This is a genomic window from Pseudarthrobacter sp. S9, assembly GCF_050156545.1.
In the GTDB taxonomy this organism is placed as follows: domain Bacteria; phylum Actinomycetota; class Actinomycetes; order Actinomycetales; family Micrococcaceae; genus Arthrobacter.
Genome location: NZ_CP189576.1, coordinates 2832499 through 3285663 on the forward strand (window position 1 = coordinate 2832499; position 453165 = coordinate 3285663).

422 protein-coding genes, 7 tRNA genes, 8 pseudogenes and 1 riboswitch (2 of these 438 cut by a window edge) are annotated in these 453165 nt (G+C 66.9%); of the genes and pseudogenes, 289 read left to right on the forward strand and 148 right to left on the reverse strand.

Annotation, left to right across the window (positions count from 1 at the left end; genetic code table 11):
* From ACQCSY_RS13500 to ACQCSY_RS13510, 3 genes are all read left to right on the forward strand, one after another.
* On the forward strand, positions 1–1148 hold the 3' portion of the coding sequence (locus tag ACQCSY_RS13500) for a MinD/ParA family ATP-binding protein (RefSeq protein ID WP_427129511.1). It extends 142 nt beyond the left edge of the window; only the last 1148 of its 1290 coding nucleotides appear in the window; its start codon lies beyond the left edge, outside the window; the stop codon is at positions 1146–1148.
* 65 nt (positions 1149–1213) lie between these two features.
* Positions 1214–1951: a GAF and ANTAR domain-containing protein gene (locus tag ACQCSY_RS13505; RefSeq protein WP_427129513.1), complete on the forward strand. Its 738-nt coding sequence runs from the start codon at positions 1214–1216 to the stop codon at positions 1949–1951.
* 66 nt (positions 1952–2017) lie between these two features.
* Positions 2018–3232, forward strand: a complete 1215-nt coding sequence (locus tag ACQCSY_RS13510; RefSeq protein ID WP_427129515.1) for an MFS transporter — start codon at positions 2018–2020, stop codon at positions 3230–3232.
* Positions 3233–3549: 317 nt separating this feature from the next.
* Here ACQCSY_RS13510 and ACQCSY_RS13515 read toward each other — a convergent pair whose 3' ends face one another.
* Entirely contained in the window at positions 3550–4467 is a 918-nt protein-coding gene (locus ACQCSY_RS13515; RefSeq protein WP_427129517.1) for a phosphatase PAP2 family protein, read from the reverse strand.
* Positions 4468–4689: 222 nt separating this feature from the next.
* On the opposite strand from ACQCSY_RS13515, the gene ACQCSY_RS13520 reads away from it, so the two are divergent.
* The 8 genes from ACQCSY_RS13520 (at position 4690) to ACQCSY_RS13555 (ending at position 15915) form a co-directional block, all read left to right on the forward strand.
* Positions 4690–6033: a glycoside hydrolase family 32 protein gene (locus tag ACQCSY_RS13520; protein ID WP_427129519.1), complete on the forward strand. Its 1344-nt coding sequence runs from the start codon at positions 4690–4692 to the stop codon at positions 6031–6033.
* Between the two features lie 220 nt (positions 6034–6253).
* Entirely contained in the window at positions 6254–7330 is a 1077-nt protein-coding gene (locus ACQCSY_RS13525) for an o-succinylbenzoate synthase (RefSeq protein ID WP_427129521.1), read from the forward strand.
* Positions 7331–7410: 80 nt separating this feature from the next.
* Positions 7411–7851 (forward strand): DUF6993 domain-containing protein, encoded by a 441-nt coding sequence (locus tag ACQCSY_RS13530; protein WP_427135825.1) that lies wholly within the window; start codon positions 7411–7413, stop codon positions 7849–7851.
* Positions 7852–7937: 86 nt separating this feature from the next.
* Positions 7938–8735: a class E sortase gene (locus tag ACQCSY_RS13535; RefSeq protein ID WP_427129523.1), complete on the forward strand. Its 798-nt coding sequence runs from the start codon at positions 7938–7940 to the stop codon at positions 8733–8735.
* Positions 8736–9047: 312 nt separating this feature from the next.
* Entirely contained in the window at positions 9048–11141 is a 2094-nt protein-coding gene (locus ACQCSY_RS13540; RefSeq protein ID WP_427129525.1) for a PhoX family protein, read from the forward strand.
* Between the two features lie 97 nt (positions 11142–11238).
* Positions 11239–13050: an arginine--tRNA ligase gene (gene argS, locus ACQCSY_RS13545; protein WP_427129526.1), complete on the forward strand. Its 1812-nt coding sequence runs from the start codon at positions 11239–11241 to the stop codon at positions 13048–13050.
* Positions 13047–14783 carry a 2-succinyl-5-enolpyruvyl-6-hydroxy-3-cyclohexene-1-carboxylic-acid synthase gene (gene menD, locus ACQCSY_RS13550; protein ID WP_427129528.1) on the forward strand — a complete coding sequence of 579 codons (1737 nt, stop codon included), beginning with the start codon at positions 13047–13049 and terminating at the stop codon, positions 14781–14783. Before argS ends, menD begins: the two co-directional genes overlap by 4 nt.
* A 181-nt stretch (positions 14784–14964) precedes the next feature.
* Positions 14965–15915 carry a type IV toxin-antitoxin system AbiEi family antitoxin domain-containing protein gene (locus ACQCSY_RS13555; RefSeq protein WP_427129529.1) on the forward strand — a complete coding sequence of 317 codons (951 nt, stop codon included), beginning with the start codon at positions 14965–14967 and terminating at the stop codon, positions 15913–15915.
* 106 nt (positions 15916–16021) lie between these two features.
* On the opposite strand, the gene ACQCSY_RS13560 is transcribed toward ACQCSY_RS13555, so the two are convergent.
* The 4 genes from ACQCSY_RS13560 to ACQCSY_RS13575 form a co-directional block, all read right to left on the reverse strand.
* Positions 16022–16798, reverse strand: coding sequence for an amino acid ABC transporter ATP-binding protein (locus ACQCSY_RS13560; protein WP_427129531.1), 777 nt, complete (start codon positions 16796–16798; stop codon positions 16022–16024).
* Positions 16795–17766 (reverse strand): amino acid ABC transporter permease, encoded by a 972-nt coding sequence (locus ACQCSY_RS13565; RefSeq protein WP_427129533.1) that lies wholly within the window; start codon positions 17764–17766, stop codon positions 16795–16797. The genes ACQCSY_RS13560 and ACQCSY_RS13565 overlap by 4 nt, the downstream gene beginning before the upstream one ends.
* A gap of 35 nt (positions 17767–17801) precedes the next feature.
* On the reverse strand, positions 17802–18755 hold the full coding sequence (locus ACQCSY_RS13570; RefSeq protein ID WP_427129535.1) for an ABC transporter substrate-binding protein: 954 nt from the start codon (positions 18753–18755) through the stop codon (positions 17802–17804).
* 161 nt (positions 18756–18916) lie between these two features.
* A complete protein-coding gene (locus ACQCSY_RS13575) occupies positions 18917–20302 on the reverse strand; it encodes an isochorismate synthase (protein WP_427129537.1) in 1386 nt (461 codons plus the stop codon).
* 209 nt (positions 20303–20511) lie between these two features.
* On the opposite strand from ACQCSY_RS13575, the gene ACQCSY_RS13580 reads away from it, so the two are divergent.
* The 4 genes from ACQCSY_RS13580 (at position 20512) to ACQCSY_RS13595 (ending at position 25001) form a co-directional block, all read left to right on the forward strand.
* Positions 20512–21294: a demethylmenaquinone methyltransferase gene (locus tag ACQCSY_RS13580; protein ID WP_427135827.1), complete on the forward strand. Its 783-nt coding sequence runs from the start codon at positions 20512–20514 to the stop codon at positions 21292–21294.
* Between the two features lie 12 nt (positions 21295–21306).
* On the forward strand, positions 21307–22653 hold the full coding sequence (locus ACQCSY_RS13585; RefSeq protein WP_427129539.1) for a geranylgeranyl reductase family protein: 1347 nt from the start codon (positions 21307–21309) through the stop codon (positions 22651–22653).
* Positions 22650–23750, forward strand: a complete 1101-nt coding sequence (locus ACQCSY_RS13590) for a polyprenyl synthetase family protein (RefSeq protein WP_427129541.1) — start codon at positions 22650–22652, stop codon at positions 23748–23750. The genes ACQCSY_RS13585 and ACQCSY_RS13590 overlap by 4 nt, the downstream gene beginning before the upstream one ends.
* A gap of 414 nt (positions 23751–24164) precedes the next feature.
* Complete coding sequence (locus tag ACQCSY_RS13595; RefSeq protein WP_427129543.1) at positions 24165–25001, forward strand: endonuclease domain-containing protein; 837 nt, start codon at positions 24165–24167, stop codon at positions 24999–25001.
* 123 nt (positions 25002–25124) lie between these two features.
* Here the strand turns inward: ACQCSY_RS13595 and ACQCSY_RS13600 are convergent, their stop codons facing one another.
* Both ACQCSY_RS13600 and ACQCSY_RS13605 read right to left on the reverse strand, forming a co-directional pair.
* The gene (locus ACQCSY_RS13600; protein WP_427129545.1) at positions 25125–25553 is read right to left on the reverse strand and encodes a hypothetical protein; all 429 of its coding nucleotides are present in this window, start codon (positions 25551–25553) and stop codon (positions 25125–25127) included.
* A 13-nt stretch (positions 25554–25566) separates the two neighbouring features.
* On the reverse strand, positions 25567–26238 hold the full coding sequence (locus ACQCSY_RS13605; RefSeq protein ID WP_427129546.1) for a trimeric intracellular cation channel family protein: 672 nt from the start codon (positions 26236–26238) through the stop codon (positions 25567–25569).
* Positions 26239–26299: 61 nt separating this feature from the next.
* Here ACQCSY_RS13605 and ACQCSY_RS13610 point away from each other — a divergent pair, with 61 nt between their 5' ends.
* The 12 genes and pseudogenes from ACQCSY_RS13610 to ACQCSY_RS13665 all read left to right on the forward strand — a co-directional run bounded on the left by ACQCSY_RS13610 (position 26300) and on the right by ACQCSY_RS13665 (position 39656).
* Complete coding sequence (locus tag ACQCSY_RS13610) at positions 26300–27010, forward strand: sirohydrochlorin chelatase (protein WP_427129548.1); 711 nt, start codon at positions 26300–26302, stop codon at positions 27008–27010.
* 157 nt (positions 27011–27167) lie between these two features.
* Entirely contained in the window at positions 27168–28916 is a 1749-nt protein-coding gene (locus tag ACQCSY_RS13615; protein ID WP_427129549.1) for a nitrite/sulfite reductase, read from the forward strand.
* Positions 28913–29677, forward strand: a complete 765-nt coding sequence (locus ACQCSY_RS13620; RefSeq protein WP_427129551.1) for a phosphoadenylyl-sulfate reductase — start codon at positions 28913–28915, stop codon at positions 29675–29677. The genes ACQCSY_RS13615 and ACQCSY_RS13620 overlap by 4 nt, the downstream gene beginning before the upstream one ends.
* Positions 29674–30621, forward strand: a complete 948-nt coding sequence (gene cysD / locus ACQCSY_RS13625) for a sulfate adenylyltransferase subunit CysD (protein WP_427129553.1) — start codon at positions 29674–29676, stop codon at positions 30619–30621. The genes ACQCSY_RS13620 and cysD overlap by 4 nt, the downstream gene beginning before the upstream one ends.
* A complete protein-coding gene (locus tag ACQCSY_RS13630) occupies positions 30621–32051 on the forward strand; it encodes a sulfate adenylyltransferase subunit 1 (RefSeq protein WP_427129555.1) in 1431 nt (476 codons plus the stop codon). The genes cysD and ACQCSY_RS13630 overlap by 1 nt, the downstream gene beginning before the upstream one ends.
* 281 nt (positions 32052–32332) lie before the next feature.
* Complete coding sequence (locus tag ACQCSY_RS13635) at positions 32333–33508, forward strand: ABC transporter substrate-binding protein (protein ID WP_427129557.1); 1176 nt, start codon at positions 32333–32335, stop codon at positions 33506–33508.
* 50 nt (positions 33509–33558) lie between these two features.
* Positions 33559–34284, forward strand: coding sequence for an ABC transporter ATP-binding protein (locus ACQCSY_RS13640; RefSeq protein ID WP_427129558.1), 726 nt, complete (start codon positions 33559–33561; stop codon positions 34282–34284).
* Entirely contained in the window at positions 34274–35239 is a 966-nt protein-coding gene (locus tag ACQCSY_RS13645) for an ABC transporter permease (protein ID WP_427129560.1), read from the forward strand. Before ACQCSY_RS13640 ends, ACQCSY_RS13645 begins: the two co-directional genes overlap by 11 nt.
* A gap of 163 nt (positions 35240–35402) precedes the next feature.
* A complete protein-coding gene (locus ACQCSY_RS13650; RefSeq protein WP_427129562.1) occupies positions 35403–35699 on the forward strand; it encodes a putative quinol monooxygenase in 297 nt (98 codons plus the stop codon).
* Between the two features lie 214 nt (positions 35700–35913).
* On the forward strand, positions 35914–37197 hold the full coding sequence (cobA, locus tag ACQCSY_RS13655) for a uroporphyrinogen-III C-methyltransferase (protein ID WP_427129564.1): 1284 nt from the start codon (positions 35914–35916) through the stop codon (positions 37195–37197).
* Between the two features lie 87 nt (positions 37198–37284).
* Positions 37285–38745 (forward strand): FAD-dependent oxidoreductase, encoded by a 1461-nt coding sequence (locus tag ACQCSY_RS13660; RefSeq protein WP_427129566.1) that lies wholly within the window; start codon positions 37285–37287, stop codon positions 38743–38745.
* A gap of 76 nt (positions 38746–38821) precedes the next feature.
* Positions 38822–39656: pseudogene (locus tag ACQCSY_RS13665) on the forward strand (DNA topoisomerase IB).
* A gap of 21 nt (positions 39657–39677) precedes the next feature.
* Here ACQCSY_RS13665 and ACQCSY_RS13670 read toward each other — a convergent pair.
* From ACQCSY_RS13670 to ACQCSY_RS13680, 3 genes are all read right to left on the reverse strand, one after another.
* Positions 39678–40358, reverse strand: coding sequence for a FadR/GntR family transcriptional regulator (locus tag ACQCSY_RS13670; protein WP_427129567.1), 681 nt, complete (start codon positions 40356–40358; stop codon positions 39678–39680).
* Positions 40355–41641: an MFS transporter gene (locus tag ACQCSY_RS13675; RefSeq protein ID WP_427129568.1), complete on the reverse strand. Its 1287-nt coding sequence runs from the start codon at positions 41639–41641 to the stop codon at positions 40355–40357. The genes ACQCSY_RS13670 and ACQCSY_RS13675 overlap by 4 nt, the downstream gene beginning before the upstream one ends.
* Before the next feature lie 87 nt (positions 41642–41728).
* Positions 41729–43171 (reverse strand): PucR family transcriptional regulator, encoded by a 1443-nt coding sequence (locus tag ACQCSY_RS13680; protein WP_427129569.1) that lies wholly within the window; start codon positions 43169–43171, stop codon positions 41729–41731.
* Positions 43172–43316: 145 nt separating this feature from the next.
* Here ACQCSY_RS13680 and ACQCSY_RS13685 point away from each other — a divergent pair, with 145 nt between their 5' ends.
* Entirely contained in the window at positions 43317–44747 is a 1431-nt protein-coding gene (locus ACQCSY_RS13685) for a gamma-aminobutyraldehyde dehydrogenase (protein ID WP_427129571.1), read from the forward strand.
* Between the two features lie 62 nt (positions 44748–44809).
* The gene (gene gabT, locus ACQCSY_RS13690; protein ID WP_427129573.1) at positions 44810–46165 is read left to right on the forward strand and encodes a 4-aminobutyrate--2-oxoglutarate transaminase; all 1356 of its coding nucleotides are present in this window, start codon (positions 44810–44812) and stop codon (positions 46163–46165) included.
* Positions 46166–46318: 153 nt separating this feature from the next.
* On the opposite strand, the gene ACQCSY_RS13695 is transcribed toward gabT, so the two are convergent.
* Entirely contained in the window at positions 46319–47104 is a 786-nt protein-coding gene (locus tag ACQCSY_RS13695; RefSeq protein WP_427129575.1) for an AMIN-like domain-containing (lipo)protein, read from the reverse strand.
* Positions 47105–47293: 189 nt separating this feature from the next.
* On the opposite strand from ACQCSY_RS13695, the gene ACQCSY_RS13700 reads away from it, so the two are divergent.
* Entirely contained in the window at positions 47294–48166 is an 873-nt protein-coding gene (locus ACQCSY_RS13700; protein WP_427129577.1) for a universal stress protein, read from the forward strand.
* Here the strand turns inward: ACQCSY_RS13700 and ACQCSY_RS13705 are convergent.
* The 4 genes and pseudogenes from ACQCSY_RS13705 to ACQCSY_RS13720 all read right to left on the reverse strand — a co-directional run.
* Entirely contained in the window at positions 48163–49029 is an 867-nt protein-coding gene (locus ACQCSY_RS13705) for a methyltransferase (protein ID WP_427129579.1), read from the reverse strand. The genes ACQCSY_RS13700 and ACQCSY_RS13705 overlap by 4 nt on opposite strands.
* Positions 49026–50564 (reverse strand): putative bifunctional diguanylate cyclase/phosphodiesterase, encoded by a 1539-nt coding sequence (locus ACQCSY_RS13710; protein ID WP_427129581.1) that lies wholly within the window; start codon positions 50562–50564, stop codon positions 49026–49028. The genes ACQCSY_RS13705 and ACQCSY_RS13710 overlap by 4 nt, the downstream gene beginning before the upstream one ends.
* Positions 50551–50955, reverse strand: a complete 405-nt coding sequence (locus tag ACQCSY_RS13715) for an STAS/SEC14 domain-containing protein (RefSeq protein WP_427129582.1) — start codon at positions 50953–50955, stop codon at positions 50551–50553. Before ACQCSY_RS13715 ends, ACQCSY_RS13710 begins: the two co-directional genes overlap by 14 nt.
* 109 nt (positions 50956–51064) lie before the next feature.
* Positions 51065–51283 (reverse strand): annotated as a pseudogene (locus ACQCSY_RS13720) (EamA family transporter RarD); the annotation flags it as partial.
* A 772-nt stretch (positions 51284–52055) separates the two neighbouring features.
* Between ACQCSY_RS13720 and ACQCSY_RS13725 the strand changes: the two are divergent.
* Positions 52056–52217, forward strand: a complete 162-nt coding sequence (locus ACQCSY_RS13725) for a hypothetical protein (RefSeq protein WP_427129584.1) — start codon at positions 52056–52058, stop codon at positions 52215–52217.
* Positions 52218–52298: 81 nt separating this feature from the next.
* Here the strand turns inward: ACQCSY_RS13725 and rarD are convergent, their stop codons facing one another.
* On the reverse strand, positions 52299–53288 hold the full coding sequence (rarD, locus tag ACQCSY_RS13730; protein ID WP_427129586.1) for an EamA family transporter RarD: 990 nt from the start codon (positions 53286–53288) through the stop codon (positions 52299–52301).
* Between the two features lie 173 nt (positions 53289–53461).
* Between rarD and ACQCSY_RS13735 the strand changes: the two genes are divergently transcribed.
* The 7 genes from ACQCSY_RS13735 to ACQCSY_RS13765 all read left to right on the forward strand — a co-directional run bounded on the left by ACQCSY_RS13735 (position 53462) and on the right by ACQCSY_RS13765 (position 61755).
* Complete coding sequence (locus ACQCSY_RS13735; RefSeq protein WP_427129588.1) at positions 53462–54934, forward strand: FAD-dependent oxidoreductase; 1473 nt, start codon at positions 53462–53464, stop codon at positions 54932–54934.
* A 190-nt stretch (positions 54935–55124) separates the two neighbouring features.
* The gene (locus ACQCSY_RS13740) at positions 55125–56525 is read left to right on the forward strand and encodes a GAF domain-containing protein (protein ID WP_427129590.1); all 1401 of its coding nucleotides are present in this window, start codon (positions 55125–55127) and stop codon (positions 56523–56525) included.
* Between the two features lie 130 nt (positions 56526–56655).
* Positions 56656–58179 carry an acetaldehyde dehydrogenase ExaC gene (gene exaC / locus ACQCSY_RS13745; RefSeq protein WP_427129592.1) on the forward strand — a complete coding sequence of 508 codons (1524 nt, stop codon included), beginning with the start codon at positions 56656–56658 and terminating at the stop codon, positions 58177–58179.
* A 164-nt stretch (positions 58180–58343) separates the two neighbouring features.
* Positions 58344–59354, forward strand: coding sequence for an alcohol dehydrogenase AdhP (gene adhP / locus ACQCSY_RS13750; protein WP_427135594.1), 1011 nt, complete (start codon positions 58344–58346; stop codon positions 59352–59354).
* Positions 59355–59370: 16 nt separating this feature from the next.
* Complete coding sequence (locus ACQCSY_RS13755) at positions 59371–59778, forward strand: DUF779 domain-containing protein (protein ID WP_427129594.1); 408 nt, start codon at positions 59371–59373, stop codon at positions 59776–59778.
* Positions 59779–59931: 153 nt separating this feature from the next.
* Positions 59932–61491 carry an APC family permease gene (locus tag ACQCSY_RS13760; protein ID WP_427129596.1) on the forward strand — a complete coding sequence of 520 codons (1560 nt, stop codon included), beginning with the start codon at positions 59932–59934 and terminating at the stop codon, positions 61489–61491.
* A 45-nt stretch (positions 61492–61536) separates the two neighbouring features.
* Positions 61537–61755 carry a hypothetical protein gene (locus tag ACQCSY_RS13765; protein WP_427129598.1) on the forward strand — a complete coding sequence of 73 codons (219 nt, stop codon included), beginning with the start codon at positions 61537–61539 and terminating at the stop codon, positions 61753–61755.
* A gap of 12 nt (positions 61756–61767) precedes the next feature.
* On the opposite strand, the gene ACQCSY_RS13770 is transcribed toward ACQCSY_RS13765, so the two are convergent.
* The 3 genes from ACQCSY_RS13770 to ACQCSY_RS13780 all read right to left on the reverse strand — a co-directional run bounded on the left by ACQCSY_RS13770 (position 61768) and on the right by ACQCSY_RS13780 (position 64564).
* Positions 61768–62403 (reverse strand): DUF2461 domain-containing protein, encoded by a 636-nt coding sequence (locus tag ACQCSY_RS13770; RefSeq protein ID WP_427129600.1) that lies wholly within the window; start codon positions 62401–62403, stop codon positions 61768–61770.
* Positions 62404–62573: 170 nt separating this feature from the next.
* Entirely contained in the window at positions 62574–64073 is a 1500-nt protein-coding gene (locus ACQCSY_RS13775; protein ID WP_427129602.1) for a catalase, read from the reverse strand.
* A 23-nt stretch (positions 64074–64096) separates the two neighbouring features.
* Positions 64097–64564 (reverse strand): Fur family transcriptional regulator, encoded by a 468-nt coding sequence (locus ACQCSY_RS13780; protein ID WP_427129604.1) that lies wholly within the window; start codon positions 64562–64564, stop codon positions 64097–64099.
* Positions 64565–64666: 102 nt separating this feature from the next.
* On the opposite strand from ACQCSY_RS13780, the gene ACQCSY_RS13785 reads away from it, so the two are divergent.
* A complete protein-coding gene (locus ACQCSY_RS13785) occupies positions 64667–65938 on the forward strand; it encodes an MFS transporter (RefSeq protein ID WP_427129606.1) in 1272 nt (423 codons plus the stop codon).
* A gap of 62 nt (positions 65939–66000) precedes the next feature.
* The gene (gene htpX, locus ACQCSY_RS13790; RefSeq protein WP_427129608.1) at positions 66001–66870 is read left to right on the forward strand and encodes a zinc metalloprotease HtpX; all 870 of its coding nucleotides are present in this window, start codon (positions 66001–66003) and stop codon (positions 66868–66870) included.
* Between the two features lie 29 nt (positions 66871–66899).
* Here the strand turns inward: htpX and ACQCSY_RS13795 are convergent, their stop codons facing one another.
* Positions 66900–67391: a YajQ family cyclic di-GMP-binding protein gene (locus ACQCSY_RS13795; RefSeq protein WP_427129610.1), complete on the reverse strand. Its 492-nt coding sequence runs from the start codon at positions 67389–67391 to the stop codon at positions 66900–66902.
* Positions 67392–67620: 229 nt separating this feature from the next.
* Between ACQCSY_RS13795 and ACQCSY_RS13800 the strand changes: the two genes are divergently transcribed.
* From ACQCSY_RS13800 to ACQCSY_RS13815, 4 genes are all read left to right on the forward strand, one after another.
* Positions 67621–67875, forward strand: coding sequence for a hypothetical protein (locus tag ACQCSY_RS13800; RefSeq protein WP_427129612.1), 255 nt, complete (start codon positions 67621–67623; stop codon positions 67873–67875).
* Positions 67876–68025: 150 nt separating this feature from the next.
* Positions 68026–68107, forward strand: a tRNA-Tyr gene (locus tag ACQCSY_RS13805).
* A gap of 528 nt (positions 68108–68635) precedes the next feature.
* Positions 68636–69229 (forward strand): DinB family protein, encoded by a 594-nt coding sequence (locus ACQCSY_RS13810; RefSeq protein WP_427129614.1) that lies wholly within the window; start codon positions 68636–68638, stop codon positions 69227–69229.
* Positions 69230–69388: 159 nt separating this feature from the next.
* Positions 69389–69550: a hypothetical protein gene (locus ACQCSY_RS13815; RefSeq protein WP_427129616.1), complete on the forward strand. Its 162-nt coding sequence runs from the start codon at positions 69389–69391 to the stop codon at positions 69548–69550.
* 9 nt (positions 69551–69559) lie between these two features.
* On the opposite strand, the gene ACQCSY_RS13820 is transcribed toward ACQCSY_RS13815, so the two are convergent.
* The 3 genes from ACQCSY_RS13820 to ACQCSY_RS13830 form a co-directional block, all read right to left on the reverse strand.
* On the reverse strand, positions 69560–70009 hold the full coding sequence (locus ACQCSY_RS13820) for a DUF1810 domain-containing protein (protein ID WP_427135829.1): 450 nt from the start codon (positions 70007–70009) through the stop codon (positions 69560–69562).
* A 253-nt stretch (positions 70010–70262) separates the two neighbouring features.
* Positions 70263–70511 carry an HNH endonuclease gene (locus ACQCSY_RS13825; protein ID WP_427135830.1) on the reverse strand — a complete coding sequence of 83 codons (249 nt, stop codon included), beginning with the start codon at positions 70509–70511 and terminating at the stop codon, positions 70263–70265.
* Entirely contained in the window at positions 70471–71895 is a 1425-nt protein-coding gene (locus ACQCSY_RS13830) for a DUF222 domain-containing protein (protein WP_427129618.1), read from the reverse strand. The genes ACQCSY_RS13825 and ACQCSY_RS13830 overlap by 41 nt, the downstream gene beginning before the upstream one ends.
* Before the next feature lie 239 nt (positions 71896–72134).
* Here ACQCSY_RS13830 and ACQCSY_RS13835 point away from each other — a divergent pair, with 239 nt between their 5' ends.
* From ACQCSY_RS13835 to ACQCSY_RS13850, 4 genes are read left to right on the forward strand one after another with little or no spacing between them, the layout of a single operon-like run.
* Complete coding sequence (locus ACQCSY_RS13835; RefSeq protein WP_427129620.1) at positions 72135–73076, forward strand: ATP-binding cassette domain-containing protein; 942 nt, start codon at positions 72135–72137, stop codon at positions 73074–73076.
* Entirely contained in the window at positions 73069–74661 is a 1593-nt protein-coding gene (locus ACQCSY_RS13840) for an ABC transporter permease (protein ID WP_427129622.1), read from the forward strand. Before ACQCSY_RS13835 ends, ACQCSY_RS13840 begins: the two co-directional genes overlap by 8 nt.
* Before the next feature lie 10 nt (positions 74662–74671).
* Complete coding sequence (locus ACQCSY_RS13845) at positions 74672–75088, forward strand: DUF1801 domain-containing protein (protein WP_427129624.1); 417 nt, start codon at positions 74672–74674, stop codon at positions 75086–75088.
* A gap of 4 nt (positions 75089–75092) precedes the next feature.
* Entirely contained in the window at positions 75093–75641 is a 549-nt protein-coding gene (locus ACQCSY_RS13850) for a GNAT family N-acetyltransferase (protein ID WP_427129626.1), read from the forward strand.
* A 35-nt stretch (positions 75642–75676) separates the two neighbouring features.
* Here the strand turns inward: ACQCSY_RS13850 and ACQCSY_RS13855 are convergent, their stop codons facing one another.
* Positions 75677–76129 carry an SRPBCC family protein gene (locus ACQCSY_RS13855; RefSeq protein WP_427129628.1) on the reverse strand — a complete coding sequence of 151 codons (453 nt, stop codon included), beginning with the start codon at positions 76127–76129 and terminating at the stop codon, positions 75677–75679.
* A gap of 126 nt (positions 76130–76255) precedes the next feature.
* Here ACQCSY_RS13855 and ACQCSY_RS13860 point away from each other — a divergent pair, with 126 nt between their 5' ends.
* Together ACQCSY_RS13860 and ACQCSY_RS13865 are read left to right on the forward strand one after the other, a co-directional pair.
* On the forward strand, positions 76256–76798 hold the full coding sequence (locus tag ACQCSY_RS13860; protein WP_427129630.1) for a GNAT family N-acetyltransferase: 543 nt from the start codon (positions 76256–76258) through the stop codon (positions 76796–76798).
* 91 nt (positions 76799–76889) lie between these two features.
* The gene (locus ACQCSY_RS13865; protein WP_427129632.1) at positions 76890–77063 is read left to right on the forward strand and encodes a hypothetical protein; all 174 of its coding nucleotides are present in this window, start codon (positions 76890–76892) and stop codon (positions 77061–77063) included.
* Here the strand turns inward: ACQCSY_RS13865 and ACQCSY_RS13870 are convergent.
* On the reverse strand, positions 77020–77460 hold the full coding sequence (locus ACQCSY_RS13870) for an N-acetyltransferase family protein (RefSeq protein ID WP_427135832.1): 441 nt from the start codon (positions 77458–77460) through the stop codon (positions 77020–77022). The genes ACQCSY_RS13865 and ACQCSY_RS13870 overlap by 44 nt on opposite strands.
* Before the next feature lie 50 nt (positions 77461–77510).
* Between ACQCSY_RS13870 and ACQCSY_RS13875 the strand changes: the two genes are divergently transcribed.
* The 3 genes from ACQCSY_RS13875 (at position 77511) to trxA (ending at position 79198) form a co-directional block, all read left to right on the forward strand.
* Positions 77511–78038 (forward strand): Type 1 glutamine amidotransferase-like domain-containing protein, encoded by a 528-nt coding sequence (locus ACQCSY_RS13875; protein WP_427129634.1) that lies wholly within the window; start codon positions 77511–77513, stop codon positions 78036–78038.
* 99 nt (positions 78039–78137) lie between these two features.
* Positions 78138–78683: an acyl-CoA thioesterase gene (locus tag ACQCSY_RS13880; protein WP_427129636.1), complete on the forward strand. Its 546-nt coding sequence runs from the start codon at positions 78138–78140 to the stop codon at positions 78681–78683.
* Between the two features lie 101 nt (positions 78684–78784).
* Positions 78785–79198 carry a thioredoxin gene (gene trxA, locus ACQCSY_RS13885; protein ID WP_427129638.1) on the forward strand — a complete coding sequence of 138 codons (414 nt, stop codon included), beginning with the start codon at positions 78785–78787 and terminating at the stop codon, positions 79196–79198.
* 32 nt (positions 79199–79230) lie between these two features.
* Here trxA and ACQCSY_RS13890 read toward each other — a convergent pair whose 3' ends face one another.
* Complete coding sequence (locus tag ACQCSY_RS13890) at positions 79231–79509, reverse strand: putative quinol monooxygenase (protein WP_427129639.1); 279 nt, start codon at positions 79507–79509, stop codon at positions 79231–79233.
* A gap of 112 nt (positions 79510–79621) precedes the next feature.
* On the opposite strand from ACQCSY_RS13890, the gene ACQCSY_RS13895 reads away from it, so the two are divergent.
* The 3 genes from ACQCSY_RS13895 to ACQCSY_RS13905 all read left to right on the forward strand — a co-directional run bounded on the left by ACQCSY_RS13895 (position 79622) and on the right by ACQCSY_RS13905 (position 82363).
* On the forward strand, positions 79622–81298 hold the full coding sequence (locus ACQCSY_RS13895; RefSeq protein WP_427129640.1) for an AMP-binding protein: 1677 nt from the start codon (positions 79622–79624) through the stop codon (positions 81296–81298).
* A 144-nt stretch (positions 81299–81442) separates the two neighbouring features.
* Entirely contained in the window at positions 81443–81901 is a 459-nt protein-coding gene (locus ACQCSY_RS13900) for a hypothetical protein (RefSeq protein ID WP_427129642.1), read from the forward strand.
* 93 nt (positions 81902–81994) lie between these two features.
* The gene (locus tag ACQCSY_RS13905) at positions 81995–82363 is read left to right on the forward strand and encodes a hypothetical protein (RefSeq protein WP_427129644.1); all 369 of its coding nucleotides are present in this window, start codon (positions 81995–81997) and stop codon (positions 82361–82363) included.
* Positions 82364–82477: 114 nt separating this feature from the next.
* On the opposite strand, the gene ACQCSY_RS13910 is transcribed toward ACQCSY_RS13905, so the two are convergent.
* On the reverse strand, positions 82478–83455 hold the full coding sequence (locus ACQCSY_RS13910; RefSeq protein ID WP_427129646.1) for a DNA-3-methyladenine glycosylase family protein: 978 nt from the start codon (positions 83453–83455) through the stop codon (positions 82478–82480).
* 132 nt (positions 83456–83587) lie between these two features.
* Here ACQCSY_RS13910 and ACQCSY_RS13915 point away from each other — a divergent pair, with 132 nt between their 5' ends.
* Positions 83588–84025: a VOC family protein gene (locus ACQCSY_RS13915; RefSeq protein ID WP_427129647.1), complete on the forward strand. Its 438-nt coding sequence runs from the start codon at positions 83588–83590 to the stop codon at positions 84023–84025.
* Here the strand turns inward: ACQCSY_RS13915 and ACQCSY_RS13920 are convergent.
* Positions 83914–84177: pseudogene (locus ACQCSY_RS13920) on the reverse strand (hypothetical protein); the annotation flags it as partial. The gene ACQCSY_RS13915 and the pseudogene ACQCSY_RS13920 sit on opposite strands and share 112 nt — an antisense overlap.
* A gap of 168 nt (positions 84178–84345) precedes the next feature.
* Between ACQCSY_RS13920 and ACQCSY_RS13925 the strand changes: the two are divergent.
* From ACQCSY_RS13925 to ACQCSY_RS13945, 5 genes are all read left to right on the forward strand, one after another.
* Complete coding sequence (locus tag ACQCSY_RS13925; protein ID WP_427129648.1) at positions 84346–85731, forward strand: cystathionine beta-synthase; 1386 nt, start codon at positions 84346–84348, stop codon at positions 85729–85731.
* A 58-nt stretch (positions 85732–85789) separates the two neighbouring features.
* Positions 85790–87013: a cystathionine gamma-synthase gene (locus ACQCSY_RS13930; RefSeq protein WP_427129650.1), complete on the forward strand. Its 1224-nt coding sequence runs from the start codon at positions 85790–85792 to the stop codon at positions 87011–87013.
* A 6-nt stretch (positions 87014–87019) separates the two neighbouring features.
* Positions 87020–88297 carry a glycosyltransferase 87 family protein gene (locus tag ACQCSY_RS13935; RefSeq protein ID WP_427129652.1) on the forward strand — a complete coding sequence of 426 codons (1278 nt, stop codon included), beginning with the start codon at positions 87020–87022 and terminating at the stop codon, positions 88295–88297.
* Positions 88298–88480: 183 nt separating this feature from the next.
* On the forward strand, positions 88481–89026 hold the full coding sequence (locus ACQCSY_RS13940; RefSeq protein WP_427129654.1) for a winged helix-turn-helix transcriptional regulator: 546 nt from the start codon (positions 88481–88483) through the stop codon (positions 89024–89026).
* The gene (locus ACQCSY_RS13945) at positions 89023–90351 is read left to right on the forward strand and encodes an MFS transporter (protein ID WP_427129656.1); all 1329 of its coding nucleotides are present in this window, start codon (positions 89023–89025) and stop codon (positions 90349–90351) included. The genes ACQCSY_RS13940 and ACQCSY_RS13945 overlap by 4 nt, the downstream gene beginning before the upstream one ends.
* Before the next feature lie 112 nt (positions 90352–90463).
* On the opposite strand, the gene ACQCSY_RS13950 is transcribed toward ACQCSY_RS13945, so the two are convergent.
* Positions 90464–91672 (reverse strand): acyl-CoA dehydrogenase family protein, encoded by a 1209-nt coding sequence (locus ACQCSY_RS13950; protein ID WP_427129657.1) that lies wholly within the window; start codon positions 91670–91672, stop codon positions 90464–90466.
* Between the two features lie 92 nt (positions 91673–91764).
* Here ACQCSY_RS13950 and ACQCSY_RS13955 point away from each other — a divergent pair, with 92 nt between their 5' ends.
* From ACQCSY_RS13955 to ACQCSY_RS13985, 7 genes are all read left to right on the forward strand, one after another.
* On the forward strand, positions 91765–92418 hold the full coding sequence (locus ACQCSY_RS13955; protein WP_427129659.1) for an MOSC domain-containing protein: 654 nt from the start codon (positions 91765–91767) through the stop codon (positions 92416–92418).
* A gap of 411 nt (positions 92419–92829) precedes the next feature.
* Complete coding sequence (locus ACQCSY_RS13960; protein ID WP_427129661.1) at positions 92830–94857, forward strand: DEAD/DEAH box helicase; 2028 nt, start codon at positions 92830–92832, stop codon at positions 94855–94857.
* Positions 94858–95091: 234 nt separating this feature from the next.
* Positions 95092–95163: transfer RNA gene (locus ACQCSY_RS13965), tRNA-Thr, on the forward strand.
* Positions 95164–95225: 62 nt separating this feature from the next.
* A tRNA-Met gene (locus ACQCSY_RS13970) sits at positions 95226–95299 on the forward strand.
* Positions 95300–95782: 483 nt separating this feature from the next.
* Positions 95783–96079 carry a hypothetical protein gene (locus tag ACQCSY_RS13975; protein ID WP_427129663.1) on the forward strand — a complete coding sequence of 99 codons (297 nt, stop codon included), beginning with the start codon at positions 95783–95785 and terminating at the stop codon, positions 96077–96079.
* A gap of 13 nt (positions 96080–96092) precedes the next feature.
* Positions 96093–97877, forward strand: a complete 1785-nt coding sequence (locus tag ACQCSY_RS13980; RefSeq protein ID WP_427135834.1) for a galactose oxidase-like domain-containing protein — start codon at positions 96093–96095, stop codon at positions 97875–97877.
* Positions 97878–98013: 136 nt separating this feature from the next.
* Entirely contained in the window at positions 98014–98679 is a 666-nt protein-coding gene (locus ACQCSY_RS13985) for an NAD(P)H-binding protein (RefSeq protein WP_427129664.1), read from the forward strand.
* Positions 98680–98708: 29 nt separating this feature from the next.
* Here ACQCSY_RS13985 and ACQCSY_RS13990 read toward each other — a convergent pair whose 3' ends face one another.
* A complete protein-coding gene (locus tag ACQCSY_RS13990) occupies positions 98709–99620 on the reverse strand; it encodes an Lrp/AsnC family transcriptional regulator (protein WP_427135836.1) in 912 nt (303 codons plus the stop codon).
* Positions 99621–100020: 400 nt separating this feature from the next.
* On the opposite strand from ACQCSY_RS13990, the gene ACQCSY_RS13995 reads away from it, so the two are divergent.
* From ACQCSY_RS13995 to ACQCSY_RS14015, 5 genes and pseudogenes are all read left to right on the forward strand, one after another.
* Positions 100021–101688, forward strand: coding sequence for an amidohydrolase (locus ACQCSY_RS13995; RefSeq protein WP_427129666.1), 1668 nt, complete (start codon positions 100021–100023; stop codon positions 101686–101688).
* A gap of 74 nt (positions 101689–101762) precedes the next feature.
* The gene (locus tag ACQCSY_RS14000; protein ID WP_427129668.1) at positions 101763–102773 is read left to right on the forward strand and encodes a thiamine pyrophosphate-binding protein; all 1011 of its coding nucleotides are present in this window, start codon (positions 101763–101765) and stop codon (positions 102771–102773) included.
* A 144-nt stretch (positions 102774–102917) separates the two neighbouring features.
* Positions 102918–103324: pseudogene (locus ACQCSY_RS14005) on the forward strand (thiamine pyrophosphate-dependent enzyme).
* Positions 103324–103485: pseudogene (locus tag ACQCSY_RS14010) on the forward strand (aldehyde dehydrogenase family protein); the annotation flags it as partial. The pseudogenes ACQCSY_RS14005 and ACQCSY_RS14010, both read left to right, overlap by 1 nt.
* A gap of 12 nt (positions 103486–103497) precedes the next feature.
* Positions 103498–103980 (forward strand): annotated as a pseudogene (locus ACQCSY_RS14015) (Na+/H+ antiporter); the annotation flags it as partial.
* On the opposite strand, the gene ACQCSY_RS14020 reads toward ACQCSY_RS14015, so the two are convergent.
* Complete coding sequence (locus tag ACQCSY_RS14020; protein WP_427129669.1) at positions 103981–105171, reverse strand: ROK family transcriptional regulator; 1191 nt, start codon at positions 105169–105171, stop codon at positions 103981–103983.
* A gap of 100 nt (positions 105172–105271) precedes the next feature.
* On the opposite strand from ACQCSY_RS14020, the gene ACQCSY_RS14025 reads away from it, so the two are divergent.
* From ACQCSY_RS14025 to ACQCSY_RS14045, 5 genes are all read left to right on the forward strand, one after another.
* Positions 105272–106975 carry a glycoside hydrolase family 13 protein gene (locus ACQCSY_RS14025; RefSeq protein ID WP_427129670.1) on the forward strand — a complete coding sequence of 568 codons (1704 nt, stop codon included), beginning with the start codon at positions 105272–105274 and terminating at the stop codon, positions 106973–106975.
* Positions 106976–107007: 32 nt separating this feature from the next.
* Positions 107008–107940: an aldo/keto reductase gene (locus ACQCSY_RS14030; protein ID WP_427135838.1), complete on the forward strand. Its 933-nt coding sequence runs from the start codon at positions 107008–107010 to the stop codon at positions 107938–107940.
* Positions 107941–108065: 125 nt separating this feature from the next.
* Complete coding sequence (locus tag ACQCSY_RS14035; protein ID WP_427129672.1) at positions 108066–108929, forward strand: HpcH/HpaI aldolase/citrate lyase family protein; 864 nt, start codon at positions 108066–108068, stop codon at positions 108927–108929.
* 31 nt (positions 108930–108960) lie between these two features.
* On the forward strand, positions 108961–109917 hold the full coding sequence (locus tag ACQCSY_RS14040; protein WP_427129673.1) for a DUF2797 domain-containing protein: 957 nt from the start codon (positions 108961–108963) through the stop codon (positions 109915–109917).
* A gap of 46 nt (positions 109918–109963) precedes the next feature.
* Positions 109964–110188 (forward strand): DUF3188 domain-containing protein, encoded by a 225-nt coding sequence (locus tag ACQCSY_RS14045; protein WP_427129675.1) that lies wholly within the window; start codon positions 109964–109966, stop codon positions 110186–110188.
* Here the strand turns inward: ACQCSY_RS14045 and ACQCSY_RS14050 are convergent.
* Together ACQCSY_RS14050 and ACQCSY_RS14055 are read right to left on the reverse strand one after the other, a co-directional pair.
* Positions 110176–111846 carry a SulP family inorganic anion transporter gene (locus ACQCSY_RS14050; RefSeq protein WP_427135840.1) on the reverse strand — a complete coding sequence of 557 codons (1671 nt, stop codon included), beginning with the start codon at positions 111844–111846 and terminating at the stop codon, positions 110176–110178. The two genes, ACQCSY_RS14045 and ACQCSY_RS14050, sit on opposite strands and share 13 nt — an antisense overlap.
* Positions 111834–112211 carry an ArsR/SmtB family transcription factor gene (locus ACQCSY_RS14055; protein ID WP_427129677.1) on the reverse strand — a complete coding sequence of 126 codons (378 nt, stop codon included), beginning with the start codon at positions 112209–112211 and terminating at the stop codon, positions 111834–111836. Before ACQCSY_RS14055 ends, ACQCSY_RS14050 begins: the two co-directional genes overlap by 13 nt.
* Before the next feature lie 199 nt (positions 112212–112410).
* Here ACQCSY_RS14055 and ACQCSY_RS14060 point away from each other — a divergent pair, with 199 nt between their 5' ends.
* From ACQCSY_RS14060 to ACQCSY_RS14075, 4 genes are read left to right on the forward strand one after another with little or no spacing between them, the layout of a single operon-like run.
* Positions 112411–112872 carry an FAS1-like dehydratase domain-containing protein gene (locus ACQCSY_RS14060; RefSeq protein WP_427129679.1) on the forward strand — a complete coding sequence of 154 codons (462 nt, stop codon included), beginning with the start codon at positions 112411–112413 and terminating at the stop codon, positions 112870–112872.
* A 17-nt stretch (positions 112873–112889) separates the two neighbouring features.
* Positions 112890–113348 (forward strand): MaoC family dehydratase, encoded by a 459-nt coding sequence (locus ACQCSY_RS14065; RefSeq protein WP_427129680.1) that lies wholly within the window; start codon positions 112890–112892, stop codon positions 113346–113348.
* Between the two features lie 14 nt (positions 113349–113362).
* On the forward strand, positions 113363–114670 hold the full coding sequence (locus ACQCSY_RS14070) for an MFS transporter (RefSeq protein WP_427129682.1): 1308 nt from the start codon (positions 113363–113365) through the stop codon (positions 114668–114670).
* A gap of 19 nt (positions 114671–114689) precedes the next feature.
* On the forward strand, positions 114690–115757 hold the full coding sequence (locus tag ACQCSY_RS14075; RefSeq protein ID WP_427129684.1) for a UDP-N-acetylmuramate dehydrogenase: 1068 nt from the start codon (positions 114690–114692) through the stop codon (positions 115755–115757).
* 1 nt (position 115758) lies between these two features.
* Here ACQCSY_RS14075 and ACQCSY_RS14080 read toward each other — a convergent pair whose 3' ends face one another.
* Positions 115759–116259 (reverse strand): hypothetical protein, encoded by a 501-nt coding sequence (locus tag ACQCSY_RS14080; RefSeq protein WP_427129685.1) that lies wholly within the window; start codon positions 116257–116259, stop codon positions 115759–115761.
* A 90-nt stretch (positions 116260–116349) separates the two neighbouring features.
* Between ACQCSY_RS14080 and ACQCSY_RS14085 the strand changes: the two genes are divergently transcribed.
* Entirely contained in the window at positions 116350–117456 is a 1107-nt protein-coding gene (locus tag ACQCSY_RS14085; RefSeq protein WP_427129687.1) for a winged helix DNA-binding domain-containing protein, read from the forward strand.
* A 6-nt stretch (positions 117457–117462) separates the two neighbouring features.
* On the opposite strand, the gene asd is transcribed toward ACQCSY_RS14085, so the two are convergent.
* The 8 genes from asd to ACQCSY_RS14125 form a co-directional block, all read right to left on the reverse strand.
* On the reverse strand, positions 117463–118593 hold the full coding sequence (asd, locus tag ACQCSY_RS14090; protein WP_427129689.1) for an aspartate-semialdehyde dehydrogenase: 1131 nt from the start codon (positions 118591–118593) through the stop codon (positions 117463–117465).
* Between the two features lie 77 nt (positions 118594–118670).
* Entirely contained in the window at positions 118671–118889 is a 219-nt protein-coding gene (locus ACQCSY_RS14095; RefSeq protein ID WP_427129691.1) for an NF038396 family protein, read from the reverse strand.
* Between the two features lie 2 nt (positions 118890–118891).
* Positions 118892–119488: a dihydrofolate reductase gene (locus ACQCSY_RS14100; protein WP_427129693.1), complete on the reverse strand. Its 597-nt coding sequence runs from the start codon at positions 119486–119488 to the stop codon at positions 118892–118894.
* Positions 119485–120288: a thymidylate synthase gene (locus ACQCSY_RS14105; protein ID WP_427129695.1), complete on the reverse strand. Its 804-nt coding sequence runs from the start codon at positions 120286–120288 to the stop codon at positions 119485–119487. The genes ACQCSY_RS14100 and ACQCSY_RS14105 overlap by 4 nt, the downstream gene beginning before the upstream one ends.
* Before the next feature lie 73 nt (positions 120289–120361).
* On the reverse strand, positions 120362–121330 hold the full coding sequence (locus ACQCSY_RS14110; protein ID WP_427129696.1) for an NUDIX hydrolase: 969 nt from the start codon (positions 121328–121330) through the stop codon (positions 120362–120364).
* A gap of 23 nt (positions 121331–121353) precedes the next feature.
* Complete coding sequence (locus tag ACQCSY_RS14115) at positions 121354–123618, reverse strand: RNA degradosome polyphosphate kinase (protein ID WP_427129697.1); 2265 nt, start codon at positions 123616–123618, stop codon at positions 121354–121356.
* A gap of 104 nt (positions 123619–123722) precedes the next feature.
* Positions 123723–124790, reverse strand: coding sequence for a mycothiol synthase (mshD, locus tag ACQCSY_RS14120; protein WP_427129699.1), 1068 nt, complete (start codon positions 124788–124790; stop codon positions 123723–123725).
* A gap of 305 nt (positions 124791–125095) precedes the next feature.
* Positions 125096–125794: a winged helix-turn-helix transcriptional regulator gene (locus tag ACQCSY_RS14125; RefSeq protein ID WP_427129701.1), complete on the reverse strand. Its 699-nt coding sequence runs from the start codon at positions 125792–125794 to the stop codon at positions 125096–125098.
* 385 nt (positions 125795–126179) lie between these two features.
* Between ACQCSY_RS14125 and ACQCSY_RS14130 the strand changes: the two genes are divergently transcribed.
* The 7 genes from ACQCSY_RS14130 to ACQCSY_RS14160 all read left to right on the forward strand — a co-directional run bounded on the left by ACQCSY_RS14130 (position 126180) and on the right by ACQCSY_RS14160 (position 132376).
* A complete protein-coding gene (locus ACQCSY_RS14130; RefSeq protein WP_427129703.1) occupies positions 126180–126914 on the forward strand; it encodes a permease in 735 nt (244 codons plus the stop codon).
* Positions 126915–127111: 197 nt separating this feature from the next.
* A complete protein-coding gene (locus ACQCSY_RS14135) occupies positions 127112–127726 on the forward strand; it encodes an FABP family protein (RefSeq protein WP_427129705.1) in 615 nt (204 codons plus the stop codon).
* 55 nt (positions 127727–127781) lie between these two features.
* Positions 127782–128516, forward strand: coding sequence for a flavodoxin family protein (locus tag ACQCSY_RS14140; RefSeq protein ID WP_427129707.1), 735 nt, complete (start codon positions 127782–127784; stop codon positions 128514–128516).
* Positions 128517–128580: 64 nt separating this feature from the next.
* Complete coding sequence (locus ACQCSY_RS14145) at positions 128581–129663, forward strand: YgfZ/GcvT domain-containing protein (RefSeq protein ID WP_427129709.1); 1083 nt, start codon at positions 128581–128583, stop codon at positions 129661–129663.
* Positions 129660–130106: an ankyrin repeat domain-containing protein gene (locus ACQCSY_RS14150; protein ID WP_427129711.1), complete on the forward strand. Its 447-nt coding sequence runs from the start codon at positions 129660–129662 to the stop codon at positions 130104–130106. Before ACQCSY_RS14145 ends, ACQCSY_RS14150 begins: the two co-directional genes overlap by 4 nt.
* 127 nt (positions 130107–130233) lie before the next feature.
* Entirely contained in the window at positions 130234–130797 is a 564-nt protein-coding gene (locus ACQCSY_RS14155) for a PadR family transcriptional regulator (RefSeq protein WP_427129713.1), read from the forward strand.
* A 46-nt stretch (positions 130798–130843) separates the two neighbouring features.
* Positions 130844–132376 (forward strand): DHA2 family efflux MFS transporter permease subunit, encoded by a 1533-nt coding sequence (locus tag ACQCSY_RS14160; protein ID WP_427129715.1) that lies wholly within the window; start codon positions 130844–130846, stop codon positions 132374–132376.
* Between the two features lie 32 nt (positions 132377–132408).
* On the opposite strand, the gene ACQCSY_RS14165 is transcribed toward ACQCSY_RS14160, so the two are convergent.
* The 5 genes from ACQCSY_RS14165 to ACQCSY_RS14185 form a co-directional block, all read right to left on the reverse strand.
* Positions 132409–133119 carry a GNAT family N-acetyltransferase gene (locus ACQCSY_RS14165; RefSeq protein WP_427129717.1) on the reverse strand — a complete coding sequence of 237 codons (711 nt, stop codon included), beginning with the start codon at positions 133117–133119 and terminating at the stop codon, positions 132409–132411.
* A 53-nt stretch (positions 133120–133172) separates the two neighbouring features.
* Positions 133173–134198 carry a 6-phosphofructokinase gene (locus ACQCSY_RS14170; protein WP_427129719.1) on the reverse strand — a complete coding sequence of 342 codons (1026 nt, stop codon included), beginning with the start codon at positions 134196–134198 and terminating at the stop codon, positions 133173–133175.
* Between the two features lie 203 nt (positions 134199–134401).
* A complete protein-coding gene (locus tag ACQCSY_RS14175) occupies positions 134402–134656 on the reverse strand; it encodes a PspC domain-containing protein (RefSeq protein ID WP_427129721.1) in 255 nt (84 codons plus the stop codon).
* Between the two features lie 3 nt (positions 134657–134659).
* Positions 134660–134995, reverse strand: coding sequence for a hypothetical protein (locus ACQCSY_RS14180; protein ID WP_427129723.1), 336 nt, complete (start codon positions 134993–134995; stop codon positions 134660–134662).
* Between the two features lies 1 nt (position 134996).
* Positions 134997–136517 (reverse strand): PspC domain-containing protein, encoded by a 1521-nt coding sequence (locus tag ACQCSY_RS14185; protein WP_427129725.1) that lies wholly within the window; start codon positions 136515–136517, stop codon positions 134997–134999.
* 124 nt (positions 136518–136641) lie between these two features.
* On the opposite strand from ACQCSY_RS14185, the gene ACQCSY_RS14190 reads away from it, so the two are divergent.
* Both ACQCSY_RS14190 and ACQCSY_RS14195 read left to right on the forward strand, forming a co-directional pair.
* Positions 136642–137943 (forward strand): PspC domain-containing protein, encoded by a 1302-nt coding sequence (locus ACQCSY_RS14190; RefSeq protein WP_427129727.1) that lies wholly within the window; start codon positions 136642–136644, stop codon positions 137941–137943.
* Positions 137940–138614 (forward strand): LuxR C-terminal-related transcriptional regulator, encoded by a 675-nt coding sequence (locus ACQCSY_RS14195; protein ID WP_427129729.1) that lies wholly within the window; start codon positions 137940–137942, stop codon positions 138612–138614. Before ACQCSY_RS14190 ends, ACQCSY_RS14195 begins: the two co-directional genes overlap by 4 nt.
* A gap of 102 nt (positions 138615–138716) precedes the next feature.
* Here ACQCSY_RS14195 and ACQCSY_RS14200 read toward each other — a convergent pair whose 3' ends face one another.
* The gene (locus tag ACQCSY_RS14200; protein WP_427129730.1) at positions 138717–139934 is read right to left on the reverse strand and encodes a pyridoxal phosphate-dependent aminotransferase; all 1218 of its coding nucleotides are present in this window, start codon (positions 139932–139934) and stop codon (positions 138717–138719) included.
* A 273-nt stretch (positions 139935–140207) separates the two neighbouring features.
* On the opposite strand from ACQCSY_RS14200, the gene ACQCSY_RS14205 reads away from it, so the two are divergent.
* The 9 genes from ACQCSY_RS14205 (at position 140208) to rplL (ending at position 146929) form a co-directional block, all read left to right on the forward strand.
* Positions 140208–140280: transfer RNA gene (locus ACQCSY_RS14205), tRNA-Trp, on the forward strand.
* Positions 140281–140358: 78 nt separating this feature from the next.
* Positions 140359–140643, forward strand: coding sequence for a preprotein translocase subunit SecE (gene secE / locus ACQCSY_RS14210; protein ID WP_427129732.1), 285 nt, complete (start codon positions 140359–140361; stop codon positions 140641–140643).
* 114 nt (positions 140644–140757) lie between these two features.
* Entirely contained in the window at positions 140758–141600 is an 843-nt protein-coding gene (gene nusG, locus ACQCSY_RS14215) for a transcription termination/antitermination protein NusG (protein ID WP_427129734.1), read from the forward strand.
* Between the two features lie 129 nt (positions 141601–141729).
* Positions 141730–142161, forward strand: a complete 432-nt coding sequence (gene rplK, locus ACQCSY_RS14220) for a 50S ribosomal protein L11 (protein WP_024365990.1) — start codon at positions 141730–141732, stop codon at positions 142159–142161.
* Between the two features lie 128 nt (positions 142162–142289).
* Entirely contained in the window at positions 142290–142997 is a 708-nt protein-coding gene (gene rplA / locus ACQCSY_RS14225) for a 50S ribosomal protein L1 (RefSeq protein ID WP_427129736.1), read from the forward strand.
* A 147-nt stretch (positions 142998–143144) separates the two neighbouring features.
* Entirely contained in the window at positions 143145–144263 is a 1119-nt protein-coding gene (locus tag ACQCSY_RS14230) for a GNAT family N-acetyltransferase (protein ID WP_427129738.1), read from the forward strand.
* 170 nt (positions 144264–144433) lie between these two features.
* On the forward strand, positions 144434–145543 hold the full coding sequence (locus tag ACQCSY_RS14235; RefSeq protein ID WP_427129740.1) for a GNAT family N-acetyltransferase: 1110 nt from the start codon (positions 144434–144436) through the stop codon (positions 145541–145543).
* A gap of 334 nt (positions 145544–145877) precedes the next feature.
* On the forward strand, positions 145878–146480 hold the full coding sequence (gene rplJ, locus ACQCSY_RS14240; protein ID WP_427129741.1) for a 50S ribosomal protein L10: 603 nt from the start codon (positions 145878–145880) through the stop codon (positions 146478–146480).
* Positions 146481–146554: 74 nt separating this feature from the next.
* Complete coding sequence (rplL, locus tag ACQCSY_RS14245; protein WP_427129743.1) at positions 146555–146929, forward strand: 50S ribosomal protein L7/L12; 375 nt, start codon at positions 146555–146557, stop codon at positions 146927–146929.
* 150 nt (positions 146930–147079) lie between these two features.
* Here the strand turns inward: rplL and ACQCSY_RS14250 are convergent, their stop codons facing one another.
* The gene (locus ACQCSY_RS14250) at positions 147080–147565 is read right to left on the reverse strand and encodes an aminoacyl-tRNA deacylase (RefSeq protein ID WP_427129745.1); all 486 of its coding nucleotides are present in this window, start codon (positions 147563–147565) and stop codon (positions 147080–147082) included.
* A 7-nt stretch (positions 147566–147572) separates the two neighbouring features.
* Positions 147573–148802: an acetyl-CoA C-acetyltransferase gene (locus tag ACQCSY_RS14255; protein WP_427129747.1), complete on the reverse strand. Its 1230-nt coding sequence runs from the start codon at positions 148800–148802 to the stop codon at positions 147573–147575.
* Positions 148803–149182: 380 nt separating this feature from the next.
* On the opposite strand from ACQCSY_RS14255, the gene rpoB reads away from it, so the two are divergent.
* From rpoB to ACQCSY_RS14290, 7 genes are all read left to right on the forward strand, one after another.
* Entirely contained in the window at positions 149183–152701 is a 3519-nt protein-coding gene (gene rpoB, locus ACQCSY_RS14260; RefSeq protein ID WP_427129748.1) for a DNA-directed RNA polymerase subunit beta, read from the forward strand.
* Positions 152702–152812: 111 nt separating this feature from the next.
* Positions 152813–156712 carry a DNA-directed RNA polymerase subunit beta' gene (locus ACQCSY_RS14265; RefSeq protein ID WP_427129750.1) on the forward strand — a complete coding sequence of 1300 codons (3900 nt, stop codon included), beginning with the start codon at positions 152813–152815 and terminating at the stop codon, positions 156710–156712.
* Between the two features lie 461 nt (positions 156713–157173).
* Positions 157174–157548, forward strand: a complete 375-nt coding sequence (gene rpsL / locus ACQCSY_RS14270; RefSeq protein WP_011692814.1) for a 30S ribosomal protein S12 — start codon at positions 157174–157176, stop codon at positions 157546–157548.
* Position 157549: 1 nt separating this feature from the next.
* Positions 157550–158020, forward strand: coding sequence for a 30S ribosomal protein S7 (rpsG, locus tag ACQCSY_RS14275; protein ID WP_011692813.1), 471 nt, complete (start codon positions 157550–157552; stop codon positions 158018–158020).
* A gap of 69 nt (positions 158021–158089) precedes the next feature.
* The gene (gene fusA, locus ACQCSY_RS14280) at positions 158090–160204 is read left to right on the forward strand and encodes an elongation factor G (RefSeq protein ID WP_427129752.1); all 2115 of its coding nucleotides are present in this window, start codon (positions 158090–158092) and stop codon (positions 160202–160204) included.
* Positions 160205–160451: 247 nt separating this feature from the next.
* Positions 160452–161642: an elongation factor Tu gene (gene tuf / locus ACQCSY_RS14285; RefSeq protein ID WP_427129753.1), complete on the forward strand. Its 1191-nt coding sequence runs from the start codon at positions 160452–160454 to the stop codon at positions 161640–161642.
* A 198-nt stretch (positions 161643–161840) separates the two neighbouring features.
* Complete coding sequence (locus tag ACQCSY_RS14290; protein ID WP_427129754.1) at positions 161841–161966, forward strand: hypothetical protein; 126 nt, start codon at positions 161841–161843, stop codon at positions 161964–161966.
* A 29-nt stretch (positions 161967–161995) separates the two neighbouring features.
* Here ACQCSY_RS14290 and ACQCSY_RS14295 read toward each other — a convergent pair whose 3' ends face one another.
* A complete protein-coding gene (locus tag ACQCSY_RS14295; RefSeq protein WP_427129756.1) occupies positions 161996–163423 on the reverse strand; it encodes a GH1 family beta-glucosidase in 1428 nt (475 codons plus the stop codon).
* Positions 163424–163883: 460 nt separating this feature from the next.
* Between ACQCSY_RS14295 and rpsJ the strand changes: the two genes are divergently transcribed.
* The 23 genes from rpsJ (at position 163884) to map (ending at position 176881) form a co-directional block, all read left to right on the forward strand.
* Positions 163884–164192 (forward strand): 30S ribosomal protein S10, encoded by a 309-nt coding sequence (gene rpsJ / locus ACQCSY_RS14300; RefSeq protein WP_038464699.1) that lies wholly within the window; start codon positions 163884–163886, stop codon positions 164190–164192.
* Positions 164193–164209: 17 nt separating this feature from the next.
* A complete protein-coding gene (gene rplC, locus ACQCSY_RS14305) occupies positions 164210–164860 on the forward strand; it encodes a 50S ribosomal protein L3 (protein ID WP_003803812.1) in 651 nt (216 codons plus the stop codon).
* Positions 164861–164864: 4 nt separating this feature from the next.
* Positions 164865–165485 carry a 50S ribosomal protein L4 gene (gene rplD / locus ACQCSY_RS14310; protein ID WP_427129759.1) on the forward strand — a complete coding sequence of 207 codons (621 nt, stop codon included), beginning with the start codon at positions 164865–164867 and terminating at the stop codon, positions 165483–165485.
* Positions 165482–165787 (forward strand): 50S ribosomal protein L23, encoded by a 306-nt coding sequence (rplW, locus tag ACQCSY_RS14315; RefSeq protein ID WP_018773664.1) that lies wholly within the window; start codon positions 165482–165484, stop codon positions 165785–165787. Before rplD ends, rplW begins: the two co-directional genes overlap by 4 nt.
* 29 nt (positions 165788–165816) lie before the next feature.
* Positions 165817–166656 (forward strand): 50S ribosomal protein L2, encoded by an 840-nt coding sequence (gene rplB, locus ACQCSY_RS14320; RefSeq protein ID WP_026266473.1) that lies wholly within the window; start codon positions 165817–165819, stop codon positions 166654–166656.
* A gap of 12 nt (positions 166657–166668) precedes the next feature.
* Complete coding sequence (rpsS, locus tag ACQCSY_RS14325) at positions 166669–166950, forward strand: 30S ribosomal protein S19 (RefSeq protein ID WP_120951155.1); 282 nt, start codon at positions 166669–166671, stop codon at positions 166948–166950.
* A gap of 38 nt (positions 166951–166988) precedes the next feature.
* Positions 166989–167354, forward strand: coding sequence for a 50S ribosomal protein L22 (gene rplV / locus ACQCSY_RS14330; RefSeq protein ID WP_003803798.1), 366 nt, complete (start codon positions 166989–166991; stop codon positions 167352–167354).
* Positions 167355–168191 carry a 30S ribosomal protein S3 gene (gene rpsC, locus ACQCSY_RS14335; protein WP_427129762.1) on the forward strand — a complete coding sequence of 279 codons (837 nt, stop codon included), beginning with the start codon at positions 167355–167357 and terminating at the stop codon, positions 168189–168191.
* Positions 168192–168608: a 50S ribosomal protein L16 gene (rplP, locus tag ACQCSY_RS14340; protein ID WP_056626634.1), complete on the forward strand. Its 417-nt coding sequence runs from the start codon at positions 168192–168194 to the stop codon at positions 168606–168608. It begins immediately after the preceding gene.
* A gap of 2 nt (positions 168609–168610) precedes the next feature.
* Positions 168611–168946 (forward strand): 50S ribosomal protein L29, encoded by a 336-nt coding sequence (rpmC, locus tag ACQCSY_RS14345; protein ID WP_427129764.1) that lies wholly within the window; start codon positions 168611–168613, stop codon positions 168944–168946.
* Positions 168943–169251: a 30S ribosomal protein S17 gene (gene rpsQ, locus ACQCSY_RS14350; protein ID WP_427129766.1), complete on the forward strand. Its 309-nt coding sequence runs from the start codon at positions 168943–168945 to the stop codon at positions 169249–169251. The genes rpmC and rpsQ overlap by 4 nt, the downstream gene beginning before the upstream one ends.
* A gap of 459 nt (positions 169252–169710) precedes the next feature.
* On the forward strand, positions 169711–170079 hold the full coding sequence (gene rplN / locus ACQCSY_RS14355; RefSeq protein ID WP_024366126.1) for a 50S ribosomal protein L14: 369 nt from the start codon (positions 169711–169713) through the stop codon (positions 170077–170079).
* Between the two features lie 3 nt (positions 170080–170082).
* Positions 170083–170442: a 50S ribosomal protein L24 gene (rplX, locus tag ACQCSY_RS14360; RefSeq protein ID WP_066436866.1), complete on the forward strand. Its 360-nt coding sequence runs from the start codon at positions 170083–170085 to the stop codon at positions 170440–170442.
* Positions 170442–171023: a 50S ribosomal protein L5 gene (gene rplE, locus ACQCSY_RS14365; protein ID WP_427129769.1), complete on the forward strand. Its 582-nt coding sequence runs from the start codon at positions 170442–170444 to the stop codon at positions 171021–171023. The genes rplX and rplE overlap by 1 nt, the downstream gene beginning before the upstream one ends.
* An 84-nt stretch (positions 171024–171107) precedes the next feature.
* The gene (gene rpsH, locus ACQCSY_RS14370; protein WP_056425243.1) at positions 171108–171506 is read left to right on the forward strand and encodes a 30S ribosomal protein S8; all 399 of its coding nucleotides are present in this window, start codon (positions 171108–171110) and stop codon (positions 171504–171506) included.
* An 18-nt stretch (positions 171507–171524) separates the two neighbouring features.
* Positions 171525–172061, forward strand: coding sequence for a 50S ribosomal protein L6 (gene rplF / locus ACQCSY_RS14375; RefSeq protein ID WP_427129771.1), 537 nt, complete (start codon positions 171525–171527; stop codon positions 172059–172061).
* A 2-nt stretch (positions 172062–172063) separates the two neighbouring features.
* Positions 172064–172447, forward strand: coding sequence for a 50S ribosomal protein L18 (gene rplR / locus ACQCSY_RS14380; protein ID WP_427129773.1), 384 nt, complete (start codon positions 172064–172066; stop codon positions 172445–172447).
* A 26-nt stretch (positions 172448–172473) separates the two neighbouring features.
* Entirely contained in the window at positions 172474–173151 is a 678-nt protein-coding gene (gene rpsE, locus ACQCSY_RS14385) for a 30S ribosomal protein S5 (RefSeq protein ID WP_427129775.1), read from the forward strand.
* Positions 173152–173154: 3 nt separating this feature from the next.
* On the forward strand, positions 173155–173361 hold the full coding sequence (gene rpmD, locus ACQCSY_RS14390; RefSeq protein WP_018773676.1) for a 50S ribosomal protein L30: 207 nt from the start codon (positions 173155–173157) through the stop codon (positions 173359–173361).
* Positions 173362–173853, forward strand: a complete 492-nt coding sequence (gene rplO / locus ACQCSY_RS14395; protein ID WP_091563112.1) for a 50S ribosomal protein L15 — start codon at positions 173362–173364, stop codon at positions 173851–173853.
* A 186-nt stretch (positions 173854–174039) separates the two neighbouring features.
* Complete coding sequence (secY, locus tag ACQCSY_RS14400) at positions 174040–175350, forward strand: preprotein translocase subunit SecY (protein ID WP_427129778.1); 1311 nt, start codon at positions 174040–174042, stop codon at positions 175348–175350.
* 5 nt (positions 175351–175355) lie between these two features.
* Complete coding sequence (locus ACQCSY_RS14405) at positions 175356–175925, forward strand: adenylate kinase (RefSeq protein ID WP_427135842.1); 570 nt, start codon at positions 175356–175358, stop codon at positions 175923–175925.
* A 128-nt stretch (positions 175926–176053) separates the two neighbouring features.
* Positions 176054–176881 carry a type I methionyl aminopeptidase gene (gene map, locus ACQCSY_RS14410; protein WP_427129780.1) on the forward strand — a complete coding sequence of 276 codons (828 nt, stop codon included), beginning with the start codon at positions 176054–176056 and terminating at the stop codon, positions 176879–176881.
* Between the two features lie 86 nt (positions 176882–176967).
* Here the strand turns inward: map and ACQCSY_RS14415 are convergent, their stop codons facing one another.
* Positions 176968–178752: an extracellular solute-binding protein gene (locus tag ACQCSY_RS14415; RefSeq protein ID WP_427129781.1), complete on the reverse strand. Its 1785-nt coding sequence runs from the start codon at positions 178750–178752 to the stop codon at positions 176968–176970.
* Positions 178749–179699, reverse strand: coding sequence for a carbohydrate ABC transporter permease (locus ACQCSY_RS14420; RefSeq protein ID WP_427129783.1), 951 nt, complete (start codon positions 179697–179699; stop codon positions 178749–178751). Before ACQCSY_RS14420 ends, ACQCSY_RS14415 begins: the two co-directional genes overlap by 4 nt.
* A gap of 428 nt (positions 179700–180127) precedes the next feature.
* Here ACQCSY_RS14420 and ACQCSY_RS14425 point away from each other — a divergent pair, with 428 nt between their 5' ends.
* The 8 genes from ACQCSY_RS14425 (at position 180128) to ACQCSY_RS14460 (ending at position 185481) form a co-directional block, all read left to right on the forward strand.
* A complete protein-coding gene (locus ACQCSY_RS14425) occupies positions 180128–181066 on the forward strand; it encodes a P1 family peptidase (RefSeq protein ID WP_427129785.1) in 939 nt (312 codons plus the stop codon).
* Between the two features lie 167 nt (positions 181067–181233).
* Complete coding sequence (gene infA, locus ACQCSY_RS14430; RefSeq protein ID WP_009358723.1) at positions 181234–181455, forward strand: translation initiation factor IF-1; 222 nt, start codon at positions 181234–181236, stop codon at positions 181453–181455.
* Positions 181456–181524: 69 nt separating this feature from the next.
* Positions 181525–181638 carry a 50S ribosomal protein L36 gene (gene rpmJ / locus ACQCSY_RS14435; RefSeq protein WP_009358722.1) on the forward strand — a complete coding sequence of 38 codons (114 nt, stop codon included), beginning with the start codon at positions 181525–181527 and terminating at the stop codon, positions 181636–181638.
* Between the two features lie 183 nt (positions 181639–181821).
* Positions 181822–182196 (forward strand): 30S ribosomal protein S13, encoded by a 375-nt coding sequence (rpsM, locus tag ACQCSY_RS14440; RefSeq protein ID WP_090950898.1) that lies wholly within the window; start codon positions 181822–181824, stop codon positions 182194–182196.
* Between the two features lie 52 nt (positions 182197–182248).
* Positions 182249–182650: a 30S ribosomal protein S11 gene (gene rpsK, locus ACQCSY_RS14445; protein WP_018773682.1), complete on the forward strand. Its 402-nt coding sequence runs from the start codon at positions 182249–182251 to the stop codon at positions 182648–182650.
* 133 nt (positions 182651–182783) lie between these two features.
* The gene (locus tag ACQCSY_RS14450; RefSeq protein ID WP_277526269.1) at positions 182784–183794 is read left to right on the forward strand and encodes a DNA-directed RNA polymerase subunit alpha; all 1011 of its coding nucleotides are present in this window, start codon (positions 182784–182786) and stop codon (positions 183792–183794) included.
* Between the two features lie 77 nt (positions 183795–183871).
* Positions 183872–184558 carry a 50S ribosomal protein L17 gene (gene rplQ, locus ACQCSY_RS14455; protein ID WP_427129787.1) on the forward strand — a complete coding sequence of 229 codons (687 nt, stop codon included), beginning with the start codon at positions 183872–183874 and terminating at the stop codon, positions 184556–184558.
* Between the two features lie 32 nt (positions 184559–184590).
* Positions 184591–185481: a tRNA pseudouridine synthase A gene (locus tag ACQCSY_RS14460; RefSeq protein ID WP_427129789.1), complete on the forward strand. Its 891-nt coding sequence runs from the start codon at positions 184591–184593 to the stop codon at positions 185479–185481.
* A gap of 42 nt (positions 185482–185523) precedes the next feature.
* Here ACQCSY_RS14460 and ACQCSY_RS14465 read toward each other — a convergent pair whose 3' ends face one another.
* Positions 185524–185910: a cytochrome P450 gene (locus tag ACQCSY_RS14465; protein ID WP_427135844.1), complete on the reverse strand. Its 387-nt coding sequence runs from the start codon at positions 185908–185910 to the stop codon at positions 185524–185526.
* 274 nt (positions 185911–186184) lie between these two features.
* Here ACQCSY_RS14465 and ACQCSY_RS14470 point away from each other — a divergent pair, with 274 nt between their 5' ends.
* The 4 genes and pseudogenes from ACQCSY_RS14470 to ACQCSY_RS14485 all read left to right on the forward strand — a co-directional run bounded on the left by ACQCSY_RS14470 (position 186185) and on the right by ACQCSY_RS14485 (position 188128).
* Complete coding sequence (locus ACQCSY_RS14470) at positions 186185–186799, forward strand: glyoxalase (protein WP_427129791.1); 615 nt, start codon at positions 186185–186187, stop codon at positions 186797–186799.
* A pseudogene (locus tag ACQCSY_RS14475) lies at positions 186714–186950 on the forward strand (VOC family protein); the annotation flags it as partial. The gene ACQCSY_RS14470 and the pseudogene ACQCSY_RS14475, both read left to right, overlap by 86 nt.
* Before the next feature lie 286 nt (positions 186951–187236).
* Positions 187237–187716: a helix-turn-helix transcriptional regulator gene (locus ACQCSY_RS14480; protein WP_427135846.1), complete on the forward strand. Its 480-nt coding sequence runs from the start codon at positions 187237–187239 to the stop codon at positions 187714–187716.
* 10 nt (positions 187717–187726) lie between these two features.
* Entirely contained in the window at positions 187727–188128 is a 402-nt protein-coding gene (locus ACQCSY_RS14485) for a VOC family protein (protein ID WP_427129793.1), read from the forward strand.
* A 22-nt stretch (positions 188129–188150) separates the two neighbouring features.
* On the opposite strand, the gene ACQCSY_RS14490 is transcribed toward ACQCSY_RS14485, so the two are convergent.
* Positions 188151–189824 (reverse strand): sensor histidine kinase, encoded by a 1674-nt coding sequence (locus ACQCSY_RS14490; RefSeq protein ID WP_427129794.1) that lies wholly within the window; start codon positions 189822–189824, stop codon positions 188151–188153.
* A gap of 212 nt (positions 189825–190036) precedes the next feature.
* On the opposite strand from ACQCSY_RS14490, the gene ACQCSY_RS14495 reads away from it, so the two are divergent.
* The gene (locus tag ACQCSY_RS14495; protein WP_427129796.1) at positions 190037–190804 is read left to right on the forward strand and encodes a response regulator transcription factor; all 768 of its coding nucleotides are present in this window, start codon (positions 190037–190039) and stop codon (positions 190802–190804) included.
* A 23-nt stretch (positions 190805–190827) separates the two neighbouring features.
* On the opposite strand, the gene ACQCSY_RS14500 is transcribed toward ACQCSY_RS14495, so the two are convergent.
* The 20 genes from ACQCSY_RS14500 to ACQCSY_RS14595 all read right to left on the reverse strand — a co-directional run bounded on the left by ACQCSY_RS14500 (position 190828) and on the right by ACQCSY_RS14595 (position 208481).
* On the reverse strand, positions 190828–191310 hold the full coding sequence (locus ACQCSY_RS14500) for an Hpt domain-containing protein (RefSeq protein ID WP_427129797.1): 483 nt from the start codon (positions 191308–191310) through the stop codon (positions 190828–190830).
* Positions 191311–191396: 86 nt separating this feature from the next.
* Positions 191397–192281 carry a type II secretion system F family protein gene (locus tag ACQCSY_RS14505; RefSeq protein ID WP_427129799.1) on the reverse strand — a complete coding sequence of 295 codons (885 nt, stop codon included), beginning with the start codon at positions 192279–192281 and terminating at the stop codon, positions 191397–191399.
* Positions 192282–192288: 7 nt separating this feature from the next.
* Complete coding sequence (locus ACQCSY_RS14510) at positions 192289–193224, reverse strand: type II secretion system F family protein (RefSeq protein WP_427129801.1); 936 nt, start codon at positions 193222–193224, stop codon at positions 192289–192291.
* A gap of 7 nt (positions 193225–193231) precedes the next feature.
* Entirely contained in the window at positions 193232–194713 is a 1482-nt protein-coding gene (locus ACQCSY_RS14515) for a CpaF family protein (RefSeq protein WP_427129803.1), read from the reverse strand.
* Positions 194714–195901: an AAA family ATPase gene (locus ACQCSY_RS14520; protein WP_427129805.1), complete on the reverse strand. Its 1188-nt coding sequence runs from the start codon at positions 195899–195901 to the stop codon at positions 194714–194716.
* Positions 195898–196671, reverse strand: coding sequence for a Flp pilus assembly protein CpaB (cpaB, locus tag ACQCSY_RS14525; RefSeq protein ID WP_427129807.1), 774 nt, complete (start codon positions 196669–196671; stop codon positions 195898–195900). The genes ACQCSY_RS14520 and cpaB overlap by 4 nt, the downstream gene beginning before the upstream one ends.
* Before the next feature lie 44 nt (positions 196672–196715).
* A complete protein-coding gene (locus ACQCSY_RS14530; protein ID WP_427129809.1) occupies positions 196716–197753 on the reverse strand; it encodes a pilus assembly protein TadG-related protein in 1038 nt (345 codons plus the stop codon).
* Positions 197741–198115, reverse strand: coding sequence for a TadE/TadG family type IV pilus assembly protein (locus ACQCSY_RS14535; RefSeq protein WP_427129810.1), 375 nt, complete (start codon positions 198113–198115; stop codon positions 197741–197743). Before ACQCSY_RS14535 ends, ACQCSY_RS14530 begins: the two co-directional genes overlap by 13 nt.
* A gap of 105 nt (positions 198116–198220) precedes the next feature.
* Complete coding sequence (locus tag ACQCSY_RS14540; protein WP_427129812.1) at positions 198221–198451, reverse strand: Flp family type IVb pilin; 231 nt, start codon at positions 198449–198451, stop codon at positions 198221–198223.
* A gap of 64 nt (positions 198452–198515) precedes the next feature.
* Positions 198516–198755 (reverse strand): Flp family type IVb pilin, encoded by a 240-nt coding sequence (locus ACQCSY_RS14545; protein WP_427129813.1) that lies wholly within the window; start codon positions 198753–198755, stop codon positions 198516–198518.
* Positions 198756–199206: 451 nt separating this feature from the next.
* Positions 199207–200418 carry an IS4 family transposase gene (locus tag ACQCSY_RS14550; RefSeq protein ID WP_427129815.1) on the reverse strand — a complete coding sequence of 404 codons (1212 nt, stop codon included), beginning with the start codon at positions 200416–200418 and terminating at the stop codon, positions 199207–199209.
* 44 nt (positions 200419–200462) lie between these two features.
* A complete protein-coding gene (locus ACQCSY_RS14555; RefSeq protein ID WP_427129816.1) occupies positions 200463–201344 on the reverse strand; it encodes a type II secretion system F family protein in 882 nt (293 codons plus the stop codon).
* Between the two features lie 16 nt (positions 201345–201360).
* A complete protein-coding gene (locus ACQCSY_RS14560) occupies positions 201361–202317 on the reverse strand; it encodes a type II secretion system F family protein (protein WP_427129817.1) in 957 nt (318 codons plus the stop codon).
* Positions 202318–202319: 2 nt separating this feature from the next.
* On the reverse strand, positions 202320–203633 hold the full coding sequence (locus ACQCSY_RS14565; protein ID WP_427135848.1) for a CpaF family protein: 1314 nt from the start codon (positions 203631–203633) through the stop codon (positions 202320–202322).
* Positions 203634–203785: 152 nt separating this feature from the next.
* The gene (locus tag ACQCSY_RS14570) at positions 203786–204991 is read right to left on the reverse strand and encodes an AAA family ATPase (RefSeq protein ID WP_427129819.1); all 1206 of its coding nucleotides are present in this window, start codon (positions 204989–204991) and stop codon (positions 203786–203788) included.
* Positions 204988–205683 (reverse strand): RcpC/CpaB family pilus assembly protein, encoded by a 696-nt coding sequence (locus ACQCSY_RS14575; RefSeq protein WP_427129821.1) that lies wholly within the window; start codon positions 205681–205683, stop codon positions 204988–204990. Before ACQCSY_RS14575 ends, ACQCSY_RS14570 begins: the two co-directional genes overlap by 4 nt.
* A gap of 119 nt (positions 205684–205802) precedes the next feature.
* Positions 205803–206819, reverse strand: coding sequence for a pilus assembly protein TadG-related protein (locus tag ACQCSY_RS14580; RefSeq protein WP_427129823.1), 1017 nt, complete (start codon positions 206817–206819; stop codon positions 205803–205805).
* Positions 206807–207211 carry a TadE/TadG family type IV pilus assembly protein gene (locus tag ACQCSY_RS14585; protein WP_427129825.1) on the reverse strand — a complete coding sequence of 135 codons (405 nt, stop codon included), beginning with the start codon at positions 207209–207211 and terminating at the stop codon, positions 206807–206809. Before ACQCSY_RS14585 ends, ACQCSY_RS14580 begins: the two co-directional genes overlap by 13 nt.
* A gap of 121 nt (positions 207212–207332) precedes the next feature.
* Positions 207333–207542: a Flp family type IVb pilin gene (locus tag ACQCSY_RS14590; RefSeq protein WP_427129827.1), complete on the reverse strand. Its 210-nt coding sequence runs from the start codon at positions 207540–207542 to the stop codon at positions 207333–207335.
* A gap of 267 nt (positions 207543–207809) precedes the next feature.
* Positions 207810–208481 (reverse strand): prepilin peptidase, encoded by a 672-nt coding sequence (locus ACQCSY_RS14595; RefSeq protein WP_427129829.1) that lies wholly within the window; start codon positions 208479–208481, stop codon positions 207810–207812.
* 296 nt (positions 208482–208777) lie between these two features.
* Between ACQCSY_RS14595 and rplM the strand changes: the two genes are divergently transcribed.
* From rplM to glmM, 3 genes are all read left to right on the forward strand, one after another.
* Complete coding sequence (rplM, locus tag ACQCSY_RS14600; protein ID WP_307080040.1) at positions 208778–209221, forward strand: 50S ribosomal protein L13; 444 nt, start codon at positions 208778–208780, stop codon at positions 209219–209221.
* A gap of 36 nt (positions 209222–209257) precedes the next feature.
* Complete coding sequence (gene rpsI, locus ACQCSY_RS14605; RefSeq protein ID WP_427129832.1) at positions 209258–209767, forward strand: 30S ribosomal protein S9; 510 nt, start codon at positions 209258–209260, stop codon at positions 209765–209767.
* 113 nt (positions 209768–209880) lie between these two features.
* Entirely contained in the window at positions 209881–211242 is a 1362-nt protein-coding gene (gene glmM / locus ACQCSY_RS14610; protein ID WP_427129834.1) for a phosphoglucosamine mutase, read from the forward strand.
* Positions 211243–211310: 68 nt separating this feature from the next.
* Here glmM and mscL read toward each other — a convergent pair whose 3' ends face one another.
* The 3 genes from mscL to coaA all read right to left on the reverse strand — a co-directional run bounded on the left by mscL (position 211311) and on the right by coaA (position 213684).
* Positions 211311–211715 carry a large conductance mechanosensitive channel protein MscL gene (gene mscL, locus ACQCSY_RS14615; protein WP_427129836.1) on the reverse strand — a complete coding sequence of 135 codons (405 nt, stop codon included), beginning with the start codon at positions 211713–211715 and terminating at the stop codon, positions 211311–211313.
* 86 nt (positions 211716–211801) lie between these two features.
* A complete protein-coding gene (locus tag ACQCSY_RS14620) occupies positions 211802–212713 on the reverse strand; it encodes a M15 family metallopeptidase (protein WP_427129838.1) in 912 nt (303 codons plus the stop codon).
* 5 nt (positions 212714–212718) lie between these two features.
* Positions 212719–213684, reverse strand: a complete 966-nt coding sequence (coaA, locus tag ACQCSY_RS14625) for a type I pantothenate kinase (protein WP_427129840.1) — start codon at positions 213682–213684, stop codon at positions 212719–212721.
* Positions 213685–213852: 168 nt separating this feature from the next.
* Here coaA and glmS point away from each other — a divergent pair, with 168 nt between their 5' ends.
* The 8 genes from glmS to ACQCSY_RS14665 all read left to right on the forward strand — a co-directional run bounded on the left by glmS (position 213853) and on the right by ACQCSY_RS14665 (position 226712).
* Positions 213853–215745 (forward strand): glutamine--fructose-6-phosphate transaminase (isomerizing), encoded by a 1893-nt coding sequence (gene glmS, locus ACQCSY_RS14630; protein ID WP_427129842.1) that lies wholly within the window; start codon positions 213853–213855, stop codon positions 215743–215745.
* 4 nt (positions 215746–215749) lie between these two features.
* On the forward strand, positions 215750–216097 hold the full coding sequence (locus ACQCSY_RS14635; RefSeq protein ID WP_024366340.1) for a holo-ACP synthase: 348 nt from the start codon (positions 215750–215752) through the stop codon (positions 216095–216097).
* A gap of 62 nt (positions 216098–216159) precedes the next feature.
* The gene (locus ACQCSY_RS14640; protein ID WP_427129844.1) at positions 216160–217686 is read left to right on the forward strand and encodes an NAD(P)H-hydrate epimerase; all 1527 of its coding nucleotides are present in this window, start codon (positions 216160–216162) and stop codon (positions 217684–217686) included.
* A gap of 89 nt (positions 217687–217775) precedes the next feature.
* Positions 217776–220193, forward strand: coding sequence for a glycogen debranching protein GlgX (gene glgX / locus ACQCSY_RS14645; RefSeq protein WP_427129846.1), 2418 nt, complete (start codon positions 217776–217778; stop codon positions 220191–220193).
* Positions 220190–222529, forward strand: a complete 2340-nt coding sequence (gene treY, locus ACQCSY_RS14650; protein ID WP_427129848.1) for a malto-oligosyltrehalose synthase — start codon at positions 220190–220192, stop codon at positions 222527–222529. Before glgX ends, treY begins: the two co-directional genes overlap by 4 nt.
* 33 nt (positions 222530–222562) lie before the next feature.
* Positions 222563–224389: a malto-oligosyltrehalose trehalohydrolase gene (gene treZ / locus ACQCSY_RS14655; protein WP_427129850.1), complete on the forward strand. Its 1827-nt coding sequence runs from the start codon at positions 222563–222565 to the stop codon at positions 224387–224389.
* Positions 224390–224416: 27 nt separating this feature from the next.
* Complete coding sequence (gene mgrA / locus ACQCSY_RS14660; RefSeq protein WP_427129852.1) at positions 224417–225454, forward strand: L-glyceraldehyde 3-phosphate reductase; 1038 nt, start codon at positions 224417–224419, stop codon at positions 225452–225454.
* A 172-nt stretch (positions 225455–225626) separates the two neighbouring features.
* Positions 225627–226712, forward strand: coding sequence for an inositol-3-phosphate synthase (locus ACQCSY_RS14665; protein ID WP_427129854.1), 1086 nt, complete (start codon positions 225627–225629; stop codon positions 226710–226712).
* A gap of 88 nt (positions 226713–226800) precedes the next feature.
* Here ACQCSY_RS14665 and ACQCSY_RS14670 read toward each other — a convergent pair whose 3' ends face one another.
* From ACQCSY_RS14670 to mshA, 3 genes are all read right to left on the reverse strand, one after another.
* On the reverse strand, positions 226801–227706 hold the full coding sequence (locus ACQCSY_RS14670) for a DUF559 domain-containing protein (protein ID WP_427129855.1): 906 nt from the start codon (positions 227704–227706) through the stop codon (positions 226801–226803).
* A gap of 180 nt (positions 227707–227886) precedes the next feature.
* On the reverse strand, positions 227887–229617 hold the full coding sequence (locus ACQCSY_RS14675) for a formate--tetrahydrofolate ligase (protein ID WP_427129857.1): 1731 nt from the start codon (positions 229615–229617) through the stop codon (positions 227887–227889).
* Between the two features lie 79 nt (positions 229618–229696).
* Positions 229697–230962, reverse strand: coding sequence for a D-inositol-3-phosphate glycosyltransferase (gene mshA, locus ACQCSY_RS14680; RefSeq protein ID WP_427129859.1), 1266 nt, complete (start codon positions 230960–230962; stop codon positions 229697–229699).
* 145 nt (positions 230963–231107) lie between these two features.
* Here mshA and ACQCSY_RS14685 point away from each other — a divergent pair, with 145 nt between their 5' ends.
* Positions 231108–231656, forward strand: coding sequence for an N-acetyltransferase family protein (locus ACQCSY_RS14685; protein ID WP_427129861.1), 549 nt, complete (start codon positions 231108–231110; stop codon positions 231654–231656).
* Between the two features lie 57 nt (positions 231657–231713).
* Here the strand turns inward: ACQCSY_RS14685 and ACQCSY_RS14690 are convergent, their stop codons facing one another.
* Positions 231714–233126, reverse strand: a complete 1413-nt coding sequence (locus ACQCSY_RS14690) for a 6-phospho-beta-glucosidase (protein ID WP_427129863.1) — start codon at positions 233124–233126, stop codon at positions 231714–231716.
* 108 nt (positions 233127–233234) lie between these two features.
* Between ACQCSY_RS14690 and ACQCSY_RS14695 the strand changes: the two genes are divergently transcribed.
* From ACQCSY_RS14695 to tsaD, 6 genes are all read left to right on the forward strand, one after another.
* Positions 233235–234326, forward strand: a complete 1092-nt coding sequence (locus ACQCSY_RS14695) for a carbohydrate kinase family protein (RefSeq protein ID WP_427129865.1) — start codon at positions 233235–233237, stop codon at positions 234324–234326.
* A gap of 411 nt (positions 234327–234737) precedes the next feature.
* Complete coding sequence (gene alr / locus ACQCSY_RS14700) at positions 234738–235958, forward strand: alanine racemase (RefSeq protein ID WP_427129866.1); 1221 nt, start codon at positions 234738–234740, stop codon at positions 235956–235958.
* The gene (gene tsaE / locus ACQCSY_RS14705; protein WP_427129868.1) at positions 235955–236566 is read left to right on the forward strand and encodes a tRNA (adenosine(37)-N6)-threonylcarbamoyltransferase complex ATPase subunit type 1 TsaE; all 612 of its coding nucleotides are present in this window, start codon (positions 235955–235957) and stop codon (positions 236564–236566) included. Before alr ends, tsaE begins: the two co-directional genes overlap by 4 nt.
* Complete coding sequence (gene tsaB, locus ACQCSY_RS14710) at positions 236566–237237, forward strand: tRNA (adenosine(37)-N6)-threonylcarbamoyltransferase complex dimerization subunit type 1 TsaB (protein WP_427129870.1); 672 nt, start codon at positions 236566–236568, stop codon at positions 237235–237237. The genes tsaE and tsaB overlap by 1 nt, the downstream gene beginning before the upstream one ends.
* Positions 237238–237278: 41 nt before the next feature.
* Positions 237279–237758, forward strand: a complete 480-nt coding sequence (rimI, locus tag ACQCSY_RS14715) for a ribosomal protein S18-alanine N-acetyltransferase (RefSeq protein WP_427135850.1) — start codon at positions 237279–237281, stop codon at positions 237756–237758.
* Complete coding sequence (gene tsaD, locus ACQCSY_RS14720) at positions 237755–238885, forward strand: tRNA (adenosine(37)-N6)-threonylcarbamoyltransferase complex transferase subunit TsaD (protein ID WP_427129872.1); 1131 nt, start codon at positions 237755–237757, stop codon at positions 238883–238885. Before rimI ends, tsaD begins: the two co-directional genes overlap by 4 nt.
* 28 nt (positions 238886–238913) lie before the next feature.
* On the opposite strand, the gene ACQCSY_RS14725 is transcribed toward tsaD, so the two are convergent.
* Positions 238914–240065, reverse strand: coding sequence for a glutamate--cysteine ligase (locus tag ACQCSY_RS14725; RefSeq protein ID WP_427129874.1), 1152 nt, complete (start codon positions 240063–240065; stop codon positions 238914–238916).
* A 302-nt stretch (positions 240066–240367) separates the two neighbouring features.
* On the opposite strand from ACQCSY_RS14725, the gene ACQCSY_RS14730 reads away from it, so the two are divergent.
* The gene (locus ACQCSY_RS14730) at positions 240368–241213 is read left to right on the forward strand and encodes a shikimate 5-dehydrogenase (protein WP_427129876.1); all 846 of its coding nucleotides are present in this window, start codon (positions 240368–240370) and stop codon (positions 241211–241213) included.
* 38 nt (positions 241214–241251) lie between these two features.
* Here the strand turns inward: ACQCSY_RS14730 and ACQCSY_RS14735 are convergent, their stop codons facing one another.
* Entirely contained in the window at positions 241252–242481 is a 1230-nt protein-coding gene (locus ACQCSY_RS14735) for a THUMP-like domain-containing protein (protein ID WP_427129878.1), read from the reverse strand.
* A gap of 103 nt (positions 242482–242584) precedes the next feature.
* Between ACQCSY_RS14735 and ACQCSY_RS14740 the strand changes: the two genes are divergently transcribed.
* The 3 genes from ACQCSY_RS14740 to groL all read left to right on the forward strand — a co-directional run bounded on the left by ACQCSY_RS14740 (position 242585) and on the right by groL (position 245221).
* Complete coding sequence (locus ACQCSY_RS14740; protein WP_427129880.1) at positions 242585–242989, forward strand: hypothetical protein; 405 nt, start codon at positions 242585–242587, stop codon at positions 242987–242989.
* Positions 242990–243232: 243 nt separating this feature from the next.
* A complete protein-coding gene (gene groES / locus ACQCSY_RS14745; RefSeq protein ID WP_427135852.1) occupies positions 243233–243532 on the forward strand; it encodes a co-chaperone GroES in 300 nt (99 codons plus the stop codon).
* Between the two features lie 78 nt (positions 243533–243610).
* Positions 243611–245221 carry a chaperonin GroEL gene (groL, locus tag ACQCSY_RS14750; protein ID WP_427129882.1) on the forward strand — a complete coding sequence of 537 codons (1611 nt, stop codon included), beginning with the start codon at positions 243611–243613 and terminating at the stop codon, positions 245219–245221.
* 109 nt (positions 245222–245330) lie between these two features.
* Here the strand turns inward: groL and ACQCSY_RS14755 are convergent, their stop codons facing one another.
* Positions 245331–246260, reverse strand: a complete 930-nt coding sequence (locus ACQCSY_RS14755) for a DUF389 domain-containing protein (RefSeq protein WP_427129884.1) — start codon at positions 246258–246260, stop codon at positions 245331–245333.
* Between the two features lie 157 nt (positions 246261–246417).
* Between ACQCSY_RS14755 and ACQCSY_RS14760 the strand changes: the two genes are divergently transcribed.
* The 10 genes from ACQCSY_RS14760 (at position 246418) to ACQCSY_RS14805 (ending at position 263301) form a co-directional block, all read left to right on the forward strand.
* Entirely contained in the window at positions 246418–248502 is a 2085-nt protein-coding gene (locus ACQCSY_RS14760) for an acyltransferase family protein (protein ID WP_427129886.1), read from the forward strand.
* 226 nt (positions 248503–248728) lie between these two features.
* The gene (gene guaB, locus ACQCSY_RS14765; protein WP_427129887.1) at positions 248729–250240 is read left to right on the forward strand and encodes an IMP dehydrogenase; all 1512 of its coding nucleotides are present in this window, start codon (positions 248729–248731) and stop codon (positions 250238–250240) included.
* A 63-nt stretch (positions 250241–250303) separates the two neighbouring features.
* On the forward strand, positions 250304–252169 hold the full coding sequence (locus tag ACQCSY_RS14770) for an ABC transporter ATP-binding protein (protein WP_427129889.1): 1866 nt from the start codon (positions 250304–250306) through the stop codon (positions 252167–252169).
* A complete protein-coding gene (locus tag ACQCSY_RS14775; RefSeq protein WP_427129890.1) occupies positions 252166–253302 on the forward strand; it encodes a GuaB3 family IMP dehydrogenase-related protein in 1137 nt (378 codons plus the stop codon). The genes ACQCSY_RS14770 and ACQCSY_RS14775 overlap by 4 nt, the downstream gene beginning before the upstream one ends.
* Before the next feature lie 74 nt (positions 253303–253376).
* Positions 253377–255128 (forward strand): glycerol-3-phosphate dehydrogenase/oxidase, encoded by a 1752-nt coding sequence (locus ACQCSY_RS14780; protein WP_427129891.1) that lies wholly within the window; start codon positions 253377–253379, stop codon positions 255126–255128.
* Between the two features lie 40 nt (positions 255129–255168).
* Positions 255169–255657 (forward strand): PTS sugar transporter subunit IIA, encoded by a 489-nt coding sequence (locus tag ACQCSY_RS14785; protein WP_427129892.1) that lies wholly within the window; start codon positions 255169–255171, stop codon positions 255655–255657.
* Between the two features lie 75 nt (positions 255658–255732).
* Positions 255733–256599 (forward strand): SURF1 family protein, encoded by an 867-nt coding sequence (locus ACQCSY_RS14790; RefSeq protein ID WP_427129894.1) that lies wholly within the window; start codon positions 255733–255735, stop codon positions 256597–256599.
* Positions 256596–257108, forward strand: a complete 513-nt coding sequence (locus ACQCSY_RS14795) for a DUF3817 domain-containing protein (protein ID WP_427129896.1) — start codon at positions 256596–256598, stop codon at positions 257106–257108. Before ACQCSY_RS14790 ends, ACQCSY_RS14795 begins: the two co-directional genes overlap by 4 nt.
* A 125-nt stretch (positions 257109–257233) precedes the next feature.
* Entirely contained in the window at positions 257234–258823 is a 1590-nt protein-coding gene (guaA, locus tag ACQCSY_RS14800; protein WP_427129898.1) for a glutamine-hydrolyzing GMP synthase, read from the forward strand.
* Positions 258824–259074: 251 nt separating this feature from the next.
* Positions 259075–263301 (forward strand): AAA family ATPase, encoded by a 4227-nt coding sequence (locus tag ACQCSY_RS14805; protein WP_427129900.1) that lies wholly within the window; start codon positions 259075–259077, stop codon positions 263299–263301.
* 116 nt (positions 263302–263417) lie between these two features.
* Here ACQCSY_RS14805 and ACQCSY_RS14810 read toward each other — a convergent pair whose 3' ends face one another.
* The 3 genes from ACQCSY_RS14810 to ACQCSY_RS14820 all read right to left on the reverse strand — a co-directional run bounded on the left by ACQCSY_RS14810 (position 263418) and on the right by ACQCSY_RS14820 (position 265346).
* Positions 263418–264149 carry an RcpC/CpaB family pilus assembly protein gene (locus tag ACQCSY_RS14810; protein WP_427129902.1) on the reverse strand — a complete coding sequence of 244 codons (732 nt, stop codon included), beginning with the start codon at positions 264147–264149 and terminating at the stop codon, positions 263418–263420.
* Between the two features lie 180 nt (positions 264150–264329).
* Positions 264330–264584 carry an FmdB family zinc ribbon protein gene (locus tag ACQCSY_RS14815; RefSeq protein ID WP_427129904.1) on the reverse strand — a complete coding sequence of 85 codons (255 nt, stop codon included), beginning with the start codon at positions 264582–264584 and terminating at the stop codon, positions 264330–264332.
* 138 nt (positions 264585–264722) lie between these two features.
* Positions 264723–265346 (reverse strand): 5-formyltetrahydrofolate cyclo-ligase, encoded by a 624-nt coding sequence (locus tag ACQCSY_RS14820; protein WP_427129906.1) that lies wholly within the window; start codon positions 265344–265346, stop codon positions 264723–264725.
* 96 nt (positions 265347–265442) lie between these two features.
* On the opposite strand from ACQCSY_RS14820, the gene galU reads away from it, so the two are divergent.
* The 9 genes from galU (at position 265443) to ACQCSY_RS14865 (ending at position 273720) form a co-directional block, all read left to right on the forward strand.
* Positions 265443–266372 (forward strand): UTP--glucose-1-phosphate uridylyltransferase GalU, encoded by a 930-nt coding sequence (gene galU, locus ACQCSY_RS14825; RefSeq protein WP_427129908.1) that lies wholly within the window; start codon positions 265443–265445, stop codon positions 266370–266372.
* Positions 266373–266377: 5 nt separating this feature from the next.
* The gene (locus ACQCSY_RS14830) at positions 266378–266998 is read left to right on the forward strand and encodes a GNAT family N-acetyltransferase (RefSeq protein WP_427129909.1); all 621 of its coding nucleotides are present in this window, start codon (positions 266378–266380) and stop codon (positions 266996–266998) included.
* A 142-nt stretch (positions 266999–267140) separates the two neighbouring features.
* On the forward strand, positions 267141–268157 hold the full coding sequence (locus ACQCSY_RS14835; protein WP_427135854.1) for a hypothetical protein: 1017 nt from the start codon (positions 267141–267143) through the stop codon (positions 268155–268157).
* 110 nt (positions 268158–268267) lie between these two features.
* A complete protein-coding gene (locus ACQCSY_RS14840; RefSeq protein WP_427129911.1) occupies positions 268268–269068 on the forward strand; it encodes an SDR family oxidoreductase in 801 nt (266 codons plus the stop codon).
* 46 nt (positions 269069–269114) lie between these two features.
* Positions 269115–269187: transfer RNA gene (locus tag ACQCSY_RS14845), tRNA-Ala, on the forward strand.
* Positions 269188–269496: 309 nt separating this feature from the next.
* Positions 269497–271011 (forward strand): purine-cytosine permease family protein, encoded by a 1515-nt coding sequence (locus ACQCSY_RS14850; RefSeq protein ID WP_427129913.1) that lies wholly within the window; start codon positions 269497–269499, stop codon positions 271009–271011.
* Positions 271004–271612, forward strand: coding sequence for a TetR/AcrR family transcriptional regulator (locus ACQCSY_RS14855; protein ID WP_427129915.1), 609 nt, complete (start codon positions 271004–271006; stop codon positions 271610–271612). The genes ACQCSY_RS14850 and ACQCSY_RS14855 overlap by 8 nt, the downstream gene beginning before the upstream one ends.
* A 99-nt stretch (positions 271613–271711) precedes the next feature.
* The gene (locus ACQCSY_RS14860; RefSeq protein WP_427129917.1) at positions 271712–272701 is read left to right on the forward strand and encodes a nitrilase-related carbon-nitrogen hydrolase; all 990 of its coding nucleotides are present in this window, start codon (positions 271712–271714) and stop codon (positions 272699–272701) included.
* Positions 272698–273720, forward strand: a complete 1023-nt coding sequence (locus ACQCSY_RS14865; protein WP_427129919.1) for an agmatine deiminase family protein — start codon at positions 272698–272700, stop codon at positions 273718–273720. Before ACQCSY_RS14860 ends, ACQCSY_RS14865 begins: the two co-directional genes overlap by 4 nt.
* Before the next feature lie 161 nt (positions 273721–273881).
* Here ACQCSY_RS14865 and ACQCSY_RS14870 read toward each other — a convergent pair whose 3' ends face one another.
* Complete coding sequence (locus ACQCSY_RS14870; protein WP_427129921.1) at positions 273882–274073, reverse strand: hypothetical protein; 192 nt, start codon at positions 274071–274073, stop codon at positions 273882–273884.
* Here ACQCSY_RS14870 and ACQCSY_RS14875 point away from each other — a divergent pair.
* The 6 genes from ACQCSY_RS14875 (at position 274061) to ACQCSY_RS14900 (ending at position 280062) form a co-directional block, all read left to right on the forward strand.
* Entirely contained in the window at positions 274061–274846 is a 786-nt protein-coding gene (locus ACQCSY_RS14875; protein WP_427129923.1) for a carbohydrate ABC transporter permease, read from the forward strand. The genes ACQCSY_RS14870 and ACQCSY_RS14875 overlap by 13 nt on opposite strands.
* 314 nt (positions 274847–275160) lie before the next feature.
* A complete protein-coding gene (locus ACQCSY_RS14880; RefSeq protein ID WP_427129925.1) occupies positions 275161–275628 on the forward strand; it encodes a GatB/YqeY domain-containing protein in 468 nt (155 codons plus the stop codon).
* A 268-nt stretch (positions 275629–275896) separates the two neighbouring features.
* Complete coding sequence (locus ACQCSY_RS14885; RefSeq protein ID WP_427129927.1) at positions 275897–277063, forward strand: methyltransferase; 1167 nt, start codon at positions 275897–275899, stop codon at positions 277061–277063.
* 73 nt (positions 277064–277136) lie between these two features.
* Positions 277137–278729, forward strand: a complete 1593-nt coding sequence (locus ACQCSY_RS14890; protein ID WP_427129929.1) for an ABC-F family ATP-binding cassette domain-containing protein — start codon at positions 277137–277139, stop codon at positions 278727–278729.
* Between the two features lie 145 nt (positions 278730–278874).
* Positions 278875–279534 carry a hypothetical protein gene (locus ACQCSY_RS14895; RefSeq protein WP_427129930.1) on the forward strand — a complete coding sequence of 220 codons (660 nt, stop codon included), beginning with the start codon at positions 278875–278877 and terminating at the stop codon, positions 279532–279534.
* A 204-nt stretch (positions 279535–279738) separates the two neighbouring features.
* Entirely contained in the window at positions 279739–280062 is a 324-nt protein-coding gene (locus tag ACQCSY_RS14900) for a hypothetical protein (protein WP_427129931.1), read from the forward strand.
* A 28-nt stretch (positions 280063–280090) separates the two neighbouring features.
* Here the strand turns inward: ACQCSY_RS14900 and zapE are convergent, their stop codons facing one another.
* The 3 genes from zapE to ACQCSY_RS14915 all read right to left on the reverse strand — a co-directional run bounded on the left by zapE (position 280091) and on the right by ACQCSY_RS14915 (position 282458).
* The gene (gene zapE, locus ACQCSY_RS14905) at positions 280091–280831 is read right to left on the reverse strand and encodes an AFG1/ZapE family ATPase (RefSeq protein WP_427129933.1); all 741 of its coding nucleotides are present in this window, start codon (positions 280829–280831) and stop codon (positions 280091–280093) included.
* 44 nt (positions 280832–280875) lie between these two features.
* Complete coding sequence (gene corA, locus ACQCSY_RS14910; protein WP_427129935.1) at positions 280876–281871, reverse strand: magnesium/cobalt transporter CorA; 996 nt, start codon at positions 281869–281871, stop codon at positions 280876–280878.
* Positions 281872–281960: 89 nt separating this feature from the next.
* Complete coding sequence (locus ACQCSY_RS14915; protein ID WP_427129936.1) at positions 281961–282458, reverse strand: Lrp/AsnC family transcriptional regulator; 498 nt, start codon at positions 282456–282458, stop codon at positions 281961–281963.
* Between the two features lie 175 nt (positions 282459–282633).
* On the opposite strand from ACQCSY_RS14915, the gene ACQCSY_RS14920 reads away from it, so the two are divergent.
* The 3 genes from ACQCSY_RS14920 (at position 282634) to ACQCSY_RS14930 (ending at position 285073) form a co-directional block, all read left to right on the forward strand.
* Positions 282634–283887 (forward strand): MFS transporter, encoded by a 1254-nt coding sequence (locus ACQCSY_RS14920; protein WP_427129938.1) that lies wholly within the window; start codon positions 282634–282636, stop codon positions 283885–283887.
* Between the two features lie 259 nt (positions 283888–284146).
* Positions 284147–284797: an ArsR/SmtB family transcription factor gene (locus tag ACQCSY_RS14925; protein WP_427129940.1), complete on the forward strand. Its 651-nt coding sequence runs from the start codon at positions 284147–284149 to the stop codon at positions 284795–284797.
* Positions 284798–284833: 36 nt separating this feature from the next.
* Positions 284834–285073, forward strand: a complete 240-nt coding sequence (locus ACQCSY_RS14930) for a 2-nitropropane dioxygenase (RefSeq protein WP_427129942.1) — start codon at positions 284834–284836, stop codon at positions 285071–285073.
* Positions 285074–285095: 22 nt separating this feature from the next.
* Here ACQCSY_RS14930 and ACQCSY_RS14935 read toward each other — a convergent pair.
* Together ACQCSY_RS14935 and ACQCSY_RS14940 are read right to left on the reverse strand one after the other, a co-directional pair.
* A protein-coding gene (locus tag ACQCSY_RS14935; protein ID WP_427135856.1) for an IS5 family transposase occupies positions 285096–285936 on the reverse strand; the annotation gives its coding sequence in 2 pieces (ribosomal slippage) (positions 285096–285629 and positions 285631–285936; 840 coding nt in all).
* 103 nt (positions 285937–286039) lie between these two features.
* The gene (locus tag ACQCSY_RS14940; RefSeq protein ID WP_427129944.1) at positions 286040–286546 is read right to left on the reverse strand and encodes an Lrp/AsnC family transcriptional regulator; all 507 of its coding nucleotides are present in this window, start codon (positions 286544–286546) and stop codon (positions 286040–286042) included.
* A 132-nt stretch (positions 286547–286678) separates the two neighbouring features.
* On the opposite strand from ACQCSY_RS14940, the gene ACQCSY_RS14945 reads away from it, so the two are divergent.
* Entirely contained in the window at positions 286679–287842 is a 1164-nt protein-coding gene (locus ACQCSY_RS14945) for a trans-sulfuration enzyme family protein (protein ID WP_427129946.1), read from the forward strand.
* Positions 287843–287903: 61 nt separating this feature from the next.
* Here ACQCSY_RS14945 and ACQCSY_RS14950 read toward each other — a convergent pair whose 3' ends face one another.
* On the reverse strand, positions 287904–289169 hold the full coding sequence (locus ACQCSY_RS14950; RefSeq protein WP_427129947.1) for an MFS transporter: 1266 nt from the start codon (positions 289167–289169) through the stop codon (positions 287904–287906).
* Between the two features lie 139 nt (positions 289170–289308).
* Between ACQCSY_RS14950 and ACQCSY_RS14955 the strand changes: the two genes are divergently transcribed.
* Complete coding sequence (locus ACQCSY_RS14955) at positions 289309–290304, forward strand: LysR substrate-binding domain-containing protein (protein WP_427129949.1); 996 nt, start codon at positions 289309–289311, stop codon at positions 290302–290304.
* 110 nt (positions 290305–290414) lie between these two features.
* On the opposite strand, the gene ACQCSY_RS14960 is transcribed toward ACQCSY_RS14955, so the two are convergent.
* Entirely contained in the window at positions 290415–291476 is a 1062-nt protein-coding gene (locus tag ACQCSY_RS14960; protein ID WP_427129950.1) for a nitronate monooxygenase, read from the reverse strand.
* Between the two features lie 31 nt (positions 291477–291507).
* Between ACQCSY_RS14960 and ACQCSY_RS14965 the strand changes: the two genes are divergently transcribed.
* On the forward strand, positions 291508–292479 hold the full coding sequence (locus ACQCSY_RS14965; protein ID WP_427129951.1) for an N-acetylglucosamine kinase: 972 nt from the start codon (positions 291508–291510) through the stop codon (positions 292477–292479).
* Positions 292480–292512: 33 nt separating this feature from the next.
* On the opposite strand, the gene ACQCSY_RS14970 is transcribed toward ACQCSY_RS14965, so the two are convergent.
* The gene (locus ACQCSY_RS14970) at positions 292513–293547 is read right to left on the reverse strand and encodes a pirin family protein (RefSeq protein WP_427129953.1); all 1035 of its coding nucleotides are present in this window, start codon (positions 293545–293547) and stop codon (positions 292513–292515) included.
* 74 nt (positions 293548–293621) lie between these two features.
* Between ACQCSY_RS14970 and ACQCSY_RS14975 the strand changes: the two genes are divergently transcribed.
* Positions 293622–294074, forward strand: coding sequence for an NUDIX hydrolase (locus tag ACQCSY_RS14975; protein ID WP_427129955.1), 453 nt, complete (start codon positions 293622–293624; stop codon positions 294072–294074).
* A gap of 31 nt (positions 294075–294105) precedes the next feature.
* On the opposite strand, the gene ACQCSY_RS14980 is transcribed toward ACQCSY_RS14975, so the two are convergent.
* The 4 genes from ACQCSY_RS14980 to ACQCSY_RS14995 form a co-directional block, all read right to left on the reverse strand.
* Positions 294106–295059 (reverse strand): carbohydrate kinase family protein, encoded by a 954-nt coding sequence (locus ACQCSY_RS14980; protein ID WP_427129957.1) that lies wholly within the window; start codon positions 295057–295059, stop codon positions 294106–294108.
* Between the two features lie 85 nt (positions 295060–295144).
* On the reverse strand, positions 295145–295939 hold the full coding sequence (locus ACQCSY_RS14985) for an ATP-binding cassette domain-containing protein (RefSeq protein ID WP_427129959.1): 795 nt from the start codon (positions 295937–295939) through the stop codon (positions 295145–295147).
* Entirely contained in the window at positions 295936–296985 is a 1050-nt protein-coding gene (locus ACQCSY_RS14990) for an ABC transporter permease (protein WP_427129960.1), read from the reverse strand. Before ACQCSY_RS14990 ends, ACQCSY_RS14985 begins: the two co-directional genes overlap by 4 nt.
* 105 nt (positions 296986–297090) lie before the next feature.
* On the reverse strand, positions 297091–298209 hold the full coding sequence (locus ACQCSY_RS14995; protein ID WP_427129962.1) for a substrate-binding domain-containing protein: 1119 nt from the start codon (positions 298207–298209) through the stop codon (positions 297091–297093).
* Between the two features lie 166 nt (positions 298210–298375).
* Between ACQCSY_RS14995 and ACQCSY_RS15000 the strand changes: the two genes are divergently transcribed.
* The 8 genes from ACQCSY_RS15000 to ACQCSY_RS15035 all read left to right on the forward strand — a co-directional run bounded on the left by ACQCSY_RS15000 (position 298376) and on the right by ACQCSY_RS15035 (position 305824).
* On the forward strand, positions 298376–299374 hold the full coding sequence (locus tag ACQCSY_RS15000) for a LacI family DNA-binding transcriptional regulator (protein ID WP_427129964.1): 999 nt from the start codon (positions 298376–298378) through the stop codon (positions 299372–299374).
* 61 nt (positions 299375–299435) lie between these two features.
* The gene (locus ACQCSY_RS15005; protein ID WP_427129966.1) at positions 299436–299729 is read left to right on the forward strand and encodes a putative quinol monooxygenase; all 294 of its coding nucleotides are present in this window, start codon (positions 299436–299438) and stop codon (positions 299727–299729) included.
* Between the two features lie 291 nt (positions 299730–300020).
* On the forward strand, positions 300021–301127 hold the full coding sequence (locus tag ACQCSY_RS15010) for an ABC transporter ATP-binding protein (protein ID WP_427129968.1): 1107 nt from the start codon (positions 300021–300023) through the stop codon (positions 301125–301127).
* Positions 301127–301852, forward strand: a complete 726-nt coding sequence (locus ACQCSY_RS15015; protein WP_427129970.1) for an ABC transporter permease — start codon at positions 301127–301129, stop codon at positions 301850–301852. The genes ACQCSY_RS15010 and ACQCSY_RS15015 overlap by 1 nt, the downstream gene beginning before the upstream one ends.
* Positions 301849–302595: an ABC transporter permease gene (locus ACQCSY_RS15020; protein WP_427129972.1), complete on the forward strand. Its 747-nt coding sequence runs from the start codon at positions 301849–301851 to the stop codon at positions 302593–302595. Before ACQCSY_RS15015 ends, ACQCSY_RS15020 begins: the two co-directional genes overlap by 4 nt.
* The gene (locus ACQCSY_RS15025) at positions 302592–303554 is read left to right on the forward strand and encodes an ABC transporter substrate-binding protein (protein ID WP_427129974.1); all 963 of its coding nucleotides are present in this window, start codon (positions 302592–302594) and stop codon (positions 303552–303554) included. Before ACQCSY_RS15020 ends, ACQCSY_RS15025 begins: the two co-directional genes overlap by 4 nt.
* 137 nt (positions 303555–303691) lie before the next feature.
* Entirely contained in the window at positions 303692–304912 is a 1221-nt protein-coding gene (locus tag ACQCSY_RS15030) for a pyridoxal phosphate-dependent aminotransferase (RefSeq protein ID WP_427129976.1), read from the forward strand.
* 57 nt (positions 304913–304969) lie between these two features.
* Positions 304970–305824, forward strand: a complete 855-nt coding sequence (locus ACQCSY_RS15035) for a polyphosphate kinase 2 family protein (protein ID WP_427129978.1) — start codon at positions 304970–304972, stop codon at positions 305822–305824.
* Between the two features lie 34 nt (positions 305825–305858).
* Here ACQCSY_RS15035 and ACQCSY_RS15040 read toward each other — a convergent pair whose 3' ends face one another.
* From ACQCSY_RS15040 to ACQCSY_RS15050, 3 genes are all read right to left on the reverse strand, one after another.
* A complete protein-coding gene (locus ACQCSY_RS15040; protein WP_427129980.1) occupies positions 305859–306089 on the reverse strand; it encodes an exodeoxyribonuclease VII small subunit in 231 nt (76 codons plus the stop codon).
* Between the two features lie 65 nt (positions 306090–306154).
* Entirely contained in the window at positions 306155–307441 is a 1287-nt protein-coding gene (gene xseA, locus ACQCSY_RS15045) for an exodeoxyribonuclease VII large subunit (RefSeq protein WP_427129982.1), read from the reverse strand.
* On the reverse strand, positions 307434–307577 hold the full coding sequence (locus tag ACQCSY_RS15050; protein ID WP_427129984.1) for a hypothetical protein: 144 nt from the start codon (positions 307575–307577) through the stop codon (positions 307434–307436). The genes xseA and ACQCSY_RS15050 overlap by 8 nt, the downstream gene beginning before the upstream one ends.
* A gap of 123 nt (positions 307578–307700) precedes the next feature.
* Between ACQCSY_RS15050 and ACQCSY_RS15055 the strand changes: the two genes are divergently transcribed.
* Both ACQCSY_RS15055 and ACQCSY_RS15060 read left to right on the forward strand, forming a co-directional pair.
* Positions 307701–308546, forward strand: coding sequence for a hypothetical protein (locus ACQCSY_RS15055; RefSeq protein WP_427129986.1), 846 nt, complete (start codon positions 307701–307703; stop codon positions 308544–308546).
* Positions 308547–308572: 26 nt separating this feature from the next.
* Entirely contained in the window at positions 308573–309661 is a 1089-nt protein-coding gene (locus ACQCSY_RS15060; protein WP_427129987.1) for a 4-hydroxy-3-methylbut-2-enyl diphosphate reductase, read from the forward strand.
* A gap of 57 nt (positions 309662–309718) precedes the next feature.
* Here ACQCSY_RS15060 and ACQCSY_RS15065 read toward each other — a convergent pair whose 3' ends face one another.
* On the reverse strand, positions 309719–310993 hold the full coding sequence (locus ACQCSY_RS15065; RefSeq protein ID WP_427129989.1) for a DNA recombination protein RmuC: 1275 nt from the start codon (positions 310991–310993) through the stop codon (positions 309719–309721).
* Between the two features lie 129 nt (positions 310994–311122).
* Between ACQCSY_RS15065 and ychF the strand changes: the two genes are divergently transcribed.
* From ychF to ACQCSY_RS15085, 4 genes are all read left to right on the forward strand, one after another.
* Positions 311123–312208 carry a redox-regulated ATPase YchF gene (ychF, locus tag ACQCSY_RS15070; protein WP_427129991.1) on the forward strand — a complete coding sequence of 362 codons (1086 nt, stop codon included), beginning with the start codon at positions 311123–311125 and terminating at the stop codon, positions 312206–312208.
* Positions 312209–312530: 322 nt separating this feature from the next.
* The gene (locus ACQCSY_RS15075; protein ID WP_427129993.1) at positions 312531–314312 is read left to right on the forward strand and encodes an ABC transporter family substrate-binding protein; all 1782 of its coding nucleotides are present in this window, start codon (positions 312531–312533) and stop codon (positions 314310–314312) included.
* A 245-nt stretch (positions 314313–314557) separates the two neighbouring features.
* Entirely contained in the window at positions 314558–316099 is a 1542-nt protein-coding gene (locus ACQCSY_RS15080) for an ABC transporter permease subunit (protein ID WP_427129995.1), read from the forward strand.
* A 26-nt stretch (positions 316100–316125) separates the two neighbouring features.
* Positions 316126–317247: an ABC transporter permease gene (locus tag ACQCSY_RS15085; RefSeq protein ID WP_427135858.1), complete on the forward strand. Its 1122-nt coding sequence runs from the start codon at positions 316126–316128 to the stop codon at positions 317245–317247.
* 33 nt (positions 317248–317280) lie between these two features.
* Here ACQCSY_RS15085 and ACQCSY_RS15090 read toward each other — a convergent pair whose 3' ends face one another.
* The gene (locus ACQCSY_RS15090) at positions 317281–317910 is read right to left on the reverse strand and encodes a PH domain-containing protein (protein WP_427129996.1); all 630 of its coding nucleotides are present in this window, start codon (positions 317908–317910) and stop codon (positions 317281–317283) included.
* A 79-nt stretch (positions 317911–317989) separates the two neighbouring features.
* Between ACQCSY_RS15090 and ACQCSY_RS15095 the strand changes: the two genes are divergently transcribed.
* From ACQCSY_RS15095 to ACQCSY_RS15115, 5 genes are all read left to right on the forward strand, one after another.
* Positions 317990–319825, forward strand: coding sequence for an ABC transporter ATP-binding protein (locus ACQCSY_RS15095; protein WP_427129998.1), 1836 nt, complete (start codon positions 317990–317992; stop codon positions 319823–319825).
* 281 nt (positions 319826–320106) lie between these two features.
* On the forward strand, positions 320107–321747 hold the full coding sequence (locus ACQCSY_RS15100) for a peptide ABC transporter substrate-binding protein (RefSeq protein ID WP_427130000.1): 1641 nt from the start codon (positions 320107–320109) through the stop codon (positions 321745–321747).
* A gap of 218 nt (positions 321748–321965) precedes the next feature.
* Complete coding sequence (locus tag ACQCSY_RS15105; RefSeq protein ID WP_427130002.1) at positions 321966–322895, forward strand: ABC transporter permease; 930 nt, start codon at positions 321966–321968, stop codon at positions 322893–322895.
* Positions 322885–323877, forward strand: a complete 993-nt coding sequence (locus ACQCSY_RS15110; protein ID WP_427130004.1) for an ABC transporter permease — start codon at positions 322885–322887, stop codon at positions 323875–323877. The genes ACQCSY_RS15105 and ACQCSY_RS15110 overlap by 11 nt, the downstream gene beginning before the upstream one ends.
* An 11-nt stretch (positions 323878–323888) precedes the next feature.
* Positions 323889–325604, forward strand: coding sequence for an ABC transporter ATP-binding protein (locus tag ACQCSY_RS15115; RefSeq protein WP_427130006.1), 1716 nt, complete (start codon positions 323889–323891; stop codon positions 325602–325604).
* Positions 325605–325752: 148 nt separating this feature from the next.
* Here ACQCSY_RS15115 and ACQCSY_RS15120 read toward each other — a convergent pair whose 3' ends face one another.
* Positions 325753–326655, reverse strand: coding sequence for an SGNH/GDSL hydrolase family protein (locus ACQCSY_RS15120; RefSeq protein ID WP_427130008.1), 903 nt, complete (start codon positions 326653–326655; stop codon positions 325753–325755).
* 268 nt (positions 326656–326923) lie between these two features.
* Here ACQCSY_RS15120 and typA point away from each other — a divergent pair, with 268 nt between their 5' ends.
* The 3 genes from typA to ACQCSY_RS15135 all read left to right on the forward strand — a co-directional run bounded on the left by typA (position 326924) and on the right by ACQCSY_RS15135 (position 330306).
* Complete coding sequence (gene typA, locus ACQCSY_RS15125; RefSeq protein WP_427130010.1) at positions 326924–328852, forward strand: translational GTPase TypA; 1929 nt, start codon at positions 326924–326926, stop codon at positions 328850–328852.
* A gap of 60 nt (positions 328853–328912) precedes the next feature.
* The gene (locus ACQCSY_RS15130) at positions 328913–329269 is read left to right on the forward strand and encodes a hypothetical protein (protein ID WP_427130012.1); all 357 of its coding nucleotides are present in this window, start codon (positions 328913–328915) and stop codon (positions 329267–329269) included.
* Positions 329270–329520: 251 nt separating this feature from the next.
* Positions 329521–330306, forward strand: a complete 786-nt coding sequence (locus tag ACQCSY_RS15135; protein ID WP_427130014.1) for a hypothetical protein — start codon at positions 329521–329523, stop codon at positions 330304–330306.
* Positions 330307–330548: 242 nt separating this feature from the next.
* Here ACQCSY_RS15135 and ACQCSY_RS15140 read toward each other — a convergent pair whose 3' ends face one another.
* Positions 330549–330797 (reverse strand): hypothetical protein, encoded by a 249-nt coding sequence (locus ACQCSY_RS15140; RefSeq protein ID WP_427130016.1) that lies wholly within the window; start codon positions 330795–330797, stop codon positions 330549–330551.
* Positions 330798–330949: 152 nt separating this feature from the next.
* Between ACQCSY_RS15140 and fdxA the strand changes: the two genes are divergently transcribed.
* The 3 genes from fdxA to ACQCSY_RS15155 all read left to right on the forward strand — a co-directional run bounded on the left by fdxA (position 330950) and on the right by ACQCSY_RS15155 (position 333949).
* Entirely contained in the window at positions 330950–331276 is a 327-nt protein-coding gene (gene fdxA, locus ACQCSY_RS15145) for a ferredoxin (protein WP_427130018.1), read from the forward strand.
* 12 nt (positions 331277–331288) lie between these two features.
* Positions 331289–332437, forward strand: coding sequence for a succinyldiaminopimelate transaminase (gene dapC, locus ACQCSY_RS15150; RefSeq protein WP_427130019.1), 1149 nt, complete (start codon positions 331289–331291; stop codon positions 332435–332437).
* A 228-nt stretch (positions 332438–332665) separates the two neighbouring features.
* Positions 332666–333949 (forward strand): citrate synthase, encoded by a 1284-nt coding sequence (locus ACQCSY_RS15155; RefSeq protein ID WP_427130022.1) that lies wholly within the window; start codon positions 332666–332668, stop codon positions 333947–333949.
* 131 nt (positions 333950–334080) lie between these two features.
* Here ACQCSY_RS15155 and galE read toward each other — a convergent pair whose 3' ends face one another.
* A complete protein-coding gene (galE, locus tag ACQCSY_RS15160; RefSeq protein ID WP_427130024.1) occupies positions 334081–335094 on the reverse strand; it encodes a UDP-glucose 4-epimerase GalE in 1014 nt (337 codons plus the stop codon).
* Between the two features lie 117 nt (positions 335095–335211).
* Here galE and ACQCSY_RS15165 point away from each other — a divergent pair, with 117 nt between their 5' ends.
* The 3 genes from ACQCSY_RS15165 to ACQCSY_RS15175 all read left to right on the forward strand — a co-directional run bounded on the left by ACQCSY_RS15165 (position 335212) and on the right by ACQCSY_RS15175 (position 338521).
* Positions 335212–335904, forward strand: a complete 693-nt coding sequence (locus ACQCSY_RS15165; RefSeq protein WP_427130025.1) for a TetR/AcrR family transcriptional regulator — start codon at positions 335212–335214, stop codon at positions 335902–335904.
* Positions 335905–335962: 58 nt separating this feature from the next.
* Complete coding sequence (locus tag ACQCSY_RS15170; protein ID WP_427130026.1) at positions 335963–336574, forward strand: hypothetical protein; 612 nt, start codon at positions 335963–335965, stop codon at positions 336572–336574.
* Positions 336575–336748: 174 nt separating this feature from the next.
* Positions 336749–338521, forward strand: a complete 1773-nt coding sequence (locus ACQCSY_RS15175) for an IS1634 family transposase (protein WP_427130028.1) — start codon at positions 336749–336751, stop codon at positions 338519–338521.
* 78 nt (positions 338522–338599) lie between these two features.
* On the opposite strand, the gene ACQCSY_RS15180 is transcribed toward ACQCSY_RS15175, so the two are convergent.
* Positions 338600–339451 carry a hypothetical protein gene (locus ACQCSY_RS15180; RefSeq protein ID WP_427130029.1) on the reverse strand — a complete coding sequence of 284 codons (852 nt, stop codon included), beginning with the start codon at positions 339449–339451 and terminating at the stop codon, positions 338600–338602.
* Between the two features lie 129 nt (positions 339452–339580).
* Positions 339581–340591, reverse strand: coding sequence for a 2,3,4,5-tetrahydropyridine-2,6-dicarboxylate N-succinyltransferase (gene dapD / locus ACQCSY_RS15185; protein ID WP_427130031.1), 1011 nt, complete (start codon positions 340589–340591; stop codon positions 339581–339583).
* A 150-nt stretch (positions 340592–340741) separates the two neighbouring features.
* Here dapD and dapE point away from each other — a divergent pair, with 150 nt between their 5' ends.
* Entirely contained in the window at positions 340742–341878 is a 1137-nt protein-coding gene (dapE, locus tag ACQCSY_RS15190) for a succinyl-diaminopimelate desuccinylase (RefSeq protein ID WP_427130033.1), read from the forward strand.
* A gap of 116 nt (positions 341879–341994) precedes the next feature.
* On the opposite strand, the gene ACQCSY_RS15195 is transcribed toward dapE, so the two are convergent.
* The 4 genes from ACQCSY_RS15195 to ACQCSY_RS15210 all read right to left on the reverse strand — a co-directional run bounded on the left by ACQCSY_RS15195 (position 341995) and on the right by ACQCSY_RS15210 (position 345267).
* Positions 341995–342828: an amino acid ABC transporter permease gene (locus ACQCSY_RS15195; RefSeq protein ID WP_427130035.1), complete on the reverse strand. Its 834-nt coding sequence runs from the start codon at positions 342826–342828 to the stop codon at positions 341995–341997.
* Positions 342825–343475: an amino acid ABC transporter permease gene (locus tag ACQCSY_RS15200; protein ID WP_427130037.1), complete on the reverse strand. Its 651-nt coding sequence runs from the start codon at positions 343473–343475 to the stop codon at positions 342825–342827. Before ACQCSY_RS15200 ends, ACQCSY_RS15195 begins: the two co-directional genes overlap by 4 nt.
* A 96-nt stretch (positions 343476–343571) precedes the next feature.
* Positions 343572–344453, reverse strand: coding sequence for a glutamate ABC transporter substrate-binding protein (locus ACQCSY_RS15205; RefSeq protein ID WP_427130038.1), 882 nt, complete (start codon positions 344451–344453; stop codon positions 343572–343574).
* Positions 344454–344511: 58 nt separating this feature from the next.
* Complete coding sequence (locus tag ACQCSY_RS15210) at positions 344512–345267, reverse strand: amino acid ABC transporter ATP-binding protein (RefSeq protein ID WP_427130040.1); 756 nt, start codon at positions 345265–345267, stop codon at positions 344512–344514.
* Positions 345268–345441: 174 nt separating this feature from the next.
* On the opposite strand from ACQCSY_RS15210, the gene ACQCSY_RS15215 reads away from it, so the two are divergent.
* The 4 genes from ACQCSY_RS15215 (at position 345442) to ACQCSY_RS15230 (ending at position 348471) form a co-directional block, all read left to right on the forward strand.
* On the forward strand, positions 345442–346296 hold the full coding sequence (locus ACQCSY_RS15215; protein ID WP_427130042.1) for a TIGR00730 family Rossman fold protein: 855 nt from the start codon (positions 345442–345444) through the stop codon (positions 346294–346296).
* 48 nt (positions 346297–346344) lie between these two features.
* Positions 346345–346701: a DivIVA domain-containing protein gene (locus ACQCSY_RS15220; RefSeq protein WP_427130044.1), complete on the forward strand. Its 357-nt coding sequence runs from the start codon at positions 346345–346347 to the stop codon at positions 346699–346701.
* Positions 346698–348059, forward strand: coding sequence for a hypothetical protein (locus ACQCSY_RS15225; protein ID WP_427130045.1), 1362 nt, complete (start codon positions 346698–346700; stop codon positions 348057–348059). The genes ACQCSY_RS15220 and ACQCSY_RS15225 overlap by 4 nt, the downstream gene beginning before the upstream one ends.
* Positions 348060–348291: 232 nt before the next feature.
* Positions 348292–348471 carry a DUF3117 domain-containing protein gene (locus tag ACQCSY_RS15230; RefSeq protein ID WP_136322001.1) on the forward strand — a complete coding sequence of 60 codons (180 nt, stop codon included), beginning with the start codon at positions 348292–348294 and terminating at the stop codon, positions 348469–348471.
* Between the two features lie 135 nt (positions 348472–348606).
* Here ACQCSY_RS15230 and ACQCSY_RS15235 read toward each other — a convergent pair whose 3' ends face one another.
* The gene (locus ACQCSY_RS15235) at positions 348607–349239 is read right to left on the reverse strand and encodes an O-methyltransferase (protein WP_427130047.1); all 633 of its coding nucleotides are present in this window, start codon (positions 349237–349239) and stop codon (positions 348607–348609) included.
* A gap of 308 nt (positions 349240–349547) precedes the next feature.
* Between ACQCSY_RS15235 and sigE the strand changes: the two genes are divergently transcribed.
* The 3 genes from sigE (at position 349548) to ACQCSY_RS15250 (ending at position 351811) form a co-directional block, all read left to right on the forward strand.
* Positions 349548–350183 carry an RNA polymerase sigma factor SigE gene (sigE, locus tag ACQCSY_RS15240; protein WP_427130049.1) on the forward strand — a complete coding sequence of 212 codons (636 nt, stop codon included), beginning with the start codon at positions 349548–349550 and terminating at the stop codon, positions 350181–350183.
* Positions 350184–350275: 92 nt separating this feature from the next.
* On the forward strand, positions 350276–351334 hold the full coding sequence (locus ACQCSY_RS15245) for a hypothetical protein (protein WP_427130051.1): 1059 nt from the start codon (positions 350276–350278) through the stop codon (positions 351332–351334).
* Positions 351335–351415: 81 nt separating this feature from the next.
* Positions 351416–351811 carry a twin-arginine translocase TatA/TatE family subunit gene (locus tag ACQCSY_RS15250; RefSeq protein ID WP_427130053.1) on the forward strand — a complete coding sequence of 132 codons (396 nt, stop codon included), beginning with the start codon at positions 351416–351418 and terminating at the stop codon, positions 351809–351811.
* An 81-nt stretch (positions 351812–351892) separates the two neighbouring features.
* Here the strand turns inward: ACQCSY_RS15250 and ACQCSY_RS15255 are convergent, their stop codons facing one another.
* From ACQCSY_RS15255 to ACQCSY_RS15265, 3 genes are read right to left on the reverse strand one after another with little or no spacing between them, the layout of a single operon-like run.
* A complete protein-coding gene (locus ACQCSY_RS15255; RefSeq protein ID WP_427130055.1) occupies positions 351893–353035 on the reverse strand; it encodes an Mrp/NBP35 family ATP-binding protein in 1143 nt (380 codons plus the stop codon).
* Positions 353036–353046: 11 nt separating this feature from the next.
* Positions 353047–353802, reverse strand: a complete 756-nt coding sequence (locus tag ACQCSY_RS15260) for a DUF1003 domain-containing protein (RefSeq protein WP_427130057.1) — start codon at positions 353800–353802, stop codon at positions 353047–353049.
* A complete protein-coding gene (locus ACQCSY_RS15265; RefSeq protein WP_427130059.1) occupies positions 353783–355066 on the reverse strand; it encodes a magnesium transporter MgtE N-terminal domain-containing protein in 1284 nt (427 codons plus the stop codon). Before ACQCSY_RS15265 ends, ACQCSY_RS15260 begins: the two co-directional genes overlap by 20 nt.
* A gap of 77 nt (positions 355067–355143) precedes the next feature.
* Between ACQCSY_RS15265 and ACQCSY_RS15270 the strand changes: the two genes are divergently transcribed.
* A complete protein-coding gene (locus tag ACQCSY_RS15270) occupies positions 355144–356031 on the forward strand; it encodes a general stress protein (protein ID WP_427130061.1) in 888 nt (295 codons plus the stop codon).
* A gap of 9 nt (positions 356032–356040) precedes the next feature.
* Here the strand turns inward: ACQCSY_RS15270 and ACQCSY_RS15275 are convergent, their stop codons facing one another.
* The 3 genes from ACQCSY_RS15275 to ACQCSY_RS15285 all read right to left on the reverse strand — a co-directional run bounded on the left by ACQCSY_RS15275 (position 356041) and on the right by ACQCSY_RS15285 (position 359506).
* Entirely contained in the window at positions 356041–357129 is a 1089-nt protein-coding gene (locus tag ACQCSY_RS15275; protein WP_427128829.1) for an IS630 family transposase, read from the reverse strand.
* Positions 357130–357416: 287 nt separating this feature from the next.
* Positions 357417–357665: an SCO4226 family nickel-binding protein gene (locus ACQCSY_RS15280; RefSeq protein WP_427130063.1), complete on the reverse strand. Its 249-nt coding sequence runs from the start codon at positions 357663–357665 to the stop codon at positions 357417–357419.
* Between the two features lie 257 nt (positions 357666–357922).
* Positions 357923–359506 (reverse strand): aminopeptidase P family protein, encoded by a 1584-nt coding sequence (locus tag ACQCSY_RS15285; RefSeq protein ID WP_427130065.1) that lies wholly within the window; start codon positions 359504–359506, stop codon positions 357923–357925.
* 126 nt (positions 359507–359632) lie between these two features.
* Between ACQCSY_RS15285 and ACQCSY_RS15290 the strand changes: the two genes are divergently transcribed.
* Together ACQCSY_RS15290 and ACQCSY_RS15295 are read left to right on the forward strand one after the other, a co-directional pair.
* On the forward strand, positions 359633–360478 hold the full coding sequence (locus ACQCSY_RS15290; protein WP_427130067.1) for a PHP domain-containing protein: 846 nt from the start codon (positions 359633–359635) through the stop codon (positions 360476–360478).
* Entirely contained in the window at positions 360478–361095 is a 618-nt protein-coding gene (locus ACQCSY_RS15295) for a MarC family protein (protein WP_427130068.1), read from the forward strand. The genes ACQCSY_RS15290 and ACQCSY_RS15295 overlap by 1 nt, the downstream gene beginning before the upstream one ends.
* A gap of 89 nt (positions 361096–361184) precedes the next feature.
* Here ACQCSY_RS15295 and ACQCSY_RS15300 read toward each other — a convergent pair whose 3' ends face one another.
* From ACQCSY_RS15300 to ACQCSY_RS15310, 3 genes are all read right to left on the reverse strand, one after another.
* Positions 361185–362057 carry a DNA-methyltransferase gene (locus ACQCSY_RS15300; protein ID WP_427130069.1) on the reverse strand — a complete coding sequence of 291 codons (873 nt, stop codon included), beginning with the start codon at positions 362055–362057 and terminating at the stop codon, positions 361185–361187.
* Positions 362058–362065: 8 nt separating this feature from the next.
* Positions 362066–363817: a DEAD/DEAH box helicase gene (locus tag ACQCSY_RS15305; RefSeq protein WP_427130071.1), complete on the reverse strand. Its 1752-nt coding sequence runs from the start codon at positions 363815–363817 to the stop codon at positions 362066–362068.
* Between the two features lie 324 nt (positions 363818–364141).
* Positions 364142–365650 carry an RNB domain-containing ribonuclease gene (locus ACQCSY_RS15310; RefSeq protein ID WP_427130073.1) on the reverse strand — a complete coding sequence of 503 codons (1509 nt, stop codon included), beginning with the start codon at positions 365648–365650 and terminating at the stop codon, positions 364142–364144.
* Positions 365651–365691: 41 nt separating this feature from the next.
* Between ACQCSY_RS15310 and ACQCSY_RS15315 the strand changes: the two genes are divergently transcribed.
* Entirely contained in the window at positions 365692–366363 is a 672-nt protein-coding gene (locus ACQCSY_RS15315; RefSeq protein WP_427130075.1) for a ferritin-like fold-containing protein, read from the forward strand.
* A gap of 36 nt (positions 366364–366399) precedes the next feature.
* Here ACQCSY_RS15315 and thiE read toward each other — a convergent pair whose 3' ends face one another.
* Positions 366400–367095, reverse strand: coding sequence for a thiamine phosphate synthase (gene thiE, locus ACQCSY_RS15320; protein WP_427130077.1), 696 nt, complete (start codon positions 367093–367095; stop codon positions 366400–366402).
* 26 nt (positions 367096–367121) lie between these two features.
* Positions 367122–367242: riboswitch (TPP riboswitch) on the forward strand.
* On the opposite strand from thiE, the gene thiO reads away from it, so the two are divergent.
* The 4 genes from thiO (at position 367236) to ACQCSY_RS15340 (ending at position 370525) form a co-directional block, all read left to right on the forward strand.
* On the forward strand, positions 367236–368681 hold the full coding sequence (thiO, locus tag ACQCSY_RS15325) for a glycine oxidase ThiO (protein ID WP_427130078.1): 1446 nt from the start codon (positions 367236–367238) through the stop codon (positions 368679–368681). It overlaps the preceding riboswitch by 7 nt.
* Complete coding sequence (gene thiS / locus ACQCSY_RS15330; RefSeq protein WP_427130080.1) at positions 368678–368914, forward strand: sulfur carrier protein ThiS; 237 nt, start codon at positions 368678–368680, stop codon at positions 368912–368914. The genes thiO and thiS overlap by 4 nt, the downstream gene beginning before the upstream one ends.
* A gap of 5 nt (positions 368915–368919) precedes the next feature.
* Complete coding sequence (locus ACQCSY_RS15335) at positions 368920–369735, forward strand: thiazole synthase (RefSeq protein ID WP_427130082.1); 816 nt, start codon at positions 368920–368922, stop codon at positions 369733–369735.
* Positions 369736–369850: 115 nt separating this feature from the next.
* A complete protein-coding gene (locus tag ACQCSY_RS15340; protein WP_427130084.1) occupies positions 369851–370525 on the forward strand; it encodes a 4a-hydroxytetrahydrobiopterin dehydratase in 675 nt (224 codons plus the stop codon).
* A gap of 24 nt (positions 370526–370549) precedes the next feature.
* On the opposite strand, the gene ACQCSY_RS15345 is transcribed toward ACQCSY_RS15340, so the two are convergent.
* The 3 genes from ACQCSY_RS15345 to ACQCSY_RS15355 form a co-directional block, all read right to left on the reverse strand.
* Entirely contained in the window at positions 370550–370852 is a 303-nt protein-coding gene (locus ACQCSY_RS15345; RefSeq protein ID WP_427130086.1) for a hypothetical protein, read from the reverse strand.
* Positions 370853–370943: 91 nt separating this feature from the next.
* Positions 370944–371168: a DUF3107 domain-containing protein gene (locus tag ACQCSY_RS15350; RefSeq protein ID WP_427130088.1), complete on the reverse strand. Its 225-nt coding sequence runs from the start codon at positions 371166–371168 to the stop codon at positions 370944–370946.
* Positions 371169–371229: 61 nt separating this feature from the next.
* Entirely contained in the window at positions 371230–371898 is a 669-nt protein-coding gene (locus ACQCSY_RS15355; RefSeq protein WP_427130090.1) for a TetR/AcrR family transcriptional regulator, read from the reverse strand.
* An 85-nt stretch (positions 371899–371983) separates the two neighbouring features.
* Between ACQCSY_RS15355 and moeB the strand changes: the two genes are divergently transcribed.
* Complete coding sequence (gene moeB / locus ACQCSY_RS15360; RefSeq protein ID WP_427130091.1) at positions 371984–373207, forward strand: molybdopterin-synthase adenylyltransferase MoeB; 1224 nt, start codon at positions 371984–371986, stop codon at positions 373205–373207.
* 93 nt (positions 373208–373300) lie between these two features.
* Positions 373301–374329, forward strand: a complete 1029-nt coding sequence (locus ACQCSY_RS15365; RefSeq protein ID WP_427130093.1) for an SDR family NAD(P)-dependent oxidoreductase — start codon at positions 373301–373303, stop codon at positions 374327–374329.
* Positions 374330–374366: 37 nt separating this feature from the next.
* Here the strand turns inward: ACQCSY_RS15365 and ACQCSY_RS15370 are convergent, their stop codons facing one another.
* Positions 374367–375716 (reverse strand): glutamyl-tRNA reductase, encoded by a 1350-nt coding sequence (locus ACQCSY_RS15370; RefSeq protein ID WP_427130094.1) that lies wholly within the window; start codon positions 375714–375716, stop codon positions 374367–374369.
* Positions 375717–375874: 158 nt separating this feature from the next.
* Between ACQCSY_RS15370 and hemE the strand changes: the two genes are divergently transcribed.
* The 10 genes from hemE to hemL all read left to right on the forward strand — a co-directional run bounded on the left by hemE (position 375875) and on the right by hemL (position 387069).
* Entirely contained in the window at positions 375875–377053 is a 1179-nt protein-coding gene (gene hemE / locus ACQCSY_RS15375; RefSeq protein WP_427130096.1) for a uroporphyrinogen decarboxylase, read from the forward strand.
* A gap of 4 nt (positions 377054–377057) precedes the next feature.
* Complete coding sequence (gene hemG / locus ACQCSY_RS15380; RefSeq protein WP_427130097.1) at positions 377058–378518, forward strand: protoporphyrinogen oxidase; 1461 nt, start codon at positions 377058–377060, stop codon at positions 378516–378518.
* An 80-nt stretch (positions 378519–378598) separates the two neighbouring features.
* Positions 378599–379450: a hypothetical protein gene (locus tag ACQCSY_RS15385; RefSeq protein ID WP_427130099.1), complete on the forward strand. Its 852-nt coding sequence runs from the start codon at positions 378599–378601 to the stop codon at positions 379448–379450.
* A gap of 126 nt (positions 379451–379576) precedes the next feature.
* Positions 379577–380323 carry a hydrogen peroxide-dependent heme synthase gene (hemQ, locus tag ACQCSY_RS15390; protein WP_427130101.1) on the forward strand — a complete coding sequence of 249 codons (747 nt, stop codon included), beginning with the start codon at positions 379577–379579 and terminating at the stop codon, positions 380321–380323.
* Complete coding sequence (locus tag ACQCSY_RS15395) at positions 380320–381603, forward strand: ferrochelatase (protein WP_427130102.1); 1284 nt, start codon at positions 380320–380322, stop codon at positions 381601–381603. The genes hemQ and ACQCSY_RS15395 overlap by 4 nt, the downstream gene beginning before the upstream one ends.
* Positions 381600–382598, forward strand: coding sequence for a hydroxymethylbilane synthase (gene hemC, locus ACQCSY_RS15400; protein ID WP_427130104.1), 999 nt, complete (start codon positions 381600–381602; stop codon positions 382596–382598). The genes ACQCSY_RS15395 and hemC overlap by 4 nt, the downstream gene beginning before the upstream one ends.
* Positions 382599–382618: 20 nt before the next feature.
* Positions 382619–383605 (forward strand): uroporphyrinogen-III synthase, encoded by a 987-nt coding sequence (locus tag ACQCSY_RS15405; RefSeq protein ID WP_427130106.1) that lies wholly within the window; start codon positions 382619–382621, stop codon positions 383603–383605.
* Positions 383602–384582: a porphobilinogen synthase gene (gene hemB, locus ACQCSY_RS15410; RefSeq protein ID WP_427130108.1), complete on the forward strand. Its 981-nt coding sequence runs from the start codon at positions 383602–383604 to the stop codon at positions 384580–384582. The genes ACQCSY_RS15405 and hemB overlap by 4 nt, the downstream gene beginning before the upstream one ends.
* Entirely contained in the window at positions 384582–385706 is a 1125-nt protein-coding gene (locus tag ACQCSY_RS15415) for an LLM class flavin-dependent oxidoreductase (protein ID WP_427130110.1), read from the forward strand. The genes hemB and ACQCSY_RS15415 overlap by 1 nt, the downstream gene beginning before the upstream one ends.
* Before the next feature lie 31 nt (positions 385707–385737).
* Positions 385738–387069 carry a glutamate-1-semialdehyde 2,1-aminomutase gene (hemL, locus tag ACQCSY_RS15420; RefSeq protein WP_427130112.1) on the forward strand — a complete coding sequence of 444 codons (1332 nt, stop codon included), beginning with the start codon at positions 385738–385740 and terminating at the stop codon, positions 387067–387069.
* A gap of 100 nt (positions 387070–387169) precedes the next feature.
* Here the strand turns inward: hemL and ACQCSY_RS15425 are convergent, their stop codons facing one another.
* The 4 genes from ACQCSY_RS15425 to ACQCSY_RS15440 all read right to left on the reverse strand — a co-directional run bounded on the left by ACQCSY_RS15425 (position 387170) and on the right by ACQCSY_RS15440 (position 390673).
* Positions 387170–387907 (reverse strand): amino acid ABC transporter ATP-binding protein, encoded by a 738-nt coding sequence (locus tag ACQCSY_RS15425; RefSeq protein ID WP_427130114.1) that lies wholly within the window; start codon positions 387905–387907, stop codon positions 387170–387172.
* Entirely contained in the window at positions 387904–388668 is a 765-nt protein-coding gene (locus ACQCSY_RS15430; RefSeq protein ID WP_427130116.1) for an amino acid ABC transporter permease, read from the reverse strand. Before ACQCSY_RS15430 ends, ACQCSY_RS15425 begins: the two co-directional genes overlap by 4 nt.
* Before the next feature lie 3 nt (positions 388669–388671).
* Positions 388672–389604 (reverse strand): substrate-binding periplasmic protein, encoded by a 933-nt coding sequence (locus ACQCSY_RS15435; protein ID WP_427135860.1) that lies wholly within the window; start codon positions 389602–389604, stop codon positions 388672–388674.
* A 358-nt stretch (positions 389605–389962) separates the two neighbouring features.
* Positions 389963–390673 (reverse strand): 3'-5' exonuclease, encoded by a 711-nt coding sequence (locus tag ACQCSY_RS15440; protein ID WP_427130118.1) that lies wholly within the window; start codon positions 390671–390673, stop codon positions 389963–389965.
* Between the two features lie 94 nt (positions 390674–390767).
* Here ACQCSY_RS15440 and ACQCSY_RS15445 point away from each other — a divergent pair, with 94 nt between their 5' ends.
* The 3 genes from ACQCSY_RS15445 to ACQCSY_RS15455 all read left to right on the forward strand — a co-directional run bounded on the left by ACQCSY_RS15445 (position 390768) and on the right by ACQCSY_RS15455 (position 398196).
* Positions 390768–391184: an MGMT family protein gene (locus tag ACQCSY_RS15445; protein WP_427130120.1), complete on the forward strand. Its 417-nt coding sequence runs from the start codon at positions 390768–390770 to the stop codon at positions 391182–391184.
* A 65-nt stretch (positions 391185–391249) separates the two neighbouring features.
* Entirely contained in the window at positions 391250–394531 is a 3282-nt protein-coding gene (locus ACQCSY_RS15450) for an ATP-dependent helicase (RefSeq protein ID WP_427135862.1), read from the forward strand.
* Complete coding sequence (locus tag ACQCSY_RS15455) at positions 394528–398196, forward strand: ATP-dependent helicase (protein ID WP_427130122.1); 3669 nt, start codon at positions 394528–394530, stop codon at positions 398194–398196. The genes ACQCSY_RS15450 and ACQCSY_RS15455 overlap by 4 nt, the downstream gene beginning before the upstream one ends.
* A 429-nt stretch (positions 398197–398625) precedes the next feature.
* Here the strand turns inward: ACQCSY_RS15455 and ACQCSY_RS15460 are convergent.
* Positions 398626–399789 (reverse strand): annotated as a pseudogene (locus ACQCSY_RS15460) (phosphotransferase); the annotation flags it as partial.
* A 343-nt stretch (positions 399790–400132) separates the two neighbouring features.
* Here ACQCSY_RS15460 and nudC point away from each other — a divergent pair.
* The 3 genes from nudC to ACQCSY_RS15475 all read left to right on the forward strand — a co-directional run bounded on the left by nudC (position 400133) and on the right by ACQCSY_RS15475 (position 404115).
* Entirely contained in the window at positions 400133–401110 is a 978-nt protein-coding gene (gene nudC, locus ACQCSY_RS15465; protein ID WP_427135864.1) for an NAD(+) diphosphatase, read from the forward strand.
* 126 nt (positions 401111–401236) lie between these two features.
* A complete protein-coding gene (locus ACQCSY_RS15470) occupies positions 401237–403402 on the forward strand; it encodes an ATP-dependent DNA helicase UvrD2 (RefSeq protein WP_427135866.1) in 2166 nt (721 codons plus the stop codon).
* Positions 403402–404115 carry a M48 family metallopeptidase gene (locus ACQCSY_RS15475; RefSeq protein ID WP_427130124.1) on the forward strand — a complete coding sequence of 238 codons (714 nt, stop codon included), beginning with the start codon at positions 403402–403404 and terminating at the stop codon, positions 404113–404115. The genes ACQCSY_RS15470 and ACQCSY_RS15475 overlap by 1 nt, the downstream gene beginning before the upstream one ends.
* Positions 404116–404138: 23 nt before the next feature.
* Here the strand turns inward: ACQCSY_RS15475 and ACQCSY_RS15480 are convergent, their stop codons facing one another.
* A complete protein-coding gene (locus ACQCSY_RS15480) occupies positions 404139–405614 on the reverse strand; it encodes a zinc-dependent metalloprotease (protein WP_427130126.1) in 1476 nt (491 codons plus the stop codon).
* A 236-nt stretch (positions 405615–405850) separates the two neighbouring features.
* Between ACQCSY_RS15480 and ACQCSY_RS15485 the strand changes: the two genes are divergently transcribed.
* The 4 genes from ACQCSY_RS15485 to ACQCSY_RS15500 all read left to right on the forward strand — a co-directional run bounded on the left by ACQCSY_RS15485 (position 405851) and on the right by ACQCSY_RS15500 (position 410859).
* A complete protein-coding gene (locus ACQCSY_RS15485; protein WP_427130127.1) occupies positions 405851–407032 on the forward strand; it encodes a YlbL family protein in 1182 nt (393 codons plus the stop codon).
* Between the two features lie 214 nt (positions 407033–407246).
* A complete protein-coding gene (locus tag ACQCSY_RS15490; protein WP_427135868.1) occupies positions 407247–410249 on the forward strand; it encodes a UPF0182 family protein in 3003 nt (1000 codons plus the stop codon).
* A 109-nt stretch (positions 410250–410358) separates the two neighbouring features.
* Positions 410359–410432: transfer RNA gene (locus ACQCSY_RS15495), tRNA-Met, on the forward strand.
* A gap of 350 nt (positions 410433–410782) precedes the next feature.
* A tRNA-Met gene (locus ACQCSY_RS15500) sits at positions 410783–410859 on the forward strand.
* Positions 410860–411170: 311 nt separating this feature from the next.
* Here ACQCSY_RS15500 and ACQCSY_RS15505 read toward each other — a convergent pair.
* Entirely contained in the window at positions 411171–411956 is a 786-nt protein-coding gene (locus ACQCSY_RS15505; protein WP_427130129.1) for a PspA/IM30 family protein, read from the reverse strand.
* A gap of 137 nt (positions 411957–412093) precedes the next feature.
* The gene (locus tag ACQCSY_RS15510; protein WP_427130131.1) at positions 412094–414151 is read right to left on the reverse strand and encodes a TPM domain-containing protein; all 2058 of its coding nucleotides are present in this window, start codon (positions 414149–414151) and stop codon (positions 412094–412096) included.
* 296 nt (positions 414152–414447) lie between these two features.
* On the opposite strand from ACQCSY_RS15510, the gene ACQCSY_RS15515 reads away from it, so the two are divergent.
* The 6 genes from ACQCSY_RS15515 to ACQCSY_RS15540 all read left to right on the forward strand — a co-directional run bounded on the left by ACQCSY_RS15515 (position 414448) and on the right by ACQCSY_RS15540 (position 420935).
* Entirely contained in the window at positions 414448–416043 is a 1596-nt protein-coding gene (locus tag ACQCSY_RS15515; protein WP_427130133.1) for a trypsin-like peptidase domain-containing protein, read from the forward strand.
* Between the two features lie 289 nt (positions 416044–416332).
* Positions 416333–417133 (forward strand): electron transfer flavoprotein subunit beta/FixA family protein, encoded by an 801-nt coding sequence (locus ACQCSY_RS15520; RefSeq protein WP_427135870.1) that lies wholly within the window; start codon positions 416333–416335, stop codon positions 417131–417133.
* Positions 417134–417148: 15 nt separating this feature from the next.
* Positions 417149–418102 (forward strand): electron transfer flavoprotein subunit alpha/FixB family protein, encoded by a 954-nt coding sequence (locus ACQCSY_RS15525; RefSeq protein WP_427130135.1) that lies wholly within the window; start codon positions 417149–417151, stop codon positions 418100–418102.
* 4 nt (positions 418103–418106) lie between these two features.
* Positions 418107–418886 carry a PIG-L deacetylase family protein gene (locus ACQCSY_RS15530; RefSeq protein ID WP_427130136.1) on the forward strand — a complete coding sequence of 260 codons (780 nt, stop codon included), beginning with the start codon at positions 418107–418109 and terminating at the stop codon, positions 418884–418886.
* A gap of 73 nt (positions 418887–418959) precedes the next feature.
* A complete protein-coding gene (locus tag ACQCSY_RS15535; RefSeq protein ID WP_427130138.1) occupies positions 418960–419493 on the forward strand; it encodes a gluconokinase in 534 nt (177 codons plus the stop codon).
* A 29-nt stretch (positions 419494–419522) separates the two neighbouring features.
* Entirely contained in the window at positions 419523–420935 is a 1413-nt protein-coding gene (locus ACQCSY_RS15540) for a gluconate:H+ symporter (protein ID WP_427130140.1), read from the forward strand.
* A gap of 162 nt (positions 420936–421097) precedes the next feature.
* On the opposite strand, the gene ACQCSY_RS15545 is transcribed toward ACQCSY_RS15540, so the two are convergent.
* From ACQCSY_RS15545 to ACQCSY_RS15555, 3 genes are all read right to left on the reverse strand, one after another.
* The gene (locus ACQCSY_RS15545; protein ID WP_427130141.1) at positions 421098–422003 is read right to left on the reverse strand and encodes an anti-sigma factor; all 906 of its coding nucleotides are present in this window, start codon (positions 422001–422003) and stop codon (positions 421098–421100) included.
* A 1-nt stretch (position 422004) separates the two neighbouring features.
* Entirely contained in the window at positions 422005–422610 is a 606-nt protein-coding gene (gene sigK, locus ACQCSY_RS15550; RefSeq protein WP_427130142.1) for an ECF RNA polymerase sigma factor SigK, read from the reverse strand.
* Positions 422611–422852: 242 nt separating this feature from the next.
* Positions 422853–423320 (reverse strand): tRNA (cytidine(34)-2'-O)-methyltransferase, encoded by a 468-nt coding sequence (locus ACQCSY_RS15555; protein WP_427130144.1) that lies wholly within the window; start codon positions 423318–423320, stop codon positions 422853–422855.
* Between the two features lie 171 nt (positions 423321–423491).
* Here ACQCSY_RS15555 and ACQCSY_RS15560 point away from each other — a divergent pair, with 171 nt between their 5' ends.
* Complete coding sequence (locus ACQCSY_RS15560) at positions 423492–425051, forward strand: IS1182 family transposase (protein ID WP_427130145.1); 1560 nt, start codon at positions 423492–423494, stop codon at positions 425049–425051.
* A gap of 178 nt (positions 425052–425229) precedes the next feature.
* Here ACQCSY_RS15560 and ACQCSY_RS15565 read toward each other — a convergent pair whose 3' ends face one another.
* Positions 425230–426219: a J domain-containing protein gene (locus ACQCSY_RS15565; RefSeq protein ID WP_427130147.1), complete on the reverse strand. Its 990-nt coding sequence runs from the start codon at positions 426217–426219 to the stop codon at positions 425230–425232.
* A gap of 314 nt (positions 426220–426533) precedes the next feature.
* On the opposite strand from ACQCSY_RS15565, the gene ACQCSY_RS15570 reads away from it, so the two are divergent.
* Positions 426534–426788, forward strand: a complete 255-nt coding sequence (locus ACQCSY_RS15570) for a hypothetical protein (protein ID WP_427130149.1) — start codon at positions 426534–426536, stop codon at positions 426786–426788.
* 196 nt (positions 426789–426984) lie between these two features.
* Here the strand turns inward: ACQCSY_RS15570 and ACQCSY_RS15575 are convergent, their stop codons facing one another.
* Positions 426985–427398 (reverse strand): hypothetical protein, encoded by a 414-nt coding sequence (locus ACQCSY_RS15575; protein WP_427130151.1) that lies wholly within the window; start codon positions 427396–427398, stop codon positions 426985–426987.
* Between the two features lie 105 nt (positions 427399–427503).
* Here ACQCSY_RS15575 and ACQCSY_RS15580 point away from each other — a divergent pair, with 105 nt between their 5' ends.
* Positions 427504–428229, forward strand: a complete 726-nt coding sequence (locus ACQCSY_RS15580) for a helix-turn-helix transcriptional regulator (protein WP_427130152.1) — start codon at positions 427504–427506, stop codon at positions 428227–428229.
* Here ACQCSY_RS15580 and ACQCSY_RS15585 read toward each other — a convergent pair.
* Positions 428216–429109, reverse strand: a complete 894-nt coding sequence (locus ACQCSY_RS15585) for a DMT family transporter (RefSeq protein WP_427130154.1) — start codon at positions 429107–429109, stop codon at positions 428216–428218. The genes ACQCSY_RS15580 and ACQCSY_RS15585 overlap by 14 nt on opposite strands.
* A gap of 50 nt (positions 429110–429159) precedes the next feature.
* Here ACQCSY_RS15585 and ACQCSY_RS15590 point away from each other — a divergent pair, with 50 nt between their 5' ends.
* Positions 429160–430389, forward strand: a complete 1230-nt coding sequence (locus ACQCSY_RS15590) for a cysteine desulfurase family protein (protein ID WP_427130156.1) — start codon at positions 429160–429162, stop codon at positions 430387–430389.
* Here the strand turns inward: ACQCSY_RS15590 and ACQCSY_RS15595 are convergent.
* Positions 430368–431612 (reverse strand): NAD(P)/FAD-dependent oxidoreductase, encoded by a 1245-nt coding sequence (locus ACQCSY_RS15595; RefSeq protein ID WP_427135872.1) that lies wholly within the window; start codon positions 431610–431612, stop codon positions 430368–430370. The genes ACQCSY_RS15590 and ACQCSY_RS15595 overlap by 22 nt on opposite strands.
* Before the next feature lie 183 nt (positions 431613–431795).
* Here ACQCSY_RS15595 and mnmA point away from each other — a divergent pair, with 183 nt between their 5' ends.
* From mnmA to ACQCSY_RS15630, 7 genes are all read left to right on the forward strand, one after another.
* Positions 431796–432908 (forward strand): tRNA 2-thiouridine(34) synthase MnmA, encoded by a 1113-nt coding sequence (mnmA, locus tag ACQCSY_RS15600; protein WP_427130158.1) that lies wholly within the window; start codon positions 431796–431798, stop codon positions 432906–432908.
* Between the two features lie 310 nt (positions 432909–433218).
* Positions 433219–434847: an ABC transporter substrate-binding protein gene (locus ACQCSY_RS15605; RefSeq protein WP_427130160.1), complete on the forward strand. Its 1629-nt coding sequence runs from the start codon at positions 433219–433221 to the stop codon at positions 434845–434847.
* A 132-nt stretch (positions 434848–434979) separates the two neighbouring features.
* Positions 434980–436071, forward strand: a complete 1092-nt coding sequence (locus tag ACQCSY_RS15610) for an ABC transporter permease (protein ID WP_427130162.1) — start codon at positions 434980–434982, stop codon at positions 436069–436071.
* Between the two features lie 2 nt (positions 436072–436073).
* Positions 436074–437093, forward strand: coding sequence for an ABC transporter permease (locus tag ACQCSY_RS15615; protein WP_427130163.1), 1020 nt, complete (start codon positions 436074–436076; stop codon positions 437091–437093).
* The gene (locus ACQCSY_RS15620) at positions 437090–438808 is read left to right on the forward strand and encodes an ABC transporter ATP-binding protein (protein ID WP_427130164.1); all 1719 of its coding nucleotides are present in this window, start codon (positions 437090–437092) and stop codon (positions 438806–438808) included. Before ACQCSY_RS15615 ends, ACQCSY_RS15620 begins: the two co-directional genes overlap by 4 nt.
* Positions 438809–439004: 196 nt before the next feature.
* Positions 439005–439451 (forward strand): chorismate mutase, encoded by a 447-nt coding sequence (locus ACQCSY_RS15625; RefSeq protein ID WP_427130166.1) that lies wholly within the window; start codon positions 439005–439007, stop codon positions 439449–439451.
* A 2-nt stretch (positions 439452–439453) separates the two neighbouring features.
* Entirely contained in the window at positions 439454–440497 is a 1044-nt protein-coding gene (locus tag ACQCSY_RS15630) for a hypothetical protein (protein ID WP_427130168.1), read from the forward strand.
* Here ACQCSY_RS15630 and ACQCSY_RS15635 read toward each other — a convergent pair.
* Positions 440494–441207 carry a DUF4166 domain-containing protein gene (locus ACQCSY_RS15635; protein WP_427130170.1) on the reverse strand — a complete coding sequence of 238 codons (714 nt, stop codon included), beginning with the start codon at positions 441205–441207 and terminating at the stop codon, positions 440494–440496. The genes ACQCSY_RS15630 and ACQCSY_RS15635 overlap by 4 nt on opposite strands.
* A 228-nt stretch (positions 441208–441435) precedes the next feature.
* On the opposite strand from ACQCSY_RS15635, the gene mtrA reads away from it, so the two are divergent.
* The 7 genes from mtrA to secA all read left to right on the forward strand — a co-directional run bounded on the left by mtrA (position 441436) and on the right by secA (position 451909).
* Positions 441436–442110: an MtrAB system response regulator MtrA gene (gene mtrA / locus ACQCSY_RS15640; RefSeq protein WP_427130171.1), complete on the forward strand. Its 675-nt coding sequence runs from the start codon at positions 441436–441438 to the stop codon at positions 442108–442110.
* The gene (gene mtrB, locus ACQCSY_RS15645) at positions 442082–444022 is read left to right on the forward strand and encodes an MtrAB system histidine kinase MtrB (RefSeq protein ID WP_427130173.1); all 1941 of its coding nucleotides are present in this window, start codon (positions 442082–442084) and stop codon (positions 444020–444022) included. The genes mtrA and mtrB overlap by 29 nt, the downstream gene beginning before the upstream one ends.
* The gene (locus ACQCSY_RS15650; RefSeq protein ID WP_427130175.1) at positions 444019–445737 is read left to right on the forward strand and encodes an LpqB family beta-propeller domain-containing protein; all 1719 of its coding nucleotides are present in this window, start codon (positions 444019–444021) and stop codon (positions 445735–445737) included. The genes mtrB and ACQCSY_RS15650 overlap by 4 nt, the downstream gene beginning before the upstream one ends.
* Positions 445738–445882: 145 nt before the next feature.
* Positions 445883–446908, forward strand: coding sequence for a ComF family protein (locus ACQCSY_RS15655; protein WP_427130177.1), 1026 nt, complete (start codon positions 445883–445885; stop codon positions 446906–446908).
* 193 nt (positions 446909–447101) lie between these two features.
* The gene (hpf, locus tag ACQCSY_RS15660; protein WP_427130179.1) at positions 447102–447827 is read left to right on the forward strand and encodes a ribosome hibernation-promoting factor, HPF/YfiA family; all 726 of its coding nucleotides are present in this window, start codon (positions 447102–447104) and stop codon (positions 447825–447827) included.
* Positions 447828–447860: 33 nt separating this feature from the next.
* Complete coding sequence (locus tag ACQCSY_RS15665; protein ID WP_427130181.1) at positions 447861–449123, forward strand: winged helix-turn-helix domain-containing protein; 1263 nt, start codon at positions 447861–447863, stop codon at positions 449121–449123.
* 47 nt (positions 449124–449170) lie between these two features.
* Entirely contained in the window at positions 449171–451909 is a 2739-nt protein-coding gene (gene secA, locus ACQCSY_RS15670) for a preprotein translocase subunit SecA (RefSeq protein ID WP_427130182.1), read from the forward strand.
* A gap of 157 nt (positions 451910–452066) precedes the next feature.
* On the opposite strand, the gene ACQCSY_RS15675 is transcribed toward secA, so the two are convergent.
* Together ACQCSY_RS15675 and ACQCSY_RS15680 are read right to left on the reverse strand one after the other, a co-directional pair.
* A complete protein-coding gene (locus tag ACQCSY_RS15675; RefSeq protein ID WP_427130184.1) occupies positions 452067–452558 on the reverse strand; it encodes an Rv3235 family protein in 492 nt (163 codons plus the stop codon).
* 140 nt (positions 452559–452698) lie between these two features.
* A protein-coding gene (locus tag ACQCSY_RS15680; RefSeq protein WP_427130186.1) for a LysM peptidoglycan-binding domain-containing protein crosses the window boundary here: on the reverse strand, positions 452699–453165 show its 3' portion. The gene runs 340 nt beyond the window's last position; only the last 467 of its 807 coding nucleotides appear in the window; its start codon lies beyond the right edge, outside the window; it ends in the stop codon at positions 452699–452701.

The window sequence follows — 453165 nt, forward strand, 5'->3', positions numbered from 1 at the left end:
TTATCGCCGCCAACGAGGCTGAATCGCGTCCCCCGATCCCAAGCAGTTCCTGGGCGGAGGCCGCCGCAGCGGCGGACACGCCCGCCACGGCGTCACCCGCCAAACCGTCCAAGGATCCTGTCCAGATGCCCGCCGCGCCCGAGACTGCGCCGGCCGTGCCCGCCAAGCCGGCCCGTGCCGCCCGCTCCGCCAGCCGGGCAGCGGCCCAGGCAGCACCGGTTCCGGACTTCATCAGCTCCCCCGGGTCCTTCGTCCGCGAGCAGAAGCCCCGGCCCGTCGGCGGCTTCCGCGGCGCCCTGTACGCGATGACCGGCGGCGGGATAAACTTCGGCCCGGGCGCCCGGCAGCGCGAAGAAGACGAGCTGGCGCGGCGCATCTCCCGCCAGCTCCAGGGCAGCTACAACACCGCCGTCCTGAGCCTCAAGGGCGGCATCGGGAAGACCTCCACCACCGTCGGCGTCGGGCTGACCCTGGCGGAATACCGCGGGGATCCGCCCTGCGCGATCGACGCGAACCCCGACTCCGGCGACCTCGTGGAGCGTGCCCTCGGCGAGGGCATCTACCAGCAGCAGAGCCCGCGCACCATCACGGACCTGCTGAAGAACATCGACTCCGTCGATACCCTCACGGACCTGGCGCGGTACATGCACCATGCCGGCAGGTTCCACCTGATTGCCGGTGAACAGGATCCCGAGGTCTCGGACTCGCTGACGGCCGAGGAATACCTGCGGATCCGCAGGCTCATCTCCGGCTACTACTCGGTGGCGCTGACCGACTGCGGGACCGGCGTCACGCACAATGCCATGAGCGGGATCCTGCAGTCGGCGGACAACCTGATCATCGCGGCAGGCTACGCCGTCAGCGGTGCCAAGCGCGCCCGCAGCACCCTGCACTGGCTGGCCGACCACGGCTACGAGGAGCTGGCCCGCAACGCGATCGTGGTCATCACGGACAAGGACGAGGTCTCCTCCCGGGTGGACAAGGACGCGATCGAGGACCACCTGTCCGGCATCTGCCGCCAGCTGATCGCCGTGCCCCATGACCGCGGAGTGGCCGACGGCGACCTCGTCACCCTGGACGTGCTCCGCCCGGAAACACGGCGCGCCTACAAGGAGATCGCCGCCGCGATCGTGGACGGCTACGTCTAGGCCCTTCCAGCTGGCGGCGCGGGGTTTGACGTTGTGCGGCGCCGGGGTCCGACTTACATTTAGGCATGACCAACAACGACGCCGGGGATGAAGCCGTCCTGCAGCTTCAGGACCTCCTTATGGGCACCGAGAACGTCGAGGACTTCCTCGGCCGGCTCTCGGAGTTCTCGGCGGCCACGCTCAGCCACTCCGTCGGCGCTGAGATCGAATGCGGCGTGACGCTCCAGCGCCGGAAGCGGACCATGACAGTGGCGGGGAGCAGCCCCAGGGCCGTCACCCTGGACCGCATCGAGCAGAGCCTCGGCAACGGTCCGTGCATCGAGGCGCTGCGGACCAAATCCTTGATCCTGCTGGCGGATGTGGACACCGATCCCCGTTGGCCCGACTACCAGCTGCAGCTCGCGGCCAACGGCTGTCGGAGCACCCTCGGGGTGCCTCTGGAAATCGGCGAGGACGCGGCCGCCGCCCTGAATTTCTTTGGCGCGGATACCGGACTGTTCACCGAGGAAATCATCGCCGAAGCCGCCGGTTTCGCCGATCTCGCGGGCCGTGTCCTGCGCCTGGCAGTCCGGATCGGAACCGCCCAGTCCCGCGCCGAGGACCTGCAAGCGGCCATGGAACACCGCACGTCCATCGATCTTGCCTGCGGCGTCATCATGGCCCAGAACCGCTGTTCCCAGGACGAGGCCATGGCGATCCTCACCCGGGTCTCCAGCAACCGGAACCAGAAGCTGCGGGTCGTCGCCGCGGAGGTGCTCCGGAACGTCACCGGTGAAGTAGTCCGCACCCACTTCGAAGCCTAGCCATGCCCAACTGGCCGCGCGGCACCTTGGTGAAGGCGGGGAGCCGTCCGTCCTAGGATGAAGGGGATGACCACTACACGCCAAGCCTCCTTCAGCCTCCGCAGCATCGCCGTCCCCGCCTTCGGCCCGGCTCTGCTGTTCAGCATCGGCGAAGGGGCGATCCTGCCGGTGGTGGCATTGTCCGCCCGGGATCTTGGCGCCTCCGTGGCGGTCGCCGCCCTGATCGTCACGCTGATCGGCCTCGGCTCCTGGTTCTTCAACCTGCCGGCGTCACTCATCACCCTGAAATTCGGCGAACGCTGGGCGATCGTGGGCGCCGCCGTCGCCAGCGCCTTCGCACTCGCGGCCGCTGCCGTGTCCCCGCTCGTCCCCGCGGGGCTCTGGCTGCTGGCGGCGGCAATGATCGTCGTCGGCATGGCCGCCAGCGTCTTCAGCCTCGCGCGGCAGAAATACCTGACCGAGGCGGTGCCGGTGATCCTCAGGGCCCGGGCCCTGTCCACGCTCGGCGGCGTCACCAGGATCGGCATCTTCATCGGCCCCTTCATCGGCGCCGCGGTGATGCAGTTTTCCGGCATCACCGGCGCCTACTGGGCCGGCGTCGTGGCCATGGCCGCCGCTGCGGGCCTGTCCGTGACCATTCCCGACCTCGTGGATAAGACCGAGCCCGCGGCCGGGGCTCCCGCGCAACAGCCCACGCTCCGCAGCGTCGCGGTGTCCCATGCCGGGGTGTTCCTGACCGTGGGGGCGGGCGTGCTGCTGCTGAGCGCACTGCGGGCGTCCCGCCAGGTGGTGATCCCGCTGTGGGCCGAGCACCTTGGCATGGACGCGACCCAGGCCTCCCTCATCTACGGAATCTCCGGCGCCATCGACATGCTGGTCTTCTACCCGGCAGGAAAGCTGATGGACCGTAAGGGCCGGCAATGGGTGGCGGTGCCGTCCACCTTGATCATGGGGATGGCCATGATGCTGATTCCGCTCAGCACCGGCTTCGTGGGCCTGATGCTGGCGGCGCTCCTGATCGGCTTCGGCAACGGGATCAGCTCCGGCCTGAACATGACTCTCGGGGCCGATTTCTCACCCGATAACGGTCGCGGCCAGTTCCTCGGCATCTGGCGGTTTATGGCCGACGCCGGCGCCACCGGCGGTCCCGTGCTGCTCTCAGGCGTGACCGCCGTGGCCTCGCTCGGGGCCGGCGTGACCGCCACCGGCGTGCTCGGCTTCGCTGCCGCGACGGTCTTCGCGGTCACCATTCCCCGCCTCAAGCACCGCCGGAACTACTGACCAACGCTGACCCAACTTGCTCGCAGTTGTTGCCGTTCTGGGCTCGCCGTTCTGGGCACCGCGGAATCAAGGGGTGCGTGCAACGTCGGGTTGTTGCTCAGCAAACGGCCCTAATTCAGCGCACTCCCGGGGGCAGCCGGCAGCACGGCTCCGTGCGGGGGCACTTTGAGGGGTTTTCGACGGCGACACCGGGATTCACCGGCGGGTCCGTGTCAAAGTGCCCCCGCTCGGCGCGGCGGGGTCAGCTTTGGCGTAGCCCCCGGCAGCGGCGCCCGCAACGCGCTCGCGCCGTCAGCGCTGCGGCGACAGCAACGCCGTCAGCGCAGCGGCGCGCTCCGCGGGGGTGCCGCGTCCCGCCGTCGTGCCGCATGGCCGAACAGCCACACGCCGGCAACCGTGGCGAGGCAGCCGGCGATGACTATCAGCGAGGTTCCGGCCCAGAAGTAGCTGGTGGTGCTGCCTTCCTGCCCCGCGCCCGTCGCGGTCTTTAGCAGCGAATAGGCGGCCAGTCCTGCCGCGGCGAGACCCGTCAGCACCGGCAGCGCGACCCAGAGCCTGGCGGCGGCCCAGTGTTCCCCGTAGCCGTCCCAGACGTTCCAGCGCGGTCCCGTGCGGATGATCAGCCAGCCGGCCGGGACCATGAACGCCCCCACCACCAGGAACGCGGCGACCACGTCAGCGGGCCGGTGCCACTGGTTGATCAGGGTGGACACGCCGGTGGCGACGGCGAAGCTGCCGCCCAGGAAGCCGACCAGCGGCCGCCAGCGCGGCGACACCATCAGGAACACCGCGGCCGCAGCCGACGCCGCCATGGTGGTGTGGCCGGAGGGCAGGGAGTTGAGCTCCAGCGTCTCGATGCCGCGGTAGGGCCGGACCGGTACCAGGTCCTTCAGGATCTGGGTGGCCACGTTGGCGCCCACGCAGGCCGCCACCGCGATGCCAGCTGCGGCCCAGCGCCGCCGCAGGACGGTGACGAAGAGGACCACGATGGTGGCGATCAGCACGGACAGGGCGGGCAGCCAGTCCAGGAGCTTGTTGGCGGCCCTGCCGGCGGTGCCGTTGAGTCCCACCGCTTCCACCAGCGCCGATTCGTCAATGAACTGGCCCGTGGTGGTGCGCACGAAGAAGAAGTAGGTGCCGGCGAGCGCGGCGAGGCAGGCGAGGGTGGCCAGCAGGAACAGGATCCCGGCGCCCGTGCCGGGGCCCCGTTCGGGGCGCACGCTTGCGCGCGTCATGGGGTGCGTCATGGGGCGCACGCTTGCGCGCGTCGAAGCCTGCGGGTACTCCGCAGACGGGTCCGTACGGGTGCGTTCCTGCCGAAAAGTCATCGCTAACAGGTTCCCACAGAACCCTGCGAGCTCCCTGATCGCCCGCCCCTCCGCGAGATGGCACTTCGCGGCAAAGATTCTCGGGCAACATTGCCGTGAAGTGCCATCTCGCGCGGGTAGTGTGTGGCCATGGACAACGCCGTGAACCATCCGGACGCTGCCTTTCCCCGGTTCCATCCGCGGCCCGCGAGGGGCTGGATCAATGATCCCTGCGGCGTCAGCTACATCGACGGCCGCTACCACGTGTTCTTCCAGTTCAACCCGGAATCGGCGCGTCATCGCAAGATCTGCTGGGGCCATCTGAGCTCACGGGATCTTGTCCGCTGGGAAGAAGAACCTATCGCGCTCAGGCCACAGCCCGGCGGCCCTGATGAGCTGGGCTGCTGGACGGGCGTCGTGACGGACGACGGCGGCGTCCCCACCGCCGCGTACTCCGGCGTAGTCAGCGAGGGCCGACAGTCGCAGGTGGTGCTGGCGAGCGCCCTCGGGGACCTCACCAGCTGGCGGCAGGACGGGCACGTGGCCGCGGCGATGCCCCCGGATCCACAACTCACCGGCGTGCGGGATCCCTACATCTTCCGTTTCCAAGGCCGCCGCTTCGCGATCCAGGGGGCAGGCCTGGCATCCGGCCACGCGGCTGTCCTGCTCTACAGCGTCGACGATATCCGGGCCTGGAAGTACGAAGGCATCTGGTTCACGACCGAGGACGAACTGGCCGCCAGGCACCTCCCCGCGGAGATCTGGGAATGCCCGCAGCTGGTCCGGGTGCCGGATTCCTCCGGTGCGGAGACCTGGCTGCTGATGGCCTCCCTGTGGCTCTCCTCAGACTCCCACAGGCACCCCAACGGGGTCGGCTACCTGCTCGGGTCCCTCGCCGCGGACGCTCTCACGGGCCTGCCGTTTTTTACCCCCTCGACCGGAGGGAAGGCCGATCTCGGGCCCGATTTCTATGCCCCGCAGATCCTTTCCCTGCCGGAGGGTGCCCTGCTCTGGGGTTGGTCCAATGAGGTGGGCGCCGGTGAGGAGCGGGCCGGACGCAGCCAACAGGAGACCGACGACGCCGGTTGGTCGGGTGTGCTGACGTTTCCCCGCCGGCTCTCGGTGCACGGCGGGGCGCTTGCCGTCGAGCCGGCGCCGGAAATCACCGCCTACCGGGGGCGGCGACGGCTAAGGAGCGCCGCCGGTACCCTGCCTCTGCCGCCGCACGCCGAGGCCGTGGTCACCGGCGGCGAGGGCGGAGTTCGGCTGGTCCTTGCCTCGGCGACGCAGCGCCGTACGGTCTTTGCCGATTCCGTCGCCGGCGGTGATGGGCTCCGGATCTTCGTCGATTCCTCAGTCGTGGAGGTCTACCGCCACGGATCCGTGGCCGCCACCGTGCGCGCCTACCCCGCGGCCGGGGAGGAATGGCAGCTCGAGCTGCCCCACGGCGCGGCGGCCGACGTCTGGGAGCTGCGGCACCCGGGCCAGGGATAGATCCCACGGGTAGCTCCCCGCAAGACACCCAAAAAACACCCAAAAAAACAAGTAGTCGCTACTCGTGCCAGGCCGGCCGGCGGTTCATAGAGTCGTGTGTACCGGTGTGGTTCTTCACCGGCAATATGCTCCTTGAGCGGGGCCGGCGGAGACGAGTTTCCTGGACCAGGGCTCACCCCCAGTCGACGCCGGCCCATCAAGGCGCCGGTAGAGTGAAATCATGCCCACCGCTGCCGCCGCCACCCATGCCGACCCCTTGGGGATTCACGCCGGACACCTTCCTGACCTGGACGAACTCCTCGCCGGCGCCCATGTGGTGAGCCTGCCGATGCGCGTGAAATTCCGCGGAATCCTGCAGCGCGAGGCCCTGCTGCTCCGCGGCCCGCTGGGCTGGGGCGAATTCTGTCCCTTTCCCGAGTACGCCGACGCCGAAGCGTCCCGCTGGCTCGCGTCCGCGCTCGAGGCCGGCTGGCAGGGGTTCCCCGCGCCGTTGCGGGACAGCATCCCGGTGAACGCCACTGTGCCCGCCGTGCCGGCGGGCCGTGTGCCGGAAATCCTTGCTCGCTTTGGCCGAGTGGACGCCGTCAAGGTCAAGGTGGCCGAGCGCGGGCAGATCCTCGATGACGACGCCGCCCGGGTGTCAGCAGTCCGCGACGCGCTGCCGGACGCCGCGATCCGGGTGGACGCGAACGGCGGCTGGGACGTCGCGGAGGCCGTCGAGGCGCTGACCCGGCTCGCCGGCGTCGGACTGGAATACGCCGAACAGCCTGTGGCGGACATCGCCGGCCTCGCCGAGGTCCGGCGCCGGCTGCGGGCCGCCGGAGTCCCCGTGCTGATCGCCGCGGACGAGAGCGTACGCAAGGAGGACGACCCCCTCAAGGTGGCCCGCGCCGGCGCCGCGGACCTGATCGTCGTCAAGGTGGCCCCGCTCGGGGGCGTGCGGCGTGCCCTCGACATCGTGGCGCAGGCCGGGCTCCCCGCCGTCGTCAGTTCGGCACTGGACACCTCGGTGGGGATCCGGGCAGGCCTGGCCCTCGCCGCGGCACTCCCCGAACTGCCCTACGCCTGCGGGCTCGGAACGGTGTCCCTGCTCGGCGCCGATGTCACCCGGGACTCCCTGCTTCCCGACGACGGCGCCATCCGCCTCCGCGACGTCCACGCCGACGCCGAGCTGCTGGCCGCGCATGCCGCCGCGCCGGAGCGCCGGGACTGGTGGCTGGACCGGCTCCGCCGGGTGCACGCCGTGCTGGCCCAGGGTGCGGCAGCGGACGTTCCGCATGGCAAGATGTTGAAATGACTCCCCACGCCCCTGCACAGTTCCGCGCGCGTGCCGGCCGCTGGGTCGCTGGCTTGTTCTGGGTGGTTTTGCCGTTGATGATGGGCGCCGCCGCGTGTTCGGCCCACCCTGATCCGGCGTTGCCCGGCAGCACGGGCGCAGCGCCCGGGCCACCAGCGGCGGCATCGCCATCGAGCACCTCGCCAGCAAGGGCCGAGGAAACTCCTGCGGGTTCCGCAACGGCTGTGGCGCCTGACGCTCGTCAAAAGGTGCAGGCGGCCCTGGAAGCCGTGGCACGCTCCTCTCCGCAACCGAGCCGAGAGCAGGTGCAGGCGGCCCTTTCCGCCGCTGGCTTTGACGCGGCTACTGTGGAGGTGTCCGCTTCGCGGACACCGACGGGGTTGAGCGTGGAGGCCGTGGAGGCCGGAGTACTGAGTGGCGGCCAATGCGTGATGGCGCAGATCCGCTCTGGAAATCTTGAATTGTCCCTGTTGCCGGTTCTTTCGAACGAGCGGTGCTTCATTGGCAATATCGACAGGTAGCCATCTGGCCGGCTTGCTACTTCGCAGGGCGAAGTGCTGCCTTACGGCCATTTCCACCCCGGCGATGACTCGGCAAGAGGAGGGGTATGTCTGATGTGCTGGGCGGCGGCCGCAGGGTTGCCGACAAGACGGAACCTGCGCGCAGGGGCCGCCGGCTATTCATTGCACAGGTAGCGGGCGAACTGCTGATGACCGTTGGAGTGATAGCCCTCCTCTTTGTCGCCTGGGCATTGTGGTGGACCAACGTTCAAGCCGACGCCGTTCAAGGTGCCGCCGTGAAGCAGTTCGTGCAGGAGCACCCGGCTCCCGCCACAACAGCAGCTCCCGCGGCGCCAGCGACTGGCGGCGGAACGGCGGCCTCGGCCGTACCGGTGGGCACCGCGCCGGGCCACGGCCAGGCGATCGGAGTCATCTACATTCCCCGGCTCGGTGCCGACTACAGCAGGCCGATCATTCAAGGAACGAGCCAGGGCGTCCTGGACACCCTCGGCCTGGGCCACTACGAGGCCACCGCAATGCCCGGGGAACTGGGCAACTTTGTGGTGGCAGGGCACCGCCAGACGCACGGAGCCGTTCTCGATAACATCCACACGCTTGTGCCGGGCGACAAGATCTATGTCCAGACCGCCGATGCGTTCTACACGTACGTCTATCGGAACCAGGAAATAGTCCTGCCGAATCGGACGGACGTGTTGTTGCCGGTGCCCGGTGAGCCCGATGCCAAGCCCGGGCAAAGGATCTTGACCCTGACAAGCTGCAATCCGCGCTTCGGGTCCCAAGAGCGCATCATCGCCTATGCCGTCTTCGATTCATGGCAGCCGCTCAGTGCCGGACCGCCGGCCGCCATAGCGGAACAGCTTGCTGACCTGCAAGGAAAGGGCTAAACAATGTACGCATGGTTTTTCCGAAATCTCCCCGGGCCCCTGTGGGTGCGGACTGCCATTTCCTTGGCGATATTCGCGGCAGTCTTGGTTGTGCTATTCCAGGTTGTTTTTCCTTGGTTTGCCCACGTGACAAACCTCAATGAAAATACTGTCGGGTAGTGCCAAGCGGGCTGCTGACCCCGTCTGAGACGCTTCCTCACCTTTCATCGTTCCGGCGGTGAGTTCACCGGATCTTCACCCCGGGGACCGGTCCGCGTAGCTCGCGGCTGGAAGGGTGGGCGGGACCGCACCCCGCACCCTTGGAAGGTTCCCATGCCTGAAGCCACCCGCAAGTTCAGCCTGCTCCCCATGCTCGGCCACACGAAAGGCAAGCGCAGCCCCGTCACCTGCGCGCTGAAGTGCGACAACGCCTGCTCGGGCGAGGTCTGCAACACCAGCACCAACAGCTACTTCCGGGACATCGCCTCCGCCACGATGTCCCGCCGCGCCGCCCTGGGCTTCGGCGCGGCAGGCGCGCTCGCCGTCGTCTTCGGCAACGTCGTGACGTCCGCCGGGACGGCAGTGGCCGACGGCGGCCCGGGGCTTGCCTCCGCCGCCAGGGAAGGATTCGGGAAGTCCAAGCTCACGTTCACCGCCATCACCCCCGTTGACGCCGCCGTCGATGCGTTGACCGTTCCGGACGGCTTCAGCTGGCAGCCGGTCATCCGCTGGGGAGATCCGCTCTTCAACGATGCCCCGGACTTCGATCTCAACCAGCAGACGGCCGCAGCCCAGGCGCGGCAGTTCGGCTACAACAACGACTACACGGACATCCTCGAGATCCCGGACAGCAAGGGCCGCCGCGCGGTGCTCTTCAGCAACCACGAATACACCAACGAGGCCATCATGTTCCCGGCGTCGATGCCCGCCGCCGAGGTGCGGGCCATCGGTGCAGCAGCGCACGGACTCACCGTCGTCGAGCTGGCGCGCCAGAACCGGAACCAGCCGTGGAGCTACGTCCAGGGCGCCGGACTGAACCGGCGCTTCCTGACCGACACCACTTACGAGCTCGACGGTCCGGCCGCCGGCTCCGCCCTGGTCACGACGGCCGCCGATCCCACGGGACGGGCCATCAAAGGCACGCTGGGCAACTGCTCCGGCGGCACCACCCCGTGGGGCACCATCCTGTCCGGCGAGGAAAACTTCAACGGCTATTTCGCGGCGCCGGGAACCTCCGACGCCGACAAGCGCTACGGTCTGACCAGCAAGCTCACCGCGCGTCAGTGGGAACTCGACGACCCCCGCTTCGACACCCGCAACCCGGGGTACGAGAACGAGGCCAACCGCTTCGGCTGGATCGTGGAAGTGGACCCGTTCGACCCTGCCTCCACGCCGCGGAAGCACTCCGCGATGGGCCGCTTCAAGCATGAGGGAGCCAACGTGATCGTCGCCGAGTCCGGTCACGTGGTGGCCTACATGGGCGACGACGAGCGCTTTGACTACCTGTACAAGTTCGTTTCCAAGGACAAATACCGGCCCGGTACAGCACCTGACGACCGTAAGCACAACATGACCCTCCTCGCAGAGGGCGACCTGTATGTTGCGAAGTTCACCGGCGACTCCCCGGCGGCCGAGTTCGACGGCTCGAGCAGGCTCCCCGCCGACGGCGCCTTCGACGGCAGCGGCGAATGGCTGCCCTTGGTAGTGGGCGGCAGTTCGGCCGTGGCCGGGATGTCCGTCGAGGAAGTCCTGGTCTACACCCGGCTGGCCGCCGACAAAGTGGGCCCCACCAAGATGGACCGCTGCGAAGACGTCCAGCCGAGCCTGCTCACCGGCAAGGTCTACGTCGTCTGCACCAACAACGCGGACCGCGGCAAGCCTGGCAAGGAAGGCGCCACGGAGGTTGCTCCGCGGAACCTGAACCGCGACGGCCACGTCGTGGAAATCACCGAGACGGGCGGCCAGGCCTCCACGACGTTCGCCTGGAACCTGCTGATGGTCTGCGGTGATCCGGCCAAGAATGCCTCGACCTATTTCAGCGGCTTCGCGGCGGACCAGGTCTCGCCGATCTCCTGCCCGGACAACGTAGCGTTCGACTCCGTGGGCAACCTGTGGATCTCCACCGACGGCGCGCCATCGAGCATCGGCTACGCGGACGGGCTCTTCAAGGTGACACTGGACGGCGCGGAACGCGGAAGGGTGGAGCAGTTCCTCGCGGTGCCCCGCGAAGCCGAAACCTGCGGGCCGGTGATTCACGACGACGACCGCACAGTGTTCGTTGCCGTCCAGCACCCGGGTGAAGAGGGCTCCTTCGCGGACCAGCACTCCTACTTCCCGGACTACGTCGCTGCCGGTTCGACGCCGCAACCCGGCCAGGTGCGGGCTCCGCGCCCGTCCGTCGTGCAGGTGTTCCGAAACGACTCCTAGCCAATGACGCTCCCACACCTTCCGCCGTTCCGACGGCAGGAGGTGGGGGATCGTCTGGCCGGGAACCGAGCGATGGCTGAACTGATAATTTGGGACTGTGAATAATCCGGCCGAATTGGTTGTCCCCAGAGTCCAGGCTGCTATTGCCAGCGCGTTCGGCGAAGAGTTCCGCGAGACGGACCCCGTGATCAGGCCCTCCCAGTTCGCGGACATCCAGATCAACGCCGCCATGGCGCTCGCCAAGAAAGTCGGCCTGCCGCCGCGGGAGGCCGCCGGGAAGATCGTGGACGCCCTGGACCTTGACGGCATCTGCGCCGCGGTGGAAATCTCCGGGCCGGGCTTCATCAACCTCACCTTCGACGGCACCTGGATCGAGGAGTTGCTCAACGCGGAGTCGTTAGCCACCGCGTCCACGGCTGCCTCCTCCGCTGCGGGGGCCGCACCGCCGGCGGAAGCCCGGCGCGTCGTCGTCGACTATTCCTCCCCGAACGTCGCCAAGGAAATGCACGTCGGCCACCTGCGCACCACGGTGGTGGGGGACAGCCTCGTGAAGGTCCTCGAGGCGCTGGGGGACACCGTCATACGGCAGAACCACATCGGCGACTGGGGCACGCCGTTCGGCATGCTGATTGAGCACTGGCTGGAGATCGGCGAGGACTCCCCGGCTGCGGCACTGCTGGTGGATGATCCCAGCGCGTTCTACCAGGCGGCCCGGGCCAAGTTCGACGCCTCCGCCGGAGACGAGGAAGGCTTCGCCACCAGGGCGCGGCTGCGCGTGGTGGCGCTCCAGGGCGGCGACGAGGAGACCTTCGCCGTCTGGCAGAGGCTCGTGGCCCAGTCGAAGCGCTACTTCAACGCCATCTACGCCATGCTGGGGATCAGCCTCACGGACGACCACATCGCCGGCGAAAGCTCCTACGACGCCCATTTGGCACAGCTGTGCCAGGAGCTTGAGGAGCGCGGCATCGCCCGGATCAGCGACGGCGCCCTCTGCACCTTCCCCGCCGGGTTCACCGGCCGGGACGGCCAGCCTCAGCCGCTCATCATCCGCAAGTCCGACGGCGGTTACGGCTACGGCACCACGGACCTGGCCACTATCCGCTACCGGGTCCGGGAACTGCAGGCCGACCGCATCCTCTACGTGGTTGGCGCCCCGCAGAACGTCCACCTGCGGATGGTCATGGCCACGGCCCGCGACGCCGGCTGGCTGCCGGACACCGTGGAAGCCACACATGTGCAGATCGGCAACGTGCTGGGCGAGGACGGGAAGATCCTGAAGTCCCGTGCCGGCACGCCCGTGAAACTGATGGCCCTGCTCGAGGAGGCCGTGGACCGTGCCCGCGCTGTCATTGACGCCGGCCGCCCCGAACTCACCGCCGAGGAACGCGCCGTCACGGCCCGCCAGGTGGGCATCGGCGCCGTCAAGTACGCCGACTTGTCCACGGGGCACGACACCGAATACGTCTTTGATTTCGACCGCATGCTGGCCCTGACCGGCAACACCGGACCCTACGTGCAGTACGCGGCCGCGAGGATCCGCTCCATCCTGCGCAAGGCGGGCGTGCTGGAGCAGTACGCCGGCGCCGGGACTGCCGGCAACGGCGGCGCCGGGACCGAAGCGCCCGCGACGGCGATCGCCGTCGTCGAACCGGCCGAACGCGCACTCGCCCTTCACCTCCTGGAATACGGCGCCACGCTGGGCAAGGTGCGGGAACTGCTCGAGCCGCACCGGCTCTGCGGTTACCTCTTCGAGCTCGCGCAACTTTTCACCTCCTTCTACGACCAGTGCCCGGTGCTGAAGGCCGAGGAATCGGTCCGGGAATCACGGCTGGCCCTGTGCGCCCTGGTTCTTCGCCGGCTGTCCGGCGGCCTGGAACTGCTGGGCATCGAGACGCCGGAGAACATGTGAGTCCGGCGGATTCCCTGGGCTCGGATTCCCGGAGCGCCGGCGGCCTGGGCTCCGTGGCCGCCGCGCGCCTCGCCGTGGCCGCGTTGCTGGACGCCGGCGTGCGCCATGTGGTCGTGGCGCCCGGCTCGCGCTCCGCTCCGATGGCCTACGCCTTGGCCGAGGCCGACGCCGCCGGCCGGGTGGAGCTGCTGGTCCGGGTCGACGAACGCTCCGCCGGGTTCACGGCCCTGGGCCTGGCCCTGGCAACAGGCGCGCCCGCGGCCGTGCTGACGACCTCCGGAACCGCGGTCGGGAACCTCCTGCCGGCGGTCATGGAAGCGAATCACGCCGCCGTGCCGCTCGTTGTCATCTCCGCGGACCGTCCCGAGGAGCTCCGCGGGACCGGCGCCAACCAGACCACCATCCAGCTGGACCTGTTCGGCGAGCATGTCCGCTTCGCCGTAGACGTGCCCGCGGGCAGTGACCCGCGGCGGGCCGTGGAAACCGCACTGAGCGCCGCCAGCGGGGCGTTCGAGGACACCCCGCCCGGACCGGTGCAGCTCAACCTGGCCTTCCGCGACCCCCTCGTGCCGGCGCCCGGCGAGGGCCTTCCCGACGCCGCCGGCCGCCGCGTGTACCGGGCCGCCCGGACCCCCTTGACCCTCGATTTCCCGGCCGCTTCCGCGGGCCTGCCGGAGCGGCGCACCGTGGTCCTGGCCGGGCACGACGCCGGTCCGGTGGCCGAGGCGTTTGCCCGCGCACACGGCCTGCCCCTGCTGGCAGAGCCTTCCTCCAACGCCCGGTTCGGGCCGAATGCCGTAGGACCCTACCGGCTGCTGCTGGAGCGGTTCGGGGCGGATTCCCCCCAGCCGATCGTGCGTGTGGTCCTGTTCGGCCGGCCCACGCTCTCCCGGCCGGTGAGTGAACTGCTGTCGCGGGCCGATGTCCCGTCCGCCCTCTACCAGCCGGTTCCCGTGGCCTGGTACGAACCCGGCCGCCGCACCGAGCTGCCGCTGGAGAACCTGGCGCAGCTGGGCGACTTTGCCGGCCGCGGCCCCTCGGCCTGGCTGGATTCCTGGCTCCTGGCCGGGGCCGCCGCGCAGCATGCCGTGGACCGGGTGCTCGCCGGTTCCGATGCGGCCACCGGCCCGTCCGTGGGCGCGCTCGTCTGGGAGCATGCCCGCGGGCAGCTCGTGCTCGGCTCCTCCAACGGCATCCGCGACGTCGACCTCGCCGGCAGCCCCACGCCCGGACCGCACGCCACTGTGTTCGCGAACCGGGGCCTCGCGGGGATCGACGGCACCATCTCGACGGCCACGGGAATCGCGGTCGGCGGCCGCCAGCAGACCACCGTGCTGCTGGGTGACGTCACCTTCCTGCACGACGCCGGCGGGCTCCTGCTCGGGGCCGGGGAGGCCGATCCCGAGCTCCGGATCGTGGTGCTCAACGACGCCGGCGGAGCCATCTTCGGGCTCCTGGAGCACGGCGCCGTCGAGGCGGCGGGCCGGTACGGGAACGCCGTCGAACGCCTCTTCGGCACCCCGCACACCGTGAACATCGCGGCACTCGCGGCCGCGTACGGCGTCGCGCACCGCTCGGTCAGCACGACGGCGGAACTCGCCGAGGCGCTGTCGGCGCCCGTCGCGGGCCGCAGCATCATAGAGGTGCACACGGACCGGCACGGGCTGAGGGAACTGCATGGCCGCATCAGGGCCGCCGTGGGCGCAGCCGTGGCCGGGGTTCCGCAGACCTAGTCCGCAGGACGCGCATCCGGTCCAAGGACACGCATCCGCTCCGAGGACACGTAGATATGCGCGTCCCGTTGCCGGATGCGCGTCAGCCGGCCGGATCTGAGTCCCCGGCGCCCTACTGGCTTTGTCCACATAGCCGTCGTTGCCGAGAGCTGGTTACCCCCGGCCAGGGCAGGATGGGTCCATGGCGGAGCTTCCTCGACTGGTGCTGGCAAAGGACCTGACAATAATCGGCGCCAGCCCCCGGCCCCTTTCTGCCGCTGCGAAGTCCGGACGACTCGTGAGGGTCCGTCACGGCGTTTACGTTGACCGGGCTCAATGGACGAACCTTAATTCCTGGCAGCAGTACCGGCTGAAGGTTGAAGCCGCCGCCGAATCCTTCCATGCGCCCACGATCTTCTCGCACCACTCCGGAGCGTCGGTGTGGGGGATGCCCACCATCCTGAAATCGCAACCGGTGCACGCGCTGACCACATTCCGCGGCGGGGGAAGGTCCCGCGCCGGAGTGCGGAGGCATCTCGTGGAGCCCCTCAGAATTGAAGCCCAGGAAGTCGAAGGGCTCCTCGTCACCTCCCGGATCACCACCGTCCTCGATCTCGCGGCCTTTGTCCCTTTCGCCGAGGCCGTCGTTCCCCTGGACCATGTGCTCAAGCCCGACCCCATCCGGGACCTGGCGGCCCTCAGTAAAGCGGAGCTCCTGGATGCGCTGCCGGGACGCTACCCGGCGGCCGTGGAGAAACGGGTGCGTGCGGTTGTGGAATTTGCTGACCCCGCGTCCGGCTCTCCCGGGGAGTCCTACAGCCGCGGACTGATCCAGGTGTCCGGCTTTGCCCCGCCAGCGCTGCAATACGAGATACGTGATTCACGCGGCAGGGTGGGGAACTCGGACTTCTATTGGGAAGGCAGCCGCACCGTTGGCGAATTCGACGGCGCTGCCAAGTACCAGCGCGACGAGTTCCTGCGTGGACGGACTCCCGGACAGGTTGTGGTTGACGAAAAGGTTCGCGAGGACCGGATCCGGGGGACCGGGCGGGGCGTGGTGCGCTGGATGTGGGCCGACCTATGGGCGAACGGGGCTCTGGAACAGTTGCTTGCCGGGGCAGGCGTGCCGCGCCGCCGTCGGCCTTCCTCATGACGCTTCCATGGCGCCGGGAAACGCAAATGGTTCGGGGACACCCAAATATGAGTGTCCCCGAACCATTTGCGCGTCATCAGGCAGCTTGCGCGTCGTCAGGCGGGGCCTAAAGAACCCGGCTCAGGAACTCCTTGGTGCGGGCATGCTGCGGGTTGGCGAGGACCTCACGGGGATCGCCGGACTCCACCACCACGCCGCCGTCCATGAACGTCAGGCGGTCGCCCACTTCCCGGGCGAAGCCGATCTCGTGGGTCACCACGATCATGGTCATGCCGGACTTGGCGAGGTCCTTCATGACGTTCAGGACGTCGCCCACCAGTTCCGGGTCCAGCGCGGAGGTGGGCTCATCGAAGAGCATGAGTTCCGGGTCCATGGCCAGGGCCCGGGCGATCGCAACACGCTGCTGCTGCCCGCCGGAAAGCTGGGACGGGTAATGGCCGGCACGGTCTGCCAGTCCCACGCGGTCCAGCAGCTCAAGGGCCCTCTTCCGTGCGGCATCCCGGGACTGGCCCTTGACCTGCACCGGTGCTTCCATGACGTTGTAGAGGGCGGTCTTGTGCGGGAACAGGTTGAACCGCTGGAACACCATGCCGATCTCGCGGCGCTGGGCGGCAATCTCCTTGGTTTTGAGGTCGTGGAGCCTGCCCTTGACCTCCCGGTAGCCGATCAGCTGGTCGCCCACGGAAATCCGTCCGGCACTGATGGTCTCCAGCAGGTTCACGCAGCGCAGCATGGTGGACTTGCCCGAACCGGACGGGCCGATCACAACGGACACCTCGCCCTGGTTGACGGTCAGGTCGATGCCGCGCAGCACATGGTGCTGGCCGTAGTACTTGTGAAGGCCTTCGATCCGCACCAGCGGCTTCTCAGCGGTGATCGTCACTTTGCCTCCTCCTCGGGAAAGTCCATCTTCAGGGCCGGTTCCGCGTCGGCGCTCGGCGCCACGGCGGCGGATGCCTTGGCGGCGGCCGGGTTGATCGCGGCAGGGGCAAGATTGTCCACACCCTTGCCGTAGTAGGCCTCAATGAAGTGCTGGCCCACCATCAGCAGGCTGGTGATGACGAGGTACCAAATGGCTGCCACAATCAGCAGCGGCACGGGCAGATACGTCCGGTTTGCCAGGGTGTTGGTGGCAAACGTCAGATCCAGGGTGAACGGCACAGCAAGGACCAGGGACGTGGTCTTCAGCATGCCGATGGTCTCGTTGCCGGTCGGCGGCACGATCACCCGCATGGCCTGCGGCAGGATGATCCGCCACATGATCTTGGTCTTGCCCATGCCCAGGGCCTCGGCGGCTTCCATCTGGCCGCGGTCGACCGACTTGAGGCCGGCACGGAAGATTTCCGCCAGGTAGGCGGACTCATTCAGGCCCAGGCCCAGGATGGCCCCAGCCAAGGCCGTGATGACCACGCTGGTGTCCACGCTGAAAAATTCGGGACCGAACGGCACGCCGGCGCTGATCTTGGGGTACAGGACCGAGATCAGACCCCAGAAAATCAGCTGGGTGTACACGGGGGTGCCGCGGAAGAACCAGACCCAGACCCAGCTGGACCAGCGGAACACCGGGTTATCCGACTGGCGCATGAACGCAAGAAGGATGGCCAGGACGATGGCCAGGACCATCGAGGCAACAGTCAGGAGCAGGGTCCAGCCGACGCCCTGGACCACCTTGGTGTCAAGGATGTAGGTCCCCACGATGTCCCAGCGGAAGTTGAGGTTCGTGACCAGGCTCTGCATGAAGAGGGCTAGTGCGCCGAGAATGATGAGGGCGCTGATCCAGCGGCCCGGATGCCGCACCGGCACTGCTTCATTCAGTACCGGTGTTGCATGGTTTTGCTGATGGCTTTCCATCTTTGCACCTGATGTGTGGTCGGTTGCGGGAAGACTCAAGATCCGGCCGCCGGGTTGATCTCGGACTTGGTGATGGCGCCTTCAGCGTTGCCCCAGCCCTGCAGGATCTTCTTGTAGGAACCGTTTTCCATGAGCTTGGTGAGAGTCTTCTGGATGACGTCGGCCAAGGCGGTGTCAGCCTTGGCCACGGCGATGCCCTCGGGGGCCGCGTCGTAGACGTCGCCCAGCTTTTCGAGCTGGCCGTTGGTCTGGGCCAGGGCGTAGCCGATGATCGGGGAGTCGGATGCCATGGCGTCGATGCTGCCGTTGACCAGGCGGGTGGTGACATCCGTCTGGGTCTTGAGCGTCACGATGTTGATGGGCTGCTTGCCGTCCGCGGCGCACTTCTTGTTGCGTCCGGCCACATCGGGATCTTCCTGGACGGTACCGGTCTGAACGCCGACGGACTTGCCGCACATGTCATCCAGGGAGAACTTCTTCGGGTTGCCCTTCTGCACGGCCCAAGCGGTGCCGGCGTTGAAGTAGCTGACCATGTTCACGGCGCCGAGACGCTCGGGGTTGATGGTGAAGGAGGAGATGCCGAGATCGTACTTCGGTCCCAGGGCGGGAAGAATGCCGGTGAACTCAGAGGTCTGCACCTGGACCTTCAGGCCGAGGGTGGCACCGATCGCCTTGGCGAGGTCGACGTCGTAGCCCACGGGGGTCTGGCCATCGGGGCCGAGGAACTCTGCCGGGGCGTAGGAGGTGTCCGAACCCACGGTCAGGGTGCCCTTGGACTTGATGGCCGCGGGAACCAGGGCTGCGAGGGCATCGTCCTTCTGGACGGTGGAAGGGTCAAAGCTGGCATTGGCGCTGCCGGACGGCGAGGCCGCGCCGGACGGGCCTTTCTCGGAGGCGTTGGTGCAGGCCGAGAGAGCCAGCGCGCCAATGGCGAGCACGGTGGCGGCCTTGAGCTTGGGGCTGCTCAGGAGCGAACGGGAAATCTGCATTTTCTTACCTTTTGTTGCAGTAGGGATGCGTAACTAAGTCGGTTCATAGTGTATCGCCGACTAAGAGATGTACGTCACAGAAAACTAAGTTTCACTATTGGATAACTATTTGCGGCGGAATGCAAGAGTTCTCCGCGGGGGAGTGTCTGAAATCCCGGACTTTAGCTGCTGATGCCGAGCGATTCCAGCATCGGCCGGAACTTCGCCCAGGTCTCCGCGAGCTCGGCCTCGGGCACCGAACCCTCCACGACGCCGCAGCCCGCGTACAGCCGGACCGTCTGCGGCGATTCGATGACCGCGCCGCGCAGGGCGATGCCCCATTCGCCGTTGCCTGCCGCGTCGAGCCAGCCGACCGGGCCCGCGTAGGGGCCACGGTCCAGGTGCTCGAGTTTCCGGATGAGGGCGCCGGCCACGGTCGTGGGGGTACCGCAGACGGCCGCGGTCGGGTGGAGGGCGTTGATCAGGGCGAGGCACGTGGGCACGTGGCCTTCGACCTCGGTTAGCTCCGCCTTCACATCCGAGGCCAGGTGCCACACGTTGGGAAGCTCCAGGATGAAAGGCTCGCTGTGCGCGTTCATCGCCTCGGAGAACGGGGCCAGCTGCGTGGTGAGTGACTGGATCGCGATGTCGTGTTCGTGCCGCTGCTTCTCGGATCCGGCCAGCACGCGCTCGGCGAACTCCAGCGGTGAGCCCGCCATCCCGTCGGCGTCGCGGCGGTCCAGGGTGCCGGCCAGGACGCGGGCCTGCGCCGTGCGGCCTTCCACCTGGATCAGCATCTCGGGCGTGGAACCGACCAGGCCGTCCACGCCGTAGGTCCAGCATTCGCGGTAGCGCACGGCCAGCTGCCGCAGGATCTCCGCGGCGTTCACGCCGTCCGGCACCGTGGCGACGATGTCGCGGGCCAGCACCAGCTTCTCCAGCGCTCCCGTGCGGATCTCCGCGACCCCCGCGGCCACGGCCGCCATCCAGTCCGCCTCACTCAGCGAACCGGTACTCAGCGAACCGGTGTTCAGCGAGGCCGTGTTCAGCGTCGCTTCCCGTGCCAGGAGTTCGACGCCGGATCCCGCCTCCGCGGCGCCGCCAACGGCGGCGTCCAACTGGCGGCCCGCCAGCCAGCGCCCTTCCATCCTGCGCTTCAGGGCGGCGCGGGCACCCGCCTCGGTGAGGTCGCCGTCGTCGAACGTCAACTGGGTGAGCCAGGCCTTGCCGTCACGGAGCCCCACGACGATTTCCGGGACGATCAGCCGGGACTCATGATCGGAAACCTTGGAAAAGGCGAAGGAGCCGAAGGCCACGGGGCCGGTGCCGGGGCATTCCACGGCGTCCTCGATCTCTGCCTCGAGGACCAGATGGCGCCACCAGATGTCCGCTTCGAGGAAGCGTTCGGGGCCGGTGGCGGCGAAGCGCGCGATCTCGCCGAAGCCCACCAGGCCGGCTTCGCGGCGTGTCCAGCAGAGGACATCGTCACGGACCAGAAACGACGGCAGCCCCCCGGGGAATGATTCTGCATCAAGGGGGACTGTCAAGGTACGGAACGCGCTCGTCATGATGAGACAACACTACTCCCGCGCGGCATGACTTCCTTTGCGGGGGAATTGACCACTGCTTTGGAATACCTGGCGGATGGCCTGGACGTGGAACCTCTGCTCACTCATGCCTTCGACGCGGGGACGTTGCGGAGGCATTCGCGGCGGCGGCCGACCGCACCACGGGCTCATCGAAAGTGCTTCTCAAATTTGTCTGAGACAATGTCATGGTGAACCGAGCATCCTTGGAAAAGCGTCCGGACGAAGTAGCCACCATGTTTGACGACGTGGCCCCGAAATATGACGTCGTGAACGATGTCCTGTCCATGGGACAGACGCGCCGCTGGCGCCGGATCGTGGTCGAGGCCATGGACGTGAAGGCGGGCCAGCGCGTGTTGGACCTCGCCGCCGGCACCGGAACCTCCAGCGAGCCGTATGCCGATGCCGGCATCGATGTCATCGCCTGCGATTTCTCCCTCGGCATGCTCAAGGTCGGCAAGCGCCGCCGCCCGGACATCGATTTCATTGCCGGGGACGCCACCCGCCTGCCCTTCGCCGACAACACCTTTGACGCCAGCACGATCTCCTTCGGCCTGCGCAACGTCAACGAGCCCAAGAAGGCCCTCGCCGAGATGCTGCGGGTCACCAAGCCCGGCGGCAAGCTGGTCATCGCCGAGTTCTCCCAGCCCGTGGTGCCGCTGTGGCGCACCATGTACACCGAGTACCTCATGCGGGCCCTGCCGGCCATGGCCGTCAAAGTCTCCTCCAACCCGGACGCGTATGTCTATCTCGCCGAGTCCATCCGCGCATGGCCGGACCAGGACCACCTGGCCGCCTGGCTGCAGGAAGCCGGCTGGGAGAGCGTCACCTACCGGAACCTCAGCGGCGGCATCGTCGCTGTGCACCGCGCCCAGAAGCCGCAGGCGGGCCCCGCCGCGGGCACCGCAGCACTGGCCGCGCACTCCGGACCCGTGGCCAAGCTGCGGCGCAACATCACCCGGCCCGCGCGTTAGCCGAAGGTTGCCGTGAACGTACTTATCGTCGGCGCAGGCCCCGCAGGGTCCACCGCCGCCTACTATCTCGCCAAGGCCGGCATCGATGTCACGGTGCTGGAGAAGACCGGCTTCCCGCGCGAGAAGGTCTGTGGGGACGGGCTCACCCCGCGCGCAGTCCGCGAGATCCAGAAGCTCGGCCTCCCGCATTCCGAGGAAGACGGGTATCGGCGCAACAAGGGCCTGCGCTTGATTGCCCGCGGACGCACCATTGAACTTCCCTGGCCCGAGATGGCGGACTATCCGCAGTATGGCTTGGTCCGCACGCGGCTGGGCTTCGACGAGGAACTCGCCCGCCATGCCGAGTCCGCGGGCGCCGTCCTGCTGGAACGTCACAGCGTCACCGAAGCGCTGCGCTCCGAAGACGGACGCGTGACCGGGGTCCGGGCCGCACTGCTGGACGAGTCCGGCCGCAAGACGGGGCAGACGCGCGACTTCACCGCCGACGTCGTCCTCGCCGCGGACGGAAACTCAAGCCGGACCGCCGTCTCGCTGGGCATCCAGAAACGGGACGACCGGCCGCTGGGTGTGGCCGTGCGAACGTATTTCACGTCGCCCCGGCACGACGACGACTGGCTGGAAGGCTGGCTGGAACTGCCCGGCAGGGACGGCAATCTGCTGCCCGGCTACGGCTGGGTGTTCGGCGTCGGCGACGGCACTTCCAACGTGGGCCTGGGCGTCCTGAACTCCTCGAAGGAATTCGGCAAGCTCGACTACAAGCACGTCCTCCGGGACTGGACCGCCGGCATGCCGCCCGAATGGGGCTTCACGCCCGAAAACCAGGTGGGAGAGATCCGCGGCGCCGCCCTGCCGATGGGCTTCAACCGCACCCCGCACTACTCCCCTGGCCTGCTGCTTATGGGCGACGCCGGCGGGATGGTGTCCCCGTTCAACGGCGAGGGCATCTCCTACGCCATGGAGTCCGCCCGCTATGCGGCCGAGTTCATCATCGACGGCGACGCCCGGGAGCGCGCCGGTGCCTGGCGTCTAGCGGCCGACGCCGACGCCCACTTCTCCCGGTACGCGGACTACGTACGCGGGCAGTGGGGGAGCCACTTCACCCTCGGCCGCGCCTTTGTCTCGGCGATCGGCAGGCCTTCCGTGATGAAGCTCGCGGTCCGGACCGGCATGCCGTTCCCTGCACTGATGCGTTTTGTGGTCCGGCTGATGGCCAACGCCACGGATGCCTCCGCGATGGGTTTCGAGGACAGGGTGATCCGGATCCTGGAGGCGCTGGTGCCTGCCACGTCCAACACTTCCGTGCCCCCTTCCAGCTACAAGTCCGCGGTTTCCGCAACAAAAGTTAGGGTTAACCCGTGACCAACTCTGCAGACCAAAGCTGGACGCACGCCGGACACGGCCTGCCGAGCTCTGAACCCGACCTCAATACCACCGCCATCGCCACCGGACTCCAGCTGCCGGCTGGCTTCGCGGCCATTGCGGGGGACCCCGATCTCGGCCCCGCGATCACCACCAACCTGGCGCGCGTCGAGAAGAAGCTGCGCGAAGCCATCGCCAACTCCGATCCGCTGGCGGACGCAACGTCGCGTCACCTCGTGGAAGCCGGCGGCAAACGCATCCGGCCGCTGCTGACGCTGCTCTGCGCCCACCTCGGCGACGCCTCGCTGCCCGCCGTGGTGCAGGCCGCCGTCGTCGTTGAATTGACACACCTCGCGACGCTGTACCACGACGACGTCATGGACTCCGCTCCGTTCCGCCGCGGCGCCCCGACGGCCCACGAGGTCTGGGGCAACTCCGTGGCTGTCCTCACCGGCGATCTGATCTTCGCCAGGGCTTCGATCCTGGTCTCGGAGCTCGGGTCCCGCGCGCTCGGCATCCAGGCCCGCACTTTCGAGCGGCTGTGCCTGGGTCAGCTGCACGAGACCGTGGGCCCGCGGCCGGACGAGGATCCGGTGGAGCACTACCTCTCTGTCATCGCGGACAAGACCGGCTCGCTCGTGGCGGCCTCCGGCCAGCTCGGCGCGATCTTCTCCGGCGCCGACGAGGCGTACGAAGCCCTCCTGGTCGAGTACGGCGAGAAGGTGGGTGTGGCCTTCCAGCTGGCCGACGACGTCATCGATGTCACCGGGATCAAGGTCAAGTCCGGCAAGTCCCCGGGCACTGACCTGCGTGAGGGTGTGCCGACCCTGCCGGTGCTGCTGCTGCGCAACGCCGCCCGCGATGGCGACCAGTCCGCCGTCGAACTCCTGAAGCTGATCGACGGCGACCTCAGCTCGGACGAGGCCCTGGCGGCCGCCGTGGCCGGCTTGCGGGAACATCCCGTCACCGCTCAGTCCTGGGTTGTGGCACGTGCCTGGGCCGACGAGGCCATCGCCGCCCTGGTCCCGCTGCCCGAGGGCGTGGTGAAGTCCTCGCTGACCAGCTTTGCGCGGGCCGTGGTGGATCGCAGCAGCTAGCTAGGTTCCCGCCTGCTTGCCGCCCCGGTTTGCACATTGTTTAGCTCATTGCTAAACGGAATGGCCCCGGTTCCTCACAACGTGTCGAGTCATCCGTTGTGCCGAACCGGGGCCATTTCTCCGTTCGCATCAGGTCCACAGGAGTCATTTGGTGAGCCCAAAAATGAGCTTATGACAGCAACGTCACAGTGTCTAGCGTTTTTGTAAATTGGTTGTCACAGGATTTCTTGTGACGAGGGGCGCCCGTCCGGGGCGGCTTTGGGCCTGATCTGAGTCTTCCAATGGGTCTGCGACGGCGTGTCCGTGTCAAAGTGCCCCGGGAGGGCGCGGCTTGTTGTCCACGATTGCCCAAAGATGTCCACATGGCACGGATACGGTCCACTCACTGCGCGGTGCACAGGGCAGCTTGGGGGAATGAAACTAACCGCTTTCCTGTCCGCTCGGGGCGGATCAGCCGGCACCGCGGGAATTATAGGTGCCGGATTCAGCCGCCGCGACATCGACGTTGCCCTCGCCGCATGCACGATCATCAGGATCCGGCGCGGGCATCATTCGCTGGCCAAGGAAGCGACGGACTATCGCGCCGCACTTGAGCTGCGGGGCCTGCTGACATGCCTGTCGGCGGCGCCCACCTACGGTTTGTGGACACTAGTTCCCGGGCAAGACCTGCACCTTTGCGTCGGGCATCGATCCGCTCCGGCGGGTGCGGTGTCCCACGGCCGCTGTCGTCACCCCGGCCAGCCCTGGCTGCCGGTGGCGGGGCTGGCCGATGTGCTGGTCCATGCCGTGCATTGCCTGCCGGAACTGCAGGCCCTGGTGATGATCCAGTGCGCTGTCGGCCGGGGCGACATCAGCCTCGAATTCGTGCGCAGCCAGCTGGGCGGCAACCGGAACGGCCGGGCCAGGTCCGTGTTGGAGCTGGTCATCCCGCGTGCCGATTCCCTGCTGGAAGTCCTGGCCAATGTTGCATTCCAGCGGGCCGGTCTCTCGCTACGCCGGCATGTCGAGATTCCCGGCGTGGGGGAGGTGGACTTCCTGATTGAAGAGTGCCTCGTCGTGGAGACTGATGGCGGGTCGCATCTGGAACCGCATCAGGTCAAGAAGGACCGGCGCCGCAACAACGCCTCCGTGGCCGGGGGCTACCTGGTGCTCAGGTTCGGCTATGACGACGTCGTCCACCACCCCGAGCGGATGGTGGCGGAAGTCCTGGCGGTGCTGGAGCAGCGGCATAAGGGAGCGTTCCATCCCTGAGCAGCTTGGCGGCCGCCGTCCGGGGCTACTCTGAAGGCCTAGCGCTGCAAGCCCCGGGCAAAGCACGGCGTGTCCGAGTCAAAGTGCCCCCGCTGGGAGCGGCTCCGCTCACGAGGACGGCAGTTAGTCCTCGTCTTCGTCGTTGAAGGCCCACTCGAACATGTCGAAGACGAACTCGGAGAAAGTCCCTTCTTCGCTCTTCCACTGGCCACGGGCGTTGTTGCGGCGCCATACGATGGGATCCGGCACCCCCAGATCGCCGACGCGGAAGCCCCAGGTGAACTGTTCTTCCTCGTCCTCGAGAAACATCAGGAAGCCTTCGTCATCCACTTCGAGCTCTTCGGGGTCCCAGAAGTAGTGGTAGGCCTCCATGAGGTCTTCGCAGCCGCCGAGGGCCAAATAGAACTCCTTCAGGACCAGCGGCACCTGGAACTGGTGCTCGGTGAGGGCCGCATCGAGCTCGTCGGCCGCGAGTCCGTCCTCATCCTGCCATTCGTCTTCGAGATACTTCGGGACAAGCGCGCGGAATTTCTCGAGGAACATGTCAGTCATGCTCTTATCCTAGCTAATCCCGGGTGCCGGTTTCCGCCGTGTCCAGGCCGAGGCGGTGCCAGCCGCGGACCGCCAGCGGAACATGCCAGTGACGCCGCCAGGCCGTGACGCGGAAGGCGAAAACCACGGCGGACACGGCACTCGCGGTCAGCGCGGTGAAGCTGCCCGAGAGCGACAGGACCGCCGTCAGGGCCGCCCCGGCGAACGCAGGGAGGGCATAGAGATCCCTGGGGTCGAACAGCTGGGGCACCTCATTGGCGGTGATGTCCCGCAACAGGCCGCCGCCCACCGCCGTCGTGACCCCCAGCAGGACGGCCGCAACGGGGTTCATCCCCGCGGACAGTGCCTTGAGCGTGCCGGTGATGCAGAACAGGGCCAGGCCGCCGGCGTCGAACAGGACCAGGAGCGAGGTGAAGCGCTGGACGCTGGAGAACAGGAAATACACGAGCACCGCGGCGAGGAGCGGCGGGGCAAGGTAGGCCGGATTGGTGAAGGCCGCGGGCGGCCCGGCACTGATGATGATGTCCCTGATGACGCCGCCGCCCAGGCTGACCACAGAGGCCAGGAGCAGCGAGCCGATGATGTCGAACTGCTTCCGCGCCGCGAGCAGCGAACCGGAGACGGCGAAGAAGAAGACGCCGGCCAGGTCCAGCCAGACCAGGACAAGGCTAAAGGAGAAGGTCATGGGGCGTCCCGGTCGAGATCAAGGGGGCGGATGGGGCGGCTCCAACGTTACGCTAGCCCCTATGAATAGCCCCATCCTGATCGCCTGCGCCCACGGCACGTCCAGCTCGCTCGGCGCCGCGGAGGTGAACGCGCTCCGGGACGGCATCGCCGCCCTGCGGCCCGGACTGGACGTCCGCGAGGCCTATGTCGACGTGCAGGATCCCGAGCTGCCGGCCGTCGTGACGGGCCTTCCGGCGGGGGAGTCCGCCGTCGTGGTGCCTTTGCTGCTGAGCGTCGGGTACCACGTCAAGGTGGACATCGCCCGGGCCGTCAAGAGCCGGCCGGACACTTTCGCGGCCGCCCCGCTGGGTCCGGACCCGCGGCTCGCGTCCCTGCTGGACCGGCGTCTCCGGGAAGCCGGCGTGACGGAGGACGACGCCGTGGTGCTCGCCGCCGCCGGTTCCTCCGACCCCAACGCGTCACGGAACGTCGAGGCGCTCGCCGACCAGCTGCGGGCGCTGCGGCCCAACCGGATCGTGCCCGGCTACGGTGCCTCGGCCAAGCCCTCGGTCCCCGACGCCGTGGCGGCGCTGCGAGAGGAGGGGGCTCTGGTCGCTGCGGGGCCGCAAGGGAAGGTGGTCATCGCCTCCTACTTGCTGGCACCGGGCTTCTTCCACGACCAGCTGGCCAAGGCCGGCGCTGACCTGGTCACGGCGCCGCTGTTGCCCTCGCCGGTGCTCGCCGAGATCGCCCTGGAACGCTACGACGCGGCCCTCGCGGTTCGGGCCTGACGGACGGGCCTGAGCGGCCGGGCCGAGCGGCCTCGCCGATGCACAGCAGCCCTGCTTCTTCAAGGCTTTCCGGCGGTTCGTGACGAAATGTTTCCCTAGGTGACCTCCCGTTTCTGAGCCTTTGTGACGGCATTACGGCCACCCCTACAGTCGATGCATGACTGATACAGCTCTAGCCGGAGCGTCCACGGACCAGGCTGCCGCCGGCCGCACCAAACGCCCCGCGTCCCGTCCCGCGGCCAAGCCGCACGGGCAATGGAAGGTGGACGGCACTGCGCCGCTGAACGCCAACGAGACCTGGAAACAGGAAGACAACGGCCTGAACGTCCGCGAGCGTATCGAGTCCGTCTACTCCAAGCACGGCTTCGATTCCATTGACGGCACTGACCTGCACGGCCGCTTCCGCTGGTGGGGCCTCTACACCCAGCGCAAGCCCGGGATCGACGGCGGCAAGACCGCCACGCTCGAGCCGCACGAGCTTGAGGACAAGTACTTCATGCTGCGCGTCAGGATCGACGGCGGTGCCCTCACCACCGAACAGCTGCGCGTGATCGGCCAGATCTCCGTGGACTTCGCCCGCGATTCGGCCGACCTCACGGACCGCCAGAACATCCAGCTGCACTGGATCCGCGTGGAGGACGTGCCGGAGATCTGGCGCCGCCTCGAAGCTGTCGGCCTGTCCACCACGGAAGCCTGCGGCGATGTTCCCCGCGTCATCCTCGGTTCCCCGGTGGCAGGCATCGCCAAGGACGAGATCATCGACCCCACGCCGCTGATCCAGGAACTTGCCGAGCGCTTCATCGGCGACCCTGAGCTGGCCAACCTGCCCCGCAAGTACAAAACCGCCATCACCGGCCACCCCAGCCAGGACGTGGTCCACGAGATCAACGACTTCGGCCTGGTGGGCATGGTCCACCCCGAACTCGGCGTCGGCTACGACCTCTGGGTCGGCGGCGCGCTCTCCACCAACCCCATGCTGGCCAAGCGGCTCGGCGCCTTCGTCAAGCCCGAGGAGGCCGCCGAAGTCTGGCTCGGCGTGACCAGCATCTTCCGCGACTACGGCTACCGGCGCATGCGCACCAAGGCGCGCCTGAAGTTCCTGCTGGCCGACTGGGGGCCGGAAAAATTCCGGCGGATCCTCGAGGACGAGTACCTCGGCTACAAACTGTCCGACGGCCCGGCCGCGCCCAAGCCCTCCACCCCGGGTGACCACATCGGCGTGCACGAACAGAAGGACGGCAAGTTCTTCATCGGCGCCACCCCGCTGGCCGGCCGCCTGTCCGGCAGCCAGCTGGTGAAGCTGGCTTCCACGCTGGAAGCCCGCGGCTCGCAGCGCCTGCGCACCACTCCGCACCAGAAGCTGGTCGTCCTCGACGTGCCGAAGGAGCAGGTGGAACCGCTCGTGGCCGAGCTCGACGCCCTGGGCCTCTCCGCCCGTCCGTCAGTGTTCCGCCGCGGCACCATCGCCTGCACCGGTATCGAGTACTGCAAACTGGCCATCGTCGAAACCAAGGTCACGGCGGCCACCGCCGTCGCCGAGCTCGAACGCCGCCTGGCGGACCTCGCGGACAGCGGCCAGCTGCCGCAGGCACTCTCGCTGCACATCAACGGCTGCCCCAACTCCTGCGCCCGGATCCAGACGGCGGACATCGGCCTCAAGGGCATGATGCTGCCGACGCCCGACGGCGACCCCACCCCCGGTTTCCAGGTCCACCTCGGCGGCGGGCTGGCTTCCTCCAGCCGCGAAGAGGCAGGCCTCGGACGGACCGTCCGCGGTCTCAAGGTGTACGTTGCAGACCTGCCCGACTACGTCGAGCGCGTGGTCCGGAAGTTCGTGGCGGACCGCTCCGAAGGCCAGAGCTTCGCCGAGTGGGCGTTCGCCGCGGACGAGGGGGACCTGCAATGAGCATCGAAAAGCCGGTGATTGAGTCTGTCGAAATCGAGCCCACCGGGGTAGCGACCACCGTCCTGCGTTCCCACGAGGAGCTCAAGGCTTTGGCCGAGTCCGGCGCCGCCGAGCTCGGCTGGGACGCCCCGGCCCGCGACGTGATCGCCTGGGTGGCGCGCAACTTCGAGCTGCCCGCCGTCGCCGCCGCATGCTCCATGGCCGACGCCGTCCTGCCGGCCCTCGTCGCTGACCAGCTGCCCGGCGTCGACGTGCTGTTCCTGGAGACCGGCTACCACTTCCCGGAAACCTACGCGACACGCGACGAGGTGGCCGCGAACCTGCGCGTCAACGTCGTCGACGTGCTGCCGGAGAACACCGTGGAGCAGCAGGACCGTCTCCTGGGCAAGGACCTGTTCGCCCGGGACGCCGCCCAGTGCTGCGCCCTGCGCAAGGTGGCTCCGCTCCGGCGCACCCTCGCCGGCTACGAACTCTGGTTCACCGGAGTCCGCCGCGACGAAGCCCCCACCCGCACCAACACGCCGCTGATCAGCTGGGACGAGACCAACGGCCTGGTCAAGGTCAACCCCGTTGCGGCCTGGAGCTTCGACCAGCTGGTGCAGTACTCCGATGACAACCTCCTTCCCGTCAACCCGCTGCTTTCGCAGGGCTACCCGTCCATTGGCTGCCAGCCCTGCACCCGCAAGGTGGCGCCCGGCGATGATCCCCGCGCCGGACGCTGGGCAGGAACCGACAAGACAGAATGCGGACTACACGTATGAGCACTTTCCTAACTGAGGAGCCCACTCAGGTGACTGACGCTGCCGTTTCCACGCGCCTCTCCAGCCTGGACACCCTCGAGTCCGAGGCCATCCACATCATCCGCGAGGTCGTAGCCGAGTTCGAGAAGCCTGCGCTGCTGTTCTCCGGCGGCAAGGACTCCGTGGTCATGCTGCACCTCGCCACCAAGGCCTTCTGGCCCGGCAAGGTGCCGTTCCCCGTGCTCCACGTGGACACCGGCCACAACTTCCCCGAGGTCATCGAGTTCCGCGACCGCACCGTTGAACGCCTGGGCCTGAAGCTCGTCGTCGGCAGCGTGCAGGAATTCATTGACAGCGGCGAGCTGGCCGAGCGCGCCGACGGCACCCGCAACCCCCTACAGACCGTGCCGCTGCTGGACGCGATCCAGCGCAACAAGTTCGACGCCGTGTTCGGCGGCGGCCGCCGGGACGAGGACAAGGCCCGTGCCAAGGAGCGGATCCTGAGCCTGCGCGACGAGTTCGGCCAGTGGGATCCGCGCAACCAGCGCCCCGAGCTGTGGAACCTGTACAACGGCCGCCACACCGTGGGCCAGCACGTCCGGGCCTTCCCGATCAGCAACTGGACCGAACTGGACGTCTGGCGGTACATCGAACGCGAAAACATCGACCTCCCCGGGCTGTACTACGCCCATGACCGTGAGGTCTTTGCCCGCGACGGCATGTGGCGTGCGGTCGGCGAGGTTTCCCAGCCGCGCGACACCGAGGAAGTCATCACCAAGACCGTCCGCTACCGGACCGTCGGCGACATGTCCTGCACCGGCGCCGTGGAATCGGCCGCCGCCACCGTGCGCGACGTCGTCATTGAAGTTGCCGCGTCCACCATCACCGAACGTGGCGCCACCCGGGCAGATGACCGCATCTCCGAGGCCGCCATGGAAGACCGCAAGAAGGACGGCTATTTCTAATGAGCACCCATATTGATACAGCCCGCGCCGCGGCACTCCTTGACGCCCCGCTCAAGGACGCGACCCTCTTCCGCTTCGCCACCGCCGGATCGGTCGACGACGGCAAGTCCACCCTGGTGGGCCGCCTCCTGCACGACTCCAAGGCGATCCTCGCCGACCAGCTCGACGCCGTCGCCCGCACCTCCGCGGACCGCGGCTTCGGCGGCGCCGGCGCCACCGGTACCCAGGCGATCGACCTCGCACTGCTGACCGACGGCCTCCGCGCCGAGCGCGAGCAGGGCATCACCATCGACGTCGCCTACCGCTACTTCGCGACGGACCGGCGCAGCTTCATCCTCGCCGACTGCCCCGGTCACGTGCAGTACACCAAGAACACCGTGACCGGTGCGTCCACTGCGGACGCCGTCGTCGTGCTCATCGACGCCCGCAAGGGTGTCCTGGAGCAGACCCGCCGGCACCTGTCCGTGTTGCAGCTGCTGCGCGTGGCGCATGTGATCGTGGCCGTGAACAAGATCGACCTCGTGGACTTCAGCGAGGCCGTGTTCCGCGAGATCGAGGCCGACGTGCAAAAGGTGGGCCGCGAGCTTGGGCTCGGAGCCGACGGCATCACCGATCTCCTCGTGGTTCCCGTGTCGGCGCTCGACGGCGACAACGTCGTGGACCGCTCGGACCGTACGCCCTGGTACGACGGACCGGCCCTGCTGGAAGTCCTGGAGACCCTGCCGGCCGCGGACGAACTCGAGAGCGAACTGGAGAGCTTCCGCTTCCCCGTGCAGCTCGTCATCCGGCCGCAGGGCGCCCTGGCTCCCGATGCGATCGCCGGCGGGCTCGATGCCGAGGCGTACCGGGACTACCGGGCCTACGCCGGCCAGATCACCGAAGGCTCGGTGAAGCTGGGCGACCAGGTCAGCGTCCTGACCCCCGGACAGGCCCCTCGCGCGACCACCGTGACCGGCATCGACTTCGCCGGTGCGGAGCTCACCGAAGCCGTGGCCCCGCAGTCCGTGGCGTTGCGTCTGGCGGACGAATTCGATGTTGCCCGCGGTGACACGATCGCGGCGGCCGGTACAATCCGGGAAGCCTCGGCGGATCTGTACGCGGCCCTGTGCTGGCTGTCCCCGAAGCCGCTCCGCGAGGGCGCCAAGGTGCTCGTCAAGCACGGCACCCGCACGGTCCAGGCCTTGGTCCGAAACGTAACCGGCAAGCTGGACCTCGCCAGCTTCCAGCTCGAGCCCACCACCACGCTGGAGCTCAACGACATCGGCCACGCGCAGCTGCGGCTCGCGGCTCCGCTGCCGCTGGAGAACTACCTGCACCACCGCCGAACGGGAGCGTTCCTCGTGATAGACCCGCTGGACGGGAACACCCTCGCCGCAGGCCTGGTCAACGACCACCCTGGCGACCACGAAGACGAGCGCTACTCGATCTGAGGGCACCCATCACCTAGGCGCAGCCTGTTTCCTGATCCGCTGCATTTGCCGCGGGCCAGAAAACAGGCTGCTGTCTTTTTGGCCCGAATGTGACGTTCCATGAACCCGCGTGACCCCGGGTTTCCGTGCCATTGAACCTCGTTTATGACACTCCCTATGGTGAATCCATGACAACTACGGAACGGTTCCACGGCCGCCCCCGCCGGGAAATCCGGAGGCGATGTCGCCGGCGCTAGACATCCGCCCGGCCCATCCGCACAGCCCAGAACAGGACTTCACGCATGTCATCCACCCCCGAAAACCCCGCCTCCGGAACCCAGCCCGGAACCCAGCCCGGCACCACCCGGATCGTCGCCGGTGAGTCCGGCAAGCCGAAGCGCAAGCGCACCTTGGAGATCGGCCTCGCCATTGGCCTGGTCCTGCTGATCGGCGCCGGTGCGGCCGTGGCGTCCGCCGTTTCCCGGGGCTCCGAACCCGCGCCGGCAGCCGCCGCGGCCGACGCCAATCCGGCCGCCGAACTCAAGCTTGGCTACTTCGGCAACATCACCCATGCCCCGGCCCTGGTCGGGGTCAGCAAGGGACTCATCGCCAAGAACCTCGGCGGGACGAAGCTCAGCACCCAGGTCTTCAACGCCGGCCCCGCCGCCATCGAAGCCCTCAACGCGGGCGCGATCGACGCCACCTACATCGGCCCCAACCCGGCCATCAACTCCTACGTCAAGAGCAAGGGCGAATCGATCAGCATCATCGCCGGCGCCGCGGCCGGCGGGGCGCAACTGGTGGTCAAGCCCGGGATCAACTCCGCGACGGACCTCAAGGGCAAGACCCTCGCGTCCCCGCAGCTCGGCGGCACCCAGGATGTGGCCCTGCGGGCCTGGCTGGCCAAGCAGGGGTATAAGACCTCCACCGACGGCAGCGGCGACGTCGCCATCAACCCGACCGAGAACGCCCAGACCCTGAAGCTGTTCCAGGACGGAAAGCTCGACGGCGCGTGGCTGCCGGAGCCCTGGGCCTCCCGCCTGGTGCTCCAGGCCGGGGCGAAGGTCCTCGTCGACGAGAAGGACCTGTGGGAGAAGGGCGAGTTCATCACCACGGTCCTGATCGTCAACAAGAAGTTCGCGGCCGAGCACCCCGCCACGGTGAGCGCATTGCTGAAGGGCCACGTCGAATCCGTGGACTGGCTCAATGCGGCACCGGCCGCGGAGAAAGCCGGCGTCCTCAACGACGCCCTCAAGGCAGCCGCAGGGTCCGCGCTCCCGGCCGATGTCATCGACCGGTCGCTGAAGAACATTGTCTTCACGGTTGACCCGCTCGCCGGGACGTACAGGAAGCTGCTCCAGGACGGCGTCGACGCCGGCACCACCAGGCAGGCCGACATCAACGGCATCTTCGACCTCACCGCCCTGAACGGCGTCACCGGCAAGAAGACCTCCGCGGAAGGGCTGGGCAAGGACTAGTTCCCCCGGTTCCACGCACCAGCCAGTCCCACAAAGTAAAGGACGTGACCATGCCAGTCGTACTGGAAAACCTGGGCAAGCGCTTCGGCGACGGCGCCCCGGTGCTGGACGACGTCAATGCCACCATCGGGCAGGGCGAGTTCGTCGCCCTGCTCGGTGCGTCCGGCTGCGGCAAGTCCACCCTGCTGAACATCATGGCGGGACTGGAGCTCCCGACGTCGGGCGCCCTGGAAGTGCCCAGCGACGGCGCCGCCTTCATGTTCCAGGACGCGGCCCTCTTTCCCTGGCTGACCGCGCGGGAAAACGTGGAGCTGGCCCTGAAGCTGCGCGGCGTGGGGAAGGCCGAACGCCGGCGGAAGGCGGACGAGCTGCTGGATCTCGTGCACCTGGGCGGCGCAGGGGACAAGCGCCCGCACGAACTCTCCGGTGGAATGCGCCAGCGTGTGGCCCTGGCCCGCTCCCTGGCCCAGGACCGGCAGCTGCTCCTCATGGACGAGCCCTTCGCGGCCCTGGACGCCATCACCCGGGACCTGCTCCATGACGAACTGGAACGGATCTGGAAGGAAACCGGCCGCACCATCGTGTTTGTCACCCACAACGTCCGCGAAGCCGTCCGGCTGGGCCAGCGCGTGCTCCTGCTCTCCTCCCGGCCCGGCCGCGTGGTGCAGGAGTGGAACGTTTCCGAGGAACACCGCACCGACGCAGGCCTGGCCGGACAGCTGACCGGCGTCATCACCGCCCGGCTACGCGAGGAGATCCGCCGCCATGCCAAATAAGTACCCTTCCGACACCGTCCCGGTGGTTGAGCCTGCCCCGGTGGTTGAGGCTGGCGAGACCCGCCACATCACCGCGGCCCTGACCCGGTCCTCCACCGGCACCGAGGACCTGCGCGAGCTCGAGTCCGGACTGGATTCCCTGCAGTCCGACGCCGTCCGCACCGCCCGCATCGACTGGAGCCGGATCCTGCTGCCGGTCGCCGCCCTGGCCGTCCTGCTGGTCGCCTGGCAGCTGTACGTGTCCCTGGGGATCAAACGGCGCGACCTCGTCCCCGGCCCGCTGGACGTCCTCGGCCAGATGGGAACACTGTGGGGCGAGGGGAAGGCCCAGGAGGCCATCTGGACATCGCTGCAGCGCGGAGTTGTGGGCTTCCTGATCAGCGTGGTGATTGCGACTCCGGTGGGACTGTTGCTGGCACAGGTGGCGCCGCTGCGGCGGGCGTTCGGGCCGCTGATCTCCGGGCTGCAGGTGCTGCCGTCCGTGGCGTGGGTGCCGGCCGCCATCATCTGGTTCGGCCTGACCGACGGCACGGTGTACTTCGTCGTGTTCATGGGCGCGATTCCCTCCATCATCAACGGGCTGATTTCCGGCGTGGACCAGATCCCGCCGCAGTACCGCAGCGTCGGCAAGGTCCTGGGCGCGTCCCGGCTGCAGCTCGCGTTGCAGATCATCCTGCCGGCCGCCCTGCCCGGCTATCTCAGCGGCCTCAAACAGGGCTGGGCCTTCTCCTGGCGCTCGCTCATGGCCGCGGAGATCATCGCTGTCGGCGGGTCCATCGGCTTCGGCCTCGGCTCGCTGCTGGACCAGGGCCGGGTCCTGTCGGACATGACCACCGTGATGACCGCCATCCTGCTGATCCTCGCCGTCGGCATCCTGATCGAGCTCCTCGTCTTCGCGCCGGTTGAAAAGCGCCTGCTCCGGCGCCGCGGCCTCCTGGCCGGCAGCACGCGTTAGGCACCCTCTCTTCTACAGCAACGCGGGGTCACTTACCGCCCATATTCCTCGGGTTTATGGGCGGTAGGTGGCCCCGCGTTGTTGTCCGGGCACCGGCCCCGGCCTACACTCACGCCTATAGGCCGGGTTACGGCCATTCCGAGCTAAATCTGAGGAGATAGCCGTGGCACCAAAATTTGGACTGCTGGCCCTTGTCGAAGCCAAACCGGGGAAGGAACAGGAGGTCTGGGACTTCCTCAACGGCGGCCGTGAGATCGTAGTGAACGAGCCCGGCACCCGGACCTGGTATGCCTTCCGCGTCAACGAGAACACTTTCGGCATTTTCGACACCTTCGACACCGAGGAGGACCGCCAGGCACACCTCAACGGTGCCATTCCCGCCGCCTTGGCCGAACACGGGCCGGCCATGCTCGCCAAGGATCCGGACATCAGGCCGATCGACCTCATTGCCGTGAAGTAGGCGCCGTCTCTCCGTGCCCAACGGGGGCACTTTGACACGGACACGCCGGGCTGTGCGCCCGACTCGGCCCGGGATCGCCGCCAAAGTGCCCCCGCACGGATGGCTTGACAGGCGCAGAGCCTGCACCCGCCACAATGTGACGCGGCGTTACCTTGCGTGAACTGGTGTTTCCGCGCCGTTGTTCCGCCATGTGACGCGGCCCTATCGTCGATGCATGGCAATTCAGGACATTTACCCCACGGCGCTGCGCCTGCTCGGCCGCCCCGTGCTGGTGGTCGGCGGCGGCCCGGTCGCCGCACGGCGCGCCAAAGGACTGCTCGACGCCGGTGCCCGAGTCACCGTCGTGGCGCCGCTGGCCTCCCCGGCCCTGAGTGAACTTGCCGACGCCGGCCTCCTCACCTGGGAGCCGCGCCCCTACCGCACCTCCGACGTCGACGGCGCCTGGTTCGTCCAGACCGCCACCGGCGATTCCGCCGTGGACGCCCGGGTCTCGGCCGACGCCGAGGCACAGCGCATCTGGTGCGTCAACGCCTCGGACCACGAAGCCTCCGCCGCCTGGACCCCCGCCGTCGCCGTCGTGGACGACGTGAAGATCGCCGTGAACGCCGGGGGAGACCCGCGGCGCGCCATGGCACTGCGCGATGCCGTTGCCACCGCCCTGGAAACCGGGGACCTGCCGCTGCGCCGGCACCGTGCCGTGCACAGTGCCTCCGGCGGATCCGTGGCGTTGGTTGGCGGCGGCCCCGGCGACGCCGGACTCATCACGGTCCGCGGCCGGCGGCTCCTCGGCCAGGCCGACGTCGTGGTGTCCGACCGCCTCGGCCCGCGCGAACTCCTTAGCGAACTCGCCCCGGATGTCCGCGTGATCGAGGTCGGCAAGACTCCCGGCCACCACCCCGTACCGCAGTCCGAGATCAACAGCATCCTCGTCGCGGAAGCGCAGCAGGGCCACCGCGTGGTCCGGCTCAAAGGCGGGGACCCGTACGTCCTGGGCCGCGGCGGCGAGGAAGCCGAATTCTGCCGCCAGCATGGCGTCGAGGTCGAAGTGGTGTCCGGCGTGACGTCCGCGATCTCCGTCCCCGCCGCCGCCGGCATCCCGGTCACCCACCGCGGTCTGGCCAAGGGCTTCAGCGTGGTCACCGGCCACGAGGAACTCTCCGAAGTCCCCGCGCGCGCCGACCACACGATCGTCCTGCTCATGGGCGTGGGCCAACTCCGGGATTCCGCCGCTTCACTGGCACGCGCCGGTTTGCCAGCGGACACGCCGGTTGGCATCGTAGAGAATGGCTACCTGCCGAACCAGCGGGTGACCATCGGAAGGCTCGGGACCATCGCGGACCAGGCGGAGGCCGCCGGCGTCGCGAATCCCGCCGTGATCGTGATCGGTGACGTGGTCCGCGTCAGCCCGTTCGCGCCGCCGCACTTCAAGACCGCCGACTACAGCACCACCACCCCGAACAGCCCCCGCACCACCAAGACCCGCATCCTGACCCCCTAAAACCCCGTCGATTGCTCCGCAACTGCCCTTATGAAGCCTCAAAAGGGCCGCTACGGAGCAATCGATGCAGAAAAAAGGAACACAGCCGTGTCAACAAGCACCCCCGTAGGAACCGCTGCCCGCCCGCTGCGCGTCGCCGTCGTCGGCTCCGGCCCCGCAGGCGTCTACGCCGCGGACATCCTGACCAAGAGCGAGGCCGTCAAGAGCGGCGAGCTCACCGTCAGCATCGACCTCTTCGACCGCTACCCGGCACCCTACGGGCTGATCCGCTACGGCGTGGCCCCCGACCACCCGCGCATCAAGGGGATCGTCAACGCCCTGCACAAGGTCCTCGACCGCGGCGACATCCGCTTCTTCGGCAACGTCGACTACGGCACTGACCTCTCCATCGAGGACCTCCGCTCCCACTACGACGCCGTCATCTTCGCGACCGGCGCCATCAAGGACGCGGACCTGAACATCCCGGGCATCGAACTCGAGGGCTCCTACGGCGGCGCGGACTTCGTCTCCTGGTACGACGGCCACCCGGACGTGTCCCGCGAATGGCCGCTCGAGGCCAAGGAAGTCGCCGTGATCGGCAACGGCAACGTGGCCTTGGATGTGGCCCGCATGCTCTCCAAGCACGCGGATGACCTGCTGGTTTCCGAGATCCCGGACAACGTCTACGCCGGGCTGAAGTCCTCGCCGGTCACCGACGTGCACGTCTTCGGCCGCCGCGGCCCGGCGCAGGTCAAGTTCACCCCGCTCGAACTGCGCGAACTGTCCCACTCGAAGGACGTGGACATCATCCTCTACGCCGAGGATTTCGAGTTCGACGCCGAATCGGACCGCCAGATCCAGAGCAGCAACCAGACCAAGACCATGGTGGGCACCCTCACCAACTGGATTGCCGAGCAGCCCGAGGACGTCTCCGAGCTGACGGCCTCCCGCCGGCTGCACCTGCACTTCCTGCACAGCCCGGTCGAGGTGTACGACGACGCCGAGGCCCCCGGCCGCGTCGCCGGCATCAAGTTTGAGCGCACCGAGCTGGACGGCACGGGTAACGCCCGCGGCACCGGCGAGTTTGTCGACTACCCGGTGCAGGCCGTCTACCGCGCGATCGGCTACTTCGGTTCGGCGCTGCCCGAGGTCGAGTTCGACCACAGCAAGGGAGTTGTCCCGAACGACGGCGGCCGCGTCCTGGACGCCAGCGGCACCCACGTGCCCGGCATCTACGCCACCGGCTGGATCAAGCGCGGACCCGTCGGCCTCATCGGCCACACCAAGGGCGACGCCCTGGAAACCGTGACCTACCTGCTCGAGGACCGCGACAACCTGCCGCTGGCAGCGGCACCCGCGCCGGAGGCCGTCGTCGAACTCCTTGCGAGCCGCGGCGTGGAGTACACCAGCTGGGAAGGCTGGCTCGCGCTGGACGCGCACGAGCGTGGCCTCGGCGAGAAGTCGACCGCCGACGCCGGTGCGGACGGCGTGCAGCGCGAGCGCATCAAGGTTGTCCCACGCGAAGACATGGTGGCGATCTCCCGCGGGGCGGCCGTCGAAGTTTCCTAGCGTCACCTGCCGCAACCGGGGCTGTAGTCAGTAGGCTTACCGCCATGGAACAGCAACGCCGGGGCGGGGCCCGCCGATGAGGCTCCGTCACAGCAATGCGTCAGGCCGCGGCTACCGCCGGGTCCCCGCCGGGACTGGCTTCAGTTATCAGGACCTGGACGGGTCCACGCTACCCGCCGGGCCGGCCCGCGAACGGCTGGACGGCATCGGCATTCCGCCGGCCTGGACGGACGTCTGGATCGCGCCGTACGACAACGGGCACATCCAGGCGACCGGACTCGACGCCGTGGGCCGCCGCCTTCCGGATGCTGGACAGCGGCTCGCTGCGGGTCGGTTCCGAGCGCTACACCAACGAGAACGGCAGTCATGGCCTGGCCACCCTGCTCTGCGCGCACGTGGCGGTCAGGAAGGACGAGCTCAGGCTCAGCTTCCCCGCCAAGAGCGGGAAAACCTGGGATTCGCGGATCGCCGACGCCGACCTCGCCGCCGTCGTCCGGCTGCTCAAACGGCGCGGCGGTAATGTCCGGCTGCTGGCCTACAAGGACGGCAGGAGCTGGCACCCGGTATCCAGCGCGGACATCAACGCGTACGTGAAGGAACGGACCGGCGACGACTTCACGGCCAAGGATTTCCGCACCCTGCGGGGGACGGTCGCCGCGGCGACCAGCCTGGCGCAGAGCGGCCCGCAAACGAAGGTCTCTGCCCGGAAGAGGGCCGTGAGCCGTGCCATGCAGGACGCGGCGGCGGTCCTGGGGAACACGCCCTCGATCGCCCGGAAAAGCTATGTGGATCCCCGGCTCCTGGACCACTTTGCGGCGGGCGAGACGATAGACCCCAAGCGGCTGGTCTCTGCCGAATCAGATGTTCGGGCCCTTCTTTACCGCGAAGGGGAAGTGGTCTCGCTGCGCTGAACGGCGCCCGGGCGCAAGCCCCTAATCCGGGAGCCACTCCGCGCAGGAGTTCAGGTTCCGGTTCACGCTGTCGACCGCGGCGGCGTCGTCGCGTGCCTCGATGGCATCTGCCAGCTCGCCGTGGCCCTCGTGCGGGATGCCGTTGAAGCCGCCGCGGCGCTGCTGGCGGAGAAGATCATTGTGGAAGACGACGCCGAAGCTTACGTACAGCTCATGAAGCAGCGGATTTCCCGACGCCTGCGCCACCAGTACATGGAAGTCCCAGTCGGCAACGGCCCACGCGGCGTAGTCCTCGGCCAGCCACGCGGCGCGGCGTGCAGCCAGCAGTCCGCGCATGGCGGCGACGTCCTCGGCTGTGGCATGGCGGGCCGCGAGCCGGGCGGCCTGGGTGTCCAGCCCCACCCGGACTTCCAGAATGTGCTCCTGTGTATGGTCCCGGTACATGCGCTGGGCGGCGCCGGAGATCTCGCTGGTGGCACGGACGTAGGTCCCGTCTCCGCGGCGGACGTCCAGCATCCCGCTGTGCGCCAGCGCCTTGATGGCCTCGCGCAGGGTTCCGCGGGAGACACCGAGCGCGGCCGTCAGCTCGGGTTCGGCCGGGATCCGCTCCTGCAGCGGCCATTCGCCGGACTGGATCATGCCGCGCAGTTTGGCGGTGATTTCCTCGGCCAGGGCCGGGCGGTGCGAGGGTGTGAGGCTCATGCGGCGGTCCTCGGCCCAGTCCTGGTGGCCGTGCGTTTGCTGGTGAGCAGATGGCAGGACACCATCAGGGCCAGGGCCACCACGAACAACAGGCTCAGCGGCAGGCTCCAGCCCCCGGTGGCGCTGTGGAGCAGGCCCATGCCGAACGGACCGAGGGCCGCTATGAAGTAGCCCAGCGACTGGGCGACGGTTGACAGGGCGGTGGTTTCCGCCGTCGTGCGCCCGCTGCGGCTGATGATCACCAGAATCAGCGGGAAGATTCCCAGACCGAATCCGAACAGCACCGCGGGAACGGCGGCGAAAGAGATGGGCAGCCACAGCATGGCCGGGACGGCGGCAAGGGTGGCGCCGCTCGCTGTGTACAGCGCCGGACGCAGCATCCCCGGGCGTGAACCGATCGCCAGCAGGATCATGCCGGCGGCCACGGACACCAGCTGCATCAGGCCGAACTGCAGCCCGCTCTCGGCCGCGCTGAGGCCTTCGGCCGTGAGGATGTAGGCGAACCAGCTCATCACCGCGTACGCGAGGAACGCCTGGAACGTGAAGATCGCCGTGATCAGCAGGCCCAGGCGCGTGCGCAGCAGCGGCCACATGGGCACCGGAGCCTGCCCGGTCCGGCGGGAACGCCGGTGGGTGTGCAGGACCATCGGCACGAAGCCCAGCAGCGCGGCGACGCCCAGGATCCCCCAGGCGGCCAGGCCCAGCGACGGCGAGCCGAGCTGCAGTGCCAGCGGCACGCTGACAGCAGCGGCAAAGGTGGCGCCGGCGGACATCGTGAAGGTGTACAGGCCCGTCATCATGGAGGTTTTGGCGGCGTAGTGCTCCCGGATGAAGGAGGGCATGGCCACGTTGCAGACGGCGAGCCCGGACATCGCCAGGACCGTGCCGCCCAGCAGGGCGCCGGTGGCGGGAATACCGCGGACCAGCAGGCCGCCGGCCAGCAGGGCCAGCGCGACGAGAATGGCCTTCTCGACGCCGATCCGGCGGATCAGCCAGGACGTTGCCAGGCCCGCGAAGGCGAAGCACAGCAGCGGGATCGACGGCAGGACGGAGGCCACCAGGGCGTCATAGCCGAGCACCACCTGGAGCTCGTGGAACAGGGCCGCCGCGCTGGTGATTCCGGCGCGGAGGTTCAGTCCGATCAGAACGACGGCGAGGATCCCGACGACGGCGGCCAGCCGCCGCTTGGGTGCCTCAGCGGCGGGTGCAGCGCCGGAGGCCGGGGACTGAGGCGCCTGGCTTGTGTGTGCTGTTCCGGGGGGTGTGGGGATGCTGGTGGCCATCCATAAAGGTTAGACGTTTGACGTTTGAATGCCATGGTTTAGTGACAGATGTCTCGCTGAGGTCCCCGCGTTGCTTCTGGAGGGCCTTCAGCCCGGGTGGCGGGCGCCCAGGCGCTGCACGGCCAGCGCGAGCCAGAGCTGGACCCGGTCCGGCGTCTGGGCGGGGTCGTAGCCGGTGAGTTCGGTGATCTGCGCCAGCCGGTAGCGGACCGTGTTGCGGTGCAGGGTGAGGTCCTCGGCGACGGCGGCCACCGAGCCGTTGTTGCTGAGGTAGCTTTCCAGGGTGGTCATCAGCTCGGCCCCGTGGGCGGCGTCGAAGGTCCGGAGCGGATTCAGCGACTCGTTCGCCATGTCCGCCAGCGGCACATCCTCGCTCGCCAGCAGCAGCGAGGTCAGGCTCAGCCGTTCGGGTTCGTTGACGGGCAGGCCGCGGCTGGCGGCGTCGCGGGCCTCGAAATAGCTCCAGCGCAGGCCGTTCGGCTTCGTGTAGGCCCCGCCGATGCCAATCGTGGCGTGGATCCCGGCCTCGGCCAGGTGGTCGCTGAGGCTCCGGGCGAGGGCGCTGGCGCCGCTGCCGTCGTCGGGAACCACCGCTATCAGGTCCGTCCCGACGACGGCGCTCACCGCCTTGGCCAGCGGCTGCGGCAGCGAGGAACTCCCCAGCTGCTTGTGGTGCGCGGCGGATTCGGCCAGCAGGACGACATTCTTCCGGGTGCTGTTGATGCCGACGCCCGCGAGCCGCCGGGTCGCTTCGCTGGGCTCCAGCGTCCCGTGGATCACGTCCTCCAGGACCTGGCCGGCCAGGGCGCGCTGGGCCTGGCGCTGCTTGACCATGTTGTTGAGTTCGACGCTGATCAGGTTCTGGGCGTAGCCCACGATTCCCGAGTCCTCAAACGGCTGCTTCACCCAGAGCGTGCACGCATCGCGGCGGCCGGTGGGGATGGGGTAGGAAGCCCAGCCCTCGGCCCTGGGCGCGGGATGGCCGGCCACGCTGTTGTAGAGCTGTGCAGTGAACTGGGTCAGGACGATCTCGGTGCGCAGCATGGAGCCCAGGTGCTTCAGGAGTTCGGAGAGGCCGCCGCCGGTCAGCAGGGCGCGGGCCAGGATCTGGTGCCCGGCGATGAGCCGTTCAAGTTTGGCGAAGTGGTCCGCCGACTGGGCGTCGGCCACGAGCTTGCCGATGGCGATGAACGGCGTCTCATAGGGCACGGCGACCACCGGCAGCCCCCAGCGGTTGGCCTCGGCAATCAGGGCCGGCGGCACGGCGTCGTGCGTCAGGCCGATGCCGAAGCCGATCCCCACGGCGCCGGCCCGCTGGACCTGGCGCACGAAGCGGCGTTGCTCCGGGGCGCTCTTGAGCCGCATGCCGGTGGTCAGAACCAGTTCGCCGCCGTTAAGGAACCGCTGCGGATCCTCCTGTTCCGTGACGGCAACCCAGAGAATGTCCTGGTGCCAGGTGGTCTCGGCGAGGCCGGCCTTGGCGAGTTTGAGGGACGAGACCCCCAGCAGTGCGGCGAGTGAAATGGCCATGCATTCAGGATAGCCGGGTGCTGGTCAAGCGCACTAAAGCATTGCGGGGATGGTGTGCAGGTGACTATTCCCTGGCTTGACCTGCTGGCATAGGCTCGTGAGCAGTCGCACATCCGTCATTTGCACTCGAAAGAGGTTGTACACCGTGGTTCAAACCTTGCAGAACTTCATCAACGGCGAGTTCGTCACCCCCGCCGGCACCGGATTGCTGGACATCGTCAATCCCACCAACGGTGAAGTCGTGGCGAAATCGCCCATCTCCGTGCTGGCCGACGTCGACGCCGCTATGACGGCCGCCAAAGACGCCTTCAAGAGCTGGAAGCACACGACGCCGGGGCAGCGCCAGCTCATGCTGCTCAAGCTGGCCGACGCCGTCGAGGCGCACAGCGACGAGCTCGTCGAGTCCCAGCACCGCAACACCGGCCAGGTCCGCTCCCTGATCGCCTCCGAGGAAGTCGCCGCCGGCGCGGACCAGCTGCGCTTCTTCGCCGGCGCCGCCCGCCTCCTTGAGGGCAAGTCCGCCGGGGAATACTTCGAAGGCCACACCTCCTACGTCCGGCGCGAACCGATCGGCGTCGTCGCCCAGGTGGCGCCGTGGAACTACCCCTTCCTCATGGCCATCTGGAAGATCGGGCCCGCCCTGGCCGCCGGAAACACCGTGGTGCTCAAGCCCTCGGACACCACCCCGGAATCCACCCTGGTCCTGGCCCGGATCGCCGGGGACATCTTTCCCGCCGGCGTGCTGAACGTCGTGCTCGGCACCGGCGAAACCGGCGCCATGATGGTGGAGCACAAGGTTCCCGGGCTCGTCTCCATCACCGGCTCGGTCCGGGCCGGCATCGCCGTCGCCTCGGGCGCCGCCAAGGGGCTCAAGCGCGCCCACCTGGAGCTCGGCGGCAAGGCTCCGGCCATCGTCTTCGCCGACGCCGACATCAAGAAGAGCGCGGCGGCCATCGCCGAGTTCGCCTTCTTCAACGCAGGCCAGGACTGCACCGCCATCACCCGCGTCCTGGTCCAGGATTCGGTGCACGACGACGTCGTGGCGGCCATGGTGGAACACACCAAGACCCTGCACACTGGCTCGCAGAACGATGAGGACAACTACTTCGGTCCGCTGAACAACGTGAACCACTTCAACGCCGTCAGCGCCGTCGTGGAGTCCCTGCCGGAAAACTGCCGGATCGAGACCGGCGGCCACCGGGCCGGCGACAAGGGCTTCTTCTTCGAGCCGACCATCGTCACCGGCGCCAAGCAGAGCGATGACATCGTACAGAAGGAAACGTTCGGCCCCGTCATCACGGTGCAGAAGTTCAGCACCGAGGATGAGGCCGTGGAGCTGGCCAACGACGTCGACTACGCCCTCGCCTCGAGCGTCTGGACGTCCAACCACGGCACCGCGATGCGCCTGAGCCGCGACCTCGATTTCGGGGCCGTCTGGATCAACACCCACATCCTTCTCACCGCCGAAATGCCGCACGGAGGCTTCAAGCAGTCCGGCTACGGCAAGGACCTGTCCATGTACGGCGTCGAGGACTACACCCGCATCAAGCACGTCATGTCCGCACTGGACGCATAACCCCCTTCACTAAGCGGTTCCGCCTGTCGGGACCCTGGCCCAAGACCCAGAAAGGCTTTCCTTTGACCACCACCGCAAATGACATCACCTACCGGCTCGAGCAGAAGCGCCGCGTCCAGGCCGACTTCCCGGGCCCCAAGTCCCTCGCCCTGACCGAGCGCCGCAAGGCCGTGGTCGCAGCCGGCGTGGCGTCCAGCGTTCCCGTGTTCGTCGCCGACGCCGACGGCGGCATCATCCACGACGTCGACGGCAACTCCTTCATCGACCTCGGCTCAGGCATCGCCGTGACGAGCGTCGGCGCCTCGGACCCGGCCGTCGTCGGCGCGGTCAAGGAAGCCGTGGAGCACTTCACCCACACCTGCTTCATGGTCACGCCCTACGAGGGCTACGTCGCCGTCGCCGAGCAGCTCAACCGCCTCACCCCGGGCGACCACGAGAAGCGCACGGTGCTCTTCAACTCCGGTGCCGAGGCCGTGGAGAACGCCGTCAAGGTGGCCCGCCTGGCCACCGGCCGTGACGCCGTCGTCGCCTTTGACCACGCCTACCACGGCCGCACCAACCTGACCATGGCCCTGACCGCCAAGGCGATGCCGTACAAAACCAACTTCGGCCCGTTCGCGCCCGAGGTCTACCGCATGCCGATGAGCTACCCGTTCCGCGAGGAAAACCCGGAGATCACCGGTGCCGAGGCCGCCAAGCGCGCCATCACCATGATCGAGAAACAGATCGGCGGCGACCAGGTTGCCGCGATCATCATCGAGCCCATCCAGGGCGAGGGCGGCTTCATCGTCCCGGCCGAGGGCTTCCTTCCGGCCCTCGCGGCCTGGGCCAAGGAAAAGGGCATCGTCTTCATTGCCGACGAGGTCCAGTCCGGCTTCTGCCGCACCGGCGAATGGTTCGCCGTGAACCACGAAGGCGTCATCCCGGACATCCTCACCATGGCCAAGGGGATCGCCGGTGGTATGCCGCTGTCCGCCATCACCGGCCGCGCCGAACTGCTCGACGCCGTCCACCCGGGCGGCCTCGGCGGCACCTACGGCGGCAACCCGGTGGCCTGCGCCGCGGCGCTGGCCTCCATCGGATCGATGGAGCAGTACGACCTCAACGCCCGCGCCCGGCACATCGAGGAGATTGCCCTCGGCAAGCTGCGCGAACTCGCCGCCGATTTCCCGGTGGTCGGTGACGTCCGCGGCCGCGGTGCCATGCTGGCGATCGAGCTGGTCCAGGCCGGCTCGAAGGAACCGAACCCGGAGCTGACCAAGGCCGTCGCAGCCGCCTGCCTCAAGGAAGGCGTCATCATCCTCACGTGCGGCACCTACGGCAACGTGATCCGGCTGCTGCCGCCGCTTGTCATCAGCGACGAGCTCCTGCTGGACGGCCTCGAGGTCCTGGCCGCGGCCATCAAGGCCAACGCCTAACAATCCACCGGGAAGGCAATCCCTCCCCGGGATACCGGTAAAGCCGGAAAAACGGAAGAGCCGCGGATCAATCGTCCGCGGCTCTTCTGCGTGCTGCTGCCCTTTCCTGCTGCCTTATTCTGCTGCAGGAGTGCCGACGTCATTTCCAGACTGCTACTGCCAGGCCGTGGCTTCGAGCTGGATCGCGACGACGTACAGGTGCTGCCCCTGCTCGATCTTCTCGACCTCATACACCCGGACCTTCGTCTCCGGGACGGTGCCCATCGGGCGGCCGACGCCGATCCCGTAACTGACAACGCCCTCGAAGTCCCCGGCCGGGGCGTAGCTCGTGAGGGCCTTAGACCCGATCGACGGCGCCGGCGCGCTCTTGACGCTGCTCGCCGTGCCGTCTGCCGCGTGTGCCTGGGCGCCGCGGAACGTCACCTCAAGGATGCTGCCGGTGCCGGGCATCGGAATGGGCAGCCCGCTGGCATCGGCGACGAGTTCTGGGACCACTTCGACGTCGTAGCTGGGGAAGCCACCGGTGAACCGGAAGCTCAGCTGGTCGTACGGCGGGGTATCGGAGGGGTGCTGGCCCGCACCGATGGCGTACAGCGTGGGCAGGGGAGCGGCCGGCGGGGGCGCGATCGGCACGGGGTTCTGGTGGGCCGTCTGGAACGGAGCTGACGGCCCCGGCCAGGACCAGTCATGGGTGATCGTCGACGAAATCACCTTGTCGCCGGGCTGCGGCGGGGCCGTCTCATCCGAATCGGCGGGCACTGCGACCGACGCCGACGGACTCGCCGACACGGTGACCGTGGCGGTGGCCGTGGCCGTGGCCTGACTGCTCGCCCCCGGCTGCGGTGCGGACGGTGTGCATGCGGAGAGGACCAGCAGGAGCGCCAGCGTTCCCAGTCCGGCATTCCTCGACCCGATCTTGCGGCTGCTGATTGCATTCATGATTGGCTCCCCTCGATTGGTCCAGCCTAGGCCCGGAAGATTGTGCTGGTCAGGGCCATAAGTCACCATCTATTCAGGACCGGCTGGGCTAGAGTCGTTCCTACCACTGCAGGAACGCAGACCGGCCGACGTCGCCCGGACCCCCGGAGCGAAGCTGGCCTCTGCCCCAGACCCATAAGGGGTTCACACATGCGATACGTAGTCGGCTATACACCCAACGAACGCGGCGCCGACGCCGTTGCCCTGGCCTCGGCGATGGCCCGGGCCCAGGAGGCGCACCTCGATCTGGTCTATGTGGTGGACCGGAGCACTCCCTCCGTGGCAATGAGTCCGGAGGGAAGCCGCGTCAGCGCCGCCGAGCAGGAGGTTCTCGCCGCGGAACGCCAGGGTCTGGCCCTGGTTCCCGAGGGCCTGGATGCCCTGTTCCATGTCCGCCAGGCGGACTCGTTCGCGGCAGGCCTCATCGATGCGGCCGTGGAGTACAGGGCCGGCTTGATCGTAGTCGGCGCCGCGAGCAATGGCCTGTTCAAGCGGCACACCGTGGGCAGCGTGGCCAATGCTTTGCTTCATGCCGCGCCGGTTCCGCTGGCCCTGGCCCCCCGTGGCTACCGCCGCACGGAAGCCATCACACGCCTGACCCTCGCCGTGGGCCAGCGCGTCGGAGCGGAGGCCGCAATCGACGTCGCGATCGAATCCGCCGAGCGACGCGGCGTGCCGCTGCGGCTCGTGTCCCTTGTCGAGCTGGACGTGGAAGGGGACGGCGGGGAGAACATCAATGCCGCCCACATCCACGCCAATACCGTCCTGGCCGCTGCCGCCCGCCGGCTGCCGGAAGGACACCACGTCAGCGTGGAGGTAGCGCATGGTCGCACGATCGAGGAAACCATCGATGACCTTGAATGGGAGGACGGGGAAGTCATGATCGTGGGCTCCTCCCGCCTGGCGGAAAAGTACAAGCTGTTCATCGGCAGCACCGCCAACAAGGTGCTGCGGGCGCTCCCGGTTCCGATGGTGGTGGTCCCGCGCGACTACCAGCGGGTGGATACCCTTCCGGAGGTCTAGGCCCGCGGGGCCAGGACCGCCCAGTACGCCGGAATGCTGCCGGGCGGTCCACCGGCCTCCATCGGCACCGTTTTCAGGACGGCGGGACCCTCGGCAATGAGTGTCCAGTGCCGCGCGGGGAACGCGCGCGAGCGTTGTCCGGCGCCGAAATGGCCCGGTTTCGGAAGGGCGGAAATCGCCTGCCGGAGCGGTCCCGGGATCCGGTTCCCCGTGGCGCCCAGGCCCCGCAGATAGCTCAGCGCGCCGCCCTGGACATTTGTCTCCACCAGATAGATCCGTCCGGTGGCGCCGAGGAGCGCTTTGATCGAGTTTGCGAGGCGTGCCTGACGTCGCCGGCCCAGGACGTGGAAGACGCCGCGGACAAAGACGTTGACGTCGCCGAGTTCGCGCGCGAGCCCGGCCGCGGCGGCCGGCTGCGTGGCATCCAGGCTGCGGAAGCTGAGGCCCGGGATATGCCGGTGGGTGGACTGCGCTGCGGCTACGGCCGCGGGTGCGACGTCGACGCCGAGCACGGAGGGGAAGATCTCGGTGAGCCGCCGTGAGATAGCGCCGTTTCCGCAGCCGAGATCGACCACGGGAAGGCTGGTGTCCATAAGGCCCGCCATTGCCTGCAGGTGGTGCCGGACCTCTTCGTTCCCGGCGCCGGGGGCATCCCAGATGATCGGTTCCCCGAGGGATCCTTCCGATACTCCGCGCCAGAAGTCATCCCAGCGCCGGTCCGGACGCCGGGGCCGGTGAAGGGACAGTGCCGCGACCCGGGCCACCAGCCGGAGGGTGTCCGCGGCCCTGCGTAGGCCGGCCCTGCGTAGGCCGGCCCTGCCTGTTGCCGCGCCACGCGTGGCCGCCGGCACGGGTTCGCTCATGCGGCGGCACCGTCCCTGCGCGCCAGCAGGTCCGTCATGTCCGCAACGGACAGCGGCCGGCTGAAGAAGTACCCTTGGCCGAATTCGCAGTTCAGCTGCCGCAGTCTGTCCGCTTGTTCCCTGTCCTCGATGCCCTCGGCGACGGCGCCCAGACCGGCCGAATGGATCAGCTGCAGGATGGCGGCGACGAATGACTCCTGCTGCCGGTCCGTGGTCAGCCCGTCCAGCAGGGACTTGTCGATCTTCGCCTGCGCGGCAGGAAGGGTGCGCAGGTAGCTGATGGACGAATAGCCCGTGCCGAAGTCGTCGATCTCGATCCTGACGCCGAGGTCGTTGAGCGACTGCATGGTGGCTGCCACTTCCGGGCCGCCGCGCATGATCGCGGTTTCGGTGATTTCGATCGAGATATGGCACGGTTCGACGCCGTGCCGGGCCAGCAGGCCTTCGACGTAGGGAGCCAGATCGATGTGGTGCAGGTCCGCCGGCGCCAGATTGATGTGAGTGCTGAAGTCCGCCGGAAGCCCGGGAACAGACTTCCAACGGCCGGTTTGCGCGATGGCGTTCCGGAGCACCCAGTGGCCGATTTCCACGGTGAGCCCGGCTTCGTCGGCGGCGTCGAGGAAGGTATCCGGCGCCAGCAGGCCCAAGTCGGGGTGGCGCCAGCGGATCAAGGCCTCGGCGCCGGCAATCGTTCCGGTGCTCAGATCCATGATGGGCTGGTATTCGAGTTCGAGCTCGTCCGTGGCCAGGGCCGTCCTGAGCTCAGCCACCAGATGGACCTGCTGCTTGGCGGCCTCGTGCATGGCCGCGGAAAACACCAGGAGGGTGTCCCGGCCGCGTTTCTTGGCCTCGTGCATGGCGATGTTGGCGTCGCGGATGAGCTCCTCGCTGCGCAGCCCGGGTTCCCCCAGCCGGACACCGGTTCCCGCCGTGAGGGCGACCGCGACGCCGCCGGCAACAATCCTGTCCTTCAGCGATTCGCCGAGCCGGGACGCGATCTGCAGCACGGCGTCCGGTTCCTGGTCCACTACGAGCACAGCGAACTCATCACCGCTGAGGCGTGCGATCACGTGGCCGGCCCCGGCCCCGGCCGCTGCGCCCAGCCGCAGGGCCGCCTCCCGCAGGACGGCGTCCCCCGCGGCATGGCCAAGGCTGTCATTGATGAGCCGGAAGGAATCGAGGTCCAGCAGGATAAGCGCGGGCTGGCGGCCCCCGTCGGCCGCGGCGACGGCTTCGGCCACCTTTTCCTGCAGCAGCGAGCGGCTGGCCAGCCCGGTCAGCTCGTCGGTGTTGATGACGCGCCGGAGTTCCGCTTTGGCCGCTTCCAGAAGCGCGGTCCGCTCGGCGACGCGGACTTCCAGGTCCTCGTACATGCTTTGGAGCTCTTCGGCGAGCAGGTTGATGCCGGTCGTGACGGCGTCAATGCCGTCCCGTGCCGGTGAGACCTGCAGGCGGTTGGAGAGATCGCCCGAGGACAGTACGACGATGCCGTCTACGAGTTCCTCGAGGCGGCGGTCATCATCACGCCCCGTCATAGCCCTGTGAGGTCAGCCAGCGGACTGCCTCATCGCCGTTGGTGAAGAAGCGTGTGGGAACCGGCGCCGAATTGACGCCCAGGAAGAAGTTGGCGAGAACCCGGTCAACGGCGGACGAGCCGAGCAGTGCGATTGCAGAGGCGTCGCAGCGCTTGGCGAACACGGCCCGCGCGGCCCGGCTGACGGACTGGGTGGTGGCCATGTCGATCAGGAGCGGCGTTGGCCGGCCGCCGCACATCTCGTTAACCCGATCCATGGCCAATTGGGCGTTGGGGGCGTCAATTACGACGCCCCGGGCCCACTCGAGGCGCAAGATGCCGCTGCCGTCGAAGCCCAGGGACGAGATATCCCGGCCGCCCGGAGTGTCACGATCGTTTTCTGGCACCAGCAATCCTCATTTCCGCCCCAATGTGTCCATTCATGATGACACTAACGCACGGCGGCCCTGGTGCGCAGACGACTAACCCGCCGATCCAGCGGTCCAGGGTCGTGGATTCCTAGAACGCCACGATCGCCACAATGAACTGCTGGACGGGCGCGAAATACTGCAGCGGGTCGATTGTGGTCATCGGAAGCCGGCGGACGGAGGCCCCGAAGAACAGCCGCGGCACGGCGGTGATGACACTCGACGCCGCCAGCAGCCAGAAATACCAGGCATCGTTGGAGGCCAGCGCGGCCGCTCCGCTGACCCCGAGGACGATCATGGTGACCGCCGCCAAGGCAGGCACCACCAGCACCCGGCAGGACTGCGTGACGGCGATCAGCAGGAAGCAGGACAGCCGGGACCAGACCACCCGGTTGGCGACGATTTCGACCGCACTGGCCGGGTGGAGCACGAGGAAGCACAGGGGCAGCGGGCCAGTCCAATACGGCATCCCAATCTACAGTGCGACGGCCGGCACACCCGCCTATGCGGTAAAGTGCACCGGCCCCTCGTCGTGGGGAACCTGCCCATTGGAAGCCAAACGACTGCCAATTCCTTCCGGTGCGGCCCCGAACACGGGCAGCGACGGAGTGCTTACGGTGATGGACTTCGCCACCAATACTGTCAGCGAGTACTGGCAGGCCTCCAAGCCGTCTTCTGGTGCGTGGACCGCCACATGGGGGGCCGTTAACTCGATGTCCGGATCAGGATGGGGCGGCAGCAGCACTGGAGCGGGAGCATCACGGATCGGCGGCGTTATTCGAGTAGCTGAGATCCAGGCTGGGGTCATCAACCATGCGGGGGCTGGCGGGCTTTGACATAGCTGATCGGCGCACGGCTGGCCTGATCAGGGTCAAAGGTCCTTTGCCTGGGCCGCACTGGGCCTGAGTCGTGGCTACCACAGCAGGAATCCGGACCGGCGGACGTCGCCCGGAGTCCCAGAAATCGTCTGACCGGATCAACGTCCCGATTGAATCCTCTGCACGCCCCCGGCGTGCAGCTCCGACTGGTGTCCCGTGTTGAGCTCGGTGCCGCATAGCCGCACAATCGACGAGCCAATCGATGGGATGCGGCGACGCCGAGATTCTGATCGTAGGCCCTCCCGCCTGGCGGAAAAGAACACGCTCTTCATAGGCAGCGAAGAGAACAAAATGCTCTGGGCACTGTCCGTCCCGATGGTGGTGGTCCCGCGCAACCACGAACGGGTGGACACCGTCCCGGTGGATTGACGCGGGTCCGGGAGTGTTGTGCGGCCCGACGCAGCGACCCCCCGCGACGTGCCGCACCGCTGAGGGAGGCCGGCGATGGGCTCAGGCGCCGGCGCGGGCCAGTTTCCGGGTCACGGAGGCTTTCCGGGCAGTCAGCAGCATGTCCACGGTCAGCACCAGGAGTGCCAGCCACACCACGCCGAAGCCGATCCAGCGGTCCGTCGTCATGGCTTCCCTGAACACGGTCAGCGCCACGATGAACTGCAGCACGGGGGCGAAGTACTGCAGCAGGCCGATCGTCGTCATCGGCAGCCGGCGGGCGGAAGCGCCGAAGAACAGCAGAGGGACGGCGGTGATGATGCCGGATGCGGCCAGCAGCCAGAAATGCCCGGCGCCGTTGGAGCCCAGCGTGGCTGTTCCGCTGACCGCGAGGAGGATCATGGTGGCGGCGGCCAGCGGCGCGAGCACGATCGTTTCCACGGTGAGGCTGGTGATCGCGTCCGCCCGCGGGCCCACGCGCTTCTTGACGAAGCCGTACAGTCCGAAGCTCAGCGCCAGCGTCAGGGCGATCCAGGGTAGTTTGCCGTAGGAGGCCGTCAGCACGCCCACGGCAATGAAGCCGATTCCGACGGCGGCCCACTGCAGCGGCCGGAGCCTCTCCTTCAGGACAAAGACGCCCAGCAAGACGGAGACCAGCGGGTTGATGAAGTAGCCCAGGGAGGCCTCCACGGCCTGGCCGGTGGTCACGCCGTAGGTGTAGGTCAGCCAGTTCACTGCTATCAGGGCGGCGGCGATGGCGAGCGGGCCGATCACCGTGCGGTTCCGGAATGCGGCTCCCAGCACCCGCCAGGACCGGGTGATGGTGATCAGCAGGACGCAGAACAGCAGGGACCAGACCACCCGGTTGGCTACGATCTCGACGGCGCCGGCCGGTGCCAGCACAAAGAAGTACAGGGGCAGCAGCCCCCACAGTCCGTAGGCTCCGATGCCGAACAGGATCCCCGCCGTCGTCTCCTTGTCCACTGCCTTGAGGGCCGGGGGCCCCGTGGCGGTCAGCGGGGCTGGGGAGAAGGATCCGACGGGTTTAGGCACAAGATCAATAACACCATCTGTGGTGCCCCTATTCCTGCGTTTGGGCCGGTGCCGGTACGCGGATCCCTGCGATCTCGGTCACGGCGGGCCCCACGCGATCCGGCGGACATTTAGAATAGGGGACTGTGCGCTGCATGTGCTGGCGCAGTCTCTAAGACTCAGAAGGGCTCCCGGTGTCCAACTCGGCCGAATCCACCTCCAAACGTCCCCTCCGTGTTGCGATTGTCGGCGCCGGACCGGCCGGCGTCTACGCCGCGGACATCCTGACGAAGTCCAATGAGGTCAAGGACGGCGATTTCGAGGTCAGCATCGACCTCTTCGAGGCGTACCCCGCGCCGTACGGACTGATCCGCTACGGCGTGGCCCCGGACCACCCGCGGATCAAGGGGATTGTTAACGCGCTGCATAAGGTCCTGGACCGCGGCGATATCCGGTTCCTCGGAAACGTCACCTACGGCCGCGACTTGAGCCTGCATGATTTCCGCGCCTTCTACGACGCCGTCATTTTCTCCACGGGTGCTATCAAGGACGCGGAGCTGGACATCCCGGGGATCGGACTCGAGGGCTCCTTCGGCGGGGCGGACTTCGTCTCCTGGTACGACGGCCACCCGGACGTGTCCCGGGAGTGGCCGCTGGAGGCCAAGGAGATAGCGGTGATCGGCAACGGCAATGTGGCCCTGGACGTGGCCCGCATGCTGGTCAAGCACGCGGACGAACTGCTGGTCACGGAGATCCCGGAAAACGTCTACCGGGCGCTCAAGAATTCCCCTGTCACCGACGTGCACGTGTTCGGTCGGCGCGGCCCGGCGCAGGTGAAGTTCACCCCGCTGGAGCTGCGCGAACTCAGCCATGCCAAGGACGTGGATATCATCCTGTACCCGGAGGACTTCGAATTCGACGACGCTTCGGACGAGGCCATCCGCAGCAACAACCAGATCAGGACCATGGTCAACACCCTCACCAACTGGCTGGTGGAGGAACACGCCGAGGCCGAGGTCCCGTCGTCCAGGCGGCTGCACCTGCACTTCCTGCACAGCCCCGTCGAAATTTATGCGGATGACTCCGCGGAGGGCGACACCTCCGGTACAGGCAAAGTAGGCAAGGTCGCCGGGATCAAGTTCGAGCGCATGCAGCTGGACGGCGCGGGCAACGTCCAAGGCACGGGGGAGTTCCTCGACTACCCGGTCCAGGCCGTTTACCGCGCCATCGGCTACCACGGTTCACCGCTGGACGAGCTGGAATACGACGCCCGCCGCGGCGTCGTCCCCAATGAAGGCGGCCGGGTGCTCGACGCCGAGGGAAATCCCGTCCCCGGGATCTATGCCACGGGCTGGATCAAGCGCGGGCCCGTGGGGCTGATCGGCCACACCAAGGGCGACGCGCTGGAAACCATCGGCTTCCTGCTGGAAGACCGGTTGACCCTCCCGCCGGCCAAGAACCCGGATCCGCAAGCCATCATCGAGCTGCTGGAAAAGCGCGGGATCGAATACACCAACTGGGAAGGCTGGATCAAGCTCGATGCCCATGAGCTCGCCCTCGGTGCCGAGTGGTCGGCGTCCGAGGAAGCCGGCGTCGAGCGGGAGCGCATCAAAGTGGTGCCCCGCGAAGACATGGTCGAGATCTCCCGGGGCTCGTCCAAAGGCTAGCCCGAGGCGTCCGGGCCGAGGGCCTGGGGCCGCCGCGGGAATCCCGTCGCCGGTGAACTCGTCCCGGCGGGACCGGTGTGACAGCAGGTCCCGTCCCGGGGTTCCGTTCCCAAACTCCCCGGACGGAACTAGACTGGACCAGACGAGGCGTGCCTCCGGCACGCCGTCGCGCCCGTCCGGTGGGAGTTCAATGAGGAATCTGATCCATCCGGCAGCTCCCAATGGTTACCCCAATGGTTACACCGCGGAACTGCGCCAGAAGTATGCCAGTGCGGCCCATGAGCAGCTGGATGCCCGCGGGCTGGTGTTCCCCGAAGCGCAGCAGCTGCCCGGGCTCAGCCGCCTGATCCAGGAGTCATGGCGGCGCTCCGCCCGGCTGCACGCCAATCCGGACAACCCGGAGGCCCCGCTGGCCATGGACCGCGAGGAACTCGAAGAATACCGGCGGCAGCATCCGCTGGCCGCGATCATGCCGGTGATCCACAAGCTCCTGGTCCTGCCGAGCCATGACAGCGGGATGCTGGTTGCTGTCGGCGACGAGCTGGGCCGCCTGCTCTGGGTGGAAGGCGACGCCGCCATGCGGCGCCGCGCCGAAGGCATGATGTTTGTTCCGGGGGCCGACTGGTCCGAGGCCACCGTGGGTACGAGTGCGCCGGGCACCGCCCTGGCCCTGGGCCGCGGGATCCAGATCTCGGGCGCCGAACACTACAAGCGCTCCGTCCACTCGTGGAGCTGCACGGCGGTGCCGTTCCATGACCCCGATTCCGGCGCCTTGCTCGGCGTCGTGGACATCACCGGTACGGAGTCCGCGGTGGCGCCGCACACACTCTCCCTTGTGGAAGCCACCGTAGCCGCGGCCCAGGCGCATCTGCGGGTGGAGCGGCTCCAGCTGGCCGCCGCCCAGCAGCCGGCGTCCTTGCGGCGCCGGAACACGGCATCCGCTGCAAGGACGGGCCAAGGCGGCGCAACGGCAGGCAGGGACGCCGCCAGCCTGTACCGCAACAGCCTTCAGTTGCTGGGCCGTGACCAGGCCCTGCTCAGCATCGACGGCCGCACCGTGGCCCTGTCGGCCCGGCACAGCGAGATCCTGGCCCTGCTCACCACCCATCCTGAAGGGCTGAACGCCGAGGAACTCTGCGCCGTGCTCTACCCGGGGGACGCCTCCACCATGACGCTGCGGGCCGAGATGGTGCGGCTGCGCAAGGTCCTTCAGCAGCTCAACCCCGGCGCGGTCCCGGAGTCGCGCCCCTACCGGCTGCCGCTGGACCTCGTTCCGGACTCCGGCCAGGTGCTCAAGTGTCTGCAGCGCGGCGCCCACCGGATCGCCCTGGAAATCTACCGCGGCGCAGTGCTGCCCCGTTCGGAGGCTCCCGGCATCGTGGAGCTCCGGAGCAGGGTCTCCTCCCTGATGCGCGAGGCCCTGCTGACGGACGGCAGCGCCGAGTCGCTCCTGAAGTACGCTGAGCTGCCCGAGGCCAGGGACGACGTCGGGGTCCGGACTGCGGCGCTGAAGCTGCTGGCGCCCCGCTCGCCCAAGCGGGCCGCTGTCGTCGCCGACCTGGAACGGCTGGAAACCGAACTCAGCGCCTGATACCGGCCGCGGTTTAGTGATCCGGCTCACACTCGTGCAACCTGACTGCAACCTTGCGACTCCTACGCTGGTGGGAACGGAGACAGCAAACATCTTGCCGCCGCCATCTTGCACAGCAAAGGAGCTAGCAATGACTGTTTACGCCCAGCCCGGTACCGAGGGCTCGAAGGTCACCTTCAAGGACCGCTACGAGAACTGGATCGGCGGAGAGTGGGTTGCCCCGGTCAAGGGCCAGTACTTCGAGAACATCACCCCCGTCACCGGAAAGGCCTTCTGCGAGGTCGCCCGCGGCACCGCCGAGGACATTGAGCTGGCACTGGACGCCGCCCACAAGATCGCCCCCTCCTGGGGCAAGACCTCCGTCGCCGAACGCGCCGCCATCCTGAACAAGATCGCCGACCGGATCGACGAGAACACCGAGATGCTCGCCGTCGCCGAATCATGGGACAACGGCAAGCCGATCCGCGAAACCCTCAACGCCGACATTCCGCTGGCCGCCGACCACTTCCGCTACTTCGCGTCCGCCGTCCGCGCCCAGGAAGGCCGGCTGTCGCAGCTCGACGACGACACCACCGCCTACCACTATCACGAGCCGCTCGGCGTCGTCGGCCAGATCATCCCCTGGAACTTCCCGATCCTGATGGCCGTCTGGAAGCTCGCCCCGGCCCTCGCCGCCGGCAACGCCGTCGTGCTGAAGCCGGCTGAGCAGACGCCGACCTCGATCCTCGTGCTGATGGAACTCATCGGCGATCTGCTGCCCGCCGGCGTTCTCAACGTGGTCAACGGATTCGGTGTGGAGGCAGGCAAGCCGCTGGCATCGAGCCCTCGGATCCGCAAGATCGCCTTTACCGGCGAGACCACCACGGGCCGGCTGATCAGTCAGTACGCCAGCCAGAACCTGATCCCGGTCACCCTGGAGCTCGGAGGCAAGAGCCCCAACATCTTCTTCAACGACGTCGCCGACTCCAACGACGCCTTCTACGACAAGGCACAGGAAGGCTTCGCGCTCTTCGCCTTCAACCAGGGCGAGGTCTGCACCTGCCCGTCCCGCGCCCTGGTGCAGGACGACATCTACGATTCCTTCATGGCCGACGCAGTGGCCCGAGTGGAAAAGATCATCCAGGGCAACCCGCTGGACACCGAGACCCAGCTCGGCGCCCAGGCCTCCAACGACCAGCTGGAGAAGATCCTCTCCTACATCGACATCGGCAAGCAGGAGGGCGCCAAGCTGCTCACCGGCGGTGCCCGCGCCGAGCTGCCCGGGGATCTGGCCGGCGGCTACTACGTCCAGCCCACCATCTTCGAAGGCCACAACAAGATGCGGATCTTCCAGGAGGAGATCTTCGGCCCGGTGGTGTCCGTGACGCGCTTCAGCGACTACGACGACGCCATGGGCATCGCCAACGACACCCTCTACGGCCTCGGCGCCGGCGTCTGGTCCCGCAACGGCAACGTCGCCTACCGTGCCGGCCGCGAGATCCAGGCCGGCCGCGTGTGGGTCAACAACTACCACGCCTACCCGGCGGGGGCCGCGTTCGGCGGCTACAAGTCCTCCGGCATCGGCCGTGAAAACCACTCCATGATGCTGGACCACTACCAGCAGACCAAGAACCTCCTGGTCAGCTACAACGAAAACAAGCTCGGCTTCTTCTAAGCCGAACTGAACCCGGGCGGGGGCGGATCAAGACTGGTCTGCCCCCGCCCCTACCACTTGTGCGCCTACTCGGAAGAAACCGGCTCCCTGCACACGCCTGAACGACACCCACGCTTGACTACGTAAGGATTTAGCCAATGACGACGACAATGACGACGACGACAATGCAGGCCGCAGTAGTAACCGAATTCGGCAAGGACCTGCAGATCCAGACCCTCCCCGTTCCCGTACCGGGCCGGGGGGAGGCGCTGGTCAAGGTACTGACGACCGGTGTCTGCCACACGGACCTCCACGCGGCCGAGGGGGACTGGCCGGTGAAGCCGACCCCGCCGTTTGTGCCCGGCCACGAAGGCGTGGGTGAGGTCGTTGCCCTCGGCGAGGGTGTCACGGACCTGGCCGTCGGAGACCTCGTCGGCAACGCGTGGCTCTGGTCCGCCTGCGGCGACTGCCAGTACTGCCGCACCGGCTGGGAGACCCTGTGCGAGGCGCAGCAGAACGCCGGCTACAGCGTCGACGGATCCTTTGGCGAGTACATGCTGGTGGACAGCCGGTTCGCGGCCCGGATTCCGGCCGGCTCGGACCCCGTCGAGGTGGCCCCGGTGCTCTGTGCCGGAGTGACCGTCTACAAGGGACTGAAGATGACCGAGGCCCGGCCGGGCCAGTGGGTCACCATCTCCGGGATCGGCGGACTCGGCCACATCGCCGTCCAGTACGCGGTTGCCATGGGCCTTCGTGTCGCCGCGGTGGACATCGCCGACGACAAGCTCGCCCTGGCCAAGAAGCACGGTGCGGAGCTGACGGTCAATGCGCTGCGCGAGGATCCCGCCGAAGTCATCCAGCGCGAAACCGGAGGTTGCCATGGGGTCCTGGTCACGGCGGTGCACCCGTCAGCGTTCGGCCAGGCGATCGGGATGGCCCGCCGCGGCGGAACGATCGTGTTCAACGGCCTGCCGCCGGGCGACTTCCCGGCGCCGATCTTTGAGATTGTGCTCAAGGGCCTGACCGTCCGCGGATCCATTGTCGGAACGCGGCAGGACCTGGAGGAGGCCCTGGAATTCTATGCCCAGGGCAAGATCCACCCCACGGTCTCCACGAGGGAGCTCTCCGAAGTCAATGCCGTCCTTGACGAAATGAAGCACGCCAAGATCGACGGCCGCGTGGTCATTAAGTTCTGATGAAGGGAAGGCTCTGATGCCAGGGACAAAGCTCGACGCCGCCGTGACGCGACCCGGGGAGGACTTCTCCCGGGTGGCGCTCACCCCGGAGGCGGTTGAACTGCTGCGCAAGCTGTCGATCCAGCATGGACCGCTGATGTTTCATCAGTCCGGCGGCTGCTGCGACGGTTCCTCGCCGATGTGTTATCCCGCCGGGGAGTTCATCACTGGGGACTCGGACGTGCTGCTGGGCCTGTTCGACATTTCGGACGGGCTGCGGCCCCAGCCGGTGGAGTTCTGGATGTCCAAGGAGCAGTTCAACTACTGGAGCCACACACACCTGACCGTGGATGTAGTCCCGGGCAGGGGCAGCGGCTTCTCGGTGGAAGCGCCCGAGGGCAAACGGTTCCTGATCCGGTCCACCCTGATGGACTGGCCGGTCTAAGCCGGAGCGAACCAAGACGGAGCGGGCTGTGCAGGCGGGATCTGCACAGCCCGCTGGCGTCTCACCATGTGGGACAAAAATGGCCGTCCAATGGATGGACACTAATATGGATAGGTCTGTTTCCAACGAGCTATCGAAATTGTGGACTTTCCTATGAACCTTTTCCGGACCAAATCCATCGAGCAGTCCATGTCGGACGCCGATGAACCCGGACGCAAGCTGAAGCGCTCGCTGAGCACCTGGGACCTGATGATCATGGGTGTCGCCGTCGCTGTCGGCGCAGGCATCTTCTCCGTCGGCGCCAAGGCTGCCGCGAATTTCTCCGGACCCGCAGTGACCATCTCCTTCGCCATCGCCGCCGTCACCTGTGCCCTCGCCATCATGTGCTACGCCGAGTTTGCCACGGCGATCCCCGTGGCCGGCTCCGCCTACGTCTTCACCTACGCGACCATGGGGGAAATCCTCGCGTGGATCGTCGGCTGGAACCTGATCCTCGAACTCTTCACGGCAGGCGCCGTGATCGCGAAGTACTGGGGCATCTACCTCAGCAAGGTCTTCGCGCTCATGGGAGTGGACATTCCGCCGTCGATCCCCCTCGGCGGCGTGGACCTCTACTGGGGCGCCTTCCTCATCGTTGCCATCTTCACCGTGCTGCTGGTGCTCGGCACAAAGCTGTCCGCCCGCGTCGGCAACGTCTTCACGCTGATCAAGATCGGCGTCGTGCTCTTCGTCATTGTGGTCGGCTTCAGCTACGTGAAGTTCGAGAACTACGCGCCGTTCGTGCCGGCATCCCAGCCCACCGGAGGCACCGGGACCGCTGACGTCCTCAAGCAGTCCTTCTTCGGCTTCCTGACCGGTGCGGCCCCGGCCCAGTACGGAACGCTCGGCATCTTCGCCGGCGCCGCGCTCGTCTTCTTCGCCTTCATCGGTTTCGATGTGGTGGCCACCTCGGCCGAAGAGGTCAAGAACCCGCAGAAGACGCTGCCGCGCGGCATCTTCGGCGGCCTGGCGATCGTCACGGTGCTTTACATCCTGGTGTCCCTGGCCCTGACCGGCATGGTGTCCTATACCCAGCTGGCGGAGGCGAAGAACCCGACGCTCACCACCGCCTTCGAGGCCGTGGGCAACACTGATGCCGCTAAGGTCATCGCGTTCGGCTCGCTCGTGGGCCTCACCACGGTGATCATGGTGCTCCTCATGGGGCTCTCCCGTGTGGTTCTGGCCATGAGCCGCGACGGCCTGCTGCCGCGCTCCCTGTCCAAGACCGGCACCGTCCGTGCGACGCCGGCCCGCCTGCAGATCATCTGCGGCGCTGGCGTTGCCGTCGTCGCCGGCCTGACCAACGTGGACCTGCTGGAGGAAATGATCAACATCGGCACGCTGTCCGCCTTCGTGATGGTCAGCCTGGGCATCATGGTGCTGCGGAAGAAGCGCCCGGACCTGAAGCCGTCCTTCCGCGTCCCGTTCGGCAAGGTGCTGCCAATCGTTTCTGCCGTGCTGTGCCTCTACCTGATGACCAACCTCGCGGTGGAGACGTGGATCTTCTTCGCGATCTGGCTTGTCATCGGCGTCATCATCTACTTCTCTTACGGCCAGCGCCACTCCCGGCTGAATGAGAAGTTCGCGGAGGCCAGGGCGGCCGTCAACGGCGCCGCCGACAAGGCCGATGAAAACGGAACGCACTCGGACGAGGACGTGCTCACCCGCGCCTGACCTGTACAGGCCACGTCCGAGCGAGAGTAGCCGGCGCACTCCAAGATGGAGTCATGGCCCGCCCACTGGCTGATAATCCAGGGGATCCTAGCGGACTTCGCGGACACCGACACCCGGCTGTTCACCGCGGCGTTCTACGGGCTGCAGTTCGACTTTGTGGTGAATAACCAACCCGAGGAAGCCAGCAAGGCCTTTGACCTGATGATGCTGGTCTTCTTCAACAACCTGGACCGGCGCCTGGCCACCGGGGGCCAGCACATCTGAGCCCGTCCCGCCTCACGGCGGGGCGTAGCGGCCGATCCACTCCACAAGGGGCCGCAGTTCTTCCCAGCGCCGGGCCACTTCATCCGCTGCGCCGGGCGTGGCGAGCCAGTCGGGCCGGCCCACGTTGACACCGGCCGTGAGTGATTTGCGCTTCAGCAGTGCCGCCCGCGGATGGTCTTTGTCGAAGCCCCGCGGAACGGTTTTCAGGCTCTCGCCCTCCACTGCGAAGCCCGCTGTTTCAACCCCTTGCACAATCCCCTGCAGTGCCTCGCCGCTGTCCTGGGCATCGACGGCGCTGCGGAAGCGTGCCAGCTGGGCCGGCGAATGCGTATGGCAGCCCCCGCCGATGAGCAGGCCGTCGGCGCTGAGCTGGAGGTAGAAGCCCACGCCTTCCGCAGCCGATGCGAAGGCGCCCTGCGCGGTCTTATACGGAGACTTGTCCGGCGAAAACCGGATGTCCCGGTTCGGCCGGAAGAGCCTCGACTCACCGAAGTGCGGCTCCAATTCGGCAAGCAGCAGGGTCAGCGGTTCCTTCACAGCGGCGTCATAGACGGCCTTGTGTTCCAGCCACCAGCCGCGGTTGTTGTTGTCTTCAAGATCGGAATAGAACCGGAAGGCGGCATCCGGAATGCCTGCGAATGAGGTCATGCCTGAATCCTAGGGACGAGGCGTGCGTCCTGGCGAGGGGTTGCGGAGCGGATGTGGATAAAGGCAAAACACCCCGCCACGGAAATCCGTAGCGGGGTGTTTTAGCGGCCGGACTCAGCCGCCGCCCGGGGCGGCAAACTCAGCGGCCGGCCTCGGCGGCAACAGGGCGATCAGACCTTGTTGGCGGCCTCGGCGTCGGACTCAGTCTGGCCGGCGCCCAGGTTGGCGCGCAGCTTGGCGCCGAAATCGGCGTCGACGTTGGTCCAGTACTGGATAGCGCGTTCCTTGATGTCGGCGCTCTTGACGCCGCTGACGGCACCGGTGACGGTCTCCAGCAGGCGGGCTTTCTCGCCGTCGTTGTACACGTCGCGGTAAAGCGCGCCGGCCTGGCCGAAGTCGCTGTCCGCGGCGTGCAGGGAGTGCGCGGAGAGCGTCAGCTCGCCGTCGTTCTCCCAGCCGCCAACCGGGTTCTGCGGCTCCAGGGCAGCCGGTCCGCCGAGGGAGTTCGGTGCGTACACGGGAACCGAAGGGGCATTGAAATGGTAGCGCCCCGCGCCGTCCTGGCTGTAGTTGTTGACCTGGCTCTTGGGCAGGTTCACCGGGAGCTGGGCGTGGTTGGTGCCGACGCGGTAGCGGTGTGCGTCCGCGTAGGAGAAGATGCGGGCCTGCAGCATCTTGTCCGGGGAGGCGGCGATGCCCGGCACGAAGTTCGACGGCGCGAAGGTGGCCTGCTCGATCTGCGCGAAGTAGTTCTCCGGGTTGCGGTTCAGCTCCATGGTGCCGACCTTGATCAGCGGGTAGTCCGCGTGCGGCCAGACCTTGGTGAGGTCGAACGGGTTGAAGCGGTAGCTCTTGGCGTCCTCGTAGGGCATGACCTGGACGTGCAGGTCCCAGGACGGGAAGTTGCCGGCGGCAATGCTTTCCTGCAGGTCGCGGATGTAGAAGTCCCCGTCCGAGCCGGCCAGTACCTCGGCCTCGTCGCCCGTGATGGACTTGACACCCTGGTTGGACTTGAAGTGGTACTTGACCCAGAAGCGCTCGCCCTCGGCGTTGATCCACTGGTAGGTGTGCGAGCCGTAGCCCTGCATTTCGCGCCAGGAGGCCGGCAGGCCGCGGTCACCCATGAGCCAGGTGACCTGGTGCGCGGACTCGGGGGAGAGGGTCCAGAAGTCCCACTGCATGTCCGCATCGCGAAGGTGGGTGCCCGGGAGGCGCTTCTGCGAGTGGATGAAGTCCGGGAACTTGATGCCGTCGCGGATGAAGAACACCGGGGTGTTGTTGCCGACGAGGTCGTAGTTGCCCTCGGTGGTGTAGAACTTCACGGCGAAACCGCGGGGGTCGCGCCAGGTGTCGGGCGAGCCTGCTTCGCCGGCAACGGAGGAGAAGCGGATGAGCATCTCCGTCTCGGTGCCCGGCTGGAACAGCGCGGCCTTGGTGTACTTCGAGACGTCCTCGGAGGTCGTGAACGTACCGAAGGCGCCGCCGCCCTTGGCGTGCACAACGCGCTCCGGGACGCGCTCGCGGTTGAACTGGGCGAGCTTCTCGATGAGGTAGTGATCGGTCAGGATGATCGCGCCGTCGGCGCCGACAGCCTGCGAGTGGGCGTCGGAAGTGACGGGGGCACCGGACTGTGTGGTGGACACGGCGGGCGCAGAGATGTTCTCAGTCATCTTTCTCCTTCTGGTTGGGTTTCTTAGTTTCGTTCGGAGGGAAGTTGTTGGGTGCGCTGGCAGTCCTGGCAGATGCCCTGATACAGGACGTCAGCGATCTGGATGGTCATCGGCTTGGCGTCCGCATCCCAGTGCGGAGTGAGGCAGGGCGCGTGGCCCACGGCGCATTCGACGTCCTCGACCCGGCCGCAGCTGATGCAGACGGCGTGGTGGTGGTTGTCTCCCACCCGCGTTTCGTACAGGGCGGGGGAGTGCGGGGGCTCGAAGCGGCGCAGCATCTGCAGTTCGGTGAGGTCGCCCAGGACCACATAAACGGACTGTGCGGTCAGCTCGGGCAGTTCCTTCCGTGCGGCGGCCAGGATTGCTTCTGCAGGGGAGTGCGGGTGGTGCTCGACGGCGGCCAGCACGGCCAGGCGCTGCTTGGTCACCCGGCGGCCGCGGGCATGCAGGGCGGCGGCCCATGCTTCGTGGGTGCCCGAGGAATCCGTCATGCCCCCATTCAAGCACTTATTGTGATTTCCTAACAATAAGGCAAGGCTTACTACGTCTGCCCACGTCACAGGACAGCCCGCCCTCGCCGCTAGAGTTGCCCGGTGGGGAAATTTCTGGCGGACATCACGCCTTTGCGCGAGAGTCCGGCCTTCCGCCGTCTATGGCTGGGGTCCGCCGTCTCGGCCCTGGGCAGCCAGCTGACCCTCGTAGCCGTCAGCCTGGAAGTGTACAGCCTGACGCAGGACAGTCTCTACGTTGGCCTGCTCAGCATCTTCGCCCTCGTCCCGCTGGTGTTCGGTGGCCTGCTGGGCGGATCGATCGCGGACGCCCATGACCGCCGCAAGGTGGCACTGTTGGCCTCCTCCGTACTATGGCTGACCACCGCCTGCCTGGCCCTCCAGGCGTGGCTGCAGTTCGGCAACGTCTGGCTGTTGTACGTGCTTGTGGCGGTGCAGAGCGGGGCGCAGGCCATCAACCAGCCGGCCCGCAGCGCCATCATCCCGGTATTGGTCCGCAAGGAGCTGCTGCCGGCGGCCAACGCCTTGAGCCTGATGAGCTTCGGCCTGACCATGACCGCCGGGCCGCTGCTGGCCGGGGTGCTCGTGGCGTGGATCGGCTTCGGCTGGACCTACACGATCGACGTCTTCAGTTTCGCCTTCGCCTTCTGGGCCCTGCTGAAGCTGCCGCCCATGCCGCCGGGACAGCATGCCCGCCCCGCGGGGTTGCGCTCCGTCGTCGAGGGCTTCCGGTTCCTGGGCACCCGGCCCAACCTGCGCATGACCTTCATCATCGACCTCGTGGCCATGATCTTCGCCCAGCCCCGGGCGCTGCTGCCGGCGATCGGCGTGTTGGTGATCGGCGGCGGGGAGGCCACCGTGGGCATCCTGCTGGCTTCCACGGCCGTGGGCGCGTTCCTGGCCGGCCTCTTCTCCGGCCCGCTGGGCGCCGTCCGCCGGCAGGGCACCGCCGTCGTGTGGTCCGTCATGGGCTGGGGCGCCTCGATCGCGGGCTTCGGCCTGGTGGTGGTGCTCGCCGGCCGTTCCGGTGGCGACGGCGCGACGTTGTGGCTGCTGCCCGCCGCCCTGTGCTGCGCGCTGGCCGGCATCGCGGATTCCGTCAGCGCCGTCTTCCGCACCACCATCCTGCAGGCCTCCGCCCCGGACCATCTGCGCGGACGGCTGCAGGGCGTGTTCGTCGTCGTGGTGGCAGGCGGCCCCCGGATCGGGGACATGCTCGCCGGCGGCGCGACTAAACTTCTGAGTGAAGGCTGGGTCCTGCTGCTGGGCGGGCTGCTGTGCATCGCCGTGGCGCGGACGGTGGCGCATCTGCAGTCGGGGTTCCTGAGGTACGACGCACGGAACCCGGTCCCGTAGCGGTTCGTTTCCTAAGAGAGATCCCGGACAACCACAGCCGGGAGCACGGCGTGGGAGGAACAGTGCATCAGCATCACAACGGACTGAAGACCGCGGCCCTTTTCGGAGTGCTGTGGGCGGTGCTGCTTGCCCTGGGCGCGCTGATCGGATCGAGCCTGCGCAGCGCAGCCCCCATCTGGATCATGGCCCTGGTCGGGGTCGGGACCACGGCGTACGGCTACTGGAACAGCGACAAGATCGCCATCCGGTCCATGCAGGCGTACCCCGTGACGGAGGCCGAGGCGCCACAGCTCTACGAGATCGTCCGGGAGCTGTCCGTCCGGGCCAACCAGCCGATGCCGCGGATCTACCTCTCGCCCACCATGGCGCCGAACGCCTTCGCCACTGGCCGTAACCCGCAGAACGCGGCCGTGTGCTGCACCGAGGGCATCCTCCGGCTGCTCGATGCCCGCGAGCTCCGTGGCGTCCTGGGGCATGAACTCATGCACGTCTACAACCGGGACATCCTGACGTCCTCGGTGGCCGCCGCCGTCGCCGGTGTGATCACCTCGGTGGGCCAGATGCTGCTGTTCTTCGGCGGCGGCGAGCGGCGCAACGGGAACCCGCTGGCCATGATCGCCATGGCGCTGCTGGCCCCGTTCGCGGCCTCGCTGATCCAGATGGCCATCTCCCGCACGCGGGAGTTCGACGCCGACGAGGACGGTTCGTCGCTCACAGGAGACCCGCTGGCGCTCGCCTCCGCCCTGCGCAAGATCGAGCAGGGCGTGCAGCTGGCGCCGCTGCCGCAGGACCAGCGGCTTGTGAACACCTCGCATCTGATGATCGCCAACCCGTTCCGGGGCGGCGGCATGGTGAAGCTGTTTGCGACGCATCCGCCGATGAGCGAGAGGATCGGCCGCCTGGAGCGGATGGCCGGCCGGCCGCTGGGCTAGTTATCCAGCAGGCGCGGCGCCGCCATCGGCTAGCTGCGGAAGTTCACGAACTGCAGATCGGCCTCGTCGAAGCCTTTCAGCAGATTCATGGTCTCCTGCAGGTCATCGCGGGACTTGGACGTCACGCGCAGCTCGTCGCCCTGGATCTGCGACTTGACGGACTTGGGGGCCTCGTCCCGGATGAGCTTGTTGATCTTCTTGGCGAGGTCCTGGGCAATGCCTTCCTTGATGGTGGCTTCCAGCCGGAATTCCTTGCCGGAGGCGTACGGCTCGCCCGTGTCCAGGGACTTCAGCGAGATGCCGCGGCGGATGAGCTTTGACTGCAGCACGTCCAGAACGGCGAGCACCCGCTCCTCGGAGTTGGCTTTCATGAGGATCGTCTCGCCGCTGAAGTCAACCTCGGCGCCGACGCCTTTGAAGTCGTAGCGCTGGACCAGTTCCTTCTGTGCCTGGTGCAGCGCGTTGGCGACTTCCTGTTTGTCTACCTTACTGACGACGTCGAATGTGGATTCGCCTGCCATGACTGTCCTCCTAGTGATTGCCCAAATGATTGCCGGGGTGCCTGTTGAAAGGCTGTGATGTCTGCATTCCAGCCTAGTACGGATGCCCCCGATGTGAAGTCCGGCCGGCGATCGCCGCGGTTCACAGTCCTCCCATTTCACAGCCCACTCAAAGCTGGGACAGGGCGGGAACGAAGCTTCGCTGTCCAGAGTTGCAAGGGTTGGAAGAACTGCTCGAAAGGCAATAAACATGCACCGCAAGGCTGTCCGGTATGTCACCCGCTCCGCTGCCGCCGCTGCCGGCACCATAGCCACGGCGGCGACGTCGGTGGCCGCCGCCGCACTGGCTGCCTCCATCATCCTGAGTCCGGCCGCCGACGCATCCGCCCGGATGGACGGTGTCCATGCGGATCTGGCCCGCGCGGTCCAGCTGAACCAGGTCACGGAAGAGCAGGCGGCCAGATTCGAGGCGAAACTGGCGGGGCGCATCCTCGGAGATGCCTGATATTCCGGGCTTTTTGGACCGGCGGGGCGCCGATTCGATTCTTCGGCGGAAGTTCTGTAAAGTTGTCTTGCCCGCGGTTGCTGGAAGCGGAACGGACTGGAAACAGGCGTTCTGACCATGGAAGCCACGAGTGATCTTCTTTTGAAGTTCGGCAGATTACCCGAGCGGCCAAAGGGGGCTGACTGTAAATCAGCTGGCAACGCCTACGGGGGTTCGAATCCCTCATCTGCCACCCTCGGAAAAGCCTCCGGAACCATCAGGTTCCGGAGGCTTTTTCTTTGCCCTTTCCCTCCGGTTCCCGGGCCGCGGTGGCGCGCCCTTCCGCGCGGGCCGGGGAACCGCTTTACTGCGAGGTGATGCAGCACAGGCAGGGGGAACCATGAAGCCCAAGGGAACATGGCAGATCGCAGTGGGCAGCCTTGCCCTGGCTGCCACCCTGTTCGTCCTGCCGTCGCCGCTGTTCAAGTGGCATCCGGCATTGCCGGCCCGGGCGCAGTAGCCCTGTTCGTTATCGGAGTGGCCTTGCTTGCCGGCGGACTCGGTGTTTTGGCGCTTGGGCTGCGGAAGCGATCCCGCGACCTGCATACCGCCCGCAGCTACGCGACCAGGGAGCTGTCCGCGTCGGACGAGGACCGTCCGGTGAACCCCTATGCGTTGCCGAACTCCTACGGGGCGGTTTGGCCGATTATTCCACACGTTTGATTAAGCAAGTGGCCCATTCCGGCGGGCGGCTTCCCGGGGGTTCGGTATAGTGCCCGTCATGGATGATAAGGCGATTCTGCACCGCTACCTGCGCACCCGGCGTGCCGACCTCCTCGCCAAGCTCGACGGGCTCGGCGAGTACGATGCCCGCAGGCCGCTGACGCCGACCGGAACCAGCCTTCTGGGCCTGGTTAAGCATGTGGCGAGCGTCGAAGTCGGATACTTCGGCGACGTGTTCGGGCGGCCCGGCAACCTGGACCTGCCCTGGCTGGCCGACGGCGCCGAACCGGACGCCGATATGTGGGCGACACCGGAGGAATCCCGGGAGCAGATCATCGAGCTGCACCGGCGGTCGGCCGCGCATAGCGATGCCACCATCGATGAACTGCCGCTCGATGCGCCCGGTGAGGTTCCGTGGTGGCCGGAAGAGCGGCGGCACGTGACCCTCCACCAGATCCTGGTGCACATGTGCGTCGAGACCGCCCAGCACCTCGGGCACGCCGACATTCTCCGGGAGCTGATCGACGGCACGGCAGGGCAGCGCCCGGGCGATCCCAACCAGCCCCAGCGCAGCCCGGAGGAGTGGGCCAGGCACCGGGGCAGGATCGAAGCTGCGGCGCGCGACGCGGCGGCATCGGGCGGCCGGCGCTAGGAAGCCGGCGACGGCGACGACGAGTGTGGCCACGGCGGCGGCAGCGTTCGCCGAAAACCCGGCGCTGCAGTCCGTGGTGCTGCTCGGGATCATCTGCGGCCCGTTTCGGTGCTTGAGGCGGGCATGGCGGCGCTGGGCATCGTCTGCCCGGGGATGCGCGTGAACCGGGACACGCTGCTCACCGAAGCGCTGGCCCGGTCCATGACGCGGGTGCAGGCCAGCCGCTTCGAGCCGCTGCTGGTGACGGACAACGCCGGCCGGTTCGCCGGCGTCGCACGCATGGAACGCATGACCACGGCGCTGACAGCGGCGGGCGAGTAGCTGACGCCGTCAAAGGTTTCCGAGGAGCTGTTCCGTGGCGGGATCGGGCAGACCGCCGAAGTAGTGGTCCAAGACGCCTTGGAACAGTGGTTCATCCGGGGCCGCCCGCAGGAACAACGTCATGGACGAGTGCAGCTTCCGCGCATCGATGCTGCCGAGAATCTGGCCGGCTGTCAGCCCTTGGAGGGCCGCCACGGCCCGGGCGCTGTCGATCAGGCGCGGACCGAGTACCTGATGCCGCAGGTAGGCCCGCGCCTCATCCAATGAAGAGATCGCATACTTGCGGGAGGTCTCGCTGCGCCCAAGGCCGGCAATTTGGGGGAAAATGAACCACATCCAGTGGCTTCTCTTGGTCCCCGAGCGAAGTTCCGTGATGGCTTGCCGGTACGTTCCGTCGGCGTCCTGGGCGGTCACGAACCGTTCAAGATCATAGGGATCATCCAATGTCGCCCTCCGCATCGGTGTCATGTTGCCTTGTTCCAACCTCAATCCGGCCGCCGTCGGCATATCACCGTGCACCGGTTAGCCGGTTCCTGGCGTGGTGGCTGCGGGGCCAGACCGAAACCACTACGGGGGTCCCCCGGGCTCGGCGCAGTTCCGGAGGGCCCCGCGCTCTGGGCCGTCGTGGAGATCCTGGGATTCAAAACCCTCGAGTCATCCAGGCCTCGATGATATCTCCATCATCGAGATATTTTGCGCTCACGCGTCGCGCTCACGCGTCGCGCTCACGCGTCGTGATCACGCGTCGTGATCCGGCGGCCGCGGTCAGGGCGGAAGGCCTGAAGTAGTGGTTTCTTCGGGGTTCCCGGTTCGGGTCCAGGTGCGGCGGCGGGATGAACCACGGGATCCCGGTCCGGATCTGGATGCTCCATTGTTCCTTGTGGATGAGGTGATGGTGGTGGCTGCATAAGAGGGTGCCGTTATCCGTGCCCGTGGTCCCGCCGCGGGACCAGTAGCTGATGTGGTGGGCCTCGCACCACGGTGCGGGGAGGGTGCAGCCGGGGAAGGCGCAGCCCTGGTCGCGTGCCGTGAGGGCTTTGCGGATATGCGGCGGGAAAATCCGGGAGGTCCGGCCGATGTCCAGGATCTGGCCTTCGCCGCCGAGGAGGACCGGGATGATGTCCGCGTCGCAGGCGATCTTCCGGACCGTGGAGGCTGTGACGGGCCCCGTGAACAGCAGCGTTCCGGTGTGCTCCGTTGGCCGGCCCGCGGCGGCAGTGTCGCCTGCCGCCGTTGCGTCTGTGTCCCAGCCGGGCGAGCAGGTCCCGGTAGTCGATGGTCACCATGACCTGGGGACGGAGTCCTCCCGCGGCGGGCAGCGAGCCGGCCGCGAGGGCGGCCTTGCAGGCGCCGACAAGGCCGTCGAGGAGTCGCTGCTGCCGGGAGCGGAGGTCCAGGCCGGCCGCTCCGGGCACATTCTCCGGGCCGTCCTGGACGTTGCTGCGGGGGTTCGTGGCGGTGTTCATGACCGTGATGAGGTGTTCGAACTGGTCCGTGGTGGTGTAGATCTCCAGGTGGTGGAGGCCGTGGCGGGTCCGGCGGATGAAGGCGCCCTGCAGCCGGCGCAGCAGTTCTTCGGAGGGTTCGGCGCCGTCCTGGTCCAAGGCGTCGGTCCACCGCCGGGCGACCCGGACGAGGAAGTCGGGATCGTTCTCCGCGGCGGTGCGCGTCAGGGCGTGTTCCATCCGGGCCGCGGCCTCGGCGTCGCACGTGTGCCGGACGCGGTCCAGCGCCAGGGCGATGATGGTCGCGGCCCGGGAAGCCACCGCACCGGAGCTGACGGCGGCGCTCAGTTCCGCGCGCGCGGCCGGCAGCAGCTTCCCGGCGATGCCGTGGCGCGGCAGGAGGCTTTCGGCCAGGGACAGCCGGCGCCGGGCCTCCGTGGCGCTGATCCGCAGCCGCGCCCGCAGGAACTCCGTGGAGTTCCTGTAGCCGTCATCGACTCCCGCGCCGTCAGCGACTCCGGAGGCATCCGAGCCTCCGGAGGTGTCCCGATTCCCGGTGCTGCCGGCCGGACTGGTGGTCGAATCGGCGCGCCAGCCGGTGGTCCAGCCCTTGCTGCCCGCCGCGGCGGAAGCTGCGGCCCGGTTCCGGGTCCGCTCCACGGCGCCGGCCGCCACGATCTGCAGATACTCTACGGTCCGGGAGAGTTCCTCCAGCCGGTCGGCGAAGTCCGAGGCAGCGCGGAATCCCCGGAGCGCTGCGTCCTCCACCGCCGTCGGGCTCACAGATTGGAGCAAGGAGAGTGCACGATCCAGGCAAGCGGCGTCCAAGCCAGGCTGCGCGGTCTGGCCGGCTTCCCGGGCCGTGTCCTGGAAGGGTGCGAACTCCCTCATGGCTTCCATAACTAAACTCTGCCAGAGGGGTACGACGGTTTTTAGCGCCCGCTTCCGGCCGCCGTCACGGCTTGCCCTGCATGCGGTCATCCGGACGGCACCGGACGGGGTCGACTTCCCCACGGCCCAGGAGTTCCTGCGGGACGCCTAGCCTGGGTCTGAGCCGGACATTGCACGGAGTCCGTGCCTGGCTTCAGGGTCTCGGATGACGCAGTCTCAGATGACGCACCCGGCGTATCGTATCCCTTATGGCGAGCGTCCTGGAGATGGTCGGGGTAGTAAAGCGTTTCGGGCCGGTGACGGCCCTGAACGGGCTGGACTTTTCGGTCGAGGCGGGCGAGGTGCACGGCTTCCTCGGCCCCAACGGCTCAGGAAAGTCGACGACGATCCGCCTAGTGTTGGGCATGTTGCGGCCCAACGCCGGCTCGATCCGGGTGCTGGGACTGGACCCCTGGCACGACGTCGCCACCCTGCACCGCCGCCTGGCGTATGTTCCCGGGGATGTGGCGCTGTGGCCGAACCTGACGGGCGGTGAGGTGATCGACCTGCTCGGACGGCTCCAGGGCAGGCAGGACTCGGCCCGGCGCGACCAACTGATGGAAATGTTCGACCTGGACCCGACCAAGAAATCCCGCGCCTACTCCAAGGGCAACCGTCAGAAAGTGGCCCTCATCGCCGCGCTGGCCACCGATGCCGAGCTGTTCCTGCTGGATGAGCCCACCAGCGGGCTGGACCCCCTGATGGAGGACGTGTTCCGCGGCTGCGTCCGGGAACTGCGGAACCAGGGCCGCACCGTGCTGCTCAGCAGCCACATCCTCAGCGAGGCCGAGGCGCTCTCCGACCGCGTGAGCATCATCCGCGAAGGCAGGGTGGTGGATACCGGCAGGCTTGAGCAGCTGCGGCACCTGACCCGGACGTCGGTCTCCGCCGACGTCGCGGCCGTGCCGGAGGGCCTGGACGCGCTGCCCGGGGTCCACGACGTCGTCGTGACGGACCACCGGGTCAGTGCCCAGGTGGAACCCTCCGGCCTGGCCCCGCTGATGCGGGCGCTGACCGACGTCGGCCTCCTGACGCTGACCAGTCAGCCGCCGACACTCGAGGACCTTTTCCTGCGCCACTATGGCACTGCGGGCCAAGCCGTACCCACCGCCGCGGCGGCTTGGCGGGGAGAGCTGTCCCGCGATGCGTGAAACACTGGCCGGTACCGGGATCCTGATCCGGCTCGGCTTGCGGCGGGACCGCTGGCTGCTGCCGGCGTGGATCGCCGGGTTCGCCGTTTTGACCTACTCCACGGCTTTGGCCGGAGTGAACCTCTACCCCGACGTCGCCAGCCGTATAGAGGCTGCCACCGCCCTGAACGCCACGGCATCCATGGTGGCGCTGTTCGGACGCGTCTACGATCCCGCCTCCCTCGGCGCTATTTCCCTCTTCAAGTACACCGCGTTCATGGCTGCCATCCTCGCGGTCCTGATGGTCATCATCACCATCCGGCACACCCGCAGCGACGAAGAATCCGGACGGCTCGAACTGCTCGGCGGCGGGAGACTGGGGCGCGACGCCCCGCTCGCCGCCGGTCTGGTGATCAGCTTCGGCGCCAGCCTCGTGCTCGGGCTGGTCACCGCCGCAGCCCTGGCAGCGGGAGGGCTTCCTGCCGCGGGGTCGCTCGCGTTCGGGCTGGGCTGGGCGGCCACCGGGATGGCCTTCAGCGCGGTGGCCGGAGTGACCGCGCAGCTGTCAGCCAGCGCCCGTGCCGCCACCGGCCTCAGCGTCGGCGTCGTCGCCGTGACCTACGCGCTGCGGGCGGTGGGCGACCTCGCCGAACCGGGGCCTTCCGCCCTGTCCTGGCTATCACCGATCGGCTGGAACCAGCAGATCCGTGCCTTCGCCGGGGACCAGTGGTGGGTGCTGGCCCTGCCTCTGGCCCTCTGCACGGCGCTCGTGCCAGTGGCTCTCGCCCTCCGGGCGCGCCGGGACCTGGGCTCCGGCCTGCGCGAGGAGCATCCCGGCCCGGCGCGCGGCACGCTCAACGGTGTCTGGGACCTAGCCGTGCGGCTGCAGCTCCGTGTGTTGATGGCCTGGTGCGTGGCGTTCGTGGTATTCGGCGTGGTGATCGGCTCGCTTGCCAGCAACGTCGCGGATTTGCTGAGTTCCCCGAACGCCCAGGAATTGATCAAGAGGCTGGGCGGAACCCAGGCGATAACCGACGCATTCCTGGCCGCAGAAGTCGGCGCCATGGGGCTCCTTGCCTCCGCCTACGGACTTGCCGCGGCCCGCCGCCTGCGCGACGAGGAGACAGAAGGTCACGTGGAGGCGCTGCTGGGCACAGCGACCACCCGATCACGGTGGGCCACGAGCCACTTTGCGGTGGCCCTGGCCGGCGTCGCCGTGCTCATGCTGCTTGCCGGATTGTCAGTCGGTGCCGGCGCCGCGTTCGCCGTGGCGGACGGCAGCCAGCTCGGGCGGGTCACGCTGGCCGCCGTCGCCCAGATCCCTGCAGCGTGGGTCATCGCGAGTGCCGTGCTGGCCGTGTTTGGCTGGGCGCCACGGCTAACCGGGGCGGTCTGGGGACTGTTGCTCGTCTTTGTCGCCCTGGGTGAGTTCGGGGTGTTGTGGAACGCGCCGGAGTGGTTGATGGACCTCTCCCCGTTCCGGCACTCGCCGCTGCTCCCCGTGGATTCCGGCGCCGCCGGCCCGTTGCTGGCGCTCACGATTACGGCCGCGGCGCTCGCCGTCCTGGGCTATTCCGGCTGGCGCCGCCGGGATGTGGCAGCATGAGCGCGGCGGCATGAGCGGGGCGGGAAGCCCCGGCCGTGATCCCCGGGTTGATGCGTTCATCGCGGCGCTGCCGGCCTGGCAGCAGGCCATCTGCCGCGAGGTGCGTGAACTCGTGCATGCTGCCGATCCGGAGGTCGCCGAGACGATCAAACGCACCACGCAGCCCTACTTCGTGCTGGACGGCAACATCTGCGCCCTACTGGCGGCCAAGGACCACGTCAACGTGTTCCTGTACGACGGCGGGATCGTTCCGGATCCGGAGGGGATCATCACTGCCGGGCACGGCAACAAGACCGCCCGCACCGTGGCCTTCCGCCAGGACGAAGCCATCAACGCGCCGGCCCTGACGGAGATATTCAGGCGGATCATTGCAAACAACCGCGCCGGCGGCTGGCGCAAGCTCAAGGACGACGGCCTGCAAAGATGACCGGATGGGAATCACCGAAGAACCATGGACGTCCGCGGCCGCAGGCCTCGAACTCGTGCAACTGCCGCCGGCGGTCCTGGATGCACTCGCCGACGGCGATCTGGACGCGGCGCGTGCCGTGACCACCCTTGAGCTCACGCCGTACCTGGCCGGCGCCGAATGCGTCGGCGTCTGGCGCAGGAGGCGGGACCAGATTGCCCGGAGCCCCGCCGACGCGGCCTGGGTGACACGGCTCGTGATCGAGAGGGGGTCCCGGCGGGTGGTCGGCCGGGCCGGGTATCACGGACCCCCGGACGACGTCGGCGTGGTCGAGATCGGCTATTCGATCGACCCCGCCCGCCGCCGCCGGGGCCATGCCCGCGGCGCCCTCGTCATCCTGCTTGAGACGGCGAAGTACCATCCGGCAGTCGCCGTCGTCCGGGCCACGGTGCGCCCGGACAACGTCCCCTCCCGCCGGCTGCTGGATCAGTATGGATTTCAGGCGGTGGGGGAGCAGTGGGACGAGGAGGACGGTCTGGAAACCATCCTCGAAGCGCCGTGCCCGGGTTCCTGAACGGCCGAACGCGGACTGGGCTGATCCTGGGTTGCCTAGCCGTATGACTCGAGAACCCCGCGCAGCTTCGCGAAGCTCTCGCTCCAGCCGTCCCGGTGCAGGGCGAGCCGTTCGTTGGTCGCGAACAGGCCCTGGGAGAGTGAAACCCGGGTGCCGTCCTTCTGGGCGTCGAGGGTGAGCTCGACGATTGTTTCCCGGTCGCCGGGCGCGGGCTCCTCCCAGTTGAAGGTGTAGACAAGCCGCGCCGGCGGGTCTATCTCAAGGAAACAGCCCGAGAGGTGGAAGGGATCGCCGTCGGGAGGTTTCATGGTGAAGCGGTAGCGGCCGCTCACCGTGAGGTCGAGCTCGGCGCCGGGAAGGGCGAAGCCGTGCGGCCCCCACCACTTCGCCAGCTCCCCCGGCTCGGTGAGCATGGCGAAGATCCGCTCCGGCGGTGCGTTGAAGGAGGATTCCAGCTCCAACAGGAGACCTCCGGCTTGCTCGTTCATGATCCGACTCTGGCACCAGGCGGCTGCCAGAGGAAGCCCTCGCCGGGTCGGCGCCCGCCCGCCTGAAGGCGCGGTACGTTAAGAGGCTCCGTTGAAGCCGGTCCTGCTGCCCGCTAGAGTCTGCGGATGACCGAGAACAGCACGGCATTGATGGGCACTGTCCAGATTCGGGTGCTGCGCAGGTCCGACGCCGGGCGCCTGGCGGCGGCGTATCAGCGGAACCGGGAGCACCTGGCACCGTGGGAACCGGTGCGGGCCGACGAGTTCTTCACAGCCGCCGGACAGGCCGCCAGTATCGAGTCCAAACTCGCCTTGTTCCTCGCCGGTTCCGACGTCCCGTGGGTCCTTTTGGACGGTGACCGGACCGTCGGGGTGATGAACCTGAGCGGCATTGTGCGCGGGCCGTTCCTCAGCGCCCACCTCGGATACTGGGTGGACAAGGTATCCAACGGCCGCGGGATCGGCTCGGCCGCCATCGGGTTCGCCATCGAAGCCGCAAGGAACGAGCTGGGGCTGCACCGCCTCCAGGCCTCGACGCTTCCGCACAACGCCGCATCCCAGAAGATCCTGAAGCGGGCCGGATTCGAGGAAATCGGGCTGGCCCCTGCCTACCTCCAGATCGCTGGCTCCTGGCAGGACCACATCCTTTACCAACGGATCCTGTACTAAGACTGATCCTGCTGACCGGGAGCTGCGCCCGGAGCTGCGCCGGCCCGGCGCCAGGCATGCAAGACTCGCAGGGTGACTGCTGATTCCTTCGGTGCCTTGCACCACGTCGCGGGACCACGTGGACGCCATGGCGTCGGCGGGCGCCGGTCACGGCTGGGTTGAGCTGTTCCCGGAGAAGTGCCCGCACGCGGGCGGCCCCGACCACTTCGCCGCCTATCTCGTCAATTCGGACGGCTTCGAAGCCGAGCTGATTGCCACGGAATGACCCGGCCGGAGTCCCAGCCCGGGCTACCGGACCATGCGCATGATGCGCACCGGAACCCCGGCGAGCTCCGTCGTCGTGCGTTCCCCGTCCGGGGCGAATCCGTTCCGCCGGTAGAAGGCGAACGCCCGGGGATGTCCTCCGCGATCCACAAGTACGCACCGCTCCGGCCCACAGTTGAATCCAGGAGCAACTGCCCCGCCCCCGAACCATAGTGGCTGGCGAGCACATAGATCCCATAGAGCTCCAGCGGGCGTGGACCGTCGTCGTCGCGCCCGGCGCTGGCGGAGGCCCAGCCGACGACGTCAGTGCCGTCACAGGCAACCCACACGTCCGGCGCCGCTGCAGCGATCAGATCCCGCCACCTGGCCTCCCGCGGGCCCTGTTTGAGCCCCGCCAGAGTCGCCGCCCGCCTATGTACAGCCGCTGGAAGCCCGGGGCGCCTGCGAAGTGACCGCCGTGCTGCTGCACCCCGGCGAGCAAGCGGATCCCGCGGTGTTCGGCGACGTCGACGCGATCGTCGTCGGAGGCGGCCCCACCCCCGTCTATCTCGAAGGCCTGCGGAACGCCGCCGAGGCCCTGCGGCTGGCTGTCGCGGGTGGCGCGCCCTACCTGGGTTTCTCCGCGGGAGCGATGATCGCGCCACGGCGGGCAATAATCGGCGGCTACAGGGTGCACGGGACCGAGGTCTGTTCGGAGGAATGTTCCGAAGGGCTCGATGAGCTGGACGTCCGCGACGGCCTGGGCCTGGTGTCCTTCGCCGTCGACGTCCATGCGGCCCAGGCCGGCACGCTCAGCCGTGCAGTCGCCGCGGTGGTGGGCGGCCTCGTGGAGAAAGCCGTGGCGGTGGACGAGAACACGGCGCTGGTCCTGCCCCATGCCGATCCCGAGGAGCAGACAGCCATCGGGACGGGAAACTGCTGGATAATCCGCGGTTCCGGGCACAAAGCCACAGTCTTGGTCATGTCGGCCGGCTGACTCCCCGGCGCCATCCCGGCGGCGGTTCTTGGCGCCGTCCGGACACAATCCGGGCGGCGGCCCTTGGCGGCGTTGTTACTGGCGGGTAACATAATGCACATGCATCTGCTGCTGCGCACCCTGATCCTGCTGTTCACGTCCTCCCGGCGCCCGCCGCTGAGCATCTGGGACCCCTCTTCCCTGCCGCTCCGGGTCCTGCCGACCGACATCGATATCGCCATGCACGTCAACAACGGCATGTACTTCTCGCTGATGGACCTGGGCCGGTTCGACCTGATGGCCCGCAGCGGAACGTGGAAGACGATGCGCCGCCGCGGCTGGAGCCCGGTGGCCGCGGGGGAGACCATCGCCTTCCGCCGCTCCCTGCAGCTGTGGCAGCAGTACACGATTGAGTCCAGGATCATCGGCCTGGACGAGAAGGCCATCTACTTCGAGCAGCGCATTGTGGTGGACGGCGAAATCTACGCCCGCGCCCACATCGCCACCCGGCTCGTAAGCAAGGGCAAGCCGGTCAGCCAGGAGGAGATCCTGCGCGAATTCGGCCAGCCGCCCGCGGAGCTGGAGCTGCCTGAGTGGATCCACGAATGGCGCGAAACCAACGCACTGCCCGGCGCCCGCCGGCCCGCCCCGCACCTCTGGGGCTAAGCCGTCCGGTGCTCCGGCTGTGCTCCCGTGGTGGTCCTGGCGGGATGTGCCATCAGCGAAACGTAGGGGACATCCCGAGGCTGCTCGCGTACCGTGGACTCATGGCAACCGTAGACATTACAGGTGAACAGTTCGCATCGACCGTCGAGGACAACGACATCGTCCTTGTCGATTTCTGGGCCGAATGGTGCGGCCCGTGCAAGCAGTTCGGACCCACATACTCAGCCGTCTCCGAGAAGCACCCGGACGTCGTCTTCTCCAAGGTGGACACCGAAGCCGAGCAGCAGCTCGCCGCCGAGGCCGGCATCACGTCCATCCCCACGCTGATGGCCTTCCGCGAAAAGGTGCTGGTGTTCTCCCAGCCCGGCGCCCTGAACGCCCAGCAGCTGGAGCAGGTCGTCGACGCCGTCAAGGCCCTGGACATGGAAGAGGTCCACGCCCACGTGGCCCGTTCACAGGCTGAGGCTGCCACAGCGGCAAGCCGGCAGGACGGAACCCAGATCCCGGAGGCCTAAACCCCCGCGTTGGTTGGGTGCCTGGTAGTTTGCTAGAGCCTTTCGAGCCTGACCGGCTCGGCCAGCAGGGCGCTCAGGGATTCGTTCAGGTCCTGGACGGCCGTGCCCTTGGAGTGCTTGTCCAGATCCTCCTCGGAAGCCCACAGTTCGGTCAGCACGAGGCGGTCCTCAGCGGCCTCGGTGAGCTCGTAGCGGATGCATCCGGGTTCGTTGACCACGTCGTCGATCGCGATTTCCAGGGCGAGCTTCACGCGGAAGAATTCGCCCTCGTTGGGGATGAAGATGGCCTGGAGGTCAATGGGTGCGCTCATGGTTTTCACAATACCGGGCGGCCGCCCCGGCGTAGGAAGAGTACCGGAAGATTTCGTAGGACTTCCTACCTTCGCTCTTCTTTTGCCGCCGGACTGTTGGTAGCGTCACACCATGCTTGCTTACACAGCCGGGGACACTGACGTTCCGCTGCTCGAGGAAACCATCGGCGACAACTTCGAACGGATCGTGGCCCGGTTCCCGTACCATGACGCCCTGATCGAGGCGGCGGCGGTGCCCGGCGAAGAGGCCCGGCGGTGGAGCTACACCAAGCTGAACGACGACGTCGACCGCGTGGCCCGTGCGCTGCTCGCCCTGGGCGTCGCCAAGGGTCAACGGATCGGCATCTGGAGCCCCAACTGCGCGGAGTGGACCATCCTGCAGTACGCGACGGCGAAGATCGGCGCGATTCTGGTCAACGTGAATCCCGCCTACCGCAGCCACGAGCTGGAGTTCGTGGTCAAGCAGAACGGTATGCGGATGCTGGTCTCCGCACCGTCGGATGGCAACAGTGACTACACCGGGATGGCGCGCCAGGCACTGGCAGAGTGCCCCGAGCTGCGTGATCTGGTCTTCCTCCCGGACGCCGGCGTGGCCGGGCTCACCGCCGGCATCCCTGAAACGGAGGCCGAGCGGACCTTCGCCGAGCTGCTCAAGCGGGCGGACGACGTCGGGCATTCCGCGTTGCAGGCGCGCATGGCCGAACTGGACCCGCACGATGCCATCAACCTGCAGTACACCTCCGGCACCACGGGCTTCCCCAAGGGCGCCACGCTGACGCACGACAACATCCTGAACAACGGCTACTCGATCGGCGAGCAGCTGGGCTACACCGAGCATGACCGGGTGGTGATCCCGGTGCCGTTCTACCACTGCTTCGGCATGGTGATCGGCAACCTCAACGCGCTCAGTCACGGCGCCGCCACCATCATTCCGGGCCGTGGCTTCTCGCCGGCGTCGGCGCTGGAAGCCGTGCAGGACTTCGGCGGGACCTCCCTCTACGGGGTGCCCACCATGTTCATTGCCGAACTCGCACTGCCGGACTTTGCCTCCTATGACCTGTCCACGCTGCGCACCGGCGTCATGGCCGGCTCGCTGTGCCCCATCGAGGTGATGAACCGGGTCATTTCGGAAATGAATATGAAGGACGTGGCCATCTGCTACGGCATGACGGAGACCTCCCCGGTGTCCACGATGACCCGCAGCCTGGACACCATGGCCCAGCGCACCGAGACCGTGGGCCGGACCATGCCGCAGCTGGAGAGCCGGATCGTGGACCCGGTCACCGGCGACGTGCTGCAGCGCGGCGAGATCGGCGAACTCTGCACCCGCGGCTACGCCGTCATGAAGGGCTACTGGAACCAGCCGGACAAGACCGCAGAAGCGATCGACGCCGAGGGCTGGATGCACACGGGGGACCTCGCCCGCATGGACGAGGACGGGTACATGGTGATCGAGGGCCGGATCAAGGACATGGTGATCCGCGGCGGCGAGAACGTCTACCCGCGGGAAATCGAGGAGTTCCTCTACACCCACCCGGACATCCAGGACGTGCAGGTGATCGGGGTTCCTGACCAGAAGTACGGCGAGGAGCTCATGGCCTGCGTGATCCTCAAGCCCGGCGCCGGCCCCTTGGACGCCGAGAGCCTGGCGGAGTTCTGCCGGGGCAAGCTGGCGCACTACAAGGTCCCGCGCTACGTGGACGTGCGGCAGAGCTTTCCGATGACCGTCTCCGGCAAGATCCGCAAAGTGGAGATGCGCCAGGAAGCGGTGGCCCGGCTGGGCCTGTAACTGACCTTCGCCAAGCAACGCGGGGTCACATCGCGCCCAAGTTTCGGCGACCGATGGGCGCGAAGTGACCCCGCGTTGTCCTTTGCAGGAGCGGCCTGTGGATAACTCCTGCACGGCTTCCGGTGCGGGGACACAATGGTGCACTTGGTCCGCATCACGCCGCTCCCGGAAGGCCTCAGCAAAGCGCCGTTCACCGTCTATGAGTCCCGCGCGCTGGGCGTCTCGCCTAAGCGCCTGCGGGCAAAGGACCTGTCCGACGGCGGCCGCCTCATCTACCTGCCCGCCGGCCGGCACCTCGAGATCGTCGAACGGGCGCGAGTCCTGGCGGCTGCCACACCCGGCGCCTGGGCATCCCACGAAACCGCCGTCGTCCTGACCCGGCTGGGGCTGCCGCCGTGGCTCCGCGGCTGCTCCACCATCCATCTCAGTAAACCGCACGAGCTGCCGAGGGAGCGTCGCACCGGGGTCACGGGCCACCGCGTGCGGTTGATCCCCGGTGAGCTGACGTCCATCGACGGCATCCCCGTTACCGCCCCGCCACGGACCTGGCCGGATCTTGCCATGGTGCTGCCACTCAACTACCTCATAGCCCTGGGCGACTAGCTGATCCGGATGCCCCGGCCAGGACTTGAACTAAGGTCTGACCCGTATGCGTACAAGGAGGGCCTGCGGCTGCTCATCCGCCAGCACCCCAACATGAAGGGGGTGGAAAAGGCCCGGCTTGCCCTGGACGAGATGCGCGTGGGCTCGGATTCCTTCCCCGAGACCTTCCTTCGGCTGGCCTTGCTGGACGCGCGCCTTCCTGAGCCTGAGCTGCAACTCCGGCTCGATCCGTACGATGAGCGCTCGCCGGCCGCGGATCTGGGGTACCGGCGGTTCCGGATCGCCATCCAGTACGACGGCGCCCATCACCTCACACGGGAACAGCAGTCGCGGGACAACCGGCGGGACGAGGCCTTCCGCGGTGCTGGCTGGGCGTATTTCGAAGCCAACGCCGACGATCTTGCTGACGGCTTCGAAGATGTTATTTCCAGGATCAAGAGGGCCCGATTCCGCGCCGTCTAGTCCGACGCGGGGCAATCCAACGAGGGGTCACATCGCGCCCAAATAGCGGACCCGGAATGGGCCGGAAGTGACCCCGCGTTGCTGTGGCGGACGCGTTGCTTTAGCCGGCGTGGATCAGTGGCGGCGGTGGTCCTGGATGGTCATGCGCGGGCCGAAGGTCGGCTTGCGGAAACCGCTGAGTCCGAGCATGCGCACCACCCTTTGCCGGTGCCCGGCCCAGGGTGCCAGCAGCCGCAGCATGCCGGCGTCGTCCGTCCGCCGTCCGGTCAGCGCCGCCCCCACATCTGCCGCCAGATGGTAGTCGCCCACCGCAACCGAGTCCGGGCAGCCGTGGGTGCGCTGCACCACCTCCGCCGCGGTCCAGGCGCCGATCCCCGGAATAGTCTGCAGCTTCGCGGACGCGTCCGCGGCGGGCAGGGCGGCGAGCCGTTCAAGCGCGACGGCGGAGCGCAGCGCCCGCATGACGGTCGCCGAGCGCTGGGGTCCCACGCCGGCCTTGTGCCACTCCCAGGAGGGGATGCGCAGCCACTGCCCGGGCGTGGGCTGGACCATCAGGTTGGCGGGAGCCACCGTGCCCGCGCCGGGCGCCGCCGTCCCGAAGCGGTACATCAGGTAGCGGTAGCCGCGGCGGGCCTCGATGACCGTGACCTTCTGCTCCAAAATCGTCGGCACGAGCGAGTCGACCATGCGGCCCGTCGCGGGGAGGCGGATGGCGAGGTTCCGGCGCCGGGCTTCGGTCACCATGCGGGGGAGCGTGGCGTGGAAGGCCGGCTCGTCGAACCCTGACCAGTCGTCGTCGCGCCCGAGCAGCCGGGGGACGCAGTCTACGGCGTCGGCGGCCCCCGGGCCCCACGCCTGCGCATCGACGGCGGGATCCGCGCGTGCGCCCGCGCCGGCGAGCAGCAGCGTGGCCGGACCGGCCGGCGTCGTGAACGCCATCCAGACCCCGCCCGGGACGGCCCGGAAGGAGGGATCGCCCTGGCCTCGCATGAGGGTCCCGAGCGTCTGCAGGAGGTCGAACGGCCCGCCCGGGCGCCACCGCAAGGAGGCGTCCGAGGCGGCCAAGCCGGCGGGGACGTCTACGATGGTCATTCGAATATGTTCGCACGTCCGGCCGGGACGCAGTTGCCGGAGGCCCCCTTACCGCCACTGCGCCGCAGGGCTAGAATCCAGTTGTGGCGCGGGGCGTCCGCGACCTTCCAACTCATGAAGTAGGAGCGCGCAATGGCCGGAATAGTGCATTTCGAAATCCCTGCGGACGATCAGGGCCGAGCCACCGAGTTCTACAAGGCGGCCTTCGACTGGAAGATCAACGCAATGCCCGAGATGGACTACAACATCGTGATCACCACGCCAAGCGACGAAAAAACCGGGATGCCAAAGGATCCCGGGGCCATCAACGGCGGCCTCATGGCCAGGGCAGGCGAATTGACGACGCCCATCATCACCGTGGATGTGGAAGACATCGACGCAACGCTCGCGCAGGTTGAGCAGCTCGGCGGCTCCGTGGTCACGGCAAAGGCCGCCATCCCCGGCATGGGCTTCTACGCCTACTTCAAGGACACCGAGGGCAACATCATGGGACTGTGGCAAAACGCCGTGCCCGAGACCGGCGGCACCGAAACGATCGCAGAGACCGCGGCGAACGACATCGGCGCCTGAGCCGGGGGATGCCGGCGCCGCTCGGCCACCCGGGCGCCGGCGAGGGAGGCCCACGGCGTCACCAGCGGGCCCAGGTTCACCCCGATCAGCAGGGCTGCCAGACGGGCCGGGGAGCCGCCCACCGGCTCCAGCGCCAGATACGCCGGCTGGTTGCGCGGCGACCCCCGCCAGGAGCATGCCGGCGGGCAGCGCGTAGCTCCTGAGCTTCTTCGGCCAACCCGTGCTCGTCACCGCATCACCGTCGCACCTTCGGGCGCCGGGATCTCAAGGCGACGTGCCGGCGACATGCCTCCGGACGGGGAGACGGTAACTTTGTACCTATGAAGTACGCCCAGTCCGTTCTGGACCTCATCGGTGACACGCCGCTCGTCAAACTCAACCACGTGACCGACGGCATCGCGGCCACGGTCCTGGTGAAGCTGGAATACCTGAACCCCGGCGGGTCCATCAAGGACCGCATCGCGGCGAAGATGATCGAGGAGGCCGAACGCACCGGCAAGCTCCTGCCCGGCGGCACCATCGTGGAACCCACCTCCGGCAACACCGGAGTGGGCCTGGCCCTCGTGGCCCAGCAGAAGGGCTACCGGTGCATCTTCGTCGTCCCGGACAAGGTCGGCGAGGACAAGCGGGCGGTGCTTCAGGCCTACGGCGCCGAAGTGGTCGTCACCCCCACCGCCGTCCCCCCGGACAGCCCGCAAAGCTACTACGGCGTCTCCGACCGGCTCGTCACGGAAATCCCCGGCGCGTACAAGCCGGACCAGTTCTCCAACCCCGCCGCCCCGGCCAGCCACTATGAAACCACCGGCCCGGAGATCTGGCGCGACACGGACGGCAAAGTCACCCACTGCGTGATCGGCGCCGGCACCGGCGGCACCATCACCGGCACCGGCCGGTACCTGAAGGAGGTCTCCGCCGGGCGCCCCGCAGCCGAGGGCGGCGTGGTCAAGATCATCGGCGCGGACCCCGAAGGCTCGGTCTACTCCGGCGGCACGGGCCGCCCGTACTTTGTCGAAGGCGTCGGCGAGGACATGTGGCCCGCCAACTATGACAAGTCCGTTCCCGACGACGTCATCGCCGTCAGCGACGCCGACTCCTTCGCGATGACGCGCCGGCTGGCCCGCGAAGAAGGCCTGCTGGTGGGCGGATCCTCCGGCATGGCGGTCATCGCAGCAATGCAGATCGCCAAGGACCTGCCCGCGGACGCCGTCGTGGTGGTCATCCTGCCCGATTCCGGACGCGGCTACCTGGCGAAGATCTTCAACGACCAGTGGATGCGCTCCTATGGGTTCCTGGCCAGCGGGGACGAAGCCTCGGTGGGCGAGGTGCTCAAGGCCAAGACCGGCGAACTGCCGGCCCTGGTCCACATCCACCCCAACGAGAGCGTCCGCGACGTCATCAACATCATGAACGAGTACGGCGTCTCGCACATCCCCGTGCTCTCCCAGGAGCCGCCCGTGGTCATGGGCGAGGTGCTGGGCGCCGTGGACGAACGAACCCTCACGGCCAAGCTTTTCCGCGGCGAGGCAAAGTTGTCGGACAAGATCTCCGAACACATGGAGGCCCGGCTGCCCGTGATCGGCTCGCTCGAATCGATCTCGACGGCCCGTGAACTCCTCTCCGACGCCGACACCCTCATGGTGACGTTCGTCGGCGCTCCGGTGGGGATCCTGACCCGCCACGACCTCCTCGCCTACCTCAGCAACTGACCCGGTGGGGGCTCCTGCCGACCCGGCGCGCCCCACTCACCGGCCGAAAGGATTCCACATGTCTTTGCCAGAAAGCTCTTCCCCTAAAAACTCCGGATTCAACACCCGCGCCGTGCACGCCGGCCAGGCCTTCGAGCCGCGCACCGGCGCTGTGGTGCCGCCCGTGCACTTCTCCTCCACCTATGCCCAGGACGGGATCGGCGGGCTGCGGGCGGGCTACGAGTACGGCCGCGGCACCAACCCCACCCGTGACTCGCTCCAGGAGCAGCTGGCCGCGCTGGAAGGCGGAACCGCCGCGTTCTCCTTCAGCTCCGGCCTGGCCGCCGAGGACTCCATGATCCGCGCCCTGACCCGACCCGGCGACCACATCGTGCTCGGCAACGACGCCTACGGCGGCACGTACCGGCTGATCAGCCGCGTGCTGGGGGAGTGGGGCATCGGCAACACCCCGGTGGACATGTCCGATCTCGACGCCGTGGCGAAGGCCGTTTCCGCCGGCGGAACCAATGCCGGCGGCGACGGCGGCAAGACCCGCCTCGTGTGGGTCGAGACGCCGTCGAACCCGATGATGAAGATCACCGACATCGAGGCCCTCGCCGGGCTCGCGCACGACGCCGGCGCCCTCCTCGTGGTGGACAACACCTTCGCCTCGCCGTACCTGCAGAACCCGCTCGCCCTCGGCGCCGACATCGTGGTCCACTCCACTACCAAGTACATCGGCGGGCACTCCGACGTCGTCGGCGGCGCGATCATCGTCAACGACCCGGAGCTGGCCGGGAAGATCGGCTTCGTGCAGTTCGCCGTCGGCGCCGTGTCCGGGCCGATGGACGCCTTCCTCACCACCCGCGGCCTGAAGACCCTCGGCGTCCGCATGGACCGCCACAGCGACAACGCCCAGGCCGTGGCCGAATGGCTGCTGCAGCGCCCCGAGGTGGAGGCCGTGCTGTACCCGGGACTGCCCTCGCACCCCGGCCATGAGCTGGCCAAGAAGCAGATGAAGAAATTCGGCGGCATGATCTCCGTGCAGTTCAAGGGCGGCGAGGCCGCGGCGCGAAAGGTTGCCGAATCGACCTCCGTGTTCACCCTTGCCGAGTCGCTGGGAGGCATCGAGTCGCTGATGAACTACCCCTCGGAAATGACCCATGCCTCGGTCAAGGGCACCGAACTGGCCGTACCGGTCAACCTGATCCGGCTCTCCTGCGGCATCGAGGATGTCGAGGACCTCATCGCCGACCTCGAGCGCGCCCTCTCCACCCTTTCCTCCCTCGAGACAGGCAACTAGCACCCCGTGACGACCACCACCAGGGCACCGTCCTCCACCACGCGCGGCTGGCTCGCGACGGCGGCCGGCGCGCTCGCCGTCGTCCTCGCCCTGGTGGTGCTGTACACCGCCTACATCCCGCTGATGAACGACTTCGAGGTCTACTTCTACGGCGGCAGCCGGGTGCTGCAGACCGGGGAGGCCGGCGTCAACGAGCTGTATGCGCCGCGGGACGGGCTGCCCTTCACCTATCCGCCGTTCGCGGCGCTGCTGTTCGCGGCGCTCGCCTCGCTCGGCCAGGGCGCGGGCAGCCTGGTGTTCATCACGACGGCGCTGCTGGGCGCCGTGATCGTCTCGGCATGGCTGGCACGGCACTACTTCGGCCTGGGCGGCTGGCGGGCCGCGTTTGCGGACTGGCGGTTCCGGGCCGTGGCGCTGGCCGGAACCGCGGCGATCCTGCTGCTGGGGCCCTGGCGGGACACCTTCGACTTCGGCCAGATCAACATCATCCTGATGGGCCTGATCCTGGCCGACTTCGCGCTCTACGGGAAGTCCAGGGCCGGCGAGATCCGCTGGCCGGCGGGTCTGCTGATCGGGATCGCGGCCGGCATCAAACTGACCCCGCTCGCGTTCGGGCTGTACTTCCTGGTCCGCCGCGACTTCAAGGCCCTCGGCTGGATGGCTACCGGGTTCCTGGGCTCCATCGCCCTGGCCTGGGCTCTGCTGCCCACGGCCTCGGTGACGTTCTGGACCAAGATCCTGCCGGACACCGGACGGATCGGCGGCCCCGCGTATATGGACAACCTCTCCGTCAAGGGACTGCTTCTGCACCTGGGCCTGCCGGATTCCGGCCTGACCAGTGTGGTGTGGCTGGTGATCTCCGTGGCCCTGGCCGCCGTGGCCGCGCTGGTCATCAAGTGGGCCGTGGCGGCGGATGAGAACTTCGTGGCCGTCTCCGCCACCGCGGTCCTGATGCTGCTGATCAGCCCCGTTTCCTGGTCCCACCACTGGGTGTGGATGGCCGTGGCACTGCCGTGCATGGGGTTCGCGATCCACCGGGTGCCGTCCCGGGACGGCAAGATGCGCCTGGCCGGCTGGATCATTGTGGCCTTCTCGGCCCTGGCCTTCTACCTGACGCCTAAGTATCTCGCGGTCATGGCCGGCGCGCAGGAGTGGGGCAAGGATCCGCAGACCCAGTGGCAGCTCATCGCCGCCAGCCTCGGCGTCGTGTGCGGCATGGCCATGCTGGTTTACTGGGCGCTGGCCTACCGGCCGTCCCGCGCCGCGCTGCGCGAGAGGGCTTAGCTCCTCCCTCGCTCCACCCTCCCTTCTTCCTTCAGCCCTCCCCGCGCTCCACCCTCCCGTCCTCCTCCCTCCCCGCGAGATGGCACTTCGCTGCAGTGTTGCGCCGCCGAAACATTGCCGCGAAATGCCATCTCGGCGAGAAATGTGTAGCTTTCTTGAAGATAGTCAGCTAGTCTCTTCCGCATGGCACTTCGATCTGACTGGTCCCAGCGGAACTGCAGCATGGCCCGCGGCTTGGACGTCCTCGGCGACCCGTGGAGCATGCTCGTTCTTCGCGAGGTGTTTTTCGGCAACGGCCGCTTCGAGGCCATGAAGAACCGTCTAAGCGTGGCGGATTCCGTGCTCACCAAACGGCTCGCGGGGCTCGTGGACGCCGGGCTGCTTACCCGCCAGCCGTACGACGACGGCGGCCGCACCCGCCAGGAGTATGTCCTCACCGCCAAAGGCGAGGACGCCCTGCCGGTGCTCAACGCCGTCGTGCTCTGGGCCGAAAAGCACCTCGCGGCACCGTCCGATCAGGCCCACATGTTCGTCATCCACAGCGGCTGCGGCCAGCGCACCTCCTCCGCGGACAGCTGCACGGCCTGCGGGGAACGGCTCACGGCCGAAAACACCAGCTGGCACAGCCTCACCCGGACCGCGGACCCTGTGCCCCTGGCCACGGCCCGCGCCGCCCCACAGACCGCCACAAAACAGAACGCCGCCGAACAGAACGGAACCGCCGCATGAGCGCCCCCGACACCACCCGGATCCCCGCGCCGGGCCGCCGCAGGATCCACCCGGCCTGGATCGTGGCCGCCGTGGCCTTCCTCGCGCTGGTCGGCGCCGCAGGGTTCCGTGCCGCTCCCGGCGTGCTGATGGTGCCGCTGCAGAACGAGTTCGGCTGGTCCACCACCGTCCTCTCGGCCGCCGTCAGCATCAACCTGGTGCTCTTCGGCCTCACGGCCCCGTTCGCGGCGGCCCTTATGGAGCGTTTCGGCATCCGCACCGTCACCTCCGTGGCCCTCGTGCTGATCGGCGCCGGCAGTGCGCTGACGGTGCTGGTGACCCAGTCCTGGCAGATTCTGCTGACCTGGGGACTGCTGATCGGACTGGGGACTGGCTCCATGGCACTGGTCTTTGCCGCCACCATCGCCAACACCTGGTTCGCCAAGAGCCGCGGCCTGGTGATCGGCATCCTCACGGCAGGCAGCGCGGCGGGGCAGCTGGTCTTCCTGCCCTTCATGGCCGCCCTGGCCCAGAATCCGGGCTGGCGGCAGGCCTCGCTGCTGATTGCCGCAGGCGCGCTGGCCGTGGTGCCGCTCGTGCTGAAGTTCCTGAAGAACTCACCCGCCGACGTCGGCGTGCTGGCGTACGGGGCGGAGGCCCAGGCTGAGCGGGACGGCGAGCCGGAGCCTGTCTCGGAACCCGCGGAACCCCGGAGGAATGCCGCCGTCCGGGCCCTGCAGGTCCTCAAGCGGGCCAGCAAGGTGCGGACCTTCTGGGCCCTCGTGGCTGGCTTCGCCATCTGCGGGGCCACCACCAACGGACTGATCGGCACCCACTTCATCCCCTCCGCCCACGATCACGGCATGACCGAAACCACCGCCGCCGGGCTGCTCGCCGTCGTCGGCATCTTCGACATCGTGGGTACCATCGCCTCCGGCTGGCTCACGGACCGTTTCAACCCGCGGATCCTGCTCGCCGTGTACTACCAGTTCCGCGGGATAGGCCTGCTGGTGCTGCCGCTGCTGCTCAGCGCCACGGTCCAGCCCAGCATGATCGTGTTCGTGGTCATCTACGGCCTGGACTGGGTGGCCACCGTGCCGCCGACGGCCGCGATCTGCCGCCAGGTGTTCGGCGCCGACGGCAGCGTGGTGTTCGGCTGGGTCTTCGCGGCCCACCAGCTCGGCGCAGCCGCCGCGGCGCTGGCCGCCGGCGCCATCCGGGACGCCACCGGCCAGTACACCTACGCCTGGTTCGCTGCCGCGGCCATGTGCACGATCGCCGCCGTCATCAGCGCTACCATCCGCAAGGACGCCGGCAAACGGGAGGCGGTTCCGGTCCCGGCATAAGGGTTTGAGGTTTCTCGGCCCGCCGAGATGGCACTTGACGGCAGTGTGAGCTCGCCCGATACTGCCGCGAAGTGCCATCTCGCGCGGGAAGTGAGCGGGCCCGCGGGTGGAATTAGCGGAACGCGGGCAGCCCGGTGATGTGCTGGCCCAGGACCAGGGTGTGGACCTCGTCCGTGCCCTCGTAAGTGCGGACCGATTCCAGGTTGGCGGCGTGCCGCAGCGGCGAATAGTCCAGCGTGATCCCGTTGCCGCCCAGGATGGTGCGGGCCTCGCGGGCAATCCCGATCGCCTCGCGCACGTTGTTCAGCTTGCCCAGCGAGATCTGCTCCGGCCGCAGCTTCCCGGCATCCTTGAGCCGGCCCAGCTGCAGCGCCACGAGCGTGCCCTTCTGGATCTCCAGCAGCATATTCACGAGCTTCTCCTGCGTGAGCTGGTACCCGGCGAGCGGCTTGCCGAACTGCAGCCGCTCCTGCGAGTACTTCAACGCCGCCTCGTAGGAGTCCCGGGCGGCGCCCATCGCGCCCCACGCGATCCCGTACCGCGCCTCGTTAAGGCAGCTGAACGGGCCGCGCAGCCCGCGGGCCGCCGGCAGCAAGGCCTCCGGGCCCAGCCGGACGCCGTCGAACGTGATGTCGCACTGGATCGAGGCGCGCATCGAGAGCTTCTGCCCGATCGGCGTCGCCGTGACCCCGGGGGTGCCGGCGGGGACGAGGAAGCCGTGGACGCCGTCGTCGGTCATGGCCCACACCACCAGCACATCCGCCACCGAGGCGAGACCGATCCAGCGTTTGGCGCCGTCCAGGATCCAGCCGGCGCCGTCGCCCGTGCCGTCGCGCCGCGCGTAGGTCTTCATGGAGGCCGGGTCGGAACCGGCGGTGGGTTCGGTCAGGGCGAAGCTGCCGATCAGCTCGCCGGCGGCCATCCGGGGGAGCCACTCCTGCTTCTGCTCCTCGGAACCCCACTTGTGGATGGCGGTCATGGCGAGGGAGCCCTGCACGGAGACGAAGGTGCGGATGCCGGAATCGCCCGCCTCGAGTTCCATCGTTGCCAGGCCGTATTCGACGGCGGAGCGGCCGGGGCAGCCGTAGCCCTCCAGATGCATGCCGAGCACGCCGAGTTCGCCCAGTTCCGGGGCCAGCTCAAGCGGGAAAACGCCGTCGTCATACCAACCCGCGATGCCCGGGCGGATCCGCTGGTCCGTGAAATCGCGGACCCTTTCGCGGACGGCCAGCTCGTCGGCGCTCAGTAAGGAATCGATCGCCAGGACATCGGAAACATCTGAAGCATCGGAAACACCTGAAATTTCGGAAGCACGGCTCATTCCAGCATCCTACGGGCTGGATGCGCACGGATCACCGAAAAAGCCGTCCCGCGGCGCCAAGCCCATGGTGGCGCCGGGCCTACACTGGTGCCATGGATACCGCATCTGTGCTTGCCGTCTGCCGGGTTCACCAGCTGCTCGAGGATTCCGGCAGCGTCGGGGTGACCGCGATCGACAAACGTGCCGTCGACGGGCCCGTGAGGGTGCACAAGCTGGGCCTGCACGGTGACATCCAGGCGAGCAGGATCCATCACGGCGGTGAAGACCAGGCGCTGTACGCCTATTCCCAGGACGACGCCGACTATTGGACCGGTGAACTCCAGCGCGCACTGCCGGCGGGCGTCTTCGGCGAAAACCTGCGGATCGCCGGCATCAGCGCCTCCAACGCCATCATCGGGGAGCGCTGGAAGATCGGGCTGGACGTCGAGGTGGAAGTGACCTCGCCCCGCGTTCCCTGCGCCACGTTCCAGCGGCGGATGGGCGAGCCGCACTGGGTCAAGAGATTCGGGGATGCCGGTAGGGTGGGCGCCTACCTCCGGGTTGTCCGGACCGGCACCATCCAGGCGGGGGACCACATCCACCGGATCTTCGTCCCCACCCACGGCGTGACCATCGCCAAATGGTTCACCGATCCCACCCTTGAGGACATGGAGGCCCTCCGGGACGCCGACGCCGACGGCGAGATCCGTCTCCAGCCCGAGTACCACGAGGAATTCGAGAAGCTGCAGCGCCGGCTCGGCGTCTAGCGGACTGAGTCTCACCCGGCCCAACCGGGAGGCCTGTGTGCGCAAGCTCACCGCCGTCGTCGGTCCCCTGAGTTACCCGTGCGCTGATCCATGCCTTACACTTGAAATATCCCCCACTCCGGAAATCCCTTATTCCTGCCCAATTCTTGAGGCAGGACTGGCAAGTGTTGGGGCCCGCAACTGTGATGCGGGCATTTTCATAGGGAGAGCCGGCTAAAGAAAACGCTGTACAGACTGCTGTGATAGCAGCCAAGAGATGCAGCGCGAAGTCCTGCCACGGGATTGCGAAAGCGCCGGACTTCTATGTGACCGGCCGGTCAAAGTATGCCCGGCAACTTGTGTCACGCGTACTGCGGCTCCGCTCACCTCGGGTTGTGCCGCTTGGCCCCTATGGATGAGGAAAATTCACCTATGCCCGAAAACCAGAACAACTCCGTCGACACCGAAATCACCCAGGCCGACGTCGAGACTTCTGAAACGGTTGCCCCCGCAGCCGAATCCGCCCCGGTAACCACCGAGGCTCCCGCCGCCGCACCGGCCGCGAACGAAGACGCCGAAGAAGAAGGCGTCAAGTTCGTTGACCTCGGCATCGACGGCCGCGTCCTCGCTGCCCTGCAGGATGTCGGCTACGAGAAGCCGTCCCCGATCCAGGCGGCAACCATCCCGCTGCTGCTCGAAGGCCGCGACGTCGTGGGCCTGGCCCAGACCGGTACCGGTAAGACTGCAGCATTCGCAGTACCGGCGCTGTCCCGTCTGGCCGAACTCCACGACCTCAACGGCCCGTCCCGCAAGACCCAGGCCCTGGTGCTCGCTCCGACCCGCGAGCTGGCGCTCCAGGTTGCCGAGGCCTTCACGTCCTACGCCAAGCACATCGACGACTTCACCGTCCTCCCGGTGTACGGCGGTTCCGCCTACGGCCCGCAGCTGGCCGGCCTGCGCCGCGGCGCCCAGGTTGTTGTCGGTACCCCCGGCCGCGTAATCGACCACATCGCCAAGGGTTCCCTGGACCTGTCCGAACTCCAGTACCTCGTGCTGGACGAGGCTGACGAGATGCTGCGCATGGGCTTCGCCGAAGACGTGGAGCAGATCTTCCAGCAGACCCCCGAGGGCCGCCAGGTTGCCCTGTTCTCCGCCACGATGCCGAGCCAGATCCGCCGCCTGTCCAAGCAGTACCTGAACAACCCGGCCGAGGTCCAGGTCAAGTCCAAGACCACCACCGGCGCCAACACCCGCCAGCGCTATCTGCAGGTCATGGGCCCGCACAAGCTCGACGCGCTGACCCGCATCCTCGAGGTCGAAGAGTTCGAGGGCGTCATCGCCTTCGTGCGGACCAAGATGGCTACCGAGGACCTCGCCGACAAGCTGCGGTCACGCGGCTTCCAGGCTGCCGCCATCAACGGCGACATCCCGCAGCAGCAGCGTGAGCGCACGGTCGAGGCCCTGCGTGACGGCAAGATCGACATCCTGGTCGCCACCGACGTCGCCGCCCGCGGCCTCGACGTCGAGCGCGTCAGCCACGTGGTCAACTACGACATCCCGCACGACACCGAGTCCTACGTGCACCGCATCGGCCGCACCGGCCGCGCAGGCCGTTCCGGCGACGCGATCCTATTCATGACGCCGCGGGAGAAGTACCTGCTGCGTTCCATCGAGAAGGCCACCCGCCAGCCGGTGGAGCAGATGCACCTGCCCACGGCCGAGACCGTCAACACGCTGCGCCTGGGCAAGTTCGCCGAGCGCATCACCGAGACGCTCGAGTCCGAAGACGTTGCGGCATTCCGCGACCTCATCTCCTCCTACGAGGAAGAGCACAACGTGCCGGCGTCGGAGATCGCCGCCGCACTGGCCGTCATGGCCCAGGGCGGACAGCCGCTGCTGGTCAAGGAACTGCCCGCCGCCCCCGAGTTCCAGAAGCGCGAGCGCGCCAAGGACGGCTTCGGCTCACGCGGCCCGACCCGCACGCTCACCGAGGGCAACGCCACCTACCGGATCGCCGTCGGACGCCGTCAGCGCGTCATGCCGGGTTCCATCGTTGGCGCCATTGCCAACGAAGGCGGCATCTCCTCGGCCCAGATCGGCGGCATCGACATCCGCTCGGACCACTCCCTCGTGGAGCTCCCCGCGGACCTGAGCCCCGAGCAGCTGCGCGCCCTGTCCCGCACCCGGATCGGCGGCGAGCTGATCCACCTCGAGCTGGACAACGGCCGCAAGCCCTCCGGTGGCGGCGAGCGTGGCAGCTACCAGGGCAGCCGCGGGGGTGACCGCGGCGGCTTCGCCGGTGGTAGCGACCGTGGCGGCAACTTCAAGGGCAACGGCGGCTTCAAGCGCGAATTCCGCAAGAACGACGGCGAGCGGTCCTCCGCTGACCGTGGCGGACGTTCCTTCAGCGAGCGCGGCGTATCCTCCGACGCGGCCCGCAAGCCCCGCACTAAGTGGTAACCACTAGCTTCATCTGAGAACGGGCCGGCTACTCAGCCGGCCCGCTCTTGTTTAAGGCCGCGTCGGCGCATGAGTTCGCTTCGTCACATCCGGCGCCGTCGCGGCGGGCAGACACCCCGCCGCGGTGTCCTGGACGCCGTTTCGGCCCGGATTTCCAGCGGTTTCGCCGCGGTGGGGACGGCCCGGCCGCCGATTTGTTGGTGGGCGAATCTTCCGGTAGAGTATTTACTCGTTGCCCCCCTAGCTCAGTGGTAGAGCGCGTTCTTGGTAAGAACGAGGTCACCGGATCGATTCCGGTGGGGGGCTCTGGATGAGGGCCTGTGTCAAGGCGGTTTTTGACCGGCTTAGCGCAGGTTTTCCTCATTTATGGCGGTGTAGCTCAGTTGGTTAGAGCGCACGACTCATAATCGTGAGGTCGGGAGATCGAGCCTCCCCACCGCTACAGGCAAGACCCCGCAGGCTGAGCCTGCGGGGTCTTTTTTGTTTAACCCCGGTTGAGCTATCACTTGGAGTCTCTCTGAGGGCCTCAGAGCTGCGATAAGTGATAGCTCAACGGGTGAGGCCGGGGCGAAGGGGGCAGCTCGCGCAGATATCGATCTGGGAGCCGCTGAATTATCTGGGGATGCTGATGCCAAGGCCGTGACAGCTGTTGCGGCGGCTCCTGCAATTACCAGCCCGGTAGTAGCGATTTTGCGTCCAAGGTGCATTTCTTCGACCCTTCAAGCCCACCGCTGGGTTGAGAGTAGCCGCGTAATAGCCCATCGACAAGGGACGAGCAGTCTCAGACTGCTCCCTCGCGAGCTACCTTCCCGGCACTCCGCGCATTCCACGTCTGTCGCCCAAGCTTTTCCCATGCTGCCCTCCCTAGTCTCTGTCTTGTCACGGGGGACTAGGGGCCGCAGGGGAGGCGCAGATGGATCGTTGGATGACACACCGAGTCTCTTCCCTGATCCGGCACCCGGGCAGGAAGGTGCGTCATGGGCGGCCGCCTGCCGGCCGGCTGCCGGAGCCGGCGATGGCGGCGGTGATGAGAGCCGGGATTCGGCGCGTGGCGGCAGTTCTGGTCGGATGCCTGCTGATCACGGGGTACGTGGCGGTGGCTCCGTACGGCTCCTCGGGCGCGACCGGATCACACGTTCACAACTCGGTGCTGCCGGCCGCCGCGATGGCGGCGGCTCCGGCTGCTGTCCCGGACTGGGTGGACGGCTTCGGCCAGCGATGAAGAAGTCACCCGCATAAACGGCCGCGCCGGGAATGTCCTCGACGGCAGTGCGGCCACGATGTGGCACAGCAGGTGGTCCCCGGCACCGGCCGCACCGCTGCCGCACACCATCACAATCGACACCAAGGCCACGCGCAGCATCTCAGGTTTCCGCTACCTCCCGCGTTCTGAGGGAACGAACGGGCGGGTCGGCAAGTACTCGATCGGAGTCAGTTCCAACGGGATCACCTGGAGCGTGGTCGCCAGCGGCACCTGGCCGGACAGCAGCGCGGAGAAGACCGTGAACTTCACGGCGGTCAGCGCCCGGTACGTCCGGCTGACCGCGACCACTGAGGCCGGCAACCGCGGTCCGTGGAGCAGCGCCGCGGAGATCAATCTCCTCGGCCCGTCGCTGGGGTCCTGGGGTCCGACGATCAGCTTCCCGATCGTCCCGGTCGCGGCGGCGCTGTTGCCTGGCAACCGGCTGCTGACCTGGTCCGCCTATTCTGCCACCGCTTTCGGTGGCAGCAGGGGCTATACCCAGACGTCCATCCTGGACCTCACCACCGGCGCGGTGAGCCAGACCCAGGAGGTGGCCAACACCGGTCACGACATGTTCTGCCCCGGGACCTCGCTGCTACCGGACGGCAAGATCCTGATCAGCGGCGGCAGCAACAGCGCCAAAACCACCCTGTACAACCCTGCGACGAACGCCTGGACCGCAGGGCCGGACATGAAGATCGCCCGCGGCTACCAGTCCAACGTGACCACCTCCACCGGTGAGGTGTTCACCCTCGGCGGGTCGTGGTCGGGCGGGATCGGCAACAAGAACGGCGAGGTGTGGTCCGCCGCCGGCGGCTGGCGAACGCTGCCTAACGTGCTGGCCGACAACATCCTGACCGACGATCCCCGTGGCGGGTACCGTTCCGACAATCACCCCTGGTTGTTTGCCGCCCCCGGTGGCCGGGTGTTCCACGCGGGCCCGAGCCGCCAGATGAACTGGATCTCCACCACCGGCAATGGCAGCATCACTTCGGCCGGTCTGCGCTCAGATAGCCCGGACGCGATGAACGGCGACGCCGTGATGTACGACGTCGGGAAGATTCTGACTGTGGGCGGCTCGACCGCCTACGACAACACCCCAGCTACGGCGCGGGCATACACGATCGATATCAATAACGGGGTGAAGGTGGCCCGGACCGCGGACATGGGAGTCACCCGGTCGTTCGCGAACGGGGTCGCGCTGCCCGACGGGCAGGTGTTCGTGGTCGGAGGGCAGGCCACACCAGTTGTGTTCACCGACACCGGCGCCAGGATGGCTCCGGAAATCTGGAACCCGGCTACCGGAAAATGGACCACGCTGGCTCCGATGGCCATCCCCCGGACGTATCACAGCGTCGCCCTGCTGCTCCCCGACGGACGGGTCTTCGTCGGCGGTGGCGGGCTGTGCAACACCTGCACGACCAATCATCTGGACGGAGAAATTTTCACGCCGCCCTACCTGCTGAACGCCGACGGCAGTGCGCGCACCCGGCCGACGATTGCGACCGCACCGGCCACCGCCGCGGCCGGCAGCACGATTGCGGTGACCACCGGAGCGCCGGTCACCAAGTTCTCCCTGATGCGGATGAGCTCGGTGACCCACAGTGTGAACACCGACCAGCGGCGGATCCCGGTGACCGCAACTGCGGTGTCGGGCAACACAGCGTCGCTGAAGTTGCCGGCGGATCGCGGCGTGCTGGTACCGGGCAGCTATCTGCTCTTCGCATTGGACGGCAACGGGGTTCCCAGCGTCGCCTCGACGATCAAGATCACTTGAAAGCGCGTCTGCGTCCGTTCTTGCCCTAGTTTAACCCCGGTTGAGCTATCACTTGGAGTCTCTCTGAGGGCCTCAGAGCAGCGATAAGTGATAGCTCAACGGGTGAAGCCGGCGGGGAGTGGGGCAGAATTGGTCCATGACGCGAATCGCAATCATCGGCGGCCACGGCAAAGTGGCTTTGGAGCTTTCCAAGATCCTCGCAACGGACGGGCACGACGTCACCTCCTTCATCCGCAACCCCGACCACCAGGCCGACGTCGCCGCCACCGGCGCCACGCCGTCCCTCCTGGACGTTGAATACTCGACGACGGCGGAAATTGCCGCCGCCCTGCGGAACCACGACGCCGTGGTCTGGTCCGCCGGGGCCGGGGGAGGGAGCCCCGAGCGCACCTACGCCGTGGACCGGGACGCCGCGATCCGCTCGATCGACGCGGCGGCGGAGGCCGGCGTCGGACGCTACATCATGGTGTCCTACCTCGGTGCGGGACCGGACCACGGGGTGCCCGCGGATAACGGCTTCTTCGCCTACGCCGAGGCCAAGGCCGCCGCGGACGCCTACCTGCGCGGCACGAGCCTTGGCTGGACCATCCTGGGTCCCGGCGCGCTGACGGACGGGCCCGGCAACGGGATGATCGACGTCGACCCCGCCGACGCGTCGGACGGCACCGGCACCGCGCGCGCCAACGTGGCCCTCGTGGCCGCTGCAGTGCTCGGGATGCCGTCAACCATCGGACGCACCATCGAGTTCCGGGACGGCACACTGCCGCTCGCGGCCGCTCTGGACGACCCTTCAGCGACCTGACAGGCCACTCCCGCGTGCGTGGGCTGGCGTCAGGCGCTGGCGACCACCAGATTGTCCAGCGGCTTTTCGTAGCGTTCCTGGACGATGCGCAGATGCAGCCAGGAATCGGCCTCCACCACCGAGTCCAGCCGCCGCAGGTCGTCAAGGATCGACGTGACTTCATCCAGCGATGACACTCCCACCGTTGCCAGCATGTCGTGGCGGCCAAAGGTGGTGGCGATGAATTCGATGCCGGGCAGGTTGGAGAAGTAGTCCACCACCTCGTCCGTTTCAGCGACCGTGGAGACGCCGAAGCCGTAGGTCATGAAGCGGTCGCTCCCGGAGCGGCGGCGGATGGCGCCGATCTGCATCACGCCGTTGTCGATCAGGCGCAGCATGCGGGTCCTGGTGGCGCTGGGGGACAGGTCCACGTGCTCGCCGAGCGCCTCAAAGCTCATCCGCCCGTCGATCTGCAGCTCGGCCATGATCCGCAGGTCCACCTGGTCCAGCACCAGCCCCGCCCGCGGCGTCTCCTTGCCCAGGAAGAGGCTGCGCACCAGCTCCTTGTACATGTGCACGTCCACGCCCGAGACGCCCGGCGCCCTGCGGATGACGTCGATCTGCGCGAAGAGCTCCGGCACGCTGGGCAGCCGAAGCTCGGCAATGATGCCGTACGGGCCGGTGGTCAGGGAGGCGAAGACGGCGCCGTCCAGATGCGCCAGCCGGTCAAGAACCTCCCGGGCCGGCCCGCTGAGTCGGATGGAGACGTGGGCCAGGGCGTTCAGGCCCAACACCCGGGGGTGGAGGGCCGCAACGATCCGTACCTCTCCGGATGCCGTGAGCTCGTTGACCTTGGCGGTGATGGCGGCGCGGGTGGCGCCGAGCTGTTTGGCGAGGTCGCTGAAGGACGCCCTGCCATCGGCTTGAAGCAGACGGACCAGTCCGTCGTCGAGATCATGCATGGTCTTCACAATAATCGCCTGCCATTGGCGCGCTCCGGATCCGGGCCCCCACCGCCGGACGCGCCTTGGTCGGATGGATGGAGTATCAGTACCTCCATCATAGGACGCTGAAACAGCAACTCTGAGCTAAGATTCTGTGCTAAATCAGCAAATTACGTGTTTTGGCGGCATTTGACAGAAAAATTGCTTTCCTTCTGATCAAGACTTGGTTAGCATCGTGACTGGCGCCACACCGGCGAGCTCCACTCCCATCGCAACCCTGCGAACCGTTCACCATTGGAGATTTGCTCTCGCTGGCAGCCACCGGCACCCCCGACACTCCGCTTTTTGTCCTGGAACCGGCCGGCTGAGCGCCGGCACCTCGAACCCCTTCTCCTTTCTACTTGCAAAGGTCATCTCCATGACAACCCTGACTTCCCACGAAACCTCCGTCGTCGCAGCCGCGGCCACCTTGTTCTTCGGCGGCACCATCCGCACGGTTGACGCCGCCAACTCGGTGGCCGAGGCCATCCTGGTGATCGGAAACCGGATTGCCGCCGTCGGCTCCCAGGCACACTGCCGTGCCGAGGCCGCCCGGCTGAGCACCGCCCGGGTAACGGACGTGGACCTGCAGGGCCGCACGATGGTCCCCGGCTTCACCGACCCGCACGCCCACCCGCTCATGTACGGGCAGCTGCTGTCCTGGGTTGACTGCGGGCCCGAGGCCGCACCGGACATCCCCACCATGCTCTCCCGGCTGGCCGCCGCCGCGGCGCAGCTGCCCGAGGGCACGCCCGTGCGCGGCTACGGCTACGAGCACCGCAACCTGGCCGAACAGCGCCACCCCAGCCGGCAGGAACTGGACACGGTCTCCACCAGCCGCGAGGTCTACGTCATGAACGCCAGCGGCCACGGCGGCGTCGTGAACAGCTTCACGCTGGAGGCCAACGGCATCACCGACACGACGCCCAACCCGGCAGGCGGCACGTTCTTCCGCGACGCCGAGGGTTCGCTGACCGGTGAGCTCTCCGACGCCGCCTGCGACATCCTCACCGGGGCCGACGGCGTCAAGCTGGGCCACCACGGCCCCAACTTCCACCTAGGCGACAGCAAGGAGCAGCACCGCGCCCAACTGCTGCACGCGCAGCGCAACTTCCTTGCCAACGGTGTCACCACCATCGGCGATGCCCAGGTGACCCGGCGCGAGTTCTCCGCCTACCTGGACCTGGTGGAGCGCGGCGAACTGGTGACCCGGATCAACGCCTACTTCCTCTCCAGCCTGCTCGACGAGGTGCTGGAGCTGGGCCTGGTGGACAAGTTCGGCGACTCCCTGCTCTCCTTCGCCGGCATCAAGCTCTACGCCGACGGCACCCTGGGCGGCTGGACGGCGTACTTCCCCGAGGGCTACCGCGACGATCCCTGCCGCACCGGTTCGCTCTACCACGAGCCTGCCGAGTACCGCTCGCTGATCCTGCGGGCGCACAGCGCCGGGCTGCAGACGGCCACGCATGCCCAGTCACCCACGGCCATCCAGCTGGTGATTGATGCGGTCAAGGAAGCCGTGGTGGCCACGCCGCGCGCGGACCACCGGCACCGGATCGAGCACTGCGGGCTGCCGACGCCGGCCCAGATCACCGACATGGCCGAGCTGGGCATCCTGCCGGTGAACCAGCCGCAGCACTACTACAACTGGGGCCCCGGCGTCCTGGACGCCATCGGGTCCCCGGGCGAGCGCTTCAACCCGCTGGGCGAGTTTGTGGCGGCCTCCGTGCCCGTCACCATGAGCTCCGACGCCCCCGTGGCCGAGCCCCGCCCGCTGGAGGCCATCCAGACGTCCGTGACCCGCAAGACCCGCTCCGGCGTCCAGCTGGGCGGCGACGACCTGCGCATCGACGCCGTGCAGGCGCTGCGCGCCCACACCATCAACGGCGCCCGGGCCATGGGCCGCGAGCAGGAGCTGGGCTCGCTGGAGACTGAGAAGCTGGCCGACTTCGTCATCCTGGCCCAGGACCCGCTCGAGGCGCCGGCCGGCGAGATCAGCTCCATCGAGGTGCTCCAGACCTGGGTCAACGGCATCCGGGCCTACTAGACCCGGCTGCCCTTCCACTCCGGGCGGCACAAGGGCGGTCCGACCTCTTCCCTTCGCGAGCAAAGGATTTCCCCATGAACACCCCCATCCCCCCAAACAATGTCGGCCTCGCCGTGATGACCACGCTGCGGAACTACGGGATCGACACCATCTTCGGCATCCCCGGAACCCACAACCTGGAGTTCTACCGCCACCTGGCACCGCTGGGCATCCACCCCGTGACCAGCCGGCACGAACAGGGCGCCGGCTACGGCGCGGACGGCTGGAGCCAGATGACGGGCCTGCCCGGCGTCGTCATCACCACCTCGGGCCCCGGCCTCCTCAACGCCATGTCCGCCGCGGCCACCGCCTACTGCGAGTCCCGCCCGCTGATCATCCTCTCGCCCGGGGCTCCGCGCGGGAGCGAATTCTCCGACATCGGCTCGCTGCACGAAACCCGGGACCCCACCGGCGCCGTGCGGGCGCTGATCGGCCGCAGCACGCGGGTCTCCACCGGCGCCGAGGCCGTGGAAGTGATCCACGAGGCCTTTGCCCTGTTCGCCCACGGACGCCCGCGCCCGGTGCACATCGAGATCCCGCTGGACCTGCTGGAATCGGCCAACGACGTGGATCCCCAGCTGTGCGCCGCCCGGGACCTGGGACCGGCCCGGAACGCCGCCGCCGACGCTCTGGCCGCCGCCGTGGCCGTGCTGGCACAGGCCGCCAATCCGGTGATCCTGGCCGGCGGCGGATCCCTGCGCGCCGGCTCGGCCCTGCTGGAGTTGGCCGAAACTCTGCAGGCCCCGGTGGTCACCACCCTCAACGGCAAGGGCGCCATCCCGGAGTCCCACCCGCTCTCGCTCGGCTCGGACATCCGCCTCTCCGCCGCCCAGGACCTCTGCAATAGTGCAGATGCCCTGCTGGTCATCGGCTCCAAGGTGGGCGAAATCGGAGCTCTGGGGCGGCAAGATCGTCCCGCAGGGCACCTGCATCCGGATCGACATCGATCCCGGCCAGCTGGCGGTCAACCTGTCCGCGGACATCGAACTGGCCGGCAACTCGGCCGCCGTCGTGCCGGCACTGCTGGCGGCCTTGGCCAGCCGTAGGCGGACCTGCTGGCCGAGGCCCGCGCCATGTCCCCGGTGCTGGCCCGCATCAACGACATCCTGGCCGAGGCGCTGCCGGCCGACACCGTCATCGGCGGGGACTCCTCCCAGGTGACGTACTTCGGCACGGCGTCCTTCTTCCCGATGGAGACGGCACACCAGCTGCTGTACACGCCGTGCTATGCCACCCTGGGCTACGGATTGCCGGCGTCCATCGGGGCCAAGGTGGCGGCCCCGGAGCGTCCGGTGGTCTGCCTGCTCGGCGACGGCGCCCTGATGTTCGCGGTGCAGGAATTCATCACCGCCGTGGAACAGGGCGTCAACCTGCCCATCATCTGCGTAACAACGGCGGCTACGGCGAGATCAAGGCGAACATGGCCGAGCGCAGCATTGCACCCGTGGGCGTGGACCTGGCCCAGCCCGATTGGGTCAAGCTGGCCGAGGGCTTCGGCCTGACGGCGTTTGCCGTGGACAGCCTGGACGAACTGGGCGCGACGGTGGCCAAGGCCCTGGACATCACCGGGCCCAGCCTCATCCACGTGGCCATCTAATGGCGGCCGGAACGGAATCCGCCTCGGCTGCGTTTCCCAAGGCCACCGCCGTCGAGGTGGATGCCGCCGTCGCCGCGGCGCAGCGGGGCTTCGAGGCCTGGTCCGCCACAGCCGTGGGGGAGCGCGCCGCCGTGTTGCGCCGCGCGGCACAGTTGATGCTTGACCGCAAGGACGCAGACGGCACGCCGTTCCCGGCCCGGAGCGAGCTGCTGGTGATTGCCTGCGCGGTCCTTCTGGCCACCCTGGTCCTGCCGGGGCTCACGCTGCCCTGGCTGATGCGGTTCCTGAAGGCGTCCGAGGACGGCTCGGAAGAGCGCGACGCCGCGCGTCTGCTGGCCCGCCGTGCGCAGCAGGCGGCGATCGCGGCGCTGAAGGACAACGAGCTGATGAAGGAGCTGCCGCCGGAGAAGGTGGCGCTGGTCAAGGAGAAGATGACCCGGCTGCACGCCGAGCTGCTGGACTGCAGCCTCCGGAACGAACCCGTGGGGGAGAAGCGCAAGCGCGGCCGTGAACTCGCGATTGCCGTCCAGACGATCGCCCTCGATGCGGCCCGCCAGGAAGTCGTGGCGGCCCGGAACGAACCGGGCATGGATCCCGAAGTCGCGGACCGGGTGCTGCGGCAGCTGGACCTGCGCACCATGATCATGCCTGAGTGATCATGCCGGAGCGGGGAGCTCCAGCTCCAGGGCGTTCGCCTCGACGAAGTCCAGGGCGTGGCGGATCGCGCCGACAGTGACTATCGCGTCGCCCAGCGGCGAGACGCTCACGCGTGGGGGAGTCGCGGTGAAGCCGGGGAGCAGGGCGGTGATTCCGGGCAGCAGGGCGCTGGCGGATTCGGCGACGGCGCCGCCGATCACCACCTGCTCGGGGTTGATGAAGCTGGCCACCGTGGCGATGACCCGCGCCATCCGCTCCGAAATCCGGTCCAGGATCTCCAATGCGGCAGGGTCCCCGGCGGCGGCGTCCTCGAACACCCGCCGCGCGCTGGCCGTTCCGCTGGCTGACGGCCCGTCGCCTGCCGCGGACCACTGCCGGGCCAGGGCTGCGATGCCGTCGCTGGATCCCACGCCCTCGACCATGTCCAGGTACCCCATTTCGCCGGCAGCGCCGCCACGGCCGTGGAGCAGCCGGCCGGACTCCATCACCCCGGCGCCCAGGCGTTCGCCGGCGAGGAGCACCACGAGGTCGTCCACCCCGGCGCCGGAGCCGCGCCAGCGTTCACCGAGCGCGGCAAGGTTGGCGTCATTCTCCAGGAGCACCGTCCAGCCGTGCAGCTCCTTCAGCGCGAAGCGGAGCCCGACGTCGAACAGGCTCCAGAAGTGCTGGGACGCGAGCACGTTGCCGTCGCGGTCCACCGGCGCGGCGATTCCGGCCCCGGCCGCCAGCACCTTTCCGGGGTCCGTGCCCGCGGCCTCCAGCGCCCGGCGGCAGGCCCGGTCCACGACGCCGATGCGTTCCTCCGCGGGGATGTCCGTGGCGCGGAAGCTCCCGCTGGCGCGCCCGACGACGGTGCCGCGGAGGTCCGCGACGGCCGCGGTGGTGGTGGCGGCGCCGATGTCGATGCCGAGGACGAAGCCCGCCTCACGGTTGAGCTCGAAGCGCCGGGCCGGGCGTCCTTTCCGCGGGCTTCCGGGAGCCCCTTGATCCCCTCGCGGGGTGTCCAGTTCGCGGATCCAGCCGCGCCGGATCAGATCCTCACAGACGGCGATGACCGAGGCCCGCGTGAGCCCGGTCCGGTCCATCAGCTCGGTCCCGGTCGCCACATCCGTGCTGCGGATGAAGGCCAGGACGGCCTGGGCATTGACCCGGCGCAGAAGCTGCGGCGTGGCGGCTGCGTGCGGCTTCAAATCTTGACCTCTTCTGTCTCCGGATCCATACTGGTTCAGGCAATATATTTAGCTTGTATCTAAAATACCAGAGCCGTTCCGAGCCCCGAAGGATCATCCCTTGTCCAACACCGCCACGCTGGCAACCCTGTCCGGTTCCAACCTCGCAGCCGACCCCAACTGGTGGCGCCAGGCGTCCGTGTACCAGATCTATCCGCGCAGCTTTTCCGACTCCAACGGGGACGGCCTCGGCGACATCAAGGGCATCACGGCCAAGGTCCCGTACCTGTTGGAACTCGGGATCGACGCCGTCTGGCTGAGCCCGTTCTACCCTTCCGCCCTCGCCGACGGCGGGTACGACGTCGACGACTATCGCGACGTGGATCCCAAGCTCGGCACCCTCGAGGACTTTGACGAGATGTCCGCCGCGCTGCACGCCGCCGGCATCAAGCTCATCGCGGACATCGTCCCGAACCACTCCTCCAACCGCCACATCTGGTTCCAGGAAGCCCTCGCGTCCCCCCGGGGCTCCGCGGCACGGGAGCGCTACATCTTCCGTGACGGGCTCGGCAAAAACGGCGAGATCCCGCCGTCGGACTGGGAGTCCGTCTTCGGCGGACCAGCCTGGGAACGCATCACCGAGCCGGACGGCAGCCCCGGCCAGTGGTACATGCACATATTCGCCAAGGAGCAGCCGGACCTGAACTGGTCCAACCGCGAAATCCGCGACGACTTCCTCAAGACGCTGCGCTTCTGGTCCGACCGTGGCGTGGACGGCTTCCGCGTCGACGTGGCCCACGCCCTGGCCAAGGACCTCACCGAGCCGCTGCTGTCCAGGCTCGAACTGGGCGCCGATTCCGGCGCCGACGGCTTCGACGACGGCTCGCACCCGTTCTGGGACCGCGACGAAGTCCACGAGGTCTACGCCGAGTGGCGCGAAGTCTTCAACGAATACCACCCGCCGCGCACCGCCGTCGCCGAGGCCTGGGTGCACGCCAGCCGCCGCGCCCGCTACGCCAGCCCGCAGGGCCTGGGCCAGGCGTTCAACTTCGACCTCCTGCAGGCCGATTTCGACGCCGACGACTTCCGCGAGATCATCACCCGGAACCTCGCGGAGGCCACGGAATCCGGCGCGTCGTCCACGTGGGTCTTCTCCAACCACGACGTCGTCCGCCACGCCACCCGCTACGGCCTGCCCAAGGGCGGCGGCCGCCATGCCAAGGGCCAGGACGGCAAGGGTTGGCTGCTGGCCGGCGCCCCCGCCGAGGAGCTGGACGTCGAACTGGGCCTGCGCCGCGCCCGCGCGGCCACCCTGCTGATGCTGGCCCTGCCGGGCTCCGCGTACCTGTACCAGGGCGAGGAACTGGGGCTGCAGGAAGTCGCGGAAATTGCCGACGCCGAGCGCCAGGACCCCACCTTCTTCCGCAACAAGGGCGTCGAGATCGGCCGTGACGGCTGCCGCGTGCCCCTGCCATGGTCCGCGGAAGGCGGCTCCTTCGGCTTCGGCGACGGCGGCGCCCACCTGCCGCAGCCGGCCTGGTTCAGCCGCTACGCCGTCGCCGCCGAGGACGGCGTCGAGGGTTCCACCCTGGAGTTGTACCGCAGGGCCCTGAAGCTGCGCCGCGAGCTGCAAAGCTCGGAGGAACTTCAATGGCACCCCGCCGCCAGCCCTGAGGCGCTGCACTTCAGCCGCCCGGGCGGCTGGCAGTCGGTCACCAACTTCGGTGCGGAACCGGTGGAGCTCCCCGCCGGCACCGTGCTCGTCAGCAGCGGACCGCTGGATGGCAGCTTCCTGCCGGCCAACACCACAGTCTGGCTGCGGTGAGCCCCTCGCAGGAACACCGGCCTGCCCAGTAGCTGATCTACGGCTGCATGGGGTTGGGCGGCAGCTGGACGGCGGAGCCGTACTCGTCCGCGCACGTGGACGAGGCGGCCGCCGCCGTCGACGCCGCCCTCGAGGCGGGCATCACCTTGTTCGACCACGCCGACATCTACCGCAGCGGCAAGGCGGAGGCGGTGTTCGGCGAGGTGCTGGCGCAGACCCCGGGCCTGCGGGAGAGGATCCGACTGCAGTCCAAGTGCGGCATCCGGCTCAATGAGCAGGGACTTCAGACGCACTACGACCTGAGCCGGGACGCCATCCTGGAGCGCGTCAACGAAAGCCTCGCGCGGCTCCGCACGGACCACGTGGAAGTGCTGATGCTGCACCGCCCCGATCCGCTGCTGGACCCCGCGGAGGTGGCCGCCGCCGTCGGGCAGCTCATGGCCGAAGGCAAAGTGCGGGCCCTGGGCGTGTCCAACATGTCCGGACCGCAGATCGAGGCACTTCAGGACCGGCTGGAGACCCCCGTGATCGCCAACCAGCTGGAAATGAGCCTGCTGAAACGGGCCTGGCTGGAAAGCACCGTGCTGGTCAACCATGCCGACGGCACGGACTACAGCTTCCCGCACGGCACTGTGGAGCACTGCGTGCGGCAGGGAATCACCGTGCAGGCTTACGGCGCCCTGGCCCGCGGACTCTACACGGGCGCGCCGGCCGCCGATCCGACCGTGGCGGAAACCGCGACGGCGGACCTCGTGGCCGCGATGGCCGCCGAGAAGAACACCACGGGGGAGGCCATCCTGCTGGGGTGGCTGATGAAGCACCCGGCCGGGATCGCTCCCGTGATCAGCACCGCCAACCCGGACCGCATCCTGGCCTGCGCCGGTGCCGCGGATGTAGCGGCGGCTATGACCCGGGCGGAGTGGTACCGGCTCTGGGTCACGGCGCGGGGCAGCAACATCCCGTAGCCGGCACCTGAACACCTTCCAATTGGGGGTCCACCGCCCCGGCTCCTGTGATTTTGGTCGTATTGGTAGCCCCGGAGGACCGGAATACTTGGCTGGAGGGCCCCCTGTGCCGATAGCGTAGATGCATGACGTCTACCACCACCGCCGGATCCGTCCGGCCCCAGCGCAACATCCCGGCCGAAATCGCCCGCTCGTGGCTGCTGGTCAACGCAATGAAGACTGAGCTCTTCGATCAGTCCGCCGTCTCCCGCGCGGACGCGATCGTCCTCGACATCGAAGACGCGGTGGACCCTTCCCAGAAGGACGCCGCCCGCGCGAACGTCGTGAACTGGCTGACCGCCGGCGGCACCGCCTGGGTCCGGATCAACGACGCGACCAGCCCCTTTTGGGCCGACGACCTCGCCGGACTCCGCGGCACGCCCGGCCTGCTCGGCGTCATGCTGGCCAAGACCGAGTCCGCGGACCAGGTCACCGAAAGCTTCCACCGCATGGACGGCAAGACGCCGGTCATCGCGCTCGTGGAGTCGGCCGTCGGCATCGAGGAAGCCAACAACATCGCCAAGGCCCAGGGCGCGTTCCGGCTGGCGTTCGGCTCGGGCGACTTCCGCCGCGACACAGGCATGGCGGCCACCCCGGAAGCCATGGCCTACCCGCGCGCCAAACTGGTCGTGGCCAGCCGCGTCGGCAAGCTGCCGGGCCCTATCGACGGACCTACGGTGGGCACCAACCACCCCATACTGCGCGAACAGACCGGTATCACCGTGATGATGGGCATGACTGGCAAGCTCTGCCTCGCCATCGACCAGACCCCCGTCATCAACGAGGTCATCAGTCCCACGCCGTCCGACGTCGCCTGGGCCACGGACTTCATGGCCGACTTCGAGGCCAGCGGCCGCGTGATCCGTGACGGCTCGGACCTGCCGCGCCTGGGCCGCGCCGAGAAGATTATGAAGCTCGCGGTAGCCTTTGGGGTGCAGCCGGCGCTGTAGCCGCGGCCCTTTACCAAACCGAGGAGACCCCGTGACCGATACCCGCTATCTGGTCCACGGGGTCTTTTGGGATGGTCCGCCGCCCGCTCCCGGAGACCGCGACGGCGGCGCTCCGGTGCTGCGGCTTCAGCACCTTACCGGGGACCCCGCCACCGGCGGATTCACGGAACTAGCGCTCGACGCCGGGACACGCCTCGGGTTCCGGCTCGCCGCCGGGGGAAAGTCCTGTCTCGGGCACCACAAGGTGCACGGCCCTGCGGCCCGGGACCACGTACTGTGCCCCGCCCGGGCCCCCGCTGCCAAGGGCAGCCAGTGCGAGCGCTGCTTCGTCGTCGACGATTCGCGGCTCATCCATGACTTCCACCGCGGCGGACGCGTCCCCGCGGGGCTGCGGGCCTACCTGATGCAGCCGCACTGGCTGTACGTCGCCACCTTCGCCAGCGGCGCCAGCAAGGTAGGCACCGCGTCGAACCTCCGGAAATGGAACAGGCTGGCCGAGCAGGGCGCCGTGGTGGCCCGCTACGTCGCCCGGGCCGAGGACGGACGTGTTGTCAGGGTGCTCGAGGACATGGCCACCCGCGAAGCCGGGCTGCCCCAGCAGGTTCGCTCGGCCGCCAAGGCTGCGGCGCTCACGGATCCGGCGCCCGCCGTCGACCTGGACGCCCTGAACCGACGGTTGGCCGACGAGGTCCGCCTGCTGCTTGCGGGCGCTGCCGTCGACGGCTTTGAGTCTGTGGAAGAGCAGTGGGTCCGGCCTGCGCAGGCCGATGCCGCCTGCGCGCCCGCCGCACGGCACGCCTACCCGCATGAGCTCGGCGCGGGGGCCCACGGGTTCCGGATTGTTTCCCTGACCGGAAGCCTTGCCCTGGCCGGGCTGGACGGGACCGACCTGGAATTCATCGTGAACCTCGGGCTGCTGAAGGCTCGGACGATCGGGCTCGGTGACCATGGCTCGGAAGTTCCCGCGGTGCAGGAGTCCCTGTTCTGACGGCGCCCGAAACGGTCCCCGGGCTCAGTCCGGATAAACTGGCACGATGCTGACTGAATTCTGGGCCTCCGCGTCAACCACTTACAAGGCGCTCGTCTTCAGCGCCATGGGCCTGATCGCCGTCGGCATCATCCTGAACGTCGTGGGCAACAGCTCGCAGAACCAGGGCCTCGCCGTGGCATCCCTGCCGGTGATCGGGCTCGGCCTCATTCTGCACCTTGTCGGGATCGTGGTCCGCGGCCAGCAGATCCGGAAGAGCTACAGGAAGTAGGCGGCGTTCCGCCGGACATGGCTCCGCGCGTGTTCCACGGCCTCGGGCAGGCTCGCAAACAGGTGCTTGTGGTGCCGCAGTGAGCGGATCACGCCGACATTGGTCACGAGCTCCAGGTGTTCCGGCCGGACGCCTTTCAGCAGCGCCGTGACGCCGCGCAGCTCCAGTGCCGCGATGACCTCCACCAGCGTGTGGGCTCCCGTGGCATCAAGCATCCGGACCTGGGACAGCCGGATGATGGCCACCTGGATGTCCTTGACCTGGCTGATTTCCTGCAGGACCCGTTCCGCGGCGCCGAAGAACATGGCCCCGTCCAGCCGGAAGACGGCAATATGCTCGTCCCCGGGAACCGGCACCCCGGGAATGTCCTCGCGCCGCACGCCGCTCAGCGAGGCGAACTTCCGCAGCGTGAAGACCGCGGCCGCCGCGAGGCCGATCTGGATGGCCACGATGAGGTCGAAGGCCACGGTGATGAGTGCCGTCAGGACGAACACCGCGGCGTCGGCGCGGGTGGAGCGCAGAATTGCCGTCACCGTGTGCCTTGAGACCATGCGCGTTGCCGTGACCATGAGAATGCCGCCCAGGACCGCCAGCGGGATCCTGCCCACCAGGCCGGCCGCAAGGTAGATGATGGCCAGCAGTACCAGGGCATGCACGATTGCGGACAGCCTGGTCCGGGCGCCGGAACGGACGTTGACGGCGGTCCGGGCGATGGCGCCCGTGGCGGGCATGCCGCCGAAGAGCCCCGCGGCGATGGAGGCCAGACCCTGGCCGGTGAGTTCCCGGTCCGGACTGTAGGCCCCGCTCGGCCTGCCGTCCGGCCCGACCATTCCGGCGGCCACGCGGGCGGCGAGCAGCGATTCGATGGCTGCCAGCGTGGCGATGGACACCGCGGGCATGAGCAGACCGCCGAGCGAGGCCGGATCTAGGGAAGGCAAGGAGGGCGCACGCAGGGAATGCGGCAGGGTGCCGATCCGGGGGATCTCCAGCCGGAGGAGCTCGGCCGCCACGGTGGCCAGCAGGACAGCGATGAGGCTCGCCGGCAGGGCCTTGTGCAGTTTCGGGAGCAGGAGCATCACGGCAGCCACGCCCGCCACGACGGCGAGGGTCTGCAGCACGGCCGGCGAAGTGGCGCGGGAGGCGCTCTCGACGGCCGCCAGCACGGTGTTGTGGCCCGGCGTCCCCTCAGTTCCAGTGGCCATGGGCACCTGCTGGAGGAAAATGATGGCGGCGATGCCGAGCGTGAAGCCTTCCACCACAGGCCAGGGGATGAAGGCCACGGCCCGGCCCAGCCCGCTGATGCCCAGGATGATCACCAGCGTCCCGGCCATCAGCGAGACCAGGGCGATGCTGCTGGCGCCGTGACTCGCGACCACGGGGGCCAGGACCACCACCATGGCTCCTGTGGGGCCGGAGACCTGGACATGGGAGCCGCCCATGACGGCGGCAACCAGGCCGGCCACCACCGCCGTGATGAGCCCGGCCTCGGCGCCCACACCCGAGCTGACGCCGAAGGCGAGTGCAAGCGGCAGGGCCACGATTCCCACCGTGATCCCCGCGAGCACGTCCGTCTTCCAGGACGAAGGCAGCCCGCTGTAGTCACGGCGGGACGGCAGGAACCGGCCGAGGAGCGACTGAGCGCCCCTCACGATGCGGATCCCGGGAGGTGCCCGCCCGGCAGCTCCCGCGCCAGCCGCAGCTGCTCGTTGGAATCGGCCAGGCGGTCCAGGAGGAAGATCCGGGCAATGGACAGCAGCTCCGAAATCTTCGGATGGGCCAGCCGGTAGGTCACCGCATTCGCCGACCGGGCCGAGGTCACTACCCCGTGCCGGCGGAGGGTGGCCAGGTGCTGGGAAAGGTGCGAGGCTTCCAGGCCCGTCTCGGCCAGGAGATAGCTGACCGGTGCCGAGGAGTCCGGGGCCGCGGCCAGGAGCTCAAGCACCCGGATGCGGGCCGGGTGGGCGAGGGCCTTGAAGAGGTTCGCCTTGATTTCGTACAAGGGGGTCTGCTCCGCTGAAATCAAGACTGGCCTGCGCTTTCTCGCGTCACGGCCCGGAAGGCCACGTGACTTGATGGAATAATGTTTTCATCATACCGCACCGGTTAAACGCGGCGGTCAAGCGCACGGGTCAAGCGCACGGGTCAAGCGCTCAGGCCAAGCGCCCCGGTCAAGCAGGTGTCATGAAGGATGGCGGCCCGGGGCGTGGCGATAGGCTGGAACCATGACTATCAATCCGGATCTGCAGGGGCGCAGCTACCCTGCCGCAGAGGTGTATGACGTCGGCCGCGAGAAGATCCGCGAGTTCGCCCGCGCGGTCAAAGCCACCCACCCCGCCCACTTTGACGTGGACGCGGCCAACGCCCTGGGCCACAACGACCTCGTGGCCCCGCCGACGTTCGCGATCATCGTCGCCCAGCGCGCCGACGCGCAGCTGATCGAGGATCCGGAATCCGGCATCGATTTCTCGCGCGTGGTCCACGCCGACCAGCGCTTCACCCACCACCGTCCGATCGTCGCCGGCGACCGGCTGGTGGCCGAACTGCACGTCGACGGCGTCCGCGCCATGGGCGGCGGGGCCATGATCACCACCCGCTCGGAAATCTTCGCCCTGGCGGCGGACGAATCCCGCGAGGCCGTCGCCACCACCACCTCGTCCATCCTGGTCCGCGGAGAGGGACAGTGACCATGAAAAAGCCAGCCATGACATCTGACACGACATCCCGGAGCCCCGTATTCGCCGACCTCACGGTCGGCCAGGACGTCGGCAGCCGCAGCATCGCCGTGACCCGCACGGACCTCGTCAAGTACGCCGGCGCCTCGGGTGACTTCAATCCGATCCACTGGAACGAGGCCTTCGCCACCGGCGTCGGGCTGCCGGGGGTGATCGCGCACGGCATGTTCACCATGGGTGCCGCCGTCCAGCTGGTGACCGACTGGGCGGGCGACCCCGCCGCCGTCGTCGATTTCCAGACCCGCTTCACCAAGCCGGTCCCGGTGGCCGACACCACGGGAACGCCGGATGCCGGCGCCGTGATCGAGATCAGCGGCGCCATCGGGGCGCTCGACGCCGATGCGGGCACCGCCCGCGTGGACCTCACCGTCGTCTCGGCCGGGCAGAAGGTACTCGTGAAGGCCCAGGCCGTCGTCAGGCTGGCCTAGCGGATGGGTCGGCCGTGAGCGCGCGTACCGCCCCGGCTCAGGAGGTCACGCTGTGGCGCAACGCGGTGGTCGCCGCGTACGCCTTCAGCGGCGTTGCGTTCTCCAGCTGGGTGTCCCGGCTGCCGGCCATCCGCGACGGGCTCGACCTGACCCCTGGCACGGTCGGGCTGCTGCTGCTGTGCATGACGTTGGGATCCTTCGTCTCGGTGTCCGCCTCCGGCCTGATCGTGCTGCGCTTCGGATCGAAGCGGACCATCAGGATCGGCAGCGTCATGGTCGGCTGCGGACTGGTCCTGGCCGGCTTCGGCACCTCGGTCCTGGTGAACCCGCCGGCGGTCGCCGGCGGCCTGGCAATCATCGGCCTGGGCACCGCCAGCTGGAACACGGCCTCCAACGTTGAGGGCGCCGCCGTGGAACGGGCGGTGCGCCGGCACATCATGCCGCGGCTGCACGGTGCGTTCAGCCTCGGCACCGTCGCCGGAGCCGGGCTGGGGGCCTGGGCCGCCGGCGTCGGGATCCCGGTCTTCTGGCATCTCGCCGCGGTGGGCCTGCTGGTGGCAGGCACGGTGACCACCGCGGCGGCATGGTTCCGCGCGGACATCACACCGCTGCAGGAGGAGCAGAGTTTCAAGCCGGCCACGCCGGACACCTTCGAGGACCCGTCCACGGGGCCCATCCCCATCATCAGACCAGGCGCCGACCCGGCGGCGGCGCCGCTGGACAATAAGCGCCAGATCGCCCAGGCCTGGCGCGACCGGCGCACCCTGCTGCTCGGCGTCCTGGTGCTGGGGCTCGCCCTGGCCGAAGGTGCGGCGGGTGACTGGGTGGCGCTGGCGCTCGCGGACGGCCACGGCCAGTCCGACGCCGCGGGAGCCGCGGGTTACGGCCTCTTTGTCACCTTCATGACCGTGGGCCGCTTCGCCGGAACACTGGTGCTGGACCGCTACGGCCGCGTGCCCGTGATGCGCTGGTGCGCCGCGACGGCCGTGCTGGGCCTGGGCCTGTTCGTCTTCGCGCCGGTGCCGTGGCTGGCCTACGTGGCCCTGGCCATATGGGGCCTGGGTGCCTCGCTGGGGTTCCCGGTGGGTATGTCCGCTGCCGCCGACGACCCCCTCAGGGCGGCCGCGCGCGTCTCCGTGGTCTCCACGATCGGCTACGGTGCGTTCCTCTGCGGGCCTCCGCTGCTGGGCCTGCTGGCGGAGCATATCGGCATCCTCCACTCACTGCTGGCCGTCATGGTGATGCTGGTGGTCAGCTTCCTGCTCTCCCCGGTGGCGCGGAAGCTGAAGGATCCGGCGCCGGCCGCTCAGGACAGTGCGTGAACCGGGCTAGGCTGGTCAGGTGACCCAGATTCTGCTTTCCGCCCTGACCACGGCCGCCGTCGGCGGCCCCGCCGGCACCTACCTCGAAGCCCGCACCGAGGCCGAAATCATCGACGCCGTCCGCTCGGCCGACGCCGCACGTGAGCAGCTGCTGATCATCGGCGGCGGCTCCAACCTGCTGGTGTCCGACGACGGGTTCCCCGGCACCGTGCTGAAGATCGCCTCGGAGGGGTTCACGGTCACCGCCGAGGACTCGTGCGGCGGAGTGGCCGTGGTGGTGCAGGCCGGCCACAACTGGGACGGCCTCGTAGAACACGCTGTCCGGCACGCCTGGTCCGGCATCGAGGCGCTGTCCGGCATCCCGGGCGCCACCGGAGCCACCCCGGTGCAGAACGTAGGAGCCTACGGGGCCGACGTCTCCCAGACCATTGCCGCGGTGCGCACGTGGGACCGGGAACGCAACGCCGTGAAGACCTTCACCAGCTCCGAGCTGAAGTTCGGCTACCGCGATTCCGTCCTGAAACAAACCACCGACAACGGCTCGCCGCGCTATGTGGTGCTCACCGTGGAGTTCCAGCTCCCGTCGGGCCGGATGAGCGCCCCGGTCCGCTACGCCGAGCTCGCCCGGGCGCTGGGCATCGAGCAGGGACAGCGGGCGTATTCCAACGATGTTCGGCGCGAAGTGCTCCGCCTCCGGGCCTCCAAGGGCATGGTCCGGGACCCGGCCGACCGGGACACCTACTCCACCGGCTCCTTCTTTACGAACCCGATGGTGCCCGCTGGTGTTGCGGCCGGGCTGCCCGAAGACGCCCCGCGGTACCCGGGCGGGGCGGACGGCCTGACCAAGCTCTCGGCGGCGTGGCTGATCGACCAGGCGGGCTTCGGCAAGGGTTTCGGGCTGGAGCCGGACAGCGTTTCCGGCGGGCGGGCGTCGCTGTCCACCAAGCACACGCTCGCCATCACCAACCGGGGCACCGCGAGCACCGCGGACATGCTGGCGATCGGCCGCGCGGTCCGCGGCGGCGTCGTCAAACGCTTCGGAATCGAGCTGCACCCGGAGCCGCTGCTGATCGGCGTCGAGCTCTAGCTCAGCTTCTCCCGCTGGGCCGGGCGACCTTCCTGAAGAGCATGAACGTGAACCCGGACGCTGCGGCCCCCAGCAGGAAGACCTGGCAGAACGCCACGGACTGGGCGCTGGGACCGCTGTGGAGCACCAGTCCGGCGCACGCGAAGGCGACGGCCCCGGCGAGCAACGCCACTGAGCCAAGCAGGAAACTATGCACCGTGGCCGGGAATTCGCTGCCGGACTCGTGGTGGATATCCCTCCCACGGGGTTCGCTGCGCGGTTCACCGCGCAGCGCCAGGGAACGCGGCTGCAGTGCGGCGGCCGTGATGAAGCTGCCCACCGACACCGCCATGCACACCCCTGCGACCAGTTGCATGGTGCTCATCATGGGGGAGAGGCGGGTGCCGCTGGCGATCGCGACGGCGAGCCCGGCAGCCATGCCGGCGGCGCTGGAGGCCCAGCCCAGCAGGGCCAGCTTCCTGCACAGGGGCCGCAGCTGCGGCCACATCTCACTCATGGTCATGCATCAAGGGTAGTGAGGTCCGCTGGACAGTGGCTGGGAACAGCCGGTGCAACAGCCGCGCAGGGAGTGCAGGCGTCCTACGATGGGTGCATGGCAGCAGTGGTGCGCACCCGACTTAGCCGCGGAATCATGGGCAGGCTCCGTCTGGCCTCGCAGGGTCTGCTGGGGCCGGGCTTCCGGACGGCCCCGGACGCCGTGCGGTGGATGACGGCGATGCAGGCCCAGGACCTGCAGGCCGCCCTCTGGGCCGTCGGCCAACGGGTCCCGGGCTCCGGCGTCGAGGACGTCCGCTCGGCGCTGGACCGGGGCGAGATCGTCCGCTCCTGGCCGATGCGCGGCACCCTGCATCTGTTGGCGCCCGAGGACCTCAAGTGGGTGCTCGCCATAACCTCGGACCGTCTGATCCGCGGGATGGCCGGACGGCACCGGGAGCTGGAGATCGCTGACGAGGACGTCCAGGCGGCCCGGAAAGCGGCGCTGCAGCTGGTCTCCGGCGGGGAAGCAGCCACGAGGGGCCGGCTGTTCCGGGCTTTTGAAGAGGCAGGCCGGCCGACAGCAGGCCAGCGCGGCATCCACCTGCTGGGGATCCTGTGCCAGCGGGGCTGGCTTGTCCAGGGGCCGCTCTCCGGCAACCAGCAGCAGGTGGTCGCACTGGACGAATGGATCAGGGAGTCGCGCACACTGGACCGGGCGGAAGGCATCGCCGAATTGCTGCTGCGCTACATGCGCAGCCACGGGCCCGCCACCGAACGTGACTTCTCCTGGTGGTCGGGCATTCCGCTGACCGAGGTCCGGGCGGCCCTCGCCGAAGTGCGGGACCAGCTCGTGGAGCTGGTCTTCGAGGACACCGGCTACTGGCTCTCGCCGGGCACCGCGGCACTGCTCGACGACGGCGTGCCCGGCCAGCGCTCCGTGCTGGCCCTTCCCGGGTTTGATGAGTTCCTGCTGGGTTACACGGACAGGTCCCTCGTGTTGCCGCCCCAACACGCTGACAAGATCGTTCCCGGCGGCAACGGCATGTTCAAGAAGACGATCGTGGCCGGCGGCGCAGTGATCGGCACCTGGGCGAGGTCCGGGAACGGCCGGGGCGCCGCCGTCGTACCTGAGCCCTTTGACGCCGTTAACGGACTGCGGCCTGCCGCCCAGAAGTCCTTTGAGCTGCAGGCCGCGAAGTACCGGAGATTCGTCGGTTCCTGACCGGTCCTAGAGGGTTCCGGTGGCGATGTTGAGCATCCGCCGCAGCGGTTCGGCGGCGCCCCACAGGAGCTGGTCGCCCACCGTGAACGCGCTGATGTACTGCGGGCCCATCTCGAGCTTGCGGATGCGGCCGACAGGGATGTCCAGGGTGCCGGACGCCGCCACGGGAGTCAGTTCCGCCATCGAGGCGTCCTTGGTGTTGGGCACCACCCTGGCCCACTCGTTGTCCTCGGCCAGGAGCTTCTCGATCTCGGCGACGGACAGGTCCTCGCGGAGCTTGAGCGTGAGCGCCTGCGAGTGCGAGCGCATGGCGCCGATCCGGATGCACAGCCCGTCCATGATGATGTGGTCCTCGCCGGAGGTGCCGAGGATCTTATTGGTCTCCACCCCGGCCTTCCACTCTTCCTTGGACTGGCCGTTGCCGAGGTCCGCATCGATCCACGGGATCAGCGAGCCGGCCAGCGGAACGCCGAACTGACTGGCGTCGATGTCGGTGCGCTGGTGGGCCAGGACCTTGCGGTCGATCTCCAGGATGGCCGACGCCGGGTCGTCCAGTTCCGTGCTGACCTCGGCGTTGAGCGTGCCGAACTGGCTCAGGAGCTCGCGCATATGGCGGGCCCCGCCACCGGAGGCCGCCTGGTAGGTCATGGACGTGCCCCACTCGACGAGTCCGTTCTTGAACAGGCCGCCGAGGCCCATCAGCATGCAGGAAACGGTGCAGTTGCCCCCGATGTAGTCCTTGACGCCGCCGGAGAGCCCGGCGTCGACGACGTCGCGGTTGATCGGGTCCAGGACGATGATGGAGTCGTCGTTCATCCGCAGGGTGGAGGCGGCGTCGATCCAGAGGCCGTCCCAGCCGCGGCTGCGCAGCTCGCCGTGGACCTGCTTGGTGTAGTCGCCGCCCTGGGCGGTGACGATAATCGGCAGCTTCGCCAGGGTCTCGACGTCGAACGCGTCCTCGAGCTTGCCGGCCCCTTCTGCAAACGAAGGCGCGGCACCTCCCGCGTTCGAGGTGGAGAAAAATACCGGGTTGATGTTGGCGAAGTCGCCCTCGTCCTGCATGCGCTGCATCAGGACGGAACCGACCATGCCACGCCAACCGACCAGTCCAACGGACGGAGTAGCTGCTGTAGTCATTGGGCCAGTTTAGACTTTGGAGCGCCGAGCGCGCAGTCGGTTACGTCACCGGTGCTGCTCAACCCGCCGCGGGAGGCCTATTCGCCGCCGGTCTCGGCGAGAAGGGCCGATTTCCGCCTGCGGAGCGCAAAGACCGCGCCGAACGTGAACACCTGTGTCACGACAACCAGCACGATCGCACCGACGATCTTGTTGCCGCCCAGGATCATGGTCAGTCCCACAACCGCGGAGAGCAGCGCCAGCAGGGGCAGGAGCATGTAGCCGAGAACGAAGAGGGTCTCGGGTTTCTTCAGCATTCCTAGCCCTTGGTCCGGCGCCACTGGGTGATGCGGTAGCGGGTGCCGTTGGCGGCGGTCAGCCAGCCGTCGGACGGCAGGCTGGCTCCCGCGGTCCAGTCGTAGCCGAGTTCCGGGGCGAAGGTGTCGCCCTCCGCCGCCGTATCGATCGTGGTGACCACGGCGACGTCGGCGAGGTCCATGGACTGCGCGAAGATGTCGCCGCCGCCGATGATCCAGACCATGTCATGGCCGGGCGCGAACTGGGATTCCAGCAGGGCTTCGTCCAGGGACTTGACCGCGGTGGCGCCCTGGGCTCCGGGCGTTCCGCCCCAGCTTTCCTGGCGGGTGATGACGATGTTTGTCCGGCCGGGCAGCGGACGGTACTTGTCCGGGAAGGACTCCCAGGTCTTGCGGCCCATGATGACCGGGTGGCCCGTGGTGAGCCGGCTGAAGTGCAACATGTCCTCGGGCAGGTGCCACGGCATTCCGCCGTCCTTGCCGATGACACCGGTGTTGGTCTGGGCCCACAGTACGCCGAGGCCGGTCAGGGCGGCGGTCAGATCCTCGGTGAAGGGTGTGGGGAGCGGATTCTGCTGCTGGCTGTCGTCGTTGCTCATACGGCTATCGGGGCCTTAATCGTCGGGTGGTGCTGGTATCCGACCACCTCGAAGTCATCGAGGGTGTAGTCGAAGATGGAGTCCGGTTTGCGGGTGATGGACAGCTGCGGGTAGTCGTAGGGTTCTCGGGCAAGCTGCTTGAGGACCTGGTCCATGTGGTTGTCGTAGATGTGGACGTCCCCGCCGGTCCAGACGAATTCGCCCGGTTCCAGGCCGGTCTGCTGGGCCAGCATGCAGGTCAGCAAAGCGTAGGAGGCGATGTTGAACGGCACGCCCAGGAAGGAGTCGGCCGAGCGCTGGTACAGCTGGCAGGAGAGTCTGCCGTCGGCGACATAGAACTGGAAGAACGCGTGGCAGGGCGGCAGCGCCATGTCCTTGAGCTCGGCGACGTTCCAGGCCGAGACGATGTGGCGGCGTGAGTCAGGGTTGGACTTCAGGTTCGCCACCAGTTCGGCAATCTGGTCGACGTGGCCGCCGCCGGGGGTGGGCCAGGAGCGCCACTGGACGCCGTAGACGGGGCCGAGTTCGCCGTCGGCGTCGGCCCATTCGTTCCAGATCGTGACGCCCTGGTCCTGCATCCACTTCACGTTGCTGTCCCCGCGCAGGAACCACAGCAGCTCCACGGCCACGGACTTGAAGTGCACGCGTTTGGTGGTGATCAGGGGGAAGCTCTTGCTCAGGTCAAAGCGCAGCTGGCGGCCGAACACGCTGAGGGTGCCCGTCCCGGTGCGGTCCGATTTGTGCGTGCCGTGTTCCAGGACATCGCGCAGCAGGTCTTCATAGGGCGTTGGAATGCTCACGGTCCCAGTCTACTGAAATCCGTTCAGCACCCCTCATTCGTGTTGCCGGCCGACGTCTTGCACGCGAGGGGCCTCAGTCGTCGAAAGGCCTGAACCGCTCGACCGCCACCACCTTGTTCTTGCTGCCGTGCGCCACATGGCACACGATGATCTCGCCCGGGGCCATGAAAGGGTCCGAGGACGGTAGCAGGGCCCGCAGCCGGGAGTTCATGTGCTTGCCGAGCTGCGCGAAGACGGTCGGCAGGGCGGGGCGGTGCGTGCATAGGGCCACCGGCCGCTGTTTGTCGAAGAGGGACTCGACGACGGCGGCCGTTTTGTGCGGGCTCCGGGCGTGCCGGTGCTCGGTGAGTGAATCATGCAGCTTCACCTTGGCGTCGGTGGCCTTGGCATACGGTGCGATGGTGGCCACGCACCTCAGCCACGGGCTGGAGACAACGCGCGCGGGTTTCCAGGTCCGCAGGAGCCTGCCGACGGCCTGGGCCTGCCGCGTCCCGGTGGCCGCGAGCGGGCGGTCCCCTTCGGCCTTGGTCCAGGAGGAACGCGGCTTGGCCTTGGCGTGGCGCACGATCAGCAGCGGCCAGGTTTTCAGCTCCCCGCGCTCATGCGCGGCCACGAGGTGTTCCAGCGGGTCGACGTCGCTGGGGTTGCTCAGCAGGTTGGCGGCCTTCGCCGGTGAACACCACATGACGCTGTCCACTTCCTTGCCGTCCGGCAGCAGCGCGGCGCCGTCGACGTCGACCGCCCAGTAGTGGACCACCTTCAGCCCGGCGGGCACGTGGTAGTGGATGGGCGGCAGCGGGATGCCCAGCGGAGCCTGGAGCCCGATTTCCTCCTCCACCTCGCGGATGGCGCACTCGGGGATGGTCTCGCCGGGATCGATCTTGCCCTTGGGCCAGGACCAGTCGTCATAACGAGGGCGGTGGATCAGCAGGACCTCGAGCTCCTCCTTGTTGATCCGCCACGGCACGGCGCCGGCCGCCGTAACGGCTATGGCTTCGCCGGGATGGTCTGTCTGGTCCGCAACCGGTGAATCGCTACTCAATTCACTCCTCAATGCCAGAGCCACTACCGCAGGCTCGTCGAGCGTTGCCGGGAACGGGAAGCGAGCAGCCACGACTGGATGTCTTCGAGGTTCCGGCCGTCTTCCGCGAGGTGGTGGCGGGTCCAGTCGCCGCTGCTGTCCAGGTGCCAGCTGGCCGTGCCGGGGTCCATGTAGCGGCGCAGCATGTCCAGGACATACGTGGTGTCATCGCCGCTGGTGAGCTGCACGAGGGCCTCCACACGGCGGTCCAGGTTGCGGTGCATCATGTCGGCCGAGCCGATATAGACCACCGGCTGCCCGCCATTGGCAAAGGCGAACACCCGCGAGTGCTCCAGGAACCGGCCCAGGACGGAGCGGACCGTGATGTTCTCGCTGAGGCCGGGGACCCCCGGGCGCAGGGAACAGATGCCGCGCACGATGATGTCCACCGGAACCCCGGCCTGCGATGCCCGGTAGAGGGAATCGATGGTGGCTTCATCCACAATCGAGTTGACCTTGATCTGGACGCGGGCGGCGATGCCCGCCCCGGCGTTCCGGATCTCCGCTTCAATCCGGTCGATCAGCCCGGACCGTACCGAGCGCGGCGCCACCAGGAGCCGTTTGAAGGTGGACTTCGGCGCGTAGCCGGAGAGCTGGTTGAAGAGCTTGGAGAGGTCTTCGCCCACCTGCTCGTTGGCCGTGAGCAGGCCCAGGTCCTCGTAGTAGCGGGCAGTCCGCGGGTGGTAGTTGCCGGTGCCGATGTGGCAGTAGCGGCGCAGCCCGTCCACTTCCTGGCGCACCACGAGGGACAGCTTGCAGTGGGTCTTGAGGCCCACGATGCCGTAGACCACGTGGACTCCGGCCTGTTCCAGCTTCCTGGCCCAGGAGATGTTGGCCTGCTCGTCGAAGCGGGCCTTGATCTCCACGAGCGCCAGGACCTGCTTGCCGGCCTCTGCGGCGTCGATCAGCGCATCGACGATCGGGGAGTCGCCCGAGGTCCGGTACAGGGTCTGCTTGATGGCCTGCACCTTCGGGTCCGAGGCGGCCTGTTCCAGGAACGCCTGGACGGAAGTGGAGAAGGAATCGTAGGGGTGGTGCAGGAGGATGTCCCGGCGCCGCATGGCCGCAAAGACGTTGGCCGCCTTGGAGGTCTCCGATTCGTTCAGGTAGCGGGAGGTGTGCGGGACGTGCTTGGGGTAGTGCAGGTCCGCCCGGTCGATCCCGGCAATCACGGAGAGCCCGCGCAGGTCCAGCGGTGCGGGGACGGAGTAGACCTCGGATTCCTCGACGCCGAGCTCGCGGATCAGCAGCGCGCGGATGTTCGGGTTGATGTCGTTGGTGACTTCAAGGCGCACCGGCGGACCGAAGCGGCGCCGCAGCAGTTCCTTTTCCAGCGCCTGCAGCAGGTTCTCGGCGTCGTCCTCTTCCACCTCGACGTCTTCGTTGCGGGTGACCCGGAAGGTGTGGTGCTCCAGGACCTCCATTCCGGCGAACAGCTGGTCCAGGTGGACGGCGATGACTTCCTCAAGGGCGATGAACCGTGCCACCCGTCCCGGGACGGACCCCGCGCGGGGTCCGTCGATGGAGATCAGGCGCGGCAGCTGGTCCGGGACCTTGACGCGGGCGAAGAGCTCCTTGTCGCTGACGGGGTTGCGGACCACCACGGCCAGGTTCAGGGAGAGCCCGGAAATGTAGGGGAAGGGGTGGGCCGGGTCCACCGCGAGGGGGGTCAGGATCGGGAAGACCTTCTCGGCGAACATGGCGCTGAGCTGGTCCTTGGCCTGGGAGTCGAGCTCGTCCCAGTGCATGAGGTGGATGTGTTCGTAGGCCAGGGCCGGGCGGATCTGTTCCGCGTAGACCCGGGCGTGCTGCTGCTGCAGCCGGTGCGCGGCCTCGCCGATCTGCTCCAGTACCTGCATGGGGCTCAGCCCGGCGGGCGAGGGCACGGCGAGGCCGGTGGCGATCCGGCGCTTCAGCCCGGCGACCCGGACCATGAAGAACTCGTCAAGGTTGGAGGCGAAGATGGACAGGAAGCTGACCCGCTCCAGCAGGTACAGGTTGGGGTCCTCGGCCAGCTCCAGGACCCGGGCGTTGAACGCAAGCCAGCTCAGCTCACGGTCCAGGAACCGGTCCGGGCTGATGTCGCCCTCCGGTTCCAGGTTGGGGGCGAACTCGGGGATGTCGATCCGGTCCTGCGTGGCGCGTGAGGCGGGCACTTCGGAGGAGCCGAACCGGGCACGCGCTGGACGCGCCTTCTTTTCCGACGTCGCGGGTTCAGACGTGGCTGTCCGGGCAGATTCCCGTTGCATGGTCTCTCCTAAATGCTGGCGCGATTTAGCTTCAACCTTACAAGCAATAGCCTCTCAGCGAGCCCAGATTTCGGCCGCGCCCGGCTGGCCCTCCGGCGGCCGGATTACGGCCGGGCCAGCGGCGCATACATGACGTCGACGTCCCAGCGGGTGAAGCCCAGCCGGCGGTAGAGCGAAACGGCGGGGATGTTGTCGGCATCCACGTAGAGCATGACGGCGTGGAGTCCGAGGTCCTGCAGGTGTTTGATGCCGGCGACGGTGAGGGCCTTGCCCAGTCCGGTGCCCTGCGCAGCCGGGGTAACGCCGACGACGTAGACCTCGCCGATCGCGGGATGATCGCCGTGCCGGGGGTGCACCTTGGTCCAGTGGAATCCGAGGAGCCGGTCCGAGGAGTCCACGGCCAGCAGGAAGCCGGCGGGATCAAACCACGGCTCGGCCATCCTGGCGTCGAGGTCGGCGCGCGTCATGTTGCCCTGCTCGGGGTGGTGGGCGAAGGCTGCCTTGTTCGCGGCCAGCCAGGCGTCCTCGTCCTGTCCCGGGACGAAGGCCCGGAGTGTCACGGCCTCCGGCAGGACGGCGCCGGGCAGGACAAAATCCGGCTGGACGGCGTCGGGTGTCACGGCGTCCGGCAGCTCGACTTCTGGCCGCTCCGCGGCCGCCGTGGTGAGCCGCATCTTCCACAGCTCGCGGACGGGCCCGTAGCCGTAGCGCGCCGCGAGGTCCGCCGCGGCCTCGTGGTTTCCGTGGGACCAGGCTTTGAGGCCGCCGAAACCGCGGGTGTCCTTGAGCTCGCCCACCAGCCGGCCCGCCACGCCCTGGTTGCGGTAGATGGGGTGGACGGCGATTTCCAGGACCCCGGTGCCGTCAGGTTCCTCGACGACGACGGCGACGCCCGCCAGGTCCTGCGCCGTCGCGGGCTTAGGCGTCTTGCCAGGGGCACTGTCGGGCGAATCGTCGGCGGAATTGTCGGGGGAGTAAAGGGCAAGTGCCAGCACGGAATGCTCAGCGGCGCCGGCGGCGCGCAGCGTCACGAGGGTCTGTTCGGACAGGGGCGGATTGCCGTCGGACTCCTCCGCGGCGGTCACGAGGGCCACGACGTCCCTCAGCAGCTGTTCATCCACAGCTCCCTTGACAGCAAGTACGGGCCAGTTTTCCGGATGCGCAGGGGTCATGGTGCAAGGCTATACGTTGGGGACGCGGCGGGGCCGATTTTGTTGTTTCCGGAACTGTTACGTATAGTCGTTAACTCATCCGGCGGTCCGCCGCACAAAGAGCCAGTCCGGATGCGAGGGGGATCCACCACTGGGGTGGCCTCGATACGTTCGACCCGTATGTCCTCCACTGACAGCACGAGGCATTAAAGGAAGCATTGACAGCAGAAGGCCCCGGACTCTTGAGTCCGGGGCCTTCTGCGTACCCGCTTGCGGTGAGGTTCTGTGTTCAGGTTCAGTGTTCAGGTTCAGTGGCGAGGCCCCGGTCAGGCCTCGGTCAGCTCTTCTTCGGGCTGCCGGACGAGGGTCAGGCGGTAGCCGACGTTGCGCACGGTGCTGATCAGGTTCTCGTGGTCGGCACCGAGTTTGGCCCGGAGCCGCCGCACGTGGACGTCCACTGTCCGTGTGCCGCCGTAGTAGTCGTAGCCCCACACCTCGGTCAGCAGCTGCTGGCGGGTGAAGACCCGGCCGGGGTGCTGGGCCAGGTACTTCAGCAGTTCAAATTCCTTGAAGGTCAGGTTGAGCGGCGCGCCGTTGACCCGGGCGGTGTAGCTGGCCTCATCGATCACGACCCCGGCGGCGCGGATCTCCGTCGGGGCATCGTCCTGCTCCGGAACGGCCCGCGCGATGCCGAGCCGGATGCGGGCTTCGACCTCCGCCGGCCCGGCGGACTCCAGCAGGATGTCGTCCACGGCCCACGCCGAGGATACGGCGGCCATGCCGCCCTCGGTAAGGATGAGCATCAAGGGGGCGCTCAGGCCCGTGGCCTTGAGTAGTTGGGTGAGGGAGCGTGCGCCTACGAGGTCCTTGCGGGCATCCAACAGGACGATGTCGCAGGGGTCGGTCTCGAGCAGGGCGGTGGGTTCGGCCGGAAGGATATGCACGCGGTGGTTCAGCAACTCCAGAGCAGGCAGGACGTCCACCGATGACCCGGTGCTGTTCGTCAGTAGCAGGATGTGCGACATTGTTCCTCCAAAGGGTGTCCGCGCATCGTTGGGCGTCTCTGAACCGGGCTTGCACCGGCCGTTACCGGCTTCCTTCGGCGGTCCCCGGCTGTGGGATCGGGCCGCTGACAGTGGTCTAGTCAAGTGGTCTAGACAATCTGTCTGGCCGATGCATTAGCAGGAAGCCTCAGCAGGAAGCGTAGCTAAATCCGAGTATACCCAAATGCCGCTTTCCGGACACGGTCCCGTCACCTGCGGCTGGTCCTGTTGCGACACATAGCGGTCATATAGGGCAGGATTGATCCGTCAGGGCCCGCAGCCCTGACGAACTTGAGCCGAATCGAATTGGGGTCCGCAGTGAGCGAAGGTACGGATCGATTGTGGGTAAGTTGATGGCGGGTAGACAGTGAAGTCCTGGAGCATAGGAATCATCGGCCTGGCCGGTCTCGCCGCCATCATCGCCGGCGCCTATTCCTCGCCGGAGGTCCTGCTGGCCGCAGCGGCGCTGACCGCCGTCGCCGTCGGCGTCGGCTGGCCCCATTTCCTCGGCATCCCCGCCAAGAAGACCCTGGCCGCCCTGATCGGCCTCCCCGGGGTGGGCTCCGCCGTGGCCGCCACTTACCTTCCGGCTCCGGGCTTCCTGGACTGGACGCCGTCGTTCATGGCGGCCGGAGTCATTGCCATCTTCGTCATGCAGCTGCTCCGGGGCACCGGCCAGGCCCAGCGGCTCGAATCCACCCTCGGCTCCTGCGCGGGCGTGCTGCTCTCCTGCCTGGGGGCCGGCTGGATCGCCTGCTCCCGCTTCAACGGGGTCCGGGAAATGTTCCTCGTGGCCGCCATCAGCGCCGCCATCGCACTGCTGGCGGGGCTGATCCGCTGGCCGGACCGGGTTGTGGCGCCGCTGGGTGTCGTCGGCGCCGGGCTGGCCGGCCCGCTGGCGGGCCTCGTGTTCTCCGACATCGCCGTCATTCCCGCCGCCGTCGCCGGCGGCGTGGTGGGGGCCGTGCTGGTCAGCTTCCGCCGCCTGGTCATCCTTCGCGGTGACGAACTGAACTTCCTGGCGGTCCTAGGTATGGGATTGGGACCGGTGTCAGCGGTCGGTTCCCTGGCCTACTTCATAGACAAACTACTCATCTACTAAAGCGTTAGGATGGCATCATGTCCGTACTTGCATTTGAAATCTTCTTCCTTGTTCTGCTCGGCGTTGCCAGCCTTTCCATGGCCTGGTTTGCCGGCTTTGTGGTGTACCGCCTGTTCAAAGGCCAGAAGTAAACAGCCAGAAGTCAGTACCCGTCCAGACTGCGACGTCCGGACCCGTAGTTTCCAGAGGTAGTTGCTGTGCCGATTGAAATTCCTACTGATCTGACACCCGAAATCGTTCCGCTGTCCTGGCTCATTGGTGAGTGGGAGGGTCGTGGCCGGCTTGGGGCGGGGGAAGAGGACTCCGAGCACTTCCTGCAACACGTCTCCTTCACCCACAACGGTCTGCCGTACCTTCAGTACCGCGCCGAGAGTTGGCTGACCGACGACGACGGCACGAAGCTCCGTCCGCTGACGGTCGAGACCGGCTTCTGGGCGCTTGAGCGCAAGCAGCGGGACGAGGACGGCGGTCCCGGCCTGATTCCGGCGGACATCGTTCCGGTGCTCAAGAGCGCCGACGAGGTCGAGGCCCTCCGCAACAAGGACGGCGGCTTCGACATCTCCGTCTCGATCGCCCACCCGGGCGGGATCTCCGAGCTCTACTACGGCCAGATCAAGGGACCCCAGATCCAGCTCAGCACCGACATGGTGATGCGCGGCAGCCACTCCAAGGAGTACACGGCAGCCACCCGGATCTTCGGGCTCGTGGACGGGAACCTGCTGTGGCGCTGGGACGTCGCAACCGGCAAGGGTCCGACGGCGGGCGGCGGCCTGGAGGCCCACGCGTCCGCCATCCTCGGGAAAGTAAGCTGAACACCCGGTCTCACTGATTTTTCCGTTGTCCGCAGCGATCAAAGGGAGCACGACAGTGAATGCCACAGCGACTGGAGCAGGGAACACCGCCGATTACAGCGACCTCAAAGCCGTGTACTTCAACGGCACCCTTAAGAAGTCGCCGGAGACGTCCAACACGCAGGGGCTGATCGACGTCAGCCGGCGGATCATGGAGAAGCAGGGGGTCACCACACGCGTGATCCGGACGGTGGACCACGACATCGCCAGCGGCGTCTACCCGGACATGCGCGAGCACGGCTGGGAAAGCGACGAATGGCCCGAGCTGTACCCCGCAGTCCAGGAAGCCGACATCGTCATAGTCGCCGGACCGATCTGGCTGGGCGACAACTCCTCGCAGACCAAGAAACTGATCGAACGCCTCTACGCCCATTCGGGCCAGCTGAACTCGAAGGGCCAGTGGGCGTTTTACCCTAAGGCTGGCGGCTGCCTGATTACGGGGAACGAAGACGGAATCAAGCACTGCGCCATGAACGTCCTCTACAGCCTCCAGCACGTGGGCTTCACCATCCCGCCGCAGGCGGACGCCGGCTGGATCGGCGCCGTCGGGCCCGGTCCGAGCTACCTCGACGAAGGCTCCGGCGGCCCCGAAAGCGACTTCACCAACCGCAACACGACGTTCATGACCTGGAACCTGCTGCATCTGGCCCGGATGCTCAAGGACGCCGGCGGCATCCCGGCCTACGGCAACCTGCCCGAGGCCTGGAAAGCCGGCACCAGGTTCGATTTCGAAAATCCGGAATACCGCTAAGGCGCCCGGTGGTCGAGCCTGTCGAGACCGGAATACACACCGAGTAAAGGATGTTGCCTTCATTATGACTATCAAGAGCCCACTGCTGTCGCGCCCGGGCGCCGTCGAAGCCGGCGGCACCGACGCCGGCGTCGCTTCCCACTACGGTGAGCCGCTGCGCGAGCAGCGGGCGCTGGCTGCCGGCACCGCCGTCGTGGACCTGTCCTGCCGCGGTGTCGTCACAGTCAGCGGGCCGGACCGGCTGAGCTGGCTCAACACCCTGTCCTCCCAGCAGCTCACGAATCTGGCCCCGGGCCAGTCCACCGAACTGTTGCTGTTGAGCATCCAAGGCCGGATCGAGTTTGACGCAAGGGTAGTGGACGACGGCGGGACCACCTGGCTGATCGTCGAGGGCGCCGAAGCGGCGCCACTGGCCGAGTGGCTCAACAAGATGAAGTTCATGCTCCGGGTCGAGGTCGCGGATGTGTCGGCGGACTGGGCCGTGCTCGGCTCCACCCGTCGGATCGAGGAATGGTCCGGACTCAAGGTCTGGGAGGACCCTTGGCCGCACATCGGCGCGGGCGGCTACTCCTACGCCGTCGTGGGCGAGGACTCCCACCCGGGCCTGGAACGTCCCTGGTTCGAATACCTGGTTCCGGCGACGGAGCTCGAAGCCACCGTGGGCGAGCGGCCGCTGGCGGGCGCCTGGGCGGCGGAAGCGCTGCGGATCGCGGCGTGGCGGCCCCGGTGGGGCGCGGAAACCGACGACAAGACCATCCCGCACGAGCTAGACCTGCTCCGCACGGCCGTGCACCTGACCAAGGGCTGCTACAAGGGCCAGGAAACCATCGCCCGCGTCCACAACCTGGGCCACCCGCCGCGTCGGCTGGTCTTCCTCCAGCTCGACGGCTCACAGCACACCTTGCCCGCCGTCGGAAGCGAAGTGCGCGCCGGTGAGCGCAAGGTCGGCACCGTGACCTCCGTGGCGCAGCACTACGAAATGGGCCCGGTGGCCCTGGCCGTCATCAAACGATCCGTTGCCCCGGATCAGGTGCTGACAATCTTTGACGGCGACGAGCCCTACACCGCGGCGCAGGAGCTGATCGTGGCTCCCGATGCCGGCCAGGTCGTGGGGCGCCAGACCGGATTCCTGCGGGGGACCCGATGACCGGCGAAAACGCCGTGCCCGGCGCCGCTTCCGCCAACGGTGTGGCATCCACTGGCGCAGCCGGTGCGCCGGATGATGAGACGCTGGACCTGGCCCACACGCTCTTCCAGGCGGCGCGCGACGGCAATGCGGAGCTGCTCGGCAGCTACTTGGCCGCGGGCGCCCCGGCCACCCTGACCAACGCCGCCGGCGACTCCCTGTTGATGCTGGCGGCCTACCACGGCCATCCGGACGCCGTCCGGCTGATCCTGCACCACGGCGGCGACGCCAACGCGGCCAACGACCGGGGCCAGACGCCCTTGGCCGGGGCCGTGTTCAAGGGCTACACGGACGTCGCCCGGGAGCTGCTGGACGCCGGGGCCGACCCCGACGCCGGCACTCCCTCCGCGCGGGCGGCCGCGCAGATGTTCGCCCGGACGGACATCCTGGCCCTCCTCGGCTGACGCCCGGCTGGCGCCCCTCGGCAGGGTCCTAGGCCGTCGCTTGCGTCCGTATATTCCATGTGGAATAGTCGTAGTGGAGTAATCGCTTCGAAGAACGTCTCAGGTACACCCCGAAGGACTCTGCACCATGGCCAGGGCCACACCACTGACACCGCTTGGCGTCGCCGCACTCTCACTGCTGGTGGAAGAACCGATGCATCCCTACGAGATGTATCAGCTCCTCATGGCCAGGCATGAGGACCGGCTCGTGAAGGTACGGCCCGGAACCCTCTACCACGCCGTCGGCCGCCTCGAGGAGCACGGCCTGGTGGACGCCACGGGAACGGACAGGGAGGGCAACCGCCCGGAACGCACCACCTATACGATTTCCGCCGCCGGCCGGGAAGCGCTCACCCAGCGGCTGCAGGACATGCTCGCCAACCCCGTGAACGAATACCCCTCCTTCCCGCTGGCGATCGCCGAGGCCCATAACCTGCAGGCCGGCGTCGTGATTGAACTCCTCGACCGCCGGCTCCAGGGCCTGCGGGAACAGCTTGACTTCCTGGACTCGGGGGAGGAGCTGGTCCGGAAGAAGGGCCTGGACCGCAAGTACTGGATCGACATCCAGTACCAGCAGACCATGCTGCGGTCCGAGATCGGCTGGAGCCGCGGCCTCCAGGACCAGCTCCGTACCGGCGAACTGCCTTGGTAGCCGCACTGCCCCATCAAGCATTTACATCAGCACCCTAAGGAATCCCATGGAAAACGTAGCTAGGCCGTGGCCGGCCCTCTGGTCCCTGGTGATCGGCTTCTTTATGATCCTGATCGACACCACCATCGTCTCGGTGGCCAATCCCCGCATCATGGAAGGCCTGCACGCTGACATCAACTCGGTGATCTGGGTGACCAGCGCCTATCTGCTGGCCTATGCCGTCCCGCTGCTGATCACCGGCAGGCTGGGCGACCGCTTCGGCCCGAAGAAGCTTTACCTGTCCGGCCTGGTGGTCTTCACCGCAGCTTCCCTCTGGTGCGGGCTCGCCGGCGACGTCCAGACCCTCATCGAGGCCCGCGTGCTCCAGGGCCTCGGCGCCGCGATGATGACGCCCCAGACCATGGCTGTCATCACGCGGATCTTCCCGCCGGACCGGCGCGGCGCCGCCATGGGCATCTGGGGCGCCACGGCCGGCGTCGCCACGCTGGTGGGGCCGATCCTGGGCGGCGTCCTGGTGGACGGGCTCGGCTGGCAGTGGATCTTCTTCATCAACATTCCGGTCGGCATTGCGGGCTTCATCCTCGCCCTGCGCTTCGTTCCCGCACTGAGCACCCACCCGCACAAGTTCGACATTCCGGGAGTGCTGCTCAGCGCCGCCGGACTGTTCCTCCTGGTGTTCGGCATCCAGGAGGGCGAGACGTACAACTGGGGCACCATCACCGGTCCGATCACCGTCTGGGGACTCATCATCTGCGGCATTGTCGTCCTGGCTGCGTTCGTGGTGTGGCAGCACGTGAACCCCCGGTTCTATGACGGCGAGCCACTGTTGCCGCTGAGCCTCTTCAAGGACCGCAACTTCTCGCTGGCCAACGTCGGGATCACCACCGTGGGCTTCACGGTGACGGCATTCAGCTTGCCGCTGATCTTCTACTACCAGATCGTCCGCGGCCTGACCCCCACCCAGTCAGCCCTCATGATGGTCCCCATGGCGCTGATCTCGGGAGGCCTTGCACCCGTCGTCGGCAGGATCATCGACCGGGTCAATCCGAAATACATCACCGCGGGCGGCCTGACCCTCATGTCGGTGGCGCTGTTCTGGAACGCCTCCCTCATGCACCCGGACACACCGATCTGGCTGTTCCTGCTGCCGAGTGCCGTGCTGGGCTTCGCGAACGCCGGCATCTGGGCACCGCTGAGCTCGACCGCCACCCGCAACCTACCGCCGCGGCAGGCCGGTGCCGGTTCCGGCGTCTACAACACCACCCGCCAGATTGGCGCGGTCCTCGGCAGCGCCGCCATCGCCGTCCTCATCCAGGCCCGGCTCGCGGCGGAACTTGCGGCGGCGCCGGGAGCAACCGGGGAGGCCAAGCCCATGGGCTTCGGCGGCACCCTGCCCGCCGCGCTCCATGAGGGGTTCTCGACGGCGATGGGCCAGTCCATCATGCTCCCGGCCGCAGTCATCCTGCTCGGCGCCGCAGTAGCCCTGTTCTTCGCCAAGCCCAAGGCCCTGCAGGGCTGGGGCGGAGCCGCTCCGGCGGAATCCTCGGGCGCCGAGCGGGCCGGCGTAAAACCCAGCTGAGCGCTGGCCGGCCCCGCTGGCCGGCATCCGGATCAGCCCAGCAGCACGCTGGTCTGGATGCCGCCGGCGGCGAAGCCCAGGCTCCGGGCGAGGGCCAGCGATCCCTTGTTGCTGACATCCGTGCGCCACTGGAGTGTCAGCCCCGAGGCGAGGGCCTCGTGGGCCGCGATCGAGGCAGCCAGCGAACCCAGCCCGCGGCGCCGCCACTCCGGATCCACCAGGACCCCGACGTCGGCCAGGATCCCTTCCCATTCCGCATACGCGCCGCAGGCCACGGGAACGGACTGGCCGTCATCATCGCGCATGATCGTGAAGCGGTGGGGCAGCCCGGACAGCCGGACCTCATTCACATCATCCGGCGGGCAGCGGCCTTCCAGTTCGACGGCTTCGGGGTTCCCGTGCGAGACCGTGGGCTCCTCGGCAGGCTGCAGCAGGGGTAGCGCATCGGCGAAGAAGACCGCGGCCGCACCCAGTCCGTGGCCGCCGCGCGGCCGGGTGATGGTCAGCAGGGTGACATGCTGGGCGAGTTCCTCGTCGGGGATCCCGGCGGCGGCGTCCAGCGCCCATTGCGGCCCGACCAGGGCAGAGGCGCCGAACAGCCGGACGAAGTCGACCGAGCGGCGGGATTCGTCCGCGCGGGTGAGGCGAACACCCGCGGCGGCCGCAAGGTCGGCGTCGTCGAATCCCAGATGGCGCGACCAGGCGAGCTGGATGATGTCCACGGAACCGGGCTCAAGAGTCATGACTCAACCCTACCCACCGGCGGCCGCGGCCCCCGGGCGCGCTGAGCCTGTGCCTAGCCGAAGAGGACCGCGGCCTCGTCGTAGCGGTCCTGCGGCACGGACTTGAGGTTCCCCAGCGCGGCCTCGAAACCGACGTGCACGATGTGCGTGCCGTTGAGGGACACCATGGTGCCCCAGCGCTGGTCCACCACCGAGTCGATGGCGGCCATGCCGAGGCGTGTGGCCAGGACGCGGTCGAACGCTGTCGGGACGCCGCCGCGCTGGATGTGGCCCAGCACGGTGGCACGGGTCTCGATGCCGGTGCGGGCCTCCAGATCGGGGGCCAGCAGTTCGGCGATGCCGCCGAGGCGGGGGCGGCCGAAGGTGTCCAGGCCGCGTTCGGAGTGCGGGGATTGCTGGCCTTCCGGGACGAAGCCCTCGGCCACCACGACCAGCGGGGCGCGGCCACGGTCGCGGGCCGAGAGGACCCATTCGGTGATCTGCTCCATCGAGGCCTTCTGCTCCGGGATCAGGATGGCGTGCGCGCCCGAGGCCATCCCGGCGTGCAGCGCAATCCAGCCGACGTGCCGGCCCATGACCTCGGCGATCATGCAGCGGTGGTGGGACTCGCCGGTGGTGCGCAGGCGGTCGATCGCCTCGGTGGCGATCTCGACAGCGGTGTCGAAGCCGAAGGTGTAATCGGTGGCGTCGAGGTCGTTGTCGACGGTCTTGGGGACGCCCACGATCTTGAGTCCGGCGTCGGTCAGCCGCTTCGCCGCGGCCAGGGTGCCTTCGCCGCCGATGGCGATGATGGCGTCGATGCCCATCCGGTCCATGTGGGCCTTGATGACATCCGGGCCGCCGCCGTTCTCGAACGGGTTGGTGCGGGACGTCCCCAGGATGGTGCCGCCCTGCTTGGCGAGGCCGCGGACCATGGTGCGGGGGATGTCGATGATGTCGCCCTCCACGACGCCGCGCCAGCCGTCCAGGAATCCCACGAATTCGTGGCCGTGGACGGCGATGCCCTTGAGGACGGCGCCACGGATGACGGCGTTCAGTCCGGGGCAGTCTCCGCCGCTGGTGAGGATTCCAATTTTCATGTGTTGGCTCAAATCCTGGTTCGAAGGTATACAGGCAGAGCGCCACGCTGAGCTCACCTAGAGTCTAGTGGCGCGTGTGGGCCAGGACACAAACGGTTACAACGGCGGTGCCCCTGCCATCCCGGCAGGGGCACCCGTTTGATGTTTAGGCCTGTTGCTCCGGAGGGAAGGGTCTCCCTTCTGATGCTCCCTGCCGGAGGGCCTCAGGGGCGGCTGGAACGCTTCTCGAGGAAGCTCTCCAGAATGATGGCGTTCCGCTGGTCCGGAAGGATGAGCCACGCCGCGAGGTAGAAAACGAAGGCCGGGCCCGGGAGCAGGCTCAGGAGCAGGTATGCGATCCGGACATACGCCACATCGACATTCAGTTTGGCGGCGATCCCGCCGCAGACGCCGCCCAGCCAGCGCTGCGGACCACGTTTCAGGCCAAGGCCCCTGACGGTGCTGAAGAACTTATCCATGGTTCAAGACTTCCCTGTTGTCGATTTTTTGTCACGTCCCCGCGCTGACAGGAGACCTCCGATCACCAGGGCGGCCCCGGCGCCGATCATCAGGCCAATCAGGACGTAGGTGCCGTTCAGGGCCACGAGGCCGAGCCGGGAGATGATGATCAGCGCGGCCAGGGCCAGCACGATCAGTCCCCAGACCACCGTTCCGACACGGGCCCGGGAGCTTGCCGCCGCCTGGGCTTGAGGCTCCTGCGCTTCGGGCTGGAGGGGGGCGTCCGGGCTGCTGCCGGTTGAACTGTTTTTTCCACTACCGTCTTTTCCACTGCCTGCCGGCAGATCATAGCTGTTCATCTCAGTTGCCTTCCCTGATGGTCACGTTGCTGACGGTGCCGGAGATCTTGAGGATCAGCCGGGCGCCCGGCTTGCCCGTGTTGTAGTCGCTCTGCTGGTTCATCATGCCGCCATGGTTCTGGCTGCCCTCGTGGAGGTTCCCCATCGTCATGTCCGCCTGGACCTGCACCGGGACGGTGCCCGGGATGACCACGGTCAGGTTGCTGGCCGTCGCGTCGATGGGAACAACGACGTCGGTGCCGAGCGGCGGGTTCAACGCCAGCTTTGTCAGGTCCACGGTTCCGGTGCCGCCCGTGATGTCGAAGCCGCTGCGGGCCTGTTCAATGCTGGACGGCGTCCAGTCGGCGTTCTGGAAGCGGAACCTGTCACCGTTCGGCACCACATTGAAGATCCCGCCGATGATGAGGGCGACGACGGCGAAGAACCCCAGGATGCCCGAAGTCCGGCCCCTCAGCCCGGTGAACAGGATTCCGAGGCCCAGGATGGCCGCACCGCTCGCCCAGACCAGGGCGTTGCCGGAGCCGCCAAGGTCGATCACGTTGGCGGCGCCGAGGGCCTTGAGGCCCCCGCCCACCAGGAGGGCCGCCCCGACGGTAACCGCCACGGCGGGGGTGCCGGGCCCGGGGTTCCGGCGCCGGGCCGAAGGTGCCGGAGTCCCGCCCGGCCCAGGACGGTAGCCGCCGCCGGGCGGCGGAGTGGGCCCGGAGGGCGGGGGCGGACCCCAGGCCGGACGGGGCATCGGCTCGGAGGTGCCGTAGGACGTGCCTGCGAACGTGGCCGTGTTTACCGTGTTTAGTGTGTTTGCCGTGTTTTCCGGGTTTGCCGGACCACCGGGCTGGGGACGCGATGACATGGGAGCGTTTCCGTTCCGGGTCTTGTTGCGTTGTGTCAGGTAGTAGATGAGATAGATGGCGCCCCCCACCCAGAAGACGGTCCAGACGAAGGCGCCGAAGCCGTAGCGGTCCCAGCCCCAGACGCCGCTGCCCAGGCTGGGGAAGCCGATGACCGTGGTGATCAGCGCCCCGGTCATGCCGGCGGTCCACCGGCCTGCGGCGGCCTCCTGGACATGGATGCGGCCGTCCGGTTCGGGCAGCAGGGCCCAGGCGAGGCCGTAGAGGAGCACTCCGATGCCGGCAAAAATGGTCAGGACGATCAGGACGCCGCGGACAATCAGGGGGTCGACGCCGAGCCGTTGGGCTATGCCGCTGGCGACGCCGCCGATCCAGCGCTCCCGGCCGCGGTAGATTCCGTGGCTGCGGATCCAGTCGAAGAAGTTCTGCGCCTGGGTGCCGCCCTGCGGCGGCATCGCGCCGTAGTAGGGCGGTGGCGGCGGTGTGCCTGGACCGTTCGGGTCACCGGGCGGGTAGAGCGGCGGCGGCTCCGGCGAGGGCTCGCCGGACGCGGAACCGGACGAGGGGAGTGAAGCAGGGGCGGAAGCGTCGCCGGGGCGGCCGGAGGCATGGTCTGCAGCGCGGTCCGAAGGGCCTGGCCCTGCATCTGGGTGCGGAGTGTGCGTGTTCATACCTCGATCCTTCCCGTTCCGGGCATGCGGCTCTATTGGGGAACACCCTGAACGGTCCCTGAGTGACCCCTGGTTGCGCCCGGAAACGCCTCCGGGGAACCCCGAACCGTGCTTGGATTGAGTCATGACAACCGCCGTTACCCGCCCGCCGCTGACCCGCAGCGGCGACCGTGTGATCGCCGGCGTTTGCGCAGGCCTCGCCAATCATCTGGGCTGGCCGGTGCGCATGGTCAGGATCGGCATGGTGGTGGCCGCGCTCGCCGGCGGCGCAGGAGCGGCGTTCTACGCCTGGCTCTGGATCATGGTTCCCACGGCGGATGAAAGCGCGAAGCGCAACGCGCGCCGGCCGGCGTCGCCGATCGCCCCCGCGGTGAGTGCCCCCAACACCGCACCGGCGGGATCCTGGTGGCCCAGGGTCCCGAGCATGCCGTTCGGCAAGGAGATCCTGCTGGGCGCGGGGCTGCTGCTGGCGGCAGGGATCCTGATTGCCCGGCTCCTGGGTTATGACGTGCCGCTTGGCACCCTGATCCCGGCCGCGGCCATCCTGGGCGGCGCGGCCATCGCCTGGATGCAGCTCGATGAAACTCGCCGCGCAGGCCTCGTGGACAAGACCAAGGCCGACCAGGCCGGCGGCTGGGCCCGCCTCGCCGCCGGGCTGGCCCTGGTGGTCGCCGGCGTGCTGGTGATGGTGTCCGGATCGGGGTCCTGGGAACAGACCTGGCTGGCGTTGCTGTCCTCCGTGGCGGTCCTCGGGGGCGTGGCCCTCGTGCTGCTTCCCTGGGGATTGAAGTTCTGGCGCGATCTGGAAACCGAGCGCGCAGGCCGCGTCCGCGCGACCGAGCGCGCCGAGATCGCCGCCCACCTGCACGACTCCGTGCTCCAGACGCTGGCCCTGATCCAGCGGCGTGCCGGCAACGAGCACGACGTCGTGCGGCTTGCCCGGGCGCAGGAGCGCGAGTTGCGGGGCTGGCTGTACCGGGACCCCGGCAAGGAAGCCGGCCAGCTGTCTGAAGGCATCCAGGCGGCGGCCGCAGAAGTCGAAGACGCCCTAGGGCATGCCGTGGAAGTGGTCAGCGTGGGCGACTGCGCCATGACCGAACGCCACGAGGCACTCGTCCAGGCGGCCCGCGAGGCCATGCTGAACGCTGCCCGTCACGGCGGCGGCGCGGTGTCCGTGTATCTGGAAGTCGCCGACGGCGCCGCTGAAGTCTTCATCAAGGACCGCGGGCCGGGTTTCGATCCGGAGTCGGTCCCCGGCGACCGGCTCGGCGTGCGGGAGTCGATCATCGGGCGGATGAACCGCCACGGCGGCACCGCCGCCATCAACAGCAGCCCGGACGGCACCGAGGTGCGGCTCCGGCTACCCGTCTCCGCCGCACTCGCCGGCCCTGCCGTCAACAGCACCAATGGAGAGGCCAAACCGTGAACAACGCAGAATCAGGGAGTCCAGCCGGGGGGCTCCGGGTGGTGCTCGTGGATGACCACGCCATCTTCCGGTCCGGGTTGAAGGCGGACCTCGATCCCGGCATCGTCGTCGCGGGCGAGGCCGGAACCGTGGAGGAGGCAATCGCTGTCATCGCCGCCGAGCGTCCCGACGTCGTGCTGCTGGACGTCCACCTGCCCGGCGGCCTCGGTGGCGGCGGGCGTGAGGTGCTGGCCGGTTCGGCGCCGCTCCTGGGCAGCACGCGGTTCCTGGCGCTGAGTGTCTCGGACGCGGCGGAAGACGTGGTCTCCGTTATCCGGGCCGGCGCCCGCGGCTATGTCACCAAAACCATTTCCGGGGCGGAAATCAGCGACGCCGTCCGCCGCGTGGCAGGCGGCGACGCCGTCTTTTCACCCCGGCTGGCGGGCTTTGTCCTGGATGCCTTCGGCACCGCCCCCGCGGACATCGCCGACGACGAACTGGACAGGCTCTCCGCCCGTGAACTCGAGGTGATGCGCCTGATCGCCCGCGGCTACAGCTATAAGGAAGTGGCCAAGGAGTTGTTCATCTCGATCAAGACGGTCGAAACCCACGTCTCGGCGGTGCTGCGCAAGCTCCAGCTCTCCAGCCGGCACGAACTGACCCGTTGGGCCGCCGAGCGCAGACTCCTCTGACCCCCTCAGAGCCGCCCTCACCTTTCGCCGTCCTACGACAAACGCTCCCTCACCGTGGTGAGGAAGCGTTTGTCGATTTCTTGCGTGGCGTGAGGGAGGGTCCTATTTGGCCTTGCCGAGGAAGTCCTGCAGGCGGGCGACGCCCGTGGCGAGGTCCGCGTCGCCCAGGGCGTAGGAGAGGCGGAGGTAGCCGGAGGGGCCGAACGCCTCGCCGGGAACAACGGCAACCTCGACTTCGTCCAGGATCAGGGCGGCCAGTTCCGCGGATGTCGAGGGCCGGACCGGACCGTTCGCCGACGGGAACTCCTGGCCCAGCAGGGCGCGGACGTCCGCGTACACGTAGAACGCGCCCTTCGGCGTCGGGCAGTCAACGCCCTCGATGGCGTTCAGGCCCGCCACGATCGCCTTGCGGCGGCGGTCGAAGGCGAGTTTCATCTCGTCGACGGCGGTCAGCGGACCGGACACCGCGGCGAGGGCCGCTACCTGGGGGATGTTGGAGACGTTGGAGGTGGCGTGCGACTGCAGGTTGGTGGCGGCCTTGATGACATCGGCCGGGCCGATCATCCAGCCCACCCGCCAGCCGGTCATGGCATAGGTCTTCGCAACACCGTTGAGGATGACCACCTTGTCGCCCAGCTCGGGAACCGCCGTGGCAATCGAGGTGAACGGCACGCCGTCGTAGGTCAGGTGCTCGTAGATCTCATCGGTGACAACCCACAGGCCCTTGGACGCCGCCCACCGGCCGATCTCCTTGACCTGCTCCGGCGAGTAGACCGCGCCGGTGGGGTTGGACGGGGAGACGAAGAGGAGGATCTTGGTGCGGTCAGTGAGCGCGGCTTCCAACTGCTCCACCGTGACGAGGTATCCCTGCTCCGGCCCGGCGAACACTTCGACGGGCACGCCGCCGGCCAGCCGGATGGCCTCCGGGTATGTCGTCCAGAACGGGGTGGGCACGATGACCTCGTCGCCCGGATCCAGCAGGGTGGCGAAGGTGTTGTAGACGGCCTGCTTGCCGCCGTTGGTCACCAGCACCTGGGACGCCTCGGCCCTGTAGCCGGAGTCGCGGAACGTCTTGTCCGCGATGGCCTGCTTCAGCTCGGGCAGCCCGCCAGCGGGGGAGTAGCGGTGGTACTTCGGCTGGCTGGCGGCCTCGATGGCGGCCTGCACGATGTAGCCGGGGGTCGGGAAGTCGGGCTCACCGGCGCCGAAGCCGATGACCGGGCGGCCGGCTGCCTTCAACGCCTTCGCCTTGGCATCGACGGCCAGTGTGGCGGATTCGGCTATGGCGGAAATGCGCTGGGAAATGCGGGCGGCAGGCATGGCGGGTCCATTCTTCGCTTGCAGCTGGAGGGCTGGATGAGGGATTCGACGGAATCTACTCTATGCTGTTCACCGGATCGTCCCGGGTGCCGGTGCGGAAATGTGACTGCAGGCTGTCAGTTGATTTTCACGGCACTCCAGGGTCCGGAAGAGTCCGGTTCGACGTAGACGCACTTGTTGCGTAGACTGGTTCTCCGGTGTTGAAAACACGATGATGGTCTGCGCCTCAGAGAAGTCTGGGAAAGCATCGGCCGGAACGGATTTTCGCTCCATAGGGTAGTGGCGCAATTGGTAGCGCAGCGGTCTCCAAAACCGCAGGTTGCAGGTTCGAGTCCTGTCTGCCCTGCGCATGCTGTTCCGGGTAGTCCGGAACCAGCGCAGCAACCATGGTTCAGTTCAGAGCCGGGTATCCGACATTGCGAGGATGAGTGAGGACCAGGTGACCGAAACAGCTGCCAGCAGCTCCAAAGGCCGCCCCGCCAAGAATGCCGCCAAGGTTGGCTTCTTCGCTCGTATTGCACTCTTCGTCCGCCAGGTGATCGGCGAACTGAAGAAGGTCGTTGCACCGACCCGCAAGGAACTGATCAACTACACGCTCGTGGTGCTGGTGTTCGTGGCCATCATGATGCTCATCGTCACCCTGCTGGACTTGGCCTTCGGGACCGGAGTGAGCTGGGTCTTCGGCGGTCAGGGCGCCACGAACCGCTAAGGCGACCGGTCCGCAGACTGCGTGGATGTCCCCGGGAAACCGGAGATTCCGCGGGGTGTGCGGAATTGAGCCATTTAAATAGGCATGTTAGGCAATGAGGAAGCAGGAGACCAAGTGTCTGAGCAGGAGCTCGAGGTAACTGAGACTGAGCTGGATAAGAGCCAGGACGCCGCGGTGGAAGCCGCGGAAGAGTCCGAGGCTGTGTCTGCTGCGCCCGAATCCGACGTCACCGACGAGGCGGCAGCCGACGAGGCCGCTGAAGAAACCGGCGAATCTGTAGAAGAAGCAGAAGAAGCGGGATCCGAGTCCGGCGACGAGGCGGCCGATGCCCTTGAGGCCGCCGCTGCCGCCGCTGAGGTTGACCCGGCCGACGAATTCAAGGCCAAGCTGCGCCGCCAGGAAGGTGACTGGTATGTCATCCACTCCTACGCAGGCTACGAAAACCGCGTCAAGGCAAACCTTGAGACCCGCATCCAGACCCTGGACATGGAAGATTACATCTTCGAAATCCAGGTTCCGATGGAAGAAGTCGTTGAGATCAAGAACGCTCAGCGCAAGGTCATTAACCGCGTGCGCATCCCCGGCTACGTCCTGGTCCGCATGGACCTGACGGATGCCTCCTGGGGCGCCGTCCGCCACACCCCCGGTGTCACCGGCTTCGTGGGCAACGCCCACAACCCCGTGCCGCTGCGCCTCGACGAGGTCTTCTCCATGCTCGCCCCGGTCTTCGAAGAAGAGCAGGCCGAGAAGGGCAAGCCGGTCAAGCACGCCGCCGCACAGGTCGACGTCGACTTCGAGGTCGGCGAATCGGTCATCGTCAAGGAAGGTCCCTTCGAGACCCTTCCCGCCACGATCTCCGAGATCAAGGTGGATTCCCAGACCCTCGTGGTGCTGGTCTCCATCTTCGAGCGCGAGACCCCCGTCACCCTGGCGTTCAACCAGGTCAGCAAGATCTAGCTTTCCCCACAGAATTCGCCCCGGGCTGCCTGCTTAGCAGCCACGGAGCGGCCGGCCGCCTCGCCATGGCGGCCACCAACCTGAGGCACGCTCCTGTGTCCCAGGACGTATTTGAGAGAAGGACCTACATTGGCTCCCAAGAAGAAGGTCACCGGCCTCATCAAGCTGCAGATCCAGGCAGGTGCCGCTAACCCGGCTCCGCCGATCGGTCCTGCGCTTGGCCAGCACGGTGTCAACATCATGGAATTCTGCAAGGCGTACAACGCTGCGACGGAAGCCCAGCGCGGCAACGTTATTCCTGTTGAAATCACGGTCTACGAGGACCGTTCATTCACGTTCATCACCAAGACCCCGCCGGCTGCGGAACTCATCAAGAAGGCTGCAGGCGTTGCCAAGGGTTCACCGACCCCGCACACCGTCAAGGTTGCCAAGCTGACCCAGGCCCAGGTCAACGAGATCGCCACCACCAAGATGGAAGACCTCAACGCCACGAGCCTTGAAGGCGCAGCGAAGATCATCGCCGGCACGGCCCGTTCCATGGGTATCACCGTCGAAGGCTAATAGCCTTTACCGCCGGGCAACCGGCACCACCTAAACATTGAAAGCTCGGGATTCCATGCCGGATTTCCGACTGTGGCAGGGCCCAGCGCGGTCCGCAGACCACAACTGCACAAGGAGAAATAAGCAGCATGGCAAAGCGCAGCAAAGCATATGAGGCAGCCGCAGCCAAGATCGACGCGGAGAAGTTCTACGCGCCGTTCGAGGCAGTGACGCTGGCCAAGGACACCAACCCGTCCAAGTTCGACGCAACCGTTGAGGTCGCTTTCCGCCTGGGCGTTGACCCTCGCAAGGCCGACCAGATGGTCCGTGGCACCGTTATCCTGCCGCACGGCACCGGCAAGGTCGCCCGCGTCCTCGTCTTCGCAACGGGCGATAAGGCTGAAGCAGCAATCGCTGCCGGCGCCGACTTCGTTGGTTCCGATGACTTGATCGAAAAGATCGCAGCCGGCTGGACCGACTTCGACGCCGCCGTCGCCACCCCTGACCTCATGGGCAAGGTCGGCCGCCTCGGTAAGGTCCTGGGTCCGCGTAACCTGATGCCGAACCCGAAGACCGGCACCGTGACCGCTGACGTCGCCAAGGCCGTCAACGACATCAAGGGCGGCAAGATCGACTTCCGCGTCGACAAGCACTCGAACCTGCACTTCATCATCGGCAAGGTTTCGTTCGATGCCCTCAAGCTGGCCGAGAACTACGCGGCAGCGCTGGAAGAGGTCCTTCGCCTCAAGCCGTCCGCTTCCAAGGGCCGCTACATCCAGAAGGCCACCGTCGCCACCACGTTCGGCCCGGGCATCTCGGTTGACCCCAACGTCACCAAGGTCCTGACCGAGGTCTAAGACGCACCGGATCCACGAGGATCAACCGAAAGACCGTCCCGCAGCCGCGGGGCGGTCTTTCGTCATTCCGGGGTCAAGGGTGCGGCCGTCAAGGGTGCGGCACGGCGACTCCTTGGAGGCGCCGTTGTTGCCGGTTAAGCTGTCCCGGTGACTACAGCGCCGTACCTCATAGAACCCCTTGTTCTCCCCGCAGCCCTTGACGCCCCGGATGCCGGGGACTTCCTGGAGTTCGGTGCGCTGTGTGACGCCTTGGTGCTGCAGATCTGGGGCAATCTGGACCGCTCAGAGACCCAAGAAGCCCGCCTGCAGTTCTGGCGGGATACCCCTTACACCCGGTTGCGGCTGTTCTTCGTGCGCCAGGGCGGTCGCATGGTTGCCAGTTCGATTGTCCAGTTCTGGCTGCAGGAAAACGTCCGCCTTGCGCTCGTGAGGGTGGATGTCCTGGCGGAATTCGCTGGCCGGGGCTTCGGCGCGGCCCTGCTGCGTCACGCCGAAGCCTTGGCAGCCTCCGAGGGCCGCACGATTCTGCAGAGCTACACGGAGCACCCGGCCGATTTCGACCCCGAGGACCCCGGCCTGATCAGGCCCGCAACAGGTTCGGGAGGGCTGCCCGCCGAGGCACGCGGGGTACGGTTCGCGCTGGCGGCCGGGTACCGCCTGGAGCAGGTGGAGCGCTTCAGCGCCCTGGAGCTGCCTCCGGCCGCGGCAATCCTGGACGAACTGCAGCGGGATGCCATGGACATCGCGGGGGAGCCGTATGAACTGCTGCACTGGACGGACAGGTGCCCCGACGAATATGCCGGACAGCTCGCCGTGCTGATGTCGCGCATGAGCACCGACGCGCCGAGCGGCGGACTCAGCTATGAGGAGGAGACGTGGGATGTGGCCCGCGTCCGTCACGTCGAGGACACCTGGAAGCAGGCGGGCCTGGACTCCCTCGTGGCCGCGGCCCGGCACCTGCCCAGCGGCGAACTGGCCGCGTACTCCGTCCTTCAGGTCTCGGACGCCAAACCGTGGCTGGCCAGCCAGGACGATACCCTCGTCGCCGCAAGCCACCGGGGCCACCGCCTCGGCATGCTCATCAAGATCCTCAATCTGCGCCGGCTCCTCGCCGGATACCCGGCGGTGCAGCGTGTCACCACCTTCAACGCGGCCGAAAACGACCACATGCTGGCCATCAACATCGCGCTCGGGTTCCGGCCTGCGGGGTACGACGGCGAGTGGCAGCGGGCCGCCGCCACGGACGGCGCCGTCGTCGGGGAATGATGTCGCGGAATGATACCGGCACGTTGGAGGACCCCGCGGGGCCGGTACCTGCCCGGCGTCACCAATGGAACGCCGGAGGAAACCGGCATATGCTGTCGGTTGAAAGCCCGGTTTGAGCCGGGTGTCCGGCACCGATGGTGGGTGGCAGAACGGCTGGGATGGTGCCCTCTATGGCAGACGAGTTACGCATTGAACAGCTGTGGATACCCGATTCCCTCGACGGACCGGACGCCGCAGACTTCCTTGCCGCCGTCGAAGTGGGTCGCAAGGTGCGAATGCAGACCTGGGGTAGTGATGACCTCGCCTATGCCCCGCTGGAAAAACTGCTCGAGATGGCGGACCCGTATGAACGCCAGGTGATCCTCGTGGCCAAAATCGGCGGCGAAATCGTCGGGACCGCGGACATCGCGCTGCCCCTCGTGGACAACCTTGACCTCGCTGAATTCACCCTCGACATCCTTCCGGAGTTCCAGCGCCAGGGCGTGGGCCGGCAGCTCCTGGAAGCGGCGGAGCATTTTGCCCGCGACGAGGGACGGCACACGATCCTGATCGACACCAACCATCCGGGCGCTTCGCTGACCGACGCGGATGCCGAGCAGCTCGTGCCCGGAAGCGGCCTCGGCTTCGTGCCGCTGGGCAGCCGCGAGGTGGAATTCGCCCGGCACACCGGTTACACCCTGCAGCACATCGAGCAGTTCAGCGCCTGCGCCCTTCCCCTGGACAGCAAGGTCGTCGCCGAGCTGGAGGCCGAGGCCGAGGAGGCCAACGCGGGCCGCTACCGTCTGCATCACTGGACGGACCGGTGCCCGGACCAGTGGCTCGAGGCCGTCGCGGCCTTGGAAAACCGGGCCGGCGAGGACGGGGTGCCGGGCGTCGACGCAGCGGAAATGGTGTTCGACGGCGGCATCCTCCGTGAGGCGGAGGAAGTCACCATCGCGCAGGGGCGCCGGACCGTGGTCACCGCCGTCGAGCACCTCGCCAGCGGAACGCTCGTGGGCCTGACCACCATCAGCGTCCTGGCGCTGCGCCCGGACGTGGTCTTCCAGGACGACACAGTGGTGCTGCAGGAGCACCGCGGCAACAAGCTGGGCCTGCTGATCAAGGTCGCCAACATGGAACGGCTGAGCGAACAGTTCCCGGACGCCCGGGTTGTTTATACCTGGAACGCCCCGGATAACCGTTACCTCCTCAAGGTCAACCAGCAGCTCGGATTCACCACGGCGGGTGTGACGGGGATCTGGCAGAAGGAACTGCCGGACTTCGGGCCGACGGTCAGCTGACGCCATCAGCTGAGGCATTCCGCCAGGCCGCCTGCCGGGTCCGATTTGGAGCCCACGCAGGGTTTCCCGTAAGCTGGGAGGACCAAAGACCGTCGGTTGTTGGAAATCCACTCTCCCAAGCAAGACTCACTTCTGCAGTCGCGCCGGGGAGGGCCCGTGGATCTCCAGACGAAGGACCCTGAACATAGGGCGGCCGGCGCAGGTGAACGAAGCAAAGCTCCGCGGTCATGGATCGCGTCGAGACAAGCCCCGTGCATCTGCGCGGGGCGTTTTTTAGTTTTAGCTCTGTTGAGCGGGGACCGGGAACACCGGCACTATCCCCGGAAGGAGGGTTATGGCAACGCCTAGCAAGGTTTCAGCAGTAGCTGAGATCACTAACGATTTTAATGAATCGAACGCCGCTGTCCTGACCGAATACCGTGGGCTCACCGTTGCACAGCTCAAGCAGCTGCGTGTCTCTCTCGGCCAGGACACCAAGTTCTCGGTCGTCAAGAACACCCTGACCGCCATTGCAGCCAAGGAAGCTGGTGTCGAAGCATTCGACGGTCAGCTCGCCGGCCCCACTGCAATCGCGTTCATCAAGGGTGACGCAGTTGCCGCTGCCAAGAGCCTGACGGATTTTGCCAAGACCAACAAGCAGCTGGTTATCAAGACCGGTTACTTCGAGGGCAAGGCGCTGAACGCCAGCGAAGTTGCTGCCCTGGCAGCACTCGAGTCCCGCGAGCTGCAGCTCGCCAAGGTTGCAGGCATCCTCAAGGCTCCTGCTGCCGCCGCTGTACGCATCATTGACGCTCTGCGCCTCAAGCTTGAAGAAGAGAACGGCGCACCGGCAGCTGCCGAGGCTCCCGCCGCTGAAGAAGCCCCTGCCGACGCTCCCGCTGATGCAGCAGCAGAGGCCGAGGCTCCGGCCGAAGCCGCAGCCCCCGAAGAGAACTAACTCTCTAAACCAGACTCCGGTGTGAAGGCAAAGGCTTAGGCCGCCGAGCACCACTATAGGAAGGACGCCACACCATGGCGAAGCTCACCAACGAAGAGCTCATTGAAGCTTTCAAGGAACTGACCATCATCGAGCTCTCTGAGTTCGTTAAGCTCTTCGAAGAGACCTTCGAAGTTACCGCTGCTGCTGTTGCCGTTGCTGGCCCCGCTGCCGGCGCTGCTGCAGAAGAAGAAGAGCAGACTGCATTCGACGTCATCCTGGAACACCCGGGCGACAAGAAGATCGCAGTGATCAAGGAAGTCCGCGCAATCACTTCCCTGGGCCTCAAGGAAGCCAAGGACCTGGTTGACAGTGCTCCGAAGGCTGTTGTCGAAGGTGTCACCAAGGAAGCTGCCGAGAAGGCTGTTGCACAGCTCGAAGAAGCCGGCGCTCGCGTTACCCTCAAGTAACTCGATCCGTCCAGGCACTCCGATCCGTTCGGGTTGCCGGTCTGCTCCGGGAAACCCCGTCCACTCAGGTGGGCGGGGTTTCCTGCGTCCTAGCCCAACTAACTCGCTGTTGTTGTCGTTCTGAGCGCTCAGAACGACAACAACTGCGAGCTACATGGGGTCGCTGATGTCCGCGACCATAGCGCCCAGCGCCGTGGTCAGGGCATCGGCGTCCACGAACGCGCTGTAGCCGCGCTGGCCGGCACCCATGGAGATCTGGCGCCCCGCGATGGCCACGTCCGCGTACACCGGCCACGCGGTGGTGCTGCCCAGAGGCGTGATGGTGCCGCGTTCGTACCCGGTGGCTTCGAGCGCGACGTCGGCGGGCGGCATTGACAGTCTGTTGACTCCCAGCAGGCTCCGGAGCTTCGGCCAGGAGATCTGCCGGTCACCCGGGATGAGGGCGAACAGGAAAGTGCCGTCCTGGTGTTTGACCACGAGCGACTTCACGATGTCCGCCGGCTGGATGCCCAGGATCCGGGCTGCTTCCTCGAGGCTGTTGGCGGCGAGCCGCTCCACGAGCTGAACCTCCAGCCCTCGTGAAGCGGCGTCGGCAAGGAAACGCTCCCTGCCCTGCGTGTGCGCGCCTTCAGCCACGGTGTGCTCAGTCGCGGAAGAGCAGGAGCGCTTCGCCCTGGCCGCCGCCTCCGCAGAGGGACACGGCGGCCTTGCCCGTGCCGCGCCGCTTCAATTCATGGGCCGCGTGCAGCGCCAGCCGGGCACCGGAGGCGCCGATCGGGTGGCCCAACGCGATGGCGCCGCCGTGGATGTTGCACTTCTCCAGCGGGTAGTCGAGGTCCTTGAGCGACTGCACCGCCACGGAACCGAAGGCCTCGTTGATTTCGATGAAATCCAGGTCGGCGGCGGACCAGCCGGCCTTGTCCAATGCGCTCTTGATGGCGTTGGACGGCTGCGAGTGCAGCGAGTTGTCCGGACCGGCGACCTGACCGGGTTTGCCGACCACCGCGAGAAACTCGAGGCCGTTGTCTTCGGCGAACTTCCGGGACGTCAGTACGAGGGCGGAGGCGCCGTCGGACAGGGGCGAGGAGTTGCCCGCGGTGATGGTGCCGTCCGTGACGAACGCCGCGCGGAGGCCCGCCAGGGACTCCACGGTGGTGTCCGGCCGGATGCCCTCGTCAGAGTTCACTACGATGGGGTCGCCCTTGCGCTGCTTGACGCTGATCGGGGCGATCTCGCCGTCGAAGACGCCGTCCTTGGCGGCCCGTGCGGCCCGCTGGTGGGACTGCGCCGCGACCTCGTCCTGGGAGGCCCGGTCGATGCCGAGGGTGAGGTTCTTGCTTTCCGTGGACAGCCCCATGGACTGCCCGTCGAAGGCGTCGGTGAGGCCATCATGGGCGGCGACATCGAGCGCCTGGACCGTGCCGTAGGTCCAGCCCTGCCGGGCACCCGGCAGGATGTGCGGCGCCCGGGTCATGGACTCCTGGCCGCCGGCGACGACGACGGTCGCGTCGCCGCTGCGGATCAACCGGGCGGCGTCGATCACGGCCGTGAGTCCCGACAGGCAGACCTTGTTGATGGTAACCGTGGGCACGTTCCAGCCGATTCCGGCGCCGATGGCGCTCTGGCGGGCGGGGTTCTGGCCCGCCCCGGCCTGCAGGACCTGGCCCATGATCACCGTGTCCACCTGCTCGGCTTTGACTCCGCTGGCGGCAAGGGCCGCCCGGATAGCGTGGGCACCGAGTTCGACCGCCGTGAAGCTGGCCAACTGCCCGTTGAGCCGGCCCTGCGGCGTGCGGGCGGCGGCGAGAATGACAACTTCGTTGTTGTCTGCATAGTTTTTGTCGGCACCATTGTTGTCTGTGGAGTTGCTCATGGTTCTCTTCCGATCTTTGACGACTTACGCCTAGGTTATCGTGAGCCGCATCACCTATCCATTCGACCGGGGCGGCGGCTCCCACGAGCGGGGGTGCAGCAGGGGTGCTTGCAATCGGAGCGGAAGTGGGGTAGACAAGTAGGTTGCTTTGCCGTATCGTAGATATTTGCGTCTTCCCTGTTTACCTTCAGCCTTCATATAGCGGTGGGCTTAGCCTGACAGCTGCTCCATCAATGTGCCGTCTACCACGTGCACCATCGTGGACAGCGCGGGTCCCGGGTCATATAGCGGAACCGGACTGGTAGCACTGCGGAGTCATTCTGCAGGTTGCATGACGGGGGAGATCTGAAAACGCCTGAAGGTCTGTGGAAGGATCCCTCTTGGTCGCCTCGAGCACCTCTAATGTAAACAATGCTGCAACCGCTATCAATGCCGAAAGCACCGACGGTGCAACCCGCCGGCTCTCCTTCGCTAAGATTCACGAACCCCTTGACGTTCCGAATCTGCTCGCCCTGCAAACGGACAGCTTCGACTGGCTGGTCGGAAATGAACGCTGGCAGGCCCGCGTGGCGAAGGCCGTCGAAGAGGGCGACCTCAGCGTCGCCACCTCCTCCGGTCTTTCCGACATCTTTGAAGAGATCTCCCCGATCGAGGATTTCCAGGGCACCATGTCCCTGAGCTTCTCCGAGCCGGAGTTCGCTGATCCGAAGTACACCATGGCTGAGTGCAAGGACCGGGACGCCACGTACTCGGCTCCGCTGTACGTCAAGGCCGAATTCATGAACAACAACACGGGCGAAATCAAGCAGCAGACCGTGTTCATGGGTGACTTCCCGCTGATGACCGAGAAGGGTACCTTCGTCGTCAACGGCACCGAGCGTGTTGTCGTCTCCCAGCTGGTCCGTTCCCCGGGTGCTTACTTTGAGCGCACCGCGGACAAGACGAGTGACAAGGACATCTTCACCGCGAAGATCATCCCGTCCCGCGGCGCGTGGTTCGAACTCGAAATCGACAAGCGCGACCAGGTCGGCGTTCGCCTCGACCGCAAGCGCAAGCAGTCCGTCACGGTACTCCTGAAGGCCCTCGGCTGGACCGAAGGCCAGATCCTCGAAGAGTTCGGCCAGTACGACTCCATGCGCGCAACGCTGGAGAAGGACGCCACCGAAACCCGCGAAGACGCCTTGCTGGACATCTACCGGAAGCTGCGACCGGGCGAGCCGCCCACGGTCGAGGCTGCCCAGTCCCTGCTGGACAACCTGTACTTCAACTCCAAGCGCTACGATCTGGCCAAGGTCGGCCGTTACAAGATCAACCGCAAGCTTGGCATCGACCGCTCCCTGGGTGACAAGGAAGCGTCTGTCCTGCACGTTGAAGACATCGTCGCCATGATCAAGTTCCTCGTTGCACTGCACGCCGGTGAGAAGACCCTCATGGGCAAGCGCGACGGCCAGGACCACGAACTCCGCGTCGAGATCGATGACATCGACCACTTCGGCAACCGCCGCATCCGCGCCGTCGGCGAGCTCATCGAGAACCAGGTCCGCACCGGCCTGTCCCGCATGGAGCGCGTCGTCCGTGAGCGTATGACGACCCAGGACGTCGAGGCCATCACGCCGCAGACGCTGATCAACATCCGCCCGGTCGTGGCAGCCATCAAGGAGTTCTTCGGAACCTCCCAGCTGTCGCAGTTCATGGACCAGAACAACCCGCTGTCGGGTCTGACCCACAAGCGCCGCCTGTCTGCGCTTGGCCCGGGCGGTCTGTCCCGTGACCGTGCAGGCATGGAAGTCCGAGACGTTCACCCGTCCCACTACGGACGTATGTGCCCCATCGAAACTCCTGAAGGCCCGAACATCGGTCTGATCGGTTCGCTGGCTTCCTACGGACGCATCAACCCCTTCGGCTTCATCGAGACCCCTTACCGTCTCGTGTCCGAGGGCGTCGTGTCCGATGAGGTCCAGTACCTGACGGCCGACGACGAAGCCGAGGTCCTGATCGCACAGGCCAACGCTCCGCTGGACGCGAACAAGAAGTTCGCCGAAGAGACCGTCCTGGTGCGTGCCCGTGGTGGTGGAGGCGAGCCCGTGCTGGTTCCCGCCGCCGAGGTCGAGTTCATGGACGTTTCCCCGCGCCAGATGGTGTCCGTGGCAACTGCCCTGATCCCGTTCCTGGAGCATGACGATGCAAACCGCGCACTCATGGGTGCCAACATGCAGCGCCAGGCTGTGCCGCTGGTCCGTTCCGAGGCGCCGTTCGTCGGCACCGGCATGGAGCGCGCGGCAGCAGTCGACGCCGGTGACGTTGTCATCGCGAAGAAGGCAGGCGTGGTCACCGAGGTCTCCGCTGAGCTGGTCATCATGCTCAACGACGACGGCACGGAGACCAACTACCGGATCAACAAGTTCGCCCGTTCCAACCAGGGCAACTGCTACAACCACCGCGTTCTGGTGAGCGAAGGCCAGCGCCTGGAGGTCGGCGGCATCATCGCGGACGGCCCGGCAACGGACCAGGGCGAACTCGCCCTCGGTAAGAACCTGCTCGTGGCATTCATGTCATGGGAAGGCCACAACTTCGAGGATGCCATCATCCTGTCCCAGCGGATCGTGGCCGAGGACGTTCTTTCCTCCATCCACATCGAGGAGCACGAGATCGATGCCCGCGACACCAAGCTTGGTGCCGAGGAAATCACCCGTGACATCCCGAACGTGTCCGAGGAAGTCTTGGCCGGCCTGGACGAGCGCGGCATCATTCACATCGGCGCCGAGGTCGAAGCCGGCGACATCCTGGTCGGCAAGGTCACCCCCAAGGGCGAGACCGAACTGACCCCGGAAGAGCGCCTGCTGCGCGCCATCTTCGGTGAGAAGTCCCGCGAAGTGCGCGACACCTCCCTGAAGGTTCCGCACGGCGAGTCCGGCACCGTGATCGGTGTCCGCGTCTTCGACCGCGACAACGACGACGAGCTGCCCCCGGGCGTCAACCAGTTGGTCCGCGTGTACGTTGCGGCCAAGCGTAAGATCACCGACGGCGACAAGCTCGCCGGCCGTCACGGCAACAAGGGTGTTATTTCCAAGATCCTTCCGATCGAGGACATGCCTTTCCTTGCCGACGGCACCCCCGTTGATATCGTCCTGAACCCGCTGGGTGTTCCGGGCCGTATGAACGTCGGCCAGGTGCTGGAAACACACCTCGGCTGGGTCGCCAAGACCGGTTGGAAGATCGAAGGCGAGCCCGAGTGGGTCAAGCAGCTGCCGAACCTGCCGCGCGAGAGTGGCCAGACCACTGTTGCAACGCCGGTCTTCGACGGTGCGCGCGAAGAGGAAATCACTGGTCTCCTCGACTCCACCAACGTGACCCGCGACGGCGTCCGCCTGATCAACTCCTCGGGCAAGACCCGCTTGTTCGACGGCCGCTCCGGCGAGCCGTTCCCGGATCCGATCTCGGTCGGCTACATGTACATCCTGAAGCTCCACCACCTGGTGGACGACAAGATCCACGCGCGTTCCACCGGCCCGTACTCCATGATCACGCAGCAGCCGCTGGGTGGTAAGGCACAGTTCGGTGGCCAGCGCTTCGGTGAAATGGAAGTGTGGGCGCTCGAAGCTTACGGCGCCGCCTACACGCTCCAGGAGCTCCTCACGATCAAGTCGGATGATATCCACGGTCGTGTGAAGGTCTACGAAGCCATCGTCAAGGGCGAGAACATCCCGGAACCGGGCGTTCCTGAGTCCTTCAAGGTCTTGATCAAAGAAATGCAGTCGCTGTGCCTGAACGTGGAAGTGCTTTCCACGGACGGAACCACAATTGAAATGCGTGACTCTGATGACGCAGTCTTCACGGCTGCGGAAGAACTGGGCATCGATCTGTCTCGTGCAGAGCCCAGTTCCGTAGAAGAGGTTTAGCAGTCCTCCGGAGAAAGGCAGACGGTCCGCCTCGCTGCCTTCTCCGGAGTATTCCCTCTTCCCGTAACCCAAGACTTCAGAATTTAGAGAACAAGAGAGAACAGGGACCATATGTCCAGCGAATCCTCCTTCGGCCTCATGCAGATCGGCCTCGCCACCGCGGAAGACATCCGTGGCTGGTCTTACGGCGAGGTTAAGAAGCCGGAAACCATCAACTACCGCACGCTCAAGCCCGAGAAGGACGGCCTCTTCTGCGAGAAGATCTTCGGCCCGTCCCGCGACTGGGAGTGCTACTGCGGTAAGTACAAGCGCGTGCGCTTCAAGGGCATCATCTGCGAGCGGTGTGGCGTTGAGGTCACCCGTGCGAAGGTGCGCCGTGAGCGCATGGGCCACATCGAGCTGGCCGCCCCGGTCACGCACATCTGGTACTTCAAGGGTGTTCCGTCCCGCCTGGGCTACCTCCTTGACCTGGCGCCGAAGGACCTCGAAAAGGTTATCTACTTCGCTGCCTACATGATCACGAGCGTCGACGCCGACAGCCGTCACGAAGAACTGCCCAACCTCCAGGTTGAGCACGACATCGAGAAGAAGCAGCTGATCGACAACCGCGACTCGGACATCGCCACGATCGCCCGCGACCTCGAGAACGAGCTCGCCCGTCTCGAAGGCGAAGGCGCCAAGGCTGCCGACAAGAAGAAGGCCCGCGACTCCGCTGACCGCCAGATGGCTAACGTCCGCAAGCGGGCGGATGCTGAAATCGAGCGCCTCGAGCAGGTCTGGGACCGCTTCAAGAACCTCAAGGTCGCCGACCTCGAAGGTGACGAAGGCCTGTACCGCGAACTGCGCGACCGCTACGGCATGTACTTCGAAGGCTCCATGGGTGCCGAGGCCATCAAGAAGCGTCTTGAGAACTTCGACATGCAGGCCGAGTCCGACATGCTGCGCGACATCATTGCCAACGGCAAGGGCCAGCGCAAGACCCGCGCCCTGAAGCGGCTCAAGGTTGTCAACGCGTTCCTGACGACCAACAACAGCCCGCTCGGCATGGTGCTGGACGCCGTCCCGGTGATCCCGCCGGAACTGCGCCCGATGGTCCAGCTGGACGGTGGCCGCTTCGCGACCTCCGACCTCAACGACCTCTACCGTCGCGTGATCAACCGCAACAACCGCCTCAAGCGCCTGCTTGATCTCGGTGCCCCGGAGATCATCGTCAACAACGAGAAGCGCATGCTTCAGGAAGCTGTTGACAGCCTCTTCGACAACGGCCGCCGCGGCCGTCCGGTCACCGGACCGGGCAACCGTCCGCTGAAGTCCCTGAGCGACATGCTCAAGGGCAAGCAGGGTCGATTCCGCCAGAACCTCCTGGGTAAGCGTGTTGACTACTCCGGCCGTTCGGTGATCGTCGTCGGCCCGCAGCTGAAGCTGCACCAGTGCGGTCTGCCGAAGCAGATGGCCCTGGAGCTCTTCAAGCCGTTCGTGATGAAGCGCCTGGTTGACCTCAACCACGCACAGAACATCAAGTCGGCCAAGCGTATGGTCGAGCGTTACCGCCCGCAGGTCTGGGATGTCCTCGAAGAGATCATCACCGAGCACCCCGTGCTGCTGAACCGTGCACCTACCCTGCACCGTCTCGGCATCCAGGCGTTCGAACCGCAGCTTGTTGAAGGTAAGGCAATCCAGCTTCACCCGCTGGTTTGTGGCGCCTTCAACGCGGACTTCGACGGCGACCAGATGGCAGTCCACCTGCCGCTGAGCCCCGAAGCCCAGGCCGAAGCCCGCATCCTGATGCTGTCCTCGAACAACATCCTGAAGCCGTCTGACGGCCGCCCGGTGACGCTGCCGTCGCAGGATATGATCATCGGCCTCTACCACCTGACCACCAAGCGTGTCGGTTCAGCTGGCGAGGGCCGGATCTTCTCCTCCGTTTCGGAAGCCATCATGGCGTACGACCTGCACGAGCTGCACCTGAACTCCCAGGTCAAGATCCGTCTTGAGGGCTTTGTCCCTTACGCCGGCTGGGAAGCTCCGGAAGGCTGGGAGCCGGGTCAGACCGTACTGGTCCAGACCTCGCTCGGCCAGGTCCTCTTCAACGAGACCCTGCCCGAGGACTACCCGTGGGTTGAGGATGTTGCCGACAAGGGCGAACTGTCCCGGATCGTCAACGACCTCGCCGAGCGCTACCCGAAGGTCGTCACCGCGGCAACGCTGGACAACCTGAAGGATGCCGGTTTCTACTGGGCCACCCGTTCAGGCGTCACCGTTGCCATCTCTGACATCGAGGTGCCCAAGGACAAGCCGCGGATCCTCGCCGGATACGAGACCATGGCTGCCAAGATCCAGGGCCAGTACGACAAGGGCCTGATCGACGACGACGAGCGTCGCCAGGAACTGATCGAGATCTGGAACAAGGCAACGAACGAGATCGCCCAGGCGATGCGTGACAGCCTGTCCCCGATGAACACCATCAACCGCATGGTGTCCTCCGGTGCACGTGGTAACTGGATGCAGGTCCGTCAGATCGCGGGTATCCGTGGCCTGGTGGCCAACCCTAAGGGTGAGATCATCCCGCGTCCGATCAAGTCCTCCTACCGCGAGGGCCTGTCGGTGCTGGAATACTTCATCGCCACACACGGTGCCCGTAAGGGTCTGGCAGACACCGCACTGCGTACCGCCAACTCGGGTTACCTGACCCGTCGTCTGGTGGACGTTTCGCAGGACGTGATTGTCCGTGAAGAGGACTGCGGCACCGAGCGCGGCCTGATGACAGCCATCGCTGTGGCTGACGCCAATGGCGAGCTCGTCCTGGACGAGAACGTCGAGAACAGCGCGTACGCCCGTACCCTCGCCGTGGATGTCGTTGACTCCACGGGCAAGGTCCTGGCAGCAGGCGGCACCGACTGCGGCGACGTCGTCATTGCCGAACTGTTCGCAGCCGGCATCACCGAGGTCAAGGTCCGCTCCGTACTCACCTGTGAGTCCAGCGTCGGCACCTGCGCCCTGTGCTACGGCCGTTCGCTGGCCACGGGCAAGACCGTCGACATCGGTGAGGCAGTCGGCATCATCGCCGCACAGTCCATCGGTGAGCCGGGTACCCAGCTGACGATGCGTACGTTCCACACCGGTGGTGCTGTTTCCTCCAGCGGTGGCGACGACATCACCCAGGGTCTGCCCCGTATCCAGGAGCTCTTCGAAGCCCGTACTCCGAAGGGTGTCGCACCGATTGCCGAAGCAGCCGGCCGCATCACCATCGAAGAGTCTGAGCGCCAGATGCGCCTGGTCATCACCCCGGATGACGGATCCGAAGAGATCGCCTACCCGGTGCTGCGCCGTTCACGTCTTCTCATCGAAGACGGCGATCACGTCAGCGTCGGACAGAAGCTCATCAACGGTCCGGTCGACCCCAAGCAGGTTCTGCGCATCATGGGTCCCCGTGCCGCACAGAAGTTCCTGGTGGACGAAGTCCAGGGCGTGTACCGCAGCCAGGGCATCGGTATCCACGACAAGCACGTCGAGGTTATCGTCCGCCAGATGCTGCGCCGCGTCACGGTCATCGAGTCCGGCGAATCGGATCTGCTGCCCGGCGAGCTCGCCGAGCGCAGCCGCTTCGAGGACGCCAACCGCCGTGTTGTCTCCGAGGGCAAGACGCCGGCTTCCGGCCGTCCTGAGCTCATGGGTATCACCAAGGCGTCCCTGGCGACCGAGTCGTGGCTGTCCGCAGCTTCCTTCCAGGAGACCACCCGCGTCCTGACGCAGGCGGCAATGGAAGGCAAGAGCGATCCTCTGCTCGGCCTCAAGGAAAACGTCATCATCGGTAAGCTCATCCCGGCCGGCACGGGTCTCCCGCGCTACACCGAGGTCACCGTGGAGCCCACTGAAGAAGCAAAGGCCAATCTGTTCACCGGCCCCAGCGCATTCAGTGACTTCTCCTACGACAGCCTGGGCGGCGACGGAGCTCCCGAGTTCCACGCCATCCCGCTGGATGACTACGACCTCGGCAGCGACTTCCGCTAACGGCGGGCGGGCCGGGCCCTTTCGTGTCGCGTTCCGCGCCACGTAGGGACCCTGCCGCCCTGCCCTTGGGGCGCAAGCCCTGCTGAGTGACTGAAAGGCTCCGTTCCCACGTTGTGGGGCGGGGCCTTTCCCGTGGTAGACCCCACCGATTAAGGGCACGGAGCCGTCCGTGTTAGACTAGAGACTAATTGTTATTGTGGCAGTGGATGAGTGCGCCGGTTGAAGCCGAAAGGCTGGCCAGGACGACGTTTCCGGTTTGCAGGGTTTTTGTGCAACGTATGCCACATTTTCGCATGCCTAGGGGCATTTCTGGATGGAAGTCCGTGGATCCCAGCGTGCGGTCCGACTATTAAGGCTTCGCCTCAGCCGCTATGGAGAGATCTTCAAAGCTCGAGCGGCGGGGCGCAGCGACAAGAGAGCGGCTGCCAACGGCCGCTCCGGATAAAACGGAGAACACGAGAGTGCCTACGATTAACCAGCTGGTCCGCAAGGGCCGCACGCCTAAGGTCAAGAAGACCAAGGCCCCCGCGCTTAACGGCAGCCCGATGCGCCGCGGTGTTTGCACCCGCGTTTACACCACGACCCCGAAGAAGCCGAACTCGGCTCTGCGGAAGGTTGCACGCGTGCGCCTCAACGGTGGCGTTGAAGTCACCGCTTACATCCCCGGTGTAGGCCACAACCTGCAGGAGCACTCCATTGTGCTCGTACGTGGCGGCCGTGTTAAGGACCTTCCGGGTGTCCGCTACAAGATCGTCCGTGGTGCCCTCGATACCCAGGGTGTCAAGAACCGTAAGCAGGCTCGTAGCCGCTACGGCGCAAAGATGGAGAAGAAGTAATATGCCTCGCAAGGGTCCGGCCCCCAAGCGGCCGCTAGTTCTAGATCCCGTTTACGGCTCCCCGCTGGTCACACAGCTGATCAACAAGGTGCTGGTTGACGGCAAGAAGTCCACCGCAGAGCGCATCGTTTACGGTGCCCTCGAAGGTGCCCGCGCCAAGTCCGGCGGCGACCCGGTTGCAGCCCTCAAGAAGGCCATGGAGAACGTCAAGCCTTCCCTCGAGGTCCGCTCCCGCCGCGTCGGTGGCGCCACCTACCAGGTTCCGGTTGAGGTCAAGCCGGGCCGTTCCACCGCACTCGCCCTGCGCTGGCTGGTCGGCTACTCCAAGGCCCGCCGCGAGAAGACGATGACCGAGCGCCTCCAGAACGAGATCCTGGATGCCTCCAACGGTCTCGGTGCCGCTGTGAAGCGTCGCGAAGACACCCACAAGATGGCCGAGTCCAACAAGGCCTTCGCACACTACCGCTGGTAATACTTCCCGGACGCCGCCGGCTCAACAGAGCCGGCGGCGAACGTGCAGTCCATCCGAAAGGGAGACACCGTGGCACAGGACGTGCTTACTGACCTTAGCAAGGTCCGCAACATCGGCATCATGGCCCACATCGATGCCGGCAAGACCACTACTACCGAGCGCATCCTGTTCTACACGGGTGTGAACCACAAGATCGGCGAAACGCACGACGGCGCTTCGACGACTGACTGGATGGAACAGGAAAAGGAACGCGGCATCACCATCACGTCTGCCGCCGTGACCTGCTTCTGGGAAAACAACCAGATCAACATCATTGACACCCCCGGCCACGTGGACTTCACGGTTGAGGTTGAGCGCTCCCTGCGCGTCCTCGACGGCGCAGTTGCCGTGTTCGACGGCAAGGAAGGTGTGGAGCCGCAGTCTGAGACTGTCTGGCGCCAGGCTGACAAGTACAACGTTCCGCGTATCTGCTTCGTCAACAAGATGGACAAGCTCGGCGCTGACTTCTACTTCACTGTCGACACCATCATCAGCCGCCTCGGTGCCAAGCCTCTCGTCATGCAGCTGCCGATCGGCGCCGAGAACGACTTCGTCGGCGTCGTCGACCTCCTGTATATGCGTGCACTGGTCTGGCCCGGCGACTCCAAGGGTGACGTCACCATGGGTGCCAAGTACGAGATCCAGGAGATCCCGGCTGACCTCAAGGAGAAGGCCGAGGAGTACCGCGCAACGCTCGTCGAGACCGTTGCCGAGGCCTCCGAAGAACTCATGGAGAAGTACCTCGAAGGCGAAGAAATCTCCGTCGACGAGCTCAAGGCCGGCATCCGCAAGATGACGATCAACTCCGAGCTCTACCCGGTGTTCTGTGGCTCCGCATTCAAGAACCGTGGCGTTCAGCCGATGCTCGATGCAGTCGTCGACTACCTGCCGAACCCGCTCGACGTCCCGCCGATGATCGGTCACGATCCCCGCGACGAAGAGAAGGAACTGACGCGCAAGCCTTCGTCCGAAGAGCCGTTCTCAGCTCTGGCGTTCAAGATTGCTACGCACCCGTTCTTCGGCCAGCTAACCTTCATTCGCGTGTACTCCGGTCACGTCGAAGCCGGTTCCCAGGTGGTCAACTCCACCAAGGGCAAGAAGGAGCGCATCGGCAAGCTGTTCCAGATGCACGCCAATAAGGAAATGCCGGTGGACGGCGCTACCGCTGGACACATCTATGCAGCGATCGGGCTGAAGGATACGACGACGGGCGACACCCTGTGCGACTCCAGCAACCAGATCGTGCTTGAGTCCATGAGCTTCCCGGAGCCCGTGATCTCTGTTGCGATCGAGCCCAACACCAAGGGTGACCAGGAGAAGCTCTCCACGGCCATCCAGAAGCTCTCCGCTGAGGACCCGACCTTCCAGGTCTCCCTCAACGAGGACACCGGCCAGACCATCATCGCCGGCATGGGCGAGCTCCACCTGGACATCCTGGTGGACCGCATGCGCCGCGAATTCAAGGTCGAGGCGAATGTCGGCAAGCCGCAGGTCGCATACCGCGAAACCATCAAGCGCGCTGTAGAGCGTCACGACTACACGCACAAGAAGCAGACCGGTGGTTCCGGCCAGTTCGCAAAGATCCAGATTGCGATCGCGCCGTTGGACACGTCCGAAGGCGAAATGTACGAGTTCGAGAACAAGGTCACCGGTGGCCGCATTCCGCGCGAGTACATCCCGTCGGTGGACGCCGGTATCCAGGATGCGCTGAACGACGGCGTCCTGGCCGGTTACCCGGTTGTCGGCATCAAGGCGACGCTGATAGACGGCGCTTACCACGATGTTGACTCCTCGGAAATGGCGTTCAAGATCGCCGGCCGTATGGCTTTCAAGGAAGCCGCACGCAAGGCGAACCCCGTCCTGCTCGAACCGCTGATGGATGTCGAGGTCCGCACCCCTGAGGAATACATGGGTGAAGTTATCGGTGACCTCAACTCCCGCCGTGGCCAGATGCAGTCAATGGAAGATGCCCAGGGCGTCAAGGTCATCCGCGCGCACGTCCCGCTGTCCGGCATGTTCGGCTACATCGGTGACCTGCGTTCGAAGACCCAGGGCCGTGCCGTTTACTCCATGACGTTCAACAGCTACGCCGAGGTCCCGAAGGCAGTTGCCGACGAGATCATCCAGAAGAACCGCGGCGAGTAGTCCCAGGACAATCACCGCGACAAACTCGGGTGCGTTTCCGATATCGGAGATTCATCTGGTGCAGATGGCCGGGCTCCGGTCCTGACCGAAATCCGGCCATCTGCGCGAACAGGCTCGAGGGACTAGTATTAGTTCCTGAATCTGCAATTTCACCAATCCAAAGCCCCCCAAGTAGACTTACTGGAGTTTCTGCCGCGACAAGCGCGGTCGAAGGGTAAGTCATTTGAAAACGTTCTAGGAGGAACCTGTGGCAAAGGCAAAGTTCGAGCGGACTAAGCCGCACGTTAACATCGGTACCATTGGTCACGTTGACCACGGTAAGACGACGTTGACGGCCGCCATTTCCAAGGTGCTGTACGACAAGTACCCGACTCTCAACGAGCAGCGCGACTTCGCGTCTATTGACTCTGCTCCCGAAGAGCGTCAGCGCGGCATTACCATCAACATCTCCCACGTTGAGTACCAGACCGAGAAGCGCCACTACGCACACGTAGACGCCCCGGGTCACGCTGACTACATCAAGAACATGATCACCGGCGCTGCACAGATGGACGGTGCAATCCTCGTGGTTGCCGCCACTGACGGCCCGATGGCTCAGACCCGCGAGCACGTTCTGCTCGCCCGCCAGGTTGGTGTTCCCTACCTGCTGGTCGCACTGAACAAGTCGGACATGGTCGATGACGAAGAGCTCCTCGACCTCGTCGAAATGGAAGTTCGCGAGCTGCTTTCGGCTCAGGGCTTCGATGGCGACAACGCTCCGGTTGTCCGCGTCTCCGGTCTGAAGGCTCTCGAAGGCGACCCGGTTTGGGTCAAGTCCGTCGAGGACCTCATGGCAGCTGTCGACGAGTCCGTTCCGGACCCCGTACGTGACCGTGACAAGCCGTTCCTGATGCCGATCGAAGATGTCTTCACCATCACCGGCCGTGGCACCGTTGTAACGGGCCGCGCCGAGCGTGGAACCCTCGCCATCAACTCCGAGGTCGAGATCGTCGGCATCCGCCCGATCCAGAAGACCACGGTTACCGGTATCGAGATGTTCCACAAGCAGCTCGACGAAGCATGGGCCGGCGAGAACTGTGGCCTCCTGCTCCGCGGTCTGAAGCGTGACGATGTTGAGCGTGGCCAGGTTGTCGTCAAGCCGGGTTCCATCACCCCGCACACCGACTTCGAGGCTAACGTCTACATCCTCTCCAAGGACGAAGGCGGACGTCACAACCCGTTCTACTCCAACTACCGCCCGCAGTTCTACTTCCGCACCACGGACGTAACCGGCGTTATCACCCTGCCGGAAGGCACGGAAATGGTTATGCCTGGCGACAACACTGAGATGACCGTTGCGCTCATCCAGCCCATCGCCATGGAAGAAGGCCTCGGCTTCGCTATCCGCGAAGGCGGCCGCACCGTTGGTTCGGGACGCGTCACCAAGATCATCAAGTAGTACTTGCTGATCACTGATCTGATCACTGAGATCTGATCTCCGATCGGGTGGCCGTCTGACGGCTGCCGTGAAGATTGGAACAGCCCCGCTGCACTTGCAGTGGGGCTGTTCCTTTTTGTTTGGCAGCGTCTCTCGCTGGCGCCCGTCGTGATAACTTGCTGGCCCTGATACCTTTACATGGAACGAAGGGAGCTCACCATGGGCTGGTTCATTTTCCTGCTGGTGGCGGTAGCTGTAATCGCCGCCGTCTTTTGGGCGAAGCGGCATTTCCGCCACGAGATCGAGCGGGCCAAGCGCATCAACCGGGCGAACAGGGATCATTAGCGTTCCGGAGCGCCTTCCGGAGCGGGCTGTCAGGCCCTCCGGGCCCGGGCAAGCGCCTGGTACCAGTAGTACGAGTCTTTCGGCGTGCGTTCCAGAGTGTCGAAGTCCACGTGAACCAACCCGAACCGCTGCGAAAATCCCGCGGCCCACTCGAAGTTGTCCAGCAGCGTCCACACGTAGTAGCCCAGCAACTCCACGTCCTCGGCGATGCCGCCCGGTGACGTCGCTGCCAGCGCATGGCCCAGGTGGCTCGCCAGGTAGTCGATTCTGTTGGTGTCGGCGATGGGGCCGGAGACGTGGTCGGGTTCGGGGAAACTTGCCCCGCTTTCCGTGATGTAGAGCGGTGGCAGCGCAGCGCCGTACCTGTCCTTCAACTCGCGAAGCAGGATCCCCAAGTGCTCAGGCGCCACGGGCCAGCCGAATCCGGTAGTGCCGTATTCGGGGAAGTCCGCCGTATGGAATGGCAACCGGGCCATAGCCTCGGTGGTGCCCACAGGGCTGTGGTCAGGCCCGGGTCCGGTGGCAACCTTCACTGGGCAGTAGTAGTTGAGCCCGTAAAAGTCCAGCGGTTGGTGGATGTTGCGCAGGTCGGAGTCAGAGGCCTTCCCCAACGACCGGAACCACGGCCTCGCAATCAGGGGCGGCTTCGGGTAATGGCCTAAGAGAATCGGGTCCGCATAAACCCTGTTCATCATCAGATCAAAGACCTTGGCCAGCAGTCGGTCGCTGATCTTGCGGGAGGCAGGCCGGACGGGCGAATGCAGGTTGGCCACGCCGATTCCTCCCTTGACGCCCGCTGCCCGCAGTGCCTGCACTGCAAGGCCGTGGCCAAGGAGTTGATGGTGGACCGAGGGCAGGGCCTTGAAGAGCAGGTCATGGCCGGGCGCGTGCACCCCCAAGGCATAGCCGTTGAGGGTCACGGACACCGGCTCGTTGAGCGTGACCCACTGCGCCACGCGGTCGCCGAATCGCCTGCCGGCGGCCGCGCTGTACTCGGCGAAGCGTTCCGCGGTGGAGCGGTTCATCCATCCGCCGCGGTGCTCGAGGGGGAGCGGCGTGTCCCAGTGATATAGGGTGGCCATGGGGGAGATTCCTGCTTCGAGCAGCTGGTCGATCAGCCGGTCGTAGAAGTCCAGGCCCGCCGCATTGAACGGGCCGGTGCCGTCAGGCTGGATCCTCGGCCAGGAGATCGAGAACCGGTAGGAGTCGATGCCGAGGGCCCGCATGAGTTCGACGTCTTCCGGAGCCCGGTTGTAGTGGTCGCAGGCGACGGCGGGGGAGTGCCCGTCCAGGATGCTGCCGGGCTTCTCGGCAAAGGCGTCCCAGCCGGACGGTCCGCGGCCGCCAGCCGAGAGTGAGCCCTCGATCTGGAAGGCCGCGGAGGCAACGCCCAAGGTGAAGCCGGGGCTCAGGCGTGCGGCAAGAACCTGAACTGCCACAGAACCCTGCACAGTCATGTCCCTATCATCCATTCGAAGGGTCCTGAGGGCAATGACCGCTGGCCCCGGACGGCGCCGTCGGGATTCCTCCCCGGCTCCGGTGCCGGTCCCCGGTCACCCGGGAGAGCCTGCCACAGGGACTGATTCGCTTCTGCCGCTGAATTCCGGCATACTAGATGAGTTGTTCAAGCGCTCCTTCGCGTCCCGATCCGGATAATGCCGGGTGCCAGGGTCCAGGTAGGAGACCAAACATAACCCACTCCCCATGGAACTGCGGACGAGTACGCGTGAAAAGCGCGACACGCCCGACCGCGGGGGTCGGTTACGCCGGCATGTTGAGGAACCCGGATTCTTCCGGATTCAGCTTGTGCGGCGGGTGGTAGTCACGACTTCAAATGCTTCGGCAGCCACATGCAACACGCAAGTAAACAGAGCAGCCCTTACTGGAGCAGCACTAACTGAAAGAGAGTCAGGCGACATGGCGGGACAAAAAATCCGCATCCGGCTGAAGTCATACGACCACGAGGTCATTGACGTTTCAGCACGGAAGATCGTTGAGACGGTCACGCGCGCAGGCGCAACGGTAGTTGGCCCCGTGCCGCTGCCGACGGAGAAGAACATCTACTGCGTAATCCGCTCTCCGCACAAGTACAAGGACAGCCGCGAGCACTTTGAAATGCGCACGCACAAGCGTCTGATCGACATCATCGACCCCACGCCGAAGGCTGTTGACTCGCTCATGCGTCTCGACCTGCCGGCCGACGTGAACATCGAAATCAAGCTCTAGGGAGGTGCTGAGAGACTATGACCGCAACCCGTAACGTAAAGGGCCTGCTGGGCACGAAGCTCGGCATGACCCAGGTCTGGGACGAGAACAACAAGCTCATCCCCGTCACTGTGGTCCAGGCTGACTCGAACGTCATCACGCAGCTGCGCAATGCAGAGACTGATGGCTATGTCGCCGTTCAGATCGGCTACGGCCAGATCGATCCCCGCAAGGTCACCAAGCCGCTGGCTGGTCACTTTGAAAAGGCAGGCGTCACGCCTCGCCGCCACGTCGTAGAACTGCGCACTGCAGATGCTGACTCTTACGAGCTGGGCCAGGAGCTCTCCGTGGAGCTCTTCGAAGCCGGCCAGAAGATCGACGTCGTTGGCACCACCAAGGGTAAGGGCTTCGCCGGTGTTATGAAGCGTCACGGCTTCCACGGCGTTGGAGCTTCCCACGGTGCCCACAAGAACCACCGTAAGCCCGGTTCAATCGGTGGCGCATCCACCCCGAGCCGCGTCTTCAAGGGCATGAAAATGGCCGGCCGCATGGGCGCCGTTCGTCACACCACGCTGAACCTCACGGTCCACGCGGTTGACGTCGAGAAGTCGCTGCTCCTGATCAAGGGCGCCGTTCCCGGCGCCCGCGGCCAGGTCGTACTCGTACGCACCGCCGTGAAGGGAGCCTAGTTCAATGACTAGCACTGTCAAGGTTGACCTGCCTGCAGAGATCTTCGACGTACAGACCAACGTGCCGCTGCTGCACCAGGTCGTCGTTGCCCAGCTCGCTGCTGCACGCCAGGGTACCCACAAGACCAAGACCCGCGCCGAGGTTTCCGGTGCAGGTCGCAAGCCGTTCAAGCAGAAGGGCACCGGCCGCGCCCGTCAGGGTTCAATCCGTGCTCCTCACATGACCGGTGGTGGCGTTGTCCACGGCCCGACGCCGCGTGACTACAGCCAGCGCACCCCCAAGAAGATGATTGCTGCTGCACTGCGCGGCGCACTCTCTGACCGCGCCCGTAACGGACGCATCCACGTCGTTGCTGACCTGGTTGCCGGCACCAAGCCGTCCTCCAAGGAAGCACTGGCAACCCTGCGCGGAATTTCCGAGCGCAAGAACCTGCTCGTTGTCATTGAGCGCGCCAACGACGTTGCTGCACTGTCCGTGCGCAACCTCGAGGAAGTTCACGTTCTGTACGCAGACCAGCTGAACACCTACGACGTTCTCGTTTCCGACGACGTAGTCTTCACCAAGGCTGCCTACGAAGCATTCGTTGCTGACAAGGCTGCAAAGACCGAGGAGGATGCCAAGTGAGCGCAGCCACCATCAAAGACCCGCGCGACGTCGTGCTTGCACCCGTCGTTTCGGAAAAAAGCTACGGCCTGATCGATGAGGGCAAGTACACCTTCCTGGTGGACCCCCGCTCGAACAAGACCGAGATCAAGCTGGCCGTGGAGAAGATTTTCTCCGTCAAGGTCGAATCGATCAACACCATCAACCGTGCCGGTAAGCGCAAGCGCACCAAATTCGGATGGGGTACCCGCAAGAACACCAAGCGTGCAATTGTGAGCCTCAAAGAAGGCACTATCGACATCTTCGGCGGTCCGCTCTCGTAGCGGAGACCACTTTAACGAGGAAATAAATTATGGGAATCCGTAAATATAAGCCGACTACCCCGGGCCGTCGCGGCTCGAGCGTAGCGGACTTCACTGAAATCACGCGGTCGACGCCGGAAAAGTCGTTGGTACGTCCGCTGCCCAAAAAGGGCGGCCGTAACAACTCCGGTAAGATCACGACCCGTCACAAGGGTGGTGGCCACAAGCGCCAGTACCGTCTGATCGACTTCCGTCGCCACGACAAGGACGGCGTCAACGCCCGCGTTGCCGAAATCGAGTACGATCCGAACCGCACGGCTCGCATCGCCCTCCTGCACTACGTTGATGGCACCAAGCGTTACATCATCGCCCCGAACAAGCTGTCCCAGGGTGACTTCGTAGAGGCCGGTGCCGACGCTGACATCAAGCCCGGCAACAACCTGCCGCTGCGCAACATCCCGGTGGGTACCGTTATCCACGCAGTTGAACTGCGTCCGGGTGGCGGCGCCAAGATGGGCCGCTCCGCCGGCGCGTCGATCCAGCTCGTTGCCAAGGAAGGCCGTTTCGCCCAGCTGCGACTGCCTTCCGGCGAAATCCGCAACGTTGACGTGCGCTGCCGCGCAACCGTCGGCGAGGTCGGCAACGCCGAGCAGTCGAACATCAACTGGGGTAAGGCCGGCCGTATGCGTTGGAAGGGCGTTCGCCCGACCGTCCGCGGTGTCGCCATGAACCCGGTTGACCACCCCCACGGTGGTGGCGAGGGTAAGACGTCCGGTGGACGTCACCCCGTCAACCCGAACGGCAAGCGCGAAGGCCGCACCCGCCGTCCCAACAAAGAGAGCGACAAGCTTATTGTTCGTCGCCGTCGTACTGGCAAGAACAAGCGATAGGAGCCTGGACACATGCCACGCAGCCTGAAAAAAGGTCCTTTCGTTGACCAGCACCTCTTTGTGAAGGTAGCAAGGGAAAACGAAAAGGGCACCAAGAACGTCATCAAGACCTGGTCCCGCCGCTCGATGATCGTCCCCGACATGCTCGGCCACACGATCGCCGTGCACGACGGACGCAAGCACATTCCCGTGTTTGTCACCGAGTCGATGGTCGGGCACAAGCTCGGCGAATTCGCTCAAACGCGGACATTCCGCGGCCATGTCAAGGACGACCGTAAGGGCAAGCGCCGCTAGGCGCCTGCACTTACGTCATAGACGAGAGAAGGAAAGCAATGGAAGCCAAGGCAATTGCGCGTCATATCCGCGTAACGCCTATGAAGGCCCGGCGCGTCGTCAACCTTGTTCGTGGTAAGCAAGCGAATGAGGCTCTGGCAATTCTGAAGTTTGCCCCCCAGGCAGCTTCGGAGCCGGTATTCAAGGTAGTTCAGTCGGCAATCTCCAACGCCCGGGTCCTCGCGGACCGCGACGGTGTGGCGTTTGACGAAGGTGACCTCATCATCAGCGAAGCGTTTGTTGATGAAGGCCCGACCATGAAGCGGTTCCAGCCGCGTGCCCAGGGTCGTGCATTTCAGATCAAGAAGCGCACGAGCCACATCACCGTGGTAGTCGCTACCCCGGAGAAAGAGGAGGCTCGCTAAGTGGGACAGAAAGTTAACCCGCACGGGTTCCGACTCGGCATCACCACCGATCACGTATCGCACTGGTTTGCTGACAGCACCAAGGCCGGCCAGCGGTACAAGGACTTCGTCCGCGAAGACATCCGCATCCGCCAGCTCATGTCCACGGGCATGGAGCGCGCCGGTATCGCCAAGGTTGAAATCGAGCGCACCCGCGACCGTGTCCGTGTGGATATCCACACGGCACGTCCGGGCATCGTTATCGGCCGCCGCGGTGCAGAAGCAGACCGCATCCGCGGCGAGCTCGAAAAGCTCACGGGCAAGCAGGTTCAGCTGAACATCCTCGAGGTCAAGAACCCCGAGATGGAAGCCCAGCTTGTTGCCCAGGGCGTTGCAGAGCAGCTGACTTCCCGCGTGGCTTTCCGCCGTGCGATGAAGAAGGCCATGCAGTCCGCACAGCGTGCGGGTGCCAAGGGTATCCGGATCGCTTGCTCGGGTCGACTGGGCGGCGCAGAAATGTCCCGCTCGGAGTTCTACCGCGAAGGCCGTGTGCCCCTGCACACCCTCCGCGCGAACATCGACTACGGCTTCTACGAGGCCAAGACCACCTTCGGCCGCATCGGCGTGAAGGTCTGGATCTACAAGGGTGACGTCACCGCCAAGGAACTGGCTCAGCAGGCAGCTGCTGCTCCGTCCCGTGGCCGTGGTGCCAGCGACCGCCCGGGCCGCCCGGGTGGCGCTGACCGTGGTGACCGCCGTCGTCGTAACGACCGTCCGGCAACCGAAGCAGCACCTGTTGCTGCGGAGGCTCCGGCAGTTGAAGCAGCTGCACCGGCAGTAGAAGGAGGACAGGCTTAAATGCTTATCCCACGTCGAGTCAAGCACCGTAAGCAGCACCACCCGGGTCGTTCCGGCGCTGCCACGGGCGGCACCAAGGTCTCCTTCGGTGAGTACGGCATCCAGGCCCTGAGCCCGGCATACGTCACGAACCGTCAGATCGAATCTGCCCGTATTGCGATGACCCGCCACATCAAGCGTGGCGGCAAGGTCTGGATCAACATCTACCCGGACCGTCCGCTGACGAAGAAGCCGGCCGAAACCCGCATGGGTTCCGGTAAGGGTTCTCCGGAATGGTGGGTCTCAAACGTCAAGCCGGGCCGGGTTCTCTTTGAGATCTCCGGCGTCGAAGAATCGGTTGCTCGCGAGGCACTGCGCCTGGCAATCCACAAGCTCCCGTTGAAGGCACGCATTCTGCGTCGCGAAGGTGGTGAATAGAAATGGCAGTAGGATCCAAGGAACTTGCATCCGCACAGCTGGACGGTTTCGACAACGAGCGACTCGTTGAAGAACTCCGCAAGGCCAAGGAAGAGCTGTTCAACCTGCGTTTCCAGTCCGCCACCGGTCAGCTGGAGAACCACGGTCGTCTGCGCGCGGTAAAGAAGGACATCGCCCGCATCTACACCGTTCTCCGTGAGCGCGAGCTGGGCATCCGTGCCGAGGTTGCCGCACCGGTTGTGGAAGCCAAGGAAGAAAAGAAGTCCAAGAAGTCCGCAGCCAAGGCTGAGAAGGCTGAAAAGCCGGTCGAGGCTGAGACTGAGGAGGACGCCAAGTGAGTGAAAAGGACGAGAACGTGACGGAAACTGTTTCCGGCGCAGCTACGGCTGACGAGCGCGGTTACCGTAAGACGAAGCGCGGCTATGTGGTCTCGGACAAGATGGAAAAGACCATCGTTGTCCAGGTCGAAGACCGCGTGAAGCACGCCCTTTACGGCAAGGTCATCCGCCGCAACACGAAGATCAAGGCTCACGACGAAGAGAACAGCGCCGGCGTCGGCGACCTCGTTCTCCTCGCCGAGACCCGTCCGCTGTCCGCCACCAAGCGGTGGCGCCTTGTGGAGATCCTCGAAAAGGCCAAGTAACACCTGCAGCGTCCCTGTCAAGGGATCTGTTCAGAAACCCCCGTTCCCTTTTTGGGTGCGGGGGTTTCCGCGTTTCCGGCCGCCTCCGTAGGCGGCGTCACGGGGTGCAGGGCTGGCCCTCTTCTGTGGTAGTGGCCTGATTCTGCCCTGGGCCTCAGCCATGCTAGGATATTGAGTTTGTATGGTGCCTTTCGTGCGCCGTCATCAACCTCGTAAACAATCGTGCCACGGCATAGTGCCCCCTTGCGCCCCGACTTGTCGAATCAGACTTGTCGAATGAGACTTGTCGAATCAGACTCGCGGGATCCGCCTGGGAAGCAAATGTTGCTGGCACGGGAGTTTAGGCCTGGTCTGGCAAAATCCAGGCAGGTCAAGAGACACCCCGATCAACCGTTCCGCAAGGCTCATTCCGTAGGAAGATTTTCGGTCTGAGAACCAGCGCGACGCAAGGAGTAAATAGTGATTCAGCAGGAGTCGCGACTCAAGGTCGCCGACAACACGGGTGCTAAGGAAATCCTTACCATTCGCGTTCTCGGTGGATCTGGCCGTCGCTACGCAGGCATTGGCGACGTGATCGTCGCTACCGTCAAGGACGCAATTCCGGGCGGCAACGTAAAGAAGGGCGATGTCGTCAAGGCTGTCATCGTCCGTACCAAGAAGGAACGCCGCCGTGCGGATGGTTCCTACATCAAGTTTGACGAGAACGCAGCTGTGATCCTGAAGGCTGACGGTGACCCCCGCGGTACCCGCATCTTCGGACCGGTTGGTCGTGAACTTCGCGACAAGAAGTTCATGAAGATCGTTTCTCTGGCTCCGGAGGTGCTCTAGTCCATGGCTAAGATCAAGAAGGGTGACCTGGTTCAGGTCATCACTGGCGCCAAGGCTGAGCGCGGCGGCGACCGTGGCAAGCAGGGCAAGGTTCTGCGCGTCTTCCCCGAGACCAACCGCGTGCTGGTCGAGGGCATCAACCGCGTAACCAAGCACACCAAGGTCGGTCAGTCGCAGCGCGGCACCAAGACCGGTGGCATCGAGGTCGTCGAGGCTTCAATCCACATCTCCAACGTGGCTCTGGTTGACCCCTCCACCAAGAAGCCCACCCGCGTCGGTTTCCGCACCGAGACCGTTGAGCGCGATGGCGTGAAGCGCGAAGTGCGTGTCCGCGTGGCCAAGAGCTCAGGGAAGGACATCTAATGACTGAGACTCTCGAGACTCCGGCAAGCAAGATCGTTCCTCGTCTGAAGACCAAGTACGCCGATTCCATCAAGAGCGCGCTCGTTGAGGAATTCAAGTACCAGAACGTCAACCAGGTTCCCCGTCTGGTCAAGGTCGTTGTGAACATGGGTGTTGGAGATGCCGCCAAGGACTCCAAGCTGATCGACGGCGCTGTCCGCGATCTGACCCTGATCACCGGCCAGAAGCCGCAGGTAACCAAGGCCCGCAAGTCGATCGCACAGTTCAAGCTGCGCGAAGGCATGCCGATCGGTGCACACGCAACTCTGCGTGGGGACCGCATGTGGGAATTCCTGGACCGTCTGGTCACGCTGGCTCTGCCGCGTATCCGCGACTTCCGGGGCCTCAGCGGCAAGCAGTTCGACGGCAACGGCAACTACACCTTCGGTCTGACCGAGCAGGTTATGTTCCACGAGATCGACCAGGATTCCATCGACCGCGTACGCGGCATGGACATCACCGTCGTGACCACTGCCAAGACCGACGACGAAGGCCGCGCGCTGCTCAAGGCGCTTGGCTTCCCGTTCAAGACCGAAGATTAATCTAGCTACGTAAAAGGTCCGTCTGCACTGATCCTGAAGAGGATAGCGCGGCGGAAACCGTTATGAGGAAGGGCAAGAGCCCACATGACAATGACAGATCCCGTCGCAGACATGCTTACGCGTCTGCGCAACGCAAACTCGGCATACCACGATTCCGTGTCTATGCCATACAGCAAGCTCAAGGCACGCGTTGCTGACATCCTGAAGGCCGAAGGTTACATCGCCTCCTGGAAAGAAGAAGACGCTGAGGTTGGCAAGAAGCTGACCCTCGAGCTCAAGTTCGGTCCGAACCGCGAGCGTTCGATCGCTGGTGTTCGTCGTATTTCCAAGCCGGGACTGCGCGTTTACGCAAAGTCCACCAACCTGCCGCACGTGCTCGGTGGCCTGGGTGTCGCAATCCTGTCCACCTCTTCCGGCCTCTTGACTGACAAGCAGGCCGGCAAGAAGGGCGTGGGCGGCGAAGTCCTCGCTTACGTCTGGTAACGGGAAAGGAAGAGAATAATGTCACGTATTGGACGTCTCCCCATCACCGTTCCTGCCGGCGTTGAGGTCAAGGTTGACGGCTCTGTCGTCAGCGTCAAGGGTTCCAAAGGCGAGCTGAGCCACACTGTGGCCAGCCCGATCGAGGTTTCCCTGGAAGAAGGCACCCTGACTGTCGCCCGCCCGAACGACGAGCGCGCCTCCCGTTCGCTGCACGGCCTGACCCGCACCCTGATCGCCAACATGATCCAGGGCGTCACCGCAGGCTACGAGAAGAAGCTTGAGATTGTCGGTACCGGTTACCGCGTCCAGGCCAAGGGTTCTGACCTGGAGTTCGCTCTGGGCTACAGCCACCCGGTTAACGTCTCGGCACCGGACGGCATCACCTTTGCAGTAGAGACCCCGACCAAGCTCTCTGTTTCAGGTATCTCCAAGCAGCAGGTCGGCGAGGTTGCTGCCAACATTCGCAAGCTGCGGAAGCCGGACCCCTACAAGGGCAAGGGCATCCGCTACGCAGGCGAAGTCATCCGCCGCAAGGTCGGAAAGGCTGGTAAGTAACCATGGCGATCGCAATTAACAAGAAGCGTACGAACAAGAGCAAGTCTGCCCAGCGCAGCCGCCGCCAGCTTCGTATCCGCAAGCGCATCTCCGGAACGGCTGCACGTCCGCGTCTGGTCGTCAACCGTTCAGCACGCCACGTATTCGTCCAGGTTGTCGATGACAGCAAGGGCCTGACCGTAGCGAGCGCCTCCACATTGGAAGCCGACCTTCGTGCATTCGACGGTGACAAGACCGCCAAGGCCAAGCGCGTCGGCGAACTGGTCGCCGAGCGTGCCAAGGCTGCCGGTATCGAAGCTGTTGTCTTCGACCGCGGTGGTAACAAGTACCACGGCCGGATCGCCGCCGTCGCTGACGGCGCGCGTGAAGGTGGGCTGTCACTGTGACCGAAAATAACGAAAAGGACATTCAGGTGACTGAAGCTGTAGCTGCTCCGGCAACTGAGACCGCTGCGCCTGCTACCACTGACGACCGCCGTGGCGCTCGTCGTGGCGAGCGTGGCGACCGCGGCCAGGGCCGTGGCGACCGTGGTGGCCGTGGTGGCCGCGATGGCGGCCGCGAAGCCGAAAAGAGCCAGTTCGTAGAGCGCGTCGTAACCATCAACCGCGTTTCCAAGGTCGTCAAGGGTGGTCGTCGCTTCAGCTTCACCGCCCTCGTCGTCGTCGGCGACGGCAACGGCATGGTCGGCGTCGGCTACGGCAAGGCTAAGGAAGTTCCTGCCGCAATCGCGAAGGGCGTTGAAGAGGCCAAGAAGTCCTTCTTCCGCGTTCCCCGCATCGGCAGCACCATTCCGCACCGTGTTCAGGGTGAGGCCGCTGCAGGCGTCGTCATGCTGCGTCCGGCGTCCGCCGGTACCGGTGTTATCGCCGGCGGTCCGGTCCGTGCAGTACTGGAGTGCGTGGGCATCCACGACATCCTCTCCAAGTCGCTCGGTTCCTCCAATGCCATCAACATCGTTCACGCGACCGTTGATGCGCTGAAGCGCCTCGAAGAGCCGGCAGCAGTGGCAGCACGCCGCGGCCTCCCGCTTGACGAGATCGCTCCGCCGGCCATGGTGCGCGCACTTCTGAACCAGAAGGCAGGTGTCTGAGTCATGGCTAAGAACGTGCTTGTCTCCGACGCAAAGTTGGAGATCACTCAGATCAAGTCCGCCATTGGCGGCAAGCAGAACCAGCGCGACACCCTGCGGTCCCTCGGCCTGAAGCGGATCGGACACACCGTTGTCCGCACCGCCGACGCCGTGACCGTCGGAATGCTCAACACGGTTCCGCACCTGGTAAAGGTAGAGGAGGCGAAGTAAATGGCAGAGAAGAACACCGCCGAAAAGGCACAGGGCGCCGCTGAGAAGCAGAACGCACTGAAGGTTCACCACCTGCGTCCCGCCCCGGGTGCCAAGACCGCCAAGACCCGTGTTGGTCGTGGTGAAGGTTCCAAGGGTAAGACCGCCGGTCGCGGTACCAAGGGTACGAAGGCCCGCTATCAGATCAAGGCTGGCTTTGCCGGCGGCCAGCTGCCGCTGCACATGCGCCTGCCGAAGCTGCGCGGCTTCAAGAACCCGTTCCGGGTTGAGTACCAGGTTGTAAACCTGGACAAGCTCAACGAGCTGTTCCCGGAAGGTGGCGCAGTCACCGTGGAGAACCTGGTCGAAAAGGGTGCCGTTCGCAAGAACCAGCCCGTCAAGGTGCTGGGCACCGGCGACATCACCGTCAAGGTTGACGTCACCGTGCACGCATTCTCGGCCAGTGCCGCTGAAAAGATTGCCGCAGCAGGCGGAAGCACCACCGCCCTCTAAGGAGGCGGCGGGGCAGTTGCCCGTTGTTGAAACTCCCGGTACCAGGGGCTTAGGCCCCCGGTACCGGGAGTTTTTTCATTTTCCGGGCCCTGCCGATTGTCCGCAGGGCGCATCCACCCGTTAGACTCGGTTGTTGGGTTCATTTGACCTGTCTCACACGACTTTACTTATTCATCAGGAGGACGCTTGCTTAGCGCATTTGGCCGGGCCTTTCGCACGCCTGATCTGCGGCGCAAGTTGTTGTTCACGCTGGGAATCATCACAATCTTCCGCTTGGGTGCCTTCATCCCCTCGCCGGGTGTGAACTACCAGAATGTCCAGCAATGCTTGCAGAGCGGTCAGACCTCGGGCGGGATCTACCAGCTCGTCAACCTGTTCAGCGGCGGTGCATTGCTGCAGGTGTCCATCTTTGCCCTCGGCATTATGCCGTACATCACATCCAGCATCATCGTCCAACTGCTCCGGGTGGTCATTCCCCGCTTCCAGCAGCTGTACGAGGAGGGCGCCTCGGGCCAGTCGAAGCTGACGCAGTACACCCGCTACCTCACGATCGCCCTCGGCCTGCTGAACGCCACGACACTGGTGTCGCTGGCCCGTTCCGGGCAGCTGCTGCCGAATTGCCAGCTGCCGATCATCCCGGACGCATCCATCATCACCACGATCCTCATCGTCATCACGCTGACGGCCGGCACCGGCCTGATCATGTGGATGGGCGAGCTCGTGACGGAAAAGGGCGTCGGCAACGGCATGTCCCTGCTCATCTTCACGTCCATCGCGGCCGGTTTCCCGGGATCCCTGGGCGCGATATGGAAGTCACAGGGCCCGGGCACGTTCTTCATGGTGGTGGCCATCGGCCTGCTGACCGTCGCCCTCGTGGTCTTCGTGGAGCAGTCCCAGCGCCGGATCCCGGTGCAGTATGCAAAGCGCATGATCGGGCGCCGCACCGTGGGCGGCACCAGCACGTACATCCCCATCAAGGTGAACATGGCCGGCGTCGTGCCCGTCATCTTTGCCTCGTCAATGCTGTACCTGCCGGGCCTGATCTCACAGTTCAACCAGCCCAAGGCCGGCGAGCAGATGCAGCCCTGGGTTGAGTGGATCAACAACAACCTGACCCGCGGTGACCACCCGATCTACATGGCGATGTATTTCGCCATGATTGTGTTTTTCACCTACTTCTATGTTGCGATTACCTTCAATCCTGAAGAGGTCTCGGACAACATGAAGAAGTACGGCGGCTTCATTCCTGGCATACGCGCCGGCAAGCCGACCGCGGACTATCTTCAGTACGTACTTTCCAGGATCACCCTGCCCGGAGCCTTCTACCTGGGCTTCGTGGCTCTGATCCCGCTGGTTGCACTCGTTCTGATCAACGCCAACCAGAACTTCCCGTTCGGCGGCACCTCGATCCTGATCATGGTGGGCGTCGGCCTGGAGACCGTGAAGCAGATTGATGCGCAACTACAGCAACGTCACTACGAAGGGCTTTTGCGATGACGAGAATGTTGATTATCGGACCTCCCGGTTCCGGCAAGGGGACGCAGGCGGACCGCATTTCGGGGCGCCTCGGCGTCGTTGCGATCTCCACCGGCGACATCTTCCGTGCCAACGTCAAGGGTGAGACGCCGCTGGGCATCGAAGCCAAGAAGTACATGGACGCGGGCGATTTCGTGCCGGACAGCGTTACCAACAAGATGGTCCGCGACCGCCTCAGCGAGGTCGACGTCGAAGCCGGCTTCCTCCTGGACGGCTACCCGCGCACCACCGCGCAGGTGGACTACCTCGACGAGATCCTGGCCACCGGCGACCAGAAGCTCGACGTCGTCCTGCAGCTCACGGCCGACGACGAGGAACTCGTCGCGCGCCTGCTGGGCAGGGCCAAGGAGACCGGCCGCAGCGACGACAACGAGGCCGTCATCCGCCACCGCCTGGACCTGTACCACGGCCAGACGGAAGCGGTAGTGGCCAAGTACGCTGACCGCGGCATCCTGACCCGTGTTGACGGCATCGGTGGCATCGACGAGGTCACGGACCGCGTCATGCAGGCCATCAAAGAGGCCCAGTCGGCCTGATCCAGGCTCATGACATTTTGCCCGTGACATTTTGAGGCCCCTCCCGGAACATCGGGAGGGGCCTCAGCCATTCTGGCCGCCGCCTTCCCCTCCGGGAGGCAGGCGGCTCCACTGAAAGGAAGCTGCAGATGGCATTCGGCCAGCCCCGCATCGAATACAAGACCAACGCCCAGATGCGCACCATGCACGAGGCCGGGCTTGTCCTCAGCCGCGCCCTCGACGCCGCGGCCGCGGCGGCCGCCCCGGGGAAGACCACGCGGGACCTTGACGCGGTATTCGCCGCCGTGCTCAAGGAGGCCGGCGCCACCTCCAACTTCCTGGGCTACCACGGCTTCCCGGCCACCATCTGCACCTCGGTCAACGAGGAAGTCGTCCACGGCATCCCGGGCGACCGCGTGCTGCAGGACGGGGACATCATCTCGATCGACGGCGGGGCGATCGTGGACGGCTGGCACTCCGATTCCGCCCGGACCGTGATCGTGGGGACCGCCGACGCCGAAGACCAGCGGCTATCCGACGTCACCGAGGCGGCCATGTGGCACGGGATCGCGGCCCTCGCCACGGGCAAGTTCGTCGGCGACGTCGGCAACGCGGTGGACGACTACGTCTCCTCCGTGCCGGGCAAGCGGCTCGGCATCCTGGAAGACTATGTGGGCCACGGCATCGGCTCCGAGATGCACATGGCACCGGATGTCCTGAACTACCGTACGAGCCACCGCGGGCCCAAGATCCGGCCCGGGCTGTGCCTGGCGATCGAACCCATGCTGGTGCGCGGAAGCATTGACACGGCCATCCTGGCGGATGACTGGACGGTGGTCACGACCGACGGCAAGCGTTCCTGCCAGTGGGAGCACTCGGTGGCAGTCCATGACAAGGGCATCTGGGTCCTCTCGGCGCCAGACGGCGGCGCCGCGAAACTGGCGCCGCTCGGCGTCGTGCCGGTCCCGATTCCCTGACCCGGCCGATTCGGCCCAAGTAGCCCGCATTTTGTTGTCGTTTTGGGGCCACAGAACGACAACAACTGCGGGTCAGTTGGGGGAGGCTAGGCCTTGAGCTTCGGCTTCACGTCCTTGGTGTAGATACCCTCGAGGGTCGCCTTGAGCTCCGTCATGGTGGCCTTGACGTCGCCCTGCTGGGTGAGGATCTTCGCGGCTGCCTTGGCCATCTCCTGGTCCGCCCCCGGCAGGAACACGCGGGCGTTGTCCTGGACGCGGGTGACGGCGAGCTGATCCATGGCCGTCTTGATCTGCGGGGTCTTGGCCAGCACGGAACCCATGTCCGCCGAAGTGCGGGTGGGCATGTAGCCGGTGGCAGCGGAGAACGCCGCCGTGTTCTCAGCTTCGGTCATGAACTTCAGGAAGGTGGCAGCCGCGTGCTGCACTTCCTTGCTGACGCCGCTCGGAATGCCCAGTCCGGCGCCGCCCGTGGGGCACACGCCGCTCTCGGCCTTGGGACCGCCCGGGAGGAAGCCGACGCCGACGTTGAACTGTGCGGACTTCAGGACACCCAGCAGGGAACCGGTGGAGGAGATCGTGGCGGAGGTGATGCCCGCGGCGAAGTCGTCGGCGGCCTCCTTGGAGGACACGCCGGCCCACTCGTCCTTGTAGATGGAGTCCTGGGCCCACTGCAGCGCGGCGACGGACTCGGCGGAGTCGCAGTTCATGGTCCACTCGTTGGACCAGCTGCCGCCCCAGCCCGACAGGTTGTTCTGCAGCGTCCAGCCCGCATAGCCCGCCAGCGCGGGGTAGATGTAGGCGTACTGCGCACCGGAGCTGGCCTTGAGCTTGGGCGCCCACTCGGCGAATTCGTGCCAGGTCTTGGGGGCGCGGTCCGGCAGCCCGGCAGCCTTGAAGTGGTCCTTGTTGTAGTAGAACAGCGGGGTGGAGCGGCCGTAGGGGAGTGCCCACTGCTGGTCGGCGTACTTGTAGTCCGCCACGAGCGATCTCTGGAAGTCATCCACCTTGATGTCGAGCTGCTTGATCAGCCCGTCCAGCGGGATGATGTTGCCGTTGGTGTAGTAGCGGAACCACCAGACGTCGGAGAGCACCACGAGGCCCGGCAGGGCTGACTTCGCGGCCTGGGAGGTCTGAAACTTCTGGGCGATTTCCTCGTAGTCGGCCCCTGCGGTCACGAGGTTGACCTTGACCGGCGCCACCACCTGCCACAGCCGGCGCCAGTGCCCGGCGCCGTCGATCTCGGCCGCTTCGAGGATGGAGGCGGGAAGTGTCCTGAAGTGCTGGCGCAGCAGGAACGTGCCGAACGCGGTGCCCAGGCCGGGCAGGATGATCCCCCACAGGGTGTTCTTTCCGCCCATCCCCGCGATCAGGATGTAGTTGGGCAGGATGGACACCTGGGGCGGCACCATGAGGGCCACGAGGATCAGCACGAAGATGGCGTTCTTGAACGGGAAACGGACGAACACGAGAGCGTAGGCCGTGAGGATGGCCAGTATCACCTTCACGGTGGCCCCCACCGACGTGACGATCAGGCTGTTCATGAAGAACCGGCCGAACGGCACGGTGGTCATGGCCACGTTGTAGTTCTCAGGGTCGATGCTTTTGGGCAGGATCTTCAGGTCCATCGTGATGATCTCGCCGGGCTGCTTGAAGGAGCTCAGGACCATCCACAGCAGGGGCAGGAAGACCACCAGGGTGGCCAGGATCAGCGGAACGTACCCGCCCGCGATCGTCTGGACCAGGTTTGCCCGGGAAAACGGGCCGTTGCGGCGCCGCGGCGCGGCGGGATCAGAGGCATGGCCGCTTTCGGGGGCCGGAGCGGGGCCGGCGTCGACGGCAGAATCGGGGCTGGCGGGAGAGAGCGTGCTCACGAGTAGTGCACCTTCCGTTCGACGAACCGCAACTGGAGCACGGTGATGATGAGCAGGATGGCGAAGAGCACCACGGAGATGGACGCCGAGTAGCCGGCGCGGTTGAAGGCGCCGAAGGCCTGGACGTAGGCCTCATAGATCAGCGTGCTGGTGCCGTTGCCCAGGGGCGTCATGATCCGGATCAGGTCGAAGGCCTGGAGGGAGCTCAGCATGGTGGTGATGAGCAGGAAGAACGCGGTGGGGGACAGCAACGGCATGGACATGCTCAGGAAGCGCCGGAAGCCGTTGGCTCCGTCCAGCGAGGCTGCCTCCATGACGTCCTGGGGGAGCGACTGCAGGCCGGCCAGGTACACGACCGCGCAGTAGCCCAGATTCTTCCAGACATAGACGATGATCACCATGACGAGCGAGAGTTGGGGATCGTTGATCCACTGCGGGCTCTGCTGTCCGATGCCGCGCAGCAGCCAGGCGAGGACGCCGTAGCCGGGGTCGAAGATGAAGAGCCAGACGAGGCCGACGCCGACGCCGCTGAGCACATAGGGGGCGAAGACCGCGGAGCGGGCGAAGGTGGTGCCGCGGACCTTGGAGTTCAGCGCCAGGGCCACCAGGAGGCCCAGCACCATGGAACCGCCGACCGTGACGAGGGTGAAAATGGCCGTGGTGCCAAGGACCTTGGACGCCTCGGCGCTCGTGAAGAACGTGACGTAGTTGTCGAAGCCGACCACCGTGGCGGAGGCGGAGCCGAGGGTCCAGTCCGGGGTGGAGTAGTAGATGTTGTTGATGAGCGGCAGGTACGTGAACACCGCGATCAATGCGAGGTTGGGCAGCGCCAAGGCCAGGAATACGAAAAAGTCCCGGCGGGTTCTGCCCGACCAGCGGGCGCGGCGGGCAGCGGCCGGACCGGCCAGTGCGACGGCCGGCGGCCGGTCAGTCAATTGTCTAGTCATTCGGGTCTCTAACGGATCCAGGCCTGCCAGGGACAGGCGGGTGGGCGGGGGACCTCACTCACTTCACCACATGCCTGATGGGCGAAATCCCGCACGAGGCCCCGTCAGAGCTTTGTTATACGAGGCTTCCTTGCCCGTTAACACTGCGTTCGCTGCCGTACTACATAACGTTTGTAGTGCGTAGACGGTTAGCTCAGGTAAATTGAGGCAATGGACCCACCCGGCTTTCCGCGGACGATTTTGGGAGTACCAGGAGGGGTTCGGCGACGAACAGGTCTGTTTGGGGCTCTCTTTTTGAGTGCCGCTGACACAACCTGAGCTAACCGGATACGCACTACGTTTGTTTTGCCGGCACGACATGCCTCCGCGGGTCACGCACCAGGCGGGAGCGGACACCTCATTTCCGCTGCGGGGCGCACAATGTAGCCATGGGAGCCATTACCGACATCACCGGGATCCGGGTGGGTCATGTTCAAAAGTCCGACGCCGGGTGGCTGAGCGGGGTCACGGTAGTACTGCCGCCGCCAGGAACCGTGGGTTCAGTCGACGTCCGCGGCGGCGGTCCCGGCACGCACGAGACCGATGCGCTGGACCCCACCACCCTCACCTCAGCCGTCGACGCCGTGGTCCTCACCGGCGGGAGCGCCTTTGGCCTCGTGGCCGCGCACGGGGCCCAGCGCTGGTGCGAGGAGAACGGCCGGGGCTTCGCCGTGCCCGGCGGCGTTGTTCCGATCGTCCCGGCCGCCGCGATCTTCGATCTCGGCCGCGGCGGGGACTTCTCCGCGCGCCCGGACGCGGACATGGGCTACGCGGCGACTGCTGCCGCCGCCACCCAAAGAGACGGGCACGACGTCGGACGCGGCAACGTGGGGGCCGGCACCGGAGCGGTGATCGGCCGGGGCAAGTACAAAGGCGGAGTCGGTACCGCCTCCATCACCCTCGAGAACGGGGTCGTGGTGGCAGCGCTGGCGGTAGTCAACGCGCTGGGACTCCCGTTTGGCACATCGCCGAAGCAGGCGGAACCCGGGCCGGGCACGCCGCTCAACACCACCCTCGTCGTCGTTGCCACAAATGCGATCCTGGACAAGGCCGAGTGCAAGCGGACCGCATCGGCGGCCCACGCCGGACTGGCCCGGGCACTGAATCCGAGCCACACCCTCGTCGACGGCGACACCGTGTTCGCTTTGGCCACGGGCGCCGTCGCGCTGGACCGCAGCAGCGAAGCCGCCCGGCAGCTGAGCCTGGTTACCCTGCAGAGTGCGGCAGCCGACGTCGTCCGCCTGGCGATCCTGGACGGCATCGCGAGTGCGGAGGCCGTGAGCACCCCGGCCGGCGATTTTCGTGCATACGGAGACGTTGTGCGCTAGCATTGCTGGATTTAACATCCGCGCCGCAATGGCGTAGTGTTGTCTGTTGGTTGTCTGCCCTGTTGTGCCCTTTTGTGGCCGGGAGGCATCAGCCAATCAATCAAAAACGTCCGCAGTCATGACCGGTGCAAGCCGGAGGGCTGCGGCAACAACAGTTAGCGGAGGGTATGGCCAAGAAGGACGGGGTCATTGAGATCGAGGGCGTTGTGACTGAGGCGCTGCCTAACGCGATGTTTCGCGTTGAGCTCACCAACAAGCACATCGTTCTGGCACACATCTCTGGAAAGATGCGCCAGCACTACATCAGGATTCTCCCTGAGGACCGGGTAGTGGTGGAGCTGAGCCCGTACGACCTGACACGTGGTCGTATCGTCTACCGCTACAAGTAAACACTGGACGGCCAGAGCAACAGCCGAAGGCCGGTCTAGCTGACCAACTGCAACACGCAAAGGAATGCCATGAAGGTCAAGCCGAGCGTCAAGCAGATCTGCGAAAAGTGCAAAGTGATCCGCCGTAATGGCCGGGTCATGGTGATCTGCGAGAACCCGCGCCACAAGCAGCGCCAGGGCTAATTTCCCTTTCGGGAAAACCCTGGGTTGCTAACCCACGCAAGTAAATAAAGGCAGCACAAGCTGATCTGGGACATTGAGCTCGAAAGAGTCCGGACAGCTGACCCCCGGTCGGAGGCTGGGGCCGCACTGAAAGTGCGGGTGTACTGCCTACGACCTCCGGTTTATTCAAGGAGCACTGCCACTATGGCTCGTCTCGCTGGCGTAGACATTCCCCGCGAAAAGCGGTTGGAAATTGCGCTTACTTACATCTACGGCGTGGGCAAGACCCGTGCACACGAAACCCTGGCTGCCACCGGCATCAGCGCTGACGTCCGGGTCAAGGACCTGAGTGACGCCGAGCTGGTCCAGCTGCGTGACTACATTGAAGGCAACTACAAGGTTGAGGGTGACCTTCGCCGCGAGGTAGCCGCTGACATCCGCCGCAAGGTTGAGATCGGCAGCTACGAAGGCCTGCGCCACCGCAAGGGCCTGCCCGTACGCGGACAGCGTACGAAGACCAACGCCCGTACCCGCAAGGGCCCGAAGCGTACCGTCGCCGGCAAGAAGAAGGCCCGTTAATCCCTGAGGGATTAGCTCGGTTTTCCCCCGATAACTTTCTGTAGGAGAAAAAATGCCCCCGAAGACTCGTGGCGCGGTTCGCAAGCCGCGTAAGAAGGACAAGAAGAATATCGCGCTGGGCCAGGCGCACATCAAGAGCACCTTTAACAACACCATCGTTTCCATCACGGACCCGAACGGTGCTGTCATCTCCTGGGCTTCCTCCGGTGAGGTTGGCTTCAAGGGCTCACGTAAGTCCACCCCGTTCGCTGCCCAGATGGCCGCCGAAGCCGCCGCAAAGCGTGCACAGGAGCACGGTATGCGCAAGGTTGACGTATTCGTCAAGGGACCGGGTTCCGGACGCGAGACCGCAATCCGTTCACTGCAGGCCGCTGGCCTCGAGGTTGGATCCATCCAGGATGTAACCCCCAGCGCCCACAACGGCTGCCGTCCGCCCAAGCGCCGCCGCGTCTAAGGCTTTCCAGCGCACAGGAGCTTGCCCGGACCCTCACCGGTCCGGGCAGGCCCAGCCGCGTTAAGTCTTCAGACCGATCTTTCCACCACCTGTGTTGCGTCATATAGCGGATGCTCGCCGAAAGGAAACCTAAGTGCTCATTGCACAGCGCCCCACCCTCTCCGAAGAGGTCGTCTCCGAAAACCGCTCCCGTTTCATCATTGAACCGCTGGAGCCGGGCTTTGGTTACACCCTCGGAAACTCCCTCCGCCGTACCCTGCTCTCCTCCATCCCCGGTGCCTCTGTAACGAGCATCCGGATCGATGGCGTGCTGCACGAGTTCACCACGGTTCCGGGTGTCAAGGAAGATGTCACTGAGATCATCCTGAACATCAAGAGCCTGTCGGTTTCCTCCGAGCACGACGAGCCGGTTGTTGCCTACCTGCGCAAGCAGGGCCCGGGAGTCGTCACCGCCGCGGACATCGCTCCGCCGGCCGGCGTCGAATTCCACAACCCGGATCTGCACATTGCCACGCTGAACTCGAAGGGCAAGTTCGAACTCGAACTGACCATCGAGCGCGGCCGCGGCTACGTTTCGGCAGCTCAGAACAAGTCCGGCGACTCCGAGATCGGCCGCATTCCGGTCGACTCGATCTACTCGCCGGTCCTGAAGGTTACTTTCCGCGTGGAAGCTACCCGTGTTGAGCAGCGCACTGACTTCGACAAGCTGATTGTCGACGTCGAGACCAAGCAGGCCATCGCCCCGCGCGATGCCGTTGCTTCGGCAGGTACCACCCTGGTGGAACTGTTCGGTCTGGCCCGCGAGCTGAACACCGCAGCTGAAGGTATCGAGATTGGTCCGTCGCCGACCGATGCTGCCCTGGCAGCTGACATGGCACTGCCGATCGAGGATCTGGACCTCACCGTCCGTTCCTACAACTGCCTCAAGCGTGAGGGCATCCACACCGTGGGTGAACTCGTTGCCCGCTCCGAGGCCGACCTCATGGATATCCGTAACTTCGGTGCGAAGTCCATTGATGAGGTCAAGGCAAAGCTGGTTGAACTGGGCCTGTCCCTCAAGGACTCGCCTCCCGGATTTGACCTCGCAGCACGCGCCGCAGCAATTGAAGAGGACGACGCCGCTTTCAGCGACGACGAGCTCTAACAAACAGATCTTGGCCGGCGGGCTGGATGCACCCTGGCGTGCGCAGCCCACTGGCTTCCATATGAGGAGAAACTATTATGCCTACACCCGCTAAGGGTCCGCGCCTCGGAGGCGGAGCGGCTCACGAGCGTCTTATGCTCGCGAACCTCGCAGCCGCACTGTTCGAGCACAAGCGGATCACCACCACGGTGACCAAGGCCAAGCGACTGAAGCCGTACGCCGAGCGACTGGTGACTTTCGCCAAGCGCGGCGACCTGTCTTCCCGCCGTCGTGTACTCGGCCTGATCAGCAACAAGGGCGTCGTCCACGAGCTGTTCACCGACATTGCACAGGCAGTGGAGAACCGCGAAGGCGGCTACACCCGTATCACCAAGATCGGCAACCGCAAGGGCGACAACGCTCCCATGGCTGTCATCGAACTGGTTCTTGAGCCGGTTTCCGCTAAGCAGGCCGTTGTAGCCGAGGCTACGAAGGCCGCTGAGAAGGCCGCGCCCGCTGCCGAGGAAGTTCCGGAAGCTGAGGCTGTCGAGGCTGACGCCGCCGAGCCCAAGTACGCCGGTTCAAAGCCTGCTACCGCTGACAACGAGGCTCCTGAGGGCTTCGAGGTCAAGGGCAACGAGGACTCCATGAAATTCCACGTGCCGGGCTCACGCTGGTACGACTCCACGATTGCTGAAGTGTGGTTCGACTCTGCGGAGTCGGCCGAGGCTGCTGGCTTTGCACCCGCTGGCGGCGACGCTGCGCAGGCCACTGAAGCTGAGTAATCCGGCTCTCATGCCGCAGTAGACTTAAGTCTATGAACAACCAGAGACCCGCTGCCCCCGTCATGGGGGGCGGCGGGTTTTTGCGTATCCGACTTGATTTGGGGTACGACGGCGGCCCGTTCAGCGGGTGGGCCGTCCAGCCGGGCCTGCGCACGGTCCAGGGCACCCTGGAGCAGGCACTTGAACTGCTCATCCGGCGCCCGGTCCGGGTCGCCGTGGCCGGCCGCACCGACGCGGGCGTGCACGCCCGCGGCCAAGTGGTCCACCTGGAGCTCACCGAAGCCGAGTGGCTGGGCCTCAACCGCGGTGCCGAGCTGGATCCCGCCGTCGCGCTGCTCCGCCGTCTCCGTGGCGCCCTGAGCCGGGGACTGGGCGACTTCACCGGGGCCATCGAAGTCCACAAGGTGTCGATTGCGCCGGAGGGCTTCGACGCCCGGTTCTCCGCCCTCTGGCGCCGCTACTCCTACCGGATTGCGGACGGCCCCGCGCTGTGGGACCCGCTGGGACGCTATTCGACTCTCTGGCACAGGGAACCGCTCGACGTCGGGCTGCTGAACGAGGGCGCCTCGCAGCTGCTCGGGCTGCAGGACTTCCGCTCCTACTGCAAGCCCCGCGAAGGGGCTACCACCATCCGGGAACTGCAGCTGTTCGAGTTTGCGCGGGGTTCCGACGGGGTCATTGTCGCGACCGTGCAGGCCGACGCGTTCTGCCACAACATGGTGCGTTCCCTCGTCGGATCGGCGCTGTTCGTGGGGGAGGGCGTGGAAGCCCCGGGCTGGCTTCTGGAGCGGCTGCTCGCCCGGCAGCGGGATGCCAAGTCGGTGCTGGCCGCCCCGCATCCGCTGGTGCTCGAGGAAGTGGCCTACCCCTCCGACGGCGGTCTGCTTGCCAGGGCCGAGCTGACGCGGGCCCTGCGCGCGTAGGGCCTCCAGAAGGCCTGCGGCCAAAAAGACCGACAGTCAAGGCTATCCAGCCGTGATCTTGAGCGGGATGGAACGCCAGCCACGCAGGGTGTTGTGCAGGTACGGCATCGGCTCACCCGTCAGTTCGATGCTCCTGATCCGCCGGGCCATGGCTGTCAAGAGGACGTCCATCTCGAGCCTGGAAATAGGCTGGCCCACGCACTGGTGGATGCCCATGCCGAAGGCCAGGTGGCCGCCTGCGTTCCGGTCGATCAGGAATTCATTGGCGGTCGAACCCCAGTGCCCGGTGTCCCGGTTGGCCGATCCCATGAAAAGCAGCACCTTGGACCCGGCGGGCAGCGGGATGTCCCGGAATACCGTGTCCGTGGCACCTTCAGTACTCCCTTCACCGAGTTGGTTGGTGTGCCGCCCAGCACCTATCGGGGCCAGACAGCTCGCGCGACTGCGGAGCTGCCGTCGTGCGGCGTGGAGGGCCGGCGAAAGCGAGCAGTTTTGGAGAAGCGCCGGTCACGAGCGGCAACTAGTCTGACAGCCATGGACATCACCCGCATCAACGAGTTGCGCTGAGCCGCGCGGCGATCGCAGATATCAACCCGGCTCAACCCCTGGCTTGATCTATGCCGGCCACGATCGTACCGCTGTCACATCTGCGGCGTGGTGGCCGCCAACAGTACGACAAAACCACCTCATTTAAGGACCTGCCATGACCTCCATCGAATCCGTCACCCTCGAAGTGCCCGACCCCACGGTCGCCAACGCCTTCTACACCACCGCCTTCGGTTTGGGCACTCAAGTGGGCGTACGCGCCTCGGAGGCACCGACGACCGGCTTTCGCGGGTTCGCGCTGTCGCTCGTGGTGTCCCAGCCATCCACCGTCGACAGTCTCGTCGGCACCGCCCTCGACGCCGGCGCCACGGTGCTGAAGCCAGTCGAGAAGAGTTTCTGGGGCTACGGCGGCGTCGTACGGGCCCCGGACGGGGCGATCTGGAAGGTCGCGGCGTCGTCGAAGAAGGACACCGGCCCGGCCACCCGGCAGGTCGATGAGATCGTGCTGCTGTTGGGAGTCGCGGACGTTGCCGCGACCAAGCGGTTCTACGTCGACCGCGGCCTGGCTGCGGCGAAGAGCTTCGGCCGCAAGTACGTCGAGTTTGCCGCCCCGTCAGGGCACGTCAAGCTGGCGCTCTACGAGCGCAGTTTCGCCGCCAAGGATGCTGGCGTCTCACCGGACGGAACCGGATCGCACCGGATCGTCCTTGGCAGCGATGCCGGGAACTTCACCGACCCGGACGGGTTCACGTGGGAGGCCGCGTCAGCCTGAGGGCGCGCGGCGGGGCGACCTCGACGGCGTCATCGCGCAGATGCAGGCCAGCGGTGTCGAGGTCATCCAGGAGCCGACCAGGCAGCCGTACGGCGTTCGCGACTGCGCCTTCCGCGATCCCGCGGGCAACCTGATCCGCATCAACGTGCTGCCGCTGGTTCCGCAACTCTCCGCGCCGCATCCGGGCTTGGCGCGAGGTGAACGAGATGCACGACCGCGACCTGATGCGCGACGGCCGCTGGTTGGTCATGGGCAGCATCTCCACGGGCAAATTGGCTGATTTTGTGGCCGTGGACAGAAATCCGCTGAACTTGGGCCGTGACGCTTTAGACAACATCAATGTTGTGGCGACAGCGGTTGACGGGAAATTCGGCTACGGACAGATCTACGTATGCCATCCCAGCATTGCTACTCTCTGCCGCTGGTATTCTCAAGCCATGACCCCGGAGGAACTGGCCAATCTCGCGCACTTGCGTCGGGCGCGGGATCTGATTGACAGGGCCTTCGCGCTCCCGCTCGACGTGCCCACCATCGCGCAGCAGGCCTTCATGTTCGCGGCGCATTTCTCCCGGAAATTCCGCGCGGCCTACGGGGAGACGCCCTACAGCTACCTGATGACCCGCCGCATTGAACGGGCGACGGCGCTGCTGCGGGCCGGCGCGTCCGTCACCGACGCGTGCATGGCTGTGGGCGCGACCTCGCTGGGGTCCTTCAGCTCGCGGTTCACCGAGCTCATGGGCGAAACGCCCAGCGCGTACCGCGCCCGGGAACACGACGCCGTCGAGGCCATGCCGCCGTGCTTTGCCAGGGCCACCACGCGGCCCGTCCGCTACGGTGCCCGGACCGTCGGCACCACAGCCGCGGCCCCGGGCAAGGTGAGCAGGAATGAAGAAGCAGTTCAGAGTGCTGCCGTATAACGTTTCTGTCATGACTATTTTACTTCAGTACACCAACATCACCGTCAACGACCCCGACGAATCCATCGCGTTTTACCGCGACGCGCTGGGCCTGGCCGTCCGCAATGACGTGGCTTCCGGCGGCTTCCGCTGGGTCACGCTTGGCACCGACGCCCAGCCCGGGTTGGGCATCGTCTTGTCCGAACCCCATCCCGGCCGCTCCCAGGCCGACGGCGACGCGCTCCAGGAACTGCTCACCAAGGGCGTGCTGCCGATGCTCGTGTTCCGCACCGATGACCTGGACGCCGCGTTTGAGCAGGCCCGGGCCACCGGCGCCGAGGTGCTGCAGGAGCCCATCGCCCAGCCATGGGGCCCGCGGGACTGCGCGTTCCGCGACCCGTCCGGCAACACTGTCCGCATTTCCCAGGACTAGGGCAATTCCGGGGATTCCAGGCCTAGAACGCCGGCGGCGGGCCTTCGGCCGGAAGCTCCATGGTGAAGGTGCTGCCGCGTCCCGGCAGGGTGCTGCAGGAGATCGATCCGCCGTGGCGTTCCACGATCGCCTTGGTGATGGACAGCCCGAGCCCGGCCCCGGGAATGGAGCCTTCACGGACCGCCGGGCTCCGGAAGAACCGCGTGAAGACCCGCTGCGCATCGGCCGCGGTCATGCCCATGCCGGTGTCCTCGACGTGAAGCCGCACCCAGCCGTCCCCGGTGCTGGCGGAGATCCGGACGGAACCGCCGTCCGGCGAGTACTTGATGGCGTTCGAGACGAGGTTGTCCAGGGCCTGGCCGATCCGGAGCGGATCCACATGCGCCCAGAGCGGAGTGGGCACATCCATCGAGAGTGAGACGCTCGATGACTGGGCATGCGCTTGCGCCGAACCGAGGCTGGCTTCGACAAGGCCGGCGAGGTCGGTGCGGCGGGGGTGCACGCGGACGGCCGAGGTTGCGGACATCAGCAGGTCCGAGACCAGGGCCAGCAGCCGCTCCGCGTTGCGTTGCGCGACCTCGATGCGGCGGACAGTCGGGCTGGCAAGGTCCTCCGTGTCGCCGAGGACCAGATCCAGGTTGCCGATGATTGAGGTCAGCGGGGTGCGGAACTCATGCGAGACGGTGGAGACGACGTCGTCCTTGGCCGCGAGGGCGTCGACCAGGCCTGTGACCTCGTTGAACACGACCACCGCTCCGCGGAAGTCGCCGTCGTCATTCTTCAGGGGGCGGGCGCCGGTGGAAACAACCCTGCTGGCCGGCGCCTCCCCGAAGCAGACCAGGTAGTCGGCAAAGGATTCACCGCCCAGCGCGCGCCGGATGGGACGGCGTTCCAGGGGCAGGGGTGTCGTCCTGTCCTGCCCGGTCAGCATCAGTTCGCCCTCCTCCGCCGCCTCGGGACAGGCGGGAGGTGCCGCGGAGGCTTCCAGCAGCGCCTGCCAGCTGTTGGTGAGGAGGCGGCGGCCGTCGGCGTCGACCGCCACGATGCCGACGTCGACGGTGTCCAGAATGGTGTTGAGGAGCCGTTCGCGTTCCCGGCTCTCCGCGAGCAGGACCTTCAGCTCGGCTTCCTTGGCTTCGATCCGCCGCTGTTGGTGACGCAGGCGCGCCCTCGCGAGGCGCATGGCCAGGGAGACGGCGAGCATCATGAGAGGCACGAGCAGGGCCTCGGCGGTACGGGCCAGGGGCGGCTCGGCGCGGTCCGCGAAAAGCCACGGCAGGCCCGCCAGTAGCGGTCCGAAAAAGTTGAGCGACAGGCTTGCCGGGGCCGACAGGCGGGAGGCCGAAATCCAGACCACCGGAAGGACCGAGAGCACGCCGAGGTCCGGCAGGCCCTCCACGCTGCCGTCCCGGGTGAGTCCGATCGCGGCGAGGTCGAGCAGCGGGATGATGAGCGGCGCGGACGGCCCGAAGCGCTGCCAGGGCACCAGGACGCAGGCCGCCAGGAGCGCCGCACACAGGGCCAGGGCGGAGAGGCACAGGCCGCTGTCCAGGAGTCCGGGCCAGCCTGCGGGGGCGGCAATTGCGACGGCGGCCATCATCAGCGTCAGCGGCAACTGGCACACGAGGACGCGCGCACGCGGCCCCAAAGCCTTGAAATAACGGTCCACACCCCGGACCAGCCGCTGTTCACCCAATGAAGCCGTGTCCCTTCCTCGTTGCTCCAGTTTTACACCCGGTGTCACACAAACTTGACACATAACTTAGTTTTGTGGCGTCTGTTACTGCGCAGCCACTGTTTTTGCCGTCTTCCATGGGTATTCTGACAGTGCCGGTTGGGGGGCCGACGAGATCCGCGCTGCCGCCGCGTCCGCGACGACAGCGGTGCTTGCCAGACGTGAGGGGGGCCATGACTGACTTGGGAGTCGCCGTCGTAGTAGAAGACGATGAAGACGTTCGCAACCTTGTCGAAGCCGTATTGAGCCAGGCGGGTTTCGAAGTCCATTCCGCGGCCGGCGGGCGGGAGGGGGTCGACGTCGTCCGGCGCGAGGAGGCCAGCGTTGTGACCCTGGACGTGGGCCTTCCCGATATCGACGGTTTCGAAGTGCTCCGCCAGATCCGGCAGTTCAGTGACGCCTACGTTGTCATGCTGACGGCACGGACTGACGAACTGGACACCCTCACGGCATTTCATACCGGGGCTGACGACTTCCTGGCAAAACCGTTCAGGCCGCGCGAACTGCGTGCCCGCGTGGGGGCCATGATGAGGCGGCCCCGGCAGGATGTCCACGCTGCGCTGACGTCCACGCCGGGTCCTGAAGCCACCAGCGGGCCTGCAGTGTCCGAAGACCCGGTGCTCCGTCACAGCGGGCTGGAGCTGAATCCCGACACCCGCTCCGTGACCGTCGGCGGCATGCCCATCGGACTGACCCGCAGCGAGTTCGATCTCCTGCACGCCCTGCTGAAGGGTGCCGGCGCCGTCCGGTCCAAGACCGACCTGGTCCGCGTGGTGAGGGGCGAGCACTACCGGGCGGACGCCTACATCAGCGAGTCCGACGAGCGCGCCGTCGAGGTGCACATCGGAAACCTGAGGCGGAAGCTGCGCGAGGATCCGCTGCAGCCGCGCTGGCTCCAGACCGTCCGCGGCGTCGGCTACCGGCTGCCTGCAGAGCGGTAGGCGCCGGTAGCCGGGTTCGGCGCCTAGCTTTCCCAGACGACGTAGCTGAACTGCAGCTCATCCACGGTTTCGCCGCCGCGCTCGGCCACGTCGCAAAGGAGCGACCGGGCGCCGTCCATGTCGCCAGCCCGGATGGCGTCCTCAACCTCACCCGCGAGCTGGGCCAGGCGGACGCCGCCGACCATCGCCGACGACGTCTTGAGGCTCAGCACGGCGTCCAGCGACCCTGCCTGGTCGCGGCGCTCCAGGGCCGAAGCCAGCGAGCGGTAGCGCCGGTCCCACAGTTTGGCGTAATCCCTGGCGAATCCCTCGGCGACGGCGGGGCTGTCCAGCTGGGCGCCGAGATCCTGGAGCGCCGCGGGGTCCACGAGCGGCGCTGCGGCCGGAGCCGGGACAGCGGCCGGCGCTGCGGCCGGCCCGGCCACCCCCGACACGCAGGGGGAGGCATCGGGGGCGAGTTCTGTGCCCGCAGTTCCGTCGTCGGGGCAAGCAGCTGGAAGTGACATGTGACCACGCTACTTCCTGCTTCGACTGATGCCCTGCACTCCGGGCTTTCCTGCGGAAACCTTGCGGCTATCCATGTCTGGCCGCGCTAATGGCCGCTGAAAGTGTCAATGGCATTGATGACGGCGGGGCCCAGGATGGCGATGAAGAGCACCGGGAAGATGAAGAACAGCAAGGGAAACAGGATGGTGACGGGCAGCTTCATGGCCTTCTCCTCGGCCCGCTGCCGCCGCTTGACCCGCATGACCTTGGCCTGGATCCGCAGTACCCGGCCGATGGCGATGCCGTAGGTGTCTGCCTGGACCACAGCCTGCACGAAGCTGCGCAGTTCCGGAATGCTGGTCCGCTCCGCCAACGCCTGATAGGACTCCCGGCGGCTGCGCCCCACCTGCATATCCTGCAGGGTCCGAACGAGCTCCTCCGCGAGGGGGCCCTTGCCGTTCTCGCCGGCCCGGGCCATGGCTCCTTCGAAGCCCAGGCCGGCCTCCACAGAAATGAGCATCTGGTCCAGGGTATTGGCCAGTTCCAGCTGCATGATCTTCTGGCGTTCCTGGCCCTTGCTATAGAGCAACAGATCGGGGATGAAGTAGCCCAGGAGAACCACAAAAATCCCCACGAGTTTGAGGATCGGCGTCTGCCCATTGGCACTGATGAACAGGCCGAGAAGGGCACCAAGCAGGCCAAGCAGCGGCTTGGCCGCGAGCACCCGGCCCAGCGGCAGCGAGGCGGGGCGCCCGGCGAGGGACAGGAGCCGGTCCAACCTGCGGACATACGCGGCCGGCGTCAACCGATAGCCGGCCCGCTCCAGCAGGCTACTCTGCTTCCGCTGATTGAGTTCGGCGGGGTCCGTGCCAAGTGCGAGCATGTCCCGGATGGCACGCTGTGATTTCCGGTCAACGGAAAGCAGCGACCACACGAGATACCCGAGGGGCAGGGCTACCAGCAGCATGGCCAGGAGTACCAAGGGCGCCATTGATGCCTCAGAACTTCAGATCGATGATCTTGCGCATCCAGAGACCACCGATGGTCATCAGGATGACGGAAGCGGCGATCATGCCCCACCCCAGCGGATGGGTGAACATGACATTCATGTAGCCCGGGTTCACGAGCATCAGCATCACCACGATCCCGATCGGCATGGCCATCAGGATGTAGGCGGAGAACTTGCCCTCGGCGGCGAGGGACTTGATGTGCCCCTTGATTTCGCTGCGCTCGCGGATCGTCTCGTTGACCTGATCAAGCACCTCGGCCAGGTTGCCGCCCACTTCGCGATTGATCTGGATGGCCTGGGCAATCCAGACAAAGTCCTCGTTCCGCATCCGATCCGCCGTGTCAGTGAGGGACGCCAGGAGATCCCGGCCCAGGCTTGTTTCCGTGACCACCCGGCGCATCTCTTCCGACGTCGGGCTCAGCGATTCGGTGGCCGCGGCGTCAATGGCGCGCAGGATGCTGTGCCCGGCCCGCATACCGCCGGCGAGCAGCTGGAGCGTGTCGCCGAGCTGCTCATCGAACTTGCTTCGGCGCTTGCCCGCCAGGAAACCGATCACCAGGTGCCCCACCAGCGGCGCCAACAGGACGAGGACGATCGCCAGCAGCGGCCCGGCGACGACGAAGCCCGCGAGGGCACCCACGAGGCCCCCGGCCAGCAGCAGGACATAGAAGTCTGCCTGGCTCAGGCGCAGACCGGCCTGTTCCAGGGTGTCCCGGTTGAAGAGCCGGATTTTCCGTTGCGAGAAGAACCCGTCGACCAGGTGGACGGCCGAGCCGGCGAACCGCGTGAGCTGGGAGTCGGGTTGCCTCTGGACAGGCCTGCGCCGGTCCAGCGGGACACTCGCCCCGCCCGGGGCAAGCAGCACGATCCCGAGCACCAGCACGGCGCTGAAGAGCAGGCCGACTCCAATCGGCAGCAGCGTCATAGCCGGCTCACGCCCTTCCGGCCGGCGCCAGCGGGGCGGCGAACACTCCGGGGGAGACATGGATGCCCAGGTCCTCGAAGCGGTCGATGAAGCGCGGGCGGATTCCGGTGGGCACAGGTTTTCCGAGGAACCGGCCGTGCGCGTCGACTCCGGCGGTGTAGTCGAAGACGAACGCGTCCTGGAGTGTGACGATGTCCCCTTCCATGCCCTGGACTTCCGTGACGTGGGTGATCCGCCGTGTTCCATCACGCAGGCGGGAGATCTGGATGATCAGGTTGACGGCCGAGGCGATCTGCTCCCGGATCGCCCGGAGCGGCAGGTCCATTCCGGCCATCAGCACGAGGGTCTCCAGCCGGGCGACGGCGTCGCGCGGCGAGTTTGAGTGGACGGTCGAGAGCGAACCGTCATGGCCGGTGTTCATGGCCTGCAGCATGTCCAATGATTCGCCGCCACGGACCTCGCCCACCACGATCCGGTCCGGGCGCATGCGGAGCGAATTCCGCAGCAACTCGCGGATGGTGACCTCGCCCTTCCCCTCGGTGTTCGGCGGGCGGCTTTCGAGCCTGACCACGTGCTGCTGCTGGATCTGGAGTTCGACGGCGTCCTCGATTGTCACGATCCTTTCGGTGTCCGGCAGGAAGGATGACAGGACATTCAGCAGGGTGGTCTTGCCGGTCCCGGTGCCGCCCGAGACGATGATGTTGAGCTTCGCCCGGACGCAGGCATTGAGGAGTTCCGCCATCTCAGGCGTCAGGGTGCCGAATTCGATGAGGTTCCGGACGGTCAGCGGCACCTTGCTGAACTTGCGGATGGTCAGCGAGGAGCCGCCCACGGCGAGCGGCGGAATGACGGCGTTGACGCGGGAACCGTCCTCCAGCCTTGCATCCACAAGGGGGGAGGATTCATCGATGCGCCGGCCCACCTTCGAGACGATGCGCTCGATCACTTTGCGCAGATGGTCTTCGGAACTGAAGCGCGACTCGGTCAGTGTCAGTTTGCCCTGCCGCTCGACGTAGATCTGGTCCATCCGGTTGACCATGATCTCCGTGACGGCGGGGTCGTCGAGGAGCCGCTGCAGCGGGCCGTACCCCAGCACGTCGTCGGCGACATCGCGGACCAGCCGGGAGCGTTCCTCGGCTGACAGGGGGACCTGTTCGGCGTCGATGATCCGCGTCAGCTCCTCCCTGGCCGAGGTGCGGAGTTCATCTTCCTTCGTGGCGGAATCGTTGAAGCGGGCTCCCATGCGTTCGAACAGGGCGGTGGCTGCCCGTTGTTTGAGGGCGGCAAAGGCGTCGACGGGCTGCTGGCCCTTGGGCCGGGGCGTATCCGGGTGCTCCGGGAAGCTTGAGGGCGTCGCGGCCGGTGAGGGTTGCCCGATGACGGCGGCCGTCGGTGCCGCCGGCACCTCGCCTCTGTGGGGCTGCGCCACGGCCGGGCTGGCGGCGACGAGGCTTCCTTCTGCGCTGCGGAGACGTTCGGACAGCTTCATTTAGACCACCACCCGCCGGTGCAGTTTCTTTTGGGCGGTGGCCCGCCAGGCGGGATCGAAGCGTTCAACGAGCTGGCGCAGGCCCTTGACGGCCGGATCCTTGCGTCCGTCCTGGAGCACCGGTATGCCCCGGTTGGTGGAGAACGCGACTGCTTTGGACCGGGGGATGCTGATGTCCACCGGCGCGCCGATGGTCGCTTCGACGTCCTGGACGCTCAAGCCGGATTTGGAGTCTGCCATGTTCAGGACCACATGGCGGGTTTCCGGCAACAGGTCCAGCCGCCGGAGGATTTCGAGCCCGGAGCGCAGCCCGCGGATGCTGGGAACGTCCATGGCGGTCACCCAGACGACGTCGGTGCACTGTTCGAGGGCGGCAAGTCCGATCTCCGGGAGCCCGGGAGCGGTGTCGACGATGACGTATTGGAATTGTTGCGCGAGCTGCTCGAGCAAGCGGGTGACCTGCTGGGGCGTGATGTCATCCGCCTCCTCCGGGGTCCGCGGGGCGCAGAGGGCGTAGATGCTGCCGGGGTGGACCGTGAGGAAGGCCTTGAGCACCAGGGAGTCGTGGCTCGCCGCGGAGGACACGGCGTCGGTCACGGTGTGCTCCGGGTTGAGGTAGAGCCCGGACGCCACATCCCCGAACTGCAGGTCCAGGTCCACGATGACCACGCTCATCGGCGCCACCTTCCCGAGGCCGATGGCGATGTTCGTGGCAATGGTGGTCTTGCCCACGCCGCCCTTGGGGGAGAAGACTCCGATGACGAGGCCCTTCGGGCTGTCCGGCTGCTTGGCCGCCGTCCGGTTGCGGCTGGCGAATGATTGGCAGGCGCGTTCCAGCAGCACCCGGATCTGCGCCGGGTCTGCGCCGGGGCTGAGGATGTCCCGGATGCCGGCCCGCATGGCCAGCAGGACGAACGACGGGTCCGCATCACCGACCAGGATGACGCTCAGCTCGGGGAGCTGGACGTCAAAGACGGTGGCCAGGCGCAGGGCGTCTTCCACCGGCATGTCCGGCCCCAGGATCAAGACTTCCGGCCGTTCCTGGTTCAGGTTCGCGAACAGTTCCGCGGGGTCGGACGGATTGACGAAGGCGAAGGTCTGCAGTCCGCCCGGAAGCCCTCCCGCCAGGGCCTGGCGTACCCGCGAATCGAAGTCGGTATTGGGTGTGATCAGCACAAAGCGGCTCATTTGTAGACCTCGGGTTTCGTCATGATTCCGGGGCGGCCGCTGTCCGTGGCGTTCAGCGGCTCCTTGCTCAGCCAGAGACTGGCGAATTCAGCGGCGTAGACGATCTTCGTGGCGTTCACGTCGTCCACGGCCACGGTCAGTAGCAGCGACCCCGTGGGTAGCGACGTGTCTTGGGGTGCGGCCCCAGAGCCATTGGCGGGCGGGGATGCCTGCGGTGGCGGGGTGGCCACCGGGGCCCGCTGTACCGCGGTCACCAGGACTTTGTGGATCGTCAGCTGAGTCGTTTCCTTGTCAGCCTTGGCCTCGAGGCCGCCACTCTTCAGGGAAATGAAGATGCCGATGTGGTCGCCTGCAACGATCCGGCCGCCTACAACCCTCTCCGGCGGCAGCTGGAAGGAGACTTCCTGAAGCCCGTCCGGTATCTGCACGGATCCGCTGGACTGGAGGGCCTCCGGGGCGATCAGGCGTTCCGCCACGAGCTGCTCACCCGGGAGCAGTTCGACGGCGGTGACCTTTCCTGCCAGTCCGTCCAGGTTGTGGAGCGCTGACTTGGCGACGGCCGTGCCCGGGAGTTTCTCCGTGGCGAGGAACGGCTTCAGGGCTTCGACGGTGGTTCCGGCGGGTACAGCCGTGGCCACCACCAGCACGTCCACCGGCTCGAGACCTTGCACCGCACGGGTGTCCGCCCCCTGCGCGTAAGTGACCACCAGCATTGCTCCGACGATGGCCAGCACTAGGGCGGCGACGCCTGCCAATAAGCGTGACTTCAAAAACTGCTCCTGAATTGGTTGGGGGACTCTGTGGCGGTGAGGGGTTATTGCGTGAGGCGGACGATTTCGGCGCCATAGTCGTCCGCGGTCCCCAGGATGTAGCCGCTGGCAAGCGAGACGTACTGAACAAAGCTTCCGATGATTCCCCGGCAGTTGTTATCGCATTTCACCGAGGCCGCAACGTCAGGGGGCTTGTTCTGGAACGAATGGGGCAGATTGTTGTTGCCGCTGAAGTTCCAGCCTTTGACCTTGAAGGCAGCGAAGGAGACGAGCTTGTAGCTGGCCCCGTTGCCGGTACCCGTCACCCGGTTGAACACCGGCAGCAGGGCAATCACGTCCTTGCCCGCGGTAATGTCCGCGGCCCACTGGAGCAGGACGCTGTCGCAGATGCTCGGGTAGCTGTTGCCAGGGGAGTTGCTGGCATCTCCGGCGTTGATGTTGATCAGACCGCCGCAAACCCCGGGGCTTCCCGTGAGCCAACCGAAGCCGCCCGGCACGGCGGCTCCGTCGGGCCCGTACATGCAGTCGGGGTTCGCGTCATCTCCGTGGCTCTGCAAGAGCTGCAAGGCCCCGTTGACGTGGTCCTTGACCTGGCACACGGAGAAGGTCAGGGGAAAAGGCATCGGGCCGGCCACCGGGCGGCCCCACTGCACGGTGGCACCGGCGGTTACTTCGGCGTCGTTAAAACCCAAGGCCCGGGCGAAGAAGAGCGATACCCGGTTGGGCGCCTTCCCTGCTTCCTGGGCGCCAGCTGTCACTTTGACCGTGCCGGCTGCCTTGTCGAGCACCAGGGACTGAACGCTGCTGGCTCCGTCACCGGCATTGTTGTTGGCCAGGCTGCGGGCGAGCGTGGACGTCGTCGCGCAATCGGGGTCGGTGACGTTGCGCGCGCACTTCTGGGCGATGGCGAACGCTGCCGCGTCGGCTCCGTTGCGCAGCTGGGTCCGCTCAGCGTAGAGCATGCCGACGTCGACGGCGAGGGCAGTGAACCCCAGCAGGGTCACCATGAGGATGGCGACCAGGACGCTGATGGCTCCGCGCTCGCCGTCCGCTCCCGCGGTTCCCTTCGCTAGCCGCCGCATAGCATGACTCCTTTGCCTTCCATCGGAAACGGACCGGCGATGCCTGTCATGGTGGAGAGGGTGTAGCTGATCGTGAATGTCACCTGCGCGCCGGTGGTACAGGCGGCAGGGCTGATGGTGATGTTGGCGTCCGTCAGCGTCGGTTGCAACGCGACGGCCGCATTCTTGGCCGCTGTGCGGGCGGCGGCGGTATCGCTGCCGATTGCCATGACCCGGACGCCTTCGCGGGCGGCGCTGGAAAGTGAGATCTGGACGTTGTAGGCCCGGCCAAATTCCATGATGCCCAGCAGCAGCAGGATCAGGACGGGCGCGAGGATCGCGAACTCCACCGCAACGGCGCCCCGTTCGGATGTCTTGGACATGGGGGACCGCCTTCCTGGTCGCGGCGGGCGTTGGCGCCGGAAACGGACAGAGTCGGGAAAGGCCGGAGCCTTCCCCAACCCTGTCCGGTCGATCGTGTGGCTGTGCTACTTGGAGCAGCTGCCGTCAGTCGCGGGCGCTACTGCTGCAGTGTAGGTGCCGCCCTTGACACTGCACTGGACGGAGCTGAAGGTCTCCTTCAAAGTTCCGCCGAGGAGGCCCACGGCAACGATGATGACGACGCCGATGAGGGAAACCATGATGCCGTATTCGACTGCGGTGGCACCACGCTGGTCGCGGCGAAGACTTGCTGCCAGATTGCTGAAAAAGGAACGCATGGGAGACTCCTGAGCGAGTTGGGCGGCTGGCCCTGCACCAGCACTGTGGGGAACTTACCGAAGATTACTTCGAGCAGGTACCGGGCGTCGTGACTGTGCCTACAGTGGTGGCTGCGGACATCGTGCCGCCCTTGACGCTGCACTGAACCGAGGTGAAGGTGTCCTTCAAGGTCCCGCCGAGGAGGCCAACGGCGACGATGATCACGACGGCGATGAGGGAAACCATGATGCCGTATTCGACTGCGGTGGCACCACGCTGGTCGCGGCGAAGACTTGCTGCCAGATTGCTGAAAAAGGAACGCATGGGAGACTCCTGAGCGAGTAGGGCGGCTGGCCCTGCACCAGCACTGAGGGAAACGTAGCAAGCGCCGACACGCCGACGATTGGACTTTGACGCATCCTGTGCCAAGACTTCCCAAACTGCACCTTCGCTGTACATTCCCTGCGCGGATCCTGCGTTTTGGCACAAGGAAGGACCCCCTCGGCTCTGGGTCCAAGGGGGTCCGGTCTATTTGACTTACCTGAGGTTCGGGCAAGCGGGGGGCGCCGCTAGCGCCAATACCGTTCAGTTAAGAGTCTGGATCCGGATGTGTGGGCTGTGCTCCGGTTGCGGCCATTCGCTGTGACGGGCGCGTTTGGCTGCCCATTTGAGGATTTTGCGTTTGACGACGCGGGGGTTGGAGCGTTTCCGGCGGGCCGGGTTCAGGCGCCGGAGGAGTTGGCGGACGGCATGCTGCCAGGCCGCGGCGGCGGTGTCAGGGTGCCGAGGGGGAAAAGGCGCCCTGCGCTGTGGAGCGGCGGGCGATGCGCAGGGCGGCGGTGAAGGAGATGCGGTCGGGGTCGTGCCCGCCGCGGGCGGCGGTGTCTGCCATGAGCGTGCGGATGGCGTAGTGGCAGCACAGGTGCCCCCAGATTTCCTGGTTGACCAGGTCCGGGGACTTGGAGCGCAGCACGGCCCGCGGTCCGCGCTGGTGGGTCTTGAGCTCGTCGAAAACGCTCTCGATCTCCCAGCGCTGGGCGTAGGCGGCCGCGAGATCTGCCGCGCCCGCTTCGGCCGGGTCCAGGATCGTGGTCAGCAGCCGGTATTCCTCGGGGTTTTCCCGCCCGTCCTCGATCGTGTAGTCGATCACGCGCACTCTCAGCGGCTCGGTCTTCGCCCGGTCCGTGCCGGAGGTCGGTCTGATCGTGGCCAGCCAGGACCCGTCGGGCAGGGTTTCCAGATACCGGGGGCGCAGGTTCGTCTTCACGCGCCAGAGCAGGTCCGCGCCCGTGCCGGCGGCCTGGCCCCAGAGCCGGAAGCCGTAGAAGCCGCGGTCGGCCAGGACCAGCATGCCCGGTTTCAGCCGCCCCGCGAGTTCCCGGGCCAGCTCGATCTCGGAGACAGCGCAGGGCCCGGTTTCGGCATCGATGACCGCGTGGGTGCCGCACTCGGCCAGTGCCACCAGCCGGGCCTGGGGGAAAGCGGACTGCTCGCCCCGGCTCGAGGCCGGACGGCTGAAGTGCTCCGCGTTCGCCGGCGTGTCGGGCACGTCCAGGCAGGTCCCGTCGATCGCGACCAGCCGCCGCCCTGCCAGCCAGGACCCCGGCGTGCCCGGCCCGGCCAAGGGACGCGCCACCCGGAAGAACAGCCCCCGCACCGGTTCCGCCCCGAGACGTGAGCGTGCCTGGAAGATCGCCGACTTCGACGGCGGCACGAACGACTCCGCCCATCCCGAGGACCACGACAGCCCGTCCGTGAGCTGCGCGAACACGTCCTCGTACGACCCCTCGGCGTATAACGCCATCCCGATCGAGAAATACGCCGTCACCCGCGCCGGCAACGCCCGGTGCCGCCGCTCCGTGCGCCCGGCCGCCGCGACCACCTCGTCCACCACATCGGCAGGAAACACCCGCGTCAACAGGCCCACCGACACCAGATCAGACAACCGGCGGCCGGACACGGGCTTTTTCCATCCAGAACGAGGCATACCCCGAGAATACCGCAGAAACCCTTAACTGAACAGTATTGCCGCTAGCGCTGGGACATAACGTCCATGATGCTTAGCACCGTGGGCCCTAGTACCACGATGAACAGCGTGGGAAGAATAGAGAAGATGAGCGGGAAGAGCATCTTGACCGGCATCTTCATGGCATGCTCTTCCGCGCGCTGACGCCTCTTGATACGCATGTCTTTGGCCTGTGATTCCAGGACCTTGGCGATGGCGATGCCGTATGCGTCGGCCTGGACCACAGCCCGAACGAAGGAGCGGACGTCAGGGACATCGACGCGCTGTGCCATGGCCAGATACGCCTCCTTGCGGGAGCGCCCCACCTGGATATCCTGCAAAGTCCTGATCAGTTCGTCGGCGAGGGGCCCCTTGCCGTTCTGGCCCGCCCGAGCCATGGCTATTTCAAAACCAAGACCAGCCTGGACGGAGATCAGCATCTGGTCCAGCGCGTTGGGGAGTTCGAGCTTGATCTCAGCCCGGCGCTTTTCGGCGTAGTTCCGAATGAGAATGTCCGGCACGAAGTAGGCCAGCGACGTGATTGTCAGCATCAGGGCAATTTTCATGGCCGAGGGATCCTCAGCCACAATAAGGATCCCCATCACGGCTCCGGCCAGTGCCAATAGGGGCTTGACCATGATGAGCCGACCCAAGGGCCAGGCCTTCGGACGACCGGCGCCGGCGAGTTGCTTGTCCAGCCAAGCTGCATAGCCTTGCGGCATCGCCTTTCTGGCAATGGACGCGATTTGTTCATTGGCGCTGAGGGCGGAAGCCCCGGCGCTGGGACGTTGGCCCAGATTAGACTGAATGTTCCTCAGCCCGGCGCGGTCACCGGTGAAGGCGAGCCACGTCATGACTGAGAGCGGGGCGATGACCGCCAGTATTGCGACATAAGCCATGGTTTGCACTGTTCTCTCCTGTCTCTCAGAACTTCGGCTTGATGAGCCGGCTGAGCCAGAAGCCGCCAACAGCCATGAGGACCAAAGCGGCAACAACCATCAGGTAACCAGGCAAAGTGGTCAGGAAGACCCTCGAGTAATAGGGGTTGAATAGTGTCAGCCCGACGAACATCACCACCGGCAGGCCCAAGAGGACCATGGCGGACATCCGCCCTTCAGCGCTGAGGGCTCTGATTTGACCGCGGATCTGGTTCCGGTCCCTGATGGTCTCGCCAACATGGTCCAGCACCTGCGCGAGATCCCCGCCGACTTCCCGGTGGATTTCGATAGCACGGGCAATCGAACCGAAGTCCTCGTTGTCAGTCCGGCGCGCCACATCGGCCAGTGATTCGCCGAGATCCCGGCCGATCCTGGTCTCGTTGACGACACGGTTCAGCTCCTCTGCCATGGGCGCTTCGTTTTCCTGGGCCGCGGCATCAACGGAGCGCAAGAGGCTGTGTCCGGCCCGGAGTCCGCCGGCGAACATCTGCAGAGTGTCCGGCACCTGTTCGTCGAATTTTTTCCTTCGCCGTGAGACAAGGACGTTCAGGAACAGGACCAATCCGACCGGTGCGAGAACCAGCATCAGCACCGCGAAGAATGGACCGCCCATCAAGAACCCCAAGACCGATGCAACGAATGTCGCGGACCCGGCCATGAGCAGATAGTCGCCCGGCTGTTTTTTCAGGCCGGCGTCTTCGAGTTTCTCCCTGCTGAGCAGTCCGGAACCGCGGCTCCGGAGACCTTTATTCAGGGTCTGCACTGCCTGGTCCGTGAGCTTGCTCAGACCCGATGCAGGGACACCTTGGGCTTGATCCGGCCGGCGCCGAGCCAGCGGCACAGCGGACCGGGACTTCAAGACAACAGTGAAGGTGATCGCCAACGCTGCGTAGACCAGAAGGAGCCCTGCGGCGAACGCGAGGGGTGAGAGTTCCGGAAGCACCGTTACCGCCCCCTAGCCGGTTGGGCGCCGAACACAGTTGCGGAGATGGGGATGCCCAGCTCGGCAAATCGGTCCGTGAACCGCGGCCGGACACCCGTGGGTACCGGTTTACCGAGGAACCGCCCATTGCTGTCCACGCCTGCCGAGTAGTCGAAGACGAACGCGTCTTGCAATGTGACGATGTCGCCTTCCATGCCTTGGACCTCGGTGATGTGGGTGACGCGGCGGGATCCGTCGCGGAGCCGGGAGATGTGGACGATCAGGTTTACTGCCGACGCCACCTGCTCTCGGACGGCCCGCAACGGCAGATCCATACCGGCCATCAGTACCAGGGTTTCGAGCCGGGCGATGGCGTCGCGGGGGGAGTTCGCATGGACAGTCGAGATGGAGCCGTCGTGGCCGGTGTTCATGGCCTGCAGCATGTCCAGGCACTCCCCGCCGCGCACCTCCCCCACCACAATCCTGTCCGGACGCATGCGTAGGGAGTTCCGCACAAGATCGCGGATGGAAACTTCGCCCTTTCCCTCGATGTTCTGCGGCCTGCTCTCCAGCCTGATCACGTGGTCCTGCTGCAGTTGAAGTTCCACGGCGTCCTCGATGGTGACGATCCGATCCGAGGCCGGGATGAAGGAAGAGAGCACATTCAACAGAGTGGTCTTTCCGGTGCCCGTTCCGCCGGAAACGATGATGTTCATCCGTGCGAGGACGCAGGCCTGCAATAGTTCCGCCATTTCCGGGGAAAGGCTTCCCATGGCGATCAGGTTTTTGACTGTGAGCGGGTCCCGCCCGAATTTCCGGATAGTCAGCGCCGGCCCGTTCACAGCCAAGGGCGGAATGATGGCGTTGACCCGCGATCCGTCGGCGAGCCGGGCGTCTACGAGCGGCGAGGACTCATCGATTCGCCGGCCCACATTGGACACGATTCTTTCAATGACCCGGCGGAGCGCATCATCCGAGGTGAACTTGGTGTCCGTCAGGTAAAGCTGGCCCTGGCGTTCCACGTAGATCTGGTCGAAGCGGTTGACCATGACCTCCGTAACAGCGGGATCGTCAAGGAACCGCTGGATGGGTCCATGACCCAGGACGTCATCCGTGATCTCGCGGATCAGCCGCTGGCGTTCGGGGCCCGAGAGGGGGATCTGTTCCTCCTCCAGGACGGCCTTCAACTCGTCCTTGACCGACTGGTGGAGCTCCGCCTCGCCGATGGACGAGTCGGTGATCCTGGAGCCCAGCCGCTCAAACAGTGCCTGGCTCGCCCGCTCTTTGAGTGCGTTAAGGGCTTCGCTGGCGATTGAGGCGGTCTGCTGGACCTCCACGACGTCGGATCGGGTTTCCGCAGCGGTTTTCGCTTCATGAATGCGGCCAAGGGTCGAGGGGGACTGGAAGACGTCGACTGGGGCCGCCTGCGCCTCCGGTGACTGTCCCGCTGGGGCGTCCCCGCGCAGTTGCAGGAATCGGTCTGTGAGGCTCACTGGAATACCGCCCTTCTGTGCAGTTGCTTGTGAGGTCTGGCTTCCCACTCAGGCTTGAACCGTTCCACCAATTGGCGAAGCCCTTTGGAAGCGGGGTCCCTGCTGCCGTCCTGGAGAACGGGAACCCCCTTGTTGGTGGAGAAGGGAAGGTTTTTGGAACGGGGAAGCACCACATCCACAGGAGCGCCGACGCTGGCTTCGACGTCCTTCAAGGTCAGGCCGGCACGCCGGTCGGCCATATTCAACACAATGTGGCGGTGTTCCGGGACCAGGCCGAGTTCCTCCAGGATCTGGAAACCTGTCCGCATTCCCCTGATACTGGGAACGTCCATTCCGCAGATCCAGACGGCGTCCGTGGCCCGCTCAAGCGTGGCTAGGACATGTTCGCCCAGACCGGGAGCCGTATCCACCACGACGTAGCGGAATTCCTGCTGGAGCTGGTCCAGCAGGTGCGAGACATGCGCGGCGGTGATCCTGTCCATTTCGATGGGAGTGCGCGGTGCGCACAGGGCGTAGATACCTGCCGGATGGACGGTCAGGTATGTCTTGAGGACCATGGAGTCCTGGCTGGCAGCGCCCATCACGGCATCGGTGATGGTAAATTCCGGCTCAAGGAGCAGCCCGCTGGCCACGTCACCGAACTGAAGATCGAGATCGACGATCACCACACTCATCGGCGACGTCTTGCCCAGCCCGACGGCGAGGTTGGTTGCCACCGTTGTTTTGCCGACCCCGCCCTTTGGCGACATCACGGCTATGATCCGGCCGCCCACACCATGGTCTGCGTGCTCGGACGCCTGTGGTGCCAGCCCGCGCCGCCGTCCGGCTGCCGCGAGGCTGGCCCGCTCCAGCATGACGCGGATGGTGTCAGCGTCGGCACCTGGATCCAGGAAATCCCGGACGCCGGCCCGCATTGCTTGTAGCACCGTTTCGGGGGTAGCAGCGGCAGCCAGGACCACGCTTATTTCCGGGTACTGGAGGTCCATCACCGACGCCAGCTTGAGGGAACCCTCCACGGGCAGTCCGGGGCCGAGAATCAGGACCTCCGGAGGCTCTCCCATCATCTGGCGCAGGATGTCAGCTGGACCCTCTGGTAGGTAGTCAGCTTGGAAGACGTGCAGGGTGCCGTGCATTCCGGTAACGGCCAGACGGACCAATCGCTCGAAATCGCTGGTCGGCGTGATCAGTACGAAGCGGCTCATCGGAACAACCTTGAGGTATCAACAAAGCCGGCGCTGGTCTCAAGGGCGTCGCCAGGTTCCCTGGACAGATACACCTTTCCGAACTCGGCCGCGAACACAATCCGCTCCGCATCGGCCGAGTTCCGGGCCAGCGTAATCAGGTACGTCCCGTCAGTCTGTGCCTTGCTGCTGGAGGTCGAGGAGGCCTGGCTTGTGCCGGACCCGGAATCCGAGGTTCCGGTCTGCGTCGCAGCGCCGTCGCTGAACTGGGCCGCGGTGACGAGCACCTTGTGGAAAGTCAGCTGCGTCTTGCTCGACTTGGTTCCTGCTTGTCCGTCCGCGCCTGCGGCGGCGGCTTCCTCCAATGAGAGGAAAACACCCACGGTGTCTCCGGCCTTCAGAGCGCCTCCAGCAACGCGCTCGATGGGAAGCTTCAGCGTGAGTTCCTGGAGTCCCGACGGGACCTGGACGCGTGACGGCCCAAGGAACGCGTTTTCCTCAACCATCCGTGATGACAGTAGCTGTTCTCCGGGCATCAGCGCGACCGCAGTGACCTTCGATCCCAGGGACGCGAGATCCGTGACGTTGTTCTCGGCAAGTGCGAGCTTGGGAACGGCCCTCCTGGTCACTGAACTTGCGATCGCATCCGTGGATGCTCCGGCCGGAATGGCCTTCTGAACGATGTAGACGTTTTCTGTTTCGGTGCTGGCCAATGCGCGTTTATCAGCATTCTGAACATAGGTGACCAGCAATACGGTTCCAATAATTGCCACAAGTAATGCGGCGATGCCCCCCAGTAGGCGTGTTTTCACCATAACCCCTTAGAAATTGTCTACTTAATTAACCGGATAATGACGGATCCGAGGTCCGGGCCGGTGCCCGAAGAGTCTCCTGCGGAATCAATGGATTCATATTTCACGAACTGGCCGATAATGCCGCGACAGCTTCCGGAGCATTCGTTGGCCGCACTGCCCACGTACGGCATGGTCTCCCGGAAGACCTTGGGCGTCCCGCCTCCGGAGAATGCCCAGCCGATGATTTTGAAAGTGGCGTAGCCCCGGATGTGGAACCAGCCGTGAATGCCTGTCCCGCCGGCGTCGTCGTAGACGGGAAAGGTTCCTTCCACGGTGCCGCCGGCCAGGATGGTGGTGCGCCAGGCTGTGAGGGTCGCATCGCAGCTGCCCGGGTAGTTGGCGCCGGTGTCCGTGGGGACGGTGTGGGCGGCATCTGTTGTGGCGGTGCAGGTCCCGGATTGGGCCAGCCAGCCGAAGCCGCCCGGAATGACGTGGCCCGAGGTGGAAGTGCACGTACCGCTGCCAGGCTGGTACTTGATCAGCTGGACGGCGCCGGTGACGGCTGCCCCCGAGAGATCGTACTGACAGTCAGAGATTGCCAAAGGGAAGGCAGTTGCCCCGCCAGGTGGGGCGATGGACGCAGTTGCGCCAGCCCTGACCGTAATAGGCGGAGCATTCAGCGCACTGGCGAACAACTTGGTGAGGAACCCTGCCCCATTACTGCCGTTAAGCGTGGATGTCGCCACTGTGACCTGGTTCGGGACTGACAGATCCACGGAATCGACGGTCGTGGCGCCGTCGTTGGAGTTGGGCCCCGTGAGTTCCCGCGCCCAGGTCAGGGCCTGCGAAACCGTGCAACTGCCGGCTGCGTGGCACTGTTGCGCGGCGGCCATGGCACCAGCATCTGCGGCATTCTGCAGCTGGGCACGCTCAGCGTAGATCTGCCCGGTGTCGACGGCCAACGCCCCTGCCCCGATGAGCACCAGCATCATCGCCGCCACCAGTACTCCGGCGGCGCCGCGTTCCTTGTCCGGAGTCGCGCTCAGCCGAAGCACCGCATGGCCCCCGTCCCTGAGACAGTAACGGAGGTGCCGAACAGCCCGGTCAAGGTATTGGCGGTATACGTGATCTGAACCCTTGCATTGCTGCCTGCCACGCAGGTTCCTGGCGTGAAGGCATAGGTGAAGCCGGCCGGGTCCAGCCCGGGCGCGCCGGCCACGGCGGCTGCTTGGGCCAGTCCTTGGTCGTTCTTAATGGCCATGGTCCGGGCTGCCTCCCGGGCGGCCTGCGTGACGGAAATCTGGAGATTGTAGGTGTACGAAAACTCCACGATGCCGACAACCAGGGAGAGCAGGATAGGTACAACGAGGGCAAATTCGACGGCGGCTGCGCCCCGCTCGCGCCCTTGCGCCCGGGATCCGGGCGCTCGTGAACTGCTGCGTATCATTGAATCCCCCAGGGATAGATGCAGCTAAAGAATGTAGAAGTGTGCCGCGTCCGCGCTTTGCGGACGCGGCACACCGGGTGTTGCTGAGACCTGAAGTGGTGTTACGAGACCTGGCGTCCGCCTACTTGTTCTTCCAACTGGCGACGGTGCCGCCGAGGGTTTCGAACCACTTGCTGAGGTCGTTGCCGAAGATGGTGGCGCCGCCAATGACCGCGAAGGCGATGAAGGCCACGAGCAGCGAGTATTCGGTGGCGGTTGCGCCCTTTTCCGATTCGAACTTGTTCTTCACGCCGGAGACAAAAGCGAGCATTGAGACCATGAGACCAGTCATTGTATTTTCCTTTTCCAGAGTTTGAGTATTGAACGAATTTCCAGCAAATCCCCTTTTGCTTATCTGCTGGAGTTCCGTTGGGACAACAATTGCACGGCGATTAACGGCCCGGCAATGACGCCGGATACTCGACTTTTTGGAGGGAAATTGGGGTCACCACGTGCTCGCAAATGGAGGTGTACTCAGTTCCACGTGGAGGGAAGCCCTCAATTACTTGGTTTAATAAGCAAGCTTGCTAATGAAGCCCGTGTGAAAGGTTGGCGGATCCTACGGAATCAGCAGAATGGCGGCGAGTCCGGCAGCCAGCATTGACGGCCCGTAGGCCACTTCCTTTGGCTTGTTTCCGCGGTCTTTCAGCAAAAGGACGAGCGATGTGATGCCGCCGGCTACGAACCCCAGGGCTCCGCCGTAGAACAAGTGGGACCAGCCTAGGTAGCCCAAGTACAGCCCGAGCGGCGCTGCGAGCTTCACATCACCCATTCCGAGGCCGTTTCGGCTGGTCAGGGCCAAAATCAGGTAAAAAACAAACAATATTACGGCGCCGGCGACGCCACGCAGCAGGTTTCCCGCAGTTTCGTGTGCTACTGCGGCGACGGCCAGCAGTAGGAGGCCAGTCCCAAATAGGGGGAGGACCAACCGGTTTGGTAGCAAATGGTGGACCAGGTCGATCCGCGCCAGCTGGACGCCGGCGACAGCCAGCACGACATACGCGGCAACTTCAGCAGAGGCTCCGAAGCGCCACGCCAGAAGTGACGTCAGCGCAAAGGTGGCGGCCGCCGTCGTGATTCTCTGCCCTATGGCGGGGGAGCCGGTCAGCCCGGGCAGCAGGCGCCGGACGAGCAGTTCGGCAAGCAGCCCCAGGCACAGGCCGGCGGCGCCGGTCCCGGCTATAAACAAGAGCGCGGACAGAAATGAAGCGGAGCCGGCGGGGTCGGACACGGTTCCTCCAGGGATGCGACGGGCCGGCGGCGGGCGGGATGCATCCGGACACCCCATTTTGACCCAGTGGCCCGTCTTCCGCTATTCTTGGTAGTCGTTGTGCGTGTCCTTTCTCGATGATGCGTGCCCGTATGAGAATCCGGTTGCAGGATAGCTACTCATCGTGCACATTCGGGACCATTAGGACTACTGGTTACATGGAGCCCTCACCTCTGTTCCGGTAGCGCATAGATAGTAGGTGCACCTCCGAGTGACGCCTAAAACAAGAACGCCAGAACAAGAACGAGGCAAACACCGTGCGTACGTACACCCCGAAGCCCGGCGATATCAACCGCCAGTGGCACGTCATTGACGCCACAGACGTTGTCCTTGGTCGTCTCGCGAGCCAGACCGCAATCCTGCTGCGCGGCAAGCACAAGGCCACCTTTGCGTCCCACATGGACATGGGCGACTTCGTCATCATCATCAACGCTGAAAAGGTTGCCCTCACCGGCGCCAAGCTGGAGCAGAAGCGGGCATACCGCCACTCCGGTTACCCGGGCGGCCTGACCTCCGTCACCTACGCGGAGCTGCTGGAATCCAACCCGGTCCGCGCTGTGGAGAAGGCCATCAAGGGCATGCTCCCGAAGAACTCCCTCGCTGCACAGCAGCTGGGCAAGCTGAAGGTCTACCGCGGTGCAGAGCACCCGCACGCCGCCCAGCAGCCCAAGACTTTCGAAATCACCCAGGTCGCCCAGTAGTCCTGGCCACCAACCAACTTTTTATCAAGGAGAATCGTGGCTCAGAACGAAGAACTGACCACCGAGGCCGTTGTGGCTGAGGAAAACCTGACCAGCTACACCTCGGAGAGCGGTCCTGCGGAAGCAGAAGCGCCCAAGAAGGAACGCCCGGCCCTCACGGTTGCCGGCGCAGCAGTTGGCCGTCGCAAGGAAGCCGTCGCACGCGTTCGCATCGTGCCCGGCACCGGCAAGTGGACCATCAACGGCCGCGAGCTGGCCAACTACTTCCCGAACAAGCTGCACCAGCAGGACGTCAACGAACCCTTCAAGATCCTCGATCTTGATGGCGCCTACGACGTCATGGCCCGTATCCACGGTGGCGGCATTTCCGGCCAGGCCGGCGCCCTGCGTCTCGGCATCGCCCGTTCATTGAACGAGATCGACACCGAGAACAACCGCGCCACCCTGAAGAAGGCCGGTTACCTTCGCCGTGACGCCCGCGTCATCGAGCGTAAGAAGGCTGGTCTCAAGAAGGCCCGTAAGGCTCAGCAGTACTCGAAGCGTTAATTCTGCTTCCAGGCGCATAACGCGCTTGCACGAAAGCCCGTTCCGCCCTCCGGCGGGGCGGGTTTTCGCCGTGCGGGCCGGATTCGCCCGGCTCATCGTCTAAACTTGACCCGATGTCTAGATTATTTGGAACTGATGGTGTCCGGGGCTTGGCGAACGGTCTGCTGACCGCCGAGCTCGCGTTGCAGCTGGCCCAGGCCGCCGCCGTCGTGCTTGGCCACGACCGCAATACCGGTGGAACCCGGCCCCGCGCCGTGGTTGCCCGGGACCCGCGCGCCAGCGGCGAGTTCCTGGCGGCTGCCGTCGAGGCCGGGCTGTCCAGCTCCGGGATCGACGTCTACGACGCCGGCGTGCTGCCCACCCCGGCCGCCGCGTACCTGGTGGCGGACCTGGACGCGGACTTTGGCGTGATGATCTCCGCCTCCCACAACCCCGCGCCTGACAACGGCATCAAGTTCTTCGCCCGCGGCGGCCAGAAGCTGCCGGACGACGTCGAGGACTCCATCGAGGAGCAGCTCGGCAAAGAACCGTTCCGACCGGTGGGCGGCGAAGTGGGGCGCATCCAGCGCTTCTCCGACGCCGAGGACCGTTACATCGTGCACCTGCTCGGGACGCTGCCGCACCGCTTGGACGGCCTGAAGGTTGTCCTCGACTGTGCCCACGGTGCCGCCAGCGGTTGTTCCCCGCACGTCTTCAAGGACGCGGGCGCGGATGTTGTTGTCATCGGCGCCGAACCGGACGGCCTCAACATCAATGAGGGCGTTGGTTCCACACACCTTGGCCCGCTGAAGCGTGCCGTCCTGGAACACGGCGCGGACCTCGGCATCGCCCACGACGGCGACGCCGACCGCTGCCTGGCGGTAGACCACGAGGGCAACGAGGTTGACGGCGACGAGATCATGGCCATCCTGGCCGTGGCGCTCAAGGCCTCCGGGAAGCTCAAGGACGATGTCCTGGTGGCCACCGTGATGAGCAACCTCGGCTTGAAGATTGCACTGCGCGGGGCCGGGATCAGCCTCCGCGAAACCGGGGTGGGCGACCGCTACGTGCTGGAGGAAATGCGCGACGGCGGCTACAACCTCGGCGGGGAGCAGTCCGGGCACGTGATCTTTGCCGACTACGCCACAACTGGCGACGGCGTCCTGACGGGTCTCCAGCTTGCGGCCCAGGTTGCCCTCACGGGACGGCCCCTCAAGGAGCTCGCAACGGTGATGACCAAGCTCCCGCAGGTGCTCATCAACGTCAAGGGCGTTGACCGCACCCGGGTTAGGGGCGACGAAGCCGTGGCTGCGGCCGTGTCCATTGCCGAAACCGAACTGGGCGACACCGGACGGGTCCTGCTGCGCCCCTCCGGCACCGAGCCGGTGGTGCGCGTGATGGTTGAGGCCGGTGACCAGGCGACCGCGCAGGACGTGGCAGAGCGCCTCGCGCAGGTGGTCCGGACCGAACTTGCCCTGGCGCTCGTGTCTGATTAGCCCGTCCGGAAAGACCCGCAAGCACAGAACGGCCCGCCTCCATCCGGAGGCGGGCCGTTCTGTCGTGACTAGTGCTGGCGTTGGTGCAGGGCGTCCCGGATTTCGGTGAGCAGGGCGATCTGGGGGTCTTCCGCAGCCTCTTCCTTGACGTCCTGGTTGATGCCCAGGCGGCGGTTGCGGCGTTCGATCATGTGGTTCATGGGCAGCACAATGACGAAATAGATGGCAGCTGCTACTAGGAGGAAGTTGACGATCGCCGTCAGCAGCACTCCGAACTTGATGTCGTTTCCGTTCAGGGTCACGACGGCGAAGCTGTCGAAGTTCGGCGAACCGACCAGGGCCGCGATGAACGGCATGAGGACACTCTGCACGAGGGCCGTGACCACGGCGCCAAAGGCGGCACCAACCACGACGGCGACGGCAAGGTCTACGACGTTGCCCTTCATGATGAAATTCTTGAATCCTGTGAGCATGAGTCCACGCTAGCCCAGTAGGGTGAACACGAGGTGACGCTGGTGCAATTTCCGGGCTCCGCGTCGGCGGCCGGCATGGTCCGCCGTTACAGGTAAGCCGGCGCAGCTTCGAGCCCGAAGTACTCCTCGAGCGTCGCGATCCCGCGGGTCAACATATCCGTTGCTGCCTCGGTGCCGATGTAGCGCAGGTGCCAGGGCTCGTAGTAGTAGCCGGTGATTTCGTGGAACATCCAGGGGTAGCGGACCACGAAGCCGAAACGGTGCGCGTTAGTCCCGGCCCACACGGCTGCCGGCTGCTCGGCGAAGCAGGGCTGGAAGCTGCAGGCGCCCCCGCCGTCGCCGATGTCGAAGGCCCAGCCCGTCTGGTGCTCAGAATAGCCCGGCCGGGCCGAGGCCGTGTCGGCCTCGGCCTGCCCCCGGGACTTCACGTAGCTGCCGTACGTGGCTGTCTGCGTCGCGAACGAGCGGTACCCGCTGGCCAGGGTCAACGTGACGCCCTCCGCCGCCGCGGCCGCGAACATCCTCTCCGCCGCTGCCGCCGTCGTGCTGTTCAGCAGGGCCGCTTCACCGGAGGTGGCCAGGCGGACTCCGGGCCGGACGAGGTCGGCCGGGACGAAGGCGGCGGGGGAGAGCGCCCGGTGCTTGTTGACGACCACCCAGGGACTCACGGGATCGGAGAGTGAATGTTGCGGTCCGGGCGCAGACGCCGACGGCGCGGGGGCGGCCACCGCCGTCGGCGTGCTGGCCGGAGGCGGTTCGGCCGTTGCGGAGGGCGATCCGGCCGCAGTGGAAGACGCCGTCGCGGCGGGTGCCGGCGTCGGCGTCGCCCTTGACGTGACGACGGCGGACGACGGCGGGGAGGCTGCGTCGGGAGTGCAAGCTGTCAGGGCCGCGAGGCCGGCGCCGGCCGCCAGGAAGCGGCTGAAGGCCCGCCGGCTCGGGGATCCCGGGCCTGCCGTCTGCCGCCCTGTCACATCACCGGCACCGTCGTGGCACATCTGTGCTAGACCTTCCTCAGCAGCATGCGCCGGATGGAATGATCCGCATCCTTGCTCAGGACCAGCTGTGCCCTGCCCCGGGTCGGGAGGACATTTTCCTCCAGATTGGGCTCGTTGATGCGCTTCCAGATATCGCGGGCGGTCTGTTCGGCCTCGGTGTCGGAGAGGGTGGCATACCGGTGGAAGTAGGATTCCGGCTGCGCGAAGGCGGTGGTCCGCAGCTTGCGGAAACGGTCCACATACCACTCCTCGATGAAGGACGTCTTGGCGTCGACATAGATGGAGAAGTCGAAGAAATCACTCAGTGCCAGGCCCTGCCGGCCGTCCTGCCGGGGTCGGGCCGGGGCCAGCACGTTCAGTCCCTCCACAATCAGCACGTCGGGGCGGCGGACCACCACTTCCTTGCCCGGGACGATGTCATACGTTACGTGGGAATACCAGGGGGCCCGGACTTCCTCGGCGCCGCTTTTGATCTCGCTCACGAAGCGGAGCAGGGCCCGGCGGTCATACGACTCCGGAAAGCCCTTGCGCTCCAACAACTGCCGGCGCTTGAGTTCGGCCAGCGGGTAGAGGAAGCCGTCCGTGGTGATGAGTTCCACGTTGGGCGTGCCCGGCCAGCGCCGGAGCATCTCCCGGAGCACACGGGCGATGGTGGACTTGCCCACCGCCACCGAACCGGCCACGCCGATCACGAACGGCGTGCGCTGGGTCTTCTCGCCGAGGAAGGTGGTGGTTGCCGCGTGCAGCTGGCCTGCAGCCTCGACATACAGGTGAAGGAGCCGGGACAGGGGAAGGTAGACCTCGCGCACTTCCTTCATATCGAGGGGATCGCCGAGGCCCCGCAGGCGGACCACGTCCTCAACATTCAGGGGCTGCTCCATCTGGGCAGCGAGCCGGGACCAGGTCTGCCGATCCAGCTCCACGAACGGGGAGACGCCGTCGCCGTTCGCTTCATTGCGTTGCAAAGTCACTATAGAGATTCTGCCCTTCACTCGGCCGAGAGCGAAATGGACAGGCCGGTACCGGCCCCGCCCATACGGGGCCGGGGTGGGGCTGCGCCGGGCCGCGCCCGGTACCTGGCGGGTCCGGCCGCGATTGTCCTACGTCCGCCGTCCCGGAAACCCGTTAGGCTTATGTCCATGTGTGGAATCGTTGGATATGTGGGCCACTCAGCTGGCCGGGTAAATACTGGACACAATGCCCTGGACGTTGTCCTTGAAGGATTGCGGCGCCTGGAGTACCGCGGCTATGACTCCGCGGGTATCGCTGTGGTGGCGGACGGAACGATTTCGTCACGCAAGAAGTCGGGCAAACTGAGCAACCTGATCGCGGAACTGGAGACCAACCCCCTGCCGGAGTCCCTGACCGGTATCGGCCACACCCGCTGGGCAACCCACGGCGGCCCGACGGACCAGAACGCGCACCCGCACCTGTCCGACGACGGGAAGCTGGCGCTGATCCACAACGGCATCATCGAGAACTTTGCCGAACTCAAACTGGGACTCGTGGGCAAGGGCGTGAAGTTCCTCTCCGAGACGGACACCGAAGTGGCGGCCGCCCTCCTGGGCGACATCTACCGGAACCAGCTCAACGGCGACATCTCCCAGGGCGGACTCACCAAGGCCATGCAGCTTGCCTGCCAGCGCCTCGACGGCGCCTTCACGCTGCTCGCCGTGCACGCTGACCAGCCCGACGTTGTGGTGGCCGCCCGCCGCAACTCACCGCTCGTCGTGGGCCTCGGCGACGGCGAGAACTTCCTCGGCTCCGACGTCTCCGGGTTCATCGACCACACCCGGCGGGCGGTGGAGCTGGGCCAGGACCAGATCGTCACCATCACCGCCGACTCCGTGCAGATCACGGACTTCTACGGTGCCCCCGCCGAAGGCAAGGAATACCAGGTCGACTGGGATCCGGCCTCGGCGGAAAAGGGCGGCTTCCCGTCCTTCATGGAAAAGGAAATCCACGACCAGCCCGATGCCGTGCTGCAGACACTCCTGGGCCGCTCCGACATCCACGGCAAACTGACGCTCGACGAGGTCCGGATCGATCCGCAGCTGCTCAAGAGCGTCGACAAGATCATCGTCCTGGCCTGCGGAACCTCCGCCTACGCCGGGCAGGTGGCGAAGTACGCGATCGAGCACTGGTGCCGGATCCCCACCGAGGTGGAACTCTCGCATGAATTCCGCTACCGGGACCCGATCGTCGACGAGAACACGCTGATCGTATCCATCTCCCAGTCCGGCGAGACCATGGACACCCTCATGGCCGTCCGCTACGCCAAGGAACAGGGCGCCAAAACGGTCTCCATCTGCAACACCAATGGCTCCACCATCCCGCGTGAATCGGATGCCGTGCTCTACACGCACGCCGGACCGGAGATCGCCGTGGCCTCCACCAAGTCATTCCTCGCACAGATCACGGCCGCCTACCTCTTGGGCCTGTATTTGGCACAGCTGCGCGGCAACAAATTCCAGGGCGAGATCAAGGACATCCTGGCGGACCTGGGCAAGATTCCGGCCAAGATCCAGCGGATCCTCGACAACGAGGGCCAGATCAAGGAACTCGGCCGGTCCATGGCCGACGCCAAGTCCGTGCTGTTCCTGGGCCGCCACGTCGGGTTCCCGGTAGCAATGGAAGGTGCCCTCAAGCTCAAGGAGCTCGCGTACATCCACGCTGAAGGATTTGCCGCCGGCGAGCTCAAGCACGGCCCGATCGCGCTGATCGAGGAGGGCCAGCCCGTCTTCGTGGTGGTCCCGTCACCCCGTGGCCGGGATTCGCTGCACGCGAAGGTCGTCTCCAACATCCAGGAAGTCCGGGCGCGGGGCGCCAAGACAATCGTGATCGCCGAAGAGGGAGACGAGGCGGTCAAGGCGTACGCCGAGCACGTCTTCTACATTCCGGAGACCCCCACGCTCCTGGCGCCGCTGCTCGCCACGGTCCCGCTGCAGATCTTCGCCCTCGCACTCGCCTCCGCCAAGGGCTATGACGTTGACCAGCCACGCAACCTTGCCAAGAGCGTAACCGTAGAATAGCCGCATGATTGTTGGCATTGGCGTAGACGTCGTAGACATTGAGCGGTTCGGCCGGCAGCTGGAGCGCACCCCCGGGCTGCGCGACAGGCTGTTCGTGCCTGCTGAGCGCGAACTAAACACGCGGTCCCTGGCCGCCCGGTTCGCGGCCAAGGAGGCAGTGGCCAAGGTACTCGGGGCTCCGGCCGGCATGAACTGGCAGGACTGCTGGATAGGACTGGACCAGAATGGTCCCACGGTCCAGGTCAAGGGCACAGTGCTCGCCGTGGCGGAGTCAAAGGGCGTCAAGCGCTGGCACCTTTCGATGAGCCACGACGGCGGGATCGCCACCGCGACGGTTATCGCTGAAGGCTGAGCACCACGGCCTGAGCAGAAACAGGACTTCCCCAGCGACTGCACCGCGAATGGACTAAAACCATGATCAGCGCCTACACCGGAACCCAGATACGAGAGGCCGAAAGGCCTTATCTCCAAGCAAGCCTGGGATCCGGTGCGGGCGCTGTTCTCATGCAGCGGGCCGCGTACGGCCTGGCCAACACGGCGATCCGCGAACTGCAAGCCCGCGGGCAGCGCCTCTACGGCGCCCGCGCGACGGTGCTCGCCGGCAAGGGCAACAACGGCGGCGACGGGCTCTTCGCCGCCGCACTTCTGGCCGGGCGGGGCATGCGGACGACGGCGCTGCTCACCGGCGGTGTTGCCCACGAGGCCGCGCTGGCGGCGTTCGAAAAAGCCGGTGGCCGGGCGGTGCGCCTGACCCCGGAAAACGTCATGGAACTGGCGGCGGCTGCCGCCGGCGCCGACGTCGTGATTGATGCCGTCCTCGGAACCGGAGCCCAAGGCGGGCTGCGGGGCCCGGCTGCGGAGCTAGTGGAGAAGCTGGGGCGTTTCCGCCCCGGGCTGGTGGTTGCCTGCGACATACCCAGCGGCGTCGACGCGGACACGGGAGAGGCGCACGCGCCCGTGCTGGCCGCCGACGTCACCGTGACGTTCGGCGCCGCCAAGGCCGGCCTGCTGGCCGACCCCGGAGCGGACTTCGCCGGCCGCGTACGGGTCATTCCCATCGGAATCGAGGCAGGGCTCCCGTGGCCGGCCCTGCGACGGCTTGAGGCCGAGGATCTTTCCGCCCTGCTGCCACGCCCGGAACGGCGGGCGCACAAGTACTCCAGGGGAGTGCTTGGGGTGGTCGCAGGCTCCGCCGCTTATCCCGGCGCCGCCGTGCTGGCCTGCCGGGGAGCCCTCGCCGCCGGTGTGGGCATGGTGCGCTATCTCGGGCCCCCCGACGTCGCGGATCTTGTCCGCCAGGCGTGCCCCGAGATTGTGTGCACCGCCGGAACCGTGACCGATACGCACGTCCAGGCCTGGCTCGTGGGCTCCGGGCTGGATGACTCCGATGAGCAGCAGCTGCAGCGCGCCCGCGACGCCGCAGACTCGGGCCTGCCGACGATTGCCGACGCCGGCGCGTTGCCGGCCCTGCCTGAGGTGCTGGCCCCGCAAGTGATCCTGACACCCCACGCCGGCGAACTGGCGGCATTGCTCCAGCGCCTCGGGGTTGCACTGGACCGCTCCGCGGTAGAAGCATCCACGCTCAGCGCGGTGCGGCGGGCTGCGGGTCTGACCGAAGCCACGGTGCTGCTCAAGGGAGCGACCACCCTCGTGGCCTCCCCCTTCCAGGACTTCTACAGCCAGGCCGAGGGCACGCCCTGGATCGCCACGGCAGGCAGCGGCGACGTCCTGGCAGGCGTCATCGGTGCACTGCTTGCCCAACTGGGCGCCGACGTCGGGCGCTTCGGTGAACGTGGCATCGATCCCGACGCAAGATGGGCTGCCATTGCGGCGATGGCCGCCAGCCTCCACGGCCGCGCCGGAGTCAGAGCGTCCGGCGGGGGACCGGTGACAGCCACGGCCATCGCCCATGCCGTCCCGGAGGTGCTCCGGGAGGTGTAACGCAGAGCGCAGGAAGAGCCCCGGCAGGGATGCTAACCCTACTTACAAGTAGTCTTTCTTGAGATTGTCCGCACGCACGAGGAGTACACATGGAAGTCTGGCCCGGAACGGCTTACCCCCTGGGAGCCACTTTTGACGGCACTGGCACCAATTTTGCCCTGTTCAGCGAACGCGCAGAAAAGGTGGAGCTCTGCCTCCTGGCTGATGACCTGACCGAAACCCGGATCGAGCTGACCGAGGTGGACGGCTATGTGTGGCACTGCTACCTGCCGCAGATCCAGCCGGGCCAGAAGTACGGCTACCGCGTCCATGGTCCGTACAAGCCGGAGAACGGAAACCGGTTCAACCCCAACAAGCTGCTGCTTGACCCGTACGCCAAGGCCATCCAGGGCCAGATCGACTGGGATCCGGCGCTCTTCTCCTACAACTTCGGAGATCCCGCATCCCGCAACGACGCCGACTCGGCCCAGCACACCATGCACGGCGTAGTCATCAATCCGTTCTTCGACTGGGACGGCGACCGCCAGCTGCGCATCCCGTACCACGAGTCGGTCATCTATGAAGCCCATGTCAAGGGCCTGACCGAGCTGCACCCGGAGATCCCGGACGAACAGCGCGGCACGTACGCCGGCGTATCCCACCCCGCCGTGATCGCGCACCTTAAAAAGCTCGGGATCACGGCGATCGAACTCATGCCCGTCCACCAGTTCATCAACGACGGCACCCTGATGGAGAAGGGCCTCAACAACTACTGGGGCTACAACACCATCGGCTTCTTCGCGCCGCAGAACACCTACAGCTCCTCCGGCGACGTCGGACACCAGGTCCAGGAGTTTAAGGCCATGGTGCGCGAGCTGCACAAGGCCGGCATCGAAGTGATCCTCGACGTGGTTTACAACCACACCGCGGAGGGCAACCACCTCGGCCCCACGCTGTCCTTCAAGGGCATCGACAACGCGGCGTACTACCGTCTGGTCGACGGCGACCTGAAGCACTACATGGACTACACCGGCACCGGAAACTCGCTCAACGTCCGTCACCCGCACTCCCTGCAGCTGCTCATGGACTCCCTGCGTTACTGGGTGACCGAAATGCACGTCGACGGCTTCCGCTTCGACCTCGCCTCCACCCTCGCCCGTGAGTTCTACGATGTGGACAAGCTGTCCACCTTCTTCGAACTCATCCAGCAGGACCCGATCGTCTCCCAGGTCAAGCTGATCGCCGAACCGTGGGACGTCGGCCCCGGCGGCTACCAGGTGGGAAACTTCCCGCCGCAGTGGACCGAGTGGAACGGCAAGTACCGCGACACGGTCCGCGACTTCTGGCGCGGCGAACCGTCAACCCTGGGCGAATTCGCCTCGCGGCTGACCGGTTCGGCAGACCTCTACGAGAGCTCTGCCCGCCGCCCGGTGGCCTCCATCAACTTCGTGACCGCCCACGACGGCTTCACCATGCGTGACCTCGTGTCCTACAACGAGAAGCACAACGACGCCAACGGCGAGGGCAACAACGACGGCGAATCGCACAACCGGTCCTGGAACTGCGGCGTGGAAGGCGACACCGACGACGACAACGTGCTGACGCTCCGTGCCCGCCAGCAGCGGAACTTCATCGCCACGCTGCTGCTCTCGCAGGGCGTTCCGATGCTCCTGCACGGCGACGAGCTGGGCCGCACCCAGCAGGGGAACAACAACACCTATTGCCAGGACTCCGAGCTGAGCTGGATGCACTGGGAAGCCATGGACCAGCCACTTGTGGAGTTCACGGCCGTCGTCAACAAGATCCGCCGCGAGCACCCCACGTTCCGGCGCAGCCGCTTCTTTGACGGCCGCCCGGTGCGCCGTGGCGAGGGCGAGAAGCTTCCGGACATCGTCTGGCTGAACACCGACGGCAAGGAAATGCTCCCCGAGGAGTGGGACAGCGGGTTCGGGCGGACCATCGGCGTGTTCTACAACGGCCTCGGCATCCAGGAACAGGATTCGCGCGGACGCCGGATCACCGATGACAGCTTCCTGCTGGCCTTCAACGCCCATGACGACAACGTGGACTTCCTTCTGCCGGCGGAGGAGTACGCGCCGTTCTGGGACCTTCTGGTGGACACCTCGGACCAGGGCGATACCGACCAGCCGCTCAAGGCCGGATCCGTGCTGAAGCTGGCGGCCAAGTCCCTCGTAGTGCTGCGCGCCTACTCGGGTCCGGAGGTGGAAGTGGACTACTCGGCCGCCGCGTCCCTGGCCGCCATGGCCGAGGCCTCGGAGGAGGAGGCTCCCGCGGAGGCTGCGGTGGCTGCTCCGGCTCCTGTGGAAGCTGCGCCCGCGGAGGCTGCTGCGGTGGGAGCTGCCCCCGCGGAGGCCTCTCCGGCGGAGGCTGCCCCCGCGGAGGCTGCTGCGGCGGCTCCCGCCCCGGCAAACGGAGCTTCCTCAAAGGGAAGCCCCGCCAAGGACCCGAAAGACCCCAAGGGCAGCCCAGCCAAGAAGCCGAGAGCCAAGAAGGGATCCGCTTCATGAGGACCCCCGTCTCGACCTACCGGCTGCAGATCCGGCCCGGCTTCACGCTCCAGGATGCCGCCGACACCGTGCCGTACCTGAAGTCGCTGGGCGTGGATTGGATCTACCTCTCGCCGATCCTGACGGCCGAGCAGGGCTCGGACCACGGCTACGACGTCACAGATCCCTCCGCCGTCGATCCTGACCGGGGCGGCCCCGAGGGGCTGCTGGCGGCATCCAAGGCCGCGCGGGAAGCCGGCATGGGCGTGCTCGTCGACATCGTGCCCAACCACGTCGGGGTCGCCACCCCGGCCCAGAACCCGTGGTGGTGGTCGCTCCTGAAGGAGGGCCGGCAGTCCCGCTACGCCCAGGCGTTCGACGTCGACTGGGACTTTGGCGGCGGACGCATCCGGATCCCCGTGCTGGGCGATGACTCGGACCTGGCTGCGCTGGAGATCCGCGACGGGGAACTGTGGTACTACGACCACCGCTTCCCCCTGGCCGAAGGCAGCTACGCCGAGGGCGATGACCCCCGCGAGGTCCACGACCGGCAGCACTACGAGCTGATCGGCTGGCGGCGCGCCGACAACGAGCTCAACTACCGCCGGTTCTTCGCCGTAAGCAGCCTGGCCGGCATCCGGGTGGAGCTCCCCGAGGTCTTCGACGAGGCCCACGAGGAAGTTGTGCGCTGGTTTCGTGAGGGGCTGGTTGACGGGCTCCGGATCGACCACCCGGACGGCCTCGCCGATCCGGAAGGCTACCTGCGCCGGCTGCGGGAGGTCACGGGCGGCAGCTACCTGCTGATCGAGAAAATCCTCGAGCCGGGGGAGGAGCTCCCGTCCGGCTTCGACTGCGAGGGCACCACCGGCTACGACGCCCTCGCGGACGTGGACCGGGTGTTTGTCGACGCCGGCGGCCAGGCAGCGCTCGATGCACTCGACACCGAGCTGCGCGGCGGCCAGCCCGCTGACTACGAGGACATGATCCGCGGGACCAAGCGCAGGATCACGGACGGGATCCTGCACTCGGAGATGCTCCGGCTGGCCCGCCTGATGCCGGCCGGGACGGAGCTCGCCGGCGGCGCAGCGGCCGACGCGCTGTCCGAGATCATCGCCGCGTTCCCGGTCTACCGCAGCTACCTGCCGGAGGGGGCCGGGATCCTCAAGGAAGCCTGCGAACTCGCCGTCCGCCGCCGGCCCGAGCTGGAGCCCGCGGTCCGGCGGCTGCTGCCCCTCCTGCTCGACGCCGGCCTTGCACCTGGTGCGGAGCTGGGACGCCGGTTCCAGCAGACCTCCGGCATGGTCATGGCCAAGGGGGTGGAGGACACCGCGTTCTTCCGCTACACCCGCCTCGGCACCCTGACCGAAGTCGGCGCCGACCCCACGGAATTCGCCGTCACACCGGAGGAATTCCACATCCGGATGGCGCGCCGCCAGGCCGAGCTGCCGCTGTCCATGACGACGCTCAGCACCCACGACACGAAGCGCAGCGAGGACACCCGCGCGCGGATCTCCGTGCTCGCCGAGCTGGCGCCGCACTGGAAGGCGTCCCTGGACCGGCTGCAGGAGCTGGCGCCCCTGCCGGACGGACCGCTGGCCAACCTGCTGTGGCAGGCTGTTGCCGGGGCATGGCCCGCGGACCGGGACCGGCTGCAGTCGTACGCCCGGAAAGCCGCCCGCGAGGCCGGAAACTCAACCAACTGGACGGACCCGGACCAGGCCTTCGAGGAGAAGCTGTCCGCCGCCGTCGACGCCGCGTTCGACAACGCCGGGGTGCGCGCGGAACTGGATTCCCTCGTGGCCCTGCTGGAACCCTACGGCGCCTCCAACTCGCTGGGGGCCAAGCTCGTGCAGCTCACCATGCCCGGGGTCCCGGACGTGTACCAGGGCACCGAATTCTGGGACCGCTCGCTGACCGACCCGGACAACCGGAGGCCGTTCGACTTCGGTGTGCGCCGCCGGGCGCTGGCAGCGCTCGACGCCGGTGAGCGGCCGGCGTCGTACCTGGACGACGCGGCGAAACTCCTTGTCACGTCCCGGGCGATGCGGCTGCGGCGGGACCGCCCGGAGCTGTTCACCGGCTACGCGCCGGTCACCGCCACGGGCGCCGCGGCCGGGCACCTGATCGCCTTCGACCGCGGCAGCGCGTCAGGAGCCGGTTCACGCCACGGGGTCGTGACCCTCGCCACCAGGCTTCCCCGCGGCCTGGAACAGCGGGGCGGCTGGCAGGACACCGCCGTCGAACTGGCCGCCGCCATGGCGGATGAGCTGACCGGCAACACCTTTGGCCCGGGCGCGGTGCACGTGGCCGATATCCTGCGCGACTATCCGGTCGCCCTGCTGGTGCCCGCCGCCTAAGCACTCCTTGAAGAACCGAAATGGGGAACGGACATGACTTTGCCCGCACACGGAAGCGAACGCTTCGATCTCTGGGCGCCGGAAGCGGAGTCAGTCGCGCTGCTGGCCGACGGCCGGCAGTACCCGATGTCCCGCATCGCCGGAGGCAGCCGGGAAGCCAGCGGGGACGGCAGCCGGGAAGCCAGCGGGGACGGCGACGCCGGCTGGTGGAGGGCCGTCGGCGCCCCCGCATCCGGGGAGGTGGACTACGGCTACCTCCTCGACGGGGACACGACCCCGCTGCCTGACCCGCGGTCCCGCCGCCAGCCCGAGGGCGTGCACTCGCTGTCCCGGACCTTCGACGCCGGAAGCCACGGGTGGGCCGACGGCCCGTGGACCGGACGGGAGCTGAAGGGCGCCGTCATCTACGAGCTCCACCTGGGGACCTTCACCCCCGAAGGCACCCTGGATTCGGCGGCCGGCAAGCTTGGCTACCTGGCGGAGCTCGGCGTCGACTTCGTCGAGCTGCTGCCGGTCAACGGCTTCAACGGCACCCACAACTGGGGATACGACGGCGTCCTCTGGTACGCCGTGCACGAAGGCTACGGCGGACCCGCCGCCTACCAGCGCTTCGTGGACGCCGCCCACGCCGCGGGCCTGGGCGTCATCCAGGACGTGGTCTATAACCATCTGGGCCCCAGCGGAAACTACCTGCCGCGCTTCGGGCCCTACCTCAAGTCCGGGGAGGGCAACACCTGGGGGGACTCCGTCAACCTGGACGGCCCCGGCTCGGACGTGGTGCGGCAGTACATCCTGGACAACGCCGCCATGTGGCTGCGGGATTACCACGTGGACGGGCTGCGCCTCGACGCCGTGCACGCGTTCAAGGACGAGCGGGCGGTCCACCTCCTGGAGGAGTTCGGTGCCCTCGCGGACGCCGTCGCCGCGGAAACCGGACGCCCCGCCACCATGATCGCCGAGTCCGACCTGAACAACCCGCGCCTGCTGTACCCGCGCGGCGTCAACGGCTACGGCCTGGCCGGTCAGTGGAGCGATGACTTCCATCATGCCGTCCACGTCAACGTCAGCGGCGAAACCAACGGCTACTACGGAGACTTCGATTCGCTGGGGGCCCTGGCCAAGGTCCTGGCGAACGGTTTCTTCCACGACGGCAGCTACTCGACCTTCCGTGGACGGCATCACGGCCGGCCCATCGACGCCTCCCTGGTCCACCCGGCCGCCCTGGTGGTCTGCAGCCAGAACCATGACCAGATCGGCAACCGGGCCACGGGCGACAGGCTGTCCCAGTCCCTGGGCTACGGCCAGTTGGCGCTCGCCGCCGTCGCGACCCTGACGTCCCCGTTCACGCCCATGCTGTTCATGGGCGAGGAGTACGGCGCCACCACCCCCTGGCAGTTCTTCACCTCGCATCCGGAACCGGACCTGGGCAAGGCCACCGCCGAGGGGCGGATCAAGGAGTTCGAGCGCATGGGGTGGGACCCCGCCGTCGTGCCCGACCCGCAGGACCCCGAGACGTTCACCCGTTCCAAGCTCGACTGGTCCGAAGCCGCCGCAGGGGACCACGCCCGCCTCCTGGAGCTCTACCGCGCGCTGATCGCCCTGCGCCGCTCGACGCCGGAGCTCGCGGGCCTCGGCTTCGAGGACACCGCGGTGGACTTCAGCGAGGCGGAGGGCTGGCTGCTGCTGCGGCGCGGCCCAACCGAGGTGGCCATGAACTTCTCCGCCGAACCGCGGCGGCTCGGCGTCGGCGTCGCCTCGATCGCTCTGGCCACCGACGACGGCGTCCGGCTCGGCGGCGTTCTGGGGGACACCCGGCAGCTCGAACTCCCCGGCCACAGCGCCGCCATTCTCTCCAAGTGAGGCTACAAGTGAGGCAGGATATAACGTATGACATATTTGGCAGCTGACACCCGCTACGATTCCATGCCCTACCGCCGCGTGGGACGCAGCGGCCTGAAACTCCCGGCCATCTCCCTGGGACTGTGGCACAATTTCGGCGACGACAAGCCGTTCCAGACCCAGCGCGCGATCCTGCGCCGCGCCTTTGACCTCGGCGTCAACCACTTCGACCTCGCCAACAACTATGGACCCGAGGCGGGCTCGGCCGAGACCAACTTCGGCCGCCACCTCCGGGACGACTTCGCCCCGTACCGCGACGAACTCATCATCTCCACCAAGGCCGGCTACGACATGTGGCCCGGCCCGTTCGGTGAGTGGGGCTCCCGCAAGTACCTGCTCGCGAGCCTGGACCAGTCGCTGCAGCGCATGGGCCTGGACTATGTGGACATCTTCTACAGCCACCGGCCGGACCCGGAAACCCCGATGGAAGAGACCATGGGCGCCCTGGACCGCGCCGTCCGGTCCGGCAAGGCCCTGTATGCCGGCATCTCCTCCTACACCCCGGAGCAGACCCTGGAAGCGGCGCGGATCCTGAAGGAGCTGGGCACGCCGCTGCTGATCCACCAGCCCAGTTACTCCATGCTGAACCGCTGGACCGAAAACGGCAGCCCGAACCTCTACGAGGCGCTGGAGCAGGTGGGCGCGGGCTCCATCGCGTTCTCCCCGCTGGCGCAGGGCATGCTCACCGACCGCTACCTGAACGGCATCCCGGCCGACTCGCGCGCAGCCCAGGAACGGTTCCTGTCCGAATCGTCCATTACGGACGAGAAACTTGACCGCGTCCGCGGGCTGAACGCCATCGCGAAGGGCCGCGGCCAGTCGCTCGCGCAGATGGCCATCGCCTGGATTCTCCGCGAACAGGGCAAGGGCTCCTCCGTGACGTCCGCGCTCGTCGGCGCTTCCAGCGTCCGGCAGCTCGAGGACACGCTGTCCGCCGTCAATAACCTCGACTTCTCGGCCGAGGAGCTGACGGCCATCGATGAGTTCGCCGTCGAGTCCGACATCAATCTGTGGGCCCAGAAGTAGCCCGCTGAAACCCGCGTAACAGAGACGCCGGGGCCGGCGGGGAACAACCACGGCTCCGGCGCCGTTGACTTAGAATGCTAAGGGCGCCGTATGGCGCTGTGCCCGCCTGCCGCCGTCGCGCATCAGAGCGCGTCCGCGCCGGGCACATGAAGTTTGTTCTCAAAGGAGTTCCGTGTCTTCAAATCCGATTCGTGTTGCAATCGTCGGCGTAGGTAACTGTGCCGCATCGCTGGTCCAGGGCGTCCAGTACTACCGGGATGCCGACCCCCAGGCCACGATCCCGGGTCTGATGCATGTGGAGTTCGGCAAGTACCACGTCAACGACGTCGACTTTGTTGCCGCGTTCGACGTCGACGGCAAGAAGGTCGGCCTGGACCTGGCGGACGCGATCCTGGCCAGCGAAAACAACACCATCAAGATCGCCGATGTCCCGCCGACCGGCGTCACCGTCCAGCGCGGCCCCACCCTTGACGGGCTCGGCAAGTACTACCTCGAGACCATCGAACAGTCCGCGGAAGAGCCGGTCGACGTCGTCCGGGTGCTCAAGGACGCCAAGGTTGACGTTCTGGTCTGCTACTTGCCCGTGGGATCCCAGGAAGCCGCCGAGTTTTACGCCCAGTCCGCCATCGACGCCGGCGTGGCGTTCGTCAACGCACTGCCGGTCTTCATCGCCGGGACCAAGGAATGGGCGGACAAGTTCACCGCCGCCGGCGTGCCGATCGTGGGCGATGACATCAAGAGCCAGATCGGTGCCACCATCACGCACCGCGTCATGGCCAAGCTGTTCGAGGACCGCGGCGTCACGCTGGACCGCACGTACCAGCTGAACGTCGGCGGCAACATGGACTTCAAGAACATGCTGGAGCGTGACCGCCTCGAGTCCAAGAAGATCTCCAAGACGCAGGCCGTGACCTCCAACGTGCAAGCCGACATTGCGCCCCGCGACGTCCACATCGGCCCCTCGGATTATGTCCAGTGGCTCGATGACCGCAAATGGGCCTTCGTGCGCCTCGAAGGCCGCAACTTCGGTGACGCCCCGGTGTCGCTGGAATACAAGCTCGAGGTCTGGGACTCGCCCAACTCCGCCGGCGTGATCATTGACGCCATCCGTGCCGCCAAGATCGGCCTGGACCGCGGCATCGGCGGCCCGCTGCTTTCGGCGTCGAGCTACTTCATGAAGTCCCCGCCGGAGCAGTTCAACGACGACCTCGCCCGCGAAAAGGTCGAGGCCTTCATCCGCGGCGATCTCGAGCGCTAAACCCCGACGCTCCTCACCCCGGTTGCTCTATCACTCGTGGTCCCCAAACGCCTGGTTTGGCTGCCACAAGTGATGGGGCAACCGGCGTTTAGCCGGGGCCGAGGGCGAGCCGGACTCTGCGGACCGCACCGCGGAAGTCATCTGCCAGATCGTCTGCGTTGAACTTGAAATACCGCCAGCCCGCAGAGTTGAACATTTCGTCGCGGCGATTGTCGCGGGACTGCTGTTCGCGCGTGAGGTGGTGGCCGCCGTCGTACTGGATGGCAACCCGGTGCTCCCGGTAGCCGAGGTCCGCGGCAGGTGAAAACGGGTCACCCTGGACAATCCGCAGCTGCAACTCGGGTTCCGGGAGCCCGGCAGACGTCAGGGCCAGGCGCAGGAAAGTCTCCGGCGCGGAGTCGGCGCCGGGACGGATCAGTTCCGCCGCCTGGCGCGCCTTCACGATTCCTTTGAGCTTCAGGTGGCGCTTCAGCATTTCGTGCAGCTGGGGAAGCGTTGCCCACGGCTCCGCGCGGTTCTCGAGGCCCGGACGGGGGCGACGGACCAGCTGGTCACCGATGGCTACGAGATCTTCAAGTGGCAGGATGCGGGCAAGGTCAAGCCAGGTCCGGGCCGGGGTTGAAATTAGGATGCCGTCCAAGACCATGACCTCGTCCTGGAAAGCAAGCACGGTATGCCCGACCACACCCTCACGCCGGACCGGGGGTAGCGCCCTGGGCTTACTGAGATGGAGTTCCCGGCAGCCACGGAACCAGGACGGAAGCCACAGCCCAAGCAGGACTGCGGCGGTCAGGTGCGAGATCCATGCCCCCGGTGTTGCCGCCGCCAGGGTGCGGATTTCAAACTCCCAGCCGGCGGGCAGATACAGCAACCGGCCGGCCGAGACGAGGTCGGATGAACGAAGCCGGCCGCTGCTCAGACTGGCAGACCTCGCCTCATGGACAGTGAACGGGGTGGCGGAAAGGTGGGCCGGCAGGGGCGCAGATGGACGCATGCGCATATTGTTGCCCGAACGCCACCGCTCTCGCAGAAGTTGTCCACAATCCGACGGCACCCGTCCTCCACAGCCATTCCCAAGCTGTTGCGCTATCACTTATGGGCGTCAAAAGGGGGGAATGGCAGCCACAAGTGATAGGGCAACGTGGGTTGGGGGTGGGTTGGGGTGAGAGCGGGTCTAGAAGAGGCCGACGGGGTTGCCTGCGGCGTCGACGTCCATCCGCATCGCCGCCGGTACCTTGGGTAGGCCCGGCATGGTCATCACGGCGCCGGTGAGGGCCACGATGAAGCCGGCCCCGGTCTTGGGGATGAGGTCGCGGACGTGGACGGTGAAGCCCTTCGGGGCGCCGAACCGGGTGGCGTCATCGCTGAAGGAGTACTGGGTCTTCGCCATGCACACGGGCAGTCCGGACCAGCCGTTCTTCTCGATTTCTGCCAGCCGCTTGAGCGCCGGGACCGAGAAGTCCACGCCGTCGGCGCCGTAGATTTCCTGCACGATCGTCCGGATCTTGTCCTCCACCGACATCTCCAGCGGATACAGGTGCCTGAAGCCGTGCCGGGCCTCGATGGCGGCAGCCACCTTCGCCGCGAGCTCGTCCCCGCCGTCACCGCCGCCGCCTCGCCCCCAGACGTCGGCCACGGCAGCCTGGACACCCTCCTGGGCGCACCAGTCCAGCAGCCAGTCCAGTTCCTCCTGTGTGTCAGTGGCGAACTTGTTGATTGCCACCACCGGGACGATGCCGAACTTTTCGACGTTGCGGATGTGGCGTTGGAGATTGACGACGCCGGCGGCCAGTGCCTCCACGTTGGGCACCTTGAGCTGGTCCTGGGCGATGCCGCCGTGCATCTTCAGGGCGCGGACGGTTGCCACCAGCACGACGGCGGACGGCGCGACGTCGGCCACCCGGGCCTTGATGTCCATGTACTTTTCGGCGCCGAGGTCTGCGCCGAAGCCCGCCTCGGTGACCACGATGTCCGCGAGGCTGCGGGCCGTCTGGGTGGCGATGAGGGAGTTGCAGCCATGGGCGATGTTGGCGAACGGGCCGCCGTGCACGAGGACGGGGGTGCCGGCGATGGTCTGCACGAGGTTGGGCTTGAGGGCGTCCTTGAGCAGCATGGTCAGGGCGCCCTGGACGCCCAGATCCGCGACCGTGACGGGGTGGCGGTCGTAGGTGTAGCCGAACGTGATCCGGCCCAGACGTTCCCGGAGATCGGCGAGGTCCGTGGCGAGGCAGAACACCGCCATGATCTCGGACGCCGCGGTGATGTCGAAACTGTCCTGCCGCGGAATGCCCTGGGCCGGCCCGCCCAGGCCGATCACGACCTCGCGAAGGGAACGGTCGTTCATGTCCAGTACCCGCTTGAACGTCATGCGGCGCGGATCGATGTTGAGCTCATTGCCCTGGAAGATGTGGTTGTCCACGAGCGCCATCAGGGCGTTGTTCGCGGACGTGATGGCGTGGAAATCGCCGGTGAAATGCAGGTTGATCTCGTCCATGGGCAGCACCTGGGAGTAACCGCCGCCGGTGGCGCCGCCCTTCATGCCGAGGATCGGGCCTAGCGAAGGTTCACGCAGCGCGATCATCACCTTGTGCCCCGCGCGGGCCAGCGAGTCCGCCAGTCCCACGGTGGTGGTGGATTTGCCTTCACCTGCGGGCGTGGGGGACATCGCGGAGACCAGCACCACCTTGCCGGGGGCGCGTACCGGGCCGCCCGCCTTAGACATAGTGAGCTTCGCCGGATTGATCTTGGCCTTGTAGGGGCCGTAGAACTCCAGGGCCTCGGCGTTGATGCCCGCGTCCGCGGCCACGTCCTGGATCGGCCTCATGACGGCCCGCTGCGCAATCTCCAGATCGCTCGGGACTGAGCTTTCCGGGACTGCGTTCCCGGGTTTGGTGTTTTCAGACATCGTTGTCCTTCGGCTCGTGGCGTCGGTGGGTGGTCCGGCCAGTGTTCTCCGGCCGGGGTTCCGGCCATGTGGTTCCGGCTTAGGGCGTGTGGCCCACCGGGATGATCAGGCTTCCAAAGTACTGGCTCACGGCGGTGTGGTAGCTCTCCAGCGTGATGGCCGCCGTGCGTTGCCAGCCGAACCCCTGGGCGTGCACCGCGGCAGCACGTCCCATGTCCGCCCGCGTGACCGGGTCGTCATAGAGGGCCTCAAGGGCGTCCGCCCAGTCGCTGGCCTTATGGCCCTCCACCAGCATCCCCGTACGCCCGTCGAAGACGGCGCGGGACAGCCCGCCCACCTTCGTGGCGACGACGGGCGTCCCGCAGGCCTGCGCCTCCAGGGCCACCAGGCCGAAGGATTCGCTGTAGGAGGGCACCACCACCACATCGGCCGAGCGGTACCAGCCGGCCAGCTCAGGGGCGTTGACCGGCGGGTGGTGGGTGGCGACGTCGTCCATCCCGGCGGCGCTGATCAGCGCCTTGAGGTCAAAGTCCTTCGCACCGCTCACGGCCCCCAGGATGGTCAGCTGCAGGTCGATGTCCGGGCGGCGGGAACGGAGCAGCGCGGCCGCCTTGATCAGGTTCTGCGGCCCCTTGAGCCGCTGGATCCGCCCTGCGAACAAGAGATGGAACCTGCCCGGCGGCACGCCGTGTTCGGCCCGGGCCCGGGTCCTGAAGGCCGGCGTGAAGACGCCGAGGTCCACGCCCGGAGGCGCCACGTCGATCCGGTCGATGTCCGCGTTGTAGTGCGAGACCAGTTCTGCGGCTTCGGTTCCCGTGTTGGCGATCAGCCGGCTGGCGCCGTCGACTATCCGGTGCTCACCGTCCTCGCGCCGGCGCGGTTCCGGCTGTTCCCCCGACTCCAGCAGCAGGTTCTTGACCTTGGCCATGGTGTGCATGGTGTGCACCAGCGGCAGCCCCCACAGCTGCGCGAGCTCGAGCCCAGCCACCCCGGACACCCAGTAGTGCGAATGGATCATGTCGTAGCGGCCGTGCGGCTGGAGCTGCCGGATCCGGTCGATCTCGGCCACCATGCTGTGCAGCAGTTCCGGGAGCTCCTCCTTGGGCAGCTTCCGCGGCGGCCCGGCCAGGACGTTGTGGACGCAGACACCAGGGGACGGATGTTCGACGGCGCGCTGCCCAGCGGAGGTGGACCTGGTGAAGATCTCCACTTCGACGCCGATCTCCGCGAGGGCCGCCGCCAGGGCACGGACGTACACGTTCATTCCGCCGGCGTCGCCCGAGCCAGGCTGCTCCATGGGCGAGGTGTGCAGGGAGAGGAAAGCGACACGGCGGATCAGCGACACTGTTCTCCCCTCCCTCTCTTGGACGGCCCCGGGTGAACGGCACCTGAACGTGGATTCGATAAAACATTACTCCTCCAGTGCAGTCGGGTTCACAGGACCAGTCACTGGGTAAGTCACTGCGCCCGGCGGTGCTAACGTGGCCGCTGTGAGCGCAACCACAGAACCAGAGCCCTCCTCCGCCGCCTGGGATATCCGCGAGGCCGCCGCGCAGGACTGGCCAGGCATCTGGGAGATCCTGGAACCGGTCATCCGGGCGGGGGAAACTTTCACCTTGGACCGGAACACCACCGAGGACGAGGCGCGCGGGCGGTGGTTCAGGCAGGCTCCGGGACAGACCTTCGTCGCCGTCGGCCTCGGGTGCGATGGCGGCGCCGACGGCGGCCGCGTGCTCGGCACCGGCGAACTGCACGCCAACCAGGGCGGCGGCGGCAGCCACGTGGCCAACGCGGGGTACGCGGTCCACCCCGCCTGCGCCGGCAGGGGACTGGCCCGTGCCCTTTGCGCCTATTCGCTGGACGCCGCCCGCGCCGCCGGATTCCGGGCCATGCAGTTCAATGCCGTCGTGGAGAGCAACGTCCGGGCCGTCGCCGCGTGGAAGTCCATGGGGTTCGACGTGCTCGCGAACATCCCGGAGGCCTTCAACCATCCGAGTCTGGGCTACGTGGGCCTGTACGTGATGTACCGGAAGCTCTAGGCTCCGGCTCCGGCTCCGGCTCCGGCGCGGAAGGCATAAGGCGCAAGCCGGCAAGCCTCAGGTCCCGTCGCGCCAGAGCCGCTTCAGCTCCGGAAACGCGGCCTCGTAGCCGGCGAGCAGCTTTCCGGCGAGGATCTCTGAATCAACGAGGGGGTGTCCGGCGAGGGCGGCGAGGGCCGCGTCCCGGCGGCCGGTCCCGGTTGCCTGCCCGGTTGCCTGGACGACGAGGCGCTCGACGTCCTTGATCCGCCGCATCAGCGCCAGCTGCGGCGGCGCCGGGCGCTCCTGCGGAAGTGGCGCCACGCCGTCGGGCGTCACCCGGCACGGAACCTCGACGACGGCGTCCGCCGGCAGCCCCGGCACGGCCGGCACAGCGCCCGCTCCCAAGCCCGTGCCCGGCACGGTGTTGGCAGTGTTCAGGATCAGTTCGGCCTCGCCGCCGCCGGACAGGGCCCGCATGGCCGCCAGGGCGACGCGCTCGTAGCCGCCGCCGGCGAGGTCGTTCTCGTCCCGGCGCTCGCCGGCCTGCCGGGCCTCGGCCAGATAACCCTCTTCGCGGGACCGGCGCGCAGCCTCCCAGAGCGGATAAGCGTCCGGCCCGGCGGCCGCCAGCCGGGGATAGAGCTCCGCCTGCTGCCGGTCGATGGACTCACCCCGCGTCCGGTCCGAAGCCCGCATGCCGGCCACCGCGCGCGCCGTCTCGTAGTAGTAAAAAAGGTACTCGTTCGGCAGGCAGCCCAGGCCAGCCAGGAATTCCTGCGGGAACAGCCGGCCTTCCTCGAAGCCCGCGAGGGCCGCCGCGTCCGCTAGCAGCTCCGGCAGGATGTCCCGGCCGCCGGACTCCAGCCGGTACAGCCAGCCCAGATGGTTGAGGCCGGAGTAGCCCACGCCGTCGAGCCTTCCCTCCGGGAGCGCGACGCCGGCGGCCCGCGCCGCGCGGTGCACCAGGCCGCTGGCGGAATCGCAGATGCCGATGACCTTGGCTCCGAGCACCGGGACCAGGGCCTCGGTGACCATGCCTGCCGGGTTGGTGAAGTTGAGCAGCCACGCCTCGGGGCATACCCGCTCCATTTCCGCCGCGAGCTCCAGCATCCGCGGGATGGTCCGCAGGGCGTAGGAGATGCCGCCGGCACCGGTGGTCTCCTGGCCCAGGAGCCCCAGGTCCAGGGCGATCCGCTCGTCGGCGGTCCGTCCGGCGGTGCCGCCCGGCCGGATCGCGGCAAACACCATGTCGGCGCCGTCGAGGGCCTCCGGCAGCGAGGACGCGGCCCGGACCGCAGGGAAGCGGCCCATACCTGGCGCGGCCCGGCCCGCGAGGGAAGCCAGGACCGCCTCGATGGCGGCCAGCCGGACGGCGTCGACGTCGTACAGCACCAGCTCCCGGACCAGCCCGGCGAAAGGCCCGTCGGAGAGCGCCCGGTAGATCAGCGGAACCCGGAATCCACCGCCGCCAGCAATCATGAGCCGCATGCGGACAGTCTATTCGCCGCTGGTCGCTGCTGGTCGGTGCCGCTTCGCGGCCGCCGGAGCACCGTCCCCGTCTATCCACCGGTACGGCGACGGCGTAGTGTGCCTTACATGGACGCGAACCCAACGCGGCGCTTTGATCCGCTGTCCGCCGTCCGCAGCCCGGCGGCGGAGGGGTTCGATCTGCTCCTGACCGGCACCGTGTTCCAGGACATCATCTTTACCGGGCTGCCGCACGCGCCCGAGGCCGGGACCGAAATCTGGAGCGACGGGATGGGCAGCTGCCCCGGCGGGGTGGCCAACCAGGCGATCGCCGCGGCACGGCTCGGACTGCGGACCGGGCTGGCAGCCGCGTTCGGGGACGACGGCTACGGCGACTACAACTGGAAGATCCTGGCCCGGCAGGAACATGTGGACCTGTCCCTGTCCCGCCGCGTGCCGGGCTGGCACTCGCCCGTCACGGTGTCTCTCAGCGTGGAGAAGGACCGCTCGATGGTGACGCACGGCCACCCGCCGCCCGTGACATCGACCCAGCTGATCGGCTGCCCCCCGCCGGCGCTCGCCGCCGTCGCGGAGCTTGGCGAGGAACTGGAACCGTGGGCCCTCGATGCCCGCAAGGCGGGGGTCCGGCTGTTCGGTGACGTCGGCTGGGATCCCACCGGCGCGTGGTCCTCCACCCGGCTAGACAACCTGCAGTACTTCCATGCGTTCACGCCTAACCAGCGCGAAGCCATGGCCTTCACCGGCCGCGACGACCCTTGGTCGGCACTGTATTCGCTGGCGGACAAGGTGCCGGTGGCCGTCGTGACACTGGGCGCGCAGGGCTCCATGGCCGTCGACTCTGAAACGGGCGAAGAAGAGTGGGTCCCGTCCCTGCCCGTCTCCGCGTACGATCCCACCGGGGCGGGCGACTGCTTCGGCGCCGCCTTCATCGTGGGCTGCCTGGCGGGCTGGCCGCTCGGGGACAGGCTCCGCTTCGCCAACCTGTGCGCCGCCCTCGCGGTTCAGGAAGTGGGCGGTTCCCTCGCAGCCCCCGGCTGGGGCGACATTGCCGACTGGTGGCAGCGGGCCAATGCCCGCAAGGAACGGCAGAGCAGCCAGTGGCTGCGCCGCTACTGCTTCCTGGAGGAGATCGTCCGCGACGTGCCGCCGGAGGCGCAAAGGCGCGCGACGGCGACCATCGCGCACCTTTCCGACGCGTAGCCGCCCGGCCCCCGGGCGCTGAGCCCGTGAACATGCCCTCCGCTGAGGCCGGGGCGTGGACATGATCCCGTTGTGCCCGCTCCTGGGTGCGAAGGATGGGCATGTCCCGCGCGGGTAGCAGTCCCGCTCCCCGTCGCCGCTGGACATGCCCTCCGCTGAGGCCCGGGCGTGGACATGATCCCGTTGTGCCCGCTCCTGGGTGCGAAGGATGGGCATGTCCCGCGCGGGTAGCAGTCCCGCTCCCCGTCACCGCTGGACATGCTCTCCGCTCAGGCCCGGGCGTGGACATGATCCCGTTGTGCCCGCTCCTGGGTGCGAAGGATGGGCATGTCCTCCCCATGCGGGATCCTGCCGCGGCGGGTACCCGTCCCGGAATTATCCGGTCCGCGGCGCCACCCCTAGAATCGTTAAGTGACTTACCCAGCAGCAACAGGCGATCTCCGGCCCGAATCGGCGGCAGCGCCGGCCCATCCGGAGGAACGCTCGGCAGTAATAGACCTCGAAGCCATCCGGCACAATGTGCGGCGGCTGGCAGCTGTGGCCTCGCCCGCGAAGATCATGGCCGTGGTCAAGGCCGATGCCTACGGCCATGGGGCCGTGCCCGTGGCCCGGGCCGCCCTCAGCGCCGGCGCCAGCTGGCTGGGCGTGGCCCACATCTCGGAGGCACTCGCCCTGCGCGCCGCCGGCATCGAGGCGCCCCTGCTGGCCTGGCTGCACACCCCGGACAGCAACTTCGCCGCCGCCGTGGCCGCCGGGATCGATATCGGCTGTTCCGGCTGGGAGCTGGACCGGATCGTGGCAGCTGCCCGCGAGCAGGAGCGGCCGGCCCGCATCCACCTGAAGGTGGACACCGGCCTGGGCCGCAACGGCGCCACCCTGGATGCCTGGGACAGCCTCGTGGGCGAGGCCATGGACTACCAGGACCAGGGGCTGCTGCGGGTGGTGGGCATCTTCTCCCACCTGGCCGTCGCGGACGAGCCCGAGCGCCCCGAAACCGACGAGCAGCTCGCTGCCTTCCGCGAAGTCCTGGCCATCGCCCAGGACGCCGGCGTGGACCCCGAGGTGCGCCACCTCGCCAACACGCCGGCCACGCTGTCGCGCCCTGACACGCATTTTGACCTGGTCCGCGTGGGCCTGGGCCTCTACGGGCTTTCGCCCTTCGAAGGGCAGAGCTCGGAGGAGCTGGGGCTGCGCCCGGCCATGACGGTCCGCACGGTCGTCTCCCACTGCAAGGACGTGCCTGCCGGCCAGGGCGTCTCCTATGGCCTGAACTACCGCACGGTCCGGGCGTCCACGCTGGCCCTCATCCCCTTGGGCTACGCCGACGGCGTTCCGCGCGTGGCCACCGGCGGCCCCGTCCGCGTAGAGGGCGTGAGCTATCCGGTCGTGGGGCGCATCGCGATGGACCAGATGGTGATCGACCTCGGACTGCGGAACGTGACAGCCGGCGGCCCGAGCCTCCTCGGTGCCGAGGCCGTGCTGTTCGGAAACGGCGCCGACGGCGGACCCACAGCCGAGGACTGGGCCAGGGCTGCCGGAACCAACAACTACGAGATCGTCACGCGGATCAGCCCCCGGGTCCCGCGCCGCTACGTCAACGAAGAGCCCTCAACAGGTGACGTGCAGCCGTGAGCACACCGGCGTGGGAGCAGATGCTTGAGGTCCGGACGGCGGAACAGACGCATGCGCTCGCGGCGGCGCTGGGCGCCGTGCTGGAGGCCGGGGACCTGCTGATCCTCACCGGCGAACTGGGGGCGGGGAAGACCACGTTCACCCAGGGGCTCGGAGAAGGACTGGGTGTCCGCGCAGGCATCATTTCGCCGACCTTCGTGCTGGTCCGCATCCACCCCAACCTGCCCGACGGTCCCCGGCCGGGCGGCCCGGACCTCGTGCATGTGGACGCCTACCGGCTGGAGTCCGCCTCGGAAATCGACGACATCGATCTGGAAAACACCCTGGACAGCGCCGTGACCGTGGTCGAGTGGGGCCGCAACCGGGTCGAACACCTGAGCGACAGCCGGCTCGAGGTGGAACTGCACCGCACCCTGGGCGGCGCGACTCCGGCAGCCGGCGCCCCGGACTCTGATGTCCTGGACTTTGATACGGACGACGACGACGAGCCCCGCACCGTGGCGATCCGCGGGTTCGGTCCACGCTGGGCGGAGCCCCCGGCCCTTCCCATGATGCCGGCCCTTCCCGTGATCCCGCCCCTTCCCGAAACCCCGGAACGGAACTCCTGATGCTTATCCTCGCCATCGACACCTCGGCCGTGGCCAGCGCCGCGCTCGTCTCCGACGACGCCCCGGAGTCCGACGTAGCCAGTTTCTCCACCGAGGACACCCGCACGCACGCGGAGGTCCTGGCCCCGGGGATCGAAAAGCTCCTGGCCGGCGCGGGCCTGTCCGGCGACGACGTCGACGCGGTCGTCACAGGCGTTGGTCCCGGCCCGTTCACTGGCCTGCGCTCGGGCATCGTCACCGCCCGCACCCTCGCCTTTGTCTGGGGCAAACCGCTGTACGGCGTCATGAGCCTGGACGCGATCGCCCTCGAAGTGGCGGAGTCCACCGACGCCGCCGCGGAGTTCATTGTGGCCACCGACGCACGCCGCAAGGAGGTGTACTGGGCCCGGTACACCCTCGCCGACGCCCAGCTGCCGCACCTGCAGGACGGACCGCACGTGGGATTCGCCGCGGACCTCCCCGAACTTCCCGTCTACGGTGCCGGGGCGGGGCTCTACGCGGACGTCGTCAAGGCCGTCCCCGAATTCAGCACCCGGCAGCCCGAGGCACTCGCGCTGGGCCAGTTCGCCCTCGCCCGGCTCGCGGCGGGGGAGCGGCTGCTGGATTCGACCCCGCTCTACCTGCGGGAGTCCGACGCCCAGGTCCCCGGACCCCGGAAGCGGGCCCTGTGAGCCCGGAGCAGGCCACGCCGTCCACGCTGCCGGGCGGCGTGATGCTGCGGGACATGGACGCCGCGGACATCCCGGCCGTCCACGAGCTGGAACGCCGGCTGTTCCCGGTGGACGCGTGGCCGCTGCAGATGTTCCACGACGAGCTGGCGCAAGCGGACACCCGCCGCTACCTCGTGGCGGAGTTCCACGGCGAGATCGTCGGCTACGCCGGGCTGATGTGCATCGAGCCGATCTCGGATGTCCAGACCATCGCCGTCGTGCCCGAGCAGGAAGGCAAAGGCATCGGCTCGGCCCTGCTCGCCGAGCTCATCGCGGAAAGCAGGCGGCGCCACGCCGAGGACGTGCTGCTGGAAGTCCGGGCGGACAACCCCCGGGCCCAGCAGCTCTACCGCCGCAACGGGTTCGAGCAGATCCATGTCCGGCCCCGCTACTACCGCGACGGCGTGGACGCCCTCATCATGCGGCTCCGGCTGCGCAACGAACCACCCAGCCACCAGTCAAGGGAAGCAGACCGCCCATGAACCGCACCCAGCCGCTCGTGCTCGGCATCGAGTCCTCCTGCGACGAGACCGGCGTCGGGATCGTCCGCGGAACCGCACTGCTGACCAACACCGTGTCCTCCTCCATGGAGGAACACGTCCGCTTCGGCGGGGTCATCCCCGAGATCGCCTCCCGCGCCCACCTCGACGCGTTCGTGCCCACCCTCCGGGTGGCACTGGCCGAGGCGGGGGTGACGCTGGAGGAGATCGACGCGATCGCCGTCACGGCCGGGCCTGGCCTGGCCGGAGCGCTGATGGTGGGGGTGTGCGCGGCCAAGGCGCTCGCCGTAGCGACGGGCAAGCCCCTTTACGCCATCAACCACCTCGTGGCACACGTCGGCGTCGGCCTGCTCCAGCCGGACCCCGGCAGCCCGCAGCCCTTCGCGGGGTCGCTGCCGGAGAGGCTGCCGGAGACACTGCCGGAAACACTGCCGGAAAACTTGGGCGCACTCCTGGTGTCCGGCGGGCACACCGAAATCCTGCGGATCCGGAGCATCACGGACGACGTCGAGCTGCTCGGCTCCACGATCGACGACGCCGCCGGCGAAGCCTATGACAAGGTGGCGCGGCTGCTGGGCCTCGGCTACCCGGGCGGGCCCGCCATCGACAAGCTGGCGCGCACGGGCAACGCGAAGGCGATCCGCTTCCCGCGCGGCCTCACGCAGCCGAAGTACATGGGAACCGCGGAGGAACCCGGCCCGCACCGCTACGACTGGTCCTTCAGCGGACTCAAGACCGCCGTCGCCCGGTGCGTGGAGCAGTTCGAGGCCCGCGGCGAAGAAGTGCCCGTGGCGGACATCGCCGCAGCCTTCCAGGAGGCTGTGGTGGACGTGATCACGTCCAAGGCGGTGCTGGCCTGCCGAGAAAACGGCCTCACCGAGGTGCTGCTGGGCGGCGGCGTCGCCGCCAACTCACGGCTGCGTCAGCTCACCGAACAACGGTGCAGCGCGGCCGGGATCCGGCTGACCGTGCCGCCGCTGGCCCTGTGCACGGACAACGGTGCCATGGTGGCGGCGCTCGGCGCCCAGCTGGTGATGGCCGGAGCGGAACCAAGCGGCATCGGCTTTGCGCCTGATTCGTCCATGCCGGTCACGACGGTCTCCGCCTGACCGTCTCCAACCTGCCGGGACAATACAGTTAGGCTTCGGGGCCCTTGCGCATTTGATTGACCAGGTCCAGGACGACGGCGCGCAGGTCCCCGCCGCTCTCGGCCGCCACGCGGCGCTGCCTCTGGTAGCCGGCACCGCGTTGGATGATCTTTTCGACGTCGGCCAGTTCGGCCGCGCAGCCGAGTTTCGCCGCGACGGGCTCAAGCCGCTTGAGCGTCTCGCGGAGATGCTCGGTGACGAGCTGCTCGTTGCCCTCGTCGTCGAGGATGATGATCGCGTCCAGGCCGTACCGGGCCGCACGCCACTTGTTTTCCTGGACATGCCACGGCGGCATGGTGGGGATGGTGCCTCCGTTGTCCAGCGTGGTGGAGAACTCGTCGACGAGGCACTGCGTCAGGGCCGCGATCGCGCCGACTTCCTCCAGCGTGGCCAGTCCGTCGCAGATGCGCATCTCGATCGTGCCGAGGTTGGGTACGGGGCGGATGTCCCAGCGGATTTCGGAGAGGGTGTCGATCACCCCGGTGGTGAACATGGCCTGGACGTAGGACTCGTAGTCCTCCCAGCTGGAAAACTGGAAGGGCAGGCCGGCAGTGGGCAGCTGCTGGAACATGAGGGCGCGGTGGGAGGCGTAGCCGGTGTCTTCGCCGCCCCAGAACGGGCTGGACGCGGAGAGCGCCTGGAAGTGCGGGAAGTAGTTCACGAGGCCGTCCAGGACCGGGAGCACCTTGTCGCGGCTGTCGAGCCCGACATGCACGTGGACGCCGTAGATGACCATCTGGCGGCCCCACCACTGGGTGCGGTCAATAAGCTTGGCGTAGCGGGCCTTGTCGGTCACGGGCTGCAGCTGGGGCGGGCTGAAGGGGTGGCTCCCGGCGCAGAAGACCTCCACGCCCATGGGATCGGTGACCTCGCGGACCGCCGCGAGGGAGCTGCTCAGGTCCGCTTTCGCTTCCGCCACGGTGGTGCAGATCCCGGTGACCAGCTCCACCGTGTTCAGCAGCAGCTCCTGCTTAATATGCGGGTGCTCGTCGTCCTCGTTCAGTTCGGGATGCCGGGCGGCAACTCCGCGGAGCACTTCATTGGCCATCGAGGCCAGTTCTCCGGTTTCCGCATCGACGAGGGCAAGCTCCCATTCCACACCAAGAGTTGATTGCCTGGATGAAGCGAAATCAATCTTCATGTGGTCCCTTCAATGTTCTGCTGTCCGTGCCCGTAATCCGATCCCGAAGTGTCACCGGCAGTGTTCCTGGCAGCGTCACTGGTGCCACCGCCGGCAGGGCGGCTGGCAGGGCAGCGGGTGGTCCAAGTCTAGTGCAGGGGTAGCATCGAGACGGTGCCAAAGTTACGGCTGTTGCGTGAGGGTGTTCACAGGCGGCCCGGTCAACGGCCGTGCTGACGCGGTAGCGGGACTGGTTCCGGGGACCAGCAGGCTCCGGGGTCAGGCTGCGGCTGACGGGCAGGTCCCTGGCGTTTAATGGAGCTGTGCCCATACTAAACAAAGACATGACCCTGTGTATCTCGCTCTCGGCCCGGCCGAGCAACAACGGGACGCGCTTCCACAACCACCTGTATGAACAGCTGGGCCTGAACTGGATCTACAAGGCCTTCGCCCCCACCGACCTGGCCCAGGCGATCGCGGGGGTGCGTGGCCTCGGAATCCGCGGCTGCGCAGTGTCGATGCCGTACAAGGAGGACGTCATCGCCCTGGTGGACGTCATGGACCCCTCCGCGAAGGCCATCGACTCGGTCAACACGATCGTCAACGACGGCGGCCGGCTCACGGCCTACAACACCGACTACACGGCCATCGAGCAGCTGCTGCAGCGCACCGCCGTGCCCACGAGCTACTCCGTGTGGGTCCTCGGCTCCGGCGGCATGGCCAAGGCCACGGTGGCGGCGCTGCGGGACGCCGGATTCAAGGACGTCACCGTGATCGCCCGCAATGAGGCGGCAGGACGGGCGCTCGCAGGGCTGTACGGGTTCGTGTGGCGTGCGGAACTTCCCGCCACGGACGCCGCCGGAACAAATGCTGCAGCGACGGCGGACGTGCTCATCAACGTCACGCCTGTTGGTATGAGAGGCGGACCCGACGCCGATGCGCTGTCCTTCCCGCAGGAGGCGGTGGACGCCTCGAAGGTGGTGTTCGACGTCGTCGCGCTGCCGGCGGAGACGCCGCTCGTCAAGGCTGCCCGCGCGGCGGGCAAGACCGTGATCACCGGAGCCGAGGTGGCCACGATCCAGGCGCTGGAGCAGTTCGTGCTGTACACCGGCATCAGGCCCACCGAAGGGCAGGTCCGGGCCGCCGAGGAGTTCATGCGGGTCCAGTAGCCCGGCAGGGCCCCGGCCGGAACCCGGCGAGGCCGGAGCTAGACGGGCTCCACGGCGATGGCCACCCGGTCGTCGCCGATCCTGGTGAGGACCAGGGTGGCCGTCTTCTTGGCCTTGTTCTTTCCTCTGTTATTCCCTCCCGGGAGAAGCTGCTTGCGGAGCTCTTCAGGCGTGACCGCGGTACCGCGTTTCTTGATGTCCAGGATGCCGATGCCGTGGTCCTTGACCCAGGACTTGAGTGCCTTGACGTTGAACGGCATCACTTCCAGGACCTTGTAGGCCCGGGCAAACGGGGTGTCGCGCAACTCGGGGGCGCAGATGTAGGCGATGTGCTCATCCACCAGATGTCCGCCCAGCTGGAGGGCGACGTCGGCCACCAGTCCGGCGCGGATGACAGCGCCGTCGGGCTCGTACAGGTACCCCTCGACGGGACCCACGGGCGCCACCGGACCGCCGTCGAATCCTTCGCCGCTGGTGAGTTCCGCGGCGCCCTGCGGACCGAGCACGAGGGCCGCGCGCCTGACGCCGGGGCGCCGCACCGCGTTGAACCACAGCGCCACCTCGGTCACGTCACCGCCCACCGACACCCACTGCGCCTCACAATCCGCCGGAACGGAGTCGTGCGGCATGCCGGGCCCCATCTTCACGCCCACGGCGAGCCCGGAACCGGCCAATGACTCCACGAAGGACAGCGGCGGGGAGAAGTCCTCCGGATCCCAGAGCCGCTTGGTTCCCGAGCTGGACGTGGTGCGGCGGGCGGGATCCAGCCAGACACCGCCGATTCCCTCGAGGGAAACCGACGTGGCATCCGAATGGACCACGGTGGCGTTCCGGAACGGAATCAGGTTCATGGTGGCGCAGGCGGCTGTGGTTTCGTCCATTTCCACGGCGGTGACCTTGATGTCCATGGAGGCCAGCGCCATGGCGTCCGCGCCGAGCCCGCAGCCAAGGTCCGCCACATGGCCGATCCCGGCCTCCACGAACCGCTGCGCGTGCCGGGCCGCGACCGTGAGCCGGGTGGCCTGTTCCAGGCCCGCCCGGGTAAAGATCATCTGCCGGGCGAACTCGCCGAACTTGGACTCGGCCTTGGTCCGCAGCCGCGACTGGGTGAGCACGGCGGAGACCAGTTCGGGGGAATGGCCGGCCTTGCGGAGCGAGGCATTGAGCCGGAAGGCCTCGTCCTCGCGGTACGGGCCCAGTGACGCCAGCAGTTCCCAGCCCTCGGGGTTGAGGAGCGGGGCGATCTGTTCCTGCGGTGCGTCAGCCATGCCATCTAGCGTAGTTCAGGCGCCGTGCGCCCGATGCGCCGGGGCCACTACAGGGGTAACTACCGGCGTCACTACCGGGGTCCATACAGCTAGGCTTGACAGCATGGAAGACAGCGGCACAGAAGACAGCGCCAGGCAGGACTATGGCGATGGGGACCACCGGAGCCATCAGGGGCTTGCCCGCTATGCCCGGCCGGCGCTGATAGCGGGCGCCGTCATCGCCGTCGTCTGCGTCGCGTTGCTGGTCATTATCTTCTTTCTCGATTCCTTCAATGCCACCATCTATTCCGTCGGCGGCAAGGACGTCAAGGACGCCACCGATGAGGCGCGGGCCATCCGGGATACGTATGCCGCGGCCCGCCTGGGCGGCATCATCTTCCTCGTTGCCGGCGTCGCGCTGGCCGCCGCCGGGGGCCTGGTGATGTACCGCCACCGGAATGAGGCGCGGCGGGACCTGGGCGAGGAAGACGGCGAAGACGTGGACTTCGAGGACCTCGCAGGCCAGTAGGACGGCGCCTGCCAGACGCCGGCCGGACGTTCACCAGGAACGAATTTCTGGCACTCGCCTTGACCGAGTGCTAACTACTTACATAGAGTCGTCATTAGCACTCTCCCTAGGAGGGTGCTAACACATGAAGCAACACCCGCCAGGCTGCTGCCGGCACCGCGACGACGGTTGCACGCCATGGCACCACGGCTTCATAGTCCACGAATTTGCTGACGAAAAGGAGAGGTCCGAGTGTCGGTCTCTATTAAGCCTGTCTCTATTAAGCCTCTTGAGGATCGTATTGTTGTCCGCCCGCTCGAAGCCGAGCAGACCACGGCTTCCGGCCTGGTTATCCCGGACTCCGCACAGGAAAAGCCGCAGGAAGGCGAAGTTGTTGCAGTAGGCCCCGGCCGCTTTGACGACAACGGCAACCGCGTTCCGGTTGATGTCGCCGTCGGCGATGTTGTCATCTACTCCAAGTACGGTGGAACCGAAGTCAAGACCGGCGGCACCGAGTACCTGGTGCTGTCCGCCCGCGACGTTCTGGCGATCGTCGTTAAGTAACTCTCTTGGACCCCCGCGCAGCCGATCCCTCATTCGATGGATCAGCTGCGCGGGGTTCTGTCTTGAAAGGACAAAACCATGGCAAAGCAGCTTGCGTTTAACGACGCTGCCCGCCGGTCGCTTGAAGCCGGCATCGATAAGCTCGCCAACACGGTCAAGGTGACGCTTGGCCCGCGCGGCCGCAACGTCGTGCTGGACAAGAAGTGGGGCGCCCCCACGATCACCAACGATGGTGTCACCATCGCCCGTGAAGTCGAGCTGGACGACCCGTACGAGAACCTTGGCGCGCAGCTTGCCAAGGAGGTCGCCACCAAGACCAACGATGTTGCCGGTGACGGCACCACCACCGCCACCGTTCTGGCCCAGGCCCTGGTCAAGGAAGGCCTGCGCAACGTTGCGGCAGGCGCCGCCCCGGGCGAGATCAAGCGTGGCATCGAGGTCGCTGTCGAGGCGGTCGCCGCCCGCCTGCTCGAGAACGCCCGCCCGGTTGAAGGCACCCAGGTCGCCAACGTTGCCTCCATCTCCGCACAGAGCGACGAGGTCGGCGAGCTCCTGGCCGAGGCCTTCGGCAAGGTCGGCAAGGATGGTGTGATCACCATCGAGGAATCCTCCACCACGCAGACCGAGCTGGTCCTCACCGAGGGCATGCAGTTCGACAAGGGCTACCTGTCCCCGTACTTCGTCACCGACGCGGAACGCCAGGAAGCAGTGCTCGAAGATGCCCTGATCCTGATCAACCAAGGCAAGATCTCTTCCGTGCAGGAATTCCTGCCGCTGCTGGAAAAGGCGCTGCAGAGCTCCAAGCCGCTCTTCATCATCGCCGAAGACGTCGACGGCGAGGCCCTGTCCACGCTGATCGTCAACCGCATCCGCGGCACCTTGAACGTCGTTGCCGTCAAGGCACCGGGCTTCGGTGACCGCCGCAAGGCCATGCTGCAGGACATCGCGACCCTCACCGGCGCACAGGTTGTCTCTCAGGAACTGGGCCTCAGCCTGGACACGGTCGGCCTCGAGGTGCTGGGCACCGCCCGCCGCATCACCGTCACGAAAGACAACACCACCATCGTCGACGGCGCCGGTTCGGCCGAGGACGTCGCAGCCCGGGTTGCCCAACTGCGCGCCGAGCTGACCCGCACGGATTCCGACTGGGACAAGGAAAAGCTGCAGGAACGCCTGGCCAAGCTGGCCGGCGGCATCGGCGTGATCAAGGTCGGCGCTGCCACCGAGGTCGAGCTGAAGGAAAAGAAGCACCGCATCGAGGACGCAGTGTCCTCCACCCGCGCCGCCCTCGAAGAAGGCATTGTGGCCGGCGGCGGCGCCGCCCTCATCCACGCGCTGAAGGCGCTCGACGAGGATCCTGCCGTCCAGGCTCTCGAAGGTGACGCAGCTGCTGCTGTCGGCATCGTCCGCCGGGCACTGACCCAGCCGCTGCGCTGGATCGCCCAGAACGCCGGCTTCGACGGCTACGTCGTCGTGGCAAAGGTGGCCGAATCCGCCAACAACCAGGGCTTCAACGCAATGACCGGCGGGTACGAAGACCTCATCGCTGCCGGCGTCATCGACCCCGTCAAGGTGACGCGTGCGGCCCTCCGCAACGCTGCCTCCATCGCGGCGCTGGTTCTCACCACAGAAACCCTCGTGGTCGAGAAGCCGGCCGATGAGGACCAGCACGCAGGCCACCGTCACTAGGCGTGGGTCACCGGCGCTTCCCTAGCGCCGGAGCATCGAAGCTTCATGGCGCCGGCCGGATAACACCGGCTTCGCAAACCAGTTCCACGGCAGGAGGCCGGACCAGCATTCAGCTGGGCCGGCCTCCTGTTTTGGTGACAAGCCGGTAGAAGAGCAGCACCGCAACAGCGGACACCACGATTCCCAGCAGGTTCAGGAGCAGCTGCAGTGCGGAGCCGGCCGCCTTTTCATACTCGCCCAGGACCAGCGCCACGGCCACGTAGCCCGCCGCCGGGACGGTTGTCACGGAGATGAAGACCCCGATCAGCGCCGCCGATCGCCGGCTGATCATGGACAGCATTCCGGCGGTTCCGGCCAGCACGGCAACAATGAGGGAGTAGGGGCCCGGGTGGTAGATGAATTCGACCGCTGAACCCCGCTCCAGGACGTCGGCGGGAAACAGTCCGAGCGGCACGGACAACCAGGCGGCGAGGGCTGCGGCCAGCATGGCGACGGGAAAGCCGACGCCGAGGGCCAGAGCGGCGTCGCGTCCGAGCCGCCCCTGGCGCCGGACCAGTGCCACGGCCAACGCGGCCAGCGGGCCGAACTCCGGGCCCACGGCCATGGCGCCGACGATGGCGATGGGCGAGTCCGTGACAATGCCGATGGCCGCCAGCTGGGTGGCCAGGACCAGGAAGGCCAGGTAGCTCCATGTCAGCCGAGAGTCTTCGCCGCTCTGCCGGGACACCTCGTCCCAGATCATGGCATCAGCGCCTTCGCCGGGCGCCGCGGCCTCCGCCCGGTCCGCCCGGTCCGAGAGCACCAGCTCCGGCATGCTGACCGAGATTGACCCCCGTTCCTGGACCTTGAGGGCGTGGAGCTTCTGCACGAGCTGCTCCACGGATTCCCGTGCGAGCAGGACCAGGATGACGTCTCCGGGCGGCATCACGGAGGCGCCCGGATGGAGGGCCACTTCCGCGACGCCAAGCTCCGCGGAACAACTTTCCACAACGACTCCGGACAACACACCCGGGACACAAATTCGCAGCTGGGCGATCACGATGCGGCCTCCTCCGACTCGTAACAGACTAGCTTCCAGAACGTGCCTGGCGACGACGCTTCCGGACCCGCCTCCCTCCGCCGGCCCGCCCGCGACTGGCAAAGAAAATTACGGGTCGGTAACATTGATGTTTTGGAAGCCGGCCTAAAGGATTTTTGTGTCGAACGAGCGAACCATAGCCATCCCGCCAGGAGCGGAGGCAGGGTTGCCGGCGAGCCGAAAATCCAGCTACCGCCCCGAGGTCCAGGGCCTGCGGGCCCTCGCCGTCCTTATGGTGGTCACTTACCATGTGTGGCTGGGCCGGGTCTCCGGCGGCGTGGACATCTTCCTGCTCATTTCGGCATTCCTCATGACGCTCAGCTTCACGCGGAAAGTCGATAGCGGCAAACCGCTCCGGCTGCTGAGCCATTGGCTGCACCTGCTCAAGCGCCTGCTGCCCGCCGTCGTGGTGGTCGTCCTCGGCGTCCTCGTCGGCACGTGGGCCATCCTTCCGCAAAGCCGCTGGCCCGACATCCTGGACCAGGCCTGGGCGTCCCTGCTGTACCGGCAGAACTGGCTCCTGGCAGACAGCGCCGTCGATTACTACGCGCAGAACCACTCCGGCGCCAGTCCGCTCCAGCACTTCTGGTCGCTGTCCATCCAGGGGCAGGTGTTCCTGCTGTGGCCCCTGGTGTTTGCCGGCGCGGCCTTGCTGCGGCGCCTGCTCCGCCGCTGGACCTCGGTCGGTGACAGGCTGGTGAATTACAGGGCCCTGCTGGCCGCGGCCTTCGGCGCCATCTTCGTTGCGTCCCTGGTGTATTCCATCGACCAGACCGCCGGCAACCAGGCGTACGCCTACTTCGACACCCGCGCCAGGCTCTGGGAATTCGCCCTAGGCTCCCTGCTGGCGCTGGCCCTGCCATTCCTGAAGCCTGGCAAGATCCTGCGGGTGGCGCTGGGCTGGGCCGGCCTTGCCGCCATGCTTTCCTGCGGGCTGCTGCTGACGGTGGACCGCTCCTTCCCCGGGTTCATCGCGCTCTGGCCCACGCTGGCGGCGGCCGCGATCATCGTCGCGGGCCGGAGCGGCAGCCGCTTCGGCGTCGACCGCTTCCTCACTTGGAAGCCCCTCGTAGCGCTGGGGGACAACTCCTACGCGCTCTACCTTTGGCACTGGCCGCTGCTGGTCCTGGCCCTCGCCGGCGCGGGCATCACCTCGCCGAACCTGCTGCAGGGCCTGTGCATAGTCGCCGCGTCCATCGTGCTGGCCGTGCTCACCACGCGCTTCGTGGAGAAGCCGCTGCGCGACTGGCACTGGCCGGAACGCCGCGCCTGGCGCACCGCCGTCGTGATCGTTGCCTGCGGCGCGCTGCTCGCGGGACCTGTCTCCGTGTGGCAGAGCCAACTCCTGGCCGAGGAGGCCGCGGCCGCGTCGCAGCCCAAGGAACTGACCCCCGGGGCGGCCGCCCTGGCGCCGGAGAATGCCGGCAGGCCCACGCCGGACGCGAAAATCATCCCCGCTCCCGCCGCGATGAAGAACGAGTGGGCCGATATCGACGGGCTGTGTGCGGACGGGAACGTCCCGAGCGACCCTTTGCTGCAGGGCTGCCTGCAGAACAGCCGGCCGGACGCCGTCAGCAAGCGGATCGTGGTGCTGGGGGACTCGCATGCCCAGCAGTACATGGCGGCCCTGGGCCCCATCGCGAAGAGCCACGGCTGGGAAGTCATCACGCTCCTGAAGGGCAACTGCCGTTTCGGCGGGGAGTCCCCGGACCGCGACGCGGAGTGCAACGCCTTCAACAAGGCCAGTGCCCAGTACGTCCTGGATCACCACCCTGGCGCCGTCTTCACGGTCGCTTCCCTGACCCTCAAGGATGCCCCCTTCGAAACCGAAGTGCCCCAGTACCTCGAGGGCATCAAGCCCTTCACCGATGCCGGCATGGAAGTGGTCGGCATCCGCGACAACCCGCGCTTCGGCATCAACATGCCTGAATGCGTCCAGAAGAACGGCCCGGACGCGCCGCAGTGCAACGTGCCGCTGCAGGAATCGCTGGCCGGATCCTCGCCGCTGGAAGCGTACCGGGGCAAGGTAGCCGGGCTGCACCTGATGGACATGAGCGATTTCATCTGTGCAGGGGGAACCTGCCCCGCCGTCGTCGGCAACGTGTACGTCTACAAGGACGACAACCACCTGACCAAGACATACGTCCAGACCATGATCCCCATGTTCGAACAAAGCCTGCTCGAGTCCACCGGCTGGAAATGACATGGGCTGCAATGACACCGGCTGCGATGACACCGCGCGAAATGAAACATGCGGGACGCCGTCCCGAATGTTTCAGCTCACATTGCCGCCGCGGAATATGGCGATCGCCGCCAAGGTTCTAGTATTAACCAAACACTTCTGCACGGACCAGACCCGTAATGACTGGCTGGTCATCTGCTGCAACCCCTACCCGTGAAACCCCGTACCCAAGGTAAGAGGCGCACTCATGACCCAGCCCGAACACAATCCCTTCGGCTTCATCGGCCTGACGTATGACGACGTCCTGCTACTGCCCGGCCACACGGATGTGATTCCCTCGGAGGCGGACACGTCTTCCCGGATTTCCAAGCGCATCACGGTCCAGACCCCGCTGCTGTCCGCCGCCATGGACACCGTCACGGAGTCCCGGATGGCCATCGCCATGGCCCGCCAGGGCGGCCTCGGCGTCGTGCACCGCAACCTCTCCGTCGCCGACCAGGCCGACCAGATCGACCGGGTCAAGCGCAGCGAGTCAGGCATGATCACCAACCCCCTGACCATCGGCCCCGAGGCGACGCTGGCGGAACTGGACGAGATCTGCGCCCGGTACCGCGTCTCCGGACTTCCGGTCGTGGACGAGGGCAACAGGCTGCTGGGCATCGTCACCAACCGCGACACCCGCTTCGTTCCCGAGTCGGACTTCCCCCTGCGCCTGGTCAGTGATGTCATGACGAAGATGCCGCTTGTCACCGGGCACGTGGGCATCAGCCGCGATGAAGCGTCGCACAAGCTCGCGACCAACAAGATCGAGAAGCTCCCGCTCGTTGACGAGCAGGGCCGGCTCCGGGGTCTCATCACCACCAAGGACTTCACCAAGGCAGAGCAGTACCCGCTCGCCACCAAGGACGAGGCAGGCCGCCTGCGCGTCGGCGCTGCCATCGGCTTCTTCGGTGACGGCTGGGAGCGTGCCATGACGCTCATCGACGCCGGCGTGGACGCCCTCTTCGTCGACACCGCCAACGGCCACTCCCAGGGCGTGCTGGACATGATCCGCCGGCTGAAGTCGGATCCCGTCGCGGCGCACGTGGACATCATCGGCGGCCAGGCCGCCACCCGCGAAGGCGCCCAGGCGCTCATCGACGCCGGTGCCGACGGCATCAAGGTCGGCGTCGGCCCCGGCTCGATCTGCACCACCCGCGTCGTTGCCGGCGTCGGCGTGCCGCAGATCACGGCCATCTACGAGGCCGCCAAGGCGGCCATCCCCGCCGGCGTCCCGCTGATCGCCGACGGCGGCCTGCAGTACTCGGGCGACATCGGTAAGGCCCTTGTTGCCGGCGCCGACACCGTCATGCTCGGCTCGCTGCTGGCAGGCTGCGACGAGTCCCCGGGAGAGCTGATCTTCGTCAACGGCAAGCAGTTCAAGAGCTACCGCGGCATGGGTTCCCTCGGGGCCATGCAGACCCGCGGCAAGAATACCTCCTACTCCAAGGACCGCTACTTCCAGGCCGACGTCTCCGGCGATGACAAGCTCATCCCGGAAGGCATCGAAGGCCGCGTGGCCTACCGCGGCCCGCTGTCGTCGGTGGCCTACCAGCTCGTGGGCGGCCTCCGCCAGACCATGTTCTACACCGGCGCCCCGACCATCCCCGAGCTCAAGGCCCGCGGCAAGTTCGTCCGGATCACACCGGCCGGGCTGAAGGAATCGCACCCGCACGACATCCAGATGACGGTCGAAGCTCCGAACTACGGTTCGCGCTAGGAGTTCCGCCGGATTGAGCCGGGGTCAACCGCCGGCGTCGGGGTCCGCAACTAGGCTGGAGCTATGTCCGAACTCCTGCCCGTCCGCGAGCCCCGGCGCAAGCTGGCGCTGAGGCCCTACGCGCGGGCGGTGGCGCAAGTGCTGGGGGTCAGTTTCCGCGCCTCTCCCGCGGCCGTCGTCATGAAGGTCGCGGGTTCGCTGATCTCGGCGCTGCTGCCCCTGGTCACCACCTACTTTGCCGCCCTGACCACCACCGCGCTGGCGGCGGCCTATGCGGGTGACGCCGCGGCAGGCCGGCAGGCCATTATCTACGTGGTCATCACGGCAGCGCTGGGGCTGTTCTGGGGGTCCTTCAGCAGTGTGGACCGCTACATCCAGCAGCTCATGAGCTTCCGGGTCGGCGCGATCGTCGGCGATCTGATGTACGAGCGCTTTCTGGCTCTCGACTTCTGGCGCTACGACGACAAGGAAACGGTCGACCTCTATGACCGGGCCAAGCGCTTCTCCGACTCCTATGCCAGGGTCCTGGACCGGATCGCCGCCATCTTCACCCAGCTCGTCTCCGTGATCCTGGCCATCGGCGCGCTGCTGCTGGTCAGCTGGTGGATCGCCGTGATCGTCCTGGTCGCGATCGTCCCCAGCGTCTACCTGCAGTTCAAGCTCTCCCGCGAACAGATCGCGCACTGGAACACCCAGGTCGACTCGCGCCGGCGGCGGCGCATGATCGAGACCAACCTCCTGCGCCCGGAGCACATCGCCGAAATGCGGCTGTACGGGATCGTCGGGTACCTGATGGGGCTGCGCTCCCGGCTGCGGGACGCCGACGAAAAACGCCGGCTGGACTTCCAGAAGCGCTACATCCCCAGACAGCTCGCCGCCGACGCCCTGCAGTACGGCGCCGAAGTCGTGTCGCTGATCTGGGTGGTGGGCCAGATCATCGCCCGGGCGCAGCCGGTCGGGCAGTTCCTGTACGTCCAGCAGATCGTCAGCCGCGCCCTGTCCACGGCCAGCAACCTCGTCTCCTCCCTCAGCTCGATCGACGAGGACCTGGCGAACCTCAAGGACTATGAACTGTTCATGGCCCTCCCCGTGCACTCCCGCCAGGCCCCGCCGCTGCTGCAGGCCCCGAAAACCGTGGAACTGCGGGACATCCGGTTCACCTACACCGGCAGCGAGCTTGAGGTGATCAGGGGCATCTCCCTGACCATCCGGGAAGGCCAGCACATCGCGATCGTGGGGGAGAACGGCGCCGGCAAGTCCACCCTGATCCGGATCCTCGCCGGACTCTACCGGCCCGATTCAGGGCAGGTGCTGCTCGACGGCGTCGACCTCGCCGCCGTCGACGTCACATCCTGGCACCGCCATCTGGCGGTGCTCAGCCAGGAATTCCTCAAGTACGAGTTCGCCACTGCGGCGGAGAATATTTTCTTCGGCGACGTCGAGCCGCCCCGCGATGACGAGCGGATCCGCACGGCCGCCGCGGATGCCGAAGCCCTCGAGTTCATCAACAAGCTGCCGAACGGCCTGGACAACCACGTCAGCAACTGGATGGAGGATCCCCGCGGACGGAAGGGCTCCGGCCTCTCCGGCGGCCAATGGCAGCGCCTGGCGATGGCCCGGAACTTCTACCGGAACGCCACCTTCATGGTGATGGACGAGCCCACCTCCGCGATCGACGCCCTCGCCGAACACAGGATCTTTACGCGGCTCTTCGCGGACCGCGACAGCACCATCATCGCCATCAGCCACCGGCTCGCCACCATCGAGAAGGCCGACGTCGTCTATATGCTGGAGGACGGCCGCATCGTGGAACAGGGCACCCACAAGGAACTCGTGGCCCTGCGCGGCCGGTACTTCCGGATGTTCGAATCTCAGCTCACAGTCGTGGAAACCGGCGATTCCAGCGACTGGGATAACCTAGAGCAGTGACTTACGAGATTGAGATTGGCCGAGGCAAGCGTGGGCGTCGTGCCTACTCCCTGGACGACATTGCGATCGTCCCCAACCGACGTACGCGTGACCCCAAGGACGTATCCGTCTCCTGGCAGATTGATGCCTACAAGTTCGATATGCCGGTGATCGCGGCGCCGATGGATTCGGCCATGTCGCCGGATACCGTCATCGCCCTGGGCCGCCTCGGCGGGCTCGGCGTGCTGGATCTTGAGGGCCTGTGGACCCGCTATGAGGACCCGCAGTCCGTCCTGGACGAGATCGGGGCCCTGGCGGACGAGACCAACAGCCCGGCGGTCACGCGCCGCATGCAGGATCTCTACAAGGCACCGATCCAGCCCGAGCTGATCACGTCGCGGCTCGCCGAAATCCGCACCGCCGGCGTCACGGTGGCCGGATCGCTCACCCCGCAGCGGACCCAGGAACACTACAAGACGGTGGTTGCCGCCGGCGTCGACATCTTCGTGATCCGCGGAACCACGGTCTCGGCCGAGCACGTCTCCAAGGACCACGAGCCGCTGAACCTCAAGCAGTTCATCTACGAACTCGACGTCCCGGTGATTGTCGGCGGAGCCGCCGGCTACACCCCGGCGCTGCACCTCATGCGTACCGGCGCCGCCGGTGTACTGGTCGGCTTCGGCGGCGGCGCCACCACCACCACCCGCCGCGCCCTCGGGATCCACTCGCCGATGGCCTCCGCCATCTCCGACGTCGCCGCAGCGCGGCGAGACTACATGGACGAGTCCGGCGGACGGTACGTGCACGTGATCGCCGACGGCGGCATGGGATCCTCGGGCGACATCGTCAAGGCCATCGCCATGGGCGCCGACGCCGTGATGCTGGGCAGCGCCCTGGCCCGCGCCGAGGAAGCGCCCGGCAAGGGCTGGCACTGGGGCCAGGAAGCGCACCACCTCGAACTTCCCCGCGGCGACAGGGTCAATGTGGGCACCGTCGGTCCGCTCGAGGAGGTCCTGTTCGGGCCCGGCCACCAGACCAACGGCACCTCCAACCTGATCGGTGCGCTGCGCCGTTCGATGGCGACCACCGGCTATTCGGACCTGAAGGAATTCCAGCGGGTCGACGTCGTCGTCTCGCCTTACGCCGGCAACTGAATCACCCCTGCCCATCCGGAGGACTTGGACGTAGTCTGGTGCCCTACGAGGTTTGATCCGGATGGAGGCGTGAAATGAACAGTTTTCCCGGCGGTTCTCCCGTGGCCGGCGGTGCCCTGGGGCCCGCGGAACGCGAAGCTTCAATTGCGGTGCTCAAGGGCACCACGGATCCCGGCAAGGAACTCGACATCCTGATCGTCGGCGGGGGCATCGTCGGCTGCGGCGCGGCCCTGGACGCCGTCACGCGGGGACTGAGCGTGGGCATCGTCGAGGCCAACGACTGGGCCGCCGGCACGTCGTCGCGGTCCTCGAAACTCATCCACGGCGGCCTGCGCTACCTGGAGATGCTCGACTTCGCCCTCGTCAAAGAGGCACTGCATGAGCGCGGTCTCATTCTCTCGGTGCTCGGCCCGCACCTCGCCCGTCCGGTCCCGTTCCTGTACCCGTTGACCAAACCCTTCTTTGAGCGGCCGTACGTGGGCGCCGGGATCGCCTTGTACGACGCCATGTCCGTCACCGGCGGGCATAGCCGCGGGGTGCCGTTCCACAAGCACCTGAGCCGCCGGGGAACCCTGCGCGCCGCGCCGAGCCTCAAGGACGACGCCTTCGTCGGGTCCATCAGGTACTACGACGGCCAGGTGGACGACGCCAAGTACGTCGCGAACCTGGTCCGCACCGCGGCGTTCTATGGCGCCCACGCGGTCACCCAGATGTCCGTGGTGGACTTCCTGCGGGAGGGCGAACGCGTGGTCGGCGCCAAGGTGGTCAACCACGAGGACGGCTCCAGTTTCAACATCCGGGCCAAGCAGGTCATCAACGCCACGGGCGTCTGGACCGACGAGACCCAGGCCATGGTGACCGACCGCGGCCAGCTGAAGGTGCGCGCCTCCAAGGGCATCCACCTCGTGGTGCCCCGTGACCGCATCCAGTCGACCGTGGGGCTGATCCTGCGGACCGAAAAATCCGTGCTCTTCGTCATCCCGTGGGGCCGGCACTGGATCATCGGGACCACGGACACCGACTGGCACCTCGACAAGGCCCACCCCGCGGCCTCCAGCAAGGACATCGACTACCTGCTTGAGCACGTGAACCGCGTCCTCAAGCGCCCGCTCACCCGTGAGGACGTCGAGGGCGTCTATGCCGGGCTGCGTCCGCTCCTGGCCGGGGAAAACGATTCGACCGCCAAGCTCTCCCGGGAACACGTGGTGGCCCACCCCGTGCCGGGTCTCGTGGTGGTGGCCGGAGGCAAGTGGACCACCTACCGGGTCATGGCCAAGGACGCCGTTGACGAGGCCACGCGCAGCATGGACGAGCGCGTCCCGCCCAGCTGCACGGAATCCATTCCGCTGTTGGGCGCCAGCGGCTTCAAGGCCGCCTGGAACAAGCGGAACCGGATGGCGGAAGAGACCGGCGTCCACGTGGCCCGGATCGAACACCTGCTCAACCGCTACGGCTCCATGGCCCCCGAGGTGCTGGCGCTCATTGCAGGGAACCCTGAGCTCGGGGAACCGTTGCCGGGTGCCGATGACTACCTGGCGGCCGAGGCCGTGTATGCCGCCACGCACGAAGGCGCCCGCCATGTGCAGGATGTATTGACCCGCCGCACCCGGATATCGATCGAGTCGTGGGACCGGGGTGTGTCCGCCGCCCCGGTAGTCGCTAAACTGTTGGGGGACGTTCTCGGCTGGAGCGATGCGCAGCGCGAGGGCGAAATCAAGCACTATCTGGCACGGGTCGACGCCGAACGGCTGAGCCAGCAGCAGCCGGACGATGAATCCGCCGACGCCGCACGAATGGGCGTGGAGGACATCGTTCCGCTGCGCTGATCGGCAACGCCGCACCTGCGCCACTTCGAAGGGATACCTCTTGGCGGAACCACTGGACCGGTATGACGCCGAGCTCACCACTCCTGACATGGTGATCCTTGAACTGGACGCCACCGACAAGCTCGATGCCACGTCCCAGCTCGCGGAGCGGCTGTATGCTGCCGGCCGGATTTCCGATCTGCAGGGATTCCTCCAGCACGTCAACGCGCGCGAACATCAGCTGGCCACCGGCCTCCCCGGCGGCGTCGGCCTGCCCCACGCCCGCAGCGAACTGGTCTCCCAGACATCGATTGCCGTCGGCATCACGAAGTACGGCAGGTCCCTGGACTTTGGCGCGGCCGACGGCCCGGCCACCGTCATCCTGCTCATCGCCACGCCGGCGAGCTCCTTCTCCGACCACCTCGAGGTGCTGGCCACACTGGCGCGCTCACTGTCGAAGGAGTCGTTCCGCGAGTCGCTGCGCCGGGCGTATGACCGCGAAGTGATCGCCGAACTCATCAATTCCAGCCTGGTCTTCTTCGACCACTAGCGGACTGGGGCGGGCCCTCGGGGCGGTTTCCGCCCCGTTTCGCTGTTCTACACTGTGACGAAGTACGGTTAAGAGGTGCTGAAAACTGCCCTCAAACCCCGCTGGATCGCAGGCCTCGTGTTTGCGATCGCCATTTCAGGGGTCTTTGTGCTGCTGAGCCAGTGGCAGTTCGGCCGCTCGACGCAGGCGGAGGTCCCGGTCAGCACCACGACCGAGGAGACCAAGCCGCTCACCGGGGTGCTCCAGCCGGGGGATTTCTTCCATGGTTCGGTCGCGGACCAGATGGTCTCCGCCACCGGCAGCTACGACCCGCAAAAGCAGGTTCTCGTCCCGGGCCGCCTCAATGACGGGGCGAAGGGATATTGGATCGTCTCCGCCTTCGCCGTCCGGGATGCCCCGGTCCTGACGGGAGCCGGAGCCACCCCCCAGACCTGGATCCCGGTGGCACGCGCTTGGGTGGCGGATCCGGCGGATGCCGCAGCGCCGCCGTCGGGCACCATTGAACTAACCGGGCGGCTGCTGCCGTCCGAATCCCCGCTGCCGAACACCGACGCCGGCCCCGGCCGCGCCAGCGCAGTCTCCGTGGCGGAACTCATCAACGTCTGGGATGTCAGCAGCTACCCCGGCTTCGTCGCCGCCGCGACCGAGCTGGCGGGCGGCACAGACGTCGGCGCGGCTGCGTCCGGCGGCGACATCAAGCCGCTCCGGATCGGCCCCCAGCCGCCGGCGCCGCAGGTCAACTGGCTGAACCTCTTCTATTCCGTGGAATGGGTTGTGTTCGCCGGCTTCGCCCTGTTCATCTGGTGGCGCCTCGTAAAGGATGACTACCGCCGCGGCCTTGAGGACGCTCACGACGAGGAACAGGCCAGGCAGACGCCCGGTCCCGGCGAAGACCCGCAGCCCACCGAAACCCAGCCAACCGACCCGAGAGTGCAATCATGATCGAGCCCCAGCCCGCCATCCAGCCGCAGTCAACCAACGGCACGGGAACGGCCACCGGCAAGAAGCGCCGCTTCGGCGGCACCGAGGCCCAAATCCGCTCCGCCCTGAAGTTCTACAAGGTGCTCGCCTACCTGACGGGATCGATGCTGCTCCTGCTGTGCGCCGAGCTGATCGTCCGGTACGGCTTCGGCCAGTACCTCCTCGCGGGCGGCACCAATGCTGTCACCGGCCAGCCGTTCGGCCTGGGATTCGCCGACGCCGAGCCGGCGGGGGTCATCGGCGGAATGAACCTGTCCGTCACGGTCCTGATCGTGCACGGCTGGATGTACGTCGTGTACCTCGTATCGAACTTCCGCCTGTGGTCCCTCATGCGCTGGCCGTTCAGCAAGCTCATCATCCTTGCGCTGGGCGGCGTCGTGCCGTTCCTGTCATTCTTCGTGGAGAAGAAGTTCCACGCCGAGGTCGAAGCCGAACTCGCCGCCAACCCGCAGGCACCGCAGCGCTACTGAGCGGGCGCTACGGAGGGGCGGCCCGCCGTCGTCCGCGTGTGAGTTCGCTTACCCCGGAGTCTGTTTCGGCGCCTGGGCCGGGTTCTCAATGTGCGGCGGGTGGCGGCGCAAAGTAGGCTAGGACGGTGACTACTCCCACTGCATCCCAGACGTCCCACAGGCCGGTGCTGGTTGTTGACTACGGTGCCCAGTACGCGCAGCTGATTGCCCGCCGCGTCCGGGAAGCGAATGTGTATTCGGAAGTGGTTCCGCATACCTACAGCACCGAGCAGCTGCTGGCCAAGAACCCCGCCGCCATCATCCTCTCCGGCGGCCCCGCAAGCGTCTACGCCGAGGGTGCCCCGAGCGTGGGTGCCGACCTCTTCGAGGCCGGCGTCCCGGTCTTCGGAATCTGCTACGGCTTCCAGGCCATGGCCAACGCCCTTGGTGGCAAGGTGGCCCAGACCGGACTCCGCGAGTACGGCGCGACCGAGACCACCACCATCGGCGAAGGCCGTTCCATCCTGGCGGGCATGCCCCAGCACCAGAGCACCTGGATGAGCCACGGCGACTCCGTCCACGAGGCCCCGGCGGGCTTCGAGGTCCTCGCGACGACGGCGGGCGCCGACGTCGCCGCCTTCGCCAACGAGGAAAAGCGCCTCTACGGCGTGCAGTGGCACCCCGAGGTGAAGCACTCGGCCTACGGCCAGGAGGTCCTGGAGAACTTTCTATTCAAGGGCGCCAGGCTGGAACCGAACTGGACCACGGGCAACATCCTTGAGGAGCAGGTCGAGCGGATCCGCGAGCAGATCGGCGGCGCCCGGGTCATCTGCGGCCTGTCCGGCGGCGTCGATTCCGCCGTGGCCGCGGCCCTGGTCCAGCGCGCCGTCGGCGATCAGCTGACCTGTGTCTTCGTGGACCACGGGCTGCTGCGCGAGGGCGAAGCCGAACAGGTGGAACGCGACTTCGTGGCTGCCACCGGCGTCAAGCTGTATGTCGCCAACGAGCAGGAGCGCTTCCAGAGCGCACTGGCCGGCGTCAGCGACCCCGAGACCAAACGCAAGATCATCGGCCGCGAATTCATACGCGCCTTCGAGGAAGCGGAACTGGCGATCATCGCCGAGGCAGCCGCGCACGGCGAGAAGATCAAGTTCCTGGTCCAGGGCACCCTGTACCCCGATGTCGTCGAATCCGGCGGCGGCGAAGGTGCGGCCAACATCAAGAGCCACCACAACGTGGGCGGCCTGCCGGAAGACCTGCAGTTCGAACTCGTCGAACCCCTCCGCGCCCTGTTCAAGGACGAGGTCCGCGCCGTCGGTGCGCAGCTCGGCCTGCCGCAGGAAATCGTCGGACGCCAGCCGTTCCCCGGGCCGGGCCTCGGCATCCGGATCGTCGGCGAGGTCACCAAGGAGCGCCTGGACCTGCTGCGCAAGGCGGATGCCATCGCCCGCGCGGAGCTGACCGCGGCCGGACTGGACAACGAAGTGTGGCAGATGCCAGTCGTGCTGCTGGCGGACGTCCGCAGCGTCGGCGTCCAGGGCGATGGCCGCACTTACGGCCACCCGATCGTGCTGCGCCCCGTGTCCTCCGAGGACGCCATGACGGCGGACTGGTCACGGCTGCCCTACGACCTGCTGGCCCGGATTTCCAACCGGATCACTAATGAAGTGGACGGGGTCAACCGCGTGGTGCTGGACGTGACCAGCAAGCCGCCGGGAACTATCGAGTGGGAATAGCATTGTGAATGGCCGGCCTCCTTTCGAGGCCGGCCATTTCAATTTATTCAGGTTCGTTTTGTTCAGGTGAATTTTTAGGCCATTTAGGGTCCAATTTGGCGCATGCCAGTGTTGCGGCCCTTCACAGGCGGCGGTTTCGGGCTACCCTCGAAAGCATGCCGGTATGGTCCAGGGCGTCGCGCGCGAGCACAGAAGGCGCGAGCCCAGAATATGCGAGCAGAAGAACCGCGAGCACAGAAAAGAAGGCAGCAGTGTCAGTTGGTCAAGGCCACCCCGAGGGCTCCGAGGAGTTCAGGAAATGGCTGTCGGGGCTCAAGCCCGTCACCGGAGCAGATACGATGCTGCGCTTCACCAAGACGCCCGAAGGCTCCATTGACCTGACCCACGCCCATCCGTCCGGGCTAGCCCAGATGATGGCGGGCCGGCGCACCCGGCTCTCCACCCTGATCCGTGACCGCCAGCAGTATGTCGTGGCGGCCCGGGCCTCGCGCAACCTGCGCTCCAAGATCTTCGAACTCGCCAACGACCGCGGCATCGACGCGGGCTACTTCTCGGCCGGAACCGTCGTCTGGACGTCCGCCGTCGGGGGCAAGCCGCAACGGGTCTCGGCTCCGGTCATGCTCACCGCCATTTCCCTCACGGTCCGCCCCGGCGAGGATGACTACGAACTACAGCTGACCGAACAGGCGCAGATAAACCCGGCCCTGATCCGCCACCTCAAGTCCGTCCACGGGATCGTCTTCGATGTCAATGCCGTGACCCGGATGGCGTACAGCACCGCCCGCTATGACCCCCAGCCGGTCCTGGACCGCCTCAGCACGCTCGTCAAGCCGATCCACGGCGCCGAGGTGGAACACAATCTCCTCGTCTCCACCTTCGCGGACTTGTCGGGCAACCTGGACGATCCATGGATCAACCAGAACAACGCGCTCGTGACGGCGCTGAGCCGTGCCGCCGCCGGGGAACCCGTCGAGGCGCCAGAGCTCAAGGCCGGCCGCTTCCCCAGCACCGATGAGCGCGACCCCGCGGACGAGCTGTTGCTGCTCGACGCCGACACGGACCAGCAGTACGTCGTGGACGCCGTCCGGGCGGGGGACTCGCTGGTGGTCAGCAGCCCGCCGGGCACAGGCCAGACCCAGACTGCCATCAACAGCATCGGCGCCCTCGTGGATGAAGGCAAGACCGTGCTGGTGGTGGGGGACAGGCGCGCCAGCCTCGGCGAGATCTCCGCCCAGCTGGACACCCTCGGACTCGATTCCGTGCTCTTCCAGCTCACCGGCAACGCGAGCCCGCTGCAGCTCAAGGGCCAGCTGGTCCGTGCGATCGTCCGCAACGAAAAGTCGCTCCAGCCCCAGCTGGCCAACCTGCACGCGACCCTGACCAGTCACCGCCACGCCCTGATGGACCACGTCGCCTCGCTGCACAACGTCCGCCAGCGCTGGGGCTGCTCCCCGTACGAGGCCATGCAGTCGCTGGCCGAGCTGACCTCCATCCAGCCGGCACCGGCCACCACAGTCCGGCTCAAGCGCAGCGTGCTGGACAATATCCGGGACCGCGAGGAACTGGCCGGAAGGCTCCGCCGGGCTGCCGAACTGGGCAGCTTCAGCCGCGCCTCCACGACCAGCCCGTGGCACGGGGCCCGGCTCCTGACGCGGAAGGAAACGCAGGAGGCACAGCAGGTGGCCCGGTCCGTGGCAGAGAAGCTGCCGCTGCTGCGCGAGCGCATGGACGGCGTCGCCGAACACGCCGAAATCCGCCTCGGCGATACCTTCGCCGAGTGGGGAGACCAGATCGAACTCCTCGTCGCGGTGCGCGAAAGCCTGGACAAGTTCACGCCGGACATTTTTGACAGACCGGTCCATGACCTCCTCTCCGCCACGGCGTCCTCCTCCTGGCGGCGTGAACGGAACATCGAGATGCCGTCGATGCAGCGCTCCCGCTTGCGCCGAGTGGCCAAGGAATATGTCCGGCCCGGAGTGCACATCGCCGATCTGCACAGCTCGCTCGTCCTCGTCCAGGAGCAGCGGGCAGCGTGGTCCGGCTACGCGACGACGCAGCGCCACCCGGCCGTACCCTCCGGTCTCGCGGAAATCACCGCCCTCTACCGCGAGCTGGAGTCGGAACTGGCGGAACTGGGACAGGCCGTCAAACATACCGCCGCCGGCGGCGAACTGCATGGCACGCCCTACGAAGAACTGATGGGACGCCTGCAGCGGCTCGTTGCCGACACCGGGACGCTGGAGACCCTACCGGAGCGGACGCTCCTCGTGGAGAACATGCGCGAGCACGGCCTGGGCGAGCTGCTCGCCGACCTGGCCGAGCGCGAGGTGCCCGAGGGGTCCGTGGCGGCCGAGCTGGAGCTGGCCTGGTGGCAGTCGGCCCTGGAAGCCATGATCAGCGGCGACGACTACCTCGCCATGTCCGACGGCGACGCCCTGCGCCAGCTCGAAGCGGAGTACCGCCTCGCGGACAACGCCCACATCGCCAGCGGCGGGGCCCGCCTGCGGTGGAATCTTTCCGAACGCTGGCGTGCGGCCATCGAGGAGCACCCGCGCCAGGCAGACCTGCTGCGCAGCCTGCTGAAGGACGGCCGCGTGACCCTGGCCGCGCTGACGGCCCAGGCACCGGAGCTGCTGCCCGTGCTTGTGCCCGTGTGGTCGGTCAGTCCCTACCTCATGACGGGTCTTTTGCCGGTGGAGCAGAAGTTCGACGCCGTCGTGATCCTGGACGCGGAGGCGACCTCCCTGCAGGCCGTCCTCCCGGCAATCGCCCGCGCCAGGCAGGTCATTGCCTTCGGCGATGACAGGATCTCGAGCCCCCGCGCCTTCAGCGTCGGCGTGGAGCGACTCGCCGCCGGCGAGAGCTCCTACCAGGGTGTCGAGAGCGCCTACCTGGCCCTCTCTGCCGTGCTGCCGGTCTCGAACCTGAGGACCGTCTACCGCGCGGTCGACGAAGACCTCGTGCGCCAGCTCAGCAAGGGCTTCTACGACGGCGGGCTCCGCCGGCTTCCGGAAGGACAGTCCGCCACCGGCCTTGACCGGGCCCTGACCGTGGAATACCTGCCCGACGGGACAGGACTGCCCAGCGCTGACCATGACGGCGTCGAGTCGGTTGTGGCCGAAGTGAACCGTGCGGTGGAGCTTGTCTTCGAACACGCGAGGCTCCGGCCCAGGACATCGCTGGCGGTCGTCACCGGCAGCCTCCGCCACGCTGCCCGGATCGGCGAATCTATCCGGTTGCAGCTGCCCAACTACCCCCTGCTCGCCGGCTTCTTCACCGCCGGGGACGAATCCTTCCGGGTGGTGGATCTCGAACGGGCCCAGGGCCTAGTCCGCGATCACGTCATCTTCTCCCCGGGCTACGGCCGTACTCCCCACGGGCGGGCGCTCCACAGCCTGGGCCCGCTCTCCGCCGACGGCGGACGCGCCAAATTCGCCCTCGCGATGACTCGTTCCCGCCGGTCCCTGCACGTGCTCAGCTGCTTCCGTCCCGAAGACCTGGACGTCACCCGCCTCAGCCACGGTGCCGTGGACTTCTACGAACTGCTGGACCGCGAGATCGCGGGCAACTCCGATCTGGGCAGCCCCGCGTCGCGGGCCGCCGCCAGCGAACAGGCGCTCGGCGCCGACCCGCTCGTGGCCGACCTGGGCGACCGGCTCCGCGCCCGCGGCGCGAGGGTCTGGCACCAGTACGACGGCGTCCTCAACATGGTCGCGGCCGCGGACCCGCTGACCACTATCGGCCAGGACGACGCCGAGATCCCCCGGCCCGTGGCCATCGAGTCCGACGGTACAGAGCAGTACCGGCGGATGACCGTCCGCGAACGGAGCAGGCTCCGGCCGCAACTGCTGGAGCGACTGGGCTGGCGCTACATGCCACTATGGACCATAGAGGTATTCACCGACCCTTCGGCCTGCGCCGATCGTATCGGCGGATATCTGGGGCTGGAGAAGCCCGCCGTATCCCGCAGGATGCGGACCTCGCAGGGGTTCTTCGATGACGACATCGAGAACCTGACGGACAACGATGCGCGGGCCTCGGACGCCCGGGCATCCTCAGTGCAGGACGCGGACACCCCGGCCTCCTCGGCCCGGGCGGCGCCGGCGCAGCAGTCGTCGTCGATGACACCCGCGGGGTGGCCGGACAGCGGGCGCCAGCAAGGAACAGTAACGGGCAGTAAGGAGACCGGCGGCATGAGTGCAGACGGCGAGAACAACAACAGCGGCACCGGCGAGCACGTCGGCGAAGAGAACGACGCACTCGGGCAGGAAGCACCTGCCCGGCAGCCGGGGCAGGAATCGCCTGCTCAGGAACCCCAACAGACGCCGGCGAGCGTGACCGTACCCGGCGGGGCGCTGCCGAACGACGTGTTGCCCAACAAGGCCGCGGAGGATGATCCCCGGCGCTGGGGTGACCAGCCGAACAGCTACGACCACGACGCCTGGCTCCAGGAACAGAAGCCCCCGCACTGGGGCTGAGGGCGCTAGCTCATGAGGGCTGTAGCTCAGCACCGAGTGGGCGGCCCCGGCCGGGCCTGGCCGCCGCAGCCAACCGGTAGCTGCCCGGGAGCCGGCCACGGCGCGTGCCTTCAGGCTCAGCCGGGGGCGGCTCGCACGAGCACGAAGAACAGCTTGCCCTGGGTGGACGAGCCGGCCAGCCTCCCTGCCTGATCAGCGGCGGCTGCAACGACTATGAGTCCGTCCGTGTCGCCGGTCGCCAGCCACTGACCTGCCTTGCCGCCCTGTGCCGAGGTCCACAGCACTGGAACAGCCTCGGCCAGGACCTGGGACTCTGCAAGCTGTTCGAAGCCGTTGCCGCCCGTCAACACCACATTGACGAGCTGCCCGGGGGAGATCAGCTGGATGGAGGCCGGATCTGCCATCCTGAGTGGTACGGCGGCCGAGCCGGGCGGGCTGCCCGCCAGCAGGCCGGGACCCAGGAGCTGGGAGTCCGTGAGCAGTTGGCCTTTTCGCAGCGCCACGGCCAGCTGTTTCCCGCGGAGTCCGGACTCGCTGCTGAAGCTGCCGCCTGGTACCAGGCCGGGCGGAACGCTGACCCTTGCGACATCACCCGGTTCCAGCGTCCTTCCGGCGGGAAGATCCGCCGCCGCGGCGAAGGCATCCACGGTGTCGGCAGGGGCCTGGGTGAGTTGCTGCACTGCCAGTCCTGCCGCGACGCTGAGCAGGAGGGCGACCGCCAGCCGCCGATTCCGGTTCAGCCAGCCGGTCAGGCGGCGGTGCGGCGGACGGCCGTCTTGCTTCCTGGATCGAGGCGGGCTCCCGGAGCCGGGCCGGGTCCGGGAGGAGCGGCCGCCCGCGGAAAACATGGCACTACGGAAAACAGCATGAGGAAACTGCTCGGGGACGAAGCCCGAGGGGAGCCGAACAAGATATGGGAACGGGGCCATGCCGCCACGCTACGGATCGGCGTGGCGCAGGGGCAGTCGCCGGGAGCCCTATGTGGATAACGCAGTGCTCGCCGGCCGAAGCCGGCAGGCGAAGGGAGCCTAGCTGGCGGCGGCTGCGGCGGCGGGTGCTGGCGTGGGGGCGGCGGCGGGCGCGGGGGACACCGTGCTGCCCTTGGCGTCACGGGAGTCGGTCCGGTAGAAGCCGGAACCCTTGAACACAACGCCGACGCTGTTGAACTTCTTGCGCAGGGCCCCCTGGCACTCAGGGCAGGACGTCAGGGAGCTGTCGGTGAACGACTGCACAATCTCGAAGGCGTGGCTGCAGTCCTTGCAGGCGTATGCATACGTGGGCACTGGAAATCCTCCTCTGGGACAAACGAGCAGGTCCCGTGCTGTCGAGTCGGGATCACTGTCGATATGTCTATCGACGGCTTCCGTCCCTTAGCAGTCGCAGGGCCTGACTGCCAATTCTATCACCCCGCCTACGGGGCCTCAGCCCAGCCGGATCAGGCCGCCCGGCGTCAGGGCGGAGGAAACCCTCCGGTCGAAAGACTCGGCGGCAATGCTGCCGGCCGGCAGCACCTCGGCGTCGTAGACGACGGCGGCGGTCGGCAACGGCCCGGCGTCGTACGGCTGGCCATGCGCCGGAAGGACGGCCGCCAGGGCGGCCAGGAACTTGTCGTAGTAGCCGCCGCCCTGGCCGACCCTGTTGCCGGAGAGGTCGACGGCGGTAGCGGGCAGGAAGATGCCGGTGGCGTGCCGCATGACCTCAGTCCCGTGGCGTTCCCCGGCAGGTTCCTGGATCGGGGCGTAGCGGCTGCGGACAAACTCGGACTGCGGAGTCCAGTACACCCAGCTGAGCTCAAGCCCATGCTCGCAGACCGGCAGCAGCACCCTGTGTCCGGCGCCGTGCAGGGCCGCAAGCAGGGGGAGGGTCGGCGGTTCGGACCCCACGCCGAGGTACACGGCGAAGATCCCCGCCTGTCCGTCTGCCAGTCCGGTTGCCCACTGAAGTCCGTGGCGGGCGATCCCTGCAGCGGCTGCGTCCAATGCGGCCTGCGGGAGGGCGGCACGCCTGACCCTGTGGCTGGACCGTATCTCTTCCTTTGACGCCATGCTGGCCCGTCCCTCCACCTGTTGCAGCCGGGGAGATAGCCTTCCGGGCGGCTCGAATGATTACCGAATGATTGGTACCTCCGTTAGATTAGTCGAGTGACTACACCAATCGCCTCCGTCCGCAAGGCCGTCATCCCCGCAGCGGGCCTCGGCACCAGGTTCCTTCCCGCCACCAAGGCCATGCCCAAGGAAATGCTGCCTGTGGTCGACAAACCCGCCATCCAGTACGTCGTCGAGGAAGCCGTAAACGTCGGCCTGAACGACATCCTCATGATCACAGGCCGCAACAAGCGCGCGCTCGAGGACCACTTCGACCGCGTTCCGACCCTGGAAGCGACCCTGCAGGCCAAGGGGGACACCGCCAAGCTGGAGTCGATCCAGGCTGCCAGCAACCTCGGGGACATCCACTACGTCCGCCAGGGCGATCCCCTGGGCCTTGGCCACGCCGTCCTGCGGGCGAAGCAGCACGTCGGGTACGAACCGTTCGCCGTGCTCCTGGGCGATGACCTCATCGATGCCCGCGATGAACTGCTCAGCACGATGATCGAGGTCCAGGCGAAGACCGGCGGCTCGGTGGTCGCCCTGATCGAGGTGGACCCTTCCCAGATCAGTGCGTACGGCTGCGCCGACGTCGAAGTGATCACCGGCGAGGAGTACGTCCGCATCAAGCAACTCGTTGAGAAGCCCGACGTCGAGGATGCCCCGTCAAACCTCGCCGTCATCGGCCGCTATGTCCTGCACCCGGCCGTGTTTGACGTGCTGGAACGCACCCAGCCCGGCCGCGGCGGAGAAATCCAGCTCACGGACGCGCTGCAGGAACTCTCGGCTGGAACCGGCGAGGGCTACGGCGTGTACGGCGTCGTCTTCCGGGGCCGCCGCTACGACACCGGCGACAAGCTCAGCTACCTCAAGGCCTGTGTCCAGCTCGCCTGCGACAGCGAGGACCTGGGTCCGGGGCTGCGTGAATGGCTGCCCGGCTTCACCGCCAGCCTGAACTCCAGCCTCACCGCCAGCCTTACCAAGTAACTTCGGTGGGGGGCAGTTTCAACTGGCCGGTGACGCTGGAGTGCGGCGACATCGTGTTGCGCCCGATCCGGTACCGGGACCGCAAGGAGTGGACCGTGCTCCGCTCGCGCAACAGCGAGTGGCTGGCCCCCTGGGAAGCATCCAACCCCGTTGCCGGCGGCGGCCTGCCGGACTACCGGCAGATGGTGCGGTCCCTGAAGGTCCAGGCCGCACAGGCCACGGCGCTGCCCTTCGTCATCACGGCATGGACGCCAGATCATCAGGCGCCCGTGATCGTGGGCCAGTTGACGGTGTCATCGATCGTGTGGGGATCGGCCATGATGGCAACGCTCGGCTACTGGGTGGACAAGGAGCGGGCCGGCCAGGGGATCGCCCCGACCGCGGTGGCGATGGCAACGGACTACTGCTTCGGTACGCTGGGCCTGCACCGCATGGAGATCAACATCAGGCCCGAAAACGGGCCCAGCCTGCGCGTCGTGGAAAAACTCGGATTCCGGGACGAAGGCTACCGGCCGCGCTTCCTGCACATCAACGGCGAATGGGCCGATCACCGCACCTTCGCGCTGACGTCCGAGGAAGTGCCCGAGGGCCTTCTGGCAAGGTGGCTCAGCAACCGTCCGGTATGAGGGCCTGACCCGTGGCTGACCAGCCTTGACGTCATAAATCCAGTCAATGGCCGGTTGCCGCGCGACACACCGCGGACAATGCGGCCCCGTACACGGTATAGCTCATACGGTTTTGATTGTGGACTTCCCTCTTAGCAGCTCTGTGATCCTTGTCATTGCTGTTGCGCTCTGGATCGTGTGGGTGGCCCCCTACGTTCTCCGGAACGGGCGCCACCAGCTGCATCCTGCGGGCGAATTCCTGGCGGATGTCATAGACAGAGAACCAGTAGACCCCCAAGCCGGGAGAGTCATGAAAATGGTGGCCCAGCAGGAGAAACCCATGACCAGCACGCAGCGCACCGAACCCGCCGTGAGCAGCACGGAGCCCGATGGCGACCGGAAGGCCGCAACGGCCGCCCCGGCCGCCCCGGCCTTTAGGATCCGCTACGGTCGGCTCGCACTCGCGCTGACCGGCGTGTTGTCGCTGCTCACCGGCGTCGTATCCGCGGCCCTTCGAATTTTTGGCCTTGGCTCCGGCTGGCTGCCGGCAGTGACGCTGCTGGGCGCCGTCGCCGCCGTGGCGCTGCTCCGCCGTCTTGCCGTCCGGGACCGCCGTCGCAAGATGAACGCGGCATTCCGCGCGGCCATGAGCGCACCGGCACGCAGTGCGTCGGCACAGAGCGGGTCGGTACAGGCCTCGCCGCGGTCCGCGCCCGAACAGAGCTCTGCCGTCCCGGCAGTCGGCGGGTCCGCGAAGCGGACTGAGAGCCCCCTCTTTGACGCCCAGGCGGGCCCTGCCGCGCCGAAACCCGCACCGAAGCCCCTGACCGCCCAGGAACTCCGCCAGGCGGCCCTGGCCGAAGCAGCAGCCTCCGGCGATACCGCCGTCGGCGCCGCAACGGGACCGGCACCGGTGCCGGCGGAGGGCTCCAGCTGGGAGCCCGTGGACGTTCCCAAGCCCACCTACGTTGAAGCGCCCAAGGCGGAACGCGCGGCGCCCCGGCCGCTCGACCTGCCCGAAGCCCCGAAGGCCGCCGGCAAGCCGTCGCTGAAGCAGGGCTCAGTAAAGCCGGCGGCGTCCGAGCCGCGGACCGCCGGAGATTCCGACGCGAAGCCCCTCGGCAAGGCCCAGAGCGCCTTGAGCAACCTGGACGACGTCCTGCAGCGCCGCCGCGCCTGATACTTCCTGCCACCTCCGGCCTTTCAACCCCGGGCAGCCAGCAACGGCCGCCTGGGGTTTTTCCTTGCCCGGCACTGCCTGAAGCGGCGATCGGCGGGTAGCCTCGGGGCATGACTCGAATCTGCGTCGCCGGGGGAACCGGCCAAGTGGGACGCGAGGTGGTGCGCCAGGCCGTCGACGCCGGTCACGAGGTGGCCGTGCTCAGCCGCCACCCGCGATCGGCCGATACCGACGGCTATGTCCAGGGCGCGGAGTACTTCCGCGCGGACGTCACCACGGGGGAGGGGCTGGCGGCCGCCCTGACCGGCGCCGACGTCGTGATCGACTGCCTCGAGGGGAGGTCAGGGAAGGCCCTGAAGGACTTCGCCGACGGCGGTGCGCGGCTTCTCGCCGCTGCCCAGGACACCGGGGTCGCCAAGGCGGTGATGCTGTCCATCATCAACTGCGACCGGAGCAACTACGGCTTCTACCGGTCCAGGGCCGCCAAGGAACACGTCTACGAGCAGTCCGGGCTCGAGACGGTTGTTGTCCGGGCAACGCAGTTCCACTCGCTGCTGGCGACGATGTTCGCGGCCGGCTCGAAGATCCGGATCATCCCGGTGGTGAAGGGTGCCCGGTTCCAGCCGATCTCGGCCGCCGAGGTGGCCGCGGCGCTGCTGGAAACGGCGCTGGAGCCGCCGTCTGGCACGCGGCACCGTGTCCGGACCATCGGCGGACCGGAGATTAGGGACATGGCCGAGCTGGCCCTTGTTTGGAAGCGTGTCAGCGGTTCGCGGGGGCGGCTGGTGCGGCTGCCGTTGCCGGGCGCGATGGGGAAATACCTGCGGAACGGGCTCAACCTGGTGCCGGAGGAACGACACGGCCAGGAGACATTCGAGGGCTGGCTGGCAAAGAACGCAGATAGTTTGTAGCCTAGGGACACCGGCAACGCCGTTCCTTCAGGGCCGGCGTTGCTTTGGGGCTATAGCTCAGTTGGTAGAGCGCTTCGTTCGCATCGAAGAGGTCAGGAGTTCGAATCTCCTTAGCTCCACCGAAAAAAGGCTCTCTGACCTGCGGAAACGCTGGATCGGGGAGCTTTTTCTTTTGCCCAAAGGGGACCAACGGCACGCTTTGGCGCCGTTATGGATGGGCTCCCCGGGATGACTACCTTGAGTGAGGCTCCATCTGCGGCCCCGAGTCTGCGCCCTGCTCGACCGCGGCGAGCGGTGACCCACCCGTAGCCGGACGCTCGTCCCGAAAAATACAAGCCGTTGTGCATCGAAAACTCTTGACTGAAAATTCAGTCAGGATTATGGTTGAGGGAACACATCAACGTGATGTCGCTCACGAAAGGCTTGCCATGATCAGCACGCGCATTCGCAAAGACGCGGATCCCGCCAGTGCCGCATCCGCGCACAAGGACCGCTTTGGCCGCATTGAATCGGCCGGCATTGAGTTCATTCCCGACGAACAACGCACCTCCCGCCCCCGGAACCTGTTCACTGTGTTCTTCGGCGGCAACTTTGCTTTCTCGGTCATCGTTTTCGGCTGGCTTCCCATAACCTTCGGCCTGGACTTTGTCGGGGCAGCCACGGCTAGCCTCACCGGCCTTCTCGTTGGTACTGCCCTGATCGCCCCGATGGCCCTCCTCGGGCCGCGGACCGGCACCAACAACACCGTTTCCAGCGCCGCACACTTCGGCACCCGCGGGCGCTTGATCGGATCCGCCCTGACGCTCTTGTTCGCCCTTGCCTACGCCGCCATCGCGGTCTGGACATCGGGCGACGCGCTGGTTGCCGCCGCCGAACGTCTGCTCGGCGTGCCCGTTGACGGCACCACGCTGGCCATCGGCTACGCCGTGATCTCCGTGGAAATCGTGCTGGTTGCGCTCTTCGGCCACGGCACGGTGGTGGCGATGCAGAAATTTGTTGCCCCGGTCGTCGGCATTCTGCTGCTAATCGGCGTCGTTGCCTTCGCTCCTACCTTCAGCCCCACCTCGGTCCACGCCGACTACCTCCTGGGCGATTTCTGGCCAACCTGGATTTTGTCCGCCGTCATTTCCGTCGGAGGCCCGCTGTCCTATGCGCCCACCCTTGGCGACTACAGCCGCCGCATCTCGGGGAAGCGCCACTCGGACCGTTCCGTGGTCGGCGCCACCTGCCTCGGAGTGTTCCTGGGCCTGTTTGTCACGGCTCTCTTCGGCGCATTCACGGCCTCGGCCATTCCGGAACTCGGCGGCTCTTACGTCGCGGACCTGGTGCGTTCCGCGCCGGCCTGGTACCTGCTCCCGATCCTCGTCATCGCGTTGGCGGGCGGGCTCGGACAGGGCGTGCTCAACCTCTACGCCAGCGGGCTGGACCTCGAAGCCCTCTTCCCGCGTCTGCGCCGCATCCACACCACGCTCATCACGTCGGTGGCCGCCGTCGGACTCCTCTACCTTGGTGTCTTCGTGTTCAACGCGGTGGACTCCATCACCGCGATGACGCTGGTGCTCAACGGATTGGCCGGCCCTTGGGTTGCCATCAACGTTCTGGGCTTCCTGATCGCCCGCCGTGGCAAATACCACGCCGGGGATCTCCAGCTTTTCCGGGCGAACGGACCCCGCGGACGGTACTGGTTCAGCAACGGCTGGAACCTGCGCGCCGTCATCCCCTGGGCCATCGGATCAGTGTTCGGCTTGCTGGCAACGGACACGTCCCTCTATACCGGACCATTCTCGCAACTCGCCGGGGGCGTCGACCTCAGTTTCATCGGGTCGACGCTCATCGGAGCGGCAGGCTATCTGCTGGCCCTGCGGCTTTGGCCCGAACCCGCCGCTACGACGAAGTCCGCACAAGAGGAAGGTGAGCACGTATTACTCTCAAACTATGAGTGAAAAACTAGCCAAGATCCTCAACGCCGCCACCACCTGCATCGCAAGGAGTGGAGTCCGGGGAATGCGGGTCAATGATGTGGCGGCAGAAGCCGGAGTTTCGCCGGGCCTCCTGTACTACCACTTCACGGACCGGGCCGGCCTGCTTGCCGCAACGCTTGAACACATCAACAAACAGGTCAGCAAGGACGACGCCGCCGCCTCCCCGGACGCCGAAGACCGCACCGGGCATTTCAGGCACCTGCTCCTCGACGAAATCAAGGACGACGCCGACGTCCGCCGGAATTCGGTGGCCTGGAACGAGCTCCGTGCCTGCTCCATCTTCGAACACGAACTGGCAGAACCACTGTCCAGGACCACGAAGGAATGGAACCGCGAGATCACCCAGGCCATCGTGGCCGCCAGCGAAGGCACCGGAGAGGACGAGGCCGCCGTAACGGCGGAGATTCTCACCAGTTTGGTGGAAGGGATCTCCGGCCGCTGGCTCAACGGTTTTATCACCACAGACCACGCGCGTTCCCTGCTGACGACGGCGATTGACTCACTCACCGCAGGGCGCCCGACGGCGTCGCAGGAACCTGCCGCACAGGGTCTTGCCAAATGAACTTCATTCCCAACTTTCACTCACTTTTTGATCGACGCGATTTCGACGGATTTCCGCGATTATGCCAGGACCCGCAGGGTCCCGTTAGGAAGCAACACCATGGACATCATTGCCAACACCGAACCGCCCGTCTCCTTCGCCCGGAGCGAGGACAGCAGCCGCCGGCCCCTCCGCGTGGCACTGGTCCAGCACCACTGGCGGGAGAACGCCGCCGAGCTGAAGCCGGTGCTGATCGAGGCAATCGGCAAAGCCGCCGACGCCGGAGCCCGGGCCGTGTTCCTCCCTGAACTGACGCTTTCCAAATATCCGGCCAACGTCCGGGCCGGGAGCAACCCCGCCCAGAATGCAGAGGATCTGCTCAACGGTCCCACCTTTGACTTCGCCGCAAACGCGGCCCGGATCCACGGAGTCTGTGTCCACGCCTCCCTCTACGAGCGGTCCGACGGAAACGACGGTCTGGGCTTCAACACTGCTATCCTCGTCTCGCCTCAGGGCGAGCTGCTGGCACGCACCCGCAAGACCCACATTCCGGTCAGTGCCGGATACTACGAGGACACGTACTTCCGCGCCGGTCCGGCCGGCGACGCCTACCCCGTGTACCGTCCTGCGGAAATGGACGGGGCCGCCGTCGGGCTCCCCACCTGCTGGGACGAATGGTTCCCGGAGGTCGCCCGGTTGTATTCCCTGGCAGGCGCGGAGATTCTGGTTTACCCCACAGCGATCGGCTCGGAGCCGAGCTTCCCCGGGTTCGACCATCAGCCGCTGTGGCAGCACGTGATCACCGGCCATGGCATCACGAACGGCACATTCATGGTGGTCCCCAACCGGACGGGCGACGAAGGCGACATCACCTTCTACGGTTCGTCGTTCATCTCCGATCCGTACGGCCGAGTCCTGGTTCAGGCGCCGCGGGACCAGGAAGCCGTCCTGGTGGCCGATCTTGACCTGGACCAGCGCAAGGACTGGCTGGACCTGTTCCCGTTCCTGACCACGCGCCGCCCCGACACCTACGGCGAGCTCACCACGGACGTCGACGTCGACCGCCCGTACGGCGCGGTATCCGCCAGGCAGCTGACGGCCCAGCCATGAGCTGGATGATGCCCAGCGAAACGGCCCGCCAGGAAAGGGTCTGGATGGCATTTCCGCCGGAGCGTTCTTCGATAGGGAACTCCGCGGAGCAAACCCACGAAGCCCGCACGGCGTGGGCGGCTGTGGCGCACGCCGTGGCGCAATTCGAGCCGGTCACCATGGTGGTGGACCCGCCTGACGTGGCCGTCGCGCGGACATATCTTGCGGCTGACATTGAGCTGGTTGAATCGCCGCTTGACGACGCCTGGATGCGGGACATCGGGCCGTCGTTTGTGACCGACGACGACGGCCGGCTGGGTGGGGTGGACTGGGTCTTCAACGGCTGGGGGCAGCAGGACTGGGCCAGTTGGGGAAAGGATTCCGCGATCGGTGGGGAAGTTGTGCGGCAGGCAGGGGCGGAGCTGCTGGACAGCCCGCTGGTCAACGAAGGTGGCGGGATCCAGGTGGACGGACTGGGCACGGTCCTGGTCACGGAGACGGTGCAATTGGATCCGTTCCGGAACCCGGACCTGACCAAGGCGGACGTCGAAGCCGAGCTGGCCCGCACCATCGGCGCCACGCATGTCATCTGGCTGCCGCGCGGGCTGACTCGTGACACGCAGGAATTCGGAACCCGGGGGCACGTGGACATCGTGGCTGCCATTCCCTCACCCGGCGTGCTGCTGGTCCACTCCCAACGCAATGAATCGCACCCGGACTTCCGGATCACCGCTGACATCATCGCCATGCTGGCCGGGACCCGGGACGCGCAGGGCCGTACTTGGGACATTGTGGAGGTGCCCGCCCCGGACACGCTGCGCGACGAGCTCGATTGGGTTGATTACAGCTACATCAACCATTTGGTGGTCAACGACGGCGTCATCGCATGCAGTTTCGATGATCCGGCGGATGCGGGAGCCCGGCGGATCCTGGAGCAGGCCTATCCGGGCCGCAAGGTGGTGATGGTCGATGCCCGCGCCATCTTCGCCCGGGGCGGCGGCATCCATTGCATCACCCAGCATCAACCGTCAAGCATCTGAACGTGACAGTCGGCATCGCTCCGGGCCGTGTCAGTGACGGTCGAAAACTGAGCCATTGTGACGGTTGAAAACTGAGCCACCTGTTCCGAACGATTGGACGGGTGATCACAGTGGAGGATTGGGCGCTGATTCGGCGGTTGCATCTGGCCTCTGGGAGATCGTCAGAGCGGGTTCGGCCAGGGCACCGGCAGCCGGGTCCACATCACGCCGTCGCTCTGATCGGTGACATAGACCCAGCCCGCGTTGCGGGACCTCGCCAGAGAGACCACGTGCGCTGTACTCGGGGCATCAGCGGCGTAGATCAGGTGTCCGAACCGATGCGCAGGGTGCTTGGCGACCCATGCTGGCTGCACCCCTGACCGCCGTCGTGCTGTACCCGCTGTTCTGGATGGTCCTGAACGGGTTTAAGACCAACGCCGAAGTCTTCGGCAACCCCTTCGCCCTGCCTGCACATTTCGGCTGGGAGAACTTCGCGGCCGCGTGGCAGCAAGGCGTCGGCGGCTTCGTCCTCACGAGCGTCTCATTGACCGTTCTCGCGACATTCCTCACAGAAGCGATCAGTGTTTGGGCGGCGTACGGGCTCACCCGCATCCGGATACCCCTGAACCGTACGTTCACCGTGCTCATCCTGGCAGGCCTGATGCTCGCACCAACCGTCGCACTGGTTCCCCTGGTGAAGATGTTTCAAGGCCTAGGGCTGTACAACACGTTTTTCGGCTTGCTGATCTTGTATACGGCCTTCCGCATCCCGTTCACTGTGTTTCTCATGCGTGCCTACATGATGGACCTCCCGATGGAAGTCGACGAGGCGGCCTCCATCGATGGAGCGTCCAAGGCGGCCACTTTCTGGCGGATCACCCTGCCGATGAGTCGGCCCATCATCATTACCACCGTTGTCCTGAACGTCCTCACAAACTGGAACGAGTACTTGTTCGCCATGGTCTTCACCAGTGGAACCGGGCTGCAGACGCTCCCCGTGGGCCTCGCGGACCTGATGTCCAAAAATGGCACCCAGTACCCCCTGGTGTTTGCCGGCATGGCCATGGCGGCCCTTCCGATGGTGATCCTCTTCTTTGTCTGCCAGCGGTACTTCGTCCGCGGGCTGGCCGGGGGAGTGGGCAAATAGGCGCGCTAGAAGGGCGGAATCAGCGGTACCTTTGAGGTCGCGACGAACCGTCGTGGCTGCCTACACATCCAGCCCAGACACTCCTTGGGCCTTCGACTGCGAGAGCATCCCCGACTGCACCTGGTCAGAGGGAAAGCGGGCGGATGACTGTTACGTACGTCCGCTCTCCGAAGTCCGGACTGTGGAATTGATGGCGTGTCACGCACGGCACGCCAGGTGGCGGGGTGGAGGGCATCCATACCGGTCAGTACGTGGCACCGTCGCGCACATCGGCTGACTATCCCGATATCCTGTCAAGTGAGACGAGGAGAACCATGACCACCCTGAAAGAACGCCTGCACGCTGACGTCGTCAGCCACATGAAGGACCGCAACAAGGTTGCCCTCACCACGGTGCGCAACGTCCTGGGCGAAATCGAGACACGCGAGAAGTCCGGCAAGACGCCGATCGTGCTGGACGACGCCCAGGTGACGTCCCTGCTGCAAAAGGAAGCCGCGAAGCGCCGCGACACCGCCCGCATCTACACGGAGGCGGGGGAGGCCGAGCGCGCCGCAGCGGAAATCGCCGAAGCCGAGATCATCGAGGCGTACCTGCCGAAGGCGCTTACTGCGGCCGAGGTGGAAGCCATCGTCGACGAGACCATCGAGGCCCTGAAGGCCGACGGCGCCGAGCTGTCGATCCGGCAGCTGGGCGCCGTGATGAAGCCGGTCACAGCCAGGATCGCCGGACGCTTCGACGGCAAGGCTGTCAGCGAGGTCGTGCGCAACCGCCTCGCGCCCTGACAGATCGCGCACTGACAGATCGTGTGCGGCCCGGAACCTGCCTGCCCTGGCCGCGTGGCGGATGGCGCCCATCGCTGACCTGTATCCTGAGAACGTGGTTGAATGGCACTATCGGCCATGGATCAAGCTCGGTTCGCGGCCGGACGACTGTCCGGAGTCTTGGGCCGTATCTTTGGGCGTCGCGGAATCTCCGCCGCAAACGTCAGTCTCCGATCCGCCCCTCGGACTCTGGGAATGGACTTTTATCAATACCGACGCGCCAGCCCCCTTGGGAATCCCGACGTCGGTCCTCAAGCCCCCGCGCATGGCCACGGCGGACGAGCGCGCCTTCGTGACCTGGGCCGAGGCTGGCGACAGCATGACGGCCCGGTGGCGTTCGGCGAACGGCAGACCGGCGCCGACTCGCGTCGAAGTGGTTGACGATTCCCTCACGGCCGATGAGGCGAACCGGATGGCGTCGCAGGGTATCGCGATGCTCTGGCATGGTGACTTCCACAATGCGCGGCAGATCCTCAACGCCATGGATCGTCGGGTGGGCGTCGGAAAGAAGAAGGTCGCCGGCTCGCCGGCCGATGAGTTCTATCGGTATCGCCAGTCCCGCTCGCACCGTGCACGCGTTCTTGGCCTGCTGCTGATTCCCCTTAATCCGGGCCCGGTGGTGCCGCTGCGGCGGTCACCGGATATTCAGGACACTGTCGCAGAGGCGTACGGTGCAATCGGCGAACCTTCGATTGTGTCACTGCATGAGCTTGTGGGGGCAATCGGCGCGCACGAGTGGCGAAGGAACGGTGTCTACGTGGATGCCTTACACGGCCGCATCCACCCGCACTATGGCACGTTCTTCCCGACCCGGAGCGAGTATGTAGACCTCGTGGCCGCCGCGGCGCTGCCATCTGACACGCTGGCGTTCGACGTCGGAACTGGCACCGGGGTGCTTGCCGCCGTCCTCGCCCGCCGTGGCGTCCACCGCGTGGTAGCGACGGACAATGAACCGCGTGCCATCGTCTGCGCCGCCGAGAATTTCCGGAACCTCGGTGTCCAGGACCGTGCCGAGGCCGTCCTGACCGACATGTTCCCGCCCGGACGCGCACCGCTCATCGTGTGCAACCCGCCGTGGATTCCGGCCACGCCGCATTCCTCCCTGGACAGCGCCGTCTACGACCCTGGCAGCCGGATGCTGTTCCGCTTCTTGAACGAGCTCTCCGACCATTTGGAGCCGGGAGGCGAGGGGTGGCTCGTCCTCTCGGATCTGGCCGAGCACCTTGGACTGCGGTCCCGTGACGATCTGCTGTGCGCCATCGAGTCGGCTGGGCTGAAGGTGATGGAACGGCTCGACACCAAGCCAACGCATCCGAAAGCATCCGACCGCAACGATCCTCTGTTCGAGGCCCGCACGGCCGAGGTCACCTCCCTGTGGCGGCTCGTTCCACGTTAGTCCCAAGCTTCACCCGCAACACACACAATGCCGTTCCGGGCCCCCAAGCCCCCGACCCGAGAGAGAAACACCGATGAGCCTGATCCGGCTGCAAGACGTCAGCGTCCGTTTCGACAACACACAGATCCTGCGTGAGGCGTTCTTCCGTCTCGAACCCGGCGACAGGGTCGGCCTCATCGGCAAGAACGGCTCCGGGAAGACGACAATTCTGAAGCTGATCCTCGACCAGGTGGCACCGGACACCGGAACCGTCAGCATGGAACTCGGGACCAGGGTCGGGTACTTCTCCCAGTTCTCCGAGCTCAACGGCGAGGCCACCATCCTGGAAGTGCTCGACGCATTGTTCGTCGAGATCAAGGCCATCGAAGCAGAACTTGCGGCCATCGACGCCTGCATCGCCGAAGACCCCGCCGGCTCGGAACTTGACCGGCTGATCCGGCGCCAGGCCCAACTGTTCGAGGACATGGATCGCCTCGACGGCTGGGACTACGGCCGACGCATCGACACCGTCCTGACCACATTGGGGTTCAACGAAGCCCACCGTGCCTGTGCGATCGATGAGTTGTCCGGCGGCTGGCGGAACCGTGCCGCCCTGGCCAAGATCCTGCTCGAAGGCCCGGACGTGCTGCTGCTGGACGAGCCCACCAACTTCCTGGACGTGGCCGGCGTCGAATGGCTCGAGGGTTGGTTCCGGGACTTCCGCGGCGCGGCGATCATCGTCTCGCACGACAGGAAGTTCCTCGACGCCGTCGTCACCCGGATCATCGAGGTGGAGAACTTCCATCTGCACGAATACCCGGGCAACTTTGCCGAGTACGTGGTGCAGAAGCAGTTCCGCCTCAAGACGCTCGAGTCGCAGTTTGTGCACGAGTCCGAGCTACTGGCCTTTGAGGCCGAGGGCATCTCCGACCGCCGCGAAGCTGCCAAGGCCGCCAGCCGCGGGCTCGGGAACCAACTGGCCAAGATCAAGAAGTCCCGCACGCCCCGGCCCGTGGACCAGATCGTCACGGAAATCTACGGCGGACTGCACGTGAAGGATGTGCTATGCCGGGTAGAGGGGCTGGGCAAGTCCTACGGCGAAAAGGTGCTGTTCGACGGCCTGAGCTTTGAGATCCGCCGGGGCAACCGCATTGTGGTCCTGGGCTCCAACGGCACCGGCAAGTCCACGCTGCTGAAGGTGCTGACGGGCCAGGAGCAAGCGGATTCCGGCGACGTGGCCTGGGCCAAGGGGCCTGGTTTTGTCTCGTACAACCAGATGCTTGAGGACCTCGACGACGGCGACACGGTGTCCCATGCGGTCAACGCGCTGCCGGACAGCCTGGCCTTCAGCGCCACCAAGAAGTCCGTCAACAGGTTCCTCGCGATGTTCCAGTTCTCCGAGGCCGACCTCAAGCAGAAAATCGGGAACCTCTCGGGCGGGCAGAAGGCGCGTGTCGCCATGGCGCAGTGCCTGCTGTCCGGCGCCTCGGTGCTCCTGCTGGACGAGCCGACCAACCATCTGGACATGTCCAGCACCCAGGTGATGGAGCGGGCGTTGCTTCACTTCCCCGGGGCCGTGGTGGTGGTCAGCCACGACCGCTTCTTCAGCGAGAAAATCGCCAACAGGCACCTCGTCTTCGGCGGCGACGGCGCGGAACCGGGTGAAATCGACGTGCGCGCCGCCTAGAAGCTCAGCATTTGGTCAGTATTTGCTCAGGATGTGGCGGAAGTGGTCGAAGTGACAAAAGGTGTTGGTTTCCCCCGTGTAGGGTGACGCTCGATTGCTTTTTGGGGCAGGCATCGGTTTCATCCCTCATCGAAAGGACACTGTCATGGCAGGAATCTTCGGCTGGCTCGGTGCGCTGGGCACCACCGGTAAAGCAGTAGTTGTTGCATCCGTCGTCATCACCGGCGGTGCAGGCGCAGCCGCAGCCGCAGCCACGACTGCTACCGCAATCCCATCCGACCAGGAGTCCGCAGTGACGCCGACCGACACGGCGACCTCGGAGCCGAGCGAACCGGCCGAGTCTGCCGGGCAGGATGAGCAGGAATCGGCCGAGCCGAGCGAACCGGCCGATGCGAGCGAACCGGCCGAGTCTGCCGGGCAGGATGAGCAGGAATCGGCCGAGCCGAGCGAACCGGCCGATGCGAGTGATCCGCCCGAGTCTGCCGGGCAGGATGAGCAGGAGTCGGCTGCGCCGAGCGATCCGGCTGCGCCCGCCGGGCAGGATGAGCAGGATCCGGCCGAGCCGAGCGAACCGGCTGCGCCCGCCGGGCAGGATGAGCAGGATCCGGCCGAGGCGCCGGGGTCCGGTGCAGCCCACGAGTCGAACGGAAACAGCGAAGGGGCGCACCAGAACGCTGAAGAGCACCGTGCCGCGGGCCAGGAAAACGCCGCTGAGCACCGCGACGAACACGCTGAGGCCGCGGGCTCACACGACGCAAAGTCCAAGGAGCACGGCGACTCCGGCGAGCACCGTCACAGCAAGTAGGACGGATCCGCCAGGGGGCCCCGGACCGTTGCCCGGTTCGGGGCCCCTGCCTCCGACGGCGACGGCGGCGCCGAGGTGAAGCCCCCGGGCAGGTGCCGCTGACCCCGGTGCGGCCGGTACTTGGTTGACGCGGGGCGGCCCGCAAATGTGACCACAGGCTCCCGGGCACCGCGCGGCCCGCCAGATTCGCGGGATAATGGGAGTATGACAGAACAGGATCAGGACCGGGACCCGTGGGAGGAGTTTGACAGGCTCAAGCCCGCTGGCCCGGACCGCGTCGCCGGATACCCCGGAGGTGAGCCCCAGGGCTTCGGCTTCCGCACGGGTGTGCGCAGCGCACGGGTGGCCTTCGGATTCGCCGTCTATGCCCTGGCCCTCGGAACCCTCCTGGTGCTCATCGGGTCCATTGTGTTCATCGGCAACGGACAGTGGCTGATGCTCGGGCTCATGGTGCTGATCGAGGCGGTCTTTGTCCTGGCCTTCACCTGGCTGGTGGCCTTGGCGCGGAACCGGCGATCCTCCGGCTAGGACCGGCACCCACCGTGCCGGGACGCAACTAGCTGCCGGAAATTTCCTCAGCGGTAAGCTCCCCGGCCGATTCGACCCACCCCAGCAGCGACAGCCGGCTGGTGATCCGGGCCGTGTCAACTGGCATCGGCCGTCCGGACAGACCGGCCTCGTCCCAGTCCATCGGCCCTGAACCCACGAGGATCAGCGTAATGTCCTCGTCGTACAGCACGTCCAGCACGTTGCTGAACCGCTGCCAGGCCCCAGCCGTTGCCGCGCCGGCAGCCCCTGGCGCAGTCGACCCCGCGCCGGGGGAGGGCACTCCGTCGATCACCCAGGTGCGGTATTGCTTCGCCAAGGCAAGGTAATCCGACGTCGAGGTCAGCCCCGCACACAGTTCGGCGTAACTGCTCCACAGCAGGCCGGCGTCGGCGCTTTTGGCCGTGATCGTCTGGGTGGTCGGGGTCAGCTCGCGCTGCTGGGAGGGCGACGGCGGGAACAGGCCGAAGGCGCCGAGCTGGCGGGCAGTCCCGGGGCTGATGATGCGGCCGCGCAGGAAGGCAGCGCGGCCGGGATCCGCTGCTGAGTCCGGGGCTGGGGTGCGCCGGAAGTCGGTTGGCCCTTTGATCTCCACGATCTCCATCATCTCTCGGATGACAGCGATTGTCGGCACGAAATGCTCGTGCCACAACGGGTTCGGCAGGAGCTGCTCCGGGGCGTAGTTCGACGTCACGGCCAGCGTGACATTCAGGGCGGCAGCAGCAGTCTTGAGCAGGCGTGCCATGAACATGCCGTCGGTTTCACTCTTACAGCCTGGCGAGTTCCGGAAGGCGGCTAGAGCCAGCCCTTTTTCTTGAAGATTCCGTACATCAGGGCCGCTGTGGCGGCCATGAGGCCGATCGCCATCGGGTAGCCGAGCGACCAGTGCAGTTCCGGCATGTGGTCAAAGTTCATGCCGTAGACGCCCGCCACGAAGGACGGCGCGAAGAAAATGGCGGCCCAGGAAGAGATCTTCTTGACCTGCTCATTCTGCTGGGCGCTGGCCTCATTCTGGCGGTTGGCCGTCAGCGTACCGTCGAGGGTGAGTGCGTTCTGCAGCAGGTCCCGGAAGGAGTCGGCGCGCGAGATCAGCCGCTCCACGTGGTCCTCGACGTCGCGGAGGTTGTGCTGCAGATCCGTGTCGACGTCGTATTTCTCGAAGCCCCGCCGGAGCCTCTGCATCATGGCAGGGAGCGGGTGGATGGCCCGCTGGAACTGGATGACTTCCCGGGCGAGCTCATAGATCCGCCGGGAGACCCTCGGGTCGCCGCTGAAGAGCTGGTCCTCGATCTCGTCGATGTCGTTCTCCAGCCCGGCCACCACGGGACCGTAGTCATCCACCACCTGGTCCATGAGCGCGTACAAGACCGACTCGGGGCCGTGGGAGAGGAGGTCCGGACGGCCTTCCAGCCGACGCCGCACCTGCCCGACGACGCCCGTCTCGGCGTGCCGGACGGTGACCACGAAGTTCCGGCCCGTGAAGACGTGCAGCTCGCCGAATTCCACGGTCTCGGTCTCGTCCAGGTACCTGGCGGGCCGCAGCACGGTGAAGAGGTTGTCGTCGTAGCGTTCCAGCTTGGGGCGCTGATGTGCGGAGATCGCGTCTTCCACGGCCAGGGCGTGCAGGCCGAATTCGGCCGCGACGGCTGCCATTTCGTCTTCCGTCGGCCGGTAGAGCCCGATCCAGGCCATGCCGCCGCGCTGAGTCAGGGTTTCAAACGTCTGCTCGAGGCTCTGCGGTTCGGCGCCGCGGATGCCGTCAACGTAGACGGCGTTGTCGATGATAGTCACCGGGCAATTATGGCGTCTCCCGGAGCGGTTCGGCCGCAGGACCTCCGGAACGTGCCGGCCGCCGTGGGCAGGGCGTCAGCCGCCGAGCATCACTTCGACCGGCCGGGGGCCAGGGCGCTGCCCTGGGCCAGGCGGCTGATGAGCGGTTCCGTGCGGTACTGGATGTGCGTGTGGAGGGCCAGCACGGTTTCCGTGCGAATCACGCCCTTGATCCTGAGGATGGACCGCAGGGCCCCCTGGAGGTTGTGAGTATCCGTCGCCACCACGCGGCACCAGACGTCGCCGCGTCCGGAGATCTCGTGGACTTCCAGGACCTGCGCGATCAGGCGCAGGGCGCCCACTACGCCGTCGAGTTCCCGGTGGTTCACCTCGATCGTCACGAAGGCGACGACGTCGTAGCCCACCGCCTCGAGGTCGATCTCCCGCCCGCCGTCGTGCAGCAAACCTGAGCGCAGCATGCGCCGGACCCGTGACTGCGCCGTATTCCGTGCGATGCCCAGCGTGTCGCTGAGTTCGCCGATCTGGATCCGCGGATCCCGGATCAATTCCAGCAGGATCTTCAGGTCGGTGGGGTCCAGACTGTTCAAATCATCACTCCGGTTCATATTGACAGCCCAAGAATGACTGTTTTGCTCAATTTTGGCACAGAACTTCGACTGATAGATCACTGATGCTGCATTCTGTAGGAATCAATCTTCAACGGGCCGGGCGGTTCCCCCACAACAGGGAAAGCGCGGTCCGAGACCACGCAAGGGCACGGACATGACAGTCTTCAGCGAACTTCGCATGCGTCCGGCCACAGCTGACCGCTGGGGCTGGGATGCTTCCACCACGGCCCGGCTGGTGATGGCCGGCGTCGTGATCTTCACGCTGCTGGTCGGCGCGAATCTCGCGACGCCGCTGTACCCGCTGCTGCAGGCGAAACTCGGCATCACGGCGCTGGACGTCACGGTTGCCTTCTCGGCCTATGTCCTGGCGCTCGTGGCCACCCTCGTCCTTGCCGGCCACTGGTCGGACCACATCGGACGCCGCGCTGCCCTGGTGCTGGCGGTGCTGGTGGGACTCGCCGGCGGCTTCGTCTTCGCCACCGCGGACAGCCTGCTGGCACTCTCCGCCGGGCGGGCCCTGCAGGGCATCGCCGTGGCGCTGGCCACCGGAGCCAGCTCCGCCGCGCTGCGCGAACTGCTGCCGACCCGCCCGGAATGGGCCTCGCGGTTCACCCTCCTGGCCTCGGCGGGCGGGGTGGCTGCCGGGCCGGCCATCGGGGGAGTGCTCTCGCTCCTGCCCGGGCCCACGTCCACGCCGTACTACCTGCACTCCTTCGTCCTGGCCGCCGTGCTGGTCCCGCTGTACCTGCTCAAGGCCCGCCCCGCCATCAGCCTGCACGCGGGCCCCCAGCCGCTGCGGGTCCTGGCGCCGCGACGGCCGTCGATTTCCAGTGATGCGCGCGGCGCCTTCTGGCTGGCCTCCTCGGTGGGGTTCCTGAGCTTCACCGTCTTCGGCTTCTGCCTCTCCCTCGCGCCGGGCTACTTCGCGCAGATCGTCCATGCCGATTCACGGCCGCTGATCGGCCTGCTCGCCGGACTGACGCTCGCGTCCTCCGCCTTGAGCCAGCTGCTGGCCGTGCGGGGGCGCTTCGTGGTGCCCGCCGGTCTCGCCGTGCTGGGCGTGTCCGTGCTGCTGATCGCCGCGGCCGCCGCCTGGAGCAGCCCGTGGCTGCTGATCCTGGCCAGTATCACCGCCGGAGTGGGCCAGGGTGTGTCTTTCCAGACGGTCTTCAACGACGTTGCCGGAAGGGTTGAGGCCTCACGCCACGCCCAGATCATCAGCACCGTCTACGTCATCACGTACCTCGGCAGTGCGCTGCCCGTGATCGGCCTCGGGTTCGCGACCGGGATGCTTGGCCTGCAGACGGCCGTGGCCGGCTTCGTCGTGCTGTGCGCGGCTGCGTCGATCGCCCTGGCCGCCGTCACCCTCCGCGCGGTGCTGCGATCGCCCCTCCAGCACGCGGCCTGATGCCAGGTGCCCGACGCCGGGATCCGACGCCGGGCGTGACGCCGGCCCTGACGCCGGGCGTTACGCCGGCCCTGACGCCGGGCGTTACGCCGGCCCTGACGCCGGGCGCCGGCCCTGACGCCGGGCGTTATGCCGGCCCTGACGCCGGGCGCCGGGTTCCGGCGTCGTCCCTTGCCGGAGTCTTGCAGGGCCACGTTTGCAAAGAAATGCTTGCAAAGAAACCGTTGCAAAGATTTCTTTGCAAGCGTAGTCTGGCCGCATGGACAACACATCCGGGACCGGGGGCTCGTACCCTATCCGCCAGGTGGACACCGTCTCGCTGAAGGCCCTCGCCCATCCCGTGCGGGTGAAGATCCTGGAGATGCTGTCCCGCTACGGGGCGCAGACGGCGAGCAGCCTGGGGGAGTTGCTTAACGAGTCGAGCGGGTCCACGAGCTATCACCTGCGGCAGCTTGCCAAGCATGACTTCGTCCGCGAAGTCGAGGGCGAAGGCACGGCTCGCGAACGCTGGTGGGAGCGCCAGCCGGGCGCCCTCCAGATCACTTCGCGGGAGCTGGCCACCTCGCCGGCCACGGAGGAGGCCTCGCGGCTTGTCACCCGCGAGTTCGAGCACGGACGCCAGGCGGCACTGGCGGGGTTCATGACTCACGGTGCTGACGACCTCGACGCGGAATGGCTGAACGCCGCCTCCATCGTCACGTCGAACGCGCGTATGAACGCCGAACAGCTGGGACGCTACGCCCGCGCCATGGAAGCGCACGCCCTGAGCCTGCTGCAGGAAATCCGCGCCGAGGGGGAGCAGGAAGGCGCCCGCCCGGTGCAACTGCACTTCAACGCCTTCCCCATCCTCGGCGTGCCCGCGTCAACGGGTAGCCCCCGCACCCGCAAGAAGACAGTTCACGGAAAGTAGACAGTTCACACAAGTTAGCCCTGAAGGGAACGAGCCATGAGCACCATCTCAGTTCCATGCCCTGACTCAAGCCGCGCGTGCCGCCGGCCGTCCCTCGTCGAATCGGCAGCAGCGCGTCTGGGCACCACCCTGCTGCGCTGGGCTGAGCGGCGCCGCGCTGTCCCGGACGGCTGGGCGGAGCAGCGGCGGGCAGCAATCCGCCGCAGGGATGAACTCAGCGTCCTTCGAAGTGACGCTCTGGGTGCGGCCCACTCCGGTCTGTACGGCTGGTACTAGGGCGGGAGGACCGGAACCAGCCCTAGGGCGTGTCTCCTAATCGTGTGCTCCAGATGACGACGGCGTGCAGAACGGCCGCTGAGCGGTAGGTGAGGGCCAATTCGTAGCGAGTGGCCAGGGAGCGCCATTGCTTGAGGGTGTTGAAACTGCGTTCGACGACATTGCGCCGCTTGTACGCGTCCTTGTCGTAGGTGACGGGCCGTCCTCCGGAGGAGCCCCTGCGTTTCCGGTTGGCTTTCTGGTCGTCCTTTTCGGGGATGACGCATTCAATGCCACGCCCGCGCAGGTAGCTCCTGATCGCTTTGGATGAGTAGGCCTTGTCAGCCATGGCCCGGTCCGGGCGGCTGCGGGGCCGGCCGGGACCTTCCCGTTCGACCTTCAGGGCATCCATGAGGTTTTCAAACATGGGCGAGTCCCCGCCCTGCCCGGGCCCCAGGAGCAGGACCAAGGGGCGCATGTTGCCGTCAACCAGGGCATGGATCTTCGTGGTCAGGCCGCCGCGGGAGCGTCCGACGGCATGATCATCCGGCTCATCAAGCAGATTCCTGTAATTCGAGAGGTCCCCCTGTGTGGCGGGGAAGGTTCGTGCCGTGCTGGTGGGCACGGTTGACCGTGGAGTCCACCGACACCTCCCAGTTGATCAGCCCTTGTGCGTCGGCACGGGTCAACAGCGCAGCCAGCACCCTGTCCCAGGTCCCGCTGGCGCTGTTGCGGCGGTGGTGCTTCCACACGGTCTTCCACGACCCGAAATGGGAAGGGAGATCCCGCCACGGGATACCTGCCCGGTAGCGGTAGATGATGCCCTCTGTCATCAACCGGTGGTCATTGAACGGCCGCCCCGGTTTCCCCGACGAATCAGGCATCAACGGGGCAATGAACTCCCACTGGGCATCGGACAACAAGGCATAACGCGAACTCACCACTCAATTTTGCCAAAAAGCCACCCCCAGCATTAGGAGACACGCCCTAGTCCGGCAGCGGCCCGTGGTTCCCCTGGATGTGGTCGAACACCAGGGTGGTTTCCGTGTGGCCCACCACGGGGTCCGTTGCCAGGTTGTCCAGCACCCAGTCGCGCAGGTCTTCGGTGGTCGCCACGGCGATGTGCAGCAGATAGTCCACCGAACCGGAGGTGTGGAAGGTCGAGAGCACCGCCGGGAGCTTGGGGACCCTGGCCGTGAAACGGTCGATCTGCTCGCGGTCGTGGGCGCGGAGCCTGACGGCGATGAGGGCCTGGACCGAGCGTCCGATGGCGGACAGGCTGAGCTTCGCCTCGAACCCCTGGATGATCCCGCGCTCGGAGAGCGCCCGGGTGCGCATCAGGGCCGTGGACGGGGCGATGCCCACTAGTTCTGCCAGCTGCTTGTTCGAGATGCGGGCATCCGCCACGAGGGCCGCGAGCAGGCGCTCGTCGATAGCGTCCAGCGGCTCGCCGGCACCCGCTCCCGGCCGAATATTCTTCGCACTGCTGCTCACGGATCCTCCTTGAAGTGTTGTCAGTTCATCATAAACGGCATAATCCGACAGTTCCATTCAGAGGCACTACAAAACCCCGAATTATTGCCAGATACTTACGGAATTCAATGGCGAATATTCATAAGGAGCAAGGTGCTTTCTCAAGACTCGCTGGCTGTCCACGCCGGCCGGAACGGACTCGCGGAGCTGGGCGTGCACGCCGTGCCCATCGATCTCTCCACCACGGCGCCGCTTCCCTCGGTGCACGACGGCGGCCTGGCGTACGAGCACATGGCCACGGGCGGAACACATGTGGAGGGCCAGAGCACCGTCTACCAGCGGCTGTGGAACCCCACCGTGGCCCGCTTCGAGGAGGGCGTCGCCGTCCTCGAAGGCACGCCCGAGGCCGTGGCCTTTGCCACCGGGATGGCGGCGCTGAGCGCGGTGCTCCTCGCGGTGGTGGCTGCGGGCAAGAGGCACGTGGTGGCGGTGCGGCCCCTCTACGGCGGCAGCGACTACCTGCTCGCCAGCGGTGTGCTGGGCAACGAGGTCACGTACACGACGCCCGAAGGCGTCCACGCCGCACTCAGGCCCGACACCGGCCTGGTGATCCTGGAGACGCCGGCCAACCCCAGCCTGGAGCTGGTCGATATCGCCCGCGTGGCTGCCGCGGCCGACGGCGTGCCGCTCCTGGTGGACAACACCTTCGCCAGCCCGGTGCTGCAGCAGCCCTTCAAACACGGCGCCGCCATGGTGATGCACAGCGCCACGAAGTTCCTTGGCGGCCACGGCGACGCCATGGGCGGCGTGGTGGCCGCGGCCCCCGAATGGGCCACCCGGCTGCGTCAGATCCGGGCCGTCACCGGCGGGATCCTGACCCCGTGGCCGGCGTACCTGCTGCACCGCGGACTGGCTACACTGCCGGTGCGGGTGCGCGCACAGCAGGCCAGCGCCGAGAAGGTCGCCGTGGCCCTGGCAGAACACGGGCTGGTGGAGCGTGTCTACTACCCGGGCCTGGCGGAGTGCGATCCGCTGGGCCTCATCGGCACGCAGATGTCCGGCCCCGGCTCCCTCATGGCGTTCGACCTCGCCAGCGCGGAACACGCGGAGCGGATCCCGTCCGCCGTCAGCATGATCACGCACGCCGTCTCGCTCGGCGGCATCGACACCCTCATCCAGCACCCGGCCGGTCTCACCCACCGCCCGGTCGCCGCCGAGGCCAAGCCGCACGCCAGCCTGCTGCGCGTCTCGGTGGGGCTGGAGGATCCGGCCGACATCGTGGCCGATCTCGTGCAGGCGATCGAGGCCACCCGCTAGCGCCAGTTTCTCGTCCGCCTAGGCTCCGGCGGCCGCTGCCGCAGGGGCGGGCAGGGCTGCCCTAGGAACCGGTGGCGGGATGCACGACGGCGGTGATCACCGCCGTCGTGCACGCCAGCCCGATGACTGTCAGGGCGAGGGCTGTCCAGCCGAGCGACTGGAAGACCAGGCCGCCGGCCCAGCCGATGACGCTGGAACCCAGGTAGTAGGCGAGGTTGTAGAGCGAGGCCGCCTGGGCCCGGCCGGTGGTGGCGATCACCCCGGTCCAGCCGGAGCCGATGCTGTGAGCCGCGAAGAAGCCGCCGGTGAACAAGAGCAGGCCCAGCAGGATAAGTGCCAGAAGCTGGGTGAGCGTCAGTGCGAGGCCGCCCGCCATCAGGACCGTTCCGCAGATCAGGACAGTGCGCCGGCCGAACCGCAGGGTCAGCCCGGCGGCCCAGCGGGCCGAGACCGTTCCGGCGAGGTAGGCCAGGAAGATCAGGCTGATGGCCGTGGCCGGCAGGCTGAAGGGTTCCCCGGACAGCCGGAACCCGAGGTAGTTGTAGACCGCCACGAAGCCGCCCATCAGCAGGAACGCCTGGACGTACAGGGCCAGCAGCCGCGGGATCCGTGCGTGGCCGGACAACGTCCGGAGCGCCACGCGGAAGCCGCTTGCCGCCGCCGCCGTGAACCCCCGCGCCGGCGGCACGAGGACCAGGAACAGGACCGCCGCCGCGGTGGCGAGGACCGAGACGGCCAGGGCTGCGGCCCGCCATCCCCACAGTTCGCCGACCGGTCCGGCCACGAGGCGACCGGCGAGCCCGCCCAGGGTGGTTCCCGCGACGTAGCTTCCGGCGGCGAGGGCGGCGAGGGCGGCGTGGGCCTTGTTGACCTCTTCGTTGAGGTAGGCGATGGCGATGGCCGGGATGCCGCCCAGTGCCATCCCCTCCAGCATCCGCAGGCCCAGGAGCAGGGCGAAGCTGGAGGCCAGGGGGACCAGCAGGCCCAGGATGGTTGCGGCGGACATGCCCCACATCATGGCCCGGACCCGGCCGATCCGGTCGGCCAGGAAGGACCAGGGGAGGACCGTCACGGCCAGTCCCACGGTGGCCAGGGAGATGGTCAGCGCCGCCTCGGCCGCCGTGACGCGCAGGTCCGCGGCCAGGATCGGCAGCACCGCCTGGGTGGAGTAGAGCTGGGCGAAGGTCGCGACGCCGGCGAACGCGAGTCCGGCGAGGATCCTGCCGTAGGCACCGGACCCCTTCGCGTGCCCCGCCCACGCCTGGGCGGGCTTGGGGACCGGCTCGAGGCTGCGGGCGGCGCCAGGCGGCGTAGGTAAGCGTGGCATTCTCTCAGGGTAGATCCTCGCCAAGGCATGCTTCCAATGCATGATTCCCATAGAATCAATAGCGAATTTGGAACAGTCAAATTTGGAGCGGTGATACTCGAAGCGGTCATTCTCGGAAGAAGGGACGGAGGGCCTGGTCATGGATGTGGAACACAAACAACTGGTCCAGCTGCTGCCGCTCCTGCCGCTGCTGGCCGAACTCGGGCGTACCGAGCACATCACCGAGACCGCCGACGTGCTGGGCCTGCCGCAGTCGACCGTCAGCCGGGCGATCGCGCGGGCCAGCGCAATCGTGGGCACCGAACTGCTGATCCGCGACGGCCGCGGGGTGCGGCTGACTCCCGCGGCGAAGGCGCTCCTGCCCCACATCGATGCCGCCCTGGGCGAGTTCCAGACCGGGCTGGACCTTGTCCGGCACGAGTCGGAGGTGGTCCGCGGCCGGATCGCGGTCTCCTTCCAGCACACCCTCGGGGAGGCTACGCTCCCGCTGCTGATCAGCTCCTTCCGGAGCCGGCATCCGCAGACAGCGTTCGACCTCAGCCAGGGAGCCAGGGACGGCTGCCTGGCCGAGCTGGCCGCCGGTGCCGCGGACCTGGCCCTGACGGCCCCCGTCGCGGTGCCGAGCCGGACCATTGGCTCGGCCGCCCTGTATCGGGAACCGCTGCGCCTCGTGGTGCATCACGGGCACCCCCTGGCCATGAGGAAGCGCGCCCGGCTGGCGGACATCCGGCAGGATCACTTCGTGGCCCTGGGCCCAGGCTACGGCATGCGCTCGCTGACCGATGCGTTGTTCCGGGAGGCCGGATTCCGGCCCCGCATCGCCTTCGAAAGCCAGGATTCGCACACCGTCCGCGGACTCGTCTCGGCCGGGCTGGGGGTGAGCATCCTGCCGCCCGGGGGCATGGCGCCCGGCCGTCGCCAGACGCCGCACGCGCCCGCGCGGCAGGGCGACCTTGGCTGGGTGGAGATCCCGCTGGATTCCGCCCTTGCCTTTCGCGAGATCGGCCTCGCCTGGCGGGAACTCCGCGGCGGAGCGGACACCGAGCCGGACCCGGTGCGGCTGTTCCGCGAACTCGTCCTCAGCGAGGGGCCGGCCCTGCTGGCCGGATTTGTGCGCGAACGCTCCGGGAACTGAGCTTCTCCCGGCCAGCCGTGGCCGAGTCCGTCCGCTCGTGGCTGCCGTACGGACTCGCGGCGTGGATACGGTGAGCCGGGACGGATACCTCGAGCCGGTTGCTCACCCCGTCAGCCCAGCAGCCGCTCCACGATGGCCGCCACCGGGCCGGCCTGTGCCTGCTGCCAGCCCGTGCCCGCCCAGAGGTTCAGGCGCTCCGCATCGCCGGCGGCAGCAGCTGCCGCTCGGAGGGGAGCTGTCAGGTGGTGGACGGCAGGGTAGGCCTCCGGCGCCTCGGGATGGTCCCGGACGAATTCATTCTCAAGGGCCCGCGCCTGCCGTCCGGTGAACGCGCGCGTGAGCCGGGTCCGGATGAAATGCGCACTGGCCAGGGCGTCCTTGTGCAGCTGGCGGGCGCCGCTCTCGTCGGAGCGCAAGAACGCCGTGCCCAGCTGGGCCGCCTGTGCTCCGGCGGCCAGCACGGCCTCCAGCCCGGCCGGATCCATGATGCCGCCGGCGGCCACCAGGGGGAGTTCGACGGCGGACCGCACCCGGGCGAGCAGCTCCGCCGTCGTGTCCGGCTGCTGTGACCCCGGCTGCTGTGACCCCGGCCCATGTGATCCGGACGGCGGGACCGGCAGGAAGGCCGCGCTGTGCCCGCCGCCGCTCGCGTGCTGGACCACCAGGGCGTCCACACTCTGCTCGGCGGCCTGCCGGGCTTCGGCCGGGGTGGTGACGGTGGCGATCACGGAGGACCCCGCACGATGCAGGGCGCGCACGACGTCCGGCCCCGGGAGTCCGAAGGCGAAACTGACCAGTTCCACCGGATCTTCCAGCAGGGCGTCGATCTTGCCCTGCCACTCATCGTCGTCGTCCAGCCGCAGTGCCGGGAGCTCCACGCCGTAACGCCCGGCGTCGGCCCGCAGCCGGGAGCGGTAGTCCTCCAGCTGCGCCCGCACCGCCGGGGACGGAGCCAGCTGCGCCGGGTCCGGGACGAACACGTTCATGCCGAAGCGCGCCCCGGACGCCCGGGTGCTGCGGATTTCCGCCTGCATGGCCGGCACACTCTTGTAGCCGGCGGCGAGGAAGCCCAGCCCTCCCGCGTTGTGCACGGCTTGGACGAAGGCGGGCGTGGAGGTCCCGCCGGCCATGGGTGCCGCGATGATGAGGGTGCCGAAGAGGTCGTGAGGCATTGCTGGCTCCTTGATTCAGTAGTCTGTTCGTGTGACTAACACTGACAACCCGCCGGCGGCGGACTCCGTTCCATCTTCCTCCCGGACGGCAGACACGGTCGGGGGGACGGCGGGCGGCGCCGTGATCGGTCTCGACATCGGCGGGACCAAGACCCGCGGCGTCCGGTTCGAGGACGGGACAGCCGTGGCCGACGAATCGGTCGGCAGCTCCAACGTCCAGAACGTCAGCCGTGAGGAAGCGGCCCGACACCTGACGGAGCTCTTTGCCCGGATCGGCGGGGGAGCGGTCGCCCAGGTCTACGCGGGAGCCGGCGGCATCGACACTGACGACGACGCCGCGGCGCTCGCCGCGCTGATCGCACCGCACGTCCCGGGCGCCAGGATCACAGTGGTCCACGATTCACGGCTGCTGCTCGCAGCGGGCGGCGCCAGCACCGGCGTCGCCGTGATCGGCGGCACCGGCTCGGCCGCCTGGGGCCGGAACGCCCTCGGCGCGGAGGCACGGGCCGGCGGCTGGGGCTACCTCCTCGGCGACGAAGGCAGCGGCTACTGGCTGGGCCGCGAGGCCGTCCGCCACAGCCTGCGCCGGATGAACCAGGGGCTGGAACCTGACGAACTCACCACCGCCCTGCTGGCCTCGTGCGGGGTGGACCACCCGAACAAGCTGATCGCACTCTTCCACTCCGCCAGCACCGGGCGCCGGTTCTGGGCTCAGCAGGCCCGGCTCGTGGTCGAGGCCGCCGACGCCGGCCACGCCCCGAGCCAGGAACTCGTGGGCCAGGCCGGACGCGATCTGGCAGGACTGGCGGAGCAGACCGTCCGGCAGGTGGGCATTGACGGCCCGGTGATCCTGGGCGGCGGCTTGGGCATGAACGTGCCGCGGCTGCAGGAATCGTTCCGTGCGACCCTGGCCGCTGCCGGCATCCGCGATGTCCGCGTCCTGGAGCAGGAGCCGGTCTTCGGGGTGCTCCAGCTCGTGGCCGAGCAGGCCGAGCAGGGCTGAGCCGCCCGCGTACAAACCGCCGGCGGGAGCCTGTCAGTACCTGCTCCGCGGCCTCAGCTGGACGCCTGGCAGGGGCGGGGCGGGGATGCGGCCGGCCTCGGCGCCCGCGTCGGGGCCGTGCCCGTGGATGAGCCCGAACCGCGCGGCCGCTGCCTCGGCGTCGGAAAGCTCCGCCTGTGCTTCCCAGTCAAGGCGGGCCTGCTCCACCTCGGCGTGTGTGCGGCCCACGAAGTTCCACCACATGAGCAGTTCTTCCTCGAAGGGTTCCCCGCCCAGCAGGACAAACCGGGTGCCCGGCGACGCGGCAAGGTCCAGGGTGCTGCGGCCGGATCCGAGGTAGCCCAGGGGCCCGGGCGGCACCGCCTGGCCGTCCAGCGTCAGGCCGCCGTCGAGCAGCAGCACGGCGTGCTCGAAGTCGGGGTTCAAGGGCAGGCTCAGTTGGCCGCTGCAGCTCACGTCGGCCCCCACGATGGGGGAGTAGGTGGTGGCCGGTGAGGTTGCCCCGGCGAGGCTGCCAACCATCACGGTGGCCGTGAAGCCCGGCCCGCTGAGCCGCGGCAGGTCCAGGTACTGTTCGAAGGCGGGAGCCCGGTGCCGCTCGGCGTCGGGCAGGGCCACCCACAGCTGGAGTCCGCGCTGCAGCGGAAGCTCCTGGGACCCTTCGTCCGGACCGCCGTCGCCCTGCGCCGGTAGCACCGCGAATTCGGAGTGCGAGACGCCCCGGCCGGCGGTCATGATGTTCAGCTCGCCCGGGCGGACGATCACGTCGCTGCCCACGCTGTCGCGGTGCCTGATGCTGCCCAGGAGCGGCCAGGTGACCGTCTGCAAGCCGGTGTGCGGGTGCGGGAGCACGGACATGGCCACGCGGGCCGGGCCGAAGCTGTCCAGGAAGCACCAGGCGCCCACCGTGGGCAGTCCACGCTGCGGCAGCGTCCGGGACACGTTCATGGCGCGGACGCCGCCCAGGGGCACCTCCCGCGCCGGCCACAGCTGCAGGCACGGCCCGGCGGTGTCGGCGGAGGCCGGGGGGCAGACTTCTTCCATCGGGCGGACTTCAAGGTTGGTCACAGTCAGACTCTACGACGGAACCGTGCCGTGCGGCAGGTCTCGGCCAGCCGCATTCACGCCGCTACGCTGGACCGATGAGCATGCAATTCGATACCCGTCCGGCCGCCTACGCCGTCATCATCCGCGACGGCGACATCCTGCTGGCGTACTGGAAGCAGGACGGCCGTGAAGGCTGGACCCTGCCCGGCGGCGGCCTGGACCTGGCGGAGCACCCAGTGGACGGGTGCCGCCGGGAGATCTACGAGGAAACCGGATACGACGCGGAGGTCGGCGCCATGTTGGGCATCGACGTCGGGCACTGGCCCGCCGAAATTCGGCTCGACGGCGGGGAACGGGACTTCCAGTCGCTGCGGCTTGTCTATGAGGCGAGGGTTACCGGCGGGGAACTGCGCCACGAGGTGAACGGGAGCACCACCCACGCGGCCTGGGTTCCGCTCGAAGAAGTGGCGGAGCTGAACCGGGTCTCGTTGGTGGACGCCGGCCTCCGGCTCTACCGCGAACGGCCCGTGGACGGAAAACTTGCCTGAACCACTGGATCAACCGTCTTACCGGGTGGATTTAGGCGACGTAGGACTGGGGCTGGTCTTCCTGAAGGTCCGCGTGCAGCTCCTCGGAGGTCGGGGGATTGGCGCCGGGCCGGCGGACCGTGATGGCTGCTGCCTTCGATGCCGCGCGCCCCAGCGCCTCCAGAACCGACGGCGCGAGCCCGTCGGTTCCCCGTGCCAGTAGCCCGTAGATCAGGGCCGCCATGTACGAATCGCCGGCTCCGATGGTGTCGGCCACCACCGACTTCACTGACGGGACGAGTATCTGCGTGGCTGTCGTGGACAGCAACGAACCCTCGGAACCTTTGGTGATCACGGCTAGAGCGGCGCCCAGCTCGAGGACCCGCGCGGCGGTGTCCTCCAGCTGCTTTCCAGGGTAGAGCCACTGTGCGTCCTCATCGCTGAGCTTGACCACGTCCGTGAGATGGACCAGCTCCTCAAAGGTGGACTTGGCTTCGGCATGGCTGCCGAGGAGCGCCGGCCGGATGTTGGGGTCGTAGGTGACCATGCACTCGCGGTGCGCCTGCTCAAGCAGCGACTTGACCGCGCCGGCTCCCGGCGCGAGGAAAGTCGCGATGGACCCGGTGTGGAGCACTTTGGGAAGGTAAGCGGGAGCGACCGGCTGCAGGTCCCAGGTGATGTCGAAATCATAGGTGGCGGATCCGTTGGCGCCGAGCGTGGCGGTGGCGGAGGCCGTGCGGCCTGAGGTCCAGGATCCGGGCAGGAGTTCGACGCCGGCGCTGCGGAGGTGCGTCTCGATTGCGAGGCCGCGGTCATCGCCACCGATCGAGGTCAGAAGAGCGGTGCTGATGCCGAGCCGTCCGAGCCCGTAGGCGACGTTCGCCGGCGATCCGCCCGGGTGCTCGACGGTGCCTTCTGAAGAGGTGACGACATCGATCAGCGCTTCACCGATGATGATGACGTCGGTCGTTCTTGTATGAGTGCCGCCTTGGTCGGTCTTGAGCATGTGGTGCCTTTCGTGGAGCCGTCCGCGGGCCTGTTGCAGGCCCGCGGACGGAGTCGGGGCGGGTCGACGGGTACGCCAGGGCCGTTCAGGCCGTGGCGGCACCCGTCATGATGGCCACCGCGTCGGTCATAGTGTGCGACTGCGGTGTGATGGTCGCCGCGCACTTGCCGAGGCGCTGGATGTGGATCCTGTCCGCTACATCAAACACCTGCGGCATGTTGTGGCTGATCAGGATGACGGGAAGGCCCCTGTCCCGGAGATCCCGGACGAGCTGAAGGACCTGGTTCGATTCCCGCACGCCGAGGGCCGCCGTCGGCTCGTCCAGGACAACCACCTTTGAACCGAACGCCGCGGCACGGGCCACAGCGACAGCCTGGCGCTGACCGCCGGAGAGGTTTTCCACCGGCACTGTCACGTCCTGGAGCGTGGAAATGCCGAGCCGGGTGAGTTCTTCCTTGGCCTTGCGGCGCATGCCCTTGGTATCAAGAACGCGGAAGATCTTTCCCAGCGGCCCGGGAAGCCGCTCTTCCCGGCCCAGGAACAGGTTGGAGGCGACGTCGAGTGCCGGGGACACCGCAAGGTTCTGGTAGACAGTTTCGATGCCGAAGACCCGGGCGTCCTGCGGGCGTTTGAAGTGGACAGGCTGGCCGGATACCGTCAGCTCGCCCGAGTCCGGAATTTCGGCGCCGGTGAGGCACTTGATGAGCGTGGATTTTCCTGCGCCGTTGTCGCCGATGATGGCCAGGACCTCGCCCGGGTACAGGTCAAGGCTGACACCGTCCAGGCCCACGACCCGGCCGAAGGTCTTGACGAGGTTTCTGGCCTGGAGGATGGGCTGGCGGGTTTCGGTCTTTGAAACGGGGATGTCTGTGGCGGTCATGACTTGACCTTTCGGATCCACTGGTCGATGGACACAGCGAGGATGATGAGGATGCCGACGGCGAGGGTCTGGTAGAGCACATCGAGGCCGGCCAGCGATAGGCCGTTGCGGAATACACCCACGATCAGGGCACCGAGCAGCGTGCCCCAGATCGAGCCGCGGCCGCCGAAGAGGCTGGTGCCTCCGATCACGACGGCGGTGATGGAGTCGAGGTTCAGGTCCACCCCGCCGTTGGGGCTGGCTGCGTTGGTGCGCCCGATCTGGATCCAGGCCCCGATGGCCAGCACCGCCCCCGCTGCGAGATAGACGCTCATGAGGACACGGTTGACCGCGATGCCGGCCAGGCGGGCAGCTTCCTTGTCATCGCCCACTGCGTAGACGTGCCGGCCCCAGGCCGTCTTGCCGAGGATGAACGCGACGGCGATGTAGAGCAGGAGCATGATGACCACGCCGGTGGAGATCCGCACGGGGCCGACGGGGAACGTGCTGCCGGTCCACGTGAGCAGGCCGGGCATGGCAGAGCCCCGCACGGTGGCGCCGTTCGAGTAGAGCAGCGTCAAGGCGATGAAGATGTTCAGCGTACCGAGAGTCACGATGAACGGTGGCAGCCGGAATCTGGTGACCAGGAAACCGTTCAGCGCTCCGGCCGCGAGCCCCACGATGAGGCCGGCGAGGAGGGCAAGTGGGCCCGGCACGCCGTTGCTGACGGAGAGTTGCGCGACCACCATGGAGGCGAGAATCATCACGGCGCCCACGGAAAGGTCGATACCTGCAGTGAGGATGATGAGTGTCTGCGCGATGGCCAGGGTTCCCACTACCGAAACCTGTTGGGTGATCAGGGACAGGTTTTCAACCCGGAGGAACCGTTCATTGAGGAGCCCGAAGACCACTACCGCAACGAGCAGGACGATTGCGGGGCTGAGCGCGGGGTAGCGGTGGAGGATGTTGCGGATTCGGCTGAGTGGTGTCTGGCGGTCAAGGAATTCCTCGGCCAGGTCCGGGTGGCCGGTATCGGGCGGGCCGCCGGCGGTCTGTTGCTGGGTCACGATTGCTCCTGAACTTCCATGTTCGGTTGGTGCCGGTATTGCGGGTGTGGTGCTGTGGGAGGCGCAGGACTTGCGCTGCGCCTCCCCGTAGCTGGTGCTGGCGGGTTACTTGCCCCAGCAGATCTTGGATGCGTCGGAGGTGCTGATGCTCTTGACACCGTCGGCGGCCTTGTCGGTGACGAGCTCCACGCCGGTGTTGAAGAAGTCCAGGCCTTCGGAGTTGGCCGGCTTCTTGCCGGTCTTGGCGAGTTCCACGATGGCCTTGACGCCCAGCTCGGCCATCTTGACCGGGTACTGCTGGGCGGTGGCGCCGATGACGCCGGACTTGACGTTGTTCACACCGGCGCAGCCTCCGTCAACGGAGACAACCAGCACGTCCTTTTCCTTACCTGCAGACTTCAGGGCCTCATAGGCGCCGGCCGCGGCCGGTTCGTTGATCGTGTACACGACGTTGATGTTCGGGTTCTTGGACAGCAGTGTCTCCATGCCGGTGCGGCCGCCGTCTTCGGCGCCCTGGGTTGCCTGGCTGCCCACGATCTCGTAGTCGCCGCCCTTGCCGCCGGTGTACTTGCCGGTCTTGGCCTCGTCGCCGTTCTTCTTCTTGTCGGCAGTATCGATGCCCAGACCGGTGAGGAAGCCCTGGTCGCGGTTGTAGTCAACGGAGACGACCTTGTCGTCGAAGAGGTCCAGCAGGGCGATGGTGGCCTTCTTCCCGCCCAGCTGCGCGGCCGTCCACTTGCCGATCAGTTCACCCGCGGCGAAGTTGTCCGTCGCGAACGTGATGTCGGCGGCGTCCGCCGGATCCGGCGGCGTATCCAGGGCGATCACGAAGAGGCCTGCGTCCTTTGCCTTCTTCAGGGCATCCACGACGGAGGGGCCGTTCGGAGTAATCAGTATGCCCTTATCACCCTTGGAAATGGCGTTTTCGATGGCCTGGATCTGGGTGTCTTCGTCGCCGTCGGCCTTGCCCGCGGCGAGCTTGAGGTCAACGCCGTCTGCTTCGGCGGCCTTCTTGGCGCCGTCCTGCATCGAGACGAAGAACGGGTTGGTGGTGGTCTTGACGATCAACGAGACGCCGATTTTTTCGTTCGATGCCCCTGCACTGCTGGCGGGAGCCGCGGGAGTTGAGCCGCAGGCGGTAATGCCCAGGGAGCTGATCGCGACGATGGCTGCCGCCGCAAGGACACGGCGAGTGGGGCCGCTGAAGCGGGTGGAACTCAACATTGAATCTCCTAGTTTTGCGGCATTTCGTGTGCCTGACAACGGTGTCATGAGAAGATGTAACCCTGATCACAGCTTATAGTCAAGTGATACGCAGAATAGAGGAGCCATTGTGATGACACCGTTGTCTGATCCAAGTCAGCCGGCTCTCGGGCCAGGTCGGCCCACCATGCGGCATGTGGCCGCTTTGGCGGGTGTGGGCCTCAAGACAGTTTCCCGAGTGGTTAATGACGAGCCTGGGGTTTCGGAGGCGACGAAGCTCAGGGTGCTGAAGGCCACGGAGCAGCTGAACTACCAGGTCGATTTGGCCGCGGGCAGCCTGAAGCGGGCCGGCAGGAAGACCATGTCCATCGGCCTGCTGCTGCCCAGCGTGGCCAACCCGTTCAGCGGGGACATCCACCGGGCAATTGAGGATGCCCTGGCAGCACGGGGCATAGCTGTGTTCGCCGCGAGCCTGGACGATGATTCCGCGCGGGAAAAGGCCTTGGTCGCGGCCTTCCTGGGCCGCCGCGTCGATGGCCTGGTCCTCACGCCGGTCGCCAAGAGCCAGGCGTATGTCATTCCTGAGCACTCCCGCGACCTTCCGATCGTCTTCATTGACCGAGAACCGGTCGGCCTCGAAGCCGATGCCGTTGTCACAGACAACGCCGCCGGCTCGGCCAACGCCGCGGCACACCTCATGAGTCATGGTCACACCAGGCTCGCCTACCTCGGAGACCGCCCGGACATCCAGACGGCACGGGAGCGGCGCAGGGGATTCATCGAGGAGATCGGCCGCGCAGGCATCTCCACGTCCACGATCCCCGTCCGCGAAGGCCTGCACGATGAGGAGCTCGCCCGTCTGGCCACCCATGAGCTCCTCGCCGCAAAAAACCCTCCCACCGCGATTTTCTCAAGCCAGAACCTGGTCACCTTTGGTGCCATGCGGGCGCTGAAGGAACTGGGCGCCAGCAACCGTATTGCGCTCGTCGGATTCGACGACTTCACGCTGGCAGACATGATGGAACCCGGCATCACGGTGGTTGCGCAGCACCCGGAACGCATCGGCAAGCTGGCAGCCGAGCGGATCCTTGCGAGAATCGACGGTGATCCCACTGCCCCCAAAACCTACGTTGTTCCTTCGGAACTCATTCCGAGGGGGTCCGGTGAGCTCCGGCCGCCGGCCTGACCTCCCTCCAACGTCCAGATCCTGTCAGCCATCCACGCCGATCCTTCACGAGGGGAAACCAATGACCGAGACGCTGTATGCAGAATTCACCGTCAAACCCGGCAGCGAAGCCAGAGTCGCCGAAATGATGCGCGAACTCACCGAACACGTACGCCGGGAGCCCGGCAACCAGCTCTTCCTGCCCTACACACGCGAAGCCAACCCCCGGGAATACTTCGTTTTCGAGGTTTACGCGGACGGCGCCGCGTTCCAAGAACACATCAGCGCGGATTACGGAGCGAAGTTCAACGGGGAGCTGGCGGAACATATCGAAGAGGACGGCTCGGTCCTGACCTGGCTACAGCCGGTGAACTAGGAACGGATCGGTTCAAGGCGACGGCCATCATTGCGGGGCCGAGGGGAAGTCCGGCGGCCCTGGTGACGGGCGGTCCGGACCGGAAAAGTGCCGCGGCGGGAGTCCTGCCGGCGCGGCACCCATCCGAAATCGTTGTGCTTCCGAAGCCTTACGGTAGCCGCCGCGCCGCTGACATGGGGCAGAGCGCTGGCTACGCTGGGTCCTACCCGCTTTACAGCCAAAAATCAACGCGCATATGATCAGTTGGCTGGACCGTCCGATGTTGCCGCCAACAGATAGGTAAGCCCGGAAATGGCCGAAGCCATGATCGAGTTCCAGAACGTCACCAAGCAGTACCAGGGCGGGCAGGCTGCCGTTGACAAGCTGACCATGTCAATCGACAAGGGCGCCATCACGGTCTTCGTCGGACCCTCGGGCTGCGGAAAGACCACCTCGCTGCGGATGATCAACCGCATGGTCGAGCCCACGTCCGGCACCATCACTGTGGGCGGGGAGGATGTCACCTCGGTACCGGCGGCGAAGCTGCGGCGGTCCATGGGCTACGTCATGCAGTCCTCCGGGCTGATGCCGCACCGATCCGTGCTGGACAACATCGCCACCGTTCCCCGGCTCAACGGGGTGTCCAAGCCGGAGGCCCGGAAGCGCGCGCAGGAGCTGCTCGACGTCGTCGGGCTGGCCTCCTCCCTCGGCAAGAGGTACCCTTCGCAGCTGTCCGGCGGCCAGCAGCAGCGCGTGGGAGTGGCGCGGGCGCTCGCCGCCGATCCTCCCGTGCTCCTGATGGACGAGCCCTTCAGCGCCGTGGATCCGGTGGTCCGCGATGAACTCCAGAAGGAGCTCCTCCGGCTTCAGCGTGACCTGGCCAAGACGATCGTCTTTGTCACCCACGACATCGACGAGGCCACCGTACTGGGGGACAGGGTGGCCGTGTTCGGCGTCGGCGGCAAACTGGCGCAGTACGCCGCGCCGGAGGAGATCCTGCGCGCCCCGGCGAACGACTTCGTGGCGTCCTTCGTGGGCCGGGACCGGGGGTTCCGGCACCTCGCGTTCAGCCCCTCCGACGGCGTCACGATCCACCCCGTCCGCACCCTCACCCCGGATGAACTCCGGCACGACGGCGGTTCCGCCGACGACTGGCAGCTGGTGGCCGACGGCGAGCTGCATCCCCTCGGCTGGGCCGGCCCCGGCAAGGGCCCGATGATGGTGCCCGGCGGATCCCTGTTCCGCAAGGGTGACACGCTGCGCCGGGCCCTTGACGCGGCGCTGTCCTCGCCGTCGGGCCTCGGCGTCGCCGTCGACGCGGACGGCAGGGTGGCCGGCGTCATCACAGCCGCAGAAGTGCTGGCCGTGATCGACTCGGACCGCCAGGTCCGGCAAAGCTTCCGGCAGGGTGCGCTCTGATGGACTGGTTCCTGGCCAACAGCGGGCAGGTCTTCACGCTTGCCGGCCAGCACCTCGTCCTGGCCGTCCTTCCGATGGGCTTCGGCCTGCTGATCTCCATCCCGCTGGCGCAGTTCGCCCGGCAGAACCGGGCTCTGCGCTCCGTCGTGGTGACGGCGTCGTCCCTGCTGTACACGATTCCCTCGCTGGCGCTCTTCATCATCCTGCCCACCATCATCGGAACCCGGATCCTGGACCCGGCCAACGTGGTGGTGGCCCTGACCATCTACGCGGTCGCTTTGCTGGTCCGTGCCGCCCTGGACGCGTTTGACTCCGTGGACGAGGACCTCCGGCAGGCTGCCGTTGCCATGGGCTTCAAGCCCGTGACCCGCTTCCGTCAGATCGACTTGCCGCTGTCCCTGCCCGTGCTGTTTGCCGGGCTGCGGGTGGTGTCCGTCAGCAACATCTCGCTGGTGAGCGTCGCGGCCCTGCTCGGGATCGGAAACCTCGGGATGCTGTTCACCTCGGGGCTCCAGCGTGACTTCGTCACCGAAGTGGTGGTGGGCATCATCGCCATCCTCATCCTCGCGCTCCTGATGGACGCCGTCCTGGTACTGCTGGAGCGGGTGCTGACCCCGTGGACGCGGGCGGCCACACCAAAGGGCCCAATATCTGAGACGCCTGGTGGTCCCGCAGCGCGCCGGCCGCTTTCCGAGAGTGCCGGCGCCGGAGGCGGTGCGGCATGAGCAACGTCTTCACGGACACTTTCGACTGGCTCGCCGACCCGGCCCACTGGTCCGGCAGTTCCGGGATCCCGGTACGGCTGGCCGAGCACTTGCAGTACACGGGACTCGTCATGCTGATCGCAATCGTCATCGCCGTTCCGATCGGGTTGTATGTGGGGCACACCGGCCGCGGGAGGGTGGCCGTCGTGGCCCTCGCCGGCGCGCTGCGTGCCCTGCCCACCCTCGGCCTGCTGACTCTGTTCGTCCTGCTGGCGGGCATCGGGCTCATGCCTCCGGTCTGGGCCCTCGTGATCCTGACGGTCCCGCCCCTGCTGGCCGGCACCTATGCCGGGATCTCCAGCGTCGACCGCAACGTGGTGGACGCCGCCCGGGCGATGGGAATGACAGAGCTGCAGGTGCTCTTCCGCGCCGAATTCCCCAACGCGCTCCAGGTGATGTTCGGCGGGTTCCGGACCGGCATGCTCCAGGTGATCGCCACCGTCTCGGTGGTGGCCTATATCAACCTGGGCGGCCTGGGCCGCTACCTGTTCGACGGGCTGGTGCTCTCCGACTTCCCCCAGATGCTGGGCGGTTCATTTCTGATCGCAGGGCTCGCGATCGCCATCGACCTTGTCCTTGCCCTATTCCAGAGGCTGTTCCTGTCACGGGGCGCCTCTTCCCAGCCGAACCGGAGCCACCAGGCTGCGGTTGATCTCACAGACCCCGTAATCGCGGAGACTGTTGTTCAAGGAGGTACGTCATGAAGGAATCCCGCCAACGAGCCCTCGGCAGGCGCGCATTCGGTGGCCTGGCCGCCGGCCTAGGCCTGGCCGTGGCATTGTCCGCCTGCGGAGGCTCATCTAATCCGTTGAGCTCGGCCCCGGCCACCAGCGGGGGAACGTCCGGATCGGGCGCTGCCCTGGTGATCGGGTCTGCTGATTTCCCCGAGAGCCAGACCATGGCCGAGGTCTACGCCGGTGCCTTGAACGCTGCCGGCATCTCGGCGAGCACCAAGCCAAACATCGGTTCGCGCGAGGTGTACTTCAAGGCCGTGCAGGACGGATCCGTGGACGTCGTCCCCGACTACAGCGGCAACCTGCTGCTGCATGTGAACAAGGACGCCACGGAGGTCTCGGCCGAGGACATCGTCAAGGCGCTGCCGGGGAAGCTGCCCGAGGGCCTCGCGGTGCTGGACGCTTCAAAGGCCGAGGACAAGGACGCCATGGTGGTCACGAAGGCCACCGCCGAGAAGTACAAGCTGAGGTCCATCGAGGATATGGCCAAGGTCTGCGGCGAGCTGGTGGTGGGCGCCCCGGCGACCTTCGCCGAACGCGCCTACGGACTGCCGGGCCTGAAGAAGAACTACAGCTGCGAGCCCAAGAAACTTGAGCCGTTCAGCGACGGCGGCGGCGCCGTCACGCTCAAGGCCCTGCTCTCTGACCAGGTCCAGGTGGCCGATATTTTCACCACCACACCGTCCATCGCGGACAATGACCTCGTGGTGCTGGAGGACCCGAAGAACAACTTCATCGCCCAGCAGGTCCTGCCGCTGTACAACAAGTCCAAGATGACGGACAAGGCAAAGGAAGCCCTGAACGCCGTGTCCAAGATCCTCACCACCGATGACCTGATCAACCTCAACCGTGCCGTCAGCGGCAACCAGAAGCAGAACCCGAAGGATGCCGCGGCTGCGTGGCTCAAGGACAAGGGACTCGTCAAGTAGCGGCGACACCCTGCCGGGCGCCTTCCTGCTGAACGTGCGACGCCGGTGACCGGGCCTTCCGGCCCCGGTCGCCGGCGTCGCACGTTTGTGTGACAAGTCTCAACAGAAGTACATCCTCCATATGGCATATTTGAGGAATGGCAGAATTCAAGCAGTCCACCAAGCTTCATAATGTCCTTTACGACATCCGTGGACCGATTCTTCAGGCCGCCCAGCAGATGGAGGCAGAGGGTCACCGGATCCTCAAACTGAACATCGGAAACCCGGCCCCCTTCGGGTTCGAAGCGCCGGACGCGATCCTGGTGGACATGATCCGCCACCTGCCGCATGCCCAGGGCTACAGCGACTCCCGCGGCATCTTTTCCGCACGCACCGCCGTCTCGCAGTACTACCAGACGCGCGGGATCCAGAACATCCACGTCGATGACATCTATCTGGGCAACGGCGTCAGCGAACTCATCACGATGTCGCTCATGGCGCTGCTTGATGACGGCGATGAAGTCCTCATCCCCACGCCGGACTACCCGTTGTGGACGGCCTCCGTGGCCCTGGCCAGCGGCAAGCCCGTGCACTACCTCTGCGACGAGGAGTCCGGCTGGCAGCCCGACCTCGAGGACCTCGAAGCCAAGATCACCCCGCGCACCAAGGGCATTGTGGTGATCAACCCCAACAACCCCACCGGGGCGGTGTATCCCGGGGACACGCTCAAGAAAATCGTGGCCCTTGCCGAAAAGCACGGCCTCGTGCTCTTCGCCGATGAGATCTACGAAAAGATCCTCTACGAGGACGCCGTGCACGTGAACATGGCCAGCCTCACCGGCGACGACGTCCTGTGCCTGACCTTCAGCGGGCTGTCCAAGGCCTACCGGGTGTGCGGCTACCGGGCCGGCTGGATGGCCATCTCCGGGCCGAAGAAGGATGCCGCCGACTACCTTGAGGGCATCAGCCTGCTCGCAAACATGCGTCTGTGCGCCAATGTTCCGGCCCAGCACGCCATCCAGACCGCCCTCGGCGGGTACCAGAGCATCAACGACCTGATCCTGCCCGGCGGGCGCCTGCTCGAGCAGCGGAACAAGGCCTATGACATGCTCAATGCGATTCCGGGCGTCAGCACGCAGCAGGCGCGCGGTGCCATGTACTTGTTCCCGAAGCTCGATCCCGAGGTTTACCACATCCGCGACGACGAGAAATTCGTCCTGGACCTGCTGCGCGAGCAGAAGATCCTCGTCTCCCACGGCCGCGCCTTCAACTGGGTCCGCCCGGACCACTTCCGCATGGTGACCCTGCCGCTGGTGAAGGACCTCGAAGAGGCAATCAACCGCATGGGGGACTTCCTGAGCCGGTACAAAGGGAACTAGTCTGGGGGTCAGCAGCTCTGGGGTCAGCAGCGCAACGTGAACCGGAAAGAGGCTTTGATGGCAGGCGTCGCGACATTCGATAAACATCCCTCGGACATCCTGAAGATCGGGAAGGGGTTTAGCCTCAAGGACCTGGATCCGGGCTCCACTCCGGGCTACGCAGGAGATAAGGCCGACGGCGAGACGCTGCTCGCTGAGCTGGATGACAAACTCTCCCGGCTGCAGGAAAAGCTCTTTGCGGAGTCCAGGTTCGGCGGCACCAAGCGCATCCTGCTGGTCCTGCAGGCCATGGACACCGCCGGCAAGGGCGGTATCGTCACCCACGTCATGGGCGCCATGAACCCGGACGGTGTCCAGCTGAAGTCTTTCAAGGCCCCCACCCCGGAGGAAAAGTCCTACGACTTCCTCTGGCGGATCGAGAAGGAAGTGCCGGCGGCCGGAATGGTGGGGGTCTTTGACCGCTCCCACTATGAGGACGTCCTGATCCATCGGGTCCACCGCTGGGCCAAACCGGAGGAACTTGAGCGCCGCTACCGGGCCATCAACGAATTCGAGGCCCGTCAGACGGCGGCCGGCACCAAGATCGTCAAAGTCATGCTCCACATCAGCCGCGACGAACAGAAGGAACGCCTGCTCGCCCGGCTGGATGATCCGGCCAAGCTCTGGAAGTACAGCAGCAACGACATCAAGGAACGGGCCTTCTGGGCCGACTACATGGACGCGTACCAGAAGGCCTTCGACAAGACCAGCTCCGAGCTGGCTCCCTGGCATGTGGTGCCCGCCAACAGGAAGTGGTACGCCCGGATCGCCGTGCAGCAGCTGCTGCTGCAAGCGCTGGAAGGCCTGAAGCTCGAGTGGCCGGTTTCGGACCTCGACGTCGAGATGGAACGGGAGCTGGTCGAACGGTCCTGACGGCAGCCGGCTGCCGGCTGCCGGGCCGGTAGGGCTAGCCCTCCTGCGCGGCCTGATCCCGGGCGGCAGCCAGACGCTTACGGGCACCTTCCAGCCACTGTTCGCAGCGCTTGGCCAGCGACTCGCCGCGCTCCCACAACGCGAGCGATTCCTCGAGGCTGGCTCCGCCGGCCTCCAACTTGCCGACCACGCCGAGGAGCTGCTCGCGAGCGTCCTCGTAGCTGAGGCCCTCGATGTCGGCGTTCGGATTTGTCTCTGTTGCCATGTAGTGCTCCTTGCTGTGCCCCGAAGGGCGGGTGGTTCCGGGTGATGTTCTGTCGGCGCGGCGCGTCAGTTCCCGGAGGGCTCCTGGCCGCCGGTGGCCTGGGCGGTGAACCGGCCGCCGGCCACCCGCACGGTCAGATCGGTGCCTGACGGCGCCTGCGAGGGGTGGCGGACAACGTCCCGGCGCGTGCCGGGGACGTCTTGCCCGTCGGCGAGCTGCACGACGGCGTAACCGCGATCCAGGGTCTTTTGCGGTGAGAGTGCACGCACCTGGGCCTTCAGGTGGACCAGCTGGTCCGCTGCCCTCACGACGGCCGCCGTGATGGCCGAGCGGGAGCGGCCCCTGAGCCGTTCGACGTCGTCAAGCCGCATGGTGACCATGCCTTCGGGAGATGCCAGTACGGGCCGGGAGCGCAGCGAGGCCAGCCGGTCGCTTTCCCGCTCCACGAGGCGCGTGACACCGCGCCGGAGCTGGTCCCGCGCCTGCCGCACCCGGGCGAGCTCCTCCACGACATCCGGAACGATCCTCTTGGCGGCGTCGGTGGGGGTCGAGGCGCGGAGGTCAGCGACGTCGTCGAGGATCGGCCGGTCCGCCTCATGGCCGATCGCGCTCACCACCGGTGTCACAGCGTCGGCGACGGCCCGGATGAGTTCCTCGTTGCTGAACGGCAGCAGATCCTCCAAGGCGCCGCCGCCGCGGGCGATGACAATGACGTCGACCTCCGGATGGGCATCCAGCTCCCGCAGTGCCGCGATGACCTGCGTGACGGCGGTATTGCCCTGGACCGCCACTTCGCGGATCTCGAATTCGACGGCGGGCCAGCGGAGGGCCGCGTTGCGCAGCACATCCTTCTTGGCGTCGGAGTCGCGGCCGGTGATCAGGCCGATCCGGTGGGGGAGCAGGGGGAGCCGTTTCTTGCGGGCGTCAGTGAACAGGCCCTCCGCGGCGAGGGCATGGCGCAGCCGCTCAATCCTGGCCAACAGGTCACCGAGCCCCACCGGCCTGATGTCCTTCACCGACATGCTCAGCCGGCCCGTCTTCAGCCAGAACTCGGCCTTGAGCAGGGCCACGACGCGGGAACCGCGTTCCAGCGGCGCTTCCTGGCGGTCCAGAACGTTCGTCCAGACCGAGGCCGGAAGGGAGATTTCGGCGTCGATGTCCCGCAGCGTCAGATAGGCGTTGTTGCCGCGCCGGTTCAGCTCGATGACCTGGCCTTCGACCCAGGCCGACGGGGCACGGTCGATGTGCAGTTTGAGCTTTTGGGACAACAACTGCAGAGGCCAGGGGTTGTCCGGGCTGGTTTCTGCCGCGGTGGCCGGCAGCGTGGTGGCTGCCGTCGCGTCCTCAGGCATGCCGGGACCCCGTGGCGGAGAGTGCCTTGTGCATGTGGTGGGTGTCCTTTGCCGGGGCCGGGCTGTCAGCGGGCACGATCCTGGGGAGTTTCTCGGGGAGGATGACCGGCTGGCAGCTGGAACTTGTCTGGTTCAACTCTATCCATAGCTTTACCATCAGGGACTGACTTTATGGGCCGCGCTTCATGGGTCAGGCTTTATGGGTCACAGGGGAGCCGCCGTAGGATGGCACTAACCCCAACGACCTCCTAGGAATCTCTTGCGCACTTTTGTCTCGACCGCCGCTGTACTCATCGGGCTCTTGATGGCGGCTGTCGCTGTCCCAGCCATGTGGGTGGATCGGAACATCGTCCAGGAAGACGGCTTCGTTGCCCTGACCGGGCCGCTGGGCAAGGACCCCGCGTTCCAGCAAAGGCTGGCCGCGGCCGCCGTCGGAAGTCTCGGTTCCGGCGACCGGATCCCCGAAGCCCTGGCGGAAACGGCCCGGCCGATCCTCGAGAACGCGGCACAATCCCTGACCGGCCTGCCCGGATACCCCGATGCCTGGGCGGAAACACTGCGAAAGAGCCACCGGCTGACCTTCGCCGACCCCAGTGCCCTGCCGCCTGAGGCCGACGGCACCACCTCGCTCACCCTGGATGTAGCACCGCTGGTGCGGCTGGTCGCGAAGCAGGTCTCTGACGCGACCACGTTGCCGCTTGAGGCGCCCGACCAGGTGCTGATCCACATCGGGCAGTCCAATCAGCGCCAGCTCATCGAGAGGGTCGCCGCTTACGCGCCGATGGGCTACGCCGTGGCGTTGGGTGCGGGCATCGCCTTTGCACTGGCGTTTGTTGCGGCTCGCCGCCGGTGGGCGGTCCTTGCCGGCACGGGAGCAGGCGCGCTGGTGCTGGCCGGCGTGTGGAAGCTGGCCAGCGACGCCGCCGGCGGTGCGGTGGCCGGGACCTCGAGCGGCAATGAGGTGGCGGAGACGTTCAAGAGTGAGTTTGTCTCAGCGTCCGCGGCCAGTTTCGGCCAGTGGATCCTGGCCGCCGCGGTGGCAGGAGCGGCGCTGCTGGTCGCGGGACTCGTCGTTCGCGTCGCCGGCGGCCGCCGCCGCGCCTGAAGATTGAACACCGGTAGCATGGGAGCATGACCACCACCGCTGTTTCCGTTCCGATGCCATCCGTTCCGCGCCGGCGGCGTTCACCGGAGGATGTCCTGGCGGCGGCGCCCGTTGCAGGTCCCAAGAAGGTGCTGCTGGCAGCTCCGCGGGGCTACTGTGCCGGCGTGGACCGCGCGGTCATTGCGGTGGAGAAAGCCCTGGAGCACTACGGCCCGCCCGTCTACGTGCGCAAGCAGATCGTGCATAACGTCCACGTGGTCAGCTCCCTCGAGGAGAAGGGCGCCATCTTTGTTGATGAAACGGATGAGGTCCCCGAAGGCGCCTTGGTGATTTTCTCGGCGCACGGCGTCTCGCCCGCGGTGGTCCAGTCCGCCGAGGACCGCGGCCTGCGGACCATCGACGCCACCTGCCCGCTGGTGACCAAAGTGCACCGCGAGGCCGTCCGCTTCGCCAAGGACGACTACGACATCCTGCTCATCGGCCATGACGGGCACGAGGAAGTTGAAGGCACCGCCGGCGAAGCGCCGGAGCACATCCAGATCATCAACGGCCCGCATGAGGTCGACAAGGTCATCGTCCGCGACCCGGAGAAGGTCATCTGGCTCTCGCAGACCACCCTCAGCGTGGACGAGACCATGGAAACGGTCCGGCTCCTGAAAGAGCGGTTCCCCACCCTGCAGGATCCGCCCAGCGACGACATCTGCTACGCCACCACCAACCGCCAGGTGGCCATCAAGAAGATCTCACCCCAGGCGGACCTCGTGATCGTGGTGGGGTCGGCCAACTCGTCGAACTCCGTCCGCCTTGTGGAGGTGGCACTGGAGTACGGTGCCAAGGCCTCCTACCGCGTCGACTTCGCCAACGAGGTGGACGAGGCCTGGTTCGAGGGCGTCGCGACCGTGGGCGTGACGTCGGGGGCCTCCGTCCCTGAGGTGCTGGTCAGGGACGTGCTGCGGCTCCTGGCCGACTACGGCTACGGATCCGTCGAGGAAGTCGTCACGGCCGAAGAGGACCTGCTGTTCTCCCTGCCGAAGGAGCTCCGGGCCACCCTGAAGCAGGCCGGTGACGTTTCCCGCGCCCTCGGCGGCCGCGGCACGCGCCCGGAGCACTCCTAGGGCTCAGCGCGCCTGGCGGGACATACGGCACGCAGCGGGACGACCCGCACGGCGTTTCTAGGCTGCCGACTCTTCGGAATCGTCGCCGGACTCGTCCCGTGCCTGCCCGCCCGACTGCAGCTCCGGGGCCGCCACCGAACGCGGCGTCACCTCCACGGCGGCGGGAGTCGTCAGTCCGGCAGCGTCCAGGGCGTTGAGCTTCCTGGCGGTCGGCAGGACCCGGGCCTCAAGCGTTCCGACCATCGAGTTGTAGCGGTCCACCGAGGTCTTCAGCGAGGCACCGAGCCTGGTGACGTTTTCGCCCAGCGTTCCCATCCGCTCGTAGAGCTGCCGCGCGAGCTCGAAGAGTTCCCGGGCGCTGTCCGTGAGCACGTCCTGGCGCCATGTGAAGGCGACCGATTTCAGCACCGCCAGCAGCGTCCCGGGCGAGGCGAGGACCACGTTCTTGGATAGCGCATAGTCCAACAGCGCCGGGTCCGCCGACAGTGCGGCCGCCAGGATCGACTCCGCGGGCAGGAAGCAGACCACGAACTCCGGGGAGTTGCCGGGGATGTCCCAGTACTTCTTGTTGCTCAGTGCGTCCACGTGGGCCTTCAGGGCCTTCGCATGGGCCGCCAGGTGCCCCTGCTGTCCGCTCAGCGCCTGCCCGAGCTGCAGGCTGCGCTGTTGTCCGCCGGGGGCGGTGCCGAGCTCCTGTGCCGCGAGGTAGGACGCCAGCGGGACCTTCGCGTCGACCACGAGCTGCTTGTCGCCGGGCAGCTGCACCACGAGGTCGGGCCGGAGGCTGTTTTCGGTGGCGGAGCTGTTCAGCTGCCCGCTGTGGACCTGCTCATGGAAATCGACGTGCCGCAGCATCCCGGCCGCCTCGACCACACGCCGCAGCTGGACCTCGCCCCACTGACCGCGGGCGCTGTTGGAGCGCAGCGCAGACTCCAGCGCGTGCGTTGACCGCAGGAGCTGCTCATCGGACAGGCGGGCCTCCTGCAGCTGCTGGGCCAGCTGCCCGTACTGCTCCAGCCGGTCGCGCTCGAGCAGCGACACCTGCTGCTGCACGGCGGTGAGCTTCTCCGCCACCGGCGCCAGCGCGCGCAGCACACTGCCGTCCTGGGTCCGGGACTCGCCCAGCTCCCGGTTCTGGGCCGCGAGAAGGCGCCTCTCGGCGTCGGCGGCGGCAAACTGGGCGCTGACCTCGGAAAGCCGGGCCGAGACGCCGTCGAAGTCCTGCTCCACGGCCAGGTAGCGGCGCCGGAGCAGCACATAGACAAGTGCGGCGCCGGCAACGGCACCCACGAGCAGCATGAGCAGGGAAAGAATCAGTCCAAAAGCGTCCATGACTTCACTGTGGCACGCCCCTGTGACAGTTTTGGCCCCGACGCCCGCAACACCGCCACCAACATCCCCTCCGGGGTACGGCCCGGCCGCCGCAGAGATCCCCAGCCGCAGCGGGTAGAATATATGCTCGTGGCTCTTACTATTGGCATCGTCGGACTGCCCAACGTCGGCAAATCAACTCTTTTCAACGCACTGACCCGCAACCAGGTGCTCGCAGCGAACTATCCGTTCGCCACGATCGAGCCCAACATCGGCGTCGTGAACCTGCCGGATGCCCGGCTTGAAAAGCTGGCCGGCATCTTCGGATCCCAGCGGCTCCTCCCGGCAGCAGTGTCCTTCGTAGACATTGCCGGGATCGTCAAGGGAGCGTCCGTGGGCGAAGGCCTGGGCAACCAGTTCCTCGCCAACATCCGCGAGGCCGAGGCGATCGCCCAGGTTGTCCGCGTGTTCGATGACCCCGACGTCATCCACGTCGACGGCAAGGTGGACCCCGTCTCCGACATGGAAACGATCAACACCGAGCTGATCCTGGCCGATCTTCAGACGATTGAAAAAGCCATCCCGAGGATCGAAAAAGAAGTCAAGATCAAGAAGCGGGAGGCCGCCGAACTGGCGGCCATCAAGGCGGCCCAGGCGGTGCTGGAACGCGGCGACACCATCTTCTCCTCGGTCAAGAGCGACAAGCTGGAGATGGAACACCTCAAGGAGCTCGGCCTGCTCACGGCCAAGCCCTTCATCTACGTCTTCAACGCGGACGAGGGAATCCTGGGCAGCCCCGAAAAACAGGCCGAACTGCGCGCCATGGTGGCCCCAGCGGACGCCATCTTCCTCGACGCCAAACTTGAATCCGACCTCGTCGAGCTTGACGAGGAAGAAGCCCGCGAGATGCTGGAAATGAACGGCCAGGACGAATCAGGTCTGGACCAGCTGGCCCGCGTCGGCTTCCACACCCTCGGGCTGCAGACCTACCTGACGGCTGGACCCAAGGAGACCCGCGCCTGGACCATCCACCGGGGCGACACAGCCCCGCAGGCCGCCGGCGTGATCCACTCCGATTTCCAGCGGGGCTTCATCAAGGCCGAGGTCGTCTCCTTCGAGGACCTGATCGACGCCGGCTCCATGGCCGAGGCGAAGGCCCGCGGCAAGGTCCGGATCGAGGGTAAGGAATATGTCATGGCGGACGGCGACGTGGTGGAGTTCCGCTTCAACGTGTGACGGATCGGTAATTCCGCCAAGTAATTAGGGATTAACTCGAGGAGCCACGATTTCCGAATCGTGGCTTTCCTGTGTGCGGCGCTCTTATCCTTTGGCGCCGCAGCCGTCAATGATTGTGTGGAATTTTTTCCGGCGCGGCCGGTCAAATGTTGCAGCTCGGTAACGAACTTTACAGGGAGTCAACTTTCGTCGTGCGTTGCGGCAGTTGGGGTTTACGCTACATCCCATGTGAGACGGGCCATGCTGCCGCTGGGGGAGTGTGGACGTCTGTCCGGCGCCTACGGTGCCGGTCTCATCCACACGACAGAAACAAGGAGGCGGAATGCGATTGGGTCGTATTTCCAAAGCAGTGGGCGTGGCAGCAGCAGCTGCCATTGCCCTCAGCGCCTGCGCGGGCAACAGCGGCGGGACAACCCCGACGACTGCTGCGGCAGCAAGCAAGCAAGGCGGATCGGCAACAGTGGTCGAGGTCAACGCATTCAACACGTTCAACCCGAATACGGCCGACGGCAACACCGACATCAACTCCAAGATCAGCTACGCCACCCACTCGGGCTTCTACTACATCGACAACAAGCTGAACGTCGTGCACAACGACAAGTTCGGCAAGATGGAAAAGACTTCGGACAACCCGCTCACCGTCAAGTACACGATCAATGATGGCGTCAAATGGTCGGACGGCACGCCCGTGACCGCAGCAGACCTGCTGCTGCAGTGGGCCGCCTTCTCCGGCTACTACGACGACGCCGATCCCGAAGCGAAGACCGGAACCTCCTATTTCTCCTACGCCGGGGACCCTACCGGCCTCGCTTTGACCGACTTCCCGGAGCTCGGCGCTGACGGCCGCTCCATGACGGTGAAGTACTCCAAGCCTTTCGCCGACTGGGAAATCGCCCTGGGCGGCCCCGGCATCGACATCCCGGCCCACGTCCTCGCCAAGAAGGCAGGCCTGACGGATACCAAGGCATTCGTCGATCTCCTCAAGGGCATGCCGCGCGGCGATTCGAAGGCTCCCAAGCCCGCGAACACACAGCTGCGGGCAATGGCCGATATGTGGAACACCGGCTTTGATACCAAGACCCTTCCGGCAGACCCCACGTTGTTCCTGTCCAACGGTCCGTTCATCGTCAAGAACGTCAATCAGGACCAGTCGATGACGATGGTCAGGAACAAGGACTACAACTGGGGTCCGGAAGCCAAGCTGGACGAAATCACCGTCCGCTATATCGGTGACTCCGCCGCCCAGGTGCAGGCACTCAAGAACGGCGAGGCAGACATCGTCGCCCCGCAGGCTTCCGCCGATACCGTCGAACAGCTCAAGGCCCTCCAGGGCCAGGGCGTCACCGTCGATCAGGGCAACCAGCTCTCCTACGACCACCTTGACCTGAACTACTCGGGACCGCTGGCCGACAAGAACGTGCGTGAGGCGTTCATGAAGACCGTCCCGCGCAAGGACATCGTTGACAAGATCGTGAAGAAGCTGGATCCGAACGCTAAGGAGCTCGATTCCCAGCTGTTCGTTCCGGACCAGGCCGCCTACGCGGACTCGGCCAAGAACAACGGCTCCTCGGCTTACCAGGACGCGGACATTGACGGGGCCAAGAAGCTCCTGAACGGTACCACGCCCGAGATCCGCATCATGTACAACAAAGACAACCCCAACCGCGTCGATGCCTACTCGCTGATCCGCGAATCTGCCACCAAGGCCGGCTTCCAGATCGTCGACGGCGGCCTCGGCAAGTCTGACTGGGGCAAGGCCCTGGGCAAGGGCGGCTATGACGCCACCATCTTCGGCTGGACTAACCCGGGGGTCGGCGTGTCCGGCGTCCCGCAGATCTTCAAGTCGGGCAACGATTCCAACTTCAACCAGTTCAGCGATCCTGACGCCGACAAGCTGATGGAAGAACTGGTTGTCACCACCGACCGCAGCAAGCAGGACGGCCTCATCCAGCAGATCGACAAGAAGATCTGGGATTCCGCCTACGGCCTGCCGCTGTTCCAATCGGTGGGCGTCGACGCATACAGCGATCGCATCACCGGCGTAAAGTACATGCCGAACCAGACCGGCGTCTGGTGGAACTTCTGGGAGTGGGCACAGAAGTAGGCCGACGACCGCAAGTGACACTTGCCAGTGACATTTGACAGTGACACTTGACAGCGACATTTGGCGGCGACACTTGCCAGTGACATTTGACAGTTGAGGCGCCGGGACCCAAGCACCACGGTCCCGGCGCCTTCTGGCGAAACTCCCGCCGAGGCGGCACGACCGCCGCGTGATCCGCGGCACCCGGCCCTACACTGCGACCGGTCCGGGCAAAACCTGGGCCCGAATCCCGAGGTTCTATTTCAATGGTGACCTACATAGTCCGGCGGCTCATCACCGCTGCACTCATTCTTCTTGGCGCGTCCTACCTGGTCTATCTCCTGACAGCGGCGTCCGGGGATCCCCTCGAGGAATACCGTGCCAGCAGTGCCCCCAACAAACAGCAGCTGATGGATGCAAGGACCGAGCTGCTGCAGCTGGACACTCCCGCCCCGCTGCGTTACTTCAAATGGCTGGGCGGAGCGGCGCAATGCCTCGTTCCCTTCGCCAACTCCTGCGATCTCGGCAAGAACATTGCCGGCCAGCCGATTACCGACGCGCTGGGGCACGCGCTCCTGCAGACCCTGACACTGGTCACCGGCGCCACCGTCCTGGCCATCCTGGTCGGCATCACGCTGGGCATCATCACGGCCCTGCGCCAGTACAGCACGCTTGACTACGGCGTGACCTTCATGGCGTTCCTGTTCTTCTCGCTGCCGATCTTCTGGGTCGCCGTTCTCCTGAAGGAGTTCGGCGCGATCGGCTTCAACAACTTCCTGCGGGATCCGGACATCCCCTTCCCGACTGCGCTGGCGATCGGTGCGGGCCTCGGTGTGGTGGCCGCCGTGTCGGCCGGCGGCGAGCTGAAGCGCAGGCTGCTCACGGGCGCCGTTGCCTTCGCCTTCGTGACCGCCGTGCTGGTCTACTTCTCCGCCACCGGCTGGTTCAAGACGCCGGGCCTCGGTCCGGTGGTCATCGCCCTCGCGGGTGTGGGCATCGCCTTCGCCGTCACCCTCCTCTCGGCGGGACTGAAAAACCGGAAGGCGCTGCAGTCGGCGCTGATCGCCGTCGGCGTGGGCGTGGTTCTCTACTTCGCCATCCAGCCGCTGCTGAACGAGGCCACGTTCCTCATGATCGTGCTGCTCGCCGGGGCGGCCGTCCTCGTCGGCATGGGCATCGGATTCGTCATGGGGGGCTACGACCGCGGACAGTCCATGCGCGCGGCAGCCCTCACCTCGTTCCTCGTGGGCTTCCTCATCGTGCTTGACCGCTACATGCAGGCCTGGCCGAGCTACTTCAACAACAGCAGGGTCCGCGGGCGTCCCATCGCCACGATCGGCGCCGGCACACCGAATATTGAGGGAGATTTCTGGGTCCTGAGCCTCGATTCGTTCACTCACTTGATCCTGCCCACCATGGCCCTGATCCTCATTTCGCTGGCCGGCTACACCCGCTTCACCCGCGCCTCCATGCTGGAAATCATGAACATGGACTACATCCGGACCGCCCGCGCCAAGGGCCTGTCCGAGCGGACCGTCGTCATGCGCCATGCCTTCCGCAACGCGCTGATCCCGATCGCCACGATCGTGGCGTTCGACATCGGCGGCCTGATCGGCGGCGCCGTCATCACGGAGTCGGTCTTCTCCGTCCGGGGGATGGGTTTCCTGTTCTTTGACGGCATCTCGCACGTGGATCCCAACCCGGTCATGGGCGTGTTCATCTGCGTGGCCATTACGGCCATGGGTTTCAACCTCATTGCGGACCTTGCGTACTCCGCACTTGATCCACGCGTAAGGGTAAAAGCATGAGCCAGCCAAGTCAGCAGGATGAAATCATGGCCGAAGACGCCGGACTGGGGCGGGCGGATGCCGCCGGAATCGAACCGATCCTCGAGGCCAAGGGCCTTAGCCAAGGGCAGATTGTCCGCAAGAGGTTCCTCGGCCATTCGGGCGCCATCATCGGCCTGGCGGTCTTCGCGATCATTTTCGTCGTGGCATTCACGTCCGTCGGCTATGCCGGCATCCCCGGCTGGTGGAAATATGGGCATGAGGACGTGGCGCCGCTCGTCAACGAGGGTGCGCCCACCGCCTCTTTCTGGCCGCTTGCCTGGGGCGAACACCCCTTCGGCCAGGACCGGATCGGGCGGGACCTCTTTGCGATGACCATGCGCGGCACCCAGCAGTCCATCACCATCATGGTGGTGATCGGCCTCATAGCCGGCCTCGTCGGCGTGGTGGTCGGTGCCCTGTCCGGCTACTTCCGCGGCTGGATGGAAGCCGTGCTGATGCGCCTCACCGACGTCATCATCATCGTTCCCGCACTCCTGCTGGCGGCCGTCATGGCGCAGCTGGCGGGCCGGCGCGACCAAGGTAGCTGGTTCGTTTCCTTCACCAGCACCAACGGCGTCCTGGCCCTCGGGATCTTCCTAGGCCTGATCAGCTGGGTGGGCCTGGCCCGCCTCATGCGCGGAGAATTCCTGTCGCTGCGCGAGCGCGAGTTCGTGGATGCGGCTCGGATTTCCGGGGCGAGCAACACGCGGATCATCTTCAAGCACATCCTGCCCAACGCCGTAGGTGTGCTGATCGTCAACGTCACACTGACCATGTCCGCGGCCATTCTCACCGAGACGGCGCTGAGTTACCTCGGCGTCGGCGTCAAGGCCCCGGACACGTCCCTGGGGCTGCTCATTCAGCAGAACCAGGCCGCTTTTGCCACGCGCCCGTGGCTCTTCTGGTTCCCGGGCCTGTTCATCGTGCTGATCTGCCTGAGCATCAACTTCATCGGCGACGGCCTGCGGGATGCCTTCGATCCGCGGCAGAAGAAGTTCAATGCCAAGACGGCCCAGGCGAGCCAGGAGCCCTCGCGGGCAAAGACCCCCGTCACTGCTTTCGACGGACCTGCTTTCGACGGATCTGCTAGCGACGGACCTGCTGGCGACGGAAAACAGGGCGAGTAGATGCCGGCCCCCTGCAGAGCTGATATTGCGGTGTTACCGGGCGGTGACGGCCAGATAGCTCGCCGCCAGGAGCAGTACGACGGCGCCGATCGCCACCCAGCGGACGGTCACCGTCACTGCTGTGGTGGCGGCGTCGCCGGCGGCGAGCCCACCGCTTTCCACCAGCCCGTGCCACCGGGCGCGCACCAGCATGGCGGCCTGGCCGGAGTCGGTGGTCTTCAGGTCCCCGGGCCGGACCGACTTCCCCGGTCCGTAGGTGGTTGCCGGCAGGCCCCGAAGGTCTTCGGGGCGGGCGTTGCGGCCGCCCCAGATTCCGGGGGCCGGCGCCGCCCAGGAGGCGTAGCTCTTGCTGGCGGTCACCAGGGTCAGGGCAAAGCGGGTATCGACATGCACCAGCGCGGCCCAGGGCACCACGATGGACCGGAACGGGTTCTCCAGCGTGACGCCGTCGTCGTGCACTACGACTGCGGGCAGCCAGAAAAGCTGCCAGCCCAGAAAGGCGAGGAGCACAAGCGGAGCGGCGCCGGCCAGCGCCCCGGGCCCCGCCATCAGAACCGTCACCATCACGCCGAATGCGGCCACCGCCCAGGACAGCCATGCGAACCATTTGTTCGTTCGGGCCTTGAAGATTTCAACGTTTCCCGCGTGCGGCGCAGAGCTCATGCCCCTAATAATTCAGTATTCCGAGCCGCAGCACTAATCCCCGGTGCTCCGGCGGCTTGGGTGGAAGGAAAGCCCCATCATGTCTGACTTCGTCACCCTCGATCCGCCCGTGGCACCCGCACCAGGCAAAGGTGCAACCGTCCTGGAGGTCCGTGACCTGAGCGTCGACTTCGGCGTGGACAAGAAATGGGTTCCGGCCGCGATCGGCCTGAACTACGAAGTGCGCGCGGGCGAGGTGCTCGCCATCGTGGGGGAGTCCGGGTCGGGCAAGAGCGCCAGTTCGATGGCGCTCCTGGGCCTGCTGCCCAGTAACAGCCGTGTGACCGGAAGCGTCAAGCTCGCCGGCAGGGAACTGCTGGGCGCCAATGAGGCGAATATCCGGGCGGTCCGCGGCAAGGACGTGGCCGTGATTTTCCAGGAGCCCATGACCGCACTGAACCCTGTTTACACCGTGGGCGCGCAGATTGTGGAGACCATCCGCCTCCACAATGAAGTCTCCCCGGATGAAGCCCGGCTGCGTGCCCTGCGCATGCTGGAGCTCGTGGAACTGCCCGACCCCGAGAAGGCGTTCCGCTCCTACCCGCACCAGCTCTCTGGTGGGCAGCGCCAGCGCGCCATGATCGCGCAGTCACTCTCCTGCGACCCCAAGCTGCTGATCGCCGACGAGCCCACCACGGCCCTCGACGTGACCGTGCAGGCCGAAATCCTGGACCTCATGCGGAATCTACGGAACAAGCTGGACAGCGCGATTGTGCTGATCACGCACGACATGGGCGTGGTCGCTGACCTCGCCGACCGGATCGCCGTCATGCGCAGGGGGCTGATCGTGGAGACCGGCACGGCCGCGGAGATCTTCCACAACCCGCAGCACGAATACACCCGGGCACTTCTGGCCGCCGTCCCGCACCTGGGGCAGGGCGGCTCGGATTCCGTGGCGGACGTGGATGTCACGGCCGCCCTCGCGGCCGCCACGCACGCCGAAAACCTCTCCATTCCGGAGGAGGAGCTCCTCCGGCGTGAGCGCGAGAACGCCGCAGCCCTCGCCGCCCTCGCCGCGGCGGAAGCAGCCAAGCCCCTGGGCGAGCCCGTGCTGGAACTGACCGACGTCGCCATCGAATACCCGAAGCAGGGCCGGGTGCCGGCCTTCCGCGCGGTGGAAGGCGCCAACCTGGTGATCTATCCGGGACAGGTGGTCGGCCTGGTGGGGGAGTCAGGCTCGGGCAAGACGACCATCGGGCGGGCGGCCGTCGGCCTGCTGCCGGTGGCGGCCGGCACCATGCGGGTTGTCGGGCAGGACATTTCCGCGGCCAAGAAGAACGGCCGGCAGCTCCATGACATGCGCCGGCACGTCGGCATGGTGTTCCAGGATCCGTCGTCGTCCCTGAATCCCAGGCTGCCGATCGGCGAAAGTATCGGCGAGCCGATGTTCCTTGCCGGGGTGGCGAAGGGGACCGAGCTGCAGAAGCGGATCGAGGCACTGCTGGACCAGGTCGAGCTTCCCCGGGACTACCGCAACCGCTATCCTCACGAACTCTCCGGCGGGCAGAAGCAGCGCGTCGGAATCGCCCGCGCCCTGTCGCTCAAGCCGAAGCTGATGGTTGCGGACGAGCCCACCTCGGCCTTGGACGTGTCCGTGCAGGCCAAGGTGCTCGACCTCTTCCAGAACCTGCAGAAGGAACTGGGCTTTGCCTGCCTCTTCGTCACCCACGACCTCGCCGTCGTGGACGTGCTCGCGGACCGGATCTGCGTGATGCAGCGCGGCCGGATCGTGGAGCAGGGGACCCGGGACCAGATCCTGCGCAACCCGCAGGAGATCTACACCCAGCGGCTCCTGGCCGCCGTCCCGTTGCCGGATCCGGACAAGCAGCGCGAGCGGCGCGAATTGCGCGCCCAGCTGCTGGCAGGCGCCAGTTAGCAGAGTGCCAGCTGGCTGGACTCCAGTTAACCGCACGTAACCCGGATCGCCGCGGGCGCGAATACTACCAGCCGGTATTGTGTGACCTGAAATACATTGCCGTTGACTCCAGCCGTCACAGGGTTGTCGGATCACGGTTTGGCAACAGAGTTCCAACATTTGGACATTTTGGCGCTAGGCTACTTCCATATGTAGGCCACGTCACAGGGATATCTCTGTGCCTGCCTGCGGGGAAACATAAGTTTTTCCCTCACGAACTCCCACAACTCATAGGAGGCGGAATGCGTTTTTCGCGCACTTCCAAAGCACTGGGCATGGTGGCTATCGCCGCCCTCGCCCTGACCGGATGCGGTGCCAGCGGCACCTCTGCCGGTAGCGGCAACACCGGTGGCGACACCAGCAAAGTAATCCTTGCCGACGGCTCGGAGCCCCAGCGCCCCCTGATGCCGGCCGACACCAACGAAGTCGGCGGCGGCAAGGTCATCGACATGATCTTCGCGGGTCTGGTCAGCTACGACCCCAGCGGCAAGCCCGTCAACGAACTCGCAGAGTCCATTGAAGGCAAGGACGGCCAGCACTTCACCATAAAGATCAAGAAGGACCAGAAGTTCACGAACGGCGAGGCCATCACGGCCAAGTCCTTCGTTGACTCCTGGAACTTCGGAGCCGCGGCCAAGAACGCCCAGCTCAGCGGCGGCTTCTTCGAAAGCATCAAGGGCTACGACGAAGCCAGCGCAGAAGGCTCGACCGTCGAGACCATGTCCGGCCTGACGGTCGTTGACGAGCAGACGTTCACCGTAGAGCTGAAGCAGCCGGAATCCGACTGGCCGCTGCGTTTGGGCTACACTGCCTTTGTGCCGGTCCCCTCCGGTGCGCTCACGGACCCGAAGGCCTTCGGCGAAAAGCCGGTCGGCAACGGCCCGTACAAGCTTGCGGACGGCGGCTGGCAGCACAACGTGCAGATCCAGCTCGTTCCGAACCCGGACTACACTGGCCCCCGCAAGGCCAAGAACGCCGGCGTGACGTTCAAGATCTTCCAGAACGACGACGCCGCGTACCAGGACCTGCTGTCCAACAACCTGGACATCCTGCAGACCATCCCCACCAGCGCGCTGAAGAACTTCAAGACCGACCTCGGCGACCGCACCATCAACAAGCCCTACGCCGGCAACCAGACCATCGCCATCCCGGAATACCTGCCGGAATGGAGCGGTGAGGCCGGCAAGCTTCGCCGCCAGGCAATCTCCATGGCGATCAACCGGGACGAAATCACCAAGGTGATCTTCAGCGGTGCCCGCCAGCCGGCGAAGGACTTCACGGCTCCCGTGCTTGACGCCTACAGCGACTCGGTCCCCGGATCAGAGAACCTGAAGTTCGACGCCACCAAGGCCAAGGATGCCTGGGCCAAGGCCGACGCCATCCAGAAGTGGGACGCTGACAAGACGTTCACCATCGCCTACAACGCCGACAAGGGCGGACACAAGGCCTGGGTTGAAGCTGTCGTGAACCAGCTCAAGAACACCCTCGGCATCAAGGTTGAAGGCAAGCCGTACGCAACCTTCAAGGAAGCCCGCAACGACGCAACGGCCAAGACCCTGACCGGTTCCATCCGCGCAGGCTGGCAGGCGGACTACCCGTCGCTGTACAACTTCCTGGGACCGATCTACAAGACCGGTGCAGGCTCCAACGACGCCGACTACGCCAACCCGGCGTTCGACAAGGCCATCTCCGATGGACTGGACGCCCCGTCCGTCAGCGACGGCAACAAGGCCATGAACAAGGCCCAGGAGATCCTCCTCCAGGACCTGCCGGCCATCCCGCTGTGGTACCAGGTTGCCCAGGGCGGCTGGAGCGACAAGGTCACCAACGTTGACTACGGCTGGGACGGCGTTCCGCTGTACTACAACGTCACCGGCAAGTAATAACAGTACGACGGCGGGGGCTGCCCAGACTGGGGCCTCCGCCGTCGCTGTGTTTCCCCCTCATTTCCTGATGGCCCGGCCCCTTCGGGTGTACTTTCGCAGCACGGCCGCCGTGAGTGAACCGGCGCCGGCCTGCATCCATAGTGAAAAGGTTCTTTGATGAACAACTCCACCGCATCCCTGGACAGGATGCCAGCTCACGGGGGTGTGATTCGCTGATGGCGACTTACATTCTCAAGCGATTCCTCCAACTGATTCCCGTATTCCTCGGCGCAACGCTGCTGGTCTACTTCCTGGTGTTCAGTCTCCCCGGCGATCCAATCGTGGCTCTCTTCGGCGACAAGCCCGTCAATGAGGCCGTGGCTGCGAAGCTCAGGGTCCAGTACCATCTGGACCAGCCGTTCTGGATCCAGTACCTGCTCTACCTCAAGAGCATCTTCACCTTCGACCTCGGCCAGGACTTCTCCGGACGCCCCATCGCCGCGGTGCTCGGCGAGGTCTTCCCCGTCACGGCGCGCCTGGCGGTGATGGCGCTGATCTTCGAGGGTGTTTTCGGCATCGTCTTTGGCCTGATCGCCGGCCTGCGCAAGGGCAAGCTCTTTGACGCCACGGTTCTGGTCGCGTCCTTGATCGTCATCGGCATCCCGATCTTCGTGCTCGGCTTCCTGCTGCAGTTCACCATCGGCGTCCAGCTGGGGTGGGCCAAACCGACCGTCAGCTCGGTTGCAACGGTCCAGGACCTGATCCTGCCGGCGATCGTGCTCGGTCTGGGCTCCTTCGCCTATGTCCTGCGCCTGACCCGCACCAGCGTTCTCGAGAACATGAACGCCGACTACGTGCGCACCGCAACCGCCAAGGGCCTGTCACGGTTCCGGGTGGTGCGGGTGCACATCCTGCGCAACTCCCTGATTCCCGTCATCACCTTCCTGGGCGCAGACCTCGGAAGCCTCATGGGCGGGGCAATCGTCACGGAAGGCATCTTCAACGTGCCGGGTGTGGGCAACCGGCTCTACCGGGCCGTGCTGTCAGGGGAAGGCCCCACCGTGGTCTCGATCGTCACCGTGTTGGTGCTGATCTACTGCCTGTCCAACCTGCTCGTTGACCTGCTCTACGCCTGGCTTGACCCGAGGATCCGCTATGACTCCTGAGAACATCACATCAAGGCACGCCGCTCCCGCGCGTGCGACCCGTCATATTGAGCACTTCGTTGCAGGTGTGGCGGAGACGCCCCTCCAGGCGACGGACCGGGTCAAGGAAGACAACGCGCCGCTAAGTCTTTGGGGCGAAGCCTGGAAGAACCTGCGCAAGCAGCCGCTCTTCCTCATCTCGGCCTTCCTGATCCTCGTCGTCGTGGCCGTCTCGCTCTTCCCGGGTCTCTTTTCCTCGATCGACCCGACGTCTGAGGCGTGCCAGCTGGCCAACTCCGACGGCGGCCCGGCTGCCGGCCACCCCCTGGGCTTCACCCAGCAGGGGTGCGACGTCTACGCCCGCGTCATCTTCGGCACACGCTCCTCGGTGACGGTGGGCCTGTTCACAACCCTCGGCGTCCTGTTGATCGGCGGCGTCATGGGCGCCCTGGCCGGCTACTACGGCGGCTGGGTGGACGCCATCCTGGCGCGCATCAATGACATCTTCTTCGCCCTGCCGCTGATTCTTGGCGCGATTGTCCTCATGCAGCTGCCGATGTTCCGCGCGAACCGCACGGCATGGACCCTGGTGCTCATCCTGATCACGTTTGGCTGGCCGCAGATCGCCCGCATCACCCGCGGGGCCGTGATCGAAGTCCGCAACGCCGACTTCGTCACGGCGGCGCGGTCCCTGGGCGTTTCCAAGTTCGGCGCGCTCATGCGGCACGTCATGCCGAACTCGCTGGCTCCGATCATCGTCGTGGCCACCATTTCACTGGGCACGTTCATCGTTGCCGAATCCACGCTCTCGTTCCTGGGCATCGGCCTCCCGCCGAGCGTCATGTCGTGGGGCAATGACATCCAGGCCGCGCAGGCATCCCTCCGGTCCAACCCGATGCCGCTGCTCTACCCGGCCATCGCACTGTCCATCACAGTCCTGAGCTTCATCATGCTGGGCGATGCCCTCCGCGATGCTCTCGATCCCAAAGCGCGCAAGCGATGAAAGGGGACGCCATGAACGCCACTGTCGAAATCCACGAAGTGGGCACTGCTGATGAGCGCCCGCTGCTTGAAATCAAGGACCTGGCGATCAGCTTCGCCACCAGCAACGGCGAGGTCAACGCCGTCCGGAATGCCCACCTCACCGTGATGCCGGGCGAAACCGTCGCCATCGTCGGTGAGTCGGGCTCCGGCAAGTCGACGACGGCGCTGGCCGCCATCGGCCTGCTGCCCGGCAACGGCCGCGTCGCGGCGGGGCAGATCCTGTTCGACGGCGAAGATATCTCGCACGCCAGTGAAAACCGGATGATCGAACTCCGCGGAAACAGCATCGGCATGGTCCCGCAGGACCCGATGTCCAACCTGAACCCAGTGTGGAAGATCGGCTACCAGGTCCGCGAGACACTGAAGGCCAACGGACTTCCCGACGGCCCCGACGACGTCGCCCAGGTCCTCTCCGAAGCCGGGCTGCCGGACGCTGCCCGGCGTGCCAAGCAGTACCCGCACGAGTTCTCGGGCGGCATGCGCCAGCGCGCGCTGATCGCCATCGGGTTGTCCTGCCAGCCGCGCCTGCTCATCGCCGACGAGCCGACGTCCGCGCTTGACGTGACGGTGCAGCGCCAGATCCTGGATCACCTGGACAAGATGACCACGGAACTGGGCACCGCAGTACTGCTGATCACGCACGACCTCGGCCTCGCCGCCGAGCGTGCCGACAAGGTCGTGGTCATGTACCGCGGTCAGGTCGTCGAATCCGGGCCGTCGCTGGAGCTGCTGGAGAACCCGCAGCACCCTTACACCCAGCGGCTGGTTGCCTCGGCGCCGTCGCTGGCGTCCCGGCGCATCCAGGTGGCCAAGGAGCTCGGCGTGGACAGCGACGATCTCCTCGCACCCGCTGATGATGTCGTGGTTACGCCGTCCATGCCCGAAGAGGTCCTGCAGATCGAGAACCTGAAGAAGGTCTTCAAGCTGCGCTCGGGCTTTGGCAAGTCGACGGACTTCACCGCCGTCGACGACATCTCCTTCAGCGTCAAACGGGGAACGACGACGGCGATCGTGGGGGAGTCGGGTTCCGGCAAGTCCACCGTGGCGCAGATGGTCCTGAACCTCCTGACGCCCACCTCAGGCAAGATCATCTTCGACGGCGTGGACACCTCCACGCTGAACAGCAAGGAGATCTTCGCCTTCCGCCGCCGCGTGCAGCCGATCTTCCAGGACCCGTACGGTTCCCTGGATCCGATGTACAACATCTTCCGGACCATCGAGGAACCGCTGCGGACCCACAAGATCGGGGACAAGGCCAGCCGCGAGAAGAAGGTCCGGGAACTGCTGGACCAGGTGGCGCTGCCGCAGTCCACCATGCAGCGGTATCCGAACGAGCTCTCGGGCGGTCAGCGCCAGCGTGTCGCGATCGCGCGTGCCCTGGCCCTGGACCCCGAAGTGATCATCTGCGACGAGGCTGTCTCCGCACTGGACGTCCTCGTCCAGGCACAGGTGCTGAACCTGCTCGCCGAGCTGCAGTCCAGGCTGGGACTGACCTACCTGTTCATCACGCACGACCTCGCAGTGGTCCGGCAGATCGCCGACCACGTGTGCGTCATGGAGAAGGGCAGGCTGGTTGAGACCGGGTCCACGGACGAGGTCTTCGATTCGCCGCAGCAGGACTACACCAAGGCACTGCTCAACGCCATCCCCGGTGCGCGCCTGATGCTGCCCCCGGAAGTTGCCTGATCCGGGCTAGTTCACGGCGCGGTTCACGAACGCATTCCGTTCAGGAACACAGGAGCCGGTGGCCGCCCTTTCGGGGCGGTCACCGGCTCCTGTGTTCGTGCGACCGGCGTCCGCGTCCGGCGTTCCTGTCAAGCGTTCCTGTCCGGCGTCAGCGGGACAGGTCGGAAATCGAGGCCGGCTCCTTGGCCTCAAGACCCATGGCCCGCAGCCGCTTGCCCAGAATGACACCTAGGGCTTTGTGGCCCTGGGCGTTCAAGTGGACGCCGTCGGCCATCGAGTTCGTGAGCTCGTATTTGGTCAGCCAGTCACCGACGCTGACAAACGGCAGCCCGTGCTTCAGCGCAACCGTGCCGAGGAGGGCGTCCACCTGGGTTCGGCGGCCGCCGCCGTAGCTGGCACCGCGGGCCAAGGTGCCGATCATCACCACCTGGGCGGCGGGATAGCGCTCCTGGATGCTGGCGATCAGGCGCTCCGCATTGGCCACAATCTGCGCGTCGGTGGCGCCCCGCGCCGCGTCGTTGCCGCCTCCTTCGATCACCACGAGGGGAGGGGCGCCGTAGGGCAGCTTCCAGTCACCGCGCTGGAGGGCATCGATGTAGTTGCCCGTCTTTCCGTTTGAGGCCACGTAGCCGGTACCGCCCAGGCCACAGAAAAAGACGTGGTAGCCCATGGCTGCAAGACCCTGCCGCGGCCAGCCGAACGACGGCTCGGACTGGGAGTCGCCAATCAGCACAGCCGTATGGCGGATGTCTGCAACGATCACCTCACTGCGGCTGTTGGCAGGGTTGCGGTAGATCGATCCCGCCGGCAGGTCTGCGGGATCAACTTCGGCGTTGAGCTGTGTCTTGGCGCCCGATGCGGCGGCGACGGGCATGCCCGGGCCGCCCGCCGGCACACGCGCGGACGTGGCAGGCTGCCCGGCGGCAGAGGAGCCGGCGGAAGAGCCGGCGTCGGGTGCTGGTGAAGCGGAGGGCTGCCCGCAGCCGCCCAGAACTACGCCTACGGCGATCATCGGTGCGACGAAGCGGGACAGAGCCGAGGCGTTGCGCATGAATGTCTCCGGTGGCTTGCTGCTACCAGAGCAATGATGGGGCATGGGAGCCCGAAAATCCAGTGACTTTACTCACAGTAAACGCCCGTTTGTCCGGCTCCGGCCGTGCCGGCCGGGTGCGCCGGGTTTCGCATTTTAGGCCAATAAATGACCTAGCGCTTAGACTTGTAGTAGGTGCCCTGTGCCGAAAGGGCTTACCCGTCGTGCGTTCCGGTTGGAAATGTCGCGATACCACAGCTGACTTCACCACTGAATCGAGCAATAACGCATGTCTGAAACCACCACCAACACCGCGGTAGCCACTGCATCGCGCAGTGATCTGCGCAACGTCGCGATCGTGGCCCACGTTGACCACGGCAAGACCACTTTGGTCGACGCCATGCTCAAGCAGACCAACTCCTTTGCCGAGCACAACCATCTCGAAGACCGCGTCATGGACTCCGGTGACCTGGAGCGCGAAAAGGGCATCACCATCCTGGCCAAGAACACCACCGTGGCCTACAACGGACCGGCCTCCAAGGGCGAGACCATCACCATCAACGTGATTGACACCCCCGGCCACGCTGACTTCGGTGGCGAGGTGGAGCGCGGCTTGTCCATGGTCGACGGCGTCGTCCTCCTCGTCGACGCTTCTGAGGGCCCGCTGCCCCAGACCCGCTTCGTCCTGCGCAAGGCTCTGGCCGCGCACCTTCCCGTGATCCTGCTGGTCAACAAGACCGACCGTCCCGATGCACGGATCGAAGAAGTTGTCCACGAGTCCATGGACCTCCTCCTCGGCCTGGCCTCCGACCTCGCCGACGAGGTTCCGGACCTTGACCTGGACAAGATTCTCAACGTTCCCGTCGTCTACGCCGCCGCCAAGGTCGGCCGCGCTTCCCTCGAGCAGCCCGCAGACGGCAGCGCCCCGGAGAACGAGGACCTGGAGCCGCTGTTCCAGGCCATCATCGAGCACATCCCGGCGCCGACCTACAACCCGAACGGTGTCCTGCAGGCGCACGTCACCAACCTGGACGCCTCTCCGTTCCTGGGCCGCCTCGCCCTGCTGCGCATCTACAACGGCACCCTCCGCAAGGGCCAGACCGTTGCCTGGGCCCGCGCCAACGGCGAGCTGAAGAACGTCAAGATCACAGAACTGCTCGCCACCAAGGCACTTGACCGCGTGCCGACCGAATCCGCCGGCCCGGGCGAGATCGTCGCCGTCGCCGGCATCGAGGAAATCACCATCGGTGAGACCCTGACCGACGTCGACAACCCGCAGCCGCTGCCGCTGATCACTGTTGACGACCCGGCCATCTCGATGACCATCGGTATCAACACCTCCCCGCTGGCCGGCAAGGTCAAGGGTGCCAAGGTCACGGCCCGCCAGGTGAAGGACCGACTGGACAAGGAACTGATCGGTAACGTCTCCATCAAGGTGCTCCCCACCGAGCGTCCGGATGCCTGGGAAGTCCAGGGCCGTGGCGAGCTCGCGCTGGCCATCCTCGTCGAGCAGATGCGCCGCGAAGGTTTCGAGCTGACCGTCGGCAAGCCGCAGGTTGTCACCAGGACGGTCGACGGCAAGATCCACGAGCCGATGGAACACATGACCATCGACGTGCCGGAAGAATACCTCGGCGCCGTCACGCAGCTCATGGCCGCCCGTAAGGGCCGCATGACCAACATGGCCAACCACGGCACCGGCTGGTGCCGCATGGAGTTCATCGTTCCGGCCCGTGGCCTGATCGGTTTCCGTACGAAGTTCCTCACGGATACCCGTGGCGCCGGCATCGCGGCCTCCATCTCCGAGGGCTACGAGCCCTGGGCCGGCCCGATCGAGTACCGCACCAACGGTTCGATGATCGCCGACCGCGCCGGTGTTGTGACGCCGTTCGCCATGATCAACCTGCAGGAACGCGGCTCCTTCTTCGTGAAGCCCACGTCCGAGGTCTATGAGGGCATGATCGTGGGCGAGAACTCCCGCGCCGACGACATGGACGTGAACATCACCAAGGAAAAGAAGCTCACCAACATGCGTGCCGCTTCCTCCGACACCTTCGAGAACCTGACGCCGCCGCGTGACCTGACCCTCGAAGAGTCCCTCGAATTCGCCCGCGAAGACGAGTGCGTCGAGGTTACGCCGGAGTCCATCCGCATCCGCAAGCTGATCCTCGACACCAGCGACCGGGCCAAGGCCAACCGCGCCCGCGCCAAGGTCTGATCCCGGGACCGTCTGATCCCGGTACGGGTTGTCACTCCCGTGAACAGTAGAGCTGCCGGCATGGCAGGCGGCATTGCCGCCGCCGTGCCGGCAGCTCTTTTTGTTTCCCTGGCCGGCACTGCCTTGCACCGGCAGGACGTCCAGATTGCCGGCGTCGGGCTTCCCTGGGGTGCTGTTGCCGCGCTGGTGCTCCTGGGTTCCGTGGAGCTGTGGCTCGGGGCCTTCTTCCGTTCGGTGATTCCGACGGCGGCGTGCGGGGTCCTCTCCTACGCATTGACGGGCTGGTGGTCCACCCTGGAGACCGGGAGGCGCCTCGTGATCGGTGACACCGCCGGGAACATCTGGGTCTACGGGATCGCAGGCGTCACGGTGGCCATGTTGGCCTGGTGCCGCCGCTACAGGCGTCTGCCGGCCTAACCGCTCCGCGGGCGTCCGTGGATATGCTGCGCCTCCGGGGGACATGCCGGGCCTCCGCGGGACATGCCCATTTTTCGGCCACGCGGGTGGGCATAGTGGCTTCATGTCCGTCCCTCAGCCCGTGCGCGGGACATGTCCATTCCTGGCCGCTGGACATGCTCCCCGGGGGCACTGTGCACGGGGCATGTACTTGTCCACATAGCGCGGGACGGGCCTGTTCGGGCCGCATGCCCCGGCGTCAGGATGGCTGCATGGTCAATATCGGCGAGGTGCTCTCAAGATACGACGGCGTCGCCCGCGCCAAACACATTGCCGCGGCGGGTGTCTCCGACTTCCAGCTCAAGGCCGCGATGGCCAGCCGCGCCGTTTCCCGGGTGTCCAGGGGCGTTTACGCGGTGCCTGGTGCCGATCCGCAACTCATCTCCATCCGTTCGCTTCCGGCCGAGCCTGCGTGCGTCACCGCTGCGCAGTTCCAAGGGCTGTGGGTTCTCGAAGCCCCCAGCCAGCCGCATGTCGCACTCACCCACAGCCGCAGCTACCCGGGATTCGTCTGCCACCGATCCTCGGCGCCTCCGACGCTCATGGACACTGTCGTCCACAGCCTGCGATGTTTACCGGAGCCAGACGGCCTGATCATCGCCGAATCCGCCGTCGTGCTCAAAGGACTCCCGCTCACCGGGCTGCGCCAGCGACTCAACGGCCGGAACGATGCCCGGGAACGCCGGATTGTGGCAGGGATCGTCCGCCTGGCCCGGTTTCTCTTGCGGCGGGCCGGGTTCCATGTCGAATCGCAGGTCAACATTCCCGGTATGGGGCATCTTGACCTCATGGTTGACGGCAGACTCGGCATCGAAACGGACGGGGCCGGCTTCCATATGGACAGGACAAGCTTTGAAGAAGACCGACGGCGGTGGAACGTCACCACCCGTTTGGGAATACCGACCCTGATCGTGAGCTACCCGCTGCTCAAGAACCACCCGCAGGAATTCATCGCCATGGTCCGGGACGCGCTGCACAGGCTCTCCGCTGCCGCCTAGCAACGGACATGTCCCGCGTTGCGTCTTGCCCGCCACTGGGCATGTTCCGCGTTGCGTCTTGCCCGCCACTGGGCATGTTCCGCGTTGCGTCTTGCCCGCCACTGGACATGTCCCGCGTTGGTCGCCACGGATGGACATAAGGGCGAAATGTCCACCGCCGGCAACCAGGGGAGGGCATGTCCAGCGGTGCGCCGAGGTGGGGGAGGGCATGTCCATTTGGTGAACCGGCCCGGCATAGGGGGTCAGGGCGTGGGCAAACGCGGGCCGCGGCGCGGCGGGGCCGGGGGGACTTCCTTGGCGGCCACCACGAGACCCAGCGCGATGACGACGTCCGAGCGCCGGGTGCGGACGGTGCACTCACCGTCGGCCCTTCCCACGAGTTCGCCGAGCGCGTCCGTCAGGCCGCCCTCGATCCGGTAGCGGACCACAACGCGCGTGCCGAGAGGGGCACCAGACAGGAACTGCTGGGGCAACGGCAAAGGCGAACTCACCACTTCATAGTAAGACGCGCAGCATGTATGACGCCCGGCTAGGTTCGCGGGAATAGGCTGGGAGATAATAGGCTCAGAAGTCAGCAGCCCGGCGCTCAGGCCGGGAGAACCATCCGGCCGGTCGCCGGATCCAACGTGGAGAGGCAAGGGACGTGACCTACGTAATCGCGCAGCCGTGTGTAGATGTCAAAGACAAGGCATGTATTGAAGAGTGCCCCGTCGATTGCATCTACGAGGGCGAGCGTTCCCTGTACATCCACCCGGACGAGTGCGTGGACTGCGGTGCCTGCGAACCCGTCTGCCCCGTGGAAGCGATCTACTACGAGGACGACACCCCCGAAGAGTGGGCCGACTACTACAAAGCCAACGTCGAATTCTTTGACGATCTTGGCTCCCCGGGCGGCGCCGCGAAGATCGGCAACACGCACACGGACCACGCCATGATCGCCGCCCTGCCGCCGCAGAACCAAGACAACTAGGACGGGCGTTCGGTGACATCTGCCGTGCGCAGCTTCGGCCTCAGCCTGCCCGACTACCCGTGGGAGGCCCTGGCGCCGTACCTTGCGAGGGCAGCCCGATACCCGGGGGGAGTCGCGAACCTGTCCATCGGGACCCCCGTCGATCCCACGCCCGACGTCGTGCAGGACGCCCTGCGCGCCGCGGCCAATGCCCCCGGATACCCCACGGTGCACGGTACGCCGGCCCTCCGCGAAGCCGTTGCCGGGTGGTTTGGGCGCCGCCGCGGCGTGCCCGGGCTTGATCCGCAGAACGTGATGCCCACCGTCGGCTCCAAGGAACTCGTGGCCTGGCTGCCCTTCCTGCTTGGCCTCAAGCCGGGCGACGTCGTCGTCCGCCCCACGGTGGCCTACCCCACCTATGACATCGGCGCCACGTTCGCCGGCGCGGAGCAGATCGCCGCCGACGACCTCGACGAGCTCGACGCCGCCACCCGGGGGCGCGTGCGCCTCATCTGGGTCAATTCGCCGGCCAACCCCACCGGCAGCGTCCGGGACGTCGCCTCACTGCGGCGGATCGTCAGCCAGGCCCGCGAGCTCGGCGCCGTCGTCGCCTCCGACGAATGCTACGCCGAACTCGGCTGGGGGGAGTGGGATGTCCAGCGCGGCGGCACCCCGGTGCCCAGCATCCTCCACCCTGATGTGGCCGACGGTTCCCACGACGGCCTGCTGGCCGTGTACTCGCTGAGCAAGCAGTCCAACCTGGCCGGCTACCGGGCCGCGTTCGTTGCTGGGGATCCGGCCATCATGGCGAACCTGGTCAACAGCCGCAAGCATGCAGGCATGATCGTTCCGTATCCGGTCCAGGAAGCCATGCGCGTGGCCCTCGGCGACGACGCACACGTCCAGGCGCAGAAGGACCTGTACCGCGGCCGCCGCGAACGGATCGTGCCGGCACTGGAACGGTTCGGGCTGACGATCCACGAATCCAGGGCGGGGCTCTACCTGTGGGCCACCGCGGGCGAAGCCACCTGGGACACCGTGGGCAGGCTCGCGGACCGCGGAATCGTCGTCGGCCCGGGCGTCTTCTACGGGGACGCCGGTAACGGATTCATCCGGGTGGCCCTGACGGCCAGCGATGAGCGAATCGATGCCGCTGTTTCACGACTGGCCACTGAGCCGTAACAATGCTGTGACACGTGCCACAACTGGCGCGTTTTCGGTGCCTGAAGGGCGCCTCGGATTAGTGCCACCCGCGAAGTGCCGGTAGTTTTTAACTGACAATCAATGGTGGCTTTCCACAAGAAGGCAGCGCAGCCTTTGGAATTCCTGTCCGCACGGGATCCGCAGGCGGCTTCACCAGATGTTGGACCAGCTTTCTACAGAGGCCCCTGCGCCTCATGAGGAGACTCCATGACTGAGACCACCAGCGCAACCCTGCGCCATGCCGGCGGCGAGCTCGAACTGCCGCGCATCAAGGTTGTAGAAGGAAACGAAGGCTACGACGTTTCCAAGCTGCTGAAGCAGACCGGCGCCGTTGCCTTTGACCCCGGTTTCATGAACACCGCGGCCACCACCTCCGCCATCACCTACATTGACGGCGACGCCGGCATCCTGCGCTACCGCGGCTACCCGATCGAACAGCTCGCCCAGCACTCCAGCTTCCTGGAAGTTTCCTATCTGCTGATCTACGGCAACCTGCCGACCCCCACCGAGCTGGAAGCCTTTGACCAGCGGATCCGCCACCACACCCTGCTGCACGAAGAGCTCAAGGGCTTCTTCAGCGGTTTCCCGCGCGACGCCCACCCGATGCCGGTACTGTCCTCGGCCGTGTCGGCGCTGTCGACGTTCTACCAGGACTCGCTGGATCCGTTCAACGCCGAGCAGGTCGAGGTCTCCACCTACCGGCTGCTGGCCAAAATGCCGGTCATCGCTGCCTACGCCTTGAAGAAGAGCGTCGGCCAGCCCATGCTGTACCCGGACAACTCCCACAACCTCGTGGAGAACTTCCTGCGCCTGAGCTTCGGGCTCCCGGCAGAGCAGTACGAGGTGGACCCGGTGGTCGCCAAGGCGCTGGATCTCCTCCTCATCCTGCACGCGGACCACGAGCAGAACTGCTCCACGTCCACGGTCCGGCTGGTCGGCTCCTCCAACGCCAACCTTTTCGCCTCCGTGTCCGCCGGCATCAACGCCCTCTTCGGACCCGCCCACGGCGGCGCCAACGAGGCCGTCCTGAAGATGCTGCGCCAGATCCAGGCCGACGGCACCAAGCCCGAGGACTACATGGAGAAGGTCAAGAACAAGGAAGACGGCGTCCGCCTCATGGGCTTCGGACACCGCGTGTACAAGAACTACGACCCCCGCGCCAAAATCGTGAAGGCCACGGCCCACGAGATCCTCAGCAAGCTCGGCGGCAACGACGAACTGCTGGACATCGCCATGCGGCTGGAGGAGAAGGCGCTGAACGATGATTACTTCATCCAGCGCAAGCTCTACCCGAACGTGGACTTCTACACCGGCCTGATCTACAAGGCCATGGGCTTCCCCGAGAAGATGTTCACCGTGCTGTTCGCGATCGGCCGCCTGCCTGGCTGGATTGCCCAGTGGCGTGAAATGATCAGCGATCCCAACACCAAGATCGGCCGCCCGCGGCAGCTGTACGTTGGAGAACCGGAACGCAACTACCCTTCGATCTAGCGGATCCCGCCTGACGGGCACTACGACGCCGGCGGCGGACCTCAGCTGAGGTGCGCCGCCGGCGTCGTTCTTCGGCTGCTCCACAACAGCCGTTTTCAGCGTTCAAAAGGGCCGTTGTGGAGCAACCGATGTCAGGAGAGGTAGCCAAGCGGGTTGTTCTTCTGCCAGCGCCAGTGGTCCTCGCACATTTCGTCGACCGTCTTGGTGGTGGACCAGCTCAGGTCCGCCAAGGCCGACGACGCGTCCGCCCAGAAGGCGGGGAGGTCGCCGGTACGGCGTTCCGCGACCTCGTACGGGAGCGGGGCGCCCACGGCCTTCCCGAATGAGCGCAGCACCTCCAGCACCGAGGTGCCTTTTCCCGAGCCGAGGTTCCACCTGAAGACACCGGCCCGGCCCGCCACGTGGTTCAACGCGGCGACGTGTCCCTCGGCCAGGTCCACCACATGGATGTAGTCGCGCAGGCAGGTGCCGTCCGGGGTGTCGTAGTCCCCGCCGAACACCATCAGCTTCTCCCGCCGTCCCACCGCCACCTGGGCGATGAAGGGCACCAGGTTGTTGGGGATGCCCTGCGGGTCCTCGCCGATCCGGCCGGAAGGGTGCGCGCCAACCGGGTTGAAGTACCTGAGGAGGGCGATGTGCCAGCGGTCATCGGCCGCGCCGAGGTCCGAGAGGATGTCCTCGATCTGCTCCTTGGTCCGCCCGTAGGGGTTGTTGGCGCCGATCTCCATCTTTTCGATGTACGGAATCGGGTTGTGCTCCCCGTAGACCGTCGCGGAGGAGCTGAAGACGAGCGAGCGGACGTCGTGCCTGTCCATCACCCGGAGCAGGTTCAGCGTGCCCACGAGGTTGTTGTGGTAGTACATCAGGGGCTCGCGGACGGACTCCCCGACGGCCTTGAGGCCGGCGAAATGGACGACGGCGTTGATCGCGTGTTCGGCGAAGACCGCATCCACGGCGGCCTCATCGACCAGATCCACGCGGTGGAAGACCGCCGGCTTGCCGCTGAGCTCGGCGACGCGCCGCAACGATTCCTCGCTGGAGTTCACCAGGTTGTCGATGACCACAACCTCATGGCCGGCTTCCTGCAGCGCCAGGACAGTGTGCGAGCCGATGTAGCCGGTGCCGCCGGTAACCAAAATTCTCATGGGCTCTACGCTATCCCAATGCGGGGGCGGCTTTCCTCGGCACGTTTCCTCGGGTCAGCATGCCGGCGGCCGGTGTGCCCCGCGGCGGTGGGGGCACATCCGTGCTAAAAAAGATCAGTGCCTAAATTTGTCGACGCCGCACTCCGGCGCCAGGAAGTAGTCGAAGCGGTCTTCAGAATCATCGCAACGGACGGACTCGAACGGGCGTCCCTCCGGGAAGTCGCTGATGAAGCGGACCTGGCAGTCGGATCCGTCCGCCACTATTTCGCCAGCAGCGACGAACTCCTCGCACATTCGTTCGGCGTTGTCGTGGACCGGATTGTCGGCCGGCTCACCGCCGCCGACGCGCTGCTGGCTGACCTTGCGCGCGGGACGGCGGAGCACCACAGGGGTGTCTTAACCCTGTTGTGCGAGGTTCTTCCGCTCGACGAGGAACGGGCCGTCGACGCCTGCGTCTGGATGGCCTTCAAGAACGCGGCCCGGACGAAGCCCTTCCTTGCCCCGGAGGCCGACCGCAGCCACCGTGCCGTGGCGGCGATCGTGGGCCGGCTGGTGATGGAGCTTTCCGGGGCCGGCGCCACGGATCCGGCAGATCCGGTGAATCCTGGCGAGGCAAACACCGGCACGGAGAACGCCGAGCAGCAGAGGCTCGTGACCGAGGCCGAACGGTTGCTGGCAACCCTGGACGGGCTCACGATGCATGCCCTGCTGCAACCCGAGTGGATGACGGCCCAGATGTGCAAGGATGTGCTGGAAGCCCACCTGGCAGGCCTGGACAGCCGGACGGGCAGCCAGACTACCAGCCATTAACGTGCGTTGGCTTCAGGAATACACTGAAAGCGTACGTCTTGCCAAGGGAGGCAATTTGATGCACCACACAGGCGGGCCTGGCTGGCGGATCACCATGGACACTTCGGGTCCCATGCTCATTGCTCTTTACGTTCGTGACGCCGCCGGTCTGGACAGCGCTGGGCACCCGGCACTCAGCCACGCGGCACCGAAAATCCGCGCCTCGGACCACGCTAACCTCATCGCCGAGGTGGGCGGGACCAGTGCGCTTAAAACCGAGTGGGAGGCCTGGTGGGAGCAGCTGCTGAAGGCCCATCCGGAGATGTCCCCGGAGCTGGCCCCGCCGGGCTTCCGTGCCTTCAGCAATTCACCGGCCCTCAGGCGCGTGCTGCAGGCGCACTTCGGCGCGGCGCTCACGTGGGCCCGTGAACGCCGGGGAGAATATGCGGCGCTCGAAGCGGAGCGGGAAGCCAGCGGTACCGGGCAACTGCTGGCCGACATGGTGGACGACCGCCTGCTCGAGGTGGGCCGGGCGGCCCGGGACTTCAGCCTGACAATCATCGAGCTGCCTCTGACGGAGCCGCGGGCCTGGTACCTCGAGCCGGACAAGATCATCATGAGCCACGAGCTGCTGTCCCAGCCGGAGCTGTTCCGGAGCTACGTGCAGCCCGTCGTCGACCTGCTCGTCTGACCGCCGTCGGGCTTCCGGTAACCGGCGACGGCGCCTAGGCCGAAGTTACGTTGGCCTCTTGGCCGGGTTCTGTCGCGTTCCCGGCCGAGGGGCCACTTTTGTACCGTCATTTGTAGCCACTAAATTGAGCGTGTCGCTGACGGCTGGCGCCATGGTTCGCTGTAGGATTGTGGCATGGCACGCACAACGCAGGCGATGCACGTAGCCCGGACAAAGAGTCGGCGGGTGAACAAGGCCGGGGAAACGGTCGAGTACGAATCGGTGTTGCTCCGGCGGTCCTTCCGGCAGGAGGGCAAGGTCAAGCACGAGACCCTGGCGAACCTCTCGGCGCTGCCGGAACCGGCGATCGAAGCGGTCCGCGGCGCACTGGCCGGCAACCCGGCGGTATTCTCCGCCGAGGGTCTGGAGGCTGTGCGGTCCCTGCCCCACGGCCACGTTGCCGCCGTGGCCGCCCAGGCCAAAGCGCTCGGGATGCCCTCGCTGCTGGGGCGGGCGGGGCGGATGCGCGACATTGCCTTCGCCCTGGTGATCGCCCGGGTCTGCCGTCCCGGTTCGAAGCTGGCGACCACCCGCTGGTGGGCCGACACCACCCTGGCCGAGGACCTCGGCGTCGCCGGCGCCACCACGGACGAGGTCTACGCCGCGATGGACTGGCTCGCCGGCCGGCAGGAAGCCATCGAAGCCAGGCTCGCCGCCCGGCACTTGTCGGAAGAAGCGAATCCGGACCGGCTCGCACTGTTCGATCTGTCCTCGTCCTGGGTGACCGGACATAAGTGCCCGCTGGCGGCCCGCGGCTATTCCCGCGACGGGAAGAAGGGCCTCGAGCAGATCGAATACGGACTGCTCACCGACATCGACGGCCGGCCGGTCTCCGTACGCGTTGTCCCTGGCAACACCGCCGACCCCAAAGCCTTCGAGGACCTCGCCGCGGACTTCAAGACCCGATACCGGCTCGGCGAGATGGTCATGGTCGGGGACCGCGGCATGATCACCAACGCCAGGATCGAACAGCTGAAGGAACTCGGCGGCCTCGGCTGGGTCACCGCGCTGCGCGCCCCGGCAATCAAGGCCCTGGCCGCCGACGACGGACCGCTGCAGATGTCCCTGTTCGACGAGACGGACCTGGCCGAAATCACCTACCCCGACTACCCCGGCGAACGCCTCATCGCCTGCCGCAACCCCGCCCTGGCGCAAGAACGGGCCCGCAAGCGCGGCGAACTGCTCGCCGCCACCGACACGGAACTGGCGAAAATCACCGCCGCCGCCGAAGCCGGGCGCATCAACGACGCCGGGAAGATCGGGCTCCGCGCCGGCAAAGTCATCGGCAAATACAAGATGGAAAAGCACTACACCCTGACCATCAACGACACCTCATTCGCGTACGCCCGCGACGAGGAACAGATCGCCGCCGAAGCGGCCCTGGACGGGATCTACATCATCCGCACCACCGTCAACGCAACCCGGATGGACGCCGGCCACGTCGTGGCGACCTACAAGTCCCTGGCCAACGTCGAACGCGACTTCCGCTCGATCAAAGCGATCGATCTGCAGCTGCGCCCGGTCCACCACTACACCGAAACCCGGGTACGGGCGCACGTGTTCATCTGCATGCTCGCCGCCTACCTGACCTGGCACCTGCGCAAAGCCTGGGCACCACTGACCTTCACCGACGAACACCGGCCCGAACCGGTCAACCCCGTCGCACCCGCCACCCGCTCCACCGCCGCGCAGACCAAGGCGTCACGGCGCACCACAGCCGGCGGGCAACCTGCCTACAGCTTCCGCCCCCTGCTCGACCACCTCGGGACCCTGACCCGCAACCGGCTGCACATCAACGGCACCGGAAAGAACACCGGCTTCGACCTCGTCACCACGCCCACACCCATCCAGCGCCAGGCCTTCGAACTCATCGGCCAGCCCATCCCGACCACCATCGGAGGCAAGTAGCCAGACAAGCAACCACCGAAACCCGCGAAATCCCCGCCCGGCGGGGATTTCACGCGTCACGACAGACGTAACTTCGGCCTAGGTGGCGGGAGCGTCGGCCACCGTCACCCGGACCTGCCCTGCTGGTACCTGCGACGATTGCCAGCCGTCGCGCGTCTGCCGGTTCCAGCCGCGGCCGTCCACCTGGACAGCGGTGATGGAGAGCGCTTTCGCGTTTGCCACCGCCCACTGCGCCACGGCCCAGCCCTGGGCGCCCTCCGCCTCCACCAGCAGCGTGCTGCCGTCCGTCGATGCCGGAATGTTCCCGAAAGCCGCGGTCAGTCCTTCCTGTACCAGCGCCGGATCGCCGGCGTCGTCCGAGGCGCGCAACGAGCAATCCAGGCCCGCGGCGGTCTGGCCGCTCAGTGCGGAGGCGAAGACCCGCCCCATCACCTCGTGCTGGGCATAGGCACCCGGGTATGCCGAGTGCTGTACCCGCTGCGCGGCGTCTGTGATCTCCAATGACTGGTAGCCGGAGACTTTTACGAGGGCGTCGTAGAAGGCGTTGCTGGCGTGGTACGGGTCCATCACCTGCTCCGCAGTGCCCCAGCCCTGGGACGGCCGTTGCTGGAACAATCCGCGGGAGTCGGGGCCTGCCTGGTCGCCGTGGCCGATGTTCCGCAGTTTGGATTCCTGCATGGACGTGGCCAGCGCGATGCTGGCGGCCCGGGCAGGGAGCCCCCGCCGGACGGCGACGGCGGTGATGAGGGCGGCGTTGGCCGCCTGATCCGTGGCAAGATCAGCGCTCCCGCCGCCCGACGCGGTGCAGCGTTCCGTGATCAGGGTTTCCGACCGCTGCAGGAACGCCACCGCTGTGTAGATCCCGCCCGCGACCATCGCAAGGGTCAGCACAAGCACGATACGGCGGCGCCAGCTCCCTCTTCGTGCCACGAAACTACTCCCTCAGGCCCTTCCAGGCCGCTTCATCCTTAGTACGGGCCCGGCAGGGTGCCCATGGTCAAGCCTGCCGGCTCTCAGGCCAGCCTAATGTCAGGACAGACGGCTGCCCGCCACGCCACTTCAGTTGGCGTGCAGATCCGCGTTAAGCTCAACGGTCTGCCCCTTGCGGGGGAGGACCTCAACGGCGCCGGTGGTTGAGTTGCGGCGGAAGAGCAGGTTGGGGACCCCGGAGAGCTCCACGGCCTTGACGATGCGGCTGGTGTCCTCGCCGTCGGCGTCCCGGGGCCCGACGACGCGGACGCGCGTTCCGGCGGTGACGTAGAGGCCTGCCTCCACCACTGAATCGTCGCCCAGGCTGATGCCCACGCCGGAGTTGGCGCCGAGGAGGACGCGCTCGCCCAAGGCGATCTTTTCCTTGCCGCCTCCCGACAGGGTCCCCATGATCGACGCGCCACCGCCGACGTCGGTCCCGTCACCGGCAACGACGCCGGCCGAGATGCGGCCCTCGACCATGGAGGTGCCGAGCGTTCCCGCGTTGAAGTTCACGAAGCCCTCGTGCATGACCGTGGTTCCTTCGGCCAGGTGCGCGCCGAGGCGGACGCGGTCGGCGTCGGCGATGCGGACGCCGGAGGGGATGACGTAGTCCACCATCCGGGGGAACTTGTCCACGCCGAAGACCGTGACGGCGCCGCGCTTGCGCAGGCGTGCCCGGGTGAGCTCGAAGTCCTCCACGGCCGCGGGCCCGAAGTTCGTCCACACCACGTTGGGGAGCTTGCCGAAGATGCCGTCAAGGTTGATGCTGTTGGGCTGGACGAGCCGGTGGGAGAGCAGGTGCAGGCGAAGGTAGGCGTCCTCCGTGTCCGCGGGTGCCGCGTCGAGGTGGATCTGGACGAAGACGACCGTCTGCTCCGTGCCGCGGTCGGGGTCAGCGCCGTTGGCGGCAATGTCGATCAGTGACTGGTCCGCATTGTCCACGTCCCGGAGGTTCTCCGCCGCGATTCCGAGCGCCGGGGCAGGGAACCACACGTCCAGCACGGTGGCTTCACCGTTACGGGTGGACACGGTGGCCACTCCGTAGCCATAGGCGGAGCGGGCGTCGGCGGGCACAGCAGAAGAAGCGGTTTCAGTCATGCCCCAAGTCTAGCGAGGGCGACGGCGGGGGCCGAAACTCACGACGCCCAAGTAGGTCGCAGTTGATGTCGTTCCGGGCGCTCAGAACGACATCAACTGCCAGCCAGTCGGGAGGGCGGCATTGGGGGAGGCAACGGATAAAGTGGAACGGTGACTGCCGCGAACCCCCATTCCCACGCTCCCGCCCGCCTGGACCTCCGCCAGGACGTTGCCCTCCTGACGGCTGACCTGATCGACATCAACAGCGTGTCCGGCAACGAAACGGAGCTGGCCGACGCCGTTGAACATGCCCTCAGCTCCCTCCCGCAGCTGGAGCTGCTCCGCGACGGCGACTCGCTGATCGCCCGCACCAACCTTGGCCGCGCCGAACGGGTCGTCCTGGCCGGGCACCTGGACACCGTGCCGCTGCCCGCCGCCGGCGGCTCGCTCGGCACGGTCCCCTCCTACTGGCCCTCGGGTGCGCCGGGGGAGGGCATCCTCTACGGCCGGGGCGCCACCGACATGAAGGGCGGCGTGGCCGTGCAGCTCGCGCTTGCCGCCAGCCTGTTCGACGGCGGTGCGGAGCCGGACAAGGACGTCACCTTCGTCTTCTACGACCACGAGGAAGTCAAGGCCGTGAAGAGCGGCCTCGGCCGGCTAGTGCGCAACCACGGCGGCCTGCTGGGCGGGGATTTCGCGATCCTGCTCGAGCCCACCGACGGGACGGTGGAGGGCGGCTGCAACGGCACCATGCGCTTGGAGGCGACCACGCTCGGCGAAGCCGCCCACTCGGCCCGAGCGTGGATGGGCAGCAACGCCATCCACGCCGCGGCCCCGATCTTGGCCAGGCTGGCCGCCTACGAGCCGCAGACCATCAATGTGGACGGGCTGGACTACCGCGAGAGCCTCAACGCCGTGAAGATCAACGGCGGCACCGCTGGCAACGTCATCCCGGACCGCTGCGTCGTGGAAATCAACTACCGCTTCGCACCGGACAAGACCCCGGACCAGGCTGAGGCCCATGTGCGCGAGCTGCTGGCCGGGTTCGACGTCGTCCGCACCGACAGCGCCGCCGGGGCGCGCCCCGGACTGAACCACCCCGCCGCCGCGTCCTTTGTTGCCGCGGTGGGAGCCGAGCCGAAGCCGAAATACGGCTGGACCGACGTCGCTCGTTTCAGCGAGCTGGGCATCCCGGCCGTGAACTTCGGTCCCGGCGATGCGCTGCTGGCGCACAAGGACAACGAGCACGTCGAGGCGGACGCGATCCGCGAGTGCCTGCGGGCACTGCGCAGCTGGCTCAACGCCTAAGCCCGCAGCCCCGGCCGAACCAGCCCCGGCCAAAACAGCCCTGCCAAACCAGCCCGCCAGACCAAAACAGAAGGTCCGGACCCGCATGGGGCCCAGACCTTCTGTGGTGAATTGAGCTACTTGGCGGCAATCCCTTCGGCTGGCACATGGGCGACGCCGCCGGCGGCCTTCTTCGATCCGCGGCGCTCGATCCAGATGGCCAGGCGCGAGACGGCCACGTTGATCGCGATGTAGATCGCCGCTGCCACGAAGAACACCGGGAACAAGTACTGCGGGCCGAGGAAGTCGGCCATGATCTGCACTTTGCGCAGCAGTTCCTCGTAGGAAACGATGTAGCCGAGCGAGGTGTCCTTCAGCAGCACCACAAGCTGGGCCACGAGCGAGGGTAGCATGCGGCGGATGGCCTGGGGCAGTTCGATGCTAAGCCGGGACTGGAAGCTCGTCAGGCCGATGGCGAGTCCCGCCTCGCGCTGGCCCTTGGGCAGCGACTGGATGCCGGCGCGGATGATTTCGGCAAAGATCGCCGAGTTGTAGAGCACCAGCCCGGCCACCACGGCGACGAACGAACCCGTGGCGAACACGAGCAGCACGAAGAACATCATCAGGACCACGGGCATGCCGCGCAGGAACTCGAGCACGATCCGGGTGGGGATCCTGATCCAGGCCACGTCCGAGATGCGCATGAGGCAGACCAGGAGCCCCAGCGGGAAGGCGATGACGGCTGCCACCGCCGCCGCGCTCAACGTGGCGAGGATGCCGCTGCCAAGCAGGCTCCAGACATCGGGAATCTGGAAGACTGCCCAGCGTTTGGCCTCGAAGATGCCTTGCTGCGCCAGGGTGGAGACGGCCCACGCCAGGAGGCCGCCGATGACGATGATGCCGACGATCGAGCCGATCAGCGAAACACGGCGGGCCTTGGGCCCGGGGACGTCGTAAAGGACCGAGCTCATCGGGCGATCGCCACCTTTCGTTCAACCAGGTTGGCCAGGTAGCCAAGCGGGACGGTTATCAGCAGGTAGAAGAAGGCGACGCCGACCAAAACCCACAGGACGGCATCGCCGTGTGCGTTGGCGAGCTGCCGGCCGTAGCCGAACAGTTCCAGCACGAAGAACGCACCGGCCACCGAGGAGTTCTTCACCAGTGCGATGAGGATGTTGATCATGGGCGGGATCACCGTGCGCAGCGCCTGCGGGAGGATGATCAGGGACAGCACCTGGCTGAACTTCATGCCGATGCTGCGGGCGGCCTCGGCCTGGCCCACCGGGACGCTGTTGACGCCCGAGCGCACCGCTTCGGCGATGAAAGCCGAAGTGTAGGCGCTCAGGGCGATGATGGCGGCGACCTCGAACTGCTGGAACGTCACCCCGAGGCGGGGCAGGACCACGGCGGCGAAGAAGAATGCGATGGTCAGCGGGGTGTTCCGGACAATCTCCACGTACGCCATGCTGAACCCGCGCAGGGCGGCGATGGGCGATACGCGGGCTGCCGCGAGCAGGGTGCCGAAGATCAGTGCGAAGATCCCCGAGACCACGGCAAGGAAGAGGGTTCTGAGAAAGCCGTCCCAGTACTGGGGGAGGCTTTCAATGATGACGTCCATAGTTTCCTTCGGCTGCCTTGAGGGGATTCGGGCGGAAGACGGGAATGGCGGTTACCGGACGCGACGAGCGCGGGCCCCGGCAACCGCCACAACTGACTAGTAGCGGTCGATGGCGGGAAGATCCGGAGCGGTCTTGATGACGGCGCCGGCGGTGGCTTCCCAGGCCTTCTTGTAGGAACCGTCCTTGCCGAAGGCTTCCAGCTGGTCGTTAATCCAGCCCCGGAAGACCTTGTCGTCCTTCTTCAGGCCGATGCCGTAGGGCTCCTTCGTGAAGGTCTGGTCCGACGCCAGCTTGAAGGCCTCGGGTTCCTTGTTCACGAAGCCGGCCAGGATGACGTTGTCGGTGGTGACGGCTTCAACCTGCTTGTTGCGAAGCGGCTCAAGGCACGCGGAGTACGTGGCGGCCGGAACGAGGATTGCGCCGTACTTCTCCACGATGGTGGCGGCGGGGGTGGAACCGGTTACGGAGCAGACATTTTTGCCCTTGACGTCCTCCGGCTTGGTGATGGACGTGTTGTCCTTGTTCACCATGAGCGCCTGGCCTGCCTCGTAGTACGGGCCGGCGAAGTCGACTTCGGTCTTGCGCTTGTCATTGATGGTGTAGGTGGCGATGATGATGTCCACCTTGCCCTGCTTGATGAACTGCTCGCGGTTGGCGGAGACAGTCTCAACCCACTCGATCTTGTCGGCGGCGATGCCCAGCTTGCCGGCGATCAGCTTGCCGATTTCGACGTCGAAGCCGACGGGCTTGCCGTCGAGGCCCTTCTGGCCGAACAGCGGCTGGTCGAACTTGGTGCCGATGGTGATCTTTCCTGCGGATGAAAGCTTGGCCATGGCTGTGTCGGCAGCGAAGCTCGGCTTCTCGGCGACAGGAGGGTTGCTGCCGGTGGTGCCGCCGCCGCAGGCGCTCAGGCTCAGTGCCAGAGCCGCGGATGCAGCAACCAGAAGGGATTTCCTTCGGGTCAAAAATGCCTTCATGACATTCCTTTCATTGGACGGCCGCCTCGCAGCGGCCGGGTGCGAACTCGGAGGGGACTCAGTGAGTCAGCAGCTTGGACAGGAACTCTTTCGCCCGGCTGCTCTTGGGGTTGGTGAAGAATTCCTCGGGTGTCGCGTCCTCGACGATCTGGCCATCGGCCATGAACACGACGCGATGAGCGGCCTTGCGGGCGAAGCCCATCTCGTGGGTGACCACGATCATGGTCATGCCTTCCTTCGCCAGCTGGATCATGACGTCGAGGACTTCGTTGATCATTTCCGGGTCCAGGGCGGAAGTGGGTTCGTCGAAGAGCATCACCTTGGGCTTCATGGCCAGGGCGCGCGCAATGGCGACACGCTGCTGCTGGCCGCCGGAGAGCTGCGCCGGAAGTTTGGGGGCCTGGTGCCCGACGCCGACACGCTCTAGCAGTGCCATCGCGTCCTTGTCGGCCTCGGCCTTGGCGACGCCCTTGACCTTGATTGGCCCGAGCGTGACGTTCTCCAGGATCGTCTTGTGCGCAAACAGGTTGAACGACTGGAAGACCATACCGACGTCGGCCCGCAGTTTGGCCAGTTCCTTGCCTTCTTCGGGCAGCTCATTGCCGTCGATTTCGATGACACCGTCGTCGATGGTCTCGAGACGGTTGATGGCACGGCACAGCGTTGACTTGCCGGAACCCGACGGTCCGATGACAACAACGACCTCGCCCTTGCGGACATTCAGATTGATGTCCTTCAGGACGTGCAACTGGCCGTAATGCTTGTTGACGGCATTCAGGGAGACGAGCGCATCGCCGGGCACTTGAGTAGTCATAGTAAGAATCTAGCGAACATTAATGGCATATGACCGCAATCACTCAGATTCATGCAGATCGTGATTCAAGAGATATCTGCACGTCAGGATGCCCTGCCGCGCCCTCGGTGAATCCCCTGCGTCGTCACGGATTCGACGCGCCGAACTGGCGGTGACGGTGTTCCGCGCTAGCCTATGGGCATGAGTACCGATCCACAGCGCAGCCCAGAGCAGAACCCCGCCGGCAAGCCCGCACGGGAAACCCGCGACACGCCGACCAACGGGATACGTCACAAGGGCCCGCTGGAGCTGCGGCGCAAGCAGGCCAAGGTCACGATGTCCGACCAGACCCTGCTCGACACGCAGGGCCCCGGCCAGTTCGTCCATTCCGACCCGTGGCGGGTCTTGAGGATCCAGAGCGAGTTCGTGGAAGGCTTCGGCGCGCTCGCCGACCTCGGCCCGGCGGTCAGCGTCTTCGGCTCGGCCCGCACCGTGCCCGGCAGCGCCTACTACGAGCTTGGCGTTGAAGTGGGCCGCAAGCTGGCCGAAGCCGGCCTCGCCGTCATCACCGGCGGCGGCCCGGGGTCGATGGAGGCCGCCAACAAGGGCGCCGTCCAGGGCAACGGCGTGTCCGTGGGCCTCGGCATCGAACTGCCCTTCGAACAGGGCATGAACCAGTGGGTGGACCTGGGCATCAACTTCCGCTACTTCTTCGCCCGCAAGACCATGTTCGTGAAGTACGCCCAGGGCTTCATCGTGCTGCCCGGCGGCCTCGGAACCCTGGACGAGCTCTTCGAGGCGATGGTCCTCGTCCAGACCCGGAAGGTGACCTCCTTCCCGATCGTGCTGCTGGGAACCGTTTTCTGGAGCCCCCTGCTCGACTGGATCCGGGGCACGCTGGTCTCCGAGGGCATGATGTCGGTGGAGGACCTCGACCTCGTGCAGCTCGTGGACGATCCCGCGCACGCCGTGGAGCTGGTAGTGGAGGGGGCCGCCCGCCACCGCAACCCTAGCGGCACCACCGGGAACGGCAACAGCACGCGGGCCTGAACAGCCCGGCTGAGCACTCCGGCGTCCGACTTCTGGCACGATGGACTCGTGAGTCTCTTCCTGGTCTTCCTTGCGATTGTGCTGATCGGCGTCGCCGTCCTCCTGGGCACCGGTCTGGCGTCGAAAATCTTCCGCCGCGGCGGGGACGGCGGAGGAAGCCCGCCGTTCGAGGACGGCTTCGACGAGCCGGTCGCCTCGCTGCCGCCGGTCCTGCTGCCCGCCGGCGCGGAACCGTCCGACGTCGACCACGTCCGCTTCGCTGTCGGCCTGCGCGGCTACCGCATGGACCAGGTGGACCAGGTGCTGGATGAGCTGCGGGACCAGATCGCCGCCAAGAACCGCGAGATCGAGAGCCTCGGGGAGGAACTGGAACGCCTCCGTCCGCCGTCGGAGCAGCGCCCTTGAGCAACGTGGACGACCCGGACACCGTCCCTGGCGAGCTCGAGGCCCGGGCACCGCGCGGGCTCAACGCGGCGGCCTGGAACCGCGTCGCGGCCGCCGGTGCGCGCCTGGCACAGTGGCCGTGGTGGGCCCAGGTGGTCGGGCTCTACCTCATTGCCCGGCTCGTCAGTGCCTGCATCTTCATGGCCGCAGCTCTGCACCAGGGCGTGAACCCCTGGTTTCCCGCCAAGCCTGACTACTGGAACTTCATCAACATCTGGGACGCCCGCTGGTACGGCGAAGCCCTGCAGCACGGCTACCCGGCGATTCTCCCGACCGACGCGGCCGGCAATGTCCAGGAAAACGCGTGGGCCTTCTACCCGCTGTTTCCCGTGCTGGGCAGGGTTGTTTCGGGTCTGACCGGGACGGGCCCGGCCTGGTCGCTGACGGCCATCGCAATGGCCTGCGGACTGGGCGCCGCCCTCGTGGTCTACAGGATCTTCCGGCGCAAGGTCACGCACCGCACGGCCCTGTGGGGGACGGTGTTCTTTGCCACCTTCCCCGTGGCGCCGGTGCTGCAGGTGCCGTATGCGGAGTCCCTGAATCTCCTGCTGCTGGGCGCCGCGCTGCTGCTTGTGATGCAGCGCCGGTACCTGTGGGCCATGCCCGTAGTGCTGACGATGTGCCTGTCGCGGCCCACGGGGGTTCCGTTCGCCGCGATGACGGGCCTCCTGTTCCTCTACCGCCTGTGGCAGCGCTACCCGGCGGAGCGCCCCCGCGGCGCCCGCCAGACCCACAGCGACGCCGGTCCAGGCGGCGCCGGTGCAGGTCTGGCGGGCGCCGCCGCGCCGGGCGCCCCCGCGCACAGCAACCTGCAGCTCTGGTCCCTGGCCGGGCTGACGGCGGTCAGCGGGATCGGTGCCCTGCTGTGGCCGGCCATCGCAGGGGCCGTCACCGGCGATATCGAGGCCTACACCAAGACTGAAACCGTCTGGCGCGGTCATGACCTGGTGCCCTTCAAACCGTGGTTCGACACCGGAATCCTGCTCTTCGGCCCGACGCTGGGAGTCCTGGCGCCGCTTGTGTTCGTGGCGGCTTTCACCCTGTTGATGATGTCCCGCCCCGTGGCGGCGCTGGGCACCGAGCTGAGGCTGTGGTGCAGCTGCTACATGGGCTACCTGCTGGTGTTCCTGCATCCGCAGACCAGCACTTTTAGGATGCTGCTGCCGCTGTTCCCGCTGGCCCTCAGTGCCGCCCTGGTCTCCCGGTCCCGCGCGTACCGCGGCACCCTGGTCATCATGTTCGTGTTGTTGCAGATGGTCTGGATCGTCTGGTTGTGGGCGTGGGCGCCGTTGCCGGGCGGAGGGGACTATCCGCCGTGACGCCCAGCACCTTTTCGGGGTGCCGGCCCGGCTTTGAGAGGCGCGCTGGAAAGTCCAACGATTAGCTACGGGCGCCTTGTTACGCGATAATAGACGGTAAGCAAGGACAAGAAGCAAACTGAGTTTTAGGCCACGGCGGCGTCCACGACTGCCGCCGGGCGGCTTGATTGACCAAGCGGACGCAGCCCGGCCGGGCTGGTATGTCACGGGACTAATGGAGGGGATATTCCTTATGGCGGCTATGAAACCACGCACCGGCGACGGCCCTATGGAAGTGACGAAAGAGGGACGAAGCCTGATCATGCGTGTTCCGCTCGAAGGCGGGGGGCGGCTCGTGGTCGAACTCAATGCCGCCGAAGCGACAAACCTGAAGGAATGCCTCGTCGGCGTCACCGAAGTAGCTTCGCACTAATCAGCTTCGCAAAAAGGGCAGGGCCCGCAGCCTTCAGGCTGCGGGCCCTGCCCTTTGTTTGTCCGCTGGTGTTTGTCTGCTTGGTTGTCCGTTTGCCGCGGCGTCCGTTTTGCGGGCGTGGCCGGCTGCCGTCGCCTACTTCTTGACGGCGATGAGCAGCCCGTCGCCCGTGGGCAGCATGGCTGAAGCGAGGCGGTCGTCGTCGCGGATGGACTTGCCCACCTGGCGGAGCACGGCGGTGGTGGCCTCGCGGGCCGCCGGATTGGCGACGCGGTCCTTGTCCAGGGCGTCGTTGACGATCAGCAGGCCGCCGCATTTGAGCAGCCGGACGGCCTGTTCCACGTAGCTGGGGTAGTTGGGCTTGTCCGCGTCAACAAACACGAGGTCGTAGGCGCCGTCGGTCAGGCGGGGGAGGACATCGCCGGCCCGGCCGGAAATTGTTCGGGTGCGGTTGGCCGGGCTGCCGGCCTCCTGGAACGCTTCCCGTGCCGCCTTCAGGTGCTCGACGTCGACGTCGATCGTTGTCAGGACGGCCTGCGGAGCCAGCCCTCGCAGGATGCACACACCGGACACTCCGGCGCCGGTTCCGATCTCGACTGCGGTCTGTGCTTTTGACGCGGCGGCCAGGACGGTGAGCACCGCGCCCACGCCGGGGCCGATCGGGGTCACGCCAAGCTCGAAGGACCGTTCGCGCGCGTGCAACAGGACCTCATCCTCGGCAGGCAGATCTTCTGCGTAGGACCAGCTCGTGGACTTATCGGCGCTCATGGGTTTCGCTTTCTGGGCGGCAGGGGAGTGTTCCCTACAGCGTACTGTGTCCGGCGGGGCCGGGCCGGGAGGCAGCGGTGCCGTGGCCGTGCTGGCGGGGGCGCCGGGGCTTCGACCCGTGTGCGGGACTGGCGGCCGGCGTTCCGCCGTGGGCGGAAGAGGGCCCCGCGTCAGGAAATTCCCAGCTTGTTTTGAAATGATGGGAGTCCGCTCATCCGCGTGGTGATCGGCGTCGAATCAAGGGTGCAGGGACCTGCGTTTGGCAGGCACCATCCAGGCGTAAGTACCATCCAAGAGGGGAGCGGACAATGTCGGTTCTGGCAGCTGTCCCGGCATCTGAAGAGTCCCAGCCCGCGGCGGAAGCCGAATGGGTTCGGCCGACGTGGGAAGAAGTGGTGACCAACCACTCCGCAAAGGTGTACCGCCTCGCTTACCGGTTGACGGGCAACAAGTACGACGCCGAGGACCTTACCCAGGAGGTCTTCGTCCGGGTGTTTCGCTCGCTGGAGAACTTCAAGCCCGGCACCCTGGACGGCTGGCTGCACCGGATCACCACCAACCTGTTCCTCGACCAGGCCCGGCGCAGGAGCCGTATCCGCTTCGATGCCCTCGCCGACGACGCTGAGTCGCGGCTTCCCGGCCGCGAACCCGGCCCGGAGCAAAGCTTCGAATTCAACAACCTGGATCTCGATGTGCAGGCCGCGCTCGAGGAGCTGCCCCCGGACTTCCGGGCCGCCGTCGTGCTCTGTGACCTCGAAGGGCTGTCCTACGACGAGGTGGCCGTCGCGCTGGGCATCAAACTCGGCACCGTCAGGTCGCGTATCCACCGCGGCCGGACGATGCTGCGGGAGAAGCTCGCGCACCGTGATCCGCGCCCGGCGCAGTCCTCCAAGCAATCCCTCAAGCCGCGGCTCAAGATGCCGCGCATCGCCGGCCTGCTCTAAACCTGGGGATGGGTCTGCTGAAAAGGGGTCTGCTGAAAAGTCTGTTCGGAGGGCCAGGGTGCAGGTTCTCCGGCCGGGCACGCCGGAATGGCATGCACCGTGGCATCACCGCCGACCGGAAGCGCGCCGGCGGTATTCGTGAGCACGTGGATTCGTGCGCCGAGTGCCGCGCCCAGCAGGGGCGCGAACGCCAGTACCTGGAGCGCCTGCGCGGCGCGCCCGTCCCCGAGGCAAGTGATGATCTGACCGCGCGCCTGCTCGCACGGACCGAGCAGCTCGCCACCGAGCGGCCAACCACGGAACGGCCCGTGCCGGACCGCGGACGTCGCCCGGAGGTCCGCTATGTTGCCCTGCTGGCCGGAGGGACGGCAGCCGCCATGGCCCTCATGGCCGGCACTGCCTACCTGATGGGCGGCGATGCGACGCCCGTAGCAGACGGCGCGGAGGCGTCCGCCTTCTCATGGCAGGACGCGCCCGGTTCGCTGGTCTCCGGGGGGTCCCGGAACGCCGGAATCCCGGGGCAGGCGGAGTCCGGTACGGGCATCGACTGGAGCCTCAGCGGCGGGCCGGCGTTGACTCCCGCCGGGGTCCTCACCGCCGGGCAGCTCGCCACCCTCCGCTCCCAGGGATGGACATGTCCCGAACTCCGGGAGCTGGGCTTCCACTTGATCTGGGCCCGCGGCGGCGTGATATCCGGGGCAGACATCCTCGAGTTGCGCCTCACCGACGGCCGGCACTTCGCCACGGTTCTCGAACAGCACGGCGCGCTGCTCCCGCAGGACCGTCCGGCCTCAGGGCAGCAGCCGGCCGCCCCAGCGCCTCCGGTCAATGTGCTGACCGGCCACCTGGCCACGGCTGACGGGTTCACCGCGACGGAACCGGACGGCGCCGCACGCGCCCCGGAATCAGGAAGCAGCACTCTCTGGGTCAACACGGCCACGCCCTACCGGGCTATCTACCAGACTTCCGCGGCCACCTTCACCTACGTTTCCGATCTACCCGCCGAACAGGCCGACGACGGCGTGGCCGCCCTGGTCCGGGCCGGCGCCGCCACCCCCATGGACGCGACTGTCGGCGCGCCGGGGCCGGGCGGAATCCCTGAGCGCATGGAGCGCGGACTGGGCCGGATCCTGGAGCTCCTGGCCCCATGACGCGACGATTGGCCGGGGGCCGCCGACACCGGGGGTTCGCGGAGTCGTCGCTGGCCCGGCCGAGAGGGTAATCTTCCTAAAGTGCTTGGAATCAACGGACCGGAGTTCTTACTTCTGCTGATCATCGGACTTCTGGTGATCGGCCCCAGCCGGTTGCCCGAATACACCCAGAAACTTGCCAATATCGTCAAGGAAATCCGCCGGATGGCGTCCGGTGCGCGGGAACAGATCAAGGAAGAAGTCGGCATCGATATCGATGAGGTCGACTGGAAGAAGTACGACCCCCGGCAGTACGATCCCCGCAGGATCATCAAGGAAGCGCTGCTGGAAGATGACAGCAAGCCCGTGAGCGCCGGAGCCCCGGCCGCCGTGTCCACGGTCGCCTCCGCTGCCGCCGCTGCGGAGCACCGGCCGGCCCGTGTGATCGAGCGCCTGCCGGACGGCGAGCCGGCACCCTTCGACTCCGAGGCCACGTAGAGCTAAGGGCCGGGCCAGGGACGGGATTTCGACAGGCTTAATCAGCGGGTCCCAATCCCGGGTCTCAATCCCCGGGTCTGTTCAGCGGGGCTGCAGCCCGAGCGACAGGCCCTTCAGCCCGCGAGGGACAGACGCGAGCTTCCCCGCGATCCCGGCCAGGGCCACCGCCGCCGGCGTCTCCGGGCGGCCCAGCACGAGCGGCACCCCGGCATCGCCGCCCTCCCGCAGCAGGATATCCAACGGAATCTGGCCCAGCAGCGGCACCTCGGCACCCACCGTGGTGGAGAGGCGTTCGGCGAGCACGGCGCCGCCGCCGCTGCCGAACAGCTCCATCCGCCCGCCGTCGGGCATCTCTAGGTAGGACATGTTCTCCACGACGCCGGCCACGGTCTGGCCGGTCTGGGTGGCGATGGCTCCGGCCCGCTCGGCCACATCCGCGGCGGCCGCCTGCGGGGTGGTCACCACGAGGATCTGCGCCTTCGGCAGGAGCTGGGCCACCGAGATGGCGATGTCCCCAGTGCCCGGCGGCAGGTCCAGGAAGAGGGCATCGAGGTCGCCGAAGTAGACGTCCGTGAGGAACTGCTCAAGGGCCCGGTGCAGCATCGGGCCCCGCCACGCGACGGGCTGGTTGCCGGTGACGAACATGCCGATGGAGATGACCTTGACCCCATAGGCCACCGGCGGCAGGATCATGTCATCCACCCGCGTGGGGGCCTGGGTGATGCCCATCAGCGCCGGGACGGAGAAGCCGTACACGTCCGCGTCCACGATACCGACGCGCAGCCCCTGGGCCGCCAGCGCGCAGGCAAGGTTCACGGTCACGGACGATTTGCCCACACCGCCCTTGCCGCTCGCGACGGCGTACACCTTGGTCAGCGAGCCGGGCTGGTTGAACGGGATTCCGCGCTGGCCGCCGGCGCCGCGCAGCTGCTCCTTGAGGGCGTCGCGCTGCTGCTGCGTCATGACCTTCAGCTCGACGTCGACTGCGGTGACGCCCGGCACCGCGGACAGCGCGGCCTGCGAATCGGCGGTGATGGTGCCGCGCAGCGGGCAGCCCGCAATGGTCAGGAGCACGGCGATCCGGACCCGGCCGCCGTCGGAAACCTCCACGGACTCCACCATGCCGAGCTCCGTGATGGGGCGGCGCAATTCAGGGTCGATCACGGTGGCAATGGCCGCGTGCACTGCCTGTTCCAGGGGGGTGCCGTCCAGCGTGGTGCTCATGCGGTGAATGCTCAGCTTTCGGGGAAGGTACGGTGTGCGGGCAGGCCGGTATTCTCGGCCTTGGCCTCAGGCAGGCTCTCGGCCTTGGCCTCCGGCCGGACCTTGGGGATCTGCTGGGTCCGGGGGCCGCGCTGTTTGTCGCGCCGTTCCTTCAGCTTCTCCTTGACCTTGTCCTTCGGGGATTCGTGGGCGCCGGCCGACGGGTCATGGTTGCGCAGTTCCTCCTGGGCTTCCAGCATGTCCTCCAGCAGGCTGCGCAGCTCGGCGCGGACATAGTCGCGGGTGGCGACCTCGCGCAGGGCGATGCGCAGGGACGCCAGCTCCCTAGTGAGGTACTCGGTGTCCGCCAGGTTGCGGGCGGCCTGCTGGCGGTCCTGCTGGAGGGACACCCGGTCCCGGTCATCCTGGCGGTTCTGGGCCAGCAGCAGCAAGGGGGCGGCGTAGGATGCCTGCAGGGAAAGCATGAGCGTTAGCAGCGTGTAACCCAGAGCCCGGGAGTCAAATTGCAGGGCTTCTGGTGCATAGGTGTTCCAGACCAGCCAGAACACGCAAAAAACCGTCATGTAGACCAGGAACGTCGGCGTGCCCATGAACCGGGCGAAGCCTTCCGTGGCGTGGCCGAAGGCATCGGGGTTGGGGGAAAACTTGGGCAGGATCCGCTGGCGTCCACTCAACGGCGTGTCGAGGCTGCCTTTGTCGGCGGGCTTGCTGCCCGGCCGGACGCTGGAGGTTCTTGGTGTGCTGTTATCAGCCAATGCGGCCTCCAAGCTTCCTTATCGGGACGTCGTCCTCGTGGACACGCCAGTCATCCGGCAACAGGTGGTCCAGCACGTCATCAACAGTCACCGCCCCCACAAGCCGTCCGGCGTCGTTGACCACAGGAAGGCAGTTCAGATTGTAGGTGGCCAGCGTACGTGCCACCTCGCTGATGTGCGCCTGGTCCGAGACAGGCTCAAGGCTCTTGTCCACGAGGTTGCCCAGCGGTTCCGGCGGGGGGTAGCGCAGGAGCTGCTGGATGTGGACGACGCCGAGGAAGCGGCCCGTGGGCGTCTCCAGCGGGGGCCGGGCGATGAAGATCGAGGACGCCAGTGCGGGCGAGAGCTCTTCGCGGCGGACGTGCGCGAGGGCTTCGGCAACGGTTGCTTCCGGGGGCAGGATGACCGGGACCGGCGTCATCAGGCCGCCGGCCGTGTCCTCGTCGTATTCGAGCAGGCGGCGGACGTCGTCGGCGCCGTCGGGTTCCATCAGCTGCAGCAGCTGTTCGGCCTGGGCGCTGGGGAGTTCGGCGAGGAGGTCTGCGGCGTCGTCGGGATCCATTTCCTCCAGCACATCGGCGGCGCGGTTGACGTCGAGGGCGGACAGGATCTCCACTTGGTCGCCTTCCGGCATCTCCTGCAGGACGTCGGCGAGCCGCTCATCCTGGAGCTCGCTGGCAACCTCGAAACGGCGCTTGTCGCTCATCTCCTGGAGGGCTTCGGCGAAGTCGGCCGGTTTGAGGTCCTCGTGGGTCGCGACGAACTGGGTGGCGGCCTGCGGCTCGGTCTTGGCGCCCTGCCGGGCATCGGCCCAGTCAATGATCAGGGTCTCGTTGCGGCGCAGCCTGCTCAGGGGAGAAAGGGAGTGGCCGCGGCGGACAAAGAGCTTGCTGACGAACCAGTCGCCGGAGCGGTGCCTGTCCATCGCGATGTCCTCGATCGTGGCGTCACCGCTGCCGTCCGCGAGCGTCACGCGGCGGTCGAACATTTCGGCAACCACCAGGGTTTCCGCGCCGCGCTGTTCAAAGCGGCGCAGATTCACCAGGCCCGTGCAGATGATCTGGGTCTGGTCGATGGACGTAATCCGGGTCATCGGCACGAACACACGCTTCTTGCCGGGAACCTCGACGACGATGCCCACCACGTGCGGGGCGCCACGGGCCCCCCGTGAAAGCACGACGGCGTCGCGCAACCGGCCCAGACGGTCGCCCAATGGGTCGAAGACATCCAGTCCGAGGAGGCGCGCGACAAACACCCGCGAAAGATTCGTGCTCACGTATACAGGCTACCGAGTCTGCTCTCTTTTAGCTGAATTTACAGGCGCTCACCAGCCGGATAGGTGAGAATGGGCGTATGTCAAACATTTTTGGTGCTCCGAGGGCCGGTGCCCCCAACGGCCCGGACGAGGCCCGCACTGTCCCCAAGGGCGACGTTGTCGGTTCCTACTACTCCTACCTGGATGCCCAGAAGGCGGTGGACTATCTGGCGGACCAACAATTCCCGGTCCAGATGGTCTCGATTGTGGGCAACGATCTCAAGATGGTGGAGCGGGTGACCGGCAGGCTCACCTATCCGCGGGTGGCCCTCTCCGGCGCGTTGAGCGGCATGTGGTTCGGCCTGTTCGTCGGCGTCATGCTGTCATTCTTTTCACCCACGGGCGGATACTTCTCGATCGTGACGTCCGTGCTGATGGGTGCAGCGTTCTTCATGCTGTTTGGCATTGTCACCTACGCGATGCAGCGTGGAAAGCGCGACTTCACCTCGACGAGCCAGGTGGTGGCGACCAACTACGACGTCGTGGTGTCCTTCGAGGCCGCCAACGAGGCACGGCGCCTGCTCCACCAGCTTCCGATGACGCAGCATGACGCGTCCGGGGCCGGCGCTGCCGGCTACCCGCAGCACGACTACTTGAACCCGACGCCCCAGCAGCCCGGCCAGCAAGGCCAAGCCCCGCAACGCCCGGCGGGCTGGAACGATCCCTACGGCCAGAGGACCCCGGAGACCGACAGCCAGCCGGGCGGACAGCAGCCAGCCGAACCGCAGCCGCCCGAACCGTCTGCTCCGGCCGGAGCGCCTGCCGGTGCTGCCTCAGAGGCCGGGCAGGAGGCCGGGCAGGAACCCGCCAAGCCGGCAGCGGTCCGGTACCCGGACTTGCCGGACGGGCGCCCGCAGTACGGGGTCCGGATTTCTGACACCGCCGGGCCGGAGCCTCGCGAAGGCCAGGACGGCCCCCAGCACTAGTGGTGTGTCTCAGTTTTGTTTGACGGCTTCGAGTGCGACGCGGCCGCGGGCGACCTTTGCAAGGATGCTGTCGGCGGTCGCGGTCCAGACCAGGGGCTTGGGCTCGTTGTTGTGGGAGGCGAGGTAGTCCTCGATCGCTGCGATCAGATCCGGTACGGAGTGGAAGGCGCCGCGCCGCAGGGCCTTGTCGGTCAGCTCGCGGAACCACCGCTCGACCAGGTTCAACCAGGACGAGGAGGTCGGGGTGAAATGCAGGTGAAACCGGGGATGTTTGTCCAGCCAGGCTCTGACGTTGGCGTGTTTGTGGGTGGCGTAGTTGTCCAGGATCAGGTGCACGTCCAGTTCTGCCGGCACGTTCTTCTCAACCGTTTTGAGGAACGCCAGGAACTCGCCGTGCCGGTGTTTGGGCAGGCAGGATCCGATCACCTTGCCGGTGGCAACGTCCAGGGCGGCGAACAGGGTCGTGGTGCCGTTGCGCTTGTAGTCGTGGGTCATCGTTTCCCCGCGGCCCTTCTTCATCGGCAGCGAGGGCTGGGTCCGGTCCAGCGCCTGGATGGAGGACTTCTCGTCCATGCACAACACGATCGCCTGCTCGGGCGGATTCAGATACAGGCCCACCACATCGATGAGTTTCTCCTCAAACCTCGGGTCCGTGGAGAGCTTGAACGCCTCAACCCGGTGCGGCTTCAGCCCCCGGGCCGCCCAGATCCGCTGCACCTGCGCCGGGGAAACCCCGGACCTGGCGGCCATGGTCCGCACCGACCAGTGCGTCTGCCCGTCCGGCTTCGAGTTCCGCGTCAGCTCGACGATCTCGTCGATCTTGGACTGCGGGATCACCGGCTTCCGGCCCCGTCCGGCACGGACCCTGCCCAGCTTCGCCAGCCCCTCCTCCTCGAACCGGGCCCGCCACGCGCGCACCGTCCCCGGGGTCACACCGGCAACCTTCGCGATCCACTCGTTCGCCAGCCCGTCCGCGGACATCAGCAGCACCTGGGCCCGCTGCACCTCGCGATGGGAGGCCGTCTGCGACTTCGACAACACCTCCAACGCGGCACGCTGACCATCTGAGACCGAAAGGGCGGGAGCAGGATTCGTCACGCCATCAGATTAACAGACCACCCATTATCTATTTTGGAGACACACCACTAGGAGGCAACAGGCGGGCAGCGAGACGCTGCAGCAAAACGCTGTAGGAGGACGCTGTAGGAGGACGCTGCAGCAAAACGCTGCAGCGCTCGAGCTACCCCGCCAGCGCGTGATTCTCGGTGGTTATGGGCAGTGAAATCGCAACGATATTTGGCACGCGGGAGCGTCCAGTTGCCGATCGGTGTTTCAGGACGAAGGTGAGTTCGTCAGTGCCGATGCGATCAGGGTGACCGGACGCACTACACCGCGAATGGAACGGGATGCACCTCGTCCGCAGGGTGACCTGTGCGTTCATGAATGCGCCTAACGGCGTCGGCGGAAGGGGCTTCGGACAGGCAATAGACGACGCCCGCCTCTGGGTCAGCCCAGGCGCTCTTGAAAACGACGTTTTCCTCGCCCTGAATGGCAAGATCGGCATCGTGCGCCGCTTTCAGATCCTCCTTGGTTAGCCCCTTCATGTTGTGGTGAACGTCCATAAATTCAGGCATGACAATGCTCCTCAATCGTGGTCGATATTGGCTACAGGGGTGCAAGGCAGACGCTAGACGCGTGCGTGTCAGTTCGTCAAGAGGTTCGCCCTTGGCGGATTCGCGAACCATTGCTCTGCGTCTATGCCATTTTCAGCCTCCGCCGATCTAGCGATCCACCCCCGTCCGGAACTTCGGGACGGGGGCCTTCTGCAAGTCAGGTTTTCTTCCTGCCGGGTTTTCTGCCCGTCGGATGCCGGGGAATCCGACGCGTGAAACTACGGCGTCTGGCCGTCGGCTTCCTGGTAGATGCCCGCCATCCAGGACTCGACATCGTCCGCCTTGCGGGGCAGCGCGGCGCTGAGGTTGACCGGGCCCTCGGCCGTCATAAGGATGTCGTCCTCGATCCGGACGCCGATGCCGCGGTATTCCTCGGGGATGCCGAGGTCCTCGTCCTTGAAGTACAGGCCGGGTTCGATCGTGAACACCATGCCGGGGGTGAGGATGCCGTCCAGGTACAGTTCCCGCTTCGCCTGGGCGCAGTCGTGGACGTCCAGGCCGAGGTGGTGGCTCGTGCCGTGGGGCATCCAGCGGCGGTGCTGCTGGCCCTCGGTGCTGATGGCTTCCGCGACGGACACCGGCAGGAGTCCCCAGTCGGCGAGCCGTTCCGCCAGAACGGTAGTGGCGGCGGTGTGGATGTCGCGGAACTTGGTGCCGGGCTGCGCGGCAGCAAAGCCGGCGTCGGCGGCGTCGAGGACTGCCTCGTAGACCTTGCGCTGGACGTCGGAGAACGTGCCGTTGGCCGGCAGGGTGCGGGTGATGTCCGCGGTGTAGAGCGAGTCGGCCTCGACGCCGGCGTCGAGGAGCAGCAGCTCCCCGGCGTTGACCTTGCCCGTGTTCCGGGTCCAGTGCAGCACGGTGGCGTTGTTGCCGGCGGCGGCGATGGTGTCGTAGCCGAGTTCGTTGCCTTCCTCCCGGGCCCGGGCGAAGAACGCGCCTTCGACGACGCGCTCGCCGCGGTGGTGGGTCAGTGCCCGCGGGAGGGCCTTGACGACGTCGGTGAAGCCCTCCACGGTCGCGGCGACGGCCGTTTTCATCTGCTCGATTTCCCACTCGTCCTTGAGCAGGCGCAGTTCGGAGAGAGCCTCGGTGAGCAACTCGTCGAGGGCGTCGAGGACACCGAGGTCCAGGTTTTCGGGATCCTTGGCGGTGTTGTAGCGGGCGGTGTCCACGAGGGCGTCAATGTTCTCGTCGACCTTGCGCACCAGCCGGATGGAGATGCCGCCGATTTCGGGCGCACCGACGTTCTTGGTGATCGCCAGTTCGAGTTCGCTGATGTCCGCGGTCTCCACGCCGAGCCGGGCGTGGAATTCGGCGAGGGTCGGGCGGGCGCCGATCCAGAACTCGCCGGAGCGCGAGTCGGCGTAGAACTGCTCGGTGTCCCGGCCGGCCAGCGGGCGGAAGTACAGCGTCGCGTGGTGGTTCCCGCCGTCGTCGCCCGTGCCTTCCGCCACGGGTTCCAGGATGAGGACGGCATCGGGTTCATGGTCCAGGCCCAGACCGGTGAGGTGCGCGAAGGCCGAATGCGGGCGGAAGCGGTAGTCGCAGTCGTTCGAGCGGACCTTCAGCGGGCCGGCGGGGATGACCAGGCGTTCGCCTTTGAACTGGCCGGAAATGGCCCGGCGCCGGGCGGCGGCGTGGCCGGCGACGGCGTCCCGTTCCGGGAGCTGCTGCTGGGACGGCGCCCAATTGCTGGCCATGAAAGCCTTGAAGGCGTCGGAGCTGGGCCGCTGCGAGCGGTTGTTGACGCGCTCTTCGAGGGGCTGGGAAGCGGAGACTGGGGTGTTATCTGCATCGTTCACCGTCCCATAGTCTCACCAGCTGTGCGGCTGAGGCCAACGGGTACGGCTGCCGCGGAAGGCGCGCCGCGGGCGGACCATCCGCCAGACCCGCGCCGCCGGATCGCGGCCATCTACTAGGCTGGTGACGTGAGGATTGACCTGCATGCCCACTCAAATGTTTCCGACGGCACCCAGGCGCCGGCCGACGTCATCACGTCCGCCGCTGAAGCCGGGCTCGACGTCATCGCCCTGACCGACCACGACTCCACCGACGGCTGGGCGGAAGCCACCCTCGCGGCCCGGGAACGCGGCATCGCACTCGTACCGGGCATGGAAGTCTCCTGCCGCACGGAAGAGGGCATCAGTGTGCACCTGCTCAGCTACCTGCACGACCCTGAGCACCCCGGGCTGCTCGAGGAAATCACCAAGGCCAAGGACGCGCGGCACACGAGGGCGCAAAGGATGGTCAGCCTGCTGGCCGAAGACTATCCGCTGACCTGGGACGACGTCATCCACCACGTGGCTCCGGGGGCGACGCTGGGCCGGCCGCACATCGCCGACGCGCTCGTCGCCGCGGGCGTGGTCGAGGACCGGTCCGAGGCCTTCAGCTCCATCCTGACCTCGCGCTCACGGTATTTCGTGCAGCACTACGCACCGGACCCGGCGCTCGCCGTCGAACTGGTCCGTGCGGCCGGCGGCGTCCCCGTCTTTGCCCATCCCGTCGCCTGCGACCGCGGGCGGATCGTGGGGGAGCGCACCTACCGGGAAATGATCGACGCCGGGCTGGCCGGCCTGGAGATCTACCACCGCGACAACCCCGAGGAGGGCCGGGAGTTCCTGCGCGGCCTGGCCGAACGGTACGGCCTGCTCGTGACGGGGTCCTCCGACTACCACGGCGCCGGGAAGCCGAACCTGCTGGGCGAGAACCTCACCTCGCCCGAGGTGCTGGCCCGGATCGAGGAACTGGGCACCGGAACCTGCGTGGTGCGCTGATGGGGTGGCTCGACCTCCAGATGCTGGCCTCGGTGGTCGTGACTTTGTTCGTGATCATGGATCCGCCGGGGACCGTGCCGATCTTCATGTCGCTGACGGCGCAGATGAGCGCCAGGGACCGCAACCTGTCCGCCCTCCAGGCCCTGCTGGTGGCGACCGGCGTGATCGTGACCTTCGCGATTTTCGGGCAGTCCATCCTGAACTACATGCACATCTCGCTCGCCGCGCTGCAGGGTGCCGGCGGGCTGCTGCTGGTCCTGATTGCGCTGCAGCTGCTGACCGGGTCCACGAGCGGGGAAGAGAACGCGGCCAAGTACAAGAACGTCGCCTTCGTTCCGCTCGGCACGCCGCTCATGGCCGGTCCGGGCGCGATCGTGGCGGTCATGGTGTTCGTCCAGCAGTCCGGCACCACCGCCCAGTACCTGGCCGTGGGGCTCGGGATTGCGGCGACGCTCGCCTCCCTGTATCTTGCGATGCGCTTCGCCGCGGTGGTGCAGCGGGTGCTGGGGGAGAACGGCGTCGAACTCGTCACCCGGATCGCAGGCCTGCTGCTGTCCGCCATCGCGGTGCAGATGATCGCCGACGCGGTGCACTCGTTCGTCAGGAGCTGGGGCTGACCCACACGGGTCGCCGTTGAGCTATCACTTGGCGTCGCTATGAGGCCGGGGTAGCCACCACAAGTGATAGCGCAACAGGGTGGTGGGAGTCAGCCGGGCGGGAAGGCGGTAAATGTGGCGTGGGCCGCGAGGCGCTTGGCCATGACGTCGATGGCCGGCTGGTTCTGGTCCACGCACACGAACCTGCGGTCGAGTTTCGCGGCCACGGCGCCGAGCGTCCCGGAACCGGCGAAAAAGTCCAGGCACCAGTCGCCGGGGCGGCTTGATGCGGCCACGACCCGGCGGATCAGCCCTTCGGGCTTCTGCGTGGGGTAGCCGGTCTTCTCCCGCCCCGTGGGGGAGACGATGGTGTGCCACCAGACGTCGGTGGGGAGCTTGCCGAGCTCCCGTTTGGCGGGCGTGACAAGCCCCGGCGCCATGTACGGCTCCCGGTCCACCTCGGCGCTGTCGAAGTGGTACTTGGCCGGGTTCTTGACGTACACGAGGATGTTGTCGTGCTTCGTGGGCCAGCGGAACTTGGCCCGCGCACCGTAGTCGTACGCCCAGATGATCTCGTTCAGGAAGCATTCGCGGCCGAAAATGGCGTCCAGCATGACCTTGGCGTAGTGGACCTCGCGGTAGTCCAGGTGCAGGTACAGTGTGCCGTCGTCGGCGAGCAGCCGCCAGGCCTCCACGAGACGCGGCTCCAGGAAGGACCAGTAGTCGCTGAACGCGTCGTCATAGCTGTGCAGCGCGCCCTTGATGGTGTCATAGGACCGGCCCTTGAAACCGACGCGGTCACCCTCCCCGCCGGCGTTGCGGACCATCTTGGTTTCCTGGCGCCGCTGGACCCGTCCGGTATTGAAGGGCGGGTCCACGTAAATCAGTGTGAAGGTGCCGTCCGGCAGCGTGGGGAGATACTCCGCGTTGTCCGCGTGTACCACCAGGTTGCTGCCGTCCGGCGCCCAGACGGTGTCAGTCATAGAGGGGTTTAGGCCTCGGCGTTGCTCGGCAGGGAGTTGCCCTGCTGTGCCTCGCCGGCCACCACCTCGCCGTTGCGGCGGCGGGTGCGGGTACGACGCCGGGCGCGGGTGGCCCTGTCGACCTCAACGGGGGCCTTTGCCGTTGCCGGCGCCGCAGTCGAGGCCGCAGTCGCCTCCGGACTCTGCCCTGCGGCGGCGTCAGCTTCGGCGGGACGGCGACGGCGGTCTCCCGACCGTCCTCCGGCCTCCGCGCCGCTGCGGCGGGTGTCGCGGCCACTGTCTCGTCCGCTGCCGCGGCCCCCGTCACGTGCGCCGCCGGTGCTGCCGCCGCGGGCGCTGTCACGTGCGCCGCTTTGTGTGCTGCTGCGCGTGTTCTTCTTGCCAGTCTCGCCGAGATCCTCAAGGACCTCCGCGTCGACGCCGGCCAGCACGCGCTTGTCGCGGGGCAGGCGGCCCTTGGTGCCCGCGGGGATGTCCAGCTCCTCGAAGAGGTGCGGCGACGAGGAGTAGGTTTCCACGGGCTCCGGGAAGCTCAGGCCCAGGGCCTTGTTGATCAGGCCCCAGCGCGGCATGTCGTCCCAGTCAACGAAGGTCACGGCGGTGCCCTTGTTGCCGGCGCGGCCAGTGCGGCCCACGCGGTGCAGGTAGATCTTCTCGTCTTCGACGCACTGGTAGTTGATCACGTGCGTGACGTCGTCGACGTCGATGCCGCGGGCGGCCACGTCGGTGGCCACGAGGACGTCCACCTTGTTGTTGCGGAAGGCGCGGAGGGCCTGCTCGCGGGCGCCCTGGCCGAGGTCGCCGTGGATGGCGGCCGCAGCGAAGCCGCGGTCCACGAGTTCCTCGGCGACCTTGGCGGCGGTGCGCTTGGTCTTGGTGAAGATGATGGTGCGGCCGCGTCCGCGGGCCTGCAGGATGCGGGCTACCACCTCGACCTTGTCCATGCTGTGGGCACGGTAGATGAGCTGGCGGATGTCGCGCTTGGTCAGGCCCTCGTCGTCCGGGTCGGCGGCGCGGATGTGGGTCGGCTGGGTCATGTAGCGGCGGGCCATGGCGATGACCGGGCCGGGCATGGTGGCCGAGAACAGCAGGGTCTGGCGGACGGCCGGGGTGCCGGCGATAAGCGTCTCGACATCCGGCAGGAAGCCGAGGTCCAGCATTTCGTCGGCCTCGTCAAGGATGACCATTTTGACGTTGTTCAGGCTCAGGTGCTTCTGCTTGTAGAGGTCGATCAGACGGCCCGGCGTGCCGACAACGATTTCGACGCCCTTCTGCAGGGCGTCGACCTGGGGCTCGTAGGCGCGGCCGCCGTAGATGGTGGCAACGCGGGCGTTGCGCTTCTTGGCGGCGTTCTCAAGATCTTTGGCCACCTGGACGGCAAGTTCGCGGGTCGGCACGATTACCAGCGCCTGCGGGGCGCCCGGAACGGAGAGCTTGTCGAAGCCGGCGTCATCGCGGCCGACGACGCGCTGCAGCGCGGGGATGCCGAAGCCGAGGGTCTTGCCGGTTCCGGTCTTGGCCTGGCCGATGATGTCGTGGCCGGCCAGGGCGACGGGCAGCGTCATGGCCTGGATCGGGAAGGGGTGGGTGATGCCGGCGTCGGCAAGGGACTCCACGATGTCTGCGCGGACGTTGAAGTCGGCGAAAGTCTTCTCGGCGATCTCGTGCGGCTTTTCGTCCGAGATGATGGTCTCTTCCGGCTCGATCGTTTCCGTTCCGGATTCGTCGGTCAGAAGCTGGTGCGTGTGCAATTCACTCACAGGTGAGTTTCCTTATTCATTTTGGGCTGCGCTGCTTGCTCAACGGGGCCGGCCGGTGTGGCCGTTCCGGAGCACGCTCAGGCGCGCAAGCAATTTCCAGTGGAAGCCGATCGCGGGCTATCTAAATGCTGGCACTGGGGACCAGCGGGTGTCTCTCAAGATCGCGTAGGGGCGGGCTTGTTGAATTCGAAAATCATGGAAATCAACGACCGGGCATCCATTTCTACCTCTCCAGTCTAGCTGTACGCAGCCCGGAACCTCGACTGGACCCGCAACCGCCGTGCGGGAGGGCCTGCGGAGGGATGCGCGGAATGGCCCCGCTGGTCAGCCCACGAGCTCCAGCCGGACCTCCCGCGTGGTGATGTCGGAGGACACGATCCGGACCCGGACCTGGGTGCCGGGTTCCAGCTCGCCGGGGCAGCGTGCGGTCACTGCGGGCTCGGCGATCTGGACGACCCCGGACGGGCCGTTGCCGTTGCCGTTCTGTTTGCCGTTGCCGTTGCCCTTTCCGGCCGTTCCGCCGTTCCCGTTGCCGTTTTTGGCGGGTTTCGAACCTGAAATGACGACGGCGTCGAACTCCTGCCCGATGTGGTTGATCAGCAGTGCCGCCTCGACGGTGTCAAGCGCCAGCCGCTCCAGCTTGGCCGCCAGCTGGTCCGAGGTTGCCATGATCGACGGGAGGGAGGGCAACGCCTCGCGGGCCCAGGCCGGGACGTCCGTGCCGTTGCTGAGCGCCTCGCAGATGACCAGCACGAAGCGGTCAATCAGCCGACGCAGCGGGGCCGTAGAGTGCGCATAGGCGGCGCCGATGGCGGATTGGACGGCGGCCTCCGGCACGGCTCCGTCGAAGGGAGTGTAGCCGGCACCCCGGAACAGCATGCCGGCCGAATGCACGATCGCCAGCTGCCGGGGGTCCGTGGGGTCAAGGGTGCGCAGATACTCGCCGTAGCTCATTTCCCCGTCCCAAGGCTTGCCGAGGGCGCGCGTCTGGCGGTGGAAGTGCCGCAGGGAGCTTTCATCCGGGGCAGGCATGGTGCGGAGAATGCCGACCTTGCCGACAAGCATCAGCCGGGCAGCGGCCATGCCCGTCATGAGTGAAATCTGCGCGTTCCAGTCCTCCACCGGCAGCGGCGGGGCCGCGACGATCCGGTAGCCGCCGTCGCGCAGCTGTTGGATTTCCTGTTCCGGCATGTTCAGGCTCGCGCCGCCGCGGAGGCGTTCCAGCTCCACCCGCTTGATGCCCACTTCCTTGAGCAGCTGCAGCACGGGCGCCGCGGTGCCGGCGTCGAGCTCGGCCTGGACGCCCTTGTAGCTGAGCTTGGCGCGGCTGCGGACGCGCGCCCGCCGCACAAGCACCGAGGACACCTCCGCGGCGGCATCGAGCTCGAATTCCCAGACGAACGCGGCGCACAGCTGCCCGGCCAGCAGACTGCCGGCGGCTTCGCTGATGACTTCCGGGTGGAGCGGGATCCGCCCGTCCGGAGTGTAGAAGGTCTGGCCGCGCCGGCGGGTTTCGGCGTCGAGCGCCCCGCCGGGGGCCACAAAGGAAGGGACGTCGGCGATGGCGTAAAACACTTTGTAACCCTCGCCGGACCGGTCGATGAACAACGCCTGGTCCAAGTCGGTGGACGACGCCGGATCAATGGTCACGAACTCGATATGCGTGAGATCCAGCTCCGGCAGCTTGTGCCCGGCCACGGCAGCCTGAGCGTCACGGAGCACGCCCTCGGGGAACGGGCCCGGCAGCTCCAGAGTCGTTCGCAGCGACTTGAGCGCCCCGGCAAGCTGGTTCTGCTGTTGGTGGACGCTGGGGGTCAGGCGATGATGGGACACGAAAATCAGATTAGCTCCAATTGCGCGATTAGTCTTGGATCATGAGCTCATCCCCGGCCGATCCTGCCCGCTACAACAGCTTCCTCATGGATCTGCTCGGTGTGATGGCCTACGGCGAGCTTTCGGCCTTCGAACGGCTGTCCTCCGACGCCCGGTATTCGCCCACGCTGCACGACCGCGCGGTCCTTGGCAGGATCGCCGTCATCGAGTTCCAGCACTACGAACTCGTCAGCGCCAGGTTCGAGGAGATGGGCCTGGACGCCGAGGCGGCCATGCTGCCCTTCCAGCCGTCCGTGGACCATTTCCACGAGCGCACCCGCCCGGCGGACTGGTACGAATCACTCATGAAGGCCTATGTGATCGATACGGTCTCCGCCGATTTCTACCGCGCCATCGCCCGCTATGTCGACGCTGAAACCCGGGAGCTGATCGAACGGATCCAGTCCGCAGACGAGGCGACCGCCGTGTTGCGGGAGCGTCTCAAGAGGGCCCTTGCCGATGATCCGCGGCTGGCAGCCCGGCTGGCGCTGTGGGCCAGGCGGCTGCTGGGCGAGGCACTCACGGAGGCGCAGCGGGTGGGCTTCGAGCACGCGTTCCTCGGCGGCCTGTCCGGCAGGGACGCGGCCGGGGCCAGGGAGCTGGTCAGCGGGCTGACAGCTGAGCTCGCGGCGAACCACTCGCGCCGGATGACGCAGCTGGGACTGGCCGGCTAGTTCCGCTGCCCGCCAGGGTTGCGCCCGGGGTTCAGCTCAGGATTCCGCGGCGTCGAGGGCGGCGAGGAGGGCGCGCGCGGCGTCGGCGGGATCATCGGCGTCGGTAATGGCCCGGACCACCACGATCCGCCGGGCGCCGGCCTCGACCACCTGCTCCACATTGCCCAGGTCGATCCCGCCGATCGCGAACCAGGGCACCACGCCGTCGACCTTGCCGGTTCCATCTGCCTCGGGCCGGCGGATCGCCTGATCGGCGTAGCGCACCAGGTCGAGTCCGACGGCGGAGCGCCCAGGCTTGGTCGGGGTGGCCCACACGGGTCCCACGCAGAAGTAGTCCAGCCCGCGGCGCCCCGGCGAGGCGGCAATGGCAGCATCCACCTGCTCCGGGCTGTGAGTGGACAGCCCGATCACGGCGCCCTTGCCGAGGAAGTTCCTGGCGGCGTCGAGGGGGATGTCCTTCTGCCCGATGTGGAACACCGGCGCCCCGGACAGCGAGGCGATGTCCGCCCGGTCATTGACGGCCCACAGCCGTCCGTGGCGCTGCGCCACCTTGTGCAGGACCTCGAGGAGCTCAAGTTCCTCGGCCGCCTCCAGCGACTTGTCGCGCAGCTGGATTATGTCCACGCCGCCGGCAAACGCGGCGTCCACGAAGTCCTCGAAGTCGCCGCGGTCCTTGCGGGCGTCGGTGCACAGGTACAGGCGGGCAGTGGTGTGGAGGGCATCCTGGCTCATGACACCAGCCTAGTTCCTCTAAACTGGGCGCATACCGCGGGAGCCCGCTGCAGCCGTTCGAGTGCTGCACGGCTGAGAGGGCGTCAGAGCCGACCGCTTGACCTGATCCGGCTAGTACCGGCGTAGGGAAGGAGTCTTTCATGGGCACAGCAGTCAGCCGTGATGACACAGCGAGTACAGACACAGCGAGTGATGACGCAGCGAATGATGACACCGCGTCCGGGTTTTATGACGCACGCACCCACGTAGCCTGGCGCGGAGCCGCGCCCGCGGATTTATCAGCCGATTTATTAGCCGATGTTGCCCTGATCGGCGGCGGCGTGATCGGCCACGGCATCGCCTGGGAGGCGAGCCGCTCGGGCCGCTCAGTGGTGCTGATCGACGATGCCCCCGGCAGCGGGGCCAGCTGGGCCGCCGCCGGCATGCTCGCGCCCGTCAGCGAGCTGCACTACCAGGAGGAGGCGCTCCTGGAACTGATGCTCGAATCCTCCCGCCTATGGCCGGACTTCGCCGCGGCACTCGACGGCGCTCAAGCGACGGGTACGGACGCGGCGGGTACGGACGCGACGGGCAGGGAAGCGGCGGCGCATTCCGGCACCGGTTACCTCACGACGCCGACCCTCGCCGTCGGGGCCGACGCCGCCGACCGCCGGGCGCTCGCGGACCTGAGGGCCGTCCAGCAGGCCTGCGGCCTCAATGTGGAACCGCTGACCGTGCGCGAGGCGCGGGGACGGGAACCCTTGCTGAGCCCCGGGATCTCGTGTGCCTTCGACATCCCGGCCGATCACCAGGTGGATCCCCGCCGGCTGCTCGCCCGGATTGCCGCGCTGCTGGCAACGGACGGCCGGAGCCGCGCCGTTGCCAGGCGCGCGGCCGGACTGCTCTGGGAGGACGGACGCGTCAGCGGAGTCAGCCTCGCGGGCGGCGGCGCCGTGCATGCAAAGGAAACCATTGTGGCGAACGGGCTCGGCGCCTCGGAGCTGGGCGGCCTGCCCGCTGGGCTCACGCTGCCGCTCCGGCCGGTCTACGGGGACATCCTCCGGCTGCGCGTGCCCGCCCACCTGCGGCCGCTGCTCATCTCCACTGTACGGGGACTGGTCCGCGGCGTGCCGGTGTACATCGTCCCGCGGCAGGATGGCACCGTGGTGATCGGGGCCACCCAGCGCGAAGACGGACCCGCGGACCCCCGGGCCGTCTCCGCCGGCGGCGTCTACCAGCTGCTGCGGGACGCACAGCAGCTGGTGCCCGCGGTGGCCGAGCTGGAACTGCTCGAGGTCACGGCCCGGGCCCGCCCGGGCACGCCGGACAACGCGCCATTGCTGGGCCGGGTGAAGCGCCCCGGCCCGGACCGCGGGGATGGCGACGACATCCCGGGCCTCATCATCGCTACCGGATTCTTCCGGCACGGCGTCCTGCTCACCCCAGCTGCCGCCACCGTCTGCCGGCAGCTGTTGGACGGACATGCGGACCCGCGCTGGGCCGTCTTCCGTCCTGACCGTTTCTCCCACGCCCCGGATTCCGGGAACAGATCCAACTCCGGCAACAGACCCAACTCCGGCAACAGATCCAACAAGGAAGCAGCATGAACATCAGACTGAACGGAACGGAGCACAGCGTCGCCGACGGCGCCTCCGTCAGCACGCTGGTCAGCCAGCTCACGGGCCGGACCCTCGGCCCGGACGGCCAGTCCGCCGACGGCCGGAAGCTCGGCGTCGCGGTGGCCCGCAATTCCGAGGTGGTGCCCCGCAGCCAGTGGCACGGCACCGCGCTCGCCGATGGTGACGACGTCGAGCTCGTCACGGCAGTCCAGGGAGGATAAACAGCATGAAGGAAACCTCTCTTGCAGCATCGCCGGCAACCGGCGCCTGTCCCGATCCGTTCGTGGTCGACGGCGTCCGGCTGGGGTCGCGCCTGATCATGGGAACCGGCGGGGCGCCGAGCCTCGACGGACTGGGGGCTGCCCTTGTGGCGTCAGGGACGGAACTGACCACGGTGGCGATGCGCCGCTATTCGCCCGCCGAGACGGGGTCGCTCTTCCAGCTGCTCGTGGAGCACAACATCAGGGTGCTGCCCAACACGGCCGGCTGCTTCACCGCCAAGGACGCCGTCCTGACCGCCGAACTGGCCCGCGAAGCCCTCGAAACAGACTGGGTCAAGCTGGAAGTCATTGCCGATGAGCACACCCTGCTGCCGGACGCCGTGGAGCTGGTGGACGCGACCGAACAGCTCGTGGCCCGCGGCTTCAAGGTCTTCGCCTACACCAACGACGACCCTGTGCTGGCCCTGCGGCTGGAAAACCTCGGTGCCGCCGCCGTGATGCCGCTCGGCTCGCCGATCGGCACCGGCCTGGGCATCCTGAACCCTCACAACATCGAGCTGATTGTCTCGCGGGCGTCCGTTCCCGTGGTCCTGGACGCCGGGATCGGCACGGCCTCGGACGCCGCCCTGGCGATGGAACTCGGCTGCGACGCCGTACTCCTGGCCACGGCCGTGACGCGGGCGCAGAATCCCGTGCTGATGGGGGAGGCCTTCAAACACGCGGTCATCGCCGGTAGGCTGGCGAAAACGGCCGGCAGGATCCCGCGCCGCGAGCACGCCCTGGCGTCGTCGGCCATGGAAGGCCGGGCCGAATTCCTCTGACCCCGGCCTCTCCGGGCTGACCGCCAACCGTTGTGGTCAATCCACAAACGTCAATCCACAAACGTCAATCCACAAACGTCAATCCACAAACGTCAATCCACCCAAGGAGCATGCAGTGGCAGCCACGGACGACGTCCTTACCCGCCCCCAGATCGATGACGCCCTGGCGGGCCTGCCGGACTGGAGGTACCGCCTGGGCGGCCTGGTGACGGTGTACAAAGCGCCGACGCCGGCCGCGGCTTTGGCGCTGATCGCCGCCGTCGGGAGCGTGGCCGAAGAGCAGAACCACCACCCGGACCTGGACTGGCGCTACAACAGGGTGTTCATCCGCTTCACGTCCCACGACGCCGGCACGGAGGTCACGCCGCGGGACGTCAAGGCGGCGGCGGCGGTCAGCGCGGCGGCCGCGGACGCGGGCGCCGCCGCGGAACCGGGGCTGTACCGGACGGTGGAAATTGCGATCGATTCGGAGGATCCGGCAGGGATTTCCGAGATCTGGCGGGTAGCCCTCGGCTACCGCAAGGGCAGGTTTGGGGACCTCGTGGACCCTCACGGGCGCGGGCCCGGACTGTGGTTCCAGGAGACGGCCACGCCGAACGCCAACCGCATCCACCTCGACATCCATCGGAGCAAGGCCGAGTCCGGTCCGGTGCTCGAAAAGACGGCGGCCACCGGGGCCTTAATGAACCGTGACCACGCACCCGACTGGGTGGTGGTCACGGATGCGCAGGGAAACCGGCTGTGCCTCTGCACCGAAGAAGGCCACGGGCCGGATCTTCCGAAGGAGTAAGCGCCCGGCCGGGCGTCAGTATCCCTAGAGCTTCAGGATGGCGGTGAGCCGGGCGGTGTCGTGCCGGGTCCGGGTCCGGCCGAGGTACACCGCGGCGGCGATGGCCGCAGCGGTGCCCAGGATCAGGGGCAGGATCCATGGGATCCAGGTCAGTCCCGGCTGGTAGCCGAACCCCGCCGCCATGAAAATGATCCAGCTCAGCATCCCGACGGAGGCGGCGACCCCCGCCGGCACGCTGATGCCGTACTTGGCGTGCCGCTTGTCATTGGCCCACACCACGAAACCCGCGGCAACTGTCACCATGGCGACCACAATCAAGGAAAGCATTCAGGACACCTTATTTTCGTAGGGATAGCTGTGGGGGCAGTCGTTTTGGGGACGGTGGCTGCGGGAAGCAGGTGAGCTGGACCAGCGGCGGCTAGAGCGCGCCGAAACCGACGCGGCGGGTTTCTTCCGCCCCGATTTCGACGTAGCCGAGGACGCTGGCCGGGACGATGATCTGGCGGCCCTTTTCATCCGTCAGGCGCAGTTCGGTGCCCTTGGCGATGGCCTCTCCGACCACCTTGGCCACGGCGTCCGCATCCTGGGTCGATTCCAGGACAATTTCGCGGCTGATGTTCTGAATGCCGATCTTTACTTCCACTGCAAGGCCTCCCAGCCAATCAAAGTCGAATCAATGTCAAAGCGTAATCTCTATTTGTACTCTAGGTCTCTTTGGGGAAGCGGGAGATTCCGCGCCAAGCTAAACGGTAGATCAGGTCACTGGCCACATCGAGGTCAAGATCGCCGCCGGTTTCCAGCCAGTACCGGGCGCTGACCTGCGCCATTCCGGCGAGTCCCCGGCCCAGCAGCCGGGCTTCCAGCTCCGGCAGCTTGGTGTCCTCGGCGATCACGCGCGCGACGGCGTCGGCAAAGGTCTTGTTGAAGGTTTCCAGCCGCGCACTGACATCCGGATCATTGATGAGGTCCGATTCGAACACGAGGCGGTGGGCCTGGTCGTCGCTGGCGATGAACCGGTAGTAGGCGCGCATGACGGCCTGGACGCGCTCGTCGTTGTCCGTGGTGGAATTCAGGGCCCCCAGCAGGAGGTCGATGAGCTTCGTCAGGTGGCTGTCCAGCAGGGCCAGGTACAGTTCGCGCTTGGACGGGAAGTGCTGGTAGAGCACCGGCTTGCTCACATGGGCGGTATCGGCGATTTCATCCATGGCGGCACCGTGGTAGCCGTTGGCCACGAAGACTTCCTGCGCGGCCGCCAGCAGTTGTGCCCGGCGTTCGTCGCGGGGGAGGCGTGCCGAGCGCTGTCCCCCGCTCCGCGCCTGCCCGGCCGGCGGCGTGCCGGCCTGATCCTGCTCAACCGGTGCCTGATGAATCACTGTCGGCCTTCTTTCCCTTGCTTGTTAGTTACACTTTACGCGTGGGTAATATGACCTGGCGGTACCTTCGGGCATAGATTGAAGTATGGCTTCCAACTTCACCGCAAGCGCCGCCGCCGCAACCCCGAAAACGCTGCTGGATACGCGCCCCGGACCGCTGGTTGAACCGGCGGAGGGCTTGAGTCCGGAGGAAGTGGAGCGCTACTCGCGGCACCTGATCATTCCTGAGATCGGCACGCTCGGCCAGCGCCGCCTGAAAAACGCCAAAGTCCTGGTGATCGGCGCCGGCGGACTCGGCTCTCCCGCGCTGCTGTACCTGGCCGCCGCCGGGGTGGGGACGCTGGGCATCGTCGACGACGACGAGGTGGACCTGAGCAACCTCCAGCGTCAGGTCATCCACGGGATCGCGGACGTGGGCCGTCCCAAGATCGAGTCGGCGCGGGATGCCATCGCGGCCCTGAACCCGCTCGTGGACGTCCGGCTGCACAACGTCCGCCTCGACGCCGGCAACGCCCTGGAGCTTTTCGCGGGCTACGACCTCATCCTCGACGGCGCCGACAACTTCGCCACCCGCTACCTCGTCAACGACGCCGCGGCGATCCTCGGCAAGCCCTATGTCTGGGGCTCGATCTTCCGGTTCGACGGACAGGTCAGCGTCTTCTGGGAACAGTACGGTCCCACGTACCGGGACCTCTACCCGGAGGCGCCCCCGGCCGGGTCCGTGCCGTCGTGCGGGGAAGGGGGAGTGTTCGGCATGCTGTGCGCCGCCGTCGGATCGCTGATGGTGACGGAGGCCGTCAAGCTCATCACCGGCGTCGGGCGGTCCCTGCTGGGACGGCTGGCGCTCTACGACGCGCTGGGCGGAACCTGGCGCGAAATCAAGGTGGCCCGGGACCCCGAGGCCGAACGCATCACGGAACTCACCGACTACGAGGCGTTCTGCGGAATCACGCCCTCGGCGGAGGCGGGCACCGAGCACACAGTCACAGCGACCCAGCTCGCCACGATGCTGGCCTCGCGCAAGGCCGGTCTCAAGGACTTCCACCTGGTAGACGTGCGGGAGAGCGGGGAGTACGAGATCGTGCGCATCGACGGAGCCGTGCTGATCCCGCAGGGCAGGATCCTGGCCGGCGAAGCGTGGCAGGAGCTGCCGCAGGATGAGGACATCGTCTTCCATTGCAAGGGCGGCACGCGGTCCGCAGCGGTCCTGGCCGCCGCGCGCGCCGCCGGCTACGAACGCGTCAGCCACCTCGAGGGCGGGATCCTCGCCTGGGTGCGGGACGTGGAACCGGGGAAACCCGTCTACTGACGGCGTTCTGAACGCCGTACTCACCCCTCAAGCGGTCCCCGGAAAGTCGGATTCGAACGGCAGATTCGAACGGCAGATTCGAAAGGCACAGTCATGAGCGAAGGAAACATGCTGACACCGCAGCGGAAGATCGGCTCCGGTTTTGGCCGGGATTCGACGGCGGCCGAGGTCATTGCGGGCATCGACCTGACCGGGAAGACGGCCATTGTGACCGGCGGCTACTCCGGACTGGGCCTGGAGACCGTCCGGGCCCTGGCGTCTGCCGGCGCCACCGTGGTTGTGCCGGCACGGCGGCCGGAGCACGCCCGCGAGGTCCTGGACGCAGCGGGTATGACGGCCGGAACTGCCGGAACGGCTGCAGGCGACGTGAGCGTGGCCGAGCTGGACCTGGCGGACCAAGCCAGCGTGAAGGAATTCGCGGCAGGCTTCCTGGCCAGCGGGCCCGGCACCGGCCTGGACATCCTGATCAACAACGCCGCCATCATGGCGAGCCCCGAGCACAGAGTGGGGCCCGGCTGGGAGTCACAGTTCGCCACGAACCACCTGGGCCACTTTGCCCTCACCAACCTGCTGTGGCCGGCGCTCTCCGCGGGAAACGGCGCGCGCGTGGTCTCGCTGTCCTCCACAGGGCACAAGCTCTCACGCATCCGCTTCGACGACATCAACTTCGACGCAGGCTACGACAAATGGAGGGCCTACGGGCAGGCCAAGACGGCCAACGCCCTCTTCGCCGTCGAGCTCGACGCCCTCGGCAACGATTCCGGGGTGCGTGCCTTCGCCGTGCATCCGGGCGGCATCATGACCGAGCTCCAGCGTCACCTGCCACGGGAGGAAATGATTGCCTCCGGCTGGATGGATGAACACGGCAACGTCGACGCGCGGTTCAAATCGCCGGCGCAGGGTGCGGCGACGTCTGTCTGGGCAGCGACCTCCCCGGCGCTTGAGGGCAGGGGCGGGGTCTACTGCGAGGACTGCGACATCGCGGAACCCACGATGCCCGGAACGCCGGAGGCGCGGATCAGGGGTGTGGATGCGCACGCGGTGGATCGGGCGGATGCCGCGCGCCTGTGGACGCTCTCGGCCGAAATGACAGGCCTCAATGCCTTTGCCCAGGGCCGGTAGGGCCGGTAGCCGGCCGGTACCCATGCAGGGCCGGTAGCTATGCTGTTTCCCGCTTGTCTTCCCGCGTGTCGCCGGCGGCGGGGCGCTGGCCGTGGTCGACCGGGCATTCAGCGCCCGGGGCCGGAGCTGCCGGCTGATCCACTGTGATGCCGTACAGGGCTTCGAGGCTGGCAACGTAGAGTTCCTGCTGCCCGTTGGCGGCCAGTTCGCGGGCGCGGACTGTAGGGACGTGCAGCAGCTGCTTGACCATGCGGCGAAGGGCGAATTCCACTTCCTCGGCCGCGGCGGTGCAGCCGTGGCGGGCGCGCACCTTTTCCATTTCCGCATCCAGCACATTCATGGTGTGGCGGCGCAGCGCGACAATGGCGGAGTCCACGGAGCGCGCCTCGCGTTCCTGCTCGAACGCGCTGGCCGCCCCCGCCACGATGGTGCTGGCCTGCGCCAGCGACTCGGCCTGTTCCTGCGGGGCGGCAAGACGGACGGACTCAAGCGTCAGCAGCTCGACGCCGTCGAGCTCGCCGACCGCGGGGTCGAAGTCGTGGGTGAGGGCCAGGTCGATCGCGATCAGCGGCTGGGGCGAGGCTGCCCGGACCCGGGCCAGTTCCGCCGCTTCGACGCGCGTGTCCGAGCCGCTGCAGCCGATCATGACGTCGGCCGCGGCGACGGCGGCGGGCAGGGTCACGTCGTCGAGGGCCGTGCCTCCGCGGGTGGCGACGAAGCCGGCGGCGCGGCCGGAGGAGGAGAAGACCGAGACGTCGGTGCAGCCGCGTTCGCGCAACAGCGACATCGTGGCCCCGGCATAGGCGCCGGTGCCGAAGACGACCGCTTTCTTGGCGGACCAGTCCGGGTTCTCCGACAGCTCGGTGGCAAGGTCCAGGGCCACGGAGACGATCGAGAGGCCGCGGGAGCCGAGCGCCGTCTGGGCGCCGACATCCTTGGCCGTCTTTGAGGCGGCCTGGAACAGCCGGACCAGGCCCGAGCTGGCGGTGCCTTCGTGCTGGGCGGTGATCAGGGCGCGGCGGACCTGTCCGGCAATCTCGCGTTCGCCGACGACGGCGGAGTCCAGCCCGGAGCTGACCGCAAAGAGGTGCTGGCTGACCTCCGGACCGGTGCGGGTGCTGAAGGCGCGGGAGACCAGCTGATCGTTGAGCCCGCTGGCTCCGCTGATCTGGGTGATGAGGGCCGCGCGGGCAGCTTGGACGTCGTCGGGATGCGGCGCTTCTCCGTAGATTTCGAAGCGGTTGCAGGTGGCAAGCACAACGGCACCCGCCACTGCCGGCGATCCGGCGAGGGCGGATGTGGCGAGCTCTGAAGCGCCGGTGCTCAGTTGAGCAACGGTCTCGAGGTCGATGTCGGCGTGTGTAGCCACCAATGAGAAAAGAACCACAGCACGACCATCATAGCTTTTTCGCGTCCTTGTAGAACAACAATCCCGCACGGAACGGGGCACCCCGGCTTGTGATTCCCGCCACGGAGGCACCCGCTGCGGGGCCTGTGACAGGTTGTCGATATCTTTTGGGGCCAAATTTGGGCACAATCGAAGTCATGACTCCTAGCGCTGCGGCAAGTGCCGGCACGGCAAAATTCGGCACGGCAAAATTCAGTACGTCTGAAATCAGCACGGCGACCCCCGGCACGGGAACCCACAGTACGGCCACGGGCGGCCTTGACGCCGGACACCCGCTGATGGACGGCCGCACCGCCGGTTCCCCGCTGATCACCGCCTACCGGGGCGGCAAGCCCTCCCGCCGCCCCGTGTGGTTCATGCGCCAGGCCGGCCGCTCGCTGCCCGAATACCTCAAGGTGCGCAAGGGCGTGGCCATGCTGGACTCCTGCCTGCGCCCCGAACTCGCCTCCGAGATCACCCTGCAGCCGGTCCGCCGCCACGACGTCGATGCGGCCATCTTCTTCTCCGACATCGTGATTCCGCTCAAGCTGGCCGGGGTCGGCGTGGACATCGTTCCCGGCGTGGGCCCCGTCCTGGACAAACCGGTCCGCACGGCTGAAGACGTCGCCGCCCTCCCGCAGCTGACCTGGGAGGCGTTGGAACCCATCCGGGAAGCCGTCCGGCTCACCGTGGCCCAGCTGGGCAGCACACCGCTGATCGGTTTCGCGGGCGCTCCCTTCACCCTTGCGGCCTACATGGTCGAAGGCAAGCCGTCCCGCGACCACCTCGGCCCGCGCACCATGATGCACGCCGACCCCGAAGCCTGGGCTGCGCTGGCCAATTGGGCCGCGGACGCCTCCGGCATGTTCCTCCGCGCGCAGCTGGAAGCCGGTGCCTCCGCCGCGCAGCTCTTCGACTCCTGGGCCGGTTCGCTGGGCCTGGCCGACTACGAACGCTACGTCGCCCCGGCGTCCTCGCGCGCCCTGGACCACGTGCGGCACCTGGGGGCACCGTTGATCCACTTCGGCACCGGCACCTCGGAACTGCTCGTGGCCATGCGCGACGTCGGCGTCGACGTCGTGGGGGTCGACTATCGGCTGCCGCTGGACGAAGCCAACCGCCGCCTCGGTGGCACGGTTCCGTTGCAGGGCAACATCGACCCTGCGCTGCTTTCCGCCCCCTGGGAGGTCCTTGAGGCCCACGTCCGCGAGGTAATCGCGGCCGGTGCCGCCGCGCCGGGACACGTCCTGAACCTCGGACACGGAGTGCCCCCGGAGACGGACCCGGCGGTGCTGACGCGCGTTGTCGAACTCATCCACTCCATCTCCCCGGAGTAACGGCATGGACGCAGGCGCGGCTGCCGCCGGAACAGCCGTCGTGGTGGGCGGCGGGATCTCCGGTCTGCTGGCCGCCCGGGAACTGGCCCGGGCCGGTGTCCGCGCCACGGTCCTGGAAGCCTCCGGCAGCTGGGGCGGCTGTGTGGGCAGCCACGTCGTGGCCGGCCTGACCCTGGACAGCGGCGCCGAGTCCTTCGCCACCCGCTCCTCCGCCGTGGCCGACCTCGCCGTCGAGCTGGGCCTTGCCTGCGAGATCGTTCCGCCGAATCCCGGCGGTGCCTGGGTCCAGTTGCCTGACGGCCCGCGGGAACTGCCGAAGACCGGGGTGCTTGGCATCCCGGCCAACCCGTGGGACCCGGAGGTCCGGCGATCGCTGGGTCTGCTCGGTTCGCTGCGGGCCGCACTGGATGCCCTGCTGCCGGCCTCGCTGGGCACGGCGGCCGATGTCACCAGCGTCGCGGCGCTGGTCCGCGCACGGATGGGCAGCCGGGTGCTGGACCGCCTCGTGGCGCCGGTCGTCGGCGGCGTCCACTCCGCCGATCCCGCCCTGCTCGACGTCGACATGGTGGCACCCGGGCTGCGCGCCGGGATCCGCCGGCACGGCTCGCTCGCCGCCGCCGTGGCGGCCCAGCGCAGGGGAGGGGCCGCTGCCGAAACCGCGGAGCCGAAGAAACGCGATCCCCAGCCGGCCGGGCTGCGCAAGGCCGGCTCCGCCGTCGCCGGATTGCGCGGCGGCATGCACACACTCGTTTCCGCGCTGCTGGCCGATCTGCGGCGGCGCGGCGTGACCCTGCTCAGCGGCACCGCGGCCGACGCCGTGGAACGCACGGCGCACGGCTGGCGCGTCACCGCCGGGGGCGCGTCGTACGACGCCGGACTGCTGGTGGTCGCGGTGGAGGGCACGGCCGCCGTCGGGCTGCTCGCGGACACCCTTCCGCGGCTTGCCGGCCTCCGCCCCGACGCCGGGCCCGACGTCAGCCTGGTCACCCTCGTGGTGGACCTGCCGGAACTTGACGCCGCGCCACGCGGCACGGGAGTCCTCGTGGCGCCTCAGAGCCCGGGAATCCAGGCCAAGGCGCTGACGCATGCCACCGCCAAGTGGGCCTGGCTGGCGGACCGGACCGGTCCCGGCACGCACGTCCTCCGGCTCTCGTACGGACGCGGCGGCGATCCGGGCGCCGCCGTGCCGCGCTCGGACGATGAACTGTTCAATGCAGCCTTGAACGACGCCTCGGCCCTGCTCTCGGTCCCGGTCACCGGAGGGGACGTCGTGGGCTGGGACGTCGTGCGGTGGGCAGGCGCCCTGCCGTTCGCGTCCCTGGGGCACAAGCAGCGCGTCGCCGAGGTCCGGGGCATCTGCGCAGCAGACGGTTCACTCGCCGTGGTGGGCGGGTGGCTCTCCGGAAACGGACTCGCCGCGATCGTCGCCGACACGCCCAAGCTCGTGCGCACGCTGCTGTCCTGAACCTGCTTCACTGAATCCTGGGTTCTCTCGGTTTTCCCTGGGTTTTACCTCCCGAGCGATTCCGGCTAGGCTCGATGACCATGGTTATTTTCAGGTCCAAGGTTTCAAGAACGCAGACCGGTCACCATGGGGGACTTCGGCGCGGCGCAGCAGCTGCCACGCTCGGAGTGGTACTGGCTCTGACCGCAGGGGTTCCTGCCTCCCACGCCGCGACGGGTCTATCCGTTGCGGCCTCCGCCCCACCGTCGGCCCGGAGCCCGCTGTCCCTTGGCCTCGACGACTTGCTTGACGGTCTGCTCGGCCCCTCACCGCAGCCCACCCCCTCGCAGCAGCCAACACCTTCGCAGCAGTCCACCCCCTCGCAGCAGCCCACTCCTTCCGACGAACCGGATCCGGCCGAGCCTGCGCCGCGCGGGACGCCCCAGCAGTCCCCGGCTCAAAGCAACACCCCGCAGCCCAGCACTCCGCAAACCCGCGCGCCGGAAACCCGAGCGCCGGAAACCCGAGCGCCGGAAACCAGCGCGCCGGAAACCAGCACTCCGGAAACCAGCACGCCGCAGCCTGCCGTGACTGCCTCCGGGAGCGTCACCGTCGGCCAGCCGCCGGCCAACGGCTCCGCGCCCCTCCAGTCGCCGGCAGCCGGCGCTGACCCAGTGCCGGCTGCCGGGTCCCCGGCCGCCGGCGGCCCGGCAGCCGGAGAAGCCGGACCGCCGTCGTCGTCTGCCGGGACTGCCGCCGCAGGGCAGGCCCCGGCCGCCGGCTCCAAGGCCGAGTCGGCTGCCGTAGCGAAAGGCCACTCCGGCGGCACCTCCCTGCAGGCAACCTCGGCGGTGGGACCTGCCGGACCGTCTCCGCTGGTCGGCTGGGGCATCTGCCTGGTCGCGCTGTCCGTGGGTGCCGGCGTCGCAGTCGTCCGGATGCGCAAAGGCTGAGCCACACGGCTCCGGGAGCCGGCTCACGCCGCCAGCACCGCGAGGACAGGTGAAATAAAGCACTTCTACGCGTTGTAGAAGTGCTTTATTTCGACTTAGCTGCGGTGAAGGGGCAAGATGGTATCCATGAGCCACACTTCTGCCGAATCTGTCAGTAAAACCGGAGAAACAGTAACCGAAAAAACAGTAGCCGGAGAATCAGTACCCGAAGAAACAGCCGAGCAGTTCTTTACTCTCTGGACGGTCTTCAAGCGCTCCGCGGACGTCCTCCGCAGCGGTGAGGCGGCCGAGGAATTCGAGGCCCTGATGGGACGCCTGGCCGACGCCGGCGTGGTCCATCGCGGCAGCTACGACGTTTCCGCGATGCGCGCAGACGCCGATATCATGGTCTGGCTGCACGGCCCCCAGCCCGAAGCACTGCAGCGTGCCATCCGGGACATCCGGCGCAGCAAGCTCTTCGCCGGCACCGACATCGTCTGGTCCGCCATGGGCGTGCACCGCGAGGCCGAGTTCGCCAAGAACCACACCCCCGCCTTCTCCCGCGGCGTCGAACCGGCAGAGTGGCTTTGCGTCTATCCGTTCGTCCGCTCGTACGAGTGGTATCTTTTGCCCGACGCCGAGCGCGGCAAGATGCTCCGGGACCACGGCATGCTGGGCCGCGACTTCCCGCAGGTCATCTCCAACACGGTCTCCTCGTTCGCCCTGGGCGACTGGGAGTGGATCCTCGGCCTCGAGGCGCCCGAACTCGTGGACCTCGTGGACCTGATGCGCCACCTGCGGTCCACCGAAGCCCGCCACCACGTCCGCGAGGAAATTCCGTTCTACACCGGCCGCCGGGTCACCGCCGCGGAGATTGCCGAGGTCCTTGCATGAGCACCCCGCAGCCCCAGGACGCCGTGGCGGATGTGACAGCTGCGACCGCCATTAACGGGGTCACCGAGGCGGGCCGGATGGCCCCCAAGGAGTACGACGCCGTGCTCCTCGCCTCCTTCGGCGGCCCCGAAGGCCAGGAGGACGTCATTCCGTTCCTCCGCAACGTCACCCGCGGCCGCGGCATCCCGGACGAGCGGCTCGAAGAGGTCTCGCACCACTACCGCGCCAACGGCGGCATCAGCCCGATCAACCAGCAGAACCGCCAGCTCAAGGCCGGCATCGAGGCAGAACTGGCCACCCGCGGGATCGAGCTGCCGGTGTTCTGGGGCAACCGCAACTGGAACCCGTACATCCCTCAGACCCTCCAGGGCATGTACGACGCCGGGCACCGCAAGGTCCTCATGGTCACCACGAGCGCCTACTCCTGCTACTCCAGCTGCCGCCAGTACCGCGAGGACATCGGCATCGCGCTGACGGAAACCGGACTGGACGGAAAACTGGAAGTCGACAAGGTGCGCCAGTACTTCGACCACCCGGGCTTCGTCGAGCCGTTCATCGAAGGCACCGCCGCCGGCCTGGCCGATGTCCGCGCCCAACTGGCCGCGGCCGGCACCCCCGATGCCCCGGTGCACATCCTGTTCGCCACGCACTCCATCCCGACCCGCGACGCCGAAGCCGCCGGACGCTCCGAGGGCGAGCCGCGCCACTTCCAGGAGGACTCCGCCTACGTGGCCCAGCATCTGGCCAACGGGACCGAGGTCATCCGCCGGGTTGAAGCCGAGACCGGCCTCTCCGCCCCGTGGTCCCTCGTCTACCAGTCCCGCTCCGGCGCGCCGCACGTGCCGTGGCTCGAACCCGACATCAACGACGCCATCGGAGAGCTCGCCGGCCAGGGCGTCAAGGGCATCGTGATCGTGCCGCTGGGATTCGTCAGCGACCACATGGAAGTTGTCTGGGATCTGGACACCGAGGCGCTGGAAACCTGCGGCAGGCTCGGCCTGGCCGCCACCCGCGTCCCCACCCCCGGAACGCACCGCAAGTTCATCGGCGGCGTCGTGGACCTGATCTGCGAGCGGACCGCCGCGAACAACATCGCGGACCGGCCGCACCTGACAGAGCTCGGGCCCTGGTACGACGTCTGCCGCCCGGGCTGCTGCGCGAACTTCCGCGGGGAGAAGCCCAGCATCGCAGGAGCCGACACCACCGTCGGCACTGGACACGATCCTTACCCGGAGTCATCGACCGCCGGCACCCCGGCGGCTCGTCAGGCAGCACTGTGACCGTCCGGATCGGCACCCGCGCCAGCAAACTGGCCCTCACGCAGACCCAGCAGACCGCGGACCAGCTGTCCGCCGTCGGCGGGTTCCCCGTGGAGCTGGTCCACATCAGGACCGACGGCGACGTCCTCACCGGCTCGCTGTCCCAGATGGGCGGCACCGGCGTCTTCGTCGCCGCGCTGCGCGATGCCCTGCTGCGGGACCAGTGCGACGTCGCGGTCCATTCCCTGAAGGACCTCCCCACCGGGGCGGCCCCCGGGCTAACCCTTGCGGCCACCCCCAAGCGGGCCGACGTCCGTGACGTCCTCTGCGCCCGCGACGGCCTCAATCTCGCCGACCTGCCCGCCGGAGCGACGGTAGGCACCGGCTCTCCGCGCCGGGCCGCACAGCTGCGCGCCGCACGGCCGGATCTGGACATCCGGGACATCCGCGGCAACGTGGACACCCGGCTGGGACGCGTCCACGGGCTCCCGGGCAATACCTCCGACGCCGTCGTGGAGGGCAAGAGCTGCGACCTCGACGCCGTCGTGCTCGCCGCCGCCGGCCTGTACCGGATCGGAAGGCTGGACGCGGTCAGCGAGTACCTCGAAACCGACGTCATGCTGCCTGCCGCGGGGCAGGGATCCCTCGCCATCGAATGCCGGACCGCCGACGCGCCCCGCAAGGCAGGATCCACCGAAGGCTCGCAGGGCGTGCTGGCACAGGCCCTCGCGGCCCTCGATGACCCCGACACCAGGCTCGCCGTCACTGCGGAACGGGCTCTCCTCGCCCGGCTTGAGGCAGGCTGCGCTGCTCCGGTGGGCGCCTACGCCTACCGCAAGGGCAGCATGCTGCACCTCGAAGCCGTGGTCTGCGCCGTCGACGGCACAGCGACCGTTCGCGACCGGAAGGCCACCGACGGTCTGACCGAGGTCGGGGCAACGCTGCTGGGGATCGAGCTGGCTGAGGCACTGCTGGCCCGCGGCGCCGCCGACATCGCGGACCTGGCCGCTTCCTGAACCGGGGGATCCATCACTTCATGGGACGGCACAGCGGCCGCAGCCAGCCGGACGGGAAGCACGACGTCAGCGTGCTGGCCGGCGCCCGGGTCCTGGTGGCCCGCAGCCCGGACCGTGCCGGGGAGCTGGTGTCAGCCCTCCGCGGCGTCGGTGCCGAGCCCCTGTTGCTGCCACTCATCGACTTCGAGGTGGCCAGCGACCAGCATTCCCTGGATGTCGCCTTCGATGCCCTCGGGGCCGGGGCCTACTCCTGGCTCGTGATCAGCAGCGTGACCACCGTCCAGGTACTGGAGGCCAAGGCCGCCGAACGCGGTGCGACCCTCGGCACGTGGCTGCCCGGCAGCGTCCAGGTGGCTGCGATCGGCCCCGCCACGCGACGCGTCATCGAGTCCAGGGGCATCTGCGTCGACCTGGCACCCACAGGCCTGCAGTCCGGCACCGGCCTGGTAGGGATTTGGGCCGAGGGCCGGGGCAGTGTGCTGCTGCCGCAGGCCGACCTTGCCGATCCCCGGCTCCGCCGGGGCCTGGAGTCGCGGGGCGCTTCCGTCCAAGCCGTCACCGCCTACCGGACCGTGGATTACCCGGCCGATCCGGGCCGCAACCTGCCCGCCTGCCAGCCGCCGCTTGAACAGCACGAGGCCGGGCCGCCGCCGGCAGTTCTCACGGCCGCCGAAGCGAAACGTGAGATCGGCGCCGGCCGGTTGCACGCCGTCGTCGCCGCTTCACCAAGCGCCGCCCGCCGCATCCACGCAGAGCTCGCCCCGCTCGGTGGCTGCCGTTTCGTGGCCATCGGCCGCTCGACGGCGGGGGAGGCGGAGACACTGGGACTCACCGTCGCTGCCGTCGCCGAAGCGCCGACCGCCTCGGGTCTCGTCGATGCGGTCGTCCGGTCACTGGCGGCTGCGTCTTTCCCCGCCCCTCATCCGCCCGCACCACATCCGCCCGTACCCCATCGGACTGCACCACTTCCGCCTTCGGCGGAGCACCCAGCGAAGGACAGAACATGAGCTTTCCGACCCACCGCCCCCGCCGGCTCCGCACCACCCCGGCCATGCGCCGGCTGACCGCCGAGCACCGCCTGTCCGCGGCGGAACTCATCCTGCCCGCCTTCATCCGGGAGGGCCTGACCGAGCCCAACCCCATTGCCTCGATGCCCGGGGTGCAGCAGCACACCACCGATTCACTCAAACGCGCCGCCGCCGAGGCCGTGCGGCTGGGCGTCGGCGGCATCATGCTGTTCGGCGTCCCCGCGGAACGCGACGCGCGCGGCACCGCCTCACTGGACCCGGACGGCGTGCTGAACAAGGCCATCCGCGATGTGCGGGCCGAGGTCGGCGACGACCTCGTGGTCATGAGCGACGTCTGCCTCGACGAATTCACCGACCACGGCCACTGCGGCGTCCTCGACGCCGACGGCTACGTGGACAACGACGCCACCCTTGAGATCTACGGCCAGATGGCCGTGGCGCAGGCGGACGCCGGCGCCCACGTCCTGGGCCCCTCCGGAATGATGGACGGCCAGGTCGGCGTGATCCGGCAGGCGCTCGAGGATGCCGGGCACGCCAACACCGCCGTCGTGGCCTACGCCGCGAAATATGCCTCCGCGTTCTACGGCCCCTTCCGCGAGGCGGTCGACTCGCAGCTGACCGGCGACCGCCGCACCTACCAGATGGACGCCGCCAACCGCCGGGAGGCGATCCTCGAAGTGGACCTGGACCTGGCCGAAGGCGCCGACATGGTCATGGTGAAGCCCGCCATGAGCTACCTCGACATCCTGGCCGACGTCGCCGCCATGAGCCCGGTGCCGGTCGCGGCCTACCAGATCTCCGGAGAGTACTCGATGATCGAGGCCGCCGCCGCCAACGGCTGGATCGACCGCCGGGCCGCCATCACCGAATCCGTCCTGGGCATCAAGCGGGCCGGTGCCAACATGGTCCTCACCTACTGGGCGAGCGAACTCGCCGGCTGGCTGAAGGAGTCCTGATGGCCACCGCCCCTGTACCTTTGCTTGCGCCGTCCGACCCGCCCACCGGGGCGTCCCCGACCGCCCCGGTGGGGCCGGACCGCATTCTCCTGGGCCTGAACACCTTCGGCGACGTCGGCGTCTTCCCCGACGGGCACCCCGTGCCGCATGCCCAGGTCCTGCGGCAGCTCCTGGAACAGGCCGAGCTCGCGGACGAGGTCGGCCTCCATGCCTTCGGCGTGGGGGAGCACCACCGCCGCGACTTCGCGGTGTCCGCGCCCGAGGTTTTTCTTGCTGCCGCGGCCGCGCGGACCAAGAACATCAGGCTCGGCTCGGCCGTGACCGTGCTCAGCTCCGATGACCCCATCCGGGTCTTCCAGCGCTTCTCCACGGTGGACGCCATCTCCAACGGCCGGACCGAGGTCATGCTGGGCCGCGGCTCCTTCGTCGAGTCCTTCCCGCTGTTCGGCCTCGACCTGGCCGACTACGAGGTCTTGTTCGAGGAAAAGCTCGAGCTTTTCGACAAGGTCCGGGCGCAGACGCCCGTCCACTGGGAGGGCCGCACCCGCCCGGCCGTCAACGGGCTCAGCGTCTATCCGCCGCTGGAACACCATCTCCTGCCGGCCTGGATCGGCGTCGGCGGCACCCCCGAGTCGGTGCTGCGCTGCGCCGAGTATGGCTATCCGGTCATCTTCGCGATCATCGGCGGCCAGCCGCGCTCCTTCGCCCCGCTGGCCGGCCTCTACCGCGAGGCCATGGCCAAGTACGGTCACCCGATGCAGCAGGTGGCCACACATTCACCCGGCCACGTCGCCGCCACCGATGAGAAAGCCCGCGAGGAGTTCTTCCCGCACTGGATCGCGATGCGCAACCGGATCGGGTCCGAGCGCGGCTGGGGCCCGGGCAGCCGGGCCGAGTTCGACGCCATGTGCACCGACGAGGGAGCGCTCTACGTCGGCTCCCCGGAAACCGTGGCCGCGAAGATCGCCCTGCTCAAGAAAAACCTGGGCGTGGACCGGTTCGACCTCAAGTACAGCAACGGCACCCTGCCGCACGCGGCCATGATGCGGTCCATCGAGCTGTTCGGTACCGAAGTGGCGCCCCGCGTGGCAGCCCGGCTGGCCGCAGCCTCACCGGCGAACTGAACCGGCCCGGCGAACTGAAAGAATAGGAACCATGACTTCCAGCATGCCTCGCAACGAGGAACTCTTTGACCGCGCCCGCCAGCTGATGCCGGGCGGCGTCAACTCACCCGTCCGCGCCTTCGGCTCCGTGGGCGGGACGCCGCGTTTCATGGTCTCCGCCAAGGGCCCGTACCTGACGGACGCCGACGGCGTCGAGTACGTGGACCTGGTCTGTTCGTGGGGCCCGGCGCTGCTGGGACATGCCCACCCCGCGGTCCTCGCGGCCGTGCACGCCGCCGTCGACCGCGGTTTGTCCTTCGGTGCGTCGACGCCGGACGAGTCCAATCTGGCGGCCATCGTCAAGGAACGCGTCCCGGCCGCCGAGCGCGTTCGGATGGTGTCCACCGGCACCGAGGCGACCATGACGGCGATCCGGCTGGCCCGCGGCTTCACCGGCCGCGATCTCATCATCAAGTTCGCCGGCTGCTACCACGGCCACCTCGACGGGCTCCTGGCCGCTGCCGGCTCGGGCCTCGCGACCCTCGCCCTGCCCGGCTCCGCCGGCGTCACGGCGGCCACCGCGGCCGAAACCCTGGTGCTGCCGTACAACGACCTCGCCGCCGTCGAGGCCGCCTTCGCCAAGCACGGTCCCAACATCGCGGCCGTGATCACCGAGGCCGCGCCCGCCAACATGGGCGTGGTCACCCCAGGTGTTGGATTCAACGCCGGACTCTCGCGCATCACCCGCGACCACGGAGCCCTGCTGATCCTCGACGAAGTCCTCACCGGCTTCCGGACCGGCTACTCCGGCTACTGGGGCCTCACGGGCGGGGCCGCAGACGCCGCCGAACCTTGGACCCCGGACCTGCTGACCTTCGGCAAGGTGATCGGCGGCGGCATGCCGACGGCGGCCCTCGGCGGACGCGCCGACGTCATGGACTACCTCGCGCCCCTTGGCCCCGTCTACCAGGCCGGCACCCTCTCCGGGAACCCGGTGGCCATGGCCGCCGGCGTCGCGACCCTGACGCACGCCACGCCCGAGGTCTACTCCTTCGTGGACGCCCGCTCGCTCGAACTCTCCGCGGCGCTGTCCTCCGCCCTGGACGCGGCCGGCGTGGACCACTCGATCCAGCGGGCCGGCAACCTGTTCTCGGTGGCCTTCGGCACCTCCGCCCGCGGCGTCCGCAACTACGACGACGCCCAGGGCCAGGAAGTCTTCCGCTACGCGCCGTTCTTCCACTCCATGCTGGACGCCGGCGTCTACCTGCCGCCGTCGGTCTTCGAGGCCTGGTTCCTGTCCGCCGCCCACGACGACGCCGCGATGAACCGGATCTTCGACGCCCTGCCGGCCGCAGCCCGGGCCGCTGCCGCCGCGAAGGCCTGACTTTCCGCTGACGCCGGTTCCGGCGCCGTTCTTAAACACCTTGGGCACCCGCCGCGGCGGGTGCCCAAGGTGTTTAATCGCGTGCCGGCCACGCGCCGGATCAGAGGACGTCGGAGAGGAAGCCCTGAAGCCGTTCCGTCCGCGGAGCCGTGAAGAGCTGCTCCGGCGGACCGGACTCCACCACGACGCCGGCGTCCATGAAGGTGACGGTGTCCGAGACGTTTCGGCAGAACCCCATCTCGTGGGTGACAACCACCATTGTCATGCCGTTGCTGGCCAGATCCGCCATCAGGGCCAGGACGCCCTTGACGAGCTCCGGGTCAAGTGCCGATGTCGCCTCATCGAAGAACATGACTTCGGGCTTCATGGCCAGGGCCCGGGCGATGGCGACGCGCTGCTGCTGGCCTCCGGACAGGTTGGCGGGCCGGGCGTCCGCCTTGTGCCTCAGACCCACGAGGTCAAGCTGCTCCAATGCATCGGCCCGTGCCTGCTCGGCCGGAAGCTTCCTGAGCTTGCGCAGCGCGAGCGAGACGTTGTCCGCCACGGTCTTGTGCGGGAAGAGGTTGAACTGTTGGAAGACCATGCCGATGCGCTGGCGCAGTTCGTCAGGGTTGTCCTTGAGCACGGACCGCCCGTCCAGCAGGATGTCGCCCTGGTCGGGCTCGATCAGCCGGTTCATCACCCGGAGCAGCGTGGACTTGCCGGACCCGGACGGGCCGATTACCGAGGCGGTGGTGCCTTTCTCGACGTGCAGATCGATGCCCCGGAGCACGTGGTTGGAGCCGAAGGACAGATGCAGGTTCTTGCCGGTCAGCGAGCCGGACGCGAATTCACTCATGCCTGCGCCCCCTTTCCTACGACGGCGGCGAGGTCGTCGGGTTCCTTCTTCTCGGGCCGGCCAGTACGCAGCCGCCTGTCGATGTAGTTCACCAGATGGGTGAGCGGCACGGTGAGCAGCAGGTACAGCATGGCTGCCGCAATGAGCGGCGACAGATTGCCGGAGTTTGCTGCTGCGTCGTTGCCGATCCGGAAGATCTCGCGCTGGCTGGCCAGCAGGCCCAGGAGGTAGACCAGGGAGGACTCCTTGATCAGTGTGATCAGCTGGTTAACCAGTGCAGGCAGCACACGCCGGACACCCTGGGGGATGACAACCAGCTGCATCGAAGAGGAGTAGCTGAAGCCGAGGGCCCTGGAGGCTTCCATTTGGCCCTTCTCCACGCTCTCGATGCCCGAGCGGAAGATCTCGCCGATGTAGGCCGCGGCCATGAGGGTCAGGGCCAGGATGGCCAGCGGGAAGGGGTTTGTGGAACCCGTGACTTGCCGGACCACCGGTCCCAGTCCGATCCCGATCAGCAGGATGATCACAATGGCCGGCACGCCGCGGAAGATGTCGGTGTAGATCCGGGACAGCCATCGCAGGACGGAGACGCGGGAGGTGCCCATGACGGCCAGCACCATGCCCAGGACGCACCCCAGGATGCCTGACGTGATGGCCAGGATGAGGGTATTGGGCAGTCCGACGGTAAACATGGCCGGGAGAACCGCGCCCATGGCCTTCCAGTCGAAGAAGGTCTGGAACAGCTGATCGAGAGCGTCCATGGGTCAGCCCTGGGGCAGCACGACAGCCTTGCTGCCGGGCTTCCAGGTCTTGGGGGTTTCACGGTCCGGGTACCACTGCTTGACCAGCTTGGACCAGGTTCCGTCGGCGATCACAGCGTCGAGGCCGGAGTTCAACGCGTCGATCAGCGGCTGGTTCTTGGAGTTCACGGCGAACGCGGTGAAGTTCTGGGTGTTGATGATCGTCTCGGCGATCGCGGAGTTGTCGCTTTCCTTGACCTGGCCGCTGGCCTGCTGCGACGGCGCAACCCACGCGTCCACCTGGCCGTTCTTCACGTTGGCGTAGGCGGTGTTGTAGTCCGCGAAGCGGACCGGCTCGATCTGCAGGGTGTTGGTGACGTAGTCATCCTGGACGGTGCCCTGGACGACGGCGATGCGCGTGTCCTTGGTCAGGTCCTTGAAGCCCTTGATGGCGGCGTCCTTCTTGGCGACGACGGCCATGTAGCCGAAGTCGTAGCCGTTGGTGAAGCCGACGTTTTCGCGTCGCTTGTCCGTGGTGGAGATCGAAGAGGATCCCATGTCGAATTGCTTGTTCTGCACTTGTGCCAGGAGAGCGGAGAAATCGGTGGCCGCGAATTCGACTTTCAGGCCCAGCTTGTCGCCGACAGCGCGGAGGAGCTCGTTATCGAAACCCGTGAAGACGCCGTCCTTGATGAAGATGTTGGGCGGGGCGTCGGAGAGGGTGCCGACGTGAAGGGTGCCAGGAGTGATCAGGCCCAGTGCGGCCTTGTCGACCTTGTCCAGGGGCGTGACGTCCTTGGTCGTGTACTTGTCCAGGGCGGTCTGGTCGCTCCCCTTCAGGGCGTCGGTCGGGGACGCTGTCGGCTGCGCAGCCCCGCCGCCGCACGCGGCCAGGGAGACGGCCACGGCAATCGCCACAGGAACAGTAGTCAGCCACTTCATGGCTTTGATTTTCATCACGCAATCACTTTCATCGGGGTTCACTGGGATCCTGGGAGCGGTGCGACGCCCCCGGCTACGGGCCTGTGCACTATCAAGGCAGGCCAGCCGCGAAACAATATTGTCTCACCCGCCCCTGACACGCGGAGAAATCGAATAAGTGGAAGCTGCACGAGAGCATGACCGAATCAGGTTCAGCCCCGGAGTCGTGCTGCAGTGCATCGCGGATCCGCAGACGGGCTCGACGGAACGAATGACTTGACCGTGCGCGGTGAGGTGCCGGTCATGTATGTGTGAGTTATCTCGCAAACGCTGGCATGTGGAGCCGCGGACGTCTACTTTCGGGGCTTTCAGCGTGGACTGGCGGCGCCGAGTGTCAGAAGTCGCCGCGGCTGGCGTCCTCGGGCGGCAGCACCGGCCAGTCGCCTTCGATCTCGGCGGCCGGTTTGGTCTTGCGCAGATACGTCTGGAAGTCCGAGGCCTGGGCGGAGGCCCACTCGACCTGGAGCTGGTGGAGGTGGCTGGCCGGCATCCTGAGCTTGGGGAACTTCCCGGCCATGGCGTCCAGCATGCGCAGGGTCGCCAGCGCGTCGGCCGCCGAGGTGTGCGCATTGTCCAGGCTGACGCCGTACTCCTCGCACAGGGCCGTGAGCGTGCGCTTGCCCTTGCGGTAGCGGTCTACCTGCTTGTTCATGATGTACGGGTCCAGAACGGGAAAGCGGCTCAGTTGCGGGACGCCGTAGCGGGCCGATTCGGCGGCGAGCACGGTGAAGTCGTAGCGGGCGTTGAAGGCGATGACGGGCACACCGGTATCGAAGAGCTCCTCGAGGACCGCCGCGAGTTCCCGGGTCACCTCCGCGGCCGGGCGGCCCTCGCGGCGCGCCTGTTCCGTGGTGACGCCGTGGACGTCACTGGCCTCCGCCGGAATCTCCACGCCCGGATCGGCGAGCCATTCGTGCTCCTTGATGACCCCGCCGTCGGCGTCCACCACGGTGACCGACGCTGTGACGATCCTTGCGGCGCGGGAGTTGCGGCCTGTTGTCTCGAGGTCGAAGGCTGCGCGGGGGAGGCTGTTCCAAGTGCTCATGCTTCAACGCTACCTGCTGCCTCCGACAGTTTTTGACCGCCTCTCCTGCCGCCGTCCTCATCGCGCACCAGCCCGCAGCGGCTAGGCTGGATCGATGCGGTCGGAGTATGTAGAGGCGGTGCTGGAGCTGGTGGCTCTCATCCCGGCCGGCACTGCGGTGGCCTACGGGGACGTCGCGGAACTCCTCGGCTCCGGAGGCCCCCGTCAGGTCGGCTCCGTCATGAGCCATCACGGCAGCGCGGTCCCTTGGTGGCGGGTCCTGAAAGCCAGCGGAGACGCCCCGCCCGGGCACGAGCATGAGGCCCTGGCACGGTATCTCGTGGAAGGCACCCCGCTGCGGGGAAGCTACACCGACTACCTCCGCACGGGCGAAGGGCGCTGGCGTGTTGACCTGGCGTCGGGCCGCTGGGCACCCACCGAGGCCGACTTCGACAGGATTGATGCCATTGCCGAGCGCCTGGACCGGGAGTTCCGTCAATTGTCGGTGCCGGATGATGAAATGACTGTGTGAGTACCCCCCGCCAAAAGTCCCAGCCCGGCAGCACTTCCCGCAGTACCTCCGCCAGTACCGCCGGGCTGCGCCTGCTGCCGCCACGGACGCAGCACAGCGCCGTCCCGGTGCTGACGCCGGACCAGTTCGCCGCCGTCGACGTGCCGCACGGTTCCGGGCCCGTCCTTGTGCCCGGGGCACCCGGCACCGGAAAATCCACGGTCCTGGTGGAGGCCGCCGTCCGCCGTGCGCAGCGGGACGGCCTGGACCCGGAGCGGATGCTGATCCTGGCACCGGGACGGCTCGCCGCGGATTCGCTCCGGGACCGCTTCACGGCCCGGCTGGACCGGAGCCTGAGTACGACGCCGGCGCGCACCTGGGCGTCGTACGCCTTCGATCTGATCCGGCGCGCCAAGGCGGGAGGCATCCTGCCGCTGCCGCGTCCGCCGAAACTGCTCTCCGGACCGGAACAGGACCTGATCATCAAGGAACTGCTCGAAGGGCATGCCCTGCCCGGCCTGGAGCTGCCCTGGCCGGAAGACCTGGGGGCTGCCCTGCAGACCCGGGGTTTCCGGCAGGAAGTGCGCCAGCTCTTTGACCGCATCATCGAATCCGGGCGGACCGCGGAGGATCTGTCCGCCCTGGCCGGGCGCTGCAACCGGCCCGACTGGGCCGCCGCCGCCGCGCTGTATTCCGAGTACCGGGACGTCCTGGACCTCCGCATGCCCGAAGCCTTTGATCCCGCCGGCATCATCACCGCAGCACGCCAGATCTTCCAGGATGCGCCGGAATTCCTGGCCGCTGAGCGGGAGCGGCTGCAGCTGATCCTGGTGGACGACATCCAGGAGGCGAATCCCGCGGTGTTCGAACTGCTCGCGGACATCGCGGCAGGCAAGGACGCCATCATCACCTCATCCCCGGACACCGTGGTCCAGGGCTTCCGCGGGGCGCGGCCGGACCTCGTGGCCGAGCTGCCCCGGCTGCTGGCCCCCGCAGCCGGAGCGGTCCTGGAACGTCCGCTCTGGTTCACCCACCGGCACGCTCCCGCCGTGGCGGAGTCCTGGCTGTCGGTGGCCGGGCGCATCTCCCGCCGCGCCGGCGGGCAGTCCGCACGACGGCTGGAACAGCCCCGCCCGGACGCCTCCACTGATGGCACGGGCCCTGATGGCACCGGCAGCGTCGAGGCGCACCTGCTGCCGTCCCCGGTCCACGAACTGCGCTACGTGGCGCAACGGATCCTGGAAGCCCAGCTGAACGACGGCCGTGAGCTCGGCGAGATCGCCGTGATCGTTCGCAACGGCGGCCAGCTCAGCCAGCTGCAGCGGTACCTCGCCGGCCAGGGGATCCCGGTCCGGATTCCCGTGGCCGAATCCGCCGTCCGGGACGAGGTCGCGGTCCGTCCCCTGCTGGACGCCTATGCGGTGGCACTTGACCCGGCCACGCTCACCCCCGAGTCGGCCGTGTCCCTGCTGACGTCCCGGATCGGCGGGGCAACCTCGATCGAACTGCGGCGGCTGCGCCAGTCGCTGCGGCGGGAGGAGATCCTGGGCGGCGGCGGCCGCACCAGCGACGCCCTTCTGATCGAGGCCCTGCTGGAGCCGGGCTCCCTGGCCACGCTCGGCATCGAGGGGCACTCCGCCCGCCGGATTTCCCGGATGATCAGCGCCGGACGGGAGGCTGCCGGGGCACCCGGCGGCAACGCCGAGACCGTGCTCTGGGCGCTCTGGCACTCCACCGGACTTGCTGCCCGCTGGACCGAGGCCGCCCTGGCCGGGGGATCCGCCGGCGCCCGGGCAGACCGCGACCTCGATGCCATGATGGCGCTGTTCCACACCGCGGAACGCTTCGTGGACCAGCTGCCCGGGTCCGGCCCGGAGCAGTTCCTCGAATACCTGCTCAGCCAGGAACTTCCCATGGACACCCTTGCCGCGAGGGCGCAGCTCGAGGATGCGGTGGAACTCATGACGCCCGCCAGCGCCGCCGGACGGGAATGGCCGGTCGTCATCGTGCCGGGGCTGCAGGAAGGCGTGTGGCCCAACACCCGGCTCCGCGGCGAACTGCTCGGCAGCACCTTGTTTGCCGACGCCGTCGAACACGGAGTGGAGTACGCCCTGCAAATGGATCCGCTCAGCCGGCTGCGCGAAATCCGCTATGACGAGCTGCGGAGCTTCTCCACCGCGGTCTCCCGGGCCCGGGAGGTGCTGATCTGCAGCGCCGTCTCCTCGGAGGACGAGCAGCCGTCCTCCTTCCTGGACTATGCGGCCCCCCTGCGCCCGGATCAGAGCCGGCGCGGCTTCACCCCGGTGGAGCGTCCGCTGACACTGCGCGCCCTCGTGGCCGAACTGCGCCAGTACGCCCAGCTGGACGCCGATGCTGCCGAATCCCTTGAGGCAACCGCCGTGCTGGGTGCCCTGGCCACCGCGCGGCCGCCCGTGGCGGGGGCGCACCCGGCGAGCTGGTGGGGCCTGGCACCGTTGTCCTCCGAAGAGCCCGTGGTCCCGCCGGGCGGCACGGTCTACGTCTCGCCGTCGAAGGTCGAAACCGTGCAGAAATCGCCCCTTGACTGGTTCATCCAGGCCGCCGGGGGCGAGGCGGCGACGGATTTCGCCCGCAGCCTGGGAACCCTGGTCCACGCCATCGCCCAGGACCTCCCGGACGCCTCGGGAAGCGAATATGTCGCGGAACTCGTCCGGCGCTGGCCCGCGCTCGGGATGAAGGACAACTGGGAAGGGAAGCTGGACTTCCAGCGGGCCGAAGCCATGGTCCGCAAGCTCGCGCAGTACGTACTGGTCATGCGCAGCGAAGGCCGCTGCCTGCTGGGCGTCGAGCAGGACTTCGAGGTGAAGCTGCCGGACGTTTCGGCGGACACCCGTGCCGGATCTACCGGTCCAGACTCCGGCCCGGACTCCGGCGACGAGACCTGGCTCGCCCGGCCCGCCGTTCTGCGGGGCCAGGTCGACAGGCTGGAGATCGACGCCGAGGGCCGCCTGGTCATCGTGGATCTCAAGACCGGCAAACGCCAGCCCGGCAAAGCGGACCTCGAACGGCATCCGCAGCTGGGCGCCTACCAGGCCGCCGTGCTGGCCGGGGGTTTTGCCGGCCCCGACGACGGTCCGCCGCCGCTACCGGGCGGTGCCGTCCTGGCCCAGCTCGGCACCGGGACCAAAAGCCCGGGTATCCAGGCGCAGGCCGCGCTGGACCCCCAGGAGAACTGGGCGCTCGACTTGGTCAACGACGCCGCCCGCGTGATGTCCGGGAGCACCTTCGAGGCCCGCCACGATCCGTCCAAGGGGGGCCACGGCGGTCACGGCTGCCGGCTCCCCGAAGTCTGTCCGCTGTGCGTGCGTGGAAAGCAGGTTACCGAATGACCCCCGATGCCCGGACGACAGGCCTTCCGGCACCGCAGCCCGTGCAGCAGCCTGGACAGCTGCCTGTTCCGCTCCCTGTCCCGCGGTTCAGCCCGGAGGAACTGTCCGCCCTGCTGGGGGAGAGTAACAGCCCCACGGCCGAACAGTCCCTGATCATTTCCTCGCCATTGTCGCCGCGGCTCGTCATTGCCGGAGCAGGCTCGGGAAAGACCGCCACCATGGCGGACCGGGTGGTGTGGCTGGTGGCCAACGGCTGGGTCCGGCCGGAGGAAGTGCTCGGCGTGACCTTCACCCGCAAGGCAGCCGGGGAACTTGCCACCCGGATCCGCGCCAAGCTGGCCGCCCTGCAGCGCATCGCCGCGGCTGACGCGCAAAACCAAAACAAGCTCTTCCCGGCCGGGCTGCTCAGCACGGACGCGCTCGAACCCAAGGTCTCCACCTACCACTCGTACGCCAGCGGCATCGTGTCCGACTACGGCCTCCGGCTCGGCGTCGAACGCGACGTCGTGCTGCTCGGCGGCGCCCAGTCCTTCCAGCTCGCCAGCGAGGTGGTGGAAGCCTTCGACGGCGACTACGAGCATTTCCGGTCGGCCAAGTCCACCCTCGTCAAAGCGGTTATCCAGCTCGCCGGTGAGTGCGCGGAGCACCTCCAGGATCCCGCCCAGGTCCGCCGATGGCTGCTGGAGCGGATTGCCGGGTTCGAATCGCTTCCCTACCTCGCCAGCGCCAAGAAGAACCCCAGCCAGGCTGCGGGAGAGCTCAGCGCGATGCTGCGCACCCGGGCGAGCGTCGCGGACATGGTGGGCCGCTATTCCGAGGCGAAGCGGGCCAGGGGAGCCCTGGATTTCGGCGACCTCGTGGCCCTGGCGGCGAGGGTAGCCAATGAGATCCCGGTGGCGGCGCAAATGGAGCGCCAGCGCTACAAGGTGGTGCTGCTGGACGAGTTCCAGGACACCTCCCATGCCCAGTTGGTGCTCTTCTCCAGGCTCTTCGGTGACGGCCACGCCGTGACCGCGGTGGGGGATCCGAACCAGTCCATCTACGGCTTCCGCGGCGCCTCCGCCGGCCAGCTCTTCCACTTCGTCCGCGAATTCCCGGTGCGGACTGCCGGTCAAGACACCGCCGGACAAGACACTGACGTGGAGGACACCGGCGCGGCCCCGGCTGGCGCGGCCCCGCGCTTCGCCGTGGCACCGACGTCGTACCTGACCACTGCGTGGCGCAACGGCCGGAACATCCTCTCCGCCGCCAACCTCATTTCCGCCCCCCTCAGCAAGACCGCGGCCCATGCCGGTGCCGCCGGCACCCGGGACACCGCCGAAGCCGTCGAAGTCCCGCCACTGCAGCCCAGCCCGGCCGCGGTCCAGGGCAGGGTCGTGATGGGACGGTTCGCCACGGACGAGGCCGAGGCCGCGGCGATCGCGGGCGACGTTTTGAAGTTCCGGGTGACCGACTTCGACGCACCGCAGGCGGCGGAAACCTTCCCTCCGGCCATGGCCGTGCTGTGCCGGCGCAGGGCCCAGATGGAATGCATCCGCCGGGAGTTCGAGCTGCGGGGCATTCCCTATGAGATCGTCGGGCTCGGCGGGCTGCTGGATACGCCCGAAATCATCGACCTCGTCGCGACGCTCAGGGTCCTGGCCGATCCCGGCCGCTCGGACTCCCTGATGCGCCTGCTGGCCGGTGCACGCTGGCGGATCGGCCCTGCGGACCTGATGGCGTTCCGGGACTGGTCAAGTTTCCTCGCGCGGCGCCGGGGGCGCCCTGGCAGTTCCTACACGGAAGACGACATTGGCGACACCGCCGACACCGACGCGGCCGTGATCGAGGGTGACCTCACGGATGCCGCCAGCCTCGTCGAAGCACTGGACTGGCTGCCCCGCGAGGGCTGGACCTCATCGCACGGCCGCCGGCTGAGCCCCGAGGCCCAGGACCGGCTAAAGCGCCTGTCCGACGAGCTCCGGCAGCTGCGCAGCTACATGGGGGATGACCTCACCACCCTGCTCGGCGAGGTCGAGCGGGCCATGCTCCTCGACATCGAGGTGGCGGCCCGGCCCGGGATCAGCATCCATCAGGCACGCCGGAACCTGGACGCCTTCCAGGACGCCGCCGCCGGATTCCTGCACACCTCGCAACGGATCGACGTGCTGGCCTTCCTCGCCTGGCTTGAGGCCGCGGCCGCCGAGGAGAACGGGCTCGATGCCGCCGCGCCGGAAGTGAACCATGAGGCCGTCCAGCTTCTGACCGTGCACGCCTCCAAAGGCCTGGAATGGGACGTTGTGTTCGTGCCCGGGCTCAACTCCGGGGCGTTCCCCAGCAGCCGGGACTCACGCTGGAGCAGCGGAAGCGCGGCCCTGCCCTGGCCGTTGCGCGGCGATCGCGCCGACCTGCCGCAATGGGACCTGGATCAGCTGGACCAGAAAGGCTGGCTCGACGCCGAGAAGGACTTCAAGTCCGCCGTCCAGGCCCACGGCGAAGCCGAAGAGCGGCGCCTGGCCTATGTGGCCTACACGCGGGCCAAACACGTGCTCTGGACCTCGAGTGCCGCGTGGGTGGGTTCCCGGGCAGGCATGGCCGGGATGTCGCCCTTCCTGGCAGAACTCGAAGGCCTCGCGGCCGAAGGCGCGGCCGAGATCCACCCCCTGTCCGAGAGCGAGGAATCGCTGCCGGAGGAGAGCCCGTTGACCTCCGAACTCGAAGTCGCCGTGTGGCCCTACGACCCCCTGGAAGGGCCGTCTGACCCCCGCACGGGGGCGCGGCTGAGGCTTGTTCCGGGCCGCCGGGCGGCCATGGAATCAGCAGCCGCCCGGGTGCTGCGCGTGATGGACACCCGTGCGCTTGATCCCGACGCCGTAAACGCGGCGCCCGATGACGGCGCCCTCAGTGACGCCCTGAGTGACGCCTTGGCGGCTGCCACCGGCGGGGAAAAGCGGCGCCTGCTGCGCGGCCCCGCGGCGGGGTGGGCCCGGGAAGCGGCGACGCTGCTGGAACGCCGGTCCCGGCGCACCGCAGTGCAGGACGTCCACCTGCCGGGCCACATCTCGGCTTCGACGCTGGTGGACCTTGAGGACGACGCGGGTTCCGTCGTGGCCCGGCTGCGGCGCCCCGTTCCGCGCGAACCGGGGATGTCGGCCCGGAAGGGCACGGCCTTCCATGCCTGGGTGGAGGAGTACTTTGGCGCGGCCGGCATGCTGGACCTCGGCGAGGCAGCCGGTTCGGATGACCATATCGACGAGGCTTACGGGCTGGATTCCATGGTGGAAACCTTCCGCCAGTCCGAGTGGGCCCACCGCGCCCCCGCCCATGTCGAGGTCCCCGTCGAGACTCGGATCGTTGACGTGGTGGTCCGCGGCCGGATCGACGCCGTGTTCCGGGACGCCGACGGCGGCTGGGACCTGGTGGACTGGAAAACCGGCCGCCGCCCCTCCGCCGCCCAGCTGAAGGTCAAGGCCGTCCAGCTCGCCGTGTACCGCCTGGCCTGGTCCCGGCTCAAGAGGGTCCCGTTGGAGGACGTCAGGGCCGCGTTCTACTACGTGGCGGACAACCAGGTGGTCCGCCCGCACGATCTGGGATCGGCGGACAGACTCGAGGAGATCGTGGCCACGGCCCTCGGGAGGAGCGCGGTGGGCAAAGGAGCGCAAGCGGATTTGACCAGGCCGATTTGACCAGGCCGATTTGACCGGCGGACTCGGTAAGCAGGCTTAGAGGGACTTTGCCTCGACTACCGTGATTGCGGCGGTCGAGGTGTCATCTCCCGGATTCGGCTGCACAACGGTGATCGACTGAGTCGAGGCGTCGTGGGCGGCTGAGACGGCAGGCGTGCCCCCGGCAACTTCCTGCCCGACGTTGTCAGCGGCGGCGTTGTCAGCGGCGGCGTTGTCCGTGGAGTCGCGGGGGCCGTCGTCCGGTGAGCCTGCGCTGCCTGGCTCGCCGTCGGCCTCGCCCTGCGCGGCGACGGCTGCGCCGTGCTCGCCTTCGCGTTCGTCCCCGTCGACTGCGCCGCTGACCTCGCCGCCCTGCGCGCCTTCGGCCGCGCCCGGCTCGGCGACGGCTGCGCCGTGCTCGCCGCCGCCCTGATGGCCGTCGACTGCGTTGCCACCCTCGGCCGGTGAGTCTTCGTCGTCGTCGTTCGTCACGTCGGCCGGGATCGGCGTCACGTGCACGGCCGGCATCGCGTTGCTGGCTGGAACCGCGTCCGGTCCGGACACCCCGTCCTGGGCGAGCAGGGTCACCTTGCTGACGGCAGGCATGGCAGGGACGTCAGCCCCGTCCGCATCCTGCTGGCTGCCGGGTCCGGGGGGCGCGACCGGCCGGGGCAGAGGTTCCACGCTGATGGGCTGGCCGCCGTGTTCCGCGACGTCGTCGGCCAGTGCAGTGAGCATGGACTCGGCCTCGTGGATCATGTCCTGGTTTCCGGCGGCCAGGCCCTTGACCAGGTACTGGGCCAAGGCAAATTCAGCTGACAGTGCCGCACGCCGCAGCAGGTGGGCATCGGGAATGTCCCGCCGGCTGGAGGTGTAGTGTTCCAGCACCGCGCTCACGAAGTCCTGCTCGTTCGAGGCGACCAGCCAGGCCATGTCGTCCGCCGGGTCGCCGATGCGCAGATCGGTCCACCCGGTCACGGCGGTCACGCGGTCGCCGTCGACCAGGAGGTTGTCCTCGTGCAGGTCGCCGTGGACCACGCAGGGATTGAAGCGCCACAGCGACACATCTTCCAGCGCGTGTTCCCAGCGCCGCAGCAGCAGCGGCGGGATCTTGCCCGTCGTCGCGGCCTGGTCCAGTTCGTTGAGGCGGCGCTGCCGGAACTCGTTGGGCGTGTAGCTCGGCAGATCGGCGTTGCTGACGAGGGTCCGGGGCAGGTCGTGGATGGCGGCCAGGGCTGCCCCTATTTCCCGGGCCAGAACGGCGGATCCGCTGCTGAGTTCCTCGACGGAACGGGTGGCTCCGGCCAGATGGGAATAGACAAAGGTGCTGAGCGGGCCCTGCCGGACGGTCCCGGCCACCGTGGGCATCAGGAACGGCAGCTCTGCCCGGATGCCGGGGACGAAGGCGCGAAGCACCAGGAATTCCGTCTCCAGGCGGGCGCTGGCCTCGGCGTGCCGCGGCGAGCGGACGCGCCAGCGTTTGCCTTCGGAGTCGAGGAGGAGGGCTGAGTCGAAGTCTGCCGGATCGTCGGGCGCAGAGCTGACGGCGGTCGGTGTCAGGCCGGGGACCGCCGCGGTTGCTACAGCTGCCAGTTCGATTGGTTTTCTTCTCACGCTTCCACGGTAGATTGAGCGGCGCCCAAGACAGCGATGTACCACGGCGAGTCTCCAGATCAGGTCGAAATTGCGCAGCGGATTCCGCTCCGGCTCCGCCCGTCCCGGCCACTTCGATGGCGCGTTCCTGCGCCTGCAACGCCGGCGGAAAATGTCAATTGTCTGCCCGAGTCAGTACGGTGGGTATATGAGTCTTGCGGAGTCACCGGCACCAGAGAACGCGCCCTCTGAAAACGCGGCACCAGAGAACGCGGCACCAGAGAACGCGGCATCGGAGAACACCGCATCGGCAGTGACGGCGCCGGAAAGCTCTCCGGGGCACAGGCTGACGGCCAACCACCTGATGGATACGGTCCTTCCGGTGCTCCCCGCGCTGATCGATCGTGGATCCGCGGCCCGGATGAAACCCGGAATGCTCGGCGAGCTGGTCCGCTCCGGCACCGCGCGGGCCATGGTGCTCTCCGGCCGGCAGGCCCTCGTCAGCGGAAACAGCCTTGTCCTCCTCGACGCGGCGGAAATCGCAGAGCACCTCCAGGACACCCCCTACGTTCCGCAGGATCTGATCTATCTGGGTTCAGCCCTGGCCGGCTCGGACCTCGACGCGGGCACCGAGCTGGTCCTTTTCATCCTTCCGCAGCAGTTTGAGATCCGGGCCGAGGAGTTTGAGGCGCATGTGGCCGGCATCCCGGACGCCGCGCAGTGGGCGGGCTTCCGGGAGGTCGCCGCCCGCCTGAACCCGACGGACACCGCGCTGTTCATCGAAGCCAGTGCCATTGCCAACTGGCACGCCACGCACACCCACTGCCCGCGGTGCGGCAACCCTACGCAGCCGGAAGCCGGGGGCTGGGTCCGCCGTTGCCCCGCTGACAACTCCGAGCACTACCCCCGCACGGATCCGGCCATCATCGTCACAGTGGTGGGCCCCGATGACCGTCTGCTGCTCGGCGGCGGTGGTCCCCTCGACGCCCGGAACTATTCGACCCTTGCCGGCTTCGTCGAGCCCGGGGAGTCGCTCGAACAGGCTGTGCAGCGCGAAATCGGTGAGGAGGTCGGGGTGCGGGTCACCGCATCCCAGTACCTGGGATCCCAGTCGTGGCCCTTCCCCGCCTCGCTGATGCTCGGCTTCACCGCCACGACCCCGGACACCGAGGCCCGGCCCGACGGCGTCGAGGTGACCCGGGCGCGCTGGTTCAGCCGCAGCGAACTGCAGGAAGCGGTCCTCAGCGGCGAGATCATCATCTCCACCCGGCTCTCCATCGCCCGTTCCCTGATCGAGCACTGGTACGGCGGCGTCATCCAGGACCGCCCGGATACCCCGTGACGCCCCTGACCACAGCCCCGCATGGCGGGACCTAACGGAGCCGCCGCACGGCAGCCCGCCACCCACAGGACACCCTCTATCGACTGAGCAGCAAAAGTGACCACAGAGAATCTGAACTTCAGCGCAATCCCCGGCAGCGAGCCCGACGACGGCAACTCAGCAGGCGGCCCGGCTCCGGACAACCGCTCCCTCGAGGAGCGGATCCTCGGCGGCCTCGACGCCGAACAGCGCGAGGTCGCCAGCGCCCTGCACGGGCCCATGTGCGTGCTGGCAGGCGCCGGCACCGGCAAGACCCGCGCCATCACCCACCGCATCGCCTACGGCGTGCACTCGGGGGTGTACAGCCCGCAGCGGCTCCTTGCCGTCACGTTCACCGCGCGGGCGGCCGCGGAAATGCGCAGCCGGCTCCGTGACCTGGGGGTCGGCAATGTCCAGGCCCGCACCTTCCACGCCGCGGCGCTGCGGCAGCTGCAGTTCTTCTGGCCCCAGGCTGTGGGGGGTGTCCTGCCCAATCTGCTGGACCACAAGGCGCAGATGATCGCAGAGGCGGCGCGCCGGCTCCGGCTCAGCACCGACCGGGCCTCCATCCGCGACCTCGCCTCCGAAATCGAGTGGGCCAAGGTGTCGATGCTGACGCCCGCCAACTACCTGGAAAACGCCCAGGGCCGGGGGAATCCCGGTGGCTTTGACCTGACCGCCGTCGCGCGGGTCTTCCAGTCCTATGAGGACGTCAAGACGGACCGGAACGTCATCGACTTCGAGGACGTGCTGCTGATCACGGTCGGCATCCTGCAGGAGGATCCCAAGGTGGCCGCGACCGTCCGCGAGCAGTACCGGCACTTCGTCGTCGATGAATACCAGGACGTCTCGCCGCTGCAGCAGCGGCTCCTAGAACTGTGGCTGGGCGGCCGCGATGACCTGTGCGTCGTCGGCGACGCCAGCCAGACCATCTACTCCTTCACGGGCGCCTCCCCGAAGCACCTGCTCGGTTTCAAGGCCATGTACCCCGAAGCCCACATGGTCAAGCTGATCCGCGACTACCGTTCCACCCCGCAAGTGGTGAAGCTGGCCAACGATCTGCTGGCGGGACGGCGCAGCGGCGGTCCCGTCGCCGACGCCGCCTGGGCCACCCCATTGCAGCTCGTGGCGCAGCGGCCGGCTGGCCCGGTGCCGCGGTTCACCGAATGCTCCGACGACGAGGCCGAGGCCGCCACGGTGGCCGCCCGGGTCGGCGAACTGCTCGACGCCGGTACCCCGGCAAGCCAGGTCGCGGTGCTGTTCCGCACCAACGGACAGTCCGAAGCCTACGAACAGGCGCTGGCCTCCGCCGGGATCGGCTACCAGCTGCGCGGCGGTGAGCGTTTCTTCGCCCGCAAGGAGGTCCGTGACGCCATTCTCCAGCTCCGGGCCGCCACCCGTGCGGCAGCCGAAACCGCCACGCCCGAGCCACTGGGCCAGCTGGTCCGCGACATCGTGGCCTCCCTGGGCTACTCCGACTCGGCGCCGCACAGCGGCGGAGCCCTCCGGGAACGCTGGGAATCGCTCGCCGCGCTGGTGGCACTGGCGGACGAGCTCGTGATCAGCAGGGGCGAGCACTTCAGCCTCTCGGACTTTGTCAACGAGCTCCAGGAGCGGTCCCTGGCCCAGCACGCACCGACCGTCCAGGGCGTGACCCTGGCCTCGCTGCACGCCGCGAAGGGCCTCGAATGGGACGCCGTGTTCCTCGTGGGGCTGAGCGAAGGGCTCGTGCCGATTTCCTTCGCTGACACTCCCGAAGCCGTGGACGAGGAACGCCGGCTGCTATACGTGGGCATCACCCGCGCCCGCGAACACCTGTTCCTGTCGTGGTCCACAGCCAGGACGCCGGGCGGCCGGGCCAACCGCAAGCCCTCGCGCTTCCTGGACGGGCTGCGGCCGGACTCCGTGGCCAGCTCCTCGATCCGCGGCAAGGGCGCGGCGCCGCGCCGGAAAGCCGCTGTTCCGGCGTCGTGCCGGGTCTGCGGAACCATGCTCTCCAGCGGTGCTGAACGCAAGGTGGGGCGCTGCAACCAGTGCCCGCCCAGCTACGAGGAGCAGACGTTTGACGCGCTCCGGCAATGGCGCAAGGACGTGGCTCTCGCGGCCGACGTCCCCGCCTTCGTGGTCTTCACCGATGCCACGCTGACCGCCATCGCCGAAGCCCGCCCGGAATCGCTCGAACAGCTGGCAACACTCGCCGGGGTGGGCCCGTCCAAGCTGGAGAAGTACGGTGAAGCCGTCCTGGCGGTCCTTGTCGAAAGCACCAGCCTCTGATGCCGGGCTCTGCGAACGGCCCCGCCAAAGCCACGGCTATACCGGCGGCCGCCCCGCTGACCACCGCCGACGGCGCCCCGGTGGAAGTGCGCCGCTCTGCCCGACGACGCCGGACGGTCGCCGCGTTCTGGGAAAACGGCACCGCCGTGGTCGCCATTCCCGCCTCCTTCAGCAGGGCGCAGGAACGCGAATGGGTGCACCGGATGCTCGAGAAACTCCGGCTCCAGGGCGCGCGGGGAGCCAGCGGCGCCGGCCGGCGCCGTCCGCGCAGCGACGCCGCCCTGGCTGCCCACGCAGCTGAGCTCTCCGCGAAGTATCTCGGCGGCCGCGCCGTCCCGTCCTCGGTCCGCTGGGTCAGCAACCAGAACTCGCGCTGGGGATCGGCGACGCCGTCAGACGGAACCATCCGGCTGTCCGAAAAGCTCCATCCCATGCCGCAGTGGGTCATCGACTACGTGCTGCTCCACGAACTCGCACACCTGCTGGTGGCCGGCCACAACGCCGCGTTCTGGCGGCTGCTGGAGGCCTATCCGGAGACGGCGCGGGCCAAGGCATTCCTGGAGGGCGTCTCCTTCGCGACGTCGCGCGGCCTCGCGCCGGCAGGGAGCGACGGCGCGGACGATGGCACGGACGACGTCGAGGTCGCCGACGGCATGGCGGGCGGACAGCAAGAAGCCCCGGACGGAACCTGCGTTCCGGCCGGGGCCAGCTGAGCTAGTCGTTAAGCTTCGGGTCGTTAAGCCTTGGGATTCCCGCCTGCATCCGGGCCGCCGTCCTCACGGTCGGCGTCGTCGTCCGCTACCGGGGGCTCGCCGGAGTCGTCCCTGGGGGACTCGGCGGCCTCCGCGGACCCGGTATCGGCGGGCTCATCGAAGCCGCCGCTGAGCAGCTTCTGCAGGGCGTCGTCAACGTCGGTGTCGCTGGCCTCGGCCAGCTGCCGCCGTTCGCTGAAACCCTTGGGATCGTCCAGGTCCTCCGCGGTGGGCAGCAGATCCGGGTGCTGCCAGATGGCGTCCCGGCCGTCGATGCCGCGTTCTTCCTTGAGCGAGGCCCACAGCGTGGCTGCCTCCCGGAGGCGGCGCGGCCGCAATTCGAGCCCCACGAGGGAGGAGAACGCGTGTTCGGCCGGGCCTCCGGTGGCGCGGCGCCGTCGGACGGTCTCGCGCAGCGCCGCGGCCGAGGGCAGCAGCTTCTCCGTGGCGGCCCACGTCAGTTCGTCCACCCAGCCCTCCACCAGGGCGAGGGCCGTCTCGAGTTTTTCGAGGGCCTGATCCTGGGCGGGCGTGCGCTGCGGCATGAAGACGCCCTGGGACAAAGCCTCCTGGATGCCCTCGGGGTTGCTGGGATCCAGGTCCCGGGCGAGTTCCTCGATTTTCGATGTGTCGATGTGGATGCCGCGGGCGTAGGCCTCGATGGCGCTGAGGAGGTGTCCGCGCAGCCACGGAACCTGCACAAACAGGCGGGCGTGGGCCGCTTCACGGACGGCCAGGAACAGCCGGATGTCGTTCTCCGGGAGGCTGAGGCCTTCACCGAACTTCGCCACGTTGGCGGGCAGGAGCGCCATTTGCAGGTCGGCGAGGGGCACCCCGATGTCCGTGGAGCTGACCACCTCGGCTGAGAGGGCGCCGATGGCCTGGCCCAGCTGCATGCCGAAGATGGCCCCGCCCATGTTCTGGATCATCGAGGAGGCGCCGCCCATCATGGACTTCATTTCCTCCGGCATCTGCTCCGTCATGGCTGCGGACAACGCATTGGCGATGCTGTTGGCGACGGGTTCGGTCAGCCGTTTCCACGTGGCCAGGGTCTCTTCGACCCACTCGGCGCGGGACCAGGCCCTGCCGATCAGCCCCGTGGCCGGCAGCCCGGTGACCTGATCGAGCCACAGCTCGGCGAGCCGCAGGGCTTCATCGACTTCGCGGGACTGCTGGGCGGTGACGGAGGGATCGGTGCCGCTCGCGGCGACCCGCCGGGCGTTCTCATGCGCCAACTGCCAGTTGACGGGGCCCTCGGTGGAGGCGCTCATCATTGCCTGGACCTGGGAGAACATCTGGGCCAAAAGGTTCGGATCATCAGGCAGGCCCGCGGCCTTGGCGAGTTCGGCGGGGTCGATATTCCCCATGCCCTGGCCGCCCATGAGGTTCTTGAGCATTTCTGCCAGCGGATCCTTGGGTTCCTCGTCGCCATTGGACGGATTGAGTGGGTTGGAGGTCATGATCCCGCCGATCGTCGGTGTGGCTGTTTCTCAACTTCACGGTACCCCGCGGCAAGACGGGCTGTCTGCCGAAACTGTGCCACGTTCGCTGTAGGCAAAGAGCCGTCCCGGCGGCCGAGCGCGTAGTGTGGGTAGCTGGAATATTTGCAGGCGGCAGCCTCGGGTTAGGCTGTGGCCCAAGTGCGCTGTTAACGGGCCCGCAGGGCCCACCCGCGCCGGCACGGAGAGGTCCTTCATTGACAGTTACCCAGGGCGAGCAGCCCGCCAGCGACCCAGCGGACAGCCGGGTCCGGGGCCGAAGGGCCCGCCTCGGCGGGGCCCGTCACCCCCGGAACGGGGACAACCCCGGGAAACGGGACAACGGGGACCGGGACAAGAGGTCCTCAGCGATGCTGGTGTCGGGCCTGCTCGCCCTGGCGCTCGGTGTCACGGCGGTGAGCCTCCCCGTTCCTTATGTCGTCGAATCCCCCGGGCCCACGTTCAACACCCTCGGTGATGACAACGGCAAGCCGGTTATCAGCGTCACGGGACACGAGACCTTTCCGGCAAAGGGCAGCCTGGACCTCACCACGGTGTACGTCGACGGCGGCCCCAACGGTCCGGTGAGCGTCTTCGAGGCTTTTTCTGCGTGGCTGAACGGGACCAAGGCCGTCTACCCCGAGGAGCTGCTATTCCCGAGCGGCGTGACGAAGGAGCAGTCCCAACAGGAGAACGCCACCGCGATGGCAACCTCGCAGGAGAACGCCGTCGCCTCGGCCCTGAGGGTACTGAACATCCCCTTCGACCAGAAAATGCAGATCGCAAGCCTCCCGGATGACTCCGCCTCGAAAGGAAAGCTCCAGGCGGCCGACGTCCTGGTCTCCATCAATGACAAGCCCATCACGGGCCTGGGCGTCGTCCAGGCGGAACTGGCAGCGGGCAACGGAAAGCCCGCCACAGTCGTCGTGGACCGTGCCGGAAGCAAGGTCTCCGCAACCATCACGCCGGCCAAGAGCTCCACCGGCCGCTTCGTCCTCGGCGTGATCCTGCAGTACAAGTTCACGTTCCCGTTCGACGTCAAGATCTCCCTCGACAAGGTGGGCGGCCCCAGCGCGGGGATGATGTTCGCCCTCGGGATCATCGACACGGTGACCCCGGGGGACCTGACCGGAGGCAAGCACATTGCCGGAACCGGGACCATCACTCCCGACGGCGCCGTCGGCCCCATCGGCGGGATCAGCCAGAAAATGCACGGTGCGAGGTCCGGCGGAGCCACCCTGTTCCTGGCCCCGGCCGCCAATTGCGACGACGTCGTGGGCCACGTCCCTGACGGCCTCCAGGTGGTCAAGGTCGAGAATCTGACCGAGGCACGGAAGGCGGTCGAGCTGGCTGCGTCAGGTGCCGACACATCGGGACTTCCTGTCTGCACCAGCAACTAGACTGACCGCGGAACTAAGCTCTGCCGTCACTCGTGCCACTTATGACACCGCAGCCGCTCTGTCAGGACTCGGCCCCAGGACCCGGCCCCAGGAACCTGACGGCAGGGCAGCTGCGGCCGCTACAATGCATCAACACTTCATCACACGCACCGAATCAACGCACTGACTGATAACTAAAAACCAGTATTTGACGACCAGCTATGAGGTACCGAGTTTGTCCCGTCCCGCCAGCACTGTCCCGCCCGGAAGACCCCAGACACGACGCGGCGCCCTGACGCCGACGTTGATCGTCGTCGCCCTGATCGTGGTCGGATTCATCTTCTTCGCCAATGTCTGGACCGACGTCCTCTGGTACCGGCAGCTGGGGTTCTTCGAAGTCTTCCTGACTGAGAACCTGGCACGGTTCACCATCTTCGCGGCCGGCTTCGCCGCCATGTTCGCCGCCATGTTCTATGCCATCCGCATTGCGTACCACGCACGACCGGTCTATGCCCCCGATTCGGAAATCCGGGACAATCTCAACCGGTACCAGGTCCAGCTCGAACCGGTGCGCCGCGTGGTCATGGTCGGCCTGCCGGTGCTGTTCGGACTCTTTGCCGGCAGCGCCGCCGCCAGCCAGTGGCAGAAAGTCCTGCTGTTCCTGAACCAGGAGCCCTTCGGCCAGAACGATCCCCAGTTCGGCCTGGATATCAGCTTCTACCTGATGACCCTGCCGTTCCTCGGCTTCGTCACCGGCTTCCTGATCAGCGTCGCCGTCGTCGCCGGACTCGCGGGCATCCTGACGCACTATCTCTACGGCAGCATCCGGATCATGGAGCGGGGCATCTTCACTAGCCGTGCCGCCCAGATCCATCTGGCGGTGACGGGCGCGGCCTTCCTGATGCTGCTCGGCGTCAATTTCTGGCTGGACCGCTACTCCACGGTGCAGAACAGCGGCGGCCGCTGGGCCGGCGCCCTGTACACGGACGTGAACGCCGTCATCCCCACGAAATCAATCCTGGCCGTGGCCGCGGCGCTGGTTGCCGTGCTGTTCATCGTTGCCGCGGTGATCGGCAAATGGCGGCTGCCCGTGATCGGGACCGCCATGCTCATCATCACCTCGATCCTCGCTGGCGGCGTCTACCCGTGGGTCATCCAGCAGTTCCAGGTCCGCCCCTCGGAGCAGACGCTCGAGAACGAATACATTAAGCGGAACATCAGCATGACCCGTGCGGCCTACGGCCTGGACAAGATCCAGGAGAAGCGCTACAACGCCACCACCAATGCCACCACGGGCGCCCTGGCCCCGGACGCGCAGACCACGGCCAACATCCGCCTGCTGGATCCGAACCTGATTTCCGATGCGTTCGCGCAGCTTGAGCAGTTCCGGCCGTACTACCAGTTCCCGAGCGCGCTGAACGTGGACCGCTACGAAGTGGACGGCAAGATCCAGGACACGGTCATCGCTGTCCGTGAACTGAACCCGGACGGCCTCGCCACCAACCAGCAGTCGTGGCTGAACCGCCATGTGGTCTATACCCACGGCTACGGCGTTGTTGCGGCCAAGGGCAACAAGTTCACCGTGGACGGCAAGCCGGACTTCTTGCAGGCAGGCATCCCCTCCACGGGCGTGCTGGGCAACGACTCGACCTACCAGCCGCGGATCTACTTCGGTCAGAACTCGCCCGACTACTCGATCGTCGGTGCCCCCGACGGCGCCTCGCACCGCGAGCAGGACCGCCCGGCGGCCAAGGAAGGCGGCGGCGATACCCAGTACACCTTCACCGGCAACGGCGGCCCGAACGTCGGTAGCTTCTTCAACAAGATCCTGTATTCGATCAAGTTCCAGTCCTCGGACCTGCTGCTGTCGGACGGCGTGAACTCCGCTTCCCAGATCCTCTACGACCGCAACCCGCGTGACCGCGTGGAGAAGGTCGCGCCGTACCTGACCGTCGACGGGAGTGCATACCCTGCCATGGTCGACGGCCGGGTGAAGTGGATCGTGGACGGCTACACCACCAGCCCGTACTTCCCCTACTCGCAGCAGGAACAGCTCTCCGCGGCCACCACGGATTCGCAGACGACGGCGGGCCGGACGGCCGCCCTGCCGAACAGCTCGGTCAACTACATCCGCAATTCGGTCAAGGCCACGGTGGACGCCTACGACGGCTCGGTGACGCTCTACGCCTGGGACGATCAGGACCCGGTGCTGAAGGCCTGGCAGCACGTCTTCCCGACGTCGCTGAAGCCGTTCTCGGAAATGTCCGGAGCGCTCATGAGCCACGTGCGCTACCCGGAGGACCTGTTCAAGGTCCAGCGCGAACTCCTGGGCCGCTACCACGTCACTCAGGCGGACGCCTTCTACACCAACAACGATGCCTGGTCCGTGCCGAACGATCCCACCGTCAAGGAGGACGTCAAGCAGCCGCCGTTCTACATGTCGCTGAAAATGCCGGACCAGGACAAGCCTGCGTTCCAGCTGACGTCCTCCTTCATCCCGCAGGTGGTCAACAACAACGCCCGCAACGTGATGTACGGGTTCCTCGCCGCGGATTCGGACGCCGGCAACCAGAAGGGCGTGAAGGCGGACAGCTACGGACAGCTCCGGCTGCTGCAGATCCCGCCGGAGACCCAGGTCCCGGGCCCCGGCCAGGCCCAGAACAAGTTCAACTCGGACCCCACCGTGTCGCAGGCGCTGAACCTGCTGCGCCAGGGCGCGTCGGCGGTGCTCAACGGCAACCTGCTCACGCTGCCGGTCGGCGGAGGCCTGCTGTACGTCCAGCCGGTGTACCTCCGGTCCACGGGTGAAACGTCCTATCCCACCCTGCAGCGCGTCCTGGTGGCGTTCGGTGACAAGATCGGCTTCGCTCCCACCCTGGATGAGGCGCTGAACCAGTTGTTTGGCGGGAACTCGGGGGCAACGGCCGGTGACTCGGCCAACAAGGGGCAGGCTCCGGCCACTCCGGCCGCACCCGGCGGCGCCACCCCGACCCCCGGCTCCACGAACGCGAATGCGGACCTGAAGGCTGCTCTGGGCGATGCCACTGCGGCCATCAAGGCCGGCCAGGAAGCCCTCGCGAAGGGCGACTTCGCCGCTTACGGCGATCAGCAGAAGAGGCTCGCCGCGGCGCTGCAGAAGGCGCTCGACGCCGAAGGCAAGCTGGAGGCGCCGGTCACGCCGACGCCGGGTGGCACGGCCTCGCCGTCGGCCACGCCGTCACCGACGCCAAGCAGCTGATACACAGCACCCGACGCCCAGCATCCGTTCCACTCCAGCCATGCGAGATACACATCACGTCGCCTCGATTTGGCCTCAAGTTCACCGGCAGGTAGAGTTGAGAATGCGACGCGGGGTGGAGCAGTTCGGTAGCTCGCTGGGCTCATAACCCAGAGGTCACAGGTTCAAATCCTGTCCCCGCAACTGGAGAGAAGGTCCGGAACACTGGAAACAGTGTTCCGGACCTTCTTGTTTTTAAGCCCCGGCTTTTTTAGGGGGTCATAGGACAAGAAGTGGGTATGGGTCGGGCGTCATGCCCAGCCTTGCGGGTCCAGGTTGATGCTGTGGGCAGATCAGGGCGCTTGCCCGTCAGCCATCCGCCCCGATCTGCCCACGACTCTGCCCACGACTCGGCCGGCGACACGGGTGGCCGTCTTCCGGCACCGGGGGGAGTCTCCGCAGTGCGTCACACGGACCTATCAAGCAACGGCGCCGGCACTGGCGCAGGCAGTGGTCCGGATGGCCCCGAAAGTAGGGTAGTGTTGATCAAGCGACGCGGGGTGGAGCAGTTCGGTAGCTCGCTGGGCTCATAACCCAGAGGTCACAGGTTCAAATCCTGTCCCCGCAACCAGTGAATGAAAGAAAGGCCCGGATCAGTTGATCCGGGCCTTTCTTATTGCCTCAGGAACGGGTTGATTGCACTGAATCTTGTTGCCTCAGGAACGGGTTGATTGCACCGAAACGCAGGCGGGGCTCGGCGGAGTCCCGACAGGCCTTCCAGAACTGCGTGAAGACCTTGTAGGGCCACGTCGCGGCGCCGCCAAGGAGACAGCCGCCAAGGAGACACGGGGAAGGCCGGGCCCCGCGAACGGTCCAGGGTTCCAAGGATCGTTCGCCGGGGACCCGGCCTCAAGAGCCGGCGGAAGCCGGCCGATGGTCTGCCTAGAGCTTGTCGAAGTCGGCTTCGTCCACCGTGGAGCCGGCGGCAGCGCCGTTGCCGGCGCCGATGGCCGCAGGGGCCCCGCCGGACTTCAGCGCTGCCAGCCGTGCCTCGATCTCGGTCTGCTCGCCGAGGTCCTCCAACGAGTTGAACTGCGCATCCAGACTGGAGGCGGCGAGTTCCTGCTGGCCGCGGACCTTGGCTTCCTCGCGGCGGATCTTCTCTTCGAAGCGGCCCACTTCGCTCGTGGGATCCATGAAGTCGATGCTCTTGAGGGCATCGTGCACCTGGCTCTGCGCCGCGGCCGTCTTGGAACGGGCCACGAGCTCGTTGCGCTTGCTGGTGAGCTCGTTAAGCTTGCCCTTCATCTGGTCCAGCCCGTGCTTGAGCTTGTCCACGACCTCGCTCTGGGACGCGATGCTCGGCTGAGCCGATTTTGCCTCGTTCTCCGAGGCCATCTGGCGCTGCAGCGCCACCTTGGCGAGGTTGTCGAACTTCTCGGCGTCGGCGACGTCGCCCTTGGCGCGGTATTCGTCGGCTTTGCGGGAAGCGGCGAGGGCCTTGTTGCCCCAGTCCTGAGCGTTCTTGACGTCCTCGTTGTAGTCATCCTGGAGCATGCGCAGGTTGCCGATGGTCTGTGCCACGGCGGACTCGGCCTCCGCGATGTTGTTCGTGTAGTCACGGACCATCTGGTCCAGCATCTTCTGTGGATCCTCGGCCTGGTCCAGCAAGGAGTTGATGTTGGCCTTCGCGAGCTGCGCCATGCGGCCGAAAATGGACTGCTTCATGGTGTTACCTTTCGTCCTGCTCAGTGGTTCCCACTGACTTCAGTGAACAGATGATGTACCGCTTCTATCCGCCGGCGGGACAGGTCCCGCCGGCGCCTGGTCTGTGCGGGCTCCCGTCCGTGCGAGCCCGCGGCCGGCTAGAAGCTGCCGGAGTCTCCGCCGCCGAAATCGCCGCCGCCGCCAAAGTCGCCGCCGCCCCAGCCTCCGCCGGAGTCGCCGCCGCCCCAGCCGCCGCCGTCGCCGCCTCCGCCACCCCAGCCTCCGCCACCGCCGCCGTGGAGGATGGAGTTGATCAGGATGCCGCCCAGGATGGCGCCGCCGAGGCCGCCACCCCCGCCGCCGCCGAACATCCCGCCGCGGCCGTAGCCCTGGTTCGCGTAGCCGCCGAAGTGGTCGACATCGGCCTGGGCCAGCTGCGCGGCCTGAGCCGCCAGCGAGTGTGCCTGCTGCGCATACTGCAGCGCCGTGACGGGGTCGTTCCTTGAGATGGAGAGGGCATAGTCCAGGTTCCGCTGGGCCTCGGCGAGACGCGTCCGGGCGTCGGTGCCCACGCCGCCGCGGCGCGCGGTGATGTAGTCCGACGTCGCGCTGATCTGGGCCTGGGCCGACATGATGCTCTGCTGCAGCGAGGCCTGGGCGCGGCGCGCCTGTTCCTGCTGGTCGCGGATCCCGGAGAGGGACTGGTCCAGTGTCTGGTGCGCCGTTTCGACGCGCGCCAGGGTGGCGATGGGATCGATCTTGCCGCCCTGGATTTCGGCTTTGACCTGGGCCAGCGCGGTTTCCACCGCGGCCACCGGGCCGGCGAGCTCCGGATGGGCGCCGGACTGGATCATGGCCCTCGCCTGGGCGAGGTCCTGCGCGGTGTCGACGACGGCGGACTCCAGCCCGCTGCGTGCCTCGTCGAGGCTGCCGGCGACCTTCGTGATGGCGCTGATCAGCACGTTCGTCTGGTGCAGGCTTTCCTCCGCCGCGCGCACGGCGACGGCCGCCAGGCTGCTTTCGCCCGTGCCGAGCTTCTCCTGGGCCGTGGCGGAGGCATTCTGCACGAACGCCAGCCGTTCCTTGGCCTGGCTGATGTTGTCCGCCACCTGCACCAGGGCGCTGTCGGCGTACTTGGCGCGCAGCTCAGTCAGCGACTGTTCCGCGCTGGCAATCTTCGCCTCGGCTGCCATGGCTCCCGCGCTGACGGCGGCGAGGGCCTGGGGGGCGTTCTTCTCGAGTTCCCGGAGCGAGTCGAAGTCCGCCTTCTGCTCCTGGAGGGATGCCAGGGCGGCTTCGGACCGGCGGATGATTTCGCCGAGCCAGGTACGCTGCTGTTCCTCGGTGTCCGGAATATGGTCGTCGAGCTGCTGCTGCAGTTTGAACGATTCCGACATGTGGGCCTTGGCTTCCTGCAGCGCTTTAGTGAAATTGCCGACAGCTGAGTCACCGTACTGCGCCTGGGCGAAGCCGAGCTCCTGTTCGCTGGACTTGATGGCGTCGTCGGCCTCGATCAGCAGCGAATCGCTCTTCCTGCGCAGCTCTTCCACGCTCAGCGAAGCCAGCGGGTCCAGCTCCGCGCCCTGCGGGCCGTAGCCCGCGCCGGATCCCTGGAGGGCCTTCTTCCTGCGGCTGCGGAAGTACAGGTAGGCTCCCGCGCCGCCCGCGGCAACGACGCCAACACCCACGAGAACGGCGCTGCCTGCGCCGCCTCCCGAGGAGACTGATCCGCTTCCGCCGCCCGCGGCGTCGCCGATCGCGGCGGCCGTATCAATGGCCGCCTGTGCAAAGTCGCGCTTGCCTCCGGCAAGGTTGGGAACTAGGGCGTTCTGGCTGATGTTGCTCGTCTTTGAGGCAATGGCGCTGGTTGAGTACGGAGCAAAGTAGTACTTGCCGTCGTCGGACATTGTCAGGATGACGTCGGCCTTGCCCATTCCCTTGTTCGTTGCTACGGCCTGGGTCCACGATTTCGGGTCGGTGGGGTTCTCAAACGTCTTGACAGTGACGACGTACAGGTTGTACTTGTGGTCCTTCAGGAGCTTCTGTACGGCGTCCTGGACGTCGGCCTTGCGGCTGCCGAGCACGTTCGCGTCGTCCACGACGTTCTGCCCGGACGGGATGGTCACCGGATCCTCGGCCAGGGCCGGAGTGGCGGGAAGCGCCAGCAATCCGGCAACGCCAAGAACGGCGAGAAAACGTTTCAACTTAGACCGCATGTGCAACCCTTCAGCACTTCTGCGACCGGTTCGGCCGAACCAGTCGTCACAGAATGCAGCAGCGCCCCCACGCAGATGTAAAGCCGCAGGTCGCTGTGGCAATTCCATTTGATTCTATGGTGCACCCGAATGAGCGTCCACCGATGGGAATATGCCACCAGCGAAATGCGCTGAACCGTACAAAGCGCTTGCCGCGAGCCTCTGTCACGCCGTTCAGGAACCTCCCAGCAAATGTCCGCTCTAGTACCAGTCAGAGCGTCCATAGTTAGAGGCAGACGAGGATGAAAGGAAGTCTTATGACTGAGAACCCAGTGCAGGGTGCGTCACCGGAGAAATCACCAGAGAATCGTGAGCCGGCCAAGCCGCATGAGGGCTCTTCGGAGCAGCCGCAGGCCGCCCAGGCGCCGGAATCAGCGCACGAGAATCCCACCCTCCGGCTGGACGGCGCCGAGGACGACGCCCCGCGTCCGGTCTTCCCGCAGCACGAGCCGTCCTTCGGCCAGCACGCGCATGGCCCGGCTCAGCAGGCGGGTCCGTACGGCCAGGGCGGCAACCCCTCCCAATACGGCCAATCGCAGCACGGCGGCTATTCCGGCAACCAGCCGCCGTCGGGTCCTTCCTATCCGTCCAACCCGGGCTTCGGGAACAACTTCGCGAACAACCCCGCCCACGCCCCCAAGCGCAAGGCAGCGTTCGGCGTCCCGACCCTCGTGGCCAGCATCCTCGCGGCCGGCTTGATCGGCGGCGGCGTGGTCGCAGGCAGCAGCGCGCTGCTGGCGGACCGGTCCACCACGGCCTCAACCGGCAGCACCAGCCAGGCCGGGCCGGTGATCGTGAACAACAGGGAAGACGTCAACACCATCACCGCAGCCGCCGTGAAGGCCACACCAAGCGTCGTGACCATCAAGGCAACCAGCGGCAGCGACGGCGGCACCGGCTCCGGCATCATCCTCGACGCTGAAGGCCACGTCCTCACCAACACCCACGTCGTCACGCTCGACGGCAAGGCGGCCAAGGCCACGGTCGAGGTCCGCACGAGTGACGGAAAGGTCTACAGCGCGAAGATCGTCGGTACCGATCCGCTCTCCGACCTCGCCGTAGTCAAGATGGACAACGCCTCGGGACTGGTCCCCGCTACGCTGGGCGACTCGGGCAAGCTGAACGTCGGGGACACCGCCGTCGCCATCGGCTCCCCGCTGGGGCTCACCGGCACCGTCACGGACGGCATCGTTTCCACGCTGAACCGCACCATCAGCGTCGCCTCCTCGGCAGCGCCGAAGGACGGCGCCGACAACTCCCAGGGCGGCGACCAGGGCTTCCAGTTCGCGCCCCCAGGCGGCGGCCAGAGCCAGAGCACCGCTAACCAGGGATCCATCTCGATCAACGTGATCCAGACTGACGCGGCCATCAACCCCGGCAACTCGGGGGGCGCGCTGGTCAACACCAAGGGAGAAATCATCGGCGTGAACGTCGCAATCGCCTCCGCCGGCGGAGACTCGAGCAGCGGCAGCAGCAGCGGCAACATCGGCGTCGGCTTCAGCATCCCGATCAACAACGCCAAGCGCGTCGCCCAGGAGATCATCAGCAACGGCAAGGCCACGCACGGGCAGTTCGGCGTGAGCGTCAAGGCCAAGACAGCGAGCACCTCGGCCTCCGCGTTCTCGGTGGGCGCGGAAGTCGCGACGGTTGAAGCCGGATCCGCCGCCGACAAGGCCGGACTGAAGATGGGCGACGTCGTGACGAAGTTCCAGGACCTGGCCATCAGCGACCCCAACCAGCTGACCGCGGCAGTGCGGGAACAGCCCGCCGGCGCCACGGTCAAGGTCACCGTCGTGCGGGGCGGCCAGCAGAAGGACCTCGACGTCACCCTCGGCGCGGCGGCCGAGCAGTAGACGGGACCTGACAGAACCCAACACAACAGCGGAAACAGCACAGCAGCAGCGGGGAGGCCGGACAGTACCGCACGGTGCCGTCCGGCCTCTTCGCTGTCCGGCGACCCTGCCACCCGCGCTCCCACGGGGCTGACACCGCACTGACACGGGCGTTAACGGGGCCGCGCCGGAGAGCCGCTATATGGTTAGCTAGGAGCAGCCCGGCACCCCGGGCGTTCCGTGGCCATGACCCCGCCTGGCTGGCTATCCACCCGCATGGAAGGCTGCTGTACACACAGTGGAAGAGACATTGAAGATCATCGTGCTGGTCAAGCACGTCCCGGACGCGCAATTCGATCGCCATCTCACCGGCGAGGGCAACACCACGGACCGTTCGGAGAGCATCCTGTCCGAGCTCGATGAGTACGCCCTGGAAGCCGCCCTGCAGCTGATCGAGGCCCGCGGCGGCGAGGCTGCCGGCAACAAGGTCATCGCTCTGAGCATGGGCCCCGCCGGCGCGGTCAACGCGGTGAAGAAGTCGCTGCAGATCGGCGCGACGGAAGGGGTGCACCTCAGCGACGAGGCCTTGGCCGGCTCCGATGCCGCGGCGACCTCGCTGGCACTGGCCGCAGCGATCCGCCACCTCGGCGCGGAGACCCCAGCGGACCTAATCCTGGCCGGCATGGCCTCCACCGACGGCGAGACCTCCCTGGTCCCGGCCCAGCTCGCTGAGCGCCTGGGTCTTCCGCAGGTGACCTTCGCGTCCTCCCTGGAACTCGACGGCGGCAAACTCACTGCCCGCCGCGACGGCGACTCCCACGCGGACACCATCGAGGCGTCGCTGCCGGCCGTCGTCTCGGTCACCGACCAGATCAACGATCCCCGGTACCCGAACTTCAAGGGCATCATGGCGGCCAAGAAGAAAACCATCACCACACTGGCCCTTGCCGACATCGGCGTGGACGCGACGCAGGTCGGGCTGTCCGGCTCCTGGACCACCGTCGAGACCGCAGAGGCACGCCCGCCGCGCACGGCCGGCACCATCATCACAGACGAAGGCGACGCAGGCATCAAGCTGGTCGAGTTCCTGGCCGCCCAGAAGCTGCTCTAAGGGGATTTTCCGAACATGGCAAAAGTACTCGTTTTCATTGACAACCCCGGCCAGGCGCTGAAGAAGTCCAGCCTGGAGCTGCTCACCATCGCCCGTTCCCTCGGCGAGACCGCCGTCGCCTTCAACGGCGAACTACGGGACGACGCCGCCGCGGCCCTGGCGGCCTACGGCACCGAGGCGCTCTACCGGCCGTCCGCCTCGGACCTCGACGACTACCTCGTGGGCCCCAAAGCAGCGTTCCTCGCCTCCGCCGTCGCGGCGTCAGAGGCGACTGTCGTCCTCACAGAGAACTCCGCCGACGGCAAGGAAATCGCGGCCCGGCTGGGGATCAAGCTCGGTGCCGGCGTCATCACCGACGTCGTCGCCGTGGACCCGGACGGGACAGCCCACAAGTCGGTCCTCGCCGGTTCCTACACCACCACGGCGAAAGCCACAACGCCGGTTTCCGTGCTGACGGTCAAGGCCAACAGCATCACGCCCGAGCCGGCCCTGACCGCCACGGCGCCGGAGACCGTCACCGTCGAGCTTCCTGCCGATGCCACGACAGCCTCGGCCCGGATCACGGCCCGCAATGAAAAACCCGCCAGTGGCCGCCCAGACCTGTCCGAGGCACGGATCGTCGTGGCCGGCGGCCGCGGTGTCGACGGCAATTTCGGCCCGGTGGAGGAGCTCGCCGATGCGCTGGGTGCGGCCATCGGGGCCTCCCGTGCCGCCACGGACGCCGGCTGGATCGGCCACGACGCCCAGGTCGGCCAGACGGGCAAGACCGTCTCGCCGCAGCTGTACATCTCCGCCGGCATCTCGGGCGCCATCCAGCAGAAGGCCGGCATGCAGACCGCCAAGGTGATTGTGGCGGTGAACAAGGACGCCGAGTCGCCGATCTTCGAAATCGCGGACTTCGGCATTGTCGGTGATCTCTTCCAGGTGCTGCCGCAGGCGACCGAAGAAATCAAGAAGCGCAAAGGCTGATCCCGTGAGCCCGAACGCCAGTCCGGCGCAAAGCCCGCTCGATCCGGAGACATCCCGGATCGAGCGGGTCCTTTGTTTCACCGCGCACCCTGACGACATCGATTTTGGCGCCGCGGGTACGATTGCGGCGTGGACGGCCGCCGGGGTCCAGGTCAGCTACTGCATCATGACCGACGGCGACGCCGGCGGCTTCGACGCCGGGCAGCGCGACGAAATCGTGCGCCTGCGCACGGCGGAGCAGCAGCGCGCCGCCGCGCTCGTCGGCGTCACGGACATCCATTACCTGCACCAGCGCGACGGCTTCCTTGAGCCCTCGCTCGAGGTGATGCGTGAGGTGGTGCGGCTGATCCGGCAGCTCCGGCCCGACGTCGTGCTTTCCATGCATCCCGAACGCAACTGGAACCGGATCCAGAAGAGCCATCCGGACCACCTTGCGGTGGGGGAGGCGGTGACCCGTGCGGTATATCCGGCCCTGGAAAACCCGTTCGCCTATCCGGAACTGGCCGCTGCCGGGCTGGAGGCCTACAAGCTGCCGTGGCTGTGGCTCTTCGCCGGGCCCGAGGAACGCGAGAACCACTTTGTGGACGTCACGGACCAGATGGACAGCAAGCTCGCGGCCATCCACATCCACGTCAGCCAGCATCCCGACGTGGCGGCGATGGAGCGGACCGTGCGCGGGCTCATGCTCAGCACCGGGGCGCGCGCGGGCCTGCCGGCCGGGCGAAGCGCCGAGGCCTTCCACGTCGTCACAGTCAACGGGCCGGGGACCATCGCCGGGTTCTAGGCTTGCCCGAATGTAACGCCTGTCATATGCTTGCCTCTGTTTAAATCATATTTATTCAGGAAGGCAGACTTTGATGGCGAAGACTGCGCAGCAACCGGTACTGGTGATCATGGGCGTCTCGGGATCCGGCAAATCAACTGTGGCCGGCCTCGTGGCCGGCAGGCTCGGATGGGACCTTGCGGAAGGCGACGACCTGCACCCGGCGTCAAACGTCGCAAAAATGCAGGCTGGCGAGCCGCTGACCGATGAGGACAGGTGGCCGTGGCTGGAATCCATCGCCGAATGGATCCGCGCCCACACCCACGACGGAACCCCCGGTGTGATCACCTGCTCCGCACTGAAGAAGGTGTACCGCGATGCCCTCCGCGGCGAGGGCGTGGTGTTTGTTTTCCTACAGGGAAGCAAGGACAAGATCTCCGACCGCCTGGCTTCGCGGCACGGACACTTCATGCCGCCCGCCCTGCTCGAATCGCAGTTCGATGCCCTGGAAGCGCCCACCGAGGACGAAAACTTCATTTCCCTTTGCGTCTCAGCCACGCCGTCGGAAGAAGCGCAGGAAATCATCGACCGACTCAATCTAGAAGCGGCAGACGGCGCGACGCCGTAAATACCCCAACCCGCAATTAGGAACACACTTTGAATTTTCAGATAGCAACGCAGCTTCCGGCTGCCGTCGAGGGCTGGACCAGCCACGACACCCAACTTTTGGTGGTGGCCGCCATTGGCATCGCACTCATCGTGGTGCTCATTGCCAAGTTCAAGCTCCACCCCTTCCTCTCCCTCGTTCTCGGCTCGGCCTTCGTCGGCCTCGCCTCCGGCGTGGAGCTGGCCAAGGTCATCACCAACTTCGAGGACGGGGTGGGCGGCGTCCTGAAGGAAGTCGGTCTCCTCATCGCCCTCGGCGCCATGCTAGGCAAGCTGCTGGCCGACTCCGGCGGAGCCAACCGCGTCGTGGACACGCTGCTGGCCAAGGCCACCGGGAACAAACTCGTCTGGTCCATCACTCTGGTCGCGGTGATCATCGGACTGCCGATGTTCTTCGAGATCGGACTCGTGCTGCTGCTTCCCGTGATCGTCCTGGTCACCCAGCGATCCAAGATGCCCCTCATGCGCATTGCGATCCCGGCGCTGGCCGGCCTGTCCGTGCTGCACGGGCTCGTGCCGCCGCACCCCGGACCTCTGATCGCGATCAGCGCCGTCAAGGCGGAGCTCGGCACCACCCTGGCCCTCGGCATCCTCGTGGCCGTCCCCACGGTCATCATCTGCGGTCCGCTGTTTTCCCGGCTTGCCGCCCGGTGGGTCCCCGTGGGGGCCCCCGCCGTCGCGGGCGGCATTGACACCGAACACGGCGCGGACATGGAAGGCGTAAAGCGCCAGCCGAGCTTCATCGTCACGCTGCTGACCATCATCTTCCCGGTGGTGCTCATGCTGCTCAAGGCCGTGATGGACATCATCTGGTCCGACACCAAGACGGCCCCGGCGATCCGGATCTTCTTCGACTTCGTCGGGCAGCCGCTCGTCGCCATGACCCTCGCCGTGCTGCTGGCCATCGTCACCTTCGGCTATACCGTGGGATTCACCGGCAACAAGATCACGAGCAAGATCGGCGCCAGCCTCGGGCCGATCGCTGCGATCCTCCTGATCGTCGGCGCGGGCGGCGGCTTCAAGCAGACGCTGATCGGCGCCGGCGTCGGTGACGCCGTGAAGAAGTGGGCCGAGGGCACCAACATGTCCGTCCTGATGCTCGGCTTCATCGTGGCCGTCGCGCTGCGGCTCGCGACAGGGTCGGCCACCGTGGCCACCGTGACGGCGGCCGGGATCGTCGCGCCGCTGGCCAGTTCGCTGACACCCACGCATGCCGCCCTGCTGGCCCTCGCCATCGGCGCCGGCTCGCTGTTCCTCTCGCACGTGAACGACGCCGGCTTCTGGCTGGTCAAGGAGCTCTTCGGGCTCACCGTGGGCCAGACGTTCAAGACCTGGTCCGTCATGGAGACCCTCATCTCCGTGGTGGGCTTCGGCTTCATCATGCTGCTCTCGCTGGTGATCTAGCCAGGGCAGCCCCGCCCGGCGGACCGCCGGCCCAAACAAGAAGCCGCGCAGGCCTTGAACTCCTTCCTTGGAAGAGGTTCACGGTCTGCGCGGCGTTTTAGTTCGCGCCTTCGTCCGTGGCGTCGGAGCCCGGGCCGGAGCCCTGGCCGGCGCCCGCGGGAGCTAGGTTCCCAGCGGCGCTGCGGCCACGGTCGGCAGCGTGGGCGTCGTCGATCCGCCCGCGGGCTCCACCGTGATGCCCAGGGCCGCGGCGGAGCCGATGCCCTTGACGACCGCCGGCTTGGCCAGGGCTTCAGCGTCCATGAGGCCCTGCGAGACGGGAGCCGAGCCGTCCTTGGGGATCAGCCACATCTGGTAGACCTTGCCGGCGGGCGGCGCGGGGACCCCGTTCATCCTGACCACGACGGCGTCCTTCGACGCGGAGATCGACACGGTGGCCGTGCCTCCTCCGCTGACTTCGACGGTTGCCTGCCTGACGTCGCTGGCCTGAAGCACCTGGTTGAGCGGATCGTTCTGGTTCGCCACGTAGGCACCGACTCCCACTCCGCCCAAGGCGATGGCGGCGGCGGCGGCAACGCCGACGAGCCAGTTGCGCATTCCGTGGGGCCGACGTCGTTCTTCCCGGCGCTGGCGGGCAGCGCCGATCTCGTCGGTGACGGGCAGCTCGGAGGCGTCCCTCAGCGGTTTTGCCACGACCGGGGGTGCGGTAGGGGCGGTTGCCGGGCCGGCCGCCGGCGGCTGAGTTGCGGCCGATTGACCAGGCGATTGACCGGCCGGCAAGGAGGCCATAATGCGGTTGAGAAGCTCGGCCGGGGGTTCTTCCTCGGCGGTGAAGCTAGTGGCAAGCGTCTCCCTTGCCTGGCGCACGCGTTCGTTGAAAGCGTTGCGTTCGGTCTGCGGTGCTGAGGCGAGGTAGTGCTCGATGGCGGCCCGTTCGGCGTCGTCGATGGCATTGAGCGCGTAAACCTCCGCTAGGTCCACCGCGCGGCCCGAGGTGAGGTCGGTGGCGATATCAGCGGCGAAGCCGCCGGGGACCCGGCCCTGGCTCTGTGCGTTCATATCGGTCATCTCAACTCACCCCCAGACAGGTCTTCAGTCGGATTAGTCCGTCGCGGATGCGGGACTTGATGGTGGGAACCGCTGCGTTGAGCTTCTCGGCGACCTCCCGGTATGTGAGGCCGCCGTAGTAGGCGAGCCGCACGGATTCCTGCTGCGTTTCGGTCAGCGTCTCGAGGCACCGGACCACTGCCTCGGCCTCAAGCCGGCTGCCGACTTCGTCGGAGACGGAATCGTGGTCGATCTCCTGGCTGCTGGCGCCGTATTTCGCTTCCCTGTCAGTCGATGACTGGGAGGAGCGGACCTTGTCCACGGCGCGCCGATGCGAGATGGTCATGAGCCAGGCGAGGGGGCTGCCGGCCTCCGGATTGAACTTGGAGGCTTTCTGCCAGACCTGGAGGAAGACCTCCTGGGTGGTGTCCTCGCTGAGCTCGGCGTCGATCAGAACGCGGCGGGCCATGCCGAAAACGCGCCGGGAGGTCAGCGCATAAAACTCCGCAAAGGCCGCCTGGTCGCCCTTCGCGATCTGTTCCAGCAGGAGACCGAGCCGGCGGTTCACGTCGGTTGAGGTGCCCGGGGGAGCGGTGGCCTCGGGGTTCGGGGCGTTGGGAGTGTCCATCACCTTCCAGCATAAGGTGCCTGCCGCCGTTCCCGGGCCAGGATGAGCGGCTAGCGAGGCGTGACCACCCGTGACCCGCCAGGCCGGGCGTCTGTCCACCTGTACTGTTGTCACCTGCCGCTCCTCGCTCCCTTCCGCGTTCGCGTTGCCACTGGTCATGAGCTGGCCTTCACAGATGATTCGGCGCAGGGCAGGAACCGGATGGGCGCGACACCGGGATTTCTTGCGCAGGCGGCCGGGGGCTAAAGCTTCGCCCCGGCGAACCCGTTCTGGCGCCAGGCCTCGTAGACGGCGATGGAAGCCGCGTTGGCAAGGTTCAGCGAGCGCAGGGCCGGCAGCATCGGCAGGCGGACCCGCGACGTCACATGGGGATCGCGCTTCAGCTCCTCGGGGAGACCCACCGATTCGCGGCCGAACAGCAGTACGTCGCCCGGGTGGTAGCTGATGTCCGTATAGGAGGCTTCGCCGTCGGAGGTGAACGCGAAGACGCGTTCCGGCTTCAGCGCCGCCCAGGCCGCATCAATGTCCGGATGGACGGTCACGACGGCGAGGTCGTGGTAGTCCAGCCCGGCCCGCCGAAGTTTGGCGTCGGAAAAATCAAAGCCAAGGGGCTCCACCAGATGCAGCTCGGCACCAGTGATGGCGGCCAGCCGGATGGCGTTGCCTGTATTGCCGGGGATTTCGGGGGCGTGGAAGAGGATGCGGAACACGCTCCCATCCTAGCGAGCCGCCGCCGCCGGATGCGCGCCGGACCAAGCGCGCCGGCCCGGGCGGCCGGACGCGCCGCCGTCGGCCGCGCGTCCTAGGAGGCTGCTGAATTAAGTCGCGGGCGTTAAGGCGCGTCGGCTGGATTGGTGGGGCTGGTGGTTAAGACTGGTCTTATGCAGGGACGTGAGGACGCGCAACGCGGGTATTTGGATGTTGAGGCGCTGGCCGGGGAGTTGTTGGCCCCGGGCAGCGTCTTTGCTTTTCTGGCCAAACATCGGGGGCGGTTGTTCCCGGATTCGATGATGGAGGACCTCTTCCCGTCGCGGCGAGGACGGCCATCTGTTCCGGCGCCGGTGATTGGTTCGGTGCTGGTGCTACAGGCATTGCAGGGGCTCTCTGACCGCGAAACGGCGGAGGCGTTGACCTTTGACCTGCGATGGAAGGCCGCGTGCGGGTACGGGCTGACCGACACGGCGTTCCACCCGAGCACGCTGACGTATTGGCGGAGGCGTCTGGCCGGATCGAGAAACCCGCACCGGATCATGGAGGCGATCGCCGAGGTCGTCGCAGGGACCGGGGTATTGAAGGGCAAGCGCCGGCGGGCAGTGGATTCAACGGTCCTTGATGACGCGGTCGCGAGGCAGGACACGGTCACCCAGCTGATCGCCGGTGTCCGGCGTTTCGGACGTGAAGTCCCCGGCGGCCAGGAACTGGTGGCTACCCACGCTACCGGGTACGACTACACCCGCACCGGCAAACCGGACATCGCCTGGGATGACCAGGACGCCAAAGACCGGTTGATCTCGGCGCTCGTCAGCGACGCGCTTGCCCTGCTGGGAGCGGTCGATCCCGACACCCTCGAGGGCAAGGCCGCTGATGCGTACGCGCTGCTGGCCCTCGTGGCCGGGCAGGACGTGGAACCGGCCGAGGACTCGGACGGGACCGACGGGCGGTGGCGGATCGCCCGCAGGGTCGCCTCGGACCGAATGATCTCCACCGTTGACCCGGATACCCGGCATGCGCATAAGACCCAGTCCCGTCAGCAGGACGGATTCAAGGCCCACATCGTGATCGAGCCCGATACCGGGCTGATCACCGCCGCGGAACTGACGAAGGCTTCCGGACCGGAGAACAGCGACGGGACCGTTGGTGCGCGGCTTCTCGCGGCGGACCCCACGATCACCGGTACCAGCGTGCAGGTCCTGGCGGATTCGGCCTACGGTTCCGGGGAGATGCTCGCCGCCCTCGCCCTGACCGCCCATACCCCGGTGATCAAACCCTGGCCGTTGCGCCCTGCCGTCGACGGCGGGTTCACCCTCGATGACTTCGCCGTCGATGAGGCAGCCGGGACCATGACCTGCCCGAACAAGATCACCCGCAGGATCACCGCTAAACGCCGGGTCACGTTCGGAGCGGCCTGCAACGGCTTCCCGTTCCGGGCCCGGTGCACCACCTCACCACGGGGACGGAAGATTATCCTCCACGAACACGACGCGTTGCAGCGCGAACACCGCCAACGCGCCACGGACCCGGCCTTCCAGGAGAACTACCGTACCCACCGGCCCATGGTCGAACGGTCCATCGCCTGGCTCACCCGCGGCAACCGCCGCGTTCCCCACCGCGGCACCAGCCGCAACAACGCCTGGCTGCAACTGCGGATCGCGGGACTAAACCTGCGACGCCTGCTCACACTCGGACTGACCGTGAACGAAGGCTCATGGACGCTGGGATGAACCATCCGTTCGAACCCGTCCAATCCCACCACTGGATGACGCCCCACATCTGCGGCACAATGAATCAAGCGGGCGGAACGACCCCGTTGTCGCACCCAAGGGTGCTGACCAGAACACGCCGCTTGACGGCCATTGGTGGCGTTCCGCCCGCCCCACAACCACGTTTTTCAGCAGCCTCCTAGTGCATCCCGCGCAGCAGCCGGGCGAGCACGGGAACATTGACGGTGTTCGGGGCGGGCCCGGAACTCAGGAACTGTTTCAGGCCGCGAGCCAGGCCGGCGGCGTTGACCACCTGGACTATGTCTTGGCTGCCGCCGGGGCTGCCGCCATCCCCGCCTGTCGAACGGCGGTGCTGGTCGATGACCGGTTCGTGGAGGTTGCCGTCCGTGCTGTGGACAACAGTCCAGCCGGTGACATTGAGCTCCGGGAAAATGTCCTGCATGCGGCGCACCGTATGGGCCAGCTGGGGCGGGGCGATGGACCGTCCGCCGTGCCTCAGTGCGCTGCCGTTCCACGCATAGGCGCCTGGCGGCAGCAGCATGGACCCGATGATCGCGAGCCGGTAGCCGGCGAGAAGGGCGTGGTCGATGTGGCTGTTGTCCGCCGGGGACTGCAGGCCGTTAATGAGGCGCGCGGCGGGAATCGCGGTAAGGATCTGCCGGCTGATGAGCTGCACAGTCCGCATCTCGCGTTGGATCCTCGCCTCGGCCCCGAAGATTCCGCGTTTCCGTGGCATGCCGTGGACCTGCTGCCGTGCGAGTTCTTCCGGAATCAGCGGCACACCGCCGCCCTGGGCGAACTGCCCGAAAGGCGGCACATAGACGGGCGGGTCCGCGGCGGTATTGCGCGGCGTGTTGGGTCGGCGCACATTGGCGGACGCCCGGCTGCCTGCCGCCGGGGCGTCAAAATGGGCGCCCTCACCGCCGGCGGCCCCGGTGGAATAGGCGCCGCCGGACCCGCTGCCGTAGGAGCGGTCGTAGTCGGCGCGGCGCTTCGCATCGATCAGGGTCTCGTAGGCGAGGGTCACGCGCCGGAAGGCTGCGGGATCGCCGCCGTGATCAGGGTGCGCCATGCGGGCGGCCTTGCGGTAGGCCACCTTGATTTCCTTGTCCGTCGCCGTCACGGGGATCCTGAGGACCTGGTAATGCGAGCTGTTGCCCTGCGTCAAGCAAGAATCCTTTTCGTTGATGGTGCCAGCCCATCCTGGACGTCCGGCGTGGCCAGTTTAACCGGCTGGAGGAATAACGAGTGCGCGCGCCGGTATGGTTCCCGGGGACCGGCATGATTCAGTGCACGATTATCGCTGTTGCCGTCAACCCGCGGGCATCATTTGGCCGCGGGAAGCATGCCGGCAAGGAAACGGCGGAGTACTTCCGCGCGGGCGGGGCCGGCGTCCTGCTTCTGTGCAAGGACGGCTATGGTGCTCGCCGAGGCCGTTGACAGGACCCTGGAACCAGGCGTGGATGCCCTCGTGGTGGGCAGATGCTCGCGTCCCTTGCCCGCGGCGGCCGGATGATCGACGCCGGGCAGCTGGCCATGCTCCGCGAACTGGGCTCGTTCCGGGCCATCAACTACACCGTGACGGCCGACGGCGACCGCTGGCAGCAGGGAGCCGTGCTGATTTCCGTCGCCAACGGCCAGTCGATCGGCGGAGGCATGAAGCGGAGGCATGAAAGGGCGACAATTTCGAGGCCTACGCCGACGGCGAGCGGATCGGGGCACTACCCTGACCATTGACGTGGTCCCGGGGCCGGTGCGGGTCCTTGCGTGGGCGTACTCGGGCATCGAGCCCGTACACCGGCCGCTTGCCGCGGCTTGCCTCGTTTGCCGGAGATGGCCGCTTTGCGGCCCCGCATTCCGGCCGTCTCCGGCAAATGGACGCAGGGCCGCGCGACGAGAGGCCGCGGCACTGCCGCTTTCCCCGGCGAAGGGCCTAGCCGGCCTTCCGCGGAGACAGCCTGTTCAGCGCCAGGGCTCCCACCAGCAGGCCGAAGTCGCGGAGCGCCACGTCGAAGAAGTTCCCGAGCACAATCAGGTTGATGATGATGCCCAGCAGCCAGACGGCCACCAGGAGTGATCCGAAACGCGGCCGGAAAGCCACCGCCAGGCCGGCGATGATTTCAACCACGCCCACGATGTACATGATGCTCTGGGCCGGCAGCGGCACCACAGACGTGGCCACCGGGGCGAGATACATGGTCCAGTCGGTGAGGAGATTGGTGAACTTGTCCAGGCCGAAGATGATCGGTGCGACAGTGAACACTGTCCGCAGCAACAGGAAGGCCTGGCGATGCGGGTCCGCCGCGAGGGACTGTGCCGGCGCAGCGAGGACGGGTGAAGATTTCATGGTTGGCTCCTTCTAAAGTGGATTTTTCTAAAAATAGATATTCTGATTTTAGAACGCGCACCAAGATTAAGCAACGAATCTTGTTTTTAGAGATATTCTTGTCCCATGAGCAAACTTCCGTGGGCCCGCAGGCTGGCGGCCGTCGTGTCCCTGGGCGATGACAACCGCCGGCAGCTGTTTGACTTCGTCGCCTCGGCTGAGGAAGCCGTCGGCCGCGACGACGCCGCAGGCGCCCTCGACCTGGCCAGGAGCACTGCGTCGTTCCATCTGGACCGGCTCGTCCGCGACGGCCTGCTCGCCGTCGAGTTCCGGAAGCTCGGCGGCCGGGAGGGGCCCGGTTCGGGCCGTCCCGCCAAGTTGTACCGGGCCGCGGTCCAGGAAGTGGCCGCTTCGGTTCCGGACCGCAACTACGATCTGGCCGCCGAGCTGCTGGTCTCCGCGATCGAGGAATCGGCGGCCGACGGCGGATCCGCCCGCGAGGCCCTGCTCCGGGCCGCCTATTCCAGGGGAAAATCGGTCGGCCAGGCGGCAGGCAACGCAACCGTGCAGGCCACACCCGGTTCCGCCGGCTTCGCGGAACTCCTCACGGCGGAGGGCTACCGCCCCGAGGACGACGGCGAGGGCGGCCTGCTGCTGCTGAACTGCCCCTTCCACCGCATCGCCGTAGGCCATACCGAGGTGGTCTGCGCCATGAACGGGGCCTTCCTGGGCGGAGCTGCCGCCGGCTGCGGCGTGGCCCCGGACCGGGTGGAAGCCCTCGCCATCGAGGACCTCAGGGCGCAGGGGGCAGCCCAGCCCGGGCAGTGCTGCGCCCGGATCAGGCCACTTTGACGGATCGGGCCACTCCAAGCCGGGCCTGCCCTTTCATGCCGGTCAGCAGGACGCCCGCTACCACCAGCACGCCTCCCACGATCTGCACGGCGGTCAGCGGCGTCCCCGTCGCCACGGTGATGACGGCCGTGAAGACGACGATCAGGTTGAGGTAGTTCCCCGCGGTCCCCGGTGCGGTGGACTTCAGTGCCAGGTTCCACAACAGGTAGGCGCCCAGGGAGGGGAAGACGGCAATATACGCCAGCGACCAGCCCTCGACTGCAGTCTCCGGAAACCGCACGTGCATGGCGAGGGCGAACGGCGCCAGCGTCACCGTCGCCATGGCCACCTGGACGGCGGTGGCGGCGATGGCCGGCATCTCGAGCCTGCGCGCGATGATCGTGTAGCAGCCCCAGAGCACAATCGAACCGATCATCAGGAGCTCCCCCGTATTGATGGAGAGGCTGAACACCCGCTCAAATTCACCCCGGCTCAGGACCAGCAGCACGCCCAGCAGCCCCAGGCAGATGCCGGTCCAGCCCAGGCGCGTGGTCTTCTCGCCGAGCAGAAAGATCGCCATGACCACGATCAGGGCCGGGTTAGCCGCCGTGATCAGCGAGGCGTTCACGGCCGAGGTGTGGCCGAGTGCGCCGTAGAGCAGGAGCGTGTAGCCACTCATCCCCAGGACGCTCAGGAGCAGGAGCACGGGCCAGCGGCGCAGCACGGCACGCCAGTCCGGCTTCTCCGCCAAATGCGCCAGGACCAGCAGCGGTACGGCAGCCAGCGTCCAGCGCCAGAAGGTCAGGTCCAGGGGGGTCATCGAGGCGACGGCGGCCTGGCCGACAACGAAGTTCCCGGACCAGAAGAGGGTGGCCAGCACAAGGTAAAGGGACGCTTTCACCGCTCGAATGTACACCAGGAACGGGGCCGGGCCGCGGGTAGAATTGGCGTGTGCCCGTATACTTGGATCATGCCGCCACCACCTCCCTCGCCCCGGAGGCACTGGCTGCGCTGACGCGCGAACTGTCCCGGACCGGCAACCCCTCCTCGCTCCACGGCTCGGGCCGGCGCGCTCGGCGGGCCGTCGAGGATGCCCGCGAAGCGCTGGCCGCCGCGGCCGGGGCCCATCCTTCGGAAGTGATCTTCACATCCGGCGGCACCGAAGCCGACAACCTCGCGGTCAAAGGACTGTATTGGGCCCGGCGCGCCGAGGACCCGGCACGCACGCGCATCCTGTGCTCCGCCGTCGAGCACCACGCCGTCCTGGACACCGTGGAGTGGCTTGAACGGCACGAATGCGCCGACGTCCGCTGGCTGCCCGTGGACGCCGACGGCGTGGTGGACCTGGCCGCGCTGGAGGCCGAGTTGTCCCACGACCCGGCATCGATCGCCCTGGTCACCATCATGTGGGCCAACAACGAAGTCGGCAGCATCCAGCCCGTTGCCCGGATCGTGGAGTTGGCGCACTGTGCCGGCGTGCCTGTCCACTCCGACGCCGTCCAGGCCTTTGGCTCCCTCCCCGTGGACTTCCGCGGAACCGGCCTGGATGCCATGTCCATCTCCGGCCATAAGATCGGCGGCCCCGTGGGCGTCGGCGCCCTGATCTTGGGGCGCGCCGTGAAGCTGACGCCGGTCCAGCACGGCGGCGGACAGGAACGCGACGTCCGCTCCGGCACGCTCGACACCGCCTCGATCGCCGCTTTCGCCGCGGCAGCCGAAGCCGCCGCCGCGAGGCTCACGGAAGAAGCCGTACGGATCTCAGCGCTGCGGGACCGGCTGATCGACGGCGTCCGCGCGGTCGTTCCCGAGGCGGTGCTGCGCGGCGCGCCCGGTACCGGGCGGCTGCCGGGCAACGCGCATTTCACCTTCCCAGGCTGCGAAGGCGATTCGCTGCTGTTCCTGCTGGACCTGGCCGGGGTGGAATCCTCCACCGGTTCGGCCTGCACGGCCGGGGTTCCGCGGCCGTCGCATGTGCTCCTGGCCATGGGCCTGGACGAGGACACCGCGAGGGGCGCCCAGCGGTTCACCCTGGGGCATTCCTCCACCGACGCCGACGTCGACGCCCTACTGGCGGCGCTGCCGGGGGCCTACGCCCGTGCCCGCCAGGCCGGCATGGCAGGGCATGAGTCCACCATCCAGACCGCCGGGACCGTGGCCCGTCAGGCCTCCGGCAGAATCTGATCCAGGGGCACGGAGGAATCCGCGAGCGCCTGCGGGCTGACGGCGGTCCGCGCCGCAATGAGTGCCTTGATCATCTTTTGGGGCTTGCCGGAGCGGGGCCAGTTGACGCTCATCCCGGCGACCACCCGCCCCTCGCGCTGCCAGAAGGCGATGAACACCTTTTCGTCGAGCGAGCCGCGGATCGTGGGCGGGCCGGAAATGAGGGTCGGGAAGCCGGAATACTCCATGCTGACGTCGAACTGGTCCGTATAGAAATAGGGGATCGTGTCCAGCATGGCGTCCTGGCCGAGCATGGACTTGGCCGCGACTTTGCCGCCGTTGAGAGCGTTGGACCAGTGTTCGCTGCGGTGGTGCTCCCCGGTGAACGGGTGAAGTGCGTTGGCGACGTCGCCGGCGGCGAAGATCCCGGGTGTTCCGGTCCGCAGCGAAGCGTCGGTGAGAATCCCGTTGCGCAGCGGCACCCCGGCCGCCTCCGCCAGCGACACCTCCGGCACTACTCCCACGGCAATCACCACCAGCTCGGCGGCCAGGATCTCGCCGGCATCGGTGCGCACGCCCGTAACCCGGCCGGCGTTGCCGGTGATCTCCGCGGCCGAGGCGGGGAGCCTGAACCGCACGCCGTTGGCCTCATGCAGCGAGCGGAAGAAACCGCCGAGCTCCGGACCGATGGCCGCGCCCAGTGGCACCTCCTCCAGCCCGAGCAAGGTGACGGTATTGCCATAGCTGCTGGCGGCAGCGGCCAGTTCCATCCCGATCCAGCCCGAGCCGACCATGACGACGTTCCGGCCGCCGTCGGCGAGGCTGCTGCGGAGGCGGCGGCTGTCGTCCAGCGTCCGGAAGGTGCTCACGCCCTTCAGGCCGCTACCCGGCAGCGGAATGCTCCGGGGGCGTGCCCCGGTGGCGAGCAACAGCGAGGCATAGTCCAGCCGGCTGCCGTCGCCCAGCCCTACGGTGCGGGCCGCCGGGTCCAATTCCGTGACGGGGACGCCGAGGCGCAGTTCGACGTCGTTATCCGCGTACCACTCCGGCGGCACCACCGGCAGGGCGTCGTCGCCGGCCTTGCCCAGCAGGTATTCCTTCGACAACGGCGGCCGCAGGTACGGATGGTGGACCTCTGCGGAGAGCACCACGATGCGCCCGGGGAAGCCTTCCGTGCGCAGGGTCTTGGCGGCCGTGGCGCCGGCCAGGCCGCCGCCCACGATCACAATGTCCTCAACAGCCATGATCCGCTCGATTCCCGTAGGTGTTTCCACGACAGCCAATTCTAAAAGCAGTAAATTTGACTTTAGAATCGCGGTGGTGTCCCGTCAAGGCCTTTTGGGCCAGCATTCGGCGTGGCGATAGAATGCCAGGGCAGGCATTGTGTTAGTCATGCCGGCAATCCCCGAAATCCAGAGAAAGCCAGTATGCGAGTTCTTGCAGCCATGAGCGGCGGCGTTGATTCCGCCGTTGCCGCAGCCCGCGCCGTCGAGGCCGGACACGACGTCGTCGGGGTCCACTTGGCGCTGTCCCGGATGCCCGGCACCCTGCGGACCGGCAGCCGAGGCTGCTGCACCATCGAGGACTCCCGCGACGCCTGGCGGGCCTGCGACGTGCTCGGCATCCCGTACTACGTCTGGGACTTCTCCGAGCGCTTCAAGGAAGACGTCGTCCAGGACTTCATCGACGAATACGCCGCCGGACGCACCCCCAACCCGTGCATGCGCTGCAACGAACGCATCAAGTTCGCCGCCTTGCTGGAAAAGGCGATCGCCCTGGGCTTCGACGCCGTCTGCACCGGCCACTACGCCAAGGTCATCACCGACGCCGACGGCAACCCCGAGCTGCACCGCGCCGCCGACTGGGCCAAGGACCAGAGCTACGTCCTCGGCGTTCTCACCCACGAACAGCTCAAGCACTCGATGTTCCCGCTGGCGGACACCCCCTCCAAGGCCGAGGTCCGCGCCGAGGCCGAGCGCCGAGGGCTCTCTGTCGCCAACAAGCCCGACAGCCACGACATCTGCTTCATCCCCGACGGCGACACCGCCGGATGGCTGGCCGAGAAGATTGAGATGACCACGGGCGACATCGTGGACGAGGCCGGAACGAAGGTCGGCGAGCACCCCGGCGCCAACGCCTTCACAGTCGGCCAGCGCCGCGGACTGAAGCTGGGCACCCCTGCCGCCGACGGAAAACCGCGGTTCGTGCTGGAAATCCGGCCGAAGGAAAACAAGGTGGTCGTGGGGCCCGAGGCCCTCCTGGCCATCGACGGGATCCGCGGCATCAAGGTCTCCTGGGCCGGGCTGCCCATCGCCGAGGTGGACACCGGCGAGGAGTTCGACTGCTACGCCCAGGTCCGCGCCCACGGTGACCCCGTCCCGGCCCGGGCGCACATGGAAGCGGGGAACCTCGTGGTCACCCTGATCGAGCCCCTGCGCGGCGTCGCCCCCGGCCAGACCGTGGTGCTCTACCAGGGCAGCCGCGTGCTGGGCCAGGCGACAATCGACGCCGCCCGCTCGCTGCAGCGCGCCGCGCTCTAAGCCCGGAACCGGCGGCCCGCACTCCGGGCACCCACCCTCCGGGCGGCCCATTCACCGTTCGCTCGACGGCCCCGCCCATGTGGCGGGGCCGTCGTCGTCTGCGCCCTTCCGCTGCCGAAGATCCGGGCGGAATCCTGAAGAAAGCGATGAGTTCCTTCGGTTCGTGTAAATTTTGTGTCTCAACTCACAAGATGCAACGATTCACCGAATGATTTTCTGGTTGAATCTAGGAATCAGCACAGCGTGCCGCCCGCCGAGCCATTCGTTCACTTCGGGCTGCGCTAGTACTCATCGAACAGAAAGTTCACAGATGGCAATGAACAAAAAGGCCTTGCAGAGCGCCATCGCGCTCGCCGGGGTTTCCGCGTTTGCACTGACAGCCTGCACGGGCCCGTCCGGCGGCGGGGGCGGGTCATCAGCCGCGGCAAGCGGTCCGATCGCTTACGGCACCACGGACAAGGTCACCGCCCTGGATCCTGCGGGCGCGTACGACAACGGTTCGTTCATGGTGATGAACCAGATCTACTCCTTCCTGCTCAACTCGAAGCCGGGCGGCGCCGATCCCGTGGCGGACCTGGCCGAGTCCGCATCCTTCACTTCGCCGACGGAGTACACGGTCAAGCTCAAGTCAGGATTGAAGTGGGCGAACGGGCACACCCTGGACTCCAAGGACGTCAAGTTCTCCTTTGACCGGCAGACCAAGATCAACGATCCCGCCGGCCCCGCAAGCCTGCTGGCCAACGTGGACAGCGTCACCGCCCCGGACGCCACCACAGTTGTCTTCAAGCTGAAGCTGGCCAACGACCAGACTTTCGCGCAGATCCTCAGCAGCCCTGCCGCACCGATCGTGGACGATGAAGTCTTCCCGGCCGACAAACTGCTCGACGACGACTCGATCGTCAAGGCAAAGGCCTTCTACGGCCAGTACACGATCGACACGTACAAGAAGAACGAGCTGGTCAGCTTCAAGGCCTTCGCGGACTACAAGGGTGTGTTGGGCAAGCCGGCCAACGATGCCGCCACGATCAAGTACTACGCGGATCCCACCAACATGAAGCTGGACATCCAGCAGGGCAACATTGACGTGGCAAACCGCAGCCTCAGCGCCACCGACATCGATGACCTGAAGAAGGACTCCAAGGTCAAGGTCAACGTCGGTCCCGGCGGCGAAATCCGTTACATCACTTTCAACTTTGACACGATGCCGTTCGGTGCCAAGTCCGCGGACGCCGATCCGGCCAAGGCACTCGCCGTCCGCCAGGGCGTCGCAAACCTCGTGGACCGCAAGGCCATTGCGGACCAGGTCTACAAGGGCACCTACCTTCCCCTGTACTCCAACGTTCCCAGCGGTTTCCTCGGCGCCAACGAATCGTTCAAGGACGCGTACGGCGACGCCGGCAAGCCCAGCCTGGAAAAGGCCAAGAAGGTCCTCACCGCTGCCGGCGTGACCACGCCCGTGACGCTGAACCTGCAGTACAACCCGGACCACTACGGCAAGTCCTCGGGCGATGAATACGCCATGATCAAGGACCAGCTTGAGAAGTCCGGCCTGTTCAAGGTCAACCTGCAGTCCACGGAATGGGTCACCTACTCCAAGGCCAGCAGGGCCGATGAATACCCCGTGTTCCAGTTCGGCTGGTTCCCGGACTTCAGCGACGCCGACAACTACCTGACCCCGTTCTTCCCGGACGGCGGCTTCCTGAAGAACCACTACAACAACTCCACTGTCACGGATCTGATCAACAAGCAGCTCACCACCGTGGACAAGAGCGCTCGCGAGTCCGCGCTCAAGGATGCCCAGAATGCCCTGGCCAAGGACATCTCCACCCTTCCGTTGCTCCAGGGCGCACAGGTTGCCGTTTCCGGCAGCGGCGTCAAGGGTGTCGATTCCACCCTCGACGCTTCCTTCAAGTTCCGTTTGGGAACTGTTTCAAAGTAAGGCTGCATCCCTGCGGTCCTGACCAGCCTAGGAGGCGGGGCGCCCTCGAGGCGCCCCGCCTTTCCTGGCCATCACCGCAACTGCAGTTCACGGGGCCGGCCCATGGCCGCGAAAGCACAATTTTAGGTACCAATGACAACACTGATAGAGGCGCCGCCAAGCGACGCCGACGGACTCCTTCCGTCCAAGAAAAAATCATCAGGCGGGGGGCTGGGGACCTACATCCTGGTCCGGTTCTTCCTGATCCTGCCGACCATGTTCATCCTGGTGACCATGGTCTTCTTCCTGATGCGGGTCATCGGCGACCCCATCACTGCCGCCCAGGGCGGCAGGCTTCCCCCTGATGTGCTGGCGCAGCGCATCCACGACGCCGGGTACGACCGGCCGATAATAGTGCAGTACTTCGAATACATGGGCCAAGTGGCGACGGGGGACTTCGGCACGACAATCACCGACCGCCGGCCCGTTGTTGAAATGCTCGCAACGTTCGGCACGGCAACCCTGGAGCTGGCAATCAATGCCGTCATCGTGGCTTTGCTTGTGGGCATCCCGCTCGGAATGATCGCCGCCCACCGGCGCGACAAGGCGCCCGACGCCGTCCTGCGCTTCTTCGCGATTCTCTGCTACGCCACCCCCGTGTTCTTCGCAGGCCTGCTGTTGAAGCTGACCTTCTCGGTCTGGCTCGGCTGGCTGCCTGTCGCAGGACGGGCCTCGACGAGGACCGAGCTGGCCATGGGAAGCCTGTCCGCGCCGACCGGCATCTACTGGCTGGACGCGCTGCGCAGCGGCAACATGACGGCCCTCGGCGACGTCATGGCCCATGCCGTCCTCCCGGCGGTCGCCCTCGGGCTGCTGACGGCCGGGGTGTTCCTCCGCCTAGTCCGCACCAACCTGATCGGCACGCTGGGCAAGGACTACGTCGAAGCCGGCAGGTCCCGCGGCGTCAGCGAATTCCGGCTCGTGACCAAGCACGCCTACAAGCCCGCGCTCATCCCCATCATCACGGTCATGGGGCTGCAGATCGCCCTCTTGCTCGGCGGCGCCGTCCTGACCGAGACCACATTCGAGTGGAAGGGCCTCGGCTACCAGCTGGTCCAGTACCTGAACGCACGCGACTTCGTCGCTGTCCAGGGCATCGTTGTGCTGCTGGCGGTCATCGTTGCCGTCACGAACTTCGTCGTCGACGTAGTCGCAGCCCTGATCGACCCGCGAGTGAGGTACTAGCCATGAACGCAACCACAGTAAGCGGGCGCAAACAGCCCTTCATCGACCGGCTTCCGGTGATCTCGCATTTCAGGAAGAGCGTCGGGCTGCAGCGCGGCATGCTCGTCACCGGCCTCGTGCTGACCATCTTCTTCCTGCTGACCACCGTGCTTGCACCGGTCATCGCGCCCTACGGCTACTCACAGCTCAGTGACGAGTCCGGTACCTTCCCCGCCCAGCAGGCCCCCAGCGGGAGCCACATCATGGGCACCACCGTGGGCGGCTACGATGTCTTCTCCCGGGTGATCTGGGGTTCCCAGACGGCCGTGATCGTGATCGTTGTCGCGGTGGCCATGTCGATCTTCCTCGGCGTTGCCCTTGGCCTCGTCAGCGGCTACTTCGGCGGTTGGCTGGACCGGGTGCTCGTGGTGATCGCCGATGCGATCTACGCCTTCCCGTCACTTCTGCTGGCCATCGTGATGTCGATCGTCATCAACCGCGGCCAGTCCAGCTTCTGGGGAGGCATCCTCGCGTGCTCGTTCGCCATCTCCGTGGTGTTCGTCCCGCAGTATTTCCGTGTGATCCGCGCCGAAACCATCCGGCTGAAGGCGGAGCCGTTCGTCGAATCAGCCAAGGTGGTGGGTGCTTCCAGCATCCGCATCATGGGGCGCCACATCTTCAAGAACGCCACCCGCACCTTGCCACTGATCTTCACGCTGAACGCCTCGGAGGCAATCCTGACCCTCGCGGGACTGGGCTTCCTGGGCTTCGGCATCGAACCGTCGTCGGCCGCCGAGTGGGGCTTCGACCTCAACAAGGCCATGGCTGACGCCTCATCGGGAATCTGGTGGACCGGCGTTTGCCCCGGTACCGCCATCGTTCTGACCGTGCTCGGACTTACCCTCGTCGGTGAGAGCATGAACGATCTCAATGATCCAAGGCTCAGGGGCCGCAAGCGCGCCGGGGGCAAGGTGCCAGCCGGGCGCCCCGACGCCGGCACGGGCGCCCAGGCCGCCATCGAAGCAGAAGCGAGAACGCTATGACCCTCAACATCGGTTCCGTTTCGGACCAGCCGGAAGCGGGCGGACGCCCGGTTCTGGACATAGACAAGCTCAAAGTCACCTTCGCCACGGACGGCGGCGACGTCTACGCCGTCAAGGACGTGAGCCTCGAGGTCAACCCCGGCGAGGTCGTTGCCATCGTCGGCGAATCGGGATCCGGCAAGACCGTCACGGCCAAGACCATCCTGGGACTGCTGCCGGAAACGGCGACCAGCTCGGGTGCCGTCCTCATCAACGGCAACGACGTGATCAGCGTCAGCGCGGCCAAGCTCCGGCAGATCCGCGGACGTGACGTCGCCATGGTGTTTCAGGAACCGTCAACGGCGCTCAACCCGGTCTTCACCGTGGGCTGGCAGATTGCCGAGGGCATCCGGGCTCACGCCGACACCGGCAGCGGCGGCCACCGTGTCTCCGCGAAGGAAGCCAGGTCTCGGGCGATCGAAGCCCTCCGCAAAGTGGGCATCCCGGACCCGGAAAGCCGGGTCAACTACTATCCGCACCAGTTCTCGGGCGGCCAGAAGCAGCGCGTCGTCATTGCCGCCGCGCTGGCTCTGAACCCGGGCCTGATCGTGGCAGACGAGCCGACCACAGCCCTCGACGTCACTGTCCAGGCGGAGATCCTGGACCTGCTTCGGGATCTGCGGGACAAGTACGGGACGTCCATTGTGCTTATTACGCACAACATGGGAGTGGTGGCCGACCTCGCCGACCGCGTGGTGGTCATGTACCAGGGCGATGTGGTGGAGGAAGCTCCCGCACGGGTCCTGTTCGCCCAGCCCAGGGAGGACTACACCAAGAAGCTGCTCGCAGCCGTTCCGCACCTCGGCCGCAACGCCGCCTCCGAAGGCATGACGGAACGCGCCCACCAGGGCGGCAAGGTGCTGGTGGAGGCGAAGAACCTGACGATCGAGTACCCGGGAAGGCTGGGCAGCCCGGCGTTCAAGGCCGTCGACGGCGTCAGCTTCACCGTGTCCGAAGGGGAAGTCTTCGGCCTCGTGGGGGAGTCCGGCTCCGGCAAGACCACCATCGGCCGCGCCATCGCAGGGCTCAACCGGACCACGGGCGGCAGCCTCAACGTGCTGGGCTACGAAATGCTGAACTTCAAGGAGCGCACCTTCAAACCGCTCCGCAAGCAGATCGGCTTCGTGTTCCAGGACCCGGCGGCATCCTTCAACCCGCAGCTGACCATCGGCGACTGCGTGGCGGAACCGCTGATCATCCACGCCAACCCGACACCGGCTGAGGCGCGCAAGCGGGTCAGCGAGCTGCTCGAATCGGTGCAGCTGCCGGCGTCGTACGCTGAACGGTTCCCGCATGAACTCTCCGGCGGACAGCGGCAGCGCGCCTCCCTGGCGCGGGCGCTCATCCTGAACCCGAAGCTGCTCATCGCTGATGAGCCGACGTCGGCCTTGGACGTTTCCGTGCAGGCCGTGGTGCTGGACCTCTTCAAGGAGATCCAGCGGGAATTCGGCTTCGCGGCCCTGTTCATCAGCCATGACCTCGCCGTCGTGGACATGCTCTCCCCCTGGGTCGGGGTGCTCTACAAGGGCAAGATGGTGGAGCAGGGGCTCGGGAACCAGGTCATGGGCAATCCGCAGCAAGAGTACACGAAGAAGCTCATCGCGTCCCTGCCCGTACCGGACCCTGACGAGCAGGCACGGCGCCGGGAAGAATTCCGCGCCGTGCTCCACGGCTAGCCTTTCCGGCACGCCCCGCGGCGCCCTCACCGGGGCGTTGTCGGGGCCTCCCGGGGCGTTCCTGGGGGATTCCCGGGGGGACATGCCCACCGTTCGCTCCGAACGGTGGGCATGTCCCTGTGAGGAGGCCAGCGGAGGCGGCTGCTACCGCGCTTAACAGCAGAAGTGATTGGCCCCGTGCCCCTAGACTGGGTCAATGACCGAGCAGAACCTCAATCTTCCTGATGCTGATTCCTATGACCCCGCGGCCAGTTCCCTGGCCGGCCAGGTGGACCCAGCGGTGATGGCGGAGCTGTTGTCGATCCGCTCCAGCATCGACAACATTGATGCCACCCTGGTGTTCCTTCTGGCCGAACGCTTCAAAGCGACGCAAAAGGTCGGTTTCCTGAAGGCAGCGCACAAACTTCCCGCGGGCGACCCCGGCCGGGAGACGGCCCAGATCGCCCGCCTGCGGCGCCTCGCCGCGGAGGCCCACCTGGACCCGGCCTTCGCCGAGAAATTCCTGAACTTCATCATCGGCGAGGTCATCCGCCACCACGAAGCCATCGCCGAGGACCATCAGGCAGCGGCCAGGAACGCCGACGGCGGCACTGCTGTCCAGGCTGCCGGCTCCGCGGACGCTACCGTCGCCGCAGACGCTTAGCCATGGCAGTACAGTCGCTGCCGGATCCCGGACAGGTCACCGCGACAGCCTTGGGTCCATGGCCCGGCGAGGACCCGATCGAGGCCACGCGCATCGTCCGCGGTGAACTCGGCAGTCCGCATCTGCCCTTCCTCACCGAGCTTCCCGACCGCGGCGTCGGCTCGGATGCCCTCGGCCGGACCGCGTCACTGCTCGTGGAACTCTCCATCGACGTCCAGCCCTACGGCTGGAGGCTCGTGGACCGGCCCGGCAAGGACCTGATGCGGGCGAAGTCGGCGCTGTCCACCGACATCAACATCCTGGCGGACCTGATCGGTGCCGAGGACGCCCCGTCCGCGGATATCAAGATCCAGCTGCGCGGACCGCACAGCCTCGCCGCCGGCCTGCACCTCCACAACGGGGAGCGGGCCCTGATCGACTACGGCGCACGGCGCGACATCGCGGCGTCCCTGGCGGCCGGCGTGGACGGCTACCTGAAGCGAGTGGCTGAGGCGGCACCGGGTGCCCGGATCGTGGTGCAGATCGACGAACCCGAGATTGCGTCCGTACTGGGCGGTACCATTCCGACGTCCAGCGGCTACCGGACGCTGCGGTCCGTGCCCGGCCAGGAAATCACCGAGTCCTGGCAGCTGGTCATTGACGCGCTCCGCGCCGCGGGCGCCGTCGAAGTCGTGGTGGCGGTCCCTGAAGTCGAGGCGCCGATTGACCGGATCCTGGCCGCCGGCGCGGACGGGATCGCCGTGCCGCTGCGCGCGCTCACCTCCCGGCAGTGGGAGCAGCTCGCCGGTGCGGTGGAGGCCGGAAAACGGCTTTGGGCCGGAGCCCTGGACGTGGCTGATCCCGCCGCGAGGCTGCCGCGGGTTGCCGAAGTGGTGGAATACGTCTGGCGGCCGTGGTGCCAGCTGGGGCTCCCGGCGTCGACGCTCGGAGCCCTGCGTGTCACGCCGTCGGAGGGGCTGGCGCAGCATTCGCCATCGTCCGCGACGGCCGTCCTGGCGCGGCTGACCCAGGTGGCGGACGGGCTCAACCAGTTGGTCCTCGGTTAGACCCGGCGCTCCCAGCGGTCCGGACGGGCGCGCCCGGGCAGGTAGCCCGATGTGGGGGTGGCGCCGGGGTAGGGCTCAAGCCGGTAGTCGAAGCGTCCGGCGTAGACCAGAACCAGGCCGATCTGGGGCTGGATCACTTTGACCTGGATCCGGTGCCTGCCCGCGACGCCGTCCTGCGGCTCCCACCACTGTTCGGCGTAGGCCTTGGCATCGAGGGCATCCGGGAGCGGAATCCGCACCGGTCCCAGGAACAACCGGGACGCCTCGGACACACCCCGCAGCCTGCCGTCCGGGGTGACGCTGAGGTTGAGGTCCGTGACGAGCCGGCGGTAGCGGCCGACGTAGTCCACCAGCCCGGGCCTGCTGCCGGAATCATCGAAGCTGGTGGTGTCGTGGAAGAGCCGGGTGGTGCCCGGGAAGAAGATTTCGCGCCGGGCGGTCAGGCTCGAACGGCCGAACGGGTCCAGGTGGGCGTGGTTCTCGATCCGGAACCTGATTTCCTCACCGTATTCGGGGAAGAAGGCCTGCTCGCCCGTTGCGAGCCGCAGCAGGGGACGCAGCCAGGGCTGCCTGCAGCCGACGACGTCGAACACCCCCTCGCCGACGCCGTAGTGGCCGGATCCCGGCGCGAGCGAGAAGTACTCCTGGAGCTCCGGCTGCAGCCGGGCGAAGTCACGGCCAAGGGCGAGCTCGTAGATAGGGGTGTTCACGGAGTCCTCCTGGGGTCCTGGCTGGTTGACTGGGGCCTGTCCACAGCATGCAGGACAACACGCCGATTGTCACAACAGACCGGCCGCCTTCAGCCGGATCTACGCCCGGGCCGGGGCGGCCGGAAGACCCGGGCCGCCATTGCCGAGAGCCCCCGCCGGGAACAGCCCGCGCCATGCCGGTGAGCCGCTCAATACGACAAAGCCAATTCAATAGGGGAATATATAACTATGAAGGCACGCATTCTGGTAGTGGACGATGACGAGGCGCTCGCCGAGATGATTGGTATTGTGCTGCGCAACGACGGATTCGAGCCCGTCTTCTGCGCTGACGGCGGGCAGGCACTGGAAGTATTCCGCTCCTCGAAGCCGGACCTCGTGCTGCTCGACCTCATGCTTCCGGGGATGGACGGCATCGAGGTCTGCCGCCAGGTCCGAGCCGAGTCCGACGTCCCTATCGTGATGCTGACGGCCAAAGCCGATACCTCGGACGTGGTCCGGGGACTCGAGTCCGGGGCCGACGACTACGTGCCGAAGCCTTTCAAACCAGCCGAGCTCGTAGCCCGTGTCCGGGCGCGGCTCCGGCCCGGCGACCTGAAGGCGCCGGAAACCCTGCGGATCGCGGACGTCACTATCGACGTCGCCGGCCACCTCGTCAGCCGCGGCAGCGATCGGATCTCGCTGACGCCGCTGGAATTCGATCTGCTGGTCGCCCTGGCGCGCAAGCCGTGGCAGGTCTTCACCCGTGAGCTGCTCCTGGAGCAGGTCTGGGGCTACCGCCACGCTGCCGACACCCGGCTGGTCAATGTCCATGTCCAGCGGCTGAGGTCCAAGATCGAACGTGACCCGGAAGCCCCCGAAGTTGTATTGACGGTCCGTGGTGTCGGCTACAAAGCAGGTTCCTGAAACCCCGGCGCAGGAACCCGGAGACGCGCGTCCTGACGGCGAGCCGGGCTCCCGGCATGCGCTCGTCTTCCGCGCCAGGCTGTGGGCGAAGCGGGCACGGATTGTCGGCGTTAGGGTCGGCCGCCTCGTCCGCACCGGGGCGGGACGCCTCCTGCCCGGCATCCGCTACCTGCTCCGGGCGGTCCACCGGCGGTGGCGCCGGTCGCTGCAGTTCCGGACAGTGCTGACCACGCTCATGCTCGCCATCAGCTCATTTGCGCTGGTGGGCGCCTATCTTTCCAACCAAATCGCCAACAACCTCTTCCAGGAGCGGCTCGCCCAGGCCGAATCGGAGACGCGCTACAACGTCAAGCAGGTCCAGGACACCTTCGACGGCGCCCAGGTCACCGACCAGTCGAGCGTCATCACCCTGGTCTACGACACCCTGAACGCCGTCGAGGGCCGCGGGTCCGTGATCCAGCGCCGCTATGTTTTCGAAGCGATGCCGGAGCAGACCAAGCCCCGCAACCGCTGGGTCGAATCGCGTGCCTCTGACCAGCTCACGATCAGCGTCATCCCCGCGGATCTGCGCAAGGCCGTCGAGGATTCGGGCAAGGACCAGTACTGGGCGTCCACGGAATTCCCGGTCGGGACCGAGGACCGGCCCGGCATCGCCGTCGGCAACAAGGTGACCTTCAATGGCACCGTCTACGAGCTCTACCTCATCTATGACCTCAACACGGCCCAGAAGACCCTCGATGAGATCCAGAACGTCCTCCTGGCAGGCGGGGCCGCGCTGGTGCTCATGATCGGCGGCATCGCCTGGTACGTCACCCGCAACGTGGTGAGTCCGGTTAGCCATGCCGCCGTCGTCTCCGAAAAGCTCGCCGCCGGCCAGCTGCAGGAGCGCATGGTGGTCAAGGGCGAGGACGAAGTCGCCCGGCTCGGGGCGTCATTCAACCACATGGCCGCCAGCCTCCAGGAACAGATCACCCAGCTGGCCACGCTGTCGCAGATGCAGCAGCGGTTCGTTTCCGACGTCTCCCACGAGCTCCGCACCCCGCTCACCACGGTGCGCATGGCCGCGGAAGTGCTTTACGACGCGCGCGAGGACTTCGACCCCATCAACAAGCGGTCCGCGGAGCTGCTCTACAACCAGGTGGAACGGTTCCAGTCGCTGCTGGCCGATCTGCTGGAAATCTCCCGCTTTGACGCGGGCGCGGCCACCCTCGACGCCGAACCCACGGACATCGTCCAGCTCATCTCGCATGTCATGGACGGCGTGGCGCCCGTCGCCGCCGAGTACGGCTCGGCGGTCACCTTCAACGCCCCTGCCAGCAGCATCATAGTGGACATGGACGACCGCCGGATAGACCGGATCCTGCGCAATCTGGTCCTTAATGCCCTGGAACACGGCGAGGGTCGGCCGGTGAACATCTCCGTGGCCGCCAATGACGCCGCGGTGGCGGTGGCTGTGCGGGATCACGGAATCGGCATGGCTCCCGCGGAGGCGGCCCGCGTCTTCGACCGCTTCTGGCGTGCCGATCCCGCCCGGGCCCGAACTACCGGCGGCAGCGGGCTGGGACTGTCCATCGCGGCCGAAGACACCAAGCTCCACAACGGCTGGCTGCAGGCATGGGGAAAGAAGGGGAACGGGGCCAATTTCCGCCTGACCCTTCCGCTGCGACAGGGAGAGACCATCACCAAATCGCCCCTCCAGCTGGGGCCGGTCGACGTCGGCCTGCCCGGCGCCGGACGCGAGCGGACCATGCTGCTGCTTGACCCGTCGCCGGCCCCGGACCCGCGTCCGGATCGCGGCGCCACCCCCGAGGGCGGCACCAATTCCGACGGCGACACCTCGGGCGCCATCACCGACGGCGACATCGCGGGCGCCATCACCGACGGCGACATCGGAACGGAGGACGTGGTATGAGTGGTACTTCGGGAAAGTTCACCCGGGCGGGTGCGGCCCTGCTCGTCCTGGTCCTGTTCCTGCTGACGTCCTGCGCCCAGATCCCGCGGTCGGGCCCCGTCGGCAAGAGCACGGACGAGAGTGCCGGAAACCCCAACGCCCCGGTGTTCTTCCCGTCGGCGCCCCGCGCCGGGGCAGGGCCGGAAGCCGTGATAGAAGACTTCTACCTTGCTGGCAGCGGCTACGAGGACGACTACGCCGTCGCCCGGCAGTACCTCACGCAGGCATCGTCCGTGTCCTGGAAGCCGGACCAGCGGGCGCTCGTCTTCCGGAGGGCCAGGGTTGTGCCCACCGGCGTTGAAAACGTCTTCAACTACGAGCTCGACCTGGCGTACTCGGTGGACGCCGACGGGGTGGCCACCCAGCTTCCCGAGGGCACCACGGAGAACATTCCGGTCACGCTGACCCAGGTGGACGGCGAATGGAGGATCTCGGAGATCCCGGACGGTACCGCCATCCCGGAAGAGACCTTCAAAGTCATCTACGGCGCCTATCCGATCTACTTCTACGACCCCACGTTCACGTACGCGGTCCCCGATGTCCGGTGGTTCATCAGGAAGAAGACCGTCAAGGCCATGACGAGTGCCCTGCTGGGCGGACCCGCCCCCTATCTCAAGGGCGCCGTCGTCAGTGCATTCCCTTCCGGCATCAAACTGGCCCGGGAATCGGTGCCGGTGGTCTCCGGGGCGGCGCAGGTGGATCTCACGGCCAAGGATCTGGTTGATGCCTCCAACGAGGACAGGCTGCGGATGCAAACCCAGCTGGCCCTGACCTTCCGCAGCCAGCCCGATGTCGTCAACGTCGAGCTCCGGGCCAATCAGGACCTGGTGCGGGTCGAAGACAATGGGACGGTCCTCCCGCCGGTACGGGACAAGAACGTCCCCGCCCACCAGATCGCCGTGAGCAACAATGACCTGGTCCGGTACGAAAACAACAGGCTTTCACCACTCCCGGACATTCAGTCCGTCGCCGCGCTCGCGCCCCGGGCTCCTGCGGAATCTCCCGTCTCACAGTCCGTGGCGTTCCTCAACGCCGGCCGCACCACCTTGTACTCGATCGTGCCGGGCCAACCCGCCAGGGCGCTGACCACCCGGGCCACCCTGACACGTCCCTCCTTCGGCCGGTATGACTGGGTGTGGACGGCCGGACCGGGGGCGACCGGCGGCACCGAAGTCATTGCCTACAAGCCAGCCGGCCTGGCGGAGGGCGCCAGTGTGCCCACTGTGACCCTGGCGCCGAGCTGGCTTGCCGGGCGGACGGTCAAGGAGTTCAGGGTATCCCGCGACGGTACGCGTGCCCTCGTCATTTCGGAGCAGAACGGCAAGTCAAACGTCCAGGTCACGGGCATCATCCGGACCGCGGACGGCACCCCCAGGGATCTGACCGCGCCGATGACCCTCCTGACCCCCCGGGACCCGGACCAGGGGGTGTGGGTGGACGACACTACCGTTGCCGTCATGAAGGGCTCCGCCAGCGACAACGTCACACCCGAGCTGTTGTCCCTGACCTCTGCACAGCCGCAACAGCTTGCGCCGTGGCCGGGGCTGACAGCCCTCAGCGCCGGCAATGGCCCGGAGGAGATCTTCGGCCAGTCCGCCGAGGGGATCTTCCAACGGCTGGGCAACGGCTGGTCACCCCAGCTCAAGGGCCCCATCGACCCGGCCTTTCCCGGCTGACCCGTCCGGCTGGTCCGGAACCGGCCCATCGACGTGCGTCCCCGCCCGGCCGCCTCGACCGGTCCGCCAGCGCTGTTCCCGCTCGTTTTCCACATAGGGGCCGACGGCGCTTCCGCCGCGTGCGCTGCCGGTCCAGGCTCGGAGGATGAGCAGCCGACCGCCCCGCCCTGACGACGCCGGAAACCGGCATGCCGGGAACCAGCACGCCGGGAACCAGCATGCCGGGAACCCGCACGCCGGGAACCTGCGGCAGACCGAGGATCCGGACCTGGCTCCGGCAGCGCTGACAGCGGCGAAACACCGCGGCGAGTACGCCCGTCCGCTGGTGAGGATGGCTGACAGGACCGCGGCGGCAGCGGCTGAACTGCTCGCTCTCGCCGCGCCGGTGGACTGCGTCTGCTGCGGCGCGGAGGATGCCGCCCTCTGCGGCGTCTGCGAGCGGCAAGTCCGCCTGCTGACGCTGAGCCCTTTCCGGACCGAGGCCCAGGCGCCGGCCCTGATGGACATGGACGGGTCCGTACTCCTTCCGGTGGTGGCTGCCGGTGCCTACCGGGGGGAGCTGGCGCAGTGCGTGTTGTCCTTCAAGAGCCACGGCCAGGGACAGCTCGGAGACGTGCTGGCGAAGGGCCTGGCGCGGGCCCTCAATGCCGCCGCAGGGCAGGCGCAGGGACTCTTCCTCGTTCCCGTGCCCACCAACAGCAGCGCCTTCCGGAAGAGGGGATTCAGCCCGGTCCATCTCCTGCTCCGTAGGCTCAGCCGCAGCCATGAAGTTCCCGGGCTCACCGTCGTTGACGCCCTGCGGAAGGCCGGTCCCCTCGCCCGGATCCGGAAGCCCTCAGGATCCCCGATGATCCGCAGGCTGCTGCCCCTGCCCGGTCCGGGCGCCGGGCCCGAGGAGTCCCGCCGTCTGCCTGGCGGGCAGAAGGGACTCGGGCGCGGGGCCCGGGCCCAGCGCGTGCGCGGATCCATGCGAGCCAGGGCCGGGCTGCGCGGGCCGGACGTCCGGGGACAACCATGCATCATCGTCGACGACGTGCTCACCACAGGGGCCACGCTGGCGGAGGCTGCCCGCGCGTTGCGGGAAGCAGGGGCGCTGGTCCGCGGCGCCGTGGTCCTCGCCGCGACACGCCCGCCGGTCATCTCCGACTTCGGGCCGCCGGCCGTGCCCTAGCGCGGAAGGGGGACGACAAGGAAAAAAATAAACCGGAAAAGGATGAATAACAGGGGGCTATGAACTAACGTCGAAGATGGGTACCAAGAACAGATGTACCTGTCGATAGCGGCTCGGAAAGGGGCTCGACTGTCAATCAGATCGGCCCCGGGAAGTGCCGCCGTCGTGTCACCGAAGTCATTTGGAGGGCACCATGGAGTTCATGATCAGCGGACGTAACTTGACGGTTTCAGACCGCTTCCGCGAATACGCCGACGAGAAGATCTCAAAGATCGCATCGTTGGGAGACAAGGTCCAGAGGGTGGACGCGAAGGTCACCAAGGAGACCAAGGCCCGCCAGACCGCGGAGTTGCTCACGGTTGAGTTGACTGTCTTGGGCCGTGGCCCCGTGATCCGTGCCGAAGCAAGCGCCGCCGACAAGTTCGCCGCGTTCGATCTCGCCTACAACAAGCTTCTTGAACGCCTGCGCAGGGCCAAGGACCGCAAGAAGGTCCACCACGGCAGGCACACGCCGAAGTCCGTCACCGAGGCAACGGCAACCCTTGAGCCGGCAAGTCCCAGCGAGCCCCTCTACGTTGAGGCGAGCCATCAGCAGGAGTCCCCGGTGCCGGCGGCAGGGAAGTCGCCGTATGAGGTCGAGAACGACATCCCGGCCGGCGACTCGCCCGTGCTGATCCGCCGGAAGGTCTTTCCTGCGTCAAGCCTGACCCTCGACGACGCAGTCGACAACATGGAACTTGTGGGCCACGACTTCTACCTCTTCGTGGACAAGGAATCCAAGGCGCCGTCCGTGGTGTACCGCCGTGACGGCTGGACGTACGGGGTTATCTCCCTGGACCAGACTTGCGAGCCGGGGCATTCCAAGCTGGAGGAACAGATCCTCGCCTACCGTTCCCAGGATGAGCCCGCCAGCGCATAAGCTGGTGCTGACTTTTTCGATGAAGGGACTGACGTGCGTGAATCGCTGAGCCTCAAACAGGCACGGCGGATCGCCTTGGCAGCCCAGGGATTGGACAAGGTGCGGCCCGCCGGACCCGTGACTGCACGGGCGGTGGGCCGTACCTTTGCCCGGCTGCACCTGGTCCAGATCGACTCCGTCAATGTGCTCTCCCGCAGCCACTACCTGCCGTTCTTCTCCCGCCTCGGGAACTACGACCGCGCGATCCTGCAGCGCATGGCAGGGACCCATCCGCGCCGGATGATGGAGTACTGGGCCCATGAGGCCAGTTTCATCCGGCCGGAGCATTTCCACGATCTGGTGCAGTGGCAGAACCGGAACTGGGTCGGCGCTTCGGCGATGGACCCGGAACTGCGGAACGGCGTCGCGTCCCGGGTGCTGGAAGCCCTCGCTGCCGGGAAGCCACTGACCGCCGCCGAACTGACGGCACGGCTGGGTCATGTGGAGGAGAGGCAGCCGGACAACTGGGGCTGGAACTGGAACGCCGTCAAAAGGGTCCTGGAACATCTCTTCGAGGCGGGCCTCGTCTCTGCCGCCTCCCGGACCGAATCCTTCGAACGGCGGTATACGCTGACCGCCAAGGTCCTGCCCGGCCAGGACGGTTCAGGCGGGGGACTCGAACCGGATTCGGCCGCCGCGATGGACCGGCTGATCGACGCCGCAGCCCAGGCCCACGGGATCGGGACCGTGAAATGCCTCGCGGACTACTTCCGGACGCCACTGCGGGCGGCCGCCGTTTCCGTGGAGCACCTCGTTGCGGCCGGCCGGCTGCAACCGGTCACGGTCGCAGGCTGGGACAAACCGCTGTACCGACATGTTGACGCGAAACTCCCGCGAGCAGCCACCGGCCGGGCGCTCCTGAGCCCCTTCGACTCACTGGTCTTTGAACGCCGGCGGCTCGAGGCGCTGTTCGGGTTCCACTACCGGATCGAGATCTACACACCGGAGCCTCGGCGCCGATTCGGCTATTACGTGCTGCCGTTCCTGCTGCGCGACGGGATAGTGGCACGGGTGGACCTCAAGGCAGACCGTGCCGGCGGACGGCTCCTGGCGAGGGCCGCCCATGCGGAGCCGGGCGCGCCGGCGGACACCGCCGTCGAACTCGCCGCGGAACTGCAGCTAATGGCAGAGTGGCTGGGACTGGACGGAGTCGTTGTCTCCCCGACGGGGGATCTGGCACCGGCGCTCGCGGACGCCGTGGGCGTCCGCATCCGCTCTGAGGGAACAGGCGCAACCGGCGCTGTGTCTCTCCCGTAGACTAAACACGCCAGAATTCGGCGGCTTGAGACTGGGAGCAACTTCACGTGGCATCACTTATCGAAAAACTTCTCCGCACGGGTGACAAAAAAACCCTGCGGCAACTGCGGAATTATGCCGATTCCATCAATGCCCTGGAAAGCTCCTTCCAGACCTTCACGGACGCCGAGCTCCGCGAAGAAACCGATCGTCTCCGCGCACGCCACCAGGACGGCGAGAAGCTGGACGATCTCCTGCCGGAGGCCTTCGCTGCCGTACGTGAGGCATCCTCACGCACCCTCGGCATGCGCCACTTCGACGTCCAGCTTATGGGCGGCGCCGCCTTGCACCTGGGCAACATCGCCGAAATGAAGACCGGTGAAGGCAAGACGCTGGTGGCCACCGCTCCGGCCTATCTCAACGCCCTCGCCGGTACCGGTGTGCACGTCGTTACCGTGAACGACTACCTTGCCGAATACCAGTCCGACCTCATGGGCCGCGTCTACCGCTTCCTGGGCCTGAGCAGCGGCTGCATCCTGTCCAACCAGGATCCCTCGGTCCGCCGTGAGCAGTACGCGGCCGATATCACGTACGGCACCAACAACGAATTCGGCTTCGACTACCTGCGCGACAACATGGCATGGGACCAGTCAGAGCTGGTCCAGCGCGGCCACCAATTTGCCATCGTCGATGAAGTGGACTCGATCCTCATTGACGAGGCCCGCACGCCGCTGATCATCTCCGGCCCCGCCCAGGGTGATACCAACCGCTGGTACAGCGAATTCGCCAAGGTGGTCACGCGGCTGAAGGCCGAGGCCGACTATGAAGTCGACGAGAAGAAGCGCACGGTCGGCGTCCTCGAGGCCGGCATCGAGAAGGTCGAGGACTACCTCGGCATCCACAACCTGTATGAGTCCGCCAACACCCCACTGATCGGCTTCCTCAACAACGCCATCAAAGCCAAGGAACTGTTCAAGCGGGACAAGGACTATGTCATCCTCGACGGCGAGGTGCTGATCGTGGACGAGCACACAGGCCGCATCCTCGCCGGGCGCCGCTACAACGAGGGCATGCACCAGGCCATCGAAGCCAAGGAAGGCGTCGAGATCAAGGCCGAGAACCAGACGCTCGCCACCGTCACGCTGCAGAACTACTTCCGCATGTACGACAAGCTCGCCGGCATGACGGGTACGGCCGAAACCGAGGCCGCCGAGTTCATGAGCACCTACAAGCTCGGCGTCGTGGCCATCCCGACCAACATGGACATGCAGCGGCTCGACCAGGCGGACCTCGTCTACAAAAACGAGGCCGTCAAGTTCGAGGCCGTGGTCAAGGACATCGCCGAACGGCACGAACAGGGCCAGCCGGTCCTCGTCGGCACCACCAGCGTCGAGAAGAGCGAGTACCTCTCCCGGCTGCTGGCCAAGGAAGGTGTTCGGCACGAGGTCCTGAACGCCAAGAACCACGCCCGGGAAGCCGCCATCGTCGCCCAGGCAGGCCGCAAGGGCGCCGTGACCGTAGCCACCAACATGGCCGGCCGCGGCACTGACATCATGCTCGGCGGCAACGCCGAATTCACTGCGGTCGCCGAACTGGCCACGCGCGGACTGGATCCGGAGGAGAACTCCGACGAATATGAGGCCGCCTGGCCCGCCGCCATTGCGGCCGCCAAGCAGTCGGTCAAGGAAGAGCACGAGGAAGTCCTCGAGCTCGGCGGCCTCTACGTGCTGGGCACCGAACGGCACGAATCACGCCGCATCGACAACCAGCTCCGCGGACGTTCCGGCCGTCAGGGCGACCCCGGTGAGTCACGGTTCTACCTGTCCCTGACCGATGACCTGATGCGCCTGTTCAACTCCGGCGCCGCCGAGCGGCTCATGAACAGCTCGGTGCCCGACGACGTCGCGCTCGAATCCAAGCTCGTCTCGCGGGCCATCGCCTCGGCGCAGGGCCAGGTGGAGGGCCGCAACGCCGAACAGCGCAAGAACGTCCTCAAGTACGACGACGTCCTGAACCGCCAGCGCGAAGCAATCTACGGCGACCGGCGCCGCATCCTTGAAGGCGATGACCTCCACGAGAAGGTCCAGTTCTTCCTGGAAGACACCATCAACGCCTTCATCGACGAAGCCACCGCCGAAGGCACCGGCGACGACTGGGACTTCAACCTGCTGTGGTCCAACCTCAAGACGCTGTATCCGGTCAGCGTCACACCGCGCGACGTGATCGACGAGGCCGGCGGGAAGTCACGGATCACGGTTGAATTCCTCAAGGAAGAGATCCTCTCCGACGCCCGCCTGGTCTACCAGGCCCGGGAACAGGCGATCGGCTCCGACAGCATGCGCGAACTCGAGCGTCGGGTTGTCCTGTCCGTGATCGGACGGAAGTGGCAGGAACACCTCTACGAGATGGACTACCTCAAGGAGGGCATCGGCCTGCGGGCAATGGCCCAGCGCGATCCCCTGGTGGAGTACCAGCGCGAGGGGTTCATCATGTTCCAGGCCATGATGGAGGCCATCCGCGAGGAAAGTGTCGGCTTCCTGTTCAACCTCGAGGTCGAGGTGACTCCGGCCGAGGACGTGCTGGTGGCGGACGCCGCGGGCCAGCATACGGAGCACCACGAGCCGCAGATCCACGCAGCCGGGCTCGAAGCTCCTGAGAAGCCGGCGCAGCTGCAGTACACCGCCCCCGGCGAGGACGGTGCGGCCCAGACCCGCATCGAGGCCAAGAGCTCCGGACGCTCCGGCAACCCGGCGAAGGCGGCGGCGCAGGACGCAGGCCGCCGCGCGGCCAAGAAGAAGCGGCGCTGAGCCGAGGGTGACCCGCCCGGGCTGATGCGATGGGCCCGGACGGAAATGATGAAGGAGGACCGGAACAGTTGTTCCGGTCCTCCTTCGTTGCCGCCTCCTTTCATCTGCCGCTCTCATCTGCCGGCCGGCCATTCAACGGCACCCTCAGCCGGACTGCTCAGCCGATCTCCAACACAGTGACCCGCCAGGCCAGCTTGCCGCGCTCCAGCCGCAAGGCGACGGCGCGGACCCGCAGCTCTTCGAGCACGACGGCGCTGGCCTCATAGACGTCCTCTGACACCCGGCAGGCCCGGACAGAGCGGACCGAGGGGTTGCGGTGCAGCCGGCCCGCGGTGGGCGAGCTGCCCGAGGCAACGCGCCGGGTCAGGGCTGCCCGGTGCTGCAGGGCCGCAAGGCATCGCGGGTCGAGACGGCGGGCAAGCTGCTGCACGGGCCTGGTGCCGGCCAGGACCTCGATGGCTGCCTGCACCGTGCTCCGGGCGATCATGGCGATCTCGCGGCTCTCGTCCAACAACCGCAGAGGAGCCGGACCGTCGGAGCGGATGTCGGGTCCGGTGGCAGGGGTTGCCGTGCCGGGAACCAGACGGAGAGTTTGGGCTGGTGAAACGGGGGCGGCCGCTGCTGCGTTGGTCCCGGTCAATGCGCTCATGGTGCTTCCTTTGCGGTGATCTCGTTTGTGATCGGTTGGTGGGTTCCTGCGTTCCTGCGTTCCTGCTGACTTGCGCCCCGTTGTTGCTGCCGGATGGGTGGCCGTCCGGGGGCCGGGGTGTCCGGTGCTCTCCGGTGCCGTCAGGTTGCGGGCGGGAGCAGGAGGACCTGTCCCGGACGCAACAAGTGGGGGTTGTCACCGATGACGGCGCGGTTGGTCTGGTACAGCCGGGGCCACTCCTTGGCGATGTCGACGTCGGAGGCGAACGGGCCCAGCGCCGCCGCGGCGAGGCTCCACAGCGAATCTCCGGCACGCACGGTCACCTCTGCAGGTGCCGTTGGTGGATCCTGCGTGCGCAGCTGGCGGGCCGTGAGGGGTCCGGCCTCCACGACCGGGCTCAGCGGCTTCCATTGGGGATCCAGTCCGGGACCGTCCGATGACCGGACGGGATCCGGAGCAGGTGCACGGGCGGGTGCAGGGGACGCCGGTGCCGTTGCGGCCGCCGAGTCCGGGGTGCCCGCCGAGTCCGGGGGACCCGGATGGGTAGTGTCCGCCGTCGGGGACCACATCGCCGACACCGCCGCTGGGGAGGACTGGCCGGCATCGG

What these genes read in the sequence shown, in the direction of transcription:
- ACQCSY_RS13505 (WP_427129513.1), top strand. Translation starts at nt 1,214, where the DNA reads ATGACCAACAACGACGCCGGGGATGAAGCCGTCCTGCAGCTTCAGGAC.
- ACQCSY_RS13510 (WP_427129515.1), top strand. Translation starts at nt 2,018, where the DNA reads ATGACCACTACACGCCAAGCCTCCTTCAGCCTCCGCAGCATCGCCGTC.
- ACQCSY_RS13515 (WP_427129517.1), bottom strand. Translation starts at nt 4,467, where the DNA reads ATGACGCGCGCAAGCGTGCGCCCCGAACGGGGCCCCGGCACGGGCGCC.
- ACQCSY_RS13520 (WP_427129519.1), top strand. Translation starts at nt 4,690, where the DNA reads ATGGACAACGCCGTGAACCATCCGGACGCTGCCTTTCCCCGGTTCCAT.
- ACQCSY_RS13525 (WP_427129521.1), top strand. Translation starts at nt 6,254, where the DNA reads ATGCCCACCGCTGCCGCCGCCACCCATGCCGACCCCTTGGGGATTCAC.
- ACQCSY_RS13530 (WP_427135825.1), top strand. Translation starts at nt 7,411, where the DNA reads ATGGGCGCCGCCGCGTGTTCGGCCCACCCTGATCCGGCGTTGCCCGGC.
- ACQCSY_RS13535 (WP_427129523.1), top strand. Translation starts at nt 7,938, where the DNA reads ATGTCTGATGTGCTGGGCGGCGGCCGCAGGGTTGCCGACAAGACGGAA.
- ACQCSY_RS13540 (WP_427129525.1), top strand. Translation starts at nt 9,048, where the DNA reads ATGCCTGAAGCCACCCGCAAGTTCAGCCTGCTCCCCATGCTCGGCCAC.
- ACQCSY_RS13555 (WP_427129529.1), top strand. Translation starts at nt 14,965, where the DNA reads ATGGCGGAGCTTCCTCGACTGGTGCTGGCAAAGGACCTGACAATAATC.
- ACQCSY_RS13565 (WP_427129533.1), bottom strand. Translation starts at nt 17,766, where the DNA reads ATGGAAAGCCATCAGCAAAACCATGCAACACCGGTACTGAATGAAGCA.
- ACQCSY_RS13570 (WP_427129535.1), bottom strand. Translation starts at nt 18,755, where the DNA reads ATGCAGATTTCCCGTTCGCTCCTGAGCAGCCCCAAGCTCAAGGCCGCC.
- ACQCSY_RS13575 (WP_427129537.1), bottom strand. Translation starts at nt 20,302, where the DNA reads ATGACGAGCGCGTTCCGTACCTTGACAGTCCCCCTTGATGCAGAATCA.
- ACQCSY_RS13595 (WP_427129543.1), top strand. Translation starts at nt 24,165, where the DNA reads ATGAAACTAACCGCTTTCCTGTCCGCTCGGGGCGGATCAGCCGGCACC.
- ACQCSY_RS13600 (WP_427129545.1), bottom strand. Translation starts at nt 25,553, where the DNA reads ATGACTGACATGTTCCTCGAGAAATTCCGCGCGCTTGTCCCGAAGTAT.
- ACQCSY_RS13605 (WP_427129546.1), bottom strand. Translation starts at nt 26,238, where the DNA reads ATGACCTTCTCCTTTAGCCTTGTCCTGGTCTGGCTGGACCTGGCCGGC.
- ACQCSY_RS13610 (WP_427129548.1), top strand. Translation starts at nt 26,300, where the DNA reads ATGAATAGCCCCATCCTGATCGCCTGCGCCCACGGCACGTCCAGCTCG.
- ACQCSY_RS13615 (WP_427129549.1), top strand. Translation starts at nt 27,168, where the DNA reads ATGACTGATACAGCTCTAGCCGGAGCGTCCACGGACCAGGCTGCCGCC.
- ACQCSY_RS13620 (WP_427129551.1), top strand. Translation starts at nt 28,913, where the DNA reads ATGAGCATCGAAAAGCCGGTGATTGAGTCTGTCGAAATCGAGCCCACC.
- cysD (WP_427129553.1), top strand. Translation starts at nt 29,674, where the DNA reads ATGAGCACTTTCCTAACTGAGGAGCCCACTCAGGTGACTGACGCTGCC.
- ACQCSY_RS13630 (WP_427129555.1), top strand. Translation starts at nt 30,621, where the DNA reads ATGAGCACCCATATTGATACAGCCCGCGCCGCGGCACTCCTTGACGCC.
- ACQCSY_RS13635 (WP_427129557.1), top strand. Translation starts at nt 32,333, where the DNA reads ATGTCATCCACCCCCGAAAACCCCGCCTCCGGAACCCAGCCCGGAACC.
- ACQCSY_RS13640 (WP_427129558.1), top strand. Translation starts at nt 33,559, where the DNA reads ATGCCAGTCGTACTGGAAAACCTGGGCAAGCGCTTCGGCGACGGCGCC.
- ACQCSY_RS13645 (WP_427129560.1), top strand. Translation starts at nt 34,274, where the DNA reads ATGCCAAATAAGTACCCTTCCGACACCGTCCCGGTGGTTGAGCCTGCC.
- cobA (WP_427129564.1), top strand. Translation starts at nt 35,914, where the DNA reads ATGGCAATTCAGGACATTTACCCCACGGCGCTGCGCCTGCTCGGCCGC.
- ACQCSY_RS13670 (WP_427129567.1), bottom strand. Translation starts at nt 40,358, where the DNA reads ATGAGCCTCACACCCTCGCACCGCCCGGCCCTGGCCGAGGAAATCACC.
- ACQCSY_RS13675 (WP_427129568.1), bottom strand. Translation starts at nt 41,641, where the DNA reads ATGGCCACCAGCATCCCCACACCCCCCGGAACAGCACACACAAGCCAG.
- ACQCSY_RS13680 (WP_427129569.1), bottom strand. Translation starts at nt 43,171, where the DNA reads ATGGCCATTTCACTCGCCGCACTGCTGGGGGTCTCGTCCCTCAAACTC.
- ACQCSY_RS13695 (WP_427129575.1), bottom strand. Translation starts at nt 47,104, where the DNA reads ATGAATGCAATCAGCAGCCGCAAGATCGGGTCGAGGAATGCCGGACTG.
- ACQCSY_RS13700 (WP_427129577.1), top strand. Translation starts at nt 47,294, where the DNA reads ATGCGATACGTAGTCGGCTATACACCCAACGAACGCGGCGCCGACGCC.
- ACQCSY_RS13705 (WP_427129579.1), bottom strand. Translation starts at nt 49,029, where the DNA reads ATGAGCGAACCCGTGCCGGCGGCCACGCGTGGCGCGGCAACAGGCAGG.
- ACQCSY_RS13710 (WP_427129581.1), bottom strand. Translation starts at nt 50,564, where the DNA reads ATGACGGGGCGTGATGATGACCGCCGCCTCGAGGAACTCGTAGACGGC.
- ACQCSY_RS13725 (WP_427129584.1), top strand. Translation starts at nt 52,056, where the DNA reads ATGCGGCGACGCCGAGATTCTGATCGTAGGCCCTCCCGCCTGGCGGAA.
- ACQCSY_RS13740 (WP_427129590.1), top strand. Translation starts at nt 55,125, where the DNA reads ATGAGGAATCTGATCCATCCGGCAGCTCCCAATGGTTACCCCAATGGT.
- exaC (WP_427129592.1), top strand. Translation starts at nt 56,656, where the DNA reads ATGACTGTTTACGCCCAGCCCGGTACCGAGGGCTCGAAGGTCACCTTC.
- adhP (WP_427135594.1), top strand. Translation starts at nt 58,344, where the DNA reads ATGCAGGCCGCAGTAGTAACCGAATTCGGCAAGGACCTGCAGATCCAG.
- ACQCSY_RS13755 (WP_427129594.1), top strand. Translation starts at nt 59,371, where the DNA reads ATGCCAGGGACAAAGCTCGACGCCGCCGTGACGCGACCCGGGGAGGAC.
- ACQCSY_RS13760 (WP_427129596.1), top strand. Translation starts at nt 59,932, where the DNA reads ATGAACCTTTTCCGGACCAAATCCATCGAGCAGTCCATGTCGGACGCC.
- ACQCSY_RS13765 (WP_427129598.1), top strand. Translation starts at nt 61,537, where the DNA reads ATGGAGTCATGGCCCGCCCACTGGCTGATAATCCAGGGGATCCTAGCG.
- ACQCSY_RS13770 (WP_427129600.1), bottom strand. Translation starts at nt 62,403, where the DNA reads ATGACCTCATTCGCAGGCATTCCGGATGCCGCCTTCCGGTTCTATTCC.
- ACQCSY_RS13775 (WP_427129602.1), bottom strand. Translation starts at nt 64,073, where the DNA reads ATGACTGAGAACATCTCTGCGCCCGCCGTGTCCACCACACAGTCCGGT.
- ACQCSY_RS13780 (WP_427129604.1), bottom strand. Translation starts at nt 64,564, where the DNA reads ATGACGGATTCCTCGGGCACCCACGAAGCATGGGCCGCCGCCCTGCAT.
- ACQCSY_RS13795 (WP_427129610.1), bottom strand. Translation starts at nt 67,391, where the DNA reads ATGGCAGGCGAATCCACATTCGACGTCGTCAGTAAGGTAGACAAACAG.
- ACQCSY_RS13800 (WP_427129612.1), top strand. Translation starts at nt 67,621, where the DNA reads ATGCACCGCAAGGCTGTCCGGTATGTCACCCGCTCCGCTGCCGCCGCT.
- ACQCSY_RS13810 (WP_427129614.1), top strand. Translation starts at nt 68,636, where the DNA reads ATGGATGATAAGGCGATTCTGCACCGCTACCTGCGCACCCGGCGTGCC.
- ACQCSY_RS13820 (WP_427135829.1), bottom strand. Translation starts at nt 70,009, where the DNA reads ATGCGGAGGGCGACATTGGATGATCCCTATGATCTTGAACGGTTCGTG.
- ACQCSY_RS13830 (WP_427129618.1), bottom strand. Translation starts at nt 71,895, where the DNA reads ATGGAAGCCATGAGGGAGTTCGCACCCTTCCAGGACACGGCCCGGGAA.
- ACQCSY_RS13835 (WP_427129620.1), top strand. Translation starts at nt 72,135, where the DNA reads ATGGCGAGCGTCCTGGAGATGGTCGGGGTAGTAAAGCGTTTCGGGCCG.
- ACQCSY_RS13840 (WP_427129622.1), top strand. Translation starts at nt 73,069, where the DNA reads ATGCGTGAAACACTGGCCGGTACCGGGATCCTGATCCGGCTCGGCTTG.
- ACQCSY_RS13845 (WP_427129624.1), top strand. Translation starts at nt 74,672, where the DNA reads ATGAGCGGGGCGGGAAGCCCCGGCCGTGATCCCCGGGTTGATGCGTTC.
- ACQCSY_RS13850 (WP_427129626.1), top strand. Translation starts at nt 75,093, where the DNA reads ATGGGAATCACCGAAGAACCATGGACGTCCGCGGCCGCAGGCCTCGAA.
- ACQCSY_RS13855 (WP_427129628.1), bottom strand. Translation starts at nt 76,129, where the DNA reads ATGAACGAGCAAGCCGGAGGTCTCCTGTTGGAGCTGGAATCCTCCTTC.
- ACQCSY_RS13860 (WP_427129630.1), top strand. Translation starts at nt 76,256, where the DNA reads ATGACCGAGAACAGCACGGCATTGATGGGCACTGTCCAGATTCGGGTG.
- ACQCSY_RS13880 (WP_427129636.1), top strand. Translation starts at nt 78,138, where the DNA reads ATGCATCTGCTGCTGCGCACCCTGATCCTGCTGTTCACGTCCTCCCGG.
- trxA (WP_427129638.1), top strand. Translation starts at nt 78,785, where the DNA reads ATGGCAACCGTAGACATTACAGGTGAACAGTTCGCATCGACCGTCGAG.
- ACQCSY_RS13890 (WP_427129639.1), bottom strand. Translation starts at nt 79,509, where the DNA reads ATGAGCGCACCCATTGACCTCCAGGCCATCTTCATCCCCAACGAGGGC.
- ACQCSY_RS13895 (WP_427129640.1), top strand. Translation starts at nt 79,622, where the DNA reads ATGCTTGCTTACACAGCCGGGGACACTGACGTTCCGCTGCTCGAGGAA.
- ACQCSY_RS13905 (WP_427129644.1), top strand. Translation starts at nt 81,995, where the DNA reads ATGAAGGGGGTGGAAAAGGCCCGGCTTGCCCTGGACGAGATGCGCGTG.
- ACQCSY_RS13910 (WP_427129646.1), bottom strand. Translation starts at nt 83,455, where the DNA reads ATGACCATCGTAGACGTCCCCGCCGGCTTGGCCGCCTCGGACGCCTCC.
- ACQCSY_RS13915 (WP_427129647.1), top strand. Translation starts at nt 83,588, where the DNA reads ATGGCCGGAATAGTGCATTTCGAAATCCCTGCGGACGATCAGGGCCGA.
- ACQCSY_RS13925 (WP_427129648.1), top strand. Translation starts at nt 84,346, where the DNA reads ATGAAGTACGCCCAGTCCGTTCTGGACCTCATCGGTGACACGCCGCTC.
- ACQCSY_RS13930 (WP_427129650.1), top strand. Translation starts at nt 85,790, where the DNA reads ATGTCTTTGCCAGAAAGCTCTTCCCCTAAAAACTCCGGATTCAACACC.
- ACQCSY_RS13940 (WP_427129654.1), top strand. Translation starts at nt 88,481, where the DNA reads ATGGCACTTCGATCTGACTGGTCCCAGCGGAACTGCAGCATGGCCCGC.
- ACQCSY_RS13945 (WP_427129656.1), top strand. Translation starts at nt 89,023, where the DNA reads ATGAGCGCCCCCGACACCACCCGGATCCCCGCGCCGGGCCGCCGCAGG.
- ACQCSY_RS13950 (WP_427129657.1), bottom strand. Translation starts at nt 91,672, where the DNA reads ATGAGCCGTGCTTCCGAAATTTCAGGTGTTTCCGATGCTTCAGATGTT.
- ACQCSY_RS13955 (WP_427129659.1), top strand. Translation starts at nt 91,765, where the DNA reads ATGGATACCGCATCTGTGCTTGCCGTCTGCCGGGTTCACCAGCTGCTC.
- ACQCSY_RS13960 (WP_427129661.1), top strand. Translation starts at nt 92,830, where the DNA reads ATGCCCGAAAACCAGAACAACTCCGTCGACACCGAAATCACCCAGGCC.
- ACQCSY_RS13975 (WP_427129663.1), top strand. Translation starts at nt 95,783, where the DNA reads ATGACACACCGAGTCTCTTCCCTGATCCGGCACCCGGGCAGGAAGGTG.
- ACQCSY_RS13985 (WP_427129664.1), top strand. Translation starts at nt 98,014, where the DNA reads ATGACGCGAATCGCAATCATCGGCGGCCACGGCAAAGTGGCTTTGGAG.
- ACQCSY_RS13990 (WP_427135836.1), bottom strand. Translation starts at nt 99,620, where the DNA reads ATGCATGATCTCGACGACGGACTGGTCCGTCTGCTTCAAGCCGATGGC.
- ACQCSY_RS13995 (WP_427129666.1), top strand. Translation starts at nt 100,021, where the DNA reads ATGACAACCCTGACTTCCCACGAAACCTCCGTCGTCGCAGCCGCGGCC.
- ACQCSY_RS14000 (WP_427129668.1), top strand. Translation starts at nt 101,763, where the DNA reads ATGAACACCCCCATCCCCCCAAACAATGTCGGCCTCGCCGTGATGACC.
- ACQCSY_RS14035 (WP_427129672.1), top strand. Translation starts at nt 108,066, where the DNA reads ATGACGTCTACCACCACCGCCGGATCCGTCCGGCCCCAGCGCAACATC.
- ACQCSY_RS14045 (WP_427129675.1), top strand. Translation starts at nt 109,964, where the DNA reads ATGCTGACTGAATTCTGGGCCTCCGCGTCAACCACTTACAAGGCGCTC.
- ACQCSY_RS14060 (WP_427129679.1), top strand. Translation starts at nt 112,411, where the DNA reads ATGACTATCAATCCGGATCTGCAGGGGCGCAGCTACCCTGCCGCAGAG.
- ACQCSY_RS14065 (WP_427129680.1), top strand. Translation starts at nt 112,890, where the DNA reads ATGACATCTGACACGACATCCCGGAGCCCCGTATTCGCCGACCTCACG.
- ACQCSY_RS14080 (WP_427129685.1), bottom strand. Translation starts at nt 116,259, where the DNA reads ATGACCATGAGTGAGATGTGGCCGCAGCTGCGGCCCCTGTGCAGGAAG.
- ACQCSY_RS14085 (WP_427129687.1), top strand. Translation starts at nt 116,350, where the DNA reads ATGGCAGCAGTGGTGCGCACCCGACTTAGCCGCGGAATCATGGGCAGG.
- asd (WP_427129689.1), bottom strand. Translation starts at nt 118,593, where the DNA reads ATGACTACAGCAGCTACTCCGTCCGTTGGACTGGTCGGTTGGCGTGGC.
- ACQCSY_RS14095 (WP_427129691.1), bottom strand. Translation starts at nt 118,889, where the DNA reads ATGCTGAAGAAACCCGAGACCCTCTTCGTTCTCGGCTACATGCTCCTG.
- ACQCSY_RS14100 (WP_427129693.1), bottom strand. Translation starts at nt 119,488, where the DNA reads ATGAGCAACGACGACAGCCAGCAGCAGAATCCGCTCCCCACACCCTTC.
- ACQCSY_RS14115 (WP_427129697.1), bottom strand. Translation starts at nt 123,618, where the DNA reads ATGCAACGGGAATCTGCCCGGACAGCCACGTCTGAACCCGCGACGTCG.
- mshD (WP_427129699.1), bottom strand. Translation starts at nt 124,790, where the DNA reads ATGACCCCTGCGCATCCGGAAAACTGGCCCGTACTTGCTGTCAAGGGA.
- ACQCSY_RS14125 (WP_427129701.1), bottom strand. Translation starts at nt 125,794, where the DNA reads ATGTCGCACATCCTGCTACTGACGAACAGCACCGGGTCATCGGTGGAC.
- ACQCSY_RS14145 (WP_427129709.1), top strand. Translation starts at nt 128,581, where the DNA reads ATGACTATCAAGAGCCCACTGCTGTCGCGCCCGGGCGCCGTCGAAGCC.
- ACQCSY_RS14150 (WP_427129711.1), top strand. Translation starts at nt 129,660, where the DNA reads ATGACCGGCGAAAACGCCGTGCCCGGCGCCGCTTCCGCCAACGGTGTG.
- ACQCSY_RS14155 (WP_427129713.1), top strand. Translation starts at nt 130,234, where the DNA reads ATGGCCAGGGCCACACCACTGACACCGCTTGGCGTCGCCGCACTCTCA.
- ACQCSY_RS14160 (WP_427129715.1), top strand. Translation starts at nt 130,844, where the DNA reads ATGGAAAACGTAGCTAGGCCGTGGCCGGCCCTCTGGTCCCTGGTGATC.
- ACQCSY_RS14165 (WP_427129717.1), bottom strand. Translation starts at nt 133,119, where the DNA reads ATGACTCTTGAGCCCGGTTCCGTGGACATCATCCAGCTCGCCTGGTCG.
- ACQCSY_RS14170 (WP_427129719.1), bottom strand. Translation starts at nt 134,198, where the DNA reads ATGAAAATTGGAATCCTCACCAGCGGCGGAGACTGCCCCGGACTGAAC.
- ACQCSY_RS14175 (WP_427129721.1), bottom strand. Translation starts at nt 134,656, where the DNA reads ATGGATAAGTTCTTCAGCACCGTCAGGGGCCTTGGCCTGAAACGTGGT.
- ACQCSY_RS14180 (WP_427129723.1), bottom strand. Translation starts at nt 134,995, where the DNA reads ATGAACAGCTATGATCTGCCGGCAGGCAGTGGAAAAGACGGTAGTGGA.
- ACQCSY_RS14185 (WP_427129725.1), bottom strand. Translation starts at nt 136,517, where the DNA reads ATGAACACGCACACTCCGCACCCAGATGCAGGGCCAGGCCCTTCGGAC.
- ACQCSY_RS14190 (WP_427129727.1), top strand. Translation starts at nt 136,642, where the DNA reads ATGACAACCGCCGTTACCCGCCCGCCGCTGACCCGCAGCGGCGACCGT.
- ACQCSY_RS14200 (WP_427129730.1), bottom strand. Translation starts at nt 139,934, where the DNA reads ATGCCTGCCGCCCGCATTTCCCAGCGCATTTCCGCCATAGCCGAATCC.
- secE (WP_427129732.1), top strand. Translation starts at nt 140,359, where the DNA reads ATGAGTGAGGACCAGGTGACCGAAACAGCTGCCAGCAGCTCCAAAGGC.
- rplA (WP_427129736.1), top strand. Translation starts at nt 142,290, where the DNA reads ATGGCAAAGCGCAGCAAAGCATATGAGGCAGCCGCAGCCAAGATCGAC.
- ACQCSY_RS14235 (WP_427129740.1), top strand. Translation starts at nt 144,434, where the DNA reads ATGGCAGACGAGTTACGCATTGAACAGCTGTGGATACCCGATTCCCTC.
- rplJ (WP_427129741.1), top strand. Translation starts at nt 145,878, where the DNA reads ATGGCAACGCCTAGCAAGGTTTCAGCAGTAGCTGAGATCACTAACGAT.
- rplL (WP_427129743.1), top strand. Translation starts at nt 146,555, where the DNA reads ATGGCGAAGCTCACCAACGAAGAGCTCATTGAAGCTTTCAAGGAACTG.
- ACQCSY_RS14255 (WP_427129747.1), bottom strand. Translation starts at nt 148,802, where the DNA reads ATGAGCAACTCCACAGACAACAATGGTGCCGACAAAAACTATGCAGAC.
- ACQCSY_RS14265 (WP_427129750.1), top strand. Translation starts at nt 152,813, where the DNA reads ATGTCCAGCGAATCCTCCTTCGGCCTCATGCAGATCGGCCTCGCCACC.
- rpsG (WP_011692813.1), top strand. Translation starts at nt 157,550, where the DNA reads ATGCCTCGCAAGGGTCCGGCCCCCAAGCGGCCGCTAGTTCTAGATCCC.
- ACQCSY_RS14290 (WP_427129754.1), top strand. Translation starts at nt 161,841, where the DNA reads ATGGGCTGGTTCATTTTCCTGCTGGTGGCGGTAGCTGTAATCGCCGCC.
- ACQCSY_RS14295 (WP_427129756.1), bottom strand. Translation starts at nt 163,423, where the DNA reads ATGACTGTGCAGGGTTCTGTGGCAGTTCAGGTTCTTGCCGCACGCCTG.
- rpsJ (WP_038464699.1), top strand. Translation starts at nt 163,884, where the DNA reads ATGGCGGGACAAAAAATCCGCATCCGGCTGAAGTCATACGACCACGAG.
- rplC (WP_003803812.1), top strand. Translation starts at nt 164,210, where the DNA reads ATGACCGCAACCCGTAACGTAAAGGGCCTGCTGGGCACGAAGCTCGGC.
- rplD (WP_427129759.1), top strand. Translation starts at nt 164,865, where the DNA reads ATGACTAGCACTGTCAAGGTTGACCTGCCTGCAGAGATCTTCGACGTA.
- rplB (WP_026266473.1), top strand. Translation starts at nt 165,817, where the DNA reads ATGGGAATCCGTAAATATAAGCCGACTACCCCGGGCCGTCGCGGCTCG.
- rpsS (WP_120951155.1), top strand. Translation starts at nt 166,669, where the DNA reads ATGCCACGCAGCCTGAAAAAAGGTCCTTTCGTTGACCAGCACCTCTTT.
- rplV (WP_003803798.1), top strand. Translation starts at nt 166,989, where the DNA reads ATGGAAGCCAAGGCAATTGCGCGTCATATCCGCGTAACGCCTATGAAG.
- rplP (WP_056626634.1), top strand. Translation starts at nt 168,192, where the DNA reads ATGCTTATCCCACGTCGAGTCAAGCACCGTAAGCAGCACCACCCGGGT.
- rpmC (WP_427129764.1), top strand. Translation starts at nt 168,611, where the DNA reads ATGGCAGTAGGATCCAAGGAACTTGCATCCGCACAGCTGGACGGTTTC.
- rplX (WP_066436866.1), top strand. Translation starts at nt 170,083, where the DNA reads ATGGCTAAGATCAAGAAGGGTGACCTGGTTCAGGTCATCACTGGCGCC.
- rplE (WP_427129769.1), top strand. Translation starts at nt 170,442, where the DNA reads ATGACTGAGACTCTCGAGACTCCGGCAAGCAAGATCGTTCCTCGTCTG.
- rpsH (WP_056425243.1), top strand. Translation starts at nt 171,108, where the DNA reads ATGACAATGACAGATCCCGTCGCAGACATGCTTACGCGTCTGCGCAAC.
- rplF (WP_427129771.1), top strand. Translation starts at nt 171,525, where the DNA reads ATGTCACGTATTGGACGTCTCCCCATCACCGTTCCTGCCGGCGTTGAG.
- rplR (WP_427129773.1), top strand. Translation starts at nt 172,064, where the DNA reads ATGGCGATCGCAATTAACAAGAAGCGTACGAACAAGAGCAAGTCTGCC.
- rpmD (WP_018773676.1), top strand. Translation starts at nt 173,155, where the DNA reads ATGGCTAAGAACGTGCTTGTCTCCGACGCAAAGTTGGAGATCACTCAG.
- rplO (WP_091563112.1), top strand. Translation starts at nt 173,362, where the DNA reads ATGGCAGAGAAGAACACCGCCGAAAAGGCACAGGGCGCCGCTGAGAAG.
- ACQCSY_RS14405 (WP_427135842.1), top strand. Translation starts at nt 175,356, where the DNA reads ATGTTGATTATCGGACCTCCCGGTTCCGGCAAGGGGACGCAGGCGGAC.
- map (WP_427129780.1), top strand. Translation starts at nt 176,054, where the DNA reads ATGGCATTCGGCCAGCCCCGCATCGAATACAAGACCAACGCCCAGATG.
- ACQCSY_RS14420 (WP_427129783.1), bottom strand. Translation starts at nt 179,699, where the DNA reads ATGACTAGACAATTGACTGACCGGCCGCCGGCCGTCGCACTGGCCGGT.
- ACQCSY_RS14425 (WP_427129785.1), top strand. Translation starts at nt 180,128, where the DNA reads ATGGGAGCCATTACCGACATCACCGGGATCCGGGTGGGTCATGTTCAA.
- infA (WP_009358723.1), top strand. Translation starts at nt 181,234, where the DNA reads ATGGCCAAGAAGGACGGGGTCATTGAGATCGAGGGCGTTGTGACTGAG.
- rpmJ (WP_009358722.1), top strand. Translation starts at nt 181,525, where the DNA reads ATGAAGGTCAAGCCGAGCGTCAAGCAGATCTGCGAAAAGTGCAAAGTG.
- rpsM (WP_090950898.1), top strand. Translation starts at nt 181,822, where the DNA reads ATGGCTCGTCTCGCTGGCGTAGACATTCCCCGCGAAAAGCGGTTGGAA.
- rpsK (WP_018773682.1), top strand. Translation starts at nt 182,249, where the DNA reads ATGCCCCCGAAGACTCGTGGCGCGGTTCGCAAGCCGCGTAAGAAGGAC.
- rplQ (WP_427129787.1), top strand. Translation starts at nt 183,872, where the DNA reads ATGCCTACACCCGCTAAGGGTCCGCGCCTCGGAGGCGGAGCGGCTCAC.
- ACQCSY_RS14460 (WP_427129789.1), top strand. Translation starts at nt 184,591, where the DNA reads ATGAACAACCAGAGACCCGCTGCCCCCGTCATGGGGGGCGGCGGGTTT.
- ACQCSY_RS14470 (WP_427129791.1), top strand. Translation starts at nt 186,185, where the DNA reads ATGACCTCCATCGAATCCGTCACCCTCGAAGTGCCCGACCCCACGGTC.
- ACQCSY_RS14480 (WP_427135846.1), top strand. Translation starts at nt 187,237, where the DNA reads ATGACCCCGGAGGAACTGGCCAATCTCGCGCACTTGCGTCGGGCGCGG.
- ACQCSY_RS14485 (WP_427129793.1), top strand. Translation starts at nt 187,727, where the DNA reads ATGACTATTTTACTTCAGTACACCAACATCACCGTCAACGACCCCGAC.
- ACQCSY_RS14495 (WP_427129796.1), top strand. Translation starts at nt 190,037, where the DNA reads ATGACTGACTTGGGAGTCGCCGTCGTAGTAGAAGACGATGAAGACGTT.
- ACQCSY_RS14500 (WP_427129797.1), bottom strand. Translation starts at nt 191,310, where the DNA reads ATGTCACTTCCAGCTGCTTGCCCCGACGACGGAACTGCGGGCACAGAA.
- ACQCSY_RS14505 (WP_427129799.1), bottom strand. Translation starts at nt 192,281, where the DNA reads ATGGCGCCCTTGGTACTCCTGGCCATGCTGCTGGTAGCCCTGCCCCTC.
- ACQCSY_RS14510 (WP_427129801.1), bottom strand. Translation starts at nt 193,224, where the DNA reads ATGACGCTGCTGCCGATTGGAGTCGGCCTGCTCTTCAGCGCCGTGCTG.
- ACQCSY_RS14515 (WP_427129803.1), bottom strand. Translation starts at nt 194,713, where the DNA reads ATGAAGCTGTCCGAACGTCTCCGCAGCGCAGAAGGAAGCCTCGTCGCC.
- ACQCSY_RS14520 (WP_427129805.1), bottom strand. Translation starts at nt 195,901, where the DNA reads ATGAGCCGCTTTGTGCTGATCACACCCAATACCGACTTCGATTCGCGG.
- ACQCSY_RS14530 (WP_427129809.1), bottom strand. Translation starts at nt 197,753, where the DNA reads ATGCGGCGGCTAGCGAAGGGAACCGCGGGAGCGGACGGCGAGCGCGGA.
- ACQCSY_RS14535 (WP_427129810.1), bottom strand. Translation starts at nt 198,115, where the DNA reads ATGTCCAAGACATCCGAACGGGGCGCCGTTGCGGTGGAGTTCGCGATC.
- ACQCSY_RS14540 (WP_427129812.1), bottom strand. Translation starts at nt 198,451, where the DNA reads ATGCGTTCCTTTTTCAGCAATCTGGCAGCAAGTCTTCGCCGCGACCAG.
- ACQCSY_RS14545 (WP_427129813.1), bottom strand. Translation starts at nt 198,755, where the DNA reads ATGCGTTCCTTTTTCAGCAATCTGGCAGCAAGTCTTCGCCGCGACCAG.
- ACQCSY_RS14550 (WP_427129815.1), bottom strand. Translation starts at nt 200,418, where the DNA reads ATGCCTCGTTCTGGATGGAAAAAGCCCGTGTCCGGCCGCCGGTTGTCT.
- ACQCSY_RS14570 (WP_427129819.1), bottom strand. Translation starts at nt 204,991, where the DNA reads ATGAGCCGCTTCGTACTGATCACGCCGACCAGCGATTTCGAGCGATTG.
- ACQCSY_RS14585 (WP_427129825.1), bottom strand. Translation starts at nt 207,211, where the DNA reads ATGATACGCAGCAGTTCACGAGCGCCCGGATCCCGGGCGCAAGGGCGC.
- ACQCSY_RS14590 (WP_427129827.1), bottom strand. Translation starts at nt 207,542, where the DNA reads ATGACTGGTCTCATGGTCTCAATGCTCGCTTTTGTCTCCGGCGTGAAG.
- glmM (WP_427129834.1), top strand. Translation starts at nt 209,881, where the DNA reads ATGTCTAGATTATTTGGAACTGATGGTGTCCGGGGCTTGGCGAACGGT.
- mscL (WP_427129836.1), bottom strand. Translation starts at nt 211,715, where the DNA reads ATGCTCACAGGATTCAAGAATTTCATCATGAAGGGCAACGTCGTAGAC.
- ACQCSY_RS14620 (WP_427129838.1), bottom strand. Translation starts at nt 212,713, where the DNA reads ATGTGCCACGACGGTGCCGGTGATGTGACAGGGCGGCAGACGGCAGGC.
- glmS (WP_427129842.1), top strand. Translation starts at nt 213,853, where the DNA reads ATGTGTGGAATCGTTGGATATGTGGGCCACTCAGCTGGCCGGGTAAAT.
- ACQCSY_RS14635 (WP_024366340.1), top strand. Translation starts at nt 215,750, where the DNA reads ATGATTGTTGGCATTGGCGTAGACGTCGTAGACATTGAGCGGTTCGGC.
- ACQCSY_RS14640 (WP_427129844.1), top strand. Translation starts at nt 216,160, where the DNA reads ATGATCAGCGCCTACACCGGAACCCAGATACGAGAGGCCGAAAGGCCT.
- glgX (WP_427129846.1), top strand. Translation starts at nt 217,776, where the DNA reads ATGGAAGTCTGGCCCGGAACGGCTTACCCCCTGGGAGCCACTTTTGAC.
- treY (WP_427129848.1), top strand. Translation starts at nt 220,190, where the DNA reads ATGAGGACCCCCGTCTCGACCTACCGGCTGCAGATCCGGCCCGGCTTC.
- treZ (WP_427129850.1), top strand. Translation starts at nt 222,563, where the DNA reads ATGACTTTGCCCGCACACGGAAGCGAACGCTTCGATCTCTGGGCGCCG.
- mgrA (WP_427129852.1), top strand. Translation starts at nt 224,417, where the DNA reads ATGACATATTTGGCAGCTGACACCCGCTACGATTCCATGCCCTACCGC.
- ACQCSY_RS14670 (WP_427129855.1), bottom strand. Translation starts at nt 227,706, where the DNA reads ATGCGTCCATCTGCGCCCCTGCCGGCCCACCTTTCCGCCACCCCGTTC.
- ACQCSY_RS14675 (WP_427129857.1), bottom strand. Translation starts at nt 229,617, where the DNA reads ATGTCTGAAAACACCAAACCCGGGAACGCAGTCCCGGAAAGCTCAGTC.
- ACQCSY_RS14690 (WP_427129863.1), bottom strand. Translation starts at nt 233,126, where the DNA reads ATGCGGCTCATGATTGCTGGCGGCGGTGGATTCCGGGTTCCGCTGATC.
- ACQCSY_RS14695 (WP_427129865.1), top strand. Translation starts at nt 233,235, where the DNA reads ATGGACGCGAACCCAACGCGGCGCTTTGATCCGCTGTCCGCCGTCCGC.
- tsaB (WP_427129870.1), top strand. Translation starts at nt 236,566, where the DNA reads ATGCTTATCCTCGCCATCGACACCTCGGCCGTGGCCAGCGCCGCGCTC.
- rimI (WP_427135850.1), top strand. Translation starts at nt 237,279, where the DNA reads ATGCTGCGGGACATGGACGCCGCGGACATCCCGGCCGTCCACGAGCTG.
- tsaD (WP_427129872.1), top strand. Translation starts at nt 237,755, where the DNA reads ATGAACCGCACCCAGCCGCTCGTGCTCGGCATCGAGTCCTCCTGCGAC.
- ACQCSY_RS14725 (WP_427129874.1), bottom strand. Translation starts at nt 240,065, where the DNA reads ATGAAGATTGATTTCGCTTCATCCAGGCAATCAACTCTTGGTGTGGAA.
- ACQCSY_RS14735 (WP_427129878.1), bottom strand. Translation starts at nt 242,481, where the DNA reads ATGGCTGACGCACCGCAGGAACAGATCGCCCCGCTCCTCAACCCCGAG.
- ACQCSY_RS14740 (WP_427129880.1), top strand. Translation starts at nt 242,585, where the DNA reads ATGGAAGACAGCGGCACAGAAGACAGCGCCAGGCAGGACTATGGCGAT.
- groL (WP_427129882.1), top strand. Translation starts at nt 243,611, where the DNA reads ATGGCAAAGCAGCTTGCGTTTAACGACGCTGCCCGCCGGTCGCTTGAA.
- guaB (WP_427129887.1), top strand. Translation starts at nt 248,729, where the DNA reads ATGACCCAGCCCGAACACAATCCCTTCGGCTTCATCGGCCTGACGTAT.
- ACQCSY_RS14770 (WP_427129889.1), top strand. Translation starts at nt 250,304, where the DNA reads ATGTCCGAACTCCTGCCCGTCCGCGAGCCCCGGCGCAAGCTGGCGCTG.
- ACQCSY_RS14780 (WP_427129891.1), top strand. Translation starts at nt 253,377, where the DNA reads ATGAACAGTTTTCCCGGCGGTTCTCCCGTGGCCGGCGGTGCCCTGGGG.
- ACQCSY_RS14795 (WP_427129896.1), top strand. Translation starts at nt 256,596, where the DNA reads ATGATCGAGCCCCAGCCCGCCATCCAGCCGCAGTCAACCAACGGCACG.
- ACQCSY_RS14810 (WP_427129902.1), bottom strand. Translation starts at nt 264,149, where the DNA reads ATGTTTTCCGCGGGCGGCCGCTCCTCCCGGACCCGGCCCGGCTCCGGG.
- ACQCSY_RS14820 (WP_427129906.1), bottom strand. Translation starts at nt 265,346, where the DNA reads ATGGCGTCAAAGGAAGAGATACGGTCCAGCCACAGGGTCAGGCGTGCC.
- ACQCSY_RS14840 (WP_427129911.1), top strand. Translation starts at nt 268,268, where the DNA reads ATGACTCGAATCTGCGTCGCCGGGGGAACCGGCCAAGTGGGACGCGAG.
- ACQCSY_RS14850 (WP_427129913.1), top strand. Translation starts at nt 269,497, where the DNA reads ATGATCAGCACGCGCATTCGCAAAGACGCGGATCCCGCCAGTGCCGCA.
- ACQCSY_RS14855 (WP_427129915.1), top strand. Translation starts at nt 271,004, where the DNA reads ATGAGTGAAAAACTAGCCAAGATCCTCAACGCCGCCACCACCTGCATC.
- ACQCSY_RS14860 (WP_427129917.1), top strand. Translation starts at nt 271,712, where the DNA reads ATGGACATCATTGCCAACACCGAACCGCCCGTCTCCTTCGCCCGGAGC.
- ACQCSY_RS14865 (WP_427129919.1), top strand. Translation starts at nt 272,698, where the DNA reads ATGAGCTGGATGATGCCCAGCGAAACGGCCCGCCAGGAAAGGGTCTGG.
- ACQCSY_RS14875 (WP_427129923.1), top strand. Translation starts at nt 274,061, where the DNA reads ATGCTGGCTGCACCCCTGACCGCCGTCGTGCTGTACCCGCTGTTCTGG.
- ACQCSY_RS14880 (WP_427129925.1), top strand. Translation starts at nt 275,161, where the DNA reads ATGACCACCCTGAAAGAACGCCTGCACGCTGACGTCGTCAGCCACATG.
- ACQCSY_RS14890 (WP_427129929.1), top strand. Translation starts at nt 277,137, where the DNA reads ATGAGCCTGATCCGGCTGCAAGACGTCAGCGTCCGTTTCGACAACACA.
- ACQCSY_RS14895 (WP_427129930.1), top strand. Translation starts at nt 278,875, where the DNA reads ATGGCAGGAATCTTCGGCTGGCTCGGTGCGCTGGGCACCACCGGTAAA.
- ACQCSY_RS14900 (WP_427129931.1), top strand. Translation starts at nt 279,739, where the DNA reads ATGACAGAACAGGATCAGGACCGGGACCCGTGGGAGGAGTTTGACAGG.
- zapE (WP_427129933.1), bottom strand. Translation starts at nt 280,831, where the DNA reads ATGTTCATGGCACGCCTGCTCAAGACTGCTGCTGCCGCCCTGAATGTC.
- ACQCSY_RS14920 (WP_427129938.1), top strand. Translation starts at nt 282,634, where the DNA reads ATGACAGTCTTCAGCGAACTTCGCATGCGTCCGGCCACAGCTGACCGC.
- ACQCSY_RS14925 (WP_427129940.1), top strand. Translation starts at nt 284,147, where the DNA reads ATGGACAACACATCCGGGACCGGGGGCTCGTACCCTATCCGCCAGGTG.
- ACQCSY_RS14930 (WP_427129942.1), top strand. Translation starts at nt 284,834, where the DNA reads ATGAGCACCATCTCAGTTCCATGCCCTGACTCAAGCCGCGCGTGCCGC.
- ACQCSY_RS14950 (WP_427129947.1), bottom strand. Translation starts at nt 289,169, where the DNA reads ATGCCACGCTTACCTACGCCGCCTGGCGCCGCCCGCAGCCTCGAGCCG.
- ACQCSY_RS14955 (WP_427129949.1), top strand. Translation starts at nt 289,309, where the DNA reads ATGGATGTGGAACACAAACAACTGGTCCAGCTGCTGCCGCTCCTGCCG.
- ACQCSY_RS14960 (WP_427129950.1), bottom strand. Translation starts at nt 291,476, where the DNA reads ATGCCTCACGACCTCTTCGGCACCCTCATCATCGCGGCACCCATGGCC.
- ACQCSY_RS14975 (WP_427129955.1), top strand. Translation starts at nt 293,622, where the DNA reads ATGAGCATGCAATTCGATACCCGTCCGGCCGCCTACGCCGTCATCATC.
- ACQCSY_RS14980 (WP_427129957.1), bottom strand. Translation starts at nt 295,059, where the DNA reads ATGCTCAAGACCGACCAAGGCGGCACTCATACAAGAACGACCGACGTC.
- ACQCSY_RS14985 (WP_427129959.1), bottom strand. Translation starts at nt 295,939, where the DNA reads ATGACCGCCACAGACATCCCCGTTTCAAAGACCGAAACCCGCCAGCCC.
- ACQCSY_RS14995 (WP_427129962.1), bottom strand. Translation starts at nt 298,209, where the DNA reads ATGTTGAGTTCCACCCGCTTCAGCGGCCCCACTCGCCGTGTCCTTGCG.
- ACQCSY_RS15000 (WP_427129964.1), top strand. Translation starts at nt 298,376, where the DNA reads ATGCGGCATGTGGCCGCTTTGGCGGGTGTGGGCCTCAAGACAGTTTCC.
- ACQCSY_RS15005 (WP_427129966.1), top strand. Translation starts at nt 299,436, where the DNA reads ATGACCGAGACGCTGTATGCAGAATTCACCGTCAAACCCGGCAGCGAA.
- ACQCSY_RS15010 (WP_427129968.1), top strand. Translation starts at nt 300,021, where the DNA reads ATGGCCGAAGCCATGATCGAGTTCCAGAACGTCACCAAGCAGTACCAG.
- ACQCSY_RS15015 (WP_427129970.1), top strand. Translation starts at nt 301,127, where the DNA reads ATGGACTGGTTCCTGGCCAACAGCGGGCAGGTCTTCACGCTTGCCGGC.
- ACQCSY_RS15020 (WP_427129972.1), top strand. Translation starts at nt 301,849, where the DNA reads ATGAGCAACGTCTTCACGGACACTTTCGACTGGCTCGCCGACCCGGCC.
- ACQCSY_RS15025 (WP_427129974.1), top strand. Translation starts at nt 302,592, where the DNA reads ATGAAGGAATCCCGCCAACGAGCCCTCGGCAGGCGCGCATTCGGTGGC.
- ACQCSY_RS15030 (WP_427129976.1), top strand. Translation starts at nt 303,692, where the DNA reads ATGGCAGAATTCAAGCAGTCCACCAAGCTTCATAATGTCCTTTACGAC.
- ACQCSY_RS15035 (WP_427129978.1), top strand. Translation starts at nt 304,970, where the DNA reads ATGGCAGGCGTCGCGACATTCGATAAACATCCCTCGGACATCCTGAAG.
- ACQCSY_RS15040 (WP_427129980.1), bottom strand. Translation starts at nt 306,089, where the DNA reads ATGGCAACAGAGACAAATCCGAACGCCGACATCGAGGGCCTCAGCTAC.
- xseA (WP_427129982.1), bottom strand. Translation starts at nt 307,441, where the DNA reads ATGCCTGAGGACGCGACGGCAGCCACCACGCTGCCGGCCACCGCGGCA.
- ACQCSY_RS15060 (WP_427129987.1), top strand. Translation starts at nt 308,573, where the DNA reads ATGACCACCACCGCTGTTTCCGTTCCGATGCCATCCGTTCCGCGCCGG.
- ACQCSY_RS15065 (WP_427129989.1), bottom strand. Translation starts at nt 310,993, where the DNA reads ATGGACGCTTTTGGACTGATTCTTTCCCTGCTCATGCTGCTCGTGGGT.
- ACQCSY_RS15075 (WP_427129993.1), top strand. Translation starts at nt 312,531, where the DNA reads ATGCGATTGGGTCGTATTTCCAAAGCAGTGGGCGTGGCAGCAGCAGCT.
- ACQCSY_RS15080 (WP_427129995.1), top strand. Translation starts at nt 314,558, where the DNA reads ATGGTGACCTACATAGTCCGGCGGCTCATCACCGCTGCACTCATTCTT.
- ACQCSY_RS15085 (WP_427135858.1), top strand. Translation starts at nt 316,126, where the DNA reads ATGGCCGAAGACGCCGGACTGGGGCGGGCGGATGCCGCCGGAATCGAA.
- ACQCSY_RS15090 (WP_427129996.1), bottom strand. Translation starts at nt 317,910, where the DNA reads ATGAGCTCTGCGCCGCACGCGGGAAACGTTGAAATCTTCAAGGCCCGA.
- ACQCSY_RS15095 (WP_427129998.1), top strand. Translation starts at nt 317,990, where the DNA reads ATGTCTGACTTCGTCACCCTCGATCCGCCCGTGGCACCCGCACCAGGC.
- ACQCSY_RS15100 (WP_427130000.1), top strand. Translation starts at nt 320,107, where the DNA reads ATGCGTTTTTCGCGCACTTCCAAAGCACTGGGCATGGTGGCTATCGCC.
- ACQCSY_RS15105 (WP_427130002.1), top strand. Translation starts at nt 321,966, where the DNA reads ATGGCGACTTACATTCTCAAGCGATTCCTCCAACTGATTCCCGTATTC.
- ACQCSY_RS15110 (WP_427130004.1), top strand. Translation starts at nt 322,885, where the DNA reads ATGACTCCTGAGAACATCACATCAAGGCACGCCGCTCCCGCGCGTGCG.
- ACQCSY_RS15115 (WP_427130006.1), top strand. Translation starts at nt 323,889, where the DNA reads ATGAACGCCACTGTCGAAATCCACGAAGTGGGCACTGCTGATGAGCGC.
- ACQCSY_RS15120 (WP_427130008.1), bottom strand. Translation starts at nt 326,655, where the DNA reads ATGCGCAACGCCTCGGCTCTGTCCCGCTTCGTCGCACCGATGATCGCC.
- typA (WP_427130010.1), top strand. Translation starts at nt 326,924, where the DNA reads ATGTCTGAAACCACCACCAACACCGCGGTAGCCACTGCATCGCGCAGT.
- ACQCSY_RS15130 (WP_427130012.1), top strand. Translation starts at nt 328,913, where the DNA reads ATGGCAGGCGGCATTGCCGCCGCCGTGCCGGCAGCTCTTTTTGTTTCC.
- ACQCSY_RS15135 (WP_427130014.1), top strand. Translation starts at nt 329,521, where the DNA reads ATGGTCAATATCGGCGAGGTGCTCTCAAGATACGACGGCGTCGCCCGC.
- ACQCSY_RS15155 (WP_427130022.1), top strand. Translation starts at nt 332,666, where the DNA reads ATGACTGAGACCACCAGCGCAACCCTGCGCCATGCCGGCGGCGAGCTC.
- galE (WP_427130024.1), bottom strand. Translation starts at nt 335,094, where the DNA reads ATGAGAATTTTGGTTACCGGCGGCACCGGCTACATCGGCTCGCACACT.
- ACQCSY_RS15170 (WP_427130026.1), top strand. Translation starts at nt 335,963, where the DNA reads ATGCACCACACAGGCGGGCCTGGCTGGCGGATCACCATGGACACTTCG.
- ACQCSY_RS15175 (WP_427130028.1), top strand. Translation starts at nt 336,749, where the DNA reads ATGGCACGCACAACGCAGGCGATGCACGTAGCCCGGACAAAGAGTCGG.
- dapD (WP_427130031.1), bottom strand. Translation starts at nt 340,591, where the DNA reads ATGACTGAAACCGCTTCTTCTGCTGTGCCCGCCGACGCCCGCTCCGCC.
- ACQCSY_RS15195 (WP_427130035.1), bottom strand. Translation starts at nt 342,828, where the DNA reads ATGAGCTCGGTCCTTTACGACGTCCCCGGGCCCAAGGCCCGCCGTGTT.
- ACQCSY_RS15200 (WP_427130037.1), bottom strand. Translation starts at nt 343,475, where the DNA reads ATGGACGTCATCATTGAAAGCCTCCCCCAGTACTGGGACGGCTTTCTC.
- ACQCSY_RS15205 (WP_427130038.1), bottom strand. Translation starts at nt 344,453, where the DNA reads ATGAAGGCATTTTTGACCCGAAGGAAATCCCTTCTGGTTGCTGCATCC.
- ACQCSY_RS15210 (WP_427130040.1), bottom strand. Translation starts at nt 345,267, where the DNA reads ATGACTACTCAAGTGCCCGGCGATGCGCTCGTCTCCCTGAATGCCGTC.
- ACQCSY_RS15215 (WP_427130042.1), top strand. Translation starts at nt 345,442, where the DNA reads ATGGGCATGAGTACCGATCCACAGCGCAGCCCAGAGCAGAACCCCGCC.
- ACQCSY_RS15230 (WP_136322001.1), top strand. Translation starts at nt 348,292, where the DNA reads ATGGCGGCTATGAAACCACGCACCGGCGACGGCCCTATGGAAGTGACG.
- ACQCSY_RS15235 (WP_427130047.1), bottom strand. Translation starts at nt 349,239, where the DNA reads ATGAGCGCCGATAAGTCCACGAGCTGGTCCTACGCAGAAGATCTGCCT.
- sigE (WP_427130049.1), top strand. Translation starts at nt 349,548, where the DNA reads ATGTCGGTTCTGGCAGCTGTCCCGGCATCTGAAGAGTCCCAGCCCGCG.
- ACQCSY_RS15245 (WP_427130051.1), top strand. Translation starts at nt 350,276, where the DNA reads ATGCACCGTGGCATCACCGCCGACCGGAAGCGCGCCGGCGGTATTCGT.
- ACQCSY_RS15255 (WP_427130055.1), bottom strand. Translation starts at nt 353,035, where the DNA reads ATGAGCACCACGCTGGACGGCACCCCCCTGGAACAGGCAGTGCACGCG.
- ACQCSY_RS15270 (WP_427130061.1), top strand. Translation starts at nt 355,144, where the DNA reads ATGTCAAACATTTTTGGTGCTCCGAGGGCCGGTGCCCCCAACGGCCCG.
- ACQCSY_RS15280 (WP_427130063.1), bottom strand. Translation starts at nt 357,665, where the DNA reads ATGCCTGAATTTATGGACGTTCACCACAACATGAAGGGGCTAACCAAG.
- ACQCSY_RS15295 (WP_427130068.1), top strand. Translation starts at nt 360,478, where the DNA reads ATGGGGTGGCTCGACCTCCAGATGCTGGCCTCGGTGGTCGTGACTTTG.
- ACQCSY_RS15300 (WP_427130069.1), bottom strand. Translation starts at nt 362,057, where the DNA reads ATGACTGACACCGTCTGGGCGCCGGACGGCAGCAACCTGGTGGTACAC.
- ACQCSY_RS15315 (WP_427130075.1), top strand. Translation starts at nt 365,692, where the DNA reads ATGAGCTCATCCCCGGCCGATCCTGCCCGCTACAACAGCTTCCTCATG.
- thiE (WP_427130077.1), bottom strand. Translation starts at nt 367,095, where the DNA reads ATGAGCCAGGATGCCCTCCACACCACTGCCCGCCTGTACCTGTGCACC.
- thiO (WP_427130078.1), top strand. Translation starts at nt 367,236, where the DNA reads ATGGGCACAGCAGTCAGCCGTGATGACACAGCGAGTACAGACACAGCG.
- thiS (WP_427130080.1), top strand. Translation starts at nt 368,678, where the DNA reads ATGAACATCAGACTGAACGGAACGGAGCACAGCGTCGCCGACGGCGCC.
- ACQCSY_RS15335 (WP_427130082.1), top strand. Translation starts at nt 368,920, where the DNA reads ATGAAGGAAACCTCTCTTGCAGCATCGCCGGCAACCGGCGCCTGTCCC.
- ACQCSY_RS15345 (WP_427130086.1), bottom strand. Translation starts at nt 370,852, where the DNA reads ATGCTTTCCTTGATTGTGGTCGCCATGGTGACAGTTGCCGCGGGTTTC.
- moeB (WP_427130091.1), top strand. Translation starts at nt 371,984, where the DNA reads ATGGCTTCCAACTTCACCGCAAGCGCCGCCGCCGCAACCCCGAAAACG.
- ACQCSY_RS15365 (WP_427130093.1), top strand. Translation starts at nt 373,301, where the DNA reads ATGAGCGAAGGAAACATGCTGACACCGCAGCGGAAGATCGGCTCCGGT.
- hemE (WP_427130096.1), top strand. Translation starts at nt 375,875, where the DNA reads ATGACTCCTAGCGCTGCGGCAAGTGCCGGCACGGCAAAATTCGGCACG.
- hemG (WP_427130097.1), top strand. Translation starts at nt 377,058, where the DNA reads ATGGACGCAGGCGCGGCTGCCGCCGGAACAGCCGTCGTGGTGGGCGGC.
- ACQCSY_RS15385 (WP_427130099.1), top strand. Translation starts at nt 378,599, where the DNA reads ATGGTTATTTTCAGGTCCAAGGTTTCAAGAACGCAGACCGGTCACCAT.
- hemQ (WP_427130101.1), top strand. Translation starts at nt 379,577, where the DNA reads ATGAGCCACACTTCTGCCGAATCTGTCAGTAAAACCGGAGAAACAGTA.
- ACQCSY_RS15395 (WP_427130102.1), top strand. Translation starts at nt 380,320, where the DNA reads ATGAGCACCCCGCAGCCCCAGGACGCCGTGGCGGATGTGACAGCTGCG.
- ACQCSY_RS15405 (WP_427130106.1), top strand. Translation starts at nt 382,619, where the DNA reads ATGGGACGGCACAGCGGCCGCAGCCAGCCGGACGGGAAGCACGACGTC.
- hemB (WP_427130108.1), top strand. Translation starts at nt 383,602, where the DNA reads ATGAGCTTTCCGACCCACCGCCCCCGCCGGCTCCGCACCACCCCGGCC.
- ACQCSY_RS15415 (WP_427130110.1), top strand. Translation starts at nt 384,582, where the DNA reads ATGGCCACCGCCCCTGTACCTTTGCTTGCGCCGTCCGACCCGCCCACC.
- hemL (WP_427130112.1), top strand. Translation starts at nt 385,738, where the DNA reads ATGACTTCCAGCATGCCTCGCAACGAGGAACTCTTTGACCGCGCCCGC.
- ACQCSY_RS15425 (WP_427130114.1), bottom strand. Translation starts at nt 387,907, where the DNA reads ATGAGTGAATTCGCGTCCGGCTCGCTGACCGGCAAGAACCTGCATCTG.
- ACQCSY_RS15430 (WP_427130116.1), bottom strand. Translation starts at nt 388,668, where the DNA reads ATGGACGCTCTCGATCAGCTGTTCCAGACCTTCTTCGACTGGAAGGCC.
- ACQCSY_RS15435 (WP_427135860.1), bottom strand. Translation starts at nt 389,604, where the DNA reads ATGAAAATCAAAGCCATGAAGTGGCTGACTACTGTTCCTGTGGCGATT.
- ACQCSY_RS15440 (WP_427130118.1), bottom strand. Translation starts at nt 390,673, where the DNA reads ATGAGCACTTGGAACAGCCTCCCCCGCGCAGCCTTCGACCTCGAGACA.
- ACQCSY_RS15445 (WP_427130120.1), top strand. Translation starts at nt 390,768, where the DNA reads ATGCGGTCGGAGTATGTAGAGGCGGTGCTGGAGCTGGTGGCTCTCATC.
- ACQCSY_RS15455 (WP_427130122.1), top strand. Translation starts at nt 394,528, where the DNA reads ATGACCCCCGATGCCCGGACGACAGGCCTTCCGGCACCGCAGCCCGTG.
- nudC (WP_427135864.1), top strand. Translation starts at nt 400,133, where the DNA reads ATGGATACGGTCCTTCCGGTGCTCCCCGCGCTGATCGATCGTGGATCC.
- ACQCSY_RS15475 (WP_427130124.1), top strand. Translation starts at nt 403,402, where the DNA reads ATGCCGGGCTCTGCGAACGGCCCCGCCAAAGCCACGGCTATACCGGCG.
- ACQCSY_RS15480 (WP_427130126.1), bottom strand. Translation starts at nt 405,614, where the DNA reads ATGACCTCCAACCCACTCAATCCGTCCAATGGCGACGAGGAACCCAAG.
- ACQCSY_RS15505 (WP_427130129.1), bottom strand. Translation starts at nt 411,956, where the DNA reads ATGAAGCAGTCCATTTTCGGCCGCATGGCGCAGCTCGCGAAGGCCAAC.
- ACQCSY_RS15510 (WP_427130131.1), bottom strand. Translation starts at nt 414,151, where the DNA reads ATGCGGTCTAAGTTGAAACGTTTTCTCGCCGTTCTTGGCGTTGCCGGA.
- ACQCSY_RS15515 (WP_427130133.1), top strand. Translation starts at nt 414,448, where the DNA reads ATGACTGAGAACCCAGTGCAGGGTGCGTCACCGGAGAAATCACCAGAG.
- ACQCSY_RS15525 (WP_427130135.1), top strand. Translation starts at nt 417,149, where the DNA reads ATGGCAAAAGTACTCGTTTTCATTGACAACCCCGGCCAGGCGCTGAAG.
- ACQCSY_RS15535 (WP_427130138.1), top strand. Translation starts at nt 418,960, where the DNA reads ATGGCGAAGACTGCGCAGCAACCGGTACTGGTGATCATGGGCGTCTCG.
- ACQCSY_RS15545 (WP_427130141.1), bottom strand. Translation starts at nt 422,003, where the DNA reads ATGACCGATATGAACGCACAGAGCCAGGGCCGGGTCCCCGGCGGCTTC.
- sigK (WP_427130142.1), bottom strand. Translation starts at nt 422,610, where the DNA reads ATGGACACTCCCAACGCCCCGAACCCCGAGGCCACCGCTCCCCCGGGC.
- ACQCSY_RS15560 (WP_427130145.1), top strand. Translation starts at nt 423,492, where the DNA reads ATGCAGGGACGTGAGGACGCGCAACGCGGGTATTTGGATGTTGAGGCG.
- ACQCSY_RS15570 (WP_427130149.1), top strand. Translation starts at nt 426,534, where the DNA reads ATGCTCGCGTCCCTTGCCCGCGGCGGCCGGATGATCGACGCCGGGCAG.
- ACQCSY_RS15575 (WP_427130151.1), bottom strand. Translation starts at nt 427,398, where the DNA reads ATGAAATCTTCACCCGTCCTCGCTGCGCCGGCACAGTCCCTCGCGGCG.
- ACQCSY_RS15580 (WP_427130152.1), top strand. Translation starts at nt 427,504, where the DNA reads ATGAGCAAACTTCCGTGGGCCCGCAGGCTGGCGGCCGTCGTGTCCCTG.
- ACQCSY_RS15595 (WP_427135872.1), bottom strand. Translation starts at nt 431,612, where the DNA reads ATGGCTGTTGAGGACATTGTGATCGTGGGCGGCGGCCTGGCCGGCGCC.
- mnmA (WP_427130158.1), top strand. Translation starts at nt 431,796, where the DNA reads ATGCGAGTTCTTGCAGCCATGAGCGGCGGCGTTGATTCCGCCGTTGCC.
- ACQCSY_RS15605 (WP_427130160.1), top strand. Translation starts at nt 433,219, where the DNA reads ATGGCAATGAACAAAAAGGCCTTGCAGAGCGCCATCGCGCTCGCCGGG.
- ACQCSY_RS15610 (WP_427130162.1), top strand. Translation starts at nt 434,980, where the DNA reads ATGACAACACTGATAGAGGCGCCGCCAAGCGACGCCGACGGACTCCTT.
- ACQCSY_RS15615 (WP_427130163.1), top strand. Translation starts at nt 436,074, where the DNA reads ATGAACGCAACCACAGTAAGCGGGCGCAAACAGCCCTTCATCGACCGG.
- ACQCSY_RS15620 (WP_427130164.1), top strand. Translation starts at nt 437,090, where the DNA reads ATGACCCTCAACATCGGTTCCGTTTCGGACCAGCCGGAAGCGGGCGGA.
- ACQCSY_RS15625 (WP_427130166.1), top strand. Translation starts at nt 439,005, where the DNA reads ATGACCGAGCAGAACCTCAATCTTCCTGATGCTGATTCCTATGACCCC.
- ACQCSY_RS15630 (WP_427130168.1), top strand. Translation starts at nt 439,454, where the DNA reads ATGGCAGTACAGTCGCTGCCGGATCCCGGACAGGTCACCGCGACAGCC.
- mtrA (WP_427130171.1), top strand. Translation starts at nt 441,436, where the DNA reads ATGAAGGCACGCATTCTGGTAGTGGACGATGACGAGGCGCTCGCCGAG.
- ACQCSY_RS15650 (WP_427130175.1), top strand. Translation starts at nt 444,019, where the DNA reads ATGAGTGGTACTTCGGGAAAGTTCACCCGGGCGGGTGCGGCCCTGCTC.
- ACQCSY_RS15655 (WP_427130177.1), top strand. Translation starts at nt 445,883, where the DNA reads ATGAGCAGCCGACCGCCCCGCCCTGACGACGCCGGAAACCGGCATGCC.
- hpf (WP_427130179.1), top strand. Translation starts at nt 447,102, where the DNA reads ATGGAGTTCATGATCAGCGGACGTAACTTGACGGTTTCAGACCGCTTC.
- ACQCSY_RS15675 (WP_427130184.1), bottom strand. Translation starts at nt 452,558, where the DNA reads ATGAGCGCATTGACCGGGACCAACGCAGCAGCGGCCGCCCCCGTTTCA.